Below are 461,373 nucleotides of genomic sequence, written 5' to 3'. Positions count from 1 at the left end.
AGAAAGCCGTTGTTTTCGACGTTGATAAAAAACTGGGCTGTCGCGGAGTGCGGGTCCATGGTGCGGGCCATGGCCACTGTGCCTTGCATGTTGCTGAGCCCGTTGTCTGCCTCATTCTGGATCGGCTCCCGGGTTTTACGTGGTGTCATGCCCGGCTCGAAGCCGCCGCCCTGTACCATGAAGTTGCTGATGACACGATGAAAAATCAGCCCATCATAGAAGCCGTCACGCACATACTGCTCGAAATTCCTGGCGGTTTCCGGGGCTTTTTCGTAGTCCAGTTCCAGTGTGATGTCACCGTGGGAGGTTTTCAGCAGAATCATCAGGATTTCCTGTTCAGAAAGTTGAAAGTCATTAGAAAGACTATTGTACTGAAGAGTTTCTGTGTGTGCATGAGTTAGGGCAGTATTTATGAGTATAATACGCGGTTTCAGATTCACTCCCTTTTAACTAGAGAACCTATGAGCGCCGAGTCGAAGAAAGCCCATAACTTTATCCAGAGCCTGATCGAAGACGCGATCGCCAAAGGCGAACACACCGGCCAGGTAGTGACACGGTTCCCGCCGGAGCCGAACGGCTACCTGCACGTCGGCCATGCCAAGTCTATATGCCTGAATTTTGGTATTGCCGACACCTTTGGTGGTGTGTGCAACCTGCGTTTTGATGACACCAATCCCGAGAAGGAATCCCAGGAGTACATTGATGCCATCAAGCAGGATGTGGAGTGGCTGGGCTACACCTGGGGCGGCGAGGTCCGTTATGCCTCCGATTACTTCGATGCCATCTATGACTTTGCCGAAGAGTTGATTACAAAGGGCAAGGCGTATGTCTGTGCGCTGACAGCGGACCAGATGGCTGAATTTCGTGGTTCTCTAAAGACTCCGGGCAGGGACAGTCCTTATCGGGATCGACCGATTGAAGAAAGCCTCCGGCTGTTCCGTGATATGCGCGACGGCAAATACAAGAATGGCGAGCTGGTGCTGCGGGCCAAGATTGATATGGCGTCCCCCAATATCAACCTGAGGGACCCGATCCTGTACCGCATCCGCTACGCGGAACACCACCAGACCGGTGACAAGTGGTGCATCTACCCAATGTACGACTTCACTCATCCGATTTCCGATGCCCTGGAAGGGGTAACTCACTCCCTGTGCACGCTGGAGTTTGAGGATCATCGCCCGCTCTACGACTGGGTGCTGGAGAATATTACCGCACCGTGTCAGCCGCGGCAGATTGAATTCGCCCGGTTGAACCTGAACTACACCATTACCTCCAAGCGCAAGCTAAAGCGTCTGGTGGACGAAGGTTTTGTGGATGGTTGGAATGATCCGCGCATGCCCACCATTTCCGGCATGCGTCGCCGTGGCTATACGCCGGAGTCCATCCGCACCTTCTGTGACATGATCGGTGTTAACAAAGCCGGCGGTACCGTGGATGTGGGCATGCTTGAACATGCCATCCGTGAGGATCTGAATACCCGTGCGCCCCGTGCCATGTGCGTGATGCGTCCGCTGAAGGTGACCCTGACCAATTACCCGGCGGACCAGACCGAAACCCTGGTGTTGCCGGTTCATCCGCAGAACCCGGATATGGGGGAGCGGGAGGTGACCTGGAGCCAGACGCTCTATATCGACCGCGAAGACTTCGTCGAAGAGCCGCCCCGTAAGTGGAAGCGGCTGGCGCCGGACCAGGCGGTTCGCCTGCGTGGCGGGTACGTCATGACCTGTCGCGAGGTTGTCCGGAACGACAGCGGTGAAATCGTCGAGCTCAAGTGCGAATACGATCCGAATACCCTGGGCGTGAACCCGGAAGGCTACAAGCCGAACGGGGTTGTCCACTGGGTATCTGCCACGGACAGTGTTGAGGTCGACATCAATCAGTATGACCGGCTGTTTAATCACGAATCCCCGGACAGCGACAAAGACGGCGATTTCGTCGACCATATCAATCCGGAGTCTCTGATACGCCTGAGCGGTGCCCGTGTTGAGAAAGGGCTGGCGGAGCCCCGTACGGATCTGCCGTACCAGTTTGAGCGTGAAGGTTATTTCTTCTATGACCAGGAGCAATCCGCAAGCGCCGGCCGTCCTGTGTTCAATCGTACCGTCACGCTTCGTGATTCCTGGGGTAAGGGGGGCAAGTGATTCGTATACACAACACGCTCACGCAGCAAAAGGAAGAGTTCAAACCCATCGAGCCGGGCAAGGTGCGCATGTATGTATGCGGCATGACCGTGTACGACTACTGCCACCTGGGCCACGCCCGGGTGCTGGTGGCTTTTGATGTGATCACCCGTTACCTTCGCCATCGCGGATATGACGTGCACTACGTGCGCAACATTACCGATATAGATGACAAGATCCTGCGCCGGGCAGATGAAACCGGGGAAGTTTATACCGACTTGACCGAGCGCATGATCGCGGCGATGCATGAGGACGAGGCCCGTCTGGGCGTGCTCTCGCCCACGGAAGAGCCTCGTGCTACCGCTTATATTGATGAAATCATTGCCATGATCCACAAGCTGGTCGCCAGCGGCCACGCCTATGCAGCGGATAATGGAGATGTCTACTTTGCTGTCGAGTCATATAAAGACTACGGCAAGCTTAGCAAGAAAAAGCTGGAAGACCTGGTCGCCGGTGCTCGCGTGGATGTGCAGGAAGCCAAGCGCAGCCCTGCGGATTTTGCCCTGTGGAAAGCGGCGAAGCCGGGTGAAGTGAGCTGGGAATCCCCCTGGGGGGATGGTCGGCCGGGTTGGCACATCGAGTGTTCAGCGATGTCCAACTGCTGCCTGGGTGAAACCTTCGATATCCACGGTGGCGGGCCGGACCTGCTGTTCCCGCACCACGAAAACGAAATCGCCCAGTCCGAGTGCGCCAATGGCCAGACATTCGTGAACACCTGGATGCACGCCGGTGCCATTCGGGTGAACAAGGAGAAGATGTCCAAGTCCCTGGGTAACTTCTTCACCATCCGCGAGATACTGGAGAAGTACCCGCCGGAGATCGTGCGTTACTTCCTGGTGTCCAGTCACTATCGCAGTCAGGTGGATTATTCGGAAGAGAGTCTGGCGGAGGCCGGTCGCACTCTCACGAAGCTTTATCATGCCCTGCGTGGGGTCATCCCGGCCAAGGATGTGGCGGAAACCGAGCACGACAAACGCTTTGAAGAGGTTATGGATGATGATTTCAACACGGCCGGAGCCATAGCCGTGCTCCACGCTGTGGCCAATGAAATCAATCAGCACCGTCGTGAAGGCAAGGATGAGGAGGCCAGGCAGTCTGCGGCCGTGCTGGTCCGTCTCGGCGGTGTGCTGGGACTCCTGCAGCAGGACCCTGAAGCCTTCTTCCAGGCGGACACCGGGGGAGAGCTGACTGCGGAGGAGATCGAGGCCATGATCCAGGCCCGGGCGGCAGCACGCAAGGCGAAAAACTTCGCCGAAGGTGATCGTATCCGCGACGAACTGGCAGAGAAAGGCATCATTCTTGACGATTCTCGTGAAGGAACGACGTGGCGCCGGGGCTGACCTTGTACGGAATTTCACGTACAATCCGGCGCTCACTTTGGAACAACTCCCCGTGTCAGAGGGAGTCGGGAAATTAACCCACTGAGGCAGACAACGATGACAGAACGCGTACAAGTCGGCGGCATTCAGGTCGCGAAGAATCTGTATGATTTCGTGAACAACGAAGCGATTCCGGGAACCGGAGTTGATGCAGACAAATTCTGGGCTGAATTCGACAAGATCGTGAACGAGCTGGCGCCGCGTAACCGCGAACTGCTGGCCAAGCGCGATGCGATTCAGGAAAAGATGGACAGCTGGAACCGTGACCATAAGGGTCAGAAGCTGGACATGGCCGAGTACAAATCTTTCCTGAAAGACATCGGCTACCTGGTGGACGAGCCGGGCGAGTTCAAGATCTCTACATCCAACGTGGACCCGGAAGTAGCCACCATGGCTGGCCCGCAGCTGGTGGTTCCGATCATGAACGCCCGTTTCGCGCTGAACGCCGCCAATGCCCGTTGGGGCAGCCTGTACGACGCGCTGTACGGCACTGATGCCATCTCCGAAGAGGGCGGTGCGGACAAGGGGCGTGGTTACAACCCGGTGCGTGGCGCCAAGGTTATCGAATGGGCCCGCAACCTGCTGGACAGCTCCGCGCCGCTGGCTTCCGGCAGCCACAAGGATGCCGCCAAATACCTGGTTGAGGGTGGCAAGCTGGTCGTCAAGCTGCAAAACGGCGAAACCACCGGCCTGAAAGACGAAGCCGGCTTTGTTGGTTACACCGGTGCCGCTGATGCGCCCACTGGTGTGCTGCTGGTCAAGAACGGCATGCACTTCGAGATCCAGATCGACGCCAGCCACCCGATCGGCAAGGACGATGGCGCCAATGTGAAGGACGTGCTGATGGAGTCCGCGCTGACCACCATCATGGACTGTGAGGATTCCGTTGCCGCCGTGGATGCCGATGACAAGGCGCTGGCCTATCGCAACTGGCTGGGCCTGATGAAGGGTGATCTGCAGGAAACCTTCGAAAAGGGTGGTGAACAGCTGACCCGTAAGATGAATGCTGATCGCAGCTACACCGCACCTGACGGAGGCGAGCTGAGCCTGAAAGGTCGCAGCCTGATGTTCATCCGTAACGTGGGTCATCTGATGACCAACCCGGCGGTCCTGCTGAAAGATGGTAACGAGATTCCGGAAGGTCTGATGGACGGCCTGATCACATCTCTGATCGCCATTCACGATCTGAAGGGCAACGGCAAGTTCCAGAACAGCACCACCGGCTCCATGTACATCGTGAAGCCGAAGATGCACGGCCCGGAAGAGGTGGCGTTCACCAACGAATTCTTCGGTCGTGTTGAGGATGCTCTCGGCCTGCCGCGCTTTACCCTGAAAGTCGGCATCATGGACGAAGAGCGTCGTACCACCGTCAACCTGAAAGCCTGTATCCACGCTGCCAAGGAACGTGCGGTGTTCATCAACACCGGCTTCCTGGATCGCACCGGTGACGAGATCCACACCTCCATGGAGCTGGGTCCGTTCATTCGTAAGGGTCCGATGAAGCAGGCGACCTGGATCAACGCCTACGAACAGTGGAACGTGGACATCGGTCTGGAAACCGGTTTCCGTGGTGTGGCACAAATTGGTAAGGGCATGTGGGCCATGCCGGACCTGATGGCCGGCATGCTGGAGGCCAAGATCGGTCACCCGAAGGCTGGCGCCAACACCGCGTGGGTGCCGTCCCCGACCGCCGCTACCCTGCACGCGACCCATTACCACCAGGTATCGGTAGCGGATGTCCAGAAAGAGCTGGAAAGCCGCGCTCGCGCCAACCTGGACGACATTCTGACCGTGCCGGTCATGGACGATCCCAACTCGCTGTCCGCTGAAGAGATTCAGCAGGAACTGGACAACAACGCCCAGGGCATCCTTGGTTACGTTGTACGCTGGATCGATCAGGGCGTTGGTTGTTCCAAGGTGCCGGACATCAACGATGTGGGCCTGATGGAAGATCGTGCGACCCTGCGGATTGCTTCCCAGTTGCTGTCCAACTGGCTGTACCATGGTATTTGCTCCGAGGAGCAGATCATGGAAACCATGAAGCGCATGGCCGCGGTAGTGGACAAGCAGAACGCCGCTGACCCGGCATACCGCCCGATGGCCGGAAACTTTGACGACAGCATTGCCTTCCAGGCAGCGCTGGATCTGGTACTGAAGGGCCGCGAGCAGCCGAACGGCTACACCGAGCCGCTTCTGCACGCATACCGCCTGAAGGCGAAGGCCAAGTACGGTCAGTAAGGCTTCAGGAGCGTAAAAAAGCCCCGCTTTCGAGCGGGGCTTTTTTGTGGGGGCGCCTTCAACGAGGTGTCGGATTACGGCTGCGCCTAATCCGACAACAGTTCAGTCTTTATGCAACACATTCGCCGCATACAGGGTGTTCTCCAGCAGCGTCGCAATGGTCATCGGCCCCACGCCACCCGGTACCGGCGTAATATAGGCAGCCCGTTCCGCTGCGGCCTCAAAGTCCACATCACCGCGCAACTTGCCGTCTTCCATGCGATTGATGCCCACGTCAATCACCGTGGCGCCAGGTTTCACCCATTCGCCTTTGATCAGGCCGGGTATCCCCACAGCGGCAACCAGTATATCGGCTTCGCTCACAAACTTTTCCAGGTTCGGGGTGAAGCGGTGACAAACGGTGGTCGTGGCGCCTTTCAACAGCAGTTCCATGCTCATCGGACGGCCAACAATATTGGATGCGCCGACAATAACCGCGTGCTGGCCTTTGTAAGGTGTGTCGATGCTGTCCAGCAGGGTAATCACGCCTGCCGGTGTGCAGGGGCGCAAAGCCGGTTTGCGTTGCATCAGGCGACCAATGTTGTAGGGATGGAAGCCGTCCACGTCCTTGTCGGGACGAATCTTGACCAGAATGGGGTCTGCGTCAAGGTGGTCTGGCAGAGGCAGCTGCACAAGAATGCCGTCTACGGCCGGGTTCTCGTTGAGCTCTTCTACCAGTGCCTCCAGGGACTCCTGGGAGGTGTCTGCCGGAAGGTCATAGGACAGGGACAGAATGCCTGCCTCGTCGCATGCCTTGCGTTTGTTGCCTACGTATACCTGTGAGGCAGCGTCGTTGCCGACCAGAACCACAGCAAGCCCCGGGGCTCTCATTCCTTGCTGTTTCCGGGCTTCCACGCCGGCGGCAACCTGCTGGCGAACCTTGGCGGCAATCTCTTTTCCATTAATCAGTTTGGCGCTCATGTCTATGTCTTGTCGGTTGGGCAAAAATGAAGGCTGCGCATTGTCTCATGCTTCCGCCAGAACTCCAATTGGCCACATGCCTGAGTTGCCGGTCAGGGGAACTTATTCCGGCAGCATCGGTCACCTAATTCGTTGCCGCCTCAATCAATTTTCAAATCCATGTTGACGGCAGGGGCCGGCGCCGGTAATATGCGCGCCAACTTTGCTGAGGCACTTGTTGTTCAGTTCAGACGGGGTATAGCGCAGTCTGGTAGCGCGCCTGCTTTGGGAGCAGGATGTCGGGAGTTCGAATCTCTCTACCCCGACCACTTTCTGGATATTCAGGTGGGCGAACGGTCAAGCGCCCGTAGCTCAGCTGGATAGAGCATCCGCCTTCTAAGCGGATGGTCGCAGGTTCGAGTCCTGCCGGGCGCGCCATAAAGTCGTGGGCTTGGTCCGCGCCGGAGTCGCCGAACCAGCAAAGTTTAAGTGAGTAGATGTGAGTGCCGAAAGGCATGTCCCGATGTGGTGGACGTAGCTCAGCTGGTAGAGCTCAGGATTGTGACTCCTGCGGTCGAGGGTTCGAACCCCTTCGTCCACCCCACTTTTCTTTCAGGCTTGATTTCCGCGTTTGTTGAGTTTCATGATGACAGTTGGTCATCGGTAATTCTTCAATCTGTTGTGCGAGAGTGGCGGAACTGGTAGACGCGCTGGATTTAGGTTCCAGTGGGGCAACCCGTGAGAGTTCGAGTCTCTCCTCTCGCACCACCCCTTTCTTTTTTTCGTTTTTGTCCCCACTTCTCTAGATAACAAAGCCCCGATGTGGTCGCAATCGCTGAAAGTGACTGTGACAGGTGATTCTCTCGGTGGGGCAAACCGTGATAAACTACCTGCTTTTAATTTTCGGTCCTTCTGCGAGAACCCCTTCGGGAACGGACTTTTAGGTTTAATTTCATTCACATACTGAACCTGTAATTTGAGGATCCTCCATGCAAGTGTCTGTTGAAACGACCTCCAACATCGAGCGTCGCATGACGATTGGTGTGCCCGCCCAGGAAATTGACCAGGCGGTTCAGAAACGCCTGCAGGAAACGGCCCGTACTGTGCGCCTGAACGGTTTCCGTCCGGGTAAGGTGCCCATGAGCGTGGTCAAGCGTCGTTTCGGTGCCAGTGTTCGCCAGGAAGTCGTTGGCGAGGTCATGCGTGATACCTACATCAAGGCACTGCAAGAGCAGGACATCAATCCGGCCGGCTGGCCGAAGCTTGAGCCGACCGTGATGGAAGAGGGCAAGGACCTGGAGTTCGTTGCCACATTCGAAGTGCTGCCGGAAATCGAACTGGGCGACCTCAGCAAGATCTCTGTTGAGAAGCTGACGTCCGAGATTACCGACAAGGATATCGACAACATGATCGATAACCTGCGTCGTCAGCAGGCCACCATGAAGGAAGTCAAGCGCAAGTCCAAGAACAAGGACGTCGTGACTATCGACTTCAAGGGCTTCATCGATGGCGAGGAGTTTGAAGGTGGCGCGGCTGAAGGGCATCGCCTGACCCTGGGCTCCGGTCAGATGATCCCGGGCTTCGAGAAGGGCATTGTCGGCGGTAAGGCCGGCGAGGAACTGGAAATCGAGGTGACCTTCCCGGACGACTACCAGAATGAAGACCTGGCAGGTAAGCCGGCCAAGTTCGAAATCAAGATTCACAAGGTTGAAGAGCCCCAACTGCCTGAATTGAATCAAGAGTTCTTCAAGAATTTCGGCATTGAGGCCGAAGACGAAGCCACTTTCCGTGAGGAAGTGAAGAAGAACATGGAGCGTGAGCTCAAGCAGGCGGTATCGAACAAGGTCAAGAACGACGTGGTTGATGGCCTGCTGGAAACCACCGAGCTTGATGTTCCGACTGCTCTGGTTGATCAGGAAATTGATCGCCTGCGTCAGGACGCCGTTCAGCGCTTCGGCGGCCAGGTTGATTTCCAGCAGCTGCCCAAGGAAATCTTTGAAGAGCAGGCCAAGCGTCGCGTGAAGACTGGTCTGCTGTTCCAGGAAGTGGTCAAGAAGAACGACCTGAAAGCCGATCCGGCCAAGGTTGACGAAAAGATCCAGGAGATCGCGTCAACGTATGAGCAGCCTGAGGAAGTGGTTGCCCATTTCAACAGCAACCCTGAGCAGAAGTCACAAATTGAGTCTTCCGTACTGGAAGATCAGGTTGTTGACCATGTGCTTGAGCAGGCCCAGGTCAAAGAGAAAAAGGTCAAGTACGAAGAGGCCGTTCAGGCTGGTCAGCCTCAGCGCTGATCACCTCGGGGCTTAAAATCGGGCCCTGTTGGCCGAAAAGGGAAAACAGCCGGCATGTCCGGCTGTTTTCATCTTGGCCCGGTGCTGGCAAAGTATGCAGGGTGTAGAACACTGATAACGCAGTGGCCTGAGGCCACGACCCCATTGTCCAGAAGGAGTTCAGGCACATCATGACGCAAAAACCTATTGATGGTCCCGCAATGGTAACCAGTTCCGGTCTGGTTCCGATCGTTATTGAGCAAACCGCTCGTGGTGAGCGTTCTTTTGATATCTACTCCCGGTTGCTCAAAGAGCGGGTGATCTTCATGGTGGGCCCGGTTGAGGACCACATGGCCAACCTGATCGTGGCGCAGCTGTTGTTCCTGGAGTCCGAGAACCCGGACAAGGACATCCATCTTTATATCAACAGCCCCGGTGGTTCGGTGACTGCGGGTATGTCCATCTACGACACCATGCAGTTCATCAAGCCGGATGTCGCCACGCTGTGCGTAGGTCAGGCTGCCAGCATGGGGGCATTCCTGTTGGCCGGTGGCGCTGAGGGCAAGCGCGCGTGTTTGCCGAATTCCCGGGTGATGATTCACCAGCCGCTGGGCGGTTATCAGGGGCAGGCAACGGACATCGAGATCCACACCCGTGAGATTCTGAAGATCCGCCAGACCCTGAATACTCTCCTTGCTCACCACACGGGGCAGGACCTTGATACCATTGCCAAGGACACGGATCGCGACAATTTCATGGATCCGCAGCAGGCAAAGGACTATGGCCTGATTGATTCTATACTTGATAAGCGCGTACCGAATAAATAATACTGAAGGTAATCGCATCATCCTTGGCCGGCGTATTAGCCAGTAACGCCGGCAAACCAAGATCAGAGGTATTTCAATGGCAGATGAAAGAAACGGCAGGGGCGACGATAACGGCAAGTTGCTCTACTGCTCGTTTTGTGGAAAGAGCCAGCATGAAGTCCGTAAGCTCATTGCAGGGCCCTCGGTGTTCATCTGCGACGAGTGCGTTGACCTGTGCAATGACATTATCCGTGAAGAGATTCAGGAGAGTACGCAGGAAGAGGCCAGTGATCGTCTGCCGACACCTGCTGAAATCCGCGATACCCTGAACGAATACGTCATTGGTCAGGATCGTGCGAAGGTTGTGCTTTCGGTCGCGGTCTATAACCACTACAAGCGCCTGAGATATGGCGAGGGCAAGGCAGAGGTAGAGCTCGGCAAGAGTAATATTTTGCTGATCGGTCCGACTGGTAGCGGTAAGACCCTGCTCGCCGAGACCCTGGCTCGCATGCTCAATGTACCATTCACCATTGCAGACGCGACCACGCTGACAGAAGCAGGTTACGTTGGCGAAGATGTTGAGAACATCATTCAGAAGCTGCTGCAGAAGTGCGATTATGACGTGGACAAGGCCCAGCGCGGTATTGTCTACATCGATGAGATCGATAAGATCTCCCGCAAGTCTGATAACCCGTCTATTACCCGGGATGTATCCGGGGAGGGCGTGCAGCAGGCACTGCTGAAACTGATTGAGGGCACGGTTGCTTCAGTTCCGCCCCAGGGTGGCCGGAAGCATCCCCAGCAGGAGTTCCTGCAGGTAGACACGGGTAATATGCTGTTTATCTGTGGTGGTGCCTTTGCTGGCCTGGACAAGGTGATCCAGGAGCGCTCCGAGCGTAGCAGCATTGGTTTTTCTGCCACGGTTAAAAGCCCGGATGACACCAAGAACACCGGCGACATCATCAAGGATGTTGAGACCGAGGATCTGGTGAAGTATGGCCTGATTCCGGAATTTGTTGGTCGTCTGCCGGTAGTGGCAACACTGACCGAGCTGGATGAAGATGCGCTGGTTCAGATCCTGACCGAGCCGAAGAACGCTCTGACCAAGCAGTATCAGAAGCTGTTCGACATGGAAGGTGTGGAGCTGGATTTCCGTGAGGATGCGCTACGGGCCGTTGCCCGCAAGGCCATGATACGGAAAACCGGTGCCCGCGGGCTGCGCTCCATTATGGAGGCGACTTTGCTGGACACCATGTACCAGATTCCTTCCGAACACGATGTCACCAAGGTGGTCATAGACGAGAGTGTTATCAGCGGTGATTCCGAGCCGTTCAAGATATACGCTGGTAATGATCACGCCAAAGCGGTTCCCGAGGACTGAATCAGTCACGTGGTTCCGTAAGTAATAAAAAGGGGCGGGAACGCCCCTTTTTATTCGTCTGTAACCCACTATTCCCGCCCTGTTTCGTTTCGTAAAAAGATTGCAATTTTTGCCGACGCCCCAATGATGGGTGATATGCTGAAAGAAACACCGTCAGAGGATTCCTTATGACCCGGATACCCGAAGAATCTGTGCAAGAATACCCGCTGCTCCCCCTCCGTGATGTGGTGGTGTTTCCGCACATGGTCGTTCCGCTGTTTGTGGGGCGCGAAAAATCCATCCAGGCGCTGGAAGCCGCAATGGAGGGCAGCAAGGAGATCCTGCTGGTTGCACAACGGGATGCCTCTACCGATGAGCCCGGCCCGGATGATGTGTTTGACATGGGCACGTTGGCGACCGTATTGCAGATGCTGCGCCTTCCGGACGGAACTGTGAAAGTTCTGGTTGAAGGCAATGCCCGCGCCACACTGAGTGGTATTGCCGAGGGCGATTACCTGTCCGGCAAAGCGGTCATACTGGATGAGGGCGCGCTGCCGGAGCGTGAAGAAGACGTTCTGGTCAAGACTCTTATGGATGAGTTTGAAAAGTACGTCAAACTGTCCAAGAAGGTGCCTTCCGAGGTCTCCAACGCATTGACCGGGATCACCGATGTTGAGCGCCTGGCCGACACCATGGCCGCTCACCTGGAAATGCGTATTCCGGAGAAGCAGGAACTGCTGGAGGCGCTGGATGTTCGCAAGCGCGTTGACCTGTTGCTGGGCAAGCTGGACGGTGAGATCGACCTGATCGAGGTCGAGAAGCGGATTCGTGGCCGTGTGAAGAAGCAGATGGAACGCAGCCAGCGTGAGTACTACCTGAACGAGCAAATGAAGGCTATCCAGAAGGAAATGGGTAACCTGGGTGAAGGTAACAACGACTTTGAAGAGCTGGAGCAGAAGCTGGAAGAAGCCGGGCTGCCGGAAGAGGCCTACAAGAAGACCGAGGCCGAGCTGAACAAACTGAAAATGATGTCTCCGATGTCAGCCGAGGCAACGGTGGTGCGTGGCTACATCGACTGGATGTTGGCAGTGCCCTGGAAAAAGCGCAGCCGCGTGCGTCACGATATCGAGAAGGCCCGTGAGATCCTTGATAAGGACCATTACGGTCTGGATGAGGTCAAGAAGCGCATTCTCGAGTATCTGGCGGTACAGAGCCGGGTGAAGAAGGTGAAGGGGCCGGTACTGTGTCTGGTGGGGCCTCCCGGGGTGGGTAAGACTTCCCTGGGGCAGTCCATTGCCCGTGCGACTAACCGCAAGTATACCCGCATGGCGCTCGGTGGCGTGCGTGATGAGGCGGAAATCCGCGGTCACCGCAAGACCTACATTGGCGCCTTGCCTGGCAAGTTGCTCCAGAAGCTGTCAAAGGTCGGGGTGAAGAACCCGCTGTTCCTGTTCGATGAAATCGACAAGATGGGTATGGACCATCGTGGTGATCCGGCATCGGCCTTGCTGGAAGTGCTGGACCCGGAACAGAACCACACCTTCAACGATCACTACCTGGAAGTCGACTACGATCTGTCAGACGTCATGTTCGTGTGTACCTCCAACTCCATGGACATCCCGTCGGCATTGCTGGATCGCATGGAAATTATCCGCATTCCGGGGTACACCGAGGACGAGAAGGTGAACATTGCCCTGCGCTACCTGCTGCCCAAGCAGATCAAGGCCAATGGGCTGCGCAAGGATGAGCTCACAATTCCTGAGGAGACGCTACGAGACCTGATTCGTTATTACACGCGAGAAGCCGGTGTGCGTAGCCTGGAGCGTGAGATTGCCAAGATCTGCCGCAAGGTGGTGCGTGAGCACGTTGAGAGTGGCGAAAAGGTCTCCGTGACCCTGACTCCGGAGATGCTGGAAGACTATTCCGGTGTCCAGCGGTTCAAGTACGGTCTGGCCGAGGAAACCAATCAGATTGGACAGGTGACCGGCCTGGCGTGGACTCAGGTTGGTGGCGAGCTGTTGACTATCGAGTGCGCCCTGACCAAGGGTAAGGGGCGTGTGGTGAAAACCGGCTCCCTGGGTGATGTCATGCAGGAGTCTATCCAGACCGCGCTTACAGTGGTCAGAAGCCGCGCTGCGGGCCTGGGAATCGCCGATGATTTCCATGAAAAACACGATCTGCACGTGCACGTTCCCGAGGGTGCAACCCCGAAAGATGGTCCAAGTGCCGGTATTGGCATGTGCACCGCGCTGGTTTCTGCATTAACCCAAATCCCGGTTCGGGCGGATGTCGCCATGACCGGTGAGATCACCTTGCGCGGCCGTGTCCTGCCGATCGGCGGGCTTAAGGAAAAGCTGCTTGCGGCCCATCGGGGTGGTATCAAGACCGTTATAATTCCTGATGAAAATGTTCGTGATCTCAAAGAGATACCAGATAATATCAAGGAATCCCTTGAGATCATTCCCGCCAAATGGATTGATGAAGTTCTGGACGTTGCACTGGCCTATGCGCCAGAGCCCAGAGAGGTGGACTCGTCCTCCGAAGCGGGTTCCGGGAAGCACCGGGACGACGATTCCGATACCGCCGAACGCATAAATACACATTAAAGACAGGATGAGTTGTTGACACGCCGGAGAGCCCATTGGTATAACTGTTTCGCCGTGAAGCAGCCAATACCAAGGGCTCCCGCGCAGTAAGTGCCTATTCCGAACACCGGTTAAGAACCGCAAGGAATAAGAAAACTGAAGAATGGAATTCTCTGACCGCTTATGCGATAGTCGAGAACGTCCGAGAAAAAACAAACCAACCTATAACATCTTCAACCTGAAATCGAAGGGGTTTAGTGTGAACAAGTCCGAACTAATCGATGCAATTGCAGAGTCCGCAGATATCTCCAAAGCCGCCGCTGGCCGTGCTCTGGACGCAATGACCACCTCCATTACCGGTGCCCTGAAAAAAGGCGATCAGGTTACTCTGATCGGTTTTGGCACTTTCTCTGTTAAAGAGCGTGCTGCCCGTACTGGTCGCAACCCGCAGACTGGTGCCGAGATCAAGATTCCGGCCTCCAAAGTGCCTGGGTTCAAGGCAGGTAAGGCCCTGAAAGACGCCGTTAAGTAAGCGGTTCTTTCTCTGACAGCGCCGGTCATGCGGGTGCTGTCGGAGCGGTTGGCCCGGGGTCAACTCCGACGCCATCCAGCTCCAGATGAATTCAAGGCGCATTCCGGACAGGATGCGCCTTTTTACGTTAAGCCTCTTAAATTTCACTATCTCACGACAAGAATCATCTCGACTTTGATCAGGGATCCGGGAGAAACATGCTTCAAGATATTCGGGAAAATGCCCAGGGCACCATTGCCAAAATCATCATCGGTCTATTGATCGTTTCACTCTCCATCTGGGGGATGGATGCAATCGTTGGTGGATTTTCCGGCGAGCCTGAAGTGGCTACCGTAAACGGAGAAGACATTACTGAGCGGGAGTTCCTGCGTGTGGTGCAGATGGAGAGCCAACGCCGGTTGTCTGAAATGGAAAACCCCGATCCCTCCCTGCTTAATGAGGACCAGATCCGCCAGGATGTACTCGAATCCCTGATCCGGGAGCAGGTACTGATCCAGGACGCCAACGCCCAGGGGCTGGAACTGTCAGACGCGGATATTGATTCGCTGATTACCCAGATGCCGCAGTTTCAGGTTGATGGCACCTTTAATCGTGACCGGTTTGTGGCCACGGTTCGCAATATGGGAATGGGCGTGGGTGAATTCCGTGAGGCGATGCGCAAACAGTACGTGGTGAACCAGATTCGTGCGGGCATTGCCCAGAGCGGTATGGTAACCGATGAAAACGTAGCCCAGTTGTTGCGCATCCAGAACCAGACCCGTGATTTCCGTGTGCTCACGCTGTCTGCCGATGAGGTGCGTGCAGACATTGAGGTGAGCGATGCCGAGATTGAAGGCTACTATCAGGAGAACATCGAGGATTACCGTCTTCCTGAGCGCGTAGACGCAGAGTACATCGCGCTCTCCCTGGAAACCCTGGCGGAAACCGTCAACGTCAGTGACGAGGAACTGGAGGCGTATTACGAGGAAAGGGCTTCAGAGCTTGCGAGCGAAGAGCGCCGCGCGGCCCATATCCTGATTGAGGATAGTGAGAACGCGTCAGAAACCCTATCCACCATTCAGGACAGGCTCGCCTCCGGTGAAGAGTTTGCGGATCTGGCTGAGGAGTTCTCTGCGGATGCCATGTCGGCGGCCGAAGGTGGAGATCTGGGTTTTGCCGGTCGCGGTATCTATGACGAGGCTTTTGAAGAGACCCTGTTTGCTCTTGAAAAGGGGGAGGTCTCAGAACCGGTGCAAACCGGCTTCGGTGTTCACCTGATTAAGCTTCTGGATGTACGCAAAGCCGATGTGCCGCCGCTTGAGGAGATGCGAGACGAGCTGCGCCGTGAATTGGCCCAGCGTCAGGCTCAGGAGCGTTTCGCGGAAGTGCGTACCCAATTGGCGGATTCCGCCTACGCGGCGGACGATCTCCAGGCGCCAGCGGAAGAGCTCGGGCTGGAAATCCGCGAAACCGAAGGCGTTACCCGGAATGGTGGGGATGCACCGTTTGACCACCCAGGCCTGGTTCGCCAGCTGTTCTCGGAGGATGTGCTGCAGGATCGCTTCAACACGGAGCTGATTGACGTCGGGGATAACGTATCCGTGGTTGCCCGTGTCAAGACGTTCTATGAAGCCGAGGAGCAGCCACTGGAGGCGGTGCGTGAGGATATCCGTACTGCGTTGCTGGAGCAGAAGACCCGGGAAGCCCTCAGAGAGCGGGCGGACTCGCTGATCGCCGAACTGGAATCCGGTGTAGCTGTCGAAGAACTGAGCGTTGGTGAATGGGACGTGTATACCGAGCAGCCTCGCACTGTATCTGGTGGCCTCGGCCAACAGCAGATTGCAGCCGCATTCTCTCTGGAACGTCCTCAGGAAGGCGAGGTGACCTACGGTAAGGCTCTTTCGGGTAACGGACTCTCAATTATCGCCCTGGATCAGGTCAACGAAGGTGAAATCACGGAAGGTGATGGTGAGCTGTCACAGCTGCGCCAATTCCTGTCCTCGATGGAGGGTCAGCGTGAGTATGCGGCTTACCAGCAGTATCTGAGGGAGCGGGCGGAAGTGTCACGGCCCTGATGGAGATTGGCAGGGACGAACCGAAAAAGCCCGGCAATTGCCGGGCTTTTCTTTAGTTATCTTTCAGTCCGCTTTCTTGATATATACCTGCGGTACCTCACCACGGGTGTCAAAATAGAAGCCATAAACGCCATTTTCCGGCGGCGTGAAGCGGAAGTTCTCGAACACCGCAGAGCAATTGGCGTTCACCGGTTCATCCAGTGTCACCACCTTGTCTTCCTTCTCGGACAGATACCCGCAATTGGTACCGGTACTCCAGTTTGCATCGCCAAACTTGAACTCGTATGGTTGGCCATCAGCTTTCAGTTCCACCTCTGTTCGGTACAGTCCGGAATCCACTTTGTTGACCTTGTACTCGGGCAGTGCATCCCACCAGGCGAATTGGCCTCGTAGATAGAGGCTGTCACTGTAATCCCGCTCGCCGCCCGTCGTTGCGCAGCCGGAGACGGTTATTGCAGAAGCCAGTGCCAGCGTTTTGATTGTTTTATTCATGGGGTTCTCCTTTGTTGTTGGGTCAGTGGCCGGCCCACATGCTGGCCACTGCGTTCTCTGCTCAAGGGATTATCGGGCGTAGATCGCTACAGACAGCGCGGGTACGGTGAACTCGCCCCCGCTGGTGCTGGCACCAGGGGTGGGGGAGGTTTCTGCGAGTACGCTGAAGGTGCCGGACAAACCGGTTTTAATGGTCTGGGCCTGAGCGTTACCGTTAATCAGTACAACCAGCTCTTCGTTGGCACCGTCCAGATCGGTAAGCCCTTTACTACCATCGTCGAGAAGGCTAAACGCCACCAGCCCCGGGATTTGGGAGGGGCCGGTATTCAGGAATCGCAGGCGCTCCTGGATGTCGGTCGCTGTCTGGAGGCGGAACAGTGGGCTGTTCTTGCGAATGGTGAGCAGCTTCCGCACCTGGGTGTTGGTGTACTGAATCGCCTCCGGAGTCGGGTTGGCGTTAGCACCGGCCCCCAGGATGACATCCTGGATCAGCGGCCAGTTGGCGCCATCTTTGTCCTGTCGGGGGAGTCCCCGGTTCCAGGCGGATGACTGGTAGCTGAAATCGACTTCATTGAACCAGTCCCCGGAGTCATAGCTGTCCCGTTCCATGGATTTGGAACGCAGCAATTCCGAGCCCATATGCAGGAACGGGATTCCCTGGCTCAGAATCGGGATGGACAGCCCCACAACCTGCATCTGCGCGCGTTGGTTAACGGTGGCGTCGTATGCAGTTTTGTACTGATTGTTGTCCCACAGGGTCTGGTTATCGTGTTTGGAGACGTAGTTGACGATTTCCTGCGGGTCGTCCGTGTAGCCTGCGTTCTGACCGTTATAATCTATTTCAGCGGCTGTTTTCAGGGTGCCGTCGGCGGTTTCAAAGCTATATCCTTGCAGGCTGCCGGCGATGCCGGCACGAATCCAGTCAGTGGTTTCCAGAAGACGGTTTTTCTCTGATGTCGCGCCGGAGTTCATGTCATTGGGGTAGGTATAGAGACCGTTACCGAAGCCCTGGTTGGCGCGGATGGCCTGCTCACTGTCGAATGGTCCACCGCCGCGAACAGCATCCCGGAGGCGGTCATTGAATGAGCCGATACCGGTGCCAGCCATATTGGACTGAATCGCGTTGACGCCCCGGGCATTGTTGGCGACTTCTCCGAAATTCCACGCTTCGCCGTAGAAGTAGGTGTCCGGATCAACCGCCCTGACGGCTTGCAGTGCGTTCTCCATGTTGCTCAGCATATGGTGCCCCATCAGGTCGAAGCGGAAGCCGGATATCTTGTAGTGTTCGGCCCAGGTAACCAGCGAGTCGACCATCAGCTTTTCCATCATCCGGTGTTCGGATGCCGTGTTTTCACAACAGGTGGAGTTTTCAACCGCCCCCGTCTCCGGGTTCTGTCGGTGGTAATAGCCTGGCACCAGCTTGTCCAGCACCGACTTGTTGGCCAGTCCGGAAGCATTGGTGTGGTTGTAGACCACATCCATCACCACATTCAGGCCCAGGTCGGTGGCGGCCTTGACCATCTCGCGGAATTCAAGCACACGTTGGGCGCCTGCCGGATCGGTGGCATAGCTGCCTTCAGGCACGGTGTAATGCACCGGATCGTATCCCCAGTTGAAGCTGTCCAGGTCCCTGAATGTGTTGTAAAGCGCCTGCGCATCGCCACTCATTGGGTCGAACGAAGCCAGGACAGAGCGAACCGTCTCACCGCTCTCGCAATGGGACGCATACTCGCTTGCGGCCTGGGCAGACAGGTCGCACAGCTGCGAGAAGTGATCGTCAATATTGACGATACCGGAGGTATCTTCATCTACTGTTGCGATGTCGAATGCCGGTAGCAGATGAAGATGGGTGACACCGGAATCCGCCATGGCTTTCAGGTGGGCAACGCTATGCACCGAGCCATCGGAGGGGAGCGTGAATGCTTTATATTTGCCTCGCAGCTCAGGACTGACCGTTTCATCCGTGGCGCTGAAATCCCTTACGTGGGCTTCATAGACCACCACGTCTTCAGGCGCCGCCATTGGTGGCGGCGTGAGCGTATCCCATCCCGGAGGTTGAAGTGAGGCGTCGTCAAGGTCTACCACCTGAGCGTACTGACCGTTGGTGGACAGGCTCAGGGCGTAAGGGTCCGATACCAGGGTGTTTTCAATGGCTTCGGTACGTGGGTGATAAACCGTGACTTCGTACTGGTAGTATTGCCGGTCCAACAGGGCGGTGTTACCGCTATGCCGCCAGACGCCGTCGGTATTGGTCATGATGGCCGGATATCCACTCAGTGCCTCGCCTGAGGCGTCGAAGGCGTGCAGGCGCACTCTGTGTGCGGTGGGCGCCCATACGGCAAAATCGACGTTGTCACCGTTTACCGTTGCACCCAGCACGCCGTCGTAGGCGTAGAGATCATCCAGTACACCGGGAATCTGAACTTGCGTGGCTAGCCGCAATTCATCATTGCTGTCGTAGGCAGCCGCAACCAGTTGGCCTTTCAGTGCCTGCTTGATCGTTGCGGTATCGGCGTTGACCTCATAGGCGGGCCAGTCTTTGAGGTGAGGAAACTGATCTTTCAGGCGCTCTGACAGCGTGGTTGCGCTCAGGGAAACAACCTTTCCGCCGATCAGTGATTCCGTGTTCGGATTAATGTTGATGGCTGCACGGCCATCGTAGCGAAGCTCGACCCGATTAAAGGCGGCGGCATCCCTGAAAACAAGGGTTGTCTCGTCCAGCCAGTGGGCCTGGGCGCCGTTGATGGCGATGGCTGCGGCTTCTATGGGGGCCGTGGAAAGTTCCGAGCTGCCGCTGAGTGTAAAGATGCGGTTGCCCAGCTCATCAAAGTGCCAACGATGGTCCAGGCCACCAATATCCTTCTCATCACCGTTGTGCATGATGAAGTTCAGGCAATTGCCGGCTTTCCGCATCGGAATGAAGTAGTAGGCGCCGTAGGTATCGCTGATGCCGTCTGGCAGTCGCGGGGACGACCATTCGGTGGCAACACCTTCGGCCAGACCGTCGCAGCCTGCAGCAGCATCATTCCAGAGATGCAGGCCCCAGCCGGAGTAGTTCTCGTCTGTGCGTTTGTAGTAAAGCAGTGCTTCGTTCTCACCCGGTTCCAGCAAGGTATCAGCCTGCTGGCCGCCGTTGTTATTGCCGGATGAGGGTGAGTCACTTCCATTGCAGCCGGTCAGTATTAGCGACAAGGCCAATACCCAGCAGCCTGCAACCAGTGTTTGCTCAGGCATAAGAAAATCCTCTTTTCCATTGTTTTTGTTTGGATGAAAGCCCGAAAGGGCCATGGTCATCGTTGCGCGGCAGGGCCGGAACCACATCCTTCAGCGGGCAATTTTCCGGGGCGTAGGTGAAGTCGGGTGGGGGAAGTAGAAGTCTTCAAACGGGAGGAGGGAACAACAAAAAAGGGCCGGCAATAGCCGGCCCAAGAGGTCCAACAAGAGAGTGTGGTGTTTAGAGCCTTACCACCAGGCTTCAACCTGGGCGCCGACACGGATATTGCCGTCGTCGTCAATGTCCTCGGCACGGTCACCGAAGAACGAGCCGGCGTAAACCCGAATGGTCGGGCGTGCCCAGAAGCTGGGGCCGGCAGACCATTCCTGAGCGACAATGACTTTTTGAAGGTCCTTGTCGTTATCTTCGGACCAGACAGAACCGTCGTAGAAGCCGGAGTCGTACCCCACCTCAAGCGTTGTCTTCATGAAATTGGTCCAGTTGTACTGGGGGCGGAGAACAACGCTCATCAGGTGTGGGCTATCCTCGGCAGTGTTGCCTGCGGTTTTGCCCTGTTGATAAATGGCGGAGTAGCCCAGCTCAATCTTGTCGGAAAGCTTGATGACGCCCCAGTCAAGGACTCGCCAGCTTTCTTCGATCGTACCATCCCACCAGGTGCTGTTCAGGGATTCGCCGCCACCGTGGGCAACATAGGCCTGATGCCCCATGGAGCCTTCGGCGTACTGCACGACGAACTTGTTGAAGCCGCCCATCATGCCCTGTGAGTATTCGGCGGTAAGGAAATAGCCATCCCGATCGATTTCCTTGGCCAGGTTCTCCTGGGCCTCGTCCTGTGCGTCGGTGAGGTCGGCGTAACCGTAGATGCCAATCAGCTCCAGGTTGCCGGGCCCGACCGGAAAGGCATAGCGCAGATCGAGCTTGTTGTTCTGGACATAGAGGCCGTCGTCGCTGCCGCCACTATGGCGAGACGGTGTATCGAAATTCGTAAAGGCGACGGATGCCTTGCCCGCACCAATATCGATTCCTTCCAGGCCGGCGCCATAGCCGGAGTTGTTGACATAATACAGGTCCAGAATGTGGACATCTTTGCGTTGATAAAAGCGTTTGCCGGCCCAGAGTGTGGCTTCAGGGGCCCAGCCGATAACGCCTTTGGCGGAGCCGTAAGCCTGACGTAGGGCAATGTCTCCGCCCGCCCAGGGTTCACTGGACGCAAGGGTGGTTTGCTCATTTTCAAAATCAACGCCGATGACTTCATTGGGACCGCTCAGTGACTGGTAGTCGTTGCCCTGATTGGTTGCCTGATAGGCCAGCATTGTGTCAAACCGGAAAACCCGGCCGTCCTGATTGAACAGCTCGTCGCCGAGGCTGAGTTCACCGTAGGTGTCGCACTCGTCTCCCAGGCGACCGACGGTGTGAGCATTAGCACCGCTTCCGTAGCAGAGCTGTTCACCGCCGTCGGAAGTGGTGCTGACGCCAGCACGGGCATAGCCGTGGAAATCTATTGCTAAAGCCGGAGTGGCCATTACGGCAGCGGTGATCGCTGCGGTAAGAGGAAGCTTGTTTGCAAGGAAGCGCTTTTTGTTCTGCATGATCTGAGTCCTGTGCTTTTTGTCGTTTTAAATGCCAGGGAAGCGGAATTTCCGGTTAATGCTACTGAGCTGCCGTGCCCGGATCTGACTTCCGGTTCCCTCGATTGCAGCTTCTGCCAATCGGACATTGGGAAACCGGGTTTCATACTCCGGTAACACACCGGTGGATACATCCTCCGTGCCGGAGAAAAAGGGGGGTGAGTTTTCAGGGGGAGGAGGGGCGTAGAAGGAGGAGCCCCTCAATCAATCGCTCTGCTACCTTATTATCAGGGTTATTCGGATGGGAATCGTGTTGGTTTCAGGCTTTCCTTGATTTTTTTCAGGTGGCCAAGAAAGTCCGCACCACGCTTGAGTGTGACGCCGGTGGCCAGGATGTCGATCACGGTCAGGTGAATGATTCTGGAGGACATTGGCATGTAGACCTCGGTGTCTTCCGGCGCGGTGACCTCCAGCACGACGGTACAGGCATCGCCGAGAGGGGAGTCCGGATTGGTGATGCCGATGACCGTTGCACCGTTGGCCCTGGCGATCCGCGCAATGTCCACGGTTTCCCGGGTACGGCCGGTATAGGAAATCATCACGATCACGTCGCCGGTGGTCGAACCGGCGGCCACCATGCGTTGCATGAGTGCATCGTCGTAAGACATGACCGGAATATTGAAGCGGAAAAACTTGTGTTGCGCGTCCAGGGCGACCGGTGCTGACCCACCCATGCCGAAGAAGTTGATCTGCTTGGCCTGAATCAGGTAGTCAATGGCGGTTGCCAGGGCTTTTGGATCCAGTGCCTGGCGCGCTTTGTCGAGGCTGGCGATGGTACTGAGCACGATCTTGTCGGCGAACTCGGCAACGGTGTCGTCCGGTTCGACATTCTGCCCAATGTACGGGGTGCCGGTTGCGATGCTCTGGGCCAGCCGAATCTTGAAGTCCGGAAAGCCGGTTGCGGAAAATCCGCGGCAGAACCGGTTAACCGTGGGTTCACTGACATCGGCTGCGCGGGCAAGTGCGGCTATGCTGTAGCGGGTTGCGGCGCTGGGGTCGCGGAGGATGGCTTCGGCCACCTTGCGTTCGGACTTGTTCAGACTGTCCAGCCGGGCCTGGATATCTTCAATCAGGTTGTCGTCTCGGTTCGCCTGGTTCGCAGCCATTGAAGGGTACTCCCTGAATCATCGGCGTTCGTTGTGAGAATTTTGGGCTGATTATACCGTGTTTTCAGTGATTTTGCGGTAGTAAAAATATCAAAATATGGATTTTTTTCTTGGAATAGTCGGATTTCGATGTCATTATTTGTTTAAAATTACTACATTGTGGTTTGTTATGAGAGAAGGAACCAATGGCCGATAACAATAGTACCCGTTGTGACCTGATGATGTTTGGCGCGCTGGGCGACCTGGCGCAGCGTAAGCTTTTTCCCGCACTGTATCAGCTGGAGCGCTCGGGTCTGTTGGATCCGGGAAGCCGGATTCTGGCGATCGCCCGCAACAAGGTCGATACCGAGGGTGCCCGCAAGCTGCTTCAGGAAAAGCTCAGGGAACACGTAAAACCCCATGAATTTGATGAAACGCTGGTGGCATCCTTCCTGCAACGGGTGGATTACCTGTACCTGGATTTTACCGATCCGGAGGGTTATGGCGCACTGAATGAATGGCGTGGGACACCGGAAGGCAACCTCATTGTGTATATGGCGACGCCACCGTCGATGTACGGTGTCATCGCACGCAACCTGAGAAGTGCCAACTGTTGCACGGATCAGACCCGCGTGGTGGTCGAAAAGCCGATCGGTCACGACCTGGCCTCATCCAAGGTGATCAACGATGAGCTAGGGGAGGTTTACCGGGAAGATCAGCTGTTCCGCATTGACCATTATCTGGGTAAGGAAACGGTCCAGAACCTGATCGCACTGAGGTTCGCCAACAACCTGTTCGCTTCCCAGTGGGATCAGAACCATATTTCCCATGTTGAAATCACCGTGGCCGAGAGCGTTGGCATTGAAGGTCGCTGGGGTTACTTCGACAAGGCCGGGCAAATCCGGGACATGATCCAGAACCACCTGCTGCAGCTGCTCTGCCTGATTGCCATGGACCCGCCCTCGGATCTGTCCGCGGACAGTATCCGTGATGAAAAGGTCAAGGTGCTCAAGGCGTTGAGGGAGATTACGCCTGAGCGCATGGACAGTCACGTGGTGCGTGGCCAGTACACCGCCGGTACCAGCAATGGCAAGCCGGTGCCCGGTTACCTCGAGGAGGAGGGCGCCAACAAGGGCAGCTCCACGGAAACGTTTGTGGCGCTCAAGGCCGAGATTGAAAACTGGCGCTGGTCCGGTGTGCCTTTTTACATCCGCACTGGCAAGCGCCTGCCGGAAAAGCTCTCGCAGATCATCATCCACTTCAAGCCGGCGCCTCATTACATCTTCGACCCGGATCAGAAGCACCTGGCCAACAACAAACTGATCATTCGCCTCCAGCCGGATGAAGGCATGTCCCTGAAAATCCTCACCAAGGATCAGGGTCTCGACAAGGGAATGAGGCTGCGCCAGGGCCCGCTGGAGTTGACCTTCTCCGAAACCTTCCACACCGACCGCATTCCGGATGCCTACGAGCGTCTTTTATGGGAGGTGATGAAGGGAAACCAGTACCTGTTTGTACGTCGCGATGAGGTCGAACACGCCTGGCGTTGGGTGGACCAGGTCATCCGCAACTGGAATGACAGCGGTGAGCCACCCAAGCGCTACGCCGCAGGAACCTGGGGGCCGGTTGCCTCCATCGCCATGATCACCCGGGACGGAAGGAGCTGGTATGAAGACGCCTGATATTCAGTTCCCTCGAGGTATCGAGCCCCGCTTCGGCGATACGCCGGATCAGGTTGCCCTTGAGTTGGCGCAAGCCGTGTCGGACTTTCTCAGAAAGCGCCTGGCGGAAGCCGAGCGGGTCAGCCTGGTGGTGTCCGGCGGATCGACGCCCATGCCGTTTTTCACGGCCTTGTCCCACAAGGACCTGGATTGGCATCGGGTGGATGTTTTGCTGGCGGATGAGCGTTGGGTGGAGGAAACCGATCCAGCCAGTAACACCCGTCTGGTAAAGGAAACCCTGCTGCAGCACAAGGCCGCCGCTGCCCGCTTCCTGTCCCTGAAGCAGGCGGGTGCAACGCCGGCAGACGGCCTGGATGCCGTCAAGGCCGAACTCGCCGGGTTGTCACTGCCGCTGGATGTGGTGATTCTTGGTATGGGCAACGATGGTCATACCGCCTCCCTGTTCCCGGATGCAGAAGAATTACCCCATGCAATGGACCCGGAATGCGGGGATATCGTTGCCGCCATGGCGCCACCCTCCCAACCACAGAAACGGATCACTCTGACCTGGCCGGTCCTGCGTGACGCCCGCTTTATCGCCCTGCACCTCAAGGGCATGGATAAGCTGGACACCCTGAAGAAGGCGCTGGAGACCCCGGATGACGTCATGGCCATGCCCATTCGTGCCTTCCTGAAGCCCGGTCTGCAAGTATTCTGGAGCCCCTGAGCCCGCCCCGAATGTCAATATGGAGTAAAAATCATGAGCCAATTATCCGATTTCCATCGTGAGCGTGTCAGGGCCGTGCTGGCCTCCTCACCACTGATTCCGGTGATCGCCATCAACGATCCTGATGACGCCGTGCCCCTGTGCCAGGCATTGGTTGACGGTGGTATCAACGTACTGGAAATTACCCTGCGTACCGAGCACGGTGTCAAAGCTATTGAGCGGGTCCGCGAAGCCATACCTGACGCCTGGGTTGGCGCCGGAACCGTTACCGGAATCGACCAATACCGACAGGTAGAGGCGGCCGGTGCCCAGTTTGTGATTACACCGGGCGTTACCGAAGCTATCCTGGAATTCGGCCTGACTTCCGAAGTCCCGCTGTTGCCGGGAATCTCCACCATCTCCGAGCTGATGATGGGCTATAACCTGGGCTATCGGGAATTCAAATTCTTCCCGGCCGAAGTCGCCGGTGGCATTCCGGCCCTGAAAGCCTTCAGCGGACCATTCCCGGATGTCACCTTTTGCCCGACGGGTGGTATCCGTCGCGACACCGCCAGGGATTACCTGGCCTTGGGTAACGTCCAGGCGGTCGGCGGTAGCTGGCTGACACCGGCGGACGCCATTGCTTCAAAGGATTGGGCAAAAATTACCGAGATTGCCCGCGGGAGTCTGGAGGCTCTTTGAGAGTCAGGGCCGTCCATAGCCTTCTAGGTTAAGCAGTTGAGTTACCTGCGAACACATGTTTCGTTGCCCGTTTTTTTGGTATACATGGAGACACGGTGCGCAAATTTTGATGGCATCTACGCGCACACAGGCATTCCAATCGTCCCCATGTTAGAAGTGGAGTCTCTATCCATGCAGCCAAAAGACATCGTGGCTCAATTCATTGCTGATATCCGTGCCCAGCGCCTGGATGAGGCAAAGGCCCTGTTGGTGACTGAGGGATTTGAGTATGTGGGGCCGAATATGCGATTCCTCAGTCCGGACGATATGCTCGGCTACCAGTTCGGCATGTTTGCCATTCAGAAAGACCTGGTCCTCCGTCAGCTCAGTGCCGACGGGGAGCACGTGTTCGCGATTCTGGATTACCAGACCCACTTTGAACCGATCGGGGATGTGCGGCTGGCCGTCTGGTTTCGTGTCCGGAACGATAAAATCCAGACGGTTGAAGCCTTCTACAATGCCGCAGTGGTTGAAAACATGCTGGGAGGCAACCTGCCTTCAGCCGACTGAGAGCGGACCGGGAGCCCGCCTCAGGCGCGGGCGACTTCCGGTTGTGGTTTGCCTCCCGGAAATGCCAGGCGTAAGTTTTTCAGCCAGGTAGTGCCGAATTGGCGCCACAGGGATGCCCGGTTGTACGGCAGACCATAACGGGCAGCCACCGCCCGCACCCTTTGGGAGGCTTCCGGGTATCGATTGCTGCACATGTCAGGGAACAGATGATGTTCAATCTGGTGGCTCAGGTTACCGGACAGCACATGGAACAGGCTGCCGCCGGTAATATTGGCGGAACCGAGGAGTTGGCGAAGGTACCATTGTCCGCGGGATTCCCCCTCCACCTGATCGGGGGTGAAGTTATACACGCCTTCGGGAAAATGACCGCAAAAAATGATCATGAAGGCCCAAATGTTGCGCATGATGTTGGCGATGAAATTGGCGCCCGCCACCAACCCGAATACCAGCAAAGGTGATTCCGGCACAAAGAAGGAAATGGGCACCGCCACCAACGCCGCCAGTCCCGGCCACATAAGGTAGTCCTTACGAACCTGTCCCCAGATCTTGCGACCGATACGTTTTGCCAGCGGTTTGAACTCCGACGCTTTCTTCCGGCCTTCGACCACATCGATCAGAGCCTGTTCATGCAGCGCCACGCCTTCCTCAAAGAACAGCATCAGCAGAAGGAAATAAACGGGTTGGGGCAGATATTTAGGATGCCATTCCTGCAAAGGCGTTACCCGCATAATGCCGTACCCGACATCGAGATCCTTTTCCAGCACATTGGTCCAGGTGTGATGCACCACGTTGTGGGAATGCATCCAGCGGTCCGACGGGCTCATGGTGTCCCATTCCCAGGTGTTGGACTGGATATCGGGGTCCTTCATCCAGTCCCACTGCGCATGCAGGACATTATGGGCAATTTCCATATTCTCCAGGATCTTGGCGATACCAAGCATGAAGGTGCCCAGCCCCATGATCAGTAACGTTGCGGTCCAGCCGGCCAGTGCATGAGACCAGGCCGGCAGGAAGAACAGGCCCGCATACATAAACAAACGGCCAATCAGGGCCATGCTTCTCTGAGTCCGGATCAGCCCCAGAATGTATTGGCGATCGCTCTCTCCCCGGCTCTTCATGATGTCGTCGTAAATCGACTCCATTTCACGGCCGAATTCGTCGATCTGCTCATCGGTGAGATCCACCGGCAGCGGTTTCTTTGTAGCCATCGTCCGTACTCCTAAAGATCCAGTTCGCAGTCGCCAGCGGCGGCACACACACAGGTCTGCACAATGGCACCGGATTCATTCAACACTTCTCCGGTGCGCAAATCTCGCACACAACCTGAAAGCAACCTGGTATTACAGGTATGGCAGATACCCATACGACAGCCATGGGGCGGATTCATGCCGGCATCTTCGGCGACCCGCAGCAGGTTGGTTTCGCTGTCGGCGTCTACATCCAGGTTGCTCTGGGCAAAGCGGACTTTACCGCCCACCGCATCGTTCGGTATCTCGGCAAAATCCGCCCGAAAACGTTCGACGTGAAGTCGGCGGCTGAGCCCTGCCTTCTCATACACGTCTTCCAGCGCGGCGAGTAACCCGGGGGGACCACAGGCGTAGCAATCCCGCTCTTTCCAGTCGGGGCAGAGCGTTTCCAACTGCTCCTCACTGAAATAGCCTTGCGTCTGCTTCTGTTCACCAAGTTCCTGCGTGTGCACTTCGTGGAGGCGGTACTGCTTCTTATCCACCGCGAGCTGGCGCAGCTCCTTGCTGAAGATCACATCGAATTCGTGAGGTGCGTAATGGATGTGCACTGTATCCGGTAAACGCTCCTGGGCAACCAGGCTCCGTATCATGCTCATGGCCGGTGTAATACCACTGCCGGCCGTAATAAACAGGGGCTGGATCGGAGAAGCATCGGGCAGATAAAAATCGCCCTGGGGCAGGCCAATGGGTAAATAGTCGCCCACTTTGATATTGCGGACAATGTGCCGGGATACACGCCCGCCCTCGATAATCTTCACCGTGATGGTAAAGCAGTCATCATTACGCTCCGGCGGGGAGGAGATCGTGTAGGTGCGGGTATAGTGCCGGCCCTCGATGGGAATGCCGATGCGAACATGCTGCCCCGGCCGGTTCAATCGCCAGTTCACTCCTGGGCGCAGGGTAATGGTGCGGGCATCCTTGGTCTCGTCCCATACGTCCACGACCTGCGCCTGCATCTGGTGGGTACTCCAGAGCGGGTTGACCAGCTCCACGTAATGAGAGGTGCGCAAAGGAAAGGCGAACATGTCCAGAACGCCGGAGAGTTTCTGTCGCCAGTTGGTTTCTGGGTCTGGATTCTGCTGGGCTGGAGCTGCCATAACTACGTTACTCTGAAAGCGTGCATTGAAGCCGAAGCCGGGTTCCACATGATTTACTTCAAGCTAGTACACGGGTTCAGGGCCCACCACCTCTGGAGCGCCCACCAACGCCAGATGGCCTGATTAGCTATTAGCCGATATTACAGGTGGCGTCCTGGGGCGGATGTTTTCGGCGGTTGGTTGGAGGGGAGGGCGCTGAAAACTGGAAAAATGATCGTTGCGATCATGAACTGGGTGAATTTTTCCAGATCTAGTAATTTTTTAATTAAATCAGTGGCCTGAAAAATTTGCCGTGAGAGGGGATAGTAGTCTTTGTGATCATTTTTGTTTGGGGCGGCGACCAAGAAAATACTCGGAACTTATTGACCTGACGGGATTTTCTGCCTAGTTTTGGGTAATCATTGAATTGAGATATGAGTCGCTGGAAAAATGATCATGAAGACTCATATACAAATGTTACGTTTCGTCGTCGACAATGCATCGAGTATTTGAATGAATGTAGAAATCATCGGTGATCGCGAATTTATCACCTCCGTTCAGGAGCAAGACGGTGTTTGGGTGCTAATGGCAGGCCAATCACTTTATGCCCTACAAGCGGAGGGTGGCAGGGCTCTTCCTGTTTGGTCGTCAGCAGAAAAAGCAGAAGTGTTCGCCGAGAAGTTGAGTCAAAAAGGGCTGTCCCCAGTGTTCGTGCCGATGAGCAATTTCCTGGGTGCCGCCTGGTTGGGTTCGTCGAGCCTACAAATCGTCGATGTTTTGGCTTCGCCCCGCTACGGCCAAGAGTCCCTCACCTACACAGCAGAGGAACTCCGTGCCAGACTCAAAACGTAACAATACGCAGCAGTACGCGGCCTGTGGCCGCCGGACGTCCCTGACGGGCCGCCGCTGTGCTCCGCGTTAAATCTTCTGAGGAGTTCCGATGTCCTATGATGCTAAGACGAGAACCATAACCGTCAACCAAGACTCGGACTTTATTGTAGATTCTGGTTATTACTTTGTGGATACATTACGAAAGTTGGCGTTTACATCGAATGCCCCACCACAAATAAAATCGGATTGGCAGGTTATCGCAGCCTGGCTCGACAACGAAGGTCAAGAAGGGCTTTCTGATTATGATGGAGAACTAATTGGCACCGCGTGGAAGGCTTATTTGGGTGCCGGAATAGCTCCGTCCCGAGAGCTCCAGCCCTTATTCGATTCTGTGCATGAGCAATACAAGCGAGATGGCGTTGAATACGATTCCGCCAAACCACCCGTTGAGGTGAAGCGCGTTTTTGATCGACTACTGGCGACTGAAGCTGAAATTCGAGCCAATAGTAAAAATGATAGGAATGCTGAGAAGGATAGATCGGAACCGCCGCTAAAGAGCTTGCAGTCAGAGGGCAAAAAATCATGGTGGCGAAGGCAGAGCAGAAATTTCCGACGCTGGGCGTTCGTTTCAGTTGCTTGGCCAATTGCAGTATTCTTTTTCGTGGCAATATTTGATCCATTTAATAACGGAAGTTGGCGGTACATGGACGATGAAGAGTATATCCAAATGTTTACCGTAATGGCTGTGCCTTTCCTCACTGGTATCGTCAGTCATCTATACACCAAGTGGGTAAAGTAGTCTGGAGGTTTCGGAGGCGCCGGATTTAACAAATCAATCAAGTTCGTTCTGCACTTCCCCCACTTCAATAGACACGCATCGATAACTCCGCAAAGGGAGAAAACCGATGCCTGCGATCAAGACTGGCAAGAAAACCGAAAAGTACACCACCGAGTTCAAAGTCAAAGCTGTTGAGTGGAGTCACCAGGCTCACCGGAGTGTGAAGAGCGTTGCTGAAGCACTGGATATTCATCCCATGATGCTGTCACGCTGGCGTAAGGAGCACCGTGAGGGGAAATTCGCCATGAAACGGGTTAAGCGAGCGCCGGCTGAAGCCAAAAAGAAGATCAGTGAACAGGACGAGATTAACCGATTGAAGCGACAAATAGCCGAGCTTCAAGAGGAGAACGACGTCCTAAAAAAGTTTCAACGTTTTCAGGCCGAGGAACGACAGAAGCGTTCCGGTTCGCCTGGAAACACCGGCGAGAACACGGAGTAAAGGCCTTGTGCCGTCACCTGAATATCTCTCGCTCCGGCTACTACGCCTGGGTAAATCGCAAGCCCGGGAAGCGGGCCTCCGAGAATGCAGAACTGCTGCTTAAAATCCGGCGGATATTCAATGAGAGCGAAGGTCGCTACGGCAGCCCGAAAGTGTATCGCGCCCTCAAACGGCAAGGTCTCCGTGTGGGTGAGAATCGCGTTGCCCGCCTGATGCAGGTCTGGGGCATGAAGGCCCGAACTCACAGAATCTATCGCAGGCTACTTACCCGACGAGCGGTCCTAAAGGCCTGGCCGAACCATCGCCTGACCCTGGACAAACCAGTAGCGGTGAATCGGCAATGGAGCAGCGACGTTACGTACATCAAGATGGGCCGGAAGAACGTATTTCTTGCGGTGATTCTGGACCTTTACTCCCGCCGCATTGTCGGGTGGAAACTGGAAGCCAACCTGAATAGTGACTTGTCTCGTGGGGCTCTCAGGCAGGCTATGGCTGATCGTTCCCCGTCGCCAGGGCTTCTGCTGCATACCGATCGCGGAACCGAGTTCAGAGCCCTGAAAATGCGTGACATGCTGGCCCGCCATCAGGTGCGTCACAGTATGAGCCGTCCTGGATACTGCACGGACAACGCCGAGGTGGAATCATTCTTCAAAAGCCTGAAGGGAGAATTGCTCCATGCCACCAGCTACATTACGCTCCGCCAATTGAGACACCATATAAAACACTATATTGAACGCTTTTATAACACCGAACGGCTCCACAGTAGCCTTGGTTACCGGACTCCGTTAGAGTTCGAGGGAGCTAACTAATGGGGCGTGTCTATTTTTTTGGGGGAATACCATTCCGGCCGTTGGCCTCCACCGGACGCCCTGTACAGGGCGCCGCTTATCTTCGCGTTAAGCTTTCATGGCTCATAAATTTGGCCTTTTGCGTAGCGCTATACGCCATACCTGCTAGGCTTGTTCTGGGGCCTGCCATATCGTGTTGGTGGTCTGAGTTTTACGGAAGATTTAACACCAAATGGAGTACACAGTAATGACGGCACGTATCTTGGCATTGTTCTTTGTGGTCCTCTTTTCTGTAGGCGCGGCCGCTCACTCGGGTGGTACGGATGCGAATGGATGCCATACAAACCACAAAACCGGCGGTTACCACTGCCATTAAACAAGCATCCACGTAGGGCACGCCTCTGTGCCCTATGCTTCGAGTCAGCATAACCAATCGCTTAAGTACGTTACCGGCCTACGGCCGTCCACCGGACGTCCTTTAGCTTCGCGTGAAATTCTAAAAATAGGAAGGAAACAAATTTATGGCAGCAAGTTATGATCCAGCAGTAATCCAAGAGTTCGCTGACAGGCTGTACGCCAAGGCAAGCGGCATAATCCGATCCTATACGATTCTGGGAGTAATACTCCTTGGTTTCGCAGGGCTTGCGACAGGTGAGCCCATTTTGGGCGCAGTTGGCGCTGTTATTGGGGGCGTAGTTGGCTATTCCATGGGGAAAGAGAAAGCCTTCGCTCACAAGCTTCAGGCTCAGACCGCACTCTGCCAAGTGCAGATAGAAAAAAATTCGAAGTCAGCGTAGGCAACGAATTTAACAAGTGCGGTCAAGGGACGCTCCTAGCGTCGCGCCCCTGCCGCTGGCGTTAGTCTTACTTTATGAAATGGTTTCTGTATAAGAGTTTTTTAGCAGTTCTGTTACTAGTGCTTGGCTTTCTCTGCTTATTGCTTGCGTTTCATAGTTATACGAAAGTGAGAGACCTTAATGCGTGGGAGTTAATGACCGCAAAAATAGTTTCGACCCAAGTCAGAAAGGTAAGTGGTTCGAAAGGGGTTGCTTACTGTCCAGATGTGAAAGTTGGCTTTATGTTTGCGGGAGAAGCATATGAGTCAAAGCTTCAAATTTCCCAATTACCTTGCAGCCCTATCAAACCGATGGCGTCGAACACGGCGCGTAGCTTTAGTGTTGGCAGAGCTGTTGATGTTTATGTAAACCCGGAAGATCCAAGTGGCGTGAGGATTGAAAGCTACTCTTTGGGATGGGGATTCTATGTGACTTTGGTTACTGGTTGTTTTGCGCTCCTTTTTATGGCGTATCTTCCGTTCATAAAGCTAACCAAGGCAAGCAAGGGACGCGACTGACGTCGCGGCCCTGTCGCGAAACGTTAGGCAATAAAAGGACTCTCAGGAGCATTTGTGGTTGGCAGAAGTTCGACAAGAAAACGTTTCCTTCTGACAGCTGCCTGCCTGGTTGGTGCAGTCGCATTCTCGGTCGAATTTTTCGGTCTGTCAGGGCTCATGACTGCAGATTCATGCATGGGGAGCCAGGTAAGAAACGAAGGGCTTCTCTGTGCGATAAGGTCGCTGTTCGTGACTTCCTTCGGGCCTTATGGTGAGAAGGCCTTGTCCGCAGTGGGGAGTATTTTTCTGCTTTACTGTGCTTGGCACGTATTCAACATGGACGAGAAAGATCAGTAATGCCTAACCAACCGCTTAAGATTGTTCCCGGCCTTGCGGCCGTCCACCGGACGCCACTGACGTGGCGTCGCTTAACTTCGCATTAGGCAAGAACTAAACCTTAGGAATCTGAATGGAAAATCGTGTTCCACTGCCGACGGATAATATCTACAAGTTCTATGCCCTGTTCGGTCTTCTGCTGATTATTTTCTCAGTCGGTGCAATACTTTACGTGAATCAGTCAACCAACGACTTGGCTTTCGAGGTGGCCGTCGAATATGAAACGTTGAAAGCTGACCCGATGCGTTCTGTGGCGGATGAGGCCCGATTTACGGTACTAGAAAAAAAGCTCGAAATTGCGGGGTTAAACAAGAAGACTTTCATGTTTTGTCTTTCGGTGATCATCGCAGCCGGGAGCTTCATGGTCTGGTATGGATTTAAGAAATGGCACACCGAAGTTCAGCCCGTGCAAGACGAAATAGCAAGGTTGAGTCTCCTGAAGCTAAGACGAGAAGTCGGGGAAGACGGTGATGCCTAAACAAATCTTATAAAATAGGGAGTAGCCATCGATGGAATGGCGCAAGGACGATTACCTAATCACTGACGACAGATCCAAGGTGCAACTGGATGTCGTCCACCGCTTGCTTGCCGCAACCTATTGGGGTGGCCGCCGCCCTAGAGAAATCGTAGATCGCATGGTTTCAGGCTCCATCTGTTTCAGCCTTTACCATGGTTCTACACAGATCGGTTTTGGGCGGGCAGTCACCGATAGTGCTACTTTTACCTGGGTGGCGGATATTGTGGTTGAACCCGAATTTCGCGGTAGCGGTCTCGGTAAGTGGATCATGGAGTGTTTGCTAGTGCACCCGGCCATAAAGGGAACCCAGATGGTGTTGCAAACCCGAGATGCACAAGGGCTCTACGAGCAGTTTGGGTTCTCTAGAAACGGTGCTCTCATGAGCACCAAAGTCACTGATTTATAACAAGGCGCATCAATACGCGGCCGGTGGCCGCCGGACGCCCTTTTCATTGCGGCTGCGCTTCCATTACGAGGGCGCCGTTGTGCGCTGGCGTTATGTTTCTGAGAGGAAGACGATGTTTAAAGCCATTTTCTTTTTAGGATTTCTCGCGTTCGGCTTTGCCCTCAATGTGCATGCAGATGACAGCGCTAGAATTGATCGACTGGAGAAGCAAGTCCAAGAACTGAAGTTTCGGTTATCGAACCTAGAATCCCAGTTCAATGATCAAGATGAAGGCCAGGAATTCGTCGCGAATGGGGATGGCTGGAAATCAATCGCAAACTGGAGAAAGCTGACAACAGCGATGGGCTACGACGATGTTGAAAGGATACTCGGTACGCCTGAGCGAGTGGATGGAGGTAACGTGGCGCATTGGTATTATCCAAACCGCGCAAAAGTTGTCTTTATGCGTGGGAAAGTCGAGTCATGGTCGGAGCCAAGACAGTAATACATAACAAGTGACTGTGGTGTCAATTCCATAAATTAAGCCATTTCTGCCCGCCATACTTCCTGGTTTTTGATCATGGTATTGAGCACCACAATCATTTTTCTCATGCAGGCAATCAGGGCTACTTTTGGGGTCTTCCCTTGGGCCTTTAGGCGCTCGTAAAAGCGTTTAAAAACCGGATTGCATTGGATGGATGAGAGCATGGCCATGAACATGACGGTGCGAACCCTATGGCGACCTCCTCTTATTCTCCGCTTGCCATTGAGCTTGCCGCTGTCGCGGTTGATAGGTGCCACACCGACGAGTGCAGCGATCTCCTTACGGTTCAGCGAACCGAGCTCTGGAAGTTCGCTCAGGAAGGTGTAGGCAAGGACCTTTCCAACCCCAGGTACGCTGGTCATGATCTCCATTTTGGTCCGCCAATGATCGACTTTGGCGACCTCCTGCTCGATCTGTCGGGTGACTGCTTCGATCTGATTCTGAAGCATTTTGAGCAAGCTTTTGATCGACCGATGGAGGGATTTCGGCAGGATCTGGAGACGGTTTTTCTCCATGGTGGACATTTCCAGAAGCTGAGTGCGCCTGATCAGTAAGTCTCTAATCTTTTGGGAAGTTTTATCTGGAATTGGCTTGAACTCAGGCTTCAGTGTGGCGGCATATTGGGCAATGACCTTTGCATCTATCCGGTCGGTTTTGGCGAGTACCCCTATGGCCTGAGCGTAGCGCCGAACGCTGATGGGATTGACGATAATGATTGGCAAACCTGCTTGATGGCACGCTTGAACCAGGACGTGTTCATGCCGGCCTGAGGCTTCGACAACGATACGTTCGATCTCGTAGTTTTTGAGAATTCGGACGAAGCGTCGGATGTGTGCTTCGGTGTTTGGAATGGTGTAGAACTGCCCAGAGGGATGAAGGGCGATGTCCAGATTGGCTTTACCGACGTCGACACCGACATTGACTGGGGTTTGGATTTCCGTGTTGTTCATAATAAGCTGACTCTGCCTTGCTATACGGGCTCGAGGCCCCGATGACTGTTCGAGTTATCGCTTGAGAGTCATGCAGCGCTACACACTTGTTATCGGTCTCTCGAAAGAGGAGCCGGCCATGCATCGAGCTGCTGCATGAAGGCCCCCAGCGGCCACTGGGGGTGGGCCTCAATTTACCCAAACACGGCAGAAATTATCCATACAAGGCCAGGCACGGTGACGCCTACTACATTGCGGCTTCGCCTCCATTCTGTAGCCGCGCATGCTGGCTGGCGTTAGGCACAAGGGGTGCCCATGAAAGAGAGTGATTGGAAGAAGTTCAAGGTCATAAAGGAAAGAGCCATCGAGCGTTTTTGCACCCAGGCTCTTGATGAGTTTGGAGAGGTCATTTCCAACACCGACGAGCACGTTCACAATCGCTATCTGCAGCTCTACAAGCTTGTTCAAAACCGCGACAAGGAAATGTCGTTAATATTTGATGATCACAGCCGGTCCAATGCACCGATGCAGCTCACGGCAATTCGAGCAAAGGGCCTCGCTGATGAATCCTTGCTCGGAGAATTATCAGATGAATTTCGGGAGCAAACGGACCCCAAGCGGTTTGGTTGGGAGTAAAGTGCCTAACCAAGTGTTCCAGTTTGTTCCGGGCCGGACGGCCCTCCACCGGACAGCCTTGTCGCCGCTTCGCTCTGCCAAGGCTGCCGCTGAACAACGGCGTTATGCATTTATTTTGAAGAGGAGGTTGATTTGGACCCAGCAGTACAAGGCGCAATCATTGGTGCTTCAGCGGCTTTGTTTGGGGTTTTTGTCAGTGGCGTAGTGCAATGGTTTCTTGGCAAAGCTGAGGAAGGCCGAAGAAGAGATGAAGCGGCAGAATTGTTGATTTTTTATTGTCGACGGTTGCGCAAGGTTTTCGAAAACTTCACCGATGAAAATGAACTTCAAAAATGCCTTTCTATCGGTGTGTCCGTAAATAGTGATGACCTTGCTGATCTGGAGTTCGTACTTAATGAAATCTCGGTCAAACTTCCTCACACTAATTTGCTCCTTTTCGACCTGCGGCGCGTGTTGAAAAATATCAAAACCTATTCCAACAAATGGTGGGACGTACAAGAAAAGTTAAAAAAAGATGAGGGTAATGAGAAGGATCTAACGATTCTCGAGAGCTGGATAAAAACTGATGCCGCCCGAGGAAGCAAGGATGCGCATAGAGCAATTCAAGAAGCGTTTAAGAGTTTGAGCAAAGGTCGCCAAAAGGGCATTACCGACACAATTGGTAAAGACAGAAACTATGCATAACCAATAGCGTCAGTCGGACCGATTAGTTCCGCTGCGCTCCACAAACCGGCCGCTGCGCATGGCGTTAAGGGAATATATGGCAGTCGTGAATTTCAAAGCCGTTGGAGCAGGCGCGAGCGCATTCTTGATCTTTTATGCGGCCTTCACATTTTCTGTTGGCTTTGAGTATCAGGATGAACTCGGGAATATTGGCTTTTGGTTGCTTCCTATTTTCATTGCTCCTGGTTTCGTCGCAGGCGCCATAGCAAAACGCCACGGAGTCATTAACGGCGCAACGGTTGGGGTTCTGATAGGCCTCATCGCACTGGTCGTTTTTCTCTATCCATTCCAAGGTGAAACGTCAGGTGCAATTGGGGCAGCAACAGTATTCGGAGCCTCCGTTGTAGTTTTTTCGAGCCTTGGCGGGCTGTTGTGGCATGTGTACGCCGCACTCATTCGTGTTTTGCGGGGGAGCCCTTAACCAATTGTTGTAGTACGTTCCGGGCCTCCGGCCCTACACCGGACGCCCATTTCGCTGCGCTACATGGGCGCCGCTAAACCAAGGCGTTATAAATCAGGGAGTAGCCATCGATGGAATGGCGCAAGGACGATTACCTAATCACTGACGACAGATCCAAGGTGCAACTGGATGTCGTCCACCGCTTGCTTGCCGCAACCTATTGGGGTGGCCGTCGCCCTAGAGAAATCGTAGATCGCATGGTTTCAGGCTCCATCTGTTTCAGCCTTTACCATGGTTCTACACAGATCGGTTTTGGGCGGGCGGTCATCGATAGTGCTACTTTTACCTGGGTGGCGGATATTGTGGTTGAACCCGAATTTCGCGGTAGCGGTCTCGGTAAGTGGATCATGGAGTGTTTGCTAGTGCACCCGGCCATAAAGGGAACCCAGATGGTGTTGCAAACCCGCGATGCACAAGGGCTCTACGAGCAGTTTGGGTTCTCTGGAAACAGTGCTCTTATGAGCACCAAAGTCACTGATTTATAACAAGGCGCATCAATACGCGGCCTGTGGCCGCCGGACGCCCTTTTCATTGCGGCTGCGCCTCCATTTCAAGTGCGCCGTTGTGCGCTGGCGTTAGCCATTAAAGAGAGGTCCAGGATGACCCGATTAAAATATTGCTGGCTTTTCTTGATTGCAGTACCCGTCTTGAGTGCGTCGGCGGATACCGCCACCTGCATAGTCGAAATAGAGGACGTGACTGCTGCGGTGAAGTCCAATGCTGCGGCAAAGCGGACTGTTCAGTTTGTATTTGAACTCACGCCAAAGTCCGATGTGCAGCGGGAATACTTTCAACTTTCAGAGGGCTCCTACTCGTGCACGCTAGCGTTTTTTGATCTTGATTCCGGCACATCACTGTCGTGCGAAAGAACAGATGATCAGGGTCATACATACTTCCAGTCAGACCAGAGTGGAATCAGAGAGCATGCTGCTAGGAATAATCTAGTTTTCCGAGAGGGCAACTCACACTTTGTATTGAACGCTAGCTGCGAGTGATGGCTAACGAGGCCATTAAGTCTGTTCTGCACTTCGGCCTCCACCGGACGCCCTTGTCAGGGCGCCGTTTATTGCTGGCGATAGGCAATCATCACAATGAAATGGATAGTTCTTTCTTTGCTGGTTATTCCTGCCTTTGTACTAGCAGACCCCGAGGTGGAATTTCACCTGTGTTCTTCCTATGTGCAGGAGTCAGCCGTAGGCGAACAAACAGACCGTGGCTGGCCGGTTTTCATCAAGTTAACGGAACTTGGCGCCACGAGCTTTGAGAGATTTACGGAAACAAACGGCAGTGAAATGAGCCGCATTGTTGTCGGTGGTCGCGAGTTCATGAGGACGACAATATGGGCGCCAACACTTGGTGGAAACTTACGGGGAATATACAGATCCCGGGAGGTTGCTACGGCATGGCAGCGAACTTTGGCGGGCAAATTACCGGCTGCTCCGTGCGGTGCGAGGAACTGAGAAATTATCCATACAATGCCAGTCACGGCGACGTCTACTACATTGCGGCTTCGCTTCCATTTCGTAGCCGCGCGTGCTGAGCGGCGTTGGGCGTCAAGAGCTGGCCAAACCAACCGAGTGAACTATGACTGAAGGCATCGCCGTTACGAGGCTGCTTCCGAACATCTGCACTGACAAGATGGAAGAGACCCGCGACTTCTATGAGGAGTTGCTGGGTTTTGTTGTTGGCTTCGAGCACAAGGGCTGGTACATCCAGATGGCATCGTCCGAAAAGCCGGAACTGCAAATCGGTATCATGCGCCTCGACCATGAGTTCACACCACGCCCTTTTCAGCACCCAGCACAGGGCGTCATCATATCCGTGCAGGTCGAAGATATTGAGGCTACATACGCTGCAGTGAAGGCCCGTGGTTTCGAGGTGGCGCTCGACATCTGCGATGAGGAATTCGGGATGAGGCGGTTTATGGTCGCGGACCCGAACGGACTACTTGTCAACATGTTCTCGTTTCCATGAGCGCGCGCCCAACAAGTGCATTAAATTCGTTCCGGCCCGACGGGCCTCCACCGGACGCCCCTGACGAGTCATCGTTTATGCAAAGCGTTATGCATAGGGAGTGAATGCATGGTCTTTGAGCTACCTGCGCCGGAATCGCAAGACTCTGAGCCATTGGTTGGTTGTATTGAGGCTCGACGCAGCGTTAGGGAGTACACAAAGACACCGCTACCCATGGGTGTTTTGTCCCAATTGCTTTGGTCGGCCCAAGGAGTGACAGGCCCAGACCAAAAAAGAGCAACTCCATCGGCGGGTGGATTATATCCGTTGCACCTACAAATTGTGGTGCAGCGTGTATCAGGGCTTGAGCCCGGCACTTATGAGTATATGGCTGATAGCCATTCGCTGAAGCTTATCGGTGATCGTATTCCGGAGGACACCATGCAAGAGGTAGGTATTGGTAATCAGCCTTGGTTGAAGGATGCGGCTATCGTCATCGGAGTTACCGCGAAACTCGGATATGCGGTTCGGCACTTTCAACGTCAGCCACCCGAGGGAGAGCGCGGTGCTCGCTATGTATATATGGAAACTGGAGCTTTAGCACAAAATGTTCATCTTCAGAGTACGGCTCTCGGAGTTGGTTGTGTCCTGGTGGCCGGATTTGATGATGAAAGGGTTAAGGAAACATTGAGATTACCTTCAAACATGGAACCAACTGCACTGCTGTGTATCGGGCAAAGGCGGGATGTTTAACAGTGCATAACAATACGCGTCACGCAAATGTCCTTTACGCCGCTTCGCTCTGTAAAGGCCACCGGTGCGCTCTGCGTTATGAGTATTGGAGGAGTTGTGACGGAGAAACAGGAAAGAAAGGTGCTTGAAGAGCTCCTTAAAAAGGTTGATAGCAATAAACCTGCTGTCATTACGCGGTCTTGGTTCAACTGGACGCTATGGATTGCGTGCGTTCTTATTCTTCTTCTTTCCTTTCGGTGGTATGAATCAGCAAGCCATCCAGCGATTCTGTAAGGAGGTGGAGTCTTGGTTGGGATTCTGGTAGTTGGTATCGCCGTCATGCAGACCAGCGAGAAAAACTGGCTCGTCATCAAAAAATATATCGATACGTCGGCGATCGACAAAAAACTGGATGATTCAGCCACATAACCAGCGGCATCACGGCGACCGCTTGTCCGCGCCAAACCAGCGCATGTGCCGGGCGTTATAAATAGGAGAGGTTATGATCGACAAGATCGAGCAATGGATACACCAGGTTAATTCCTCCTACAAAGAGGTACGTCAGTCCTGCTCCGTCTTTGAAGAACACTTTAAAGGCTTCTATTCGCCCGACTTCCTCAACACAGCATTTTTCGTTGTTACCGACGAAATTCCGAAGCCCGATTTTCCCGAGTTACGGGAAGCGGGTTTGGGAGATTTCATCGACATGGATGTTGGAGGCATTACGTACAATGACACCTATTATGTGAAGAAAAGTGCAGCGAACGAGTTGCGACTTCACTTCCATGAATTGGTTCATGTGATTCAATGGCGGGAACTCACCCCTCAAGGTTTTGTAGAGCGCTACATTCGAGAGATTCAGGATTTGGGGTACGACGAAGCTCCGCTGGAAAAAATGGCTTACGCTATAGACAGGCATTATCAGAAACAGGGGCAACATCTCAGTGTGGAGCAGTTCGTCCGGGAGAATTTATGACACATATGAGCCTTCTCGGAATCAACAGGCAATAGTCATTTTTTTGGCCGCGCCAACGTGAGGTTCAGGAGCAGCGTTCTCGCATGATAGAAATGCCATCGTTTGAACAAGACCACTGGGAGCTGGGAAGTGCAGAGGAATCGCACGCGAAAGCACCAGACACATTCTGGATTCCTGAACTCGCCGCACGGAAAAGTCTAAAGAGAGGTGACGCTGAGAAGTTACTGTTTCAAATTGAATTTTTGGATGAAGGCGGTGCTCCATTTATTCAAGTGGAAAGAATGTGGGTTATCGTATCGGAGGTGATCGGGGACAGTTACATTGGCACTTTGGATTCCAAGCCTGCCACCGTTGAGCCAGAGGACGATGTGTATTTAGTTTTTGGTGCGGAGATTCCGTTCAAGGCTGAGCATATTGCTGATATCGGTGCACCACCCGAAGATTATGTAGAGTGGCAGCTTGGTCAGCCACCAGAGAGAGTTTGGAATCGTTAACCTAATCAGGCCAGTCACGGCGACGTTTGCTCCAGTCCGGCTTCGCCTACATTCCGTAGTCGCGCATGCTGGCGGCGTTAGAGTTCCGAGTTACCCATGAAAGAGAGTGATTGGAAAAAGTTCATGACAGGCAAAGTTGAGCTTATCCTCATCACATACTGGGATAAGCTGGAATCCATCAAGGCGTTCGTCTTGACGTACGTACTCAAAAGCGTACAATTGATTAAAAGTTAAACACGCAAGAGGTGCGTCATGACAGGAATTACAGCAACTGAGGCGCGCAGCAACCTTTATCGGTTGATTGATGAAACAGCCGAGTCACACCAACCAATCGTCATTATGGGTAAGCGGAACAAGGCCGTCTTGGTATCCGAAGAAGACTGGTCGGCTATTCAGGAAACACTTTACCTGCTCTCCGTGCCAGGCATGCGGGAGTCTATTCGCGAGGGGATGGATACCCCAGTGGATGAATGCGATGAGGAGCTGGACTGGTGACATGGAAGTTGGTTTACACCAAGCAAGCCCAGAAAGATGCAAAGAAGTTGGCCTCCAGCGGCCTTAAACCAAAAGCCCAGGAACTGTTAGCGCTGATAGCTGAAGATCCGTACCGCAAACCGCCTCCGTTTGAGAAGCTCATTGGTGACCTTGCGGGGGCCTATTCACGCCGAATCAATATTCAGCATCGTCTGGTTTACCAGGTGCTCGAAGACGAGCAGGTGGTGAAAGTTCTCAGGCTCTGGAGCCACTACGAATAATGCATAATCCGCCGCATCCTGGTGAGTTCATTTGGTAGGTGTACCTCGAGCCTTTAGGCATCAGTTCTCGTCAGCTTTCTTCGAGTCTGGGGGGCACCCTCCACCTTGTCTCGGCTGCTCAAAGGGGATAGCGGTATCAGTCTGGAAATGTCTCTGCGGTTATCGAAGGTTCTTGGGCGTACTCCTGAAAGTTGGCTCGCGATGCAGGATATGTACGATCTTTGGGTGGCCCGCAACACGGCCAACCTGGATGACATTCACCCTCTGGACCAACGAGAGCCTCCGATATGGAAATGAAGGAACTCTGATGAGCTTGAAAAATCACTTTGAATTGCTGGCCGCCTACAATCAGTGGATGAACTCGAAGGTCTATGAGGCTGCGGGACATCTCTCTGCAACAGATTTGGCCAAAGATCGGGGGGCCTTTTTCGGCTCCATCCTGGGCACCCTGAATCACATCCTCGTTGGTGACATTATCTGGCTCAAACGATTTGCCACCCATCCGTCCTGCCTGAACTCGTTGCGGGAAGTGGCTGATCTTCAAAATCCGACCAGGCTGGATCAGATACTCTTTAACGATCTTGGTAGCTTGTCTGAGCAGCGGATCTGGTTGGATCGTCAGATTATCAACTGGATAGCCGAGCTGTCCGAAGGCGATCTGGATTTCGTTCTCGGCTACCACAACATCGAAGGGATTCCTGCCAATAAACGATATTCGAGCCTGGTTCTGCATTTCTTTAACCATCAGACTCACCATCGGGGGCAAGTTTCTACTTTACTGTCACAGATGGGTGTGGATATCGGGGTTACCGACCTCTTGGATCGGATTCAGGAGACCCTGGCTCAAGTGGGCAAGTAGGTGAGGAAACGGGTCATGTTGGCCCTTTCAAGGGTAACAGGAGCATGTAAGCCGTTCTTCTATGCAGGAATTTTAAAGAACATTTCGATCTTGTTGAATGTTCGAGGAGGGCTACTCTGTTGTAAGTACGCATTAAATACGCATCTATGCGTCGCTGTCGGGCAACGTTCCAGGACGCGAATCATCTGCATGGAGGCATATTATGGCGGACAGGGATTTCTACCTGCGTATCGAGGCAATGGAGGATTACAGCCCGGTTGAGCCGGACCCCTTTGCCATTCCCCCCATTCAGTACAAACGCGACGGCATGCACTACATGGGGCACCCCATGGGGGTGATCCCGGATGCCGAGCGTGATGCCCGCGCACTGCGCGCGGTGACCTTCCGTGAGTATCAGGATGCCGATTACCTGATTCCTCGCACCAGCAAACTGGTCCATGCGGACATTAATGAACCGGTGTGGAATCATCGGGTGCCCGGTTGCGTGCTCTATGCCTACGTTGGCGATAACGTTCGCATCCACGTGCATAATGCCGACAATCGCCCCCATTCGTTTCATATCCATGGTATCGAATATGGCATCGATTCCGATGGCGCCTGGCCGATGGGGACCCAGGCGGCGGATGGTCGCCGATCCGATGAGATCTGCCCGGGAAAGTCCTGGACGTATATCTATCAGGTGCGGGAAAACATGATCGGTGCCTGGCCGTTTCACGATCATTCCTCACACGCCTCCCATGGCAGCTCCAAGCTGGGGTTGTTTGGCGGGATCATCATTCGCAAGCGCCCGTTTCGCTGGCCCATTCCGCTCCCGCTGCCGGAACGTTTCCCCGACATGGTGTACAAGGGACTCAAGTTGCCGTTGTGTGCGCCCGCCAAGAAGCAGGCGAAACCGGCCAGGAGGGACCCCCGCACACCCCTGCGGGCCCGTTTGACACGGAGGCAGGAACTGCTGCTGCAGAACCAGTACGAGGACTTGCGGGAATGGCTGATGCGCGACCTGCGCCTCCGGTTCTGGCCACGACCAGACTGGAATACGCTGCACGTGCCGTTTTTCCTGCACCAGATGGTCAGCGACCAGGCCAAACCCGCATTCGACAGCGGCGATATGGAGGAAAACGGCGCCGGCACCTTTGACCACACCTTCGACGATGCCGGCAGCTACGAGTATTTCTGTGCCTACCACCCGGCAATGACCGGTACTGTGAATGTCGTCTCCGGTGCGCCGGCCACTGCCACGGTCAACATCCTCGATGCGCCGGCAATGGGCTTCTATCCGGACTCCATTGATGTCGCGCCTGGCGGCACGGTTACCTGGAACAACCTGAGCATGCAGCACCACACCGTGACATCGAGGGACGGGGCGGCGCTGGTCACCCACTGCATCAATGGCCGTGGGTTTGTGGGCAATACGCCCACCATCATTGCGCGTGCCGGGCAGAAGATTCGCTGGTACGTGTTCAACCTCGATTTTGGCCACGAATGGCACAATTTCCATCCCCACAACATCCGCTGGGAACTGGCCGGTGAGAATCACGATGTGCGCTCCGTTGGGCCGGCGGAGTCGTTCACTGTCGACACGGTGGCGCCACCGGCGCTGATCCTGCCGGAGGAGGTTGCGGCAATCCAGGACGCCGACGACCGCCCACCCGACGCCGAGAAAGTGCGGTTGATGGGGGACTTCCTGGTGCATTGCCACGTCCACCACCACATGATGAATGGCATGATCGCGGTTGTGCGATCCTACAAGGATGTGTGGCTTACCGAATCCATGAAGGAGACCTTGCTGGCGGAAGGGCGTATTCAGCTATTCGATGATAGCAACCCCATACCGATGGCTGAGATGGGATACTGCGACAAGCTCAGCCCCGGAACCTGGGAGGAGCTGGAGGTCGATCCGGAAGTCACCTTCATGCACGCCTGCCTGCTGCCCGATACCAACAAGGTGCTGTATTGGGGCTATACCCGGGCTGACCAGTCCCGCCTCTATGATCCGCCGGGGCCAACGGTTGCCGAGCCCTCGCCGCAGCCGGCGGCGTTGCCGGGCATGGACAGCGACCTGTCCGACCTGTGGTCGGCGGCCCACGCCTTTATTCCCGACGGTCGCGTGCTGGGACACGGCGGCTTTGCCGGCCCCGGCGGCAACTATGTGAATGCCTTTGTCTTCGACCCGGCCACGGAACAATGGTCGCAGACCGGGTCCACCGCCGAGCCACGGTTTTACGCCACTACCCTGACCCTGGCCGACGGTCGCATTGCCACAATTTACGGCTCCGCCTCGAAATCCCTGGAGATCTGGGATTCCGCCAGTGGCACCTGGAGCGCGCCGGTTGATTTCCCGGCGGCGATGGACCACCACCAGTATTACCCATGGACCTATCTGCTGCCGGACGGCCGGCTGTTCATCGCCGGCCCCCACGATCCGACCCACCGCTTTACCATCGAGCCCATCGGCGGCCTGGAAACCTATGCCACGATTGCCGGCAACCGGAGCACCGGGGGAGAGAAGGGCACCTCGGTGCTGTTACCGTTGCGGCCACCGGATTACGCACCCCGTGTGGTCGTCATCGGTGGTAATACTGCCCCCGCTCGAAAAACCGCCGAGCTGATCGACCTCTCGGAGGCGATGCCGGCTTGGCAAAGCCTTCCGGATCTGAACCTGGAGCGGGCGGAGCAGGTGAACTCCGTATTGCTGCCAGATGGGCACGTGCTGGTGGTTGGCGGTGCCAATGCAGTAGCCGGGGGAGGCGCGGTGGAGCTGCTCGATGCCGACGATGTAGCCAGCGGTTTCACGCTGGGGCCGGTGATGACCCACCATCGCGGATACCACTCCGCCGCGATCCTGTTGGCCGACGGCAGTGTGCTGGTTGGCGGCGATCCCAATTCGGACGTGTTCGAGCGTTATCTGCCGGGGTATTTCGAGCGGCCACGGCCGACGATTGCCAGCGCACCGGCCAGCGCCGCCCACGGCGCGACGATAACCGTGGATTCGCCGGAAGCGGCGGATATCGTGACGGTCCACCTGCTGGCCCCGGGGGCGGTCACCCATGGTTTCAATATGTCGCAGCGCATTGTGGAGTGCGCGTTCACCCTTGACGGTGCTGCCCTGCAGGTGGAGCTCCCCCCAAACGGCAATATCGCGCCGCCGGGGGCCTATCTGCTTTTCATTATCGACGATCAGCGCGTGCCATCGGAGGGACAATGGATAACCATCAACTGATCCGTAGACTGTTGTACCTGGCGATTGTCAGTGCGTTCATGGTCTCCGGCTGCCGCCCCACGTTTGATCCGCCCATACAGGATACGACAGGGGAAGGTGGCGGCGCCGGGGATGACTACACCGTTCAGTGTTCCGGCTGGTTCCCCGACTGGATAGCGCGGGCCGCGCCACCGGGTGATGTGGAGGCGTTTCGCCTGGCTCAGGGGTATCCCCTTGGCGTGCCGGTAGTGAACGACGACGGCGAGATTACCGGTTGGGATCCACTGTCCCCATTTGACAGTGCACCCTGGCTGGCATTTGATTTCACCGATCCGGCCGAACGGGCTTCATACCTTGAGGCTTTGAAGGACTACGCGCTATCAGACCTGGTGCCCCATGATTTCGTGCCGCAAAACCACACCCTGGGCAAGAAACGCTGGTACCACGTACCGATGATGACCTCCGGCTTCTTCCCCGCGAGCCCCGCCATGGGTTGACCCGCGAACGCGGGCTGCGGGCATCCGAGCAGTCGTGGCTGTCCTCTGATGTGGGGGCCTTTGGTATTGGAATGTACAACTGGCACGGCGGCTACACCATCGGGCAGGTGTTTCACGACCCGGAGCCGAGCAATGCCGATGCCGGCGAGTCGCAGTTCATTGACGGCACATTGGTGGTCAAGGTGTTGTTCGCCGAGTACGATCCCGCCGCCATTGTTGGCCCCGATCCGTTGGCCAATGCGCCTGCCTGGCAGATTCAGGACCCGTTCTCGGCGTCGAACGCCACCTTCGAGGTACGACTGATCCAGATGGATATCGCGGTGAAAGACCCGCGTTCCACCGACACCGGTTGGGTGTTCGCCACTTACGTGTACGACGAATCACTGCCTGCAGCAACACCGCAACAGCGCTGGTATAACCTGACTCCGGTGGGGCTGGCTTGGGGGAACGACCCGGACGTCACCTTCGATGGCGACCCCGATCTCGATGAGACCTGGATCAACCCGGCGGTACCGGCTCCGTTCGACGGTCACGTTGGCTTGCATGGCCGCCTGAACGGTCCGGTGGACAATCCCCAGTCCGCCTGCATGAGTTGCCATTCCACGGCCCAGGTTAGGGAGGGCCAGACCAGCGTGGGCGCTTACACCGCCGCGAGGATGGTGCCGGACAACAGTTGCAGCGCCACCGAACGGCAATACTGGTTCCGCAATATCGCCGGCAGCGAGCCGTTTGGCCAGATGACCGAGCCACCGGGTTATTGCGAACCGGAAGCTCCGCCGGTGGCATCGCCGCCGATGCGCGCCCTGGACTACTCCCTGCAGGTTCAACGTGGGCTGGTTAATGGTGTCGCCCTCAATCACGCCAACCCGTGTCTTGGCCATATTCCGCCGGACCACCTGCCGGACGCCGAGCGGCGCCGAATGATGATGGCACTGAAACAGGGCGACATCGAGCGTAAACGCTGGGTCGAGGAAAGCGTTCGCTCGCCGCTGCCACAAGCGCTACGAGCGGTGGACGAGCTACCGAGCTGGAACGCCGTGGGGATGGAGCCCGATCCTGAGATCAAGGAAGTTTATCCGGGACGTTAGTCGATTACGTGGCGCCTCGTTCGACTACCGGATACGAGAAGACAAAACAGGAGGATGAAGCCATGCGGAAAGTGATTGTCGGCGCTTTCGTTTCACTGGACGGCGTTATGCAGGCACCCGGCGGGCCCCACGAAGATCCGACCGGCGGATTCAGCTATGGTGGCTGGGTTGCACCGCTGGCGGACGAGGTGTTCGGCGAAGAAGTTGGCAAGATGTTCAGTCAACCCTTCGACCTGCTGCTCGGACGGAAGACTTATGAGATCTTCGCTGCGCACTGGCCGTATGCCGAGGAGGGGCCTGATGATTCCATCGCCAGAACCTTCAATTCGATCACCAAGTATGTTGCGACCCGAAAGGGCCTGGATCTGACCTGGAAGGGCTCGGTGGCCCTCCATGATGCGGCGGCCGATGTCGCCAGGCTGAAGCAGGAAGACGGGCCAGCGCTGATCACACAAGGCAGCACCGATCTGATCCGGACGCTGCTTGCGAATGACCTTGTCGACGAAATCAATATGTTCACATTCCCGATCGTGCTTGGGGGCGGTAAGCAGCTGTTTGACGACGGTGCGAAGGCGGCGGCTTTCAAACTGACCGCCCATAGCGTTTCTCCTAACGGAATTGTGATCGGGCAGTATGTGCGCGACGGTGCCGTGAAAACAGGCGACTTTGCCATGGACCCTCCGACCCCGGCGGAAGTCGCGCGGCGTGAGAAGATGCAGCGAGAGGGGTAGTAGGGGGCTCTGCTATTTTTATGGAATAAACCTTCTCCCCAACCGTCCTCCTGATGAAAGCCACCCGATAAGGGTAAATCAGGAGGACGTAACCATGAAAAAACATCTACTGACTATCGCAATCTGTTCCATTCTCTCCACCAGCGCTCTGGCTGCTGAAGGCTCCGGCGCGGCTAATGCCAGCGCGGAGGCCGAGGCCAACATGAGCGCCGAAGCCAGCACCCGCAATGGCGCTTCCACCAACGGTGGTGCGTCGGCCAATGCGGAAGGCAATGCTGACGGCGAAGTGGCTCGTGATGACGCCTCCGAGCGCAGCGAGGCAGTCAGTAGCCAGGCCCGCCAGAGCGCCAATCAGGCAGTAGACGCTGGCGTTGAAACCGGCCAGAAGGCTCGCAGCACCGCCACTGCCTCTGCGGATGCGGCCGCCGATAAGGCCGGTGAAATACGCCAGCAGGCGCAGGAGCGCATGAACGAGGCGCGAAATGCCGAGATTCGGGCTGAAACCCATCAGCAAATTGGCACGTCTGTGTCTGAAAGTGTCAGGAGTGAAGTACAGAACACCGTCAAGGGAACCGTAAGAGGTTCCAGTAGCGGCGGCGCACTGTAACGATTCACTCCCGATCGGCCGGGCCACCGTGCCCGGCCTTCTTTCAGCTGCCAACAAGGAGCAGACATGCAATCGATTCCACGCATTTTGATTTTTCCCCTGGCATTTGGCATCGCTGTGCCGTCGCTGGTGGCTCAGGCTGAGGAACATGCCCGGTTGAACGGTCACCTTGAGGGCGGTTTCGAATATGACAGCAATGTGACCGTGGATGAACTCAACACCTCTTCCGATCAAAGCGATGAAGCCTGGGTGTTTGATGCCGGCCTTGAGGGAGTGCTGAAACCCGCCAAGCCGCTGAACGTGACCCTCGGTTATTCAGTGGCAGGCAGGCGATACCAGAGCCTGGACCAGTTCGATCAGGATATTCACTTGCTGTCGGCTGATATCAGTTACGACTTTGACCCGGTAACCGTTGGCACCAGCTATCACTATTCCCACGCGACCCTGGGGTCGGACCCGTTTCTGGATTTCCGGCGGGCCAGCATCTACCTGGGGCGCCTTATCGGGGAAGACGTGTATCTGCTGGCCAGCCTGCAGGACAAGAGCAAGGACTTTGACGACAGCGATGCCCGGGATGCGGACATTCGCGGTGTCAGCCTGGACTCGTTTTTCTTCTTCAATCAGGCCAGGAGTCACCTGGTGCTCGGTCTCGATGGTGACCGCGAGGATGCCGAGGCGGACGCCTATAACAATGACCTGCTGCGGGTCCGGGTGGCACTGGTACATAAATTCACTCTGGGTGGTGAGGAAAACAGGCTGCGCCTTGGCTGGCGCTACGAGGACCGCAAGTACGACGAGGTCACCGTAACCAGCTCGGATCCGTTGCTGAACGACCCTCTGACCGGTGACCTGACGGAGCGTTCGACAAGCAGACGGGCGGACCGGGCGCGTATTCTGGAGGCGAGCTGGCGGATTGGTCTTAATGAGGTGTTCAGCCTGGAGCCCAGCATTTCATGGGGTGATTACACCTCCAATGTGGACTCCGCTGACTACGACAAGACTGTAGCGGGAGTTACGCTCAGGGCCGGTTTCTGACCGGTCCTTGTCACAGGTCGAGGAAGCCGTGACCGAAGCTGGTGTCACGGCCTCGCTCGCCCAGATCCCTGGCTTCTTCAGTCAGGGCATTGATGGCCTGTTCTCCCGACTGATCGCCTCGGCGGCAGGCGAGGGCAGCGGCGACCACCGGTGCCGCCAGCGAGGTGCCGCTGTCGACGACCATACCGCCATCGGGGTGCGCCACGGCAACGGACACCCCGGGGCCGGCGAACAGCACCTGCTCCCCCCTGTTAGCCCATCGGTAGAGCTCGCCTGAGGCGTCCACTGCCGTCACACCCACCACCGTCTGATAGGCCGCCGGATACAACGGCGGGGCAGCAGGCCCCTGATTACCGACGGCCGCCACCAGCAAGACGCCCTGTGCCCGGAGGGCCTCCACCGCAGCGGCGAGCAGTCGGTTATCCGGGCCTGTCAGGCTGATGTTGATGACAGACAGATCCTGATTGGCCAGCCAGTTCAGTCCTTCCAGCAGATGCCCGAGGGTAGCCCCGGACAGGCTGCGTTCCCGGTCATAGAATACCGATGCGTTGAACACAGTGGCCTCCGGCAGCCGGGCAGGCCACTGGTCCTCGCGGCTACCCACCATCAGGCTGGCGACGGCGGTGCCATGGTCCCTGGGTTCCCGAAGTTCACCGTTCACATCGGCCAAAGCCAGAAAGCGTTGCTGCACGATCTGTGCGTTTCTGAATACCGGGTGGTCGGTGGCAATGGCGGTATCCACCATTCCGACGCGAGCGGGCGTAGAACAAAGGCTTTTCCACTGCGGAATGTCGGCATCGGGTCTGGCTGCTTCTGACCCGGCCTGAGGTTCAAAAATATGGTTCCGGTCCAGCCGGTCGGCCAGTTCCGGTAAAGCGTCTTCCAGGGCGGCACGGGAATCCAGTTCAGGTCTGACCTGAAAGCGGGCTACGGTCATCCCCAGCCCGGACAGCTCGCGGCGTTCCAGAAGAGTGATCCCCGGCTGGCTGAGACTGTCAATGTCCGAGGCCGTGCCTGTGACCAGCCACTGACGTTCAACGGCCCGGAAACCATCGTCCAGCACTACATCATTGAACGCTTTTTGTCCTGTGGTCGTGTTTATTGAAAGTGCCCGGGGCAATTCGGCAAGCCGCTCCCTGACGCGGTTGGCTTTTGCCTCAGCGCGTTTCTCAAGGCGTCTGTCCATGGCCCGCTCTACCACCCGTCCCGCTTTCTGTTCCACCTGCCGGGTGATCTGGGTTGCCTGGGTATCCGGGAGACTGCCTCCACCCAATGCCAGAGCTGGTGCGGCAAGCGAATAGAGAGCAATAACAGGGAGCAAGCGTGTCATTAAGTGAGCTTTCATCGTGCCAGTCCGGATTTGCGTGTGTTTCATAGGTTACAACGGCCCGGTGCGGAAAAAATTCCCTGGTTGATGGAATAAACCCGTTGCCAATCCGTTTTACAGATAACACCCATTGAAAAAGAAGGCTATGCAACAGGAAATCACTGAACTTCTACCCAGGCTCCGACGATTTGCCTATTCGCTGACAGGCTCCATGGCCGATGCCGATGACCTTCTGCAGAATACGGTTGAGCGTTTGCTGACCCGGGGTACCCCGGACGACGCCGATCTCACCAAGTGGGCATTCAGGGTTTGCCGTAATGTCTGGATAGACGAATGTAGGGCCAGAAAGGTTCGCCGGGAAGCGGCAGAGCACCCGGAGCTGAGTGATGGTCAGGTGGTGAATGGCGAGCATCAGACCACCAAATCGATTGAATGGAACCGGGTGGATGCAGCCATGGCCCGGCTGCCGGAGGATCAGCGCCAGATCATTTCCCTGGTGGCGATCCAGGGAATGCCCTACAAGATTGTGGCTGAAATCCTGGAGGTACCCAGTGGCACGGTAATGAGCCGGCTGGCCCGTGCCCGGGCGGCACTGAGTGAGGCATTGTCGCCTGCAACCATGAGGACCGATTCATGAACATAACTGACGAAACCCTGTCGGCTTTCCTCGACAACGAGCTGAACGACGCAGAGATGGAGGTGGTCCGGGACCATCTGGCGGAGAATCCGACACTGGCAGACCGTCTGGCGGAACTGGCATCGGTGGATGCCGAGCTGCAGGCGCATTATGGTTCGATTGACGATCGCCCAGTGCCGGCTTCGATAATCCGAATGCTCGAAGCGGAGTCTCCTGAAAATGCCGCGCCCGCGCAGGATCATGTAGTTGTGTTTCCGTGGTGGCGCAGGGTCAAGGGGCACACCGGTAAGGCGATTGCTGCTGCGGTGATCGCAGGGGTGGTGATGACCCAATGGCTGACCCAGCCATCCGACGGGGAGCCGGCGTGGCCCGCGATAGTGGACATTCTGAATCATCAACCCAGCGGCGAGGTCTATCATCTTGATAGTGAGACAACACTGACACCGAGGCTGACGTTCCGGAGCCAGGCCGGCGAATGGTGCCGCCAGTTCCGTCTGGACATGGAGGCCTCTGCGTCGGAGCAGATTGCCTGTCGCAGTGATGGGGGCACCTGGGAACGTGTGGCGCAGGTGGAAGCCGAACCCGCCGCCGCACCCGATACCTATCAGACGGCCAGTGGCGGAAGCGCACTTGACCAGACGCTGGACCGGATGATGGCGGACGTTCCGATCGGACCTGATGCCGAGCGTGCTTTGATTCAACATGAGTGGGGTGCCCGGTAAGAGCATGAGCTAACGGTCGCTCTTGGCTGTACCGTTTGCCATAAATGATGTGATTTGCGAACGGTGATTCGTTACGGCCAGTAGCGTAAGTTCAGGTTTTTCAGGCAGGATAGGCATTGCTTCTCATAACGTGAGTAATGTTGGAGATGGATAACCTGAACTTTCGCCACCTCTACTATTTCTGGGTGATTGCCCGCAATGGCTCTATTGTTCGTGCAGCTGAGAATCTTGAGCTGACCCCCCAGACCCTTAGCGGTCAGTTGGCTACATTTGAATCTGCTTTGGGCAATGCCCTTTTTCGTCGAGCCAATCGATCGCTGCAGCTGACCGAATTCGGGCAAACCGTGTTCAGTTACGCGGACGATATGTTCCAGACTGCACAGGCGCTGACGGATGTGCTTCGGCAGCCACCGGAGAACAGGCCCCTGAGCCTGTCCGTTGGCATTGCCGCATCTATCCATAAGTTGATTGCCTACCACTTGACCGAGCCCGCTCTTTCTCTTTCCCGAGAGGTGCGTCTGAGCTGCCGAAGCGGAGATACCACGGAACTGTTGAAGCGTCTTGGCCAGCGGGAGCTGGACATCGTACTGACTGACCGGCAGCCGGCATCTGCGGAGGCGGGCCATTTTCGCAGCCATCGTTTGGCGAGTTCTTCCATGTCGCTATTCGCGGCCCCGGATCTGGCCGCCAGTCTGTCGGCGGATTTCCCCGCCAGCCTTGACCGGCAACCGTTTCTGGCGACATCCCTCGATGCACCCTATATCAGCGCTCTGATGAATTGGTTTTCCAGCCAGAACATTCGGGTGAAAGTGGTGGCGGAGGTGGATGATAGTGCATTGATTAAGGTCTTTGGCCGGGAGGGGCTGGGTTATTTCGCGGCACCCACCGCCATCAGTGAAGAAGTATGTCGGCAGTACCGGGTGGTTCACGTCGCCAGTATCCAGGAGGTGAGGGATAACCTGTATGCAGTCACACGTGCCCGGGGTAGCCACAACGCGGCTGTGGCGGAATTGCTGAGAGAACGACCGGAGCTGGACGATAAGATCGAAAAAACCGAATAAAAAACCAGAAAAAACTATGTTCCTTTCGATTTATTGATTGTGGATGATGGCATTGTGTTCCACAGAAGGAGAACCGGCCATGAAAACGATTCACAAGTTTCGTCTTGAGAGCGGAAAAGAACCCAATACTCTGAAGCTCCGAAAGGGGTATCGTGTGGTTCGCTGCGAGTACGTGGTACCTCAGAAAGGTGTTTACCTTTGGGTGGAACAGCCCTTGAACGTCGATATACCGGTGGTAGAGCGGCAATTTCTGGTGGTGTATTCGGGCGATCCGGTACCGGCCAGTTACCAGTACCTGGATACCGCACTCGATCCGTTTGGCCCCGAGGCCTACCATGTTTTTGAGGTGGCCGAGGCCACAACCGATTCAGATCCTGTGACGAAGTCTCAGGTAAGTCCTGTGCTGTTCCGGCCAGCCTATCATCAGGCGGGATCTGCGTAGATTATTCTGATTTTAAAGAGGGCCCTGCGGGGCCCTTTGTTTTAGCGGAGTTTGATAGAAATGCCTGACATCATCGTGATGTTCTTCCTGCTCGGCGTGATTGCCGGAACCTTACGTTCGGACCTGACGATTCCCAAGGCAGCGTACGATGTTCTCAGTCTGCTGCTGATGCTGACCATCGGCCTCAAAGGTGGCATGGCCCTGCACGGTAACCTGCATTGGGGACTGGTGACTGAAGTGTTGGCAATCATGGCGCTGGGTTTTGCTATTCCCCTTGCGCTGTTTCCGATGCTACGGCATCTGGTTCGTTTGAATGTGGCGGATGCTGCCAGCTTTTGCGCTCACTACGGATCCGTAAGTGCGGGTACCTTTGCAGTTGCGTTGGCCTGGGTTGAGGCCCGGGGATTGGCAACCGGAGGGCAGGTTACCCTCTATCTGGTGTTGCTGGAGTTGCCTGCGATCCTGACCGGCCTTTGGTTGTACCGTCGTTGTACTCAGGAGGCTGCCCAGTCCACCAGTGCGGGAACACCACTTTGGCAGGAAACCCTGACCAATCGAAGCGTGGTCTTGTTGGTCGGCGGCGTGGTTATCGGAATCCTTTACGGACCCGACAAGGGAGATGGTGTTACAGCACCCCTGACGGGCGCTTTTTCTCTGGTGCTGTCCCTGTTCCTTCTTGAAATGGGCCTCGTAGCGGCAGAAACCCTGCGAAAAGTGCAGCTCCGACACTGGCGGTTGATCGCATTTGCGCTGTGTATGCCGCCGCTTCTCTCCCTGCCCGGGCTGATAACCGGTCATTGGCTGGGGTTGGAGCCCGGAACAGTTGTGGTCCTGGGCACCCTTACCGCGAGCGCCTCTTATATTGCGGCGCCCGTAGCGGTAAGGCATGCCATTCCCGACGCCGATATTGGCCTGGCGATGCTGGCCTCTCTCGGCGTTACCTTTCCATTCAACGTGTTGATTGGTATCGGGTTGTACAGTTACTTCCTGGAGTTCTTCACAACATGAATATGAAGAGTTGCCAAAAAGCTATCAGCGAATATCCTGCCCGACCCGAACGATTTTCATGGTGTTGGTCCCACCCTGGGCATTCACGTAGTCGCCCTTGGTCATCACCACCAGGTCTCCGTCCTTGACTACCTGTCGATTGATCAGTTCGGAGACCGCCAACGCGTTGGTGCGCTCGTTTGGAATCTTCGCCGAATCAAACGGAACGGTCTGAACGCCGCGGAGCAACGCAACCCGGTGCTGGGTGGAGTGGTGGCGGGAAAAGGCGAAAATCGGCAGGCTCGACTTGATGCGGGACATCAGTCGTGGCGTGGCGCCGGTTTCGGTCATGCAGATGATCGCAGACACGCCTTCCAGGTGGTTGGCGGCATACATGGCAGACAACGCAATGGCTTCGTCCACCTTCTCCATGCTCTCGTGAATGCGGTGCTTCGACTGATGCATGGAAGGCTGCTTTTCGGCGCCCAGACAGATGCGCACCATGGCTTCCACCGCTTCTGTCGGGTAGTCACCAACGGCGGTTTCCGCAGACAACATCACCGCATCGGTGTAATCCATGACCGCATTGGCCACGTCGGAAACTTCGGCCCGTGTGGGCATGGGGCTGGTAATCATTGACTCCATCATCTGGGTGGCGGTGATGACGGCGCGGTTCAGCACGCGGGCGCGGGAGATAATGTGCTTTTGCACACCGACCAGTTCGGCATCGCCAATCTCCACTGCCAGGTCGCCACGGGCAACCATCACGGCATCCGAAGCTTCGATCACAGCGTCCAGGGCGTCCACGTCATGGGCGAGTTCCGCGCGTTCGATCTTGGCGACCAGTCCTGCATCGGAGCCGGCTTCCGTCAACAGTCGGCGTGCGGTATGCATGTCTTCTGCGGTTCGAACGAATGACACCGCCACGTAGTCCGCACCGAGGCGGGCCGCCGTCACGATGTCCTGTTTGTCCTTTTCGGTCAGGGCATCGGCGGACAGGCCACCACCGCGCTTGTTCAGCCCCTTGTTGTTGGACAGGGGGCCGCCGATAAGGACCGTGGAGGTAATACTGGTGGCGTCGACCGAGGTCACCTCCATTTCGATGCGACCGTCATCCAGAACCAGGATGTCGCCGGGCTCCACGTCCTGAATGAGTTGCTCGTAATCGATACCCACGCGCTCTTCGGTGCCGGCTTCTTTATCCATCCCGGCGTCCAGGATGAACGTCTGACCTGCCTTCAGAGTGACTTTGTTGTCCGTAAAGCGGGCAATACGGAGTTTAGGGCCCTGAAGATCCGCCAGAAGTGCAACGAAACGGTTCTGGCTGGCGGCTGTTTCGCGGACGCGGCGAGCACGGTCGATGTGCTCCTCGGCGCTGCCATGGGAAAAGTTCAGTCGGGTTACGTCAACGCCTGCTTCAATAATGGCGGCGAGGGCTTCCGGGGAATCGGTTGCGGGTCCGAGGGTGGCGACAATTTTGGTACGCCTGAGCATGTTTGGTGTCCTTTGTTTAATGGGAGGCCTTCCGACAGGGTAGTGGATATGCGCCAGCCGACCAGGTTTACTGGCCGGCTTTGATCAGGGCGATGGCATTATCCAGCATTCTGTTCGAAAAACCCCACTCATTGTCGTACCAGGCCATGACTTTTACATGACGGCCGAGTACCCGTGTGTGGTTGGCATCAAAAACACTGGAAAGCGCGTTATGGTTGAAGTCCACGCTCACCAGCTTTTCGGTGTTGTAACCCAATACAGGGTTGTCCTCTGCTGCCACCCTGACCGCCTCATTAATTTCTTCCACGGAGGTTTCCCGGCTGGCAATAAAGCCGAAATCAACCAGCGATACGTTGATGGTGGGCACTCTTACCGCCAATCCGTCCAACTTTCCGTTAAGCTCGGGAATGACCTTGCCGATGGCGGCGGCCGCGCCGGTTTTGGTGGGAATCATCGACTGGGTTGCCGAGCGGGCCCGGTACAGGTCCGAGTGGTATACGTCGCTCAGTTTCTGGTCATTGGTGTAGGAGTGGATGGTGGTCATCAGGCCGCTTTCAATACCGACGGCCTTGTGGAGTGCTTCCGCCACCGGCGCCAGGCAATTGGTGGTGCAGGACGCGTTGGAAATGATGTCGTCGCTCGCGGTCAGGCTGTCGTGATTAACGCCGTACACCACAGTGGCGTCGGCGTCGGGTGAGGGCGCGGAAATGATCACCTTGCGGGCGCCAGCCGTCAGGTGAGACTGAGCCTGGGCACGTTTGGTGAAGAGCCCGGTGCACTCGAAGACCACATCGATATGAAAATCTTTCCACGGCAATTCTTCGGGGTTGCGGATGGCGGTAATAGCAATGCGGTCGCCGTTAACAGTCAGCGACTCTGCATCGTGGTTAACCACGCCATCAAAACGACCATGAACGCTGTCATACTTGAGCAGATGGGCATTGGTTTCAGCATCGCCAAGATCGTTAATGGCGACGACCTGAATCTGATTCCGGTAGTTGTTTTCATAAAGGGCGCGAAGGACATTGCGTCCTATGCGGCCAAAACCGTTGATCGCTATGCGAATAGTCATTTTCTGACTCCTCTTGTGGTTGTTTTTCGACCAATTTACGATTCCGATGTAGTAAATATAACAACAAAAAGAGAAGAAATGAACGATTAATGGGTGAAATCACCAAAAAAAGAAAGTAAAATTACGTCTAAAAATGACGTCATTAATAATATTTGCTATGGAGCCCGCCATGCATCCGACCGTTGACAAGGTGACACAGAGAATCATTGAGCGCAGCCGTGCCAGCCGGCAGGACTACCTCAGCCGCATGAACGAACTCAAAGCCCAGTCGCCACACCGGAGCTCACTCTCCTGCGGTAACCTGGCCCACGGTTTCGCCGCGTGTAATCAGGGGGACAAGGACACCCTGAAGTTCATGAACAAGGCGAATGTGGCAATCGTTTCCGCCTACAACGATATGCTTTCGGCCCATCAACCCTATGAAAAGTTCCCGGATGCGATTCGTGAAGCGGCTCGAGGGATGGGGTCGGTTGCCCAGGTTGCCGGCGGGACTCCCGCCATGTGTGACGGGGTGACCCAGGGGCAGCCGGGTATGGAGTTGAGTCTCTTCTCCCGGGACACCATCGCGATGAGTACAGCGGTGGCCCTGAGCCACAATATGTTTGATGCCACGTTGTTGTTGGGTATTTGTGACAAGATTGTGCCGGGGCTGCTGATCGGCTCCCTGAGCTTTGGCTACCTGCCGACCATTCTGGTGCCTGCCGGTCCGATGCCTTCGGGGCTACCCAACAAGGAGAAGCAGCGGATTCGCCAGCTGTACGCGGAAGGCAAGGTGGGTAAGGACGAGCTGCTGGAAGCCGAGAGCAAGTCCTATCACAGCCCGGGAACCTGCACTTTTTACGGAACCGCCAACAGCAATCAGCTTCTGGTGGAAGTGATGGGGCTGCATTTGCCAGGAGCGGCTTTTGTTAATCCGAATACACCGTTGCGTGACCAGCTTACCCGTGCCGCTACGGAGCAGGTCATCAAGCTGTCCAAGCCCCACGGTGGTGAGCTTGGCCTGGGCGACATGGTTGACGAGAAGAGCATAGTGAATGCAATCGTTGCCCTGCTGGTGACCGGTGGCTCCACCAACCACACCATCCATTGGATCGCCATTGCCCGGGCAGCGGGCATCATCATTGACTGGAATGATTACGCGGAGTTGTCCTCCGTTGTTCCATCGATGACCCGTATATACCCCAACGGCCAGGAAGACGTAAACGCGTTCCATGAGGCCGGCGGCACGCCGTTCCTGATTCGTGAATTGCTCGACGCCGGTTACCTCCACAACGACGTGGAAACGGTTGTTGGGCACGGTCTTGAGCGTTACACCCAAATGCCGGATCTTGAAGGCGATAAACTGGTCTGGCGGCCAGCCCCTGAGAAAAGTCTGCTGCCCGATGTGCTCAGCTCCGCGACGGAACCGTTTGCGCCGGATGGCGGGCTGAGGGTCCTGGACGGCAATCTGGGCCGGGGCGTGATCAAGGTGTCCGCCGTTGCCAGGGAACATCGAACCGTGGAAGCGCCGGCCGTTGTGTTCAATGATCAGAACGAACTGAAAGCGGCGTTTGAGGCCGGCGATCTGGATAAGGACTGCGTGGTGGTTGTCCGCTTCCAGGGACCGAAATCCAACGGTATGCCCGAGCTACACAAACTGACGCCATACCTGGGGGTGCTGCAGGATCGGGGGTTCAAGGTTGGCCTGGTGACCGACGGCCGCATGTCCGGCGCCTCCGGTAAAGTGCCTGCGGCCATTCATGTATATCCAGAAGCGCTGGATGGTGGTCCGCTGTCCAGGGTCAAGAACGGTGATCTGGTCTGCCTGGATGCCGAGAGAGGCAGGCTGTCTATTGAGGTGGACCAACAGGAATTTGCGGCCCGTGAATCTGTAAAAGCGGATCTGACCGGGTATCATCACGGTTACGGTCGGGAGCTGTTTGGCTGGATGCGCCGTGCGGCCAGCAATCCCGAGGAAGGTGCCAGCTTTTTCTGGAATCATGAGGCATGACAGCAACACACTATTCCCTGGTGGGTGATATCGGTGGCACCAACGCGCGCTTTGCGCTGGTGGAACGTGGCAGTGTCGAGCCCCGGGCGATCGAGATCCTGACCTGTGGTGAATACGACAATCTGGACAACGCGGTGGTGGATTATCTCGCCAGGGTGGGGGTTGCCGAGGTCGGTGAGGCCTGCTTTGCCGTGGCGTCGCCGGTTTCGGGAGGCCAGATCCGTATGACCAACAATCATTGGCGCTTTGATATCGAGGAGATTCGCCAACAGTTCGGTTGGCGGGCCTTCAAGGTGATCAATGATTTCACCGCGATGGCTCTGGGTGTTCTTCACGTTTCGCAAGAGCATCTTGTACATGTCTGTGGTGGGCCTGGTGACAACCGTCGTGCAAGGCTGGTGATGGGGCCGGGAACCGGGCTTGGCGTATCCGGCCTTGTACCTATCAGTGACGGCTGGGTACCGCTGATGACCGAGGGTGGTCATGTCGACTTCGCACCAACCGATGAAACCGAAATGGCCATACTGCGAATTCTGAAAGCAAGGTTTGGCCGGGTGTCTGTGGAGCGGCTGCTGTGCGGGCAGGGGTTGTTGAATCTCTACCAGGCGCACGCCGAGATACAGGGTGTACCGGCGCCTTTGGACGCGCCGGAAAAAGTCACGGCAGCAGCGCTGGAACAAAATGACGGGCTTGCTCGCCACACCCTCCACCATTTCTGCGAACTGCTGGGCAGGGTTGCCGGCAACGGGGTGCTGACGCTGGGGAGTACAGGAGGTGTATACCTATGTGGCGGTGTATTGCCGCGCTTTCTCGATTTCTTTCTGGAAAGTTCGTTTCGTAGCGGTTTTGAGGACAAAGGCCGTATGCGTCCGTTACTGGAATCCACTCCTGTGTATGTGGTGACAGAGCCCTATACTGGATTGTTAGGAGCGGCGGAGGCGCTGGCAAACCCGGAGGTCTGAACCTCGGCAGCTCTGGAGCACACTGGCAAGCTTGGGGAAGGCGATATGACAGAACTCTATTCTTCACTGTCGTTCGATGAACTGGTGACCAGAGTACGCCGCTGCACCTTGTGCGCGGAGCATTTGCCGCTGGGACCCAGGCCAGTGATTCAGCTCAGCGAGTCCTCCAGAATACTGGTGGTCGGGCAGGCGCCGGGCCGGCGGGTTCATGAAACCGGGTTGCCGTTCAATGATCCCAGTGGCGACCGGCTGCGAGACTGGATGGGGGTTAGTCGTGACGTCTTCTACGATGAGAGCAAGCTGGCGATATTGCCCATGGGATTCTGTTACCCGGGTACCGGCAAGTCCGGTGATCTCCCACCGCGTCCCGAATGCGCGCCAGCCTGGCGGGAAGCGTTGCTGGCCAGGCTGAAACACATAGAGTTGACGCTGGTGATCGGACAGTATGCCCATGCCTGGCATTTGTCGGATCCGAAAAAATCGGTGACCGATAATGTTAAGGACTGGAGAAAAGACTGGCCAAAGGTATTGCCGTTGCCCCATCCCAGCCCGCGAAACAATATGTGGCTACGGCGTAATCCCTGGTTTGAACAGGACGTTATTCCGGAGCTTCAGTTACGGGTACGCGAGATTCTCCGGCCCTGAGTTTCAGGTAGGCGGCCAGTTCCCCGACGTCCTTCGCTGTCGCATACAGGCCCTGTTTGGTGCGCCGCCACAGGATATCCTCCGCTGTCATTGCCCACTCCTCTGACATCAGGTAATCCACTTCGTTCTGGTACAGATTGCCGGTAAATCGCCTTCCCATGGCTTCCAGATCATTGATTCCGTCCATAACCTGGAGTGAGCGGGTGCCGTAGGTTCTCACATAACGACCAAGCAGATCTTCAGGCAGCCATGGCCAACGGGATTTCAATTGAGCGTACAGGGTGGCCTGATTGGTAAAGTCACCACCGGGTAATACTGCGTTCCGGGTCCAGGCCTGACCGGTTTCCGGAAAGAACTGGCACAGTTTATCGGTGGCGGCTTCGGCCAGTTTGCGGTAAGTGGTGATCTTGCCCCCGAACACGGATATAACCGGCGCCCCTTCAACAGAGGCGTCGACTTCGAAGGAGTAGTCACGGCTTGCCTTCTGGGCCGGTTGTTGTTCGTCGTCCATTAACGGTCGAACGCCGGAGTAGGACCAGACCACGTCCCTTGTCGTTAACTGATGTTTGAAGTGGGCGTTCACGATGTCCAGAAGGTAGTGGGTTTCTTCTTCTGAAATCGTTGCCTCGCGCGGGTCTCCCTCATATTCCACATCCGTGGTGCCGATCAGCGAAAATCGGTCTTCGTAGGGAATTACGAAGACGATACGGTCATCTTCATTCTGCAGGATGTAGGCTTCGGTATCCTTGTTCAGACGTGGCACCACAATATGGCTGCCTTTGACCATGCGGATCATCCTGGGGGCAGGCATGGATAAGGCATCGCTGAACAAACGGCTGACCCAGGGGCCAGAGGCATTGACCATGGCCTGCGCAGAGACGGTCCGGGTCGTGCCGTCGATGGTATTTTCCAGCGTAACGCGCCACTGCTGTTTACCCCGTTCTGCACGGATACACTTGGTCCGTGTCAGGACGGTAGCCCCGCACTCCTGGGCTTTAAGGGCGGTCAGAATCACCAGGCGGGCGTCATCCACCCATCCGTCCGAGTACTCGAACCCCCGCGTGATTTCAGGTTTCAATGGATCACTGTCATTGAATCGGATTGAGCGGGATCCTGGCAGGAGTTCGCGTTTGGCCAGGTGGTCATACAGGAAAAGGCCGGTGCGTATCATCCAGGCTGGGCGCAGGTGTTCCCGGTAGGGCAGGCGAAAGCGCATGGGCCACATGATATGTGGTGAGTTCTTCAGCAGTGCTTCACGTTCGGCCAAAGCTTCCCGTACCAGTCTGAATTCGTAATGCTCCAGATAGCGCAGCCCTCCGTGAATGAGTTTGCTGCTGCTGGAGGAAGTTGCCGACGCAAGATCGTTCATCTCGCACAGCAAGACTCTCAAGCCCCTGCCGGCAGCGTCCATGGCAATGCCCGTGCCATTAACGCCGCCGCCCACAACGACGACATCGTAATCTGTCTGTAGTGCTTTCATTAGCTGGTCGTTCCCTGGCGCGTATACCCGTTCATTTATCCGAGTATAACGCCGTTAGCTAAAGGTAACGACCAGGCAGGTTCAAAGAGACAGGGGCTTGCCGGCCTCCCTGCGACGGGCCTCCCATTCAGCACGGGTCTGGGCTGCTTCATCGCCGGGCATGGTATCGATGATCTCGAAATAATCGCTGCTGTATTCGTCGGCGATAATATCGTTGCGCGGGCGGATTTTGACTACATACACGGTTTGCACATTCTGGTGATCAAATTCACGCCAGACCTGCTCATCCTTGAGGAAACTGTACCGGTGGCCTTCCAGAGCCCGGATCACTGATGCCGTGTTGGTTGTCCCGGCACGTTCTACAGCGTCCTTGTATTGATAGACAATGCTGTACGCGGAAGCTGCCGCCGTGGAGGGGCGCATTTCGTAACGGGCCGAGAAGGCTTCTACAAATTGTTGTCCACGGGGATAATTGAATTCGTAAGGCGCATTCCATACCCAAGGCACTCCACCTACGATACCTTCCATAATGGTCGGGCCTACCTGGCGGGCCATGCCCAGGGTGAGGTTCGGAACGACGACCTGCATTTTTTCGGTCAGTCCCATTTCGTAGGCAACGTTAATGGCACGTACCATATCGTCACCAAACAGTACCATCATCAGTACCTTGGCGTTACTTTCTTCAGCCTGTTCGAGGGCTTCGCGGAAGTCACTGATCAGGGCGCGAGGGAAGGGGGTTTTTACGCCGGCGTGTCGATTGCTGTCTTCCGTGCCGGTGAACTGCCTGACGGACTTCTCGACAGACCAGCCCCAGGTGTAATCGGCGGTGATATAGAAATATTCATCATTTCCATGATTGGTCGTGAGGTATTTGCTCAACGCTTTGGCGCTCATCCAGGCGTTATAGGGCTCTCTGAACATGTGGGAGTGGCCGTCTTTGCCGGTGGTGGCGTTGGAGTAGGTCAGCGTTCCGAAATAAATCCGATTGCGATCCCTGGCGGCCTTGCCGGAGGCGATGGCAACGGCGCTGGATACACCGCCAAACAGCATGCTGACGCCTTCTTGGTCGATCAGCTCGGCCGTATTTTTTGCACCACGCTCAGGTTCGCCCGCGGTATTGCGGATCACCAGCTCCAGCGGCTGCCCCATCACACCGCCGGCTTTGTTGATTTCGTCGACGGCGAGAAACGCACCAAGGCGCTGTTGCAGTCCCTGATCCTTGTAACGTCCGGTTTGTGGGTAGTTCAGTCCTATTTTCAGGGTTTCCGCTGCAGTTGTGGTCGTAACCAGCAGTAGGAGTAATAGGGGAACGAAAAGCTTCTTGCAGTTCATCTGCGAAGGTCTCCTAAGTCGTGCCGGGCCGGGAAACACAGGCCCTTGATATTGTTTTTGTAGAGCAGGACCAGTTTCGCGGGTGTCTGCGAGAGCAACAATCGTACTAAAGTGGAAGCTTGTGTAACGATTTGTCAGAGGTTGATGGCGGTCGCAAAACTTGCGCGTCAGGCGACAGCCATATTGCGAGCGGATTCCAGAAGCCGATACCAGAGTGGGCGGGGTAGCTGGCTTCGGGCGCCGTGCAGCGCGCAGCGGATCCTGTCAGGATTCATGGACCCGATCACTGGTACGGGGGTTCCTGGAATCTGCCTTAACCAGGCGATGGCCAGAGCGGTTTCATCCAGCCCGGTTTCCTCCCGGGCCCTGCTGAGAAGATCGGCGGGAATCCGCTCCGCCAGGTTGCCGCCACCGAGCGGAGACCAGGCCAGCCAGCGTATCCCGTCAGTAAGGTGGGCTTCCAGGGTGCCGTCGAACAGTGGGGTGGTGTGGGTTAGGGACAGCTGGCTTTGGTTGCACACCAGTGGCAGCCTGGTGTTTCGGGCCAGCCACCGCCACTGCTCGGGCAGGAAGTTGGATACGCCAATTTGACGCACCTTCCCCGCGGATACCGCATCCTCCAGCACCCGGGCTACCTCTGCCGCCTGCAGCAATGGGTCAGGCCGGTGGATCAGGAAGGTATCAATCCGTTCCACGGATAATGACCCGAGGGCCTTGTCGATGGCGTTCCCCAGGTAATCGGCTTCGGCCCGGTAGTGCTTTACCTGCCAAGGTGTGCTGTCCTGGACAGCGGGCACGATACCCGCTTTGGTGATAACGCGAACCCGTTTGGTCAGGGTGGGGTGTGCCCGCAATGCGTCACCGAACAGCTTTTCACATTGGCCGGCACCGTAGATATCGGCATGGTCGAACACGTTAAGTCCTTCATCCAGCCGGGCGGCTACCCAGTCAGCGAGCCTGGCCGGTTGAGTTAGCTCCGGATGATTGTGGAGACGCATCATTCCCAGAATCAGCGGTGTTTCCGGTGTAAATCCTGTTGCTGTAGTGTCTTGCATGATTACTCCCTGCCAAAGGCAATGACAACGCGGTCATCGCCGTGAATTCTCGAGAAGACATAAGGTTTGGTGCCAAGGCGTTTATGCTTCCCGGCGCCAATGGCCGGGTGGCGCGCGCGGAACTGCCCCAGCTTTTTCCAGTGAGACAAGACCGGCTCTGCCTGGCCGCTTTCGATATCGGTCCAGTTCATGTCCGAACGGGTTCCCTGGTGGCCGTCTGAACCGGTCGGCCCGAACTGGCGCCCGGTTTCATCCCCGTAAAATATCTGGCTGGTACCGGGAGTAAACAGCAGCGCGCTGGCCACTCGCTTTTGCAATACGGGGTCGTTATCAGCAATTCGACTGAACAACTGAGTGTCATGGGAGGAAATGTAGCTCATCACGTTAAAGGGTGTATCGCCATTCAGCTTTTTCGCATAATCGCTGTAGATCGGCTCCATGGCGGGAAGGCAGGCCGCACCGGCATGGGCTTCTTCCTGCAGGTCAAAGTTGATGACGGCATCGAAGCCGGCATCGAAGTAACGGCTGCGGGTGACCGTATGAGGAAACACCTCGGCCACCATCCAGAAATCCTCTGCCGGTAACGGTTGTCCGGGGTTGTTGCTGCGATAGGTATCCAGCGCGTTTTGGGCCTGGGCTTTCAGCGTCTGCCAGGCTTCCGGTTCTACGTGTTTGGCGGTATCTACCCGGAAACCGTCGACGCCGAATTCCCGCACCCAGTCCGTCAGCCAGGTGACCAGATAATCCCGGACCGTTGCACCCTCAAGCTGCCTGGCGCCGGTATTGTCCTTGTTCTGGAGGAATACCGGAAGGTCAACCACCTGGGAGGATCCGGTCTTGAAATCCGGCAGGAATGCGAGGGAGCCCCGTATCGGATCAATGGAGGCATTCGGCGGTGTATCGTAGTCACCGATGCCGGCGCGTACCCAATCCTTGCCCCACCAGTTGCTCCAGTTCGAATGGTCATAATCGATCAGTGCGTGGTAGGCGTGAAAGTTCTCCCAGGATTCCGGTCGCCAGTCTCCCCACAGTTCCGGCAGGTGCTTTTCGAAGCCGTCACGAAGCCCGCCAAAATTGAAGGTTTGCATGTCCTGGAGTGTGGCATAGCCGGGGTGGTTCATGACCATATCCATAACCACACGAATACCGCGGGCGTGGGCTTCCTTGACCAGCGTGCGGAATTCCTCGCGTGTGCCGAAGTTGGCGTCGGGCCGGGTAAAATCCAGGGCGTAATAACCGTGGTAACCGTAGTGCTGGAAATCCCCCCGGTCGCCACCACCAACCCAGCCGTGAATCTGTTCGAAGGGTGGGGTGATCCAGATAGCGTTGACGCCCAGCTCGTCGAGGTAATCCAGCTTTTCGGTCAGACCCGCGAAGTCGCCGCCGTGGAAGGTACCGATTTCGTCTTTGCCGTCGGGTTTGCGGCCATAGTTCCAGTCGTTATCAGTGCGGCCGTTGGCGAATCGATCGGTCACGGTAAAATAAACCGTGGCACCGGCCCAGCTGAAGCTTTGTTCCGGAGCGTTGGCGGCCTCAAGCAGTAACAGACCTTCGGCTTCCGGGGCGGGTGTCAGGGTGACTTCACCATTTTGCACCCGGGCCTTTTTGCCACTGTAGAAATCCCGCACCCATTCTCCGTCGGCAAAAGTATCACCTACCGAAACGGTCATTGCGGACTGTGTGGCGGTACGCAGGCCGTCGCTGGTTGACGTGGTCGGGTTGTCAGAGAGTGGGGGGGCTGCCTCAAACTGGCCGCCAGCGCAGCCGGCAAGGGAGAGACACGTCACAAGGCTGGCGGCTAACCTGAGTTTTTTCGGGGTCTGGTTCATGCAATGGGCTCCGGTTCCGTTTATTGTTGTGATACCGCAATCAAACCAGACTTGGAGGAAGGGGGGTAGACTGAATTCACTACGCCTCACTACTCCCCCGTTCTACGCCTCAGGGAATGAAAACAGGGCTGATGCCAGCAACGGCAAATTGCAACACAGTTCGGTTACTCGCAATAAAAAGATTTGCGTTAAGCCCGTCCGGCCAACCTCGTGCCAGGGCGGACAACAAGAATAAGGCTAGAACAAGTAGAGGAATAACCTGATGAATCGTCGAATTTTTATCCGCAGCACGCTCGCCGCTTCCATTGTTGCAGCAACTTTTGGCCTGTCCGCTCCTGCCCACGCCGAGATCGAGGAAGGTAAACTTCTGATCTGGATCAACGGCGACAAGGGTTACGATGGTCTGCAGGAAGTGGGTAACTGGTTTACTGAGGAAACCGGTATTCCTGTTGAAGTGGCTCACCCCGACAGCGCCACCGACAAGTTCCAGCAGTCCGCCGCCACCGGCAACGGCCCGGATATCTTTATATGGGCACACGACCGCTTTGGTGAATGGGCCCAGAGCGGCATTATCTCCGAGGTCAAGCCGTCACAGCGGGTCATTGATGCCAATTTCGATTTCACCTGGGATGCGGTGACTGTCGACGGCAAGATGTATGGTTACCCCATGGCAGTGGAGTCTATCGGGCTGATCTACAACAAGGATCTGGTGCCCGAGCCGCCGAAGGCATTCGAGGACATTCCCGCCCTTAATAAGAAACTCGCGGAGGACGGTAAGCGCGCCATTCTGTGGGATTACAACAACACCTACTTCACCTGGCCGATGATTGCCGCGGCTGGTGGTTACATCTTTGCCCAAAACGACGATGGCACCTACGACGTGAAAGATACTGGTGTTAACAACGAAGGGGCCCTGAAAGGCGCCAACATGCTGGCCACGCTGATTGAAGAAGAGGTAATGCCCCGTGGTGCGGATTACAGCGCCATGGAGTCCGGCTTCAACAAGGGCGAAGTTGCCATGATGATCAACGGCCCCTGGGCGTGGGGCAACCTGGAGAAAAGCGGTATCAATTTTGGCGTTACCACTCTGCCGACCGTTGATGGCCAGCCAAGCAAGCCGATGGTGGGTGTCATGGCGGCAACGCTGAATTCCGCAAGCCCGAACAAGGACCTGGCCGTTGAGTTCCTGGAGAGCTACGCGCTGTCGGTCAAGGGGCTGAAGATGGTGAATGACGATGTGCCTCTGGGTGCCGTTGCCAACAAGGAATTCATGGACGAGCTGTCGTCTGACCCTAATATTGCTGCAACCTTCGAGAACGCCGAACTGGGCGAGCCCATGCCGAGTGTGCCCGCCATGGGCGCGTTCTGGTCATCTATGGGGCCGGCTTTGCAGAACATCACTTCTGGAAGACAATCCGTTGAGGATGCCTTGAACTCCGCAGCACAGCGCATTACCCGGTAATGTAGGGCCGAAGCGCCGTCAGCCTTCCGGCTGCCGGTACTTCGGGTGTTGCTGACCTGTTGTTGAACACCTGCCGCCGCCGATTGAGGCGACGGCTTTAAACGGGCTGACTACAATGATAACGGAATCCCTGTCCTCCTTCGGACCCGAAAGCAAACTTCCAATGATGCGAATTATTCTTAAGTGGGGTGCTCTGGCCGCGTTAGTGGGAATGGCGCTCTACCTGATAGTGGCGCTCTATGCCCAGCAGGAATTTGTGTTTGCGATGCTGTTCCTGGTACTGACGACATCAGCGATATTTGTCTTCGTACACAAGAAACTGTACGCCCACCGCTATATTTTCCCTGCCATAGCGGGTATGGGACTGTTTGTTATTTTCCCGCTGATGTACACGGTGGGTATCGGTTTTACCAACTACAGTGCCAGTAACTTGCTCAGCTTTGAACGTGTACAGGAAAACCTGCTGGACCGGACCTATCAGTCCGAATCCGTGCGTTACAACTACGAACTTTATGACACCGACGCCGGTTATGTGATCTATCTGGAAGGGGAGCACCAGGACCTGATCACACCCCCCTGGAACTGGATGGCTCGGAAGAAAGCCTGCCCGCGCTGCCGGCTTCAAAGAGGCCGGCAGGAGACCCTCTGGCTATGCGGGATATCATCCAGCTTCGTTCAAAACTGGGCAGCCTGGACCTGCTGACAGAAGATGGCCGCGAGCTGAGCATGGCGAGCCTGCGTTCATTCGCCGCGATTCATGACCAGTTCATGCTGCACGATAATGGCAGTATTACCAACAACCAGACGGAAGTGACCTATTTCCCGGACCACGACACCGGCTTCTATCGTAGTGCCGATGGTGAAACCTTGTCGCCAGGCTGGACGGTGAATATTGGCTGGGACAACTATCTGAAGGTGGTTTCCGACCCTACCATTCGCGGGCCGTTTTTCGAGATCTTCGTGTGGACGCTGTCCTTTGCGGTAGCGACGGTGGTGTTTACCCTTGCGCTTGGGCTTCTGCTGGCGAACCTGCTGCAGTGGGATCAGATCCGGGGCAAGGGTTTCTACCGTACCATGTTGATCCTGCCTTATGCGGTACCGGCGTTTATTTCAATCCTGGTGTTCAAGGGGCTGTTTAACCAGAACTTTGGTGAAATCAACCTGGTGCTGGAAGGACTGTTCGGGATGCGTCCGGACTGGTTCAGCGACCCGGCACTGGCCCGAACCATGATCCTGATCGTGAATACCTGGCTTGGCTATCCCTACATGATGTTGCTCTGCATGGGCTTGCTGCAGGCGATTCCACGGGATCTCTATGAGGCATCCGCGATGGATGGGGCCGGGCCGGTGAACAACCTGTTCAATGTCACTCTGCCGCTGATTATCAAGCCGCTGATGCCGCTGTTGATCGCAAGCTTCGCGTTCAATTTCAACAACTTCGTCCTGATCGCCCTGTTGACAGGTGGTGCGCCCGATATTATCGGTGCCAGCACACCCGCAGGCACCACAGATTTGCTGGTGAGTTACACCTACCGCATTGCGTTCCAGGATTCCGGACAGAACTTTGGCCTGGCGGCTGCCATCGCCACAGCCATCTTCCTGGTGGTTGGCGCCCTGTCGCTGATCAACCTGAAACTGTCCAAAGTCAAAGTATAAGGAGCTACCCATGGCGATGGTTCAACCCCGCTCCACCAAGTATCGCGTTCTGGCGTCCCATCTCGGGATGCTCGGGTTCATCGTGATCATTCTCTTTCCACTGCTGATGGTGATTTCCATCTCCTTCCGCAGTGGTAACTTTGCCTCCGGCAGTCTACTGCCGGATAACCCTTCGCTTGAGCACTGGTATCTGGCGCTTGGTATACCTTATACCGGCGAAGACGGTACGGTGACCCAGCCGCCGTTTCCGGTGCTGTTGTGGCTGTGGAACTCCATCAAGATCGCGGTGGTTTCCGCAGTACTGATCCTGGCGTTGTCCACCACCAGCGCCTACGCCTTCGCCCGCATGCGGTTTGCGGGCAAGGGCTTTGTGCTCAAGTCCATGCTGATCTTCCAGATGTTTCCGCCGGTGCTGTCTCTGGTGGCGCTGTATGCCCTGTTTGACAAGATAGGCAATCACGTCAGCTGGCTGGGGCTGAATACCCATGGGGCGGTGATCGTTGCTTCGCTGGGGGGCATGGCACTGCATATATGGACCATCAAGGGCTACTTCGATTCCATCGACCGCTCCCTGGAAGAGGCCGCCATTGTGGACGGGGCGACGACCTGGCAGGCGTTCCGCTACATACTTTTGCCGTTGTCCGTGCCGATTCTGGTGGTGGTGTTCATTCTGGCGTTTATCATGACCATCATGGAGTACCCAATGGCCTCAGTACTGTTAGTCGATACCGACAAGCTGACTCTGGCGGTGGGTGCGCAGCAGTATCTCTATGAGCAGAACTATTTGTGGGGCGATTTCGCAGCGGCGGCGGTGCTTTCTGGCCTGCCGATTACTGTCATTTTTCTCTACTGCCAGAAATGGATTGTGGGCGGTTTGACCGCCGGTGGCGTCAAGGGCTGACGCCGTTGTTCCCCTGGCTTCTCTGAAGTCTCCCTCCCGGGCCATGATGGAAGATTCCCCATGGCCTTTCCGCGACCCCTGCGTCTTCCAGCGTTAACTTTCGCGACCCGGTCAGGCTGAATCCCCCCTACTGACCGGGCTTTTTTACGGCCAAAAAAAAGGGGGCTGTTGCAGCCCCCCGGAATGGTGTCAGTAAGGTTTAGAAATCTATGCAGGGTTCCTGGAAAAGGCGGGGGCAGGCACTGCCATCCTGACGGAACAGGTGGCACTTGTTGGCATTCATCCCCAACGTAACCGGCGTGCCTTCCTGTACCGGGTTGCCGCCGTCAGTCCGCATGGTAATGACGCCCTCCACATTATTCATGACCAGGTGCACCAGCGTCTGATAACCGAGGCGCTCGACCACGTGAACCTCACCCTCCAGGTACATGTCGGCCTCCTGGTTTTCGCTCAGATGCTCTGGGCGGATACCCAGGGTTACTGTTTCGCCTTCGGTAAGTTCTGAACCGTTTACCGGCAACTCCAGGCGATGGTTGCCCGGCAATACGACGGTTGCAGACTGGCTGCTCGCAGATGCGACCGTGCAGTCGATGAAGTTCATCTTTGGTGAGCCGATAAACCCGGCAACAAAGCGTGTTGCCGGGTAGTGGTAAAGCTCCATGGGCTTGCCGACCTGGGCGATGGCACCGTTGTCCAGGGCAACGATCTTGTCGGCCATGGTCATGGCCTCCACCTGATCGTGAGTCACATAGATCATGGTCGCGCCCAGGCGCTTGTGCAGTCGGGAAATCTCGATGCGCATCTGAACACGCAACGACGCATCAAGGTTGGATAGCGGCTCATCGAACAGGAACACCGCTGGCTCGCGAACAATGGTGCGGCCAATGGCAACCCGCTGGCGTTGGCCGCCGGACAGGTCTTTGGGTCTGCGTTCAAGCAGTTTGTCCAGCTGTAGCAGGTTTGCCGCATCCTGGACGCGGCGTTTGATTTCCGTCTTGTTGGTCTTGGCGAGTTTCAGGCCAAATGCCATGTTCTCCGCCACATCCATATGCGGGTAGAGAGCATAAGACTGGAATACCATACCCACTTCCCGCTCTTTTGGAGGGAGGTTGTTTACCCGCTCGTTGCCGATGTACATGTCGCCTGAAGTGATGTCTTCCAGTCCTGCGACCATTCGCAACAGAGTGGATTTGCCGCAGCCCGACGGGCCGACAAAGACCACGAACTCGCCATCTTCAATATCCAGGTTCACGTTACGTGTCACCTGGACCTCGTCATAACTCTTGCAGATATTGCGTAAGGTTACGCTGGCCATAACTAGCCTCTTCTTGTTTGATCTGTGTAATGCTATCTCAGCCCCGGGCGATGTCCACGCCCCAGGCCCCAAGTTGCAGTTCCTGTCCATGCCACTGGCCACCGACAAAGTCCGGTGTACCGGTCAGGGGCGTCGCTCCTGGCATTTTGAGGGTGACTGGTCGTTCGCTTAGATTAAGGGCGATTACTAACGTTTCCCCACGGTAGCTACGGGTATAGACAAGGGAGTTTTTCGGTGCCTTGAGGAAGTGGATGTCGCCTTTGAGCAGCACCGTTTGCTCACGGCGCCACGCGAGAAAAGCGCGATAGGCTTCCAGAACCGAGTTGTCCTCGTCGTGCTGAACGGTGACAGCGGCATCATAATGATCATCATAAACCGGAAGCCAGGGGCGCACATTGGAAAAGCCACCATGGGTTTCCTGGTGGTGCCAGACCATTGGTGTACGGCAGCCATCCCGCCCCTTGTATTCCGGCCAGAAATTGATGCCGTAAGGATCCACCAGATCTTCATAATCCAGCTCTGCTTCGCTCAGCCCCAGCTCCTCCCCCTGATAAATGCATACGCTGCCGCGCAGGGTCAGCAGCATGGCCATATAGGCCTTGAGTTGCTGTTCAGATCTGGCTCCCCAGCGGGTAGAAACCCGGGTTACATCATGGTTGCCGATTGCCCAGCAGGGCCAGCCATCGGTGAGCTTGTCTTCAATGGTGTTGATGGTTTTTCGGAAAAAGTCCGCACCGTGTTGTTCGGTCAGAAGATCGAACGAGTAGGCCATGTGTAGCTTGTTGCCGCCACTGGTGTAGTCCGCCATGGTCTGAAGTGAATGGTCATCACCGATCTCGCCAACGGTAGTCGTACCTGGGTATTGGTCAAGCAATGCACGCAGGCGCCTGAGAAAATCCAGGTTTTCCGGTTGGGTCTTGTCGTGTTTGTGGAGCTGATAGGCGTAGGGGTTCTCCTGGCGAACGCCAATGGAGCCCTCTGCCACAGACTGACTCGGAGGGTTGTCCCTCAGCTTGCGGTCGTGGAAGCAGAAGTTAATGGCGTCAAGCCGGAATCCGTCTACACCCCGGTCCAGCCAGAACTTCACATCGGAAAGTACCTGGTCCTGAACTTCCGGATTGTGGAAGTTCAGGTCGGGCTGGCTGGCCAGAAAGTTATGCATGTAATATTGCTTGCGGCGACTGTCCCAGGACCACGCCGGGCCTCCGAATACAGACAGCCAGTTGTTGGGTACGGTTCCGTCCGGTTTGGGGTCAGCCCACACGTACCAGTCTGCCTTGGGATTGTCGCGGCTGGTGCGGCTTTCCACAAACCAGGGATGCTGGTCGGAGGAATGGCTGAGTACCTGATCGATCATGATCTTCAGGCCACGTTCGTGGGCCTCGGCAATCAGTGAGTCGAAATCCTCCAGAGTGCCGAAAATCGGGTCAACGTTACGATAATCAGCCACGTCGTAGCCGAAGTCTTTCATTGGCGATGTGAAGAACGGCGACAGCCAGATTCCATCCACATTCAGGCTGGCGATGTAGTCCAGCTTGGCTGTGACCCCGGGTAGATCGCCGATGCCATCACCGTTCGAGTCGTAGAAGCTGCGTGGATACACTTGATAGATGACGGCGCCGCGCCACCAGTCCGGGTTCCTGATCATTTTTCCTCACTTACACCCTGATGGTGAAAATTATTATTTACTCCGTATCTGTCCATAGTGCGTCGGGGCTGGCAAGCGTTCATCCTCCTGTCTGACTTTTTGTTGGCGTAGACGGGGGGAGGAGGGGGGCGTAGGAGGGCGGAGGCAGTATTAGCCTCCTTTTCAAGCGAATGACTACAACGGCGAGGGTCTGACCGGACACCCGAAACTGTCCGGCCGGTTCCTGGAGGTTTAAGCTGCTGGTTTCCGTCCCGCGAGGGTTGCCAGCAACGCACTGGCGACCGCCGAGAAAAACAGCGCCCCTAGGAAAGGGGGCAGGGTTGGAATGGCTCCGGGAAAGCTGGCTGCCTGCAGGCCGGCGATCAGGGTGCCGCCGCCAATCCAGCCAGGCAGAATGGCGCCGACCAGTCCGGCCAGCCCGCCACCTACGGCTGCGGTTGTCGACATTCTTTTCCAAAGTCCCATGAGCACCGGAATAACGGCGGTTGCACACAGCAGGTCGGCGATCAGGAACAGCCGCAGGACGGAGATGCCCTGCAATGCCACCAGCACCACGGGAATCATTAGCAACACCGTAATCCAGCGGGCAGAAGTTAACGACAACCCTTTTTTCTCGGTTACTGCCAGGGAGGCGAGAGCATTCTGCAGGGTATCCACCGAAGAAGCGACCAGTGTAAGCGCCAGTACCAGGGCCGGGATGGTCAGCCAGGCCGGTGCACCCGAAAGCATGGCAAAGAATGGAATGGGAGGGGAACCCAGGTCAGTACCGCTCATTGCCGCTGCAATTCCCAGAGATCCGACCACGGCCACTACCGCAATGGTAATGATACCGCCAAAGAAGGCCCCGCGCTGTAGCGAGGAGGTATCGCGGGCAGACCAGAGGCGCTGCCAATATCCCTGATGAAACAGGTTGGCGGCAGTCACTGCAATAACCAGTGTCAGAGCTACCCCGAGTGCGCTGACCACCGGTACGGAAGCTGCATTTCCCATGCTCACTTCCGGAAGCCTGTCCGCGGCGACCACGCCCACGATGCCAAGCAGGGCGATCAGCAGGACTGCTTGCCACTGATCGGTCACAATGCTGGCCCGCAGCCCTCCCCAGGCGGTGTAGATCAGGGTGGCTACAGCCACACCGACAACGGCGACGTTACCGTTGATATCTGAGAGCAGGGACGTTATTGCGCCGATGGCCGTTAATTCCGCGGTCAGGAAGCAGAGCATGTACAGAACGGAAATCAGGGAAACATAGCGACGGACAGTCTGGCCATAGCAGGCCTCCGCAAACTCGCCGATACTGCGTCCCTGAGGAAGGAATCGCCGGATGGCGGGACCGCAAAAAGCAAATACAATGAATGGCAGTGCAGCCCCCAGTGCGTAGCCGGCCAATGCCAGGGGGCCGACCAGGGCACCGACCTCCGGTGGCGCGAACAGTATCCACCCGCCCATGCCCGACGCCAGGAAACTGAAGCCCAGGGCCCGTGCCCCCTGGGAGTTTCTGGCGGTGACAAAGTCATCCAGGCCGCCATCCGCCAGTCTCGCGCGAACGCCGAGCCAGGTGAACAGAATGAGAGCCACGGCTATAGCCGCTGTGGTTGTGTATAGCATCCGATTTGCTCCGCCGAAGTGATGGGCGAGATAGTGCCATATCTGCGGTGGTTCAGCGAGGTCCTGAGGTGAGGCGGGGAATTTACCTGGGCTGTAACTTTGACAATCATTCTTTCAGGGTTCAGCTTATCATTTAGGTTTATGGCTCAATGATATAATTGACCAATAGCCGCGGAGGTTTGCCATGACTAACCGACAATCAGAACTTGAAACCCTTCGGGCGGATCTCAAGGCCCGCCTTTCCCGCTTCAAAGCCCACCAACACCGTGAGGATGGGGCCCTGGAAAAGGATTTTGAAGAACAGGCGGTGCAGACCCAGAATGATGAAGTGGTGGATTCACTGGAATCGGAGACCCGCTCCGAGTTGGCTCAGATTGAACATGCACTGGAGCGTATCCGCCAGGGTGTGGGTGATGAGTGCGAATACTGTGGCGAAGAGATTGATCCGCGCCGGCTTCAGGTCCTGCCTTATACGACTGTTTGTGTGGATTGTGCCGATGGCTGACCGACACGTAGAAAAAGCCATGTACGGTTGAGGGAAACCTGCCTATGTCTGCTGTGCCTGAGCGGGAAAAGCAAAAAGACGGTTTGCCCAAAAGTCAGCTGATCGGCTTGTTTCTGGGGCCGCTGTTTCTGCTGCTTACCCTGGTGCTGCCGGCCCCTGAGGGAATGAACGATGCCGCCTGGGCCGCGACCGGAATGATGTTGCTGATGGCAACCTGGTGGTCGACGGAAGCCATTCCGATTCCGGCCACAGCGCTGTTGCCGATTGTATTGGTGCCTGCGTTGGGCCTGGGCTCCGTCAGGGAAGCCACCGCGCCTTATGCCAATCCAATTATCTTCCTGTTTCTGGGTGGCTTTACGCTGGGGCTGGCAATGCAGCGCTGGAACCTTCACCGGCGGATTGCACTGCTGACGCTGCGGTCGGTGGGGGATAAACCCAAGCGTCAGATTGCCGGGTTCATGATTGCAACGGCCTTCCTCAGTATGTGGGTCAGTAATACCGCGACGTCAATCATGATGTTACCTATTGGTTTGTCCGTGATCGCCATGATGGAGAGCTCGGAGACTGACGGGCTGCGTAGGTATGCGACGGCGCTTTTACTGGCGATTGCCTACTCCGCAAGCATTGGTGGCATTGCCACACTTATCGGTACCCCACCCAATGCGCTTTTGGCTGCTTATCTCAGCGAAAATCAGGGGGTATCCATTGGTTTTGCCCAATGGATGCTGATTGGCGTTCCAGTTACCGTGCTGATGTTGTCGCTGACCTGGTGGTGGTTGACCCGGAAGGATTTTGGCCTGGCCAGTCACGGTGACAGCGGCGCCTTGATTCGTGACGAACTGGCGGCTCTCGGTCCGTTACAGAAAGGGGAAAAATTGGTTGGTATCGTGTTCGTGCTCACAGCTTCCGCCTGGATTTTCCGGCCGCTTCTGTCGGACGGGCTGATGCCATGGCTCAGTGATACTGGTATCGCTATTGCGGCTGCCCTGGCCATGTTCCTGATTCCCGTCAATGTAAAAGAGCGGCTATTCGTGCTGGACTGGGAAACCGCTCAGGGCATTCCCTGGGGTGTGTTACTGCTGTTCGGGGGAGGCTTGGCAATGGCCGGTGTGATCAGCAGTTCCGGGCTGGCCGAGTGGATTGCCGAGAGCCTGAGTGTTGCCGGTCACCTTCCTGCCATTATTATGATTGTTCTGGTCGCCGGCGTGATCATTTTCCTGACGGAAGTGACAAGCAATACCGCTACGGCGGCTGCCTTCCTGCCATTGCTTGGCGCATTGGCAATGTCCCAGGATCTGTCGCCCCTGTTGTTAACGGTGCCGGCGGCGATAGCTGCGAGCTGTGCATTCATGATGCCGGTGGCTACCCCGCCGAATGCTATCGTGTTCTCAAGCGGCTACATCAAGATCCAGGACATGATCCGTGCGGGGTTTGCGCTCAACATCATGGGCATTGTTGTGGTGACCCTGTTGAGCTATCTGTTGCTCGGGCTGGTGTTCAGCCTGTAGCACTTATTCCCCCTGAATCTTGCTCAGAAGGTCCTTCGCCAGTTCAATGGCTTCCGCACGGTGGCTGATGTTCTGTTTCTGGTACAGGCTGCGAATGTGGGTCTTCACCGTGGTGGAAGCCACTTTCAGGTGTTCCGCGATCTGGTCGTTGGACAGGCCGGCATAAATCAGGCTCAGGATCTGCCATTCCCGGCGGGTGAGGGGGGACGTGCGGATCAGTTCCGGCACATCCGGACGATCGATGATGTCCTGAATTATGGCCTCGTCCAGTGAGATTCGAATAGCACGGCTGAAGTCCCGCTGTTGCTGGGCCAGTTGAATCAAACGTTCGGCGCGCTGGAGCTCCATGCCATCAATGGCTTCTTCGTTGATCAGCGCTTTCAGGATAACGATCAATACCTTGCCCATGCGCAGGAAACTGCCCACTGCCCCGGTGGTGCTGGCTAACGTCAGCGCTGTTTTCATGTGGACCAGAGCCTGATCCCGCTTCTCCGTTTGCCAGAACAGGTAGGCAAGGGCAATGTGATTGCGGTTGAGGTCGGTTTTCAACCCGATTCGCTCCGCCACTTCCGTCAGTGACTCCAGTAATGGCAGCGCCGGTTCGAATTGCCCGAGGCTCATTAACGCCCGTGCCCGGTTGCGGCCGTTGCATTGATGGAAATGGTTGGTCGCCGATGCCGGATCGCAGGGCGGCGCGATGGTTAGCCAGCGCTGAATGGAGTCGTGGTCACGGACAGCATCCCAATAGGTCAGCATGGTGGCGTGGGCATTGGCGACCCAGTCCAGATGGTAATCGCCGGCCGCCAGCATTTTCTGGATCCGGCTGATATAGTCGGCGCACAGACTCTGCCGGCCCCGGGCATGGGCCACCTTGGCCAGTGACGTATGGCTCTGGACATACCAGCGCTCGCCCTGTGCCTCCAGAATCTCGATCCCCTGCAATGCACAGCGCTCGGCGCTTTCCAGATGATGCCATTCCCACATGATCTGGCTACGAATGCGGAACAGGAACTCCAGAATGGGCAGGTGATTGAGGTGGTTCTCCTCCGCGTACTGAAATGCCCGTTCCTGGATATTATAGGCCTTCTGCAGTAACCCCATGGCCACGCTGATCTCGGATTGCTGACACAGGGCCCATAGAACATTCTGATGCGCGTGGTGAGTGCGGGCGAGGTGTTCGGTATCCTGCATCCGTGCCAGTGCCTCATCAAGCTGGCCCTGAACGAACAGGGCCTCACCGATCACGGATGCGGCTGCAACCCTTGAAGTGGGGAGGAACCGCGCTTCCTGATTGATTGCTTCTCTTGCCAGCACCAGGGCTCGCTCATGGTCCCCGTAGTTCATGGCAACCTGGGCCCGAATGGCACTGAATTCCCCTTCAATTGCCCGCTGGGTATCGTCGGTCATGGAGGCCTGCAGCCGGGCTTCCGCAGCAGACAGCCAGTTCTCCACCTCGTCGAACTTGTATTGCCCCTGGGCAACCCAGGCCCGCAGCAGAGTCAATGTGGGATCCTGCGCGATGATGTCCTGGGGCAGTGTGTCGAGGCAACGCTGGAGCAGGGTGAACTGTCCCTCGGTAAAGAATTTGCGGCCGTGGGCGGTCAGGACCCGGATAATACGGTCCGCATCTTTTGCCGCAATGGCGTGTTTGGCCGCTTCCTCGGCATGATCGAGCTCCAGCCACGCATCGACGGCGCGCTGGTGAAGTTCCTGTTGGTTTTCCTGTGTGGTACAGCTGAGCAGGTGGCGTAAGTACACCGAAAAAAGCGGATGATAACGGAACCAGAGGGCTGAATTGTCCACAGGGGTGATAAACAGCCCCATGCCCAGAAGGCTGCTGAGCAAGGCCTGGCCATCGCTGTCATTCATCACCCGCATGACCATGGCAGCATTGAAGCGATCAAGGATGCTGGTGCGCAACAGGAAGATCCGTTGCTGCTCGGTCAGCCCCTGGCCAAGCAGTTCGTCAAAGTAATCGAATATATACTGGTTACCATGGGCCAGTTGGTCTACGAAGTCACTGAACTCTATGCTGGTGGCTGCTGAGGCGGACAGCAGCTGAAATGCGGATATCCATCCTTCCGAACGCCTCACCGCACGTTCGATACTTTCCCGGGAAACCTCGAAGGGCAGCCGGCTCTCAAAATACTGTTGTGCCTCGTCAGCGCCGAATGCCAGGTCGCGAGTGGTTATTTCACTCATCCGCCCCTGCATTCGCAGCTGAGCCACGCCCACTGGTGGCATGGTACGGCTGATCAATACCAGGGTCAGGTACGCGGGAATATGACGAAGCAGGAAACGCAGGCTGTCATGGATGTCCTGATTGCTGATCAGGTGATAGTCATCAAGCACGAGGTAAAGCGGTTCGTCATCCTGTGGCAACTCTGCCAGCAGATCGGTCAGAAAAGATTCCAGACCGGAATAGCCATCGTTCTGTAGCGTTTCCAGAGTGCCGGTACAGCTGCCCGGCACCTGTACCTCAAGCGCCTGGGCCAGGTAGCCGGCAAACCGGGCGGGATCATTGTCCCCGCTCTCGAGCCGGTACCAGGCAGCTCTGGCCTCCAGTGCCCGGAGCCTGTCGGCCATGGTTGTGGTTTTACCGTAACCGGCTGGCGCGTGCACCAGTAGCAGGTTTACGGGGGCCAGTCCGTGCAACAGGTCATTGAACTTCTCTCTGGGGAGGAGTGCCGTTGGTGACTGGGGAGGCTGATTTTTCGCAGCAATAAATGTCAGGCGACCCGGGCTAAGTGTTGTTGTCATCAGGATCTTCAAGTTGGGTTAAAGGCAGTTCTAATGGGTGTGATACCGGCTTTCGGTTCCGCCGTCAACTCCGTGCCGATCCATGGCGATGCCTTGAACCAGTTCTCAAAACCATGCTCCACGGCCTCTTCTGCAGCGATAGATTTGAGGCACAGTTATCTTTAAGGGGCAGGGCTTTTCGGTATCTTACCGTAACAATATGTAACTCAAGAACGCGTGCGATAGACCGTGATAAATAATAACAGGGACTTCTTCTGACATGCTGCTGGTGCTCGCCGGATCCATCCTTACTTTCACCATGGTGCAGGAAGCCACCGTGGTGGAGCCGTTTGATAAAGGGACGGTGGTCATCGAACAGGATGTCGACCGCAGCCCGGTCAAGCTGCGATCGGATGTTCGGGTGGAACCCCTGGTGGAGCAGAAGTTCCGCAATATTGTCCGCCAGGCCTATGACTACAGTTGCGGCAGCGCGGCGCTGACCACCGTGCTGAATTTCTATCTGGGGCGGACACTGAACGAGCGGCAGGTAATGGAGGGGCTGCTTCATTACGGGGAGAGCGAACGGATCGTGCAGCGCCGTGCCTTTTCCATGCTGGACATGAAGCGCCTGGTGACCGCCCTGGGATATCCGTCCGGTGGATTCCGGGCCTCCATTGAGGATCTGATCGACCTGGATCACCCCGCCATCGTTCCGATTCACCACGCCGGCTTCAAGCATTTTGTTGTGCTCAGGACCATCCGCGATGGCCGGGTGTATCTCGCGGACCCGGCCGTGGGGAATATTTCCTTCACTCTGGCCCAGTTCGAAGAAAAGTGGGACGACAACGTCTTGTTCATTGTGTTTCCCGGCAGCGACCAGCCCCTGGATTACCTGGAGCTCAAGGAAGAGGACTTGCGTTTCATAGATGATCAGACCATGACTCTGCTCGCGCTTCAGCGAGTGCCCGAGTTCCATGAATCAACTGCAAGGCGCATTCAAAACCTGCTTGAACGCCAGAAAAACAACCCGGATGGCAGCGTGGAGAACACCCGTAAGCAGCTTCATTACCGCCGGAACTAATGGCCCGGATTCAGTCTCCGGGAATCAGGAATAATAAAACCAGAATTTAGGGAGTCAGGATGAATCGTTGGTTTGCGCGAGGTTTTATCCTTTGTTCGATAGCTGGGCTGCTGCCTGGGGTCGCCGTATCACAGGAAGGCAATGTTGATCAGGCGAGGGAAGCACTGGCAAAACAGGAAGGCGATGAGGATTCCACTCGTCAACTTGAAGAAGTCTTCCAGGCCTCGGAGAAGAACTATTCACTTCAGAAAAAGGGCTCCCATGCCCTGAATTATTCCTTTGATTACAGTTATACCGCCGACCAGCGGCTGGATCTGGCCATTACCAACGGTTCGGTTCGCAACCTGGATGTGGTGCCCTCGGCGACCCACAGCTTTACCAACGCTTTTTCCTACGACTATGGCCTTCTGGATAACCTGACCGTGGGTACGCGAGTGCCGCTGGTGGTGAAGTATGACACTCAGGACGAGCTCAATGTTTATGATTTCGGCGATATTTCCCTGACCGCCCGCTGGCAGCCGTTTGCCTATGTTCCGGGCAAGATGTCTACCACATTTTTTGGCACGCTTACGTCAAAGACCGGTGTCAGCCCCTATGAGATCGACATCAATGAGCAGCTGTCCACCGGTAGTGGCTATTATTCAATCGGCGGTGGTGCAAGCCTTTCCAAGGTGCTGGACCCGGTGGTGGTGTTCGGTTCTCTCGGTGCCACCTACAACGTAACCGAGTCCGGTCTGCAGCAGGTCCGGGGAGCGCGGTTGCTGGAGAAGGTGGAGCCGGGGTTCGGGCTGTCAGGCTCTGCCGGGTTTGCCTACTCATTGTCTTACGACATTTCCCTCAGTGTCTCCGCACAGCTCAGCTACAGCGATGAAACCATCCTCAGTTTCACGAATGGTGACCAGGCGGTCGCCCAGGACCAGATGACCGGTTTTCTCAGTTTTTCACTGGGCACCCGTGTCAGTGACACCACCATCGTGAATACCAGCCTGGGTATCGGCCTGACTGAGGATGCCCCGGACTTTTCTCTGGGGGTGTCCCTGCCCATTAATTTCTCCGGCCTCAAAGAGTGATCGAAGTCGCTGACGTTTTACGGGAAGGGAAGACTCCATGGGAATGACCAGCCACAACAAGCGGATTCTCGGGGCGGTGATCGCCACGACCATCTCCTGTGGTGCCGAGGCCCAGCTCGCGCAGAACCTGACGATCCACCCCAAGGCCCTGGCGCTGGGGAATGCGGTGACGGCGGATCCGCCCGGAATCATGGCGATTCACTATAATCCGGCGGGCCTGACCAAGCTGGAAGGACGCCAGCTTGAAGTAAACCTGATGAGCGTTTATCTCGATGTCGACGCCGATTTCCATGCCCCGGAAGGCTACGAAATATTCGGCATTGATGGCCTGGAAACGGACCCGCTCACCGGCGATCAACGGGACCCGGTTGCTAATAGCCATAGTCACACCAATAACGTGGCGTTGTACCTGCCTGGGTATGGCATCCTGCGTGCCCCGCCAGGGCCGGCAATCGCGCCATCGGCGGGCATCAGCATAAACCCGCCAGGATCCAAGCTGACCTTCGGCAACGCGTTCTATCTGCCGCTGGCGGCGGGATTTTACCGGGACAAGGACGATCCGGGTCGCTATCAGCCCCAGGCGACGGCCCTGCAAAGGACCACCTATCTTGCCCCCACCGTTGGCTATGAGATCAATGACGAGTGGTCCGTGGGCGCCGGGATTCACCTGTCCCATATGGGGATTGCCGCCGACCAGTACATGCGAGCGCCCAATATGCTGCTGGGGGTGGCTGAAGTACTTCAGGATGCCTTTAACTGTGAGAGTGGTGACGAGCCACTCCAGCCCTGGCTGGCGTTATGCGGCGGTAACGTGGGCCCCTGGGATGACATTGGCGCCTTGAGTATCGATGTTCAGGAGACCCTGTCTCCCACCTATACACTCGGGGTGATATGGGAGCCGACCGACTGGTTTAGCTGGGGTGCGAGCTACACGTCTGAAGCGGATATGAATCTCAAGGGCACCTTCGAGATTGAGTACACCGATGACTGGTCGGGCTTCTGGCAGAGTGTGAACGGCTCGGTTCTTGGTGCGATTACGTCCGCCATTCTCAGTTTGCCTTCCGGTGCCCCCCGTGAGGCCGGTAATGTCAGCATGGATCTGGTGTACCCACAGCATTTCCAGACCGGTATCAGTGTGGATGTCCACCCGAAATTGACAGTGAATGTGGATGCCGGCTGGACCGACTACAAACAGTGGGATGCATTCGTATTCCGCTTTGACCGCAACCTGGAATTCCTCAACGCGGCACGCATCCTGTCTCCGGACAATGCCACACCGAGCACCCTGCGGCTGCCCCTGGGCTTCACCGACCAGTGGAACTGGGCGTTTGGGGTGGAATTTCATGCTTCATCCCGCCTGGACCTGCGGGCCGGGGTAGAGATCCGCGATTCGGTGATTCCCGATGACCAGCGCTCCATTATGGCGCCTTTTGGGGGGGCCAACCTGTACAGCATTGGTATGGGGTACCGGTGGGACAAGGACACCGAAATTGATATGAATCTGAGTTACCTCCAGTCCATCGAGACCATTCCGGCGGATACCAGTTGCAATATCAACTGTGACAATATTACTAATATCATCTACAACCCTTATGCCGGGCTGGATGTGAAAACCTCGTTGCGTGTGGTGATGGCGGGGCTCAGTTTCCGAACCAAATTCTGACGTTTACCCAGGAGTTTGGTTGCATAGTCAAGGTGATCAACAGGTATGTCCAACAACCGGTTCCCGGACACGGTAATTTATGCCGTAACGATGGCCCTGGCCGTTGTGTTGCTCACCGGCTGTCAGACCGGTGGAAGCACAGCGTCCTCACGGGAAGGGTATTTCACCTGGGTGGATGATAAGGGGCGGGTCCAGCATTCCCGGATTATTCGCGAATCCGAGCCGGATTCCGAAGACCGGATTCCGGAGCAGGATCGCAGCGAACCCTCGGTTTCCGCAGATCACCCGGAGTTCAACCTGGAAAACTATCCGGATGGGAACGAGCTGGAACGGCGGGGTTATGTCCGCCCGGGAGAGCCCCAGCCATACTTCACCTGGCAGGACGCCGAAGGCAATATCCGCACAAGCTATTATCAACCGGACACCCGGTCCGAGGTGGAAAAGGGACGAATCAAGCCGCCCGTCAAGCTGACCCCGGCCAGTATCTATCAACGCAGCGATTCCCCAACACCCGTTGCGGAAAGGGAAGGGGGCGATCCGGATGCCTTTGCCATTCTGGGTATTGAGAGCGTCGGAGACGGCTTCCTTGAGCGTTGGTCAGAGCATTGTTGTGAGGTCTTCGGTCGGGGGGATGTCGAGGACTGGCACAGTGATCGTGAGTTTGGTCTGATTCTCGACGACGGTTCTCCGGTTCATGAGTTTATGACCGGGCGCAGTCCGTATGGCCTGATTCGTGTTCCCGCTGGAGGAGAGAAGCGGGATTTCATCATGCGGCTGCGATCTTTTGCGGACGACGGGATGTTTGTACCCTCAGTCGCTTTTCTGGATAAGACCATGAAACCGGTGAGAATCGTGACCGACCTGGTGGCGGACTATGTCCCGGAAACCTGGCACCGCCGTGGTTACCTGGAATCGTTTATTCCGGTGTTTCCCGGGCACGGTGAGCGCTGGATCGTGATCTTCACCCGGGACAAGGACCTGCGGGAACAAACCGTTATCGAGGATGAGCGTGGCCCCCGGGCGATTCAGCACAGGCTGCAGGGCGAGCTGGGCCTGGCAGAGGTCCGCGAGCGTTAGTGTCAGTCCTCCGGCTTGCTCAGGTCCAGCCATTGTTGGGACAACCAGTAGTAACTGCCATTGTCAGCCGGGTGAGTGCAGTTGTAGCGGAAACGCCGGCTATTAAAGGCTTTTGGTGCTGTTACCCTGACGCTGCCATCTCCCAGGTTGTCGATATCGATACGACCCTGGCCTGATGCGAAGCACGCCAGCCGATTCACACTGAGTTTTTCAGGGAGCGTGAATTCCAGGGTTGGCGGATTGTTGGTTGCAATGCCCGCAGGCAGGGTACTGGCGTCCACCGGTAGTGCCTTGCTGAGCAGTTTGTTCTTCAGGGTATTCAACTGACCGTAGGCGTTCGCCATGGGAAACCGGGGTAACCGTGTAGGTCCGGAGGTTTCACCCACGGCACCGGAGTGCTGCCCGAATCCAAGCCAGCCTCTTTCAGCGAGTTTTTCCTCAAGCCGGGCATCGAACTCGCCGTAGGGATACGCAAACAGGGGCGCATCAGTGCCGAGCTTCTCTTCCAGGATCGACTGGGCACGGTCAATGCTGGTCTTCACTCTCTGGTCCCACTGAGACTGGCTTTCGTCAGGCCGTTTTGCCAGATGTCCGTGATCGTGGCTGTGGTTGGCAATGGTGACCCCGGCCCTTTGCCCGAGTTCCCTCAGTTGCTCCCAGGTCATGTAGCCCGGGCCGCCCACGGCACGGGTGTTTACAAATATGGTGTAGGGATGGCCCCGGCGCGCCAGCCTGGGTGCCGCCTCTGTGTAGACCGACTCATAAGCGTCGTCGAAGGTAATGGCGACCTGCTTTTGATTCGCCAATTTGCCGTTAAGTGCGGCTTGTGTTCCGGATTGTAGCGAGACCACGTCCAGTTGCAGATCTTTGATCATCTCCAGTTGCCCGTCGAACAGGGAAACCGACGTACTGGTGGCCGGCGGTGTGGCATTGCTGACGTGGTGATACTGGAGAACCACCAGGTCCGCCTGGGCACTGAGTGTGCTGCCAGCAAGCAGTAATCCACAGAAAAATCGTATTGTTTTCTTTGCCATTGGTCCATCCTGGCTCTGGTTATTGGAAGTGCGCTTTGAGTACCGCAAAGGCCTGATTCAGACCCTGGATACTCTCGGTATCGCCACCGCGGTCGGGGTGGGCCTGCATGACGGCGCGGCGGAACCGGTGCTTCACCTTGCTGAAACTGTCGGGAATGTGGTCAAACCCGAGAATCTCGGCGGCCGCCATCGCTTCCTGTTGCTGCGGGCGTTGCTGATGTAGTGAGTCATATCCGGTCCAGAAGTCATCCATCATTCTTTGGATACTGTCCCCGGACATCCGGTATTGGGAAATGTCCAGATAAAACTCCCGCAGAGCATCGACCTCGCCGGCAACGCCAGAGCCCGACACAACCGGGCTCTTGAGCAACTGCAGGCGCATGGGGGAAATGCGGATGGTTTCGCCCTGCTCAGAAAGCTGATCCCGTAATCGATACAGGGTGTGGAATAGCAGGAAGTGCACCGGGTAGAGCTTCTCCGGGTCGCTGAATGAAACCTCGCCAATCAGCTCCCAGGGTGAACCCTGAAGACTTCTGATCAGGCTGAGTTCGTTCATGCCGTCCGGATGCTGGCGTAGCTCGTGTTCGACCGCGACCAGCATGTGTTGGATCTGCAGTTCCAGTATGGCATCCGAATAGGGTTCTGATGGCATTGGCCCGTCGGAAGGCAAAGTATTGTTCCGGATTGGTTCGTTCATGGCTCCATGTTAGGGGACCGGGTGCCGTTAGGAAAGCGTGGACAGTTGTGTCAGTCCGCCCATAAACAGCGTAGAGGCAAAGTGTGCGGCCTGTCGCGCTTCATGCTCTCCCTTGTCTGGGGATTCGTGGGTTCTTTCAGCCACGCGCAGGCTCATTTCGTAGGCGACGCCGGAGAACGCCGCGCAAAGGTAGTGCTGATCGACGTCTGGCAATAATTCCCTTTCGACGGCATTACGGATGTCTTCTTCCAGCGATAGCATCGCCAACCCCAGGAGATCGGAGCCAAACAGGTCCCGGATGGCATGATCGTTCCGGTGGGCCAGTTGGTAAACCAGCGGATCATCCGCGGTGGCCATGAATAGGGCGAGATAGGTTGTATGAATAAAATCCCGGGCGGTAGCGGATGTCTGCCGGTATTGGTTCAGGTCGGTATTGAGCCGATTGAGGAAGTCGGTCAGCAGGGCGGCAAAAATGTCCTGTTTGCTGGAGAAGTAATTGTAGAAGGTGCCGGCGGCCAGTCCGGTCCGGCGCACGATATCCCGGATGGTAGAGTTGTCGTAGCCCTTTTCCCGGAAGCATTCCCGGGCCGCTGCCAGGATGGCGTTGCGGTTGCGGATACGGTTGGTTTCGCGTTTGCCAACGGCGTCATCCGTGGTTTGTAACATATCCATGTCGGTATCCTGTCCCTGAGTGTTTCACACGCGTATAATTCTGAGCCCACCAATCCAGTGAACGTAGTGTTTTATGTCCGATGCAATGACTGCCAACCCAGATCAGCCCCTGACGTCCGACGCGGATCGCAGGAAGAAACTGGAACTGAACAAACTGCAGAAGCGTCTGCGCCGTGAAGTCGGGCAGGCCATTGCAGAGTTTTCGATGATAGAAGCCGGTGACAAGGTTATGTGCTGCCTGAGCGGTGGCAAGGATTCCTACGCGATGCTGGATATCCTGATGAACCTGCAGAAAAGCGCGCCGGTCCCCTTTGAGCTTATTGCCGTCAACCTAGACCAGAAGCAGCCGGGTTTCCCGGAAGAGGTGTTGCCCGACTACCTGGAAGCCATGGGTATCGAGTACCACATCATCGAAAAAGACACCTACAGTATTGTTAAGGAAAAAGTGCCGGAAGGGAAGACCACATGCGGTCTTTGTTCCCGTCTACGTCGCGGAATTCTTTATAATTTTGCGGAAGAGCACGGTGTCACCAAGATTGCGCTGGGGCATCACCGGGACGATCTCCTGGAAACCCTGTTCCTGAATATGTTCTACGGCGGCAAGCTCAAGTCGATGCCGCCGGTGCTGCACAGCGATGATGGCAGGAACACTGTGATTCGTCCCCTGGCGTTCAGCCGTGAAAAGGACATTGCCCGATACGCGGGACTGAGAGAGTTTCCGATCATTCCCTGTAACCTGTGCGGCTCTCAGGAAAATCTGCAACGTCAGGTGATCAAGGAGATGTTCCAGACCTGGGACAAGCAGCATCCTGGCCGGCTGGAAACCATGTTTCGTGCCATGTGCAACGTGGAGCCATCGCACCTGGCGGATAGCTCACTGTATGATTTCCGTGAGGGCAAGCGGCTGACTGGGCAGGGTACATCAGCTGTTGGCTCTGTGGAGCCCGAGCCCGCCGACTTCGGTCGGCTGGACGTGCTCAATATCTGAACCCGGATACTGGCGGGAGTTTTACCCGCCATGCCCTCCATGCACGACCATGCCGAGGGGCAGGGTCCAGATTCCGAAACCGATCAGCAGCACACCGGTTAGCTGTCGGATCTGTTGCTGGCCCTGAAGCTTTTTTATCCAGGTTGCCGCGTATCCGGTGGCCAGCATCGAAGGCAGGGTGCCCAGGCCAAAAAACACCATGGTGGTGGCCGCGCTCCCGACAGTAGGCTGCAGCGCGGCCCAACCCAGGGTGCTGTAGATCAGTCCACAGGGCAACCAACCCCACACGCTGCCCAGAGCCAGTGCCTGCCAGGTATGATGCACAGGTAGAAAGCGTCGGGTCAGGGGGGACAGTACCTTCCATACCGGGGCGCCAACACGTTCAATATAGCGAATGCCCTGCCACCACTGCCCCATCGACAGGCCCATCAGAATCAGCAGGATACCCGCGATGCTTCTTAATACCGGCGCGAGCTGGGCCCATTGGTCGGCCGCGCTGGTGGTGAGCAGTGCGATCAGGGTCGCGATCAATGTGTAGCTGCCAATACGCCCGCCATTGAATGCCAGGAGCATCAGCGTCTGACGCAGGCGAAACCCTCCGCCGACCGGCAGGGCCATGGACAGCGATGCACTGATGCCGCCACACATGGCCAGACAGTGGGTGCTGCCGAGCAAGCCGATCAGAAAGGCGCTGGGGTAGCTCAGGTATAAGCCTTCAGTCATCAGCTGTCTTTTTGCTCGTCGTCGGTCCGGTCAGTGTCCGCGACTTTCTTTTCACTGGGCGGTTTGGCGTCATCCGGAATCATGTCCTTGTCATCGTCGTAGAGGATGCGATGCGCCGGGCCCTCCAGGTCATCGTACTGGCCGTTCTTGACCGCCCAGGAGAACAGGACGATCCCCAATGCCACCAGGATCAGCATAACGGGGACCAGGATCATTACTATTTGCACAGTGAAACCTCGGATTAACTGAGTGTCCTGATTACGGTATCAGGGCGTTGTCGGGGCGCCAACCACATGACCGGTCTGGTGATCATCCGTGGCGGTGCGGCCAAGTCTCAGGGCATTCAATACCACCACCAGTGAGCTCAGGGACATACCGATCGCGGCCAGCCAGGGTGGCACCATGCCGGCCGCCGCCAATGGCAACGCCAGTACATTGTATACCAGGGCCCAACCCAGGTTCTGACGAATGACCCGGCGGGTCAGACGACTGGTGTTCATGGCCTCGGTCAGTTGCGTCAACTGGCCATTGAGCAGCACGGCATCCGCCTTCAGTTGCGTCAGATCGGCGGCATTGCCCATGGCCACGGAAATCCCTGCGCCAGCCATCGAGGGCAGATCGTTCAATCCGTCGCCCACCATCATCACCTTGCGGCCTTCGGCCACCAGCTTTTGTAGTGTTTCCAGTTTCTGTTCCGGTGTTGCCTGACCAATGGCTTCATCAACGCCCACCATTTGCGCGATTTGCTCCACGTGCCCTGACCGGTCACCACTGAGCAGCAGCGTGTGGATGCCCATCGACCGTAATCTGGCAACGGTGGCCCGTGCATCGGGCCTTGGCTGATCGTCCAGCGTAAAGCGGGCCAGCCATTCGTCTTCGGTGGCCAGCCAGATGTCTATGCCCTGGCTGGGCGGTGCCGATGGTTGCGGAGCACGGGTATGTTCCCTGACAAAATCACTGTGGCCGATATACACCGCTTTTCCATTATAAGTGCCGGACAGCCCGCCTCCCAGATGGTTGGTGACGGAGGATACAGGAGCATCTGTGAACGGGTAGAAAACCCGGGCAATGGGGTGCTCGGAATGTTTCTCCAGGCCGGCGGCCAGCCTCGTGCAGGTTGGCTCGTCCAGTGAGCCGGTTACGTACGTCCTGATCAGGCTGAGCTCGCCCCGGGTCAGGGTGCCGGTTTTATCGAAAATAACGGTATCGACATCATTCAGGGATTCCAGGGTGTGGCCGCGGGTGGGCAGGAATCCCAGTCGGCGCAACCTGACGGTTGCCGAGGTGATCGCCGTCGGTGTCGCCAGCGACAGCGCACACGGACAGGTGACCACCAGCACAGAGAGGGTGATATCGAAGGCGTTGTCGGCCCCTGCCAGCCACCAGCCTATCCATACCAGCGGCGTGAGGACCAACACCCGGCTGACAAAGGTACCGGCGATACGGTCGGCCATCCGGGCCACCGGAGGTTTCTCGGCCTGTACGCGGTCGAGAATACGCAAGATGCCGGAGAGCCGGGTCTGTGCGCCTGCGCTGCTGACCTCGATGTCCAGTGGGTTTTCGCCATTAACGCTGCCAGCGTGCACGGTATCGCCGGGCTGTCGGGTTTCGGGCAGGTATTCACCGGTCAGGGCGGCTTCGTTGAGTGTGGAATGGCCGCTGATGATGCGACCATCCACCGGCAGCGTTTCCCCTGGTCGTACCCGGATGATATCTCCGGTACGCAGTTCATGGCTGGCGACAATGGCGGTTGTATCCCCGCTGATACGGGTCGCTACGTCCGGCTGGAAGCCGGCCAGGGCGTTTCCGGTGAGCCCTGCCCGGTAACGCGCCTGCATCTCGATGTAGCGGCCCAGTAACAGGAAAAAGGTAAACATGCACACCGATTCAAAATAGACTTCGTCACCGCCCATGACGGTCACCCAGGCACTGGCGGCATAGGCCAGGCCAATGGCGATGGCGACGGGGACGTCCATGGTCAGATGGCGACTACGCAGATCTCTGTGAGCGTTGCGGAAAAAGGGTCGGGCGCTGAACAGCACCACCGGCGTGGCGACCAGGAGGCTGAACCAGCGGAAAAATAAAATGAACTCCGGGGACAGGTCATTGACCAGCTCAAAATACAGGGGGAACGCCAGCATCATGCTCTGCATGGTGCCGATACCCGCAACCGCGAGCCTAATCAGCATGGTACGATGTTCTGCCTTGAGAGCTTTTTCTGCTTCGTCAGCCTGGTAGGGCCTGGCCCGGTATCCAAGCTCGTGGATGGCAATGAGCAGGTCGCTCAGCTTCGCCTGTTCCGCAGACCAGACCAGTCGTGCCCGCTGGGTACTATGGTTCACGGAGAATGACTGTACCCCGGGCTGTTTTGCCATGTGGTTTTCCAGCAACCAGATGCACGCGGCGCAGGTGATTCCCTCGATCAGCAGCTGGGCTTCCTGACCGCCTTTGGTGGCAGTGACGAAGGACGACTGAACCAGTGGGTGGTCCACTTCCCGGATCCGGTCCAGTTCGTTTCCGGTCAGCTGCTTTGGTGTGACGGCGGGTTCGGTCCGGTACTGGTAAAAGCCGGTCAGCCCTTCCGAGCGGATGGTTTCACAGACAGCCTTGCAACCCCGGCAGCAGAATTGCCGGGTTTTGCCATCAAGCTCGAGGGTGATTGGCGGCGAGCCTGCAGCTGCTTCGCCGCAATGGAAACAGGAGGGGGCGTTCACGCGAACTAACGGTTTACCGCGCCCACTTGAATGGCTGTGTCAGAGGGCAGGGACGTTTCGCCCTTCAGGCGCCAGTCGTTGTCGGGACTGCGTAGATCAAAGTACCAACGGCCTTTGATGTCCTGATTCATGGTTGCCCGATAGGTGTCCTGGCCAGTTCGGGTGAACTGAATGGTTCTGTCCTTATCAGCGATGGTCGGGTGGAACAGGTTGAGAATCAGGTAAGGGTAATCCGTCTGACCGGAATGGCTGTCCAGCACCAGCTTGATGTTCCGATCGGAAAATGACAGGTTCGCCTGAAGCCCCAGATCACTGGCTTTCTGGTCGCGGGCAATTTCCATGTTGATGCCGCGACCTTCTTTGGAATAGTCATCGGTCACCATGGAATTCTCGGTGTTCATTGCGATGGTGATGGCAATGGCGCAATAGGTGATGGAAGCCAACGGAAAAATTGTCAGGAACCAGAACCATGGCTGGCGATACCAGGGCTTAACAGTGTCTTCACTCATAACTCGTTATCTCTCAAGTAGGTCCGTAACAGGTAGCCGGAATGCTAGCGGGTAGGACCGACAAATCGGCTTTCAGTTTCGATAATCAGTGACTCATCGGTTTCCGAGGTGATACGGAACCGGATGACGTTGTTGCTTTGGGAAATAGTTTCGGGGTCGACATCCACGACCGTCGGAAGTGCCCGATTTTCGCCACTGTCGACTGTCACCTGCGTATCTGTCAGGAGCTGAATCCCCTCCATACCGGAAACCGAGATGTTAAACGTTTGCGGCACCTCCGTCATATTGGCGATTTTGAGGGTGTATGAGTTCTCAACTCGTCCCTGGCCATTGAAGCCGAACGGCGCGCCGCGGTCTTTGAGGACATCCAGCTGTGCCGGCACCCGGGTCGCCAGGACAAACACAATGGCGCCGATCATCAACGCCAGCACCGCGCCATAACCAAAGGTGCGGGGGCGCATGAGTTTGGAGGGCTTGCCCTCAAGCTCGTTCTCGGTGGTGTAGCGAATCAACCCTCTCGGGTAATTCATCTTGTCCATCACTTCGTCGCAGGCATCAATGCACAGGGCACAGCCGATACATTCGTACTGAAGTCCGTCCCGGATATCGATGCCGGTGGGGCAGACCTGGACGCACTGGCCGCAATCGATACAGTCGCCCAGTCCGAGTTCCGCCGGATCCACGCCCTTCTTGCGCCCACCCCGGGGCTCACCGCGGTTCGGGTCGTAGGACACCACGCGGGTATCGGGGTCAAACATCACCGACTGGAAGCGGGCATAGGGGCACATATACAGGCAGACCTGTTCACGCATCCAGCCGGCGTTGAGATAAGTGGCCAGGGTAAAGAAGCCCACCCAGAAATAGGCCCAGCCGTTGGCCTGAAGGGTGAACAAATCGGCAATCAGTTCCCGAATGGGGTAAAAATAACCGACGAACGTAAGACCCGTTGCAAGGGCGATCAACAACCAGGCGGTGTGCTTCAGGGACTTTTTAACCACCTTCTGCACCGATCGTGGCGATTTGTCCAGTTTCATGCGCTTATTGCGGCTGCCTTCTATCCGCTCTTCGACCCACATGAAAATAAAGGTCCATACGGTTTGCGGGCAGGTGTACCCACACCAGACGCGTCCAAACAGGGTGGTGATAAAGAACAGACCGAATGCGGCAATGATCAGAAGCCCCGACAGCAGGAAGAAATCTTTCGGGAATAACGTCAGCCCGTATAAGTGGAATTCCCTGGCGGGAAGATCGAAGTGAATCAGCGGCTGTCCGTCCAGCGTGAGCCAGACAAACAGAAAATACATACCCATCAACACCATAAGGCTGACGTTACGTATGCGCTGGAAGAAGCCTTCTTTGACTTCCCTGACGTAAATCTTCTTACGGCTGGCGTATAACTCGACGGTTCCGGGTTTGTTATTTTTATCGGAGGGGTCAGAGGAGGGGTCAATCTGTTTGACCGGTATCTCGTTGCTCATCGCTACCTCCCGATGAAATTTGCCACTGAGAAAGCTCAGTAGCATCAGGGTCTGTTCAAGCCTGTGCCCGCAAGGGCAGACACAGGGTTGAGCAGACCAGGCCGACGCCCGAAGGTGTCGGCCAGGTGATCAGTTGGACAGGCTGTAAACGTACGCAGCCAGAATCTGAATCTGATCTTCGGAGAGACGCTCGCCCTGCGCAGGCATCTGGTTCTGTCGACCGTTCATGACGGTCTCCTTGATCCACCCGTAAGTAGATCCGTAAAGCCAGGTGTCGTCTGTCAGGTTCGGCGCACCCATGGACTGGTTCCCCTTGCCATCACTACCATGACAAGCGGCGCATGCCTGTGCAAAGACTTCCTCACCGGCTTTCGCTGCTTCGGGATCCCTGGCGCGGTCACTGAACGACAGTACGTAGTTAACGACCTGGTCAACCTGATCGGACGTCATGTTTGGCATCATACCCTTGGCCGGCATGTTGCCGCTTCGTCCATTGGTCAAGGTGGCGAGGATGGTTTCCGGCTCACCGCCGTACAACCAGTCCTCGTCAGTCAGGTTCGGGAAGCCGAGAGACCCACGGCCAGCGGATCCGTGGCAAACCGCGCAGTTGTTGGCAAACAGGCGCTGACCCATTTTCATGGCGTCTTCGTTGTCAGCGAGTTCCACAATCGGGGTATCACCAAACTTGGCATAAAGCTCGCCATAGCGTGCTTCGGCCTGCTGAACCTCCGCTTCCCACTGATTATACGAGGTCCATCCCAACAAGCCCTTGAAGTTCCCCAGGCCCGGGTAAAGCGCCAGATAGCCCAGGGAGAAGACACATGTTGCGATAAAGAGATAGAACCACCACTTGGGCAGCGGGTTGTCCAACTCTTCAATGCCATCAAAGGAATGGCCTGTAGTCCGGTCTGTTTCGGTGTCCGTGGTCTGACTTTTGCGGGTTGCCAAGAGCAGCCACCAGCACCCGAAAATAGTACCGAGCACGATCACACTGACCCAGATGCTCCAGAAGGTACTCATTGCTTTTTCTCCGTTTTTTCCTGTTCAAGAGTACGCTTTTCCACTTCGTCATCGTCGAAGGGCAGGTGTGCCGCCTCGTCGTTTGCTTTCTTGCGGTGGGCGCTGTAGGCCCACCAGACGATTCCCAGAAACATCGCCATGACAAGAAGGGTGTGAATGCCGCGTAACTCGTTCAAATCCATCGGGATCACCGTTTCTCAGAAATCACTGTGCCCAGCTGTTGCAAGTAGGCCACCAGTGCTTCAATTTCGAATTTGCCTTCCACCTCGGCCGATGCTTCAGCAATTTGCTCATCGCTGTAAGGCACGCCCAGTGTCTGCAGTGTTGTCATCTTTGCTGCTGTGTCGGCATGGTTCACACGATTTTCAAACAGCCAGGGAAAAGCCGGCATGTTGGACTCGGGAACAACGCTGCGCGGATCGTACAGGTGCTGGCGCTGCCAGGCATCGGAGTAACGACCGCCCACCCGGGCCAGATCCGGCCCGGTGCGCTTGGAGCCCCACAGGAACGGGCGGTCGTAAACGAACTCGCCCGCTACGGAGTAGTGGCCATAACGCTCAGTTTCTGCCCGGAAGGGACGAATCTGCTGAGTGTGGCACACGTGGCAGCCTTCGCGAATGTAGATATCGCGTCCTTCCAGCTCGAGCGCGGACAGGGGCTCAAGCCCTTCGACCGGCTCATTGGTTTGCTTGTTGAAAAACAGCGGCACCACTTCGGCGAGGAAACCACCACTGATGGTGAGGATGATCAGCACGATCATCAGACCAAGGTTCTTCTCTACAATTTCGTGTTTCATCTTGATTGTCTCCCGTTACGCCGGCTGAGCTGCCGCGTTGTCCTGTGCGACGGCATCTTTCTGGCGAACGGTCATGTAGGTGTTGTAAGCCATGACCAGCATGCCGGAGAGGAAAATTGCGCCGCCGATGAAGCGGACAAAGTAGCCGGGATAGGAAGCCTCAAGCGCTTCAACAAAGCTGTAGGTCAGGGTACCGTCCTGGTTCACGGCGCGCCACATCAGCCCCTGCATGATGCCGTTTACCCACATCGCCACGATGTAGAGTACGGTACCGACGGTCGCCAGCCAGAAATGCACGTTGATCAGACCAGTGCTGTACATGGCAGGTACGCCCCACAGCTTGGGAATCAGGTGGTAGATGGCACCGATACTGATCATGGCAACCCAGCCCAGTGCACCAGAATGTACGTGGCCGATTGTCCAGTCAGTGTTGTGGGAAAGTGCGTTAACGGTCTTGATGGCCATCATCGGACCTTCGAAGGTCGACATACCGTAGAACGACAGGGAAACCACCAGGAAGCGCAGGATCGGGTCGGTGCGCAGTTTGTGCCACGCTCCGGACAGCGTCATCATGCCGTTGATCATGCCGCCCCAGGACGGTGCCAACAGGATCAGGGACATCACCATGCCCGCAGTCTGTGCCCAGTCAGGCAGCGCACTGTAGTGCAAGTGGTGGCCGCCAGCCCATACGTAGGTCGCAATCAGCGCCCAGAAGTGGACGATGGACAGACGATAAGAGTAAACCGGGCGGTTGGCCTGCTTGGGAACGAAGTAATACATCATGCCCAGGAAGCCAGCGGTCAGGAAGAAGCCTACGGCATTGTGACCGTACCACCACTGCATCATGGCGTCGGTCACGCCGGCGTACGCAGAGTAGGATTTGAACGCCGTTGCTGGCAGCGCGAGGTTGTTGCCGATATGCAGCACGGCGACGGTCAGGATAAAGCCACCATAGAACCAGTTGGCGACATAAATGTGCGGTGTGCTGCGCTTGGTAACAGTACCGAAGAAAACCAGGGCGTAGCTTACCCAGACCAGGGCGATGAGAATATCGATTGGCCATTCAAGCTCGGCGTATTCCTTGGTGGAGGTCAAACCCATTGGCAGGGTGATAATGGCGGCCACCATGACGGCTTGCCAGCCCCAGAAGGTGAAGGCCGCCAATCCATCCGAGATCAGTCGTGCCTGGCAGGTGCGCTGCACAACGTAATAGGAGGTAGCAAAGAGGGCAGAACCACCAAACCCGAAGATTACGAGGTTTGTGTGGAGGGGCCTGAGACGACCAAAGTGGGTCCAGGAAAGGTCAAGGTTCATTGATGGCCAGACAAGTTGGGATGCGATCAGCACACCCATGCCCATGCCAAGAATGCCCCAGACCAACGTCATGATGGCGAACTGTCTTACCACCTTGTAGTTGTATGTCAGGTTAGCATTTACTGTGCTCATAGCCTTACCAATGGGTTTAGAGTGGGAAAATATGCGGGCGCAAGTATGGAGAAACCATTAGCGCTTTGCAATGACTCAGATCAACTCAGAATGCCCGTCAAATGCGCCAGAATCAGCAACCTGCAGCGGCGCATTGTGTTTTCTTGGGGGTGCAGGAAGCTTAGCAGTAAAGTTGGGCTTTTGTTGTCCATAGCCCCTGATAATAGAGGGGGATTTTCAAAAGGTGAATTGGATGGAAGTTTATACTACCAAAGGCGGTAGTTCCGACAGGGGGCCGGTCCTCATTCTTGCCCACGGTGCCGGGGCACCAGCGGACTCCCCGTTTATGGTGAGGCTGGCAGAGTCATTGGCGCTTCAGGGGGTGACCACTCTACGGTTCGAATTTCCCTATATGGCACGGCGGCGTGAGGATGGCAAAAAGCGTCCGCCTGATCGCCAGCCGAGATTGCTGGAGCGCTATGAGCGGGTGACTGCCGAGGTCATGGCCGGGCCGCTGTCTGAGCGCCCGCTGTTTATTGGTGGCAAATCCATGGGAGGGCGGATGGCAAGCCTGTTGGCTGCCGACGCCCGGTTGAAAGGGCGCTTCAAAGGCGCTCTGTGTTTCGGCTATCCCTTCCATCCGCCAGGTAAAATGGATCGTTGGCGAATCGACCACTTTCCGCAGTTCTGGTGTCCGACGCTCATTGTCCAGGGCACTCGTGATCCTTTTGGCAAACCGGTTGAAGTCACTGAGCGGGTGGCGTCGTTCGCGGGGCTGGAACTGGTCTGGCTTGAGGGTGGCAACCACGACTTTCAGCCACTGGCCAGGCAGCCGCAAAGCCAGGAGGACCTTATCCAGCAGGCGGCCGGGGCAGCCGCCTGTTTCATGACGAAGGTACTAAAGTCCTACTGAACAATGTCGGCGTCGATGATGGCTACCTGGTTCCTGCCGGACGCCTTGGCCCGGTAGAGCGCGTCATCGGCGCGCTGGAAAAGTGCCTGCTCGTGGTCACCGGGGGCGAGCGCGGCGACGCCGGCGCTCAGGGTGAGGGTGACATCTGTGCCGTCACTGGTCCTGATTGGCGTGTGTTGCATGTCATCCAGAATGTGCTGGCACACTCGATATGCGCCATCGCGGTTCGTTCCCGGCAGAAGCAGTGCGAACTCTTCGCCGCCGAAACGGATGGCAATATCCCTCGGGCGTTTGACGTGACGGCTCAGCACGTCGGCTATGCGTTGCAGACAGAGATCGCCAAAGCCATGCCCCCAATTGTCGTTGATGCTCTTGAAATGATCGGCGTCCACCAGCGCCAGGGTCAGGGGTTGGCCGGTGCGCCTGGACTCAGCACACAGCTCGGGAAGCATGTTGTCCAGGTGTCGCCGGTTATACAGCCCCGTCAAGGCATCGTTGAGACTCATGGTTGCCAGTTTCCGGTTGGCTTTTTCCAGTTCCTCCATGGTGTTTCTCAGTTGTGCGGTCCTTTCCTGGACTTTCAGCTCCAGCTCCGAGCGGGCATTGTGCTCGACATGCAGGAGTTTCTGGTTGAGCAGCCGCCAGCGCTGGACCATGGCATAGTTCAGAAGGATAACCTGGGCCCCAATGGCGATCAGCATGAAGAACTCGCGGGCCAGGAAATCCGTGAGGTAACCAAATGCGGCCAGGGAGTAAATCAAAGATCCGACCAGCATGACCGACCAGGCCAGAACATACCAGAGTGCGGGGGCGTAGCCCTGTCGCCATCTGGACAGGCCAATGACAAACAGGCAGGAGATGACGGTCATCGCCAACAGGGTATTGAGCAGGATTGACTTGTTATATGGCAGCAGGAATGTGATCGCCAGGAGACCGGCGGACACCCAGCCGAAAGCTGTTAATGTGGTTGCTGACAGGGTGCCGGGCGAGACTTCAAGGAAGGAGCGCCCAAACAGGGTCATTGCCAGAGAACAAAGGGCGATGAGCAGCGGGATTGACGTATTGGCGAACCCGGTGCTGTCGGGCCAGAAATACTGATTGGCAAAACCACCCATCGAGAACAGGAACATGCCCATGCTGGCCATGTAAAATGCGTTGTGAAAGTAATATGCCGTCCCGGAGCTGATGAATAACAGAAGGTTGAACACAGCAAAGACCAGTAAGGCACCGTAAAACAGGCCGTGGGTCAGGGTCAGGTGGTTGCTTTCGGCAATGACGGTGCCGGGTGTCTCCAGCGACAGCGGAACATTGAGGGCGCCACTGCTCCGGATTCTGAGAGTAATCTCTTGTCTTTCCCCGGCGCCCAGGGTGACGGGAAGGAGAAAATACCGGTAGTCTATGCCCCGCGAGAGGAACGCGTGCTGGTCCCCGGTGGCCAGCGTAGTGGATGTCGAGGTGCCATCTTGCCAGAATGTGACATCATCCAGCAGCGGGTAGTTGAGTTTCAGATACCAGAATCCCACTCGATCGCTGGCATTGGTCAGGTGTAAATGTACCCAGTACACAGAATCGGTATGACTGAACACCAGATCGTGGCCCTCGGCCGCTTGCCAATTGAGGGTGGTGGGTAATTCAGCGGGGGCTTTCGCCTGATGTGCCGGGTTGCCCGGGGCGGCAACATGAAAGCAGACGTGGTCCATCAGCGTTGCGCGCTGGTGGGCCGTGCTGGCGTCGAGGGTCGGGCAGGGAGTTCCCGGGTGGGCACCCAGCGCCGGAGAAGCGCCAGCCAGCGCCAGAGCAGTCAGCGTGATGAAAATACGCAGGTATAGCTGCATCAGTGAATTCCTGCCGGGAAGTAGCCTGCCAGTGTAGCGCCAGCCTGCAACCGCCACTGTTAAACAGTTTCAAATTCTTGAGGATTTTCCGGGGGGAAATCCTGAAAAGGGACTCCATGGAACACATGATCTTGTTTTGCCGCCCTGGTTTCGAAACAGAAGCGGGGCGGGAAATGACCGATGCTGCGGCCGCCAGGGGTGTCTTCGGCTACTTTGAGCCTCGCGGCAAGCACGGCTACCTGTTTTTCTTTCTGACGGGGCCGGAAGGGAGCGATGAGTTGCTTCGGCGTCTGAAGCTTGATGACTTGGTCTTCGTTCGGGACTGGTTTGTCGGGCTCGCTGAGATTAAATTGCCAACTGCGGATCGGGTTGGCGCCGTGATTCAGGGGCTGCAGGCGTTGCCCGCCGGTTTTCCCAACTGCGCCAGGGTTGAAGTCCGGGTGCCCGAGGATAATGCGGATCGTGACCTGGGAAATTTCGCCAGGAAATGGGTCGCCCCTTTATCCCGGGGGTTGCGTGGTGCCGGCCTGATGAAACCGGACCCCGATGACGAAGCCCCGGCCAGGCTGGAGATTCTCCTTCCGGAATTCGAACGGGCTGTGCTTGGCTTTAGTCCGGCTGGCAACCGCGCCCGTTTTGTTGGTGGAATTCCAAGACTGCGTTTACCGGCCTCGGCACCGAGTCGTTCAGCGCTCAAGCTTGAGGAAGCCTGGAAGGTCTTCCTGCCGCCAGAACAGGCTCTGGATTATCTCGGCGGAGGCAAGCAGGCCGTGGATCTCGGGGCAGCCCCTGGTGGCTGGACCTGGCAGTTGGTGCGTCAGGGCATGATGGTGGCGGCAGTGGATAACGGCCCGATGAACGCTGAGTTAATGGCGTCGGGGCAGGTTGAACATGTCGAAGCGGATGGGTATTTCTGGAAACCTCGTCGTGGTGTTGACTGGATGGTGTGCGACATTGTTGACCATCCTCGCCGGACATCGCAGATGGTCGTGGACTGGCTGAAGAACGGCCTGTGCCGTTACACCATTTTTAACCTGAAGCTGCCGATGAAGAAGCGCTATGAAGAATGGCTGATATGCCGTGAAATCATCGAAAGCGGGTTAGCGGAGGTAGAGATGACGTTTCGTCTCAGGGCGCGCCATCTCTACCACGATCGCGAAGAAATCACCTGCTTCATTGAGCGGGTGAATTAGGCGCAGAAGCGGCCGGTCAGCTCTGGTAGAGCACTGTGATTGCTTCGTCCTGATCCATCATGGGGATCAGCTCGGCCATCAATTCTTTCCGTGTTTCGGAGCGGTACCAATGGTCCCAGTCTATTTCTGAGCGCCAGTTGGACAGCGTCAGACGATGATTGGGATCGCGGGCATCCACCAGGGTTTCACCGGATATGAATCCCGGCGCACTGACAGCTTGTTGTAGAACCTTGCGTGCACGCTCTTCATAGGCGGATTCAAGAGTCTCTGCGATATGACGTTCAATCAATACCCGGATCATGGCTTACCTCGTAACGTTTTGACTGTTATAAACAATAATTTAGCATGTAACTCCCAGAAACACATGAAATGAACCAACGGAGAATCGGCCTTGGACGAGATAACGTTTGACGGAGAGCTGGACGCCCGGGGGCTGTATTGTCCGGAACCGGTGATGATGCTGCATAACCGGATTAATGACGTGCCGGTGGGGGGCATCCTGAAAGTGGTGGCTACCGACCCCTCCACCACCCGAGACATTCCCCGGTTTTGTCAGTTCCTCGACCACCAATTGGTTCACAGTGAAGAGTCCGGGGAAGAGTTTTTGTTTTTTATACGCCGAGGGAGTTGAGGTGGTCCAGGAATTGGTCTCTGTCCATTTCGCCCAGCACCCGCGCGCCTGATCGCTCACGACCGTTGCTGTCGTAGAATAAAATGGCGGGCGGGCCAAACAGCCCCAGCTCTTCCAGGAAAGCCTGCTGGGCGGGTGTGTTGTCTGTCATATCGATCTGCAGCAGGTGGTGGGATTTCAGCGCGTTCACCACGGTTGGATCAGTAAACACGTTGCGTTCCATGACCTTGCATGAGATGCACCAGTCCGCATAGAAGTCCAGCATGGCCGGTCGTCCCTGTTGCCGGGCCTTCACCAGCAATGCCCTGATCTCTTCCGGTGTTTCCACTCGGGTGAAGTTTGCGTGCGCCTGGGTCGACGGCTCTGCTTGCGTTGTAGCTGTCGCGGTATAAGGTGCCAGGGGATTCAGGGGATCCTGCGCGCCGCCGATGGCTCCTGCAAGCAGGGCCAGACCGTAGGCGAACATGACCAGTCCCAGACCCTTACGGGTTCTTGCCCAGCCGGCTCTGGCTGCGTCAAACGCGCCGAGCTGAACCCCGGTAATGGTAACCAGCAGTCCCCATAGAGTAAGTGCCACCCAGGCTGGCACCAGGCGCTCGATCAGCCAAATGGCAACGGCCATTAACATAACCCCGTAAAAGGCTTTCACCACGTTCATCCAGGGGCCGGTGGATGGCAGCAGTTTGCGACCTCCGGCAGCGACCAGGATCAACGGAATGCCCATGCCCAGCCCCAGCGAGAACAATGCGATGCCGCCAATAAACGCATCCTGGGTGGTGCTTATGTACAGCAGACTGCCGGCCAGGGGGGCGGATACGCACGGTGATACAATCAGTGCCGACAGTGCGCCAATACTGAAAATGCTGAGTATGCGGGTGCCGCTCAACTGATGACTGGCGTTGTTCAACGGCTCCCGGATGAAGCGGGGCAGTTGGATTTCAAACAGATTGAACATCGACAACGCAAACACCATGAACAGTGTCGCGAACACACCGAGCACCCATGGGGATTGCAAATGGGTCTGGACGTTGAAGCTGGCGCCCAGCAAGCCGGTAACGACCCCGGCGGCGGCATAGGTCAGGGCCATGCCCAGCACGTAACTGGTGGACAAAATAAGGGCATGCCCTGTTGATTGGGTGTTACGGCTGGACACCAGCGAGGAAATGATGGGAACCATCGGCAGTACGCAGGGGGTGAATGTCAGGCCCAGGCCCAATAACAGAAAAACCGCAGTGATGGCGAGGGTCGACTGTTCCGACAGGAAGCCGGCCAGGCCCGTCGCTGAACCCGTGTTGACGCCTGCAGTGGTGCTGAAACCTCCGCTGCTGTCCGGTGTGGAGGCGGCTGCGGTGGAGTTGTCCGTGCCGCTGCCGGCGTAATAGAGAACCTCACGAGTCTGTGGTGGATAACATAGCCCGGCTTCGGCGCAGCCCTGGTAGGTTACCTGAAGTTCGGCTTCCTGCACGCCGTCGGGCAGGGAGACAGGAACCCGCGCTTCCACCGGCTCGTAAAAGACCGTCATTTCGCCGAAAAACTCGTCTTCAGTGACAGTGCCCTGGAGCGAGAACTGTGGTTCGCCAAGCACAACCCCTTCGGTGACCGACTCAACCGACACCCGGGTCTTGTAAAGGTAATGTCCCGGTGTCACATCCCAGGTCAACACTACCCCTTTGTTTTCGGTGAGATAATTAAAAGGGAGTGCCTCATCAACGGGAAGGAAGTCGCCAGTACTTCCAAACAGTGAATTCGCCGAGTTCCCGAGCCCCCAGGATGCCGCTGACAGGAGGAGAAGGCATAATGCCATAACGCTACGGCTGGCCACGGTGTCCATGCGAAGGCGTCCGGGGGATGGAGCAAGCTCTGTCATAGAGGCTGTCGGGTCCTGTTTGGTGTGTTAGCGGTGCTGCTGGCTCGGGATTGTAGCCCCGGAACAGCCGGTTTCAGGTGCAGGAGACAAACATAGCACCCTAAAGTTCCCTCTGGTATTGCGGGATTTAAAGACGCACAATAGCGACCCAATGAATCACAATCCAGACGATCTTATCATGCTGTTCAATGACCTGTTCCGGGAAAGCCACCGGACGGTCCTGGTCAGAGGCAGTGATGAACCGGAATACCTGCCTGCTTCAGAGACAGGTAGCGTTGCACAGATTATTTTTGCTCATGGCTATTATGCAAGTGCCTTGCATGAGATCAGTCATTGGTGCATTGCCGGAAAACATCGCCGGACCCTGAGGGACTATGGTTACTGGTATTGTCCTGATGGCCGCTCCGCGACCGAACAGCAGGCTTTTGAACAGGTAGAGGTGAAGCCTCAGGCCCTTGAGTGGCTTTTTTCGGTGGCTGCAGGCGCCCGCTTTCATATCAGTGTGGACAACCTATCCGGAGACGGAGCAGCCGATGAAGACGGTTTTCGCCGCAAGGTAAGGGCGCAGGCCAATCATTACCTGGAGTGTGGGATGCCGGCACGTGCCCGAGCATTCTTCGACACGCTCAGGTCGTTTTATGGAACCGGGAAAACGTTTGAGCAAGCCTGGCAGGAAGAGTCCCGGCGCATGATCCCTACGGTTCCCACAACAGACACAGAGGTAGACTGAATACATATGACATCTGACCCAAGTGAGACCGGCAAGACGCTGTTCAAGGATCTCAATCTCGATCAGCGCCTGCTGGACGCAATCACCGACATAGGTTTCGAGTATTGCACACCAATCCAGGCGGAGACCTTGCCGTTTACTCTGGCCTGTCAGGATCTTATAGGCCAGGCGCAGACCGGTACCGGAAAAACGGCAGCCTTCCTGATTACGGCCATCCAGAGTCTGCTGGAGACACCGGTCCCGGAAAAAGAGCGCTTTGCGTCCGAGCCCCGTGTGCTGGCTCTGGCGCCGACCCGGGAACTTGCCATGCAGATTGCCAAGGATGCCGAGCAACTCTGCGGCTACACCGGCCATAACGTAGTGACGGTGGTCGGTGGTATGAACTATGACAAACAGCGTGATCAACTGCAGAACGAGATAGTTGATATTTTGGTTGCCACGCCCGGGCGTTTGATTGACTTTCTGGGCTCTCAGGACGTCTTCCTGGATCAGCTGGATATTCTGATTCTGGACGAAGCGGACCGCATGCTGGACATGGGCTTTATTCCCGACGTCAAGCGCATCATTCGCAAGTGCACCCCCAAGGAAGACCGCCAGACCCTGCTGTTCAGCGCGACGTTTAATCAGGATGTGCTGAATCTGGCTTCCATGTGGACTCGCAATGCCGAGTTTGTGGAAATTGAGCCAGAGCAGAAAACCGCAGAGCGGGTCGAGCAGACGGTTTACCTCGTGGGTGAGGACGAAAAGCTGCCGGTGCTGGTGAATTACCTGAAGCGACCGGATGTGGAAAAGGCCATTGTCTTTGCCAATCGGCGGGACCAGTGCCGGGACCTGGACGAGGATCTGCGTAACCAGGGCGTGAAAGTTGCCCTGATGTCCGGGGAAATTGCGCAGAACAAACGTCTGAAGACTCTTGACCAGTTCAAGAAAGGCACTATCCAGGTTCTGGTGGCAACAGACGTTGCCGGTCGGGGGATTCACGTCAACGGTGTTACCCACGTTTTCAACTACAATCTTCCCGAGAACGCCGAAGATTATGTACACCGTATTGGTCGCACCGGCCGCGCCGGTAAAACCGGTGTATCGGTGAGCTTTGCAAGCGAGGATGATGCCTTCTCGCTGCCGGCTATTGAGACCTACATTAGCCAGAAGCTCAAGACCGCTGTACCGGATGAAGAGTTAATGACAGCCTTGCCCAATGCGCCGATCACCCGAAAGCGTGGCGGGCGCCGTCCCCAGGGAAGCCGGGGGCAGGGTGGTCGCAGCCAGGGCGGACGCCCGCAGCGACAGCGCAGGAACTAACGAGGCCGGAAGATCAGACCATGTTAATCGTAGCGGATGAAAACATTCCCCTGCTGGATTCGTTTTTTGGCGATATTGGCAATATTCGCCGGGTGTCTGGACGCACCATGTCGCCCGAGGACGTAAAAGACGCTGATATCCTGCTGGTGCGTTCGGTCACCAGGGTTAATGAGGCACTGTTGAAAGGCAGTCGGGTTCGCTATGTCGGCACCTCAACCATCGGCACGGATCACGTCGATCTGGCCTGGCTAAAATCCCGGGGGATTGCGTTCTCAGCGGCACCGGGATGCAATGCCAACAGCGTGGCGGAATATGTGCTGTTGGTGCTGTCGCTGTACGCTGAAAAACAGGGGCTGGATGACTGGGAAGACCTGAGTGTTGGTATCGTGGGTGCCGGTAACGTGGGCAGCGAACTGGCGCGCAAGCTTGAAAAGCTGGGCTTCACAATCCGTCTGTGTGATCCGCCGCGAGCGGATCAGGAGGAAGACGGCGAACAGGTTTTTTGCAGCCTGGACGAAGCGTTGGAGTGTGATGTTGTAACGCTGCATACCCCACTCACCAATGAGTCCCCCCACGCCACATTCCACATGATTGACAAGGCCAGGCTCGACCGGCTCACCGCCGGTCAACTACTGATTAATACCAGTCGCGGTGAGGTAATCGATTCGGTTGCGCTGCACGAGTGTCTGGAAGGCCCGAATGCACCCACGGTGGTGTTGGATGTGTGGGAGCAGGAACCAAGGATCAACCCGCAACTGGTGGATAAGGTCTGGCTGGCCACACCCCATATTGCGGGTTACAGTCTGGAAGGCAAGGTCCAGGGTACCGAAATGATTTATCAGTCCCTGTGTCGTTTCCTGGGCTTGCCGGTGCGAAAAAAGGCCGGCCAGTACCTGCCGGAACCGGCGTTGAGCAAGCTCTCCTTTACCAGTGCGGCGGAAGAAATGGGGGCGGGTAATATTGCCATGCGTTCCTGTTACGATCCTCGCAGGGACGATGCGCAACTCAGGCTGACCATGACGCAGGCATCGGAAGAGCGGGGCAACGCCTTTGACCGGCTGCGCAAGAACTACCCGGTGCGCCGAGAGTTTTCCAGTGTGAAAATCCAGCTCAAGGGCACCAGCAAGTCCCTCCAGGACACCTTCCGTGCCCTGGGGTTCAAGCTTAAAATCTGATCAGAGGCTTGCTCTTTGCAAGGCTTCGATGCGGGCCTCGAGTGGCGGATGTGTCATGAACAGGGCACTGAGGCCTGCCCGTGCTCCCCGATTGATGCCAAATGCCTGCAGTGAGTCCGGCATCTGGTCCGGGATCTCGCTTTCCTGTTTCAATCTTGCCAGGGCGCTGATCATGGCGCTACGACCGGCCAGTTGCGCACCGGCAATATCGGCCCGGAATTCCCTGCGACGGGAGAACCAGAATACGATGGTGCTGGCCAGAATTCCGAGGACAATTTCCGCCACGATACTGACCACGAAAAAGCCGATACCGTGCCCGCTCTCATTCTTGAATACCACCCGGTCGACGAATGAGCCGATCACCCGCGAGGCAAAAATCACAAAGGTGTTCACCACGCCCTGAATCAGCGCCAGGGTAACCATGTCACCGTTGGCAACATGGCCGATCTCATGACCGAGAACGGCGCGGATCTCGTCCTTGTTGAACCGGTGAAGCAGGCCTTCACTGACCGCCACCAATGAATCGTTCTTGTTCCACCCAGTGGCAAACGCATTGGACTGGGAGGCGGGAAAAATAGCCACCTCAGGCATTCCGATACCGGCATTCTTCGCCAGTTGCGCGACGGTATCCACCAACCAGCGCTCCGCCGGTGTCCGGGGAGAGTCAATGACCCTGGCCTTGGTGCTCCACTTGGCCATTGGTTTGGAAATCAACAACGATACTATGGCACCGGCAAAGCCGAACACCGCCGCAAAAGCCAGCAGTGAACCATATTGAATACCATTCTGGGCCAGGTAGCTGTCTACGCCAAGCAGGCGCAGAGTGATACTGGCCACAATGATGACCGCCAGGTTAGTGGCGAGAAACAACAGAATGCGCATATTCGGTTCCTTGATTCTCTCGTTATCCGCAAACGCGACAGGTTGCTGATGAGCTATATGTGGGTTGCCAGCCCGGGTTCAATGGGGTTACGCGGTTTTAATGATCCGCTGATGTCACGAAAGTTCCACTAAAAAAGACGCCCTGCATTACCCGGCTGATGGTCGCCGAGCTGCCGTTGCGCAAGGCATTACGGATTAGGTGAATGTGGGTCGAAAGATCCTGTCTGACGGACTCGGGCAGACCGTCCGTGTCTCCGGGAGTCAGCACCTCCAGGTTTTCCAGCAGCTCTGCGCTGGCGGGAGTGCTCAGGCGGACAAAGGCTTTCTGGGTGAGCACGGCCTGGTCCAGTGCTTCCTGCCGGATGGTGTCCACGTAGCGCAGCAGACCTTCTTCTTCCAGCCAGAGCAGGGCGCCAAAGCAAGCCATGTGGCGTTTACTGTGCAGCCCGAATTCATCTGGTTCATCCGGACCGGCGATATCCTCCACAAACAGGTTGGTGCGTCGTGGGAAGGCGCTATAAAGCTGGACCAGGGCGATCGCGGTATCTTTGTAAAATTCCTCTATATGTATGTCAGCCATTAACCGCACCGATTACTGCTGATATGTGGAGAGAAAATGGGCGAGGCGCTTCATGGAATCCTCCAGGGTATCGACCCGTGGCAGGAATACCACACGCAAGTGCTGTTTGTCGTCAATGTTGAACGCGGAACCCTGCACCAACAGGATTCTCTCCTGCAGCAGCAGGTCGAGTACCAGCTTCTCGTCGTTCATGATCGGAAAGCGCTTGGGATCCAGTTTCGGGAACAGGTAGAGTGCGCCTTTTGGTTTCACGCAGCTGACCCCAGGGATGTCATTGAGTAACTGCCAGGCAGTCTCGCGTTGCTCATACAGGCGTCCGCCCGGAGCCACCAGGTCATTGATGGACTGGTAGCCACCCAGGGCGGTCTGAATGGCGAGCTGGGCAGGTACGTTGGCACACAGTCGCATGTTGGACAGCATTTCAATGCCTTCGACCAGATCCCGGGCACGGTGTTTGGCGCCACTGACGATCATCCAGCCTGAACGGTAACCGGCGGCCCGGTAATTCTTTGACAGGCCGTTATAGGTGAAGAAGAGTACGTCATCGGCCAGGGAAGCTGTCGAAACGTGCTCTGTCCCGTCGTACAGAATCTTGTCGTAGATCTCGTCCGACAGGATGATGAGATTATGCTTGCGAGCCAGTTCGATGACCTGTTCCAGCAGTTCGCGGGAATAGACCGCCCCCGTGGGGTTATTTGGATTAATCAAAACGATAGCGCGAGTGCGGCTGGTGATTTTCTTGCGGATATCTTCGATATCCGGAAACCAGTCCTGCTTTTCGTCGCAGTGATAATGAACCGGCTTGCCGCTGGAGAGGGTGACCGCAGCTGTCCAGAGCGGGTAATCCGGCGCGGGGATCAGCACTTCGTCACCGGTGTTCAGCATGGCCTGCATCGACATAACGATCAGCTCGCTGACGCCATTGCCCAGGAAAATGTCATCAATATCAACCTTGTCGATGCCCCGCTGCTGGCAGTAGTGCATAACCGCCTTGCGGGCGGAGAACAGCCCTTTGGATTCCACGTAGCCCTGGGCCAGCGGCATGTTGTAGATGACGTCCTGCTGGATTTCCTCCGGGATGTCGAGTTCAAAGGCGGCTGGATTGCCAATGTTCAGCTTCAGGACCCGATGCCCTTCCTCTTCGAGACGACGCGCCTCGCGCAGAACAACGCCACGTATTTCATAGCACACGTTATCCAGCTTGGCGGACTTGTAGTAATTCTGCATAGGACCCGGGTTTCCTTAACCTTGTATCAGTAAATCAAAACGACAAGCCTGTATTCTAGCGGAGCATGGCCGCCCGGCAACAGGTCAATTGTGATGAATTGTGGCTTAATCATGGAGATTTATGGTGACAAGTTCATCCCGTCTGTAGATTTGGCCAGTAACCGAGACATTCTCAGCAGGGTGTTGTATTGTGCACAATATAATTGATCAAAATGCAAGGGAAGAGAAATGACCGACAGTATCTACGATTTCAAGGTTCAGGATATTCAGGGCAACGAACATGACATGGCGGAGTACAAGGGCAAGGTTCTGCTTATTGTAAATACGGCCAGCAAGTGTGGGTTTACTCCCCAGTTCGAGGGATTGCAGGAGCTGTACAGTGAGTTGGGTGACAAGGGGCTGATGGTACTGGGGTTTCCGTGCAATCAGTTCATGAATCAGGACCCGGCGGATGAAGGCGCCATCAGCCAGTTCTGCAGTGTCAATTATGGTGTTGATTTCCCGATGTTTTCCAAGATCGAAGTCAACGGCTCGGGGACTCACCCGCTTTATCGCTTTCTCAAGAAAGAGGCCACTGGCGTAATGGGGTCCGAGAAAGTTAAGTGGAACTTCACCAAGTTCCTGGTTAACCGGGAAGGGCAGGTAATCCGTCGTTATCCACCCACCACCAAACCGGAAGCCATCCGCGCCGATATCGAAAAGCTGCTGTGAGTGATGGCTAAGACAGACGACATTCTCGCCCTGGACAACCAGCTCTGCTTTGCGCTGTATGCGGCGAACCGGGCGGTGACGGCCCGCTACAGGCCACTGTTGACTGAGTTGGGGTTGACCTACCCACAGTACCTGGTGATGTTGGTGCTGTGGGAGGCGGCCGCTGCGGTCGACGTTGTGCGCGTGTCCGGTCTGGGGGAACGCCTCAGGCTGGATTCCGGCACACTTACACCGCTGTTAAAGCGCCTCGAAGAGCGGGGACTGGTCAGCCGCCAGCGCAGTGCCGAGGATGAGCGGGTGGTGACGGTTGCCGCCACCACCGCCGGTTTGGCGATGCGGGAGCGGGCGAGGTCAATTCCTGGCCGTCTTTTGTGCAGCACCGGTGTGGACCCTGACCGCCTGATGGCGCTCAGGGATGAGCTCAGGTCGGTCCTGGCTCAGTTGGAGAGTCAGGCGCCCAGCGCTCGATAGCGGTCTTCAGGTCGTTACGATTGTAGGGTTTGGTGATGTAGTCGTTCATGCCGGAGGCCAGACAGTCTTCCCGGTCTCCCTGCATGACGTTTGCGGTTACCGCGATTATCGGCAGTGTTTGCCACTTCGGGTTTTCCCGAATTTTCTGAGTTGCTTCATAACCGTCCATGACCGGCATCTGACAATCCATCAATACCAGGTCGTAACTCTTGTTTTCAAGGGCTTCCAAAGCCTGCTTGCCGTTCTCTGCAAGGTCGACTGAGTGGCCCAGTTTTTTCAGCAAGCTGCTGGCCACCAGTTGATTGACCTGATTATCCTCCACCAACAGGATATTCAGGCCTTCGATCGGTGCGGCGGTCTCTTCGACGGGGGGGGACTCTACCGGCTGTTGGGCGTACTGCGCGTAGACCGGTAGCGGGAGGGTCACCGTGAAGTGAGTGCCCTGGCCGATTTCCGAATCCACCAGTATCTGGCCGTGCATCCGTTCCACCAATTGGCGGCACAGTGTCAGCCCCAATCCGGTCCCGCCGTACAGGCGCGTGGTGTCGGTATCCGCCTGCGAGAAGGGAGAGAAAATCCGGTGCAGGCCTTCTTTTGACATACCGATGCCGGTATCCATGACATCAATCCGGAGGTTGCCTCCAAAACGGGCTGCATGGATCCTGACACTGCCTTTCTCGGTAAACTTGATGGCATTGCTGAGCAGATTGTTGAGCACCTGGCGCGTACGGGTCGGATCACCCAGGAACATGTCAGGCAGTTCCGGGTCAATGTCGGTGTGTAATTCAATCTTTTTTGTGCTGGCCTGTTGAGCATGGAGTGTGGCGCATTCCTGGATCAGGTTTTTAACGCTGAACGGAATGTTCTCCAGGCTCAGTTTTCCGGCTTCAACTTTGGAAATGTCGAGAATGTCGTTCAGTAGCCCAAGCAGGCTCTGCCCGGCGGTGAAAGCGATTTCAAGGCGATTGCGCTGCTCCTGATCGAGATCGCCTTCCAGGGCCAGGCCCAGCATTCCCAGCACACCATTGAGCGGCGTGCGTATCTCATGACTCATGCTGGCCAGGAAGTTGGCCCGCGATCTCGCCCGGCGGACAGCGTCTTCTTTGGCCTTGACCAAAGCCCGGTTACCCCGCTGGAGTGCCGTGTTTTTCTCGGAAATTTCCCGCGTGCGGTCCTCGACTTCCCGTTCCAGCTGTGTGGAATAATTCTTCATGGAGCTTTCAGCCTGGCGGAGTTGTTCCAGACTGGTGTCAATGGTGGTCAGGTGCTGGTTTATGATGCCGACCATGGCGCCGATTTCATCTTCCTGATGATTGGCGGGAATCGGCAGGCGCACCTTCTCCGGTGTTTCGGCCTGAACGCGACTGAGTGCGTTGATAACATTCATCATCGGGCGGGTGAGGACGAAATAGAAAATCCCCAGCAGTGCAATAGAGAGGATCAGACTTTTGAAGAAACCACTGACCAGCGTATAAGTGGCTCGCTGGAGAAACAGCAACCCGTAGTGATAGGTATCTATGGTGACGTTCAGGGTACCTAACGGAAGGTCCTCCAACTGCTTGACCCTCAGCTCGTCACTGAAGGTGCGGCTTGCTCCGAAGAGAGCGTCGCTGATCCACCGATATGGGGACGTTGGACTGCTTGTGCTGGCGGCGGCCATGGTGTGGCCGTCATTGTCGACGATCCTGGCGTCAATGGTGGCCGGGTGCCGGAGCAGGCCATCAAGCAGTTCTTCGGCCAGTCGAACGTCTATATTGTAGGCGATCTGTGATGCGGGGCTGTGGCTGATTTCGATAAGTGCACGAATTTCCTTCTCCATGGACTCGCGGGCACTGAAAAAGTCCAGGGTGACCTGAACCATATTCAGAGCCAGTCCCAGTGCCATGGCCAGCAATACCGTATCCCGGGTCAGGCGAAATGAAAGGCGTTTTCGGAATAGCCTAGTCACCAGTGTTCACAATCCTTGTCTGAGGAGGGCTTGTCAGGACTGACTGGCAAGCATCGGGTTAATCGTCATAGTCAGCCTTTTTCTTCCATTCGTCATCATGGAGAAACGTATCCCACTCCCGATCCAGTTTTGACTGCCCTTCCTGCGGGCTGGAGCCTTTGTTGTTCTCCGGCCCCATCGCTTCAAGTTCCTTGATACGTGTGCGGAAGCTTTTTACGGCTTTCATGGCCAGGGGATTATCGCGGGACTTGCCCATTTCGGTGCTGGCAAGGTGGTAGGCATGGATAGCCTTGCGAATCTGGTTCTGCCGTACGTAGTCTCTTGCCTGGAACACATGGAGGTCGGCGTGGGTCTTGTGAACCAGGAACAGCACATATTTCAGGTTTTTTTTGGCGGTTGAATTGTCGAGTTTTCCTGCCTTGTGCATGCCTTCAATCATTTTGAACAGGCTTTGCAGCAACTCTTTGACGTAATTTGATTTTTCCGGGGAGTCGATTTTTACTGGCGGCCGATTGTCATTGTTCTCGAGCACGGCGTTCTTCAGTTGCCGGGTGGCTTCCAGCCACTGCTTGACCGGGAGGCTGGATTTAAGTGCACTCAGTTCCTGGCAAGCTTCCTCCATGCGTTTGATCAGCAGGAGCTTGAGATCCGGGGTCAGGTATTGGCCAGGTATCTCATTGAGTAGCCGGTGAGCACGATTGTACTGATCTTCCTGGGACGTCATTCGCCGTGCCCGTTCAATCCGGGCGCGCTCCCGCATCTGGCTACCGACGATAATGAGAATAGAGACGGTAACGATGGCTGCAAGTATCAGGACGATCGTAGTGGTATTCATGTTATCGGTAACGACTCCGGTTTCTGGCCATGAGGTGGTGTTATCCGGCCATAAAAATCACAGTGATTCAGCAAGTACCCGAAAGATTAGCAGAAAACCCGAATCGATTCCGTTTAGAAATGTGAAAGTGTCTCCGGTTATATTTATTTCATGAATTGTTATTATGATGTACATTGTCAGGGTGAATGTCTCCGGTTCCGCGTCGATGGTGCCGGGTTATTTGGAGTGTTGAATGGATATTTCCCGGGTCGACCTGAACCTGCTTGTGTATCTCGATGTGCTCCTCAGGGAGCGGAATGTGACGAAAGCCGCTAACCACCTGGGGATCACCCAGCCGGCCATGAGCAACGGCCTGCGCCGGTTGCGGGATGTGTTCGGAGATCCCCTGCTGGTGCGCACCAGTGAAGGCATGTCGGCTACGGAACGTGCTCGGGAGTTGCAGCCTCTGGTGCGCAGTATTCTCTCGGATATTGAGCAGGCAGTGCAGGAAAAGACACCGTTCTCGGCCATGGAGAGTCAGCGGGTGTTTCGCATCATGGCCAGTGACTATGCAGAGTCCTGCCTGATGCCACGGGTATTACGGCGCATTCGTCAGGAAGCACCCCATGTGACCCTGGATGTGCTGACACCCAGTGACGTCAGCTTTCTGGATGTCGAGCAGGGTCGCCTGGATATGGCAATTAACCGGTTCGACAAGATACCGCAGTCGTTCCACCAGAAAACCCTCTGGATCGAATATTTCGCCTGCCTGATGAACGCCCGGAATCCGATTCTCAGGCAACCATTTACCCTGGATACCTATCTCGATGCCAGTCATATCTGGGTGAGTAAAACCGGTTTCGGCGTCGGTGTCGGCGTGAACCCTAAGGACGTCCAGAGGTTGGGGTGGGTGGACGAGGCCCTGTCGCGGATGGGCCGTAAGCGGCAGATTTCTGTTTTTACACGGCATTATCAGGTCGCCATGCTGTTGGCGGAACAGCACGATCTCGTTGCCACCCTGCCATCCCGAGCGGCCTGGTTACAGAAAGATAACCCCAACCTGGTGGTCAAGGTGCCACCGTTCGAGATTCCGCCTTTTGAACTGAAGATGGCGTGGAGTCCGCTGTTACAACACAATGCGGACCATCAATGGCTGAGAAAACTGATCGCCGAAGTGGCGGAAGAAGTGGATGCGGAGTTCGCGCCGTTCGGAGCACAGTTCGAGTCTGTGGAGATTCCACAGGTCTATCATTCAGAGCGGTAGCTCTCTCAATTCCAGAGAGCTGCGGCTGGCGTCCCACATGCGCTGAAAGGCTTCTCCCAGAAGCTTGACCCGTCCACCATCGGCAAAGTTGGCAAAGCCTTCGGGTTTGTCGAAGTTGTGGCGATAGACGACTCCTTCCCGGTCGGCCAGCAGGAACGGTTGGTTTTCAATCGGGTAATCATCGTTGACCAGCCTCAGTTCAATTCGGCTCGGCAGGCGTTTCATCAACTCCACGATCTGGTGACGTCGTTTGACCAGCGGTTTGTCGTCGTGGATCAGTAGGCGCACTTCGCTGAGCCGGTGGCGGCGGGCGAGGGCGGACAATAGCTCGCGAAAACGGAGCCTGTCGTAGAGATCGTGTTCCAGCAACCGGTCATACAGCCACAGTCGCTGTGTGGCCTGGCCGGTCATGGAATCCAGCAGGCTGATCATATTAGCTTCGGATTCGAACAGCCAGCTGTCCCGGTCCGTTCCCAGTATCATCGGATATTCCCGATTCGTATCCGGCGCCACCAGTCCTGGTGACAGGCAGCGCATATCCACATGCGGAATGCCGGCATCGTCGTAGAGATCGGAGCACACGTGAAATCCGGAGCGCTGGTAAAAGGAAATGGCGTGCTCCTGGGCCGACAGTTGCAGTTCCCCGAACCGGGAAGCCTCCGAGATCAGGTGTCGCAACAGCGCCTCTCCCACGCCCTTGCCACGAAACTCCGGTAACACCGCCATACGGCCTATATGAGCGGTTTCTTCGAGAGTGGAAAAGAGTCGGGCAACGCCGACGGGCTCGTTGTCCCCGGTGACCGCCAGGTAGTGATCAGCGATATCGTCGGTATCGTCCCATTCCAGCTCGGGAGGGACGTTCTGTTCTTCAACAAACACGCGCTGGCGGATGTCGCGGATGTCTCGTGGTGCCAGTTGCCAGCTGTATTTGCGGATTCGTATTCTGGTCATTCGAAATACACGGATCCCTGATTGTACAAGTTGCTGAGCAGGCCGCAGAGTGCCTCATCATCTATCAGGGGAGTCAGTGCTGCCATGTCGATAAGGGCGCCTGCGCACAGCAGGGGAGCCAGCGGGCGGGCGTCGCCTTTCAGCAGATACTGCTCGCCGTCGACAAACAGCGCGGTTTCGTCCCCAAGTTCATGATAGGCAAAGCGGGAGCCTTCATTCCAGCGCAGTTGTGCGCCCTCGAGAACCAGGTCCCGGAAGACCTCTGGCGCGATGGGCTCATCCGATGGTACGACAATATCCATGCTCTTGGGGGCCGTTGCGTACTGGCCAAACCAGAGAGAAAGCTGTCGGCGATCTGACAGCTTTTCGCGAATAACGCCCTCCAGGCGGTCAATTACCTCAGGAGCGATGATGCCCGGATTGTCCTGAACGCTGAGATCGGGATCGTTAAGGTGATCGGCGGCATCGGACTGGCTACAGAGGAAATCTGTAAAGCCGGTTAGGATGTCATCAACAGTTGGGGCGCGGAAACCGATGGACAGGGTGATGCAGTCATCCTCGGCGATACCGTGATGACCGATACCGGGTGGCAGATAAAGCATGTCGCCGGGCGCCAGGGTGACGGTTTCTTCCCCGTCCCAACTGCTAAGAATGCGCAGCGGGGTACCTTCCACCCGGGGCGTGGTGTGGTCGCAGTGCCCGCCAAAGGTCCAGCGGCGATGGCCCTGGGCCTGGAGTAGGAAAACGTCGTACTGATCGTAGTGAGGGCCAACGCTGCCACCCTTCGGCGCGTAGCTGGCCATGATGTCATCCAGCCGCCAGTTGGGCACAAAGCGAAAATTGTCCAGCAGGTCGGCAATGTCCGGTACCCAGTGATCCAGCCCCTGAACCAGCAGGGTCCAGTCCTGCTCTGGCAGGTTGCTGAAACGTTCCGGGGTGAACGGCCCGTTGTGCAGCTGCCAGGGCTGGCCGTTGTCATTCTCAATCACGATTCGGGATTCGACGCCCTCTTCACAGGCCAGCCCGGCCAGTTCGTCGGCTGACACCGGGCACTGAAATCCGGGAAATGCCTGGCGGATCACCAGAGGCTTCTTTTGCCAGTAGTCTCGGAGAAAGTCCGCCGCCGAAAGTCCGCCAAGCATGTCCATGGGTCAGTGTCCTGTGTTCAGATGTTTTGCGCCTGATCAACAGCGTTGCCGATATAGGAGCCCGGGGTCAATGCCAGCAGGTCGGCCTTCGCGGCGTCCGGGATGTCCAGGGTTTCCACGAAGTTCTTGATCACTTCGGGAGTCATGGCTTTGCCACGGGTCAGGGCCTTGAGTTTTTCATAGGGCTTCTCGATATTATAGCGGCGCATCACGGTCTGGATCGGTTCAGCCAATACTTCCCATGCATGATCGAGATCTTCGTCCAGTCGCGCTGGGTTGATCTCCAGCTTGCCCAGTCCCTTCAGGGTGGCTTCGTAGGCAATCAGGCTGTGGGCGAACCCGACACCGAGGTTGCGAAGCACCGTGGAATCGGTCAGGTCCCGCTGCCAGCGTGAAATCGGCAGCTTGGCGGACAGGTGGCTGAACAGGGCGTTGGCGATGCCAAGGTTGCCTTCCGAGTTCTCGAAATCAATGGGATTGACCTTGTGTGGCATGGTGGACGATCCCACTTCGCCTTCCACGGTCTTCTGTTTGAAGTAACCGAGGGAAATGTAGCCCCAGATGTCCCGGTCCAGGTCAATCAGGATGGTGTTGAAGCGGGCAATGGCGTCGTACAGTTCGGCGATGTAGTCGTGGGGTTCGATCTGCGTGGTGTACGGATTCCAGTCCAGGCCAAGGCTTTCAATGAATTCCTTGGCGTTCTGGGCCCAGTTGATGCCCGGGTAGGCAGACAGGTGAGCGTTGTAGTTGCCCACCGCGCCGTTGATCTTGCCCAGCAGTTCCGTGGCCCGTACCTGACTGACCTGACGGCGCAGACGGTAAACCACGTTGGCCAGTTCCTTGCCGACCGTGGAGGGGGATGCGGTCTGCCCGTGGGTGCGGGACAGCATTGGTTGTTCAGCGTGGTCATGGGCCAGCTGCGCCAGCTTGTCGACAACGCGATCCATGGCGGGCAACAGCCCGTGATCCAGTCCTTCCCGCAGCATCAGGGCGTGGGACAGGTTGTTGATGTCCTCGGACGTGCAGGCGAAATGCACAAATTCGGTAACCGCGTGCAGCTCCGGCACCTCGGCGATTTTTTCCTTGATGAAATACTCGACGGCTTTGACATCGTGGTTGGTGGTGCGTTCGATGTCCTTGATGCGCTCGGCGTCCGGCAGACTGAATTCCCGTATCATCTCATCCAGGAACGCATTGGCCTCAGGGGAGAATTCCGGCACTTCCTGTACGTCCGGGTGGGCAGCCAGTTTCTGCAACCAGCGGATTTCGACGGTCACCCGGTTCCGAATCAGGCCGTATTCACTGAAAATATCGCGGAAAACGCTGACTTTGTTGCCATAACGTCCGTCGACGGGGGAAATGGCGGTCAGGGCGGTGAGTTCCATCGAAAACCTCTCAAATCATCAAAGAATGGGTCATTACTGAATTGGGGTGCCTATGATACACCACCGCAGGGCGCGAATCAGTCGTAAACCGAACGGTTAGCCTTCTCGGCGAGATCCCGCGCGGTGGCGATCACTTTGCGCCGGGAAAAAATCAGTTGCCAGCGGCGTCCGCCGCTCTGGCGCCAGAGTACGGCGGACCGGATGCCCGCTAGCAGCAGAGCCCTTACGCGGGCCGCATTTTCTTCCCGTTGCAGGACTGCGGGATCGCCGGTTACCTGGATACGCATCCGGAAGGTGCTGATGGTGTCGCCGTATATGGAGGCCAGGTTGCCAATCAGGTTGCTGTGCAGGTAACCGAAGTGACTGGCGGTATGCCGGGCCTGATCAATGCGGCTGCCAATCACTGCCATCATATCCTTGTCACGGTTCAGCTTTGATTCAAGGTGGATCAGGTTGAGGGTGTAGCGAAGAACCTCAATATCCTGTTGTTTGCTCTGCTGGCTGAGCACATTGGCCAGGGTGTTCAGCCCCTCGCGAAGGTCCTTGAGTTCGCCACCGTAAACGTCGAGGGTGGTCTCTGGCTCCGTCGCGAACAGGGAGCGTATGGACGTCTCGAAGCTGGAGTCGGCACACTGACCGGTGTGGGCCACCTGCTGTACCTGGGCGGCGGCCTGGAAGACTCCGGCCAGTGCCAGGGTCTGGTCGTACAACGATCGGCTCATGCCTGCACTCCGGTAACGACGGCCCTTGCGGGAAGGGGTTCCCCGTCACGCCAGGTTTGTTCGATAACGCCGCCCCCCAGGCAAACCTCTCCCTCATAGAAGACAACGGACTGGCCCGGTGTGACCGCACGCTGGGCATCGTCAAATACCACGGTCACGCCACCGTCACACAGAGTCACGACGCAGTCCTGGTCTGGCTGCCGATAGCGGGTCTTGGCCTTGCACCGGAATTCTCCGGCGGGTGCCTCCCCGGCCACCCAGTCAATCGGGCCGCTGACCAGCCCACGGGAGAACAGCAGTGGGTGCTGCTTGCCCTGAACGGCAATCAATACGTTACGCCCCAAATCCTTATCGGCTACGTACCAGGGATCATCGCCAAACTCGCTGAGCCCGCCAATACCCAGGCCCTGGCGCTGGCCGATGGTGTGATACATCAGGCCCTGGTGGCGACCGATCACCTGGCCATCCGGGGTTTCAATGTCTCCGGGCTGGGCCGGCAGGTACTGTTTGAGGAAATCCCGAAACTTGCGTTCGCCAATAAAGCAGATGCCGGTGGAATCCTTCTTGTCGTGGGTGACGAATCCCTGGGTTTCGGCGATTCGACGAACTTCCGGCTTCTCCAGCTCCCCGACCGGGAATAGCGTCCGGGCGATGCGGTCACCGGAGACGGCGTGGAGGAAATAGCTCTGATCCTTGTTGGGGTCGAGCCCTTTCAGCAGTTGTGCTTTGCCAGAACCATCGTTGAGCGGCCGCCGGCGGGTGTAGTGACCGGTGGCGATGAAGTCGGCTCCGAGGGTAACGGCATAGTCCAGAAACGCGCGGAACTTCACTTCCTTGTTGCACAGGATATCCGGATTGGGCGTGCGACCGGCCTTGTACTCCGATAGGAAATGCTCAAACACACGATCCCAGTACTCCGCTGCGAAACTTGCCGTGTGCAGGGGAATACCGATGGTATCGGCGACTGCCTGGGCGTCCGCCAGGTCGGTCATGGCGGTACAGTATTCGGTGCCGTCATCCTCGTCCCAGTTCTTCATGAACAGGCCTTCAACCTGGTAGCCCTGATCTTTCAGGAGCCAGGCGGCGACGGACGAATCAACGCCGCCGGACATGCCAACGATAACTCGGGTGTTTTCGGGTGCGTCTGTCATAGCTGAACCGTACTAATCAAAGCGCCGCAGTCTATCATTGTTCGGCTGTCACGTCTCAGCGTCGATGATCACATCCAGGGGGAACCGCCGGCCATTTCGGTAATCTTCTATGCACCGGAGTACCAGTGGGCTGCGTAGTTGTCCGCCAAGGCTGGCAATCTCGTCTCTTGTCAGCCAATGTGCGGCAATAATGCCGTCATCCAACTGGTCTGTGACCTTTTTCACTGCCCGGGCGGAATAGCAGAAACGGTGATAGGTCACGCCATTGGCCGGCGCCTTGTAGGTATAGAGACCGAGGAAGTGCACGGGCTCCACCTGCCAGCCTGTTTCCTCCAGGGTTTCGCGCCGCACCGCATCCAGGATGGCTTCATCTTCCTCGATATGTCCGGCTGGTTGATTGAAGACCACCAGACCGCCGCTGACTTCCTCCACCAGGAGAAACCGACCGTCGTCATCTTCCACAATAACCGCAACCGTGGCATGGGGTGTCCAGGTCATGATCCGCTTTTTCTCCGTGTCTTGTTGCCGCCGCCGCGGCCCGTTTTCTGCGGGCGCCGGGGGCGTGTGGGTGGTGCCGGCACATGGACGGCCAGTTTGTGGTACTGACCCGGTGCCAGATTATCGAGGGTCCAGTCACCGATACGATAGCGAATCAGGCGAAGGGTAGGGAAGCCAACGGCAGCGGTCATGCGGCGGACCTGTCGGTTCTTGCCCTCGGTAATGGTGAGTTCGATCCAGGAGGTGGGAACGGATTCCCGGTGACGTACTGGCGGGACTCTTGGCCAAACCGGGGGCTCGGGCATTTTTTCGACAATGGCGGGCCGTGTTTCGCCATCCTTCAGCTGAACGCCTTCACGCAATCGGTCCAGGGCGTCATCACTGATGTCGCCTTCCACCTGGACCCAATAAGTCTTAGGCATTTTCTGGCGAGGAGAGGCAATGCGATGCTGCAACCGACCATCATCGGTAAGCAGGAGCAGGCCTTCCGAGTCAAAGTCCAGGCGGCCCGCCGGGTAGACATGGGGAACATCAATCCAGTCCGCCAATGTGGCCCGTTCCGATTTACCGTTGCCGGAATCGGTGAACTGGCTCATTACCCTATAGGGCTTGTTAAAGAGAATCAGGGTCGCCATTCGGTGCTCTGGGTCATGCTCCGGTGCCGGGTTGCGGCGTGTCTGAAAGCGGTGAGGGTATCTGAACGGCGGGAGCAGGAAAAGTGGAATTGTCTTTGGGGTAACACAGGTAACCGATGGTCGTCACCTTCATGGGTGTCGACAGCGGGGGTTGAGGTCGGCCCAAACGGGGCCGGCCACAAAGTCAGTTCAAGCCCGGTAACCTGGCAGACTCAGGTATCAGGCGTTTACGGCGCGTGGCTCGTCCCTGAGTTCGTTCTCATGGTTGCTGCTCTCAGGGTCGGCCTCAGGCTTCTTTTCCGTTTTTTCCCCCGCGCTGGCTTCGTTCTGTTTTCGCGGTTGTTCCTGCGGAACGATGTTCACCGCGTGGATGCCTTTGTCGCTGGGTTTTTTGTCAAAGGTTACCGTTTGACCAGCCTTCAGGGTTTTGTACCCCTCCATCTGTACCGAAGAGAAATGAGCGAACAGATCATCACTGCAGCCATCCTCTATGATAAAGCCGTAACCTTTGGCATTGTTAAACCACTTCACTTTGCCCTTTGGCATGATGAACTCCCCTGTTCTTTTACTGTCAATCACTGTTATTGGTATTTTTGCCGTGCCTTGAAGCGGGCACGGGTGATATCGGGTTACCTGTTATAAGTGCTTCCGTGGATACATTAGGACCACGCCAATTTACATTATTTTACATTGCACTCTTACTGTTGACCAATATCGTCGTTGAGTCAATAGCGGACATTGGGGGAATGTATGGTTGAAGGGGGTCCGGAAGCGGTATCATGATCGTATTGATAACCAGCGCACGTCCGGTAGTCTTGTTGGCTTGAAAACCGGACGACTCACAACCATCTTTAACCAAGGGCACCGACTACCGGTAAAGAATCATGAGGACTATCCAGAATTCTCTACTAGTATTTAATCAGGGGGACGAAGAACAACAGCCGGGGCGTCAGGATGACCTCAGTGTTGCTCCCGAGAAGCCTGCACTGAAGCGCCCTGCGCGCTTTCGGGTGGTGCTTCTGAACGATGACTACACACCCATGGATTTTGTGGTGGATGTACTGATGAAATTCTTCGGGATGAACGAAGAAAAGGCGACGCAGGTGATGCTGCTCGTCCATACGCAGGGAAAAGCCGTATGTGGGGTATATACCCGTGACATCGCAGAAACAAAGGCGGCACAGGTGAATCAGTATTCCTCGGAATGCGAACATCCGCTCCTTTGCGAGATTGAACGTGCGGACTGATAGACCCAGGGGTGGCCCATGCTGAGCAAAGACCTTGAAATTACGCTGAATACGGCCTTCAAAAATGCCCGTGACAAACGTCATGAATTCATGACGGTGGAGCATTTGTTGCTGGCCCTGTTGGACAACGAATCGGCAGTGGGCGTCCTGAAAGCCTGTGGTGCAGACCTGAAGCGGCTTCAGGAAGAACTCATTGAATTTGTAGACTCAACAACCCCGTTGATCCCGAGCAATGACAGCGAGCGGGAAACCCAGCCGACGCTGGGCTTCCAGAGAGTACTGCAGCGCGCGGTTTTCCATGTCCAGTCCTCGGGCAAGAAGGAGGTGACGGGTGCCAACGTACTGGTCGCCATCTTCAGTGAACAGGAAAGCCAGGCGGTGTATGTGCTCAAGAAACAGAGCATTGCCCGAATTGACGTAGTGAACTTCGTTTCTCACGGTATCTCCAGAGTGCAGGGGGCCGAGGACCAGGAAGGTCACGACCAGGCTGCCCAGGAAGAGGCCGGGGAAGAGGGCGGCTCAGCGCGCCCACTTGAGAGTTACGCGACCAACCTCAATGAGCAGGCCCGTCAGGGTCGCATAGATCCGTTGATTGGCCGTGAGCATGAAGTGGAGCGCGTGGTCCAGATTCTGGTCCGTCGTCGCAAGAACAATCCGCTGCTGGTCGGGGAGGCCGGTGTTGGCAAGACGGCCATTGCCGAAGGCCTGGCCAAGCGTATCGTGGATGGCCAGGTGCCCGATATTATCTCGGATGCCGTGGTTTATTCCCTCGATCTGGGGGCCTTGCTGGCAGGCACCAAGTACCGTGGTGATTTTGAAAAACGGCTGAAAGGTCTGTTGGCGGAACTCAAGAAACAGCAGCATGCCATCCTGTTTATTGATGAAATCCATACCATCATTGGAGCAGGCTCGGCATCTGGCGGCGTTATGGATGCTTCCAACCTGCTCAAGCCAATGCTGAGCTCTGGTGAGATTCGCTGCATAGGGTCAACCACCTTCTCCGAATTTCGGGGCATTTTCGAGAAGGACAGTGCGCTCGCCCGACGCTTCCAGAAGATTGATGTCAATGAGCCGAGCGTTGAGGATACCTATCAGATCCTCAAGGGGTTGAAACCCAATTTTGAAAAACACCATGACCTCAAGTACACCGACAAGGCGTTAAGGGTGGCCGCCGAGCTGGCGGATCGCTATATCACCGACCGTCACCTGCCGGACAAGGCCATCGACGTCATTGACGAGGCCGGCGCCCGTCAGCGACTGATGGCGGAAGGCAAGCGCAAGAAGACGGTCGATGTGCCGGATATTGAGGACGTGGTGGCGAACATTGCCCGTATTCCTCCGAAGAACGTGTCCACCAGCGACAAGGACCTGCTGCGCAATCTGGAGCGGGATCTCAAGATGGTGGTGTTTGGTCAGGATCCGGCAATCGAGTCGCTTTCTACGGCCATCAAACTTGCCCGTGCTGGCCTCAAGGCGCCAGAGAAGCCGGAAGGGGCCTTCCTGTTCGCCGGCCCGACCGGCGTCGGCAAGACCGAGGTCACCAAGCAGCTTGCCAAGGTACTGGGTATCGAATTGGTGCGCTTCGACATGTCCGAGTACATGGAGCGACACACGGTGTCCCGCTTGATTGGTGCGCCTCCGGGTTACGTCGGTTACGATCAGGGGGGCCTGTTGACGGAAGCGGTCAACAAGCATCCTCACTGCGTATTGCTGCTGGATGAGATCGAGAAGGCCCATCCGGAAGTCTTTAACCTGCTGTTGCAGGTCATGGACCACGGTACGCTGACGGACAACAATGGCCGCAAGGCGGACTTCCGTCACGTTATCCTGGTGATGACCACCAACGCCGGGGCCGAGAGCATGGCTCGACGCTCGATCGGGTTCAGCGAGCAGGACCACAGTACCGACGGCATGGAAATTATCAGCAAGACGTTTACGCCGGAATTCCGCAACCGTCTTGATGGCATTATCCAGTTTGCTGATCTCCAGAAAGACACCATCACCCACGTGGTGGACAAGTTCCTCACCGAGCTGCAGGCTCAGCTGGATGAGAAGCATGTTGTGCTGCATGTGGATGAGGCCGCCAAGGTCTGGCTGGCGGAGAAAGGCTATGATGTCACCATGGGGGCACGACCGATGTCCCGCCTGATTCAGGATAAGATCAAGCGACCGCTTGCCGAACAGATTCTGTTTGGGCGGTTGTCTGAAAAAGGTGGGGATGTTCATATTCATCTTCGCGATGACGAACTGGTGTTCGATTACGAAGATGAGCCTGCCGAGGCAGTCTGATTGCTGACTGCTCTTCGGTGGGTTAACCAGAACCGCGCTTTAATCGGCGCGGTTTTTTTATGTCTGTTCGTGGGAAATTGACCGCTGTTTAATCAGTCGGCTGCCATTGCCGTCAATTCAATCCATGCCGATCTCTGTCAGTTTATGAATTCACCGCCGACACATGCGGAACGTTGGTGGTGAAACCTCTAACAAACAATAATGACAAGGAATCAGGACGAATGAAGGTACATGCTGCACTGCTGGCAGGCGTGATGTGTCTGTCTGCCTGGACCCCGTTATCCGCCAGTGAGCGGAAAGAATTCTGTGTATTCGATGTTGCCGGCGCCGGAGGTTTTGTCTACCGGACGCTTCAGGAATACCAGCGCAAGGCGGTGGGATACGGAGTCAGCCTTGCGATGATCCCGTACACCGATGAGGACGAAGCGGTGGCGGACTTCAGGGCTGGCAAATGCGATATCGTGGCTGTCACTGATATGGGGGTCCGGCATTTTAACAATTTTACCGGTTCGATCAGCGCCATCGGGGCTGTGCCCTATTATGAAGACCTGAGGGTTCTGATGCATATCCTCTCCAGCCCGAGAGTGGATGAGCACATGTCACAAGACGGCTATGTTGTTCTCGGTGCGGCGCCTATGGGGGCGGCCTATTTATTTGTGAATGATCGGAGTATCAACCATGTTGATGCCCTGAAAGGTAAGCGAATCACGGTCTTTGAAGGGCACCACGACGCACGTCATATGGTCGAGTACATAGGTGCTGTGCCCGTAGAAGCAAAGATCTCCAACTTTGCGCGACTGTTTAATACTGGTCAGGCGGATATTAGCTACGCTCCAGCAGCTGCCTATGAAGTGCTGGAAATGTTCAAGGGAATGGGGGACAAAGGGGGCATTGTGAAATACCCTGTTGGTCAGGTCTCGATTCATCTGGTTGCGCGGGAGGGCGAGTTTGACGATCGCTTTGTTCGGCGGTCCCGAAAAATCATGTCCCGGCTTTACCCGGAAGCGATGCGGATCGTCAGGCAGTATGAAAACTCTGTTCCCGCAGAGCGATGGGTCGATATTTCCAAAGAAGCCATGGTTGGCTATCAGGAGATGCTGCGCAATGTACGCATCGATATGCAGGAAGCGAAGGACGCATCAGGTATGCTGGCAGCCGGTGTCTATGACGACAACATGATGACCATTCTCAGAAAAGTGCGGTGTTATACCAATCCGGGGGCGCTGGAGTGTAGTGCCGAGGATCGCGAGTAGGGTAGGTTGTTGCATAAAAAAAGCCCCGGAAACGGGGCTTTTCAGATGTCACCAGGCGATTAACGGGCGCGGTAAACAATACGACCCTTGCTGAGATCGTAGGGGGTCAGCTCAACTTTCACCTTGTCACCGGTCAGGATGCGGATGTAATTCTTGCGCATCTTGCCGGAGATGTGAGCCGTTACAACGTGGCCGTTGCTCAGCTCAACCCGGAACATGGTATTTGGAAGTGTATCAACAATAACGCCTTCCATTTCAATGACATCTGATTTCGCCATTCAGTAAAAACCTCGTTTGGAATTAACTTGCCTTGATTTTAAATTGCGCAATTCTGCCTGATTTGTCGTCATTTAGCAAAATCAGTTGCGTTTCAGTACCTGCCATTGGCCATCCCGCAGGGCTTCAATGGGGGTGAAACGGGTTTTGTAGTTCATTTTACGGCATTCCCGGATCCAGTACCCCAGATAAAGATGGGGCAGTCCCCATGATTTTGCGGCCTCAATCTGCCAAAGAATGGCAAAGGTGCCGAGGCTGCGGCTTTCATGGGCGGGATCAAAGACCGTATAGATAGCCGATAGGCCGTCATCCAGCATGTCCACTGCTGCAAGGCCAATCAACTCTTCTTCGAGGCGGATCTCCAGGAACCATGAGTCTGTGGCGCCTTCCACCAGAAAAGAGGTGAATTGTTCCCGGGACGGCGGATACATATCGCCATCCGCGTGACGCTGTTCAATGTAATGGGCGTAAAGCTGGTAATAACGTTCGCTAAAACTGGCGGGCACCAGCTCACAGGTCAGATCCCGGTTCTTTTCAAACACCCGACGTTGATTCCGGTCAGGTTTGAAATCATCGACTTTCAGTCGCACCGGTACGCACGCGTTACAGTTTTCGCAGTGGGGGCGGTAGTAATGGGAACCACTGCGGCGAAACCCCAGCGCGGTGAGCTGACTGTACAACTTCTTGTCAATGTGCGCCCGTGGGTCGACGAACATGGTGGTTGCCTCACGATCCGGCAGGTAGCTGCAGTCGTGGGGGGGCGTGGCGAAGAATACCAGTGTTCTGAGGTTGCTCATTCACACCTCCGGGCCGGGCCATTGCCACTGGATTTGCCAGGAGCTCTGCATTGGAGAGCGGTCTACACTTGTCCTGAGTATAGATAAAAACTCACTCCGCGGAATACATCGGGCACCCATTTTTAACAGGTGACTATTCTCCACCTGGCAGTCCATGATTTTATATCCCCATTCTGCCAGTTGGTTGGCCAGATGTACCATCAGTACTTTTGACGCGTTGGTTTCCAGCGAAAACATGGACTCGCCAAAAAAGCACTGCCCAATTGCCAGGCCGTACATGCCGCCAGCCAGCTTGCCGTCGGGGTTCCAGGCCTCGATGGAGTGGGCGACCCCGAGTTTGTGCAGCCGGGTGTAACTGCGGGTCATGTCCTCGGTGATCCAGGTGCCTTCCCTTTGTCGGGTTTCCGCGCACAGGCGTATGACGTTGGTGAAGTCCCTGTCCGCGGTTATCGAAAAATACTGTCGGTTGAGGGTGCGGCGCAGGCTTCGGGATACGTGTATTTCGTCCGGGAACAGGACGCATCGGGGGTTGGGGGACCACCAGAGGATGGGTTGGTCGTCGCTGTACCAGGGGAAGATGCCGTTGCGGTAGGCAAGGATCAGGCGGTCGGTGGAGAGGTCTCCGCCCAGTGCCAGCAGGCCGTCGGGTTCATCCAGGGCTTCCTCGGCGGGAGGGAACCAGAGGTGGTCGGGGTCTATCCAGGGTAGTGAGGTCATCCAGGTCCGCTGTTGGTACCGAGTCCGGAGTATCGGCCTTCGGGTACAACTTGCTGAAACACGCTGTGAATACTTCCCTGTACGCTTGGCTCCGCCATCCATGGCTCCGCACAGTTTCAGCAAGTTGTACCCGAAGGCCTCGTCGAACTACTGAGGTGTTTCCCTCAGTCTAGATCAGTCCTGTTGATCCAGGAACTTTTCTGCATCCAGTGCGGCCATGCAGCCGAAACCGGCAGAGGTTACTGCTTGGCGGTAGACGTGGTCGGCTACGTCGCCCGCGGCGAAGACGCCGGGAATACTGCTCTGGGTGGCCATGCCTTCGAGACCGGAGCGGATTTTGATGTAGCCGTTTTCCATGTCCAGTTGGCCGGCGAACAGGTCGGTGTTCGGTTTGTGGCCGATGGCGATGAACACGCCTGCCAGATCGAGTTCCTGGGTGGAGTCGTCCTTGGTGCTTTTGATGCGCATGCCGGTGACGCCGGTGCCGTCGCCCAGGACTTCGTCAAGGGTGTGGTCCCACACGATGTTGATGTTGCCGTTCTCGGCTTTCTCGAACAGTTTGTCCTGCAGGATCTTTTCCGCACGCAGGCTGTCGCGGCGGTGTACCAGCGTGACTTCGTCAGCGATGTTGGAGAGGTACAGGGCCTCCTCAACTGCGGTGTTGCCACCGCCGATGACGGCGACTTTCTGTTTCTTGTAGAAGAAACCGTCGCAGGTAGCGCAGGCGGATACGCCCTGGCCTTTGAATTTCTCTTCGGATTCCAGGCCGAGGTACATGGCGGATGCGCCGGTGGCGATGATCAGGGCGTCGCAGGTGTACTCACCGCTATCGCCTTTCAGGCGGAAGGGGCGGTTGCGCAGGTCGGCTTCGTTGATGGTGTCGTAGACGATGCTGGTTTCGAAGCGTTCGGCATGCTTGAGCATGCGCTGCATCAGCTCTGGGCCCTGGACGCCGTCGTTGTCTCCCGGCCAGTTGTCCACGTCGGTGGTGGTTGTGAGCTGTCCACCCACTTCGATACCGGTGATCAGGGTTGGCTTCAGATTTGCACGGGCTGCGTAGACAGCAGCGGTGTAGCCGGCGGGGCCGGAGCCAAGGATGATCAAGCGGGAATGTTTGGTTTCGCTCATTATGGGTCTCTCGTTAAATACTGAAAGTGCTGAAGGCTACCATGAACAGGGCGCTGTTCCAGTTGTTTTGGCTAATTTCAGTCATTAAATGATGCTATTTACTCACCAACGCTCTTCGTATGGTGGTGCTCTTTATTCGATGACAGAGACAGAGGCAAGAAGTTGCCTGACCCGTTCGGTGCTCTTTCCGGATTCTCCCTGTTCCAGACGGTGTTCCGCAACTGCGGGAAATACTGCCTGGATGTCGTCGGGCAATACATGGTGTCGTCCGTCCATCAATGCCCAGGCCCTGGCGGCGCGAACCAGGCCAAGCCCTGCACGGGGGGACAGGCCATAGAGCAGGCCGGGCATGCGGCGGCTGTGTTCCAGAAGGCGCTGGACGTAATCCAGCAAGGCCGGGCTGGTGGTTACCCTTCCCACTGCCTCCTGGAGGGTGTCCAGGTCTGACTGACTCAGCAGGGTCTGCAGTTTGTCGGTCAACATGCGGCGATCTTCACCTTCGAGCAGCTCCCGCTCCGCCCTGGGATCCGGATAGCCCAGGCGCAGGCGCATCAGGAAGCGGTCGAGCTGGGATTCCGGTAGCGGGTACGTGCCGCCCTGTTCGATGGGGTTCTGGGTGGCGATAACAAAGAACGGGTGGGGGAGTGGACGGGTTTCGCCTTCGATGGAAACCTGCCGTTCCTCCATGGCTTCGAGCAGTGCGCTTTGGGTCCGCGGTGAGGCGCGGTTGATTTCGTCAGCCAGTACGACCTGGGCAAATATGGGGCCCTTGTGGAAGACTAGTGTTCCGGCTTGCTTGTCATACATGGAATAGCCGAGTACGTCTGCCGGTAACAGGTCGTTGGTGAACTGGATGCGCTGGTAACTGAGACCCATGATGCGGGCAAGGGCATGGGAAAGAGTGGTCTTACCCATGCCGGGAATGTCTTCAATCAGCAGGTGGCCACGGGCCAGCAGTCCACAAATGGCCAGGCGAACCTGTTGCTCCTTGCCCAGCAGTATGGTGTTGAGCTCGCTGACAACGGTATCGATTATTTTCTTCATGCAGGATTCAATCCCGTACCCTTTTGAGGATGTCGCTGTAGGCGTCAATGCGTCGATCTCTCAGATACGGCCAGATACGTCGTATCGATTCGCTGCGGTTTCGGTCGATGGCAGCGTGCAGGATGGATTCCGAGCGGTCATCCGCCCTCGCCAGGAACTCACCCTGGGGGCCGCAGATAAAGCTGTTGCCCCAGAAGCGAATGCCAGCGGACTGGCCGGACGGGTCGGGCTCGGTGCCAACCCGGTTCGGGGCGATCACCGGAAGGTTGTTGGCGACGGCGTGGCCCCGCTGTACGGTGACCCAGGCTTCCAATTGCCGTGCCTGCTCTTCTGCTTCATCGGTCGTGTCCCAGCCAATGGCGGTGGGGTAGATCAGGATTTCGGCACCGGCCAGCGCCATCAGTCGTGCGGCTTCGGGATACCACTGGTCCCAGCACACCAGGACGCCGAGTTTGCCAACGGAAGTTTCAATCGGAGTAAAGCCACTGCGACCATCGTTGAAACTGGCGTCCCCGGGGGTAAAGTAGAATTTTTCGTAGAATCCCGGGTCATCCGGGATGTGCATTTTGCGATAGATGCCGGCAATGGTGCCGTCTCGCTCGAATACCACAGCGGTGTTGTGATAGACGCCGTTCATGCGCCGTTCAAAGATGGAGCCCACCAGCACGATGTCGAGTTCGGCGGCAAGTGCCGAAAGGTGGTTGCTGGTCGGGCCCGGGATTGGCTCGGCCAGCTCAAAAACCGAGGTGTCCTCAGTTTGGCAGAAATACAGGGTGGCGTGCAGCTCCTGTAGCACGACCAACTGCGCGCCTTCGGATACCGCCTGCCTGATCAGCATCTCACTGGTCGCAAGGCTAGCGGCCTTGTCCGGGCTGGAGGCTTGCTGAATGGCTGCTACGTTGAGTGCGGAACGATTGGTGCCGGTCATGGGGTTACCACTCCTGCGGGCAGTTGCATGGTGACGCAATGCAGGCTGCCGTGTTGACGGATCAGGGGCCGGCAATTGATCGGGACGATCTCCCGCTCGGGAAACAGGCTCTGCATGATGGCAATGGCTTCATCGTCCTGGGGTACGTCGTAAACCGGCAGCAGGACCGCCCCGTTGATGATCAGGAAGTTGGCATAAGTGGCTGGCAGGCGTTGCCCGTCATCATCCAGGATGGCATCGGGCCAGGGCAGTGGGGTCAGTTTGTAGGGAGAGCCATCCGCCTGATGGAACTGCTGCAACTCTTCTTCCATCGCCGCCAGGGCACTGTAGTGTTCATCGGCGACATCCGGACACGCGACATAACAGATATGGTCGGGCGCGCAGAAACGGGCAAGAGTATCAATGTGACTGTCAGTGTCATCCCCGGCCAGGTAGCCATGGTTCAGCCACAACACACGGTCAGCCCCCAGGGTTTCGGACAACAGGTTTTCTATGGCTGAGCGATCCAGTGTCGGGTTCCGGGTCGGTGTTAACATGCATTCGCTGGTGGTCAGGATGGTTCCCTGTCCATCGGATTCGATGGACCCCCCTTCCAGCACAAAATCCACGGGCATGATGGGGGTTGTGCCAAAAACGCCAGCGTTGTGGAGGTGTTGGTTCAGGGCATTGTCTTTTTGCGAGGGAAATTTGCCACCCCAGGCGTTAAACCGGAAATCCAGTACCGCCATGCCATTTGGCGTTTCCACGCAAATCGGGCCATGGTCCCTGGCCCAGGTGTCGTCGGCAGGGGCCGGTACCGTGATGACGCGACCCGGTAGCCCGTGGTCACTTGCGTAGGCAGATAGCTGCTGGCCCAGTTCCTGCAGGCGGGCCACGTGCTCACAGCTGATCACCAGATGTTCGCGTTTCAGTACCGCCTTGGCGATTGCCATAAAAACGGGTTCCACTTCCTCAAGAATGCTGAACCAATCGGTACCGGCGTGCGGCCAGGTCAGCATGACCGCGCTTTGGGGGGCCCACTCTGCGGGCAACACAGGTCTGGAAGTCAATTTATCGCCACCTATTGCAAAAAGTCGTCATTCTAACCAACGAACGACGTTGCGTCAGGATGTGTATGAAGGAAATTTGTTTTATCCGCTAGCGGCTTTGTTTCAATACCGTGTGGATAACATGACTGCCTTCGAAATAGACGACAAAGCCATCGTAATGCCATTGTGAGATGGGCGGATCACCCACGGGGCCCCTGGTTTCCCGGGGCGTTCCCCAGGATTCGCGGACGCTGGCCTGACTCATGCCGGTACGGGGAAGGTCTGCCTCCGACCGTTCAGCCTGGGATCCAACCGGTATCTTTACTTCATCGGCGATGACTGACGTCATCGGGGACAGGCCCAGGGCTACCACGGTGACTACGGCGCCGAACAGACGGGTTACAGGTTTTTTCATCGGTGTTGTACTCCCTGGAATCTTGATGCGCAGTTGCGCAGTAAGGCATCTGAAAGACATGAATAAAACGTAATATCCGAAAAACGTTAGCAAAAGTCACACGTTTTCGACAGTTTACATGTTTTGACGTTGCCGGATTTGCCAGCGCATCACATGTCGGGCAATTTGTTGGCGGTCGCTGTCATGGATATCGGTAAACTCGGTATGAACCCAGGCGCCGCCGCTGTCATCGGGCACCGTCTGGAGTACCCGGGCAATAGCCCGGGGCTGAAACAGTTCGGGAGGCAGCGTCATCCTCACCGCCAGCATATCACCCCCGGACCAGGCGTTCGTGGCACTGTGAAAAGCCAGCCCACCTTCACTGAGCGTAACATCCTGCCAGTCCTCAGGTTGCAACGGATTTTGCTCAAAGGCCATAATGCGCGCCAGCGTATCCAGCTTCCCGTTCAGTGACTTGATCAGAGAGGTCAGCAGGCGGTCCCGCTCCGCAAGGTTGGCCAGTTGGACCCGGACATCCTGGTCCAGTCTTTTCAGGTCAGCGCGAAGGTTGTCCAGATGATCGCCATTGAAAGGATCGTATCCTTCCTCGGCGTTTTTCGGAACCTTGCGGATTTCCAGACCGATGCGGTCTTCGATCCGGAAAAAATCCCGGCGATCCGAAGTCGTCTCAGACGGAGAGGTATCTGGATCTGGAGAGGTGTTAGGTGTTCGTGAGGGCATCACGGCTCCGTAAGCACAGCAATTTTTTTGTTTATGTTGAAAAGTTTAGCAGTTTCCAGGCAGTCGTGTGGCCGGAAATCCGAATGACCCGAAGGTAGCAACAGGCACCTCCTCATGTTCAGACCTTTATCGTTGTATGTTGGTTTGCGATACACCGCGGCAAAGCGGCGCAATCACTTTATTTCGTTCATTTCACTCACCTCGATGATCGGGCTGATGCTCGGTGTTGCCGTGTTGATTATCGTGCTCTCGGTGATGAACGGTTTCGACCGTGAGCTGAAGCAGCGCATCCTGGGTATGGTTCCTCATGCGGTTATTCAGGGGGCGGATCAGCTCCGGGACTGGGAAACTGTCGACGCGAAGGTCGAGGAGCACCCCCGTGTGCTTGCCGCCGCCCCCTTTATCCAGGGCCAGGGCATGGTCACTGGTGGCGGTGATGTTCGGGGGGTGATGCTCAATGGCGTGCTGCCGGAACAGGAGCGCAGCGTTTCCATCATTGAGGACCACATGCTTGAAGGCAGTCTGGACGACCTGAAATCCGGCGAGTTCGGCATGATTGTCGGTCGGCTGATGGCATCCAGCCTACGGTTGCAGATCGGTGACAAAGTCACCGTTGTGTTGCCAGAGGCTTCCGTCACGCCGGCAGGGGTGCTGCCCAGGCTCAAACGGTTTACGGTCAAGGGAATCTTCAGCGTTGGCGCGGAACTGGATGGCAACTACACGCTGATTCATATGGATGATGCGGCAAAGTTGATGCGCACCGGCGGTGAAGCCCAGGGGGTGAGGCTGCTGGTGGATGATCTGTTTGCGGCTCCGAAAGTCGCAGAACAGGCGGCCCGGGGGCTGGATGGCCGCTATTATATTTCCGACTGGACCCGAACCCACGGCAACCTGTTCCAGGCGATTCGCATGGAAAAAACCATGATCGGGCTGCTGCTGATGTTTATTGTGGCGGTGGCCGCCTTCAACATTGTATCGACCCTGGTCATGGTGGTGACCGATAAAACCGCGGATATTGCCATCCTGCGCACCATGGGGGCTACCCCCGGGCGGATCATGCGGATCTTTATCATTCAGGGTGGGGTCATTGGCATCTTTGGCACGTTGGTTGGTACCACGCTCGGCGTTGTCGGGGCGTTGAATATCAGTGCCTTCATTTCCTGGCTGGAGGGGGCTCTGGGGCACCAGTTCCTGAGTGCTGACGTGTACTTCATCAGTTATCTGCCGTCGCAGTTACAGTGGCAGGATGTGGCTATTATCAGTGGCGCTGGCCTGGCTATGAGTCTCCTGGCGACCATATACCCCGCCTGGCGGGCATCTCGAATCGATCCGGCGGAGGCCCTGCGTTATGAATGATGTGATCACTCCGACGGTTGGTGATTCTCTGGTGATTGACTGTCAGCAGGTAACTCGTACCTATAACGAAGGGCCGGAAAAGCTCACTATTTTTTCCGACATTTCGCTGCAGGTCGGGGCTGGCGAGACGGTGGCGATTGTTGGCAGCAGTGGTGCCGGGAAAACCACCCTGCTCAACCTGCTCGGCGGACTTGACCGGCCGTCCTCCGGCCACATTTCCATTTGCAATCACGACATTCATCGCATGAGCGAGGCTGGGCGAGCAAGGTTTCGTAACCGGCACCTGGGGTTCGTCTATCAGTTCCATCATTTGCTTCCGGAATTCACTGCCCTCGAGAACGTGATGATGCCTTGCGCTCTTGGTGGCATGAGCGTGAAGGCCGCCGGGGATAAGGCCAGAGCTGTGCTTGCGAAAGTGGGGCTGAGTGAGCGTCTTGGCCACAAACCGGGAGAGTTATCGGGTGGTGAGCGTCAGCGGGTGGCGATTGCCCGGGCATTGGTTAACGAGCCGGAATGCGTGCTGATGGACGAGCCCACCGGGAACCTGGATGAACACACTGGTGAGGGCGTGCGACAATTGATCGAGTCCCTGCGGGATCAGTTGGGGATCGCGTTCGTGATGGTAACCCACGACATGGGCATGGCGCGGAGTCTCGGGCGGGTATTGCGTCTGGAACAGGGGCGGTTACTGGTTGAACACCACGCCGACAGCTAGCGCTTGCGGCGACGGAGCAAGCGCCGCTCTTGCCAGTCAGAGCGTACCTTGCGGCGCCACAGGTACTGGATCAGCAGGTAGGCGAGGCAGGCGGACAGGGTGGCAATGATCAGTGAGCCCAGGTAGAGCGGAATGCCAATGTCGAGAATCCGTTCACTGATCCAGGACCAGGACACCTGGAACTCGAAATTGAGCACCGGTCGGTCCAGAATCCAGGCGCCAATCTTGTAGTTGAAGTAGAACATCGGCGGCATGGTCAGCGGGTTGCTGATCCAGACCAGCACCACGGACAGGGGCAGGTTGGCGTTGAACCAGATGGCAAAGAATGCAGCAGCCAGCATCTGGAATGGCATCGGGATAACGCCCAGGAAAATGCCTACCAGAAAGGCGCGGGAGACGCTGTGACGGTTAATGTGCCACAGATTGGGTTCATGAAGGATGTCGCCGAGAAAGCGCAGCGACTCCATCGCCCTGACTCGATCGGGCGTTGGTAAGTATCGTTTCATGAACTTCTTTGGCATCTGGAAGTTCTGCCTTCTCAGAATGACAGCCCGGGACATGATGTCTTGCCGGAGCCAGGGAATAATCAGGAGGACATGGATTGTCCGGAAGTTTTGTCGCTTTTGCCTGCGGCGTTATCTTACTTTATACCTTCCCGGTCGTGCCACCTCTGAAGTGGCTGATTGTTGCCCTGCTGTCAGTACTTTATGGGGCTTTTGCGTTGCCCTCACGGCGGCTGTCCACACTCGCCCTGCTTTTGGTCTGGCTGCTGGTTGGCCTGACCTGGTCATCCTGGCATGCATCCGTGCGTCTGCAACAAGTTTTCCCGACTGAACTGGAAGGCGAGGTGGTCGAAGTTTCAGGCTATCTGTGTGAAATTCCCACGGAAGGAAGTTTTAACAGTCTGAGGTTCAGTTTTTGTGTTACCCAGTGGCATCTTCCAGAAGGTTCCGTTGGAAAAAGCACCACGTTCCCGGGCAAGATGCGGCTGGCATGGTATGGCCGTGATGGCCAATCCCTTCCGGACCACCGGCTTCGCCTGAAGGTCTCACTCAAGCGGCCGCACGGCGCGATCAATCCCGCCGGGTTCCGCTATGAAACCTGGTTGTACCGAAAAGGGTTCCGGGCGACTGGAACAATCCGGGGCGTCGACTCCGATGAGTCGGTGCCATGTAACCTGCATTGCGACTATATGGCGTGGCGGCAACAGCTGGCTGATAGCGTGGCTGCCATCATGGGCGAAGCCAGACACTACCCGCTGGTGTCTTCTCTGCTGATTGGCTACCGGGGAGAAATGACGCCCGGCCACTGGGAGGTTCTGAAGGCCACCGGCACCATCCATCTGGTGGCCATTTCCGGCCTGCATCTTGGTTTGATTGCCCTTGGTGCGGGGGTTCTGGTTAGAAATCTGCTGCTCTGGGTGCCGGGATCGATACTTACCCCGCGTCACGGGCGCTACCTGGTCTATGTCTCTGTCGCTTTGGCCAGTATTGCCTACAGCCTTGCCGCCGGCTTCACGGTTCCGACGCGCCGGGCGCTGGTGATGGTGCTGGTTGCGGGCTGGGTGGTGGTTCATGGGCGTCAGGTGTCGCCCTGGCAGGGCCTGGTGCTGGCCCTGTTCCTGGTGCTGTTGACGGATCCGTTTTCGCCGCTTGATCAGGGGTTCTGGTTATCCTTCGGAGCCGTCACGGTGCTGGTGTTGGTGTTCTCCCGGCGTTTGTCCAGCCCGGGTTGGGGCGGGGCGCTGGCGCTCGCGCAGGTAGCGGTGTTTGCCGGTCTGTGGCCGGTGCTGGCTGCGCTGGGGCAGGGACAGCCCGTTTCGGGCCTCTTGGCCAATGTGTTCGCTATTCCCTGGGTTTCTGCCGTCGTCATGCCAGTATTGATGAGCGGAGCTGCGCTGGTATGGTTGCTGCCGCAAAGCCAGGCGTGGGTGTTGGGCAGTTATGACCTGGTCCTCGGAGTATTGTGGAGCATGTTGGAATGGCTGTCCTCACTGGACCTGCCCAGTGGCAATCCCGGCGTTCCTGCGGCCCTCGGGGTTGCTGTGCTGGCTATCCTTGCTCTTGTTGTGCCGTCATCGCGGATGCGCCTGGTTATCATCATGTTGGCGGTGCCCTGGTTGCTGTTGCCCCGGCTTGAAGTGCTTAATGAAAACCGCTGGGTAGAGGTGCCGGAAGTATGGGTATGGGATGTTGGTCAGGGGTTATCGCTGCTTGTTCGTCACCAGGATCAGGTTCTGTTGTATGACACCGGGCCTTCCATCCCTGGTGTTTTCTCCGCTGTCGAATCAGTCCTGGTGCCCAATCTGGCCAGCCTGGGGGTGAGTTCCATCGATACGCTGGTGATCAGCCATGGCGACAGTGACCATGCCGGAGGTTTGCCCCGGTTGTTCGCTACGTTGTCCGTAGCAGAGGTTATTGCCGGAGAGCCGGATCGAGTGTCTGCGCGTTCGGGGGAAGCCGGGCCGGTGCCCGAGCTTTGTCGCCCGGGGCTGGTCCGACACATTGGTGAGCTCACGCTGAGCTTTTGGCGGAACCCGGGAGTAACAACAGCTACGGATTCCAACGACACTTCCTGTGTTGTGACTGTCACAAGTCCGGACGGGACCGTCGAGGTAGTGTTACCCGGGGATATCTCCGAGGATGTGGAGTCCCGGATGCCGGCTCAGCGCCCATTTTCGGAGTGGCCCCACACGGGGGCCTTCCGGGTTGTCCTGGCACCCCATCACGGTAGCAAAACCTCTTCTTCCAGGTCCTGGGTTCAGTGGCTTGATCCGGATCTGGTGATATACAGCGCCGGGTATCGGCACCGGTTCGGGCACCCTCATCCGTCCGTGGTTGACCGCTACCGGCTGGCAGGAAGCGAGCAACTGAATACCGCATATTCTGGCGCAATCCGACTGGTAATGGGCGAAAGTGGCATCGGAGTAGAGCAGCAAAGGCAGTCAACACCATTCTGGATTCGGCGGCCCGTAACGGATTGGTGGGCATTGTAAAATACCGTGACACAACGGGTGTGGCCTGCGGCGGCAGCTATGCTAAAGTAGCGCGGCTTGTTAACAATCAGGGAGACCAAGCGTGTTCGAGCTGTTGAAAGCCGGTGGCATTCTGATGGTGCCAATTGTAGCCTGTTCCATCCTGGCACTTGCCATAATCCTTGAACGTTTCTGGACGTTGCGGCCCTCGAGGGTAGCTCCTCCCCAGACCATTAATGAACTCTGGCGCTGGATCAAGAAAAAAGAGCTGAATGGCCGTAAGCTCAAGGCCCTGCAGGGTTCTTCTCCCCTTGGCCGAATTCTCGCGGGCGGGCTGATGAACGCCAAACATGGTCGCGAGATCATGAAAGAAAGTATCGAACATGAGGCCAGTCAGGTTATCCATGACCTGGAGCGTTTCCTTAACCCCCTGGGTACCGTAGCCACCATCACGCCACTACTGGGCCTTCTGGGCACTGTAATCGGGATGATTAAGGTATTTGCCGAAATTCAGTTGGCCGGCGTCGGTAACGCAGGCAACCTGGCTGGCGGTATCTCAGAGGCGTTGATTACCACTGCGGCAGGGTTGAGTGTTGCCATCCCGGCATTGATTGGCCACCGTTATTTCATTCGTCGCGTTGATGAGCTGGTGGTGGGCATGGAACAGGAAGCCATCAAGCTGGTGGAAGTGGTCCACGGTGACCGTGAAATCGACGTGGAAGGAGCCTGAACGCCGTGAAGTTCAAGCGCCAGAGAAGCCAGGAGGTTGGAGTAGACCTGACGCCGTTGATCGACGTGGTGTTTCTGCTGCTGATCTTCTTTATGGTTTCCACGACCTTCACCCGCGAGAGCCACCTGCAGGTGGAGCTACCACAAGCGAGTGCCGAAGCGCGTGCAGAGGCCGAGGTACGGGAGATCGATGTGGTGATCAACGCCGAGGGCCAGTACATCCTCAACGACCGAACCCTGGTCAATAATCGTCGGGAAACCCTGGAACGGGCGGTGCGGGAGCTCTCGGAAGGGGATAACTCGTTGCCTTATGTGATCACCGCCGATGCCCGGACACCCCACGAATTTGTGGTCAGGGCAATGGATGTGGCCGGCCGTCTGGGATTTGCAAAACTGAGCATTACCACTGAGCGGGAGGCTGATGGGCAGTGAGTGAATCCGCCAAGGCCGACGCCAGCGAATCACAGGGCGCCTCTAACTGGGCAACCTATAAGCGCCTGCTGGCCTACGTCAAACCATTCTGGCTGGCATTCTCGCTGGCGGTTCTCGGTAACGTGATCTATGCCGCGGCCTCCACGGGTATGGCAGCGGCAATGGAATACGTCATTCTAGCCATCGAGAATCCCACGGAACAGAACCGGATCCTGCTTACCCTGCTGATTGTTGGTGTGTTTGCCTTCCGTGGTGTGGGTACCTTCCTGAGCCAGTATTTCATCAGTTATGTCGGGCGCCAGGTTATTAATGCCCTGAGAAATCAGGTCTTCGACCGGCTGATGACCCTGCCCTCCCGTTATTTTGATGACAACGCCTCCGGACGCCTGGTTTCCAAGCTCACCTTCAACGTCGAGCAGGTTGCCGAGGCCACCACCAATGCGGTGACGATCACCCTGCGGGAAGGTCTGACCATACTCGGCCTGCTGGGTTTTATGCTCTACACCAACTGGAAGCTGACCCTGGTATTCCTGGCGGTGGGGCCTATTATCGGGCTGGTGGTCAACTACGCCAGCAAACGATTCCGCAGGATCAGCAAGCGAATACAGGGATCCATGGGGGATATCACTCATGTGGCGTCCGAGTCCATTTCCGGGTATCGCGTGGTTCGCACCTTTGGTGGCGAGGATTACGAACGCGAGCGATTCCAGGATGTCAGTGAACGTAACCTGAAGCAGAGCCTGAAAATGGCTTCCACCCAGGCTATCAGCGTCCCCGTTATTCAGGTCCTGGTGGCGGTAGCCATTGCGGCGCTGGTCTGGACTATGCTGGCGCCGGAAATTCGCGGCGAGATGACTACCGGTGAACTGATCGCCTTCATAACCGCTGCCACCACGATGGCCAAACCGATTCGTCAGGTGACGTCTGTGCACGCGAAAATCCAGAAGGGTGTCGCTGCTGCCCACGATGTGTTCGGTACTATGGACGAAGAACCCGAGCACGATAGCGGCACCTACAGCCCAACACGGGTGAACGGCGACATCACGTTTGATGGTGTGTCCTTTCGTTACCGGGATCAACTGGATGACGTGCTGACTGGCATCTCGGTGGATATCCCGGCGGGCCAGAGTGTAGCTCTGGTCGGTCGCTCAGGTAGTGGCAAGTCCACCCTGGTCAGTTTGTTGCCCCGCTTCTATGACTACACTGGCGGAGACATTCGCATAGACGGCCATTCCCTCAAGGAGTTCACCCTTCAGTCGTTGCGTGCGCAGATAGCCCTGGTGACCCAGAACGTGGTGCTGTTCAACGATACCATAGCGTCTAACATCGCCTACGGTGCCCTGCGTCATTGCAGCCGTGAGAAAATCCGCGAGGCTGCCGCCAAGGCCCACGCGCTGGAATTCATTGACCGGATGCCTGACGGGCTGGACACGATGATCGGGGACAATGGTGTCATGCTCTCTGGAGGTCAGCGGCAACGCCTGGCCATTGCCCGGGCGTTGCTCAAGAATGCGCCGATCCTGATACTGGATGAAGCAACCTCGGCCCTGGATACCGAATCCGAGCGACACATCCAGGAGGCACTGGAAACGGTGATGCAGGGCAGGACCACCCTGGTTATTGCACACCGCCTGTCGACGATTGAGAAGGCCGATCGCATCCTGGTGATGGATGGCGGCCAGATCGTCGAGTCCGGTCGGCATGAAGAGCTTCTGGCGGCTGACGGTGCCTACGCCCAGTTGCATCAGATGCAGTTCAGCGAGCAGGCATGACCACGCTGACAGACAGGCTCTGGTATAGCCATCGCAGGCCTCTGTGGCCGTTGTATCCGTTAGCCTGGCTGTATCGGACGGTGGCCGAGGGGCGGCGACGCAAAGCCTGGCAGGTGAAGGACGAGCCATTGCCGGTACCGGTTGTCGTGGTTGGTAATATTACGGCGGGTGGGACAGGGAAATCCCCGTTGACAGCCCGGCTTGTAGCGTTGTTGAAAGAGCAAGGCTGGCGGCCGGTGATTCTGAGCCGGGGATACGGCGGTCGTTCCAATGATTACCCCCTGCGGGTTAAAGCGGAAACCCGTGCCGAAGTGGCCGGTGATGAGCCGGTGATGCTGGCGCTGGAAACCGGTTGCCCCGTGGTGGTGGACCCCCAGAGGAAGCGCGGTGCCCTGTGGGCGCTTGAACATCAGCTTGGAGACGTTCTGATCTGTGACGATGGCCTGCAGCATTATCGGTTGCCCCGGGATATCGAGCTGGTAGTGTTTGACGCCGAGAGGGGCATCGGCAACGGTGCGGGTATTCCCGTTGGCCCCTTGCGCGAACCACTGGACAGGCTCTCGGGCGTGGATTTCGTGGTCACCAATGGCGGCACTCTGGAAGAACTGGAACATCCCGCCCAGTTCACTATGACCCTTGAGCCCGTGGAGTTACGTAACCTGAAGACCGGTGAAGCGGCGTCGCTCGACTGTCTTCGTAACAAACCGGTGCAGGCTATTGCGGGTATCGGTAATCCGGGGCGTTTTTTCGCTACACTGGAAGCACTCGGAGCCCGGGTTTCTGCGACAGCCTTCGCTGACCACCACAAGTTTCGAGCCTCGGACCTACAGGCAGGTGGCGGTGACTGGCTGCTGATGACGGCCAAGGATGCGGTAAAATGCCGTGATATTGCTCCGGATAATGCCTGGGTGCTGTCGGTGCAGGCAAAACTGCCAGAGGCTTTTACTGCAGCATTCCTGGCCCGTGTGCAGGAATGCAAGGATTCTTTAACGACTGATGAACCTGTGAGAGCGCATAATGGATAAGAAGTTGCTGGCCATGTTGGCTTGTCCCGTCTGTAAGGGGACCTGAAACTGAACCGGGAAAAAACCGAGCTGATCTGCTACCAGGATGCCATGGCGTTTCCAATCCGCGAGGGTATTCCGGTCATGCTGGCTACGGAAGCCCGTACCCTGTCCACTGATGAGCGCCTCTATAAACGCTGATAGGTGAGTTCCATGTCTTTTACGGTGGTGATTCCAGCCCGTTACGCCTCCACACGCCTGCCCGGAAAACCCTTGGCAGATATAGCCGGGAAACCGATGATCCAGCATGTTTATGAACGTGCCGGGGAGAGCAGTGCCGGTCGCGTGGTTATCGCCACGGACGACAGCCGTATTGAGTCTGCGTGCCGTGGGTTCGGTGCGGAAGTGGTTATGACCTCGCCCGACCATGTCAGTGGCACGGACCGGTTGGAGGAAGTGGCGCGCAAGCTGCAGTTTGCCCCGGATGACAGGGTGGTGAATGTCCAGGGAGATGAGCCGCTTATCCCGCCGTCCCTGATTGATCAGGTGGCAGCCAACCTTGAGCGCTTTCCCGAGGCAGCCATAGCCACGCTGTGTGAGAAAATCACGGATGTGGCCAGTGTATTCAATCCGAACGTGGTGAAAGTGGTATTTGATCATCAGGGCATGGCGCATTACTTCAGCCGTGCGCCCATACCCTGGGCCAGGGATGCCTGGACTGATGGCGACTGGTCATTGTGGACAGTCAGCATCCCCGAGGAAGTGGACTACTACCGCCACATCGGTATCTATGGCTACCGTGTGCGGTTACTGACGGACTTTGTTCGCTGGGCTCCGGCACCTACTGAAATGACTGAATCTCTGGAGCAGTTGAGGGCATTGTATAACGGTGCGCGAATTCACGTGGATGAAGCAACTCAGACACCACCGACGGGCGTCGACACTGAAGCCGATCTGGAGCGGCTCAGACAATGGATGGAAGTGGAGGCAAGGGACGTATGACGGTGCGACAACCGGTTAAGGTTCTGTTTGTCTGTCTCGGTAACATCTGCCGGTCTCCCAGCGCCGAGGGGGTCTTTCGCCGCGCAGTCCGTGAGGCGGGTCTGGAGGAGGCAGTCTATATCGATTCCTGCGGTACCGGAGACTGGCATATCGGTAAGGCACCGGACGATCGCGCCCAGCAAAAGGCCCGTCAGCGCGGTATCGATATTTCCGGGCTTCGTGCCCGACAGTTCCGCGTCAGTGACCTTGAGCATTTCGATTACATTCTGGTGATGGACCGACAGAATCTTGCGGATGTGCGGGACATCTGGCGCCAGAACGGTGGTACGGAACCCGAGTTATTCCTGAGTTATGGGCGTAGTGAGTACGAGGAAGTGCCCGATCCCTATTACGGTGGAGACCAGGGTTTTGAAACCGTGCTGGATCTCATTGAAGACGCCAGTGAGGGCCTCCTGAATGCGATACGGAGGCGCCAGGCTTGAGTCTTCCACCAGAGCTTGATGAACACGTCAGTCTGACGGCGATGAACAGCATGGCCATCCCGGCCAGTGCCCGTTGGTTTGCGAAAGTAACCTCAGGCCAGGATCTTCAGGGCCTGCTTGGGGTGGCAGCACAGAAAGGCCTGTCCACTTTGATTCTGGGAGGTGGCAGTAACCTGATTTTTGCCGGTGATTTTGACGGGTTGGTGTTGCACATGTCGATACCCGGCCGGCGCTGGGAACAGGTTGATGGGGACTCTGCCGTGCTGGTATTGGGGGCAGGGGAGAACTGGCACGAGTCTGTACTTTATGCCGCTTCCGCCGGGTATCGTGGTATCGAAAACCTGGCCCTGATTCCTGGAACAGCGGGGGCGGCCCCGGTGCAAAATATTGGCGCTTATGGCGTGGAGCTGAAGGATACCCTGGTGAGTGTTACGGCTTTCGACCGTAAAACCGGGGAATGGGTGGTTCTGGCCAACGAAGACTGTGATTTTGGGTATCGGGACAGTCTGTTCAAGCATCAGCCCGGACGCTACGTCATCACCGAGTTGCGCCTGCGCCTGTGCCGGTCCAGAGAGTTATCCCTGGGGTACGCAGATCTGGCCAATTATTTTGAAGGCGCGGATAAGTCAGCCCTGACGGCCCAGGATGTTGCCCAGGCGGTCATGGCGGTACGTCGTCGTAAGCTTCCGGAGCCCCAGCAGATTCCCAACGCCGGCAGCTTTTTCAAGAACCCCGTGGTGGACCTGAAGGTCTGGGAAGAACTCAAGTTGGCATACCCGGAGATGCCCGGGTATCCGGGCGACCAGACGGCCAAGCTGGCGGCAGCCTGGCTCATTGATCAGTGTGGCTGGAAGGGCTTTCGTAATGATCGGGTTGGGGTCCACAATCGCCAGGCGTTGGTACTGATCAATCATTCGGGAGGCACTGGCTCGGATGTGCTTGCGTTGGCGGAGCGTATCCGACAAGACGTCCAGGCGCGGTTTGGGGTCGCGCTGGAAATGGAACCCGGCGTTATCCCGCTGGATGGTGCATTGAGGGTGTAACCCCAATGCACCAGTCGGGTACCTGTCTCAGAGCCCTTTTCGTGGCGAGACGTTAATCAGGAAAGGCAGGGCTTCATCCAGAGTGACGTCCTGTTTGTCGGCATCACGACGGCCCTTGTATTCCAGGGTGCCCGCCTCCAGGCCACGGTCAGACACCACAAAGCGGTGGGGGATGCCGATCAGTTCCATATCGGCGAATTTCACGCCCGGACGTTCTTTCCGGTCATCCAGGAGAACATCAAAACCCGCCTGACGAAGCTGGCTGTACAGTTTCTCCCCGGCTTCCGCGACCGCTGGCGATTTATGGGCGTTCAGGGTGACCACGGCGACCTCAAAGGGCGCTATGGACTCAGGCCAGATGATGCCCCTGTCGTCGTGATTCTGTTCAATGGAGGCTGCCACAATCCGGGAAACACCGATGCCATAGCAGCCCATCTCCAGAATGACGCTCTTGCCGTTCTCGTCCAGCACAGTGGCATTCATCGCCGTGCTGTATTTGTTTCCGAGCTTGAAAATGTGGCCGACTTCAATACCGCGACGGATTTCCAGAGTGCCCTTGCCGTCCGGGCTAGGGTCGCCTTCGACCACATTGCGGAGGTCCTCGATACGGTCGATCTCTGCATCACGGCCCCAGTTAACGCCAGTCAGGTGGAAGCCTTCTTTGTTGGCACCACAGACGAAGTCCGCCAGGTGCGCGGCGCTTCGGTCAACGATTACTGGTACCGGCAGTTTTACGGGGCCGATGGAACCGGCCTTGCAGCCAATCACCTTCTCGATTTCTTCATCGGTGGCCATGGTCAGCGGCTCGGCAACACCGGGCAGATTCTCGGCCTTGATCTCGTTCAGGGTGTGATCACCACGGAGGATCAGGGCCACCAGGCCGGACTCGCCGTTCTCGTCTTCTTCGGCTTTGACCAGCAGGGTTTTCACTGTGCGGGTAGCGTCTATGCCCAGAAATTTTGCAAGGGCGTCGATCGTACGCTGGTCCGGCGTTGATACTTCTTTCAGCTCTTCTGATGGTTCCGGGCGATCACCAGCGGGGGCAACGGCTTCGGCTTTCTCGATGTTCGCGGCATAGTCACTGTCGCTGCTGAACACGATGTCGTCCTCACCGGACGACGCCAGCACGTGGAATTCATGGGAAGCACTGCCGCCGATGGCTCCGGAGTCGGCCTGAACCGGGCGGTAGTCGAGACCGAGACGATCAAAAATGGCGCAATAGGTGCGATGCATGACCTCATAGGTGTCGTTCAGGGACTCCGCATTCAAATGGAAGGAGTAAGCGTCCTTCATGATGAATTCCCGGGCGCGCATGACGCCGAAACGCGGACGACGTTCGTCACGGAACTTGGTCTGGATCTGGTAAAAGTTGGCTGGCAGCTCCTTGTAGCTCTTCAGCTCGTTACGAATCACGTCGGTAATGACTTCTTCGTGGGTCGGGCCAAAGCAGAAATCGCGGCCATGACGATCATTCATTCTCAGCAGTTCCCCGCCGTACTGCTCCCAGCGCCCGGACTCTTGCCATAACTCCGCCGGCTGCACGGCTGGCATCAGTACTTCCTGAGCTCCACTCTTGTCCATTTCCTCCCGCACGATACGCTCAACCTTGCGCAGGGTCCGCAGGCCCATTGGCAGCCAGGTGTAGAGGCCGGAGGCAAGTTTGCGGATCATCCCGGACCGGAGCATCAGCTGGTGGCTGATCACTTCGGCATCCGCGGGTGTTTCTTTCAGGGTAGCAATCAGGAAACGGCTTGCTCGCATTGTGTCTTCCGTATGAGGTTGTGAAGGTTCTTCGACTAATGGACAGGCGCTATATGGCGCACCCGGCCCTTTATTTGTCGTAAAGTGGTGGTTATTGTACGGAGCCTGTCACCCAAGGTACAGATCGAGTGGTTATATGACTGCAGACAACACAGAAGCATCCGTTAGTGTCACCCCGCGCCGGAAACCTGTCCAGGCCCGAAGCCGCGAGCGCGTGAACACCATCCTTGAACATGCGGCTGCGATTTTCCATGAGATCGGCGTGGACAGCACCAGTATGTCGGCCATTGCGCGGCAATCCGATATGTCGCTGGCCTCTCTGTATCGTTACTTCCCCAACAAGGTCGCCATCGTAAAAGCGATTGCGGAACGCCATGTTGAAAGCATGGAAACCGCATTGCGGGAGCGGCTGGGCGAGGTCAGCATGGTGGATGCTGTTGATGTATTAATTGATCTCTTTTATGAGTTCTACAGGACCGAACCTGCTTACTCTGCGATCTGGAGTGGAGTTGAGGCCATGCCTGAATTGCACGAGCTGGATCTTCGGGAGCTTTACAATAACGCCAGGGATCTGGATGCCCGGTTGAGTGAGGAATACCCTCACATTCCCGACGACCGGCGTTGGAACGCTTGCCTGATGGTGCCCCGGTCCGCCGGGTCTGTTTTGAGGCTGGCGGCGACATTGCCAGAAGAGCAGGCGCGCCCATTGGTTTCTGAGCTCAAATGTATGGTGAGGGCTTATTTGCGGGAACTCATTTGTCAATAATGACCCCGGATCAGGATAAATAACCAAGGGGCAGCGCGGTGCTGTCGATCACCCGACGCAGCACAAAACTGGAGTGAACGCCGCTGACCCCCTGAATGCGAGTGATGCGGTTGAGAAGAAAGTGGTGGTAATGATCCATATCCGGCACCACAACTTTCAGCATATAGTCGGCATCCTGGCCGGTGATCAGATAGCATTCCTGTACTTCCGGATATTCCGCCACCTGCTCCTCAAAGGCTGCAAAACGTTCAGGCGTGTGGCGATCCATGCCAATCAGGATAATGGCGGTCAGTGATAACCCCAGCTTTTTATGGTCCAGGATGGTCACCTTCCGCACGATAACACCGGCGTCCTCCATAGCCCTGACCCGACGCAGGCAGGGTGAGGGGGATAGCCCCACCTTGTCCGCGAGTTCCTGATTGGTAAGGGAGCCGTCCTGCTGCAATTGTTCCAGGATCCTGCGGTCGGTTTTGTCGATTTTAATGAGGGCGCCAGGTTTGTCCGGCATAATATTGCGTCCTGTTTTGATAGATTAGCAGAAATGACTAAAATTCTAGGTTGAAAATGAAAAATAGCAATCATTTGTCCCGGAAACCCGGTTAATCTGTACACCATACATAGATTGTCCCCAGAAAAGCGCAAGGAATAGACGTTATGGCATTTGATCATCGCAAGTATGTTGCTTTTACGCCGGTTGCCAAGAAAGATCGTCGCTGGCCGGATCGTGTGATTGAAAAAGCGCCCACCTGGTGTGCGGTGGACCTTCGTGATGGTAATCAGGCACTGGTTAAACCTATGTCTGTTGCTCAGAAGCAGCGTCTGTTCGATTTGCTGGTGAAGCTGGGCTTCAAGGAAATCGAAATCGGCTTTCCAGCCGCCAGCCAGCCGGATTTTGATTTTTGCCGCAAGTTAATTGAAGAGGATCGTATTCCGTCGGATGTGAAAATCCAGGTCTTGACCCAGGCCCGCCCGGAACTCATTGAACGGACCTACGAAGCATTGCAGGGAGCGAAGCAGGCGATTGTCCATGTCTATAACTCCACCTCCACTGTTCAGCGGGAGCAGGTGTTTGGCCTTGACCGGGATGGCATTCGGGATATCGCGGTCAACGGAGCCCGGTTGGTCAAGGAAATCGCGGGGCGTCACCCGGAAACTGACTGGACCTTCCAGTATTCGCCGGAAAGCTTCACCGGCACCGAACTGGATTTTGCCGCCGAAGTGATTGATGCCGTCAACGACGTATGGCGTCCGGACCAGGGCCAACCGGTGATTATCAACCTGCCGGCGACTGTGGAGATGGCGACCCCCAACGTGTTTGCCGACCAGATCGAATGGATTTGTGATCAGGTTCGTTACCGTGAGCACATCAGTATCAGTGTTCACACCCACAATGACCGTGGCTGTGCGGTGGCGGCCGCGGAACTGGCGGTCATGGCCGGTGCGGACCGGGTGGAAGGCACCCTGATGGGGAACGGTGAGCGCACTGGCAATATGGATCTGGTGACCATGGCCATGAACCTGTACTCCCAGGGTATCGATCCGACGCTGGATCTGTCCGGCATGGCGGAGATTACCGAGGTTGTCGAGGCCTGTACCGAGATTTCAACGCACCCTCGCCATCCCTACGCGGGCGAGTTGGTCTTTACTGCGTTCTCCGGCAGCCATCAGGATGCCATTCGCAAGTGTCTTTCCAAGCGCAAGGATGGCGACGTATGGAACGTTGCCTACCTGCCCATCGATCCCAGGGATCTCGGCCGCCGGTATGAAGAAGTAGTGCGTATCAACAGCCAGTCCGGTAAAGGTGGTGTGGCCTACGTGTTGGAGCGTGATTACAAAATCACCCTGCCACGCTGGTTGCAGATCGAATTCAGTAAAGTGGTGCAGGGCGAGGCCGAGATCAACGGCGGGGAAATTGATTCCCTGACCATTCATCGCCTGTTTGAGGAGCGATACCTGAAAGTGCATAAGGCCTGGGCGTTGACCTCCTACGACCTGCATCGCGACGAAGACGGTGTGATGGCCGTAGTCAGCATGGGACAGGAGCACCCGGTTCGGCTGGAGGGACGCGGTCTGGGTGCAGTGGAAGCGGTGTCCGCAGCCCTGGAGGAGCGGTATGGTGTGAAAGTTGCTGTTGAAGCGTACGACGAGTTTGCTCTGGGGGAAGGCACCAATGCCAATGCACTGGCCTGCATCCGTCTGACAGCCAACGGGACTCATTGCAGTGCCGCGGCGCTGGCGGAAGATACTACATCCGCCACGCTTCAGGCGCTGTTCTCCGCTGTGGCACAGGTCGTTGATGTCCCGGCCGATACTGCAGTGGAGGAAGCGGTGGAATCCGCCGGCGCCTGATGTGCCCTTTGACCACCATATAAAAAGCCGGCGCGAGCCGGCTTTTTTACACCTGTTATTGCCATTGCCCGTGAGGGGCAAAAGCGGTCGCGTAACCTCAGACCGGGGTTACGTTTTCCGCCTGAGGACCTTTCGGGCCCTGTGTTACGGTGAACTGTACCTGCTGACCTTCGGTCAGGGTACGGAAACCGCTGGCATTGATTGCACTGTAGTGAACGAAAACGTCACTGCCACCATCCTGAGCGATGAAGCCAAAGCCCTTGGACTCGTTAAACCACTTAACGTGGCCGGTTTTTGTATCAGACATTGATCTTTCCTGTATTCCTGAAATTTTGCCCTCACGGGACCTTCGGTTTTTCTGGAGTTATACCGATGCTGAGAAATCCGAGCGTACTGAGGAAGGGACAACGAAGAGCACTGCGGCAGGACGTTGGAGCACTTTCACCAAATACCGCTGTATTTTCACAGCAATTTCAGTATAGACCGACTTTCCGGGTCGTCAACGCTTTTTGATGACTTTTCTGCAGGTTTTTAAGGCAGCAAAAACAACGGCTTGTCACGAAATCGTCACCGGATATCCCGGTCTTTTCCGGACCGGGATATTCGGGTTGCCGTTGGTGAACGCTCAGTTCCGGAAATGTTGGCTGATTTCGTCCAGAATCGCCGGGTCATCAATAGTGCTGGGCACTGCGTAGTTTTCCCCGTCCGCTATCTGGCGGATAACCCGCCGGAGTATTTTTCCGGAACGGGTTTTCGGCAGGCGCTCAACAACCAGGGCACGCCGGAAGCAGGCGATGGCGCCGATCTTTTCACGCACCATTTCCACCAGTTCCTCTTCCAGCTCATCGTGGTCAATGGTGGCTCCATCCTTGATGAGAACCAGGCCGACGGGGATTTGGCCTTTCATCTCGTCCTGGATGCCAACCACACAACATTCGGCAACGGCCGGGTGAGAAGCGACGACCTCTTCCATTTCCCCGGTCGACAGGCGATGGCCCGCGACGTTAATAACGTCATCGGTTCGGCCCATGACAAACACGTAGCCGTCATCGTCAATAAAACCACCGTCTCCGGAGCTGTAGAAGCCTTTGATGGGTTCAAGGTAAGTTTTTCGGAAGCGCGCATCGTCGCCCCAAACCGTCGTCATGCAGCCAGGTGGCAGCGGAAGTTTGACGGCAATCTGCCCCTGCTCATCGGCAGGCATCTGGTGGCCCTCCATGTCCACGACCTGGACATTGAAGCCGGGGGAAGGAACTGTGGCGGAGCCTGGTTTGGTGGCCATCATTTCAATGCCAACCGGATTGCAGCAGATGGCCCAGCCGGTTTCGGTCTGCCACCAGTGGTCCAGTACAGGCAGGCCGGTCTGCTCCCGCAGCCACTCGTACGTTGCGGGGTCCAGACGCTCGCCGGCCAGGAACAGCCTTTTCAGAGAGCTGATATCGTAGCGGGAGAGCTGGTCCGCTTCGGGGTCTTCCTTGCGCACAGCGCGAAAAGCCGTTGGCGCGGTAAACAGCATGTTGACCTTGTGGTCCTGGACCACCCGCCAGAATGCCCCTGCGTCCGGTGTCCTGACCGGCTTGCCTTCGTAAAGAATGGTCGTGCAGCCGGCAAACAGGGGGGCATAGACGATGTAGCTGTGTCCAACTACCCAGCCCACGTCTGAGGCGGCCCAGTAAACATCGCCGGGTTTGGCATCGTAAACCAGCTTCATGCTGTAGCGGAGGGCGACTGCGTGGCCGCCGTTGTCTCTCACCACCCCCTTGGGTTTGCCTGTGGTGCCGGACGTGTAAAGGATGTAGAGCGGATCGGTGGATTTGACCGGGACCGGCTCTACCGGCCGGGCGTTGGCAGTCAGCTCTGACCAGTCATAATCCCGTCCTTCCTGCAGGTGTGCTGTTACCTGTGGGCGTTGATACAGAATGCAGAATTCCGGTTTGTGGCTGGCCTGGTCGATGGCTTTGTCTACCAACGGCTTGTATTCAATGACTTTTGTGATTTCTATGCCGCAGGAGGCGGTAATAACGGCTTTTGGTTGGGCATCGTCAATACGCACAGCCAGCTCGTGGGCAGCGAACCCGCCAAAGACCACGGAGTGTATGGCACCGATCCGGGCGCAACCAAGCATGGCCACCACAGCTTCCGGTATCATCGGCATGTAGATGATCACGCGGTCACCCTTGGCAATTCCCCGGTCTCTTAGTGCTCCGGCAAATCTGGCGACTTCAGCGGTCAGCTCATTATAGGTGTAGGATTTCTGGGTGTTGGTTACTGGTGAATCGTAGATGAGGGCAGCCTGAGCGCCGCGGCCTGCGCGGATGTTTGCGTCAAGGGCGACATCGCAGGTGTTGAGCTCTCCATCGGGAAACCACTCTCCGTGGCCATTGTCGGTTGCCTGCCAGATGGTCTTGGGCGTTTTGAGCCAGTCGATATTCGCCGCCTGTTCTCGCCAGAACTCGTCAGGCTTGTCGATCGAACGCCTGAATTCAGAGTTATAATCCATACCATCTACCTCATGATCCTGTTGTTGTTTTAATGATGTTAACGACAACTGTAGGCGGTTTGATGGGAAGGACTACTAGACCATAGGCTTAGTTACGCTATTCCCCGGAAGAGTGGACTTCTTTCACGATAGCGGTGAGCTCGCCTTTGGCCAGGCGGGTGTTGATAATGTCGCCGGGAGCGACTTCGTTGGCGTCCCGAATTATGGTGCCGTCGCTTTCCCGTCGGGTAATGGCGTAGCCCCGGCCGAGTGTGGCCAGCGGGCTTACCACGTGCAACGTCTGACCGGTATGGCTCAGCCTGTCGTGGTGACGGTCAAGGCGTAGCCGGATAGCCTTGTCCAGCTTGTCCTGCAGGCGTAGTAAGCTGTCCCTGGCATGCTCCAGTCGACGACCGGGGGACTGCATCAGCAGGCGTTGCCTCAAGTGATCCGCGCGCAGGCTCCGCTGCCCCAGGGCGTTCGTCATGGCTTTACTCAGGCGCATGTCGAGCTCATCCATGCGTTGGGCCTTATCCATGAGTTCACGCCGGGGGTCCCTGAGCCGGGCTGCAAGATGCTGCATTCGTGTTTCCAGACGCTGCAGCGCACGCCGCACGGCATTGGCGAGACGGATCTCTTGCTCCTCCATCTGCCTTGCCCATTCCCTCTGGTCGGGGGAAATTTTCTCGGCTGCGGCGGACGGGGTCGGCGCCCTGAGGTCGGCCACAAAATCAGCGATGGTCACGTCCACTTCGTGGCCAACCGCGCTTACCGTGGGAATCCTGCAGTTGGCGATGGCCCGGGCGACAGCCTCTTCGTTAAAGCACCACAGATCCTCGAGTGACCCGCCACCGCGACCGATAATGAGCACGTCGGCTACACCGTGGGATTGGGCTTGTTCAATGGCGCGGACAATGTCAGCGGTAGCCGCCTTACCCTGCACAGCCGTGGGGTAAAGGGTGACCGGTATGGCCGGGCATCGGCGGGCCAGAACCGTCAGAATGTCGTGGATGGCGGCGCCGGTTGGTGAGGTAATCACGCCAATGTGGTGGGGGAGTGTGGGCAGTGCCTTCTTGCGGGCAACGTCGAACAGCCCTTCAAGTTGCAGCTTTCTCTTCAGTTCCTCGAACGCCTGCTGAAGTGCGCCCAGGCCGGCGGGCTCGAGGTGCTCGACGATAATCTGGAAGTCCCCCCGGTTTTCATACAGCGTCACCTTGCCGCGAATTCTTATCTGGTCACCTTCCTTAGGCAACTCACGAATGCGCTGATTGAAGCCCCTGAACATCGCGCAACGGACCTGGCATTTGCGATCCTTCAGGGAAAAATACCAGTGCCCGGACGACGGACGTGAAAATCCGGACAATTCGCCTTCCACCCAGACCTGCATAAAACTGGTTTCCAGCAGGTGTTTCGCCTGGTGATTCAGTTCGCTGACACTTAATGCCCGGGGGCGGGAATCCTGAAAGGGGGTATTCAATGTGTGACTCCCTGTTTCAATATACGCAATAGCCGAAAAAATGAAGGGCAAAAATAGCGGAAATTCAAAAAGATGCAATCGAAGGTTCAAACAGCGCCGGTTTACTGTCCACCCACGCCCATTTATAATAGCTCGATTAAGGTTTTTGCTTTGCTGCGCCATACTTGGCGCAGCAGGTGAATTCCCAACTTAGCATGTTCAAAAGGCGGATCCCAATGCTGCGAATTGCCGAAGAAGCCCTTACATTTGACGATGTTCTGCTGATCCCAGGATTTTCGGAAGTTCTTCCCCACGAGGTCAGCCTGAAAACCCAGCTGACCAAAGGCATCACTCTCAATGTTCCATTGGTGTCGTCGGCAATGGATACAGTGACTGAGGCCGAGTTGGCCATCGCCATGGCACAGGAAGGTGGCATCGGCATCATGCACAAAAACATGACCGTCGAGCAACAGGCGGCGGCCGTTCGCAAGGTCAAGAAGTTTGAAAGTGGTGTGGTGAAAGACCCCATCACGGTGGCTCCGGGAACCACCGTACGTGAGTTGGTGGATATTACCATGGCTAACAACATCTCCGGCCTGCCGGTGGTGGATGGCCGTGACCTGGTGGGTATTGTGACCGGGCGTGATATCCGTTTTGAGAGCCGCATGGACACCCCGGTGTCGGACATCATGACGCCGAAGGACAAGTTGGTTACCGTCAGGGAAGGGGCCAGCCTTGACGATGTCAAAGAATTGCTGCATCGCCATCGCATTGAGAAAGTGCTGGTGGTGAATGATGACTTCGAGCTCAAGGGGCTGATTACCGTCAAGGACATCCAGAAAGCCAAGGATTACCCGTTGGCCTGCAAGGATGAACAGGGGCGCCTGCGGGTCGGGGCTGCCGTGGGTACCGGCGGTGATACCGAAACACGCATTACCGCCCTGGCGGAAGCCGGTGTGGATGTGATCGTGGTGGATACGGCCCACGGTCACTCCAAGGGCGTGATTGACCGCGTACGCTGGGTCAAGGAAAAATTCCCGGAGGTCCAGGTGGTGGGTGGTAACATCGCCACTGCTGATGCCGCCATTGCTCTCGCTGACGCCGGCGCGGATGCGGTAAAAGTGGGTATTGGCCCTGGCTCCATTTGTACCACCCGTATCGTTGCCGGTATTGGTGTTCCACAGATTTCCGCGGTTTCCAACGTGGCAGCGGCATTGAAAGATCGCGGGGTGCCACTGATCGCCGATGGTGGTGTCCGGTTCTCCGGGGACATAGCCAAGGCTATTGCCGCAGGGGCACACAGTGTGATGATCGGCAGCCTGCTCGCGGGTACCGATGAGGCTCCGGGAGAGGTCGAGCTGTTCCAGGGCCGTAGCTACAAGGCATACCGCGGCATGGGCTCCCTTGGTGCCATGGGGCAGGGCTCCAGTGACCGTTATTTCCAGGATGCCAGCAAGGGTATCGAGAAACTGGTGCCGGAGGGTATAGAAGGCCGGGTTGCCTGCAAGGGGCCGATGCGTAATATCGTCCATCAGCTGATGGGTGGTTTGCGGGCTTCCATGGGTTACACCGGTAGTGCGACCATGGAAGAAATGCGTACCAGACCGCAATTTGTTCGCATCACCAACGCGGGTATGCGTGAGAGTCACGTTCATGATGTGACCATCACCAAGGAAGCACCCAACTACCGAGTCGGCTAATCACGCCGTTCCGGGCGCGGCTCAGGGGCTGGGCCGCGCTTATTATTTCTGATCCGAGGACTCCATGGCCCAGAACATCCACGACCACCGCATTCTGATTCTCGATTTTGGTTCCCAGTACACCCAGCTGATTGCACGCCGCGTGCGGGAAATCGGGGTTTACTGTGAGATCAAGGCCTTTGATATCACCGATGAAGAGCTCGACGCATTTAATCCCAAAGGCATTATCCTCGCTGGTGGTCCCGAATCTGTCACCCAGCTTGGTGGTCCCCGTGCTCCGCAAGGTCTGTTTGATCGGGGTATCCCGATTCTGGGTATCTGTTATGGCATGCAAACCATGGCCGAACAGCTCGGTGGGCGTGTGGCCAGCTCCGACAAGCGTGAATTTGGATACGCCCAGGTCAAGGTGCGGGCCGCCGGACCGCTGTTGCAGGACATTACCGATCATCTGACAGCGAACGGAGAGTCCCTGCTGGACGTGTGGATGAGTCACGGCGACAAGGTGGTTGCCCTGCCGGACGGTTTTGAGCTGTTGGCCTCCACCGAGAGTGCCCCGATCTCCGCCATGCAGGACCTCAGCCGTAACCTTTACGGCGTACAGTTCCATCCGGAGGTGACTCACACCCTTCAGGGTAAGCGCATTCTGGAACATTTCGTACTGAATATCTCCGGCTGCGAGGCGCTATGGACGCCTGCCAAGATTGTTGACGATGCTGTACAGCAGATTCGTGAACAGGTGGGCAATGACAAAGTGTTGCTCGGTCTCTCCGGTGGTGTGGATTCGTCCGTGACCGCCGCGCTGCTGCATAAGGCCATCGGTGACCAGCTGACTTGCGTGTTCGTGGATAATGGCCTGCTGCGCCTGCACGAAGGCGATCAGGTCATGGATATGTTCGCCAGCAACATGGGCGTGAAGGTGATCCGTGTGGACGCCGAGGAACTGTTCCTGTCCAAGCTCAAGGGCGAAGCGGATCCGGAGAAGAAGCGTAAAATTATTGGTAACACCTTCATCGATGTGTTCGATGAAGAGGCTGCCAGTATTCGCGATGTAAACTGGCTGGCCCAGGGCACTATTTATCCGGACGTTATTGAGTCCGCGGCGTCCAAGACTGGCAAAGCCCATGTGATCAAGTCTCACCACAATGTGGGCGGCCTGCCGGAAACCATGAAAATGAAGCTGGTGGAGCCGCTGCGTGAGCTGTTCAAGGACGAAGTTCGTCGCATCGGCCTGGAGTTGGGATTGCCATACGATATGGTGTATCGCCACCCATTCCCCGGACCGGGGCTGGGTGTTCGCATCCTGGGTGAAGTGAAAAAGGAATACGCGGACATTCTTCGCCGTGCCGATGCCATCTTCCTGGAGGAGCTGCATCGTGCCGATTTTTATCACAAAACCAGTCAGGCTTTTGCGGTGTTCCTGCCGGTGAAGTCTGTGGGTGTGGTCGGGGATGCCCGTCGTTACGAATATGTGATTGCTCTGCGCGCCGTCGAGACCATCGACTTCATGACCGCCCGCTGGGCCCACTTGCCCTATGACCTGCTGGAAACGGTGTCCAACCGGATTATCAATGAGATTACCGGTGTGTCCCGGGTGACCTATGATGTGTCATCCAAGCCACCGGCGACTATTGAGTGGGAGTAAGGGGGCGCCGGTTTAACCGGCGGCCTTTGCGGCTTTAACGCGCACGTAGCTCCCCGGAGCATCCTCGATAACTGGTAATTTTCCTTCGCCCGGTATGCGTGCTGGCACCTGCTCGCCGGAGAACCGGGCGATCCATTTCAGCCAGTGCGGCCACCAGGACCCCGGAGATTGTTCGGAATCAGCGAACCATTTGTCAGCGTCCGCTGCAAGGTTGTTGTTGGTCCAGTAGCCGTACTTCTCCTTGTAAGGTGGATTGATAACGCCGGCGATGTGGCCTGAGCCGGACAGAACAAACTGCACATCGCCACCGTGGGCAAGGGCACCTTTGTATGTGGCTTTCCATTTGGCAATGTGATCCTGTCGCGCTGAGAGGAAAAACGAAGGTACATCGATCTCCGACAGATTGATGGATTCCCCAGCCAGAGTAAGAGAGTCCGGCTGAACCAGGCGGTTGTTCAGATACATTTCGCGAAGATAAAAACTGTGCATTTTCGCCGGCAGATTGGTGCCATCGGTATTCCAGTACAATATGTCGAAAGCCGCTGGCCTCTCTCCTTTCAGGTAATTATTGGTCCAGAACGACCAGAACAATTCGTTTTCCCGAAGCAAATTGAAGGTAAATGCCATTGCGCGTCCATCCAGGTAACCCCTGCGCGCCAGCATTCGTTCGATACCCCGGACCGAGTGATCGTTGATAAACACGCCAATGCCACCCGGATCTGAAAAGTCCAGAAGTGTGGTCAAGTAGGTGGCGCTTACCACAGGATTGCGGCGTTTTTTCTTGAGCCATGCCAGCGTGGATCCGAGCAAAGTGCCACCAATGCAATACCCGATAACGTTCATACGGTCTTCACCCGTTGTCTCGGTTACAGCATCCATGGCGGCCAAAGGCCCAAGCTGCATGTAATCTTCCCATCCCTTGTCCCTGTGCTCGGGGCCGGGGTTGCGCCAGGAAATTATGAAGACGGTTTGTCCCTGATCTACGAGCCACTGGATGAAAGATTTCTTCTCTGTCAGATCCAGTATGTAGAACTTGTTGATCCAGGGTGGAACAATCAGGAGAGGGCGTTGGCTGACCGTTTCTGTGGAGGGGGAGTACTGGATCAGTTGCATTAGTTCATTCTGGTAGATCACTTTTCCTGGCGTCGTTGCGAGGTTGCGGCCCACTTCAAATGCTGAGCGATCCGTCATGCCAACATTGAATAGCGCCGGATTCTGGCGAACGTCTTCAACTAACTGACGGCAACCATCAACCAGGTTCATGCCTTTTCGCTCCCAGGTTATTCTGAGAACTTCCGGGTTGGAGGCGGGGAAATTTGCGGGGGAAAGTGCGCTGGTCAATTGTCGGGCAAAGAACAGCATCTGGTCACGGCCTGTTTGGGGGACGACTTCCATTCCACCGACCCAGTCCAGGAAAGCTCGGGAGTTAATCAGGTAAGCTTGGTGGAGCACATCAAAGGGCAGGTACTTGTGCCAATCTTCGGCCTGGAAGCGCCGATCGTCCGACTCCGGCTCAGCCACGGGGTTTCGGGCTTTACCACTCAGTCGTGCAAGGATGTAATAGCCAAGAGCCATGTGCTTTTGGGCAAGGTCCAGCTCGGCGCCTGCAAATCTGAGCGGGTGCAGCAGCAGATCTTCTGCCATGGCCCTGTAGGCATCGGAAATCTCAGTCATCGTGGCAAGTTTGGCATCATCCATGACGCCGGTATCGCCAAGCCATGTTTCAAGGTTTTGCTGAGTTAGCCGAACGTTAGCCTCAAAGCTGCTGATCAGTTGACTGGCCGTTTTCCCCAGCGTATCCAGACCGAACATAAACGTCCTCTACTTTGCGGTTTTCGGGGTCGTCTTGGCGGGGGCTTCATCAGGCTCAGGTGCTTTTTCAAAAACCTTTTGAACCTGTTCACGAGTTTCGTTGAAGTAATCCTGCCAGGCTTTCCAGTCATTTGAGAATTGTTCACTGAGTGATTTGAGGGTTTCAGCCTGGTCTCCGGTGAGTGCTTTCAATCCCTCCAGATCCCGAACCTCCGATACCTTTTGGGCCTGTTCCATGGTGACATCAGCGTATCGGCGAAAAGCGTTCATTTGCATTTCTGCCGCCTTACTGAACTGCTCGAAAAGTGTTTCATTCAGTCGTGTCGCTTTTTCAAATAATTCGTTATTCATTTATATAGCTCCTTCGTATTCAGGATATTTGGAGCTTTATTGTGACTCAGCGTTAAAGGCGCCGTATTGACAAGCATCAACTGCGGGATGGTTCTGAGATCTCAGAAAATTTCTTTAGTCCCGGAGACTTATGGGAAGGCAGGAGGCATAGTGAACTACCGTCTCGAGAGAGTGGGTTATGAAGACAGCAATTCCTTCCTTTCAAGGCGGGCTACGGAAGCACTCCCTGGACGGCATTCCGAAATACACCCTCCAGGTCCTTGGTGCCAACGGGCCGTGGATTACCGCTGGCCGAAGGGTCTGTCGCGGCCAGGCGGCTAACGTCCACGGCATGGTCGAGGGGGACATCCAGCTCCGCCAGGGTATGGGGAATGCCCAGTTCCCGTCGGAACGCCAGTACCCACTGTAATACCGACTCGAAGGTGGTCGCCGCCAGGCCGACAACCTGGGCGATGGGGGGAATGCGGTCTTCAATCCAGTCGCGGTTATGCACCATGACATAGGGCAGGACAATGGCATTGGTCAGGCCGTGGTGGGTATGGTACATCGCCCCGACGGCGTGGGAAATCGCATGCACGCCGCCCAGTCCTTTCTGGAAAGCAATTGCCCCCATGCTCGCCGCGGCCAGCATCTCGGTACGTGCCTTCAGGTCGCTACCATCGCGGTAGGCCGTCGGCAGCGCCCTGGCCACCAAGCGCATACCTTCCAGGGCAATGCCATCGCAAATCGGGTGAAAACCCGGTGAACAATAGGCTTCGAAGCAGTGTATGAATGCATCCAGTCCAGTCGCGGCGGTAACCGGGGCCGGCAGCCCCGTGGTCAACTCGGGGTCGAGGATGACTGTCACCGGCAGCATCCCGGGATGGAAAACGATGACCTTGCGCTGTTGGGTTTCGTTTGAAATCACCGCGGCCCGGCCCACTTCGGACCCGGTGCCCGCAGTGGTGGGGATGGCGATGACGGGCGCGATGCCCTCCGGGTCGGCGCGTTTCCAGTAATCGCGGATGTCCTCGAAGTCCCAGATTGGGCGGGTCTGGCCAGACATAAAGGCAATGGCCTTGCCCACATCCAGGCCGCTGCCACCGCCCAGTGCGATCACGCTGTCATGACCGCCCGCCCGATAAGCGGCCACGCCAGCCTCGACCATACTTCCGGTTGGGTTGCCCTCGACGTCGGCAAACAGGGCGGCGTTCAGGCCGGCGGCAGTCAGGGCCGTCAAGGTCCCGGTCACCATCGGCAGGTTGGCCAGGCCCCGGTCGGTGACCAGCAAGGGTGCCTTGAAGCCCAGTTCGCTGCATAGCGAAGGCAGCTCCTGCAGGCGGCCGGGGCCGACCAGTATGCGATTGGGCAGACCCCAGTTTGCGGTTAAGGATTGTTCCTGGGTCATAGTTCAGGCACCTAGTCTCAAATGAAAACTCTTGGGTTGGGTCAGGGCGTTGTAGCCCAGTTCCGATAGGGAGACACCGTGGCCGCTGTGTTTCACGCCGGTCCAGGCCAGGGCGGGGTCAAGCACGTCACAGCGGTTCATAAACAGGGTGCCGGTTTGCACCTGGCGGCCCAGGCGTTCGGCGGCCTCCAGGTCCCGTGTCCAGATCGAGGCGGAGAGCCCGAACTCACTGTCATTCATCAGCCTGATGGCTTCTTCGTCCGAGGTGACGGCCATCACACCCACGACGGGGCCGAAACTTTCCTCCGTCATCACCCGCATGCCATGGTTTACGCCGGTCAGGATCTGCGGTGCCATATAGGCAGTGCCCGGCTTGTTCTGGGCAAAGCGTTTGGGGTCGACCACGGCGGTAGCTCCGTTTTGGACCGCTTCGGCGATCTGAGCGTGCACGAAGTCGGCTGCTTGCGTCTTCACCATCGGACCCAAGGTGGTGTCCCGGTCCAGTGGGTTGCCGAGGGTCAGCTTCAGCGCTTCAGACGCCAGGGCTTCGACAAAGGGTTGGTAGACGTCCCGATGCACATAGATGCGCTCCACCGAGCAACAGGACTGGCCGCTGTTGAAGAAGGCGCCGTCCGCCAGATTAATCGCAGCATCGGCCAGGTCCGCATCCGCCCGGACGTAGGCCGGGTCCTTGCCACCCAGCTCCAGGGCGGTGCCGGCGAACTGGCCGCTCTGTGCCACCGCCTGCTGGATATTCCGGCCACCGCGCACCGAGCCGGTAAAGCTGACAAAGCGAATGGCGGGTTCCCGCAGCAAGGCGGCGGTGGTGTCGTGGCTGAGATGCACCGCCTGGAAGACCCCCTCGGGCAAGCCTGACTGTCGTAACACCCGCTCCAGGCGCTCGGCGCAGAGCAACGTCTGTTGCGCATGTTTCAGCAGCACGGCGTTGCCCGCGGCCAGTGCCGGCCAAACGGAGTTGACCGCTGTCATGTAGGGGAAATTCCAGGGGGCGATGGTCAGCACCACGCCAACCGGGTCGCGCTGGATGTAGCGCTTGAATCTGGCCTTCCCGGGTATCTCGATCGGGGCCAGCGCACGGGGCGCAATATCCAGCATATAACGGGCGCGCTCGACGAACCCCCTGGCTTCCCCGGGTCCCTGGGCAATGGGGCGGCCCATTTGCCAGGCCAGCTCTTCCGATAGTTCGTCCTGTTGTTCCAGCAACGCATCCACGGCACTGCTCAGGATACGCAGGCGTTGGTCCAGGGCAATATCCTGCCAGGCTCGTTGGGCTTCGGTGGCCCGTTTCACCGCCTGCCGTGCCTCGGGATGGCCTAAATAGGGCCGTTCGGCATAGAGGGTGCCGTCAACCGGGCTGATGATGCGTGCCATATCCGACATAAGCCTCTTCACTCCATCAGATGATTTCCCCTAAATAATTTCAAAGTAACGTTGCATTTCCCAGTCGGTGATGGCCTTGCGGAATTCCCGCTCCTCCCACTCCCGCGTCGCTGCGTAATGCTCGACAAACGCATCGCCGAAGTTGTCCCGCGCCACCTTGGAATGTCGCAGGCGGGCCGCAGCCTCCGTCAACGTGGCGGGTAACTGGCGTTCCGGGGCGAAGGTCATTTCATAGGCGTTGCCCTCGATGGGGCTGTCGGGTTCGATATGGTTTTCGATGCCCCACAGTCCGGAGGCCAGGCTGGCGGCCAGGGCGATGTAGGGGTTGATGTCCGCCGCCGAGATGCGATATTCCACCCGCTGGGACTTGGGCGGTCCGGGGATGGCGCGCAGGGCGCAGGTGCGGTTCTCGATCCCCCAACTGGCAGCCGTGGGCGCCCAGGCACCCGGAACCAGACGGGTGTAACTGTTGACGGTGCAGGCGATCATTGCCAGGAACTCCGGCATCAAGGCCTGCTGTCCACCGATAAAATGGCGCATGGTTTCTGACAGGTGATGGGGCGTGTCTCCCTCGTCGTAAAACGCCGAACTGCCATCGGGTTTCTGCAGCGACAAATGGATGTGGCCGCTCTGGCCGGGATAGTCCGGGGACCATTTCGCCATGAAGGTGGCCATCATCCCGCGGCGCTCGGCATACACCTTGGTAAAGGTCTTGAACAGGGCGGCCTTGTCGGCGGCCCGCAGGGCTTCGTCCACATCCAGGGCGGCCTCGAGCACACCGGGGCCGGTTTCGGTGTGGAAGCCCTCCATCGCCATGTCCAGGTCCTGGCAATAGGTCATGAAGTCGTTGTAGAACTCCCCCATCACCGAGTTTCGCAGCACGGAATAGCCGAAGAAGCCCGGCGTGATGGTCTTCAGCTCACGATAATTCTTCTCCCGCACCGATTGGGGTGTCTCCTGGAACATGAAGAACTCGAATTCGCAGCCAGCAAAGACCTTGAAACCTAGTGATTCCGCCCGCTTCAGTACCCGGCGCAGCAGGCCTCGGGGGCAGATCGACTCAGTGCGGCCGGTGAATTCGCACAGGAAAAACAGGGTATTGCCTTCGGAGGGGATCTCGCGGCAACTGTCCGGAACGATGCGGGCCCAGGCATCCGGATAGGCGGTGTGCCAGCCGGTGAACTCAATATTGTCATAGAGCTGGTCGTTGCTGTCCCAGCCGAATACCACATCACAGAACCCAAACCCGTGTTCCAGCGCAGAAAGAAACTTGCCCCGGCTCATGTACTTGCCGCGCAAGACGCCATCGATGTCAAAGGCACCTACCTTAACCTGGGTAGCATGGCGATCTTCGACGATGGCCTTGGCGTCCTCAAGGGTTTTCACATCTGCCGGCTGCATCTGGTTTCTCCCATAGGGGATTGGGCACGCCCGGCGCTTTTGACGGTGCGGGTGGGCGTCATTTTTATTGTTGGGACTGCACCTTTCAGCTTAGCCATACCGCAAGACTCTGCCAAAATATTCGGCATTCGCTAAAGCAGGTACTGATCCTGTCCATTGAAAACGATGTTAAATAGCCAGCATCGAATCGATTTCGCGTGGGGGTTATGACAAGACGAAAAAAGCAAGGTAGACTCCATGTTTTACGCCGGAGTCCATGAAATCACGACGGTTGGTCAGTTAATGAGCCAAGTAACTTCCTTTTGGCTCAATAAGTTGCGATGCAACCCATTGTTCATCTCCACTAGTTAGTGGGTATTCACGGATTATTTAAAATCAAATGGGAAACTGGGTATTTCGCCAGGAATGAGCGTTCACTTAGGTATTGACGAGCGTTGGATGGCGCGCGCCCTGGCGTTGGCCGAACAGGCCTCTGCCCGGGGAGAGGTGCCGGTTGGCGCTGTCGTGGTTCTTGACGGCCGGGAAATCGGTGCCGGCTTTAACGCCCCGATCAGTGGCTGTGACCCCACGGCTCATGCCGAGATCAGGGCGCTGCGGGACGCCGCAAGCCGGGTTGGCAATTACCGTTTATCCGGTGCCACGCTGTATGTCACGCTTGAGCCCTGCACCATGTGTGTTGGTGCCATTGTTCACAGTCGCATCAGCAGGCTGGTATACGGAGCCGCTGAACCGAAAGCGGGTGCCGTCGAATCGGCGCGGAACACGCTGGAGGAAGAGCATTTCAACTGGCGGGTGGACGTTACCGGTGGCGTGCTTGCCCCGGAATGTGGTGAAGTGATCAGTCAGTTTTTCAGCCGCCGGCGTGCGGAGATCCGTCGTCAGCGCCAGCAAAGAAAGCAGGATTCAGGGAAGGAGCAGAGCAAACCATGAAAGTACTGGTGACCGGCGGAGCCGGCTACATTGGCAGTCACGTGGTGCGGCAACTCGGCGAAGCCGGACACGATGTCGTGGTGTTCGATAACCTCTCGACGGGCTACCGATGGGCGGTGACCTGTGGTGAACTGGTTGTGGGTGACCTGGCGGATGAATCGGCCATCGCGGATGTGTTCTCACAGCACAGCTTTGATGCCGTCCTGCATTTCGCCGCTAACATTGTGGTGCCTGAATCTGTCGAGAATCCTCTCAAGTATTACAGCAACAATACCCGCAATACGCTGAACCTTCTGCGGGCCGTTGAGCAACACCGTGTGCCCTACATGGTGTTTTCTTCCACCGCCGCCGTTTATGGCATGCCGGAACAGACCGTGTTGACCGAGGACTTGCCGCTGGCACCGATTAACCCCTACGGTGCCTCCAAGATGATGAGTGAACGTATGATCATGGATCTTGCGGCGGCTTCCTCCCTGAATTATGTCATCCTTCGCTATTTCAATGTGGCTGGTGCCAACCCGGACGGCTTGCTTGGGCAGGCGACTCCCGAAGCCACACATCTGATCAAGGTCGCCAGCGAGTGCGTGACAGGGAAGCGCGACGGTATGAGCATATTCGGAACAGATTATGACACCCGAGACGGCACCTGCATCCGCGATTACATTCATGTGGAAGACCTGGCCAAGGCCCACGTAATGGCCCTGGGTTATATGGCAGATGGCGGCGAATCGCGGGTACTGAATTGTGGTTATGGTCGCGGATTCACCGTGCGGGAAGTCATTGATGTGGTCAAGCGGCAATCCGGTGTGGACTTCCCTGTGAAGGAAACAGGGCGCCGGGCCGGGGATCCGGCCGCGCTGATGGCGGATAACGAGCGAATCAAACAGATACTGGGCTGGCAACCGGATTACGACGACCTGGAAATCATCGTAGGTACCGCGCTGGCCTGGGAGAAAATCTGGCAGGATCGCCAGGCAGGTGAGAACGCCTGACACAGTTTTTTCTGAAACATTGCAACTATCGGGATTGATTGAATGAAGATTACCATTTTTGGTACCGGTTACGTCGGTCTGGTGACAGGCGCCTGTCTGGCCGATGTAGGGCACGAAGTGCTGTGCATGGATGTTGATCGCGGCAAGATCGAAAAGCTGGAGAACGGCCAGATTCCCATCTATGAGCCGGGCCTGGAAAGCATCGTCAAACACACAGTGGAGGCAGGACGTCTGTCTTTCACCACCGATGCCGCGAAGGCTGTCCGGCACGGTATTCTGCAGTTTATTGCGGTGGGAACGCCACCGGATGAGGATGGCTCGGCAGACCTTCAATACGTAACGGCGGTTGCCCGGTCTATTGGTGAGCACATGGACGACTACAAGGTGGTCGTTGACAAGTCCACCGTCCCCGTGGGCACCGGTGACAAGGTCAAGGCCGCTGTACGTGCCGAACTGGACCGCCGTGGCCTGGAGTTGGAATTTGATGTGGTGTCCAACCCGGAGTTCCTGAAAGAAGGAGCGGCGATCAATGATTTTATGAAGCCCGACCGTATTGTCGTTGGCACCGACAGCGATAAGGCGGCGGACATGCTGCGGGAAGTCTATTATCCGTTCAATCGCAGTCACGACCGTATGATCTTTATGGATATCCGCTCAGCCGAGCTGACCAAGTATGCGGCCAACTCCATGCTCGCCACCAAGATCAGTTTCATGAACGAAATTGCCAACTTGGCCGAACGTCTTGGGGCGGATATTGAGGCAGTGCGTCGGGGTATTGGCTCCGATCCCCGTATTGGCTATCACTTTATCTATCCGGGCTGTGGTTACGGTGGCTCCTGTTTCCCGAAAGATGTTCAGGCCCTGGCGCGGACGGCCCGCGATTGTGACTACGAAGCTCGCCTGCTTAATGCTGTTGAATCGGTGAATTACGCCCAGAAGCATGTTCTGTTCGACAAGATCAGTCACTATTTCAATGGCGATCTCAAAGGCAAAGTGGTGGCCCTTTGGGGGTTGGCATTCAAACCCAATACCGATGACATGCGAGAGGCATCGGCTCGCACACTGATGGAGGACCTCTGGAAAGCGGGTGCCAGCGTGCAGGCTTTCGATCCGGAGGCCATGGAGGAGACTCAGCGGCTCTATGGCGACCAATCCGGTCTCACTCTGTGTGGAACCAAGGAGCAGGCGCTGAAAGGTGCCGATGTTCTCGCCATCTGCACGGAGTGGAAGGAGTTCCGTTCCCCGGATTTTGCCGCCATTGCCACCACTCTGAAGGAACCGGTGGTGTTCGATGGCCGTAACCTTTACGAGCCGGAGATGTTGAGCCGCAATGGGCTCATCTACTATGCTATCGGTCGTGGCCGTAACCAGTTCCAGTTCGATTGATATGTCTTCAGCCAGCGATTTTCAGCTCCATGAGCGCCTTGCCGCTGATACGATCAGCCTGGGCCGGACTCGATTGTGCGAGGTTCGGTTGATGAATGACCGTACCTGGCCCTGGGTCATCCTGGTTCCGGTGCGACCAGGTATCCGGGAAATCTATGAGCTTGAACCAGCGGATCAACAACGACTGCTGGTTGAGTCTTCTGCCTTGAGTAAAGACATGATGGCCCGGTTCGATGGCGACAAAATGAATGTTGCCGCGCTGGGGAACATGGTGCCGCAGTTGCATTTGCATCATATTGTCCGCTTTCGGGGTGACCCCGCCTGGCCTGCTCCGGTATGGGGTACGCAACCCCCGGTACCTTATGACGAATCTGAACTGGCATCAGTCCGCGAACAGCTGAATCCCGTCATTTCATCTCTTGCCTGATTGTCAGGAGGCAACCGCCTCCTGACAGCTGCCACTAACTCTTCCGGGTGGCCCACTTTGCCATCTATCTCTTTCTTCTTGGGCCAAAAAGGTCTCTTTCGTATGTATCCACCGGTACATTCAGGAACTTGGGATGCTATACCAGCGTGTAACCATGGAAACGTGACGTAGATCCCAAAAAAACCAAGTAAAAGAGAGTGGAACTATGGAAAATACCTCCAGCGCTCAGGTGAGTTTGCCGCAGGCCTCCCACGATACGGATGTCGTCAATTATCGATATCTGGCACTCGGATTACTGTCCGCCAGGGTTTACACGGAAGAATCTTTGGAACTCATAGAAGAGTGCGTTGTGCTGGATTTTGATCGCGACGGTGTGGCCCTGATCCTGTCCGGTGATCAGGTCAAGCCGGACGAAAATGTGCGTTTGTCCCTTGTACGTAAGCTCGAAGTGAGAAACCCGAGGGATGAGCCTGTCATCAGCTTTGTGCCCGGTAATGTACGATACGTCAATGATATTGGTGACGGTGTACGAGTGGGTATCCGGCTGGATTATTCCCTGAGCCAGGAGTTGGATGGTGCTTTTCGCCATCGTGCCATAGAGGTGGAAAACTATCTGGAGCGCCATCACGCGGACGCCGCACGTATGGCGTCATCTGTTTACAGGATTCCGGAAGGATATGAAATTGGCGGACGGATGAAGTACGCCTCCTAGGGACGCGTCATAAAAAAGCCCGCCAAGTGGCGGGCTCAAGTCACCTCATAGAGGCAACGACTCAACAATAGGATAGGCTCTATCCCAATTAGCAGACGAGTGTTGAGTCATTAGGGTTCCAGTAAATTCCGATAAATTGAAAAAAATACCTGAAATTCGGGTTCAGGGCTTTCTTGTGTGACTGGCGAGACTTTGAGAGCCCAATAGAATCATCCGCAATTCCGTTTTCAGTTTAACCTTCAGGTTTTCCTTCTCTTTTGGTGTTGCATCCAGGGCTTCCGCGCCCTGATTGAACACCAGGGTAACCATGGCTTCCGCGACCAGTCGCGCATCGGACAGTGGTTTGCTCTGTTCGTCCGCAAAACGCCGCAGGTCATCCGCCAGTTCCGTAACGAAATGATCTATTTCCGCCTTGATGGCGGTACGGAAGGGTTTGGAGACCCCCGTACGTTCCCGCAACATCAGCCGAAACAGGTTGGCGTTGTTGCCGAGATACTCCATAAAGGTTTCGACGGAGGTGCTGATGGCGCTGCCATCCCTTGCGATCCGCTTGCGTGCGTGGCGCATGAGCTGGCGCAGGGCTACACCGCCTTCATCCACCAGTGCCAGGCCCAGTTCGTCCAGTTCAGCAAAATGGCGATAGAACGATGTCGGGGCAATGCCGGCTTCCCGGGCAACTTCCCTGAGGCTCAGACTGCCAAAGCCACGATCGGCGCTGAGCTGAGCGAGGGCAGCATCCATCAGGGCGCGGCGTGTTTTGAGTTTTTGTTCGGCTCGGGACGACAATGCAACGGCTCCGATTGCTGAATAGGGCGCTACATTCTATCGGTCTGTGCAGGAGGCGTCACCCACCGTGATTGGAGCCTGATTTTCACGCTCATTGTGTTTATAATGGGCGGCTTTTCCAGTAGTGTCCGCCGAATCCATATTTCGCACACATTTATGCACACATTTGAAACAACGGGAACCGGTATGCGCAGTCATTATTGCGGTGGTATAAACGAATCTCACATTGATCAGGAAGTAACACTCTGCGGTTGGGTTCACCGTCGCCGTGACCATGGTGGGGTGATTTTCCTCGACCTGCGGGACCGGGACGGCATATCCCAGGTCGTGGTCGATCCGGATACCCCCGAGAGCTTTGCCCTGGCGGAAAAAGTACGCAGTGAGTTTGTTATCAAGGTCACCGGCCGAGTTCGCCGCCGTCCGGCCGGCACCGAGAACAACAACATGCCGACAGGTCAGGTTGAGTTGCTGGGCAAGGAACTGAGTATCCTGAACGCCGCTGCCACGCCGCCATTCCCGCTGGATGAACATGTTGACGTTGGTGAGGATGTCCGCCTCAAGTACCGCTATGTCGACCTTCGTCGTCCGGAAATGCTGAACCGACTGCGCTTCCGTTCCCGGGTGACCAGTTATATCCGTAACTACCTCGATGGCAACGGGTTTATGGACGTGGAAACACCGATCCTGACCCGCGCGACGCCGGAAGGTGCCCGGGATTACCTGGTGCCAAGCCGCACTCATGAAGGTTCATTCTTTGCCTTGCCACAGTCTCCTCAGTTGTTCAAACAGCTGCTGATGGTGTCCGGCGTTGACCGTTATTACCAGATTGCCAAGTGTTTCCGCGATGAAGACTTGCGCGCCGATCGTCAGCCAGAGTTTACCCAGGTGGATGTAGAAGCGTCCTTTGTTGACGAGGAAACCATGATGTCCGTCAACGAGGACATGATTCGCTCCCTGTTCAAGGATGTCCTGAGCGTCGAGCTGCCGGAATTCCCGCGCATGCCCTACGCAGAGGCGATGCAGCGCTATGGTAGCGATAAGCCGGACCTGCGTATTCCGCTGGAGTTGCTGGACGTGGGTGATCTGGTCGAAGGTGTGGACTTCAAGGTTTTTGCCGGTCCGGCAAAGGATCCGAAAGGCCGTGTTGCCGCGCTGCGTGTGCCCAAGGGTGGTGAGCTGACCCGTAAACAGATCGACGATTACACCAAGTTTGTCGGCATTTACGGCGCCAAGGGTCTTGCCTACATCAAGGTCAACGAGCTGGCCAAGGGTGTTGAGGGCCTGCAATCACCGATCATCAAGTTCCTTGGTGATGACGTGGCCATGGCGATCATTGAGCGTGTTGGCGCGGAAGACGGTGATATCGTTTTCTTTGGTGCGGACAAGGCCACTGTGGTGAATGAAGCACTTGGCGCGCTGCGAATCAAGGTAGGTCACGATCTGGATATGCTGACCTCCGAGTGGGCACCGCTGTGGGTCGTGGATTTTCCCATGTTCGAGGAAACTCCGGACGGCAGCCTGACGGCGATTCACCACCCGTTCACTGCACCTTCCTGTTCGGCTGAAGAGCTGGCGGCAAACCCGGCAACGGCGCTGTCACGGGCCTACGACATGGTACTCAACGGCACCGAGCTGGGCGGTGGTTCCATTCGTATCCACAACGAAGAAATGCAGGAAGCGGTGTTCCGTATCCTGGGCATTGGCGAGGAAGAAGCCCGCGCCAAGTTTGGCTTCCTGCTGGACGCCCTGAAGTTTGGCTGTCCTCCCCATGGTGGCCTGGCCTTTGGTCTGGACCGTCTGGTGATGCTGATGACCGGCGCCTCGTCCATCCGTGATGTGATCGCCTTCCCGAAAACCCAGAGCGCTACCTGTCTGATGACCCAGGCGCCGGGTGAGGTGGACGAGAAGCAGTTGCGTGAACTGCATATTCGCTTGCGGAAGCCGGTTGCCAAAGCAGCTGAAGGCAACAAGGCCGAAGGTAATAACGAGTAAGCAACACCCTGGCTGGGCTCCCCGGTTGCGGACCGGGAAGCCCGGAAGATTGATGGAGTAGAGTATGGCTGGTCATAGTAAATGGGCCAACATCAAGCATCGCAAGGCGGCTCAGGATGCCAAGCGGGGCAAGATCTTCACCAAAATCATCCGTGAGCTGACCGTCGCTGCCCGTCAGGGTGGCGGCAACCCGGACGACAATCCCCGCTTGCGGGCGGTGATCGACAAGGCGCTCACCGCCAACATGAAGAAGGACACCATCGAGCGCGCAGTGGAACGCGGTGCCGGGGGTGGTGACGACAGTAACTATGAAGAGCTGACCTACGAAGGCTATGGCCCCGGTGGTGTCGCCATTTTCATAGAAGCCATGACTGATAACCGTAACCGCACGGTGGCTGAAATCCGGCATGCTTTCAACAAGATGGGCGGCAACCTCGGGACTGACGGTTCTGTGGCGTACCTGTTCAGCAAGCAGGGCATTATCAGCTATAGTCCCGAAGTGGAAGAGGACAAGCTGATGGAGGCGGCTCTGGTCGCCGGTGCGGACGATCTTGCTGAGCAGGAGGATGGTTCCTACGAAATCGTCACCACGCCCGAGCAGTTTCTGGATGTCAAACAGTCGCTTGTGGAGTCCGGACTCAAGCCGGACAATGCGGAAGTGACCATGGTGCCTTCCACTCGCGTCGAACTGGATCGCGACGGCGCTGAAACCATCCTCAAGCTGATCGACATGCTGGAAGATCTGGACGATGTCCAGAATGTCTATTCCAACGCCGATATCCCCGACGAGGTGATGGATTCCCTTTAGCCTGACAAGGATTTTGATGTGGCCATTATTCTGGGTGTAGATCCGGGGTCCCGCATTACCGGATACGGTATTATCCGGGCGCAGGGGCGCCACATCGAATACATCGACAGTGGTTGTATCCGCGTGGGTGAGAAACCCATGGCGGAGCGTTTGCAGACCATCTTTCACAGTCTTGCCACGTTGATCGGGGAATATCGCCCGGAAGAATTCGCCATCGAGCAGGTGTTTATGGCCCGCAACCCGGATTCTGCGCTCAAACTGGGACAGGCCCGGGGTGCAGCCATTGTCAGTGCTGCCAATAGCGGGCTGCCGGTTCATGAATATTCGGCTCGTCAGGTCAAGCAGGCTGTGGTGGGCAAGGGCGGCGCTGACAAGTCCCAGGTTCAGCACATGGTCCAGGTGCTTTTATCCCTTTCCCGAACCCCTCAGGCGGATGCCGCCGATGCCCTTGCGATTGCCCTGTGCCATGCCCACATGAACCAGAGCGTGACGCGGCTATCGGCCGGTGGCAAGGTGCGAAGTGGGCGGGTAAGACAACAATAACCGGCGCGTTGGCGCCTGAGGAGACTCTCGTTGATAGGCCGAATTCGAGGCACGCTGATAGAAAAGTCTCCCGGTCAGGCACTGGTCGAGTGCTCTGGCCTGGGGTATGAAGTCGATATTCCCTACACCACCTTTTTCCATCTCCCGGACGCGGGCACGGAAGTAACCCTCCATACCCATTTCGCGGTTCGTGAAGACGCCCAGAGCCTGTTCGGTTTTGCCTCCCGCCTGGATCGCGATCTGTTCCGCTTGCTGATCAAGGTCAATGGCGTGGGGCCGAGGTTGGCGGTGGGTATCCTCTCGGGGCTGGATGCGCAGCAGTTTATCCGTTGCGTGGAAGCAAGGGATGCCAACGCGCTGGTAAAACTGCCCGGGGTCGGTAAGAAAACCGCTGAACGGCTCCTTATTGAAATGACGGATCGGATAGGGCAACTTGAAGGGCAATTCACGCCTATGTCGTCCGGGACGACAGGCGATGGCGCGGCTATCGATGAGTCGCCAATGGCTGCTCACGATCCCAGGGATGAAGCCGAAGCCGCGCTGATTGCCCTTGGTTACAAGCCACAGGAGGCGGCAAAGGCCATCAATAAGGTAGGGGAGAAAGGCATGGCGAGTGAAGAGCTGATTCGCCTGGCCCTGCGCAATATGATCCCGGCAGGATGAAGCTGCCGTAATTCGCGAGCTGTCTGGCGCCTAATCTGTATAGAGCGTAACGTGACAGCCACCGAGTCGTTTGTACAATTGGGACACCTTGATGCGCAGGCATGAAGTGTCGTCCCTCTGTTCTGGTAACGCCATGATTGAATCTGATCGTCTGATTTCTGCCCAGGCCGGGCAGTACGAAGAAGTACAGGACCGAGCGATCCGACCGACGTTGCTGGCCGAGTATGTCGGGCAGCCGGCGGTGCGGGAGCAGATGGATATCTTTGTATCAGCTGCCCGTGCCCGCGAGGAAGCACTGGACCATGTCCTGATATTCGGGCCTCCAGGTCTGGGTAAGACAACACTGGCGAATATTATTGCCAACGAGATGGGCGTTTCCATCAAGACCACGTCGGGGCCCGTGTTGGAAAAGGCCGGGGATCTGGCGGCCATGCTGACAAACCTGGAAGAGGGCGACGTCCTTTTCATTGATGAGATTCATCGACTCAGCGCGGCGGTGGAGGAAGTGCTCTACCCGGCGATGGAAGATTATCAGCTGGATATCATGATCGGTGAGGGGCCTGCTGCGCGATCCATCAAACTGGATTTGCCCCCCTTCACCCTGGTGGGAGCCACCACCAGGGCTGGCTTGTTGACATCGCCATTGCGGGATCGTTTCGGAATTGTTCAGCGCCTGGAGTTTTACAACACCCGGGACCTGACCAGCATCATTTTGCGTTCTGCCCGCCTGTCGTCGGTGAGTATTGATGAAGGCGGTGCCTATGAGATTGCTCGACGTTCGCGGGGCACGCCCCGGATTGCCAACCGACTGTTACGTCGGGTTCGCGACTATGCGGAGGTCAAGGCGGACGGTCGAATCAGCGATACCATTGCAGACCAGGCACTGAACATGCTGAAGGTGGATGATCAGGGGTTTGATCACATGGACCGCCGCCTGTTGCTGGCCATGATCGAAAAGTTCGATGGTGGTCCCGTCGGAGTGGAGAGTCTGGCAGCCGCGATCAGCGAGGAACGAGGCACCATCGAGGACGTTCTGGAGCCATTCCTGATCCAGCAGGGGTTCATGGTGCGTACGCCAAGAGGGCGCATGGTGACCTCCAGCGCCTACCAGCATTTTGGTGTCGCACCAGCCCGGTCGGGAAAGGAGGATCTCTTTGAGTGAAGCGCATGAGGTTGCACAGTTCCGCCTGCCGGTCAGGGTCTATATCGAGGATACCGATGCCGGAGGCATCGTATTCCATGCCAAATACCTACACTATATGGAGCGTGCCCGTACCGAATGGGTACGGACCTGTGGCGTCGGTCTGCGGGCGGGGCTGTCGGATAACATCAGCTATGTGGTCCAGCGGCTGAATATCCATTACGCGGTGCCGGCAAAGCTTGACGATCAGTTGCTGGTGACGGCGGAGCCCATCGGTTTTGGCCGGGTCTGGATGGATTTCCGGCAGCGGGTGCTAAGGGCAGCAGATGAAACCCTGCTTGCCTCCGCCGATGTGCGGGTGGCCTGCGTGGCACTGGATAGCGGGCGGCCAAGACGGTTGCCGGACAACATGCGTGAACTGTTGGAAAACGTTCACGAAAACCAACTGTTAACCGGAACAAGCCAGGAGTAGAAGGTGGAGTCAGAAGTTTCTGTTTGGTATCTCATCGCCAACGCGGGGGTGCTGGTTCAACTGGTCATGCTGTTGCTGGCTCTGGCTTCCGTGGTGTCCTGGGCGCTTATTTTCCAGCGCTATCAGGTTTTCCGTAAGGCACGGCAGGCCCAGCTTGAGTTTGAAGAACGTTTCTGGTCGGGCATGGACCTGGGGCAGCTGTATCGGGAGGTCAATACTGACCCTACGCCGTTCTCCGGGATGGAGTCCCTGTTCCGTTCCGGTTTCAAGGAATTCTCCCGTCTGCGCCAGCAGAGCCGTGATGCCGATGCCGTTATGGAAGGTACCCAGCGTGCCATGCGTGTTGCCTTTTCCCGCGAACAGGAGAGATTGGAAGCGTCATTACCCTTCCTTGCCTCTGTTGGGTCGACCAGTCCTTACATTGGTCTGTTCGGTACCGTCTGGGGCATCATGAACTCGTTCCGTGGACTGGCGCAGGTTCAGCAGGCCACCCTGGCTACGGTGGCCCCTGGTATTTCAGAGGCATTGATAGCCACTGCCATGGGGTTGTTTGCTGCGATTCCGGCGGTTATTGCCTATAACCGGTTTTCATCCATGTCCGATGCACTGTTGAAGAACTATGAGACCTTTGCGGATGAGTTCTCGAGTATTCTCCACCGTCGTGTACATAGCACCGAGCGGTCGTCGGCAGCGTGATTCGATGAGCCAGTGTAAGCCAGTCAGGAGCATGCAGGCATGAAAGGCATGGGGATGATGCCGGCACACCGCCGGAAGCCAATGTCCGAAATCAATGTGGTGCCGTACATCGACGTCATGTTGGTGTTGTTGGTGATCTTTATGGTGACCGCACCGATGCTGACCCAGGGAGTCAAGGTGGATTTGCCGGAAACGACCTCGGATCCGATTCAGTCCGCCAAGGATGTGGAATCGATCATTGTTTCCGTGGATTCGAATGGCGCCTATTTCCTGGAAATCGGTGATGAGGGCAGTGATCCGATGTCTCTGGGCGAGGTTCGGACACAGGTCGCCAAGATACTGTCAGAACGCAGTGCCCGGGAAATTCTGGTGCGCGGAGACGAGCATGTCGAATACGGCACTGTGGTCCGCCTGATGGCGGAATTGCAGGGAGCCGGCGCTACCAGTGTGGGGCTGATTACCGAAGCGCCATCCACTGAAAACTGAGCATAGAGCGGGCGGGTTTTTGTGACAGGTCAGGAACGCGATGTAACCAATGTCGGGCAACAACCGTGGAAGTCGCCCGTTGCCTTGTCACTGCTGCTGCATGGTCTGATTGTAGTGGTAGCGCTGGCCGGCTGGTCCTGGACGTCACCAGAGAGCGAACCGGAACCCCGCAGCATTGCAGCCCGCCTGGTGACACAGCAGGAGCCCGAACCCAGCCCGGTCGTGGAAGAGGTGGATGAGCCGGACCGGGATGAGGAGCGCAGGAAGGAGCAGGAAGAACAGAAGCGGCGTCAAGAGGCTGAGCGCAAGGCTGCCGAGGAAGAAAAGGCTCGGGCGGAGGCGCAGCGTATTGAGCAGGAAAAGGAACGCAAGCGCCAGGAAGAGGCCGCAGCCCGTGAACGTGCCGAGCAAAAAGCCCGTGAGGAAGAGGCCGCCAGACAAAAAGCTGAGGCCGAAGCGAAAGAACGCGAACGGCGACAGGCGGAAGAGGAAAAGCGTCGTCAGGAAGAGGCAAAGCGGCGGGCGGAAGAAGAGCGCCGTAAAGCTGAGGAAGAACGACGCAAACGTGAAGAAGCCGAGAAACAGAAACGTGAAGAGCAGGCCCGGCGTGAGGCGGAGCAGAAACGCAAAGAAGCCGAGCGCCGCCTGAGGGAGCAACAGCTGGAGGCGCTGGCGGAAGAAGCCCGTCGGGAGCGCGAGGCCGAGGCGCGGCGTCAGCAGGAGGCTGCTGCGGCGAAAGCCAGGGATGCTCGCATGATGTCTGAGAGCGAGAAATATCAGGCGTTGATTCGTGAGCGGTTAAGCCAGGCCTGGTATCCACCATCGTCGGCTACAGAGGAGATGACCGCAAGGTTACAGATCACGCTGTTGCCGACAGGTGAACTCCAGTCAGTAAAGCTGGTCAGCAGCAGTGGTAATACGGCGTTCGACAATTCGGCCCTGAGTGCGGTGAGATCTCTCAGTCGTTATCCGATTCCGGATGACCGCGATACGTTTGAGCGTTATTTCCGCCAGTTCACGATCGAATTCAATCCACGGCGGTTGAAATAAGGATAGATGGAAAAGCTGATGACACATCGGACAAACAATACCCATACCCACAAAGTGCTTGCCCTGGTTTGCTCGCTTCTGATCTGGGCACTCGGCACCGCATCTGCCTCGGCGGAGCTGACGATTCGCATCACCGAAGGCGCGGATTCAGCGATTCCAGTGGCCATCGTTCCGTTTGCAGAAAATGGCGGAATTCCGGCCGGGGACAAGATCAGCACTATCGTTCAGGATGACCTGAGCATGAGTGGGGAGTTCCGGACCCTGCCACCGGAAAAAATGCTCAGTCTGCCGTCACAGCGCTCAGAGGTCTATTTTCGGGACTGGCGTCTGCTGGGGCAGCGATATGTGCTGGTTGGCCAACTGAGCCGTAATGGGGACCGGGTGGAAGCCCGTTATGAGTTGCTGGACGTCAACCGCGAGGAACGCATTCTCGGTGAGGCTGCCAGTGCCAGCGTCGGTAACATGCGCACCCTGGCCCATCACATCAGTGATAAGGTTTATGAGGCAATTACCGGCGTGCCGGGTGCCTTTTCAACCAAGCTTGCCTACGTCACCCTGGATACAGTCAATGGTGAGCCGCGTTATCGGCTTCAGGTGAGTGATGTAGATGGCAAGCGGGCGCGTGTACGCCTGGAAAGCAAAGAGCCGATTCTTTCTCCAGCCTGGTCGCCGGATGGCAGAAAGCTGGCGTATGTGTCCTTCGAAACCGGCAAGCCGGCCGTGTATATCCATGAACTGGGCTCCGGAAATCGCACCCGGGTAGCCGATTTCCGCGGGCTGAATTCGGCGCCGGCCTGGTCCAGAGATGGTCGCTCGCTGTTGCTGACCCTATCCAAGGATGGTAACGCCGAAATCTATCGTATGGATATTGAAAGCCGGAACCTGAAGCGGCTGACCAATCACTGGTCCATCGATACCGAAGGGACCTGGGACCACACTGGCGAGGGTATATTCTTTACCTCCGATCGCTCGGGTGGCCCGCAGATCTATCACAAGTCCAGTGAGACGGCGGAGCCCCGGAGAATTACCTTTGGTAGTCGGTATAACGCCCGCCCAAGGCCGGACAGTCAGGGAAAGTATGTATATTACGTCCATCAACGTAATGGTGGATTTCATATCGCTCGCACGGACTTGAGCAATGGCGAGGAAACGGTGCTGACCCGGACGGCGTCCGATGAGTCTCCGTCTCTTGCGCCAAATGGAAGGATGCTGATTTATGCCACCAAGCAAAGTGGTACCAGCGTACTGACGGTTATTTCCGCGGACGGCGGGGCTGCCTACAGCCTTCCGGCATCCGAAGGTGACGTCAGGGAGCCGGCATGGTCGCCGGTTATCCGTTAATCAGGAATCGCCCTGAGGGTTCTTCTTAATCAAGACACGAGATAACAGTCAATCAACAGGAAGGAAAGATCATGAAATTTTCAGTTCACCAGAAAGCGTTTGCAATGGTTCTGTCCCTTGGCCTGGTTGCCGGTTGTAGCTCCACTGGCGAGACCATGGGTGAAGATGAATACGGGTCCGACGTGTCGGCCGTAGACCAGGATGGCGGCAGCACTGTGTACGGTGGCAGTGACGGAGGCGGTGTGTCTGCTTCCGACCTGACCGACGAAGAGTTGCGAGCGCGCGAGGAGCGGGCAGAGCAGGAAGCCATGCGTAATATCACGACCTTCTACTTTGACTTCGATACTGCCGAGATCAAGGCGGAGGCTCGCGAAGTACTGGTGGCACACGCTCAATACCTGGCAAACAACCCTGGCCAACAGGTGCGCCTGGAAGGCCATGCCGACGAGCGTGGCACGAAGGAATACAACCTGGCACTGGGTGAGCGTCGTGCCAACGCTGTTGAACGGTTCCTGATCGTGAATGGTGCTTCCCGTGGTCAGATGGAAACCGTAAGCTATGGTGAGGAAAAACCGGCGGTCATGGGCTCTAACGAGAGTGCCTGGGCTCAGAACCGTCGCGTTGAACTCGTTTTTGAGTAACCGTTAGACAGCCACAGGATCTCCCATGAGACATTTGCTCATGGCGACGGCCGTTCTCTCGCTGGCCTTTGGGTCAGCGGGATGCGCGCTGGCGCAATCTTCGACACCGGTGTTTCAGGACAACGCTTCCGAAGCCCGCCAAAAGGCGAGCGACAGTCAGGCAAACGCTGAGTTGTTCTATATGATTCAGCAACTGCAGGGTGAGGTACGCCGGCTTCAGGGTGAAGTCGAGGAGCAGAGAAACCTGATTGACCGGCTGACCCGGCAATCCCGGGATCGTTACATCGATCTGGACCAGCGAATTCTCGAGCTGTCCGAGAAGGTGTCTTCCAGCGAGGCGGTTGCCAGTGACGCCCAGGGTGGTAATACTGCGGATGCCGCGGCGACCGAGAAACCAGTGACCAAGGTTTATCGTCAGCCGGGAGCCGACGAACGCAAGGCCTACGAGCAAATTCAGGACCTTATCCACAAGGAAAAGAATTACGACGAAGCCATCAACCGGATATACGACTTTGTCGATCAGTATCCGGAAGGTGATTTGTCCGTCAATGCTTATTACTGGCTGGGTGAGGTGTACCTGGTCAAGCCACAGCTGGAGCAGGCCAAGCAAGCGTTCACCATTGTTGCAACCCGTTATGCCGATCATCGGAAAGCTCCGGATGCGGTCTATAAGCTGGGGGTCACACTGGATCGCCTGGATGAAAAGTCCGAGGCGAAAAGCCGGATGGAGTCGGTCGTTCGTAACTATCCCGGGACCAATGCGGCCGAACTGGCACAAAAGTACCTGGATTCTTTGGGCAGTTAATAACCAGCACTGAAAGAATGTTGAGAAACCTGAGAAAAGGGGTTGATCAACGGCAAAAAATCATTACTATATGCGCCTCGTTTGGGTCGTTAGCTCAGTTGGTAGAGCAGTTGGCTTTTAACCAATTGGTCGAAGGTTCGAATCCTTCACGACCCACCAAATTCGGGGCATGGCAACTGGCTGAGTGGTTGCGGTGCTCGGTCCTGACAGAGATGCGAAAGCTCGCAGAGTTGAAGAATGGATCAACAGTCATGGGTCGTTAGCTCAGTTGGTAGAGCAGTTGGCTTTTAACCAATTGGTCGAAGGTTCGAATCCTTCACGACCCACCAATAAGATGGGAAGCTACTGGCTTCTTGTCTGAAAAAAGAGCCTTCGGGCTCTTTTTTTTTGCGTGAACGTTCCCAATGGTATAATCCAAACGTCAACGAAACACAGAGACGCAGTAATGACACGATCTGAAGACCGGATTCTGGTTCAGGAGCATCTGGCGCACCAGGCTGAACCCAAACCGTTGAGTGAGGACGAAAAGGCCGGGTTGGAGGCACGTATCCGGCAGGCGCTGGAGGACCAGGATGCAGTACTGGTCGCCCATTATTACACCGACCCCGATATTCAGCGTCTGGCGGAGGAAACCGGCGGCTGTGTCGCAGACTCCCTGGAGATGGCGCGTTTTGGCAATCAGCACCCCGCTTCTACGGTTGTTGTGGCCGGCGTTCGTTTTATGGGTGAAACCGCCAAGATCCTGAATCCGGAAAAGCGCGTGTTGATGCCTACCCTTGAGGCCACATGCTCTCTGGATGTGGGGTGCCCGGCGGATGAGTTCGCGGAATTCTGTGACCAACACCCGGATCGTACGGTTGTGGTCTACGCGAATACCTCCGCTGCAGTAAAGGCTAGGGCAGACTGGGTCGTTACCTCCAGTTGTGCCCAATCCATTGTGGAATCCCTGGATGCCAGGGGTGAGAAGATTCTGTGGGCTCCTGACAAGCACCTGGGGCACTATGTGCAGAAGACCACCGGTGCCGACATGCTGTTGTGGGACGGCTCCTGTATTGTCCATGAGGAGTTCAAGTTCCGCGGTCTGGAAGACCTGAAAGCCATATATCCGGACGCAGCGGTGCTGGTGCATCCGGAGTCACCGGACGCTGTGGTTGAGATGGCGGATGTTGTTGGCTCGACATCGCAATTGATCCACGCGGTGCAGACGTTGCCCAATGAGCAGTTCATCGTCGCGACAGACAATGGCATTTTTTACAAGATGCAGCAGTTGGCGCCGAACAAAACCCTGATTGAGGCGCCCACCGCCGGCAATGGCGCGACCTGTCGCAGCTGCGCCCATTGCCCGTGGATGGCCATGAATGGCCTGGAGAATCTGCTCCACGTGCTGGAGAACGGGAACCAGGAAGTGCTGGTGGGGGAGGAGCTGCGGGAACAGGCCCTCCGGCCGCTTCAGCGCATGCTGGATTTTACCGCCGGAATGAACCTGAAGGCTGCAGGTAACGCCTGATGAGGGGCTGGCAGCGGGGCATCAGCTCCGCTGTGCATTCAGTCTCTCCGTGATTTCGGCGAGACGCTCGGTCACTACCTGACGCATGGGTGCGCCTGCGGGAAGTTTTTCCTGTGCCTGCCGCAGCTGCCTTTGGGCCGCTTCTAGATCTCCCATCAGCGCTTCGTATTCCGCCCTGGCCCGGTGGACACCGACTATGTTCCTCGCCAGCCCTTCCGCCTCTGCCAAACGGCTCCAGAGATGTTCCTGGCGGGGCATTTGTCTGGTCAGTTGTCGAAGGTATTCCGCCGCCGCCTCACCGTTGCCGTTCGCTGTCTCCAGTCTGGCGAGGGTGTAGGTGATGGGGTAGTTGCCGGGATTGCGGGACAGGCCCTCTCTGAGCAGGTTTCTGGCCCGGTCCAGTCGTTGCTGATCAATCAGCGCTTCCGCAAGAGTAACCGTATAAGTGATGCGTCCCGGGTTGCCGTTCAGCAAATCCTCCAGAATTTCAACGGCGCTGGCGGGGTCCCTGTTTCGGAGGTGCGCCACCGCCAGGCCATAGCGGATGGCATCAGTTTTCTCGGTGTCGGGGCGTTCGAGGTAATCCTGGAAAGTATCGACTGCCATTTTGGCGGAACGGGCGTAGTGAACCTGAAGTCGTGAGCGGATCAGGTGATACTCCTGCGTGTCCTGGATGTCGCGATCCGGATACTGTTCTGCCCGGTTACGGGTGTCCGATACCCGGCTTTGGGTCAGGGGGTGTGTTGACAGGTATTCCGGCAGGCGGCTGCCCTGCAGTCGGTTCTGCTTCATCATGGTTTCGAACATTTCCGGCATGCCGCGTGGATCCATGCCGGCGTCTGCGAGGATCTCCATGCCCACACGGTCGGCCTCCTGTTCATGGGCGCGGCTGTAGGCAAGCATGTTCTGCACAGACAGCGCCTGGGTACCGGCAATGGCTGCAATGCCAATATCGGATTGGGTAACGGCGGACAGCACAATACCGGCGAGCATGCCTGCGATTGTCAGCGGGGCGCTGGTTTCCTGCTGTTCCATCCGGCGGGCAAAATGCCGTTGGCTCAGATGGGCGAGTTCGTGCGCCAGTACCGAGGCAAACTGCTGTTCGCTGCTGGCATTGAGGACCAACCCGCCGTTGATTCCGACAATGCTTCCAGGCACCGCAAAGGCGTTGATGTCAGGGCTATCGATAATCGCAAGGGTCAGATCGCGGTTTTTCAGGGGAGCGGACGGCACCAGGCGATAGATGACGTCGTTCAGGTAGCTGTAGACCAGAGGGTCGGTAATCTGTGGCGCAGATCGCCGGATGGACACCATCACCTGGCGGCCGATCTCCGATTCCTGTTGCTCTGAGATCAGGCCGCCTCCTGCCCCGCCAATAGAGGGGAGTGAGCTTTCCTGGGCATGGGCGGCGCCCGGCAGCAGGATCATTAGTGCCACCAGGTAATGAATCAGCCACGAACGTGCCGGTCTCGGGGGTGGAAAAAGCATGCTCATCAATATGGACTACCGTTGTTAAATCGCTTGATATGACCGCATTTTGCCATTAAAAGTTCTGGTACATTTCATTAATTACGTTTGAGGTGCATTCAGCGGGGCGTGTCGGCATAATGCCGCCTCGTGAATGCAGTTCTGCAAGGTTACCTGTTCCCATGGCTGAGCGAATTCTTGATGCATCCGGGCTGCGTTGCCCGATGCCATTGTTAAAAACCAAGCTCGAACTGAGCAGCATGTCACCGGGCGAAGAGTTGGAGGTGATAGCAACCGATGCCGGGTCGGCACGTGATATCCCGGCCTTCCTGAAGCTCTCGAAACACCGGCTCGTGAGCTCAACGGAAGCGGATGGCTGTTTTCGGTTTGTGATAAAGTGCGGCGGTTGATGATTCGGCACTAACGCCTCCTGCCGTGATTCCACGGAGATGTACATGGTCAGAATTTTACGCGGTCTTGCCCACAAATACTTTTCAGATGAAGAAGCTGTCATTCTTTTTCTGATACTGGTTGCGGGCACGATATTCGTTATCTTGTTTGGCGCAATGCTCGCGCCGGCTATCGCTTCAGTCATTATTGCCTTCATCCTGCAGGGGTTGGTGACAAAACTGACACGGATGGGAATACCGGAGATGGTTTCCATTCTCGGCGTATTCATCATCTTCCTGGGAATCCTGGTTGGCTTTATCTTTGGCCTGCTGCCACTGATCTGGACCCAGGTAACGTCCCTCGCGGGAGAGGCGCCCCGGATTATCCGTGAGATGCAGTCCTATCTGGAATTGCTGCCCCAGGAATACCCCACGCTCATTTCCATGGAAGCGGTCAACACTATTTACCGGCAGATCAGTACCGAAGCCGGGCACCTGACTCAATGGCTGGTTTCTTTCTCCTTGTCCAGCATTCCGGATCTTGTGGCGTTGCTCATCTACATGGTGCTGGTGCCGATCCTGGTGTTCTTTTTCCTCAAGGATCGCAACCTGTTGCTGACATCGATTTCCCATCTGCTGCCTCCCCAGCGCCCGATGATGCTGCGCATCTGGCATGAGGTGAACCTGCAATGTGCCAATTACGTCAGGGGTAAGGCGGTTGAGATTCTCATTGTTGGCGGCGTTACTTACGTGACATTCAAGCTTTTGGGGATGCCTTATGCCGCTTTGCTGGCATTGCTGGTGGGGCTGAGCGTGGTCATTCCCTATATCGGTGCCGCGGTCGTCACCATTCCGGTGGCGATGATTGCGCTGTTTGCCTTCGGGTGGGGCTCCCATTTCATCTGGGTGATGGTGGCCTACGGCATTATTCAGGGGCTCGACGGAAACGTACTGGTGCCGGTGCTGTTTTCGGAGGTGAATAATCTGCACCCGGTTGCCATCATTGTGGCGGTGCTGTTTTTTGGCGGGATCTGGGGTCTGTGGGGGGTATTCTTTGCCATTCCACTGGCGACCATGCTCAAGGCCGTGTTTTCCGCGTGGCCAGTCAAGGACAGCCTGCCAGTGGACGAGTTTGAGGATATTGAGGGGGCCTAGAGGTTTCTGACCGCTTCGAGCACCTCATCGGCATGGTCTTTGACTTTTACGCCCCGCCATTCCTGGCGAAGGACGCCTTCTTTGTCGATCAGGAACGTGCTCCGGTCAATGCCCATATACTCTTTACCGTAAAGTTTTTTAAGCTTGATCACGTCGAAATGCTGGCAAACCGTCTCATCTTTGTCTGAAATCAGGTGGAACGGGAACTGGTGTTTGGCGCGGAAGTTCTCGTGGGCCTTCAGACCATCGCGGGAGACGCCCAGGATGACGGTATCCATGGCCTCGAAGGCATCCATGCGATCACGAAAGTCCTGGCCCTCGGTGGTGCAACCCGGTGTATTATCCTTGGGATAGAAATAGATCACGACGTTTTTGCCCCTGAGATCCGATAGCCGGATCGTCTGGTCACCGGTTGCCGGGGCTTCAAAATCATCAACGGGTTGGTTTAGTGCAACTGCTGGCATGACATCTCCTTTAATTCCCTTGTGTCAGTTCGCACCCAACATTACCATATCGGTTTTATTCGGACGGAGCTTTTATGATTACGGGTAGCCTTGTCGCACTGGTCACGCCCATGCATCCCAACGGTGATATCCACTGGGAGGATCTGGACAAGCTGGTGGACTTTCATATTGAAAACGGCACGGATGGTATCGTCGCCGTGGGTACCACTGGCGAATCCGCAACGCTGGACCCGGATGAGCATTGTCGGGTCATCGGTCACATCATAAAGCGGGTCAATGGTCGTATTCCCGTAATCGCCGGTACCGGAGGCAACAGCACGCGTGAAGCCATCGAGCTCACCAGCGAGGCCCACAAGCTGGGCGCGGATGCCTGCCTGCTGGTGGTGCCGTACTACAACAAGCCTACCCAGGAAGGGCTTTACCAGCATTTCAAAACCATTGCTGAAGCTGTGCCTGGGATGAACCAGATGCTTTACAACGTTCCCGGGCGTACGGCGTGTGACATGCTGAACGAGACCGTCGAGCGCCTGGCGGATATCCCCAATATTATTGGCATCAAGGATGCCACGGGTAATATCCCTAGGGGATCTGAGCTGATCGAAGCGGTCAAGGGGCGCTTGGCCGTGTATTCCGGTGATGATGCAACAGCCGCTGAACTGATGCTGGCCGGTGCCAAGGGTAACGTGTCGGTAACCGCCAATGTCGCACCCAGGGGCATGTCCCAGTTGTGCGCGGCTGCCATTGCTGGTAACCGTGAAGAAACTGAGCGCCTCAACGAACTGTTGATGCCCCTGAATCGCAAGCTGTTCCTGGAAGCCAATCCGATTCCCGTGAAGTGGGCGCTATGCCGTATGGGTATGATCGGGGAGGGCATCCGCCTGCCGTTGACGCCTCTTAGCGAGAAATTTCACAAAGAAGTGGAAGATGCCCTGAAGGCCTCGGGCGTACTCTGAGTTTTCCGTACCACCAAAGAACCTGGAGTAGCCTGATGGCGTTCCTTTTCAGGACAGAAGTAAAACGTGTACTGGGTTCGGTTGCGCCGGCAACCGGCCTGATGTTTGTACTGGCTGCCAGTGGTTGCAGCCTTCTGGAAGATCGGTCGGAACGATACGTTAATGCGCAGGAAGGAGATGAGCTCCGTCTCCCCGAGACCGCAGACGAAAGCCGTTTTGGCCAGGCCATGCCCATACGTGACGTGATCACTGCGGATTCCGGTCGCATGTATCGATCGTCTATTCCAGAGCCACCGGATATGACATCCGAAATCCTCGATGAGAACTACGTAGTTGAGGAGCTCGATGGGCAGATGTGGCTGCTGGTCAATGACGTGCCGGGCCGCGTCTGGCCGTCTGTTTCCTCCTATATGAACGAGCGTGGTCTGGGCGTTGCCCATGACAGTCCGCAACTTGGGCTCCTGCAAAGTGAGTTGGTGAATTTCAGCAAGCGTGCCAGAACCCTGCTGGATCTGGAGAGTGAGCCCGGGTCAGCGGAAGACATGCTGGTCGTTCAGGCCCGGGTGGCCCCCGGCGTTCGTCGCAAGACCACTGAAGTTCAACTGCGGGTGCATGAAGTCGACGGCAACCCCGATGAGCTGCTGGCCTGGCAGACCGGTGCCGAACCAACGGAAGAGGGGCTTGCCACCAGCAAAAGGTTGCTTAGCGACATGGGGCAGTTCCTGCGAGGCCGTGAGGAGAGCAAGTCGTACTCCCGGGCAGCCCTGGGCATGACCGCTGAACCGCTGGTTCGCCTGATTTCTGAAAACGAGACGCCGGTAGCTGTCGAAATGGACCTGGACTACGGTCGCGCCTGGTCTGAGGTCAGTCGTGCGCTTGATGACGCTGGCGTTCCCGTTCTGGACCTGAACCGCAGCGAAGGCTGGTTTAATGTCGATTTCCGTAGCGAATCCGAGCGGGAATCCGGATGGTTCGACTGGTTCGGTGATGATGAGAAACCGAAGCACACCTTCGATGTGCGTCTACAGGAACAAGGGGATGTCCTGGTGGTGACCGCTTCCCGCGCATCGGGATATGACGGCGATGACCGCTCATCCGAATTGCTTTCAGAGCTGTTTGAATACCTTTATTAATCATGAGGTGCCGGCACGTGGCCGGCATTTCCGGAGACCTGAAATGGAAAAGCGCGAAGAACTTTACGCGGGTAAAGCCAAATCCGTTTATCGCACCGATGATCCCGAGCGATTTGTCCTTGTGTTCCGTGACGATACCTCTGCCTTCGATGGTGAGAAGAAAGAGCAACTGAATCGTAAGGGTATGGTGAACAACCGCTTCAATGCGTTCATCATGGAAAAGCTGGAAGCGGCGGGTGTGCCCACCCATTTTGAGGGGTTGCTTTCGCCCACCGAATCGCTGGTCAAGAAACTGGATATGATCCCGGTGGAGTGCGTGGTGCGTAACGTCTCCGCGGGAAGCCTGTGCCGTCGACTGGGTGTGGAAGAGGGGCAAAACCTCAATCCGCCCACTTTCGAGCTGTTCCTCAAGAACGACGAGTTGCACGATCCGATGGTGAATGAGTCTCTGGCAGTCAGCTTTGGCTGGGCAACCGCAGATGAACTCGCGAAAATGAAGGAACTTACCTATAAAGTGAACGATGTGCTCAAAAGCCTGTTTGATAATGCCGGCATGCTGCTGGTGGATTACAAGCTGGAGTTTGGTCGTTCCGGCGGGCAGATCGTGCTGGGTGACGAATTCAGCCCGGACGGTTGTCGTATCTGGGATAAGGAAACCCGCAAGAAGATGGACAAGGACCGTTTCCGCCAGGGACTGGGTGACGTGATTGAAACCTATGAAGAGGTAGGTCGTCGGCTGGGTATCCAGTTCGATTGATCGAAAAGAACCAAAAAACAGACAATGGGTGTTTTATGCGTAAACTGATTCTGGCCGTGGGGGGCGCAATGGCCCTGACAGCACCACTGGCGAGCGCGGATGTTGTCGGTCTGGGCGCCAATGTAAGCTATTGGGATTCGGATCTTTCTGGTAAGGCCGCGTCCAATGGCGATGTGGTAGACGTCGAGAACGACCTGGATCTGAGCAGTGATTCCAATGCCAACCTGAGTGCCTACATTGAGCACCCGATTCCGCTGCTGCCGAATGTTCGCCTGAACTACACGACGATTGAACAAAGTGGTCGTGGCGAACTCGGTGCCAACTTTGACAATATCATTGTCTTGAGTGGCGTCACTGAAGTCCAATCTGATCTGGATCTGGATCAGTTGGATCTGACTCTCTATTACGAAATTCTGGATAACTGGGTCAACCTGGACCTGGGCCTGACAGTTCGTGATATGGACGGTGAGCTAACAGTTCAGGAAGTGAATGGCACCGCAGCCAGCGAATCCGAAATTGACGCGGTTGTGCCCATGGGATACCTGGCAGCCCGGTTCGACCTGCCGCTTACGGGTGTGTCGGTTGGTGGTGAGGCCAACCTGATCAGCTTTGACGGTGATTCAGTCTACGACTATAACGCTTATGGCCAGTACGAGATTGCGATGCTCCAGCTGCGCGCCGGCTATCGCGAAATCTCCATCGATTACGAAGACGACGATGACAAGCTGGACGTCGACCTGGGTGGCCCCTTTGTGAGTGCTGGTGTTCGTTTCTGATAGGGGCTGATAAGGAGAAAAGACTTGAAAATCCTGGTTACGGGAACCGCCGGTTTCATCGGCTCTCACCTCGCTCATCGCTTACTCGATCGCGGTGACGAGGTGATCGGCGTGGATAACGTCAACGATTATTACGACGTTAGCCTGAAAGAAGCCCGGCTGGCGAGACTGACGGGTAAGCCGGGCTTTACCGAGGTGCGCAAGGACGTTGCTGACCGGGAGGCCATGGAAGCGCTGTTCCGTGACCAAAAACCGGAGCGGGTAGTGCATCTGGCAGCCCAGGCTGGCGTTCGCTACTCGCTGGAAAATCCGCATGCCTACGTGGATGCGAACCTGGTTGGTTTCATGAATATCCTGGAAGGTTGTCGTCACAATGATGTGAAGCACCTGGTGTACGCCTCCAGCAGCTCCGTATACGGCGCCAACGAAGCCATGCCATTCTCCGTCCATGACAACGTGGATCACCCCCTGAGCCTGTATGCTGCCTCCAAGAAGGCCAATGAGCTAATGGCTCACACCTACAGTCATCTCTACAACATGCCGACCACGGGGCTCCGCTTTTTCACGGTATACGGTCCGTGGGGGCGACCGGACATGGCGCTGTTTATCTTTACACGAAAGATCCTGGCCGGCGAACCGATCGACGTTTTCAACCATGGGCATCACAAGCGGGATTTCACCTACATTGATGACATCGTGGAAGGCGTGATCCGCACCCTGGACCATGTGGCGGAACCCAACGTTGGCTGGAGCGGGGACAAGCCGGATCCAGGCACCAGTAAGGGGCCATACCGCCTCTACAACATCGGTAGCAACAACCCGGTGGAACTGTCCCGTTTTATTGAGATCATTGAAGAACGGGTGGGTAAAAAGGCAGAAAAGAACCTGCTGCCACTGCAGCCGGGCGATGTGCCGGCCACCTACGCCAATGTAGACGATCTGATCAACGACGTGGGCTACAAACCGTCTACCACGGTGGAAGAGGGCATAGCCAACTTTGTGGACTGGTATCGGGATTTTTATAAAGTGTAACGGCAAAAACCGTTCTGGAGAGGCCAGCCAATGCTGGCCTTTTGTTTATGGAGTGGTGGGCAAAACGCCATTAAGGGATGGAGGCAGTTGAAGCAACCGCTTCTTTCGAGTCAACGGGCAATTGAACTCAAGCTCGACTGCCACCAATTGCAATGGCAGCGTATCCGGCTTGCCGTACAGCCGGTCACCGACGATCGGATGTCCCAGCCCCGCAAGGTGTTGCCGAATCTGGTGTTTCCGTCCGGTCTCAATGATCACTTCGACTACTGTGTTGGTATCAGGCTCGGACGCTCCAGTGGTCAACGTGGTGATATGGCTGATGGCTTCCTTGTTGTCCACAGGTGTGTCGATGGTCAGTGCCTGTGCCTCCAGCTTGCCACACACCCGGGCGTGATAGACCTTCCGCAGCGCTCGTCCGGCAAAACATTCTGACAGGGCTGCTGCTGCCTTGCTGTCGTGAGCAATGAGCATCAGTCCGGCCGCGTCTGCATCCAGCCTGTGCACCAGAAAGCAGGGCTTGCCCGTTTGCACTTCTGCAACCCGCAAGAGACTACAGTGATCACCCCACTGGGAACCCTGGGCCAACAGCCCATGGGGCTTGAACCACAGGCTGTATTTGCCGAAGTCAGTGAGAAGCTCTGCCGGCTCTGCTTTGCGGGCCAGCACGATGTCATCGTAGAACAGTTGTAATCGGGTACCCGCTTTTACCTCCCGCTTCGCCTTGCGCAACCGCACCTGCTTACCCTTGTAGGTCCAGCGGCAGGCGCCTTTGGCCATGGCGTCCTTGATCCGCTGCTTGGACAAGCCGGTAGCATCGCTTAGGGCATCGACAGCGATCTGGGGCTTTTTCAGGGTAAAGTCTACGATAGTGCGCATGGGGCTATAGGTTCCGGGTGAGGCAGAAGGGAATCGCGAGGATTATATCACTCCGCGATGGGGGCAGGGGCCGAGAATCAGGCATAAAAAAAGCCAGTTCTCACGCAGGTCGCAAGTAACTGACTTTCTTCACAGAGTTGGTAGGACCACCCAGATTCGAACTGGGGACCTCTACCATGTCAAGGTAGCGCTCTAACCAACTGAGCTATGGTCCTGTCTCTGCAACGGGGAGGAAATATACTGATTCCGGCGGTGCGGGTCAACCACTTTTATGCAGTTCCACGGCTTCGGAGCCAGCCTTTTAATGCCTTGCTGATGACACCCCAGCGATTGACCAATAATGCAGCAAAAATCAGCCCGCAACCGGCCAACTGTGAGGCACTCATGGTTTCTGAGAACCAGCCGGCGGCAAACAGGGCCACCCACACCGGCTCCAGCACCAGAATGACCACGCCGTGGCTGTTGGCGGACAGGCTCTGGGCATAGGTTTGCAGCAGGAAGCGGCCAGCGGTGCCGATCACCGCGCTAGCGAAAATCCACCAGGCGAGTATTGCCGAGAAATCCTCGATGACCGGTTGCCACGGCTCAAGCACCAGGGACTCTACCAACGTGAGCGTGCCTACGGTGAGCAGAGCGATGGCGGTCAGTGGAAGTGCCGGTACCCGGTGCTTCTCCACGGTTTCCCCGCGGCGGTTAATGACCGTTCTCTGGTTGGCAGCGCGGGTGTTCAGGGTGAAATACAGGGCGAAGATGAAAGCTGCCGATACGAAGAACAACTGCCCGACCTCTGGCCGGAATCCGTTTTTCAGGGACAATAGGGCCAGGCCAGCTACGGCAATGGGAATAGCAATCCAGGTGCTGGGAGGCTGGGCTTCCCTGAAGATGACGCGGGCAATGATCGGGACGATTACCACGCCAAGGCTGGTCAGGAATGCGCCTTCACCAACATGGGTGCCGTGGAACAGACCCATGATCCAGCAACTCATCGCGGTGCCGAACACTAGCCCGACACCCACACTGCGGCGCATCTGATCCGCACTGAGTCGCCGCAGGGAACGGCTGGCCAGGATAGCCAGCAGGCCGCCTGCCATAAGAAACCGTACAGCCATAAAAAGCAGCGGAGGCATCAGCAACACGGCCTCCTTGGAGAACATCCAACTGATGGCTGCGAGGAGGGTGACAACTACCAGAAGCAGGTCGGATTTGTGGGCGTCGGACATCAGGATCGCACTTCATCTGTTATTCATAAATTTGGAGAGCGAAACAATGTATAGCTTGCGAACTAGAAAAGAAAGTGGGGGTTTTACGGAGCCGATTGTGTATAACGCTATATGTACGATACATTCCCAGATTGATTCATTTTTTGCGACTTTCGTTCAGCATTGAAGTTCCGGGCGACCCGGGGCGTATGTGGCCTGTCCAGGCAGAGGGATCAAGCTATGCGGTACCTGCAAACTTTTAATCGCCGCCTGCGGCAAATCCGGGAAGCCGGGCATCTGTCCCGTGAGGATGTGGCGCGGATGTGCGGTGTTGATGAAGCCAGGGTCTCCAGCTGGGAAGCGTCGGATGTCAGGCAGCGCAGCTACCCCGGGGTAGCGGAGTTGCTTGATGTGTGTATCCATACGGAAACGCCGCTGGAGAGTCTGGTTGACCTGGAAGCCAGTGCCGACAACAGCCAGCTGGAACTTCCGGGCCTGGCGTTCAGTAACAGTGATGACCTGGGGGTTGCGCTGGCAGAGCTTGAGAAGGAACTGAGCCGCGTGCAGCTTTCCGAGGAAGAGGTGGAACTGTTGCGCCGGTTCCGCAAGGCTTCCGGAGAAAACCGGCGCATGATTCTGCAGATCCTGGGCCGATAGCTCGGCCCCGACACCTTACTTCCCGTTCTTGTAGATGTTCTCGTAGACGTAATTGGTGGCGTCCACGAAGCCGTCAATACTGCCGCAGTCGAACCGCCGTCCCTTGAATTTGTAGGCCAGCACGCAGCCGTTTTTCGCCTGTTCAAGCAACGCATCGGTGATCTGCACTTCACCGTTCTTGCCCGGCGGCGTGTGCTCAATGATCTCGAAAATATCGGGCGTCAGGATGTAGCGGCCAATGATTGCAAGGTTACTGGGGGCGTCTTCCGGTGCGGGCTTTTCAACCATATCGGTGATGCGGTACAGGCCGTCTTTCATCGACTCGCCGGCTATCACCCCGTATTTGTGAGTCTCGTCAGCCGGTACTTCTTCAATGGCAACGATGGAGCAGCGGAATTGATTGTACAGTTTCACCATCTGGGCGAGGACACCTTCGCCAGCCCCATCCTCCACGCAGAAATCATCCGCAAGTACCACCGCAAAGGGGTTGTCACCCATCAGGTTACGGCCCGTCAGAATGGCGTGGCCGAGTCCCTTCATCTCGTTCTGACGGGTAAAAGCAAAGGAATTGTTGTCGATCAGATCGCGGATAGAGGTTAGCAGGCCTTCTTTTCCAGAGCCTGCAATCTGATGTTCCAGTTCGTAACTGATATCGAAATGATCTTCGATAGCGCGCTTGCCCCGACCAGTGACAAAGCCGAATTCATGGATACCGGCTTCGGCGGCTTCTTCCACACCATATTGCACCAGTGGCTTGTTAACAATCGGCAGAATTTCCTTGGGCATGGCCTTGGTCGCCGGAAGAAAGCGGGTGCCGTACCCGGCAACGGGGAAGAGGCACTTTTTGATCATAACGTTCGTCCTTATATCGCATTAGGGCACTGCCTGTGGTGAAGGCCCAGTCACAAAGTGTGCCAAGTGTAACCAAGATACCGCCTTAAATGGAGGCCTCTGTTCATATATGTACCGATTGGTAAATCTGCCAACGGCGCCGGGTTTCGGGTGCCCTCCTGATTTTCCTGGAAAAAACTTCCAGAAGGTTTTGTAAGTTGCTGTTCTGTAGGAGCGTTTGGTTTGTAAGATTTAGCAACTGGTAATGGATTTATGGCCGCTGATGCCTTACATTCCGGTTTAGATGAATTTTGATTAATGTTTTACCGGCGTTCCGCCACCAACCGGCTTTCGTCGCCGGGCGAGGACAGCAACCTTGAGTCGATTGATATTGATTGCACTGCTTGGGTGCGTATTCAGCCACAGTCTTTATGGAAAAGTATCTGACCGTTCCCATGAGAGCGGTTGGCAGTCAATGCTGACGTTCTCCGGGCAATCAACCCTCAACAAAGATGGGCTGGACGGTCGACTGGGTGTCGCGGTGGATGATCTGGTTGGCGCTAGGCAAGAGCTCGGGCTGGATTTCCGTGATGCAAAATCCAATCGGGATGGGAGACAGTCCAGGGCATTAAAGCTGGGCTATAGCTTCCCGGTTGGTGCCAGCGCGCTGAGCCTGATGGCCCGTGACTATCAAGCTGAATATGCCGCTCATGGCGGCGGCCAGCGATACAATGCCCGAAGTGAATCCAGCGTATTATCGGTATCCGGCTCGCGCTTCCTGTTCTCCGGTTATGGCGTGGCCTTTGATGGTGTTGCCCGGCATACCGGACGTAAGAGCCGGGAATTTAAGCAGGGCAACCTGATATCTGACGGGGCTTACCAGTTGTCTTCATTGAGTATCAAGGGGCGCTGGAATCATGAGCTTTGGGCTGGATTGCACGCCAGTACGGACATGACTGCCCTCGGTGGACGGGAATATGCCGCATCGGATTATCCGGTACAGTCCGATGTCGTCAACGACGACCGCTTTTACAAGTTGTCTGTAAACGCCTCCCTTGAAAGGGAGGTTTATCGTTGGGGGTGGGAACTGCAGGGGCGCTATCAGTTTGCGGATGAGGAGCTCCCCGGTTCCGAGCAGGTCATGGTGGCGGGGCCATCGTTGCTGGCAGGTTTCAATGGGCAGTCCGTATATACCCATGAAGGTGGGTGGTTAAGAATACGAACACTGAGCCCATCCTGGCAGGTTCCAGTCATGGATCACACGTGGTCAAATATCGGTTTCTCATTGCTTCATGGTTGGGCGCCATATGCCGGTCTGGACGACCGCCATTGTGGCAAGGTTGCCGGGGGAGAGATGTCGCTTGAACTCACCGGTCGATCCTTTACCGCCAACGTCAGCGTCGGTCGTGCCTTTAAGGCATCCAGCCTGGCGGTGTCGGTACCTGAGCATCCCGATGTCAGGTTCTCTCTCTCCGTCGGTTTGTGAATCCGCCCCAGTCTGTCGACAATGTTCCATTCTTGGAACTCCGGATTGTTGACAATAATTTGAATGGAGCGTAAATTCTGGTCCATTAGAGTCACTATTGTTGACAAAATATGCCAGAAGTCATCTCTCAATCCTACACGCGTGCCGACGAAGCTTTCGATTGTCTGCAAACGGCGATCGTAAAGGGCGATCTCTCGCCGGGCGAAAAGATCGGTGAAGTCGAGCTGTGTGCCCGCTTCAATCTCACCCGTGGCCCCCTGCGTGAAGCACTGGGGCGTCTTGAATCCCGTGGTCTTCTGGTACGCCGCCCCCATGCCGGGGTCAAGGTGGTATCTGTCAGCACCGAGGAGTTGATGGAGCTGTATCGCATCCGCGAGGTGATGGAAGGTCTGGCTGCCCGCCAGGCGGCAGAGCGCATGACGGATGCAGAGATCGCGGATCTCTACGCCACCCTCGACAGCCATGAAACCATGATTGAGCAGGCACAGGGCCAGGCCTATTATCAGGCAGAGGGGGATTACGATTTCCACCACCGGATTGCCACCGGCAGCCGCAACACCAAACTCGCACAAATGCTGTTAGGTGACCTTTACTATATGGTCCGGATGTACCGCTATCGACTGAGCACCGCTTCCGGCCGGCCACACATGGCCCTGGGCGAACACCGCCGCATAGTCGAAGCCATTGCCCAACGGGACGGTGAGTTGGCGGAGTTCCTGATGAAACGCCACATCAACGCCGCCCGCAGAAACATAGAGCAAAAGATCCAGAACGGTGCCCTGACCATCTGACGATTGCCCGGGGCGCAACGAACCGTGTCGGATTACGGCTGCGCCTAATCCGACCTACAAATGCCAAGGCAGAACACCAATAACGTAGGTCGGATTAGCCGAAGGCGTAATCCGACAAAAAGAATCCACCAGAGAAGAGGCCAACACCATGTCCAAAAAACTCAGCCCCGGCGCCCGCTTTCGCAAGGCCCTGAAAGAAAACACCCCCCTGCAGATTGTCGGAACCATCAACGCCTATTCCGCGATGATGGCCGAGCGGGTAGGGCATCAGGCGATCTACCTGTCTGGCGGCGGCGTGGCAAACGCGTCATACGGCCTGCCGGACCTGGGCATGACGTCCATGAACGACGTGGTCGAGGATGTTCGTCGCATCACCGCCGCGACAGACGTGCCGCTGCTGGTAGACATCGACACCGGCTGGGGCGGCGCCTTCAATATCGCGCGCACCATTCGTGAAATGGAACGTGCCGGTGCTGCGGCGGTCCACATTGAAGACCAGGTCGCCCAGAAGCGTTGTGGTCACCGTCCGAACAAAGAAATTGTTTCCCAGGAAGAAATGGTTGACCGGATCAAGGCTGCCGTGGATGCCCGTGAAGACGACGACTTTTTCATCATGGCCCGCACCGATGCCTTCCAGAAAGAAGGTCTGGAAGCCGCCATTGAGCGCGCCAAGGCCTGCATCGAAGCTGGCGCCGACGGCATCTTTGCCGAAGCGGTGACCGAGCTTGAGCACTACAAGGCCTTCTCTGAAGCCCTGGATGTACCGATTCTGGCCAACATCACCGAATTCGGTGCCACGCCGCTATACAACCGCAAGGAACTTGCCGAGGCCGGCGCCGATATGGTGCTGTATCCGCTGAGCGCTTTCCGTGCCATGAATAAGGCAGCGTTGATGGTGTATGAGAACATTCTGGAAAAAGGCGATCAGAAAGACGTGGTCGACCTGATGCAGACCCGGATGGAACTGTATGATTTCCTGAACTACCACGATTTCGAGCAGAAGCTGGATCAGTTGTTCCAGCAGAAGAAAGGTTAATGATGCTTGTTGGATTACGGCTGTGCCTAATCCAACCTACGTTTGTGTATTCCCTCTCCCCTGGTGGGAGAGGGGAGTAAAAATATGTAGGTCGGATTAGGCAAAGCCGTAATCCGACAACCCAAACAAGATGAGGGGGAACAACAATGGCTGAAGCAAAACAACTGAGTGGCGCGGGCCTTCGCGGCCAGGTAGCTGGTTCTACTGCACTGTGTACCGTCGGCAAGAGCGGCGCCGGCCTGACTTACCGTGGTTATGACATTGCCGATCTGGCGGAAAAAGCCCAGTTTGAAGAAATCGCCTACCTGTTGCTGCGCGGCAAACTGCCCAATCAGCAGGAACTGGATGCTTACAAGAAAAAGCTCCAGAGCCTGCGCGGCCTGCCGGCAGCCCTGAAGACCGTGCTTGAGCAGATTCCCAAGAATGCACACCCGATGGACGTCATGCGCACTGGCTGTTCCATGCTGGGTAACCTGGAAACCGAGCAGGATTTCAGTGAGCAGGACGACAAGATCGACCGCATGCTGGCGGTATTCCCGTCCATCATTACCTACTGGTACCGCTTTGCCCACGAGGGCGTGCGCATCGAAACCGACAGCGATGTCGACTCCATCGGCGGTCACTTCCTGGAGCTGTTGCACGGCAAGAAGCCCAGTGAACTTCATGAGAAAGTGATGAACGTCTCCCTGATTCTCTACGCGGAGCACGAATTTAACGCCTCTACCTTCACCGCCCGTGTGTGCGCTTCCACGCTGTCGGACATCCACAGCTGCGTAACGGGTGCCATCGGTTCACTGCGAGGTCCGCTCCACGGTGGCGCCAACGAGGCTGCCATGGCACTGATCCAGAAGTTCCAGACTCCGGATGAAGCTGAGGAAGGCTTGCTGGGTATGCTGGCACGCAAGGAGAAGATCATGGGCTTCGGCCACGCGGTCTACAAGGATTCCGATCCGCGCAACGCGATCATCAAGCAGTGGTCTAAAAAGCTGGCGGAAGAAGTGGGTGATACTGTGCTGTACCCGGTATCCGAGCGTTGTGAAGCCGTTATGTGGCGCGAGAAGAAGCTGTTCTGTAATGCTGATTTCTTCCATGCATCCGCGTATCACTTCATGGGCATCCCGACCGAGCTGTTCACGCCAATCTTCGTGATGTCCCGGGTATCCGGCTGGACTGCCCACGTTAAAGAGCAGCGCGAGAACAACCGCATTATCCGCCCGAGCGCTGATTACACCGGCCCGGCGGACGCCAAGTGGGTGCCGATCGAGGAGCGTACATGAACACTGAATACCGCAAATCACTCCCGGGCACCGACCTGGAATATTTCGACACCCGTCAGGCCGTGGAAGACATTCAGGCCGGCGCGTACGACAGACTCCCGTATACCTCCAAGATCCTGGCGGAGCAGCTGGTTCGCCGTTGCGATCCGGACATGTTGACGGATTCCCTGAAGCAACTGATCGAGCGCAAGCGCGACCTGGACTTCCCTTGGTATCCGGCCCGTGTGGTCTGCCACGACATCCTCGGCCAGACAGCGTTGGTGGATCTGGCAGGTCTGCGTGACGCCATCAAGGAGAAGGGTGGTGATCCCGCCAAGGTCAACCCTGTGGTTCCGACCCAGTTGATTGTGGATCACTCCCTGGCTGTGGAAGCACCGGGGTTCGATCCGGACGCGTTCGAGAAGAACCGAGCCATCGAAGATCGCCGCAACGATGACCGTTTCCACTTTATCAACTGGACCAAGACCGCGTTCAAGAACGTAGACGTGATCCCTCCGGGCAACGGCATCATGCACCAGATCAACCTGGAGAAGATGTCCCCGGTGGTTCAGAGTCGTGAAGGTGTCGCGTTCCCTGACACCTGTGTCGGTACCGACAGCCACACCCCGATGGTGGACGCTCTGGGCGTTATTTCAGTCGGTGTTGGCGGCCTGGAAGCCGAGAGCGTGATGCTCGGCCGTGCCTCCATGATGCGCCTTCCGGATATCGTTGGCGTGGAACTGACAGGCAAGCTGCGACCGGGCATTACCGGTACGGATATGGTTCTGGCGATCACCGAGTTCCTGCGTAAGGAGCGGGTCGTGGGTGCCTACCTGGAATTCTATGGCGAAGGCGCCGACAGCCTGACCGTGGGCGACCGCGCCACCATTTCCAACATGACACCGGAATACGGCGCTACAGCTGCCATGTTCTACATCGATGGCCAGACCATCGATTACCTCAAGCTGACCGGTCGTGAAGACGATCAGGTCGCCCTGGTTGAGAAATTCGCCAAGGAAACCGGTCTGTGGGCCGACAGCATGAAGAACGCCGAATACGAGCGCGTGTTGAAGTTCGACCTGTCCACAGTGACCCGTACGCTGGCCGGTCCTTCCAACCCTCACGCGCATCTGCCGACCTCCGAGCTGGCAAAGCGTGGCATTGCCGGACAGTGGGAAGAGGAAGAAGGCAAGATGCCGGACGGTGCCTGCATCATCGCCGCCATCACCAGCTGCACCAACACGAGCAACCCCCGCAACATGGTGGCTGCCGGCCTCATCGCCCGTAATGCCAACAAGCTGGGGCTGACCCGTAAGCCGTGGGTGAAAACCTCCCTGGCACCGGGGTCCAAGACGGTGAAGATGTACCTGGAAGAAGCCGAACTGATGCCGGAGCTGGAAAAGCTCGGTTTTGGTGTGGTGGCCTTCGCCTGCACCACCTGTAACGGCATGAGCGGCGCCCTGGATCCGAAAATCCAGCAGGAAATCATCGACCGCGACCTGTACTCCACGGCGGTACTGTCTGGTAACCGGAACTTCGATGGTCGGATTCACCCGTATGCCAAGCAGGCATTCCTGGCCTCTCCGCCGCTGGTGGTGGCCTATGCCATTGCCGGTACCATCCGTTTCGACATTGAGAAGGATGCCCTGGGCTATGACAAGGATGGCAATCCTATCACCCTGAAGGACATCTGGCCGGACGATGCGGAAATCGATGCCATCGTGAAATCCAGTGTGAAGCCGGAGCAGTTCCGCGATACCTACATTCCGATGTTTGATATCACCCGGGATGCCCAGGCCAACACCAACCCGAACTACGACTGGCGTCCGCAAAGCACCTACATCCGTCGTCCTCCTTATTGGGAAGGGGGCATGGTGGGGGAGAAAACCCTCAAGGGCATGCGCCCGCTGGCGGTGTTGCCGGACAACATCACCACGGACCACTTGTCGCCATCCAACGCCATCCTGATGGACAGCGCAGCCGGTGAATACCTCCACAAGATGGGCGTGCCGGAGGAAGACTTTAACTCCTACGCAACGCACCGGGGTGATCACCTGACGGCACAGCGCGCCACCTTCGCCAATCCGAAGCTGTTCAACGAAATGGTGCGGGACGAAAACGGCAATGTGAAGCAGGGCTCCCTGGCGCGGATCGAACCGGAAGGCAAAGTCACCCGTATGTGGGAAGCCATCGAAACCTACATGGAGCGTAAGCAGCCACTGATTATCATTGCTGGCGCGGACTATGGTCAGGGTTCTTCCCGTGACTGGGCCGCCAAGGGTGTGGCATTGGCAGGGGTGGAAGCCATTGTTGCCGAGGGTTTTGAGCGGATTCACCGCACCAACCTGGTGGGTATGGGCGTGATGCCTTTGCAGTTCGAGGAAGGCACCACCCGCAAAACTCTGGGGATTGATGGCACCGAAACCTTCGACGTGGAAGGCACGCCGGAACCGCGCGCTGTATTGACGCTGATTATCCATCGGAAGAACGGCGACACTGAGCGAGTGCCGGTGATCTGCCGCCTGGATACGGCCGAGGAAGTGTCAATCTACAGCGCCGGTGGCGTGTTGCAGCGCTTTGCCCAGGATTTTCTGGAGTCCGAAGGCGCGGCTTGAAGCCGGGCCCCCTCTCCCCCGGCCCCTCTCCCGCGAGGGGAGAGGGGAGCTTCATAGTCAGACCTTCGAGAGTCCCTCTCCCCTCGCGGGAGGGGGAGTTTCATGGTCAGAGCTGTGGGAACCCCTCTCCCCTCGCGGGAGAGGGGTTGGGGAGAGGGGGAAAGCACCGTAGGTCGGATTAGGCGCAGCCGTAATCCGACAACCTAAGCAAAAAAGGTACTCTATGCCTCACAAACCACAAATCAAAGTGCCAGCCACCTACATGCGTGGCGGCACCAGCAAGGGCGTATTTTTCCGTCTGCAAGACCTGCCAGAACCCTGCCAGACCCCCGGCGAAGCCCGGGACACACTCCTGCTGCGGGTCATCGGCAGCCCCGATCCCTACCAGAAGCAAATCGACGGTATGGGCGGAGCCACCTCCAGCACCAGCAAGACCGTGATCCTGGCGGAGCCCACCCAGCCGGATCACGATGTTGACTACCTCTTCGGCCAGGTCTCCATCGACAAGCCGTTCGTGGACTGGAGCGGCAACTGCGGTAACCTGACCGCTGCGGTTGGGGCATTCGCCATCAACAGCGGCTTCGTCGCCAAAGACCGCATCCCCGAAAATGGCACCTGCACCGTCCGCATCTGGCAGGCCAACATCCGCAAGACTATCGTGGCCCATGTTCCCATCACCAACGGTGAAGTCCAGGAAACCGGCGATTTCGAACTGGATGGGGTGACATTCCCGGCCGCCGAAGTGCAGGTGGAATTCATGGACCCGGCCGATGGCGAGGGCTCCATGTTCCCCACCGGTAATCTGGTGGACGACCTGGAAGTGCCCGGCGTTGGCACCTTGAAAGCCACCATGATCAACGCAGGTATCCCGACCATCTTCGTCAACGCGGAGGACATCGGGTACAAGGGTTCCGAACTGCAGGACGATATCAACAGCGATCCCAAGGCCCTGGCCATGTTTGAAACCATTCGTGCCCATGGTGCGATGAGAATGGGGCTGATCCAGAACATCGAGGAAGCCGCCAACCGTCAGCACACCCCGAAGGTGGCGTTTGTTGCCAAACCGGTGGACTACGTGTCTTCCAGCGGCAAGAGCATCGGCGCAGGGGATGTGGACGTGCTGGTGCGCGCCTTGTCCATGGGCAAGCTTCACCACGCCATGATGGGCACCGCTGCAGTAGCGATTGCGACAGCATCCGCCGTTCCGGGAACCCTGGTAAATCTGGCCGCTGGCGGCGGCGACCGCACCCACGTGACCTTCGGGCACCCGTCCGGCACCCTGCGGGTCGGCGCCGAGGCAAAGGAAGTGGACGGTCAGTGGACCGCAACCAAAGCCATTATGAGTCGCAGCGCGCGGATCCTGATGGAAGGCTGGGTTCGGGTGCCGCAAACCGCTCAGTAATGACCTAGACTTACCCTTACCGGGTAAGTCAGCCGTTATTCATGGCCGTCCCTCATCCGTCCGGAAAAGGAGAGCGCCAATGAGCAGCAATGTAGACCAGAACGTTCGACCGGATTACGACGATGTCCTGCAGAAGATTGCGGACTATGTCCTGAACTACGAGGTGGACAGCACAGAAGCCTGGGACACTGCCCGCAACTGCCTGATGGACACCCTGGGGTGTGGCTTGCTGGCGTTGCGCTTTCCAGAGTGTACCAAGCATCTGGGGCCGATCGTCGAGGGAACGGCGGTTCCCCATGGCGCGCGGGTTCCGGGTACGTCCTTTCGTCTGGATCCGGTAAAGGCCGCATGGGATATCGGCTGCATTGTGCGCTGGCTGGATTATAACGATACCTGGCTGGCAGCAGAGTGGGGGCATCCATCGGACAACCTCGGCGGTATTCTGGCGGTCGCGGATCATCTCTCCCAGAAACGCGTGGCCGGGGGCAAAGAGCCCCTCACCATGCGAACAGTACTCGAAGCCATGATCATGGCCCATGAAATCCAGGGTGTGCTGGCGTTGGAGAATTCCTTCAACCGGGTGGGGCTGGATCACGTGGTGCTGGTCAAGGTGGCATCAACGGCGGTTACCGCCAAGCTTATGGGTGCCAGCCGTGAGCAGCTGTTATCCGCGTTGTCCCATGCCTGGGTAGACGGCCAGTCTCTCCGTACCTATCGTCATGCGCCGAATGCCGGTTCCCGTAAATCCTGGGCGGCGGGCGATGCCACCTCCAGGGCGGTACGCCTGGCGGATATCGCCATGCGCGGGGAAATGGGCATTCCCGGTGTGCTGACGGCGCCCCAGTGGGGCTTCTACGATGTGCTGTTCAGCAAGACCAACAAAGACCAGAAACTGAAGCCGAAGGACAAGCAGCGGTTTACCCTGCCTCAGGATTTCGGCTCCTATGTGATGGAAAACATCCTGTTCAAGATTTCTTTCCCGGCGGAGTTCCATGCACAGACCGCGGCCGAGGCTGCCGTTACCCTGCATCCGCAGGTGAACGACCGGCTCGATGACATCGATCGTATTGTCATCACCACCCATGAGTCCGCTATTCGCATCATCTCCAAGGAAGGCAAGCTTGCCAACGCAGCGGATCGGGATCATTGCCTGCAATATATGGCGGCAGTTCCCCTGATCTTCGGTAGCCTGACGGCCGAGCACTACGAAGATGGCTTCCACGAGGCCAATCCCATTATCGACAAGATCCGCTCCAAAATGGACATTGTGGAAGATGAGCGTTACACGCGTGAGTACCTGGAACCAGACAAACGTTCGATTGCCAATGCCATTCAAGTGTTCTTTAAGGATAGAACCAGTACCGACAAGGTGGCGGTAGAGTACCCCATTGGCCACCGGCGCCGTCGGAAAGAGGGGATTCCGCTGTTAGAGGAAAAATTCCGCAACAACCTGGCAACCCGGTTTCCTGCTGAACGCTGCGGAGAGATATTTCACTTGTGCAAAGATCAGAAGGTCCTTGAAAACATGCCGGTTCACGAGTTTGTACAGCTTTTTGTGATCTGACACCATTTGAAAGGCAGTGTTTAAAAAAATAACAAGCTGCGATCGCTAGGGTACGCATCTGTTCCAGTGGATCATTGCAGTGTGATCAGAATGCAGTAAACTTTATTTCTCTGAGTTCTGCAGCATTGGATGCGTAGACGCTTTTATTATGAGCAGCAAAAGGAGTTGGCGTGGCCCACGTCAGATTGTTCAGGCACTATATTCACGTTCCTTTCGTTATTCTGGGCCTTATCGACCTGGTTGTCCTGGCCGTCAGCTTTTTAATCGCTGTCTTTTTTCGTTACTTTGGCGAACTCTCTTTCTTCTTTGACAATCTCAGGTTCCTGCTTCCGTCCGCACTCGTATTTGGCATTGTCAATCTCATCGTCATGATCGCTCTGGGTGTTCACCAGTCCCGCCTTGATGAGGGTATGTCCGGTATGATGCTGCGGACAATCTTTTCGCTCATTATCGGTGTGCCGGCTTCCGGGTTTTGTTACATCTTTGGCAATGAATGGCTATGGTATCTGGGCTTCTCTGACATACTCACATCTGCCTCTGTCTTTGGGTTGTTCCTCCTGGGTATATTCCGCCTGATTTTTTTCGCGATTGCGGGGAAGGACGCATTCAGACGGAAAGTCCTGGTCCTGGGAGCCGGGTACAGGGCCAGGCAGCTACTTATGGACCTGAAAACACCACTTAACCGTCAGGGATTCGTTTTCATCGGATTTGTTCCACTGCCGGATGAATCGGTAGAAATCGGTGAAGAACACCTGATCCGGTTGCCCACAACTCTCCTTCAGTACATCCGCAAACATCCGGTGAGCGAAATTGTGGTCGCGGTAGACGACCGCAGGAAAGGCTTGCCAATGGAAGATCTCCTGGAATGCAAAATGTATGGGGTCCGCATTGTCGATGGCGCAACCTTTTACGAGCGCGAATCCAGGAAAGTTGCACTGGAGATGGTTACCCGGGGCTGGCTGGTGTTTTCCGACGGTTTCAAGGTTTCGTCAGTGTTTGGGTTTGGCAAACGTTCACTGGACTTTCTGGCGGCAATCACCCTCTTATTGGTGAGTCTTCCATTGATGGTCCTCACCGTCATTGCCATCAAGATCGAAGATGGTATCAGGGCGCCGGTTTTGTATAGCCAGGAGCGGGTCGGGCTGAACGGGCGCATCTTCAGAGTCTACAAATTTCGCTCCATGGTGACAGACGCGGAAAAAAACGGGGCTGTCTGGGCCAGTCAGAACGACGCCAGGGTTACCAGAGTCGGGAAGGTGATCCGTAAGTTGCGTATTGATGAGTTGCCACAGATTTTTAATGTCCTGACCGGCTCCATGGCGTTCGTGGGCCCGCGGCCGGAGCGCCCGGTATTTGTACAGCAGCTGTCGGAAAAGATTCCTTTTTATAGCGAGAGACACCGGGTTAAACCGGGCCTGACGGGCTGGGCTCAGCTATGCTTTGCCTATGCGGACAACGAAGAGGATACCAGGGAAAAACTTCGCTACGATCTTTACTATATTAAGAATCAGAGTTTGTTACTGGACTTGTTGATTATAATTCAGACAGTAGAAGTGGTATTGTTCAAAAAAGGATCAAGGTAGTTTCGGGGTTGTGCTGTTCCCGAAACATGGAACGAAGCAAGGACTTGTAGAGAGGAATCACAATGTCACGGAAGTACTCCCTCGCAGGCATTGCCCTGCTCCTGGCTACGGTAGTGTTAGCTACTGGTTGTGCGGGCCCATCGGCCTCCTCACCGGATAAGATCCAGCGCGCATTGCGTCTAGATACCTCCACCAGCGTGGACGAGTATATACTCGGGCCGACGGATGTGGTGCAAGTTTCGGTCTGGCGAAACGAAGACTTGAGCATTTCTGTTCCAGTCCGACCTGACGGAAAAATTTCCGTTCCTCTTGTTGGCGACGTCCGGGCCGCTGGTCGCACGCCAGCCAACCTTGCCGAGATAATCGAGAGAAGCCTCGCACAGTACATCCGGGAACCACAAGTCAGCATCGTTGTGACATCCATGGGCAGTCACGAATACAGCGATCGCGTACGGGTAACAGGGGCTGTTCAGAAACCTGTGTCTGTTCCCCATCGCGCAGGTATGACGGTACTCGACGTTGTCCTGGGCGCGGGCGGTACTACGCCGTTCGCGGCCCTGAACAAGGCCATGCTGTACCGAAAGATGAATGGCGAAGTGGTCGCTATCCCAGTTCGGCTTGAGGATATTCTCAACGATGGCGACGTAGCAACCAATTATGCAATACGCCCAGGGGATATTCTCAGTGTGCCTGAGCGGACTTTCTGAGTTTCAGTTGCACTAAACCTATTGTGAGTTTGTCGCTATGGCTTTACCTCTATCACAGCTACCCGTTGAGATCCTGAGGGAGGTGCGGGCGAGAAAATGGCTCGCTCTCCTGCTTTTCATGGTGGTCAGTTTTGGTGTGTTGGCTGCGGGCTTTCTGTGGCCCTACAAATACCAGTCAGAGACCATCATTTTCATAGATGACCGGAATATTATCCGCCCCCTGATGGAGGGGAGTGCGGTGGCTACTGAGATCAATGATCGGGCTTCCGCAGCGAAGGAGTTGCTCTGGAGTCGAAGCGTGATGGAAAAGGTCGCTCTCGATCAATCCATTTTCGGGGAAGAGGCTGTGGACATAGAGCGTTCACAGCTTGAAGAGAGAATCGGTGCGTTACGCAAAAATCTCTCGGTGCTACCCAGAGGGGATAGCTACTTCGCCATAGCCTACCGATCCGAGTCCCCGATGAAGGCCTTTCAGATTGCCCAGCGGATGGGGCAGTTGTTTATTGAGGAAACCAACGAGCGTAAGCGTGCAGAAAGCCGTAACGCTTATGAGTTCATCAATAAGCAGGTCAAGAGCTATGAAAATCAACTGGCCGAGGTTGAGGCACGGCTCAAACAGTTTCTGTCGGAGAACGTTGACGGCACTGAGAGCGAAGCCAACAACCGGATGGCCAGCCTGAGAAATCAATTGGAACTTGCGGAACTGGAGCGTGCGGAGCTGCAAACCCGGGCGCGATCCCTGGAAAACGAGTTGAACCGGGTGAATCCTACCATTCGAGAAGGTCGGACAGTGGATGCGTATCAATCCAGGATTAACACTCTGGAGGAAAAACTGGATAACTTGCGTTTGCAGTATCACGACAGTTACCCCGACATCGTCATTCTCAAGGAACAACTGAGGGAGTTGCGCAGCCAACGTGCCAGGGCAATAGCCAATCAGGACGAAGAGTTACTTTCAGTGACGGGAGAGGACGTGTCCAACCCGGTTTACCAGGAAATCCAGTCCGAGCTTTCCAGGACCAGGGCAAACATCCAGACCGCCAACACCCGGATACGCTCCTTTGAACAGTTGCTTGCCGAGCAGTCCAGGCGAATGGAAAGAATTCAGGAGAATAAGGCTCAGTACTCCGATCTTACCCGTGATATGGAAGTGAACAAGCAGATTTATGATGACCTGCTGAAACGTCGGGAACGGGCGCGAGTTTCCATGCACCTGGATGTAGAGGGGCAGGGTCTGAACTACAGAATCAACGAGAAGGCCCAATTCCCACTGGGATCATCGGGCCCCAAATTCTCGACGTTTGCCGTGGCGGGATTGTTTGTTGGATTACTTGCGCCGTTTGGTCTTGCCGCCGGGCTACTGCAGATCGATCCCCGGGTACGCGCCAGGTACCAGCTGGAAGAGGATATCGATTTACCGGTCCTGGTCGAGCTTCCGCATGTAAGCACGCCGTTCGAGCTGCGCCGTGACCGTCGTGTCACAGTGTTGGTGGGTGCCTTCGCGATAGTTGCTGTAGTCATTTATATTGCCATTGTCGTGGCAGCTATGATGGGAGTATTCGGATGACCGAGCATAAGAATAGAATTGACGATCCTCCGAAAAGAAATGAACCTTCGTCAACCGCCACCAGCAAGACCAACGGTGAAGTCCAGGGTGACGAGAGTTATTGGCTGAAAAAAAGAATGAATTGAACGGGGATGGCGTCCCGTATTCGGAGTGGGATGACTCGAGGATGCTGGTTCCCAGTTCTCTCGAATTGGGGCCGGGTGCTGTTGACAGGTACGTCATCAGCAAACAGATCGTGCGGATGCAGGAACCGCGCCGGCTCACCCGTGATGACATGGATGAACGCCGCATCATTTACCCTGAGTCCAAAAACCGGCGTCTGGTAAATCGGTTCCGGGACTTGCGCACCCGATTATTGGAAACATCCGGGGGTAATAACTTCACAATGGTGGTTAGCGGCGCGTCACCTGGTGCTGGGTGCTCATTTGTAGCGCTGAACCTGGCCGCCGCCTTCGCTTTTGATCAATCCAAAACGGCACTGATTATAGACTGTAATCTCAGAGAGCCGTCCTTGCATACAACCCTGGACATCCTGCCGGAATCCGGCTTGACGGATTTCCTGGATGATTCGGACTATGACATTGCACGAATTCTTTACCCGACGGGTATTCCCAGACTTCGTCTGATTCCTGCAGGTAGTCAGCGGGAAATTCCTGCGGAGTTTTTTACGTCTTTTCGAATGAAGCAGTTTCTCCAGGCCGTGAGACGGCGTTATCCGGATCGCTTCATTATTCTGGACACTGCCTCCATTTCTGAGTCACCCGACGCCCGTATCCTGGCGGAACTGTGTGATTACGCTATGTTGGTGGTGCCCCATGGCCGGGTTACGCCGGATTTGGTGGAACAGGCTGCGACAGCCTTCAATTCTGAAAAGTTTGTGGGAGCGGTCATTAATGGCTAACCGGCAAGGTATAAGAGTTGTCTGCCCGTTGAGAGAGTTGTTGGTCGGAATTCTGGTCGTAACTCCTTTTTCACTTCAGGCTGCGCCAGCACAGGTTTCCGGTGAACTGAATTCCAGGTATACCGACAATGCCGCTCAATCAGGCATCAACGAGGAGTCGGATATTGAATCCCGTGCTTATCTCGGTGTTCGGCACACATCGGATCCCGGGCAGTGTAATTCGGACCTCGGTGCAAGGCTTGGTTACGGTTATTGGTTGGACGACACCTTTGATCCTGAAACCTATGCCAGCCTGGATTTTGCGGGTGACTGCCGCATTGTTGACGGTCTGATCTGGCAAGTGACTGATAATATGAGGGACATAGACCAGGACAGCCGCGCCAACAATAATCCGGATAATAAAACCCGCAAGAACGTTTTTCGGACCGGGCCAGTGTGGACCCTGAGGCTCAGCCCTGTTAACCAGCTGTCCTTCGCTGCCGAGTACGAAAATACGGAGTTCAGCGAACCGGAGGAAACGGACGGGGAGCGTTATATCGGTACCGTCGCGTACAACCATTTTTTCAACTCCACCCTCACAGGAGGTGTAACAGCATCCCGGGATTGGGCGGAGCTGGATACCGAAGAAGAGATTGACCGGGAGACACTGAGCCTGACATTCAGTAAGGACTGGGCGGCGACCAGCCTGAATGGGTCTTTAGGTGTCAGTGAGATTGAAACCTCCCTGAATGATACTACCCGTAGCACCGACGGTTTTGTGGGAAACCTGGAAGTTGTCCGTCAAGTGAATCCGACCACTGAGATGTCCCTTGAAGCGAGCCGGGAATTGACAGATCAGACGTCAGACTTTGACATTCGTTTCGGCGAGTTTGTGTTCAGACAGGAGCAAACGGGTGCAGTAGAAGTCTCAGCTGTGCGATTTCGAACGACGACAGAGTTCAGTGCTGGCTCCAGTTTGGCATTGACGGCGTTTGCCAGCCGATCAGACTATATCGACCTTGGTACGGAAGAGGAAAGCGCTGGCTATAATGTTAGCTATCGCCGTCCTGTCACTGCCCGGCTTAGTGCAACACTCGGGGAGGATATAACTACCTGACCTACAGTGATGATGATACTGCTGATGTGTTATACCGCCTTAATGCAGGACTTGATTTTCAGCTCAGTCGCAAACTGAGTCTGGTGAGCAGAGTTGGGCATGATGAGCGTGATAGTAAAATTCCCACGCGCAAATTCGCCGAAAACTGGGTTTCAATCGGGTTGAACTATCAGTTCCTCTAGAGCAGGAAATCCGAGAGAGTCGGCAGGCAGGGATAGACGCCATGAAACCATCGATCACGAATGCGCTCACTATAGATGTGGAAGACTATTTCCAGGTTGCGGCGCTGTCGGAAGCGGTCAGCCGCGACGATTGGGATTCCATGGAGTATCGCGTCGAGGCCAACACAGATCGATTGTTGGCGTTGTTTGACGATCGTAACGTCAGGGCGACTTTTTTCACCCTGGGTTGGGTCGCGGAGCGCTCCCCCGCGTTGGTTAGAAGGATAAAGGACGCTGGCCACGAAGTCGGCAGCCATGGATACAGCCACCAGCTTATCTACAGTCAGACGCCAGGGGTCTTTCGGGAAGAGACACGAAAGTCAAAACAGATTCTCGAAGACATACTCGGCGAGCCTGTCACCGGTTATCGGGCCGCGAGTTACTCCATTACCGCCCGCTCCCGTTGGGCCCTGGATATCCTGTGCGAAGAGGGGTTCACTTGGGACTCCTCCATATTCCCGGTTCATCATGATCGCTACGGAATGCCCGGAACGCCGTACGGCCCCTACCTGCTTGAGGCCCCCAATGGTGGGACGCTCACAGAGTTCCCATTATCCACCTGCCCGATCGGGCAATACCGGTTACCTATCGCAGGCGGTGGCTATTTCCGCCTGTTCCCTTATTGGTTAAGTCGTTGGGGATTGGGGAGAATTAACAGGGCAGGGCAGCCGTTTATTTTCTACCTGCATCCATGGGAAATTGACACCGAACAGCCGCGATTGAAGGTGAAAGCCCTGTCGCGCTTCCGGCACTATAACAACCTTGATAAGTGCATGGGCCGACTAGAGGGATTGCTTGGGGATTTCCACTTCGGCTCTGTATCCGATGCCCTCAAGGGCGTCAAGCTATCCCCAAAAGCTGTGGCTGTTTAAGAGTTGTTCTTTAAGGATGGTGAAATGGGAATGGAAGTACCTACCGCTGACCTGGAAAACTCCAAAGCCAGGCTTGACCAGCTTAAAGGGATAAAGGGGCAGCTCAGTCGCCAGGTGGGAGAAGCTCGCAAATGCGGAGAGAGCCCAGGCAAGCTGATTGCTGATTTGCGACACGTGTCTGAGGAAATCAAACGAATCAACAAGCTGCTCAAAAAACAGCTTAATGAGGCACAAGCCAAAGAAACCAAAGAGAAATGGACGCCCCCCTCCGTTGAAATACCTCTCGCTATTGCTGATAAGCAGGCCAATGCTCCCATCAGGATTGAAGTATGTAATGAGGCGATAAAACCAGCCGCTAATGCCTATGTTGATTCTCACCCCGGCGCGTCAATATGGCACAGGCCTGTAATCTCGACCTTTATTGAAAGCACTTACGGCCACAGGACTCGTTACCTTTGTGCACTGGATACGAATGATAGGGTGCTTGGCGTATTGCCGGTCATACAACTCCGCAGTCGCATTTTTGGTAACTTCCTCGTCTCCCTGCCTTACTTTAACTACGGTGGCGTGTTGGCTGACAACAAGGACGTTGCGAACAGGCTGATAAGCGCTGCCGACCAATGGCGGCAAACGCTCGATAGCAAACATCTGGAGATGCGAGCCGGTCGGGATCACGGTTTGGGTCTGCCCCAGAAGACAGACAAAGTCACCTTCTGGCTGCCGTTACCCGATAACACCGAGCAATTATGGGAGAGTTTCCAGCCAAAACTTCGCTCCCAGATCCGCCGGGGAAAACGGGAAATGACGGGGCTTACCATCGGAGGTCCGGAGTTGTTGGGTGAATTCTACCGGGTCTTCTCGGAGAACATGCGTGACCTGGGGACGCCTGTATATGGACGGGCGTTTTTCCGGAACCTGTTAAGCAGTCTGGAGGGGCACGCCTGGCTGGTGATTGCGCGAATTGATGGTAAGGCAGCCGGGTGCGCCTTCCTGACCAGTTATCGGGGCAGGATGGAGGTTCCCTGGGCGTCTACGCTACGCCGCTATAACCGTACCGCTATTAATATGATTATGTACTGGAAGATGCTGGAATTTGCCGTCCAGCAGGGTTGTAGTGTGTTTGATTTCGGTCGTTGTAGTCGGGATGCCGGAACTTACCACTTTAAACAACAGTGGGGAGCTCAGCCGCTGAAGCTTTATTGGGATTATGTGTTGCCCGAAGGAAAGAGGCTTCCTGCGTTGAATCCTGATAACCCGAAGTTCAGGCTACTGATCGCTGCCTGGCAGCGGTTGCCGGTTTGGGCTGCCAACCTGATCGGCCCTCATGTTGTTAAGGTATTGCCGTAATGAGTCTTTTCCAGACGAAAGCCTGGCAGAGTGCCTGGTGGGAAACTTGGGGACAGCAAAAAAGTTTTCGGCTTATTCGGAAGTGGGACGGCAAAGTTTCCGGGCTGTATGAGTCGACATATCGTCTGAAAGGCCTACTGCCCATCCGGTCGTTACAGTTTGTCGGAACCAGCCATAGAGAGCTCAGAACGCCAAGAACCGAATATAACACGTTTTGCAATGGCACCCTGACTGGGGCAGCGCTGGTAACCGCGATGGAGCGGGTTCTGGAGAGGCATCCATGGACAGAAATCGTCTTCAATGATTTGCTCGGTGGGTCCGAGGAGGTATCTGCTCTGGTAACAATTGCAGCGACCCATCGATGGGCTTTTCGAATCATTGCATCGGATGACGGTTATGCCGTAGCAACGAAGGAGAGCTTCAAGGGCTATCTTGCGTCGCTTGGCGCGAACAGTCGTCGGCGCCTCTACAATCGCAGGAGACTTCTGGAGTCTCTGGGGGAAGTGCATCTGGAGAACCTCTGGCCGGATAACCCGGAACTCTTTTTTGAGACACTGAACCGATTTCATCGTGCCAGGTGGGATAAAAACTGCGCCAATGAAAAGAGCCTGGCATTCCATATGAAATTCCTCTCCAGGGTAGAGGAAGAACACGGAAAACCACTGTTGTCCGTTCTGCGATGCAACAATGAAATAGTGTCGGTTCTGTACAACGTTTGGTATTGCGGAGTGGTTTATAATATACAGGCGGGGTTTGAGGAAAACTTCCATAACAAGCTGTCACTGGGATCGCTTCACCTGGGATATGCCATTGAGGAAGCATTCAATTGCCCGGTCACTCAAAAGTTCGATTTTCTCGCTGGAGAAGGCAAGAACGAGAACTACAAATCGAGATTTGCGACTGAAAGGTACCAGTTTATCTCCGTGATGCTGGTAAAGAGTGTACTTTTCCGAGCCCTTTACTGGATGAGAGGGTAAGCACGCATGACAGGGACCGCTGGGAAGACCATTCTCCACCTTATTGACACTACAGGGCCGGGTGGCGCAGAAACTGTTTTCATCAGCTTACTGGATAAATTAAAGGGAACTGAGTTTCAGAACGTTGTGGTATTGCGTGGAGAGGGCTGGGTAGCGGACCAGGTGCGCAGCCTCGGCCTTTCTCCCCATATCATTGACTCTAAAGGCAGCTTCAATCTGGGGTATATCAGAGCCTTAAGGCATCTGCTCAAAGCCGAGAAGGTAGACCTGATTCACGCACACCTCCTCGGCTCTAACGTTTACGGAGCCCTGCTGGCGCTTATTTGTCGAACGCCCATGATAGCCACCTTTCATGGCGCTGTGGATGTGGCTGCTGGCGAGCGGTTTCTTCGAACAAAGTTCTCTATCATAGGTTGGGGGGCATCCTCCGTTGTCTGTGTGTCTAAACGGCTGCAGTATGAACTTGCCGAGCGCAGCCCTTTACCGAAACATAAGCTCAAATTGATCTACAATGGTGTTAATCCGGAGATATTCAGTCGTGCCCCGGCCACAGCCTTGAGGGAAGAACTGGGACTGTCTGAGGACGCCACGCTGGTTGTTTCTGTCGGCAACGTCCGTCCCGCCAAGGGGTATGAATATCTCGTGGACGCGGCTGTGAATATGGCGGATGTCGACACGAATACGCACTTTATTGTGGTAGGCCATCAGCGGGAGGAGCTGTTCAATAAACTGAAGGCTCAGGTTGCAGAGGCGCCGCGGCAACCAAACATCCACTGGCTCGGGTTTCGGCAGGATGTGGCGGATGTTCTCAGGCAGGCAGACATTTTTCTTTTGCCCTCGATATCGGAGGGGTTCTCCATCTCCACTGTGGAGGCCATGATGGCCGGAGTGCCGGTGATAGCAACGAGAAGCGGGGGACCAGAAGAGATCATTGTGGACGGAGAGAGTGGGCTTCTTGTTCCTATTAAAGATCCTGACGCAATTGTCCGCGCAATCCTGAATCTCAAAGAAACAGCTTTGTGCAGGGAAGTTACGGAAAGGGCCCGCAAAACTGCCTATGACCGATTTAGTCTGGAAAGTATGCTGCAGTCGTACTTTGGGCTCTACCAGAGTTTAGTAACACGCTAAGCTGTCAGTATCGGTAGCAAGGGGGAACTCTTCGACATTTCCGATCAGGGAGGCGGGATGGTGAAGTCTGTTCTGGTTAAGTTGGCGAACCTTATAGGTGAAACCGGACTGTACCGTTTTCTCTGCCCGGAACGTTTGCCTGTTTTTATGCTCCACAGGGTCATGGAGGGCCAACCCGACCTCCCAGGCGCACTGCCCGCGGATACCTTGCGTACGTACTTGGAATACCTCGTCAGCCGGAATTACCAAGTCCTCTCGATGGAGGATCTCTGGCGAATACTGGAGGAAGGGGATGAGATTCCGTCGAAGTCCGTTATGTTTACTATCGATGATGGGTTCTATGATCATCACGATGTGGCTGCCAGCATATTCGACGACTTTGGTTTCCCGCTGAATTTCTTTGTTATCACCGGTTTGCTGGATCGGGAGCTATGGCCTTGGGATGACCAGATCAACTACGCATTGCACCATGCAAGTATCCCAAACGCGGATATCCAGCTTCCTTCCGGTGAGATGTATTCCGTTAACCTGATGGCTGGCACATTGAGGCAGTCAGCCCGGGGGCTCAGGAATGCCCTGAAAGCTGAGCGCCAGGAGTATATCTATGACTGGCTCAGGGCCGAACTGTACCAAAAGCTGGACGTTGAGTTTCCTGCTGATATACCGCAAGAGTACCGGCCGATGTCCTGGGACGATGCGAGGTCTTTGCGGGCCAGGGGGCACGGTGTTTACCCTCATACCTGTTCACACCGGATTCTTTCAACGCTTTCTACACAAGCGAAGCATCACGAAATCAATACATCCCTCAGCCGAGCCAAGAGTGAACTGGGCTACCTTCCGGATGTATTTGCCTACCCAACGGGACGCCTGTCTGACTACGACAGCGTAGATATAGAAGAACTCAAAAAAGCCGGGTTCAAAATGGCGTTCAATACCGTGTCGAATTATGTCAGGCGCGGGCAGAGCCAGTACGAACTTTCACGATTTTCCGTACCGGAAGACACGGCCAAATTCCTGCAGATCGTCAATCGCTTCGAAGCACTGAATGATTGGAGAGCCCATCATTCCCCACTGGCAGTCAATTCTTTCCCTGCCCGTTGAGCGGGCTTCAACGCCTCAGCGCAAGTATGTATTGCTTTAACTCAAACCAGAACGGTCGAAGGTCATGCCAGCGATTGACCTCATGCCGTGTTCGCAGGCTGGGCTTGAGAAAGCGTAGGATTTCCGTCAATTTCTCAGTTAATGAGTAGGTAGAGGCTGGTGCCTTCAATACCAGGTAAAGCCTGTCGAGATCACCCAGCAGCCAGCGCATTCGGCGATGCTGCCAGTCGGCCTGAGGGATGGATTCCCCGGTACTGACCAGGTAAAGCCACCAGGGAAAATCGATACCGGAATCTATAGCCAGCTGTAACGATCCCCAGAACCTTGGATTCACCTCCATCAGGTAGCCTGTACCATCCGAGGACACCCGAAACTCGACCATGGCCACACCATGCCACCTTACATGCTGGAGAAGCTTGTCAGCAGCGTCCTTGAGCTGTTGATTCACTGGAGCTGATTCGCTCAATACGCTCACACCACCATCGGGTGGTTTTTCCCTGAGCCTCTTGTGGGCGAAGTAACACACGGGCTCGCCATGATCAAACAGGGCAAAGATACCTTGGCCACTGCCCTCTATGAACGATTGTAGGGTGAATGGGAAATCAAAGTACGGGTGCTTTTCCAGAACAGCCTTTGCTTGTTTCCTGGATCTGGCTACTGACACCTGCGTTGACAGAATGGAATCCTGCTGCAAGATTTTAGATTTGTAGGGCTTCAATACCAGCGGATAGCGGTCAATACGATCCAGTACCCTTAATCCGTCATCAACGGAGTGGCAGAATAGGGTCTTTGGTACGGCGATTCCCAGCTTCTGTGCAAGCTTGAAAAGTTCATTTTTGTTCGCCAGCTGCTCGACAGCCTGGTTATCGGGAAAAGGGAGTACTACCTTTTCAGGCAGTTCATCACGATACCGCAAGAGCACGTAAGTGGTGGCTTCCGTGACAGGAAGGAGAAACGAAATACGAAGCTCAAGAATCTGCCGCAGGAGCTCGTCAAAGAACAGCCTGGGAGAACTGAAGGGATCGGGATAGGCAAGGGTGGCGCTGCAGAACCGTGAAGAACCGGCCAGAGACGTTGTTGAACTCTCGCCAACCGCTACCCATAGACCTTTGGATCCGAGAGATCTTACTGCGGCCAGTGATGCACGCTGGTTTCCGTCCAGCACCAGAATTCTGGGTTCCATGGGTGGCAACGTCCTGCGCCTGTCGCAACTTTAACAATGGTCACTCGATTATCGTGCATAACCGGAGTAAATTCTATCGCAGTGATCTAGAATCACTGAAGGGGATTGCCTGAGGATAAAGGAAGACTGCCTCAGGAACGTGACCACTCACTCAGATGAGAGGCTCGTGGCATGACAGATAACCCGAAAACGATCGGGATGGACACTGCCAGTAATAGGGAGATTATGCATTGAACCGGTTGGTATATGAGCGGTTTGGGTCAAAAAATGGATTTGTCCGATTTCTCGGCCACTCGTTTTTGGCGCAGATGGGAGTCTATAAGCGGTTTTCCAATACGCTGCCGGAGAGCTTTCAGCGGCTGGTTTTCGTTTGCAATGGCAATATTTGCCGTAGCCCTCTGGCAGAGGTGTACGCTCGTAGTCTCGGTAAACAGGCCGCTTCCTGCGGTTTGAATTGTGGTGATGGTTTTCCTGCGGATCCTCGTGCAAAAAGGTTTGCGGAAGCGCAGGGGCTGACTCTCGATAGTCATAAGACTGTGAATGTCCGTGCCTTCGAGTTCCGGAAGACTGACTTCATTGTTGTTATGGAACCATCCCACATTGCTTCATTTCAGGAAAAAGTAAGTCGGGACTATCCAGTCGTGCTTGCTGGTAGCTACTGTCGAAGTGCAAACCCATATATTCATGACCCGTTTAATTGTTGCGATGAGTTTTTCACTCATTGTGAGAGTAAGGTTATGGAGGCAGTGCGGGGGATTTGTGGTTAGAAAGAAAAAGTCTATCAGTGAAGAAGACTTATACTCTTTAAAGCTGTCCTCAATCTGGCAATACTTTAAAGGTGAGAGCTTCGCCTTTTGGATGATATGTGCCTACCTGTTTTTTGAGTATGTAAGGCCTCAGTTAATTTATCCGGCGATAGATTTTTTGCCTTGGACACAAATTGTATTAATTGGATCTATACTTGGATGTTTTTCGGACAAGTCCGTCCGATGGGTTTCATCATCTGTCAATGTGCTATTGATTGCTTTTCTTTTTGTTATTTTGTCGTCCAGCTTTTTTGCGTACTTTCCGGAAATATCTTACAAAAACCTGGAAAAGTATTATTTGTGGGTGATTATATATTTTCTAATAATAAATATAGTGAATACAAGAAAAAGATTCTTTATATTTTTATCTATATTTCTTTTGTCGTCGTTTAAGCTATCGCTTTCACTTTCTATGTACTGGGCCCAACGAGGATTTTCGTTCACCGACTGGGGGCTAATGGGGCCACCAGGCTTTTTCCAGAATTCTGGCGAACTATCGATTCAAATGTTGGTTTTCTGGCCTATAGCCTGGGCATTTGCACATTCGCTAAAGCCATATGTCAATAGAAAATGGTATCTGGTTCTGATGTTGATGCCTATAACAGCCATTATGGTGATCCTTGGGGCAAGTTCCCGAGGTGCACAACTTGCACTTGCCTTGCAGATCCTGGTTATGAACTATCGGTATTTGTTAAAGCCAAAAGTCATAATTTCAGTCGGGGTGTCATTATTTTTGATTTGGAGTTTTCTTCCAGAGGAACAAAAGAACCGTTTTGAAACAATTGGCGAAGATGGCACCTCTCGCCAGCGGATACTGTATATGGAAAATGGGATCAAAATGATTGAGAACAACCCGTTTTTAGGGGTTGGTTATTTTAACTTTGCTCCATATTATGAAAAATATTTCCCGCATGATGTAATACTTGGACGGGCGGAGCTTCCCCACAATATATTTATTCAGGTAGGCACTGATACTGGTTTTGTAGGTTTATCTATTTTTCTTGCTTTATTGATTTTGGCTTTTAATATTGCACGAAGTTTCAAGGCTGAAGGATGTGAGCAGAATCAGAGCATGATTGGGAAGTGTGCAAATCTTTCGCTTATTGGTTTCATCGTTGCGGGACAATTCGTCACCGTAACGTATTACCCGTTTCTGTGGATTCACCTGGCATTAATTGTCGCTATGAATAATAGTTTCAATATTAAACCTAAGCGAAAGAAACTAAAGTTATGAAGATACTTTGGCTATCGCATCTGATTCCTTACCCTCCCAAGGGTGGAGTATTACAGCGCTCTTTCAATATGATTAGGGAAGTGGGAAAGTATCACAATATTACCTTGGTCGCATTTAATCAGGATGGTTTTTTGAAGTCTAGTCTTCCGGATTCTGAAGACCCTATAGAAGTTGCTAAGAAGGAGTTGCTCCAATTCGTTGATTCGATTCATGTATGCGAAATTCCGGAGAATTTGATTCCTGGAGGTCGTTACGTTGTAGCTTTAAAGGCTTTGCTGAGTGCACAGGCGTATAATATGGTATGGCTTCAATCCAAGTCCTCATACAAACTGATCAAAGACCTGGTTTCCGAAACGTCTTTTGATGCAGTTCATCTGGACACTATCAGCTTATGCATATTTTCAGATATCTTTAAAGACCTACCTTTGGTACTTAATCACCACAACTTTGAATCTCAAATGTTAAGGTCAAGGGCAATAAGTGAACATCATTGGATTAAAAGTCTGTACTACAGGCTGGAGTCTTATAGGCTACTAAATAGTGAAATTGAGTACTGTCAAAAAGTCAACCTGAACTTGACGTGCTCTGATGATGATTCCAAATCAATGGAAAAAATAATCGGTATTGACAATTTCATTTCTGTTCCAAACGGTGTTGATGTCTCCTATTTTTATCCGAATCCGTCCGTAAAAATTTTGGATGGAAGCATTGTCATTGTTGGAGGCCTTTCGTGGTACCCAAACCGGGAAGCGGTTGAATATTTCATCCGTGACATATGGCCCCTGATAAGGACGCAGATTCCTGGAACTACAGTGGACATCATTGGTCGAGGGCCAACTAGTGAAATGTTGAAGTTAGCGGAGGTTGACGAAAGAGTCTTTGTGCACGGCTTTGTAGATGACGTAAGGGAGTACTTATGGCGATCCCAGTTCTATGTATGTCCGATTAGGACCGGAGGCGGTACTAAATTGAAAATCCTGGATGCGCTAGCCACAGGTTCGTGCATCATTGCGGATCCATTCTCATGTAAGGGCATCAGGGTAAGAGATGGTGAAAACGTGCTTTACGCGAAGAATCCTCAGGATTATGTTGACCAGATCAGATATTTGATTGATCACCCTGAACAGCAAACGAGGCTAAGGAAGGCTGGCCCCGAGCTTATAAGGAGGCTTTATAGTTACGATAGGATAGGAAAGGGGTATTCCCAGGCAATTTCGGGGCTGATCAAATAGGATTAAATTCAAGGAGGATAGCATCGATGGAGTCGACGTTAGCACGGAAACTGTTTGAAGCAGGCGCGAGGTCAAGAAATCCGAGCCTGTTTCAGCAGTATGAATATCTTAAATCCACGGAATGGTTGTCCCGGCAAGAGCTCGACAAGATCCAGCTTGAGAATACAGTAAAACTGTTGGAATTCGCACAATGTAACTCCCCTTATTATAAGAAAGTGTTCGAAGATGCAGGTTTCAATACCCGCCAGTTCTCAAAGTTATCTGATCTGAATTTTTTGCCGGAGTTGGACAAGGCAACTTTAATTGTTGAAAACTCTAGGATCCATACCTCTGGTATAGCTGAGAAGGTTCGACTCGCCGAGACGTCGGGTACCTCAGGAGAAGCTTTGGCATTTTATAGAAATGAGCGGTGGGACTCATTAAACCGCGCTGCAATGATGCGGTCATATGACTGGTATGGTGTCAAGCCTTGGGATAGAAACGGCTATCTATGGGGATACAACACCAACTCTCTCCAAACAGCTAAAGTTAAAATCCTGGATTATATACAGAACAGATTTCGACTATTTAATTATTCAAATTCAGAGATAAGAAAGTTTTGCCATAAATTATTAGATGCTTCATTTATCTCTGGGTATTCGTCAATGGTTTATGAAGTCGCCAAATGTGTAAATGAACTCGACCTAGGCCCGATACCTCTGAAGATGGTAAAGGGAACGTCTGAGATGATATTGGATGTTTATCATGAGGAGACGGTCAGAGCCTTTGGTGGTAGGATCATTAGTGAATATGGCGCTGCTGAGTCAGGATTAATTGCATTTGAGTGTCCCTATGGAGGGATCCACGTAAATATAGAAAATGTTGTTCTTGAAGAAGCAGAAAATGGTGGATTATTGGTAACTAACCTGTGTTCGTATTCGTTTCCAATTATTCGATATCGTTTGGGCGATATGGTTACTTTAAGTGATGATTCATGTAAATGTGGAAGAAAGCATCCTTTAATAAAAGATATCTGCGGTAGGAAGGGCGCGAATGTTCAAGGCGTAACCAGTAAGTTTCCGGCTCTTACATTCTACTATGTCTTCAAGAATCTGGCACTGGAGAAGGATATTTTCCTAAACTATAAAGCTATTCAACAAAATAAAGGAGAAGTAGAAATTTTAATAGAGGGAAATGATAACAATCGGTATCTGAAAGAAATTAATGAGCAGTTACAAAAATACTTCGGCGAAGATGTGAATTTTTCCATTATATTCGTTGACCGGTTCGCTATCGATATGAAGAAAAGGCAATATTTTGAGACAAGCTTATAATATTGCTGCAAAGGCAACCGATAGGGACAAACAGTATGGCTTTTTTCTCAATAGATTTATCTGGTCAATCCCAAAAGTATATTGACAACCTAGATGTTCCTGTAAAGGAGGTTTCTATAGGTACCGCTTGGTCAGTCTATTATGATGAATTGCTTGTTAGTCGTGTCGAGCTTCATGGCTGGATATTCCTCTGGTATGGAGAATTCAATGCAGCTCCGAATTTTGAACGTGTAGCCTGTTTGCTTGATTCTGGATACTTTCAGGAGTTATGGGGGAACCGCGGAGTTCTGATTGCTATTGATAGAAGTACTAGTGCTGCTTATTTGTTTAATGACTGTTATGGCTCATTCCCTGTTTACTATTCCGAAACAGAATCATGTCCATCACCCGCTGTTTCTAGCTCTATACGAAGTTTATCCTGCAGCAAGCAAGTTGACTGGCCATCATTTTATCAGTTCCTTAGTTTTGGTTATGTTTTTGGTGGCTACTCATTATATAAGGGGGTCAGTCGACTGAGAGCAAACTCCTATCTTAAGATTAGCTTTGGTAATGATGCTTTATCTATAGGCAGGCATGATCTGAAGAATTTCTGGGTCTCTGGTAATACAACGGGCAAACCTAAATTAGACGACCTTATTGATATTTTACGCGAAGAGGCAGAAGGATTCGATAATACCCAAATTATGATGTCTGGTGGGTGGGACTCTCGATTGGTACTTTCGATCCTGAAGAGAAAAGAGCCAACACTATTTACACATGGAAATCTGAATAGTAGAGAGATACAGATTGTCAAAGATATCGCCTCTTTTTGTCAGTTACCGTTAAAAGAACAGTCGATATCGGATATTGATTTCAACGTCGATCTTTTCTCAAGATATCTGTTTGAAAATGATTCGGCAATGTTCACCCATTGGTCTGCAGCGGGCTTATATGCCCGTGAAAATAATCTGATAATGACCGCTGGCACCTTTGGAGAGGTCCTTGGTGGTCATTATGGTACGCTTAATGCTCTTAAAGGAGGGGGGAAGTATGCCTCGCTTCTTATGCATACCTTGGGGTTGGGGGGAGTATTTGATAAATTTCTTGGGTTAGGTCATTCAAGCGTTGTACTAAACCATTTAAAAATGAAAAGCTATGGTGTTTTTTGGTTCTTAAATAAAGAATTGTTAGAGGTGCTGCGTTCCAAGAACTTAATTGAAGAATCTAATCGTAGATTGCTACGAGAATTTGAATATTATCGAGAACAAGGAATGGAAAATGCTCAAGAAATGTTTGAGAGGTTTTATACAGAGCATCGCGGTGGACAATATATCAATCTACAACTAACAAACTCTTCCAGTAGGTCTAAGTACAGGAACATTTTTACAAATAAAGATCTTATACATAATATATCCTCGATATCGTTTGGTGACAGGGCTCATAATAAAATTAACAAGAAAATAATAAATAAACTGAGCCCACAGCTTTTACGCTACCCCATGGCGGCGACGCTAGTGAACGCCGATCGTCCCTTACTGATTCAGGAAGGCTCTCGTGCAGTCAGGAAAGTTATTGAGAACAACCCACATATGAGTTCGTTATACAGATGTCATGCAAGATACGGGAACAGAAGTTTTGGATGGAATAACTTCAAGGATGTGGTGAATGGAAATTTTATAGAGAAATTATCTCCGTTGTTGGGACAATCGCTCTGGGATCTTAGAAAGATCGAAGAGACAATCAATGCTGATAAGACAACAAATATGTATCCCCTGTTCGATATGGTGTCCAAGGCAATCACTTTGAATCATATTGTTGGTGACGCTCCCATAATATGAGTTTCGCTTTCACCAGAATGTCCTGGTTTCTCTATTCTGAAATCTAGATTCCTTTTTGTAATAATATTATTTTTTTTATTCTTTTACTGTCGTTTTAGTTAACTTGTCACAGTTTAGCGATGAAAGGATAGGATAAAACCAAACCATTACAATTGGTTATATGAAATAGTTAATGTCGCAGAAGGCAGGATACTTGGTGAACACTGCTGGATAGAAGAGGAGGGCTATTAATTCATTTTGTCTAATTTTTGAGCTAACCTTGAGTGGTAAGAGGTTGTGTAACGACAAAGGAAGTTTTCGCCTATGAAGCTCAGCATTAAGCGTTCATCGCATGGAAGTTTTCCTTCTTTAGCATGGGTTGCTAACAAAAATTCAAAAGAATCAGGCACTTTGTCGGTCTGGTGCGGGGATCTTGTTGAAACTGGTGAGAATTACCTCGTTGAAGGAGTCTGGCCAGGTGCCTTTGATAACATAGATTTTGATGAATCAGAGCTATTCTACGGTAGCGGGCTGCGAGTCAGAGGCAGTGATGTTTGTTTCGTAAGTTCGTGCTCGACCGTTGATCGGTTGTGGTGTCACAAAGATGGGGAGTCGGTGACAGTCTCCAACTCATTACCTTGTCTGCTTGGCATTGCGAATGTTGATCTTGTCTGTGAGCACAATGGGTACGCGCAAGCAGTCGAAACTATCGTTAAAGGTCGAAGCTATAGGAAAGATTTTCCTGTAACCCGGGGAAGCCTGGAGATTCACTATTTCGAGAACCTTGTACTGAATGATGCAGGGTTGGTGGCCGCTTCCAAACCGGAGCATATCCGTGGATTCACCGATTTCGATAGCTATTCACAATTCTTGAACGAGACGGCGGAAGGGATTGGTCGTAACGCCAAGGATCCCTCTCGCAAGAATCCAATAACCATCATGAGCACCGTATCACGAGGCTATGATAGTCCTGTTGCTTCAATATTGGCACGTACAGCCGGGGCCCGGAAAGCAGTCACGATCAAGTCAGCCAGAAGTCTTATTCCAAGGCAAGACTCAGGTGCACTTATCAGTGATTTATTGGGTCTGGAATGTGAAGAGTACACGAATACTCGGAAGAATATCAAGGATGAACTCTGGTATTGGGCCGCTAATGGTAGTCTTCAGGATATGAATTTTTCTGTCTTTCGCTATCCTCGTGGGCCATCATTAATGTTTACCGGCTTTAATGGGGATATGGTCTGGTCGAGGGGAAGCTCAACATCTGATGATTATCTGAAAAGGAAAGACTCTACTGGAGTGGGCTTTTGTGAGCACCGGTTGGTCGAAGGAGTCATACACTGTCCCGTGCCATTTTGGGGTATTCGGCACCTCAAGGATATCAAACGGATCAGTGAGGATGGGGAAATGACTCCTTGGTCTGTGGGTGGTGACTACGACAGGCCAATACCTCGACGAATAGTTGAGTCGGAGGGTGTTCCTCGCGACTATTTTGGTCAGAAGAAGAGTGCAACGACGGTAGATGAATTGTTACTCTTTCCTGTTGCTCGCCATTTAATGAAAGAGTATGAAAAGTTTTTGGATTATTACTCTTCGAATCCAATTAAGATTTATAGGTTCTACTTGTCTAGAAAAATTATCGATATATGGAGGTCTGTGTTAAGGCAAAGAATAATTGATATTTTAGGAGGTGTCCCGATAATAAATAGTTTTTCTAAAACATTTGGTTGGGAGGATTACTTGTTTCCATGGGCTAACCAAGCGTTAAAGCCCAGCATTTTTAAATTGAAGGAGGACATAAAACAATAGACTAAATGGTTTCATCAACATACTGGAAAATTAATGTGGTGACCAATATGAAATATGCAATCATATTATTATTTGCTTTGTTTGGCTTCAGTCTGTCTATCAATGCTCAAGAGTTGGGGGCGCCATGGTTTGAAGACAGTTTTGAGTCGGGTGATTTCTCTACTTCATCAAAGAAAGGTGAGGGTAGTTTAAGATGGAGTTCGTCGAATGTTTCTGTCTCCAGTTCTTATGCCAAAACAGGAAGTTATTCAGCTAGGTTTGTTTTCGGTCCCAATGCAGATGGAGAAGATTCGTGGCGTGAACTTGGATTTCGATTTGATAGCGGGGTTCCTGAAATTTGGGTAGAGTATTGGATATTATACCCAGATAATTATTATCATCGCTCCCAATCTGGATCCTCTAATAACAAGTTTTTTCAGCTTAACTATAATGGAGCGCCAAAGCAATTACTAACCGTTGAGTCTGCTGTCCAGGGTGGAGGGGCCTCGTTGATGAGACGATTTCTTTCTACCACTCAGAAGCCGGACGGCTCTAATAATTGGCCAGTGAATGATTCCGACACTAGTAACTTTATTGGTTCGTCTAGTGAGTTTGCTATTCAATTGGGTCAATGGACCAAAGTAAGGATTTATTATAAAGCGGGATCTGATGGGATAAAAAACGACGGAAGAGCCGAAGTATGGATAAATGACAAATTGTTTCATGCTTTAGATTGGCCCTTCTGGGAGCCTGACAATCAAGGCTGGATTAATGGTGGATATGTTCTGGGTTGGTCAAATTCTGGTTTCTCACAGGCAACATCGATTTATGTTGATGATTTCAAAGTGTATACAACTGAGCCTAGTGTAACTAGCAATCCTAGACCTAATCCACCGAGTGACTTTAAAGTGAATAATTAAGGAAAATTATATTTTACTTTGGAGGTGTTTTAAATGGTGCCGTTGGAAGTCAACTTGGCAGGGGGTTGTTGTTGTTTTTAGTCTCGAGTAATCCTAATTTTTTGTTTTGTTAAAGTTGTTTTGAGTCAGATAGGTTAGGCTGTCGCTAACGGTTCTTTTTAAAAACAGGGATAATGTAATCTTTAGAGTTGATCAGTTCTGACTTGTTGAATAGTGTGATTGTGATTAATATGGATCCAATGGCGGCAATAAATATTTTATAAATAATGCTACTCGCTGTAACCTGCTGCGGTACTAATATTACGTCTAACAGTGTGGTTGCTGATAAGATAGCTAGCGCGATTGTTAAAGGGGTTTGACTTATTTTTAAAGCATAAAGCTTGTTTGCAGAATGAAGAGCGTATATATACTGAGCTATAGAACCTGCAGCAAAAGAGATTGACGCTCCAACAAACCCCCAAGATGGAATCAGACTAATATAGAGTATAGTTATTGATGCTGCCGTGAATACGTTATTTTTCGTGATTTCCAAGGTGTTGTTGGTATACATAAAACTGAAGTTGTTGAAAATAGTAAGGCTTTGAAAAATGGATGCCACAACAAGAAACGGTATCGCATTAATCGCAGGGTGAAATGACGAGGCTGACATTAAGATAATAACTGTACTTGAGAATATGTTAACGCCAATGCCAGATATTATAAGTAGTGCTGATATTAGTCTGAATGCGAGAGAATATGCCGGGTAAGGGTTTTCGGTCTTTGCAATAGCAAATCGCTCTGTTTGCCAGTACTGGGAAAACGGACTCCAGATAAGTACCATGACAATGCCGCCAAACTTGGCTGCTAACTCATAAAGTCCAACTTCATCCAAAGATGAGAATATTCTTATATAGTACTTGTTTGAAGATCCAATATACAGCCCGATTAATCCGGAAATCCATAAAGGCCAACTGAACTTTAGGATGGTAATGGAAATATCTTTTTTGGGGCTAAATCCTGTTCGATAAAGTGTGTAAGTAGTTAAGGCTAATGAAATTAATACGGATGATATTAAACTACTTAACGCTAGTCCCATTAAGCCCCAGCCAAGTATTACAATAGTATAAACGTTAAGGCCGAGTTGTAGGGCAAGTTTGGCCATGTTAAAATTAAAAAATGTCCATGGTTTTTTGATAATTCTTATATACGTAAGAGAATACAGTTCTAGCGCATGGGTGAGTATTAGGGCGGAGAAAATTACTATATATATACTATAATCTTGATCTCCAAAGACAATTTTAGATAATGGCGTTGAAAACCATGCCATCAAAAAACATGAAAAACCGCTAAAACAGGATGTGACAAGAAATGCAGTTGTAACAACAGATTTTTTTCGGTTTATGTCTTCTTCTTGGTGGTAGAATTTTGGAACCGCCTGAAACATATGTCCACCAAAAATTATTTCAAACAGGCTTACTACAAATACTAAAAGACCTATAACTCCGTAGTCTGCCGGGGTTAAGTAGTTTGTATATATTGGCAGCATTATAAAGCCGACTAACTGCCTTGAAATGTTGCCGAAAGCATATATTGCTGAGTGTTTTACCATTTGCTGTGTCTGGGTCACAGCGAGTACTCCACTTGATTTTCCAGTACCTCAATAATATTAATCAGTCCTTTTGCCTGCGCCGTACGTGAATAATAGTTGATTACACGGTCACGGCCCTTTTCCCCCATCATTTTAAGGTGATCGGGGGTATCGAGAAGGCGGTGTAAGGTCTGTGCCGCAGTCCTGTAGTCATTTACCGGGAAGGTACGTCCGGTATCGGAGGAAATGGCTTCATTGAGTCCTGGTAAGTCTGAAACGAGAATCGGCAGGCCGGTGGCAGCCATTTCCAGTGACGACATGGGGAATGAATCCCATTCGGTGGAGGCAATCATACCGACAGAACAACTTTTCAGTAGGGAGGGCACGTCGCTGCGGTAACCGCCGAATGTGATGTGTCTGTTCACCTCAGGGTCTTGCAGGAATTCGGAAAAGTTTTCTTTCTCTCCGTCCCGATTTCCGAGAATCAGGAACTGCACATTCGTTCGTTTCAAGTCCTGAACCAGTACTTTAGCGGCCTGTAATATCACATGTACGCCTTTCCGCCGCTCCATATGGCCAGAGAAAACGACAATGCTCCTTTCCTTAGGGATATTGAAGCACTCGTGGGCATAGTGCTTCAGGGTAGGGTCAGGTGAGAATTTTTCTGTATCAATCCCAGTCTTTACGACAGATGTCCTCGAATAAGGTATTCCCCGGCCATTGACTGCGGTGTTACGCATCCCTTCCGATTGAAATACATAATGGTCAGGCCCGTATCGCCTGGCGGAGACCTCCAGTTTCTTGAGCAAAAGTTTGATCCCGTTGTTTACGGAGCTCATGGGGGCCCCCCAATAGGACACAAAGGTTTTAACACCTCCTCTTCTCAGCGCCTGGTACATTGGCGCGGACACAGGCTGATCAAACCCGAGCAGGCGAGTGATTTCGTTGTCCCTGATGTAATTCTCGACGTCCCGTAGTCTATCGGGGTCAGAGCATCGCGTTCTCAGTTGAAGAACGTTCGTGAGGTTTTCCGGTAGGGACGGGGTCATGCCATTGTCGAGGTTGGCATAGGCGTAATGCACTTTACTGATATCACCCGTAAAGTGCTTCGCCACTTCAAGGAACGTATGCTCATGGCTCGATGCTGCGTAGCCAGGATTGGATTCGCAATGAAACAACACCATCATCCCTGTCACGATCAAGCGTCCTCTGTTACTTCCCGGTGTGGCTGTATTCCGGCTTGCTCGGGTTTGCCGGCAAGCAGGTCGTAAGGGTGTTCGCTCTGCTGCCTTGCCTCTTTCTGTATTCTTTTCGCCGCTTCGATAAAATTGGCTCTGGAGTTCAGAGCTTCTTCTACCAACGGTTCCAGGTTGGCCGCTATGTCTGCGACGGAGGTAACAAGCGGCTTGAGCCCCAGTGCTTCGAAGGAACCCCGTAGTTTGGCCTGGGTATACTCATCAACGTAGACACCCACTGCCGGAACACCGGTAGACAGTGCAAAAACCAACTGGTGATAGCGCATGGATACAACAAGCTGACTATCAGCCGTTAATGCTTTTAATGCTGAGGCTAACGGAATCGGAGATACCAGTTCAAACTGCTCATTCTGCCAAAGATGACGGATCTGATTGGCCAGTTTGATGTCGCCCGCGATCCCTCCCGGGGCGTGGTGGGGGATAAATACTGTATTAAGGTTCTTCGCCCGAACGGCCTGCTCAATAACCCCGGCAACTCTGAGTACGGCCTGGTCGTCCATTCCGCCAAACTTTCTCATCGAAACGCAGGCGAAAGGCTGGTTCCGTGAGCAGATGTCACGGGTCGTTTCATTGTGCTTTTTCTCCAGGTAGCATGCATCGTCCAGTGCGAAATGAACGGGCGCACTAACCTGGGTTTGGGAGAAATGGATGTCCCGCGTGCCGATCCACCTGGCTTTCGGCAGTATTTCGTCCACCTTCTTGCGGTGACTTTCAGTGTAAGGACCAATCGTCTGGCTGACCAGATAGACGTCTTTCCGGAAGAGGTTGGCGATCCTCAGTAGCCGCAGGCGTGATTCAAGAACGCCAGGCCACACACTCGTCATGTTGCCGCCTCCGCAGATGATTATTTTGTCACAGCGTAGAACCTGATAAATGTTTGTGAAGAGTGCTTTGAAATAGGATAACGGCTTTCTCCACAGTAAACGGCGGAGCTGCTCATCCGGGACGTGGTAGAACGCGAATGCTTTGATTCCATAGGTTTCCGGAACTTTGGCAGGGTCTGCGCAACCCAGTATGAGGTTGTGTTTTCCGACCCGTTTGCCGAGGCGCTCAATAGCAACTTCAGCCATGGCTTCGTCACCCACGTGGTATTCCGGTCCCAGCCCCGTTATATCTGAAAGCATGAGAATTTTCGGCATTTTCCTTTGTCTCTTAGCCACTGTGCGATCCTATGATTGGAATCCCTTCGGTCCTACTGTGCACGCTCTTTTTAATCAGGCTGAGTCATTTTTATATAGTGCTATGTATTTCAGGGTGTTTTTATGGATTCCGAATACGTCGCGGACGCGGGCCAATCCTTCCTGCTGTTTCCGGTTTCTGCCCGCGCCTGTCTCTAATATTGTAGTTGCTATTGAGGCATAGCTTTCGGCAGATTGATCCTCAACCAGCCATCCGCAGTTTCCATGATCGAGAATTTCCGGAATTCCCCCTGCTCGATGAGCAGCTACCGGTATTTCAAGTGCCAACGCCTCGAGTAAGGTCATCGGTAGCCCCTCGTGGTCTGACGTCATCAAGAGTAAATCAAGCTTTCTCAATTCCCGGAGTGCGGGGTTCACAAAGCCCGTGAACTCGATATGGTCGGAGATGTTTAAATCCTCCGCTAACTGTTGAAGCTGGCCTTCCAGGGGGCCGGAGCCGATGATAACTCCAGTGCAGGCAAGGCCTTGCTCATTTAACAGTGCAATGGTCCGTAAAAAGATGTCCACTCTTTTCACCGCGACCAGACGCCCCACGATCCCGATTCTAAGCGGGGTTTGCGGTGTCTTTTCAGGCACAAGCCATTGTTTACGGACTTCGTCGACATCTATGAAGTTGAAAATCTTATGCACTTTCCCCGGAAACATGGGGTGGAGTTTTTCTTCCAGTTGGGTTGATACTGCGATGATCGCTTGCTGACGGAAACGGCCGAGGAGGATATCCAGGTGGTGAATGAGCCATTTAACCGGTCGTCTGGGGGTGAACGCCGTTTCCGGATTGCCGTGGATGGTACGAACGGAGTAGGGCACCCGTGCGAGGTCCTTGCCAATAATACCCAGGATGTTTTCTTTGAAACCGTGGGTATGAACAACGCGGGATTGATGTTTCCGACAGTGATTTCGGATCGTCCGGATTATCTGGAAAGGGGTTAGGTGACCTTCATCGGCAATGTCTACAGGCATGTCGATTTCCCGGAGCTTGGTGCTGAGAATGCCCTCGTTAAACACCACGGCGGTCGGTAGAACTGCACCTGACGTTTTCAAGGCCTTGCAAAGGTAGTAAATCTGCACCTCTGCCCCTGCCCAGAGGTCGCCGGAAACGATATGGGTCACAACTGGAGGCGGTTCATTACTGCTCATAGAATGCCGCGGCCTATGGTTGCAAGGAGGGTGCGGTAGCTATAACTGTTTCCGTCATGCAAATTGAAACGACGTAGGCCAAAGGGATCCCGGTTCATTTTGTTCCACCCTGTATGGGTGGTGCAGGCTGCCTCGTAGTGCTCAGCTACCAGCTTTTCTCCTTCACTTGTTATGTCACCGTTGGGATAACAGAAGACCGGTACAACACCCTTCCCGAGAGCTCTCAGATCATTGAGACAATCGACGATTTCGCGTTTCAGCAGAGAGGTCTCTTCGATTCGATTCAGTCGGTAATGGTGTTGAGTGTGTGCCCCGAAACGGATCAAGCCATCCGCAGCCATGTTGACGAGTTCTCGAGTGTTCAATATAGAACGGCTATTGGCCTTCTCTTCTGACTGACGCTCTTGGGGCTGTATGGCATTGAGATGTTTAAGGATGGTTTGATCATCAAGGGCTTTTAGTCTAGTTATTACTTCATCCGCTTCGTTTAAGGTAAGAGGTTTCTCTGTTGCTTTTTGACTGGGTAAGAAGGGAATTAGCCAGCGGAATTCGGGAGGGGAGTCCGGAATTGCTCTGGTCGTTAGCAGGGCCATAACCTGCTCTGGCCAGAATGTCTGGTTTGTGTCTACAAGTTGAGTAACCAGGAATATCGTAGCAGGGACATTTTCGGCAGCCAGAACCGGGTAGGCGTACTGGAAGTTATCCCTCCAGCCGTCATCGAACGTTAGAGCGAAAGAAAGTGCGGGAAGTTGGTCGCCGCCGGCCCGTTTGTCGAGCCAGTCGTTCAGATGAATGGGGATGGCGCCCAATGACTTCATGGTCTGAATATGGGACTGCAGAGTTTCTGGGGCTGTTACCATGCCGGGCTGTTCCTGCTGGCGCACCGGATGGTCTTTCGGCAATATTCTGTGGTAAGTGAGAATGATCAGTGTCGGCTGGGCAGTGAACCGGATTTTTACCCAGCCAATCAGAGCCAACACTGTCAGCGCAATGAACTTCAGACCAGATCGCATATAGGCCAACTCCGTGCCTCCTTGGGCGTAGCCAATGGTTTTGGCTGTACTGTCCATGTATAGTCTGTTAACAGAGCAATTTTGCCAGTCACAAGCGGAATTGTCATTAATGCCGGTTCACATGGATGGAGACCTATGCTGGTATTTCTCTTCTGGTTGTCCCTGCTGGGATCCGTATTCAGTTATCTGATCTATCCCCTTGTATTAATGCTCCTGCCCAAGCGGAAACAGGCAAGCTTGCCCGATCCGGTAAAAAATGGTGACTGGCCAACAGTTTCCCTCATTGTAACGGCACATAACGAAGAGGGGCGCATTCGGGAAAAAATCGAGAATTGTCTGAGGTTAGACTATCCGGATCTGGAGATTCTGGTCGCTTCCGACTGTTCCACGGATGCCACAGATTCTATTGTTGGCGAGTATCGGGACCACAATGTTCTTCTTGCCCGTGCAGAAGAACGGAAAGGCAAGGAACACGCCCAGCATCAGGCAATCCTGAGGTCTTCCGGAGAAATTCTCGTATTTTCTGATGTAGCCACGGCTATTCCGGAAGATGCTATTCGCAAGCTGGTGCGCTATTTTGCCGATCCGGCGGTTGGTGCTGTCTCCAGTGAGGACCGGTTTGTCAGCCGTGATGGTGGTGTCGTGGGTGAAGGAGCCTACGTGCGTTACGAGATGTGGCTGCGCAGGCTGGAGTCCGCACGTTCAGGGATAGTCGGACTCAGCGGCTCTTTCTTCGCTGCCCGAAGAGATATTTGTTTAAATCATTGGGATATCTATTCGCCGAGTGACTTCAATACGGCTTTGAACAGCGCCAGGGAGGGGTTAGTAGCCGTTACCGCGCCGGATGTGCTCGGGTATTATCAGGATGTAGCGGATGCCTCGAGAGAATTTCACAGGAAGGTCAGAACCATTATTAGAGGAATAACCGCAGTGAGCAGGCACCCGGAGGTTTTGAACCCGTTGCGTTTTGGTGCGTTTGCGTTTCAGGTATTCGGGCATAAGCTCATGCGGTGGGCTGCGCCCTGGTTTCAGATCGTTTTGCTGGTTACTTCGTTATTACTGGCGGGCAAGGGGGGCATCTATTTCCTGGCTCTCGTTGCGCAATTGGCGTTCTACGGCATGGTGTTTGCCGGTTATGTATACCCTCCCTTACGGGGCCATCCTGCTGTAAAAATTCCTTACTTTTTTGTTCAGGTCAACATTGCGACTGTACATGCCATGGTAAGTTTTCTGTCGGGCCGGAGGATGACTGTATGGACGCCATCCCAGCGCTGATCGAAACACGGGTATCTGTCAATGCTTGGTAAATTGAGGCCTGTCGGTAGTCGGGTACCACGCCCCGATGCATCTTCCGGACTTGGTTTGAGCTGGAATGACCATTACCGGACGGAGTTCACAGGCTCAGGCACTGAGGCACTTTCAATAGCTGTTGCCATTGCGATTGCTCATAAACCCGAAGTGCGGGAACCCGAGGTGATTATTCCCGCTTATGGGTGCCCCGACCTCGTTTCAGCCATTATCGCACAAGGAGGAAAGCCGGTTTTGGTGGACCTTCTGCCTGAATCTCCGTACATGAATGAAGCTCGGGTCCGGGATGTTATCACCACAGAAACGGTGGCGGTGGTGGGAGTGGATTTTCTGGGTATCCCTGAGCGCTTGGACGTGTTGTCACAGATTTGTCGCGATAAGAACCTGTTTCTCATTGAGGATTCCGCTCAACGCTTCCCGCCGGTCAGCTCGGACAAGCCCCTGGCCGACCTGGTCGTATTGAGCTTTGGTCGTGGCAAGCCAATCAATCTTATGGGGGGAGGGGCGGTTTTCATCCGCCGGGAGCTTGCTGATCGCTCCCTTGCGGTTGTTGATCGCTATCCGTTGTCGGATCTTGTAACAGGGTTCACATGGATGCTTAAAAGGTCTGTTTTTAATCTTCTGATGGCCCGATTCCCATACTATTTTCTGGAAAAAATACCCTTACTGGGAATTGGAGAAACCCGGTTCCGTAAGCTCAAGATGATTTCCAGGCTTGAGCTTCCAGCAGAGCTGGTGTCGTCAGGGATTCGTTATTTTCATGGACGGCCCTTGATTCATAGGCTGTATGATAGGGAGCTGAGATTCATTGAGACATTCGGTTGGAAACTTCTGGGGAAGCGGGAAAGTGGTCGTGCTTGTGGTGACCCGGATTCGGAAACGCCGAGACTAAGGTACGCCGTATTGGCGCCGGATAATGAACTACGTAATCAGGCTCTGCGTTCGCTTAACCGGTCAGGTATAGGAGCCACTGCCTTTTACAATAATACCCTTCCACGCATTGAAGGTGTTGATGAGTTACTGAAGGAGGAGCACTTTCCCTGTGCTGACGATTTCGCCTCGAGACTCCTGACCCTTCCCTGTCATGAGGACGTGAAAGCTGCTGACATTGCCCTTATAGCCAATATATTCAGCGAACTGGGTATCCACAGGTAAATCGATTTCTGCCTATTCGATTGTTCTTACGCCAATTTCAGAATATTCCCCTTCCAGGCCATCCGTGTCTATGGCTCTTATCCTGAATTGCCATTCTCCAGGTGCGAGGTCATGGATCACATAACTATTATAGGGTGTTGGTTCCACGAAAACGGTTTGTTCATCACCACCGGCTCCATCCAGTTTGATCGCATCTGCAACCACGTAACCGTCAGCATCATTATTGATTTCGACAACAAGCGAGGTATCGCTGGTTACAAAGGAGCCCAAAGGCTGCCAGGTTCCCCCATCGCTCCGCTGATCAACGGTAGCGGTTCCCGTGACTTGTTGTCCGTTACTGTCAATATAGGTATAGCGATAGGTTGCGTTCGAGGCTCGCAGGTCACTTGATACCCAGTGAGCCGACAGGTTGTAGGATGTTTGCGGTGAGAGTTCATAAACCTGCCATTGGGCGGTTACTTCACCTGATCCCGGGTCCATGATGAAGTAATTATCGCCGATGTACCCGCCATACCCTGTGGAGGTGCGCCCGCCGCCATAGGAGCTGAATGCTGTGGAGCTATTATCAATGATGCGTTCTTCTGAAGTGGAGGTCTGGCCGTAGGCGAGTTCGTATTGTGCAATCTCACCTTCTTCGAGAGTGCTCCCATCGGTTCTTTGCGTGGGCGCCTCCCAGGTCAGCAGTACTGAGTTAGCTGGCAATACGCTGTTGCTGTCATTCGGATCTGTGTCAGCCAGGTATTCCTGATAGTTGGTAAGGCCGTCTCCGTCGGAGTCCGATGCTCCATCATCAAGTGTCGGATCCAGACCGTACGCCACTTCGAATCCATCAGGAATATAATCACCATCCGTATCCGGGTTGGTGGGATCGGTCAGTAAGAGGTATTCATCCTTGTTGGAAAGCCCGTCGCCATCCGCATCCAGTTCGGCATCTGACGGGTCGTTCGGATCCAGTCCATATTGGATTTCCCATTCGTCGGGAATGCCATCGCCGTCTGTATCGTCTGTTGTCGTTGGTTCTTCCTCTGGCTCTGTTACGCCAGTTTCCTGGAACAGAATCGCATCAGCAACAACCCATCCATCAGCATCGTTGCTGACGGTTACACGCCCTGTGAGCGTTGACATGCGATAGGTGCCGAGCTTGAACCACTGCCCACCATTTTCTCTTTGATCAACGGTCACAGTCTCGGTCACGAGGTTGTTGTTACTATCAAGATGGTGAACGATAAACTTAACGTTGGAACCCCTGCGTGACGTTGATGTCCACTTTGCGTATACATCAAAGGTCCTGATAATGTTTAGATTCCAGGTGGCGACATTCTCACCTGTTCCGGGATCTGAGATGAGGTAGTCCTGTCCCTCGAAACCTTGAATGGCTGTGGATATATTCCAGTTGCCTGTTGTATAGAAGCCAATGTCATCTCTATCGATGATATGTTCTGAGGCACTACCTGCGGCAGTGGGAGGAAGGTCTTCAATATCAACCGGTACCCGGGTTGCACAACCCGCAATCATGGAGCCAGCTATAGACAGAAGTACTACCGTGTTGGGTTTCACCATGACAGCACCCTCTGCGACAAATCGATTTGATGTGACTGGTTTGAATCCACCTCATACAAGCATGGCATATACCGGCCATATTCAAAGGTGAAGGCTAGTTTTTGTGATTATATCTGCTCATTTTTTATTCAATAAGTGAGCGGCTGAAAGCCAGGCGGTATAGACATTGATGCTTGTTGTTTCGGCAGTCGTTAAGATACCAACGGCTTAAAGCTTTCGTGCCGGGGATGATAATCTCCCCGTGTCTGACGAAGCATTTCGTAGCACGTTGCAACGCCATATTTCAGACCGTCGGGTAAAAATCGTAATCGTGGCAGTTTCCGGTCAAACAGGGCAGATCGTCTGATTCGATCGGCAAGCGGACATACGAAGGACAGGCTAATGGTGACAGACAAGTCGTGATCCCTGGTTTCCGTGCAATGAGGGCTGGTTGAAGGCATGTAGAGTCCCAGTCCCGGCTCGAGATTCAGAATCAATGCTTTCGTGTCGAACGCCGGGTCGTATTTTAAAGAGGGCGGGTTAGCGTCGCCGCCGAAAAATTCCCGCAAACTTTGCTTGGACACCAGCTCCGGGTCATTGGGACTAAAAGCAAGAAATCGTTTGTTGCCACGTAGTTGCAGCAGTAAGTTGCTGCCGTAGTCCATATGAAATGGGGTGGTTGCTGCACCCCTGCTTATAAAAAGGGAGCCTGTGCAAAGCTTGACCTGGCCATAGGTCGGCGGCAGGGAGGAAGTAAGTGCAGCGGCCATTTCAAGAAACAGGCGTCTGAGCATGGGGGTATTTTCTATCTCATGCAGTACGATCCAGCAGTCGTTATCGTCACTGTCAAACAGCTCTACTAATTCTGGTGGTGAAATCTTGCGTGTATTGAACACTTCCTGCCATTTTTGCGATGGAATTTTGGTCTTTATCTTTTCAGGAGAGACGGAGTTCAGCAATCTGATCAAATTTTTGTTGCTAAAAAGCCCCTCCCCATGACAATCGTGGACCACGATCGTCGGTTCTTTTCCCAAGTCACCCCTATAGGATGAGGATGGCTGAAACTGAATCATAAATATGACCTGACAAGTAACATATCGCGATTCGTAAACCATAATTAAATGATAGCTTTCACTGGTGGGCTGGCTAGCAAGCTGTTGGAATGATTTGAGCTGATCATATAGCGCTCATAACGCAACGTTCTGTCGCTATGGCAGTCACATTGAGCGGGGCTTCAGACGCTTGCGCATGGGAGCTTCTATGAAGCGGTAGGTAAGGGCTGATATTCCTATCAGCATGATGAACATCATCGTTATGACTGCCAATTGTGCAACTAAAGGGAGTTCTTGGTGGGTGAGAGTGCCGGTAAAGAACAGCGCTCCGTCTTTCAGGACGTCCATCAGCAACCAGTGTACAAGATAAATGGAGTATGAAATCGCACCGAGATATACAAGCAGGGGATGGTTCAATAGGTGGTGGCTTTGTTGGGGGAGACGGGAAGCACACAGTACCAGCCAGAAAAAACCGATAACTGATGGTACGCCAGGGGCCGGAACGGCCAGTATGGAGAGGTTCAGTATCAATACTGGCGACACGAGTTTCGCGGACGCAAGCTGACTTAAAACTCTCATCCGGTAGCATTGGAATGCCAGGATGCCGAGCGTGGCTTCGCAGAGGCACCTGACCAGCATGGGCCAGCCAGCGTAATAAAGGCCGAGATCCCCAAAATGCCATTCAATGATGACAAGCGGGATGACGGCCAGAACTGCCACGAAGACAAACCGCTGCTTATGCAAGTGAAGCAGTGGCCGCAAAAGGAAAGGGAAGACAAAATACATTATCCATTCGGCACTGATAGACCAAGCCGGTTCGTTCCAGTAGGCCTGCCAATGGAGGGTTTGTACCAGGAGGAGATTGGTGAGCAATGTCTCTGCGCTTTGTTTGCCGGTAAAGGGGGCGGGGAGATGTCCCATGCCCGCTGCGCCGAAAAACCCGAGAAGCCATTGCAGCCCTTCAAAGCCCACGAACAACGACAACATGAACAGGTGCAGGGGATAAATACGGGCGAAACGGGCCTGGATAAAAGGGCGATAGTGTTTATTTGTCACCCCGTTCCGGAAAGTGTCGTGATAAATATAGGCGAGTACGAAACCACTTAATATAAAAAACAGGTCAACCCATAAGTACGACTTTTCAAACAGGCGAGACGGAGTAAATGCAGCAACGTCGGGCATAACGACAAACGTTAAGTGATGCCACACCACGAAAATAGCAGCGATGCCTCTGAGGGACGTGAGCGCGGCTAGTTCGGGTTTTCGTTGCTTGCCCATTCGCCCACCCTGAAGCCTGCCTGGCTTCCTTTGCTGACGGGTTTATGTGTGTGACTAACCAGATTGTGAGCCCAATCTGAAATGGCTTTGATAACGGCTTTCCTGTCTTCGGGCTCTGACAGAATGTGCGTAGCGTTAGGGTGGTGAATCACGGTCAGGTTGTCGCCGAAGGCAACGGATTTAAAGCAGTCCTCAAACTGTTTCTGGTATTTGTAATGTTCATCCCCGAAAAACACATACAACATGTTCAAACCACGTTCATTCAGTTTCTGAAGGCCCTGTTCCACCTCTTGTCTGGGCGGATAGCCCGCAAAATTCGGCACTTCAAAGTAACGTTCTTCAATACCTGAGACTTCCGCGCCCCTTTTTACCTTGATCAGTCCCAGTTTGCGCAATACAAACTGGGTCCAGTGAGACAGTGAGAGAATCCGGGGGGCGTAGTGCAGGATGTAACTCTTCAAGGTGCGGTAACAATACCCGTCGAGCTGGGCGGTACCGATGACCCTCTGGTCGCTGAGCGCGGTGCGGTAGGACGCAAACGCCCCTGAGCACAACCCGTAGAGTATGAAACGGTCAAATTGCTTCCATTGGCCCAGATAGTCCATGACCTCCTGCACCTCCTCGACGGCAGCCTGAGCAGCGGTTAAGGTGCCCCGGCGTGCTTCGCTATCTCCAATTCCGGAAAAATCGAAACGGAAAGTGGCAAGCCCTGCACGTTCGGACAGGTTACGAGCCAACGTCACTGACAGCCGGCAGGAGCCCACACGATGTATAACACCCGAATTCAACAGGATGACGGCGGTGTTTGGTGCGGAATTTTTATCCGGGGCGGGCTCACTGAGCACTCCGACCAGAGGCAGATTATCTCCGACCATGACTACCTGTTCGCGCATGATCCCTTCCTTGAGCGCTAATACGCCCATTGATCGAAATAGGCCTCAATGGCATCGATCACCGGCTTGGGCCAGAGGATGCCACCGACGTGGTCTACGTAATTCCAGTCGTGAGGGGCTGGGGCCAGTTCGTGGTAAAAGTCAGATCTTTCCGATAGTTGTTGGCTCAAATCAGTGAACGCTTCGGTTTCATGGGAGACAATTTGAGCGATAGGCACTGATATAGCGGTCGCCAGATCATTCAGCCGAAGGTTTGAAATGGTTTCCTGGAACCGGGGGGGCATGGAAAAACCGTTGAAATGGAGAGTGCCGTCCGGTTCCAGGATTCGGGACCGGCTGCCCTGATTCTGAGCTTCTATTACCGCAGATTTGATCTCGTGAAGATAGGCTGATCCATCGGTTATCGGGTCCCATATCAGGAGGCGGGACACATGCTTGTTATTCTTTGCTGCTTTCGCTGCCAATAAAGCGCCCAGACGCAGGCCAATCAATGCGACTTTGGGGACGGCAGCCATATCCACAGCCTCCTGGATAGCGTGCTCGACGTCTTCCACCCACTGGTCAGCGGATACTCCCGTCAGATCCCCGGCAGAGTCACCGGTACCCCGGTAGTCGAACCTGAGCACGGAAAATCCGAGATGGGATAAGTTGATAGCCAGTCGGCGCATGGATTTGTGGGCCCTCAAATATTCCTGTCCAAAAGGGTTACACAGGACGACAGCTTCATTCCGGTTTGTACTTTGTCGGGGATGGAAAACCCCGAGCAGGTAGCTTTCAGATGGTCCAAAGTAAAACGCTTCCAATAGTTATCCGCTCCTAGACCTACCACGATTTAGCCGATGATAAACCAATCCTTGAGTGTTAATGCCGTCATACCGTTGGCTACAGGGAACCGAAAAGCCGTTTGAATACGTTCCTCCTGGGGACCTTTGTTTTTTTCTCTGGCACCACGCCAGGGTTATTGTTTGGTACCGGTTGCTTCAGATCGATCAGTTTGGCCAATTGTTCGAGGGTATTAACCCACAGATCCTGAGGCATAAGCCTCACTCCAAACGCTTTCTCAACGTCGATGATGACTTTAAGCGCCAGCAGGGAATGCCCCCCAACGTCAAGGAACTGATCATCCAGTGCCACCTCGTCACGCTTGAGCATCGCCTTCCAGATCGACATTAACCGTGCTTCGGTTTCCGTAGGCTCACGCTCGGAACCCCGGCTGGGGGTAGGGCCTATTCCCGTTTGTGCGAGCAACTTGCGATTCACTTTGCCTGAGGCCAAAAGCGGTAAATTGTCTTGGGTGGCAAATTGCTGGGGCATCATGTAATCCGGTAAATACTGGCGCAGATATTTACGCAGTTCACTACTGGTTGGTCGCTCCTGACCGGCATAGACAATATTCGCCATCAGTCTTTGATCATCCGGCCCGAAATCCCGTACTACGACTGCAGCATCGGCAATGGCGGGGTGAGTTCGCAGATTGATCTCAATTTCCTCAAGCTCGATCCGGTAACCGCGAATTTTGACCTGGTTATCGATACGATCCCCAAACTCAATCTGGCCATCCAGTGTCCAGCGTGCCAGATCACCGGTGCGATACAAGCGTTGATTGTGGTGAGACCGTACAAAACGCTCCGCCGTCTGCTCGGGGTTGCCCCGGTAGCCATTAGAGAGCCCGGCGCCACCAATACAGAGTTCTCCGTAGACCCCCAGCGGTAGGGTGTTGCCATCGGCGTCCAGAATATGGAGCTGGGTGTTAGCCAATGGCTGACCAATCAGAATTCGTGGCAACGTTCCATCATTGCCTGCGGAGACACGATAACAACTGGTCCACACGGTGGCTTCCGTCGGTCCATACATGTTCCACAGTTCTACGCCCCGGCTGATCAGCTGTTCGGCAAGGTCGGCAGCTAGCTTTTCACCCCCGACTAATCCCCTGAGTGGTTCTTTCGTGTCAAACCCGCTGTTCACCAGAAGCCGCCAGGTTGCAGGGGTTGCCTGCAACGCTGTGATGCGGTGCTGCTCGAGTAGAGATTTAAGCTGATGTGGGTCGCTGCCTTGAGCAGAGGAGGCGAGGAACAGTGTTGCCCCGACAGTGAGTGGCAGGAACAGTTCCAGCAAGGAGATATCAAATGCCAAGGTCGTGATCGCAAGTAGCCGGTCTTTTTCTGTGAGCCCCGGTTTTTCAGACACAGCCTTGAGGAAGTTATGGAGCGCTCCCTGACTGATCTCAACGCCCTTCGGGACGCCAGTGGAGCCGGAGGTGAATATCACATAGGCCAGTTGGTCCGGTTGCAACGACGATGTGACGTCGCTGGAGTCGAGGTCGGCTATGTTCCTCGCATCCACATCCATGAAAATGGTAGTGCCTCCATGTGCGGGCAGGGCGTCTTGATAGCTTGAAGATGACACCAGATAGTTGGCCTGAGCGACTTCCAGAATGGCCCTGATGCGTTCTTGTGGATAGGAAGGATCGAGCGGGACATAGGCTGCGCCCAGCTTCCAGAGTCCGATGATAGTGGCTGGCAGGTCGACGTTGCGTTCAAGCAGCAGTGCTACGATGTCGCCGCGTTGAACACCTTTGCCCGAGAAGTACCGTGCCAGCTGATTGGCTCGTCGATTCAACTGCGTGTAGTTGTAGGTAACCTCTTCCGAATGACAAGCTGGCTTGTCCGGGTGGTTGGCGACCTGAGCGTGAAATTCCGACAAAAAACCCTGCCCGAAAGGCCAGTCACGTGACGTGCTATTCCAACTGGCGATTTTGTCCAGTTCATCCTGGCTCGCGCTTACCAACTCATTGATATTGATGCTGTCCTGCTTTTCGGTAAGCATTTGGATACTGTCTTTGAAACTTGCAACGAATGCATCAATGGTTTCCTGCTGAAATAACGCAACAGGGTACTCGAAACCCGCTTCGATGCCCTGGGTTTTCCTTTTGAACCAGACGTCCAGGTCCGTTTCCACCCCGGTACGGTCCAGATTTATCTGGGATCGCTCGATACCATCCATCTGGTCCAGACGGTTACGGACATCCTGATAGTTGAACAACGTCTGGGCGATGGGGTTCCTCGAGGAGTCGCGCGGAGGATTGATCTCCCGCACAAGTGTTCCAAAGGGGATATCCTGATGATCCATGGCCCCCAGAACCGTTTCCTTGACATGTTGAACCAGGTCGCCAAATGACTGGTCCTTTGTCAGTTTGAAGCGACACACCAGAACGTTGATCAGCGGTCCCATCAGGCCGCTCAATTCTTCCTGATGTCTGGCGTACACAGGCACGTTGACAATCAAGTCTGATTGACGGCTGAAGCGATGAAGCATCAGGACGTACAAAGCCATTAACACCATAAAGAACGTGGTCTGATGACGCACCGCAAGGGCTTCCAGCGCGTCGACGGCATTTTGGCTGATATGGAATTTTACGCCTTTCGAGCGGTTAGGCTGAACGTAGGGTCGCTCAAAATCGAGTGGCAGGCTCAGAACCGGCAACTCACCACCCAAAGTCTCCTTCCAATACGTTAAGTGGGTATCCAGTGCTTTGCTATTCAGCCATTCCTGTTGCCAGAACGCGTAGTCCTGGAACTGCACGGGCAGGGGTGCCAGCGGGTTCCCCAGCCCCTTGGAATAGGCGTTGTAGAGCGTACACATTTCTTTCAGTAACAAGTCGAATGACCAGCCATCAAACACCAGGTGATGAATCAGCAGGAAAAGTATGTGGTCATCGTCGTCGGCCCGGATTAAGCGCGCTTTAAAGAGGGGCTCGGATTCAACATCAAAGCCGGTCGCGACGTCGGCCCGAAGTGCGGATTCCAGAGAGTCGATATCGTTTATCCCATAATCCGCCAGTGGTCGCGGCGTCAGGCTGATTGACCGTGAATCATCAACCGAGATCTGTACTTGCCCATCGGTATTAACAAAGTTCGCACGCAAGATGTCGTGGCGTTTCAGGATGGTCCCCAGGGCTTTCTCCAGGGCCGGAATATCCAGGCAACCCTGAAAGCGGAACACGGCCGGCAAATTGAAAGCAAACGATTCCGGCGCAATTTTTTCGTACAGGTACCAGACCTGCTGCTGTGGCGTTGCATAAACCGTTGCATCCTTTGGTCTGGGCGGAATCGTTGGTGAACGTTTCTCGCTTTCCGTTGATCGCTTGATCAGTTCGGCCATTGTGCGAACAGTGGGTGCCTCAAACAGCTTACCCAGGCCGAGGGTAATGCCATACTGGCTTTTTATCTGTGCCAGCATCTGGGTCCCAAGGAGAGAATGCCCCCCCATATCAAAGAAATTGGCCGTGACACTGACCTTTGATACGCCGAGAACGTCGGACCAGAGTTGACTCAGCTCCGACTCCAGGCGGGTCTCCGGCGCGACGTAGTCCGGGCCGGCGGTTGCTGTCAGGTCAGGTGCAGGCAGGGTTTTTCGGTCAACCTTGCCGCTTGAGACCAGCGGCAGGGTGGGCAGTTGAACAAAGTGTTGGGGCATCATGTAATCGGGCAGGGTTTGCCCGATATGTGCTTTCAACTTGGGTAACCAGTCCGTTATGTCCGTATTGGCTACGATATAGGCAACCAGTCTCTGGTCCTTTTCACGGTCTTCCCTGGCCAATACGGCACACTGCGTAACGCCCGGGTAACCCAGTATGGTGGATTCGATTTCCCCCAGTTCAATACGCAAGCCCCTGACCTTGACCTGGAAATCATTCCGGCCGATGTATTCCAGTACGCCATCCGGCCGCATTTTTACCAGATCCCCTGTGTGGTAGGCCTTGAAGGGCTCTTCTGAAAAAGGGTCATCCACAAACCTTTCAGCGGTGAGTTCAGGGCGATTGATATAGCCGCGTGCAACCTGGACACCGCCAATTAACAGCTCACCTACCAGCCCGGGAGGTACCAGGTTGAGTTGGCTGTCTACGACATAGAGCCGGGTATTCGGCAGGGCCTTTCCTATGGGAACCGTATGATCAGACGTTTCCTGGCCACAGAGCCAGCTGCTGGCATGAACGGCAGCTTCCGTTGGGCCATACAGATTCCAGCATTCCGCTTCCGGAAAGGCTTCTTTAAACCGGCTTTCCAGTTCGGTACTGACAGCTTCACCCGTAAGCAGAAAACGGCGGATGCTGGGGCACTGAGTTTGCTCGCACGCATCCAGGAACAAATAGGCCAGGGATGGAACAAAATGGATGTGTGAAATTTGATGCTGGTTAATAAGACCAACCAGGTAATCCGGGTCTTTATGTCCACCGGGCCGGGCTATAACGAGCCGACTGCCTGTCATTAATGGCAAAAACAGCTCACAGAGTGAGACATCGAAGGTATAGGGCGTTTTCAGCACGACCGAGTCGGTATGATCGAGGGGGAACGTCTCCAGCATCCACAGCATGTGATTGCAGATGGACCGGTGTTCCAGCATGACCCCCTTGGGTTGACCGGTGGAGCCGGAGGTATATATCACATAGGCGAGCTGCTCCGGCGAACAGCTAAGGCTTGGTCGTGTACGACTGTATTGGCTGAGGTCCGGATCATTTCCGTCGATGGAAATGGCTTTGGCATTCTCTGGTATACGATCATGAAGAGCTGACTGAGTCAGTACGAGCCCGGCCTGTACCTCATTAAGGATAAAAGCCAATCGATCGTGTGGGTGTTCAGGGTCCAGAGGAAGGTAGGCACCGCCCGCTTTCAAAATACCATTAATTGCAATCAGCATTTCCGGGGACCGATCCATCAGAATCGGAACAATCGTTTCAGCTCCCACGCCCTGTTCAATCAACCAGTGTGCGAGTCGATTGGCCTGATCGTCCAGTTCGCGGTAGCTCAACTGGCCACCTTCAAATACGAGGGCCGTGCTATCGGGGACCCAATCAACGGTCGCTTCGATCAGGCCATGCAAACTCCTGGTATCCAGATCATAGGATCGATTAACGGTCTCCCACTCTGACTGGTAGAAGTGCAGGTCACTTTCACGTAGGAGGTTGAGCCGTATCAGCTCGAGATCCGGGTTCGTCAGGACACCCTGCATAAGCAGCAACAGCTCGTCCATGCGACGATCCACGGTGTCCGTGTTCCAGAGCTGAAGGTTGTGGGTGCATTCCATGACCGCAGACTGATCCTGCAGGGTGATGTTCAGGTTGAGGTCAAAATTCTCGAAGGCCCGGGGATTGGATTCGAAATGTGCATCCAGCCCTGAAAACCGGAAATCAGATTGATTGGACTGATCCACATTGAACAACACCGAGACCAATGGAGGTTTTGACGGATCACGGGATACCCCCAAAGTCTGCAGTAACGTGCCATAAGTAATGTACTGGTGCTCAAAAGCTTCCAGCATGCACTGTTGAGTTCGCTGAAGAAGCGACTTGAACGAGTCCTGTTCCGAGACGGAGACGTAGAGCGGAATAATGTTGACACAGTGCCCCACAAGGCTGTGTTCTTCTTTTGCCATTTGGCCGGCAAAGGGGATACCGAGAACAATATCCGTACAGCCGGAAATTCGGTTGAGATAGGCGACAAACGCTGCAATCAGCGTCGTGGTGATTGTACTGTTGTTGTGGGCGGACAGGCCCTTGAGGCCTTTCAGCAAGTCAAACGGCAGGTCTTTATCCAGGCGGTAGGCTGCAAAGCTACGATGTAATGGCCGAGGCCTGTCGTAGGGTATGTCCAGGGTCGGAATGCCACTGGAAAAGCGTTCAGTCCAGTAGTTCAGGCTCTGGTCACGTAAGGATCGTGTCTTCTCACTGCGCTCCCACTCGGCGTAATCACTGTATGAGGGAGGTTCGTCGAGTGTCGCAGACATTGTCGGGTCAATTTCGGCTGAATACAGGCTTCCCAGCTCACTGGCCAGGATGTAAAGAGACCAGCCATCACAAACAGAGTGATGCAGTGTCAGCAGCAGTCGAGTGTCGGTTTCTCCGAACCGGATAACATCAAACCTTGCCAGTGGCCCGTCCAGAAGATCGAAAGCTTCCACGACTACCTGGTGTGCCAGCGCCTCAAGTTGTTCCTGTTTCTGCGGCGGTGTCAGTGTTGAATAGTCATGTACCTGAATGGGGGCAGGGCGGTTCTTGTAGACGACCATCTCCCTGCCATCGTTGCTGAAGCAGCCACGGATCGCATGGTGGCGATGCCAAAGCTCGTTCAGTGCCGATATCAATGCCGCCTGATTGACCTCGCCCCGAAGCTTCAAAAACACCGACTCGTTGAACGCTGCGCTGGCATCGTCACCAAATTGTGCTGCCAACCAGACTTCGCGTTGGGACTCGGTGGTCTCGACAGTCCCTTCCAGCTCACCGAACTGGAAGGGATCATGACGGTTAACGTAGTTCCGTACGGCGGTGTTCATGATCGGTTAACCTGTCCATTTTTCAAACTGGCTTTTGTCGGTTTTGGAAGGGACGTACCAGGCGGCCTTACCGGATTCATCTCTTCCCAGACGAGCGCCCTCTACGGGTGGCTTCTGGCCGAGACTGGCGGGGGTTTCAGGCATACTTTTGGTGACCGGGAAAAATTCCATGGCAATCATCTCATCCATGGCTTCCTTGAAGGCAGTAACGATTGCGCTTATATCCTCGTCGCTATGCGCCGTCGTGATAAACATCGGGCGGGCATCCCAGACATGGATGCCTTTCTCTCGGAGGATAATGTAGATCAGTTCCTCAAATGCGATATCCTGCGGAATCTTGATCTTGCACATGGAACCGCAGTGCTCAATTTTTACCGGGGCACCCACCAATTGCGCATAATGATTGATGTCATTAACCATCCGATCCGCACGCTGGTTCAGCTCGGTCTGTATATCGGGTTCATCCATGAGGCGCTGTAATACGGCCACCGTCGCTGCGAGAACCAGAGGGTGCCTTACAAACGTACCGGCAAAATAGGTAACGCCGACTTCGGGCGTTGAATCGTCTCCGAATTGCCATTGGCCACCGTCCAGTGCATCCATGAACCGGGCCTTACCAGCAATAACGCCTATGGGCAATCCACCTCCGACAACCTTTCCGTAAGTGCAGATGTCAGCGTCAATACCGTAGTAGCCTTGGGCGCCCCGTGCATGAATCCTGAAGCCGGTAATCACTTCGTCAAAAATAAGGGCGATCTGCTGTTCACTGCAGAGGCTGCGGGCTTTGTTCAGGAATGCTCTCGGTTGCAAGTCCGGATTGCGGCTCTGGACAGGTTCGACAAGTATCGCGGCGATCTCATCGGCATGATCGCGAATATAATCCAGGGAGGCATCACTGCCGTAATCCAGCACGATCATGTTGCTTGCCGCCGAATCGGGAACCCCGGCAGCTGCTGGCGCGGCATAACCGCGGGAATCCCTGGTGACCACGACATCATCGTGAATGCCGTGATAGTCGTTCTCAAAAATGACGACTTTTTCCTTGGCAGTCACCGTTCTCGCCAGGCGCATTGCCCCAAGAACCGCTTCCGAACCGGTGTTGCAGAAGGCGACGCGTTCATTGCCTGTCACCCGGCAGAAAAGGCGTGAAGCATCGGCAACCAGTGGATGTTGAGGTCCGATCTCATAACCAGCATCCAGTTGCCGCGCAATGGCTTCCTTGATAAATGGGGCGGAATTGCCAAAAAAGTTGCTTCCGAAACCACAGGTGACGTCGATCAGCTTGCCGCCATCAATGTCCCACAGGTAGGGACCCTCGGAACGCTCAACCACGATGGGGTAGATCACTTCCTTAATGACATTGCGGAACCCCGAGACCACCCTCGGATCCGCCAGTTGCTTGCGGTTATCCTGGGCAAACTTTTTGGATTTCGCAAAGCGGGCGTTGTAGCGGTCAGACAACTTTTTGAAGTTTTCCCGCTGGGTTACGGTCATGTCGTTACTGCGTTTTACGTTAATGCGGGTACCCGCACCGAAGGGCTTGAGCGATGTGGTTTTCTGTTCGGGAGCACTGCTTACTGTTTGCCCGGACAATGAAGACAACAGTGCCAACTGGCCCTGCATAAGCTGCATTTGTTGATTCAGAAGGGATTGAATGTCGCCGGTCGATGCCTGATGGCCCGGAGCGCCGGATAAGGTTGCAGTGCTCGCGGACGACGCAGAAAGCAGCGTGGGGTTGGTGTGTTGAGTCGGGGCAGGGGATGATGCCTTTTCAACCGTGGGCGAAGGCATTCCTTCTATGGCGACACCTTCATTGATCAGATAGTCCGTCAGTTTATTCAGGCTCCCGCAGTCATTGAGCAGTTTCCGGAAGGTGATATTGACCTTGAATTTCTTTTTGATCTTGAGCGTTGACTGCGTGAGCAATAACGAGTCCAGCCCCAGCTCAAAGAACGTCGCGTCCCCGTCAGCCTGACTGAGATCGATTCCGGAGATATCGGAGAATAGGGTGCGCAATTGCTCAATGATGGCGTATTTCATGCTGGATCCTGCCGGTATTGGTTGACTGGCTGCAGCGGTGGCGACTTCAACTGGTGCGTCAGTGGGCGTCTCATTTGGCATCAATGCCGTCATCGCTGCCGGCTCGATAACGTGGATTCGATGCTGGAATGGATAACAGGGCATCCGGGGCCTGAGAGCCGGGTTTGGAGCACCACAGGGCCAGTCAATGGTCAGACCGGCTGACCAGGCTTGACCCAAACCCTGACTGAATGACGGCATTTCTCTCTCGGGTTGACCTGCCTCTGGCAGCAGTGGAATCAGTGCAAGGTCGGATTTTTCGTCCAGATTCTGCATCACCATGCCGCAGACGGTGCTCCGCGGGCCACACTCAAGCACCATCAGGTTTTTTAAGGCGCCAATCGTTTTGACGCCTGCATGAAACTGCACCGGCTGGCGAATCTGATTAGCCCAATAGCGGATGTCTGTCGCCTGCTGGTCGGTGATCCAGTCGCCTGTGACACACGAGATGAATTTTATGCCGGGCGGATTGAGGGTTACATCGGACAGCGCGTCCGCGAAGGCCGAGGAAGCCGCATCCATGGACGGTGAATGGAACGCGTGGGACGTGTTTAGTCGCTGGAATTTGATACCTTGCTGTTCGAGCGTTGCACAGGTGGCCTCGATGGCGTCGTGCTGCCCGGAAAGGGTGCAGCTGTCACCGGTGTTTTCGGCTGCAATTACGACGCCATTATCCAACATAGGCGACACCTGGTCGCGGCTGGCGCGAACCGCCACCATGGCGCCTGATGGTTGTGCCTGCATGACGTCACCGCGCGTCATGATCACGCGGATCGCTGTGGGCAGATCGAAGACCCCGGCAACAGTGGCGGCGACGAGTTCCCCGATGCTGTGGCCAATGGCCGCTTGAGGACTGACGCCCAGACTTTTCAATACGGCGGCCAGGGAGTATCCCATGCAGAAGAGACTGATCTGGGTCTTCCCGGTATCTTTCAGTGGGTCTCCGGAATCAAACATCAGGGATTTTATATCCAGGGAATACTGTGCCAGCAGGATTTCGGCACAGTCATCCATGGCCTGCCTGAATGCCGGAACGTCGTACAGAGCCTTGCCCATGCCGGTGACTTGGCTTCCCTGGCCGGGAAAGGCAAAGACAACCGATGGTGATTTCAGGGCTGCTTCGACGTCTTCAGCATTTTCAATGCTTGCCATCAATTCTTCCGTGGTCACAGACTGAGGCAGCGTTTGTCGGTGACTGAAAGACCGGCGACATCGGATAAGGGCGGTGGCAAGGTCGGCTCTGTCCATGCCACTGTCTGTCTCTTCGATCAGTGAGCGATAGGACGTCAGAGTTTCGGCCAGTGCCTTACCTGACTGAGCACTGAAACACAGAGGCACCCACCGGGGGGGCAGCGTTCGCGCCGGCTGCATCCCCGTGTCTACTCCCTTGAGAATCGCATGGGCATTTGTTCCGCCAATGCCGAATGAACTGACGCCGGCGATTCGCTGCGTTCTGGGGGCGGCCCAATCGCAGGTGGTGTTGGCGATCACAAAGGGGGTTTTATCGAGGTTCAGCTCGGGGTTGGGCGACTCAAAATTGATGGATTGCGGTATTTTTCCGCGATCAATGGCCAGCGCACACTTTATAAGACCAATGACGCCCGCGCCGGCCGTAAGGTGCCCGAAATTGCTTTTCACGGAGCCCAGTTTGCAAAACTGGGTGGCACTTGTATGGTCGGCAAAGGCTGCGCTCAGTGCGGATACCTCAATCGGGTCGCCGATCGGTGTCGCAGTGCCATGAGCTTCTACATAGCCAATGGCGCTGGCGTTGACTTTTGAATCCTTCAGCGCCGCCTGGATGACGGATTTTTGCCCCTGCACGCTGGGGGCTGAGAAACTGCCTTTTTCCGCGCCATCATTATTGACGGCAATACCGCTGATAGCGGCGTAAATATAATCCTGATCTTTCCGGGCTTCGTCCAGGCGCTTGAGAACAATCAGACCGCCGCCATCGCTGAACACCGTTCCCGAGCTGTCCTTGTCAAAAGGCCGGGTGTGGCCATCACGAGTATAGATGCTGCCTTCCTGATGGGTGTGCGGTTGTTGCTGGGGAAAGGTCAACGATGCCCCGCCGGCGATCGCAATGTCACAGCGACCGTGACGGATGGCTTCGACGGCTTCGGCAACCGCAACCAGAGAGGTTGAACAGGCGGTGTGAATACTCAGTGCCGGGCCGACAAGGTTCAGTTTATGGGCCAGTCGTGTGGCGGCGTAATCTTTTTCATTGGCGACCATGGCCTGCAGGGGACCATAGTCCTCAAGTTTTTCCTCGTTCCTGAGAACATTGTTCAGATAGTAAGTATTGTTGCCGACGCCGCAATAGACGCCAATTCGTCCGGCGAACTGTTCCGGGTCATACCCTGCGTTCTCCAACGCATGCCAGCCAAGCTCCAACAACAGACGTTGTTGCGGATCAATAAATTCCGCCTCAATCGGGCTGATACCAAACAGGCGGTCGTCAAAGCCCAGCGGGTCGTTTAACACGCCGCGGGCATTGACGACGTTATCCTCACTGTCCGGAGGAGCGAAAAAGGTAATACTCTCCTTTGCATCCACGAGGTTCTGCCAGAACGTGTCGAGTGACTCGGCGCCGGGAACACGAACGGCCATGCCAATAATCGCTACATCCCGGGGGAGCCGGTGTCCAGGCTGGCGTCAGGTTGACCCGCTTGATTGGGTGTCCGCACAGCGTGTCGGGACAGGGCGTAATCAAGAAACTGTCCGACAGTGCGATACTGGAACAGGGAATAGACCGGAACGGCCAGTCCTTGTTGTTCGTAAAGTGTGGCTGCAATTCGGTTGGCTGCCAGCGAATCCATGCCCTGATCCTGCAGGTTGTCATCGGTGGTCAGGTCCGGTTTGTTCAACTGGGCCTGTATGATCGACAGTAAGCTCTCGGCACTAACACCCCTGTCAGCCGAGGTAAGGATGGTTGGGCTGTCGAGTGCCTCAACCATTGATTTTCGGTCAATCTTGCCAGAGGGTGTCTTCCTGAGCTCGTTAAGCCAATGATATTGGGCGGGGATCATGTAGGCAGGGACCGACTTGCCCAATGCCTGCTTGAGCAATGCCTCCGTATTGGCTGAACCGTGCACGCCAGTCACGAATGCCACCAGCTTCTTCTGGCCCTGGATTTCCTGAACGGCTACGGCTGCCTCTTCGACCAGACCGGTATCCAATAGCCTGGCTTCCACCTCGCTGAGCTCGACACGGTAGCCATTGATCTTTACCTGATTGTCGATCCGCCCCCGGTAGAGCAGTTCGCCATCGTCGTTAAGACTGACCAGGTCCCCTGTCCTGTATGCTCTTTTGGGTCTACTGAAACCCGGCCCGGTCAACGTGACAAAGCGTTGTTCCGTCTGCTCCGGGCTGTTGATATAGCCGTGAGCCAAGACTGGCCCGGCAATGTAAAGTTCACCCAACTCTCCCGCGCTGACCGGCTGTTTTTGCTCATCAAGGATCAACAGTTCTGCGTGGTCGATGGCTTTTCCGATCGGAGGCAGGGCAGGCCACTCATCAGCAGGCCAATGTAACTGCTGTTCACTCACTACGTGGGTTTCGCACGGGCCATACTGATTGTATAGGGAGGCGTTTTCCATGGCATTGAAAGCGGTACGCAATTCCCGACTGACCACCAGTTGTTCACCTGCCGTGATAATTTCTTTCAGAGTCGCGGGATAGCGCTTAAGCCGGTTTGCCCACATGATCAGTTGCAGTAGGGCAATGTACGGGAGAAAGATGCGTTCTATCCGGTGTTCATCGATGAATTCGAGCAAGCGGTGAAAGTCCTGCTTGGTCTCACTGTCAATCAGGTACAGGGTTCCCCCCTGAGTCAGGGTGGAAAAAATTTCCTGAAAAGAAACATCAAAACTCAAGGAGGAGAATTGCAGGGTGCGGTAGTGTGTCCCAATGTCGTAATGACTGTTTTGCCAGTGAATCAGGTTATCGAGCGTGCCGTGATTCATTAACACTCCTTTCGGAACACCGGTGGAGCCCGAGGTGTAGATCACATAGGCGTTGCTCTCGGGCGTGACGGGGCAATGTTCCGGAGATTCTTCCGGAGAAGGTAGCGACGTGTCCGCAAACGAAACCTGACGGAGGTCGAGTTGAAGTCCTATCGGCGACCGAAACTCGTCATTGTCAGTGATGGTCAGGGGGACGTTCGCGTGGCTGACCATGTAGCTGAGACGATCCTCAGGATAGAGTGGGTCGAGCGGTAAATAGGCGCAGCCGTAACGAAGCGTTGCAATCATGGCGACAATTGCCAACATCCGGTCCTTGGCGTGAATTGCGACTGGCGTGCCACGTTCAATTCCCAGTTCGGCCAGTCGGGTCTGCAGGATCCGTGCGTCCCGATCGAGTTCCTGGTAGGTCATCGTTTTATTGCGTGACCATAGCGCGATAGTTGCCGGGTAGGTGAAAACGGCAGTTTGGAACTCTTCGAGGAAGCTTGGCTGGCCGGCGGAAGACTTTCTGACATTCATCTCTTTGCCATCCTTGATAGAGACTCATACAGAGGATTCGGCAGGGACTTTCACCGTACCCATCAGCTGTCATGTTACAGAGTGCTAACCAAGTGTTACATCATGTAAATTAGCATAGCGGAAAACGTTGTGCTAGGAAGTTGTGATGCCGTTGATGGAGCAATCTGTCGGGCTTGAGGCTTAGTCTTTTCGGGGATAAAAACTACATGTAACAAGCCCAATCTGTGTTTGCAGAACCAGACAGGGAAGGGGGGCGGGTATCCCATCTAAATGGGCTGTCAGGCCGCCCTGATTGGTGTTATTCAATCGTATTTCCAGAAGGTCAATGTAACGCCCAACCAGAACCGAAATGGCTTTCACGACCGACTCTTTAACGCTGAAGGCAACACCGACAGAAGGCAGCGCCGGGTAAAGCGAGTGTAGAAGCGCCTGTTCATGGGGAAGCATAATCTGGCCGGTCAGATCTTCGGTAACCTGATATGGGTTCTCTATCAAGTCGAGGCCAAGTCCTTGTAGTTCACTATCGAAGCCGATTACCGCAGCACCGTGGGTGTGGTCGTGTGTAATCGAGCCAACGACTGACTCGGGCCAGATCGGGTTTCCGAGGGGACCTCGTGGTACGCAGGTCGGGGTAATTCCGGCACGGTTCAGAGCAACGCGGGCCAAGTGTCGGCCGGAGCAGAATTCCCTTTGCCGCTTGGGGACCGCGTATCGGATTACTTGTCTTTCTTCTTCGTAGCTGGAGACGGATTCGGTCAGCATGCCTGCTGCCAGATATATCGGTGTCTGGGTAAACTGACGCAGGCGTCGCTCAATGGCTTCAAGTTGCAGGTGGTTTTGGGGCATGGGTCTGTAGCACCGGATGCAAATGCGGCTGGGTTGCGCACATTGTTTGAGTTCCCCTGAGCGTCCCCTACACTGAAAAACAATGGATTGTAAAGGATACTGAGACTTGAAAACTCTACGGCGATGGATTGGGGGAATCAAGCGAAGGCTGAGCGGTCTGTTGGAAGTGAAAGCGGGTATCATGCTATCCCAGCCGGTATTGCCTGAGTCTTCTGTTGCATCTGGCCAAGGGTTAACCGAGCCGGAGCTCCGCCATATTGTTCGTTACCGGGCCGATTTGGCGTGCTCGGAGCCGGAGTTTGAGCGCAGGACCAGGCGAGGGAACCGTCTTTATGAGCTATCGGCTGAAGGGCAGTGGCTCTGTTACGGCTGGGTGGCGGAAGCGGGCACGCGAATTGGTGTGTTGCACAACCTTCAACTGACGGTACCTGAACGGGCGTTCTATATCTGGGATTGCGCAACCGATCCTGCCGTCCGGGGGCGGGGGTATTTTCGAACTTTGTTAAAGGAAATTGTGAACGCCCATTATCCAGTCTCGACCCTGGCACTGGTCGCTGTGGATACCGGTAATCATGCTTCCAGAAAAGCCTTGGCAAACGCCGGTTTCAGGCCAGTCTTTACCTATTACAGTGTCCGGTTTCTTGGTTTCGTGCCATTCAGCTTTGCGTTAAAAGACGGAAAAATAACCGCTGCGCAGCCTCAATTTGACGGGCTGAGGCACGGCAAGGCGGTCGTTAGGGGTTCCGTTCACTCCTGACTGAAGCCTGATGTTCATGGTGATGGGAGTGGTGCTTGCAGCTTTTTCACCCATGGCATATTGTTAATTTGATACTGAGAGCTCAACAAACAGCAGGATTAATCTGATGCCAGGATAGCATCAGATTGTTATGGATCGTTGATTAAGGACGTCACGATGAGCTTATTTGATCTTTCCGGTCCGGAAGGTATTGAAACTATTCCTTTCCCTGTCGAGAAGGACGGACTGGCGCCGTATATTCTTCACCGCAAGCCAGTGCTATTGGAGGGGATCAGGGAAGCCCTGCCGTTCACCCGAAACTGGAACTACGAATTCTTCAGGCAAGCATTGAAATCGATTCGTATCCAACGAAAATCCGAAGATGGTATCTACCATTATCTGGGGTTTGAACGTATTCCGATCTCGGATTTCAACGAGGTAATGGAAACCACACACGATGGCTATGCGCTTGAACCTCTCCGGGGGCGCGGCGTCTCTGAGGATCTGCCACCGGATATTTCTGTAGATTTACCTGCTTTTGTGCCCGAATCGGGGTTCAGGGTATCCAACCTGTACATTGGGCCAGGGCAAAACAAATCGCTGCTGCATTACGATGAGACACACAGCCTGTTGATGATGCTGGAGGGCAGAAAACGGTTTATTCTGTTTTCACCGGATCAAAGTAGTTATATGTACCCCTATAGCCCGTTCAGCTTACGGGCGCTACTGGAGAATCGCGTTGTTGACAGTCGGGTCGACTGTGAAAGTCCTGATTTCTCACGCCACCCCAAGCTACAAATGGCAAAAGGTCTGACCGGTTGGCTGGAAGAGGGGCAGGCATTGTTTATCCCTGCTGGAACCTGGCACTTCATAGAAGCCGAAGGCCGTAATGTATCTGTCAATTATTTCTGGCTTCAGAACCGTTTCAGAGACTGGATGCAGCAACCTTTGCTGAACTTCTGGCTCAAGCGGCGGGCAATCGATGTATTGGATCAGCTTCGAAAAGTGAAACACAAGTTATCAACGGCATAGAACGACGTGTTCACTATCCGGCCACCGGTCTGCAGGTGGCATCTGAGCTGTCGGACCTCAGTTCCAAACTGTTTGTCAACGAAGCATGGAAACAGGAACGTTTAATATTGTGGAACTAAGAGTCGTCAGAACGCAGGAGGAATTCAGTCGAATAAGATCAGAGTGGGATGGGTTGCTGCAAAAATTTGATCCCGTTCCTTTACCGATGACATACGGTTGGCTTCGATCCTGGTGGGACGCCTTTGCACATGATTCCAGAATGGAGTTCAGGTGCTTGTATCGGGCTGGCACACTCATTGGGATCGCCCCTTTATTGAGAACCCGGGAGCTCTACAGGGGAATTCCGGTTACGATTCTCAAACTCGCCGCGAACGGTCACAGTCCATATTCCTCCGTTATGGTTGACCCCTCTATTGAGGGTCATGAACGAGCGCAGATGTTCTCTGCACTGACACAGGTTGAAGCCACCGAAGTCGGGCTGTTCTTTAAAATACCCCAAGGAGGAGATCTGAGGCGCTTCCTGCTGGATCGTACCCGGGGCGGCTATGAGCAGGTTGGTGAGAAACCGGGTTTATCAACGCCTGTGATACACATAGACAATACCTGGGACGAGTTTTATAAGGCCAGGCCTAAAAAGCTGAAAAGGAGCCTTAAACATAAACTCAACCGTTTTGAAAAAAATACAGATTTTTCGATAAGTGTCGAGAATGTTGCGCGCCCCGACCAACCAATCGTAGAAGAGATCGTAGAAATCTCTGCCAGTAGCTGGAAGTCCAGAATTGGAAATGACCTGGGTTCCAACCAAAGAAGTCGCCGTTTTTTGCAGAATCTCATTGAATCCTTTGGTGAGTCAGGTGCGCTGAGTGCCTGGATTATTCGACATAAAAAACAGCCGGTTGCCTATGAACTACACGTCACTTGTGATGGTATTGTCTATCCAATTCGCGCAGATTATGACATGTCGTTCAAGGCCTATTCCCCAGGATCCATTCTCGAATATACGACTCTGAAGCACCTTTTTGAAAGTTGTTCTGCGCGACAGTACTACACCTGTGCGGATGATTATTGGTACCTGAGCAACTGGACATCCGATTACCAGGAAATCTGTACCATCGAAATCTTCGGAAATTGTCGAAAACTACGCTTCTTGTATTGGATGGAATATCGTTTGATACCAGTGTTAAAACGTTTTCTCAGAAAAAACAGTCATGGATTACGTCATGCGCAATTGATTGAAGGGAAGTCGAATCAATGAGGACTCTGGTTATTGTCAGTCAGGACAAGTCTGATATTTTTTTTGCAAACCAACTTGCCAAAGCACTCAATGTGGTCGGCATTGTTGTTGAAAATCAGGCCCCCCCAGAGATCGTTCCTCTCTGTTCCGAAAGTCACTGAAATATCTGGCAACTCCCGGTTTATTCCTCCGAAAAGTGATGGAAGTCCTCGACCGGACCTTTGTTGAGCGCTTTCAGGATTACAATAGGCCTGAGAACGCCCTTGATTTTGGAGAGGAGGGGCGCGCCTTAATAGAGGGACGTGGGGTTGAGGTTATGCGTACTCAAGGGGTTAACGCTATTAACAGCCCCGAGTACACATCCTGGATTCAGGATTTAAAGCCGGATGTTATCGCGGTTTGTGGTGCGTCTATTCTCCGAAACGAATTGCTGTCGATTCCGACACACGGCGTTCTCAACCTGCATGGGGGCCTTTCGCAATTCTACCGTGGGTTATTTACGACTGACTGGGCCATCCATAACGGGGTGCCGGAGTACATCGGAGCCACCGTACATTTTGTATCGGAAGGTGTGGACGATGGCGATGTTGTGTATCAGGGCAGACCGGAAATCGCGGCCGAAGATAACCCAAACACTCTTTACGAGAAAGTCGTAAGACTGGGTGTGCAGATGATGATTCGGGCTATTAAGGACATTGAGCAGTCCAGGTGTCAGCGAACAAGGTTGGAGTCAAAAGGTTGGCTGTATCTGCATGACATGTTTGATGTCAATGCGAAGCGTGCAACCTGGCGGCAAGTCAGAAAGGGGGTGATCTCCGACTATCTGTCTGATAAAGATGCGAGAGATCGGTTGGTGAATGAGTCACTCATAAACGATTTTTGCAAACGGTCGGAAGAGATCCTCACCTAGGCTTTTGTTTGTGGCGGCTCATTCAACGCTGGAAAGAAAGCGATCAAAGACGGATCTTTGTTGTTCGCAATCGGGGGCATTGAGTCCTCCACAGCGGCCTGCAAGTACCCATAGTGCGCCTCGGGCGTCACCGGTGATTTTGTTTAATGCACCTGCAACCTTGGCTTCTAACTTTGAGTCGGTGAGGGTGTCTCCAACTTCATACCAGGACCACAGGATAACCTGAGAGTTATCACTCAGATGTTGAATGATGGTTTCATTGACCCTTTTCGGAGCCGTTGTGTAACCGTTCCCCAGTTCTCGCTTCAACGTTGATACCAGTTGCCACTCCCGCTGGTTGTATAATTTGTTACCAAAATAGATAAGCTCCTTGTCCTGGGTTTGGCGGCGGTAACCCGTTATGTGCAACTGGACCTGTTGCAAATCGTCGGATACGTACACGCCACTGAGTTCAAAATCAGCGCGTTCGTATTCCGGTTGCCAGATATTTGCGTGCCTTAGAGGTCCTCTCCATCCTGAATCCGGCTCAACCAACTTCGGGTTCCATGACTCGGACAGGCGTTTGGTTTTGGCATCGACCGCCATTGGTATGAGTGGCGGCCATAGAATCAATAGTGAAGCGATGAGAGCCCATGCCGGCGAGTTATCGCCGGGCGCTGACGGTTTCGGCAGCCTTGTGTTTTCTTCCTTGTTACGAGAATGATTGTCCAGCTTCGTAGAAATGAAAAAAAGCGGGATCAGTGTGAAGATAATAAAGATAACCCAACCGAAAGCTTCATGGTTTTCGATGAGGGAGGTTTCCATGTTTGTGTAATGACCTGCTGCAATAACACCGAAGACGCGCAGCCAGTTAGCCAACATGGAAAGCAGACCCGCGATAATGACAAGCAACAGGGTCAGACGCTGTGAACGATAGTACAGTTGCCCGTAGAAGGTGGCGAGAAAAAGTCCAACCATCAGGTAGCGGACCCCGCTGCATCCGCCGGCTACATAGAAGGTTCCCACGTCGAGAACAATAAAAAATTCCTTTATTGTGGCCTGTATATCCACAAACTGAAGAAGGATATCGTTAACGAAAACAGTGATATGTTGAAGCAGGGGGGAAAGGTCATCCCAAATCGGAGCGGCATACAGCAATAACATGATTGGGCCGCCGGCGGTCTTCAGGAAAGCTCGTCCCCATATTGCGCAGCCCCACAAAACAAGGAGTACGGGGACAAGTATGAGGCGGACAAATCTTACATCAGCCGCCTGAGCAAGTAGCAATACGACACTGCCGGCGGCCAGTAGAATCAGTGCCAGGGGGGATCCCTGGATGGTGAGTGTCGCCAGCCTCTGTCTCCGGACATACAGTAGAAACAGGGCGCCCGCCAGCACCAGATAACCATGGCTGTAGATGATAGAGTCGTGCCAGAGGAGCACAAAGTCTCGCCATTCAGCCCATAAACCGAAGGTCAGCAAGGGAATCGAGAGCAACCAGAAATATTGGCCGGTTAATCTGGAGACGGAGCCCATAACGTCCTTTTATTCAAGTGCCTGTGGTGGCTACAGCAGTTTAGCACTCCAGAAACTAACCTTGACCACCAAATTTTTCCAGAACTCTTTTCGCTTCGGGATTTTTGCCAACGGCACGGTAGGCCTCTGCAAGATGTAACGCTATTTCTTCCGAATCAGGCTGAAGTTCATGGGCTCTTTCAAGAATAGCGATACTCTCCTGATGCTTGCCCTGCTGTAGCATGATCCAGCCGTAAGTGTCGGCTATAGAGGCGTTATCGGGATTCAGTTCGTAGGCTTTCTGAGCCAGGGGTAAGGCTCTTCCGTCTCCGGTCTGGTAATAGAGCCACGCCAGGTTGTTCAGTGCGATTGCGTTATCGGGCATCACATCAAGCAACTTCTCGTAATTCAATCTCGCGCTTTCCTGTTCGCCTTGGGACTGCTGGAGGATCGCCATATCGAGAAGTAACGGAGCGCTGTCCGGATAGGTATCACTGATCGATTCAAGAAATGAGAGCGCTTCGTCCTTCTGGCCGGATCGCTGCAAATTTTTTGAGTATCTGTCTGCAATCTCGGCACTGGGGAGTTTGTCGAGGGCAAGCCGGTATAGTTCGGCTGCCTGACTGTAATCGCCCTGTTGCTCAAAATACAGCCCTTCCACTGTGTACGGTCTGCTGGAGTCAGGGTGTGTTTGCTTGGCATCCTGAAGGAGTTTTCGCGCTTTTTGAGGCTCACCGTCCGCAAAAGCTGCAGCTGCGGACTGGAGTGTAATGCCCTCATGTTCAGGGAATAAAGCGAGCCCCCGTTGAAGGACGATGTCTGACTGAGTTTTTTTATCATTCTGCCGCAGTCGATCTGCTACCGCATGATAGATGTCGGCGACAAGCGGTTCGACCCGGGCAGGCGTGTTCTCTTCGGTACGTTCCAATAACGTGGCAGTGAGTTCGTCGGCTTCCTGATTGTTACCTTCGATCAGCGCGGCTTCAAGCAATAAAAGTTTGGGCCCCGTCGCGTCAGGCTGCTCTTTGAGAATCTTGCGCATATAAGCGCGGGTCTTTGTCGGCCCGGAGATCTCGGCAAGGCCTTTCAGAGCCTGGTGGCTGTTGGGAGCGAGACTCACGGCATTACGGAAGTGTGTTTCAGCCTGTTCGAGGTTCTGCTGGCTTGCAGCGAGATTGCCCAGGGCCATTTCCGGGGCAGGCTGATCGGGCGCTATGCTCTGCGCTTTCTGGAAGTAGGTTCTGGCCTCATCCGGGTTTCCGGTCCTGGCGGCGATATTGCCGCGGGCAATCAGGGCGGTCGGGTTATCGGGTCTGGACTTGATCCATGCCTCTGCCGTTGCAAGCGCTCCGTCGGTGTCTCCTGACGCAATGTGCGCCTCTATAGTGACGAGCTGTGCCTGGTCGTGAAAGTCCGAGTTTTCAGGAATCCGGGCGGCCTCGCTTATGGCTTTTTCAAATTGTCTGCGTTGGATAAGAAAGCCCGCAAAGCGCAGACGGAGTTCATGGTTGTCGGGCGCAAGAGATAAGGCCGTTTCTATCAGGGGCTCCCCGGTCTCCAGATCTCCCGTGGATAGTGAGGCAATGCCCAGCAGAGCAAGGGTTTCCGGATCGGTATCTTTATTAGAGAGCTGTTCCAGGATGGCCCGCGCTTCCTCCGGATCCTTCAATTGAATACGAGCGGCGGCAAGCAGTTTACTGGCCGCTTCCGAGTAGCCCATCTCGGCAATGGGCCGAAGTAGTCGTTCGGCCTCTTCAACTCTGCCCTGGCGGAAGCGAATCATACCGAGCATCAGGGTACTTTGTTCGTGATTGGGGGCATGCTCAAGCGCTTCCTCAAGATAATTGGCGGCGGAATCCAGGTCGCCCTGACCAAAGGCGTCGCGGGCAGCGGCAATATTGCTCTTTATAGTGCCGGGGCCGGATTTTGCGAGTATCTCCTCGTAGACAAACGCTTCTGCGGATTTGCCTTGTGCCCGCAATACCTGAATAAGAGCGGATATGGTTTCGTACTTGCGGAGGGTCATGATGTCGTATTGTCCGATGTCCTCCAGGGCACGAACATACGCCTCTTCTGCGATCTGCCATTGTTCTTCCTGATGGGCCAACTGCGCTTTCCATAGCCAGAGTTCGGCATTTTCGCCGTTAACCTGTTCGGCATCCGCGATATAACCTTGCGCCGCTTCTCTGTCGCCTGCGGCGTAAGCGACCCGGGAGAGGCCAACTAGGGGCAGGGCCTCGTTGCTATTGATTGAACGGGCATGTTCGTATGCCTGGCGGGCTTCGTCCAGACGGTTGGCAGAGAGTAAAACTCGCCCCTTCAGCAGGCTGGCTTCAATCTCCAGTGTCCGGTCCTGCGTGGATATCTCGGTGAGGTTGGCCAGGGCCTCATCGAAATTGCCCCGCATCAGGTTAGCCTCTGCACGAATCAGCCGTGCCTGGTTCTGGGCTGAATGGTCCAATGACGCCTCGGAAATACCCTCCATGAGCCGGTCAAGCTGGCGCTCAGCGTTGATCGCGTCACCCGCTTTCAGCAGATTGTTAATGATAACGAAATAGGGTTCCGGTTTATTCGGCTGAAGATCAATGGCACTCCGGGCCTCGAGAGTACTGGCTTTCAGTTCGCCCTGGCGCTGAAAAAAACGGGACTGATCCAGATGGCTTAGATACTGGATCTCTTCCTGGCTCATCTCATTGTCGTTGCCGCAACCGGAGAGCCCTAAGGCGACGACTGTCAAGAGAAGGATAGCGCGTACGGTAATAACTGCTTTCATGCCCTGTTCCTTTTCCTTGGGTTCTGTCCTGGTGTCCTTGCCTGTGTGTCAGGCTCCCGAGGCCGGCTGAGGGGCCTCTATGCGATATTTGTCCGTCAGGTTATACAGCGTAGGACGTGTGACACCCAGCAACCTGGATGCCTGGGCCATATTAAAGTTACAACTCTGAAGTGCCTGTAGAATGGCCTGTCGTTCAGCGGTTTCACGGACCTGTCGCAGATTGAGCTGGCTGTCTTCTGCTCCTGAATCCTGCTTCAGTTCAAGGTCCAGGGCGGTCACCCGTTTGCCATCCGCCATGATGGTGGCACGCTTCACCTTGTTGATCATTTCACGAACGTTGCCCGGCCATTGGTACGTACTGATGGCGCAGATGGCATCTTCCGTGAAAGAAAGGTTGGGGCGATCCATCTGCCTGCCGAGACTCTTCAACAGGGACTGGGCAATGACCAGGGCATCGCCGTCCCGATCCCTTAGCGCAGGTACATCCAGGGTAATTTCACTGATCCGGTAGTAGAGGTCTTCACGGAATTCACCCTGCTCAATGAGTTGGCGAACATCCTGATGGGTGGCGCAGACAACCCGGACATCAACGGGAACAGGCTTGAGAGAACCCACGCGATCGACGACGCGTTCCTGCAGGAATCTGAGGAGCTTGGCCTGGAGTGACATCGGCATGTCGCCAATTTCATCCAGAAACAGAGTGCCACCATTGGCATTTTCGATCTTGCCTTTCTTGCTTTGGGTGGCACCGGTGAACGACCCCTTCTCGAACCCGAACAGTTCGCTTTCCAGAAGGTTTTCGGGAATGGCAGCGCAATTGATGGCCACAAAGGGTTTGGCGCTCCTGTGCCCCAGATCATGGAGCGCGCGGGCCAGTAATTCCTTGCCGGTACCGGTCTCACCGGTAATCAGCGTGGTCACGTCAGTGGGGGCAACTTTCTCCAGGGTCCTGCAGATAGCCAGCATTTGGGGGCTGGCGGCCACAATTCCTTTAATGTTGGTACCGTTGCGATGCAGGGACAGCTCCCGGTTTTCCTTTTCCAGCTCCGCAATCCGGAACGCGCGATTGACCACAAAGGTCAGGATATCCGCATCCAGGGGTTTTTGATAGAAATCGCAGGCTCCCATGCCGATGGCCTTTACGGCATTTTCCTTGTCTTCACGCCCTGTCACGACAATGACTTTGCTTTGTGGTGACAGCCTGAGGATATCCTCCAGCAGACTGAAACCTTCGGAAGCGCCACCGGGATCCGGAGGTAAACCGAGGTCAAGGGTGACAACGTCAGGTTCCATGCGCCTGAGGGCCGTCATTGCGGACTCCCGATCCGCGGCCTGGGCCACTTCAAGGTCATCGCTGAAGCACCAGCGCATTTGGCTTTGAAGGCCAGGGTCATCTTCTACAATTAACAGTCGTCTACTCACAACAGCTCTAAGTCCCTTTCTGTATTGTGACTGTATTGACGCAAATTTGATCAGTTCATCCTTATACTGATTTTTAACTGAATGTTGACACTTTGCAATGTCTGTTTGTATTCAATTTTGAAATGGTCAATTATTTGGCGCTTTGACTCGGGTCAGGCAGTTCGATTATTGGGCGATCCGGTTCCTGTTTTGACTCGGGCTGTTCGCATCCAGCCAGGGGGAAGCGAATGGAGAAGCAGGACCCGACCCCCGGTTCGCTGGTGACGTCAATATTGCCTCCTACCTTGTGGACATATTCCCTGGCCTGATAGGCACCGATTCCCATACCGGTCAGGCCTTTTGTGCTTTCAAACGGTTTGAACAGTTGAGACCGGATAAAGTCTTCTGTCATTCCTGCTCCAGTGTCCTGGATAAACAGAACGACGTTGTCCCTGGCGATCTTCAAGGTCAGGGTGATTTCTCCTTGCGGTGATGTCGCATCCTGAGCGTTCTGGATCAGATGGCCAAGTATACTGCGAAGTTGTTCGCGGTCAGCCCTGACCGGGGCAGGTGAAGGGTTGCCGGCGACACGGGGGGCGGGGGCTCGGCGACTGTAATGATCAGCCAGTTGACGGACCACCTCACGAAGATCCAGGACTTCGGTCGACTCTATATCCTCCGTCGGTCTGCGGATATGGTCAACGAGGTTGGCCATTTTTCGCACGGCGTGGTCGGTGGTATTGATCATGTCGTCAATGAACGCAGGGTTATCACGGTGTCGTGGTGCATTCTTGACCAGCAGCGCCTGTTGGGCGATCAGGGTTTTCAGGTCGTGCACCATGAAGGCTGAGGCCTTGCTGACGGCTTCGAATTGCATGGCCCGGGAAAGCCGGTTCTGGGCATCGGCCTGGGCCAGGAGGTTGCAGGATTGGCGGGCGACGACCTTGATCAGGTCAAAGTTTTCCCAGTTCAGTTCCACGGGAGCATAGGGGTTACCAACCAGGGCTATGCCATACAATTCGTTGCCAAGGTAGAGAGGAATAATAAGCCAGCCGTCGGGGATGCGGGTAATGGCGTCAGGAATCTCCAGCAGGTTGTAGCGCGTAGGGTCCTTATTGTATTCATGGAGATCAACAATCCATTCCTGCTTCCTGAAGAAACGACAAATTTCGGATTCGCGATCGATAGTGGTAAAGCGGGGGGTGGTCAGGTTGACGGCTGTCATGAGGACGTACGCGTTCTGCTCATCGCGAAGCCAGATCGCTCCAGCATTGCTTTCCACCAGACCTGACAGGATGCGGATAACTCTCTCGGGCAGTGGTGGGTCATCGCTGACATTGGCCAGTTCACGCGTCATTTTCAGCCATTCTTCGCGATAGTCGTACTTATAGTCGAAAAAGTTCTGGCTGATAAAGACCATAAGTCTTGACCGGACCCGTCGGGATGTTAGCAGGGTCACCAGGAAGGCGAGGGCAATGGTAAAAAACAGGACCTGGAGTGCCTCTCCCCAGGCGCCGCCCAGAACCCGGACGTAGTAGCCTGCAATTGCGAGAAACAGGAGGTAAGCACCGGCGAACATAAAGGTACCGGCGTGGAATACTGCGGACCGAGACAGCTGAAACTCGACCGGTTGTTTGCGGGTATTGATGGTGTTAATCGCGAACAGTGGCACCAGGGCTGCGTTTACCAACCCCCGGGCGTTCCAGAAGGAGTCGGAAATCTGTCCGAACAACAGCGCGTCGGCGTACATAAAAAAATCGAATCCGAACATCGTGGCCACTGCGATGCAGATGTACTTCATGCTTGAACGGCCAAATGACAGCGAGTTACGCCAGATCTGTTCCACCAGCGACAATCCCATCAGGGACAGGGCAATCTGGCCAACGACTTTGGTTTTTCCGTTAAGCAGATCCAGGCCGAAGGTGTATTCCAGCGCTCCGAACGTCAGAAGGAAGAGAATAAGGGCCACAGTGGCGATGGCAAGCATTCGGCGAAGCCGTCCCACGATGGCCGTCGCCCGGAAGGAACTCCGGAGCAGGGCAAACAACAGGACGATCCAGGCAGCGTCCCGCAGCAACTCCAGAAAATAGCGGATGAAGAAAGAGGGTTGTCCCCAGAGGTTCTGTGTCACAAGGGCGCCAGCCCAGATAACTGACACAAAGGCAGCCACTAGCAGGACCCGGTCAATGTCCCGCCGCAGATAACGGGACGCAATAAGCATCCCCAGTAACCCGAACGAAATGGCAGCTGCGGAGTGGCTGATCAGGCTCAGATTATTCAACATGCCGCGCTTCCTGCGTTTGTTATACCGGCTTTTTGTTCTCCCGATAGAAGTGAAAGATTTCCTTCAGCGGTCGTCGGGGCCTGAATCCAAATTCCCTGGCAAAGGCTCTACCGTCAATGACAACAGGATACTTGAAAAAGTGCATCAGGTACGACGGAAAACTTCTCAGGTTCAGTGTTCTCAGTATCAGTTTGGGCAACACGGGGGGAATCGACGGAATCGGCAGGCGTTTGCATCCGCATAGTCTCAGCGCATGCTGGTAGGCCACCCAATCTTCCGGTGCCACGTTAAACACGCCCCGTTTGGGTTTGTTATAGGCCAGAACAATCGCGTCCGCCATGTCGTCAATGTGTATGAACTGCATCATTGGGGAAAAACCGGCCAATACCGGTGCCCGTTCGCTGGCGAGGAGGGTGCTGATGGTGTTCCTGACGCCGGGGCCGACAATGTTACAGGGCCTCAGGATGGTGATGTTCAGTTCCGGGTAACGCCACAGATAAATGTTGGCGAGGTTTTCCAGTTCCACGGAATCCACCAGGTCTGCACTCAGCCCCACGCCTTTTAACGGGGCTTCCTCGTCAATCAGCGCCGGGTTGTAGGCTATGGCACCGTATACGTGGAAGGTGGAAAGCACTACCACCCGTTTGATGCCGTACTTGCGGCTGAGGTCAAGCAGCTTCTGGGTACCGAGGACATTGGCAGTGTAACGGCGCATCCGGGTGAGCTGACTGGACATGATTCGCCCCAGGTGAATAACACCATCAAACCTGTAGCGTCGGAACAGGTCTTCAAAAACCCGTTTGTTAAAATCGATACAGTAGCTGGGGATGTCGTCCCCGAGGTACACCTGTTCCCGGAAATCCACGGCTACCAGGTCGCAGTTGTCACGGAGCCTGTCAATCACCTGCTGGGCCAGTGCCCCCGCGGCACCGGTCACGAGTATGCGGGGTCTGTGTTGCTCGCTCATCAGAACAGCCTTTTCCTTTCGCTCAGTCCCTTGTCAATCAGCTTGCTGATCTCGGCTTTGACTTGCTCTACCCGGTCCGTCACTTTCTCTTCCGGGATTTCCAGGTCGTCAAAATACATGGGGTCGCCAATGCTCAGGTGAACCTTCGTGGGTAGCACAAATGGCAGGGCGACGGGCGCATAGGGAATGCCCAGGGCCCTGGCCAGCGGTTTGATGTTGGCGATTGCGGGAATGGTTTCCTCGCAGCCCACCACGCCCACCGGCACAATGGGCGCCTTGTATTTCATGGCCAGGTGCATGAAGCCGTTGCCGAACCGTTTGAGCTGATAGCGATCCTGATACAGCTTGCCCGAGCCTCGGACCCCTTCCGGAAACACGATAACCGCCTCGCCGTTGGCCAACATCTTGGCACAATTGACCGGGTCTCCCAGTACCGCACCTACTTCGTTCAGCAGGTTGCCCAGATAGGGCACGGTCGGGAAGAATCGCTCGATCATCGCCCGGGGAATCCTGGGCTTTTCCTTGCGGGACGCCAGCGCGTAACCGATAAGTATGCCGTCAATGGGTAACTGACCGCTGTGGTTAGCAATAATCAGCACAGGTCCCTCTGCCGGGATTTTGTCTATGCCGCTTGTCTGCACCCGGAAGTACTTCTCGTAGATCAGCTTGGTAAGCGAAAAGCCATACTTGATGGCATCGTTGTTATAGCCCCAGGGGTCATACCCCAGACTGCCTATGGGCTTGCGGACTCGATCGATCTGTTCACTCAGTTCCGCAGGAACCAGTTTGGATTTGAGAATTGATGCCAGGCTCATTGTGGCTCCCTGTAGTTACACCCGTCCAATCATTACCCCGAGGGTATGACTCTGTCCTTCATTCAACACTCGGTAGTCACTGAGCGCATTGGCGGTTTCGACACACAGCATGGATTTCCAGCCAGCGTCGGGAAAGTCGGAAAGTGCCCGCGCTTTTTCGGGGCCCGGATTCCACACCACCGTGGAATCGCTGCCAATGGCTGCCAGTGAGCGACGTCCGCTCGGTGTGGAAACAACCAGAGGGGCACCGGACTCGTAGATCCTGTCGGTTTCTCCCCGAAAGGTGATATCCCCTTTTTGCAGTCGGTAGCTCCAGTCGTCCAGAGTGTCCACATAATCGCTGCCGTCCAGCCCTTCAATCCGGGTGTGTTCAATGTCGGACGTTGGTAGGTACGTATGCAGAGCCTGTGTGAAGGCCAGTGGTGAATCACTGAGATTGGTGGTGGTCAGCGCAATCTGACAGCCCTTCACCGAAAAGTTGAAGGTCACCAACAATAGAGCGTGGCCTGTCCAGACGTCTGCAAAATCCTCATTGGCCGCCAGTGACAGGCTGACTTCGACCTCGTGGGCGGATTCCCGCACATCCTCCAGTTTCCACAACGCGGTTCGGGCAAAACCATGGGACTCGCCAGTCTTGATTCGTTTGCGGACTTCCGGGGGATTTTTCTCTGGCACGCCAAACCAGGGCCAGCAGATGGGAATGCCGCCCCGTATCGCGCGCCCCGTCTCAAAGCGGGCCGTGTCACTGAGCCAGAGCCAGTCGGGCTTGTCGTGTGTGGCAAAGTGGGTGAGGTGAGCACCCTGGAGGAACAGTTGTGCGCGGAATAGCGGGTGGTGAACTTCAATGGCTTCCAGTTGCCCGACGGTAGTCCAGCGGGTAAACGACCAGTGCCCGGGTTGTGTTGTCACTCGATGCCTCATGCTGCGGTATGGCGATCCCCGGCCTGTCTTCCGGGGATTAGGTGTATTTGCTTACCAACAGAGTAAATTAAAACTGACGTTGCCGCGAGAATCCGGCATAAAATACCCGGCTTGCAGAGGAGCCACGCCATGGATCGTTCGGTCGTTACCCCGATCAGGGACACCCTGATCTCCGATCACAGTCGCCAGTTTGATGCCGTTGCTGGCGAGACCGACATGATGGTGTCGGATCCGGCCTTCGCCGATAGCGGATTTGAACGTATCACCGATCAGTGGCTGGATGAACTTGCCGAGGGACTGACCGAGTCCGGCTGGATGAGCCTGGATGTGCGCGACCACCTGGGGAATGATCTGCTCGTCGCCCTGCGTGACGAGGTGCGGATACTGGATGCGACCGATGCCATGAAGAAAGCGGGGGTGGGTCGCGGCACGGACCTGATCCGGGACCGCTCGGTACGGCGGGACAGGATTGCCTGGCTGCAGGGAATCACTGCGCCGCAACGGGAATTGTTTCGGTGTCTGGAGCGGATTCGGGCGGGACTGAACCGGCGGCTGTTTCTGGGGCTTAAACGTTTTGAATCCCATTACGCCACCTACCAGCCCGGCGATTTTTATCGAAAACACGTGGACAGCTTCGCTGGACGCGCTTCCCGGGTGGTCAGCCTGGTGCTGTATTTCAACGAGGATTGGCAACCCACGGATGGCGGGGAGCTTCAGGTATTCAATCGTGACAGCCGGGATGAGGTTTGTGGTCTGATTCTGCCGGAAATGGGGCGGATGGTGTTATTCTTGAGCGAGGAAATTCCTCACGAAGTGTTGCCGGCAAACCGCACCCGATACAGCCTGGCGAGCTGGTTTCGTCAGGACGAAGTGCCTCTGCCAATATAAGTCGTTGTAGTCCGCCAACCCTTTTGCTACTATGCGCGCCGCTTTCAGGGAATTGTCCTGAAACGCCGTTATGGTGGCTCCATTGGTGCCTCCGCAACATGAAACCGTGAACCCGGTCAGGCCCGGAAGGGAGCAGCCGCAGCGGTGGAATTGTGTGCCGGAGTGTCGCTGGTGGAGTCACCCCCAGATTTTTCCTTCCGTGCTGTCTTATCCCGCTGAAATCGACGTTTTTTCCAGTCCGAACTGATGGCCCGGCGGCTTCTTATCAGTGGATGTCCATGCTAAGGTTAAGGCCATTTTCACAGCAGTTGGCGAAACATGAGCTACCAGGTACTTGCCCGTAAATGGCGCCCCCGTACATTTGAGGACATGGTTGGTCAGGAGCACGTGCTTCAGGCATTGATTCACGCCCTGGAAAATCAGCGTCTGCACCATGCCTACCTCTTCACCGGCACCCGTGGCGTGGGTAAAACCACCATTGGTCGTCTGCTGGCCCGATGTCTGAATTGCGAAACCGGCGTCACGCCGACACCCTGTGGTGAATGCAGCAGCTGTCAGGAAATCCAGGAAGGCCGGTTTGTCGACCTGATCGAGATCGATGCGGCGTCCCGTACCGGGGTGGATGACATGCGGGAGCTGACGGACAATGTCCAATACGCGCCCACCCGTGGCCGCTTCAAGGTGTACCTGATCGATGAGGTGCACATGCTCACCAACCAGTCTTTCAACGCCTTCCTGAAGACGCTGGAGGAGCCGCCTGAGCATGTGAAATTCCTGCTGGCCACCACCGATCCCCAGAAACTGCCGGTCACGGTGTTGTCCCGCTGCCTTCAGTTTAACCTGAAACGCATGACGCCGGAGCACATCGCTGGCCACCTGAAGCATGTTCTGACCGAAGAGCAGGTTCCGTTTGAGGAGCCGGCGCTGTGGTTACTGGCTCGCGCTGCGGATGGCAGTATGCGCGATGCCCTGAGTCTGACCGACCAGGCCATCGCCTTTGGCAATCAAAAGCTGGCGGCCAGCGATGTCAGCAATATGCTGGGCACCATCGACCAGCGGGATATCGAGAAGCTGGTGAATGCCCTGGTGAGCAATGACGGGCCGTCGCTGCTCTCCGAGATTCACCGTATTTCTGATTTCGCGCCGGATTACAGTGTCATTCTGGCAGACCTGTTGTCCCTGTTTCACCGCGTCACCATGGAGCAGGTGGTGCCGGGCAGTGTGGATAACGCACTTGGCGATGCCGCACAGGTTCAGACGCTGGCACGACAACTGAGTGCCGAAGATGCCCAGCTGTTCTATCAGGCGGCATTGATGGGGCGCAAGGATCTGGCGGTCACACCGGATGCCCGGATGGGGTTTGAGATGACCCTGCTTCGGATGCTGGCTTTCCGTCCGGGGACCGATCGCCGGGAGCCACCAACAGTGAGCTCAGGCGGGCAGTCCGGGCCAACGGAATCCCGCGACGAGCCCGACCCTGCACCCGTCGCGTCGCAGCCTGAGTCGGCCGGGCCGACTCAGGAGCCGCTCGCTGAATCGCCTCAACCCGAGCCGGTACCGGAACTTGCGCCCGAGCCCGAGCCGGAGCCGGAGCCGGAACCTGAGCCGTCAGCGCCGGAACCACCAGTAGTTCAGCAACCGAAGCCTCCGGCGAGTATGGAATCCGTTCCTGCGCCTGAGCCTGTTCAGACGCCAGAACCGGAATTCGATCCGGGCCCCGTGCCGGAGTATCTGTCCGAGGCAGAACCGGGCCCGGAATCAGTGCCTGTGGCGCACGAGCCTGATCCCGAACCGGAGCCTGTTCCAGCACCTGTGCCCGAGCCGGAACAGGAACTTTCGGGCGAGTTTGTCTGGGAGAGAGACTTCCGCAGTCTCGGCATCGTTGGCATGCCAGGGAATCTGGCCAGCCACACCGCCTTTACCCGTGACGGCGACTCGATCCTGTTAACGATGGAAGAGGGGCACGCCCGGCTATTGAACGCCCGGCATGAGGAAAAGATTCTCGCCGCCTTGAGAAATCACTTCGGCGACACCATCAACCTGCGTATAGAGCAGGGCGAGACCGGCGGCAAGACACCGGCTGCCTGGGAAGAGCGACAGCGTCTGGCGCGTCAGCAGGCTGCGGAAGCCGCCATCCGGAATGATCCGCTGGTGAGGTCCATTGTTGAACGATTCGAGGCCCGGGTAGTCGAAGACAGTATCCGGCCTGTACAGGGTTCCCGTTGAAGGAGATGAACAGATGATGAATGGCATGGGCGACATGATGAAAAAAGCCCAGAAAATGCAGGAAGAAATGCAGAAGGCCCAGGAAGAGATTGCCAAGGCAGAGGTCACCGGTGAATCTGGTGCCGGACTGGTCAAGGTGGTCATGAATGGGCGTCACGATGTTCGCAAGGTAGAGATTGATCCATCCCTGATGAGCGAGGAAAAGGACATTCTCGAAGACCTGCTCGCAGCGGCGGTGAACGATGCCGTGCGTCGGGTGGAAGCGAACCAGAAAGATAAAATGTCCGGATTGATGTCCGGAATGGGGTTGCCTCCCGGGTTCAAGATGCCCTTTTAATCCACAGGCTTTGGAATCAATTTTAATAATACGGGTGAGGGTTTTTCATGGCATTTAGCCCGCTGGTAGATGAGCTGGTGGAGTCGCTCCGGTGTCTTCCGGGGGTCGGGCAGAAGACGGCTCAGCGTATGGCGTTTCATCTGCTGGAGCGGGGGCGCTCCGGCGGTGTACGGCTGTCGGAGGCGTTGAATAATGCCATGTCCGGTGTTCGCCGGTGCGACAGTTGTCAGAACTTTGCAGATACTCCGGTTTGCGGCATCTGTGAGGACCCCGCTCGAAATACCGGCACGTTGTGCGTGGTCGAAAGCCCCTCTGATCTGCTGGCTATTGAACAGGCTGGCGATTACCGTGGCAGTTACTTCGTATTGATGGGCCACCTGTCTCCTATAGACGGGGTGGGTCCTGAAGAAATCGGTATAGAACGGCTGCTGCAGCGAATTGAGACCGAAGGCGTCAAGGAATTGATTCTTGCTACCAACCCCACCGTCGAAGGTGAAGCCACGGCCCATTACATTGCCGACCGTCTGGATGGCAAAGACGTTCTCATCACCCGGCTGGCCCATGGCATACCCGTGGGCGGAGAGCTCGGGTATGTGGACGGATTCACCCTCACTCATGCATTCCGCGGGCGCAAACCCCTGGCTGACTAAAGACTGATCGAGCATCTCTATGGCTTCAACCCTTCCTGCTGCGGCCCCGGCGGCCCCCGCCACGGTTCTCTGGATACGTGAGCCCGCGGACCTTGACCAATGGCTGGCAAATCGCGACGGCCTGCCGTTGGCCCTGGATACCGAGTTTGAGCGAGTCAATACCTTTTTCCCGATTCCCGGGCTGGTACAGCTTGGACTCGGTAGCGACTACCGTCTCGTTGATCCGGGGGTGGCTGAGCAGTCCGACGAGTTCCGGCGGATTCTGGCGGATGCGGAGGCACCGAAGCTGCTGTATGCCATGAGTGAAGATCTCGAACTGTTCCGGCATTGGCTGCAACTGACGCCAGCGGGTGTTGTGGACCTGCAGATTGGCGCCGCGCTGGCCGGTGCCGGCTTCTCCGTTGGTTATGCTCGTCTGGTGGAAACCCTGTTTGGGGAAACCCTGGATAAATCCGCGACGCGCTCGGATTGGGTTTCACGCCCCCTGAGCGAAGCGCAGGAACGGTATGCACTGGACGATATCCGCTTCCTTGCACCGATGTATCAGTGGGTGATGGACAACCTCCGGGATCGGAAACTGGAACAGGCTTTATTTGAAGAGTCTGAACGCTTTGCTGCAGAACTCTCCGGGCAGGATGATCCTGAGCACCATTACCTGAAACTGCGCGGTGGCTGGACGTTAACCCCCCAGCAGCAGGCGGTCCTGCAGAAACTGGTCTGCTGGCGTGAGGAAGAGTCCCGTCGCCGTGATCGCCCCCGCGGCCGCGTGGTCGCAGATGCGCTGCTGATTGCCATCGCGGACCGGCTGCCGGACTCCGTCAGGGAATTATCGAACATTCAGGGGCTGCCTCAACCAGTGATCCGGCGGTATGGTGATAAAATATTGCAACTGGTGGGCGAAGGCTGTGAGTCCGATGTTTCGGGCATGCCGCTCATTGCAGCGCCGTTGACCCGGCAGGACCAGGCTTTTTATAAGCAGATAAAGCGCGTCATTGTGACGGCAGCGGAAAAAGCGGATGTACCCGTGGAGCTACTGGCTCCCCGGAAAAGACTGGAAGCGGTGGTTCATCAGCGCGACCTGTCGGCTGGTCTTTTTACCAGCGGCTGGCGCAGCCAGATCATTGCACCGGTTCGTGAACAGCTTGAGGAATTATTGACGTCATGACGGATAAACAGTTTGTTTCGGTGTTCCGCAGTAGTAAGAAGGCGGACACCTACCTTTATGTGAGACGGGGGCAGGCATGGGACGATCTGCCCGAGAGTCTGCGCGGCATATTCGGCGCTCCGGTCCATGCCATGGATCTGGTGCTGACGCCTGATCGTAAACTGGCCCGCACCAGTGGCAAGCAAGTGCTTGATTCCATCGCAGACAAAGACTTCTACCTGCAGATGCCAGAGGAGAAAGACGGCTACGTCGTCGATTTCCGCAAGAAACCGGAGCAGCGCGGGTCATGATTGCCGAGATTCCTTTCTGGCAGCGCAAACGTCTTGATGAGATGACGCCTGCTGAATGGGAATCCCTGTGTGATGGCTGCGGCAAATGCTGCCTGGCCAAGCTGGAAGATGAAGATACCAGTGAGGTGTACTATACCGATCTGGTCTGTCGTTACATGGATACCGACAGCTGCCGCTGTACCGTCTATCCTCAGCGACTGGAAAAAGTGCCGGCCTGCACCGTACTGACCCCCGACACACTGGCGGATTATCACTGGCTGCCATACACCTGCGCCTATCGTACCCTGGCGGAGAATCGCCCGCTGGCGGACTGGCATCCGCTAAGGTCCGGGGATCCGCTAACGGTGCATGAGGCCGGTGTTTCGGTTCGTCATCGGGTTATATCCGAAGCGGATGTGCCGGAAGAAGACTGGGAAGAACACATAATTCACTGGATCCTGTAATGATCGATAACGACGCTCAACTCGCATACGGCATTTTCTGGGCTCTCTACGCCGTTTCCTTCGTAATTTTCTTTTACATGATGTCCCGCCTGTTCCGGGTATTGCCGATCTATGGGCTGCGGACGTTGCTGCAGGCGGCGCTTGTCGTGTTGCTGTTAACGCCGGTGGAGTCCGCTGATGTCGGTGGGTGGTGGGTGCCTGCCTGGCTGTACGGTGGCTATGAACTGATTCTCGGCGATGTCGAGGCCTCGGGCAGGGCGATCATGAATCTCGGGATTGCATCGCTGGTAATGCTGCTGGTGTGGCTGCTGGATCTGGTCCGGTACCGCCTGGTAAAGCGCTGAATCAATAGCATAATAACAAAGCGGAGTCATGATGCGCTTGGTACAGAGCGTCCTTTTCCTTGTTATCTTCAGTCTGCCGGTGTGGGCAAGTGCGCAGGCCACAGGCGCTCCTGAGCTTCCCGAGGTCGCAGATGTCCGGGTCATTGTAGACATATCCGGATCCATGAAAGACAACGATCCTGACAATCTCCGACAACCCGCCGTGCGGTTGCTTGCCAGGATGCTGCCCGAAAATGCCTACGCCGGCCTCTGGACCTTCGGCCAATACGTCAACATGCTGGTGCCCCGTGACCGTGTGGATGACCGCTGGCGGGAACAGATGACCAATCTCTCTTCGGAGATCAATTCGGTTGCCCTTCGCACCAACCTTGGGAAAGCCATAGAAGTTGCCAGTGACGACTACTTTACCGATGGTGACTTGAGCCACACCGATTTCATCCTGCTGACGGATGGCAAGGTCGATATTTCCGACGATGAACGAGTGAATCGGGCCGAACGTGAGCGTATTCTCGGTCCGCTACTGGATGAACTGGTGAGCAAAGGGGCCACGTTTCATACCGTTGCCCTGTCCACGGAGGCGGATGTCGGATTTCTCCAGACCCTGGCGCAGGAAACCGGAGGCAGTTACAGCGTGGCCCCTTCCGCGGATGCCCTGAACCGGGTTTTCCTGAAAGCCCTGAACGCTGCGGTACCGCAAGAGCAAGTGCCGATTGACGGCAACCGCTTCAGCGTGGATAGCGCGGTGCGCGAGTTTACCGCACTGATCTTCTGGGGAGAGGACGAAACCAGCGATACCCGTGAGCTCAGGCTGACGGATCCGGATGGCAATACGGCCAGGGTAGACCGTCCGGGCAACAACATGCGTTGGGCGCGGGAACCCGGCTATGACCTGATTACCGTCACCGATCCACAAGACGGGGAGTGGCGTCTGAATGGCGAACTGGGGGAGGGCAGCCGGGTAACCGTGGTGAGTGACCTACGCATGGTTGTGAGCCCATTGCCGCCGGTCTTCTCCGAAAAAGAGCCCTTACAGCTCCAGGTTGCATTTTTCGAGGGCCAGGACCGGCTGACCGATCCAGGTTTCCTCGATGTCATAGAGGTGCGAGTTACGATTACCTCGGAGGACGATCGCAGTGGAACCAAAATACTGGCCGGTGAGCATCCGCCAGAAAATGGCTTATACCAGGACACCGTCGGGCGACTGCCGTCCGCAGGGGAATATGTCATTGATGTGGTTGCCGATGGGCAGACGTTTTCCCGAAAATTCACCGCCGTCAGTCGTTTCGATCTTCCCGAGGGGCAGGTTTCCTTACCTTCAGAAGAGTCGGTGCTGCCAAAGCCGGTAGCGGCCGTTCCGGAAGACCCTCCGGAACCAGGGTCAGAAGGGGAGCCTGCGCCTGGCCAGCAACCACAGCCAAAACCTGCTGAGGACAGCACCAGTGCCGGGCCAATTGATATCAGCGCCGCCGAGGAACCCCTGGCCGCCCCCGCAGGACCGGAGGAAACTGAGACGGCACTGCCGCTTTGGGCCATGACCGCGGGCGGTCTAGTAGTTATTGCGCTTCTCGCGGGTGGGGTGTTTGCCGCTGTTCGCCGTAAAAGGAAAACGGAGCCGGAACCTGAGAAAAGTCCGAGCGATGATGAAGTGCCGGTCATAGCGCCTGAAGAAAGCGGGGGAGAGGAAGCCCCTCACGAACCGGAGCCGGACCCCGAGCCCGTGGCTGAACCTGAAGCCGATCCTGACGAGGAGATTCCGGTGGCCGATGCCGGAGACGAGGACAGCAGCGAAGAATTCGGCCTGGAGGATTTCGATCTGTCCGAGTTTGAAGATCTTCCGGACTCGGATGAAGACGACGAAGAACGTAAGCCATGATGTCGGGGCGGTGGTCGTAGCCCTTATCACCGGCTGGTCAAGGCTTTATACTCCGCGGCGGACAAACAGATAATCGAACAGGAACCAACAGAATGAAGTTTACCGGTACCGAGAAATACGTAGCTACTGATGACCTGCAGATGGCGGTGAATGCGGCTATCTCGCTGCAACGCCCGTTGCTGATTAAAGGCGAGCCCGGGACCGGCAAAACCCTGCTGGCGGAAGAAATGGCCTCTGCCCTGGGCATGAGGCTGATCCCCTGGCACATCAAGTCCACCACCAAGGCCCAGCAAGGCCTCTACGAATACGATGCGGTGTCCCGCCTGCGTGATTCCCAGTTGGGAGACGAGAAGGTGAAGGACATCAGCAACTACATCGTCAAGGGCAAGCTCTGGGAAGCCTTCGAGGCGGACGAGCAGGTGGTGCTGCTGATTGACGAGATTGACAAGGCCGACATCGAATTCCCGAACGACCTGCTTCTGGAACTCGATCGCATGGAATTTTTCGTATACGAGACCCAGCAGTTCGTGAAGGCGAAGAAACGGCCCATCGTCGTGATTACCAGTAATAACGAGAAAGAGCTGCCGGACGCCTTCCTGCGCCGCTGTTTCTTCCACTACATCAGCTTCCCGGATCACGACACCATGCAAGACATTGTGGAGGTGCATTTCCCGGGGCTGCAGCAGGCCATCGTACGGGATGCCCTGGAAGTCTTCTTTGATGTGCGCAAGGTACCGGGCCTGAAGAAAAAGCCATCCACTTCCGAGTTGATCGACTGGCTGAAACTGCTGATGGCGGATGAATTATCTGCCAAAATGTTGCAGGAGAAGGATACCAGCTCTGCGTTGCCGCCACTGTACGGCGCCCTGGTGAAGAACGAGCAGGACGTTCATCTGCTGCAGAAGCTGGCCTTCATGGCTCGTCGTCGCAGCTGACATTCAGCAAGAGCTACACCTTATGTTGATTGATTTTTTTCTCGAAGTGCGGCGGGCAAAAGTGCCCGCCAGCCTGCGTGAATTCCTGGACCTGCTGGAGGCCCTGCAAAACCGGCTGGCCTTCGCGGATATGGAAGAGTTCTACTACCTGTCACGGTTGTGCCTGGTCAAGGACGAGCGTCACTTCGACAAGTTTGACCGTGCTTTCAAGGCCTACTTCGAGGGCATCGAAAACCTCGAGGATCTGATGGAAATGCTGATCCCCGATGAGTGGCTCCGGGCTGAATTCGAGAAACATCTCAGCGAGGAAGACAAGGCCAAAATCGATTCCCTTGGCGGGCTTGAAGAGCTGATCGAAACCTTCAAGAAGCGCATGGAAGAGCAGCAGGAACGCCATGCCGGCGGCAACAAGTGGATCGGTACCGGCGGTACGTCGCCGTTCGGCGCCGACGGTTATAACCCGGAAGGCTTCCGTATCGGTCAGAAGGGCGGTCGTCAGGGCCGAGCCGTGAAGGTCTGGGAAAAGCGCGAATTCAAGGACCTGGATGACAGCATCACGCTGGGTATCCGGAATATCAAAGTCGCCATGCGTCGGCTCCGCAAGTTCGCCCGTCAGGGTGCCGCGGATCAGTTGGACATGGATGACACCATTCGTTCCACCGCCCGTAATGCCGGTTATCTCGACCTGAAAATGGTTCCCGAACGGCACAATGCGGTCAAGGTTCTGATTTTCTTTGATGTGGGTGGCTCCATGGACCCCCATGTGCGTGTCTGTGAGGAATTGTTCTCCGCCGCGCGTATGGAGTTTAAACACATGGAGTACTTCTACTTCCACAACTTCGTCTATGAAAGCGTGTGGAAGAACAACATCCGCCGCATGAACGAAACCATCAGTACCTGGGATATCCTCAACAAGTACACACCGGATTACAAAGTGATCTTCGTGGGGGATGCCACCATGGCGCCTTATGAAATTTCCCATCCTGGTGGTTCGATTGAGCACTGGAACGAGGAGGCGGGCGCCACCTGGTTCCAGCGCATCACCGATCATTTCCGCAAGGTGGTGTGGCTCAACCCGCTGCCTGAGAGCTACTGGGGAACCGGTGGTTCGCTGGGCATGACCCGGCAGTTGGTCAACGATCATATGTATCCGTTAACCATAGATGGCCTGGAATCGGCCATGAGGCAGTTAAGTAAATAAAAAAGCCGATGCGGTTGAGGGCATCGGCAAAGCTCGGCATATCTACGGGGTTGCGGTCACGGCTTCCCCGCCACTTCGTCTGCAGCAATTCCGGGGCCACTTGAATTGTTTCCCCGTATATCAGGTAAATAGCCCGCGGCTGTTCTGTTCTCTGGTTCGTATTCGCCAGTTTGCTCTGAATATCTGTCAAATAAATCGACACTCCGAGTTTTTCAATTGGTGATCTGGATACCGTTCTTGAAAGTAACCGGGTGTTACGCTTCTTGTCATTGTGTAACGGTGCATGACAAGAGGCAGGAAGCGTATGTTCACCGCAGAGCAGGTAACAGGTTCCGTTCCGGATAGGGGGCGGTTGGAATTTACCGTCATCTTTCTGGCCGTTTTCGGCCATACCCTGTTTTTCCCCACCCTTGCGACGGCCAACGAACTCAATGCGGAAATCAACCGCCTGAAGGCAGACGTTATCAGCCTTGCTGGTGAGGTTTTTGCGCTTGAGGAAGGCATTCTTCATCCCGCCGACACGCAGGTGACAGTATTTCTGACACTTGCCCGCAAAGATGCCCTGACGTTGGACTCAGTTGAGCTGTATGTTGATGACACCCCGGTTGCGTCCCACCTGTACACAGACAGGGAGCTCAACGCCCTCGCGCAGGGCGGTGTCCAGCAGCTGTATACCGGGAATCTGCCCCACGGTCACCACGTCCTTAAAACCGTATTGACGGCCCGGGCCGGAAACGATCGCTATGTCAGGCGTGAATCGACTTATCGTTTCCAGAAACAGCCAGGACAGTCCCGGATCGCGATGACCCTGGATGCCAGGGCGCCGGATTACGAACCACAGGTTTCTTTCAGGGAATGGAAGTAAGGGGCATGGTTGTCCGCGCTCTAGACTGCTGTTACCGGGTGTCCGCCCAATGCTGCCGTTATGGGATGCTGCTGGCAGCAGTATCGCTAACACCGGTTGCGGCCAGCCAACCGGGGGAGCAGGCATTGGCGACTGGACTCGCCAGATTCGCATTGGTTTCAGGCCAAGCGGACCGCGCCCTGGGCTATATCCGCGATGCTGGTAGTCCTACGGCGTCCTGGCTAAGGGTACAGGCGCTGATGGCATCAGGGCAGACTACCGACGCGAGGATGCTCCTGGAGGCGCAGGTCGAGGGTGAACATCAGCTTGGCGCGGCCGCCTTGATGCTCGCGCAGATCCTGTTAAAGGAAGGTGAACCCGGAGTAGCGCGGGAGCACTTTCAGACCGCTGCCGATATCGGCCACGGAGAGGTCCGTCAGCAGGCGCTCTACGAGTTGGCGGAACTGGAGCGCCGGGCAGGTCACCGGGACAGGGCGGGGCGGATTCTGTCCACCATGGACGCTGGTTATTGGGCCGCCCTTGGCTATGCGAACCTGGCGGCGGACTACAGCGAGCATGATCTCGACCCGACCCGGGCGTTGGTTGCCCTTCGTGTCGCACTGGCGATGTCTGAGCAGGACACCGTCAGCGGTCGCAGCAGCAACCTACGCAACCAACTTCTGGTGCGTGCCGGTTATTTGTCCTATCAGAATGAAGAATACGACAAGGCCATCGGCTTTCTGGAACAGGTTCCCCTCGACAGCTACCAGACTCCGCGTGCGCTGTATTTTCATGGTTTGGCGCTGGCTGCCCGGGATAATCATCGGGCTGCCATGCAGTCCTGGCACCGTGCGAAGAAATACCCCCTGGCTTATCCCGGTGTTCAGGATGCCTGGCTTGGCGTGGGGCGGGGCTATGACCTGTCCGGTTATCCCGGGCAAGCGGGGGAAGCCTATCTTGCCGCAAATGCATCCTATGAGGGTGAACGCGTGACCTTGCGCAAGCTGGCCTCGCAGATTCGAAAGAACGGTGCATGGCGAACGCTGGTACAGGATACCCGGGGTTCGGAGGCTCAGTGGTTCCTGGCGGATAACCGCACACTCACACAGCCGCGCATGGCCTACCTATTGAGGTTTATGGAGGATCCCGCGGCCCAGGATGCGGTTGGCAAGGTATCCGATCTGGCGAGGATCGAGGCCTGGTTGGAAGAACAGGCGAACAACCTGGACGTCTTCCGGGGGGCGCTGAAGAACAGGCTTGCCACGCCTGTCGCTAACGGGGGTGGTCGTCAGGAAGCGTTTGTTGCCAGGTTGGAGAAACTGCGTGGCCAGATAGGGCGTTTGAGAGACAGGGCAGTTCAGCCACGGCAGTTGGAAGCCCTTAACCTCTCTGCCGGGACCTTGCAGGACATTGAGTCGTCCCTGATGTTGCTGGGGAGCAGGCTGGCAACCCGGGATGCCAGGCTTGAGCAACTGCTGCATAACACAGACGCCGCGTTGACCAGGATTCAGAAACTTCAGTCACGAGCAGCGACGTTGCGAGCACGTGCGGAAAGCAGGCTTGATGACCAGGCCCTGGCGTTCGTGAGCTGGCACGACGACCAGCTGGAGCATGCCCTGGATAAAACCGAACAGCAGATTGCCCATCTGTACGAGTACCTCGCCCTCGAGACCCTGGAAAGGGGAGGTCGGTGATGAGAATGTCGGCGATTGGTGTGCTGCTGACGGCTTGCGCTGTGCCTATGGTTTACGGCCAGGAAACATTCCGTGTTGAACTCGGCAGCGATGGCGAAACCATTGCCGATATGCGCCCGGTGTTCATGAAATTCGAGTCCCGCCCCTTGCCTGCAATATCTCCGGCCGAGGTGGCCCGGCGTTATCAGCGGCTTTTTGACGGATCGGACGAGCCGGAAGTGCGGATTGATGCCCTGAACCGCCTTGCCAATATCCGTGAGGTGTCGGGGAAGGTTACCCAACTGGATGATGCGCAGGAACGAAGGCGCTACCGGGAAGCCATTGGCAGTTACGAGTCGATCATTCAGAGTGGCTCGTTCCATGGAAAGCTGGATGAGCTGCTGTACCAGATGGCCAAGGCCCATGCGTACGTTGGCCAGGGGGATGAGTCCGTTCAGCGGTTAAGACAATTAACCGGGTTATATCCGAAATCGCCCCTGGTGCCCGAGGCGCGTTTCCGAATTGCAGAAGCTGCATTCTCTGCCGGGAACTACGTCGAGGCAGAGCAGGAATACGGTCGTCTGATCGCCGGGACTGGCGGGGACCGTCTCAAGCTCAAAGCCGGTTATATGCGGGGGTGGAGTCAGTACAAGCAGGGCAAGGGCGCGTGGCACCGTGCGGCGGCCAGCTTTGTCGGTGTGCTTGATCAACAATTACCGGAGCCTGAGAGTCTTGAGCGGGTTTCCGCCAGTGATGCGGAACTGGTCGATGACACCTTGCGGGTGCTGGCACTGATGGCGGCTGAATCGGCTGGTAACGGCGCCCTGACAGCCTTTGTGGGCGGTAGCGGGGAGAAACACTACGATTATCTGTTGTTTGATCGACTGGCAGATCATTACGCCAGCACGGGGCAGTTTGAAGACAGTGTTTCGGTGAACCGGGCCTACGTGGAAGCGCGCCCGGACCATCCATTCGCGGCCGCATTTCTGGCCCAGTTGATCGATGTCTGGATATTGGCCGGGGAAAGTGATCGGGCCCGCGACGCTCGGGCCGCCTATGTTCATGCGTACGGCAGTGATCATCGGTACGCAACACTGTCTGAAGCCCACCAGGATCTGTGGCGGACCCTGAGTCGTCAGCTGGCGGACTACTATTACGATCAGGGGGCGCAGGCACCCGGCAAAGGGTTCGCCAGGGCGGCTGCTTATTATGAGGCGCTCAGCATGCGAACCCGTGAACCGGGCGAGACCCTGAGGCTGGCCGGTGACGCCAGGTTGCAGGCCGGGGAGTACCGGGAGGCACTGGAGAACTACCGGCAGGCGGCCTATCGTTCGGATGGTTACCGCGATGCAGTGAATGCGGCATGGGCCGCGGTTACCATTCACCGTAACGGTCTGGACAACCGCACGACGTTTGCCACCAGTTTGCAGGATTTATCATCGGAAGCGGACCGGTTTGCCCAGCGTTTCCCGGCGGATCTCCGGCTCTCCGGGCTTGATGCCGATATTGCCAATCGCTGGTTGGAACATCGTGAGTACCCACAAGCCCGTCGCTTTGCCGAGCGCGCCCATGCCAACGCTTCCGCAAGCCCTGACGAGCAATACAGTGCCTGGCTGGTGCTTGGCGAAGTCCATACAGCAACCGGTGACCATAAGTTGGCTGAGCAGGCATGGCGCAACGCGGCGGCCCTGATCAGCGAGCACCACCTTGCCGGTGTGGACGCGACGGAAGCCGATCAGGTCCGGTTGCAACTGGCGCAGGCGGTGTACCGTCAAGGGGAAGCCGCTCAACAGTCAGGCGAGACCAGTACCGCCGTGGCGCATTTTCTGCGGGTGGGGTCGGTACTGCCCGGTTCCGACATCGCCATCAAGGGCCGTTACGACGCTGCCAATAGCCTGCTGCTGGCGGAACGCTGGCAGACGGCCATCAATGAATTGATCCGATTCCGCTCTGATTTTCCCGAACACACCCTGACTACAGAAATCAGCGAGAAACTGGTGCTGGCCTACAGCCGTTCCGGCCAGCCCATTCGGGCCGCGTCGGAACTGATGCAGAGTCCTCCAAACGACGGGAACCACTGGCCCCGCAAACTGCACGCTGCAGAGCTGTTTCATCAGGGCGCGGCCGTTGAACGTCGTAATCGCATTTACCAGCGCTACCTTGCCGAACCCAAAGAGCCCGTCAACGCCGGTGACCACATCCGGAACCAGACCATGCGTCAGCGGCTGGTGGAGTCGGGGGCGTCGCCTGATCGCTACCGGGCGCAACTGGTGAGTACCGAACTCGCCAGTCAATGGCATTCGCCCGATACCCTGCGATGGTCTGCCAGTGCCGCTATGGCGTTGGGCCGCTCGAGTGCCAGCAATTTCGAAACGATAGCACTCCACCATCCGCTGGAGGATTCCCTGGCACGCAAGCAGGCAGCCCTTGAGCAGGCGAGAAAGAGGTTTGCGGAGGCGCTCCAGTTGGACCGGCAAGCCGTACAGTCCGAAGCCTTGTTCCGGCGAGCCGAGCTCTATCGGGTGCTGGCGGCGGACCTGATGGCGTCCGAGGTTCCGGCGGAACTGAATGACCTCGAGCGTGCCCAGTACGAAATGCTTCTTGAGGAAGAGGCTTATCCCTTTGAAGAAACGGCCATCCAACTGCATGCCCGGAACCACGAACTGCTGGCGGACGGCGAATACACTGAATGGGTTCAGAAGAGTCTGGACATTCTCGCTGAGCTGTTTCCAGGGCGCTACGACCGGGATGTGCGTTGGATGACCTGGAATGAGGAGTCCAGTGATGATGCCTGAGTACCGAACGCTGGTCCTGTTGGTTTTCCTGGGGGCCCTGACCGGTTGCGCTGGCCTCGCGGCCCCGGAGCAGGGCCGTGAGGAGGCCAATGGAGAGCCGGTCACCATGGAGGATGTTGTGGCGATCAACAACCAGGCCCTTGCCCTCAAGGAGCAGGGCAGGTTCCGCGAAGCCGCAGGGTTGTTGCGTACCGGTATTGATTCGTCCCCTGAGACACCCGAACTGCATTACAACCTTGCCGTTATTTCCGAACTCTACCTGTTGGACCTGAAAGCCGCCTTGCTGCACTACCACCATTATCGGGAGCTTTCCGGTAGCGAGGACAAACAGGTGGCGGGATGGATCGCGGACCTGGAACGGAGGCTGCAATAGATGCGCAATCGTATCCCTCTCGTTGCGCTGGCAGGACTGGCAGTTATGGCAGTAACCAGCGGACATGCCATTGCGGGCGCAGCCGCCGATGGTCGCGCTGAAGGCTCTCTGCCCGTGGCACTGAGTGTGGAAGGCATTACGCCCCATTCAGCCGATGATGACCCAGGTGTGCTGTACATCCTGCCGTGGCAACCACCAACCTTGCCGCGTCGCCCCCGTGCAAGGCTGGATGACAGCGCCTCTGATTTGCTTGAACCCCTGGATCCGATGGCCCTCGAGCGCCATCGGATATTTCGTGAAACCCTGAATCCGTCACCGGATTCTTCCCTGTCTGCGCAGTGACTGCAGGAGTCTGATCATGCTGGAAACCGTAACCCGTTTTTTTCAGGAAGGTGGTCCCTTTATGTATCCCATCGCCGTGGTACTGGCTATCGGTCTGGCCATTACCCTGGAGCGTTTTATATACCTGGGGACAATGCGTCGTCGCAATCGATTGGCGTTTGAGAAAGGCATACTGCCGTTACTTCAGAAGCGGGACTATCAACGCGCCATGAAAGCTGCCAACCGTTCCGACAGTGCCATTGCATCTATCATGGGGGCGGGAATAGGGCGCCTGCTCAACAATAATCGTCGGGAAGAGATCGAATACGCCCTCGAAGAGGGCCTGATGGAGGTGCTGCCGAGGCTGGAAAAACGTACCCAGTACCTGGCGACCCTGGCTAATATCGCAACTCTGATGGGGCTCCTCGGCACCATCATCGGTCTGATCTCCGCTTTCACTGCCGTTGCCGCTGCGGATCCGGCCCAGAAGGCAACGCTGTTGTCCGAGAGTATCTCCGTGGCCATGAACACCACCGCTTTCGGTCTGATGTCAGCCATCCCCCTGCTAATGTTTCATGCGTTGTTGCAGACCCGTACGAATGAGATCGTCGACAGTTTCGAGATGGCGGGTGTGAAATTGCTCAACATCATTTCAGATCAGGGCGCCAGCCAGTCCGCCGCCTGAGTCGAGGTTCGCAGTATGAGACGCAGACATCGCCGGGCCGCAAGCAGCCCGGAGCTGGACATCACCGCCTTCCTCAACCTGATGATTGTACTGGTGCCGGTCCTGTTGCTGGGCATGGTGTTCAGCCAGATCCGGACCATTGAGTTAGATTTCCCGGGAATGGAATCCGCTGATGCTCCTTCCGCCGAACAGTTGCGGTTGGTGGTGACCATTATCCCGGAGGGGATCGAGGTATCGGACAGCGAGCGTGGCGTAATTCGCACGTTACCGTTGAAGGGCGGCGAGCAGGACTTTGCGGGGTTGCTTGAGACGCTTAAAACTATCAAGGCCCGAGTGCCGGAAAAGACAGATGTGGTGCTCGAAGTCGGGCCGGAGATCGACTACCAGACTCTGGTGACCGCAATGGACACGGTTCGGTCCTACCCGGCAGTTGTCGTTGCCAGCAAGGTAGAGGCGGAACTGTTTCCCGATGTGGCCCTGGCGGATGCCCCGGAGGGCACATGAAGACTTCCCGTCGTGCCCACCGGATGCAGCGGCATTACCGGCGTATGCATCGCCCCGGAGGCCTGAATCTGGTGTCTCTGATGGATATCTTTACCATCCTGGTGTTTTTTCTGATGGTCAACTCCTCCGACGTCAAAGTCATGCAGAACACGGCCGATGTGCCACTGCCGCTGTCTTCTGCACAGCAGGAGGCGGAAGACACACTGACGGTGCGGCTCAGTGGTCAGTCAGTTCTGGTGCATGGGCGGGAGGTCGCCCGCCTGGACACCATTGAGGCGGAAGACGCCACTGTGCCTGGCCTGGCCGATGCGCTGGCCTGGCGCCGTGAGCACCAGGGTGCTGTTCCAGAGCAGGGGCTTGAGGTCACCATCATGGCTGGGCGCGACACCAGTTACCGACTGCTGCGGAAAATCATGCAAACCTGCGTCGACCAGCAGTATCGTCGGGTGAGGCTCGCGGTGGAATCCAGTGGGGAGGCTCGAAATGGCTGAACCGTCAGGCTACCGGGCAGGGTTACCGTGGTCGTCCGCAAAGGGCGAAAACGGTCGCTTCGGTCTGATTCTACTGCTTACGTTCGCGCTGTTTCTCGTGCCGGCACTCTGGATTCCCATATTGGAGTTGCCGGAACCAGAGCACCGCCAGAATGAAGAGGTGTCGCCACGACTGGCTAAACTGATTGAACCGCGGGAGTTGCCGGCGCCCGTTGAGGCCCCTGATCCGGAACCGGAGCCAGAACCTGAGCCGAAAGCAGCAGACGATCCTGACGACGAACAGCAGAAAACGGTTTACCGGCAGTCGGTGTCTGATTCAATGCCGGAACCCGACCGGCAAACCGTTGACCAGGCCAGGGAAAAGGCATCCCGTTCAGGGCTGTTGGCCATGAAGGGCCAGTTGGCCGCACTTCGGTCACCCGAACCGGAACCCGACCGGAGGCTGGTTGCCAACGTCTCTGACAAGGTTGCGGAGGGGCAACGCGTGAACGCTGATGCTGGTGATGTCCTGCAAGGCAGTGGCGGGGTTAAAAGCGGGCGCAGTCCGAAAAAACGGGTGGATGTGGCGGGCCACCAGGTGCGCGAGGTAAAAGTGGACCGAGAGCCAGCGTTCGAAGCGGTTGCGAAACCGGAGCCCGGACCTGCGGAACGCGGGATGAGCAACATCCGCAAGGTGTTTGATGCCCAGAAAACAGCGCTTTATTCCCTGTACCGTCGCGAACTGAGGCAGGATCCCACCCTGGAGGGAAAGGTGTTGCTGGAGCTGGTGATCGAGCCGGATGGCTCGGTCTCTCGGTGTGAAGTGGTCAATTCCGAGCTGGATAACCCGGAACTTGAGCGTCGGATAGCCATGCGGGTGCAGCTGTTTAACTTCGGGGCCGACGATGTGGCGGCCCGCAAGGTAAAGTTTCCGATCGATTTCCTGCCGGGGTAGTCAGTGCTCGATGATAATGTTCGGCATACGGGGCTTCTTCAGCGAGACCTTGCTGGTTGGAGCAATCACCTTTGCCTCACCACTGACCACCTTTTCATCCCTCTGGTTGCGAACGTCGCAGTCAAAAACGACCCGGTTCTTGGGCTCTTTTTTCAGCACTGTCAGTCTGACCGTCAGGGTATCGTCCAGCTTGACCGGCCGCTTGAAGGACAGGCTCTGTTCCAGATATATCGTCCCTGGCCCGGGCATCACGGTTGCCAGCGCGGCGGAGATCAGGGAGCCGCTCCACATGCCGTGGGCAATGCGCTCCTTGAACATGGATTCGGCGGCGAACTCGGAGTCCAGATGTACCGGGTTTACGTCACCGGATACCGCCGCGAACAACACCAGTTCGTCTTCGGTCAGTGTGCGGCTGAAGGTGGCAGAGTCACCTTCCTTGAGTTCGTCGTAGGTGAAGTTTTCAAGGGTATCGGGTGTTTCGCTCATGGTTTGCTCCACAGATTTAGCGATTTGAAAGAGTCAGAACACGTGTGCTCTGAAAGCTACCTCATCGTTTACAAAACTGCTATTCTCTCACCCTCATTTTTCGGCTGATACTTTTGTCGGGTTGATTTTTTGATCGCAACGACACTGGTAAATCATTATAAACACAAGCGCCAAACAGGAGATGGTGATGGATTTCGAGCAGTTCTATCAGGACAAATACCCCGCTGGTGTACCCCGTGAGGTAGACTTGAGCAAATACAAAAGCATGGTGGATGTATTTGAGCAGGCCGTAAAGAAATACGCTGATCGGCCCGCATTCAGTGCTGTTGGCGCCACTCTGACCTATCGTGATCTCGATACCCAGAGCCGTAACTTCGCAGCTTGGCTGCAGAACAAGACCGATCTCAAGCCCGGTGATCGTATCGCCGTACAAATGCCCAACGTCAGTCAGTATCCGGTCGTGGTGTTCGGCGCCATGCGTGCCGGTCTGATTGTTGTGAATACCAACCCGCTGTACACCACACGGGAAATGGAGCACCAGTTCAACGATTCCGGTGCCAAGGCCCTGGTGGTTCTTGCCAATATGGCGGAAAACGCCGAAAAGGTATTGCCTCAGACCGGCATCGAGCACGTCATTGTGACTGAGATTGCCGACATGCACTCGCCGATCAAGCGCACGTTGATGAATGCGGTGATCAAGCACGTCAAGAAGATGGTGCCGCCGTTCAATCTGCCACAGGCGCACAAGCTGCCTGCGGTGCTGAGTGCTGGCGCGCGGGAGAAGTTTACTCCGGTAGAATGCAAGCAGGAAGACATCGCTGTATTGCAGTACACCGGTGGCACCACGGGTGTGGCCAAGGGGGCGATGCTGACCCACGGCAACCTGGTGGCCAACCTGTTGCAAACCCGCCCGATGATGGAAGACATCGTGGTGGAAGGTCAGGAAGTGGTTATTGCACCGCTGCCCCTGTATCACATCTATTCCTTTACCCTGAACTGCGGAATCATGCTGGAGGCCGGCGCCCACAACGTGCTGATTCCAAACCCCCGCGACATTCCGGGCTTCGTGAAGGAGCTGAAAAATCACAAGTTCACTGCGTTCCTGGGCCTGAATACCCTGTTCGTGGCGCTGTGCAACAACGACGATTTCAAGGCCCTGGACTTCAGCGGGCTGAAGCTGACTTCTTCCGGTGGTATGGCGCTGACCAGCGACACCGCCAAGATGTGGCAGCGTGTCACCGGTTGTGAAATCAGCGAAGGCTACGGCATGACCGAGACCTCACCGGTGGTGACGTTCAACCCTCACAGTGCTATCCAACTGGGTACGATTGGCCTGCCGATTCCCTCTACGAAGATCAAGACCATCGACGAGGAAGGCAACGAGACCCCGTTGGGGGAGCCGGGTGAACTGTGCGTCAAGGGCCCGCAGGTTATGCGTGGCTACTGGCAGCGTCCGGAAGACACCCAGAAATCCTTCACCGAGGACGGCTACCTCAAGACCGGGGATATTGCTCTGATTCAGGAAGACGGCTACATCCGCATCGTGGATCGCAAGAAGGATATGATCATCGTATCCGGTTTCAACGTCTTCCCGAACGAGATCGAGGACGTGGTAAGCAGCCATCCGAAGGTCGTTGAGTGTGCGGCCGTTGGTGTTCCGGACGCCAAGAGTGGTGAGGCCGTCAAGGTCTACCTGGTGGCGACCGCCGAGGGTGTCTCGGAAAACGAACTTAAAGAGTTCTGCCGCGAGCGCCTGACCGCCTACAAGGTACCGAAAAACTTCGAGTTCCGGGATGAGCTGCCCAAGACTAACGTGGGCAAGATCCTGCGTCGCGAGCTTCGTGACGAAGCGAACGCCTAAAAAGTCAGCAGCAATACTGACTCAAAGCCTGTGCTTGCAGGCTCTACGGTTCACGAAACCCCGCTTTTGCGGGGTTTTTTCGTTTAACAGGCTGGCCGTTCCCGTTAGACTGGCGCCAGTTTCCTTTGATCTATTTCGATACTGGTGAATCCTGTTCATGTCCCGGACCCCGTCGCAATCATCATCTGCCACACCGGATAACGCCTCCACGCCCGACAACAAAGCGGCCGTTAAAGCGATCATGGAGCAACTGGATGCCTGCAACCAGCAGGAAGCTGCTCGTATCCACAAGCTGCTGGCGCGGAAGAAGGGCAAGCCGGGGCCGAAAGACCTGGAAAAAATGGCGGGCTGGCTTGATCGTGGTCTGGCACGGGTGCAACAACGCCAGGCGCTGCACAAACCCGCGACTTTTCCGCCGGACCTGCCGGTGTCCGACCGGGTGGACGACATCTGTGAGGCGATTGATAAACACCAGGTGGTGATCATTGCCGGCGAAACCGGCTCCGGTAAAACCACCCAGATTCCCAAGATCTGCCTCAACAGCGGCCGGGGCATCCGTGGGTTGATTGGTCATACCCAGCCGCGGCGAATTGCTGCACGCAGTGTGGCCGCGCGCATTGCCGAGGAACTGGGGGAACAGACCGGTCAGCAGGTGGGGTATCAGGTTCGTTTTACCGATAACACCTCCGAGCAGTCCCGCGTCAAGGTGATGACCGATGGCATCCTGCTGGCGGAAATCCAGCACGACCGCTTCCTTGATCGTTACGACACCCTGATTATCGATGAGGCCCATGAACGCAGCCTCAACATCGATTTCCTGCTGGGGTATCTGCGCCAGCTGCTGCCCAAGCGTCCCGACCTGAAAGTCATCATCACCTCGGCAACCATCGAGGTGGAGCGCTTCAGCCATTTCTTTGGGGACGCGCCCGTCATCGAGGTCAGTGGCCGTACCTATCCGGTGGACGTGCGGTATCGCCCGTTGACCGGAGATGAGGACGATCGTGACCAGAGCTGGACCGATGGGGTGATCAGCGCCCTGGAGGAAATCGAGCAGCATGAACGGCAGGAGAAGAAGCCCCCGGGAGACGTCCTGGTGTTCCTCCCGGGTGAGCGCGAAATCCGCAACCTGAGCAAGGTGCTGCGCCATGTGGACCTCAAACACACCGAGGTGCTGCCGCTGTACTCCCGTCTCAGTAACCAGGAACAGAACCGGGTATTCCAGGGCCACCGGGGGCGGCGGATTGTGTTGTCCACCAACGTGGCGGAAACGTCGCTGACCGTGCCCGGTATCCGCTATGTTATTGATACCGGGGTGGCACGCATCAGCCGCTACAGCGTGCGCTCCAAGATCCAGCGCCTGCCAATTGAAGCCATCTCCCAGGCCAGCGCCAATCAGCGGGCAGGGCGCTGTGGCCGGGTGGCGCCGGGCATTTGTTTTCGGCTGTATGACGAGACGGATTTTATCAATCGCCCGGAATACACCGATCCTGAAATTCTCCGGACCAACCTGGCCTCGGTCATTCTGCAGATGGCCACTTCCGGACTCGGGGAAATTCGCCATTTCCCGTTCCTCGAAGCGCCGGACCGCCGGTTGATCAATGACGGCTACAAACTGCTGGAAGAACTGGGCGCAGTCGATGACAAACGGCGGGTCACCCGCCTTGGTCGCACCATGTCACGCTTGCCACTGGACCCACGACTGGCGCGGATGCTGGTCACCGCTGCGGAGCAGGGCAGCCTGGCGGAAACGCTGGTGATCATCGCCGGCCTGAGTATTCAGGATCCGCGGGAGCGACCCCAGGAAAAGCAGCAGGCGGCGGATCAGGCCCATGCACCGTTTAACGACAAGGAGTCGGATTTTGCCAGCCTGCTGAATCTCTGGAATTTCTACGAGGAACAGCGGCAGGAATTGTCCCAGAATCAGCTCAAGAAAGTCTGCCAGAAAACCTTCCTGTCCTGGATGCGCATGCGGGAATGGCGGGATATCCACCGACAGCTCACCCTGATCTGCCGTGAACAGAAACTGGCGTTCAACACCGAGCCTGCTTCTTATGATTCGCTGCACAAAGCCATATTGGCAGGCTTACTGGGGCAGGTCGCGGTCAAGGTGGAGAAGCGGGAGTACCTGGCCACCCGCAACCGCAAGGTCACAATCTTTCCCGGCTCGAAGGTATCGAAAAGTGCGCCCAAGTGGATTGTGGCGGCGGAAATCGTCGAAACCAGCCGGGTGTTTGCCCGCATGGTGGCGGCTATCCAGCCGGAATGGATCGAGCCGCTGGCCGGGCATGTTGTGAAGCACCATTATTTCGAGCCCCACTGGGAGCAAAAGCGCGCACAGGTCATGGGCTACGAGAAGGTCACCCTGTATGGCCTGGATGTGGTGCCCCGCCGGCGCATTCCCTACAGCAAAGTGGACCCGAAGGAGTGTCGGGAGCTGTTTATCCGGCGGGCGCTGGTGGAAGGCGATTACCGTTCCCGGGCCCCGTTCATCGAGCGTAACCGGGCGTTGCTGGATACGGTTGAGAACCTGGAGAAGAAAACCCGGCGTCGGGACCTGCTGGTGGACGACGAAGCCCTGGTCGCGTTCTACGATCAGCGTCTGCCGGAGGACATCGTCAGCGGTCGCCATTTTGAAACCTGGTGGAAAGGTCTCAGCGCCGATGAGCTGAAGAACATGGAACTGACCGAGCAGGACATTCTGCAGCGGCCAGTGGATGAACAAGCCGACTCGCTATACCCGGATTACCTGGAGTGGGAGGGCGTACAGTACCCCCTGAGTTACGAATTCGAGCCCACCAGTGAACGGGACGGCGTCACCCTTCAGGTTCCTCTGATGGCTCTCAAGCAGATTCCCTCACGCAGGTTGGAATGGCTGGTGCCGGGATTACTGCGGGAAAAATGCATTGCCCTGGTCAAGGGGCTTCCCAAGGCCCTGCGCAGGAATTTTGTGCCGGTGCCGGATTTTGTCGATGCCGCCCTTGAGAATATGCAGCCGTCCAATCAACCCCTGGCGATTCAGCTCGGAGAGCAGTTACGTCGCATGACCGGGGTGCGGATAGATCCGGAAGCCTGGCCCGAAGACGAACTGCCCCGGCACCTGCGGATGAATGTTCGGGTGCTGGGGGATGGCGGCAAGGTGATGGCCGAAGGACGGGAGACTTCGGTACTGCAGGATCAGCTTGAAGGCAAGGCCGAAGCGGCCCTTGCCTCCGCTGCCCAGGCACCTGACGATGCCCGGCAGGAGCAGGAGTATGTCGACTGGGACTTCGGGGTGCTCCCTGAATCGGTCCAGACTGAAAAAGGCGGTATGCAGGTGACCGTGTATCCGGCGTTGGAAGACCTCGGTAAAGCCGTAAAGCAGGCTCGCTACCTGGACCCGCTGACGGCGGAGGACGCCACTCGAAAGGCGGTCGCGAGACTGTTGCTCAACCGTTTCGGAAACACGCTGGATGACCTGGAGCGCAAGCTGCCCCATTTTAAGGCGTCAGCGCTCATGTTCGCCCCTGTCGGGCAAGCCCGGGTCTTGCTGGACGACCTGCTGGTGGCGACCGCCATGGAGCACTTTCTGTCGGACGTCCTGCCCCGTGACCGGCAACAGTTCGAGGTCATTTTCGACGGCGGGCGCGGGGATTTCATACCGGCCCTGGAACAGGCGGATGAACGTCTCCATCAGGCGATGAAGGGCTACCATGCGGTGGCCAAGCAACTCAAGGGCAAGATCAGCCTGGCACAGGCCAATAGTATGGCCGACTTGAAGTTCCAGCTTCAGCATCTCGTCTACCCGGGCTTTTTGGTGGCCACGCCCACCGAATGGCTGGAACAGTTTGGACGCTACTTCGAGGCGGCGGCCATCCGGTTCGAAAAAATGCCCCGGGAAATGGGGCGTGAGCGGGAGTTTCTCCATACCATTGAGCCGCTCTGGTCACGCTACGCCAGTAAACAGGAAGAGCAGCAGCGCCAGGGTGTCCGGGATCCGGAACTGGTGCTCTATCGGTGGATGCTGGAGGAATTTCGGGTGTCTTTCTTTGCCCAGCAACTGGGCACCGTCATGCCGGTGTCTGTCAAACGGCTGGACCGCCAGTGGGAAAAGACCCGTGTCTGAGGCCTCCATAGGCGCGAGCAAATTGTCAGGACTGTGTTACTATTTGGTGCATAAGCGGAATGTTCTTTCATTTGTTTACACTACCATGACGTGGGGTTAGCGTGATTAAAGCCGTCATCAGCGGAACCGGTCTGTATACACCGCCTGCAACCATCGACAACGACGAACTGGTGGAGGCATTCAATGCCTTCGTTGAGATTCATAATGGCCAACATGCCGACGAAATCGCCCGGGGCGAACTGGAAGCTCTGCAGCCTTCCTCCTCCAGTTTCATTGAAAAGGCATCCGGCATTAAACGTCGTCACGTGATCGACAAGAGCGGCATTCTGGATCCGGAGCGAATGGCACCGCACATTCCCGAGCGCGGGAACGATGAGCCCTCGGTGCAGTGTGATATGTCGGTGGCTGCCTGCAAGGAGGCCCTGGAGCAAGCCGGGAAGACCGCGGCGGATGTGGATGCGGTGATCGTTGCCTGTTCCAACATGCAGCGTCCTTACCCGGCCATTTCCATTGAAGTCCAGAATGCCCTGGGGATCGATGGGTTCGCCTATGACATGAACGTAGCCTGCAGTTCAGCAACGTTTGGTCTTCAGGCGGCGGTCAATTCCGTGGAGAACGGCAGCGCCCGCGCGGTGTTGGTGGTCAGCCCTGAGATCTGCTCCGGCCACCTGAATTTCCGGGACCGCGACAGCCACTTCATTTTCGGCGATGCCTGCACCGCCATACTGGTGGAGCGTGAGGAAGATACGGCTTCGGGGCAGGGATTCGAAATTCTCGGCACCAGTCTCAAGACCAAGTTCTCCAACAACATCCGTAATAACTTTGGTTTCCTGAACCGGGGAGATGAGTCCGGAATTGGCAAGCCGGACAAGCTGTTTGTGCAGCAGGGCCGGAAGGTATTCAAGGAAGTATCGCCGTTGGTTGCCGAAACTATCCTGAATCAACTGAACGGGCTGTCACTGGCGCCAGACGACCTGCGTCGCATGTGGCTGCACCAGGCCAACCTGAACATGAACCAGTTGATTGCCCGCAAGGTCCTGGGTCGCGATGCCGATACCGATGAGGCGCCGGTGATTCTTGACGAGTACGCCAACACCAGTTCGGCCGGTTCCATCATTGCTTTCCATAAACACAAGGATGACCTGAAATCCGGTGATCTGGGCGTGATCTGCTCCTTCGGGGCCGGTTATTCTATCGGCAGCGTCGTTGTACGCCGCCGATAACCCCGGCTAACATTCATTCGGCTGCCAGGGCCCTGAGTTTGTCCGGCAGTCGGGTGGAGGAACGGGCTGCCCGATCGAACCAGACAATCTTGGCGTAACCCTCGGCATACAGTTCACCTGTGTCGGCATCCGTCAGGGTATGATACGTATCCAGACTGGTATTGCCGGCCTTGTCGGCGTATGTTTTCACCACAACGGTGGCCGGGTGATTCAGCTCCTTCAGAAAGGTGGCGCTGGTCTTTATAATGATCGGCCCATCGGCTGCCTCGGGACCGCCTAATTCAAGGGATCTCAGCCATACGATCCGGGCTTCCTCGAAGAATCGGAAATAGACCGTATTGTTGGCATGGCCGTAAGCATCCATATCTCCCCAGCGAAGGGGAACGGACAAGGTGTTGACTAGATTTCCCGGTACTGACATCGGGTTCCTCCGAACCTGAGAGCGAATAAGAAGAAAAACAGAGCCGGTATTTTCGACGAACTGAAACGGATTTAACAACCTCAGGCTCAAAAATGACAGATTATTTTTCACGATGCCGTGCATTGGTGGTCGTGCTGGTCGCTCTCGTCGGGTTCGTGGGTGGCACTATGCAGGTGGCAGCCCAGAATGTGCAGGAACCAGCCCCCGAGATGTCCAGTCCGGTCAACGAAACGGATCCTTATGAAGACTGGAATCGCAAGGTATATGGTTTCAACGAGACCATCGATAACTGGTTTCTAAGACCTGTAGCCAAGGCGTACCGGTGGGCAATGCCGGACTTTGCCGACCGAGCCGTGACCAATTTTTTCAATAACCTGACCGAAGTCCGTAATTTCGCAAACAGTCTGTTCCAGCTCAAGGGCGAATCCGCTGTTGTGGCGGCAGGCCGCTTCACCTACAACACGGTTTTTGGGCTGGGAGGATTGATTGACGTCGCGACTGCCTTCGATCTTCCGGAGCGTCCGGAGGATTTTGGTCAGACCCTGGGTTATTGGGGTGTTGATTCCGGTCCCTACCTGATGCTGCCATTCCTGGGTCCGTCCAACCCCAGGGATTTTGCCGGGTTCGGGACCGACCTGCTGCTTCTCCCATCTGCCTGGGATGCTGCCGAGGAGCCGGATGTCTATTTCGCCAGGACGCTGCAGATCGTGGATAAACGGGCCGATCTCATCCCTGCGGAAAGCTTTATGTCCGGGGACGGCTATACTTTCGTCAGGAACGCGTATCTGCAGCGTCGGGAATACCTGATTAATGATGGCAAGACGACATCCGACCCGTTTGCAGATGAAGACGATGATCTGATGCTGGAAGATTTCTGACTGCAATGACCGATGACCGCATTCGCAAGTTTCGTAAAATGCTGGCGGAGGCACCCAATTACGAGGTCTGGAAAGCCGCCGCCCTCGAACTCGACTTCCTTGAGGGCAATGTCGAGTGGAAAGAGGATTTTGTTTCCGACCTTTATCACTATGAGCTGATCTATGACCGGCTCAGCAACCTTCGCCAGTATCGACAGCAGAACGATTTCGAGCGTTTGAAACGAGCGTTACGGGAAGGTCTCCACCACGATCTGGGCAACATGGGCAATGCCGCCCTCTACAGTCGGTCCCGCGTGGGCACCAAGCATCTGGTTGAGGAATACATCACCCAGGTCTGCGAAGCGCTGGATTTCCTCTGTGATCACCCTGTTCCAGGGTTTCCTGTGTCCGACAAGCTGCAATTTTTCCGGGATACCCTGACCAGCTACGGTCGCCCGACGCTGTTGCTCAGTGGCGGGGCGACGTTGGGTATGTTCCATTTTGGTGTGATCAAGGCATTGTGGGAAAAGGGCCTGTTGCCGCAGGTGGTGGCGGGCTCCAGTATCGGGGCGATTATTGCCGGAATACTGGGTGTTCACACCGATGCGGAAATTCCTGAAATGCTGGTGCCGGAGCACCATCACCTGAAAGCCTGGAAGTGGCGTGGCCTGATCAGTGCGATGCGGGGGGACGGGCTGATGGACCAGGATCAGTTGAAAGCCTGTCTGAGAGCGAATATTGGTGAGTATACGTTCGAGGAGGCGTTTCAACGTACCGGTCGTTCCATCAACGTCAGCGTATCGCCTGTACAGACGCATCAGAAGGCGCGGTTATTGTGTGGCTATACTTCGCCTTATATTCTGGTGTGGAGTGCCGCCATGGCCAGTGCTGCGGTCCCGGGCATTTACCCACCGGTGACCCTGATGAAGAAGGATATACACGGAAACTCGCTGCCGTACATGCCCCGGTTGAAATTCGTGGATGGATCGGTGGTCAGCGACTTGCCGATTGAACGGCTGATGCACCTTTATGACGTCAACTTCACCATTGTCAGTCAGACCAACCCCCACGTTGTGCCGTTTCTTAATCGACGCGGCCGGGATGAAAAGCTGAGCCTCGCAAACCTTCCGATGCACCTGCTTAAATCCGAGATCCAGTTTCACGGGCAGGGGCTGTTTGATTATCTTCGCAAGCGGGTTCGCCCTGAGATCATGCGTCAGGTGTCGGGCCAACTGTATACCATCATGGCCCAGCGTTATTCGGGGGATGTCACCATCGCACCGTCATACCGGTTACGGCATTTCCGGCGTATGCTGGCGAACCCGGAGCCAGAATATGTCCGGGAGATGATCCTGGCGGGGGAGCGGGCCACCTGGCCAAAGATTTCGATGATCCGTTCCCATGCGCGTATCTCGAAGACCCTGGAGCGTTGTGTCCGGCGACTCAAACATCAGCAGAAACGGGCAAACGCCGAGCTCAAACTGGTAAGCAATGCAGATTCCGGTACCTCCTGAGATGACATTTCCCGGGGCCGGGCGGTATGATACCGCGATGGCCGGGAAGCCTTCTGGGGAATCGCCTCCACTGACTTCCGCAAGCTCCGTTTGAGCACCTGACTGGACTCTCATGTACTACGATTTTTTCGGTTTTCGGGAACCCCCGTTTTCGATTGCTCCGGACCCCCGTTATCTGTTTCTGAGCGAGCGTCATAAAGAGGCGCTTGCACACCTGATGTACGGCGTTCAGGGGCAGGGTGGTTTTATTGTGATTACCGGTGAGGTGGGTACCGGTAAGACTACCGTGAGCCGCTGTTTTATTGAGAACGTCCCGGATCATGTCGATATTGCTTTGATTCTCAACCCCCGGCTATCCGCCAGGGAACTGTTGTCATCCATTTGCGACGAGCTTGAGATTCCCCATCCGGTCGGGGCCAGCATCAAACAGTTGGTGGATCTGATCAACACCGACTTGCTCAAGGCCCATGGGGCCGGGCGACACAAGGTTCTGATGATTGACGAAGCCCAGAACCTGTCCGCCGACGTGCTTGAACAGCTGCGCCTGTTAACCAATCTGGAAACGGCGGAGAAGAAACTGCTCCAGATCGTCCTGCTGGGTCAGCCCGAGCTTCAGGAATTACTGGCACGACCGGAGCTTCGTCAGCTCAACCAGCGTGTCACCGCGCGCTATCATCTGGACGCCCTGAGCAGGGATGAGCTGCCGGGGTATCTGAGGTATCGACTGGGGGTGGCCGGTCTAAGGGCGGATATATTCACTGGCGGCGCCATCAAGAAGCTGTTTAAAGTCAGCAACGGTATCCCCCGGCTAATCAACCTGATCAGTGATCGCGCACTGCTCGGCGCTTATGCCGAGGGTGAGCATGTGATTACCGCAAGTCATATCCGCACGGCAGCAAAAGAAGTGAACGGCAGCCGTTCCCCAGCCGCGCGACCGGTATCAGGACGCGGTGTCGATAAGCCCCGATACCTTGCCCTGGCGGCCTCGGTGCTGGTGGCCATTATCGGTACTGTCTGGCTGTTTGAGCGCTGGCAGGTGGGCGCCGAGGCCTCCACGCCGCTGACCGGGGAACAGGGCGTCGCTGTTACTGGTACCATTGAGCGCGCTGATCCCGTACCCGAGCCTGAATCTCCGGAACCGTTACCCGAGCCTGTGGCAGAACCGGCCCGATTGTTCGAGTTCGACACACACGGTCAGTCACAGGCCAATGCTTTTCGTAGTCTCTTTGATCTCTGGGGAGCCGACTACGTCCCTTCCGATAACCCTGAGGCCTGCATATTCGCCCGGATTAGAGGCCTCGCCTGTCTGGCACGACAGGGCACACGCCGAAGCCTCGAGCTGCTCAACCGACCGGCGATCCTGGAGCTCCGCAATGCTGAGGGGCAGCGGCGCTATGTGACTATTCAGCATCTTGATGGAAAACAGGCTGTTGTGGCGACGCCAGAAGGTACCGAGAGCTATTCGTTCGATTCCCTGGAAGCATTCTGGTTCGGCGAATTTACCGTACTGTGGCAGTTGCCGCCCTATATGGACGACAGCGAAGACAGCAGCGAGGCCAGCACCGAACAGCTTTGGCTGAGCTCCCGAATGATGGAGTTGGCGGATCTGCTGTCCACCGGGCGCGAGCAAAGTGACCAGATCAAGCGTATGGAAACCCGCGAGCAGGTACGCTGGTACCAGCAGAAAAAAGGGCTTGTGGTGGATGGCATTGCTGGCGCCATGACACTCATCCAGATCACCAACGACCTGGATGAAAAGGTACCAAGGCTGGTGTCGACCGGTGCGTCGCAGGGGGATCACTGATGTCCTATATCCTGGATGCTCTGAGGAAATCCGAGACTGAACGCCGTCAGGGTAAGGTACCGGATCTGGGTCAGCAGGTTCAGCTTATCCATAAGCCTCGTAAAAAGTCTGTGCCGGCGGCCGTCTGGGTCGCGGTTGCGTTGATTATCAATGCTGCGGTCCTGGCGGTGATTTTCTGGCCCGGTGGTTTAACCGCGGTGGGTGATGAAGCGGAAAAGCCCGGCGCTGATCGGCATGTACAAGCCGCGGAACCAGAATCGAAAACCGAGTCTCGACAAACCCCGGAGGAAGCCCCGATTTCCGATCAGCCCCCTGAAACAGACACTGCCGGGATCGTACCGGAGTCGTCCGTTGACGAGCCGCCGGTGGATGCCATCGCCGAGAGTGGCGGGGCAGAGCCCCGTCTTCGTCCGACCGTGATTGTACCCAACCGGACGGTGTCTGAGCCGGTGCCAACTCAGCCTGAGCAGGAGCCGGTGGGTCGTGTGCCCCACCTGGTTGAATTACCCCTGCCATTCCAGAAGAGTATTCCCGATTTGATTTTCAACAGTCATATTTACTCGTCAGAACCGACTGCCCGACGGGTGATGATTAACAATCAGTACATGAGAGCTGGCGACAGCTTCTCGGGCATCCGCGTTGAGCGCATCACCGAAGACGGCGTGGTTCTGAGCAAGAATGGTCGCCAGTTCCGCGTCGGTGTGGTTCGCGACTGGATGAGTCCCCGCTGATGGCCCTCACAGACGACACCAAACAGCTGATTCAACAGGCCTACCGCGATGTATTGGCAGGAAAGGACATTCGTGCGCGTTATGGCCAGCGCCTGATGATTGCGGAAATCGCCCGTTATATGGGCGATATCACCGATAATGACGGCCAACGAACGTCGCCGCCATCGGCCTGTGTTGTGGAGGCGGGAACCGGTACCGGCAAAACCCTGGCGTACCTGATTGCTGCCATTCCCGTTGCCAGGGCCCTGGGCAAGACCCTGGTGATCTCGACGGCAACGGTGGCACTGCAGGACCAGATCGTTCACAAGGATCTGCCGGATCTCAAGAAACACAGCAAGATGGACTTCACCTGGACCCTGGCCAAGGGGCGGGGGCGCTATCTTTGTATGTCCCGTCTGGAAGCCCGGCTTCATGATGAGGGCAATGGCGACAGCGATACCATGCCGCTGTTCCTGTTGGATGGTCCCGGTAACGAAGAGCCGGGCACCCGTGCCTTCTTCGAGGATATGCTCGCCAGCTACGGTTCCCGGACCTGGGACGGTGACAGGGACCATTGGCCGGATCAGATTCCCGACGATATCTGGCGACAGGTCACCACCGATCACCGTCAGTGTACCAACCGCCATTGCAGTTACTTCGACAGCTGTGCGTTTTTTGACGCCCGCAAAGACCTGGACGACGCCGATATCGTTGTAGCGAACCATGACCTGGTGCTGGCGGATCTGGCCCTTGGCGGCGGCGCTATCCTGCCCGAGCCGGAGAATGCCCTGTTTATCTTTGACGAGGCCCATCACCTGCCGGACAAGGCATTGAACCACTTTGCCGCATCGGTTCCGTTGAACGCGACCCGCCAGTGGCTTAAACAGCTGTCCCAGGCTTTGGGAAAAATGCAGCCGTTCCTGGCGCCGGCCACCCAGGCCGCCAAAACCATTGATCGCGTCAGCGAAGCGTCCCGTGGGGTCGATGTGGCCCTGACGGAGGTTTACAGCGAAGCGGAGCAGAATACCGGATGGGAGTTCAGCGAAGAACGCCGCACTGCCCAGTGGCGGTATCCGGAAGGGGAATTGCCGGAAGCTCTGGCCGGGTTGGCCGCCAATGCACGGGTCGCAACGGCCAGCCTGGTGCGACAGCTGGGTGTTCTGGTGGATGAACTCCAGAAGGCGTTCGACGAACGCAAGGAACATGAGGTGGACCGGGAAACTGCTGAATCCTGGTATCCGGTGATTGGCTCCTTTCATGCCCGAGCCGAAGATCAACTTCGTCTCTGGGTCGCCTGGTGTGAAACCACGGGCAGCAAACCCGTTGAAGGCGAAGAAGACTCACAGAGTGAAGAAATCGCCGTAAAACCAAAACTGAAAAGCCCGCCGCCGGCTCGTTGGGCGATTCGCCAGCGTTGGGATCACGCCGAGGACATTACCCTGTACAGCAGTCCGGTACTGGCCGATAACCTGCTGTATTCGCGGCTATGGTCCCGGGCGTACGGTGCGGTTCTGACCAGTGCGACGTTGACCGCACTCGGTCGTTTTGACCGGCTCCAGGCAAGGGCGGGGTTACCGGAAGCCAGTCGTTTCCTGGTGGTACCCAGTTCCTTCCGTTACGCCGAGATGGCCACAGTGGAAGTGCCCGCCATGACAGCGATGCCGAGTGATGATGCCTTCACCGATGCCCTGGTGGAACGTTTGCCGGATCTTTGGGTGGGCGAGAAGGCAACCCTCGTACTGTTTACCGCCCGTCGTCAGATGCAGTTGGTGCGTGATGCCCTGGCGCCGGAGTATCCCGACCTGATCATTACCCAGGACGATATGGCCAAGGGAGAGGTGCTGCGCCAGCACTGTACCCGGGTGGACGAGGGGAGGCCCAGCGTACTTTTCGGCGTGGCCAGCTTTGCCGAGGGCATTGACCTGCCGGGCAAATACCTGGGTCATGTGGTTATCACGCGCTTACCGTTCTCGGTGCCGGATGACCCGATAGAGGCCAGTCTGGCGGAATGGGTCTCCCAGAGGGGCGGAAACCCCTTTATGGAAATTACCGTGCCGGACGCGTCCATCAAGCTGGTTCAGGCGGTTGGCCGGTTGCTTAGGACGGAGCAGGATACCGGGCGAGTAACGATTCTTGATCGGCGCATTGTGGCCCGTCGCTATGGACAGTTATTGCTGGACGCCTTGCCGCCGTTTCGACGCATCATCGAGCAGTAGACCATAAAAAAAGAGCCACCCCGATCGGGCATGGCTCTTGTCAAAAGGGGTTCTGTTGAACCCGGGCGTCGAAACGCGGAACAAGGATTCTGAAGGCCTGAAGTTTCAGAATGCCTGATGAGGACTGACCTCACCTCGGAAATAATCATAGGGGAGTGGGGGGGCGGACGGATCGTCCAAAGGGCGTAGTGGGGCGTAAAAGTGTGCGATAAGTGTGACTTGCGTCACAAAAATTCAGGCCTTCCGGGTCAGGTTCATTCCAGCAACGCCAGTTCCCGTGCTTTTGCCAGGGCTTCAGTACGACGGCTGACGCCCATCTTTCCGTAAAGGTTGCGTATATGCGCCTTGACGGTGGCCGGCGCAACGTTCATCCGGCTGGCAATATCCTTGTTTGCCAGCCCTTCATTAATCAGAACCAGCACCTCCTGCTCCCGCTGACTCAGTGGCTCTGTCAGGGCTTCGCTGGTGTCGGCGTCCCGTCTGTTATAGTTGGCTCTGACCTCGGTTGGCAGCGCGCCCCCCGAACCATCGCCGACAGCGCGGAGCATCGCCAGCAGACTGCTATTCCACCGTGAAGGCGCGCGCAAGGCTGGTAGTGCCATCAATCGCTGGCGTACCCGCGGGCTCTCTTCTGCAAACAGTCTCATGAACCCTGCGTCTGCTGCTTTCTGAGCTGCCCGGGCCAGCATCTGATCGGCTTCCGGAATTTTTCCTTCGGCGTACAGGGCTTCCGAGTAAACCGTGAGTATTTCAACCAGGTGGCGGAAATGCTGGTCTCTTTCAGCACTCAGCCGCAGCGGTGTGAGTATCGCCAGGGCTTCGAGCGGACGGCCGGTCGCCACCATCACCCTGGCGGTACTGATCTGGTTCTGTTCACGGTTCAGGGGGTTGGAAAAGTGCTCATCGGTGACGGATTGAGCCCATTGCTCTGCCTGTTGGAGGCGCCCGGCTGCCAGGTAACATCGGGCCAGCAATGCGGAACAGGCAGGAGGCTCGAAGAGGATATGGTCGCGCCTTCGCCGGGCCACGGTGGCAGCGTCCTCCAGGGCTTCGATGGCCTCTTCAAAACGGCCCTCGCTAAAGGCCAGATGGCCCCGCACGTACTGAATAATGACATGTTGGCCAGGCTCGGTACCATTGGCCACATGTTCCAGCAATGGCGCCAGGTGGGAGGTTGCCAGTTCGGGCTCATTACGTTCCCGGTAGATCTCCGTCAGCGCACTGTTCTGCCAGCAGGAAATCAGTCTGGGTTGTGCCGGATCGGTATAGTGCTGGTCCACCCAGCGCCGCACCGAGGTGCACGTTTCCAGCGCGTCATCGATATCGCCGCGATTGTACTGAATCCACGCCAGTAGGCCGCCACTGGATAGTACGGTATTGGGTTTGCGCTCCAGTTCGCCGTAATGTACGGCGGAACGCAGGGCTTCCCTGGCCGACGGCAGGTCCCCCTTGCCGTAATAGTCCAGGCCAATGCCATAGTAGGTGACGGATTTGAGCGGGATGCGGGTATGGTCGATATCTCTGAGCACCTGACGTGTCAGGTCGCTCGCGCTCTTGTCATCGCTCCTGGTGCGGGCAAGGTAGGAACGGATCAGGGAGATCTCGCTTTGCAGGCCCAGGGCGCCTTCTGCGTCGGGATGGGAGTCCGCGACCTGTTTATCCAGAACGTCTTCCAGATTTGAGAGTAACGGGTCCAGTGTGTCTACCCGGTTGGCAAAGAACAGGGACCAGATCCGCAGCATCTGAAGTTGGGGGTTATCCTCCACGATCTCTGCGGGCAGGGAATCCAGCCAGTTCAGGACCGGGAGATGGTAGCCCCCGTGAATCAGATTGTTGCCGTGCTCGGCGAGAACCGTTGCCAGCCAGGCCCAGTCCTTCTGGCGGACAATCTGGGCAATACCTTCCTGGACGTGGTCATGGCCCAGGAGCCATGACACCGCCCGTTGCCAGTACCGTTCTGTTGTCTTCGGGCTGGAAGCCCAGGCCTTTTGCAGCAGTGCATCGCGGAACAGATCATGATACCGGAACCAATGGTTGCCTGTGTCCAGGGGGATCAGGAACAGGTTCTGCTTCAGCAATTGCTCAAGCATGGGCTGGCTGTTCGATGTGCCCCGTACGGCATCACACAGCGGGGCGCAAAGCTTTGGGCAGCAGGCGGTACTGAGAAGGAAGTCGCGAATAGCTTCGGGTTGTTGTTCAAGAACTTCACTGAGCACATAGTCGTTGATACGACGCTCGTCGACGTCGACCGTGATTGGCAGGGTCGAGTTGGTGGTAGAGCGGTTGACGCCGGAAAGTGCCGATAACTGCATTGCAGCCACCCAGCCTTCGGTTTTGCGGCAGATTTTCTGGATCTCCTGTTCGGAAACCTCCATCTCCATGGTTTCCCGGAAAAAGCGACGGCACTCTTCTTCGGAGAACGCCAACAGGCCCGGGTGAATGTCTCCCACCCATTGGCGAACCCGCCAGCGTGCCAGGGGTAGCGAGGGTTCAGTGCGTGACGCGAGGGTCAGGGTGACGGCTGGCGGCAGATAATCGACAAAGTAGGAAAACTGACGCTGGATGTCGGTATTCCGGATAAGGTGGAAATCATCCAGTACCAGAGACCATTGGGAGCCGTCCTCAGCGAGGGCATTAATGAGGCTGGTAATGGGACCTTCCAACTCCTGGATTGAGCAGTGGCTGAGTTGCTGGCGGCAGGTTTTCAGGCCGGCCATTCCGCTGTGTTCAAACGCGCCCGCTATATATTGCCAGAAACGCCGGGGCTCATCGTCGTGCTCATCAAGGGAGAGCCAGGCGGTTGATGTGCCCTGTTGTGTGCACCACTGGCTGACCAGGGTTGTCTTGCCAAAGCCCGCTGGTGCGATAACCAGATTGAGCCGTTTGGGGGAGCCGGGTTGCAGCAGACGGCACAGCCGCTCCCGCCAGACGGCGCGGGGGGCAGAAGTTGGTCTGAGGAATTTGGTGGTCAGCAGCATCGTATCCCTGAATGCACTCGGAGTATCGATTTCGGATTGTGTGCTTTGTCACACTGAAGTCAAGGGTAGTGTCCCGTCTGATCAACAAAATAACCAGACGGGACACTAGCTGCAAAAACGGCATTAGGAGTACGGCGTTATTCGATTTTTGGTCTAAACTGAGTGGGAGTCACTGTGTATATTAAAAAAGAATGAAAAATGGCATTTTTATGCGTATTCTGTGTTTTGCCAGTGCGGGCTGAAACGCAGAGTTAACGCAGCCCGAGTTTTCCGGGAATTCAGGGAGCAACAGGGTCAATGAAACTACAACAGTTGCGCTATATCTGGGAAGTTGCGCACCATGATCTGAACGTATCAGCCACCGCCCAGAGCCTTTTTACATCGCAGCCCGGTATTTCCAAGCAGATCCGTCTGCTAGAGGATGAGTTGGGCCTTGAGGTGTTTGCACGCAGTGGCAAGCACCTGACGCGGATCACCCCGGGTGGTGAAATCATAATCCGCGAGGCCGGTGAAATACTGCGTAGGGTAGAGGGCATCAAAAAGATTGCCCAGGAATTCAGCAACCAACGCAAGGGCGACCTGAGTATCGCCACCACGCATACCCAGGCGCGCTATGCGCTTCCTCCCGTGATCAGTGGCTTCATCGAGGCCTATCCCGATGTGTCCTTGCACATGCATCAGGGAACACCCATGCAGATTTCGGAGATGGCCGCCAACGGCGCGGTGGATTTTGCCATTGCGACCGAAGCCATGGAGCTGTTTAACGACCTGATCATGATGCCCTGTTACAAGTGGAACCGCAGCGTGATCGTTCCGAAGAATCACCCGTTGGCGAAGCTCCCCGAACTGACCCTGCCAGAATTGGCAGAGTACCCGCTGGTCACCTATGTCTTTGGTTTTACGGGGCGTTCCAAGCTGGACGAGGCGTTCCAGTCCCAGGGGCTAACACCGAAGGTGGTGTTCACCGCGGCAGACGCCGATGTGATCAAGACGTATGTCCGCCTCGGGCTGGGAGTAGGTATCATTGCCAGTATGGCGTTTGATGAGAAGGTCGATACCGATCTGGTGGCCCTGGATGCGCGCAAGTTGTTCCGGCCCAGTGTCACTCGAATCGGATTTCGTAAGGGCACGTTCCTGCGTGGTTATATGTACGAATTTATCCAGCGCTTCGCGCCCCATCTCACCCGTGAAAGGGTGGATGAGGCAGTTGCACATCAGGGCAGCCGGGCGGAAATCGAAGAGCTGTTCAAGGATATCGACCTGCCGACTTACTGATTGTCCTTGGCGATCAGGTTGCCGGCGTGCAGGCCACACTCTTTCTGTGTGGCTTCTTCCCACCACCAGCGACCTTCCCGTTCGTGTTGACCCGGCAGCACCGGGCGGGTGCAGGGTTCACAGCCGATACTGACGTAGCCTCTGTCGTGCAGTTTGTTGTACGGGGCTTCCGTCATGCGGATGTAGTCCCACACTTCCTTGGATGTCCAGTTCGCCAGGGGATTGAATTTTACCAGTTGGTGGTCTTTGGTGGAGAAGGCCTCGTCTATCTGCACCACGGGGACATCGTTGCGGGTGTCCGGGCTCTGGTCCTTGCGCTGCCCGGTAATCCAGGCATCCACGGTCGCCAGCTTGCGGCGTAGCGGGTTGACCTTGCGGATGCCGCAGCACTCCGCATGGCCATCCTCGTAGAAGCTGAACATACCCTTGCGGGTAACCAGATCTTCTACTTCCTTGGCATCCGGGAACATCACTTCAATCTTGATGCCGTAATGCTTGCGCACCCGTTCCAGGAATTCATAGGTTTCGGGGGGCAGGCGAGCGGTATCGAGGGTGAACACCTGAAGGTTATCCGTAAGCTTGTGGGCCATTTCAATCAGGGCCACGTCTTCGGCTCCACTGAAGGAGATGGCAATATTATCAAACTTCGCCAGCGCCGCCTTCAGAATGGCCCGGGGGCTCTGGCCTGCGAGTTCTTGCTGTAACGCGCCAATATCTGTCATGAAAAGCATTGTCCTTCATAAATGTGTGATAAATCTACCATTAAGGGGCGCCGGGCTGAAGGAATGTGGTTGTATATCCTTATAGCGGGCAAGAAGCACGATGCATTCGGCGGCGGATTTTCTTATCATACGGGCCCATTGAAGCCGGAGCCCCCGTATGCTGCCGGAAAAACTGAATATGACTATCAGGAGATCACTGTGGAACTCGCGTGCCTTGACCTCGAAGGAGTACTGATCCCGGAAATCTGGATCGCGTTTGCGGAAAAAACCGGCATTGAGGAACTGAGGGCCACCACCCGTGATATTCCAGATTATGACGTGCTGATGAAGCAGCGCCTGCGCCTGTTGGACGAGCACGGTTATGGCCTGCCGCAGATTCAGGAAGTGATTGGTGAACTGGACCCGCTGCCCGGTGCCAGCGAGTTTCTGGACTGGCTGCGTGAGCGTTTTCAGGTGGTGATCCTGTCCGATACCTTCTACGAATTTGCCATGCCGCTGATGGCCAAGCTGGGCTTCCCGACGCTGTTGTGCCATAAACTCGAAGTGGCGGACAATGGCCAGATCACCGATTACCTGCTACGCCAGCGTGATCCCAAGCGCCAGTCTGTTCGCGCCTTCCAACTGCTGAACTACCGCGTCATTGCGGCCGGCGATTCCTACAATGACACCACCATGCTGAGTCAGGCGGAAGCCGGCATCCTGTTCCACGCTCCGCAGAACGTCATTGAAGAGTTCCCCCAGTTCCCGGCGGTTCATACCTTTGATGATCTGAAGCAGCAATTCCTCAAGGCCAGCGCTGTACACAGCGCCTGAGTTTCCAGTGTCGTTGTTGTGTCGGATTACGCTTCGCTAATCCGACCTACATGCGAAGCATCGGAGCGCCGCAGGTCGGGTTAGCGAAGCGTAACCCGACATCCACTAATCCGACTTACAACACCAACCGCTCCAGAAACTCCATCAGCGGCCGCACCTTGGTCAGCGTCTCCTCATACTCCGCCTGCGGATCGGAGTCGGCAACGATCCCTCCGCCACCCCAGCATCGAATCGTACCCTCGTCATCACAGAGCAGGGTTCGGATCGCGATGTTGCTGTCCAGCACGCCGTTCAGGCCCCAGTAAAACACCGAGCCACAATAGGGCCCGCGCCAGTGGGGTTCCAGCTCGCGGATGATCTCCATGGCCCGTATCTTTGGGGCCCCGGTTATGGAGCCGCCGGGGAAGGCGTCCAGCAGCGCTTTTATCGGTGATACATGATCCTTGAGGGTGGCATGGATATGGCTGACCAGGTGATGGACATTGCGATAGGACTCAAGGGCGAATAACTGGTCCACTGCCACGGTTCCGGTCACCGCGCTGACACCAAGATCGTTCCGTAGCAGATCGACAATCATCAGGTTTTCTGCCCGGTCCTTCTCCGAAGCGCGTAATTCGTCCGCCAGGGCCGCATCCTGGTCGGGAGTTGCACCACGCGGGCGGGTGCCCTTGATCGGGCTGGTGTGAACGGTCTTTCCCCGGATTTCCAGAAAGCGTTCCGGAGAAATCGAGAGAATGGAGTGCCTGCCGGTCCGGATAAATGCGCTGTAAGGCGTGGGGTTGGCGTCAGAAAGCGCCCGGAAGGCCTGCCAGGGATTCCCCGAATAGCCGCCCTTGAACTCCTGGGAGAGATTGGCCTGGTAACAATCGCCCGCCTCAATGTATTGGCGAACAGCCGCTACGCTTGCCACGAATTCGTCCCGGGACTGAGTTGGTGCAAACGGAGTGGGCATGCGCCAGTTATCATCCGGTGACACGGGATCGCTGGCCAGCCAGTTCTGGAGTTTTCCGCGGACTTTGCCCGGGCAGTCGGGGTGGATCCACAGATAGTAGCTGTCGCTTGCACGGTTATGACTGGCGGACCACAGATACAGGCCGGCGTGCATGAGCGGAACGTCTACGCCCGGACATTGGTCAATAAGACGTTTTTCTTTTACGTAGCCCAGCTCATATCCCAGAAAACCAAACCAGCCTCCTGTCAGATGTTCCCCGGACTCAGCCTGGGGAATGCCATAAAACTGAGCCGCTTCTTCCATCTGCCTGGCGAGCTTGCCCAGATCATCCGCCGCGGAGGGACCCGGAGCGATCTCCAGGGATCGCTGGGCACAGGCGGAAAATCCAGCAATGACACCACGAGACTCGCCGGATCCAACGCTGCCGATATAAACGAAGTCGGCTTCCCTGCAGGCATGGTGCAACAGGTGGTTGTACTCTTCGCTGGTAATGGGTCTGGATGCAGGCAGGTTCAAACTAACCCCGTAACAAATGTAGAAGAATGATAATCAGCCCACAAAACGGGCATTGTCGGTTCCGAACGCCCGCTGATCTAATAGAGCGGACATTTCCATTTCTTTGGGCAGCTCCGGACAGGCTGGTTATCCATTTTAACCGACTTCCGGGGGGGCCGTGTGGAAACCGATTGAAAATAATAAGGAAGATGACGATGCCAAGCCTCAATAAATCACTGGTCAACCTGGCGTTGACCGCAACTATACTCATATCCCCGATGGCTTTCTCCCAAGAGAACCAGCTGGCTGTCGAAATTCCAGAGAACAGTGTGCTGTCTGACGGAATGCTGACCAGGGAAGAACTGGCAAGATTCGCCGTTATTGGTCAACAGCAACTGGTAAAGCTCACGGAAAAAGCGACGGAGGAGTACACCAGCGAGTTGATTGATGGCGATACCAATATGCCTGCAGCCTGGATGTTGCTGGATGACGGAGAAACCATCAAGCGAATCAATATTGATGATCAGGCAGAACAGGCGCCCGCCCAGATGAGGATCCTGATGTATCGGGCAGCGCTCAAGTCGATTGCTCGTCGCGGGAAGATCAATGCGGCAGTCATCCTTTATACCGGCAAGGTCAAAGAGGGGGAGGAGGCCGAAGTCTTGGTCATAGAGCATGAACATCGACTGGGCATTTCTGCCAACAAGGTGGTGCCGTTCCGTCTGGACGGTGGGGAAGTGTCGTTCTTACAGGCGGTTACCAGGGAAAAGCCGTTCCAGATGTTTTACGACGATAAGCACGAATCACCAGCTCATCAGGGGTGAAACTGAGAAGTAATGCGCGTTTGTTTCAGGTTGTAAGCGACTCGTAAAGAACTGTGAATGCAGTCACGGACTAGGACTGTAAAACAATCTTAAATGACGTCGTGGGGTAAGGGACTCCACAACAAAAATACAAACTCAGATAACAACAACATGAGTTTATAAGGAGATAATATGAAAGGCCTGAAGAAAATCGCACTCGCAACAGCGGTCGCTGCTGCCCCTTTCGCGGCTCACGCTGACCTGAAGGCAATGGATGACAGTGCAATGGGTAACGTCACCGGTCAGGCCGGTGTGACCATTGAACTGGAAACCAAAGTAAGCATCGGTCAGTTCAAGTACACGGATGAAGGCTCCTTCGCGGTTAACGACATCGTTCTTGGGGGTTCCGGTGTAGCCGGTGGCACGGGCACTGATCTGCTGGACCAACTGAAGATCGATATCGACGTGGCCGATGATGGCGACGCGGTGATCCACGTTGGCACCCTGGATGGCAACCCGATCGACTGGGGTATGACTGTCGGTTCCATGGAACTGCTGGCTGGCAGCACTGGTTCAGACAGTACCACGCTGATTTCCAACATGAGCGGTTACGGTAATCTGGCAAAGCTCGACTTCCGCGTTGATACGGCGACAGATCACCTGAACATCGTTGCTGCCTTCGACGTGCAGGATATGGATTTTGACGTTGAGTTCCTGGGTATCGGTATCCGTGACATGGTGATCACCGGTGCAGGCGGCAACTTTGACTATGACGGCGACGGTTCTGTCATGTCTGCTGACGCTGATGGCGAATTCGGTCTGGATCCGGCATCTCAGGAAGCTCAGGTACTGGCCGGCTTTGCCAACGTAGACCTGGACGTCTACAAAGGTGCTGGTCTGGGTGCTTCCACGGCCACAGACGTGCTGCGTGTCGACGTGAACAACGTCTACATGGACATGTCCATCGGTGCGGTTGAAATTGGCGGTACATCCATCGGTTCCCTCGCCATCGACAACCTGGCGGTTACCGACACCAAGCTGGCTGTTTACGGTCACTAATCTGACCTGACGCAGTAGGTGTTCAATAAACGCTCCGCTTCGGTGGGGCGTTTTTTTGTTATGGAGATAAAAAAACGGCGCTTGCAAAGGCGCCGTTTATGGCAGGTAATCCTGTTATCGGGTGCTACTGATCCGGCACCGCGATCGACAAATCAAAACCACCGCCCGGGCGTGGTGTCAGGCTGATGGGCCCCTCGTTGATCGCCTGAGGCACTTCAATGCGGTCAATACCGGGAGGGTTGCCAATGGAAAAGTTCACGTTCTGGCCGTCGAAGCCGATACCGAGCTGATCGTTCAGGAATGTCTGTGTGAACGGTTCATCCGGAATCTGAGCCTGCTGACCAAAGATGATGGGCGGGATTGTGGGGGTGAAATCCACGCGGGGCTGGGCACGAGCCAGTTCTTCCTGAGGCAGCAGCAGGGCACGGCGAAGAAACTCTTCCGCGGCCTGTTCCAGGGCGTCGGATTTGCCTTCTTCCTGATACCGCTGCAGGGCCTCCCGATAAGCTTCCTCTTCCGCTTCCGTCACCACGGGTTCACCGGGTGAAATGGTCAGGGAGCGTATGATGCGCTGGCGTTCCGCTGCGCTTTTTTGCTGGTCCCTGGGGACGACGATAACGGCGGAGTCTTTCACATAGGTGTCTACCATCTCATCGGATGTCATGGTTTGCACACCCGCCGACAGCGTTGCGCTGAAAACAGCAAGTCCGGTGGCGCCGGCAATGGCAATGGAGAGAGGGGTTGGGCGTGTCATGGTATAGCCCCCTGGCTGTGATCCACAATGTAGGAGGTACGCCTGATAACACTGCAATCAGTTCGCTCCCTTTACAATCAGTATTCGGATTGCCAGACACAAATTCAAGGGATTTATGGCGGGATTGTGACCACTATCGGTGTATTGTCAGTATTGTTATAAATATTCTGGTAAAGATGGTTATATAGGCGGCTGATTTTCCCGGGGGCGCCCTGGGGTTGCTAACAGGACCTTTATGTTTCAGGCACTTCGTTCACGCTGGCGGCGCTGGGTCAATCGCAGGATTCCCCGCACGGATAAACAGGTATTCAGCCAGCGAAATATTTTCATTTTGCCGACCGGCCCGGGCGTGGTGTTTGGCCTGTTGCTGCTGGTAATGCTGATTACCGGCATCAATTATCAAAATAGCCTGATCTACCTGCTGACTTTCATGCTGGGCGCCCTTCTGGTGGCCGCGATGCATCAGACGCACCGTAACCTGGCGGGGCTGGAACTTACCCTTGTTCAGGCCGGTGAGGGGTTTGCCGGTGAGCGGATTCCATTCCGCTTCCGTGCGGTGTCTGGCAAGCACGACGCTGTCGCCATTTCCCTGGCGTGTGATGAGTACGCCCTGAGCCAGCAGCACGTACCGGCGGGGCAGGCTGGTGATCTGGAGCTTTCGGCGGCGAGCCGGGAGAGGGGGTATTTTCGCCCCGATAGGGTCCGGGTCGAGACCCGTTTCCCATTCGGATTACTCAAGGCCTGGTCCTGGATACGGCCGGCATCTTTCGGCATTGTCTACCCGCGCCCCGTGCCGGCACCGGACGCCGCGAGCACGGTGTCTGATGGTGACGATCAGGAATCCTCCCGCTCCGTGGAAGGCAACGACCACGCTGACATGCGGCCCTGGCGGGAAGGGGATCTGGCCCAGCGCGTATTATGGAAACGCTACGCCCGTACCGGCCAGATGGTGATCGCAGACTGGGAAGGTGAACAGGGCAGTCCCCACTGGCTTGATTATCAGGCGTTTCCAGGCGTGGACCAGGAGTTGCGGATCAGCTATCTGACGGCGCTCGTTCTTGAGCGCGGCCGGTCGGGTACGCCGTTTGGCTTGAATCTGCCGGGCCAGGTTATTGAGCCAGATACCGGCCCCGCTCATGTTAGCCGCTGCCTTAAAAGTCTTGCGGTGTTTGGTCTGGAGAAGCCTCGGGATGATTCCCCGAGCATGTTTGGCACAAGGGCCCGCGCAGCAGGATCGACAGCCATCGGGGAGGGCGGTTGATGGCGGCGTTTTCAGGTCATTATGAGGTGTCAGGGGCTGAAACTCCCCCGCTTCCCACCAGGGCCCTACTCTGGGTGATAGCCAGTTTTGCGTTGCTGTTGGCGCCGCAATGGGACCGTTTGCCAGTATGGCTGATCGCCAGCTGCGTTGCTCTGGCGGGCTGGCGTTGGCTGGCTCAGTCCGGTCGTGTCCGTTTACCCGGAAAATGGCTGAGGACCGCGATCATGCTGGGGGTGATCGCTATTTATATCGCCACGGTTCAGGGGCGGTTTACGGTGGATACGGCCGCCTCGTTCTTCGTCCTCGCAGTAGGACTCAAGTGGCTGGAAACCCGTTCCACCCGGGATTTCTATGTGCTGTTCTTTATTCTGGTGTACCTGGCAACCGTCAACTTCCTGTTTCATCAGGAGATCTACTGGACAGTCCTGAATCTGCTGGCGGTCAGTTTATTACTGGTGGGGCTTCAGATTCTGAACGCGCCGGATTTACCAGCATCCATGCGGTCCGGCTGGCGTCGCTTGGGCATGATGCTGTTGAAAACGTTGCCGGTAGTCGTGTTGCTGTTCGTATTCTTTCCGCGAATGGCTCCGCTCTGGAGTGTGCCTTTGGTGTCCGGAGAAGCCCGCTCAGGTATCAGTGACACCATGCGCCCCGGAGATATTTCCAACCTCGCCCAGAGTAGTGATAGAGCTTTCCGCGCAACCTTCGGCGGCGAACTTCCCGCCTATCGGGATCGTTACTGGCGGGGCTTGATACTGGACTATCTGGACGGAGAAACCTGGCGCCAGGGGCAGGGGGAGCCGTTCAGGCGACCGGGACGAGTGTCTCTCGATGGTGGTGTGGGAGACCTGACGTCCGGTCAGTACGATGTATTGATGGAACCCACGGACCAGCGCTGGGCTTTTGTCCTGGAAGGGTCTGTGGCGGTCTCCGACAATGTGGTGCCAACCGACGAGGGGGTGTTCCGGTTTCGTCGCCCGGCCGACACGACGGTGCGCTACCGTATGGAGCTACAGGGCAACGGCCAGCGTGATGCCGTTGCTGAGGATCCCCGACAGCTGCGCCGCTACTTGCAGTTACCACGGAGTGGTAATCCGCGGGCACGGGCTCTGGCAGAACAAATGAAGGCAGACAATCCCGACGCCGCAGGCATGGTTGAGGCATTGATGTCCCGGTTCCGGCAGCAGGCATATTATTACACCCTGCGACCGCCTGCGATGCCGGAAGACGGTATCGATGCCCTGCTGTTTGATGAAAAACGGGGCTTCTGCGCTCATTATGCGGGTGCGACAACGTTCTTGTTGCGGGCCGCCGGCATACCCGCCCGAGTGGTCGTGGGGTATCAGGGAGGCGATCCGGGAGCGGGTGACGAGTATCTCGTGGTGCGCCAATACGACGCCCATGCGTGGGTCGAGGCGTGGCTGGATGGCGAAGGTTGGGTGCGGGTGGATCCAACCGCTGCCATTGCACCTGACCGGATTGAGTCCGGGTTGCGTGACGCTGTGGCCGAGGAAGGCTCGTTTCTGGAGGATGACTGGGCGTCGCCACAACGGTACGGCAATATGGCCATGCTGCAGTGGGCGTCCCTGCAACTGGACCGGATCAACTATCATTGGCAGCGCTGGGTGGTAGGCTACCAGGGGCAGTCCCAGATGGATTTGATGTCCCGTTTGCCCGGTGGGCTTGGATTGAAGGAGCTGGGCTACGCAACGGCGGGCATTGTCGGATTCGCCCTGCTGGTAGCCGGAGGCTTTTCCTCCTGGCAAATACGCCGCTCGTCTCGCGGCGATCCTGCGGGGCGGTTAATCCGGCGTTGGCACAAGCTGTGTCATCGTGCCGGTATTCCGGTGCGTTTTGGCGAGACACCCACGCAACTGGCGGAACGGATTGCCCTGGCCAGACCCGGGGCAGCGGGAACGGCCAGAGTTTTTGCCCGATTGGTAAACAAGCATTACTATGGCAGCGAACCGGAAGAGGGTCAGCGCCGGCTCCGTGAGAAGATGGCGCGCTTGCTGACCACCATGCGTAAACAGATGTCCCGGGATACCTCACAGTCCCGCGAAACCGCCACCAGAAGGGTAACAGGTTGAATCCATCCGAAGTGTCCATGCCCTGGCTTCACGATGCCTGGCAGAGCCTGCAGAAACGTCTTGGTGAAAACCGGCTGCCTCATGCGCTGCTGGTTGCGGGCGAGCGTGGTGTTGGCAAGCGGATGTTTGCCGATGGCGTTGCCGGCTTACTGATCTGTGAGCGGCCTGTCGATGATGGAGATCAGGGGCTCCAGCCTTGTGGCGTCTGCAAGCAGTGTGAATTGGTGGCGGCCGGTACCCATCCGGATATTCGCGTTTACAGCCCGGAAAAGTCGCGGATGATCAAGGTAGATCAGATTCGGGCACTGTCCTCGTTCGCCGTATCGTCTCCGCAGGTCGGGCAACGCAAGGTGGCGATTATTGATCGTGCAGATCAATTGAACATCAACTCCGCCAACGCGTTGCTGAAAACCCTGGAAGAGCCTTCTGATGACGTCGTCCTCATATTGTTGCAGGAAAGCGGGCGCCCGGTTCTGCCGACCATCCGCTCCCGCTGTCAGATACTGTCGATTGCCATTCCGGATGGCGATGCCGCAGCCCGCTGGCTGGCGGCTGAAGTCATGAAACTGGATGAAGCCGATCGCCCCTCCGTGGAGTTGTGCAGCAAAGCACTGGCGTTATCCGGCAACACGCCGAGGCTGGCCTATGAATACCTGACCGGTGATTTCCTGACATTACGGGAGCAGGCCCTGGCGCAATTCCGTCAATTCATGAAAGGTCAGTTAACCGTGGGTGAAGCCGCCAAGCCGTTCAAGGCGCTCGGGCTGGAAGGCGCCCTGGGGCTGTTTGAAGGTTGGGCGGCGGATCTGGCCAGAATTTCCGCGGGGGGTACCCCAAGGGATACGGACGCAGCGGATATGCTGAGCTATCTCGCCAGATCCAACCCACCGTGGCGCGCTCATCAGATCCTGGAGCTGGTTCAGGAGACACGTTCCGCGGCGGTGTACAACGTCAACCCGGAGCTTGAAGCCGGCAGACTGCTGATCGCGTGGCAGGAATTAATGCCCCGTAAACGGGCGCCGGCCTGAACGGAAACCGCGCGGGTCGCAGAGAGAGCGATTTTGGCCAACTGCTGCTATGATTGCGAAATATCAGATAATTTTCAGTCTCAGACTGTAGGTCGGCTTAGCCAACGGCGTAATCCGACGGTGTAATACAACAAAGTACAACGTTTCACAGCCAGTATAGAAAGGTGTTAACTATGGGCCCCGGCTTTGGCGCACGAAGTGGCATTCTGACCCTTACCATCAAGGACAAAGCCGTACTGTATGCGGCGTATATGCCATACATCCGACAGGGTGGGCTGTTCATTCCGACCCAGAAACAGTACCAGCTCGGGGACGAAGTGTTTCTGTTGCTGAACCTGATGGATGAACCCGAGAAAATTCCGGTTGCCGGTAAAGTGATCTGGATTACCCCAAAGGGCGCACAGGGTAACCGAGCCGCTGGCATCGGAGTTCAGTTCAACGGAGATGATGAAACCGCGCGGACCAAGATTGAGTCCTATCTGGCAGGTTCCCTGAATTCCGACCGTCCGACTCACACCATGTAACCCAAGGTGAACTGATCTTTTAATGAATGACATTGTGTTATCCCCGAAAGTGGCCGCCGAAGTGACGCCCGAAGAGGTGACCTGGCCCCTTGAAAACATCGAGTTGGCGGGTCTGCGGTGGTCTGACAAAGAGGCTCAGGGTGATTCCTGTCCGATCCTGATGCTCCACGGCTGGCTGGATAACAGCCTGACATTTGCTCATCTGGCGCCTGAGTTGCCGCGTGGAAGGGACGTGTATGCCGTGGATTTGGCGGGTCACGGGCACTCCGGTCATCGTGCGGAAGGTCAGAGTTACCTGCTGATGGATTATGTAGCCGATCTGGCGGAATTGATCGAACGTTATTTTGATCATGCCCCGGACCACAAGGTGGATCTGATCGGCCACTCCCTGGGCGGAATTGTGTGTGTCCTGTATGCGGCGGCGTTTCCGGAGCATGTCCGGAATCTGGTGATGATTGACAGTATCGGCCCGATCAGCCGGCCACCAGAGGACACCATTCCGCAATTGCGCAGGGCGATCAGGAAGCGCATGACCGGGTCAGGCAAGTCGGTGGTGTACTCCGATCCCCAGACCGCCGCCAAAGCCCGGGAAGGAGGGTTGAGCCCACTATCTCCGGAGGCGGCGATGACTCTCATCCCCCGTAACATGAAAGCGGTCGACAGCGGGTTTGTCTGGCGCACCGATCCGAGACTCCGTCATCCTTCAATGATGATGCTGGAGGAATCGCAGGTGTTGGCGAGCCTTCGGGAAGTCAGGACCCGTACCCTGTTTATCCGTGCCGAGCACGGGCTGTTGTCCTCCAGGAAAGGCTGGGAGCCTCGCCTGGATGCCATTCCCCGGATGGAAACCGTGACGGTACCCGGTGGCCATCACTGCCATTTTGACGGAGACATTGAGCCGGTCAGTCAAGCAATCAGGGAATTTATCAGCCATGAAGCTTAGAGGGCTATTAAGTTGTTTTGTCGTTGGATTTCTTGTCCTGGCTGTCGGTCCCGTTGCCGTCGCGCAAGTAAGTGACGAGCATCTGGCAGAGTTTCCGGAGGCATTTCCACAGTCCTCACTGGAAGAAGAGGTGGCGGTTGCCTCTTCCGGTCACCTGATTCTGTTCAGTCCGGTCAGGGAGATTAACAATCAGATTCGCTCAGAACGAATGGCAAGACTCCCGGTTAGAGGTGCAGGGCGTCTGTACCAGATCAATCGGGATGCCAGTCGTGGTGAGGCACGCGAACACTATGAGAGAATATTACAGGCACGGGGTGCTCAAGTGTTGTTTGAGTGCAGCGGTCGCAGTTGTGGCCGAAGTAATGTCTGGGCGAACCAGATTTTTGATCAGTATACGCTGTATGGGCGCGATGCCGACCAGGATTATCTTGTTGCAGCGGTGACGGGAGAATCCGGCGTGACCTGGCTTACCCTGGTATACACCGTCACCCGTGGTACGCAGCGGGAGTATGTCTGGATTGAACACCTGGAAGCCGGTAGAGGTGCGGCGATTCCCGGCCTGGATTCCATCAACGCCAGGATCAGTGGACCGATCATTGTGCCCTGGCAGGGAGGGGTCACCCATCGTTTTGATTGGAGTGCGACGGACCGCAGAATGCTGAATAACTGGGTGGAGGATGACGGTGCCAAAGTGGTGCTTTCAGGTTTTGCGGCGCTCGGGGAACAGGAGTCCCTGGAAGGCGCCATGGATCGGGCTCGGCAGGCTATGGAGTCGTTATCACAGGTACTCGACAAAAGCGGAATCTCCAGAAGCCGTCAGACGCTGATTACCATTGGGCCGTCTGTTGTCATTCCTTCTCCGGAACGTCAGGGTGATCGTGTCGAAATTGTCGTGATACGAGGTGCACCGGGTGAGTAAACCAACCGATAATCAATCCGACAAGACTGACAACCGGACAGAGAGTGTCGCCACTGTCGTACAGAGGGCTGATGCTCCCTCTGCCGAAACGCCAGCGTCATCTGAAAAGAAAGCCCTGAAGCCGGGGCATGGTAAAACCGTAGCGTTGACCCTGGGTAGTGGTGGTGCCCGGGGCTATGCCCATATTGGTGCCATTGAGGTCCTGGAAGAGCGGGGCTATGAGGTTATTGCCATCTCCGGGTGCTCCATGGGGGCTCTGATCGGCGGGATGTATGCGGCCGGGAAAATGAAGGACTACAAGGACTGGGTGACAGGGCTTGGTCAATTTGATGTTCTCAAGCTGTTGGACGTTACGTTTAATTCCGTGGGTGCCATTCGAGGTGAGAAAATATTCTCGGTCGTGCGGGACATGTTGGGAGACACCCGCATTGAGGATCTGCCCATTGCTTATACAGCAGTCGCCACGGATTTGCTGGCGCACAAGGAAATCTGGTTTCAGGAGGGGCCGCTGGATCAGGCTATTCGCGCTTCCGTTGCCATTCCCAGTGTGGTGACGCCCCTGGTTCTTAATGGCCGGGTTCTGGTGGATGGTGCGCTGTTGAACCCGCTTCCCATTATCCCCACGATTTCCTCCCATGCTGACATGATCGTGGCGGTAAACCTCAGTGGTGAGGATGAGCGTCGTCGGCGAATTCCCGATGCCGCCTTCAGCGAGTCCGGTGAGGGGGAAGATGGCGATACGGAAGAATGGGTGGATGTGATCCGCGAAAAAGCGTCCCGCTGGTTTGACTGGGATGCGATCAAAACGTTTAGCAGTCGGAAAGGGGGCGCTTCATCGGGCGATAGCCCTGAAGACAAGATCAGCAAGGCGGTGGAGAAAAAACGGGCAGACAAAATTCAGGATGACCCGGACCTGGTTCATGAAACTATCGATTGGGACAAGCTGGGCATTGGTAAGTTCGATGTCATGAACCTGACCATCGAAACCATGCAAAGTGCGCTGGTCCAGTACAAAATTGCCGGCTACCCACCGGATTTGCTGGTCAACGTGCCGAAAAATGCGTCCCGCAGTTACGATTACCACAAGGCACCGGAGTTGATTCAGCTGGGGAGAGAGCGAATGGCCGCTGCCCTGGATCGTTACGAAGAGAATCGTACCAGCTCCGGCCCACTGGCAGTGTGACCCTGCGTGATACGCCAGGGCTGCAGTGAGCTGCCCAAACAGCGTATAATGCCGGCCAGACACGCATCTTCACACAGGAATCCGAACTACGTGACCAGCCCTATTGATGACCTGCATACTGTCAGGGACTTCCTGCGGTATGTTTCTTCCCGGTTCTCCGCTTCAGAGTTGTATTTCGGCCATGGCACGGACAATGTTTGGGATGAGACGGTGCAATTGGTGATGCGCAGCCTGCATCTGCCACTGGAAAATAATACCCTGTTCCTCGATGCACGCCTGACCCGGGAAGAGCGCGAACTTATCATCAGCCGTATGCGCAGACGCATTGAAGAGCGGGTGCCCCTGGCCTATTTGTTGGGTGAGGCCTGGTTTATGGGAATGCCTTTCAATGTGGATGAGCGCGTACTGGTTCCCCGTTCTCCCATTGGCGAACTTATTGAGCGTGGTCTTCAGCCCTGGCTTGGTGAACATCCCGTGACGCGTGTCCTTGATCTTTGCACGGGCAGCGGTTGTATTGGCATTGGCATGGCCACGGTATTTGATGACGCGGAAATTGATCTCTCGGATATATCATCGGATGCCCTGGAGGTCGCCCGATCCAACATCGAGCTTCATGGTTTGGGTGATCGGGTGCGTACGGTGCAGTCGGATGTCTTCGACGGCATTGAAGGGCGCTACGACGTTATCCTGAGTAATCCGCCCTATGTCGATGCCGAAGATATGGCGGGTATGCCTGATGAGTACCGCCATGAGCCGGAACTTGGGCTGGCTGCCGGAAATGACGGTCTGGATATTGCCCACAGGATCATCGCCGGCGCCTCGGATCATTTGAACCCGGGCGGACTGCTCATTGTTGAGGTGGGCAACAGTTGGATTGCGCTTGAACAGGCGTATCCGGATTTGCCGCTGACCTGGCTGGACTTCGAAAATGGTGGTGACGGCGTCTTCCTGGTGACCGCCGAGGACCTTCAGCAGTGGCAGGAAAAATCCTGATAATCTTTTTATAAACCCTGGATAAGATACTGAATCATGTCGGGAAACACCTTCGGAAAATTGTTTACAGTCACCACCTTTGGTGAAAGTCACGGGGCCGCTTTGGGGTGCATTATCGACGGTTGCCCTCCAGGGTTGGCGCTGTCCGAGGAGGATATGCAGCGGGACCTGGATCGCCGCAAGCCCGGAACCTCCCGACACACCACCCAGCGCCGCGAGGCGGATGAGGTGAAAATCCTTTCCGGGGTGTTCGAGGGCAAAACCACGGGGACACCGATTGGGCTGGTGATTGAGAATACCGATCAGCGCTCCAAGGATTACTCCAAAATTTCCGAACAGTTCCGACCGGCCCACGCCGATTACACCTATGCCCACAAGTACGGTATTCGCGACTACCGTGGTGGTGGCCGGTCCTCGGCCCGCGAGACGGCCATGCGGGTCGCGGCGGGCGCCGTTGCCAGGAAGTTTCTGGAGCAGCGCCTGGGTATCCGGATTCGTGGCTATCTGTCACAACTGGGACCGATCAAGGCAGAAAAACTCGATTGGGATCAGGTGCACCAGAATCCCTTCTTTTGCCCCGACGCTGACAAGGTGGCGGAGATGGAAGCCTATATGGATGCCTTGCGGAAGGAGGGCGATTCCATTGGTGCCAGGATTAACGTAGTGGCGGAGGGTGTGCCTCCCGGACTGGGTGAGCCGATCTTTGATCGCCTGGATGCGGATCTTGCCCATGCACTGATGAGCATTAACGCCGTTAAGGGTGTGGAAGTCGGTGCCGGTTTTGGGTGTATCGAGCAAAAAGGCACCGAACACCGGGATGAGATGACGCCCGAAGGATTTTTGTCCAACAACGCCGGCGGCGTGCTGGGAGGCATATCGTCTGGCCAGCCGATTGTGGCCAGCATTGCCCTGAAGCCGACATCGAGCCTGAGGTTGCCGGGACGTAGTATCGATGTTCACGGCAACCCCGTGGAAGTTATTACCACCGGGCGACATGATCCTTGCGTAGGCATTCGGGCAACGCCGATTGCAGAGGCGATGATGGCCATTGTCCTGATGGACCACTACTTGCGCCATCGTGGTCAGAACGGCGATGTGGAGGTCTCTACCCCGGTTCTCGGCCAGCTCTGAAGGCAACCCGAAGGGTTATTGTTATCTACTGGCGGCTGTCAAACCTCTATTTCTGGTTTTTTGCCCTCCTGGGAGGGCTTCTTCCCTATTGGTCCCTTTACCTTGAGGGGCAGGGTTTTTCCTACCTCCAGATCGCCACGCTGATGGCGACGATCCAGCTCACCAAGATTATTGCTCCCAGCGTGTGGGGCTGGTTGGGGGACCGGTCCGGTCAGCGAGTTCGGCTGGTGCGGTTTGGGGCGATTACCGGTTCTCTGTTTTTTGCCGGTGTTTTCCTGGAGCCAGGATTCTACGGCCTGCTGCTTGTGATGCTGGCATTCACCTTCTTCTGGAATGCCATCCTTCCGCTCTATGAAGTGATCACCCTCAGAACCCTGGGCAAGCAAAAGGACAAGTACGGCAAGGTCAGGCTGTGGGGCTCTGTCGGGTTTATCGGCGCCGTGGCTCTGGTCGGCGGGATTCTGGAATGGGTGCCTGTCCAGAAGCTGCCATGGCTGCTTCTGCCGGTGTTTGCCGGGATAGCAGTGTCGGCCTTTCTGTTGCCGTCAGAACCTGGTGAACGCACGCCAGCAGCGCCCAGGGGTAGTCTCAAGGCAATTGTTACCCATCCGGCAGTGGTGTCGTTTTTCTTGATGAACTTCCTGCTTCAGGTGTCACACGGGGCTTACTACACCTTCTTCAGTATTCATCTTGAGCAGCATGGCTATGGCAAGCTGTCCATTGGCCTGTTGTGGTCTCTTGGGGTGGTGGCGGAAATCGGATTGTTTCTGGTGATGCACCGGCTGTCCCGAAACTTTTCGGTTCGTCAGATTGCCATTGGCGCATTGACGCTCACCATGATCCGCTGGATGTTAATTGCCGAGTTGACGGACGTCGTCGCTGTGCTGCTGTTTGCCCAGCTGCTGCATGCGGCATCTTACGGCGCGCTGCATGCCATCTCGGTGCAATACATTCAGGGCTTCTTTGGTCAGCACCATCATGGCCAGGGGCAGGCGCTCTACAGCGGACTGACGTTTGGTGCCGGTGGTGCCGCAGGTGCGTGGTTGTCAGGTTTTCTGGTGGAGGGTATCAGCACGTCGGCCGCATTCTGGGGTGGGGCGGTGGCAATGATGGTGGCTATTGTTATCACCTGGCGGGGGCTCCGGCCCCCGCCAAAGGCTGATAACGCCTGACGCCGGGTTATTCCGGCTCGTCTTCTTCGTCTTCCTCGATCTGCAGTGAGAGCCCGCTTCCGGTCGGTCCGGCCGACTTGCCGGATTCGCCATCCTGGCCGTGAAGCTTGATCTTCAGGCGAAGGTTGTTGGCGGAATCCGCGTTCTTCAGTGCTTCCTCCTCGGAAACCTTGCCTTCTTTCCACAGGTTGAACAGGGCCAGATCGAAGGTCTGCATGCCTATGTTGGCCGACTTTTCCATGATTTCCTTGATGCTATCCAACTCTCCGCGAAGGATAAGTTCGGAAATGGTCGGCGTACCCAGCAGGATTTCGATAGCGGCACAGCGCTTCTTGTCGACCGTGGGTACCAGCCGCTGGGATACAAAGGCCTTCAGGTTCATGGCCAGATCCATCAGCAGTTGGGGGCGCCGTTCCTCCGGGAAGAAATTGATGATCCGGTCCAGGGCCTGGTTGGCGTTGTTGGCATGGAGGGTGGAAATACACAGGTGACCGGTTTCGGCGAAGGCGAGGGCATGCTCCATGGTTTCCCGGTCACGGATCTCACCAATCAGAATGACATCGGGAGCCTGGCGCAGGGTGTTTTTCAGCGCCTTGTGAAAGCTCCGGGTGTCCACGCCGACTTCCCGCTGGTTCACAATGCATTTCTTGTGACGATGGATGTACTCAACGGGGTCTTCAATGGTGATGATGTGGCCCGAGGAATTGGAGTTCCGGTAATCGATCAGGGCCGCCAGAGAGGTCGATTTACCGGAGCCGGTAGCGCCGACAAACAGCACCAGGCCTCGCTTTGCCATCATTACATCTTTCAGTACGGGCGGCAGCCCCAGATCATCGGCATTGGGGATTTCGGTGACAATGTTCCGGGCAACGATGGAGATTTCATTGCGTTGACGGAAGATATTAACCCGGAAGCGCCCGACATTGCGGATGCTGTAGGCCAGGTTCATCTCGAGTTCCTGTTCAAACTCCGACACCTGCTCATCATCCATGATCTGGTAGGCAATGTCCTTGATCGCCCCCGGGGCAAGGGGTGTTCGGTCGATTGGCTTCAGCGTGCCATGAAACTTGGCGCAGGGCGGTGCGCCGGTACTCAGGTAAAGGTCAGAGCCATCATTCTTGGCCAAAATTTTCAGATAATCATCAAATCCCATGAAAACTCCCCGAAATCCAGGATAGTTGCAGTTGCAAACCGGAATGTTGTTATCGACGTAAAAATGGTTCAGATGTCTTCCTCGGCTTTGACCACCTCAAGCAGAGCCTTGGCGGCATTGCTGAGCTGACGACCGGAAAGACCGACGGCACCGAGTACCCGCGTGACCGGAAACCCGATGTCCAGGCGATGGACGCTGTTATCCATCATGCTCACTGGCAGAACGCTCCAGCCAAGCCCGACACTGGTCATCATCTTGATGGTTTCAAGATAATTGGTTGGCATCTGTGGATGCAGGGGCAAATTGGCCTCCAGGAACAGGCGGCTGACGACCCGATAGGTTGCCGTCGTGGTGTCAGGCAGCAATGCCGGATGCGCCGCGAGATCCTGCAACCCGGGAGATTCAAGCCCCGCCAGTGGGTGTTCAGGCCCGACCACAAACGCCATGGGATCGGGCCATTGTTCGTATACCATGAAATTTCCTTCCATACTGTCACTAAGTGTGACAAAGGCCAGCTCCGCATTGCGTTTGCGCATCTGCTCGTAGGCCGCATCCGATTCCATGAACTGCAGCTTCCATGACACATCTGGATATTCACGGGTAAACCGGCGCAGCCAGTTTGGCAGGTGATGGAGCCCGATATGGTGGCTGGCGATGATCTGCAGTTCGCCTTCTACCTGTCCGGAATCCGGCGACAGCGCCACCCGGGCATTATGAATCTCATCGAGAATCTTGCGGGCATGGGGGAGCAACCTCGCACCGGCGTCGGTGAGCCGAATCTGACGGTGACTGCGATCAATCAGTGAAGTGCCGAGCTGGTTTTCGAGAGCCGCCAAGCGTTTGGAAATAGCAGGCTGAGTCAGATGGAGGATTTCAGCGGCTTCAGAAAATGAGCCCTGATCAACGATTGTTATAAATGCCCTTAAAGAATTGGAGTCCATTTGGGAACCCTTGTATCGCCTGAATCGGTGGCACTCGGAGCCGGATAAGCGGGGCGGGTGGCACTCTCCAAAACCGTTGAGGGCCAGGGACGGCCCGAAACGAACGCACATGGGTGAAACAAGCGTTTATGAAGCGAAGCTTCATGCGCAGCTGAACGACAGCAATCTAAGATTGCTGGCTGGACCCGCTTGCGGGGGCTCGTAGTGTGTTTTGGAGAGTGCCGCCCGCCCCGCGTTTACGCAAAAATAGGATATGCCAAGAAGGAATGCAAAGAATAAAAAACATGAATTGAGGTTATCCAGTGCGGAGCGGTAAGATAGCCCCATAGAGAGTTATAACCAGAAACCCCCAGAGAATGAGAGAGAACCATGGCGGGCAAGACCTTATACGACAAATTGTGGGACGACCATCTCGTCAAACAGCGGGACGACGGCTCCGCATTGATTTATATCGACCGGCAGTTGCTTCACGAAGTGACGTCGCCCCAGGCCTTTGAAGGTCTGCGCCTGGCCGGCCGTAAGCCGTGGCGGATTGATGCCAACATTGCTACACCGGATCACAACGTGCCAACAACCGACCGTGACCGGGGCGTTGAAGGCATAGTGGACCCGGTGTCCCGCATACAGGTCGAAACCCTCGACAAGAACTGCGATGAGTTCGGCATCCTCGAATTCAAAATCAAGGACCAGCGCCAGGGAATTGTCCACGTTATTGGTCCGGAGCAGGGTGCCACTCTGCCGGGTATGTCCATTGTCTGTGGTGACTCCCACACCTCCACCCATGGGGCCTTCGGCTGTCTCGCCCACGGTATTGGCACCTCGGAAGTGGAGCATGTGTTGGCCACCCAGTGCCTGGTCCAGCAAAAGATGAAAAACATGCTGGTCAGGGTGAACGGCAAGCTTGGGCCCGGCGTTACCGGTAAAGATGTCGTACTGGCCATTATTGGAAAAATTGGTACCGCAGGTGGTACCGGGTACGCTATCGAGTTCGGCGGAGAAGCCATTCAGGGGCTGAGCATGGAAGCCCGCATGACCATCTGCAACATGGCCATCGAGGCCGGTGCTCGTGTTGGCATGGTGGGCGTGGATGATACCACCATCAATTACGTAAAGGACCGCCCGTTCTCGCCCAAAGGCGAGCAGTGGGAAGCCGCCGTTGACTACTGGCGTACCTTGCATAGTGACCATGACGCAGAGTTTGACAAAATTGTGGAGCTTGATGGTTCCGCTATCAAGCCGCAGGTCAGTTGGGGCACCTCGCCGGAAATGGTGGCCGGTGTGGATGGCAATGTACCCGACCCCGAGAAAGAAGCGGATCCCATCAAGCGTGAAGGCATTGTCCGTGCGCTCAAGTATATGGGGCTTCAGCCGAACATGCCCATTACCGATATCAAGCTGGATCGTGTGTTTATTGGCTCCTGCACCAATAGCCGCATCGAGGATCTCCGTGAAGCGGCAGCGGTAGTGAAGGGGCGCAAGGTGTCCCCGACGCTCAAGCAGGCAATGGTGGTGCCCGGATCCGGACTGGTGAAAGCTCAGGCAGAACAGGAAGGTCTGGACAAGATCTTCATCGAGGCTGGTCTGGAGTGGCGCGATCCGGGCTGTTCCATGTGTCTGGCTATGAACGCCGACAAACTGGGGCAGGGCGAGCATTGTGCATCCACCTCAAACCGGAACTTTGAAGGCCGTCAGGGCTTTGGTGGTCGGACCCACCTGGTCAGCCCGGCCATGGCCGCGGCGGCGGCTGTCACCGGCCACTTCATTGATGTCCGCGAATTGATGCACTGATCCACAGGAGAGAACCATGCGCGCATTTACGCAACACCAGGGCATTGTCGCCCCCATGGACCGTTCCAATGTGGATACGGACATGATTATTCCCAAGCAGTTTCTGAAATCCATCAAGCGCACGGGGTTCGGGCCGAACCTGTTCGACGAACTGCGCTATCTGGATGAAGGCAAGCCGGACCAGGACTGTTCCCAGCGGCCGATCAATCCGGACTTCGTGCTGAACCAGGACCGGTACAAAAACGCCAGCGTGCTTCTGGCCCGTGCCAACTTCGGTTGCGGTTCCAGCCGGGAACACGCCCCCTGGGCACTGGATGATTATGGTTTTCGGGTGATTATCGCGCCCAGCTTTGCCGATATTTTCTACAACAACTGCTTTAAGAATGGTCTGTTGCCTATTGTTTTGGAAGAACAAGTGGTTGATCAACTTTTCCAGGAAGCCGAGGCGCAGGAAGGTTATCAACTGGCGGTGGACCTTGAGGCGAAAACCGTGACGACGCCGTCCGGGGAGTCCTTCAGTTTCGAGGTGGACGATTTCCGTCGGCACTGTCTGCTTAACGGGTTGGACGACATCGGTGTCACGCTGGAAGATGCGGAATTGATCAGGTCCTATGAAGAGAGCCGCCGGAAAACCGCTCCCTGGTTGTTTAATGCCGGTAATTGAGGGGCTCAGCGTCGGATTACGCTTTCGCTAATCCGACCTTCAAGAACCCAACAGTAGGTCGGATTAGCCGAAGGCGTAATCCGACAAACCAGCAATGTTTACAAGGAAAAAACATGTCCAGAACTGTATTAATGCTGCCAGGTGATGGCATCGGCCCGGAAATCGTTGCGGAAGCCGAGAAAGTGCTTCACAAGATCAATGAAAAATTTGAACTGGGTCTGACCTTTGAGTCCGGGCTGGTCGGTGGTGCGGCCATCGATGAAACAGACAGTCCGCTGCCCGATGACACTCTGGATAAAGCCCGCAAGGCAGATGCGATTGTGCTTGGCGCCGTGGGTGGCCCGAAGTGGGACAGCCTGCCAATGGCCAAGCGTCCGGAGAAGGGGCTGCTGGGGTTGCGCTCCAATCTCGAGTTGTTTGCCAACCTTCGTCCGGCCATTCTCTACCCGCAACTTGCATCGGCGTCTTCGCTGAAGCCGGAAGTGGTCTCAGGTCTGGATATCATGATTGTTCGGGAGTTGACGGGCGGTATCTATTTCGGCCAGCCAAGGGGCGTGCGTGAGCTGGAAAGTGGTGAGCGCCAGGGTTACAACACATACGCCTACACCGAATCGGAAATCCGTCGTATCGGTCGGGTAGCCTTTGAAGCAGCCCAGCAGCGTGGCAAAAAGCTGTGCTCCGTGGACAAGGCCAACGTACTGGAAGTGACGGTCCTGTGGCGGGAAATAATGAATGACCTGCGGCGGGAGTATCCGGACGTTGAGCTGTCTCACATGTACGTTGATAACGCGGCCATGCAGCTGGTTCGTGCCCCCAAACAATTCGATGTGATTGTGACTGGCAACATGTTTGGTGATATTCTTTCGGACGAAGCGGCTATGCTCACCGGCTCGATTGGCATGTTGCCATCGGCGTCGCTGAACTCCGAAAAGCAGGGCATGTACGAGCCTTGTCACGGTTCGGCGCCGGATATTGCCGGTCAGGGCGTGGCGAATCCGCTGGCCACAATCCTCAGTGCTGCGATGATGCTGCGATACAGCCTGGGCGAGGAAAAAGCCGCAGATAACATTGAGGCGGCGGTCAGCAAGGTACTGGACCAGGGGCTTCGCACCGCGGACATTATGTCCGAAGGGGCGAAAAAAGTGTCCACCCGGGAAATGGGTGAGGCGGTTCTGGCGGCTCTGTAAGTCGCACCCCGGGTCACAGCATTTGAGACCCGACGGTAACGGGATGCAGTTGCCGCGGGATCATCCATCCTGTCCCTGCCAGCGATAAAGGTAGCGGGCGGGCATAAAACGAGGTTCAAAGGTCGCACATGAAGCGAGTTGGACTTATTGGCTGGCGTGGCATGGTGGGTTCTGTCCTCATGCAACGCATGCGTGAAGAAAACGATTTCGCGGATATCGAACCGGTATTCTTTACCACATCCCAGGCCGGAAAGCCGGCACCGGACGTGGGTAAGGAAGGCGTTCCTCCCCTGCAGGACGCGTTTGATATCGATATCCTTAAAACCATGGATGTCATCGTCACCTGTCAGGGCGGCGATTACACCGGCGAGGTCTACCAGAAACTGCGTGACGCAGGTTGGGAAGGCTACTGGATCGATGCGGCATCCACATTGCGGATGGTTGATCATTCCGTGATTGTTCTGGATCCGGTCAATCGCAACGTTATTGACGAAGCTCTGGACAAGGGCGTCAAGGACTACATCGGCGGTAACTGCACCGTGAGCCTGATGATGCTGGCCCTGGGCGGTTTGCTGGAGCAGGACCTGATCGAGTGGGTATCGCCGATGACCTATCAGGCGGCTTCCGGTTCCGGTGCGCAGAACATGCGGGAGCTGCTCAACCAGATGGGTGAGCTGAACAACAGCGTCAAGAGCGAACTGGAAGATCCGTCATCCGCGATTCTGGACATTGACCGCAAGGTGACTGAAACCATGCGCTCCGACGGCTTCCCGACCGAGCACTTCCAAGTGCCCCTGGCCGGTAGCCTGATTCCGTTTATCGACAAGCAGCTCGATAATGGCATGAGCAAGGAAGAGTGGAAAGCGGGCGTCGAGACCAACAAGATTCTGGGTCGTTCAGACAACCCGATTCCCATCGATGGTATCTGTGTCCGGATTGGCGCCATGCGTTCTCACAGCCAGGCGCTGACTATCAAGCTGAAGAAAGACCTGCCGGTTTCCGAGATTGAGTCCATCCTGGCGAAGGCCAACGACTGGGTGAAAGTCATTCCCAATGACCGCGACGCGACCATTGAGGAACTGACTCCGGCGAAGGTGACAGGCACCCTGAGCGTGCCGATCGGTCGTATCCGCAAGCTGACCATGGGGCCGGAATATATTTCCGCGTTTACCGTGGGCGATCAGCTGCTGTGGGGCGCCGCCGAACCGCTGCGCAGGATGCTCCGGATCCTCCAGGAGCGCTGAAGGCTGTGTAACAGTTGGTATTAAATGCCAACTGTGTCCGGTTTCAGAGAACCGGTCAGGGGCGGAGGCTGAAATCAGTCTCCGCCCCTGTTATTTTTCAAGAGCGGATTTGTAGGTGTTAATACTTGGGTTAGGCTACTCTTTTCCGTACCGGCAAAGCCGATCATCGTTCGGTAACAGTAAGTTCCGTACCTTTTATAAAAAAATGGTACAACGACTGATGCTGATTGATTGATAAAACGGGCTTTATCAACAATACTTGGCCCACTGAAAATTAAAAAAATTACACAACAACTATAGAAAACCAGACGGAAGTCATCCAACCTCATCCGATTCTGTTTGAGAAAGCAGTAACGAATAACGGAGACTGGTAAGGAAAAAGCATGAAGGTACGCAAGCTTGCGGTTGCCCTGGCTCTGGCGGGAGGGCTCGGTTCCGGTGTCGCACAGGCCCTGGGGCTGGGTGAAATTGAACTGCAGTCCTATCTCAATGAGCCTCTGGACGCGGATATCAATCTGCGTAAAAGCCAGGGAGTTGATCCTGACGATGTGTTCGTCAATATCGCCTCTGAAAACGATTACCAGAGAGTGGGTATTGATCGGAACCATTTCCTTACCAAACTTCAGTTTGAGGTCACGACCGGCAGCGACGGCAGCCTGATCGTTAATGTGTCCTCCAGGGAGCCTCTCCGGGAGCCGTATCTTAATTTCCTGCTGGAAGTGACCTGGCCAAGCGGTCGCCTGATGCGCGAGTACTCGGTGCTGGTAGATCCACCTGTGTACGCTGAAGAGTCGGGAATTCAGGAGCAGGTTGCTGCCCCGTCCACTAGCCAGACATCGACGCCCGACACAACCAGTCCCCGGACAGCGCCAAGTACCGAACAGGGAGCCGCCGGCCGTGTAACCCAGCGAACTGCGGGCAGCCCTCGTACCCTCGGGCCTACCAACTCGTCCGATACGCTCTGGAAAATCGCAGAACGTGTCCGTCCGGATGACGGCGTATCCATGCAGCAGGTCATGCTCGCCATTCAGGATCTCAATCCCGATGCTTTTATTGGCGACAACATTAACCGTCTCAAGCGTGGTGAAGTCCTCAGAATTCCGGATCGGGATCAGATCCAGAGTCGCAGTCGTGCCGAGGCCAATCGCCAGGTCGCGGTCCAGAACAACGAATTTTCCAGTCCCACCCGAACCGTTGATGCGACCGAGCCGCGTGCTCCTGACGCAGAAGTGTCAGGTCCTGAAAGTGCTGGCGGTGATGAACTCCGCCTGATTGCAGCCGATGACTCCGGCAGCCGCGATAGCGAGGAAGGTGGTTCCGCTGGTGGTGATGGTCAGACGGCCGGTGGTGTTGATGCCGGGTCCGCTGTGGCCATGGAGGAACTTGAAAGCGCCCGTCGGGAGAATCAGGAGCTGAACAGCCGCGTTGAAGACCTGCAGGATCAGGTGGAAACCCTGCAGCGGTTGCTCGAATTGAAGAACAGTCAGCTCGCTGACATGCAACAGATGGGGGGCGAGGATGACGCCCCGGTTGCAGAGCAGGAGGCGGGAGATGACGCCATGGAGGACGAGTCCATGGCAGCCGCTGAGCAGCCTTCCGCTCAGGACGACGCGGAGCAGCCGGGCGAGGGCGGTCCGGAAGTCGCAGGTGGTGAGCCAGGTACCACAGCCGGTACTGGTGAGAGTGCTGAAGAGATCGCCAGTGCCGGGGACGCAACCGATGCTGATGGGGCTGAGCCCGGAGAGGAAACCGCCGATTCCGCTGCTGATATGGCTATCGCCGACGATGGCGAGACTACTGCTGATGAGGACTTGGTCGCCAGCGAGGAAGCTGATATGGCCGGCGAGGAAACATCACCTGCAGTGGATGGTGGAGCGCCGCAGACCGAAACGCAGCCATCGGGCTCTCAGCCAGATGCTGGCGAGGAAACTGCCGGGCAACCGGCTGCGCCGGCGCAAGAATCAGCCAAAGGTTTTCCCGCGAATATCATTGATGCGATTACCAATAACACGATGTATCAAATTGCCCTCGGGGGCGGTCTGATCCTGCTGTTGTTGTTACTGCTTCTTTTAGCCCGTCGCAACGCCAATCGCGAGAAAGCATTTTATGATCAGCTGAACGGCGAAGAGGGGGAGGCTGACTCGATTGATCTGAGCCTTGAAGACGAAGATGCCGCCGGGGCATCCGCAGATGACCCGATGACGGAGGCAGAATCCTACCTTGCCTACGGCCAGACAGATAAGGCTGTCCAGACACTGGAAACGGCCATTTCCCGTGAACCCAGCCGGACCGATCTGAGGCTGATGTTGCTGGGCGTGTATGCTGACGCTCAGGATCGGGACTCCTTTGATAAGCAGTTCCGGGAAGTTGAGGCGCTTGAGGATGACAGCGCTACCAGGGAAGCCGTTGCACTGCGTGAAAAGCTGGAAGAAGCGGAAGCGATGCCCAGCATCGATGATCTGGAATCCCAGTTGCGCTCTGACTCCTTTGGGCGGGAAGAGGACGCAAGCGTGGAAGAGTCCCTGGCAGCGGACGACGATGCGGAGTTGACCGATGAAACTCGCAGCGATCAGGCGGAATCCGGTCAGCCGGAACAAGCCGCGGACGAGTTTGAGGATCTGGACGTTGATTTCTCCGACCTCGAATTAACCGAGTCGTCGGACGAAGAAAAAAAAGCCGAGGCTGAATCCGACAATAGCATGATCGAATACGACCTGTCTGGTCTGGAAGATTCTGCCGAGGATGCAGTTCCCGAGACTGGGAGTAGCGAGTCGGAAGAGACGTTCGATTTTGACCTTGAGGAGTCCGCCGACGCTTCCGACGATTTGTCCGACGAGTTATCTCTGGAGGATTTTGAAAGTCTTGATGCCGATCTCACCGCGGATGACTCTTCAGAGCAGGAGGAGTTGCCCTCCTTTGAGGAGAGCAAAGAGACGACAGACCAGGAAGGCGAGGGGCTTGGAGACCTTGACGAGTCGTTCCTGGATGAGCTGGACGCAGAGCTTGATAAGGTTGCTGGCGAGTCCGAGGATGATGAGTCCCTGACCGGTGAGGAATCAGCCCTGGACGATCTGGAGCTGGACGTCTCCGATGAGGATCTGGCGTTGATGGAAGAGTTTGCGGATTCCGGGGATACCGAGGAACCCCAGGAGACCACCCCGGAGCTTGATGAGGAGCTTGACCTGGAGGATTCGCTGATGGATAAGGAAGGTGAGACGCCGGAGGAGCAGGCCTCCGCTGAAGAAAGCCTTGAGGCCTTCGAAGGTCAGGAAGAGGAGTTGCCGGACCTTGGCGAAGCTGACAAAGTCGCCCCGGAGGAACCTTCATCCGAAACTGACCTGGAGCCACCTGTAGCCTCTGATTCTCTGGATTCAGGCGCCCGGAAATCAGCCGTTGACGACATTGATGAGTCCGATCTCGGTGACGATGACGATTTTGATTTCCTTGCCGGTACCGATGAAGCAGCCACCAAGCTTGATCTGGCCAGGGCCTATATCGAGATGGGAGATGTGGACGGTGCCCGCGATATCCTCGAAGAAGTGGCACTGGAAGGCGATGATGATCAGAAGGCCGAGGCGCAGGATCTCCTTAAAAATCTGTCCTGATTCGTTATAATCAGGGTTATCGAACGCAGAACGCCGGCTCCCGGGACAGTGTCCCGGCTAAAGTCGGCGTTTTGTTTTGTTAGACCGGTTAGTCGGATTGTCACTTGTTCCTGAACCCGCAAGCACTTACCACTGAAAATGCCATTGGCGATGGCCGTGTCGTTCTGGCCTTTGAGTACGACGGCCGCTCCTTCCACGGCTGGCAGATGCAAAAATCCGGTGTGCGGTCAGTCGAGGCTGAATTGGCGAGGGCAGTGGCGAAAGTCGCCGATCATGAGGTGGACCTGGTTTGCGCCGGGCGAACCGATGCCGGTGTCCATGCCAGCTACCAGATCGCGCATTTTGACACCAGGTCGGTACGCAACCTGCGGTCGTGGGTAATGGGCATAAACACGGCGTTACCTTACGATATTGCCGTGCATTGGGCGGGAAACGGCGTTGGTGATTTTCACGCCCGGTTTTCCGCCACCTATCGCCGGTATCGCTATGTGATTTATAACCATCCGGTCAGGCCCGGTATTCAGCGGGGCCAGGTCAGTTGGACCTTCCGGCCGCTGGATGCTGACAGGATGAACCAGGCGGCGCAGTTCCTGCGGGGTGAGCACGACTTTTCTTCGTTTCGCGCGGCTGGATGTCAGTCCCGCACTCCTAATCGCTTCATGGAGCACATCCAGGTAAGCCGAAAAGGCGAGTTTGTCGTAATAGATGTTCAGGCCAACGCGTTTCTGCACCATATGGTCAGAAACATGGCCGGGGCGTTGATGGCAGTTGGAATCGGGGAGCGACCTGTCGACTGGATTCGTGAGATACTGGATGCCAGAGACCGGACGGTAGCCGGGGTAACCGCTCCTGCGTTCGGGCTTTACCTGGTGGATGTGGGGTACCCCGAGCGGTTCGGGATACCGTCAGCACTGTGTGGCCCCGGCTTTCTCCGTCCCTGGTTTGAATCCGGGGATAACCGGCCACGGCAACCCACGTGGACTCATCGAACCAATTGAACCAAGGCCTATGAGAACCCGAGTCAAAATCTGTGGCATAACCCGTCCCGAAGACGTTCGCGCTGCTGCCCGGGCGGGCGCGGATGCCCTGGGTCTTGTATTTTATGAGCCCAGCCCCCGGTCTGTAAGTCCGGCCCTGGCGAAGGATCTGGTGTCGTTTGTGCCGGCCTTTGTCGGGGCGGTGGGGTTGTTTGTGAACCCGGAGCGGGAGTGGGTTGAGCAGGTTCTGAACACCGTGCCCCTCGACCTTCTCCAGTTCCATGGTGACGAGTCCCCGGAGTTTTGTGCCAGTTTTGGCAAGCGTTGGATCAAGGCGGTTCGCGTTCGTCAGCCGGGAGATATCGAGGCCGCGTATGAGCGCTATCAGAGTGCCAGTGGATTGTTGGTTGACGCCTGGGACCCCGAGCGTTATGGCGGTACTGGCAAGAGCTTCAACTGGTCACTGATTCCGGCCAGTCGCCCGCTGCCCTTGATATTGGCCGGCGGGCTGGCATCTGATAATGTTGCCAGCGCCGTAGAGCAGGTACGGCCCTGGGCTGTGGATGTCAGCGGGGGTGTGGAGAGCAGCAAGGGCGTGAAAGACAGCGCAAAAATTTCCGACTTTATAAACGAGGTTCACCGTGTCGATGAAACTGACTGAAGAAATGCTGAGCGCACTTCCGGATGCACGGGGTCACTTCGGTGCCTACGGCGGACGGTTTGTGTCGGAAACCCTGATGGATTCCCTGATGACGCTGGAGAAAGAGTACCTGCGGCTGAAAAAGGATCCTGAGTTTCAGAAAACCTTTGATGAGGATCTGGCAAACTACGTGGGCCGTCCCAGCCCCCTGTATTTTGCAGAGCGCCTGACCCGCGAGACCGGTGGTGCCCAGATCTGGCTCAAGCGGGAAGACCTGAACCACACCGGTGCCCACAAAGTTAACAACACCATTGGCCAGGCTCTGTTGGCCAGTTTCCTGGGCAAGAAGCGTGTCATTGCCGAAACCGGCGCCGGTCAGCACGGGGTTGCGACAGCCACGGTTTGCGCGCGCCTGGGGCTTGAGTGCCATGTATTCATGGGCTCGGAAGACGTCAAACGCCAGTCTCTGAACGTGTATCGGATGAAGCTTCTGGGTGCCGAGGTCCATTCGGTGGAAAGCGGCACCAAGACACTGAAAGATGCCATGAACGATGCCATGCGTGACTGGGTGTCCAACGTGGATGAAACCTTCTACATCATCGGTACGGTCGCGGGCCCGCACCCTTATCCGTTGCTTGTCAGGGATTTTCAGTCGGTGATTGGCCGGGAAACCCGCCGGCAGTCCCTTGATCAGGCCGGTAAGCTGCCTGATGCTCTGGTGGCGTGTGTGGGTGGTGGCTCTAACGCCATTGGTATGTTCTATCCGTTCCTCACGGATGAGAACGTGCAGATGTACGGGGTAGAGGCCGGTGGCCTGGGTATCGAATCCGGCCAGCATGCGGCGCCACTGTGCGCGGGCCGTCCGGGTGTGCTCCATGGTAACCGGACCTATCTGATGGAAGACGACAACGGCCAGATCGCCAGTACTCATTCTGTAAGTGCGGGCCTTGATTACCCGGGCGTTGGACCCGAACACAGCTGGTTGAAGGACATCGGGCGCGCCCGGTATGTGTCAGTGACTGATGACGAAGCTCTTGACGGGTTCCGTAAGCTGACCCGGGTTGAGGGCATTATGCCAGCACTGGAATCTGCCCATGCCGTGGCCTACGGCGTGAAACTCGCGGCCACCATGGACAAGGATCAGGTACTCGTGATTAACGTCTCTGGCCGTGGCGACAAGGACATACATACCATTGCCCAATTGGATGGTATTGAAGTCTGATCATTGGTAAACACTCAGTGTACAAGAGACAGGAGCAGGCATGAGTCGAATTGAAGGGGTGCTCAAGTCCCTGAAAGGGCAGGGACGCAAGGCGCTGATCCCTTACATCACAGCGGGCGATCCGCACCCGGATCAAACCGTGGGTCTGATGCATACCCTGGTGGAGGCCGGCGCGGATATTATCGAGCTGGGTGTGCCGTTCTCTGACCCCATGGCCGACGGTCCGGTGATTCAAATGGCCTGCGAGCGGGCCCTGAAGCACGGTACTTCGCTACGCCAGGTGATCGCTATGATCAAGCAGTTCAGGGAAACTGATGACACCACTCCGGTGGTGCTGATGGGCTACCTGAATCCCATGGAGGCCATGGGGTACGAGGCCTTCGCGGATGCAGCAGCTGACGCCGGGGTAGACGGCATCCTGACGGTGGACCTTCCACCGGAAGAGGCGGATGACGTTGCGCCGTTGTTTACCGCCCGCAACCTGGATGCCATTTTTCTGTTGGCTCCGACCACCACGGATGAACGTATTCGTTCAATCAGCGAGCACTCCTCCGGGTATGTGTACTATGTTTCATTCAAGGGGATTACCGGTGCTGGCAAGATAGACGTGGACGAAGTGGCTTCCAGGGTCGCTCATATCCACGACATCACCGCACTGCCAGTCGGCGTTGGTTTTGGTATTCGTGATGCTGAAACCGCAGCGGCAATTGGTCGGGTATCCGATGGTGTAATTGTTGGCAGCGTATTGGTCGATACAATAGCCCGAAACCAGGCAGATTCCGATCAGTTGAAACGGGCGTTGACGGATCTGCTCCACCCGATGCGAGAAGCACTGGACGGTCTGGCTTCCTGATTTTGAGGAAACCGGGCGGGCAGGCATCACAGGACAGGATGAGAACATGAGTAACTGGCTGGACAAAATCATGCCGAGCAAAATTCGCTCGGAATCCAAGCAGCGCACAGGCGTACCTGAAGGGTTGTGGAAGAAGTGTCCCAAATGTGGCGCTTTCCTCTACAAACCTGAGCTTGAGAAGAATCTGGATGTCTGCCCCAAGTGTAATCATCACCTGAGGGTGAATGCCCGTCGCAGACTGGATATATTCCTGGATGCGGACGGCCGGGAAGAGATTGCAGCGGAGCTGGAACCCTGGGACCGTCTCAAGTTCAAGGACAGCAAGCGCTACAAGGATCGTCTTGCCCATGCTCAGAAGGCGACGGGCGAGAAAGATGCGCTGGTCGCCATGAAGGGCAGCACCCTTGGCCTGCCTCTTGTAGCCTGTGCTTTTGAGTTCAACTTCCTTGGTGGCTCCATGGGGCAGGTTGTGGGTGAGAAGTTCGTGCAGGCGGCGAATGTCTGTCTTGAAGAACGTATTCCCCTGGTCTGTTTCTCCGCCAGTGGTGGGGCACGCATGCAGGAAGCCATCCTTTCCCTGATGCAGATGTCGAAAACAGCGGCGGTGCTGGAACGCATGAAGCAGGAAGGCATTCCCTATATTTCGGTGATGACCGACCCAGTGTTCGGTGGGGTGTCCGCAAGCCTGGCCATGCTGGGTGACCTTAATATTGCGGAGCCTAACGCCCTGATCGGGTTTGCCGGCCCGCGAGTCATTGAGCAAACTGTTCGTGAGAAACTGCCGGAAGGTTTCCAGCGCAGCGAGTTCCTGTTGGAGCATGGTGCCATCGACATGATTCTCCATCGCCACCAGATGCGCGAGCGTATCACCCATGTGTTGGCGAAATTCACCGGCCAGGATAAGCCGGCAACGGAAGCTCCGATAGAGTTTGAAGTGACTGAAAGACCGGAAACCGATGCCTCCGAAAGCTGACCACCTCTCCAGGCGCCCGGAATCCCCGGGTGCCGGAGCCACGCTGGATCAGTGGCTTTCCTACCTCGAAGCGATTCACCCCGCGGAAATTGATCTCGGCCTCGATCGTGTGCTGATGGTGCTGCGCCGGCTTTTCCCGCGCAAACCGAAGGCACGCATCATTACCGTTGCCGGCACTAACGGAAAAGGCAGCGCAGTGGCCTGCCTGGAGGCCTTGTTGCTGGCCGCAGGCCGGACGACCGGAGCCTATACCTCGCCGCATCTCCAGCGTTATAACGAGCGGGTGCGGGTAAATGGCAAAGACATTGGGGATGAGGAATTGATTGCGGCCTTCGCTGAGGTGGAGGCTGCCCGTAAAAGCGTCACACTGACGTACTTCGAATCCGGCACCCTGGCGGCGTTTGTGCTTCTGGCCCGGGCCGGGGTCGAGGACTGGATTCTGGAAGTCGGGCTCGGTGGTCGGTTGGATGCCGTTAACGTACTTGACCCTGACCTGGCGATCATCACGTCTGTGGATATTGATCATGTCGCATTCCTCGGCAATGACCGGGAGACTATAGGCTTCGAGAAAGCGGGCATCCTTAGACCCGGGATACCGGCAATCTATGCAGATATCGATCCACCCCGGTCGGTCCTGCAGCAGGTTGCGGCCCAGCGTGTGGCGCTGCAGCGCCTGGATGAAACCTATTATGTGGACAACACTGGCAGCGAAGTCGTTCTTCGTTTCAGGGGTAGCGATCTCGCACTATCGCTTCCCACGGTGCCGTTGCCGGTAAACAGTGTTGCTGCTGCGGTGGCTGCCTTTCGGGAGCTCGAACCGGATCGGCCGCTTGATTCTGTAGCCGGGGTGATTGCTCGGGTCCGGGCTCCAGGGCGCTTCGAGAAGCTGGCCAGCCATCCCGCCGTTTACGCAGATGTTGGTCATAATCCCCATGCTGCCCGCTGGCTGGCGGCTCGCCTGGAATCCATGAAGTCGCCGGCGGCGCGTTTACTCGCCGTCTATGGCGCACTTTCGGATAAGGATGTTGAGGGAGTTGTTCAGGCCATGTCGCCGGTCGTTGATCAATGGTATCTGGGCGGGCTGGACTGTCCTCGTGGTCTGCCAGTTGAGGCGCTTGGAGAGCGGGTTGCATCAGCCGGTTCCGGGCTGGATATCATTGAGTGCACCACTGTATCCGGCGCGCTCCAGGCGGCACTGGAGAGTGCAAACCCGGATGACCTGATTATCGCCTTTGGATCCTTCTTCACTGTCGCGGAGATTCGTCGATTCCGGGAGGTGGAGTAACAGGATGGCCAGGATTCTGCCTTAAAGTTTGGTCATCCCCGAGGGGAGGCTTTGAGTTCTCCCTGGCAGGCGGTTAGTATCAGGCCTGATTGCCAACTTCCATCGCCGCCAGTGAGAAAAAAACAGGGGACATCAAGACGTGGACGGACTGAAGCAAAGAATAATCGGAGCATTGGTACTGGTTTCTCTCGCGGTTATTTTTGTGCCTATGCTCTTTGATGAGCCCCATTCCGAACGCACCTCCCGTTCGATTAATATCCCGGAAGAGCCGCCGTTCCCGGAAGTCGATGCGCCCGAGCCCCCGGCAGCGGACGCTCCGGCTTATCGCCTGGAGGAATCAGGTGAGCCTGAACCGGATGCCCAGCGCCAGGTGCAGCGCGTTGATGAGCCGGCGGAACCGGTATCGGAAGCACAGCCAGAGCCGGCCCCCCAGACTGAACCTGCGGAGCCCGTAGCGCAGGAATCGGCGGCGCAGGAGCCTGCGCCCACGCCCGAACCGGAAAATCAGCAAAGCGACCAGCAGGCAGATTCCGCCGAGTATGCCGGCTCACTCGAGGGTGCCTGGGTTGTTCAGCTTGGCAGCTTTGGCAGTGCAGATAACGCTCGCAACCTCCGCAACAAGGTCCGTGACCAGGGCTACAATTCCCATCTCCAGGAAATCCAGCGCGGTGATACGACCCTGACGCGGGTCTTCAGCGGCCCGTTTGCCGAAAAGGCAGAGGCTGAGCGGGCCAAACGGGCACTGGATCGCGAATTCGGTTTGAACAGTCTGGTCACCAGCGGAGGCAAGTAAGGTCGCTTGCCGAAGGCATAATGGAAAACCGGCAGTTTGGTGCGGGGGCGTTTCCTGTTAGAATTCGCGCTTCAATATAACCACCGGGTTTTTCATGGAAGCGCTGATCTGGATTGACTGGGTCATCATAGCCCTAATCTCCGTATCCACTCTAATCAGCCTCAAGCGGGGCTTTGTTAAAGAAGCCCTGTCGCTTGTCACCTGGGTCGGCGCGTTTATTATCGCGCGGACGTTTCACCCCCAGATGCAATCTTTGCTGGAAAGCACTGTCGAAACCCCACTGGTTCGGCTTGTCGCGGCATTTGCAATACTGTTTTTTGGCACACTGATCATCGGCGCCATTATCAACAACATGATTGGCCATCTGGTCCGTGCGACCGGGCTGTCCGCCACTGACCGTGTGCTGGGCATGGGCTTCGGTCTGCTTCGTGGGGTGGTGGTGGTGATTGTGGGGATAGCATTCACCCGCTATACCCCACTGGCTCAGGACACCTGGTGGCGAACGTCCATCATGATTGATCGGCTGGCCGTCGTGGAAGATTGGTCCAGACGTACTCTCGGGGATGAATTTGCCCGATTCCTGGGGCCGGCGGACGAGGGCGCTGCCAGTCCCGATAAACCTCAGCAGAAAGAAGGCGTGGAACCTGTTTCCGCGTCCCGCTAACATTCAGTAATAACGCTTCGGAGATTACCGTATCCATGTGTGGCATTGTCGGCATAGTCAGTACTTCCAACGTGAATCAGTCGCTTTATGATGCGCTGACCGTTTTACAGCACCGGGGCCAGGATGCGGCGGGCATTGTTACGTTTCAGGATGATCGGTTTTACCTTCGCAAGGACAACGGGCTGGTTCGGGATGTCTTCCATACCAGACATATGCGCCGCCTCGTCGGCAATGTTGGTATCGGGCATGTACGGTACCCGACGGCCGGCAGCTCGAGTTCGGCTGAAGCCCAGCCTTTCTATGTGAACAGCCCGTACGGCATCACCCTGGCGCACAACGGTAATCTCACCAACGCCGACGATCTCAGCAAGGATCTGTTCCGTTCCGATTTGCGCCATATCAATACCAATTCGGATTCCGAGGTGCTGCTGAACGTTTTTGCCCACGAACTCCAGAAACTGGGCAAGCTTGACCCCACCAAGGATGAAATCTTTTCGGCTGTCCGCGCAGTTCACAAGCGGTGTCGTGGTGCCTATGCAGTGATCGCCATGATAACCGGATACGGTATCGTGGGCTTCCGTGACCCCAATGGCATCCGCCCGGCCTGTTATGGTGTTCGTGAAACCGATGACGGCAAGGAATACATGATCGCCTCCGAGAGCGTCGCCCTGAGTGCCGCCGGATTCACCCTGGTCAGGGACATTGCACCCGGTGAAGCAGTTTACATTGAAACAGACGGTACCCTGTACACCGAACAGTGTTCGGAGAAGCCGCACCTTTACCCCTGCATTTTCGAGCACGTCTATTTTGCCCGTCCGGACTCGATTATCGACAAGGTGTCGGTGTACAAGGCGCGTCTCAGGATGGGTGAAACCCTGGCGGAAAAAGTCCTGAGGGAGCGTCCCGATCACGATATTGACGTGGTGATGCCGATACCGGATACCAGCCGGACGTCCGCCATGCAGATGGCGCACCTGCTCGGGGTCAAGTTCCGCGAAGGCTTCATCAAGAACCGCTATATTGGCCGGACGTTCATCATGCCTGGCCAGAAAATGCGGAAGAAGTCGGTGCGCCAGAAGCTCAACCCCATCGATCTGGAGTTCCGTGGCAAGAATGTCATGCTGGTGGATGATTCCATTGTTCGCGGCACCACTTGTAAGGAAATCGTGCAGATGGCCAGGGACGCCGGTGCCCGTAACGTGTACTTTGCCTCGGCTGCACCTCCCGTTCGATACCCGAATGTGTACGGAATCGACATGCCGTCCGCCAGTGAGCTTATTGCCCATGACCGGACCGAAGATGAGATTCGCGATCTGATCGGTGCTGACTGGCTGCTGTATCAGGACCTGGGTGATCTCATTACCTGCGTCAGTGATGTGAATCCGGACATTGAGGGCTGGGAATGTTCCGTGTTTACCGGCAACTATGTCACGGGGGATGTCGACGAGGCCTACCTCAACAAGCTGGAAGCCATGCGCAACGACGAGAACCGTTTCCAGGCGGGGGGAGGGGACTCCGCCGATAACGGCATCCTTGACTTGTACAACGATGAAGATTAACCGCCACACCGCCAATAGCAGGAGCGTATCATGACATTTTGCCGCGACGAACAGGTCTGGATTCCCGAATCGGATCTCGAAGGCATGTCAGTTGACACACTGGCGGTACGTGCCGGGCAGATCCGCACCGCTCAACTGGAACACAGCGATCCGATCTTTCCGACATCGAGCTTTGTCTATGGCAGTGCGGCCCAGGCTGCGGCCCGTTTTGGCGGGGAAGAACCGGGTAACATCTATTCCCGGTTCACCAACCCGACGGTACAGGCCTTTGAGGGGCGCATAGCGGCCATGGAAGGCGGGGAGCGGGCCGTCGCCACGTCGTCCGGCATGGCTGCCATCCTCAGCACCTGCATGGCGCTGCTGCAGTCCGGTGATCATGTCATCTGCTCCCGCGGTGTGTTTGGTACGACCAACGTGTTGTTTCAGAAGTACATGGCCAGGTTCGGCGTCGAGACAACGTTCGTCAGCCTGACGGATATGGCGCAATGGAAGGCCGCTGTTCGCCCGGAAACACGGATGCTGTTCATCGAAACACCATCCAATCCGCTATGCGAAATCGCGGATATGAAGGCACTGGCGGACCTTGCCCACGACAATGACGCTCTGTTTGTGGTGGACAACTGCTTCTGCACCCCGGTCCTGCAGCGTCCCTTTGAACACGGTGCTGATATTGTTATCCATTCTGCCACCAAATACCTCGATGGCCAGGGCCGCTGTGTTGGTGGTGTCGTGGTGGGGTCTGACAAGCTGATGGAAGAGGTCTACGGGTTCCTGCGTTCCGCAGGTCCGACCATGAGCCCGTTCAATGCCTGGGTGTTCCTCAAGGGGTTGGAAACCTTACCAATCCGTATGCGAGCCCATTGCGACAATGCGTTAGAGTTGGCGCTGTGGCTGGAACAGCAACCGGCTGTTGCCGAAGTATTTTATGCGGGGCTGAGCAACCATCCCCAGCATGAGCTGGCGAGACAGCAACAGAAAGGTTTCGGTGGCGTTTTGTCGTTCCGCCTGAAAGGGGGCAGGGAAGAGGCCTGGGCGTTTATCGACGGTACCCGGATGATTTCCATTACGGCCAACCTGGGCGATGTCAAAACCACGATCACCCATCCGGCCACCACTACCCACGGGCGGTTATCCCCGGAGGATAAGGCTCAGGCCGGCATAACAGAAAATCTGGTGCGGTTGTCGGTAGGCATAGAAGCGGTCGAGGACCTGAAGAGCGATCTTGAGCGCGGTTTCAGGGCCCTTGAAAAATAACAGCAACGGAAACGTCTGAGTATTCATGGCAGAGTCTGCAAAAGCGCAAAAATCACGGGAACTGACAGAGAAACAGCAGCGATTTCGTCGCCTGGCTGCCCAGGGCACCCGAGAGGGCGCCGTTATTGCCCTGATTGCCCTGTGTATATACCTGGCAATGGCATTGGTTACGTTTAATCCGACGGATCCGGGCTGGGCCAGCATCGGTCACGAGACCAGTGTGCAAAACCATGCTGGCCGCACGGGTGCCTGGATTGCCAGTCTTCTGATGGACTTCTTTGGCCATGTGGCCTTTCTGTTTCCGTTGATGATTGCCGGTTATGCGGTGATGTTGATTCGCCGTCGCAATGATCCTCTGGACCTGCATTGGCCGTTGCTGATGATGCGTTTTGGCGGCTTCCTGCTGATTCTGCTGTCGTCGACCAGCCTGTTGTCGCTGTATTCCGTGTTTGGCCTTGGGGTGTCCTCCGGCGGGGTGTTGGGGGGTGCCGTATCCGAGGCCATGGTGCGGTTCTTCAATCTGCCGGCGACAACTCTGCTGCTTATTGCGATATTCCTGTTTGCCCTTACTGTGACCACTGGCCTGTCCTGGTTCTGGCTGATGGATCAGGTGGGCCTGAACACTATCCGTTTCGGGACCTGGCTGAAGAACCTGTTCAGTGCCGATGGTAAACCCGAGAAAGCGCGGAAACCTGAACCAGAAGCAAAGAAGCCACCGGAACCACCGGTGGTGAAAGACCGGATTGACGGAGCCGGTGCGACCAGGGCCGCCGGAGCGCGCTGGTGGCACAGAATCCCCGGCTTTGCTCCGAAAAACAGTAAGCCCCGGGCTGACAAAAGGCAGCCAGACCGCCGTGAACCGGCGATTGATGGGGTTGAGTCTCCGCTGGACCCGGAACCCGCCCGACTGGAAAGTTTCAGTTCACGGGACGACATGACGGAGCCGATGGAGTCACCCTCCGTTAACGGAACCCGGAGAAAAGACAAGGCAGAACCTGGTGAGCCCAAGGGAGCCGTATCCCGGGCGCTGAAAATCTCGCCATTCAAGCGCGATGAATCCGCCAGGAACGATAAAAACAGCAAGGGGAGTCAGCCATCCCTGCTGGAAGACGTAGAGAGCCCGATTCCGCCGATTTCGTTGCTGGACCCGCCGGAGGAGCATAAGGAAAAGGGCTATTCGGAAGAATCCCTGGAACACATGTCCCGGATGCTGGAGGAAAAGCTGGCGGACTTTGGTGTTTCGGTGGAGGTCGTTGAAGTCAATCCGGGGCCAGTAATTACCCGTTTTGAAATCAAGCCGGCACCGGGAGTCAAGGTCAGCAAGATTTCCAACCTCGCCAAGGATCTGGCCCGGTCCCTTGCGGTGCTCAGTGTCCGGGTTGTGGAAGTTATTCCCGGTAAATCCGTTGTCGGGATCGAGATTCCTAACGAAGAGCGTGAAATGGTCCGCCTGAGTGAAGTGCTGAGTGCACGGGTATTCACGGACTCCTCCTCAGCACTGACGCTGGCGCTGGGGAACGATATTGGCGGTAACCCGATGGTCGCCAATCTGGCCAAAATGCCTCACCTGCTGGTGGCGGGTACGACAGGGTCTGGTAAATCCGTTGGTGTGAACGCCATGTTGTTGAGCATGCTGCTGAAGGCCACACCGGATGAAGTCCGCTTCATCATGGTAGACCCGAAGATGCTGGAACTGAGCATTTACGACGGTATTCCACACCTGTTGGCGCCGGTGGTCACGGATATGAAAGAGGCGGCCAACGCGCTGCGCTGGTGTGTGGCTGAAATGGAGCGTCGCTATCGTCTGATGGCCAGCCTCGGGGTCCGCAACCTTGCGGGCTACAATCGCAAGATCCGGGACGCTGCAGCGGCCGGGGAACCGATTCTGGACCCGCTGTGGAAACCGGACGAGTTCCTGGCCAACGATGAGCAGGACAGGCCCGAACTGGAAACCCTGCCATTTATTGTGGTGGTGATCGACGAATTCGCCGACATGATGATGATCGTCGGCAAGAAAGTGGAAGAATTGATTGCCCGGATCGCCCAGAAGGCGAGGGCGGCGGGTATTCACCTGATACTGGCAACCCAGCGGCCGTCGGTGGATGTGATTACCGGCCTGATCAAGGCCAATATTCCGACACGCATGTCGTTCCAGGTGTCCTCCAAAATTGACTCACGGACAGTATTGGATCAGGGCGGCGCGGAACAGTTGTTGGGTCACGGGGACATGCTGTACCTGCCTCCCGGATCGGGGCTGCCGGTACGGGTCCACGGCGCTTTCGTGGATGATGACGAAGTGCACCGGGTCGTCAGCGCGTGGAAGGCCCGGGGTGAGCCGGTGTATGTCGACGATGTCTTAAGTGGCGCTGAAGGGGAGAACCTGCCCGGGGTGCCAACGCTCACCGAAGGTGGCGGCGAGGAGGGCGACGCCTTGTACGACGAGGCCGTTGCGTTTGTGACCGAAGGACGCAGGGTATCGATCTCGTCCGTTCAGCGTAAATTCAAGATCGGGTACAACCGGGCGGCAAACCTGGTTGATGCCATGGAAGCATCGGGTGTGGTCAGTGCCGCGGGCCATAATGGCGCACGGGAAGTACTGGCACCGCCACCACCAAGAGACTAGGAGTTAGCTGACGATGAAACAACTTGCCCGACTGTTCCGGATGGCGTTTGTGGTGGCCGTTCTGCTGCCGTCATTTGCAGTACAGGCCGAAAGTAGCAGCAAGCAGGCTGCCTCTGAACTGGCGCAGATGCTGGAAAGCTACGAATCCTATCAGGCCCGTTTTATCCAGATCGTGGTTAATGAGAATGGCAGCCGGGTCCAGGAATCCCGCGGCTTCCTGAAGGCCAAGCGTCCGGGACTGTTTTACTGGGAAACCCGTGAGCCGTATTCCCAGTTTATTGTCAGCGATGGGTCGACCGTTGAAGTCTATGATCCGGACCTGGAGCAGGTGACCGTTCACAGCCTCGATGAACGGGTTCAGACCACACCGGCTTTACTGCTCAGTGGAGAAGTGGGAAACCTTGACGAAACCTACAGGGTATCTGGTCGTAGCAAGGGTGAGCATACCCATGAATTTACCCTCGAGCCAAGAAGCGCGGACTCCCTGTTTGTGTCTTTGCGGCTGACCTTCTACAAGGGAGAGCTCCAGGAAATGCGCATGGAGGATTCCCTGTCCCAGATCAGTGTGCTGAGCTTTGATGAAATCGAGCTGAACAAAGCCATTGAAGACACCGCCTTTACCCTCGATTACCCCGACGAGGTGGACGTTATCCGGGACGGGGCCTGATGCAGGACAGCCTGTTTGGCGAACAACAAGGGTTTCGCCCACTGGCAGCCCGCATGCGCCCCGGGAACCTGGATGAATACGTTGGCCAGGCCCATCTGGTCGGGCCTGGTAAGCCCCTGAGGCGTGCCGTTGAACAGGGGCAGCTCCACTCCATGATCCTGTGGGGGCCGCCCGGCGTCGGTAAAACCACCTTTGCCCAGTTGCTGGCCAATCTGGGCGATCTCAGCTTTGAGACGGTGTCCGCAGTGCTGAGTGGTGTGAAGGACATTCGTGCCATTGTCGAGCGTGCCAAGCACCGAAAGCATAGCGAAGGCAGGGACACCCTGTTGTTTGTGGACGAAGTACACCGCTTCAACAAGAGCCAGCAGGATGCCTTCTTACCTCATATTGAAGACGGCACCTTTATCTTCGTGGGCGCCACCACGGAGAACCCCTCCTTCGAGCTGAACAGTGCCCTGCTATCCAGAACCCGGGTGTATGTCCTCAAGAACCTTGAGGAGGGCGATGTGCTGGTTCTGCTTCGGCGTGCGCTCGAATCGAGCGAAGGACTCAACGGCCAGGTGGCGGTGGATGAATCCGTACTGGAGATGATGGCTTCCGCATCTGGGGGGATGCCCGCAGGGCGCTCAATGTGCTGGAAGTGGCGGCCGACCTGGCGGAAGAAGATGCCCAGGGAGCCATGCGGATTACCAGTGATCATCTGGAACAGGTCCTCCAGACCAGTCTGCGTCGTTTCGACAAGGGCGGTGACGTGTTCTATGACCAGATCTCGGCGCTGCACAAGTCCGTGCGGGGATCGGATCCCGATGGCTCCCTGTACTGGCTGTGTCGCATGCTGGACGGTGGATGTGATCCACTGTACGTTGCCCGCCGCCTGGTCCGTATTGCGAGCGAGGATATCGGTAATGCCGATCCCCGGGCGCTGCAACTTGCCATGGACGCCTGGGATGCGCAGGAGCGTCTGGGCACTCCGGAGGGGGAGCTGGCCCTGGCGCAGGCAGTCACTTATCTGGCCCTGTCTCCCAAAAGCAATGCAGTGTACAAGGCCTTCAATCAATGTATGGCGGATATTCGCAATGATCCGGATTACGAGGTGCCGGTGCATCTGCGCAACGCCCCCACCAAACTGCTGAAGAGCCTCGGTCATGGGGACGAGTACCGCTATGCCCACGATGAGCCCGAAGCGTTTGCCGCGGGTGAGTCCTATCTCCCGCAAGCCATCCATCATCGCCGCTACTATGAGCCCGTTAATCGGGGCCTGGAAATCAAGCTGGCCGAAAAGCGCCAGCGCCTGGATGCCCGCAACGCCGAAAGCCCCCGTAAACGCTATCCCTGAGCTGGTAGCCACCAGCGCCTGTGCAGGTATAATGGCCTGTCATTCAACACACATCGCTAATCGGAAAAGTCAGGATAACCATGCTCGATCCCAAACGCGTCCGTACTCAGACTGAAGAGATCGCCCGTCGGCTGACCATCAAGAACGTCGAATTTGATACTGCCACCTTCGAGCAGCTTGAAGAGCGCCGTCGTGCCATTCAGGTACGCACGGAAACGTTGCAGAGCGAGCAGAACAAACGTTCCAAATCGATTGGCAAGGCCAAGGCTGCCGGTGAGGATATCCAGCCACTGCTGGATGAGGTCGAGAACCTCAAAAAGCAGAAATCCGATGCCGAGGACGAACTCCGGAAGCTTCAGGAAGAACTGAACAGCTTTCTCGCTGGCATTCCCAATCTTCCGGACGAGGACGTGCCGGCGGGTGATAGCGAAGATGATAACGTTGAGATAAGAACCTGGGGCACCCCCAAAACCTTCGATTTTGAGCCGAAGGACCACGTTGCACTGGGTGAGGGGCTTAAGGGGCTGGACTTCGAAACGGCATCACGGCTGGCTCATTCCCGGTTTGCGGTGATGCGCGGACCGGTAGCGCGTATGCACCGGGCGCTGGCCCAGTTCATGCTGGATCTGCATACCAGCGAGCATGGGTACACCGAAACCTATGTGCCATACCTGGTCAATGCCGACACGCTGTATGGCACCGGGCAACTCCCGAAGTTCGAGGAAGACCTGTTCAAGACCGAGGGCGAGAAGCCTCTTTACCTGATTCCGACGGCTGAGGTCCCGGCAACGAACCTGGTATCCGACACGATTCTCGATGCTGGGGAACTGCCTCTGCAAATGGTCTGTCACACCCCTTGTTTCCGTAGTGAGGCGGGTTCCTATGGCCGGGATACCCGGGGCATGATTCGCCAGCACCAGTTCGACAAGGTCGAGCTGGTACAGATTGTCCGTCCGGGCGACTCGGAGGCGGCCCTGGAGGCTCTGACGGGGCATGCGGAAAAAGTCCTGCAACTGCTTGAATTGCCTTATCGCGTGGTTGCGCTGTGCGGCGGGGACATGGGCTTCTCCGCAGCCAAGACTTACGATCTGGAGGTATGGCTGCCAGGGCAGGACAAGTATCGAGAAATTTCCTCCTGTTCCAACACACGTGATTTTCAGGCACGGCGCATGCATGCACGTTGGCGTAACCCGGAAACCGGTAAGCCGGAGCCTGTCCATACCCTTAATGGTTCAGGTCTTGCGGTAGGCCGTGCACTGATTGCGGTCATGGAGAACTACCAGCAAGCCGATGGCAGCATCGTGGTTCCGGACGTACTGAAGCCATATATGGGAGGTTTGGAAAAGATTCAATGAATGATCGGGACGATGCACCAGGAAAGGGCGTAAGTGCGGGGCGTGCACCAGTTCGGTACCGGGCCAATCCGGTCACCGACAACCCCAACACCTCCAGCGGGGAGGTTGCCCTGGTTGGTGCCGGACCGGGTGATCCGGAGTTACTGACCCTGAAGGCCTGGCGATTGATCAACTCTGCGGAAGTGGTGTTGTACGATCGCCTGGTGTCACCGGAAATCCTGGCACTCATTCCCGAGTCCGCCGAGCGGATTCACGTCGGGAAACAGCGTGCCAACCACACGCTGCCACAGGAGCAGATCAATCATCGGTTGGTAGAGCTGGCTCGAAGCGGCCGCCGGGTTGTCCGCCTGAAGGGTGGCGATCCGTTTATTTTCGGGCGCGGCGGCGAGGAAATCGAGACCCTGGCTGAAGCGGGTATCCGCTTTCAGGTAGTTCCCGGCATCACCGCCGCCTCCGGTTGTGCCGCCTATGCCGGAATTCCCCTGACGCATCGGAATTATGCCCAGTCAGTACGCTTTGTGACTGGCCACCTGAAAAATGATACCTGCGATCTGCCCTGGAAAGACTTTGTCCAGAACAACCAGACGCTGGTTTTCTATATGGGGCTGGTAGGGTTGCCTATTATTTGCCGGGAACTGATCGCCCATGGGATGGCCAGTGATATGCCCGTTGCGCTGGTGTCAAAAGGCACCACGCCGGATCAGGAGGTGATCACGGGGGATCTATCCACCATTGTGGATCGAGTGAATGAGCGTAAGGTTCAGCCCCCAACACTGGTGATCATCGGGCAGGTGGTTGGGTTGCGGGATCGCCTGGACTGGATTGGTGCGGTTTAACCAGCGCCATAGGTACATAAACAAATAAGGGAGCCTTTAGGCTCCCTTATTTCAGTTCTCAGCTCTTAGCCTTTGCGCTTTGGCAAGACGTCCTTCAGTTTATCCCGCATGTCACGAATGGCTTTCTCGGTGGTCGGCCAGTCAATACAGGCATCCGTGATCGATACGCCGTACTCCAGGTCGGCCAGGTTATCCGGGATGGACTGGTTACCCCAGTTGATGTTGCTTTCCACCATCAGACCCTGAATAGACTGATTGCCTTCCAGAATCTGGTGGGAAATATCCTGCATGACCAGCGGCTGAATGGCCGGATCCTTGCTGGAGTTGGCATGGCTGCAGTCCACCATAATGGATTTACGCAGGCCGGCCTTGTCCAATGCCTGTTCGCACAGGGCAACACTGACGGAGTCGTAATTGGGCTTACCGCCACCACCGCGGAGAACCACGTGGCCGTAGTTGTTACCCTTGGTACGGATGATCGCAACCTGACCTTTCTGGTTGATACCCAGGAAACTGTGGGGATGGGAAACCGATTTCATGGCGTTGACCGCGACGTCGAGGCTGCCATCCGTGCCGTTCTTGAAACCGATCGCCATGGAAAGTCCGCTGCTCATCTCACGGTGAGTCTGAGACTCGGTGGTACGGGCGCCAATGGCCGACCATGAAATGCTGTCCTGGAGGTACTGGGGGGAAATCGGATCCAGTGCTTCCGTGGCGGTTGGCAGGCCGATCTCGGCGATGTCCAGAAGCAATCGACGGCCAATGTGAAGCCCCTGCTCAATGTCGAACGTATCGTTCAGGTGAGGGTCATTGATCAGCCCTTTCCAGCCAACAGTTGTGCGGGGCTTCTCAAAATAGACACGCATAACAATCAGCAGCGTGTCGCTGACTTCGTCAGCAAGTTTCTTGAGCCTGGTGGCGTAGTCACGGGCAGCTTCAACATCATGGATAGAGCAGGGGCCAACAACCACGAACAGCCGGTGATCCTTGCCGTCCATAATGTCGTAAATGGCCTGGCGCCCTTTCTCAACGGTTCTGGCCGCAGCGCTGGATAAAGGCAGTTCCCGCTTCAGCGCTTCAGGGGTAATCAGTTGTTCCTGATTAGCCACGTTAATGTTCTCAAGTTTATTGCCCGACATTCTGCTGTTTTCCCCGGTTCTTAACGTTGCTGCGACCCTTCTCGGTGTTTCTGATACCCTGCAGGCCGTGCCAATATGAGCTTAACATGCCGGTTTCCATTGCGGTAAACCCCGGCGAGTTGGTTATACTGCGTCATTTGGTAACCCATTTCAACGCTTCTTACATGCGGATGACGGATGTCTCAGAACCGGCCGAAAACGCCCGCAATGCTGTCCCGTGAACTGTTTATGGAGAAGATTCCGGGCGTCCTTTCAGGGATTCGTGTCCCGGATCTCCCATATCCGGCCGGGAAAGTGTCGGACGATGCTGTCAGTGACTGGAGACCACTGCTGTCTTCCTGTTGGTCTGAACAGCGGGATGAGCGGGTCATACAGCTTGTTCGCTCTGTCTCCTTGAGCTGGTCTGTACGGCAGATCAATGCCGCCTATGTGGCGGATCGGATCATGGATACCTTTGCGCAGACCAGCGGTCTGCACCCCGAGCTGGTCCGTCGAATTGCCCGTCTGCGCTTTTTCTTCGCCTGGCGGATGAGTGATGAAGGCGCCAGCGCTTTCAGCGAGGACATCCTGCTCTGGCTGGATGGTCTTCAGGAATTTCGTGGCTGGAGCGCGTCCGGCGGCCGGTCTGCAAGGGTGTTGCTGGATCAACTGGATTCCCTGGTTATTTCGGTATCGGCCTGCTTTGAAACAGGGAGCAGGGAACCTCTGGAGGCCTTCTGCAGGGATTGGCAGGCTGACTCGGAGAAACGAACCCAGCAGGTGTCACGGCTACGTCAGCGTCTTCTGGAGACGGAACAGGGCGCAGCGAGGCAGCGTCGTGCCGAGCAGACCGCTCGCGCCCTGGTAGGACGTGCGCTTGAGGGACGACAGCTACCCAAGCCCATCATCACCTTTATATTTGATCACTGGATGCGCTTGCTTAAGCAAGTAGTGTGGGCCGGTGAAGTTGGCGGAGAAAACTGGCGACATGGCGGAAAACTCCTGGAGTGGCTGGTCTGGATTGGCGATCCGGCATTGTCGGACAAGGATCGTAATCGTCTGTATCACGTCGGTGAACAAATAGGTGACCGTATTCTGGATGTGTGGAATCGTGTGGTGGGTGAGCCACTGCCGGCGAAGGCGCTTGATGACATTCAGGTGATCATGATGGCGCGCCTCAGGGGGGAAACCCCTGAACTGACGGATGCGTTGCCAAAGCAGTCGGGTTTTTCCTGGGACACTGCCTGGTTGTCCTTCAAGGTGCCGGATCAAAATAGCCTGGATGAACTTGAGGGGCAGTGGTTTGTAGAGGGTGAAGGCACCAGAGAGCAGCGCCGATACTTCTTTGCGTTATTGCCGGACACGGCGGAGATTCTGTGGACCAACGGTTCCGGTGTAAAGTTGGGACTGCAGCCCTGGACGGAGTTCGAGGAAGCCAGAAGCCGCGGAGACCTGCGGCCGTTGCCTGCCCTGACGCCTTTTGGTCTGGTCATGACTGAGGCCGTGAGTGCGCTCTCCGGAGTGCTTGAAAGGCAGAAAACATTACGCGAGAAAGCGGTCAGGGAGGCCAGGACCAGGGCGGCAGAGCTCAAGAGAGAGAAGGAGGCCTCTGAAGCCAAGCGGAGGGCCGAAGAACTGGAGCGGCTGGCCGAGATTGACCGAATCAGGCGTGAGGAGCACGAAAAACGGCTCGCCGAAGAGTTGGCTGAACAGGAACGACTGGAGCAGGAACAGCTGAGGGCAGGACAACAGCTGGCGGACGGTATCAAGCTGGGCGGCTGGATAGTGCTTGATGAGAGTGACGCAAATGGTGATCCGGTAAGGCTGAAACTGGCAGTCAGGATCAATGCGTCGAACAAGCTGGTGTTCGTGGACCGTCTGGGCCTGAACCGACGGGAGTTCCAGGGTGATGAGCTGGTGCGGGCAATTGTCGCGGGGAGCGTCCGGGTGCTGGGCAGTTCCGCGGAATTTGACGAGACCCTGAGTCGCGTTGTTGGACGAATACGGGTAGGCCGAAACTAACGGGTCGACATTAGGCTTTGAACGGGGAGGTCAACGGCCCACCGGGTGTTATACACCCGGTGGGAAGCGAATTCAGTCTTCCAGTTCGCCCATGCCGGTAATATTGAAGCCGGCATCCACATACATGATTTCACCGGTAATACCGCTGGCCAGGTCGGAGCTCAGGAAGGCTGCGGCGTTGCCCACCTCCGCCGTGGTTACGTTGCGGCGCAGGGGCGCACGCTTGGCATTTTCCGCCAGCATGCGACGGAAGCTCTTGATGCCTGATGCTGCCAGGGTCTTGATCGGGCCGGCGGAGATGCCGTTTACCCGGATACCCTCACGGCCGAGACTGGCAGCCATATAGCGTACATTGGCTTCGAGAGAGGCTTTGGCCAGTCCCATCACGTTATAGTTCTGCAGTACTTTCTCGGCGCCAAGGTAGCTCAGCGTCAGCAGTGAGCTGTTCTCATGCATCATGCTGCGAGCGCCTTTGGCGAGCGCGACGAAGCTGTAGGAGCTGATGTCATGGGCGATCCTGAATCCCTCGCGGGTCGTCACATCGACAAAGTTGCCATCAAGCTCATGGGCCGGGGCGTAGCCAACCGCGTGGATAATGATATCAATGTTGTCCCAGTGTTTGCCGAGCTCTTTGAATACGTTCTCAATTTCTTCGTCGCTGGCCACATCACAGGGGAAGGTGAGTTGACTGCCCCATCCCTCAGCGAATTTTTCCACCCGGGACTGAAGCTTTTCGTTCTGGTAGGTGAAGGCCAGTTCGGCGCCTTCTCGGGCGAACGCTTCCGCGATGCCGTAGGCGATAGAGTGTTTGCTGGCTACGCCAACGATCAGCGCTTTCTTGCCACTGAGTAATCCCATAGGTTTTCTCCCTGTGTTCTCGATTTGCATGCATTATCCCCGAAGTGGTTCGAAGGGGGTAACGCTCAATTGGTCGTAGGCTTTTGATAGAACAGTGCGGCACTCAACAGCTCCTGAGTGTAGCCCTGTTTCGGTGACTGGAATATATCCGTCGCATTTCCGTACTCGACCACCTTGCCGTGCTGGAGTACCAGCAGCTTGTGGCTCAGTGCCCGAACCACCGAGAGATCGTGACTGATAAAGATGTAGCTTAGCTGATATCGGGCCTGAATATCTCGCAGCAGATTGATAACCTGCTTCTGGACTGTGCGATCCAGCGCCGAGGTGGGTTCATCAAGTATGATGACTTCCGGTTGCAGCACCAACGCCCGCGCGATGGCAATGCGTTGACGCTGCCCCCCGGAGAACTCATGGGGATAGCGGTGCCTGGCGTCAGGGTCGAGACCGACATCCACCAGCGCCTGGATGACTTTGCGGTCCTGATCCTCCGGGCTGGCCGGAGCATGTATTTCAAGCCCCTCGCGAACGATTTCAGCGACCGACATGCGGGGGCTGAGACTGCCAAAAGGATCCTGAAAGACAATCTGCACACGGCTGCGGTAGGGCCGAAACTGTTTCTGGTCCAGATGTGCCAGTTCCTCGCCATCCAGTCGGATACTGCCGGTGGCTCCGGTGAGCTTCAGCAAGGCATGGCCGATGGTGGTTTTACCGCTGCCGCTCTCCCCAACGATGCCCAGCGTCTCGCCGCGGGCGAGCGTAAAACTGGTTTCCCGGACAGCATGGAAGTAGCTGATGGTGCGCCCAAACAGGCTTTTTTTCGTGGTGAAGCGGACATCCAGATTGTCCACTTCAAGCAGCGGCTTATCGGATCGATCCATGCTGAGCGGAGACGTGGGCGGCTCGGCATCAAGAAGGCGTTGTGTATAAGGGTGCTCTGGGGCCGAGAAGAGCTGCTCAGTCGGTGCCAGTTCCACCAGCTTGCCACGTTCCATAACCGCGACCCGATCGGCGTAACGGTGCACGATGGACAAATCGTGGGTGATCAGCAGGATGGCCATGCCGAACTCCTGTTGCAGGTTGCGCAGCAATTCCAGAACCTGGCGTTGCACCGTCACATCCAGCGCAGTGGTCGGCTCGTCGGCAATCAGTAGTTCGGGTTCATTAGCCAACGCCATGGCTATCATCACGCGCTGTTTCTGGCCGCCGGATAACTGGTGGGGGTAACTGGACAGTCTGGTTTCCGGAGACGGGATGCCCACCAGTTCCAGCAGCTCTATACAGCGTTTGCGGGCCTGCGGGCCACGCAACCCCTTGTGTAGGGCCAGGGTTTCGCTGACCTGTTTTTCCACCGTATGCAATGGGTTCAGGGAGGTCATGGGTTCCTGAAAGATCATGCTGATGCGATGGCCGCGAATCTGTCGGAGCCGTTTGTCGTTGGCTTTCAGCATGTCTTCACCCTGGAAGAGAATCTGTCCCGACGAATAGCGGGCATGCCGCTCATCCAGCAGTCGCAGGATGGACAGTGCCGAGACCGATTTCCCGGAGCCGCTTTCACCCACCAGCGCCAGCGTTTCTCCCCGGTTGATATCGATCGAGAGGCCGTCGACTACCGGTTCGCCTTGGTCAAAGTGAATGGAGAGGTCTGAGATTCCCAGCAGTTTGGACATATCAGTTCTTTCTCGGATCAAAGGCATCCCGCACGGCTTCGCCGACGAACACCAGAAGAGTCAGCATCACGGAGAGGGATACGAACGCGGAGATACCCAGCCAGGGTGCGTGCAGATTGGCCTTGCCCTGGGCAATCAACTCGCCCAGCGAAGGCGATCCGGACGGCAGACCAAAACCGAGGAAATCCAGTGACGTGAGCCCGGTAATGGCGCCGGTGAGGATAAATGGCATAAAGGTCAGCGTGGCCACCATGGCGTTGGGCAGGATATGCCGGAACATGATCTTGCGATTGCCCAGCCCCAGGGCTCGGGCAGCCCGGACATACTCGAAATTCCGCGCTCTCAGAAACTCGGCACGAACCACATCCACCAGTCCCATCCAGCTGAACAGCAGCATGATCCCCAGCAGCCACCAGAAGTTGGGCTGCACAATACTGGACAGGATGATCAGCAGGTACAGCACCGGGAGTCCGGACCAGATTTCAATGAACCGTTGGCCGAGCAGATCGATCTTGCCTCCGTAGAATCCCTGGATCGCGCCAACGGCAACGCCAACAATACAACTGGCAATGGTCAGGGTCAGACCGAAAAGTACTGAAATCCGAAAGCCATAGATGACCCTGGCGGCAACATCGCGCCCCTGGTCATCGGTGCCCAGCCAGTTCTCGGAACTGGGCGGCGCGGGTGAAGGCACATCCAGGTCATAGTTGATGGTGTCATAGCTGAAACGGATCGGTGGCCAAAGCATCCAGCCATTGGCCTTGATTTCATCGGCTATGAACGAGTCCCGGTAATCGGCTTCGGAGGGCAGGAAGCCGCCAAAGGTCTCCTCGGGCACGGACTGGACCACCGGAAAATAGAAATCCCCCTTGTAGGACACCAACAAAGGCGCGTCGTTGGCGATGACTTCCGCTACCAGGGACAGCCCGAACAGTGCCAGAAATATCCACAGGGACCAGAACCCCCGGCGATTGTTGCGGAAGTTTCTCAGCCTTCGTTTCTGGATCGGGGAGAGTGAAGCCATGGTTCAGGCACCCTCCCGACTTTCGAAATCGATGCGCGGGTCTACCAGGACGTAGGTGATGTCGCTGATCAGTTTCAGTACCAATCCCATCAGCGTGAAAATATAGAGTGTGCCGAAAATCACCGGGTAGTCCCGGTTCAAGGCAGCTTCAAAGCCCAGCAGGCCCAGGCCGTCGAGGGAAAAGATGACTTCAATCAGCAATGAGCCGGTAAAGAACAGTGACACCAGCACGCCGGGCAGGCTCGCGATCACGATGAGCATGGCATTGCGGAAGACATGGCCATAGAGTACCTGTTTCTCTTCCAGGCCCTTGGCCCTGGCGGTCACCACGTACTGCTTGCTGATCTCGTCCAGGAAGGAGTTCTTGGTCAGTAACGTCAGGGTTGCAAAGCCCCCGATCACGTTGGCTGTGACAGGCAATGCCAGGTGCCAGAAATAATCCCCGATTTTCTGGTACCAGTTGAGCTCATCGAAGTTGGATGAAGTGAGGCCGCGCAGGGGAAACCAGTCGAAGTAGCTGCCACCGGCAAACAGCACGATCAGCAGGATGGCGAAGAGGAAGCCGGGGATGGCATAGCCAACGACAATCGCGGAACTGCTCCAGACATCGAATCGCGAGCCATCGGTGACGGCCTTGCGAATACCCAGAGGGATCGAGATCAGATAAATGATCAGCGTCGACCAGAGGCCGAGGGATATGGAGACTGGCATCTTGTCGAGGATCAGTTCCAGGACGGTCCGTTCCCGGAAGAAGGACTCACCAAAGTTGAAGGTTGCGTAGTCCCCGATCATCTTGAAGAATCGCTCATGGGCCGGCTTGTCAAAGCCGTACATGACCTCGATTTCCCTGAGTAGTTCTTCGGGGATGCCCCGCGAACCGCGACTGTCTCCGCTGGAAGAGGCCACCTCACCACCGGTGCCTCCGCCACTGGCGCGGGCCAGGGCACCGCCGCCATGCCCCTCCATTTCAGCTATCAGCTGTTCAACAGGGCCACCGGGAGCCGCCTGTACGATGACGAAATTGAGCAACATGATCCCGATCAGGGTCGGAATAATCAGTGCGAGCCGTCTTAGTATGTATGCGCCCATCTAGTGGAGCCCTTTCACCGTTGCGTTGATCACAATCATTGGTCAGGGTTGAACCACCAGTTATCGATATCAATGCCATTCTTGGGCGTTGTTTCAGGGCGTTCGAGATAGCCCCAGTAGGCAATACGGTCTCGGGGCAGGTACCACTGAGGAATCACGTAGTGGCCATGCAACAGGACGCGATCCAATGCGCGTACCCGGTAGACCAGTTCCTCACGATCGGGGGCCTGAATGACCATATCGACTAATTCGTCTACGACCGGGTCACTGACGCCCATGTAGTTTCGGGAGCCGTGTACATCGACATTGGACGAGTGCCAGTACTCCCGCTGTTCATTGCCCGGTGAATCAGACTGCGGCAGCACCTGGGTAATGACGTCGTAATCAAACTGCCGTACCCGCTGGATGTATTGGTTGGTGTCGACCAGCCGTACGGACACATCGATGCCCAGTCTCTCCAGGTTATTCTTCAGAGGGAGTACGATGCGTTCAAAGTTCTTCTGGTGCAGCAGGACCTCAAATGACAGTGGCCGACCGTTATCAGCATTCACCATTTTGCCGTCACGAATCTCATAGCCGACAGCCTTGAGCAGCTGCATAGCCGTGCGCAAATTCTTCCGGAGGCCGTCTTTACCATCAATAACAGGGGGCTCGTACACCTCCTTGAAGACATCGCTGGGAAGTTGGTCACGATATTGGTTCAGAATCTCGAGTTCCCGACCTTCGGGCAGGCCGGTCGAGGCCAACTCACTGTTTTCGAAGAAACTCTTTGTGCGAGTGTACTGGCCGTAGAAAAGGTTCTTGTTGGCCCACTCGAAGTCAAAGGCATAGGACAGAGCCTCTCGTACCCTTGGGTCGGAGAACTTCGCCTTACGAGTATTCAGAACAAATGCCTGCATACCAGCCGGGCGCTGATGCTCAATGGCCTCGGTGATAATGGTGTTGTTTTCGAACTTTTCACCGGTGTAGGCCGTGGCCCAGTTTTTGGCCGAGGGTTCAACACGAAAATCAAAGTTGCCGGCCTTGAATGCCTCCAGGGCGACGGTGTCATCGGAATAGTAGTCGAAGCGAATGTGGTCGAAATTAAACCGACCCTTTCGGGTGCCCAGATCTTCTGCCCAGTAGTCCTCCACCCGTTCGAATGTAACGGAGCGTCCCGCTTCGAACTCGCCAATTCGGTACGGTCCACTGCCCAGCGGCGGTTTTAGACCGTTGCTGTCAAATTCACGACCGTCCCAGTAATGGGCTGGCATGATCGGCATCTGCCCCAGAATCAGCGGTAGCTCACGGTTGTTGGTATCGCCGAAATCAAAGCGGATGCGGTGGTCACCCTCAGCGGTTACCTTGCTGACGTCAGCATAGTAATTCCGATAGAACGGATGACCTTCCGTGGTCAGAACTTCAAATGAGAACTTGACGTCCTCTGCGGTAATGGGGTGACCGTCATGAAAGCGTGCTTCTTCGCGGAGGTTGAAGATGACATAGCGGCGGTCTTCGGGGGTCTCCAGAGACTCGGCGATCAATCCATAGGCGCTGAAGGGTTCATCATCGGACGATTCAAGAAGAGTGTCATACAGATAGCTGCTCACGCCCGCCGCTGCGACGCCACGGACGACAAACGGGTTAAAGGAATCATAGCCATTGGCCACGACAGCCATACGCAATGTGCCGCCTTTGGGGGCTTCGGGATTGACGTAGTCAAAGTGGCTGAAGCCCTCAGGATATTTGGGCGCATCATGCATGGCGATAGCATGGCGGGCTTCGACCCCGGAATCCGCTGCCAGGACAGGAAGCGGAGCGGTGAGTAGAACCAGGGCCAGGGTGCAAAACGACGTAAGGGTTGAGGCTGTCCGTGTTTTTGTCATAGATCTCGCACGTTTTGGTGAATCGTCCAGGAACAATGATTGTTTTTATTCCCTGGCGTTCCTGCCGTTGGCGACAGTCTCAGGGGCTGTTCCTGATATCTACGTAGAGTACCAGACTTTGGCCCGGCTGGAGATAACGGGCGGTGTTAAGATCATTCCAGCTTGCGATGTCGCGCACATTCACCGAAAAGCGGCTGGCAATTGCTGACAGGGAATCGCCCTTGCGTACCCGGTAGCCCACTTTGCGCACCATGGCCTGACCCCGGCTACTACTGGTGGCGACGGTTTCAGGCTGGCTGGACTGTGACCAGATGACGATCTTCTTGCCGGGAATCAGCGGGTCACCCGGCGCCATATTGTTCCAGGCGGCCACCTCGCGAACCGTGACCCTGTGTTCACGAGCAATATCCCAGAAGGTGTCACCACGACGAATGGTGTAGTTGACCCGGCTGCCACTGCGATTGCGCGACTGCTTTTTTTCCAGGCGTTGGCTCGCACTGAGAGCGTATTGATCTGTGTTCTTGCTGGCAGAGGGAATCATCAGGCGTTGCCCAGTGCGAATCATATCGCTGTTAAGGTTGTTGACCCTGCGAATGACGGATGTCGTGGTGGAGAATCTCCGGGCGATGGTGCTCAGGCTGTCTCCGGAAACAACCTGGTAGTTACGCCAGGCGACGCGGTTTTTCTCCGGGATCTTGCTCAGTGCCGTCCTGAAGCTGCTGGCATTTTCCTTGGGGACCAACAGACGATGAGGGCCGTCCGGGGCCGTTGCCCAGCGGTTGAAGGATGGGTTGAGCAGATAGATTTCCTCGACGTCGACACTGGCAAGCTCGGCAGCCTGGGCCAGATCCATCTGGGAACCGGTTTCCACGATTTCAAAATAGGGTTCGTCGTTCAGGGGCGGTAGTTCAACGCCATAGTCTTCCGGCTTGTCGAAAATCTTGGCCAGGGCAATCAGCTTGGGCACATAATGCGTGGTCTCCCGGGGCAGCCGGAGTGACCAGTAATCCGTCGGTTTGTTGGCATTCCGATTACGGCGCATGGCTTTGGATACCGTGCCGCCACCGCTGTTATAGGCGGCAAGGGCCAGGGTGTAATCGCCGTCAAAGCGTTTGGCCAGCCGGTCGAGATAGGTCAGCGCCGCATCAGTTGATTCGATGATGTCTCTGCGGTCGTCATGCCACCAACTCTGGGTTAGCCCGAAGTATTTGCCGGTGCTGGGGATGAACTGCCATAAGCCCGACGCCCGGCCATGGGAGTAAGCAAACGGATCAAAAGCGCTTTCGACAACCGGTAGCAAGGCCAGTTCGGTCGGCAACCCACGTTTTTCTGTTTCCGTGATTATGTAGTGCAGATAGCGGCTGCCGCGCTTGACGACCCGATCAATGTATTTCGGGTGTTTGCGATACCAGTCAAGCTGAGCTTTGACTCTGGGATCAGCAATATCATGGTCAAGTTCAAAACCGGCCCGAAGGCGGTGCCAAAGATCGACGGTTTTGTCAGGGTCTTCCCTGTCATAATTCGATGGCGAATCAAGTTTGGCTCTGGCTTCCTCAGCCGCTGCTTTCAGTCCCGGAGAAATGGCTTCGTCAAGCTCGGTGCGGGAAGTACCCTGGCGGTTACCAGACTCCGTGGCTTCCTTGAGCTCCTGGTCACCTGCAGCGACGGTCACCTTTTCCGAGTCCAGCGGATTGTCTTCGGCATCGGTGTTGTCACTACCGAAATAGGTGGTGGGCTTGATCCAGTCGGGGGTATTGTTTTCAAGGCTGGCACAGCCGCCCATCATGGCGCTGGCAAAGACAACTGCAGATATCCGTCTGACTGACATAATAGTACTTCCGACTGGCTGGATATGCCGGGGTATGTATGAAAACCCGGCATATTTAAGATGTTATGGCAATAATTTTGAAAAGATTCTATGGATGCGCCCCAGGGGGGTCAAGAACGCTCTCGTTACGTCATTGAGAGGATTTGTTAACTGGCTCGGAAGTTATCCTTGCCGTGCCTGACGGCAGCAAATATTTCGTCCTGATCGCCAGCCGGCAAGCCCTTGGCGGCACAATAACTCCGGGCGGCGGCTACGACAGCGGCGTCATCCCATCTGAGGAAGGGGTTAAGGCGTTTCTCGTCCCCGAGAAGGGAAGGGACGGTCGCTCTGCCTTCATCCCGGAGTGATTGGCATTTTTCCTCAAACTGTCGGAGATTGTCGTCATCAGGAAGCCAGTGTCTGGCAAATTTCAGGTTGGCGAGCGTGTACTCGTGAGCGCAATAGACTCTGGCGTCATCGGGAAGGTTGCGCAGGGTGTTGAGGGACTGTCGCATCTGGGCTGGGGTGCCCTCAAACAGTCGGCCACAGCCACAGACAAACAGAGTGTCGCCACAAAACAGGACCGGATGACCATCAACTTTTGATTCGGAAAAATAGGCGATGTGATCCAGGGTATGGCCAGGAACACCGAATACCTGGAACGTTATCGAATTCCAGACAACTTCATCGCCGGGATGTACCGGCTCGGTGACTTCCCGGAAAGGGGAGTCGGCAGGCCCGGTGATTCTGCAATCGGGCACGTCTGAGACCAGGGCGTTGACGCCGCCAACGTGGTCGGGGTGGTGGTGCGTGACCAATATGGTGTCGAGCGTCAAATTGTGCTGCCGGAGGTGCTCTCTGACGGGGGCTGCCTGACCGGGATCAACGACCAGCGCCTTGCCGGAAGCGGTGTCCGCAAGGCACCAGATGTAGTTATCATTGAACGCCGGAATTGCAGTGATGGTCAGCATAGGCCCCTACATGTGCCAGGTGGATGTGCCTGTTATGATAATGCATTACGCAGACCGTCCCAAGGGTGGTCAATACTCAGCCGGGGGCAGACCATAATGGCAGCAAGCGAACCCGTTGATTTTTCTCTACGACATGACAGTTTCGAACGCTGGTACCAGACGCCTCTGGGGCGTGCGCTGCTGGCGGATCAGCGTGCCTGCGTTGATCATCATCTCGGAAACAAGACGGGGGCAAGGCAGCTGCAAGTGGGGATCAGTCACCGTGTCCCGCTGGCCAGTGGGACTGACTTTTCACATAAGATAGTGACGACACCGAACTGGGGACCGGCCATTCCGGATGGGGTGGCAGTGTGCGATGCTGATGAGTTGCCATTCCCCGGTGATTCTATGGATTTGGTGATTCTTCATCATACTGCGGATTTTTCACCCCATCCCCACCAGGTGTTGCGGGAAGCGTCACGAGTCCTGCGGGGAGAGGGCACCATCTTGTTGATCGGGTTCAACCCTGTGAGCGTCTGGGGCCTGCGCCGACTGCTGTCGCGGTCACGGACGGGGCCGTGGGGTGGTCGCTTCCTGATGAAAAGCCGGATGGAAGACTGGCTCAGATTGCTGGATTTTTCGGTTGAGTGTTCCCGGTCGTGTTTTTATCGCCTCCCTTTACAGAAGCCGGTCCCCGAGCGTCGAAGGAGTCTGTTGGAGAGAGTCTGCGGAAACGGAATCCTGCCGGTTGGCGCCTATTACTGCATTGTCGCCAGGAAGCGGGTGTGTTCACGTATTCCCCGTCGCCCCGTGTGGAACAAGCAAAAAGCCATTACACTGCCGGGGTCCGGGACCGTGGGTGCGTCCCGGGGGTGCGTTGGTCGCACCCGTGTTAACTAGAGACAAGTCAGGGAGTAGTAATGGCCGGTAAGGTTGTTCTTTATACCGATGGTGCCTGCAAGGGTAATCCGGGGCCGGGTGGATGGGGCGTGGTTCTCCGGTATGGCGATGCCAGAAAAACCCTCCATGGCGGTGAACGGCAAACCACCAACAACCGCATGGAATTGATGGCCGCGATCCGGGGGCTGGAAACGCTCAAGCGCGCCTGTGAGGTGGAGCTGTACACAGATTCACAGTATGTGCGTAAGGGCATCACGGAATGGATGGCCGGGTGGAAACGTAACGGCTGGAAAACCGCCGCGAAGAAACCGGTAAAGAATGAAGACTTGTGGCGAGAGCTTGACGATCAGGTTGCCCGCCACAAAGTGAATTGGCATTGGGTCAAGGGGCATTCCGGAGTTCCGGATAACGAGCTGGCAGACGAGCTGGCGAACCGGGGTGTTGAAGAGTTGGCTAATACGTAGTCAGAGACAGGGCGAACATGAGACAGATAGTACTGGATACTGAAACCACGGGCATTGATCCGTCAGAAGGCCATCGCATCATCGAGATTGGTTGCGTGGAAATGGTGGAGCGGCAACTGACCGGTCGTAACTATCACGTATACATCAACCCCGAACGTGAAGTTGAAGCGGAAGCCATTACCGTTCACGGTATCACCAATGAATTCCTGGCGGACAAACCGGTGTTTTCCGAAATCGCCGATGAGTTCTTTGAGTTCATCAAAGGTGCCGAACTGGTCATTCACAACGCAGCGTTTGATATCGGGTTCATGGATGCCGAGTTCGCACGACTGAAGCCCCTGCGAAAAACCGGGGATCATTGCAGTGTCGTGGATTCCCTGGCCATCGCCCGGAAAAAGCATCCGGGGCAGAAGAACAGCCTCGATGCCTTGTGCAAACGCTACGGGGTCGATAACAGCAACCGGGAATTGCACGGGGCCTTGTTGGACGCCGAGATCCTGGCCGATGTGTACCTCCTGCTCACCGGCGGTCAGACAGCGCTTTCTCTGGACGCCGGCACTGACGACAATGGCGGCGTTGACGGCATACGTCGTCTGGCAGCGGAGAGAAAACCGCTCAAAGTGATAAAGGCTTCCGAGCAGGAACGGGCAGCCCACGAAGAGTTTATGGAAGGTCTTGCCAAACAGGCGGGCGGGACTGTCTGGGAGCGTCTGGAAAATTCAGCGGGGAGTCAGGAGGACACCGCCAACCCGAATTGAGAACTGGGTCAGCCTGTACTATTTGTTACATTCCCAATTTCTTGAGCAACTTGAGTTTTGTGTTATAAGTACCTATTCCAAGAACAGGACGCGGTAGTTTCCGCGAAGTTAACAGGAAGCGTTTATGGTTCAATCGTCTCTGGCGACGAAGTCACAGTCCTTTGATCTTGTCAAAGGTGAAATTGAGCAGACCATAAAGCAGGCGGAGTCCAGCCTTGAACGCTTTCAGGAAAATCGTGAGAGCGGTGAAGACCTGCAGAATTGCGTGGATTTTCTGAACCAGCTTCGCGGTATCTTTATACTTGTCGAGCTGCGCGGGGGCATTCTGCTGTGCCAGGAAGCCGTCAGCATGGCGAATGACGTGCCCGTCGGCGCAAATGACGACAAGAACATTCTGCTGACCACCCTGAACAGCGCTCTGTTTATCCTGCGGCGGTATGTCGAGTATTACCACCAGCAACGGGTCGATCACCCGGAACTCCTGTTGCCGGTCATCAACGACCTGCGTGAAGCGCGCAGGGAGAGGCCGTATCCGGAATCCTGCTTCTTTGAGATAGACGTCAGAAAGCGACCGGACTTCTGCGCAGGGATGTCGGTACAGCCGTTTGAGGGAAATGAGGCCGAATACGAAATTCTGGCCCGCCGGATGAGGTTAACCTTTCAGGTGGCCTTGCTGGGCATGTTGCGGGAACGCAACGAGGTAGTCAGCAAAAAGCTGTTCGGTCGCGCGGCCCGCGGGTTAGCGAGAGTATGCCAGGGCACGCCGATGGGGCACATGTGGTGTCTGGTGTCCATCGTCGCGGATACCATGCTTGACCGGGCGATGCCTTTCACCAAGGCTCGCAAGCGCATGTTCATGCGTATCGAAAAGTATGCCAGGGAAGTGGTATACGTGGGAAAGGTGGCAACCTCCAAGGATGCCCCTGACTCATTGATCCGCGACATGGTTTATGTTCTTTACCGCAGCGGCTCTGGCAACCCCGAGGTAACCAACATTCTCTCGGCGTATCGGCTCACGCCCGCGGAATTCCCCGACTCCATGCTGGAGGCCCATGCCCGCAGGCTTTATGGTCCCGGCGCTGATGTCCTCAAATCCCTGTCGGAAGCCCTGCAGGATGAGCTTAATCAGCTTAAGGACAAGCTGGATATTATTGAGCGAGGCATTGAGCCGGACCTGGCAGAGTTCTCCTCGATTGCAGATACCCTTGAGCGGCTCGGTAACACCCTGGTCATGCTGGACCTCAGCCAACTGGCCGGAAAGTGCCGCGGAGAAGCCACCCGATTACGTAGCTGGGAGTCCGAGTCGCGGTCGCCAGGAGAGGACGAGTTGTACGCGCTGGCGGATTCCGTGCTCGGTATTGAAGATGCCATCATGCAGATCGTTACTCGCGGCATTACCGCCGAAACCGATTCCCTGGTAGCGGGTGGTCGTAAGCGCGATGAATCCCTCTATCTTCAGGAGGCCACCTATGTCGTTGCCGATGAGGCCCGCAGTGCGCTGACCCTGGCCAAGCGCGCGATCACTGCCTTCATCGAGTCTGATTATGACAGGCTGCATCTTGCCAACCTTCCGGGAACGCTGCACAGCATTTGGGGTGGGCTGCACATGGTGGGGGATCCCGGTGCCGCCGGAGTTCTGGAACGAGTGGCGGCATCCATTCAGGAGCGACTGCTGGATTCCCGGGAAGCACCGTCCCCACAGGTACTGGAAGCCCTGGCGGATGCGCTGACCTCCCTGGAGTATTACATCGAGAGCATTGGCAAGCGCGAGGATCGCAATTCAGATCTGCTGCGTCTTGCCGAGTCGTCACTGAGTGATGTCGGTCTTTGAAAAACCACATAAAAAACCCTGCTACGAGGCAGGGTTTTTTCAGGTCTCTCTGTCCGGGGCCGTTTAGCCCATCTTGAACAGTTCGCCCAGCTTGGTCGCCAGCATCATGTCGCCTTCTGCGCGAAGCTGGCCAGCCATGAATGCCTGCATACCGTCAGTTTCACCTGAGACAATGCCCTGCAGGGTTTCAGAGTTCATGATCAGGGTTACGGAAGGATCGTCGTGGGCACCTTCGTGGAGTTTGCAGGTGCCATCGTTGATGACCAGGTGGTAAGTTTTGTCATCTTCGATATCGAACTGGAATACCAGATCCAGGCCTTCGGCTGCGTCTGCGTTGAAGTTCTGTTCGAGTTTGTCAAATACCTGAGCTACAGACATTATTTTACCCTTATTGATGATTGTCTTGGCTTGGCGACGGCTTGACGGCCCTGGCAGTGAGCCTGTTCCGGAAGGCCAGGGTTAGCCGACGCAGCCATTCGACTTTATGGTGACAACATGGCAGTGTCAAGCTCGATCGAACGCTTGTTTTAAATTTCCCTGTTGCTTACCACAATGAGACCTGTAAGTTACAATCAGCGCTTTGAAAATCAGGCTGGAGAAGCAATTTGGAATTTCTGACAGAGTTCGGTTTATTCGTCGCCAAGGCCGTGACACTGGTTGTTGCATTGGTCGTGGTTATTTCGGTTGTTATGTCAGCAGCCCAGAGGGATAAGGAAGACGACAGTGAAGGGGAGTTGCGGGTCCGCAAGCTTAATGAAAAGTACCGCAAGCTGAAAGAATCTCTTCATGCCCGCCTGCTCTCGGAACACGAGCGCAAGGCCTGGTCCAAGAAGCATAAGAAAGAAGAGAAAGCCCGGGCCAAGGCAGAAAAGGAAAAACTGAAAGCCGGGGAAGAGCAGGCGGAAGGCAAGAAGCGCGTGTTCGTTCTGGACTTCGATGGCGACATCAAGGCAAGCGACACCGATCCTTTGCGCAGGGCGGTGACGGCGGTATTGAGTGTGGCGAATCCGGCCACCGATGAGGTCGTCATTCGGCTGGAGAGCGGCGGTGGCCTGGTGCATTCCTACGGTCTGGCGGCTGCTCAGTTGGACAGGATCCGCAGCAAGGGGCTGCATCTCACCGCCTGCGTGGACAAAGTCGCTGCCAGTGGTGGTTACATGATGGCCTGTGTAGCAGACCGCATCGTTGCATCTCCCTTTGCAATACTTGGCTCCATTGGCGTTGTTGCCCAACTGCCGAACTTCCACCGCTTCCTCAAAAAGAACGATGTGGATTTTGAAGTGCTGACCGCTGGCGAGCACAAGCGGACGCTGACTGTCTTTGGCGAAAACACAGACAAAGGCAGACAAAAATTTCTGGAAGACCTCGAAGATACCCACGTCCTTTTCAAGGAATATGTCAGCGAACGCCGCCCTGGGCTCGACATTTCCGCAGTAGCCAATGGTGACATCTGGTTTGGGCGCCGGGCGCTGGACGTAAACCTGGTCGATGAAATCAAAACTTCCGACGAATATCTCATTGAAGCCTGTGAGAGTGCGGACGTAATCTCAGTGACTTACCAGCGCAAACGAACCTTGCCCGAAAAGCTTGGCCTGGCGACCAGTGCAGCCCTTGAGCACACCGTATGGAAAGTGTTGAGCGCGTTTCGTAACCAGAAAATCCAGTAGCTTATACAGACAAGCGGGGAGCCGTATGACAACAACGACCGAATTCAAAGCCTGGCGTGTACAGGAACAGGATGGGGCATACGTTGGCAGTGAACAGACCCTGTCGACCAGTGACCTGCCAGCAAATGAGGTACTGATCAGAGTCAGTCACTCGTCCCTGAACTACAAGGACGCACTGTCCGCATCCGGGAACAAGGGGGTGACCAGAAATTTCCCTCATACCCCGGGCATTGACGCTGCCGGTGAGGTGATCGAATCCGCCACTGGCGAACCGGCTGTCGGTAGCAAAGTTATTGTGACCGGCTACGACCTGGGCATGAACACCGACGGCGGGTTTGGCGAGTACATTCGCGTACCGGCGTCCTGGTGCGTAGCCATGCCCGACGGCTGGGACAGCCGCACCGCCATGATCTACGGTACCGCCGGCCTGACCGCCGGACTCTGCGTCCAGAAACTGCTAAAAATGGGCGCCACCCCCGAACAGGGCAAAGTCGCCGTATCCGGCGCCAGCGGCGCTGTCGGTAGCGTTGCCGTAGAGCTGTTATCAAGGCTTGGTTTCGAAGTGGTCGCCATCAGCGGCAAACAGGATCACGCCGCCGACCTGAAAGCCCTCGGCGCCTCCGAAGTCGTCGGCCGTGACACCCTGGCCGCCGAGAAAAAACCCATGCTCAAGCCCGCATTCGCCAATGCCGTAGACACCGTCGGCGGACAACCGTTGGCAGAGCTCCTGAAACAAATCCAGCCCGGCGGTTCCGTATCCTGCTGCGGTCTGGTCGCCGGCCCACAACTGGAAACCACCGTACTGCCGTTCATCCTGCGGGGCGTAAACCTGCTTGGCGTGGACTCAGTGGAAATCCCGCTGGCGGACAAAGCCGCTGTCTGGAAGAAATTCGCTGGTGAGTGGGCATGCCCGAAAACCGAAGCCTCCGCCCGCGATATTGGACGTGGTCAACTGGACGGTGCTTTGAAGGCGTTCTTGAAAGGGGAGTCGTCTGGCAAGATCGTCCTGGATCATGCTCTTTAAAAGGGGGGGGTGTCTTTGTATAGCAGGTTAGCCTGAGAGGTTAGCCAGAACAAAGGGGGAACGGGTTACCAAAACTGTGCGGAGCCATGGATGGCGGAGCCCAAGCCGCACAGGGACGTCTTGAGGCGTGTTTTGGTAACCCGTTTCCCCTTTGTTCGTTAGGGGAGTACAGCGGTCAGGAAGCCCGACGCCGAAACAGCGGCACATCCGTATCCGTAGCCGCCTGATACCCCAGACTGAAAAAGTTCAGAGACCGGGCAGCCTTGGAAGCATCCTTATCTTCCCGCAGGGCATAACTGTCAAACCCGCAGCGCTTCATAAACTGCAGCTGATCCAACAGAACATCCCCGATTGCCCGCAGCTCATTCTCATAGCCAAAACGCTCGCGCAACAGACGCGCAATGCTATAGCCCCGGCCATCACTGAACTTCGGGAAATTCACCGCAATCAGAGGCAGCTCATTAACCAGCCCCTCAAGCAGTTCCGGCTCATCGTGACTGTCGAACCAGACACCAATATCATCACGGCCCTCAAAATGCTCCTTGCCGGCCAGCCACAGATCCGCCGGAATCAGCGCCGGCTGGTCAGCAGGAACATCCAGGGAGTCGCCATCCGCAGGACGGGGAACAACCACCCAGGAGTCCTGCTTGATAGCCCCGTCTTTCGTAATAACTTCAGGCATAGACCCGCTCCTTGAATGGCTCAATTCCGATACGGCGATAGGTTTCCAGGAAGGGTTCTTCCTCCTTCCGGTTATCGACGTAAACATCAATAATCTTGGCGATCACTTCCGGCATGTCTTCCTGGGCGAATGACGGCCCGAGAATCTTGCCGATGGTGGCATCATGGTGAGAAGAACCACCAAGGCTTACCTGATAGAACTCCTCGCCTTTCTTGTCGACACCCAGAACACCAATATTGCCAACGTGGTGGTGACCACAGGCGTTCATGCACCCGGAGATGTTCAGGTCAATCTCTCCGAGGTCGTAAAGGAAATCCATGTCGTCAAAGCGACGCTGGATGGACTCGGCAACCGGAATCGACTTGGCGTTGGCCAGGGCGCAGTAATCGCCACCCGGGCAGCAAATGACGTCGGTCAGGGTGTTGAGGTTAGCTGTTGCGAAACCCATGGGCTCAATACGCTGCCAAAGCTCAAACAGCTGATCCTGACGAACGTCTGCCAGCACCACATTTTGCTGGTGAGTGACACGAACTTCACCAAAGCTGTATTGGTCGGCCAGCTCGGCAATCTGTTCCAGTTGCGTGTCAGACACATCACCGGGCGGTGTGCCGGTTTTCTTCATGGTCAGGGTGACAATGGCATAGCCCGGCTTCTTGTGGCTGTCGACATTGTGGCTGAGCCACTGGTCAAACTGACGGTTCTCGAAGCGCTGGGTCGCCAGCAACTCCGTCGCATTCTCCAGAGCGTCGTAGGCGGGCTCGGTGAAGTAGCCCTGAATGCGCTCAATGGCTTCGCGGGTCAGTCGGGTGGGGGAGTCCTTGATATGCGCCCACTCGGCTTCGACCTTCTCGGCAAAGCCTTCCGGTGTCAGCGCCTTGACGAGGATCTTGATCCGCGCCTTGAACTTGTTGTCCCGGCGCCCATAGCGGTTGTACACCCGCAGCACAGCCTCCAGATAGGTCAGCAGGTCCAGTTCCGGCAGGAATTCGCGAATCACCGGGCCCACCATCGGTGTGCGGCCAAGGCCACCACCGACATGGACGCGGAAACCAAGCTCGCCCTGATCGTTACGGACCATCTGCAGGCCGATGTCGTGAACCTGAATGGCCGCGCGGTCGGTCTTCTCGGACGCATTCACCGCCACCTTGAACTTACGGGGCAGGAACGCAAATTCCGGATGGAACGTGGACCACTGGCGGATAATCTCGCAATAAGGCCGGGGATCGACGATCTCATCGACCTGAACGCCGGAGAACTGATCCGTGGTGGTATTGCGAATGCAGTTACCACTGGTCTGGTTGGCGTGCATTTCCACTTCCGCCAGTTCCGCCAGAATGTCCGGGACGTCTTCCAGTGCCGGCCAGTTCAACTGAACATTCTGGCGGGTGGTGAAGTGGGCGTAACCCTTGTCGTAATCACGGGTAACCCGTGCCAGACGGCGCAGTTGCTCGGACCGAAGCATGCCATAAGGGACGGCGATCCGCAGCATGGGCGCAAGACGCTGAACGTAAAGACCATTCTGGAGGCGAAGGGGAAGGAACTCGTCTTCGCTCAGTTCGCCAGCGAGAGCGCGCTCGGTCTGGTCACGGAATTGTGCAACCCGTTCGGCTGCAATTTGCCGATCGTGTTCGTCGTATACGTACATAGTAAAAACGTCCTGCTAAAACGCGTGGTATAAGGCTTTATAGCCTTTTGAGGAGGGCAGAATATCACCGTGCATATATTCTTAAAATGATTATTTCCAAATATGTTTATCGATTTAGGTGATAATGAGTGGCCAAAAAGACTGGACGAATATCAATTCAGTGCCTAACTTATCTCTATAACAAAAACAGGTTTCAGGAGATTTCCGGAATGAAGAAAGGTACACACTCTGATAGCAGTGTTGATGCCGTGGCTGCGGTGTTACTGATTATGCTGGTAGTGGCATTTGCCGTGGTCTGGGTAAGCGGGCAGTAGACTACTGCCCGGACAGCACCAGTTTCACGACAATCACCAGGGTCACGACAAAGCCGACCGTGAACAGCAGGCCCGCAATAATATAGGGGAGCGGGCTGTGGCTGGAAAAGTCCTCCTGCCGGCGTTTGTCCGACTGGACACCGAAGGCGCCGGCGACGATGCTTTGCATGATTTTCAGCACCCCCGGACGCGCCGATGGAGGTTTCTCGTTCTTGTTGTCCTCGTTCCCCTCGTTAGCCATCTGAATCATCCCGTTACAGTGAATTATTCGGCCGGGTCGTAGGCCAGACTGGGCGCCAGCCAGCGCTCGGCTTCCGCCTTCGAGATACCCTTGCGCTCAGCATAGTCTTCAACCTGATCCACGCCAATCTTGCCGACCGCAAAGTATTTGGACTCGGGGTGGGCAAAGTACCAGCCTGATACCGCGGCCGTTGGATACATGGCAAAGTGCTCGGTCAACTCGATCCCGGTCTTATCGGTTGCTTCCAGCAGCTGGAACAGCGTGGCCTTCTCGGTGTGGTCGGGGCAGGCCGGATAGCCGGGAGCCGGTCGGATGCCACGATAGCGCTCGCGAATCAGGTCTTCGTTGGCCAGTTTTTCATCCGTGGCGTAGCCCCAGAACTCCTTCCGCACCCGCTCGTGCATCCGTTCGGCAAACGCTTCCGCCAGCCGGTCGGCCAGGGCTTTTACCATTATGGCGTTATAATCGTCGTTGCGGTCCTTGTATTCAACGGACAGTTCCTCGGCACCTACACCGGCAGTCACGGCAAAGCCGCCCACGTAATCGGCTATCCCCGATGCCTCCGGCGCAACGAAATCCGACAGTGTCATCATCGGCTTACCGGGTGCCTTGTCATCCTGCTGACGCAGGTGGTGCAGGATGGTCAGTTCCTCGGTCCGCGATTCGTCTTTATAGACGACAATATCGTCGCCCCGGCGTTGGGCTGGCCAGAACCCGATAACACCCGTTGCGGAGACCCGTTTCTCGTCAATCATCTGGCGCAGGATTTTCTGGGCATCGTCAAAGAGCGTACGGGCCGCTTCGCCCCGTTTGGGGTCATCGAATATGGCCGGATACTTGCCGGACATATCCCAGGAGATGAAAAACGGGGTCCAGTCAATGTAGTCCACCAGTTCGTTGAGGTCATAGTCCTCAAATACGCGAATGCCAGTAAAGCTTGGCTTTGGTGGCTGGTAATCGGAAAAATCGATCTCGGGGGCCCGATCCCGGGCCTCTTTGAGAGATACCAGTTTGGTGCGTTCCCCGCGATTCTTGCGCCGTTCGCGGATTTCATCGTATTCCGTACGGGCCGCTTCGACAAACGCGGGCTTGGCCGTGTCACTGAGCAATTGGGAGGCCACGTTCACACAACGGGATGCATCCGACACGTACAGGGCGATATCGTTCTTGTACTGCGGTTCGATCTTCACCGCTGTGTGGGCCTTGGAGGTGGTTGCGCCACCGATCATCAACGGAATATGGAAGTCCAGTCGCTGCATCTCCCGGGCGACATGGACCATCTCGTCCAGTGACGGCGTAATCAGGCCGCTGAGGCCGATAATGTCGACATTTTCCTTCTTGGCTGTTTCAAGGATCTTGTCGCAGGGCACCATCACGCCCATATCGATCACTTCGTAGTTGTTGCACTGCAGCACCACACCCACGATATTCTTGCCAATATCGTGAACGTCACCTTTTACTGTGGCCATCAGGATCTTGCCCTTGGCCTTCTGGTCTTCGGTCTTCTCCGCCTCAATAAACGGAATCAGGTGGGCAACGGCCTGTTTCATTACCCGGGCGCTTTTCACCACCTGGGGCAGGAACATCTTGCCGTCACCGAACAGGTCGCCGACCACGTTCATGCCATCCATCAGTGGACCTTCGATCACTTCGATCGGGTGATCGGCCTCAACGCGGCAGGCTTCGGTGTCCTCAATGATGTAGTTGGTAATGCCTTTGACCAGAGCATGCTCGAGGCGCTTCTGTACCGGCCATTCACGCCAAGCGAGATCTTCTTCCTGGGTTTTTCCGCCTTTGCCTTTGAAGCGCTCGGCGATTTCCAGAAGACGATCGGTACCGTCGTCCCGTCGGTTGAGTACGACGTCTTCCACCAACTCCTTGAGCTCAGGGTCGATCTCATCGTAGATGACCAACTGACCCGGGTTAACGATCCCCATGTTCATGCCGGCCTTGATGGCGTGGTACAGGAAGACCGAGTGGATCGCCTCACGCACCACATCGTTGCCGCGGAAGGAGAAGGAGACGTTGCTGACACCGCCGGAAATACTGGCGTGGGGCAGGTTTTTCCGGATCCAGCGGGTGGCGTTGATAAAGTCGACGGCGTAATTGTTGTGCTCTTCAATGCCGGTGGCAATGGCGAATATGTTGGGATCGAAAATGATATCCGCCGGATTGAATCCGATGCCGGTCAGCACATCGTAAGAGCGCTTACAGATTTCGGTCTTGCGCTCGTAGGTGTCCGCCTGCCCCTGCTCATCGAAGGCCATGACGACGACGGCGGCACCGTAACGCATGCAGTCACGGGCGCGCTTGATGAATTCCTCTTCGCCTTCCTTGAGGCTGATCGAGTTCACCACTGCCTTGCCCTGAATGCAGCGCAGGCCGGCTTCGATCACATCCCATTTGGATGAGTCGATCATAATGGGAACGCGGGAAATATCCGGCTCGGAGGCGACAAGATTGAGGAAGGTCACCATAACCTCCTTCGAATCCAGCATGCCCTCGTCCATGTTGATGTCGATGATCTGGGCGCCGTTTTCGACCTGATCACGGGCAACACTCAACGCTTCCTCGTACTGTTCTTCCTTGATCAGGCGCAGGAAGCGCTTGGAGCCGGTTACGTTGGTCCGTTCACCTACGTTGATGAACAGCGTGTTTTCGTCACCGGTAAATGGCTCCAGGCCGGACAGGCGCAACGCCTTGGGACGCTCGGGAATCTTGCGGGGCGGATACTTGGCCACCGCGCTGGCTATGGCCTCAATATGGTCCGGGCGGGAGCCGCAACACCCACCGATAATGTTGAGAAAGCCGTCCTTCGCGAAGCCTTCGATGATCTCGGCCATTTCTTCCGGCGTCTGGTCATACTCGCCGAACTCATTGGGCAGGCCCGCGTTCGGATGCGCGCTGACGTAGGTTTCCGCCTTGGCGGACAGCTCTTCCACATAGGGGCGCAGGGCGTCGGCGCCGAGAGCACAGTTCAGTCCCACGGAAATGGGCTTGGCATGAGCCACCGAGTTCCAGAAGGCTTCCGTGGTCTGTCCGGACAGGGTGCGGCCGGAGGCATCGGTGATGGTGCCGGAAATCATGATCGGCAGGGTGATGCCGCTGTCTTCAAAATATTGCTGTGTGGCGTAAATGGCCGCCTTGGCGTTCAGGGTATCGAAAATGGTTTCGATCAGGATCAGGTCGGAGCCACCCTCGACCAGGCCTTCCACCGCTTCGTAATAGTTGTCCACCAGGGTCTGGAAATCGACGTTGCGATAACCGGGGTTGTTGACGTCAGGTGAAATAGAAGCCGTGCGCGAGGTGGGGCCGACAGCGCCTGCGACAAACCGGGGCTTTGCCGGGTTCCTGGCCGTAAATTCGTCGGCGATCTCTCGCGCCAGCTTGGCGGCAGAAACGTTCAATTCCTTGGCGATGGATTCCAATCCGTAATCCGCCTGGGACAGCCGGGTCGAGTTGAACGTGTTGGTCTCGATGATGTCCGCACCGGCGTCCAGATAATCCGCGTGGATATTGCGGAGCAGGGCAGGCTGGGTCAGATTCAGCAGGTCGTTGTTGCCCTGGACCTCCCGGTCGTAATCTGCAAATCGTTCGCCACGAAACGCCTCCTCGTCCAGCTTCAGGTTCTGGATCATGGTACCCATGCCGCCATCAAGGACAACAATGCGTTCCTGCAGGGCCTTGTGGAGCTGTTCCAGGCGAGTGGTGCGATCGGTCATAGCGTACTTCCGGAAGTCGTGTTTAACGTCGTATTTAACTGAGCGGCGCGGGATCATAGCAAAATTGCAGGATTCCGTCCCGGTACTGATGACGATAGTCAATTATTCGCGTCAATAGGTGAAATTCATCATCGGCGTAATGCCCGACTATTTTACTTGGTCTTTCATGTTCAGGCGAACTCCCTTAAAATGGACTCAAACTTTCAAATGGGTTGAAAACATGGCATTGGTTACTGTGACTGATCCCGCACGGGATTATCTGGCACAACTTATTGAAAAGCAGGACGTCGAAGGCATGGGCGTACGAATCTTCGTGACCCAGCCCGGCACCAAGAACGCCGAGACCTGTCTGGCCTATTGCCCGCCCAACGAGGTTGTTCCAACCGACGAACAACTGGATCTGGGTAAATTTACCCTGTTCCTGGACCATAACTCGGTACCCTTCCTCGAGGAAGCGTATGTGGATTACTCCAAGGATCAGATGGGCGGTCAGCTCACCATTAAAGCGCCCAACGCCAAAGTGCCGAAGATTGATGATGACGCGCCTTTGCCGGACCGCGTGAATTACATCCTGGCTTCCGAGATTAACCCGAATCTCGCTGCTCACGGTGGGGACGTCTCACTGGTGGAAATCGTCGACGAGTCCGTCGCCGTGCTGCGCTTCGGTGGTGGTTGCCAGGGTTGCAGTGCTGTCAGCCTGACGCTCAAGCAGGGCGTTGAGAGCACCCTCAAAGAGCGCATCCCCGAGATTACGGCTGTCCGGGATGTGACGGACCACACCTATACCGAGAACGCCTACTACCAGTAAGTTCCCCGTCCATCGTTTGTTAGCCGGTTTCCGATGCATGTTTTCGGGAGCCGGCCAACAGCAACCACTGCTGCCGCATTACCCTCGCTTTATTGGCTATACGGCCAATGCTCTTGTATTTCAATTACTTCATGATCTGTCACACAATCAAGAACTAAGGACGGGTACCATGCCTGTCTGACCAATAAGGCGCACTCGCGGGGTACGCATACCTGCGACATTTACATTACCGGGGTTAGATTTGTTCGACGTTGCACTTCTCACTGTGCCACTGATGGCGGCGATCGTCGGCTGGTTTACCAACTGGCTCGCCATTCAGATGTCCTTTTATCCGGTCCGGTTTATTGGAATCGGCGCCATCGGCTGGCAGGGTGTTATTCCCCGCAAGTCGGAGAAAATGGCGCACATCTGTATTGATCGTACGCTTCAGCAGTTCGGGGATCTCAACGCTGTCTACCAGAAGCTGGAGCCCCACCGCATCGTCGAGCAGGTTGTTGCCCAGGTGAATCCGCGGCTGGATGAGTACATCGACGAAGTCATGTATGAAATTCAGCCTGTACTCTGGGATAACCTGCCCCTGTTCCTGAGAAACCGTATCTACGAGTGGGCGAGAGAGCAGCTGCCTTCGCGTATTGAGTCGCTGGTGGAGGATTTCGGGGACGACCTTAACGACCTGGTCGATCTCAAGGCCCTGCTGAGTCGCGAACTCGAGCATCATCCTGATCTGATGAACCGGATTTTCCAACAGGCCGGTTCGGTTGAATTGCGCTCTGTGATCAATCGTGGCGCCATCATCGGTGGCCTGCTGGGCGCGATCCTGGCCCCGCTTTGGGCAAAATATCCGGAACCCTGGCTTTTGCCGCTAGGCGGCTTTGCTGTTGGATTTCTGACAAACTGGCTGGCGATTAATCTCATTTTCAGTCCGCTGAAGCCCAGGCGCTTCCTGTTCTGGAAGGTGCAGGGCCTGTTTTTGCGCCGGCAGCCGGAGATCAGTGATGTATGGGCCCGCCTGGTTGCGGAAGAGCTGATCACCGTTGAAAAGGTCGCTGATGCGATGATTAACGGTAGCCACGGTGATCGCACCCGGGCCATTATCCAGAAGCACCTGCGGCCGTTACTGGACAATTCGGTGGCGATGAAGGTAACCGCCCAGGTGGCGGTTGGAATGACGGGCTACACGGAACTGAAAAAAGCGATGAACCAAAAGGCTGTCCTGGCTACCCGGGATGTGTTCGGCGACCCGGCTTTCAACCGGGAGCGGGCCCCTGTAGTGGCAGACGTACTGGCCGGGCAGATGAAATCCCTGAAGCCATCGGAATTCCAGGATATCCTTCGGCCGGCCTTCCGTGAGGAAGAAGTCCAGTTAATGGTTGTTGGCGGGCTGTTTGGTGCCCTGGCGGGCCTCCTGCAGTATATTGCCCTCAACAACCTGCTCGCGTAATTAGCCATAAACTACCCCTAGGAGCCACACATGGAATTCGGACTAACGTTACTGGCCCAGGCAGGCATCACCGCCCTGATTGTACTGGGTGTGCTGGCTGTCTTCTGGTTCAGGGTTGTGCGTCCCTACCTGGATCGTAAGGTTGAGGAGCTGATTGAAGCCTCACGGGACATCGAACCGCGGGTCACGCGTGGGGTGAAGGCCGGCGTGGCAGAGAGTCTCAGGGAGCTCCCCGAGAGTACGGTCAAGGAATCCACTCGTCAGTTCCTGAAGTTTGGCTCAGGGTTGTTTGAAAACGGGTTGAGCAGTTTCCTGGGCAGCGCCGCAGACCTGGAGCGACATTCCCGGGGGAATGGCTTCGACCAGCGGGCTGATTAAAGGCAATTCGTCGGTCGGGGCAGTCCTGCGATACGGCAGGCGGTTTTCGCCGGCGTTCCGGGAAACAGCTGCATCAGATAAATGCTGTTTCCTTTCTCCTCACCAAAAGCTTCCTTTACCGCTTTGACAAACAGTCGGTTGGAAGGGGGTGATATCTCATGTTCTTTGTAAAAGTCCCTCAGGAACATGATGATTTCCCAATGATTTTCTGAAAGTTCTATCGCATCCTCTGACGCAATTTTCCGGGCAACGTCCGCTGTCCATGCGGAGGCATCTTCCAGAAACCCCTCACTGTTACGAATGACCGTTGTCATGATTTACCAGCTGATAACCCGTTGTGCCTGAATGGTGAGAGAAACCATATCATCGAAGGTGATCTGGCCGGAACTATCCTGTCGGACTTCAATCGCCCTGGCACGAAGATCCTCCCGCAAAGCATAAACCGTGTCCGGCAATGTGACGGTTGAATCCGCCAGGGCGGTGACGGCGTTTCCGGTCAGCAGGATCGCGTCCTGTTCGCCCATCATGCCCAGGCATTCACGGAACCGTGTGTGGCCCGGAGGCTTGCTGACGATATGGAGTGTGTGCATAGCAGTGATATCCTGTGAAGCGCGGCTGACGCGTTAACCTGAAAACACAACGTGTTGGTACTGTTCCATCGTCGTGCCTGTCTGTTCAATCCGGGTAACCCCATTGATGAGGTTGCCCTCGCCAAGACCAAATCGTTCGCAGGCTGCGGCATCCGCCAGCAGTGACTCGACCCCGAAAATGCTGGCTGCCGCCAGGTTCCGCTCTACCGATTTCTGGCTAATGCCGGCTGGCTCCTGTCCCTGTTTGAGCCAGAGCACGCCGGCGCCAATAAACAACAGCGAGACCGGCTGATCGAAGGCGGCCAGTGAGAAGGCCATGTCCAGGCTCTCTCGTCCTCCCCAGCTGCCGTAAGGGGGCTGGTCAATGACAATCAGCGTGTGCATGGGTCAGACTCCACCGTGGAAATAGATAACGCGGGAGGAGTGCAGGGTGCTTTCCACCCACTCGCCGAGGCCGGCGATTTCAAACGGTGCCGCGAGGTTGCTGGCTGGCAGTTGGTAGCGTTGCTTCTCGGACTCGTTAACCAGTCCCCGCCTGAGCGCCGAAGCGATACAGGCAACGGCGGGTACCGAATGTTCCTGCAGGAAGTCGCTCCAGGCCCGTGTCCAGTTGGTTTCGTCCGAGGGCGGTGAGGCCAGTGACGAGGCCAAGTGAACGCCTTCCCCGTAGAGGAACACCCGATCAATAGTGTGTCCCGCCCGAATGACGGAGTGGGCAAATCCAAGTGCGGTTTCTGGCGCCTGGGAGCTGTAGGGGGCGCCGGTTATGACCAGCGTAAACGTATGTTTGTCAGCAGCCATCTGTAACGGTTTATTCCGATGAGGTCAGAAGGTAAGTGTACCGAAAGCAAAAGCCCCGGCAAATGCCGGGGCTTTTAGAGCAAATCAATCTGTGATTATTGATCAGTCTTCGCCGCTGAACGCCATCAGCAGGTGCAGCAGGCTGACGAACAGGTTGTAGATGGCAACATACAGACCGACAGTCGCGATGATGTAGTTTCGCTCACCACCGTTGATGATCCGGCTTGTCTCGAACAGGATCATGATGGAGGCGAAGATAGTGAAGCCAGCAGAGACTGCGAGGTGCAGCACTGAGCTTTCCATGATGAAGGCCAGAACCATGGCACCGATCAGCACGAACGCACCGGCGGTCAGGAAGCTGGACATGAAGCTGAAGTCCTTCTTCGTGATGAGTGCGGTGGCTGACAGACCAACAAAGGCGACTGCCGTCAGTGTGAGCGCCTGGGCGACGATCTGTGAGGCGCCGGCAGCCACGATAGAGCCGATGATCGGGCCCAGGGTGTAACCCATGAAGCCGGTCAGGGCGAACGTGGTCAGAATGCCCCAGGGGCTGTTCTTCAGCTTATAAGTTGCGAACAGCAGGCCAATGTAGCCAACAATGGTGATCAGGAATCCCGGGTGAGTGCCGTTCATGTTCAGGAAGGCAGTCAGTGCCGAGAAGGCCAGGGTCATGCCCAGCAACATGTAGGTATTGCGCAACACGTTCATGGCATCTGCGCTGATGCCTGTGGTCGCGCGCTCAGTCTGGGGTGCGGAATAGGCCCCCTGATTATTGCGAACGCCGAATCGTCTGTCTTCCATTGTCATCTCCGTTGGTAAAACGTCTGGTCACTGACACCACTATAATGTCACTACCGCAACTTTCAATCATTTACGACAGAAAAGCACGCAACAGATTTCATTAAATGCTGTTAATGTTCAAAATCCCGGTCGACTTTATGCAGGGCGTTGACAGGGCAGGCAATTCCGGTATCATGCTCACCGCTGTCGCAATGACGGCGATGGAAAAACGGTGGGCTGGCAGAGTGGCTGAATGCAGCGGTCTTGAAAACCGCCGACGGTTAGTAGCCGTCCCGGGGTTCGAATCCCTGGCCCACCGCCATTTTTCCTCTTCTTTGCAGTACTTTCCTTAGTCAGCAATTCAGTTTCCCCGTTCATACACCTTCAGAGCGTTCTGTCCGGGTACATGGCGTCCTTCTGTTGTTGCGCCAGGATATCCCGGTGTTGCAGTGTTGCCGGGCTGTTGTCCGGAAGAGACCAGCCCTGAAGGTTATCTTCAATCAGCCTGACCAGAGCATCAACATGGCCGGGCGTCGCGTTCAGGGCCGGAATGTAGCTGAAGCCCTTGCCGCCGGATTCCAGGAAGTACTCGCGGTTTTCCTCGTTGATCTCCTCGATGGTTTCCAGGCAATCCGAGGAGAAGCCGGGGCAGAATACGTCAATTGAGCTGACGCCTTGGGCAGGCAGCGATTTCAGGGTTTCGTCGGTGTAAGGCTTCAACCACTCTTCCTTGCCGAAACGGGACTGGAAGGTGGTCAGATACTCATCCGGCCCGATGTCGAGGCATTCGGCAAGCAATCTGGATGTCTTATGGCATTCGCAATGGTACGGGTCACCTTTTTTAAGGTATTTCAATGGAATGCCATGGTAGGACAGGATCAGCTTTTCGTTTCGCCCGTGCTGCTCCCAATGGGCCCGGATATGGGCAGCCATTGCCTCAATGTAGGGAGGGTAATCCGGATAGTGGGAGATAAAGCGCAGATCCGGCAACCAGCGCCGACGGGTGAAATCCTTTGCGATGGCGTCGAAGGTTGATGCCGAAGTTGACGCCGAGTACTGGGGGTAGAGCGGCAGTACAATCAGCTTGCGGACACCCTGGTCCTGCATCTCATCCAGCACATTGGCAATGGAGGGGTTGCCATAACGCATGGCAAAACCGACGACAACCTGGTTGCCATACTTCCTGGCCAAAGCCTTCCGAATACCTTCAGCCTGATTGGCGGTATGCGTCAGCAGAGGCGAACCCTCTGGCTGCCACACACTGGCGTAGGCTTTGGCCGACTTGCGGGGCCGTATTCTGAGGATGATGCCATGCAGTATCAGCCACCAGAGGGGGCGAGGCAGTTCCACCACCCGTGGGTCAGACAGGAATTCAGCGAGATAACGTCGAAGCGCGGAGGGTGTTGGGGCGTCTGGCGTACCGAGATTGGTCACCAGAACGCCAAGCTTTTCCGGCTGTCTGTGATTGAAGTTCTCTATGCCTTTGTACTGCATTTGTTGATTCCTGGCTGGCGATTGGTGGCTTCAGGGCAGTGTCCGGTTCGCGTTACCCCTGCCTGTTCGCCTGCTGTGCAAGCCTGGGAGCCAGGCCGCTGATATCATAGCCGGCATTCCGTGCCTTGGTGAATATGACCTCGACGGGGGTGTTGCGGGCTGCGCTCAGGGCCCACAGAACCGTGCAACGGGTCCCTGAACGACAGAAGGCCAATACGGGAGCTTCGGCCTGCTGGATCATGGGGGCAAACCGTTCCACATCCTGGTCGGTGATATTGCCGGATTCCACGGGCAGATACACCCACTCCAGTCCATGTTCCCGGGCGGCGGCCTCGATTTCGGCCATAGGCGGCTGCCCCGGTTCCTCGTGATCCGGTCGGTTGGCAACCAGGGTCCTGAATCCCAGTCTGGCAATCTCCGCTACGTCGTCAACGGTGATCTGGGGAGCCACGGTTATCTGATCGTCGATCTTTCTCAGGTCCATAATGCAAACAGGCCTTTGGATGTGGATGGAAAAGTGTGCCGCAATGATGACATAGCAGAACGGATCTTTCAGAGCGGCTGGGCATTATTTTACCGGAAATTGCCTACCGGGTGCTGCGGCGCGGATTCTCTCAATGATTTCAAAGATCACCATACCTGCAATCATCGATGCGACAAACACCGCAGCCTTGATTTCGCCCGCTCCCAGTGCGACCAGTCCGGGGCCGGGGCAAAAACCGGCAATGCCCCAGCCAGCACCGAACATCAGACTGCCAACGACAAGGCGAGGATCAATCCGGTTGCTGTCCGGTAATTTCATGTTGAACCCAAGAAAACTGAGTGTTCTTCTGCGAGCCATGGCAAATGCGAAAAGTCCGACGAAGATTGCGCCCGCCATGACAAAGGCAAGGGAAGGATCCCAAAGACCTGCGATATCGAGGAAACCAAGGACCTTTTCGGGGTTTGCCATTCCTGAAACCAGAAGGCCCAGCCCGAAAACCAGTCCGGCACCAAATGCTGAGAGTGAATACTTCATTTTGTTAACCTCCGAAAACGTGTCGAAGCAGGTAGACGGTCACGAAACCGGTTGCCATAAAACACAGGGTGGCCGTCAGGGATCGGGGTGATAGCCGGGATAGTCCACATACGCCGTGACCGCTGGTGCAGCCAGAACCGTATCGAGTGCCAATTCCAACCAGCAGACCGGCGGCGATGATGGCAGGGTAGTCGGCCTCAATCCTTATGGCCGGCAACTCAGCCGCCATGAGCCAGGCGGCAGGTGCGCCAACCAATCCGAGGATAAAGGCAATCCGCCATCCAATATCGCCAGAACGAGGCGAAAGTAGCCCGCCAAGGACGCCGCTGATACCGGCAATGCGACCGTTAAGCAGAATAAAGCTGGCGGCTGCCAGTCCGATCAAAAGGCCACCGACAAGGGCGGACCAGGGAGTGAAACTGTTCCACGCGATGTCAATCATTGAGCGCTCCTTCAGGTGTGGGGACAGCCTGGAATTATAAATGGAATAAGCATAGATGTAATAGATATATGTGCCGATTGAGCAAAAAAAGCCCGGCACTGGTGGCCGGGCAGAGGCGTGCGAGTAGTATCCATGAAAGACTTCCAGACAAACCGGCATCAGCAGGGACACCGGTATAGGGAAGTATTGACTATAATTTGTACACTTCAAGCCAGAGTCGTTTTACTTTGAAAACATTTTTTCATATTGATTGAGTGCTTATACTGCCGCCTGTTGTTGTGCGGGTTACAGGCAGGCACTATCCACTGAAATTCACCATTGCCTGTAATACAATGGTGCGACTATGCAGTTTTGAGCCCCGAGGTTGTTACATGTCTGATGATGAAAACGAAAACAAGTCCCAGAATGATCCGCAGCTGGCGGGCAAGATAAAGGATTCCGCGCGCCAGATCTGGCTGGCGGGCCTGGGGGCTTACACCAAGGCGGAAGAAGACGCCGGCCGGTTCTTTGAGCGGCTGGTCCAGGAGGGGGAGCAGTTGGAGAACAAAACCCGCGGCGTGGTTGAGAAACAGATCAAGACCGTCGAAGACCGTGTGGGCGATGTTCGAGAGCGCGCCACAGGCACCTGGGACAGGCTCGAACACATGTTCGATCAGCGCGTGTCCGGAGCGTTGCGTCGATTGGGAATCCACCGCCGCGAGGAAATTGACGCTCTGGAGCGTCGTATCGAGGCGCTGGAGTCCGAGTTGCGCCGTTTGCGGGGCGATATCGAGGATGATTCCGAAGAGTAAGGTGAGGGGGCGTTACAAATAGTCCTGACTCATCAGGCAGACCTGTTCCTTCTCCTCGGGGCCGAGGTAGGGCAGCAATAATTGCATCATCTGGTAGACACCCCGGCCGGGGTCGACAGCATCCCGGTCATCCAGATGGGATAAGCTGTCATAACTGCTCCAATAACAAGCGGTTAGCGTTAACTGTTCACAAAGTGATGAAAGTTGGCTGTCGCTGATTTCCATCATACCCTGCTGCTGCAGGCTACTGCATATAGTGGCAAACGCTGCTGTTTTCTTTTTCAGTACCCGCTTGAACCTGTTCTGCAACTGATCGTACCTGGACAGGACATTGACCAGATCCTGGTAGAGAAAGCGATAGCGCGCGACCGTTTCGAACAACAGATGAAGAAAAAAGCTCTGTTGGTCGAGGCTGATTTCCACGTCCTCCGGCACCGCAAGCAGGTCATTCATCTCCTCTTCATAACGGTCAAACAGCTCTCCGACGATGTCGCCCTTGCTTTTGAAGTGGTAATACAGGTTGCCGGGACTGATCTCCAGTTCATCGGAGATCAGCAGGGTCGTCACGTTGGGTTCACCAACGCCATTGAACAGCATCAGGCTGGTATCGAGTATACGGTCGCGGGTTTTGATTTTTTTCATATCGCGGCCTGGTTCCGGAATTAAAGGTCGAAGCGGGCCCAGATCGGGCAGTGGTCCGACGGCCGCTCCATGGCGCGGATATCGTAGGACACGCCGGCCTCCCTGGCCAGGGGCAGGAGACTGTCGCTGGCCATGATCAGGTCGATGCGCAGGCCCCGTTTCGGCTCCCGCTCAAATCCCCGGCTGCGGTAGTCGAACCAGCTGAAAGTATTGGCTTCTTCCGGGTGGAGATGGCGGAAGACGTCAGTGTAGCCGCGGCTCTCGACCTGACCAAGCCATTCACGCTCTTCCGGGAGGAATGAACATTTACCGGTGCGCAGCCAGCGTTTGGCATTATCGGCCCCAATACCGATGTCCTTGTCCGTCGGCGATATATTCATATCACCCATGAGCACCACATGGCCGCCTTCTGCTTTCAGTTCATCCAGGTAACGCATCAGATCGCGGTAGAATTTCTCTTTCGCAGGAAATTTTACCGGATGATCCCGGTTTTCACCCTGGGGGAAGTAGCCATTAATAACGGTGATTTTCTCGCCATTCATGGAAAACTGACCCGTAATCAGGCGGCGCTGGGCGTCCTCGCCATCCCATGGGTACCCCTTGATGACCTTGTCTGGCTCCTGCCGTGACAGCAGCGCTACGCCGTAATGGGTTTTCTGGCCATGGAAGTACACGTGATAACCGAGTTCCCGAATCGCCTCCACAGGGAAATCCTCATCCGTGACCTTGGTTTCCTGAAGACCGATCACGTCCGGGGTCAGGGTGTTGATCACTTCTTCCAACTGGTGAAGGCGGGTACGGATACTGTTGACGTTGAAGGAAACGAAGGTCATCGCTGAGTACTCTCTGATTCGCTGGCTCTGTGGCTTGGGCTTAACGCCGGAGTTTACCACAGCCGGTCAGGGATTCCGCCTTGGCTGAGAGGACGCGCTCAGGGAGTCAGTTCACAATCCGGTTGCCGGGTGATCTCATAGCGGATGTGGACGGTGTAGTTACCATCTACCGATGCCCGGATATTGCTAAGGCCGATGTAATCCGTGAGGGCACCGGATTGGTTATAGCCCAGAATGATTGGGTCCACCAGAAAACGGGCAATCATGCCGGAAGGCCGTATTCGGATGGTGTGGGCTGCATTGGTCCTGTCAGTCACTACCGGCTCCATAATAAAGCCGTAATGGTCGCCGCGAGTCGGGCCCAGGAAGCGGAAGTCGACGGCGTCCCCCGAGATGACCGCATCCCAGTGGCGGCGGACCAGGTTATCGAAACCTGCATCCACAACGACGGCGTCATTAAAGCTGACATTGAACTTTTCCATGTTACCCGAGGGGGTGCGCCACTGGATGGCGAGGGTATCGTCATTCGCCTGCTTTACGGTGATGGATTCGTTGAACTCAGGTTGCTGAAAATCCATCTCCGGACGAAGGGGAGAGTGTTGATAATCCAGTTCCTTGGTGGCGAAAACCTGACGATTGTCCTCCGGCCTTATGTATTCCACCGAATGTGTGGTGGGTCGCCAGATCCCATCGCGGCAGGTACCGGAGACGAAATGATGTTCTTCATACACCACTGAGCCACCATCACTGGCACGACCAATGAACTGGAACTTCGATTCATCAGCAAACGCACCGGTGGCCAGCAGCCAGGCGAACGCAACAGGTACCGATTGGGAAGTGTTCATGACGCAAGCTCCGTGTACAGCGCGTTGCGAACAAGCAACAGCAGGGGGAAGACCACCATCCACCCGAGTGCCAATGCCACCAGTGACAGGTTCATCATCGGCAACTCGACCGCGCCCAACTGGCTGGCGGACCAGTAGGCAAATGGACCCGCCATGGGGGCAAGCACCCAGGGCAGCCATGGTTTCCGGCTGACCCATTGCAGGGAGTGGCTCAGGGTTGTCATGAAGATGGCCCAGATTGCCACCAGCCAGATCGGGGTAAGCATGACCTGGCCCGTACCATCGGCCAGTACACCGGTCTGAAACCAGATACCATCAAGGACACCGCCAACCACTGTGCCAAAGCCAATAAACTGAGCTTCAACCCAGCGGTGCTGGCTGACCAGAACGAAATGCGCGACCAGAAACAATGCGACAACACCCGCCGCCAGCAGTCCCGGATACAGCACGCAGATCAACCAGCCGGCCTGGAACAGTACAAAGTTCAGGATGTTGCGAGCGGTGTCGGAGCGGATCATAAGCTCAGAATGTTGTCCCGTTTGTTGCCCGGTTTCGCCAGCACCAGTTGGGCGACGCCAATCGCGCGTTCGCTGAAGCCGGCCTCACAATAGGCAAAGTAGAAGTGCCAGAGCCGGCGGAATGCCTGGTCGTACCCCATGGCATCCAGGGCTTTGTGGTTGGCCATGAATCGGTCACACCAGTCATGGAGGGTGCGGGCATAGTGGAAACCAATATCCTCTGCATGCGTCAGCACCAGGTCGCTGCCTTTACGAACAGATTCGAGGATGGCCCCGAAGGACGGGATAAAGCTGCCGGGGAAAATGTAACGCTGGATAAAATCAACGTTACGCAAGGCGCGCTGATAACGCTGCTCCGGCATGTTGATGGCCTGAATCAGTGCCAGGCCATCCGGCTTGAGGAGACCGGAGATCTGGCTCAGGTAACTGTCGAGGAACTGAGGGCCCACCGCCTCGATCATTTCAATGGACACCAGCTTATCGAACTGGCCAACCAGATCCCGGTAATCGTCGAACAACAACGTAATGCGATCTGTCAGGCCTTCCTCTGCGACCCGTTGCTTCGCCAGAGCCAGCTGTTCTTCCGATATGGTGGTCGTGGTGACATGACAGCCGTAGTGCTTGGCGGCATGAATGGCAAATCCGCCCCAGCCGGTACCGATCTCGATGACATGGTCACCGGGCTGCAGATCCAGTTTGCGGCAAATAGTATCCAGTTTGTACACAGATGCTTCGGCGAGTGTACTTTCGCGGTGTGGGTAAATGGCCGAAGAGTACATCATGGTTGGATCCAGGAACGTTTCAAACAGGTCGTTACCCAGATCGTAATGGGCGCTGATGTTTTTCCGTGATCCGGTCCTGGTGTTCCGGTTCAGCCAGTGCAGGCTTTTCAGTGCCGGCTTGGTGAGCCAGCTGAACCGGTCCTCGAACGCATTCATCCGGTCGACGTTACGGGTAAAGAAGCGGAGCAGGGCGACCAGATCCGGCGACTGCCAGTCCCCGGCAACCCAGGACTCGGCGGCCCCTACGCTACCGCCGGTCAGGAGATCCCGCCAGGTGCTGTGGTGGTGGATAATAAGCTCTGCGGGCGCATAGCTTGTGTTGCCGTCACCGAAGACCAGGTCGTCAGAACCTTGTTCTCTCACTGTCAGGATGCCTTCTTTCAACAACGCCAACTGCTGGCAGACCAGGCGCTTTGCTATGCGGCTGGTGACTGGAACGGATGTATTGCCTATACCGGTTTCCAGTGAGGTATTCAGGTTCTCCATGAGCTCACCCTTCCACTTGTCTTGTCCGTATTGTTTGTATCAGTCACATCAAGCCCGCGGTCACTGCAACCCAGCCTGAAAGCGGCATCGGATTCCTGCAACTTGTCCGGATGGGTGTAGAAAGGCGCGCCCTTGAGTTTGAGTTTCAGGGCATGCCAGTAAATACCCGCGGCGACTTTCAGGGCTTCAATAGGAAACTGCCGCAGGTTTTTGTGTAGTTGTTTACGTGTCAGCGGGCTACGTTGGACCACCAGAGTGGCATCAAACTGTTTGCAACCGTTCTCAAGCACATTCATGTGAATCCGCAATTCGGGACCACGGAAATTGAACGTCCATTGATAGTGCTGGTGCATGCCATTGAAAGGCGATACATGAAATCGTTTGTTGAAGCCAAATCGCTCCGACCGCCAACCCGCCGGGCTTGCGTCACTGCCAATGGTTTCCAGGCAATACACGTGGCGTTCGTGCCAGGGCGTATTGGTGATCTGGGCCAGAATAACTTTCGGGACCGCGCCGGTTTCCGGCCGCTCGCCACTGGCGTAACAAAAGTAGAAACTGACCGGGTTGAACACATATCCCAGGTAGCGGGGGTGGGTAATCAGCTCGACCGCTCCGTCTGGCCGCCAGCCTGTGGCAGTTTCAACATGGTCTCTTACGGCTTGCGCAAGATCACCGGAGTCAGGGGCAAAATAATCCTTACGATACAGTGACAGCCAGTTGAAACGCTCCAGGGAGAACAGCCTGCTGATTCGGGTAACACGTTCCCATTCGTTCAGGTTGAGTGCCAGCATCCCGGTGTTGTACTGAAACTCATGAGCGACCGGAGTTTTTCGGCGATGCCGGATACTGCCCGCGAGCCAATGGCTGGCAAGCGGGTGAACAGCTGGATTGGCGCCATGCATAGCCATACCTAGAGCTCCACCCCAAAGGCCTGAGTGACTCGGAGAGCGCTACGGACTCCGTCTTCATGGAATCCGTTGAACCAATAGGCGCCACAAAAATGGCTGCGGTTGCGGTTACCTATCTCTTGGTACCGTTTCTGGGCGGCCACTGCGTCGAGCGTGAAGACCGGATGAGCGTATTCAAAACGTTTGATGACGCGCTCTTCGGCAATATCCTGGCTGCGGTTCAGGGTGACGCAGAAGGTTTCCGGTGCATCGTGGAAATTCTGCAGGATGTTCATGTTATAGGTGACGGAGACCGGCTCGGTACTGTGCTCTGGTATAAAATAGTTCCAGGCGGCCCAGGCACGCCGGTTTGACGGCAGTACCGAGCTGTCGGTATGCAACACCACATCATTTCGTTGATAGGCGATAGCGCCGAGGATGCTGCGTTCCTCATCCGTTGGATCTGACAGCATGGCCAACGCCTGGTCACTGTGACAGGCGAAGATCACCTGATCGAATTCGTGCTCCTCACCCCGGGTCGCCAGGAGAACCTTGTCAGAGAGTCGGGTAACGGATTCTACGGGGCTGTTCAGGTGGGTTTTCTCTCCGAGTCTGTCCATCATTTTGGTGACGTACTGTGAAGAGCCTCCCGAAATGACGCGCCACGTTGGCCGGTCGTCCACAGACAACATGCCGTGGTTATTGAAAAACTGCAGGAAGAAACGGATCGGGAAACGTTCCAGCACGATTTCCGGTGCGGACCAGATGGCCGCACCCATGGGCACGATGTAGTAATTCCGGAAATAGCGGGAGTAACGGTTCCGGTTCAGGTATTCGCCAAGCGTTTCTTCATCGTTAATGGCGCCAGACGCCAGATCCTTACGGGTTTCCTGATTGAACCGGAGAATCTCCCGGATCATCTTCAAAAATGGCAGATTCAGTAAGTTGCTGCGCTGGGCAAACAGGGTGTTGAGGCTGGTTCCGTTGTATTGAAGGCCATTTGCGCGGCAATCCACGCTGAAGCTCATGTCACTGACTTCTGAAGTCACGCCCAGGCGATCCATCAGCTTGATAAAGTTAGGGTAGGTCCAGTCGTTGAAAACGATGAAGCCTGTGTTGACCGGCCACTCCTTTCCGCCGGCCTCGACGGCCTCGGTATTGGTATGCCCACCGGCATAGTCACCAGCCTCGAAAAGCTGAATATCATGATGTTCCGATAGCAGCCAGGCAGCAGTGAGGCCGGAAACTCCGGCGCCAATGACAGCAATGCGCTGACGAGGTTCATTCATTTGGGTACGTCCTGAGAGTGGTCACTTTGCCGGGCCATGGCCGCGGACATGCGATCAATGATTGAACGGGGCAAGGCGCCAAGCAGGCGCAAGGTCCAGGTAAAACGTTTGGGAAACGCAATCTCACGCCGCCCGTGCGCCAACCCATTCACAATTCGATTCGCGGCGTCCTCCGCAGTGACCAGAAACGGCATTGGAAAATCGTTACGGTCCGTCAGCGGTGTCTTGACGAAGCCCGGCGATACGACCACCACGTCAATGCCCTCGGCCGCCAGGTCCGCTCTGAGGGAATGGGCGAAGTAGCTGAGAGCGGCCTTGGAGGCGCCATAACCCTCGGCACGTCCGAATGGGAACCACCAGGCGGAGGAGCTGACAATCACCAGTGTCGCAGGTTGGCCCTTGGCGCGCGTCCGGCGGAGCGCGGGTAGGGCGATATCCAGGCACCGTGCTGTACCAACCACATTGATCTGCAGGTTGTTGGCGATGACATCGCTGCTGTAATGCCGCACGTCCAGGTACTCGCAGGTGCCCGCGTTGAGGATCACCATGTTCAGGTCACCATGGCTCTCAAGTTGCGGCGCTATGCTCCGCAGCTGCAGTTGATCCGTGATGTCTGCAGGAGCCACGGTCACGCGATCCTGTGATATGGCCTGAATCGCGTCCAGAGGTTCGCGGCGCCTTCCGGTCAGAACCAGTCGGTGGCCCAGATCAAGCAACGATCGGGCGGTAGCCTCGCCAATGCCCGAACCGGCGCCGGTGATCCAGATATTAGAGGGGGTTTCTAGCCGTTTACTCATGCTGCATGGATCCTGATCCAGCGAATGAACCGACCAATCACGGGGAGGTGTTCATACAATAACTGGCCGGCATCAAAGTAATCCCGGTGGTGAGTGACTTTTCCGTCCTGAATCACCAGGCGGCTCATGCCGTGGACGCGAATCTCCCGCCCACGACGAATACGTTTGTGGCGAAGGTGCATAACCCAGGTGATTGCGGCATTTTCCCCAGTGATGACCGGGTCGCCGAACTCGAACGTACAGGACACGACATTGGCGTAGGCACCGGCAAAATAGCGGTTTAGCTCGTCCAGCCCCGATACCGAGGAGAGTGGATCCTGAAACTGTACGGTGTCACTGTACACCGACGACAGTTTGCTCAGGTTGCCGGCATCAAGAGAGTTGAATAACCCCCGGAATCGTTCGAGGGTAACCTCAACGGAGGATTTCCTGGTGCCAACTTCAATAGCTGGGGCAGTGCTCACGGTAGCTTCCTCTTTTGCGCGTCGAGTTTGCGGGTTTCTTCCTGAATGTGCCGTGGAATCGGGTTCAGATCCCAGACGATACCGAGCCTGGATAGAATCCACAGTCCGTACCAGGTCATATCGATTTCATACCAGCGAAAACCCTGGCGGACTGACTGGGGCCAGCGATGATGATTGTTGTGCCAACCTTCGCCAAGGGTGAGCAGGGCGAGCCAGAAATTGTTACGACTGTCATCCGGAGTGTCGAACCGGCGTTTGCCCCAGACATGAGACAGCGAGTTGATGGACACGGTGGTATGGAACAAGACAACCGTTGAGATAAAGAAGCCCCAGACAAGGAGCTGAAAACCATTGGTGCCCAACCCAGGGGCCCAGGCAGCAAGCGCTTCCCCGAGACCGTATATCATGACGGCCGCGGCTGCCGGCACCAGGGAATCGAAGCGATTGACGAAGCGCAACTCCGGGAATTTGAGCCAATCCCTGACACGCCTCTCGTCCATCGCAAAGCCGGCATCACAGGTGAACCACCCGGCATGAGACCACCAGAATCCGCCATGATGAGGGGAATGCAAGTCTTCCTCCTGGTCGGAATGTTGGTGATGATGTCGGTGATGTGCCGCCCACCAGAGGGGACCACGCTGGGCGGCGCTGGCCCCCAGGATGGCAAAGACAAGTTGCGCCGGACGGCTGGTTTTGAACGTTTTGTGGGCAAAATACCGGTGGTAAAAACCGGTTATGGCGAACATCCGAAGGACAAAGAAGCCCAGGGCGAACGCGAGGGCGAATCCGCTGACTCCGGTAAAGAAAGCCAGCAGACATGCCAGGTGTAACGCAATAAAGGGGATAACCCGTACAACGTTGAATGATCGTGATGAGGCGTCGATGTGATCCAAACCGGCGGAGGAATCGAACCACCTCAGAATGTTTGTTAGCCAGTATTGCGCTCGGGTCATACCCAGACTGCCCTTGTTTCGTGAGTAGCTGTTACTGTTAAGAGTTCAGAAAACCGTACGTTGAAATACCTGTTCTCAATTACGTTCAAACACCCGCTTCTGGATGCACCATCAATGACGAATCATCAAAATAGCCAGTGCTCTGATATACGCCGTACAGCGATCGTTGGTTCAGGGTTGGCCGGCTTGTCTGCCGCAATTTTGCTGAAACAGCAGAATCACCGAGTGACTGTGTTCGAGAAAAGCCGCGGGCCAGGCGGCCGTTTGGCGACCAAACGGGTTGCTGGCGGGTCTGCGGACATCGGAGCGCAGTATTTCACGATCCGGAATCCGGCGTTCAGGAGCTTTCTTGAAAAGAACGCGGGAAAGAACTGTTTCGGCCCATGGCAGGGGCGTTTTGGTTTTCAACAGCCGGATGGGGGATGGCAGGCTTTTCCCGATGAGGAACGATATGTTGGCATCCCTCGGATGACGGCCGTCAGCCGTGCGCTGGCTTCGAATACAGACGTCCGGGCAGAGGTGCGTATCGATAGAATGGCCCGGAATGACAGGGGGTGGTTTTTGACAGATACCTCTTCGCGGCGTTACGGGCCTTTCGACCATGTAATTGTTACTGCGCCTCCCGCCCAGACCCGTGACCTGCTGGCAAACAGTGGCCTGATGAATCTGGCCTCCATTCTGGATGGGCCTGTGTCCGCTATTCATCCATGCTGGGCGGTGGCGGCTCATTTTGAGTCGGCACCGGTGGCGGAATTCGAAGGTATGCGTCCGCACAACGCTGTGCTGTCCTGGATTGCCAATAATTCCAGCAAGCCGGGCCGGGAAGACCCGGGGCAGTGGTGGGTGCTCCATGCGACCTCGCAATGGTCCGCGGAACACATAGAAACACCTGCGGATAAGGTTACTGACGCCATGCTCGAGGCTTTTCGGGAGGTAGCTGGTTGTGCGGCAATGCCCGACCAGACCGTTGCCCACCGCTGGCTGTACGCGCGCTCCGATAGCGATGACCGGCCTGGATGTCTGTGGTTTCCGGCCGAAGGCATCGGGCTGGCCGGAGACTGGCTCTCCGGGGGGCGAGTGGAAGGCGCGTTTGACAGTGCCAGCGCGCTGGTGACAACCATGACCCGGTAACCAACGGGGCACTTGTGTTATGGCATCACCCTTAGGTCGTCACATCCGGCTGCAGATAAAAGTGGGTAATGGTGTCGTCACTGAATTTGCTGAAAAAGGCGCTGACCTCGGTGATCTTGCGTAGTGATCGCTTGCGGTTGATAGGCGCCCGGACCAACACCTTTATGCCGTTGAAGTTCTCCTGAATGTTCGAGAATCGGGCGCGCATGGAACAGGTAACCACCCGCGCGGGCTCGAGATTCAGCTCCTTCGCCAACCACTGGCAGTGCTTCTTGATGCCCTGGGCCGTCAGGTCTTCCCGGGTATCCAGGTGGTTGAGTTTGATCCGGTCAACAATGCAGCGGGAGAAGCTGTTGGGGTGCCGGCGGGCGACCTTGCGGAAGGCCTCCCAGAAAAAGTTATCCGTCAACTCGGCAAAATATTGCATGTTACTGAGGCAGGTATCGACCCACTCAAAGCTCTCCGGGTCCTCCAGTACTTCGTTGATGGCCTCCCGCAGCAGCCAGTCGAAACCGAGAGCGGTCTTGTGGGCGTACACCTTGCGGTACATCTGATGGCGGCTGTAGACAAAATCCTCCAGGGCGCCGAGACCTTTCTGGGTGATCGCCAGTCCCAGCCAGGGCTCCGACACATCCCATCCGAACCGCAGGTTGCTGAGCAGGTGGTCAAGATTGAACCCGCCAATGGTCACTGACGAATGAAAGCCGTCCCTGAGCATGTAGTCGGCCCGGTCGGCGTCGATTTCTCCGGACACGATGGAAGAGAGCAGATCCATCACCAGGCGGGGTATGTCGGCGTGACTGAGAGCGCCGGAATGGGCGTCGTCACCAGCGATGAAGGCCCAGAAGGTACGGGCGTGGTTACAGAATGCCTCGCTGGGCTGCACATCGGTCGTTTCCATAATGCCGATGACGTCCCGAGCATCCAGTCCGGCGGCCTGGACATCAATGTCCGTCAGCACTTCATGGGCAACCCGCACGGAATAGTGTTCGTGCTCGAGTTCCCCAGGCTGGCTACTGTGATAGGCAGAGTAATCCACGCCTTCCCACAAGTCTTCGAACCGACCCGGGCGGGACATCAGGTCATGAATGCGGCGGGCCTGAGTAAACTGGTGAGAAAAGCTGGAGTGCCCGCTGTCGTGTAGCAGGCAGCCCAGCCGGATGGTTTTCGCCAGGTAATCGATAGCATCCAGTTGGCTCAGACTGAGATCTGTTTTCTCGCTCAACTGCTTTTCCCTGAGGTAGGCATCAATCATTGAACGGAACATGCGGGTGCCGACGTGCATGACACCGATACTGTGCAGGAAGCGGGAATGGGTCGCCCCGGGGAAAACAAGGCTGAGAATATCATTCTGGCAAATGTTGCGCAGACGTTGGAACAAAGGGTGGTCAATGACCCGGATTTCGTGGCGGTACAGCGGAATACCCCCGTGAACCGGATCCATGATCAGTTTGTCGTAAGCTCCGAGCAGATCGTTTACGGCGCGCCTCATTACCTGATTTCTCCCAAAATCATCAAACTTGCCTTGTTATATCACAGGGTCGTGCCAGAATAGGCGATAAGTACCCGATTTATCCTTTACCGATGGTAGTTTAGGGCAGAAGCCATGACATCGCGCACCGAGCGCATACTAATAATTGACGCTGATGAGAAAGCACGCACCGAACTGAGCCGGCATCTTGAAACCAGAGGCTTCTATGTGACCGGGTGTCAGGATATCAGCACAGCGATCAGAATGTTTGCCCAGTCGATTCCGGACGTTATCTTTGTGGACATACCGCCAGGAGAAATCCGTGAGCTGGTGTCCCGGCTGGAAGACCTGGAAACATTCACGCCCATCGTGGCCTGTTCCGATACTGAGGATTCGGTGGCAGTGGTGGATGCCCTCCGGGCCGGGGCAGCTGACTTTCTCCTGAAAAACTGCGCCGATGACAAAGCCGCGCTGGACGATGTGATCGGCAAACTGTTTGACCGGGTACGGATTAACCGCCTGAACCAACTGTATCGTCAGGAGCTTGAAGAAGCGAACCGGGACCTGCGTAATGGTATTGCGGAATTGCGGGCGGACCAGCGGGCAGGGCGTAAGGTCCAGTTGAGAATGTTGCCGGATAATGACCAGCAACTGGCCAACCTCAGTGTTTCCCATCTGATCAAACCGTCCCTGTATCTGAGCGGAGACTTTCTGGACTACTTCCGCATATCGGCCGATAAAGTGCTGGTCTATATCGCTGACGTCTCCGGTCATGGCGCCAGCTCAGCGTTCGTTACGGTGTTGCTGAAAAATCTCACCAATCGACTCCAGCGTAATCTCCGGCGAGGATCCAGTGATGACATTCTGTATCCCGATCGTTTCCTGGAGCGGATCAATTCGGAGCTATTGGATACCGGGCTCGGTAAACACGTAACCGTATTTGTTGGCATAATCTCCGTTAATGAGCGTAAATTGAATTATGCGGTAGGTGCCCATTTCCCAATGCCGATTCTGTCCTTTGAAGGCGGCAGAACGGCTTTCCTGGAGGGAAGTGGGTTACCGGTCGGTCTGTTTGAATCACCGGAATGGGAGGTGTACGAAGTACCACTTGAGAAACCGTTCCGGCTTATCCTTTTTTCGGATGGCATACTGGAGGTCATTCCGGCAAAGAGCCTGGATGAAAAGGAGCAGACATTACTTGAACTCGTGTCGGGAGGCCGTCACACTATCGCATCTCTGAACCAGGCTCTGAATCTTGATGCGATTACAGAGTTGCCGGACGATATCGCGATCGTTTCGGTTACCGATATGATATCCGGTTCGGAAAACACGTCGTCGAATTAGTGGCAGTGTAAATATGGCTGGTTACAAGATCCTGCAAGCCGAAAATCAGGGTATTTACCTCCTGAAGTTTATCGGGGAAATCCGGCTGAACCTTTGTTCGACGCTGGATAATCTGGTTGAGTCCATCACCCAGGATCCTCACTTCAAGACGGTGGTGATCGATCTTACCGAATGCGAGATCATCGATAGTACGACCCTGGGGCTGCTGGCAAAGATCGCCATGGCGGCCCAGAAAAGAAGCCATTTCCTGCCCACACTGGTTTCCACCAACCCTGACATTACCCGAATCATCACTTCCATGGGTTTCGACAAGATTTTCATCATTGTTCGTGAGCCCGCTTCCCGGATTGAAGAACTTGAGGAAATTCCCGTGCTGCGCGCCAGTGAGCAACAGGTTCGCGACAAGGTGCTGGACGCTCATCGTGTACTGATGGGGCTGAACAGCCGCAACAGGGAAGAGTTCAAGAATCTGGTTCGCGCCCTGGAATGTGAAGAACACGGCTGATCACGGCCACGTCTCCTGTGAGCATGGCAGCCGCGACCTCATCAGATCCAATAAAAGAACGGACGAACTATGCCTGATCAAAAAGACCCGCAAACAACAGGGGCGTCCTCCACTGGCCGTGATGTAGCCGTATTGGGCGGCGGCAGCTTTGGCACCGCCATGAGTAAGGTGCTGGCGGACAACGGTCACACCGTGCATTTCTGGATGCGTGACAAAGCCCAGGTTGAAGAGATCCGCGATACCGGTGTGAACAGCCGATACATGCCGGGAGTCAAACTTGAAGGCGATGTACAGCCGACCACGAATCTGCCGGAAGCCATCGGCAAGGCCGAAGTGGTTTTTCTGGCCATCCCGAGCAAGGCATTCCGGGCTGTCATAAGGGAGCACAGCAAGGACTTTTCGGACAATCAGATCGTTATCAGCCTCACCAAGGGTATTGAGGAGGTCGGTTTCAAGTTAATGAGTGAGATTCTCCAGGAGGAGATTCCGCGCTGCCGTATCGGGGTGCTGAGCGGGCCCAACCTGGCGGGGGAAATCGTTAACAAGGACCTGACTGCGACGGTTATCGCAGCGAAGGATCCGGAAGTGCGGCGTACCGTGCAGGATCTCCTGGGGTGTGAGTATTTTCGAGTCTACGCCAATGTGGACGTCTACGGGGTAGAGCTGGCCGGCGCACTCAAGAACATCTATGCCATTGTGTCCGGGCTCGCTGCTGCCCGTGATCTGGGTGAGAACGCCAAGGCCATGCTGATTACCCGCGGGCTGGCGGAAATGAGCCGGTTTGCCGTCAGCCTTGGTGCCAACCCGATGACCTTTATGGGGCTGGCCGGAGTCGGTGACCTGATTGTGACCTGCACCTCTCCGAAAAGCCGGAACTATCGTGTCGGTTACGCAGTCGGTAAGGGCAAGAATCTGGACGACGCGGTGGCTGAGCTTGGGCAGGTGGCTGAGGGTATTTACACACTCAAGCTGGTTAAGGAAAAATCGGAAGCAATTGGTATCTATATGCCATTGGTACGTGGGCTATATGAAATTCTGTATGACGGCGCCTCGATCAGCGCAGTCATCAACAGCCTGATGATGTCGGTCCAGAACTCCGATGTGGAATTCATTCTGCCCCGGACCATCAGCCAATAAACCATCAAAGCCGGAGGTAGCCCGTGCATCTGATCGTTATGCGTCATGGTGAAGCCGGCTGGCACACCATCGACCAGGAACGCGAACTGACTGAGGCAGGACGTGCCTCGGTTGCCTCCGTGGCGGCGGATATTGCTGAATCTCCCTGGCGCCCCGAGATTGTCTGGTGTAGCCCGCTGGTCCGGGCCAGACAGACGGCGGCGATCATGTCCGAAATCATCAATTGCCCGGTGATTGAAAAGGACTTCATAACGCCGGATGACGACCCTGGGCGCTGCCTGGATGAATTGCTGGAAGTGGTGACATCGCCGCTGATGCTGGTTTCCCACATGCCATTCGTTGGTGCCTTGTCCACATTGCTGGTGGATGGGCATCGCCGCGGTATCCCGTTCATGACCTCCCAGGCGATTCTTCTGGAAATGCCAGTTGTAGGGCCGGGGTGCGCGGATATCAGGGCCCAGTTCCTGCCCTGATTCAGGCAAGTCAAAGCAGAAGAGAGTGTTCGATTCCTATATGTACAGTTTTCCCATCGATTACGTAGAACCCGTTTTCCGACCGCCCAGCGAGGCGAAATCCCTCATTTTGCCAGTCACCAATGGCTGCTCCTGGAACAAATGCACCTTCTGTGATTAGTAGAATTAAATTTCTGTACTAAAAACCCCTTAAAAATCCCCAATAGCTCCTAATCCGCACTTTCTTTTTTCTTTAAGCACACTATAGTGCTATTAAAAATATACTACAAATACGAGAAAAATGTGCTTAATAGTGTTTGTGTGGAAGCGAACATCAGAATGGATAACACCGGACTCCAGGTCAGTCTTCCGGTAATCGTGACGCACGATGGCCTGCTGAGAAGTTATCTGGACTATTTGATCGTCCATCGGAATAAGTCACGGAGTTGGAAAGACAGAAGCGCCTTCGCAGTCCGGCTTTTGATCGATTACACGAAGCAAAATGAGGGCTGCTTCGATAAACCTTATGAACTTTTTCGAGAGTTTTCCAACAGCCTTTACACGGGAACGATTGGCGAGGACGGTAATGACCCCAGTTGGTTGCGCTGGAAACCACGCTCAGATAACGATGCGGCCTTTTTGATCAAGCTCATTACAAGTTACACCGACTGGTTGGCTCGCCAACACGAAGAAAAAAAATTCCAGATAAACCCGAAGGTCAAACCAACTCGTTACGAGGAATGGATGGGGTTGGCAGCCCACTATCAGAAAAAGCGCCGTGCCTTTTTATCCCATCTTTGGGCAAACAATCCGGATCCCTCTTATTCTCGATATGTCATGCCCAGGAAGGTTTCTGGCTCTAAGGGTACCGAAAGCAAGAAAAGTTTTCCGGAAGGACGGATTGATGATTTGCTTTGGGATGGATTCGTTCGATACGGCTTCGAGACCAGCGATAGGATTCATGAGCGGCTCGACCTAAAAAATGTACTGATCACGATGCTGATGCACTATGGAGGGCTGCGCCTTAGCGAATGCTTTCACCTTTGGGTAGAAGACATTATCCCCTGGGAAGATGGAACGGCGCTTGTAAAAGTCTTTCACCCCGACAAAGGAAAAGTCGGTCAGAACAGCCCAAGCAGGCGAGAAGAACTGCGTCAGCGGTTCGGCCTAAAGCCGCGATTCGAGTACCCGAAATCCCACACCCTGCATGCGGGCTGGAAAGATCCGAAAGAAGACAATGAAAATAGGCACTTCTTACAGGTTTGGTGGTTTCCACAATCTGCGGGCGAAACCTTCAATGAGTTATGGCGGCTTTACCTGACCTATCAGCGGTATTCGGACGATGACAATCATCCGTTTGCGTTTACAACACGCACTGGGGCTCCTCACTCGATCAAAGGCTACAACCAGTCGCTCAAAAGAGCAGTAGAACGAATCGGCCTGCCATTCTCAAAAGAAGCTGGAACGACGGCCCATGCCCATCGTCACTCATACGGGCAGGCGTTGTCTGACGCCAAATCCAGCTCCCTGATCATTAAAAATGCTCTCCATCATAAATCGATAGAAAGTCAGCAAGTATACACCGAACTGTCCGAGAAACAGATGCGAGCGCACTTGAAGAGGCTCTCACCCGAACAGCACTCGATATCTGCCATTTCGAAGGGAATTTCACATGACGACTAAATACGCCACCTACGCCGAAGCGTGCGAGGCCGCGCAGAAGTTGGGTTTTAAGACGGCGGCAGAATACCAAAAGGGCTATAAGGAAGACGACAGGCTGCGAAGAATGCCGGACAAAGCCTACCCAGATGAGTGGGTAAGCTGGCCTCATTTTCTCCGTAATGCACAACAAAAATACATTACCCTCGACGAAGCGTCAGCGGCCGCACGGGCGCTGGGTTTGATGAGTCAGAAAGAATACTACATGGGGTATAAAGATGACCCCAAACTGCCGAGTAGCCCCGAACAGTCCTACCCCAATGAGTGGGTGGGCTGGTACGAGTTTTTGGGTACAGAGCGTCCGGTTGAGAAATACTCCACCCTGGCCGAAGCATCAGAGGCCGCGCGGGCGCTAGGTTTCAAGAGCCAGAAAGAATACAACACGGGGTATCGAGACGATCCCAAGCTCTCGCGCACTCCCCAGCAGTCCTACCCCGATGAGTGGGTGGGCTGGTACGAGTTTTTGGGAACAGAGCGTCCGGTTGAGAAATACGCCACCGTGGCCGAAGCGTCACAGGCCGCGAGGGCGCTAGGTTTCAAGAGTTCGAAAGAATATCGGGCGGGGTACCGGGACGATCCAAAGCTTCCGCACCTTCCCCAGCAGTCCTACCCGGATGAGTGGGTGGACTGGTGCGAGTTTTTGGGAACAGAGCGTCCGGCTGAGAAATATGCCACCTTGGCCGAAGCGTCTCAGGCCGCGCAGGCGCAAGGTTTCAAAAGTATAAATAAATACCAGGCGGGGTATCGGAACGACCCCAAGCTGCCGGGTCGCCCCGACCAGGTGTACGCCGATGAGTGGGTAGGCTGGTTTAGCTTTTTGGGAAACGAAAGCGCGTTCGATCCAGAATTACTCACCGTTTATCCGAGGTTCTGGGAAGCAATCCAGAGATATGTGGAAGCAGGGACCAACCAAAACACTAAATACTATCAGTTAAGAGCCTTCTTAAAAGACGTTGTTGCGAAGCAAAACCTACCTGACAATCCCGGCGCCATGCTGTCGAAGGACATACCGTTCAACGAACGCATTTATGAGGCGTTCGTCCAGTCGACGGGAGATACCCAAAAAAGGACAAGGCACAACATTTGTGCGGATTTCTTTGACTGGGCTTTAGACACCTATTGTTCCGATGAGGACGATGAGGGCGTGCTGCTTCTCTTGCCAGGATATCGCAACCCATTGCGGACCGTTCTCAAAGGCTACTTGGACCAGTTGCCAACCATAAGACGCAGCGAGTCCAACAAACCGCCGCTCCCAATGGACTCTATCGTCCGCGCCAGAAAGCATCTGATTCCTTCGGAGATCAAATCTTTCCGCGATCTGCATCAGTTACATTGCTTTTTGGAGGACTGCTGGTTTGAGTGCGATCCCGAATTAATTGATGAGACCGATCCAAACTGCATTTATCGGACCGTGACTAAGGATCGTAGAAAGTCGGATGGTGAGCGGTATTTTGAGGAGGCCGTCGAACTCTGGTCGCCGGTCAAGGTTGTGGCGAACTACATGTTGTTGTCGATGCCGCTGCGCGGGCAGCAAATCTGTTGGCTGGACAGTGGCGAGGGCGACGAGATCATTCCTGTCTGGCACGACGGTGAGGTTCGATGGGTCAAAAATACCAGTCATCTTGCCACTCCGAAGCGCAACCAGGGCTTCCTGCGAAGAGGCGAAGACGGGGAACTGAGTTCCTACATCACGACGAACAAAACCGGAAAGAAACTCGGGGGCTACAGCGTGCCCTATATGCCCGATGACCTGGCCTACTGGGTGATCCAATTACGGGAATGGCAAGCCAAGTACAACCCAATCGAAAGGTTAACCCCTTGGACTGCAATCAAACTTCGACAAAAAACTAACAAGGACATCCTCAAGAGAAGGGGGACGCAGGCGTTTTTGTTTCGCGATCCGGCTTCGTTGGCTTGCGAAGACAAAGTTTCGCCCATGTTCACGACAACCGCCTTCGCACGCACCTTGCCTGCGTTGCTATTCTATAGCCAGAAACTAGGGGAAGACCTCGCTGAGAAAATTGAGAAAAAGAACAGTGTGGAGTACAAGAGCCAATTTACCCCCCACGCTCTGCGGGTCAGCCTGATTACGGCGTACATTGTCGATGGGGGAATGCCCATCACTGTGATCTCAAAGTTGGTTGGCCATGCGTCACTCGTAATGACAATTTACTACACGAAAGTTGGCCATAGCCTGATGCGAAAGGAGTTGGCTGCTGCCGAGAAACGGGCGATCGAACAAAGTCTGGACCGCTACCAGGACCTCATCATCCAGAAGAAGATTGATGAGGCTCGACCAGAGCTCATTGCCACAGATCGAACCACTCTGGATCAGTGTTTGAATTCGGACTGGCCGGCCGCCGCCTTTCAATTGATGAGTATCGGAATTTGTCCCGTGGGCGGAGCCAAGTGTGACGAAGGTGGTGAACCATTGGTCGAGCGGAAGGCCGAGGCTTTTTACGCGCCGGTTCCCAGTGGCTATCTGGGAACGAGAAACTGCCCCCGATGCCGGTTCTTCATCACGGGCCCAGCTTTCCTTGGGGGCTTATCGGCCATCGCCAACGAAGTCATTCTCGAAATTAACGTCATCCGCAAGGAATACCACGAGCTGGAGGAACAAAGGCAGGCGTTCGATGACGAGCGGTACGATGCCGAGAGTGCAGGCAAGGTGTTTGGGAACGCAAGAAAACTCAAAAAGTCACTGCTGCTTACGAAGAAAAAGCCAAAAAACTCGACATGCTGGCGTGCGACCTCCAGCACTTATACCGGCTCATCACTCAATCTACGGCACTCTTGAGCAAAACTGAGACGGATAAACAGCAATTGATTGTCAGCGAAAATTACGTGGAAATGGGCATGCATCTGGAAGAGCAGCAAAGCGATTTCAGGCTATTGGCTGAAGTTTGCGCGAACGCCGAAATCTACGAAAGCGCGAGTGCGTCCAGAGCACAGCCTTTGCTCAGTCAGATGTTAGATAAACTTGCTGACACCAATGGGATCGCTCCGGCAATGTTCAGGCTAACCGAAGACCAACAGCTCAAGGCTGCCAACCAGGTTGTTCAATTGCTTATGAAGGAAACAGGGAATGACTGGCACCTTGCTGACAGGTTGGTGAACGGTCAAATCTCGCTGGAAGACCTGGCTGAACCATTGAGATTCGCTGACATACGCAAAGAGATCGAATCGGTCATGAATGGGTCTCTGAAATTCGCGTTAGGAATCGAGAGCTGCCATGAGTGATCCAAACGAAGTCTACGAGGCGGTACTGAGCCAACTAAAAAGCGCTCGCTCAAGAAAATCCCTGGAAGCACTGCATGAGGTCTGTCAGGAGCATCATAGCTCGGGTGCCGTTGATTTTAGAATCGCAACGATTGCCAAGCTCGGCGATAACCGTGGGGTTCCGAGTGCTCAAACGATCCGGAATAAAACGGGCGAACCGTATCGAGCTTTGATTGAAGCATGGCAGGCGCTTGGCGATCAGAAGAAAAAAGAAATCAAAGGTCGCATGACGCCGTCTGGGAAATATGATTGGGTGGATGATCTGGGAAACCCGACTCACCGTTACCTTGTCCTCGATTTGATTGCGCAAGTGCGTCACCTGAGAGCCGAAAATAAAGGGTTTGCGTCGATTAAAAAGCTGGAAATTGACTGCCGTTCCGGTTCGGAAGTTGCGGTTGAATCACAACTTCCAAATTTCCTGAGTCATGAGTTGGACGCACTGAAGGAAGCGATTTCTGATGAGTTCCTGATGCGACAGGGTTGGGTTCGAGGGGAACGTGGAAGTATCAAGGACCAAAACGGCAAGGTGATCTTCCGTAATGGCTTCGTTGACATCATTGAAAAAGTGCTGAGTTTAAAGCATGTCTAATGGACAAGAGAAAGCTCGCCAGAACCTCGTTGGCTTCCAACGCTGGGCGGCCACGCAAACGGACGAGGATTTTGAGCAAATCGTTCACCGGGGCCAGTTAAACCGTGGCGAGCTAGCGAAAGCCATTGGCATCGGCAAAAGCGCTCTGCGTCAGAATCCAGCCATCAAGGACGCACTGGAAACGTTAGAGCAAGGTCTACGTGAGCGGGGTGTACTGCCACCACTTACTCAGGAGGCTTCGGTTCAGAGGTCTCAACCTAAACGCTATGATCCCACGGTCAACCAGAAAGCTTTGGAGTCCCGGCGTCTCTCGGCACTGGAGCAGGAAAACATCGAGCTGAAAGCTCGTGTGGCAACCCTCGAAGCCAAGCTCAAACGTTACGGCGAGCTATCGGAGGTACTAACCGAGTTCGGGGTAGCGCCCGATGCATGAAGACTATTTTCGTGTTACCAGCTGCCAACACAGTGGCTCAAAGTATACGATCTTCACAGGCATCCCCATCAAAGCCGACAGTTACAAAATCAATTCGGGCAAATACATTGTCAGCATCCGATGCGAAAACCAGTCTCTACCGATCCAGCCTTCGGTGGGGCAGCAGTGGCGGGTTCGCGGCCAGCGGGCCCTTGAGGCCGTCCAGGCGGGCGATTATGAGCTTCAGCAGCATCTGTATAACGATCCGGCTGAGATGGAATGCACGCTGCCGGAAACGGGTGAAGCGCTCATTCGCTTCATCGCTACCGAGAAAGCCTTCACTGGAATTGGTGAGTCGAAAGCTCGCGCCCTCTGGGAAGCCTTCGGGAGCGACCTGCACTCGTTGCTCCAAACGGACACGGAAGAGCACAGAGAGTGTCTTAGAGACGTTCTGAGCGACGCATCAATTGAAGCCCTGTATAACGGCTACGCCAAGTATCGGAATCTCGCACACGCGAACTGGCTCGCTTCACTGGGCATTCCGCTGCGTATTCAGCAGCGTATTCTCAAATATCACGATGAGCGCACTGTCGATATCCTAAAAGCCAATCCCTGGGCTCTGCTGGGCTTTGGGATGCCGTTCGCCGACATCGATACGATGTCCGAGCAATTGGGCTTTGAGAAATCAGCTCCGGTGAGGCTCGCAGCTGCCCTGGAAAGCGCAATCCGCAGGCAGGTCGAAAAAGGTCACACCTACGCAACGCATCAAGTTTTAAGGCCCGAGATCATAAAGCTTCTGGGCGATAAAGACCTGGTTGCCGAGGTCTTTGCCAATGGCTATCTCAATGGCCAGTTCATTCTCAGGCCACAGACCGGCACCTATCACCCGACTGCACAGATAATAATGGAATCGGTGGTCGCCAAGCGGCTCAAAACACTGGCAACCATCACGGACGAAGATGAATCCGTTTTCAAAGCACTGACCGAAGCCGCCCGGGAGTTGCCTTACGATCTTACTGAGCATCAACTGGAGGCGGTTGAATCCAGTCTCACCAACGGTGTGTCCTGCATTACGGGCGGTGCCGGTACTGGAAAAACCACGGTGCTTCGGACCGTATTAAAGGCTTACGCCGCACTGGGCTATGAAATACACGCCGTGGCGTTGTCTGGGCGGGCTGCCATGCGACTGCACGAAAGCATCGGTTTTTTCACCATGACGATTGCTCGCATGTTGCGGGAGGAGCCGATCTCACCCTCTCTGGTTCAGCCCAAGCACCTCTTGGTTATCGACGAAAGCAGCATGATCGACCTGCCGACCATGTACCGGATCGTCACGCACCTTGATCCGTCGGTACGTATTATTCTGACGGGCGACCCAAACCAACTGCCGCCCATAGGCTGTGGCAAAGTCCTCTCAGACATAATCGAATCTGGCGCAGTTGCCAATGTTGAGCTGAATATCGTGAAGCGTCAGGAAGGCTCAACGGGTATCCCTGAATACTCTGCCACCATCAACCGGGGCGATGTTCCTCCATCGTTATCATTTGGTGCAATCACGTTCCACGAGACGCCTCCGGAGCGTGTAGTCGATAAGTGCAAGACCCTGTATGCCGAATCCGCTCACAATACCCAGATTATCGGTGCAACGAAGGCCCTGGTTGGCGAGTTAAACCTGGAATGTCAACGGCTAATCAATCCAGGCGGCCAGAGGCTGGAGTTCAAGCTGCATGGGGATGATTTCTTTATTGATCTGAGGGTAGGCGACCCGATCCTATTCACTAGGAACAACTATACTGTCGGCATCCAGAACGGATCTCTTGGTGTCCTATCCTCAGCAGACCGCGCTTTTCAAGGCGACCAGGAGACATTTGGTGTCGTAACTCTGGATACCGGAGAGGAGATAGACATCACCGAGGATGTGTTCGACTGCATGGAACTTGGCTATGCGATCACGCTCCACAAGGCTCAGGGTAGCCAGTTCCCAAGAATTATCGTGGTAGTACAGAAGGGCCGCATTTCCGACCGAGCATGGCTTTACACCGCGATTACCCGCGCCGAGGCAGAAATCCATATTGTTGGGCAAGTTAGCGATTTCGAGGTAATAACAAAAGCGGAAAGCCATGCGAATCGGCGAGCGAGTTTTTTGAGAGAACTACTGACAGAGAGGAAAAGGGATTCGGGGGTTGTCTGACAGAGCACTACCCCCTCATCGCCGGTCGCGGCCAATGGGGCCTCAGGCTGTGCCGCATTTCCAGCTTAGCGGATCATCCCTGGTCCTTAAATACCTCTGGTGAATCGCCGCTTGCGGCGAGAAGGCAGAGCCCTGTTCCTGTTCATCAAATTGTGTTCATGAAAGCACTTGAAGCGATCCAAAACGTTTGTTTCTAAACAAAAGCGAACATTCGCAATCCCTTCTAAAACAGCGCTGACTTAACTTCGGTAGCGAAGAGCGTCCGCTAGCAAGGAAAAAGCCGGCGAAGATTGCAGTCGGCTTGTGTAGTAGAGGTAATATCCAGGGAAAGTCATGCGAAATTTCGCGAGCACTTCCACCAGACGTCCGTCGTTTAGGTGCGCCCTGGCCATACTCTCCGGCACGTACGCTATCCCATATCCGGCAACAGCTGCCTCCATTACCTGATGGATGCTGTTGAATATGAGCTGGCCTTCTCCCCTTATTTTCAGCTCGCGTCCTCGATCTTTAAAGGTCCACGTAAACACGCCTCCATGCGTCGGCAGCCGGAGATTAATGCAATCGTGGTCTGTCGTGAGATCCTGCGGTCTGTTCGGCTCACCCTGCTGGTGCAGATACTCTGGCGATGCCACAACCACCATCGGTATCTCGGGGCTGATTGGGAGCGCAATCATATCTTTTTCGACTAGCCCGCCCCGCCGTACGCCGGCGTCATAGCGTTCCGCAACGATATCCACCAGACCATAATCAACGCTCAGTTCGACTGTGATGTCGGGGTATTGGTGCAGAAAATCCCTGATTCGAGGCCAGATGAAGGCGTTGATGGCGTATTCATCGGCAGTGATACGAACCGTGCCGGCAGGTTTTTCCTTTAGCTCGGTGATTTGAGATAGCCCAGCTTCGATATCCTGCAATGGCTGCTCGACCAGCGCCTTCAGCTGTTCCCCAGCCTCAGTCAACGTGACGCTCCGCGTTGTCCGGGACAATAGCCTGATGCCCAAACGCTGCTCCAGATTTTTCACCGTCTGACTGACCGATGACTGGGAGGTGGAAAGCTTTCCAGCGGCCCGGGTGAAGCTTTGCTCTCTGGCCACCGCCATGAAGGCGAACAATTCATTGAGGTTGTCTTTCATAATTAATTAGAAAATACGATAAAGGTATTTCGATTATGGCCTATAATCTTCTTAATGTCTCCCCGATATAGTGGTCTCCATCGGAAAACGCCAATGGATTGATCCAGAAGACACTCGGTCCAGATATCGGGAGAGAATTTATGAAGGCAGTACTTATTACCGGAGCAAGTTCCGGCATCGGAAAAGCGTTGAGCTATCAGTTTGCCGCCCACGGCCACAACCTTGTCATTGCAGCGAGGCGGCAGGAAGAGCTGGACAAAATCAAACAGGACATCGAGTCCCGCTTTTCAGTCAAAGTGATTGTGAAGGTGAGTGACCTGGCTATCGACGGCGGCGCGGACCGCCTTTATGAAGAGCTTCGAGAGTTCGACATTGAGGTGATGATCAATAATGCCGGTTTTGGTGATTTTGCCATGCCATGGGAGATGGATCTGGCCAAGGCCCAGACCATGGTGGATTTGAACGTCCGGGCCCTGACCACCTTGTCCTTGCGTTATGTCAGGGACTACTCAGACACCCAAGTGACACTGCTGAATGTGGCCTCCATCGGCGGTTACACCCAGTTTGATATCGCCGTCACCTACTGCGCAACCAAGTTTTACGTCGCATCATTTACCGAGGGGCTGGCCCAGAGCCTTATGGATCAAGGCAAGCCGATGCGCGCCAAAGTTCTCGCCCCTGGGCCAACCGAAAGCGAGTTCGTCACGCACTCATCTGAGAAAGGCGCGATCGAAGGCGACGGGCTGTTTCCGGAGAACGCCTTTATCACGGCGGAACAACTGGCCCAATACGCCTACCAGCTTTTTGAAAGCGACCAGGCTGTGGGCATCGTCAACGACGAAAATCAGTTGGAGCTGAAAGAGCCCATTTACCCATATGTGCAGGTACCTCACTGATCGAAAGGCCCGATAGCAGGAAAACTTTCTAAAAATTCGATTTATCTCAAGAGGACGCCAAATATGAACTCAATCGAATTCCCGAACAACGATATCTCCATGGCCGGGCACTTATATTTTCCTGAGTCCTTTGACCGGAATAGTGCCTATCCCGCGATCGTCTGTGTCCACCCCAGCGGCGGCGTAAAAGAGCAGACCGTGTAGTGGTCAACTAATCCCGGACAGTATTTTAAGGTTTTCCTCAGCGGCAACGGGAGAAATACCACCGTTGAACGTGTGAGGTCGTTGCCGGTTGTAGTAGTCCATCAGATAGCCACCAACATCTTTTTTGGCCTCAGGCAGGTTCCGATATCCCAAGGCCGGTATCCACTCAGATTTCAGGCTCCTGAACAGCCTCTCCATCGGTGCGTTGTCCCAGCAGTTGCCACGTCGGCTCATGCTTTGTGTCATTCGATAGCGCCATAGTCTCTGACGGAACTTACGGCTTGCATACTGGCTTCCCTGGTCCGAATGGAACATAACTTTCTCTGGGTGACCGCGCAGTTCCCAGGCGTGGTCCAGAGCTTTGACGACCAGATCTGCATCCGGACTGGATGACAACGCCCAACCAACAACGCGGCGAGCATACAGATCCAGCACGACAGCCAGATAACTCCACCGCTGGCCGCTCCAGACGTAGGTGATGTCACCACACCAAGCCTGATTGGGCCGGTCTACCGTGAACTCGCGGGCCAGGTGGTTCGGGATATCCGGTCGTTCGACCGTGGCCTGCTTGTAAGCGTGAGGGCCTGGCTGCTTACAGATCAGCCCCAACTCGCTCATCAGACGTCGAACCTTGAAGCGCCCGACGACAATGCCTTCTTCGCTGAGTAAGCCCTTTATTGTCCGGCTGCCGGCAGAGCTGCGGCTCTTCGTGAACAGCCGGTTTACCTGGGCCTTCAGGGCCAGACGCTCAACATCCACACGGTTCCGCCGTTGGCGGTATTCGTAGTAACTAGAACGACTGATATCAAACGCATTGCAGACCATTTCAACAGGTATTCGCTCACTCAACTGGTCTATCAGCGCGTACGATTCATGTCGTCCGACATCAAGAGAGCGGTAGCCTTTTTTAGTATGTCTTTCTCCTGTTCAAGGCGCTTGCAGCGGGCTTCCAGCTCCTGAATACGGCGCTGCTCCGGGGTTAACGCCTTGCCCTTCGGGGTGACACCGTCACGCTCCTCGGTCAATTGGTTAACCCAGCGCCGGATAGCACTTTCACCAATTCCCAGAGACACGCTCGCCTGGGGAATCGTGTAACCTTGATCCAGCACCAAGCTGGCTGCTTCCTGTTTGAACTCAGGAGAAAAAGAACGTCGCTTTCTGGTCATCAGACACCTCGTTTATGGTGGCGATATTACCACCTACGTTGGTGTCCGGAATCATTGAACCACTACACCGTCGGGCTTTACGCAAAAGAACTGGCACAAGCCGGATTCGTCACGCTTGCCTTCGATGCCTCCTATCAAGGGGAGAGCAGCGGTGAGCCTCGTCAGCTTGAAAATCCCTACCTTCGGGTTGGAGATATCAGTGCCGCGATCGACTACCTGATAACTCTGGACTATGTCGACAACGATCGCATTGGAGCTTTTGGGGTGTGTGCAGGAGGTGGTTACGCCATCAATGCCACGATGGCCGATCGCCGCATCAAAGCTCTGGGTACAGTCAGTGCGGTCAACTATGGCGATATGTACCGTTTCGGATGGGATGGCACAGAAGAACCTGGACAGTGTCTTCCGTTTCTAGACCTGGCCGCCCAGGCGATGGTGGATGAGGCCAATGGAGGTGCCACCCAGTACCTGCCCACAACGCCGGCAAGCGCTCAAGCAGCACCGAACGCGGACCTGGCCGAAGCCTACGAGTATTACCGCACCCCCCGGGGCGAGCATTCCAATGCTCCCAGCCGGTTTACCACCCGGAGTCTCGCACAATTGGTGACCTTCGATGCTTTTAACAATGCCGAGATCTTTCTGACTCAGCCTCTACTCGCCATTGCTGGAAGCGACGCGGGCACTCGTTGGATGTCTGAAGCAATAGCTGAGCGCGCCGCCGGGAATAATAATTATTCGTATATTGTGGAAGGTGGAACGCATGTGGGTATGTATGACCGGCCTCGCTTGGTCTTCGCTGCGATGGGCCGACTGGCCCCTTTCTTTAACGAACACCTTTGATCAGTCGAGCAAATACAGGAGAAAACACCATGAGAAATGTGACGTTCAAAAGCTTAATTGGTGAAGTCGCCGCCAACCTTCACTTGCCGAAGGACTTTGATGAGTCCAAGCAATACCCCGCGCTGGTCGTTGCTCACCCTATCAGTAGCTGCAAGGAGCAGACCGCAGGTATCTACGCGGAACGATTGGCGGAGCTGGGTTACGTTGCACTGGCCTTCGATGCTGCCACCCAGGGGGCAAGTGGTGGAGAACCATCTTACCTCGAAAATCCTGGTCTCCGAGTGGCTGATTTCAGTTCCGCTGTGGACTTCCTGGTGACCCAGGGGTTCATCGATGAGAACCGCATTGGAGTATTAGGAATCTGCGGTGGTGGTGCCTATGCGGCCAATGCAGCCATGAGTGAGCGCCGTTTCAAAGCGGTAGCGACGGTCGTAGCGGCCAATTACGGTCGTCTGGTTCGAGAAGGCGATATGAGCCCCAACGCTGCCATTAATACGTTGGAAGCCGTGGGGCAGCAGCGCACTGCCGAGGCTCGGGGAGAGGAACCGATGATCACCGGGTACGCTCCCAACTCAAAAGAAGAACTGGAAACAGCTGGCATTACGGACATCGATGTGGTTCAGGCAGTGGACTACTATCGTACGCCACGTGGTCAGCATCCGGGTTCCCCAAACAAACTTCGATTCACGAGCATAGGCGCGGCAGCAACTTTCGATGCTTTCCATCTAACCGAAAAGCTACTGACGCAGCCGTTGCAGATCATCATCGGCAGTGTTCCTGGAGCATTCGGTTCCTACCGGGATGGCTTTGAGCTATACGAAAAAGCCGCTTCAACAGAGAAGGATCTATTGATCGTTGAAGGTGCAAGCCACTATGACCTGTACGACCAGCCTGAACCGGTCAAACAGGCCGTGGAGAAATTGAAAACATTCTTTGGTAAATATCTCTAAGTGGCGGCTTATGCCTGAATAGGGGATGTGTAAGCTTTGATAGCGGGGTGTTTTAACGGTCAGTGTCTCTGCACTGAGCTGCAATCGGGCTTTGGCCGAGGCGGTCATCGCCAAGGGTGATTATGTAGTTATTACCGCGCGCCGCCTGGATCGCCTGCAAGCTATCGCTAAAGGTCATGAAGATCGCGTATTACCGTTGGCCCTCGACATGACCGATAACGTGTCCCGCGAAAAGGCCGTGACTGATTCGGTAAACCGCTCTGGCCGAATCGATGTGCTTGCCAACGTGGCCGGAAGGGGCTCCATGGACGCGGTAGAAGAATTTTCCGAGGAAGAATTGCTTCGCAGTTTGAACTGAATTTCTTTGCAACCACGGAAATGACTCGGGCCGTTCTGCCATAGATGCGTCAACAGGGGGAAGGGCACATCCTTACCGTGACAAGCGTCGGAGGATTGGCTGCCATCTCGGGTACTGGTCCCTACTGCACGAGCAAATTTGCGCTGGAGTGCTTGACTGAAACCCTGTCGAATGAGGTCGCGTCACTGGGGATTCGCGTCTCCATCGTTGGGCCGGGATCGTTCCGGACCGGATTTGCCGGAGATGTCAATCTGCGGCCTGCCAATCGAATTGAGAGCTACCGTTCCGTCGTAAGCCCCGTTGAAGACTATTTCGAGGGGGCGGCCGGAAAAGAGTTAGGGGATCCGTCGAAGGCCGCAGCCGTGAATCAGGAGGCGGTCGACAACGAAACTGCGCCAACGCGACGGATGCTGGGCAAAGATGCCTACGATCTGTGGGGTCAAACCATTGCCAGTCGCATTGATGAAATCAATTCCTGGCGAGTCCGTGGTACAGAAACTGCCTTTGCTGATGTCGATATAAAGCCTATTGGTGGTTAAGCGCCCCAGTACATGAACAAGGTGGCATTAGGCCGCAAATATTTTACCTTCATTACTCGGAGAAAATTTCATGAATACCTTGTCCCAAAAAGTCTGGCTGATCACCGGCGCCTCGTCAGGTTTCGGTAAGGCACTGGCCGAGGCAGTTATCGCCAATGGCGACGTTGCTGTGATTACTGCACGCCGGCTCGATCGCCTGCAAACAATCGCTCAAGGCCATGAAGATCAGGTGCTACCTCTGGAAGTGGACGTTACCGACGCCGCCGCCCGTGATACGGCTGTGGCCGACACTATCGCTCGGTTTGGCCGCATTGATGTGCTGGCCAATGTGGCGGGGCGCGGCGTGGCCGGTGCTTGCGAAGAGTTCAGTCTCGACCAATTGCGTGAGCAGATGGAGCTCAACTTCTTCGCCGCCGCAGAATTGACCCGCGCTGTACTGCCACAGATGCGCAAGCAAGGCTCAGGAAACATCCTGACCGTCAGCAGCATCGCTGGCCTTGTCGCGATGAACGCAGCGGGCCCATACTGCGCCGCCAAGTTTGCCATCGAAGGATGGACCGAATCGCTTGCCATTGAGGCCAAGCCGCTAGGTATCAACGTAACATTGGTAGAACCCGGCGCCTTCCGTACCGAGTTTGCAGGTGACGTCAACATGCGTCCGTTGCAAAGCATCGCTGCATATCGACCGATGGTTGAGCCGTTTGAAACCTATCTCGAAACCTCAGCTGGAAAGCAGATTGGCGATCCATCCAAGGCAGCGCAGCGCATGTTGGAAGTGGTTGCCAGCGATCAACCACCGGTGCGCCTGATGTTAGGACGCGATGCCTATTCAATATGGGGAACGACTATTGCCAAGCGCCAAGAGGACCTCGAAAGTTGGCGCGCTCAAGGTGAGGACACTGCGTTCGACGACGCGGAGTTCAAAGAAATCGAACTGTAAGCGACCCAACACAAATCAACTCCCAACGACGTAATGGGCGAGCCCTTCCGGTTCGCCCCATCGCCCAGGCTAAAGCTTGCTAATGATGAGCGCTATGCGTTCATGCGGAGCCTTCGGATAAATAATTGATACAAAGAAAAAATCTTATGGAAAGTAAGCAAGTTCCAGTAGCGTCCGGCCTCGGATTTAACAGCTCCGTTACCGATGTATTAGTAGATGTCGACCTCACCGCTTAGTACTTCTTGTGAAAATTTAGTACCTTCTGTGGCTATTCTTTAACACTTTCTGAGGTCGTCCAGCTCGGACTCGAAAGAAGGGCGTCAACTCGCGCACTTCTCTTTCACTCGCTTGAAGTTCGCCACGAACTTCTCATAGAACGCCCCAAGCTTGACGACTTCATGGAGGAATTTGAGTCCGATATGCGTCGTTTGGTCGGTGATAGGCCAACCTTTAGAAGAGTCATTGTTGAGCAACTCCCACGGTCACAAATTGCCACCAAGTGCGCTGGGCGACATCGTGAGACCCCCAACTATCAGCGTGAAACTCGCGGCCTGTGGTTTGAACTATTCCATCATTAGTGCTTCTGCGCCTAAGAGGGGGATTCGGCCTATGCTCAGAATGTTTGTGTGCGACCCTCCCGCGCCTTGGGAATATCTATTCAACAGAACCTACCAGGTAATGGTCGCCACCGTGGAGGGATTTGGACTGGCCTACGTACCGGAAAGCATGGCGAAGTCTTACATCGACAGGGGGCGTCTGGTGGAAGTGTTGGAGAGCTTCAATATGGTTTTTCCAGGTTACTAACTGTGCTACACAAGCCGACTTCAGTCGTCTACGGCATTCTCATTACTGGCAGATGTGGTGTTGTATGCGAAGGCGCTCAGCGGCTGAGTGCGCTGAACTCTTCACAGTGTTCGTCCATCGAAAGCGCTAGGACAAAATGGACAGTCTGGAGTCAACCCCGGCAGATGTTGGCTCTGCAGATCCGTTGCTGTCTTCTGCTTCACCAGATTCCTCGCGGGAAGCAGGGCGTTTATTCAGCAAGGTTGCCAGGGCCGGGAGTAATACCAGGGCGCCAATCATGTTCCACACAAACATGAATGTCAGAAGTAACCCCATATCGGCTTGGAATTTAATGGGAGACATCACCCAGGTTCCTACCCCGATACCCAGCGTGAGCCCGGTGAAAGCAACAGCTTTGCCGGTGGTTCTTAAGGTATTGAAGTACGCATCATGGAATGACTGGCCTTGCTTGAGAAAATATTCCAGCTTGCTATAAATGTAGATGCCGTAGTCCACACCGATTCCCACACCCAATGCAATGACCGGCAACGTGGCGACTTTCACCCCAATACCGAGTTGCGCCATTAGGGCCTGGCACAAAAGTGAGGTCAAGGCCAAAGGGAGAAGGATACAAAGTACCGTGCGCAATGACCGGAAAGTTAGTAGACACAGAATACCGACGACACCGTAAACCCACGCGAGCATCCAGTATTGGGCTTTCGCGATAACAATATTGGTTGCCGCCTCAATGCCTGCATTCCCGGCCGCCAGTTCGATTTCAATACCATAGATCTCCGAGAACTCCGATTTGAACGCTTCTGCCTCAGCGACCACCGACTCAAGGGTTTTCGCCTTGTGGTCGTCTAGGTAGACGAATACTGGCGTCAGGCTGCAGTCAGCGTTAATCGTACCCGGAGCCGCCTTGATCGAAGCTTGATCGAGCAGTTGTTGGTTGCGGTTGAGGGCGAGCCACTTGATATAGCCCTCATTATAGCCTGCCATCATTTGTTTGGTATGATTAACTAATGACTGAGACGATTGAACGCCCGGGAGCTGTTCTAGTCGCCACTGTAATTGATCAATCACGTCCAGTGCCTGGTAATCAGAGCATTGATCCTTCGCGGTTTGAACCATAACTACAAAGATATCTGTACTGGTGCTGTAGTTCTCCGTAAGGAATGCGTTGTCACGATTATAGCGGGAGTCCGGGCGTAGTTCCGGTGCTCCGGCATCCAGATCGCCGATCTTCAAGTCCTGACTAAGATAAACGCCTCCGGCTGCGAGGATGACTGCAGCTGTAAGGGCTACTTTGGCTCTGGACGGCCTAGTGAGCGAGGCAAGAAAGTGCCAAACAGGATGGTGGTCCTTACGCTCATTGGACTGCTGACGTTTTATTGCAGCCTGGCCGATTCCGATATAGGACATCATGACCGGCAAGAGGATCAGATTGGTAAGAATCAGCACAGCAACCCCGATACTAGCGGCGATAGCCAGATCCTGAATCACAGCAATATCAATAACCATGAGGGTGGCAAAGCCCACTCCGTCGCTGACTAGAGCAATAATGCCTGCGATATAGAGGTTGCGGAAAGCCAACCGTGCTGAACGTTCTTTGCCGGCGCCGAAAAACATCTCATGGGCAATGGCGTTCACAATTTGTACGCCATGACTGACCCCAATGGCAAATACAAGAAATGGAATGAGGATTGAATAGGGGTCCAGTCCGTACCCGAGAGTTTTTAGCAGCCCTAGTTGCCATACAACCGCCACAACCGAGCACAAAAGGATGGACAACGAGCTCCGGAGGCAACGGGAATAAGCGTAGAGCAGCACGAGGGTGATGAGCAGTGCAAGGCCGAAGAACATCGCTACCAGATAAATGCCATCAATTAAGTCACCGACGACTTTGGCAAAACCGGTAATATGGATGCCTATATTCTCGCTCTGGAACTTATCACGTATTCGCTCTTCAAGTTGATTGGACAGTTCCTGGTAATCGATGGCGTCGCCGGTCTCCGGGTTGAGCTCCATGAGAGGGGCATAAATCATTGCGGAACGAAAATCGTTGGCCACCAATGCGCCAACCTGACCCGATTTGAGTATATTAGATCTCAGGTTTTCCAGTTCCTCCTTTGAGCCATCGTAACTTGGACCCACAACGGGACCACCGGTGAAGCCCTGTTCAGTCACCTCGTTCCAACGTATGGCCGGTGACCAGATCGACCGCAGTGCCGATCTTTCTACACCCGGGATGTAAAAAACTTCCTCGTGGACCTGTCTCAGCGTTTCCTGAAAATCCGGGGAGAAGATATCGCCTTGTTTTGCTGAAACCACCACCCGAAGGGCCTGGCCCAGGCCCTGCAGGTCCTGCTTGTGTTCCAGATAACTCTCCACATAGGGATGGCTGGTTGGAATCATCTTTTCAAAACTGGCATCCGGCTCAATCCGGCTAGCCTGAACAGCAAGGTATATAGTCAGTAAGAGGAAGGTGAGGATGAGAATTGCTCGGTGACGGAACACGAATCGCTCGACTCCGGCTTCCGAGTCGGCGACTGGATGTCGCAGATGATGTTCTAAATTGGAGTTCATGACTGTAGCTCCCTTATTGATCGTGGGTCAGGGGTTGAGCCTGAATGCCACCCAATCCGACGGTTAGAAGTTCCGTCTCCAAGGAAATAACTTGGCTTAAGGGAAGGCGATTGTCGGCTTGCCGGATTTCACCAACGTGACCGTTCCGGTCAATGAATACAGTTACCCCCTGTGTACCTACCAGGACGGCCGTACCATCCGGCAGTAGGGTGCCGCCAAACAACGAGGAACTGGTGCCGGTCTCAATCTCGGTCCAACTGTCTCCGTTATCTAGAGACTGGAAAGCGTGGCCGCGCAAACCAAAGGTGATAAGACGACCGCCTCCGCTGCCCAGAATCCCAAAAAGTGAACCATCATATGGGCTATCGAGCCGCTGCCAGGTTTGACCATTGTCGGCGGAGCGGAACAGGGCGCCGGCTTCGGCTGTGATGTACAAAGCCTGGCCAACTTTGCGAATGCTATTGAGGTGCAAAGAGTAGGGGTTTTCCAGCCGGTCGAGCCAAGAGATCCAACTTTCGCCGCCATCAATTGTCCTGAGAATCAGACCAAAGGCACCGATTACAAAGCCCTCTTGCTCATTCTGGAACCAGACATCCAGAAACGGGCGGCTGGCGCCTTCTTCGAGAAAACTGCTCGCATCCTGTGCGGCATACTCCATGGCCTCAAGGGTCTCCTGGAGGGCGGACTCTTCTTCTGGCGCAGCATCGCTCAGGGCTTGTTCGGCCTGCTCCTGCAGGTCTGTAGCATGTTGCTCTATCAGTCTATTGGCTTCGAAACCGTTTAGCAGAGTGCGCCAAGTGAGCCCGCCGTCTTCCGTTTTAAGCACAACGCCGTCGTGTCCAACCGCCCAGCCAATGTTGGAATCTGCGAAGAAGCAACTGGTGAGGGTGGTACGGACCGGAACTGCGCTTTGTTCCCAGCTCAGGCTGTTAAGGTTGTCCGTCCAGATGATGTGCCCCCGTTCGCCTACTGCAAACAGCCGGTCTCCCGTCCGTGTTATATCGAGAACCAGAGAGTGTTCGGCCAGTTCGGTGGGCCGGGCGGGGGTTTCAAGCGCGTCCCCTTGTGTGAAGGCGGGAGTAGAATAGCTCCATGCGAAACACAGCGTGGATATCCATACCGCCGTCAACAACCGGGTACCGTGGCGCCGAAAAGTTTGATCAGTCATAACCATCGCTCATTCTTGTTGTGGAAACCGGGCCGCAGATCGGCCCGGAGCGATCATCAGAATTTGTTTTATCGGCGGCTCATTTTTCGAACCTGTGCGGGTGTATAGAAGTTGTCGTCTTCCCCTTCGTAGTACCGTACTGGCTCCAGATCAACTTCGTTGAATGCGTATGCTCCGTTTTGCAGGTCTGTATGCCAATAAGAACGAATAGCAGTGACCGGCACGTCATACGCATTAAGGAAATTGGAGAAACCTATACGCCATAGGTTGTCACGACCGTCATAGATATCAGTTGCTGCTATTGCCCAGCTGTCCTCATCCACATAAAACGTGCGTTTATGGTACACATGTCGGGCTCCCTCTTTGAGTTGGGCTTCGATAACCCAAACTCTGTGGAGTTCCCAACGAGCTAAGTCAGGATCAGGAAAATGCGGAGTGGCTATTTCCATAATTGAGTCTAGGCCTTTTTGAGCTTCAAGCAGCATTCCATTATTATTGTAGGGAATGTAAATCTCTTTTTTGCCAATTAGTTTGATGTTGTAACGATCTGGTGTTCCGTTGAACATAAAGGCATCGTCATAGGTAGCCTGGCCGGCAAATTGTGCATTTGGAGTATCATGGCTAATGGTAGGGGCGCGACGAACACGACGCTGACCAGGAATATACTGCCAAGCCTGTCGGGGAGAGATTGCAGAATTGAGTGGGTCACGTAACAGAATTACTTCACCTTTGCGCCGCACAGGAAGGGAATATTGGAGCATTAGGTGCCAGATATCGCCTTCGAAGCTTTCGAGGGTTCCTGCGGGGTTATGGTAGGGATACGATTCCCACATTTCGCCCTGACCAACGGTCGTTTGGCCATTCGGATAAACAGTGAGATTGATGTAGTTTTTTTGAGAGCCGCGACCAAACCAGCGGAGGTTATGATTCCAGAGGACTTCAAAGCCATTTTGAGGAATTGGAAACGGGTATCCACCATAGGCTTTAGTGACACCACTACCGTTCTCTATAAGGAGAGTCCGAGTAGCGTTTTCTTTGGTGAAATCATAGATAAACTGCGGTGCGGCTGCAGTACGGTGGGTGGGATAGATAGGCATCCTGAAATCAGGATAACGCTCGAACAAGGCGATCTGTCCTGTAGTCAGGCGCTCAGCATACTGTTGATAGTTTTCGGCTGTGATGGTGAAAAGAGGAGACTCGTCGGCAAACGGATCAATGCGCGGACCGCCTGACACGTAGCCCGGAGGCGGCGTGGTCATTCCACCACTCCATGCCGGAATCGTTCCATCGGAGTTGCCGGCCCGTTCCGCGCCTACGGGCGTCAATTCATTACCGAGTCGTGCAGCCTCATCTGGAGACACGGCAGCGATGGTTTGGCCAGCACCAATGACCAGAGCGAGCAGCGGTATAGTAATTTTCAGCTTGTGAATACTCATTTGAGAACTCCTTTCCGGATCTTTTCCGGATCGTTATTGTTGGTTGGGAAAGTTAAAAGCGATATTTGTAATACAGAGACGCGTAATCACGGTCCGCATTCAGGTGTTCCAATTCGAGACGGCCTTTATCTTCGAGAATGTCAGTGGGGCTGGTCAGGAACCAGGTGTAGCCTGCGCCAAAGCTGTGTCCCCCAGTGTAAATAAAGTCCGCTGTCAAGCCTGCTACCCGGTTTCCCTCCACGAACGTAAACGGCACTGCAGAGACCCCGTTGAAGTCATCCCGATAGGTAAGACTGACGTTCAGGTCCAGTCCGCTGGCAACGGTGAAGTAGTCTGCCGATAGCCGAGCGATGGCGCTTGAAGCACTGCGATCACCGTGCAGGGCCGAGGAAATGTCGGAAAGGTCCAGGTCAAGGTTGTTCTGGGCGAATCCGTCTTTATCCAGATCGAGAACGCGGTTGTGGGCTACTTCAGCTAACAGGACGAGATTGTCCCAGAATGCGGAGCTGCCAAAGATATGTACGGCAGACACCTGGGCTTGGAGTGTATCGGCTTCGCTATAGTAAAACGCCTGGCCATCGGGGTGGAAACCGTTCAAGCGAACAGGCTGCCCATTACGAAAATTAACCTCGCCACTAACGTTAGTATCACCGAAGACCGTTCCGAAACTTGCGCCAATCAACTTGACATCTTCGAAATACTCAAGCGTGGCATACGAGCCAAGACCCTGAGATGGGGCAAATTGGATGGAAGGCATAAAGTCATTAAAGTTCAGGTAATAGAGACCAAACTCCGTATGGTTAAGTGATTCCGCTAGGTAACGCATGGCTACCCCATATTGACCTTCATCAGGCTTGTCGCGCCTCACCTCGAACGGGAAGGCTCCACTGACCGGCAGATCGACGATATCTCCCGCCGCTTTCCAGCCAAACACCTCTACGAAGTTGAAATAAGTACCTGGTGAATCAATACGCGTTTCTTCCCATTCATACTGGTAGTAGGCACTCACTGAGAGACTGTTATTTAGGTCGAGCGAAGCATAAACTTGACCGACGGGAAGGAATATGTCCTTAAGTTCAGGGCTGGGGGTGTTTGCTTTGGTGGCATCTACAGGGCCCTGAGCAGACGAGATTCCGCCACCGAGAAAAACGCTCTCACCCCAGCTGACGACTTGGCGACCGAGCCTGACATCAAGCATGCTTTCTCCCAGACCAATAGACTGATAGAGAAACGCATCCAACAATTCGATTTCCGAGCGGTAGAGTTCAATGCCATCCTTCTGAAATGGCTTGGAGGTCCCTACTCCAAGTATTGGGTTACTCTGCTCTGCCAAGGCTCTGTCATCATAGACCTCGTCATACCAACCACGTGCTCGCAGAAAAACACCTCCTGAACCGTAATTTATGTCCAGATCCGACCCAAAGCTGACTCGATTCTGGATCATGTCACCCTTATCAAAGTTACGATTGCCGTCGTCAGTGACTAAAGCGACGATTTGATTTCCGCCGGCCGAAAGTACTTTGGAGTCCTGACGCTCCATCCGCCACTGGGCGTCGTAACCCAGGGTGGTATCCAGATCTACGGAAACGCCACCACCTGGATCGAACGACAGAGCATGAACTGGCAGATGCACTGCAGAGGCTATCGCAGCAACGAGAGTTACGTGAACTCGCTTCATAGGGGACCTCGTCTTTATTGTTATCGAACGGTTTTGCCAAAACGGGGTGCTTTGGCTCAGTTTCAAACTAACAAAGCGAGGCTGGCGCCCAACCATCCGAAAGGATGGATATGGGTTAGATATGGGATGGATGCGAATGGAGCAGAGACAGCCGCACCCTGGGGCAGGCGCGGCTTAGGAAAAGGTGTTGATTATTGAATAAGACCGCGCCGGCGCGCCTCGGCGAGGGCTTCGGTCCGCGAACGCACATCAAGCTTTTCATAAGCCCTGCGGAGATGCCATTTGACTGTGTTCACTGAAAGAAAGAGCTGTTCAGCAATCTGTTCATTCTTCAGGCCATCGCCAACGAGCGTGAGCATCTGTAATTCCCGATCTGACAGGGGCTCGACAAGGGTGGCTTCGTCTGATGGGCCGCGTATGACTGCTTCATTGGCGGCTTCAAGTAACTGGAGACAATAGCCCCGTCGTTCCCGGAAGCAGGCGGCGGGCTTGTTGGCCCATTCCTGGTATAGCGATTTCAGCAAGTCGATGATGGTTCTGCCTGAGTCCGCGAAGGTTCTGATAAAGCCGCAGGCCCGCCCCAGGTCAATGGCTTCGGTCAAGGTATGCTGAGCTGCCTCCTGGTTTCCCATTCTCGAAAGGCACTCGGCTTTGAGCAGTAGTACTTGAATCTGGCGGCCGGTCCGGGCACCGGATGCCTCTGTCAACTGGGAGAGTTGTTGCCAGACGGTGGCGGTATCGCCCTCTTGCAGGGCCTGCCGCAATGGCACCAGGTCCAGTGCTACCCATTCGCTGACCGGATCAATATACCTGATCCGGTAGGACTGGCTGGTGTCCGGAGCCATATCGATATCGGCCAGATAGTCTCTGGCCAGATCGAGTTTTCCTTCAAGTTGCGAGAATCGCACTCTTTGCAAACGCATTGACTGGATTAGCCTTGGCAAGGGCCAACGAATACCGGCGATTTCCCCTTCGTCCAGGCGACTGTATGCAAGCTCTGTATTTCCCATCGCGAAGGCGATTCTGGCGGATGTAAGGAAACTCAGAATGACGATGTCCGGGGCAACATTCTCTCGGCCCAAGGGGGCGTAGTCTTTTAAGAGGTCTTCAGCAGTTGCCAGCTCGTTGAGTTCATATAGCAGATCTATCTCAAAGCCGTTGACGACGCCTTTGGCAATTTCATTGGGGGCCGCATTTCCCGTTTGATCATAGTCAGGTCCAAGGCCGACATTGCCGGCGATTTCCCTGGCCCGCTGCAACTTGCCTTGTGATCTCACCCTCATAGCGGTAATCATATCGGCATAAGCCAGGCCCAACGCACTGTTCGCTTCAAGATGCGATGCCCGTGCCTGGAGTACGTAGCGTTGAGAGCTTTCGTGGTTTTCGAAACCGAGTTCGGCGAAAGCGATAATGTTAGAAAGTACCCCCCGCTCAAAGTGGCTTTGATCAGACTGGAGGTGTGAAAGGTTTTGTTTCGCCATCTCACTGGCACGAACCATGTTGTCTTCCGCAGTCATCAACAGTGGTTCCAGGATAGGTATCTCGGCCAATGTTTTATTGACTTCCAGAATGGAGGAAACGTGTTCCATCATGGAACTGTAGCGTTGTGCACTTCCCAGCTCGTGTATCAGAAGATTGGCCAGACAGAGATTCGCGATCAGTTGATAATGCCCATCCAGAAAGGAGTCCGGTATGTGTTTTGCCAGATCCGAAAGAGTTCGAAGCTGGCCTTTTTCAATTAACGACTTGCTGACATCTTCCAGGATTTCCAGTGCCAATTTGGGGTTATTAGCGGCAATGGCGTAGTGCACCGCCTCAATCCGCGAATTGTGGTTAGCGAACCATCGTGCGGCAGTTTCATGGAGCAAACCGTACTGGTTTGGCATTTGCTGCTTTAGCCGGTTACGGAGAAATTGCCGCATAAGGCCGTGCATCCTGAACCACTTGCGCTCCGGATCAATAGGCTGGATAAATAGACCTTTGCGGCAGAGACTCTGTAGCTGGGTCTGAGCGCCGGATTCCTGGGTTAGGGATTCGCAGGCTCCGGCTGTCATTCGGTTCAGAATTGAAACCTTTAGAAGGAATAGCTGCTGTTCCGTCTCAAGTTGCCGGAACACCTGTGCGTAAAGAAAATCAGCAATCTGCTCAATTTCACCGCTGAGTGCATTGATCCAATCGACGTCTTTCTCCCAGTTGTCCTGGCACAGTAAGGCCAATCGAGCACCTGCCAACCACCCTTCTGTTTTGTCGACCAGGATGTCCAAACGTTGCTTGTCTATGCGTCTGGAACCGTGGAGCTCTGTCAACCGGGCAGCTTCGTCGCTGCTCAGTTTCAGGTCCGGCTCGTGCACTTCGAGCAACTCACCCTGCATAGCCAATTTGGAGAGATCCCATGCCGGCCTGGTTCGTGATGCGATCACCATTCGGGCACCGGGGGGGAGGTAATCCAGCATCCAGTAGATCAACTGCTGGGAATCCGGGTTGATCAGATTCTCAAACTCGTCTATGAACAGTATTGTTGGTGCCCCGGACTCGGTCATCAGACTGGTTAGCTTGGCAGCATGGTTACGCGTAATCCGGGTAGGCTCGGGGAGTTGAAGACTGGCAGACTTGTCACTTTGTAATGCGAGAAATAGGTAGGTAAACAGGCGAACCGGGTCGTTATCATCCTCGTCGATCGTTAACCAGGCTGTCACCTGTTTCTGCTGTTGAAGTACCTGGCTCCCCTGGGCCATCAGGGTGGACTTTCCATAGCCAGCCGCAGCGGTAATCAGAATGAGCCTTTTAGGCTGCTTCGTTAGAAGTTTTTCCAGCAAGTGAGGCCTTTCAAGAAGATCGTATCCCCAGCGAGCAGGAGGGGACAGCTTGGTGGCCATAGCCGGATGCAGGTTCTGGTACTCGTTGTTCATGTTGGACCTTCGCAAGATACTATTATTATTGTATGCGATGCGGAATCAAGTGACCTCCACGATGTTGAACAAAGGTCAGCGCAGGATGCCCCGATCCTCTGCCTGAATACAGGAGCAGCCTTGGCTGCTCCTGTTTCACTACCAATCAGTCGGGCAGGTTACAATAGCCCAGTTCGTGGAAGCTCTCCAGCAACTCACGATGCCCAAATGCAACAGCCGCAGACTGGAAACCGGTTGCTTTCAGCTGGCCGGCGAGCAGGCGTTCAGCCGCTTCCGCACAAACTTCCCCGGTCCAGCAATAAGGGGTGGTGAGGCTTAGGCAGAATGTCCGGTTCCCTTGCCGCCCCTGACCGTAACAGACAATCATCGAGCGCCCGACATCCGGGGTGTCCGGTTGGGGCTCACCGGTCGACATATCGTCGCCAATCTCGTTGGTCAGTGCTTCACGCTCCTCTGCAGACAGGCCTTCGGCACGTCGATTGAAATCGTTGATGATCTCGAGGACCTTATTGATCATCTCGTCACCAAAGGCCGTCAACACCTTGCAGTTAATAACTCGAGGATCCTGCTTGAACCAAACCGGCTCGCAGGCTCCCCCCAGGGTAGGGCGCGATAGGGGGTCATGCGATGGGGAACGACGACGTCATACCCCTGGTCGTTAGGCCAGGCCACGTACTCATCCTGTTTCAGATAGAACTGGCTGTCCGCGTTACCCTGCATCCGCAGGAAGGACTTGGTGGAAGCTTCCGAGGGCAGAGCGTTGTCGATCTGGTAAACCAGCTCCAGGCTGTCGATGCCCTTCGTTTCCAGCACCACCTCGGCAGCAAGCGCACCCGCGGTCCACATATAGGAACAAGCGGGACTCAGCAACAGCCCCTTGTCGGCAAAGGCCTGACCATATTTCTCCTGGATGCCCCGGGTCCAGTCCTGCTCGCCGGTTGTATCGATGTAATGACAGCCTGCCTCGAGGGCGCATTCCACAATTGGCCAACCGATCTGCATGAAAGGGCCGGAAACGTTGATCACCACGTCGACTTTGTCGAACAGTGGCATCAACTCTTCAAGGGTGTTGTTCGCCACCGCGATCCGGGCATTGACTGGCGCCCCGTGGCGATCTTCTACAACCTTTAACGCCGCTTCCAGTTTGGCTTTTGTGCGCCCGGCAAAGTAGAAGGGGATGCCGCGGCGGGCCAGGCGTTCAGCGACAAGTTTGCCGGTGTAACCACTGGCACCATAGATCAGAACATTGGGATCATTGTTGTTCATTGTAGATCTCCTGCTGTAGTTGAAATGCCATTATTGGCTTTGAGCTCGAAAAACCCGGTCTGATTCGGGATCAAACATTTCTATCAGGAAACGCTCCTGGGGTTTTTCCGAAGCGGTTTTGGGAATTTCATCAACAAACTGCAAATAGGTCGGTATGAAGTTTTTCTCCAGTTCCTCTTCGCAGAGCTTGAAGAGGCCTTCCGGGTCTGCGGTTGCATCGGTTTCGGACACAATGGCAGCGACGATGTCCTTTTCTCCGGGGGCGCCCGATACCGCTTCTACGCCGTATACAAACACATCCGATACCCAGGGTTGCTCAGCGATGACCTTCTCGATGAACGCAGGATTGACGAAATCGCCGTTCCTGCGAATGCCACCACCATCGCGGTAGTGGAAGAACAGCCAGCCATCTTCATCCATATGGCCGATATCCCCCATGCGAAGCCAGCCATCGCGGGTTTTTGCCCTGGATGCCTCGGGGTTTTTGAAATAGCGAACGTTGGGAGCAGTACCATCGGCATTGCGGAAGCAGATCTCCCCGGGCGTACCACGGGGGCACTCACGGTCTTCTGCATCACGAATGGTGACCTCCAGCGTCGGTGGAGCTTTACCAATGCTTCCAATGGGGCCTTCGCCCATGGGGTTGAGTGTCAGCCCGCCTTCTGCCGCGCCATAAAATTCAAAGATCTCGACGTTGAAGCGATCTTTGAAGTCGGACCAGATCGCCTTGGGCATACCTGCGCTTATGACATAGCGGACAGGGTTCTCCGCGTCGTCGGGTTTTCTAGGTTCGCTGTATATGGCATTCGTCATGCCACCAAGCAGGTTGAACACAGTGCAGCCATAATGACGGGTGATATCCCAAAGTCGACTCTTGGTGAACTTTCGGCTTATGACCGCCCGTAGCCCCATCTTCAGAGAACAACCAAGTGTCAGGAACTGGGCGTTGGCGTGGGTCAGGGACAATCCTGTATAAGGCCGGTCGGTGCACTCCAGCCCGAGAAATCCTCCCAGTTTTACGATCTCTCCAAATCGGCGATGGGGAGACAGGATGGCTTTAGGATCGCCGGTGGTCCCGGACGTGTAGAGCATCTGCATCGGAGCGTCGGGGTCCGTGGTGCGAATCGGGAGCTGCGGAACCTCGGACAACAAGATGTCATTGAGCGACTGTTCGCTTGTTGATGTGTGGTTTCTGTCCTGAGTGTCCAGCGGGATTACCCATTGCAGTTCGGGTATTTCGTCGATAACGGAATTGAGGTTATCGAAAGCGTAATCGGCGCAGATTGCGCCCTTGCACTCGGCAAATTCCAGCATATATTTCAGCTTGGCCCCTTGTACCCGAGGATCAATGGGGACAAACACCGTTCCTGAGATAGACGCGGCAATCATCGCTTCCACGAACTCCGGATGATTTTGCATGAGCAATGCGAAGCTCTCTCCAGGCTTGAGTCCACGTGCATCCAGGGCCGCGGCAATGCGCTGGGCGTTGTGCCAAAGCTGCGCATAGGTTCTTGTTTCTTCCCGGTACTGCCCATCGGTATCGATGTGGACGAAGGTCAGAACGTCCAGGTTGGCCAGAGTGTCCATTCGGTTGGCAATCAGGTTCGCCAGAATCAGTTCATCACGAGTGTTCATCAGGCATACCTCCTAACGAGCAAGGATGCTGACGACTAGCGCCGCAGCATCGCCATTTATGTATCCGCCGCCGTTTTCCGCGAGCCCAATCCTGGCACCCTCCACCTGGCGGTCGCCGGCTTGCCCCCGAAGCTGCTCGGTCAGTTCCACAATCTGGGCTATCCCTGTAGCGCCAATAGGATGGCCCTTTCGTAACAGCCCTCCTGAGGTGTTAACCGGCACTTTTCCACCCAGTCGGCTGTGGCCTTCTTCCACAAAGCGACCACCTTCGCCTTTGCCGCACAGACCCAGTTGCTCGTAATAAATGAGTTCTGACGGAGCGGAAGCGTCGTGGAGTTCCACACAGTTGAGATCTTCCGGTCCTACCCCGGCCGCGTTGTATGCCTCGCTGGCACACATTTCGGTGATGCCTGGCCCGTCAACGAGGTCCCAACCGCTCCTGAGCACGGAACTGAGGACTTTCACCGGTTGAGCCAGGCCGAGTTCGCGTGCCTTGCGTTCACTGACAATGACAACCGCTGCTGCGCCATCACCAATGGGCGAGCACATGGGCAGGGTGAGGGGATAGGCAATCTCCCGCGATCCGAGTACTTCCTCAATCGTTAACCTGTCGCGGAACTGAGCGCGTTCATTGAGACTACCGTGGAAGGCGTTTTTGGCGGACACGGCTGCAAACTGGGCCTGAGTTGTGCCGTACTTGCTCATGTGCTCCAGGGCCATGGAGGCGTATATATCCATGAACACCGAGCGCTTTGAGCCGGCACCCTCAAGGTCGATACCCATGCCAGCGGCCTGGGCCCGGTCTCTGATGTGTTGCAGAACGCCGTTATAGCTTTCAACATCAACAGCACCGGTAAAGACGGAAAAACTTTTCTGTTTATCCTCATGGAAAAGCTTTTCGGATCCGGTGGCCAGTACGACATCGTAGAGCCCGCTGGTCACCATGGTGCAGGCCTGATTGAATGCGGTCGAGGCCGAAGCACAGGCATTCTCGATATTAACCACCGGGATCTGTCCAATCCCCATGTCGCGGAGCGCAACCTGACCAGGTACGCAAACCTGACCGACAATGATGCCCGCGGCGGCATTGCCCATATACGCAGCCTGAATGTCAGAAGGGGGTAGGCCTGCATCGGCAAGGCTCAGTTTTATCGCTTCCGTAGTGAGGGACTTTAACCCCCGCTCCATATGATTACCGAAACGGGTCATCCCGACTCCGGCGATGTAGGCATTCTGTTTCATAACGTTGTTCCGTTTATCTATCTGAATGGGAGGCGCGTTAAAGGCGCTCAGTGTCCACCAGCATCGAGCCTCCCTTGATGGCCAGCACCTCGTTACAACCGTCCGCGATCAAGCCGGAGCGTGCGTCTCGTAATAGCTTTTCCATGGGGTATTCCCTGGTCATGCCATTTCCGCCAAACATCTGGAGCGCGTCATTAGCCACTTCAAATGCCGTCTGGGTTGCCGTCACCTTGGCGGCGGTTGAGCCCTGCAGTGCCGGAACATCCGTGGTGGCGTTGAATTCCATGACACGACGTACCAACGCCCGGGCAGCTTCAACTTTCCGGAACATATGGAACAGGCGGTACTGAACATGCTGGTGACGGATGATAGGCACGCCACCTTGCTTGCGTTCATGGGCGTACTCCAGGGCTTGCTCATAGGCAGCGCGAGCCAGGCCGACAAACATCAGGGCAACGTGAGGGTTGGCCTCGCTCAACATCTTGTAGGCCAGTTCCTGATAGGAGTCGGGGCCGGCTAGCAGGTTCTCAATAGGGACTTCAACGTTGTCGAAGTAGAGTTCGCCCTGATTCAGACAACGCACGCCCATTTTGTCCAGCGGTTTTCCGCGGCTCACACCTGGCGCATCCAGGGACACGATGACTGCCACGCCGGGCCTGGTCTGGCCATCTACCTCGGCATGGCAAAACAGTGCGCAAACCTCAGCGGTCATTGCTCCGGATACCCAGGCTGATTTCTGACCACTAATGACAACCTTGTCGCCTTCGATTCGGGCGATGCAGTTGGGGCGTCCGTATTGACCTTCGGTCGCCTGCAGGGATCCGCTGGCATCGAGCATGTCGCTGCCGTGGTCCGGTTCTGTAATGGCCCAGCAGCCTCGTTTACCATCGCAAAAATCCGCCATGGCCATATTTCCAGCGAGCATGGAGTACATGACGGGAAAGTGATTGACCAGAATGGCACCGGCCAGACCGGCGTCACCCCAGGCCAATTCTTCCGAGGCAATTGCCAGGATTCGAACACGCTCAACCGGATCCATTTCGGCCATCGCGGTCAGGCTGAGTCCCAGGTCATGGGACTTCTCCAGCACCTCCCACAGTGCGGAGCCGGGAGCTACCACCTCTTCCGGAGTTAATCTGTCCAGCTTGGCACCAGCCGGACGCAGCACGTCCTTGGCAAAGCGGTGCGCATTCTCCTGTACCTGACTCTCCAACTCGGACAGTGGTGATTCAAGTCCGGACAGACCCAACTGAGGTTTAAATTGAACGGTCATAATTCGGTTCCTTGTTGTTGTTTAAATGGCACGACATTGACACCGGATCGGCAAATTGGAGTGCTTCCGGCTTTTGTGTAGGATTCAACCTATCAATGGGTAGAGAGGGGGTAACCATCCCAAAGGATGGAAGTGTCTGGCTGGTCAGAACCATACTTTGGGATAGCGACATTCAGGGGAAGAGAGAATAAGGTTTGCATCTGCGTACAGTGATGCTGAGAGGCATGGACTACATCGAAGCAAAACACCTGCGTACTGTTGTGTGTCCACTAATGGAGCAGGAATGCTCCGCCCCTTTTTTGGGTCAGGGATGACCCTTTTTTTCTTGGCTGACACAAAATGCTCAATTCCATCCTTTTGAATGGTTCGTCCGCTTCACTGGAGTCGTACTTTAAAGGCGTGAAGGATTCAGAAGTTTTTTTAACGTAAGGAGTTTCGAACGGTGTAGCTAGCAAATCAGATGGTGGCGAAAATGTTCATCCAGCAACAAGTACCCTTTCTTGTAAAAGAAAATCAGAAGTTTGCCGGCACAGGGGGCGTGAGTGCCCATAATGCCCAAGCTCGATTTGTTCCTGCCTTTAAAGATGCCTGTACCGGACAAGTAGAAATATCCCGCTTTGGTGATGGCCGGCCCGCGCCATGCCACCTTATTGATGGCTTGCCCGAAGACTGGGTGACCGAGAGGGATCTAAAAAGGCGGGTGGTGAAAACCAAAGCCACCGTTGTGTCTGGATTTGTTAGATCTGGACACTTCTACACTAGGCAGGAAGCCTCGGATTTTATGGACAAGCTCGCGTCTTGAGCATGTCCATCTTTTGGGATGGGTACGCCTCATACATGCCTTGATATTTTTCCTTACCTATCACACAAACAATTATTAGGTGAATATCATGACTACCAAAGTTCCCGTATGGGCAAAGGCCCTCGGTTCAGTGCAATCTGCTTTGATCTGGGAGTTTCCCGGCAAAAAAACGATAAAGGTTGCTTGGTCTGTGAATCTCCACAAAATCATTACGCTGTTCCTCGTCTTGGGGATGATGTTCTGGTTTGACAACTTCACAACGGGTGCCTGGATTTACCTGGCCATCCACGGGATATATGGGTATTGCTGGCTTATTAAGGATCTTGGATTCCGGGACCACCGGCTGGAAGCAAAAACAAGCATAGGTGGAGCCGTCATGCTCTATATCGTGCTCATCGGTTGGTACTGGGTCATTCCCTATATTTTTATTTCTCAAAGGGTCGTACCAACCAATATTGAACTTTTTATTGCTGTCTACCTTCACACCTTGGGCGTGGTAACGACCATCGCAGCTGATTGCCAGCGTCATTTCAGTCTGAAATATCGCAAGGGACTGATCACAGACGGGATGTTCAAATATACGAGAAATCCCAATTATCTGGGTGAAATCATGATTTATTCGTCATTTGCATTTCTGGCGAGTCATTGGATTGCCTGGGCAGTCGTTGCATACGCTACGCTCAGCACTTTCTTCCCCAATATGTACAACAAGGATGCCTCCATTTCCAGGCATCCCGGTTGGCAGGAGTACAGTACGCAAAGCGGTTTGCTGGTTCCGTGGGGGCTGCTGAATATCCGCGCCCTCCGGGATATCTTCGGGAAGAGCCAGCTCAATTATAAGCCTGAATAATCGACAGAACCCCGTTAATCAGACCGTCGGCACCAGGGTTGGTGCTGACGGGCAAAAGGTGACCGCCATGAGCAAAATACGAATTACCTATTATCGCAGAATGTTTGCATCAGCAGCGTTGTTCAATTGGACTGTAGGGCTCGTTCTAATTTTTGCTTATAATCCGTTTTTCATGATCTTGGATATGCCAACTGTAGATAATGCTTTGTTTCTGCATTTGTTTGCGCTATTAGTATTGATGTTTGGTCTGGGCTATTATTGGATTAGCCTGGATCCACTACACGAAATATCACTTATATTGCTCGGGTGTATTGCCAAAGGTCTCGTTTTTATTACTTTTGTCGCCTACTTTTACATAGATAAGGTTTCATGGCAGCTATTAACTCTAGTGACAGGGGATTTGGTTTATTCCTTCGCATTTGCGGAGTGCTTGATATTTCAGAATCGAGTACTCAAGGTTTCAAAAGACCTCTTGAAAGACTAGACGGGAAACCAGATCATACTTTAATCAAATAATGGTGGCGGGGTAGGCGACGTTGCACGGGAGCCGCTGGATCGTCGGTGCCGGTCACTTGTCCTTGAAGAATTCCGTGAAAAGCTAAAACAGCTTAGGCTGAATGTCCGCTTTGCGACCGTCTCGAATTCCAAGCAATCTAAACAAAAGCGAACGTTCGAGCTAGGGCTTTCTCCAGAGCCTCCAAGCTAATCACAGCCAATTCATCCAGTAATATTGTCGTAGCAAATTGCAGACGCTGAAGGATTACATGGCAGAGATGGCCATGCTCGGCTAAGCTATTGTTTTATCGCTTTATGTACAGCGCAAATGACGGTTTAAAGTCAGTATTAATAACCAAGTCAAATTTCTGCAATGATAAGCGCGCTGGCTAATTGCTGTTAGCAAAAATAAGAATATTGGAGAAGTCGCATGGATGATGAGATTGAATTTAGGCTCATTGGGCAAGGAATAAAACCGGGATTGGTGCGTTCTCACGAACTAGCCGAGATTCTGGAGGCCGTTGAATCATTTGCTTGTTCTGAAGCGCTGGAGTCAAATCCAGACCTCACCAAAGATGATGTGGTGGTAGGTCTCTACCACATAGCTGACGAGAGTATCGGTCTTAGGTTTAAAACGACCATGGCCGCTGCTGTTTTGCCTGCCTTCATTGCTGCAAGCCAAGCAGTTGCTAAGTCTGATTACGAAGCTCTCGCCCCACAGTCTTTAAAGTCTCTACAAACGGTTGCTGCGTTTGCCAAGAGGCATAATTGTAAAGCCGATATTCAATTGCCGGGCTCCGAGCGTCCATTAGCATCGATCACTGCGGAAACTGTGGTGCCCCCGCCAGGCCGAATCAGTGGATCTACCGAGCTGATGGGTAAGGTATTGCGTGTGGGTGGAAAGGTACCACGTGCGATGATCGAAATGCTTGATGGGTCTGTCATCTATTGTGATGTCGCTTTAGATGTTGCTAAAGAGCTCGGCCATAGGCTTTACGCACTTGTGGTTTTTCAGGGTTTGGCGACTTGGGATACTCGTACCGTCCAGCTTCAAGAATTCTCGATAACCGGTTTTCAGGAGTTCAGGCAGGAAGACGCTCTTGTTGTTCTGAATCAATTGAAGAACAAAATCGGGCATGAATTTGCCGGCGTCAAAGATGTTCCTGGGTTTGCCGCCGCACTTCGCCAAGGTGAGGTGCTCCAATGAAACAAGCAATTCTGGACAGTCATATCCTCATCTGGGGCATCAAAGAGCAGGCAGAAGACGGCCAAGAGGAAATGATAGAGAGGACGCAGCAGTTCTTTGAGGAGTGCAAGAAGAACAAGACACAACTACTAGTCCCTTCGGTTGTTGTTGGAGAGCTGTTAACTGCTATAGATGTTAAATACCACCCAATGACTCTCAACTTGCTTCAAGGAGCGTTCCTGATACCGTCATATGACGCCGCTTCCTCGGCAATCTTTGCTCGACTTTGGCGCGAGAAAAAGGAATCGGGCGCTGTAGATCAGATTCGAGAAGAGTTACAAGCTACTCGCCAAGAACTGAAAGCGGACTGCATGATTGTGGCAACTGCAATTGCGCAAAAAGCGGATGCCATTTTCAGCCATGATGCGAAACTCAAAGCTTTTGCAAACGGCCAGATACAAGTGCTTGAGGTGCCTGGACTTCAAGCACAGCAAAAGCTGAGTTTGGAGGAAACATAAAAGTGTCTGCGCCGTTCGCTAACAAGGAGCTTCAGTTGACCGTGGACTTCCCCCGATCGAGCGGACACGCATCGATAACTCCGAAGCAGGAGAAAACCGATGCCGGAAATGATCACGGGGAAGAAAACACAGCAATACAGCACTGAGTTCAAGGTCAAGGCGGTGGAATGGAGCCACCAGGCCCATCGAAGTGTCAAAGGCGTAGCAGAAGCGCTGGATATTCATCCCTTCATGCTGTCACGCTGGCGAAAGGAATACCGTGAGGGAAAGTTCGCCATGAAGCGTGTCAAAAAGGCACCCGCCAAAGCCAAGCAGCAGATCAAAGAGCAGGATGAGATCAACCGCCTGAAGCGCCAAGTTGCCGAGCTTCAGGAGGAAAACGACATCCTAAAAAAGTTTCAACGCTTTCAGGCCGAGGAACGACGGAAGCGTTCCGGTTCGTCTGGAAACACCGACAGCAACACGGAGTAAAGGCGTTATGCCGCCACCTGAACGTCTCGCGGTCCGGCTATTATGCCTGGGCCAACCGGAAGCCCAGTCAGAGAGCGTCAGAGAACGCCGATCTGCTGCTCAAGATCCGTCGCACCTATAACGCAAGTGGCGGTCGTTATGGCAGCCCTCGTGTGTATCAGGCGCTGCGACGAGAGGGCGTTGAGGTCGGCGAGAACCGGGTGGCCCGCCTGATGCGGGAATGGGGCATGAAGGCGCGTGTGACGCGCGTCTATCGGCAAATGACCAAGCGCCGGGATGCGGCCAAAACGTTGCCCAACTATCGACTGGACGCGCCCAGGCCAGAGACGATCAATCAGCACTGGAGCAGCGATGTCACCTATATCAAGCTGGGGAGAAAGTACGTATTCCTGGCCGTTGTTCTGGATCTGTTCTCCCGTCGCATTGTCAGTTGGCGGCTGGGCGAAAACCTGAATGCGGACTTCTCCCGGGCAACACTGCGAGACGCATTCAAGGCACGCAAGCCCGCGCCCGGTTTGTTGTTCCATACGGATCGTGGCATCGAATACCGGGCCCACAAAACGCAGGCGCTCCTGAAACAGCACCAGCTTCGTCATAGCATGAATCGGCCGGGACAGTGCACTGACAATGCCGAGGTGGAGTCCTTCTTCAAGACATTGAAGGGGGAATTGCTTGAGGCAACGAGCTTTGTGACGTTGAGGCAATTACGGCGGTATATAAATGACTATATTGAGGGCTTTTATAATCGCCAACGGCTGCACAGTGGCCTAGGCTACCGGACTCCGCTAGAGTTCGAAGAAAACAACTGATGGGGCGTGTCCGATTTATTGGGGGAAGTCCACCGCTTTTCCAGCGCATTGCGCGTCCAAACCGGCCGCTGAGCTCAAGCATTACGGGATAAATCAGGGAGCAACCTTGAATGCTTGAATTGGACGAGCATCCCTCTCGAGAAGAAGCTATTAAATTTCTTTCTGAATCGAGCATGTTTGGAAATTTGGGGCTATTTATTGGTGCTGGCTTCTCGAAGGCCGTAATGAATAGCGGTCTAGATCAAATCGCGCTTTCGTGGGACCAGCTACTTGAAAAGGCCTCTGGAAAGCTTGAGGTGGACTATGCAGAGATATGGAAAGAGGGCGTGGGCTATCCTGATGTCGCATCAAGCATATGCATCAAACATAGTGAGGATAAGGGAGGCACCTATAAGGATGCGTTGTCAAAGCTAAAGCGTGAAATCGCGATGCTCACAGGTTGGTATCCTGATAAGGAGAATCGAGAAAAATTCTCAAACTATCTCGAAAGCCTCGCACCTAGCTGGGTAATCACCACGAATTATGACCTTATCATTGAGAGTTTGATGACAGGTCAGTGTGTGCCGCTGGGGCCAGACGAATCCTTGTCTGCTCCGCAGGGACAAGTCCCGGTTTATCACCTTCATGGCATCAGGACAAACCCGGAAGGTATTATCATTTCACAAGAGGATTATGTATCCCTTTTTCGTCCAAATGAGTATCGCCAAATCAAGCTGGCATTAACGATTAAGGAATCGACCACGCTTTTGCTTGGTTATGGTCTTGGGGATGTAAATGTACTCACAGCAATTGATTGGTCTAGGAATGTTTTTTTCAGTAAACAGGAAAACTACCCGCACGATGTAATTCAGATTCTAAGGACGAGCAATCCCAAAGAAGAGCCGTATAGGGATAGGAATGGCATCCTCATATTAGAAACCTCTGACCTAACCAAGTTTTTCGATGAGTTCGAAGCCGTCCATCGAGAACTTCTAGAGGAAAAGAGAAAAGAAGAAGATGCTTTGGAAAAGCTTTCTTCGGAATTAGAGGATCCGAAAGAGAACACGATTAAAAAATTCATTGATGACGAAGATTATCGTCAAGGAATGCTTAAAGTTTTGGGTAGCTTTTCCTCAAACCTGATTTCGGGCTTTGTTTCATTTCTGAATAGATGTATAGACGAGACGTGGGTTCGAGCTGAGCCTAAGAATGCATGGAAGGCTTACGATCAAAACTTGACTATTCTTCTTGACATTCTAACGACGTTCCGACTCTCGCAGATTCCCCCAGCTTTGCTGGAAACATGTGCATATGCGTTACATCGAGTGGCCTATTATGTCGGGGATGACCATGGAGAGTCTTGGCAAGCCAATGCGACTTTCGAGAAGCGAAAAGCTGAGTTGTCACGAGAGCTCGTTGATGAGTTGAAGAATATCGCCGCACAGCACTCTTATGTAAACCTCGGAAGATTGATTGGACGTATCACCGCGTAAAAAGGCGCTCCAGCCGATCGCTAACGTGGCAGCTGCGCCTCGGCGTTATGCAGAAGTCTGAATATTTAAGGAGTTCTCAAATTGTACAATTTATTGGTTTCTGGCAATCAAGAAACGTGGGAAAGGTGCCCGACGGAGTTTCCTCGTGACCGTGTCATAAAGTCCCGTGAATATACTGTCGATGAGATCGCTGATAAATACGCGTCACTAAATGACGATAATGTCGAAATAATTAAGGGGTTTCCTTGTATTTTCTTATATGAAGGGGTTCAGGGTTTCTTTCGAGTTGGATATATAAATGATATTCGCTTGAGGAGCGAGAATATCATTATCATTTTTGAGTATGATCAGATATTTCCTCCTCTCCCTGTACAAAAGCTATTTGAAAATAAACTGGCTTTCGATATCTATTATGATTTTGAATTTAGTCGTACTCATTGGGCGCTAAAGGATGTAGATTTATTTCAAGAGCTAGTGAAACATGGTTTTGTCACTCAGGAGCAAGTCAATGCGTCGTTAGAGTATAGGTCTCCAACAGCAGCGGTATCGACTACAAATGGCGAATCCATCAAAAATAGTGTTTTCATTGTTCATGGTCATGATGAGTTAAGTAAGACTGAGACAGCAAGATTCGTTGAATCCCTGGGTTTAAATGTAACAATTCTTCATGAACAAACGAGCAGTAGCAAAACAATAATAGAAAAGTTTGAGAGGCATGCATCAGAAGCTGCGTTCGCTATTGTTCTATTAACTCCTGATGATGTAGGTTACGCAAAAGATAGTCCGAATAATGCTAAGTACAGAGCTAGGCAGAATGTTGTATTTGAGTTGGGATATTTTTGTTCGGCGCTTTCTAGAGAAAAAGTTTGCGTTCTATACAAAGAGGGGGTCGAAATTCCAAATGATTTTTCAGGTGTGGTTTATACACCAATGGATAGCGCGGGAGCATGGAAACTCAGTCTTGCAAGAGAAATGAAAGCGTCTGGTTTGAACGTGGATTTGAACAGAGCACTGTAATTCTTCACAACTATCTGTTGGCGGCCGCACCTGCGCTAGCGCTGCAATGTGCCGCATTATCTAACGTTGATCCTCCAATCTGAATGTTCGCTTTGCGACCCAAGCGCAGCCAATTTATGTTGATGTGGAGACTCTTAGCTTACTATTCTCTCGCTAGTGCCCACAGGCCGCGATATGAGCAACGTAAGACGCCTTCCTTTTGTGGATTGTTCGGTGGAGAATGGACTTTTGATGCCAAGTCGGAGGGATCTGGATGACGGAAAGAAAATCCTACAACTTGGGTGATCTCGTGTCCCAGTGTGACCCAGACGCCCCGATTCCAGACACGCTTCGAGAGTGGGAACGGATGGTGCCGATTGGATTGGAACTGGTCATCACGCGGCACTCAGTCGACGTTGTTCATCAGTCGATACGAATCTTGGAATCTCGGGAACAAGCACTGGAGTGGATCCAGCGCCCGATTCCAGGGCTTGAAGATGAAAGACCTTGCGACCTGCTGGGTACCCCTGACGGTTGTTGCTGGATAGCGTCGGTGCTTCAAAAAATTGAGCATGGTGATTTCAGTTGAGCCTACCCTAGGATTTATGTCTACTCAAAACACGAATATGCGAAATGATAGAGCTCTGTGCAGGAAATCTTGTCAAATATCCCGTCGTAATGTTCGATTTGCGACCACTGGGTGAGCATAAGATCCTTTTTTATCGCCTCTTGCGGCGAGCGGGCTTTGTCCTCAATCTTGGTAGGTAGTCCCAACGAGAGTTTTAGTATTCATGTTTAGTACAGGTACTAATATAGAAAATGAGCATTCACGCACTCACTCACTCGATTGGGATAGTTTTTATAGTTATAGCAACGAGATGTACACTCAGCCCCAGAAGAAATTCCGCGCGAGGAAGCCGGAAGAAATCCGGGCGGATATCGAGAAGGCCGCAACAAGCCTGGGCGGGGTTCGCCGTGTGTTTCTGGCGGATGGGGATGCCATGGTCCTGCCCACACGCCGCTTGCTGGAGATCCTGGCGGACCTGAAAGCCGCGTTTCCTGACCTCCAGCGGGTGTCCAGCTATTGCTTGCCCAGAAACCTGGCCAAAAAGACCGTCGATGAGCTGACCCAATTGCGTGAGGCGGGACTGAAGATTCTGTATGTCGGTATGGAGTCCGGTGACGATGAGATTCTGCGCCGTGTGAACAAGGGCGAAACGGGGGATTCCACCCGCTCCGCGCTTCTTAAAATCCGTGAGGCGGGCCTCACCAGTTCCGTCATGGTCCTCAACGGGCTGGGCGGAGAGGTCTTGTCGGAACAGCATGCCATCAACACAGCGAAACTGTGCAATGACACCCAGCCGGATTACCTGTCCACGCTGGTCGTCAGTTTCCCGCAGGGCGAAGAGCGTTTCCGTGCCGGTTTTGGCGAGGATTTCGTGCCTCTGAACCAGGACGGCCTGTTCCGCGAGATCCGCCTGTTCCTTGAACACCTTGAACTGGACAAGACCATATTCCGCAGTGATCATGCGTCCAATTACCTGGTGTTGAAAGGCACCCTGGGGCGCGACAAGCAGCGGCTGCTGGAGGAAGCGAACCTGGCAATAACCAGCCCCGGCGCGGCGGCATTGCGCCCGGAATGGATGAGAGGACTTTAAAGCATGGCGCATAACCCGGAGAGCATAGCAAAGCAGGTCGAACAGTCCGGTGAGTCAGGCAAAGGGCTGCCTCCTCTGGATAAATGGCATCCAGAGCTATCCGGTGACATTGATATCCGAATCACCCGGGATGGCCAGTGGATCTTTAAAGGCGAACCTCTGGCGCGGGAGGCTATCGTAAGGCTGTTCTCAACCATTCTTCGCCGGGAAGACGATGGCCACTATTACCTGGTGACTCCCGTTGAAAAATGGCGTATCGAAGTTGAGGATGCGCCGTTGCTGGCTCACTCCCTGGAGGTGAAGGGGCAGGGATCTGACCAGGCGCTTTATCTGACCACCAATGTAGGCGAAACCCTGGCGGTGGGGGACGAGCACCCGCTGGTCGTCGGGTGCTACCCCGACAGCGACGAGCCACGGCCGGTGGTTAAGGTCCGCCATGGTCTGGAAGCCAGGCTGGTCACTGCAGCGTATTACGATCTGGCGGAGCATGTTATCGAGCGTAAGGCGGATGACGGCTCATTGGTCCTGGGCGTCTGGAGTGACGGAAATTTTTACGAAATCGGGCAGGGGAGTTGAAAAAGGCAGGCTTTGCCCCAACCAACTGACGGTAGAAAAGGCAGTCCGACACTTGTTAAACTGTATTTTCGATCTTGTTACCGAGCCTGGCTCTCTAACGAGGCCCGGTGGTCGTTAGTCCCTCTGTGCAGTCTGGCTGTTCATGAATACTTGCGATTACCCAAATTCAATTAAACAGTCATTGCGACACGCAAGGAGATCACATGGCCCAACCTCGTGTTGTCACCATCCATTACACGCTCACAAACGACCAGGGCGAGCAGCTAGACTCTTCCCGTGTAGAAGGTCGTGAGCCTCTGTCTTATGTGGAAGGTGCACAGAACATTATCGGCGGACTGGAAAGTGCGCTGAACGATAAGAACGCCGGCGACCAGGCTAAAGTTACTGTCGAGCCCGGTGAAGGCTACGGTGAAGTTAACGAGGAACTCATCCAGCCGGTTCCCCGTTCTGCATTTGAAGGCGTTGATACTATCGAGCCGGGCATGCAGTTCCAGGCACAGACTCCGGGCGGCCCTCAGGTTGTTCGTGTAGTTGAAGTTGGCGACGAAACCGTCACCATCGATGCCAACCATCCGCTGGCAGGTCAGACTCTGCACTTCGACGTGGAAGTGGTAGAGACCCGTGATGCGACCGACGAAGAGCAAGAGCACGGTCACGTGCACTAAGCTTTTCAGAAGCGCTATCGAAAAACGGCTCCTTGTGAGCCGTTTTTTTATGCCTGAAAGGTTTGTCGGATTAGGCGAAGCCGTAATCCGACAAAACCACAAAGAACACTACCGTAGCCCGAATCCGACACCCCAAACAAAAAACGACCCATAAAGGGCCGTTTTTTGTACCGGAATCCGAACTTACATGTTCGGATAGTTGGGGCCACCGCCCCCTTCCGGAGTCACCCAGTTGATGTTCTGTGCAGGGTCCTTGATATCGCAGGTCTTACAGTGAACACAGTTCTGGGCGTTGATCTGGAACTTCTTGCCGCTGCCGTCATCGGCCTCAACCACTTCGTACACACCGGCCGGGCAGTAACGCTGCGCTGGCTCGTCATACTTGGGCAGGTTGTCCCGGATAGGGAGGTCCGGATCGGTCAGCTTCAGATGAACCGGCTGATCTTCCTCGTGGTTGGTGTTCGAAATGAACACCGACGACAGCTTGTCGAAGGTCAGGGTGTTATCCGGTTTCGGATAATCGATCTTCTTGCACTCGGATGCCGGCTTCAGGGTGGCGTAATCCGGGATGGTGTCGTGAAGAGTGAACGGCAGGCTGCGGCGCAGGATATTCTGCTCAAAGAAGGCAATGCCACCACCGATCACGTTTCCGAACTTGTGCATGGCCGGGCCAAAGTTGCGCTCGTCATACAGCTCCTTGTAGAGCCAGCTGTCCTTGAAGCGATCGGCAAAGCTGGTGATTTCCTCACCGGACTTGCCTTCCTTCAATGCTTCGAACACCGCTTCCGCGCCCAGCAGGCCGGATTTCATGGCGGTGTGGGAACCCTTGATCTTGGAGAAGTTCAGGGTACCGGCATCACAGCCCAGCAGCAGACCGCCCGGGAAGCTCATCTTCGGCAGGGAGTTGAAGCCGCCCTTGGTGATGGCGCGGGCACCGTAGGAAACACGCTTGCCGCCTTCCAGGTATTTGCTGAATTCAGGATGCAGCTTGAGGCGCTGGAATTCATCGAACGGGCTCAGGTGCGGGTTGCTGTAGGACAGGTCGGTGATCAGGCCGACATAGACCTGGCCGTTTTCCAGGTGATACAGGAAAGAGCCGCCCGTGGAACCGCTTTCATTCAGAGGCCACCCCGTGGAATGCACGACCAGACCCGGCTCGTGTTTGGCCGGATCGATGTCCCACAGTTCCTTGATACCGATACCGTAGTGCTGGGGATCCTTGCCTTCGTCCAGCTTGAAGTCGTTGATCAGGCGCTTGCCCAGGTGACCACGACAGCCTTCGGTGAACAGGGTGTACTTGGCGCGCAGTTCCATGCCGGGCATGTAGCCATCTTTCTGGGAACCGTCACGGGCCACGCCCATGTCGCCGGTAATGATGCCTTTTACCTGACCATCTTCAATGATGGTCTCGGACGCGGCAAAGCCCGGATAGACTTCCACGCCCAGGGCTTCGGCCTGCTCGGCGAGCCAGCGGCACAGGTTGCCCAGGCTGATGATGTAGTTGCCGTGGTTGTGCATGTTCTTGGGCACAAAGGCGTTGGGGATCTTGGTGGCCTTTTCCTGGTTTTTCAGCAGGAAAATGTCATCCCGGGTGACCGGGGTATTCAGCGGCGCACCTTTCTCTTTCCAGTCCGGGAAGAGCTCGTTCAGCGACGTTGGCTCGAATACGGTGCCAGCCAGGATGTGAGCGCCGATCTCGGAGCCCTTCTCAACGACACAGACTGTCAGTTCCTCGCCAGCTTCCTGCGCCAGTTGCATGACCCGGCAGGCTGCCGAAAGGCCAGCGGGCCCACCGCCGACGATAAGAACATCAAATTCCATCGATTCGCGTTCCACGTTGGTCTCCTCAATACTTCTTTAATGGATATTATGTGCCCGCAGGCGGATAATTCAGGGGCGTTATCATACCGGTAAAAGTCCGTATAGACGACTCCCCAAAGTCGAATAGCCCTCTTTTGACACCCCAAGGGTAGCGTATATCGAAAATCAAACAAACGTTTGTTTGAAATCGAAGCTATCCTTTGGCATTGTTAGCCAGGATGCTAACTATGTGTTCTGAGTCATTTTTTAGTATCGTCTCATGGCTTTACTGAGTCAATACAGAGTCCATTGGCTGTGAAAACAGGACTGGCGTGTCGAACGGGGCTATTGACCCCGTGCACCTTTGCCTGCAGTATAAGTCCGCCGTGACAGCGGGCCCCGCGTGAGGCAGCTGTTTGTAACGTTCGGTCTGAAGCCCCATAATTCTGGCCTCACATCGAAACGACAGGAATCGAGAAACACTCTGTTTTCCACATCAGTGGAGTCGTATCTCAGGAGTGTTTCTGATTGCGAGTCATTAAACCCATCGTAGAAGAACGAGGAATCTATGAAGGTTCTGGTCGCTGTAAAACGAGTAATCGACTACAACGTAAAGGTGCGCGTCAAGCCGGACAACACCGGCGTTGATCTCGCCAACGTCAAGATGGCAATGAACCCGTTCTGCGAAATCGCGGTTGAAGAAGCGGTTCGCCTGAAAGAGAAGGGTGTTGCCAGTGAAATCGTGGTGGTATCCATCGGCCCGAAGGCCGCCCAGGAGCAAATCCGTACTGCTCTGGCTCTGGGTGCCGACCGTGGGATCCACATCGAAACCGACGAAGAGGTTCAGTCTCTCGAAGCGGCCAAGCTGCTCAAGAGCGTGGTGGAGAAGGAAGAGCCCAAGCTGGTTATCCTGGGCAAACAGTCCATCGATTCCGACAACAACCAGACCGGCCAGATGCTGGCCGCGCTGACCGGCATGGGTCAGGGCACGTTTGCCTCTGAAGTGGTTGTTGAAGGCGACAAGGTCAACGTCACCCGTGAAATCGACGGCGGTCTGATGACCGTGGCGCTGAACCTGCCGGCCGTGGTCACCACCGACCTGCGTCTGAACGAGCCGCGTTACGCTTCGCTGCCGAACATCATGAAGGCCAAGAAGAAGCCGCTCGAGTCCATGAGCCCGGCCGATCTGGGTGTCGACATTGCCAACCGTCTGTCCACCCTGAAAGTGGAAGCACCGGCCGCCCGTAAGGCGGGTGTGAAGGTGGCTGACGTAGCTGAGCTGGTCGATAAACTGAAGAACGAAGCGAAGGTGATCTAAATGAGCATCCTTGTAATTGCTGAACACGACAACAGCAGCCTGAAGCAGGCGACCCTGAACGTAGTCGCCACGGCCAAGGCCATTGGCGGTGACATCGACGTCCTGGTGGCCGGCGAGAACTGTGGTGCGGTTGCGGAAGCTGCGGCCAAGGCCGAAGGCGTGAACAAGGTTCTGGTTGCCGACAACGCCGCTTACGGTCACTTCCTGGCCGAGAACCTGGGCGAGCTGGTCGCCGAAGTGGGCAAGGGCTACAGCCACATCCTGGCTGCTGCCGGCACTACTGGTAAAGACTTCATGCCGCGCGTTGCCGCGCTGCTGGACGTGGCCCAGGTCTCCGACATCATCCGTGTCGAGTCCGAGGACACCTTCGTGCGTCCGATCTACGCCGGTAACGCCATCGCCACCGTCAAGGCGAACGACGCCATCAAGGTGATCACCGTACGTCCGACCGCGTTTGATCCGGTTGCTGCAGAAGGCGGTTCCGCCGCTGTTGAGGCACTGGACGTTGTGAAGGATGCGGGTCTGTCCACCTTCGTTAACGAAGAGTTGGCCAAGTCCGACCGTCCGGATCTGGGCAGCGCCGGTATCGTGGTTTCCGGTGGCCGTGGCATGCAGAACGGCGACAACTTCAAGATGCTGGAGCAGGTAGCCGATCTGCTGGGCGCCGCCGTGGGTGCCTCCCGTGCCGCGGTTGACGCCGGTTTCGTACCGAACGACATGCAGGTGGGTCAGACCGGTAAGATCGTCGCCCCGCAGCTGTACATCGCTGTTGGTATCTCCGGTGCCATCCAGCACCTGGCGGGTATGTCCGACTCCAAGGTGATCGTTGCGATCAACAAGGACGAGGAAGCGCCGATCTTCCAGGTTGCCGATTACGGCCTGGTGGCGGACCTGTTCGAAGCGGTTCCGCAGCTTGAGGAAGAGTTGAAGAAAGTTCTTTAACTTTCTGAAGGCTCAGAAAAAAGGCACCTACGGGTGCCTTTTTTTATGCTTTCTGGAAACGATGCGTTTTTCCGCGTTGCCGATGATCAGAGTGTCCGCCAATATGTGCAGTGCCCGATTGGTGGTGCGCACCCCACGATAAATCTGTTGGCTGGTCTGGTCATGGGTTTCCCGCGCTTTGCGGGCAGTTTGCCGGAACTCTTCATCCCGGGAGAAGTGATCAATCAGGCCGAAAGTAGTGGCAGAAATAGCCTTGTGGACTCGTTCTACGGCCGTGGCACCGCCGGTGACGGTTTCTTCCAGCAGCTTCGCACGGTTACGTACTTCCAACAGATCCATCCGGCTTTTCTGTATGGCACTGTTTGCGGCAATACGATGGGAATTGACCACCCGCAGACGGCGACGGCTATCGAGCAGTTGCCAGTAGGTGTAGGCCAGTCCCGCTGCAGCTGCTGTCAACAGAATGGCAGAGGCAATCAGAATAGACATGGGTTACCTCGATCAGCGATATTCAATGTGCATCTGCACGTCGATTTCACGTTCATCCAGTTCCCGCTCCAGCTCCTTCATCACTTCCTGATACACCATTTTTCGCACCATAACAGGCAGGTGATCAGCCAGAACCCGCGCTGAACGGGACTCCCGCTTGGCGAGAGAAATCGGATCCACTACACGTAGCGTAAGGATCAGCTCGGGGTCCCGATCCGGTTCTGTGATGTCGTCACTTTCCATCATCTGGGAAATGACCTTACGCTGCTCACAAATCTGCCAGAACAAAAAGGCGCTGAAGATGGCAAGCAGCAGGCTCAGGATCAATAACAGTGTCACCAAGGTTGACCTCCGGGACGTGTGTATTTTTCATTGTGTTTCCTGCAGTGTGCCGGATACATTGTGACAAACGATTGGCCGTGCCGACGGTCCTTTTCGGGAGATATTACATGGTTTGGTTCAAGGCATTTGTAAGTGGCTTCCTTGCAACCCTGATTTTCCACCAGGGACTGTTTGCTCTGTTCTACCTGGCAGGCATGGTGCCGGTAGCACCTTTCAACATGACGCCGGTACCGCCTTTCGGGATTCCAGCAGTGGTATCGCTGGCGTTCTTCGGAGGGCTCTGGGGCATCGTGCTTTGGGCCCTTCTGGGGAGCCTGGCCGGGGTAAGATTCTGGCTGGGCCATGTGATTGTGGGGGCAATCGGCCCCACTGCGGTTGCCATGCTTGTCGTATTTCCCTTAAAAGACCTTGAAGCGTCAGCCCAAACCTGGGTTGGTGGGTTGTTGCTGAACGGTTTCTGGGGCCTGGGAGTGGCGATATTCATGTATTTTCTCCAACGCAAGAAAGGATGATCAATGACGAAATCAACGGACACAACCTATGACCTGGTCGTCTTCGGGGCAACCAGCTTTGTCGGTCAGATACTCACACGTTACTTGCTCGAGGCATACGGGGTGGGTAAGTCAGTTTCCTGGGCCATAGCGGGTCGCTCCGAGAGCAAGCTGGGTAAGCTCAAAGGGGATCTGGGACCCGAAGCGGCAGAACTGCCCGTCATCATTGCCGACGCTGCCAGTGACGCTGACCTGCAGGCGATGTGCGACCAGACGCGGGTCATTATCTCTACCGTCGGCCCTTACGCATTGTACGGAGAGCCCCTGGTGCAGGCGTGTGTCCGCACCGGCACAGATTACTGTGACCTGACCGGTGAGGTGCAATGGATTCGTAAGATGGTGGAACGTTATGAGGAGGAAGCCAAATCCTCCGGAGCGCGCATTGTTCATTGCTGCGGGTTTGATTCAATACCGTCGGATTTGGGGGTGTGGTTCCTGCAACAGCAAGCGGAGCAGACCTTTGGTGCCCCGTGCCGTGATGTAAGAATGCGAGTGAAGGCAGCGAAGGGAGGATTCTCCGGGGGGACCGTGGCATCAATGATGAATGTTGCCCGGGAAGCGGCTTCCGATCCGAAGCTGAGAAAGGAACTGGCGAATCCCTTTTCCATTTGTCCGCCGGATCATCGTTCCACGGTTCGCCAACCCAGCCTGAAAACCGCAGAATATGATGAAGACTTTGGTGTCTGGCTGGCACCGTTTGTCATGGGGGCCATCAATACCCGAGTGGTGCATCGCTCCAACGCACTGCAGCAAGCCCGTTATGGTAAGGAATTCACCTACGATGAGGCCATGATGACAGGGCGTGGCATCAAAGGACGCCTGGCGGCCTATGGCATTACGGGTGGCCTGGGTGCGTTCTTCACGGCGTCTGCGCTCAAGCCTACGCGCTGGCTGGTGGAAAAGTTTGTTCCGGCACCGGGTGAGGGGCCGAGCCCCGAAGACCAGGAAAACGGCTTCTTTGACCTGCGGTTCATCGGCAAGACCGAGGATGGCCGCAAGTTGATGACCAAAGTCACGGGGGATCGCGACCCCGGCTACGGTTCCACCGGCAAGATGCTGGGAGAAGCGGGTATGTGCCTGGCTTTTGATGTGCCCGCCGACCAACCGGGTGGCTTCTGGACGCCCGCCTCGCTTCTGGATGGCAAACTGATGGACAGGCTGACCAGCAAGGCAGGCCTGACCTTTGAGTTGGTTGAAACCCGTTAGCCTGTCAGGTGAATCACACGGTCGGTGCCCGGAAGGGCATCCGGCCCATGCGCCAGACTGATCACAGTTTTCCCCTCCAGAAGCGCATCCATTCGTCCCGCAATCCGCGCCCGGGTTCCGCTATCAAGACCGGTAAATGGTTCGTCCAGTATTACCACCGGAGCAGAGCTCAACAGCACTCGTGCCAGGGCCACGCGCCGTGCCTCACCACCGGATAGCCGGCTTCCCGAACTGCCCAGCCAGGTATCAAGCTGATCGGGCTCCGAGGCAAAACGCTCGGCCAGCTCTACCACTTCAAGTATGCGCCACAGCTCAGTCTCGCTGGCCTTCGGCGAACCCAGGAGCAAGTTGGCTCTCAGGGTATCCTCGAACAGCACGGTTTTCTGGGTGAGGTACACCCGGTCCTGAGTAGCCAATCTGCCATTTGCTGGTGGCAGCAGACCGGCAAACACATCTGCCAGGGAGGACTTGCCGCTACCGGAATGACCTACGATACCCACACGATCGCCAGCTTTGAGTGTAAGGTCGAAATGCGTAAACAAGGGTACGTGGCCCGCATGTTTTACCATCAGATCTGTTGCGACCAGGGCCGCGTTCGCTGGCAAATCCGGCGCACCGCTCGCAGCCGTCGGTTGGTCTCCCCGGCAATCCCGGTTGAGGCGAGCGGCTGATGCCATTGTTGCGCCCAGCTTAGCGAACGCGTCGGGCAACATGGCATAGATTTCCGCGAGACCGAGCAGGGCAATCGGCAACAACACCAGCACTGGCCCGGAGATCAAGCCGGCACGGAACAGGGCAAAGCCGGCCCATAGCGCCAGAATCGCCGAGAGATTAATCAGCAGGTGAGAGCCGGCCAGGTGCCAGCCTGCCCGGGAATCTGCCTCGGCCTGCTCAGACGTCACCTTGTGAGCCTGCCGCATCAGCCACGCCGCGTGCTTGCCGGTTCTACCGGCCGCAGTCAGCTCGGCAAAGCCCTCGATGTGTTCGATCACCGCCGTTCGCAGGGCTTCCTGGCGGTCGCTCTGCTTTGCAGCGAGTTGCCGTGTACGCAGGTAGGTACCGACTGTGGCGAAAAGAAACGCGGCCAGCAGCACAAGTCCCACCAACATGGCTGTCCGGAGATCAAACAGAACAGCCGTCAGCACCACAACCAGCACGGTGACCAGCGCGGCCAGTGCTGCCGGTGCGATTAACCGCAGGTACAGGGTATCCAGTGCATCGACATCGCTGGTGAGCCTGGAAAGCCACTGGGCCCCGGTCAGCTCTTTCCTGTGGCTGCGGCTGGCCGAGGACAAACCCTTAAACAGTGCCACCCGGATGTCCGTAAGCAATCGCAGCACGGTATCGTGGTTGTATACCCGCTCCAGATAGCGGAACACCGTCCGGGACACTGCAAAGAAACGGATAGCGCCACCAGGTACATACAGATTGATGGTCGCGACAACGCCTGCGGCCAGGAGTAATCCGACCAGCGCCGTTTCGGTGATAAACCAGCCAGACACCGCCAGTAACCCAACTCCGGAGAGAAGCGTCGCCAGGATCAGGACGCCCCCAATCACCAGCCTGCCGGGACGTCTGAAAATCAGTTCCAGCCAGGGTTTGAGGTCACGCATTGCGCACCTCCCCGGCGGAAACCAGCAGTACCCGATTGGCCAGTGTGAGCAGCGCCTGGTGGTGGGTTGAGAAGATCAGCGTTTTACCGGCCACCGCCAGTTTGTGCAGCGCCTCCAGTACAAACACCTCGCTATCGCTGTCCAGGCCCGCCGTGGGCTCGTCCAGCAGGATCAGGTCGTAATCCGCCAGAAAAATACGTGCCAGGCTCAGGCGCCGGGCCTGCCCGCCGGACAGGCCCTGGCCGTCCTCGGACACAAGACTGTTGATTCCGTCCCGCCGGCTGTCCAGCAGGGGGCCCAGGCCAACATTGCGCAAGGCCGTGTCGATGGCAACGTCCGAGGCATCCGGCGTGGTCAGGCGGAGGTTGTCCGCCCAGGTCCCCTGAACCAGGAAGCCTTTTTGCCCGAGCCAGCCAAAACGGAAACTGCCGGGTGACTGGGCAAACAGGTGAATCCTGCCGCTGTCTGGTGCCATGAACCCGGCCAGCAGATGCAAAAGCGTTGACTTGCCACCACCTGAAGGGCCGGTCAGGGCGATGACGTCGCCCCTGGGAATAACCAGCGAAACGTCCTTCAGCACATCGTGATCAGCCCGAAATGCCACCGACACCGAGTCCAGTTCAATAACATCGCCCGCGTTGCCGGCATCGACGGGTTGCGAGTGGCGATGGCTATCCACCGGCGTTCTCAGTCTTTGCAGGATTTCTGCGCCCGCCCCAAGTGCGGCCGCACGATCATGATAGTGTTGGGAGAGTGTCCGCAACGGCTGAAAGAACTCCGGAGCGAGCAATAGAATCAGCAGCCCGGAATACAGGGTCAGGTCTTCCGACGGGCCATAAGTGATGTAGCCCAGCAAGCCAAAACCGATGTAGATGGCAATCACGGCAATAGCCACGGAGGCAAAAAACTCCAGTACCGCGGAAGAGAGGAAGGCCACACGCAGGGTCTTCATGGTGATGCGCCGGTAATGGTCCGAGCGTTTACGGATAAGCTCCGTGGCGTCGGCCGTCTGACCAAAAAGCTGAAGGGTTGTCAGCCCCCGCACCTTGTCCAGAAACTGCCCCGAGAGCCGGCTGATGGTCTCGAAATGCTGCTGGTTCAGCTTCTCCGCGCCCATACCCACCAGCGCCATGAACAGCGGTATCAAGGGCGCTGATAACAGCAGAAACATTCCGGCCAACCAGTCCAGCCAGAAAACCAGAATCAGAATCAGCAACGGCACCACAACCGACAGGATCATTTGCGGCAGAAACCGCGCAAAATAACCGTGCAGGGCTTCGACATGATCAATCCATTCCCGCGCCAGGGTGCCGGCCGAGGACTGGCCCAGGGCAACCGGCCCAGTCGCCTGCCAGTGTTTGTGAATCTGGCGGCGGGCATCACGCCGGACCCGCTCGCTGCACCGGGCAGCAAGCCGGGTCTGGAAACCCTGCCCCGTGGCACGGATAACGATCGCCAGGATTAGCCAGAGGAAGAGGGGAGTGAGTTCCGCAACCGGAACTTCATCGATGACGCCCAGGTGGATAATCCGGGCGAGAATGACCATCTGCACGATCGTGGCAATGCCGGCAACCGTACCCGCAACAACCGTACTGCGGATCCACAGACGGTTGCCCCGGGCCAGTTCCGACAGCCATTGCCTGACGGTCCGTTGGCTGGTGGGTGAGGTCCTTTCTCCGCTACTGCCAGCCTGCGGTTCAGCCACTTAGTGATAGCCCTCCCCGGCGCGGACCTTGCCCCGGAACACCCAGTAGGTCCAGGCGGTATAGACCAGCACAATGGGAATCACGAACAACAGGCCCAGTAGCAGGAACAGTTGCGATTCATAGGCGGAAGCGGCGTCCCACAACGTGTATTCCGGCGGCACCACATACGGCCAGCGACTGACGATCAGGCCCAGGTAGGTGAAGATAAACAACCCCATGGTCGCCACAAACGGCATACCCTCGAAGCGGTTGCGGACCGACCGGAAAATCTGGAACGCACAGAGCAGTGTCAGCACCGGCAGAATCCAGATGACGGACAGATTGGAGAACCAGCGTTCCCGCACCATATCGTCCACGAACGGCGTCCAGACGCTGATAATGCCGAACACCACCAGCACCCCGGCCAACAATGGCAGGGTGATTCTGTAGGCCCATTCCTGCAGCCGACCCTCAGTCTTCATGATCAACCAGGTGGACCCGAGCAGGGCGTAGCCGGCGAGTATACCGAGGCCCGTAAGCACGGTGAACGGTGTGAGCCAGTCCAGAGCCCCCCCGACGTAAACCCCATCGGCCGTCTCAAAACCCTGGATATAGGCGCCAACCACCGCGCCCTGGGCAAACGCCGCCACGGTGGAGCCGCCGGCAAAAGCCCAGTTCCACAGATAGCGGGAGGTGCGGGCCTTGAACCGAAACTCGAACGCCACGCCGCGGAAGATCAGACCAGCCAGCAGCAGGAACACACCGATGTAAAGCGCGGGCAGGAAGATGGAATACACCATCGGAAAGGCCGCCAACAGACCGGCGCCACCCAGAACCAGCCAGGTTTCGTTACCGTCCCACACCGGGGCCACCGAATTCATCATGGTGTCCCGGCTTTCCTCATTGGGTGCAAAGGGGAAGAGAATGCCAACCCCGAGATCGAAGCCGTCCATCAGCACATACATGATGATGCCGAAGCCGATAATGAACGCCCATATCAGGGGCAGATCAAACAGTTCCATAATCAGTGACCTCCCTGGTTGGCGGGGTTGTTTGGCTTGTCGTTGCCGTATTCAAACGGCACATGGGTGGCCGAAAACGGCCGTGCCGGACGTTCTGCTTCATGCTCGTCTTCATCGTGCTTGTCTTCCAGCCCCACATACAGCACCCGCATCAGGTAATAGACGCCTGCAGAGAACACCAGAGCGTACACCACGATATAGCCGATGAGCGTGAACAACGCCATGCCACCGGTCAGAGAGGGCGTGACGGACTCAGCCTGAGTCATCATCCCATAAACCAGCCACGGAGCCCGACCCACCTCGGTGACGAACCAGCCGGTGAGCACGGCAATGAACGGTGCAATGCTCATGAACCGCAAACCCTGCAGGTACCAGCCGGTACGCCAGTAACGACCGCCGGAACGGAGCACCAGGCCGGTTACCGCAAACAGAATCATCAACATGCCAAGACCGACCATGATCCGGAAAGACCAGAACACAATCGCAACCGGAGGCTGCTCCTCAACTGCCACCTCATTCAGACCCGGTACTTCACCGTCCCACTCGTGGGTCAGAATGAAGCTGGCCAGACTGGGAATCGCAATCTCGAACCGGTTGGTCTGGTTTTCCTGATCCGGAATTGCAAACAGCAACAACGGCACATGGCGGGACGTTTCCCAGTTACCCTCCATCGCCGCGACCTTCATAGGCTGGTGTTCCAGGGTGTTCAGGCCGTGGAAATCGCCCACTACTGCCTGGGCCGGCGCAATAAACAACAACAGCCAAAGACACATGGACAGTGCCTTGCGGTTAGCCTCGACCTCCCTGCCTTTGAGCAGGTACCAGGCACTGACCCCGGCAACCACAAAACTACCGGTCAGGAATGACGCCAACCCCATATGCAGAAACCGGTAGGGGAAGGAGGGGTTGAAAATAGCCTCACTCCAGGACGTTACATAGAACACGCCATCCCGAAGTTCCGTACCGGCCGGGGTCTGCATCCAGCTGTTGGCTGACAGTATCCAGAACGATGAAATGAACGTACCGGTGGCAACCATGATCGCGGCAAACAGGTGAACCCCGGCTGGAACCTTGTCACGCCCGAACAGCAGTACACCCAGGAAAGCCGCTTCCAGGAAGAAAGCGGTGATCACCTCATAGCTCAGAATCGGGCCGAGATAGTTGGCGGATGCCTGAGCAAAGTTGCTCCAGTTGGTACCGAATTGGAATGACATCACGATACCGGAGACCACTCCCATACCGAAGACCACGGCAAAGACCTTGGTCCAGAATGCCGAGAGCTTTTCCCAGATCGGGTTTCGGGTTTTAAAGGCAAGGCCTTCCAGTACGGCTATGAAGGAGGCAAGCCCGATGGTAAACACCGGGAAAATGGCGTGAAATGACACCACAAACGCGAACTGAATTCGCGATAGGATGAGAGGATCTAGTTCCATGGGAACCCTCCGGTAACTACCCACACGTTACAAAAACGGGCAAAGCGCACCCGTTCGGCCGCTGCCTGAGCTCATGTTGTAAAGTTGTTATTACCGGCAGATGCGGGTCATGCTACTAAAAACAGGACCCTAACCAATAGGACAGAATTCATTGTCCTTGATCTAAAACAAGTATGGTGAACCCCATGAGCTTTTACGAAGACAAAATACTGCCTCATATCATAGACCGGGCATGCTCCGTCGGCCAGGTGATGAAGCTGCGTAGTCAGGTGGTGCCAAACGCCAGGGGCGTCGTGCTGGAAGTCGGCATGGGGTCAGCCATCAACCTTGAGTTCTACAACCCGGACAATGTCACCCTGGTCTACGGGCTGGAGCCCTCCGAAGGCATGCGCCGTAAAGCCCGGGGGAACCTTGGCCGGTCACCGGTAAAAGTGGAATGGCTGGACCTGCCGGGAGAGAAAATCCCGCTGCCCGATGACAGCGTGGACACCGTTCTGCTGACGTTTACCCTGTGCACCATCCCGGACTGGCAGGCCGCGCTGGAGCAGATGAAGCGGGTACTCAGACCCGGTGGAGAATTGCTGTTCCTGGAACACGGTGAGTCCTGTGACCAGGGCGTTCGCAAGTGGCAACATCGAATTACCCCGACCTGGAAGAAATTGGCCGGCGGCTGCCACCTGAACCGTCCGATAGCGGACCTGCTCAGGGAGGCGGGGTTCAACATCCTGGAGCTGGAGAACCTCTACGTACCGAAAACCCCGAAGATCGCAGGCTATATCTACAAGGGCAGGGCTGCTAAACCGGTGTGATCTTTCTTCGCCAGGTCAAGCGGTTGTAAAACAACCAGCAGAAACCCGAAGACGCAATTGGAATTGCGTTAGCCCACACGGCCTTATACAATTCTGCCCCTCAAAACCTCCCTCCGAATGCCCGGATGGTGAAATTGGTAGACACAAGAGACTTAAAATCTCTCGACCTCACGGTCGTGCCGGTTCGATTCCGGCTCCGGGCACCATATAAATCAATAAGTTAAATTGAAGCTCTTAGTCTGCGCTCAATCCATAAATTGAAATGTAGACATAATGTAGACAGTTTTTGATTGCAAATTTCGTCAATTTTGTTTATTCGTATTACCTCTTTTGGACGGGGCAGGGAACGGATGCCAGCAAATGTCAGATTTCGATAAAGCCATCGAGTTTGCGCAAGAGTGTGTGTCAAAGACACCTGTAGTTCTTCTTGGTAGCGGGGCTTCAGCAGCGCATGGAATCCCAGGAATGTGGCCTCTAGGGGCGCATATCAAAGAAAACCCGCCCAAAGGTATGTCCCCTGAAGATGCGCAAGGCTGGAACCAGTTTAGCGAATCGCTTGATCAGCTTGACCTTGAGTCAGCGTTGACCAAGACAAGATTGTCCGAACACCTTACAGACCACATTGTCCATTCAACTCGTTCCTTCCTGTTTCCTCACGATCACGATGTGTTCTTGAGAGCAATATCCGAAAGAGAATCACTGCCCCTATCAAGGCTTTATCACTTCCTGTTTCAGAGTACTCATCAAACCATCCATGTGGTTACTCCGAACTATGACCGCATTGCGGAGTATGCTTCCGACCTAGCGGGGTATTCCTATTTCACTGGGTTTGAATACGGATACATTAATCGAAGAGCCAGAGACGAAAATATGAGGGTTCATCAGGCTGGTAGAGCTGTACGGACAGTCTGTATCTGGAAGGTTCATGGCTCCTTTGATTGGTTTAAAGATAGGGATGACCAAGTTTTCTTCTTTCCAAACTGCTGGGAGACACCTGAGGGGTATACACCCGTTATGATTACCCCTGGCGTCGACAAATTTCGTAGGGGGTATCAGGAACCTTTCAGGACCATTATTGGGGCTGCTGATAGTGCGATTGATGCGGCTAGGTCTTATCTCTGCATAGGGTTCGGATTTAATGATGAGCATCTGCAGACGAAGTTAGTTGAGAGATGCCGGGGTAATAATACCCCCACTGTAATAATCACCAAGGAGCTTACGGATACTGCCAAGGATTTCCTGTTCAAAGGTAAGTGTCGTCAGTTCTTGGCAATGGAAGAATGTGAGGGGGGCACGATGATCTACACGCATTTCGCCCCCGACGGGTTTCATCTACCCGATCAAAGTCTTTGGCAACTAGATAAATTTCTCGATGTCACGATTGGAGCTTGAACGTGAGCATTTTTGATTATGAAGATCATGAAGCGCTAGGGAAGGTCATCTCCGTAGATACTGCAACGGTCGTGGTGCAAGTGGACGATGTTGAATCTCTCCGTCGACTGCAAGTTAACCGACTAGCTGTTCTCCAAAGCAGTCTTGCTGGTCAGCATTTGATTGGGGTAATTCAAAAAATTACCAGAACCGCCATAGAAACCAAGCTTGAAGAATCTGAGCCTGACAACATGGGAGTCGAAGAGGCGTTGCCCGAAGTAAACATGCTTCGCGTGTCGCTAATCGGTACCTTGATAGACGTCATGGGTACTCAGCGTGATGTGTTCCGACGTACCTTGGAAACAGTGCCTGAAATTGACGCCAATTGTTTTTCTCTCGAGGGCGAGCGTTTGACTAAATTCATGCAGGTGATTTCTTCGGTTAGTGGAGATGGCCAACGTCTTTCCTTGGGAAATTACACTTTAGACCAAGACGCTGAAGCGTTCTTGAATGGAAACAAGCTTTTTCAACGTCACGCTGTAGTGGTTGGCAGTACCGGCTCAGGTAAATCTTGGACTACAGCCAGAATGCTTGAGCAAGTCGCAGACCTGTCTAATGCCAACGCTATTGTATTTGACATCCATGGAGAATATCGGTCCCTGACCAGCGAGGGGTTCAAACATCTAAGGGTCGCTGGACCAGGTGATATTGAAGAGCAACGAGGACTACGCGATGGGGTAATTCACTTACCCTATTGGTTACTAAGTTATGAGGCACTACTGTCGATGTTTGTCGACAGGACTGACCAAAATGCGCCGAACCAGGCCATGGTCATGTCTCGAGCCATTGTTGAGGCCAAGAAAGCGTATCTGGAATCTGGTAATCACAAAGATGTATTGGCGAACTTTACCATTGATAGCCCAATTCCCTTCAAAATCGAAGATGTCAAGAATCAGCTAGAGGAGCTTAACGATGAGATGGTCAAAGGCTCCAGCGGTAAACCTATAAAAGGTGATTTCAACGGAAAGCTCAGTCGTTTGATACAGCGTTTTGCTAGTAAAACGGAGGATCGGCGTCTTGGTTTCTTGTTCCCGAGTGGCGAAGAGTCTTTGGCATTTGAGTGGCTGGACCAGCTCGTCGGTTTGTTGATGGGTGGAAGGGCAGCACAGAAGGAAGATAAGGGAGGCGTTAAAGTCGTTGACTTCTCTGAGGTGCCGTCGGATATCCTCCCCCTTATTCTCGGAATGGTTGCGCGCCTAATATTTTCAATTCAGCAATGGCAAACGTTTGAGAGTCGGCATCCCATTGCTCTTTTTTGTGACGAGGCCCACCTTTATATTCCACAAGATATCAATTCCAGCGCGACTGATAACTCGGTGAAAATTTTTGAGAGAGTGGCTAAAGAAGGCAGGAAATATGGTGTTGGGCTGGTTGTTATCAGTCAAAGGCCGGCCGAGCTGAACAGAACAGTGGTCAGTCAGTGCAGCAACGTTGTGGCAATGAGGCTCACTAACGGAGAAGACCAGTCGGTCGTTAAACGCCTTTTACCGGACTCTCTAGGCAGCTTTGGAGACCTCTTGCCGGTATTGGATACAGGTGAGGCACTTGTGGTGGGAGATGCGACGCTGCTCCCTACACGAATTCGGGTTGCCAAGCCTATCAATGAACCTGTGAGCGCCACCATACCATTTTGGGATTGTTGGTCAGGCAGTGATGCTGAGAACGACTTACCCACAGCGGTTAGTTCTTGGCGTAAGCAGTCGCTGAAGAACTAAAGGCGCTATCTTTATTTTCCATCTTGATGCGAACTCGGCGCCAGAGTTGCAGGACGGACACCTCTCGACCCTCGGGGGGCTTTTCGTTTCGGGCGCCGAGCAAAAATCTTTTCAAGTAGTTAGCCTTCTTTCGTTAGCTCTAGTGATTTGCTTTTTCTGTAATGTAAAAAACACCAGTATTTCGAGCTGATTCGTTCGCAAGCATTTATAACAAAGGAGTAGACATGACCAGTCCAGCGGAAAAGACGACAAAACTTCAGGAATTCGTTGACTGGGTGGACCGTCATATAAAGGGTGACGAAAAAGGCGAAGCACAGGTTTATCTAGATCGGATGTTTCAGGCTTTTGGCTGGCCAGGCCTGAAAGAAGCAGGAGCAACTTGTGAAGAGCGCGTAAAAAAAACGAATGGCGGAACGTCTTTTGCCGACCTAGTTTGGAAGCCTGTGATTGTCATAGAAATGAAGAAAAGAGGCGAAGACCTCTCAAAGCATTACGCCCAAGCTTTCAATTACTGGACTAGGTTGGTACCAAACCGTCCGCGATACGCAATGCTTTGTAATTTTGACGAATTTTGGGTCTATGATTTCGAGACCCAGCTCGATACACCCGTTGATAAGGTTAGGCTACAAGATTTAGCGAATCACTATGGACCTCTTAATTTTCTTTTTCCAGGTGATAACAAACCAGTATTCGGTAACCATCAAGAGACGGTGACGCGAAACGCCGCCGATCAACTTGCGGCTTGTTTTAATTCCCTTATCTCCCGAGGCGTTGAGCGATCAGCCGCTCAACGCTTCATCTTGCAAATTCTCATGGCACTGTTTGCGGAGGATATTGGCCTTCTTGACAAATATTTTGTAACTCAATTGCTTGAAGAAATTAAAACACCACAAGACGCCCATGATCTTTTGGGTGGTCTCTTTCATGCAATGAATACTGAAGGGGGCATGAAAGGTGGGCGCTATAAAGGCGTTCAGTACTTTAATGGAGGATTATTTTCGACTCCGGCGTACGTTGAGTTAACACTAGAGGAAGTGGAACTCCTGAGAGAAGCGGCTCAATTCGATTGGTCTAAGGTTCGCCCAGAAATTTTCGGCACTATTTTTGAACACTCTCTTGGAAAAGAGGAGCGGCATGCGCGAGGTGCTCACTTTACCAGTGCCGTCGATATCATGAAGGTGATAGGTCCAACAATTATTGAACCGTGGACCAAGGAAATCGAATCTGCCAGTACATTAGGTCGACTGAAACAATTGCTAGTTAGAATTGAAAACTTCACTGTTTTAGATCCTGCCTGTGGGAGTGGAAACTTTTTGTATATTGCTTATCGAGAGCTCAAGAGACTTGAAGCAAAAATATATGAAAAAATGGCGACTGAGTACAAAAGTGTTGATCCTCGGCAACGACCTTTTGGATTCCTCTCTTCTCGGAATTTTTTCGGGATAGATATAAACCCTTTCGCAGTTGATATTGCAAAAGTCACTATGATGCTAGCTCATAAATTGAGTATTGATGAGCTTCATATAAACGAGTCAGCACTCCCGCTCGATAACTTGGATTCCAACTTTCGCGTTGGTGATGCGCTTATAAATAATGATGGTAGTAAAGCAGACTGGGTTAAAACTGATACTATTATCGGAAATCCTCCATTTTTGGGCGCAAAAAAACTTAAGCCAGAACTCGGCTCTGATTATGTTTCTTTGATTAGGGCTGCATACCCAGAAGTGCCGGGGATGTCCGATTTTTGCGTGTATTGGTTCAGGAAGGCACATGACTACTTAGATAATTGCACCAAAGATGATGTTTTTTCAGGCCGTGCTGGATTGGTAGGGACACAGAATATACGCAATAACGCATCAAGAAAGGGCGGGCTTGAATACATTTCGGCAACTGGCACTATTGTCGAGGCTGTTGATAACCAGCCTTGGTCTGGAGAGGCCAATGTGCACGTGGCAATCGTTAACTGGGTTAAGAGTCAGGAAAACTCTCTGCTACCGAAAAAAAGAAAGCTGTGGTTTGCGACAACTCCGCCGGCTACCGGCATTCGGCGGCCCCGCGGTTCAGGTTCCGCAGCGAAAATTTACGAACTGGATATGCGGGAGGTGCCGTTTATCAACTCCTCCCTCTCTCATGAGGTTGATGTATCAGGAGCCTCTCAACTATCAGTAAACAAAGGCTTTTGCTACACCGGCCAGTACCCTAGGTACAATAAGGGTTTTGTCCTTTCTCTTAAGCAGGGCTCGGATATGCTTGGAGCTTCCTCGAAAAATAGTGACGTTATCCATCTCTTCGCGGGCGGTAAAGAACTTCTGAAAAATTGTAAAGCGCATAGATATGTGATTGATTTCCAGCTCAGGTCTGTAGTCGAATCTCAAGCATATCGACTGCCATTTGCCCACGTTAAAGCTAAGGTTCTTCCCTATGTGGAAAGACTGGCGCAGGATGAGCAACAGAAAACCGGCAAAGTTACCGGTCAAGATCAGGGATGGTTAAACACTTGGTGGCATCATTTTCGACCGCGTTCAGAGCTAATAGGGAAAATCTCGGAATTAAACCGTTATTTAGTCTGTTCTCGAGTCACTAAACGTCCTATTTTCATGTTCGTCACCTCTGTCATTCGTCCCAGCGATGCACTCTCTTGCTTCGTCCTTGACGATGACTACAGTTTTGGAATTCTTCAGTCAAAAGCTCACTATGCGTGGTTCCATGCAAAATGTTCACACATGAAGTCGGATCCTCGTTATACGTCGGACTCAGTTTTCGCCACCTTCCCGTGGCCCCAAAGTCCTTCTGAGCAAGATGTCAGAGCTGTAGCTGAGGCTGCCAAAGAAGTTCGACAGATTCGACAAAGCTCCGCCAACAATAACGTTAACCTTCAAGAACTTTATCGGACACTGGATTTGCCAGGAAAGAGCCCGTTGAAGGACGCGCATGAAAAGCTAGATGCTGCCGTATTGCAGGCTTACGGATTCGCCGCAAAGCGAGATCTCTTGCAGCAATTATTGGATCTTAATGTCCTTTGCTCGCAGGAGATTTCAGCTGGTCGGACTCCAGCCGGTCCAGGTATTCCCTTATCAGTCTCAAATCCAGACAGCCTAATCTCCGATGACTTCATAGGGCTGTAGGTGGAGTACAGTTATTGACAGAACTCCAAGGTGGCGGGTGAACCTCGTCACTCAGTTTCTCCCAGGTATAGGCGGTATCGTCGGGCAATGCGGCGACCTCCGCTTCTGTCGGTTCCCGGACCTGGGTTAGTTGCTTCAGGCGGTCCAGCCAGGAGGAACCGAGGTTATTCTCATGTTTGGACTTCTTCGGTCGTTTTATCTCCCAGCGCAGCGCCCTCGTTATCCAATACTTGCCTTGGGCAAACAGACCAAACAGCTTGCCTTTAGCGGGTTCGCCGTACTGATTAACCGGGCTATCCAGGTACTCTCCGGTTTCGTGATCGAACTCCAGCCATTTAGCGGTTCTGATGGGCTGATCAGCTCGCTTGGCACAGGGGCCATTCATAGCCTCGATAAATCCCGCCCAATCGCTTTTATCCGCTGCTTGCCGGGCTTTCTCGACGATCTCATCACCGGCATGGTCCAGGCGTCGAAGCTCTCGCCAGACCGTCACAGGTGGCCCGCCAATCTGTTGGAACTGGCGGATACCGTGAATACTTGCCCACGCACGAACACGGGCGGCAACGTCTTTGGTGCGATTGCCATACCAGTCCTCGGCATCCTCGCCGTTTTCCTGAAACTCGCCGTCGATGTTCTTGCAAATGTACTTAACGATGTAGCCGGTCGCTGACCCTCGGTCGTAATCAATATCCACCGCTTCGAACCTGGCTTCTTGTGCCCCCGGTTCGTCGCCATCCTCAACCAGTGCATAGTCCCGCATAATCTCCACCAGGCGTGCTTTGCGGTTAGGCTCAACAAACAGCATCAAGTGCCAATGCGGGGTTCCGTCATGGTGGGGTTCAACGATCCGTAACCCATAGGTTCGGGTTCCCTCTCGGTCTAGCTGGGCACGAATACGAGCCCAGATCGAATTCAGGTAGACCTGGGCTTCGCTGGGGGTCGATCCGTTGTATTTGGGGTTCGGCTGACCGCTCACCTTGACCGGATGGTATTTGCTGGGTGTGGTGATAGTGAGAAATACCCCGGCATGACCCAAGTCCTGGGCGATCTTCTCAAACCCGGAGGCACGAACAATCAACTCTGACCGTCGAACGAACGGATTACTGACCGATAGGGCAGACAGCTCAGCGAGGGTGTATTCCTGGCATTGATCGTTCACCGCGATCATTTCTTCTAACAGGGAACGGTTACGGGTTAGCTGTTCCTTATGGAGCTTTAA

At 55.5% G+C, this 461,373-nt stretch carries 405 protein-coding genes, 9 tRNA genes, 1 other RNA gene and 8 pseudogenes (2 of these 423 running past the window's edge); 266 read left to right on the top strand and 157 right to left on the bottom strand.

The genetic code is table 11. The features are described from left to right. A protein-coding gene (locus tag EHN06_RS12595) for a peptidylprolyl isomerase (RefSeq protein ID WP_127332906.1) crosses the window boundary here: on the bottom strand, nt 1-323 show its 5' portion. It extends 187 nt beyond the left edge of the window; the window shows 323 of its 510 coding nt (coding positions 1-323); the start codon lies at nt 321-323; the stop codon falls past the left edge of the window. A 138-nt stretch (nt 324-461) separates the two neighbouring features. Here EHN06_RS12595 and EHN06_RS12590 point away from each other — a divergent pair, with 138 nt between their 5' ends. The 3 genes from EHN06_RS12590 (at nt 462) to EHN06_RS12580 (ending at nt 5,797) form a co-directional block, all read left to right on the top strand. Then, nucleotides 462-2,141 carry a glutamine--tRNA ligase/YqeY domain fusion protein gene (locus tag EHN06_RS12590; RefSeq protein ID WP_127332905.1) on the top strand — a complete coding sequence of 560 codons (1,680 nt, stop codon included), beginning with the start codon at nt 462-464 and terminating at the stop codon, nt 2,139-2,141. Continuing rightward, on the top strand, nt 2,138-3,520 hold the full coding sequence (gene cysS / locus EHN06_RS12585) for a cysteine--tRNA ligase (protein WP_127332904.1): 1,383 nt from the start codon (nt 2,138-2,140) through the stop codon (nt 3,518-3,520). The genes EHN06_RS12590 and cysS overlap by 4 nt, the downstream gene beginning before the upstream one ends. 96 nt (nt 3,521-3,616) lie before the next feature. Then, on the top strand, nt 3,617-5,797 hold the full coding sequence (locus EHN06_RS12580) for a malate synthase G (RefSeq protein WP_127332903.1): 2,181 nt from the start codon (nt 3,617-3,619) through the stop codon (nt 5,795-5,797). Between the two features lie 102 nt (nt 5,798-5,899). On the opposite strand, the gene folD is transcribed toward EHN06_RS12580, so the two are convergent. Beyond that, nucleotides 5,900-6,757, bottom strand: coding sequence for a bifunctional methylenetetrahydrofolate dehydrogenase/methenyltetrahydrofolate cyclohydrolase FolD (gene folD, locus EHN06_RS12575; RefSeq protein ID WP_127332902.1), 858 nt, complete (start codon nt 6,755-6,757; stop codon nt 5,900-5,902). A 231-nt stretch (nt 6,758-6,988) separates the two neighbouring features. On the opposite strand from folD, the gene EHN06_RS12570 reads away from it, so the two are divergent. From EHN06_RS12570 to EHN06_RS12525, 10 genes are all read left to right on the top strand, one after another. Continuing rightward, nucleotides 6,989-7,065 (top strand) — tRNA-Pro (locus EHN06_RS12570). A gap of 32 nt (nt 7,066-7,097) precedes the next feature. Further along, nucleotides 7,098-7,174, top strand: a tRNA-Arg gene (locus EHN06_RS12565). Nucleotides 7,175-7,264: 90 nt separating this feature from the next. Next, nucleotides 7,265-7,340: transfer RNA gene (locus EHN06_RS12560), tRNA-His, on the top strand. Between the two features lie 79 nt (nt 7,341-7,419). Then, a tRNA-Leu gene (locus tag EHN06_RS12555) sits at nt 7,420-7,504 on the top strand. Between the two features lie 221 nt (nt 7,505-7,725). Further along, on the top strand, nt 7,726-9,030 hold the full coding sequence (gene tig, locus EHN06_RS12550) for a trigger factor (protein ID WP_127332901.1): 1,305 nt from the start codon (nt 7,726-7,728) through the stop codon (nt 9,028-9,030). Nucleotides 9,031-9,200: 170 nt separating this feature from the next. After that, the gene (gene clpP, locus EHN06_RS12545) at nt 9,201-9,836 is read left to right on the top strand and encodes an ATP-dependent Clp endopeptidase proteolytic subunit ClpP (RefSeq protein WP_127332900.1); all 636 of its coding nucleotides are present in this window, start codon (nt 9,201-9,203) and stop codon (nt 9,834-9,836) included. A gap of 76 nt (nt 9,837-9,912) precedes the next feature. Then, entirely contained in the window at nt 9,913-11,196 is a 1,284-nt protein-coding gene (gene clpX / locus EHN06_RS12540; RefSeq protein WP_127332899.1) for an ATP-dependent Clp protease ATP-binding subunit ClpX, read from the top strand. Nucleotides 11,197-11,363: 167 nt separating this feature from the next. Then, nucleotides 11,364-13,781, top strand: coding sequence for an endopeptidase La (gene lon, locus EHN06_RS12535; RefSeq protein WP_127332898.1), 2,418 nt, complete (start codon nt 11,364-11,366; stop codon nt 13,779-13,781). A gap of 238 nt (nt 13,782-14,019) precedes the next feature. Next, the gene (locus EHN06_RS12530) at nt 14,020-14,292 is read left to right on the top strand and encodes an HU family DNA-binding protein (RefSeq protein WP_027832426.1); all 273 of its coding nucleotides are present in this window, start codon (nt 14,020-14,022) and stop codon (nt 14,290-14,292) included. Between the two features lie 197 nt (nt 14,293-14,489). Next, nucleotides 14,490-16,346 carry a SurA N-terminal domain-containing protein gene (locus EHN06_RS12525; protein ID WP_127332897.1) on the top strand — a complete coding sequence of 619 codons (1,857 nt, stop codon included), beginning with the start codon at nt 14,490-14,492 and terminating at the stop codon, nt 16,344-16,346. A gap of 63 nt (nt 16,347-16,409) precedes the next feature. Here EHN06_RS12525 and EHN06_RS12520 read toward each other — a convergent pair whose 3' ends face one another. From EHN06_RS12520 to EHN06_RS12505, 4 genes are all read right to left on the bottom strand, one after another. Next, entirely contained in the window at nt 16,410-16,838 is a 429-nt protein-coding gene (locus EHN06_RS12520) for a hypothetical protein (RefSeq protein WP_127332896.1), read from the bottom strand. 69 nt (nt 16,839-16,907) lie between these two features. Next, nucleotides 16,908-20,072, bottom strand: coding sequence for a pullulanase-type alpha-1,6-glucosidase (gene pulA, locus EHN06_RS12515; protein ID WP_127332895.1), 3,165 nt, complete (start codon nt 20,070-20,072; stop codon nt 16,908-16,910). Nucleotides 20,073-20,300: 228 nt separating this feature from the next. After that, complete coding sequence (gene lamB, locus EHN06_RS12510; RefSeq protein ID WP_127332894.1) at nt 20,301-21,662, bottom strand: maltoporin LamB; 1,362 nt, start codon at nt 21,660-21,662, stop codon at nt 20,301-20,303. A 272-nt stretch (nt 21,663-21,934) separates the two neighbouring features. Beyond that, a complete protein-coding gene (locus tag EHN06_RS12505) occupies nt 21,935-22,807 on the bottom strand; it encodes a MurR/RpiR family transcriptional regulator (protein ID WP_127332893.1) in 873 nt (290 codons plus the stop codon). A 185-nt stretch (nt 22,808-22,992) separates the two neighbouring features. On the opposite strand from EHN06_RS12505, the gene zwf reads away from it, so the two are divergent. The 4 genes from zwf to EHN06_RS12485 all read left to right on the top strand — a co-directional run bounded on the left by zwf (nt 22,993) and on the right by EHN06_RS12485 (nt 26,404). Further along, nucleotides 22,993-24,468 (top strand): glucose-6-phosphate dehydrogenase, encoded by a 1,476-nt coding sequence (gene zwf, locus EHN06_RS12500; protein ID WP_127332892.1) that lies wholly within the window; start codon nt 22,993-22,995, stop codon nt 24,466-24,468. Further along, nucleotides 24,455-25,174 (top strand): 6-phosphogluconolactonase, encoded by a 720-nt coding sequence (gene pgl, locus EHN06_RS12495; protein WP_127332891.1) that lies wholly within the window; start codon nt 24,455-24,457, stop codon nt 25,172-25,174. The genes zwf and pgl overlap by 14 nt, the downstream gene beginning before the upstream one ends. 33 nt (nt 25,175-25,207) lie before the next feature. Beyond that, nucleotides 25,208-25,855, top strand: coding sequence for a bifunctional 4-hydroxy-2-oxoglutarate aldolase/2-dehydro-3-deoxy-phosphogluconate aldolase (locus EHN06_RS12490; RefSeq protein WP_127332890.1), 648 nt, complete (start codon nt 25,208-25,210; stop codon nt 25,853-25,855). Between the two features lie 171 nt (nt 25,856-26,026). Continuing rightward, nucleotides 26,027-26,404 carry a nuclear transport factor 2 family protein gene (locus EHN06_RS12485; RefSeq protein ID WP_127332889.1) on the top strand — a complete coding sequence of 126 codons (378 nt, stop codon included), beginning with the start codon at nt 26,027-26,029 and terminating at the stop codon, nt 26,402-26,404. Nucleotides 26,405-26,424: 20 nt separating this feature from the next. On the opposite strand, the gene EHN06_RS12480 is transcribed toward EHN06_RS12485, so the two are convergent. Both EHN06_RS12480 and EHN06_RS12475 read right to left on the bottom strand, forming a co-directional pair. Continuing rightward, nucleotides 26,425-27,612 carry a fatty acid desaturase family protein gene (locus EHN06_RS12480; RefSeq protein WP_127332888.1) on the bottom strand — a complete coding sequence of 396 codons (1,188 nt, stop codon included), beginning with the start codon at nt 27,610-27,612 and terminating at the stop codon, nt 26,425-26,427. Between the two features lie 11 nt (nt 27,613-27,623). Continuing rightward, the gene (locus EHN06_RS12475) at nt 27,624-28,748 is read right to left on the bottom strand and encodes a ferredoxin reductase (RefSeq protein WP_127332887.1); all 1,125 of its coding nucleotides are present in this window, start codon (nt 28,746-28,748) and stop codon (nt 27,624-27,626) included. Between the two features lie 492 nt (nt 28,749-29,240). On the opposite strand from EHN06_RS12475, the gene EHN06_RS12470 reads away from it, so the two are divergent. The 10 genes and pseudogenes from EHN06_RS12470 to EHN06_RS12425 all read left to right on the top strand — a co-directional run bounded on the left by EHN06_RS12470 (nt 29,241) and on the right by EHN06_RS12425 (nt 34,759). Beyond that, on the top strand, nt 29,241-29,579 hold the full coding sequence (locus EHN06_RS12470; RefSeq protein ID WP_127332886.1) for a DUF2750 domain-containing protein: 339 nt from the start codon (nt 29,241-29,243) through the stop codon (nt 29,577-29,579). Between the two features lie 88 nt (nt 29,580-29,667). After that, on the top strand, nt 29,668-30,357 hold the full coding sequence (locus tag EHN06_RS12465; RefSeq protein WP_127332885.1) for a hypothetical protein: 690 nt from the start codon (nt 29,668-29,670) through the stop codon (nt 30,355-30,357). A 106-nt stretch (nt 30,358-30,463) separates the two neighbouring features. Next, a pseudogene (locus EHN06_RS12460) lies at nt 30,464-30,667 on the top strand (transposase); the annotation flags it as partial. A 41-nt stretch (nt 30,668-30,708) separates the two neighbouring features. After that, nucleotides 30,709-31,644 (top strand): IS3 family transposase, encoded by a 936-nt coding sequence (locus EHN06_RS12455; RefSeq protein WP_127332883.1) that lies wholly within the window; start codon nt 30,709-30,711, stop codon nt 31,642-31,644. A 211-nt stretch (nt 31,645-31,855) separates the two neighbouring features. Next, on the top strand, nt 31,856-31,999 hold the full coding sequence (locus EHN06_RS21780; protein WP_416332525.1) for a YHYH domain-containing protein: 144 nt from the start codon (nt 31,856-31,858) through the stop codon (nt 31,997-31,999). Nucleotides 32,000-32,144: 145 nt separating this feature from the next. Continuing rightward, nucleotides 32,145-32,420: a hypothetical protein gene (locus tag EHN06_RS12445; RefSeq protein WP_127332881.1), complete on the top strand. Its 276-nt coding sequence runs from the start codon at nt 32,145-32,147 to the stop codon at nt 32,418-32,420. Between the two features lie 74 nt (nt 32,421-32,494). Continuing rightward, entirely contained in the window at nt 32,495-32,977 is a 483-nt protein-coding gene (locus tag EHN06_RS12440) for a DUF3592 domain-containing protein (protein ID WP_127332880.1), read from the top strand. 448 nt (nt 32,978-33,425) lie between these two features. Continuing rightward, on the top strand, nt 33,426-33,830 hold the full coding sequence (locus EHN06_RS12435; protein WP_127332879.1) for a hypothetical protein: 405 nt from the start codon (nt 33,426-33,428) through the stop codon (nt 33,828-33,830). Between the two features lie 31 nt (nt 33,831-33,861). Then, on the top strand, nt 33,862-34,275 hold the full coding sequence (locus EHN06_RS12430; protein WP_127332878.1) for a GNAT family N-acetyltransferase: 414 nt from the start codon (nt 33,862-33,864) through the stop codon (nt 34,273-34,275). A 112-nt stretch (nt 34,276-34,387) separates the two neighbouring features. After that, entirely contained in the window at nt 34,388-34,759 is a 372-nt protein-coding gene (locus tag EHN06_RS12425) for a hypothetical protein (RefSeq protein ID WP_127332877.1), read from the top strand. Between the two features lie 35 nt (nt 34,760-34,794). On the opposite strand, the gene EHN06_RS12420 is transcribed toward EHN06_RS12425, so the two are convergent. Then, the gene (locus EHN06_RS12420) at nt 34,795-35,748 is read right to left on the bottom strand and encodes an IS110 family transposase (RefSeq protein WP_206075658.1); all 954 of its coding nucleotides are present in this window, start codon (nt 35,746-35,748) and stop codon (nt 34,795-34,797) included. 294 nt (nt 35,749-36,042) lie between these two features. Here EHN06_RS12420 and EHN06_RS12415 point away from each other — a divergent pair, with 294 nt between their 5' ends. The 19 genes and pseudogenes from EHN06_RS12415 (at nt 36,043) to EHN06_RS12330 (ending at nt 50,472) form a co-directional block, all read left to right on the top strand. Beyond that, nucleotides 36,043-36,363 (top strand): hypothetical protein, encoded by a 321-nt coding sequence (locus tag EHN06_RS12415; RefSeq protein WP_127332875.1) that lies wholly within the window; start codon nt 36,043-36,045, stop codon nt 36,361-36,363. A 132-nt stretch (nt 36,364-36,495) separates the two neighbouring features. After that, nucleotides 36,496-37,047: a hypothetical protein gene (locus EHN06_RS12410; protein WP_127332874.1), complete on the top strand. Its 552-nt coding sequence runs from the start codon at nt 36,496-36,498 to the stop codon at nt 37,045-37,047. Nucleotides 37,048-37,123: 76 nt separating this feature from the next. Next, on the top strand, nt 37,124-37,507 hold the full coding sequence (locus EHN06_RS12405; RefSeq protein ID WP_127332873.1) for a hypothetical protein: 384 nt from the start codon (nt 37,124-37,126) through the stop codon (nt 37,505-37,507). Between the two features lie 110 nt (nt 37,508-37,617). Beyond that, nucleotides 37,618-38,031 carry a GNAT family N-acetyltransferase gene (locus tag EHN06_RS12400; protein WP_127332872.1) on the top strand — a complete coding sequence of 138 codons (414 nt, stop codon included), beginning with the start codon at nt 37,618-37,620 and terminating at the stop codon, nt 38,029-38,031. 1,099 nt (nt 38,032-39,130) lie between these two features. Next, nucleotides 39,131-39,520 carry a VOC family protein gene (locus EHN06_RS12395; RefSeq protein ID WP_127332871.1) on the top strand — a complete coding sequence of 130 codons (390 nt, stop codon included), beginning with the start codon at nt 39,131-39,133 and terminating at the stop codon, nt 39,518-39,520. Nucleotides 39,521-39,733: 213 nt separating this feature from the next. Beyond that, nucleotides 39,734-40,252 carry a SagB family peptide dehydrogenase gene (locus EHN06_RS12390; RefSeq protein ID WP_265936895.1) on the top strand — a complete coding sequence of 173 codons (519 nt, stop codon included), beginning with the start codon at nt 39,734-39,736 and terminating at the stop codon, nt 40,250-40,252. Between the two features lie 285 nt (nt 40,253-40,537). Next, nucleotides 40,538-40,660 carry a hypothetical protein gene (locus tag EHN06_RS21625; protein ID WP_265936894.1) on the top strand — a complete coding sequence of 41 codons (123 nt, stop codon included), beginning with the start codon at nt 40,538-40,540 and terminating at the stop codon, nt 40,658-40,660. 73 nt (nt 40,661-40,733) lie between these two features. Next, nucleotides 40,734-41,207, top strand: coding sequence for a hypothetical protein (locus tag EHN06_RS12385; protein ID WP_127332869.1), 474 nt, complete (start codon nt 40,734-40,736; stop codon nt 41,205-41,207). Between the two features lie 83 nt (nt 41,208-41,290). After that, complete coding sequence (locus EHN06_RS12380) at nt 41,291-41,701, top strand: hypothetical protein (protein ID WP_206075657.1); 411 nt, start codon at nt 41,291-41,293, stop codon at nt 41,699-41,701. Nucleotides 41,702-41,953: 252 nt separating this feature from the next. After that, nucleotides 41,954-42,196, top strand: coding sequence for a type II toxin-antitoxin system Phd/YefM family antitoxin (locus tag EHN06_RS12375; RefSeq protein ID WP_058092928.1), 243 nt, complete (start codon nt 41,954-41,956; stop codon nt 42,194-42,196). Further along, a complete protein-coding gene (locus EHN06_RS12370; RefSeq protein ID WP_068440496.1) occupies nt 42,193-42,456 on the top strand; it encodes a Txe/YoeB family addiction module toxin in 264 nt (87 codons plus the stop codon). Before EHN06_RS12375 ends, EHN06_RS12370 begins: the two co-directional genes overlap by 4 nt. A gap of 38 nt (nt 42,457-42,494) precedes the next feature. Further along, nucleotides 42,495-42,753: pseudogene (locus EHN06_RS12365) on the top strand (HigA family addiction module antitoxin). Nucleotides 42,754-42,763: 10 nt separating this feature from the next. After that, nucleotides 42,764-43,315 (top strand): DinB family protein, encoded by a 552-nt coding sequence (locus EHN06_RS12360; RefSeq protein WP_127332868.1) that lies wholly within the window; start codon nt 42,764-42,766, stop codon nt 43,313-43,315. Between the two features lie 202 nt (nt 43,316-43,517). Next, on the top strand, nt 43,518-46,535 hold the full coding sequence (locus tag EHN06_RS12355; protein ID WP_127332867.1) for a galactose oxidase-like domain-containing protein: 3,018 nt from the start codon (nt 43,518-43,520) through the stop codon (nt 46,533-46,535). After that, nucleotides 46,517-47,011, top strand: coding sequence for a hypothetical protein (locus tag EHN06_RS12350; RefSeq protein WP_127332866.1), 495 nt, complete (start codon nt 46,517-46,519; stop codon nt 47,009-47,011). Before EHN06_RS12355 ends, EHN06_RS12350 begins: the two co-directional genes overlap by 19 nt. Nucleotides 47,012-47,082: 71 nt before the next feature. Further along, nucleotides 47,083-48,099, top strand: coding sequence for a hypothetical protein (locus EHN06_RS12345; RefSeq protein WP_127332865.1), 1,017 nt, complete (start codon nt 47,083-47,085; stop codon nt 48,097-48,099). Nucleotides 48,100-48,161: 62 nt separating this feature from the next. Further along, nucleotides 48,162-48,830, top strand: a complete 669-nt coding sequence (locus EHN06_RS12340; RefSeq protein ID WP_127332864.1) for a dihydrofolate reductase family protein — start codon at nt 48,162-48,164, stop codon at nt 48,828-48,830. A gap of 94 nt (nt 48,831-48,924) precedes the next feature. Continuing rightward, the gene (locus tag EHN06_RS12335) at nt 48,925-49,437 is read left to right on the top strand and encodes a hypothetical protein (RefSeq protein ID WP_127332863.1); all 513 of its coding nucleotides are present in this window, start codon (nt 48,925-48,927) and stop codon (nt 49,435-49,437) included. Nucleotides 49,438-49,503: 66 nt separating this feature from the next. Next, nucleotides 49,504-50,472 (top strand): surface lipoprotein assembly modifier, encoded by a 969-nt coding sequence (locus EHN06_RS12330; protein ID WP_127332862.1) that lies wholly within the window; start codon nt 49,504-49,506, stop codon nt 50,470-50,472. A gap of 10 nt (nt 50,473-50,482) precedes the next feature. Here the strand turns inward: EHN06_RS12330 and EHN06_RS12325 are convergent, their stop codons facing one another. After that, on the bottom strand, nt 50,483-51,817 hold the full coding sequence (locus EHN06_RS12325; RefSeq protein WP_164735612.1) for a S8 family serine peptidase: 1,335 nt from the start codon (nt 51,815-51,817) through the stop codon (nt 50,483-50,485). A gap of 112 nt (nt 51,818-51,929) precedes the next feature. Here EHN06_RS12325 and EHN06_RS12320 point away from each other — a divergent pair, with 112 nt between their 5' ends. From EHN06_RS12320 to EHN06_RS12300, 5 genes are all read left to right on the top strand, one after another. Then, nucleotides 51,930-52,436 carry an RNA polymerase sigma factor gene (locus EHN06_RS12320; RefSeq protein ID WP_228257296.1) on the top strand — a complete coding sequence of 169 codons (507 nt, stop codon included), beginning with the start codon at nt 51,930-51,932 and terminating at the stop codon, nt 52,434-52,436. After that, entirely contained in the window at nt 52,433-53,158 is a 726-nt protein-coding gene (locus EHN06_RS12315; protein ID WP_127332860.1) for an anti-sigma factor family protein, read from the top strand. Before EHN06_RS12320 ends, EHN06_RS12315 begins: the two co-directional genes overlap by 4 nt. A gap of 146 nt (nt 53,159-53,304) precedes the next feature. Further along, nucleotides 53,305-54,219, top strand: coding sequence for a LysR family transcriptional regulator (locus EHN06_RS12310; protein ID WP_127332859.1), 915 nt, complete (start codon nt 53,305-53,307; stop codon nt 54,217-54,219). A gap of 79 nt (nt 54,220-54,298) precedes the next feature. Beyond that, nucleotides 54,299-54,661, top strand: coding sequence for a hypothetical protein (locus EHN06_RS12305; protein ID WP_127332858.1), 363 nt, complete (start codon nt 54,299-54,301; stop codon nt 54,659-54,661). A 60-nt stretch (nt 54,662-54,721) separates the two neighbouring features. Further along, on the top strand, nt 54,722-55,669 hold the full coding sequence (locus EHN06_RS12300; RefSeq protein WP_127332857.1) for a sodium-dependent bicarbonate transport family permease: 948 nt from the start codon (nt 54,722-54,724) through the stop codon (nt 55,667-55,669). Nucleotides 55,670-55,693: 24 nt separating this feature from the next. Here the strand turns inward: EHN06_RS12300 and pyk are convergent, their stop codons facing one another. After that, nucleotides 55,694-57,142: a pyruvate kinase gene (gene pyk, locus EHN06_RS12295; RefSeq protein ID WP_127332856.1), complete on the bottom strand. Its 1,449-nt coding sequence runs from the start codon at nt 57,140-57,142 to the stop codon at nt 55,694-55,696. 67 nt (nt 57,143-57,209) lie between these two features. After that, the gene (gene gap / locus EHN06_RS12290; RefSeq protein ID WP_127332855.1) at nt 57,210-58,214 is read right to left on the bottom strand and encodes a type I glyceraldehyde-3-phosphate dehydrogenase; all 1,005 of its coding nucleotides are present in this window, start codon (nt 58,212-58,214) and stop codon (nt 57,210-57,212) included. A 169-nt stretch (nt 58,215-58,383) separates the two neighbouring features. Between gap and edd the strand changes: the two genes are divergently transcribed. Genes edd through EHN06_RS12275 form a run of 3 tightly spaced genes read left to right on the top strand, consistent with a single transcriptional unit; the run spans nt 58,384 to nt 61,811 of the window. Further along, the gene (edd, locus tag EHN06_RS12285) at nt 58,384-60,204 is read left to right on the top strand and encodes a phosphogluconate dehydratase (RefSeq protein ID WP_127332854.1); all 1,821 of its coding nucleotides are present in this window, start codon (nt 58,384-58,386) and stop codon (nt 60,202-60,204) included. Next, on the top strand, nt 60,201-61,166 hold the full coding sequence (locus EHN06_RS12280; RefSeq protein ID WP_127332853.1) for a glucokinase: 966 nt from the start codon (nt 60,201-60,203) through the stop codon (nt 61,164-61,166). The genes edd and EHN06_RS12280 overlap by 4 nt, the downstream gene beginning before the upstream one ends. A gap of 45 nt (nt 61,167-61,211) precedes the next feature. Beyond that, nucleotides 61,212-61,811, top strand: a complete 600-nt coding sequence (locus EHN06_RS12275; protein WP_127332852.1) for a uracil-DNA glycosylase family protein — start codon at nt 61,212-61,214, stop codon at nt 61,809-61,811. On the opposite strand, the gene glpD is transcribed toward EHN06_RS12275, so the two are convergent. From glpD to EHN06_RS12255, 4 genes are all read right to left on the bottom strand, one after another. Then, nucleotides 61,765-63,291: a glycerol-3-phosphate dehydrogenase gene (gene glpD / locus EHN06_RS12270; RefSeq protein WP_127332851.1), complete on the bottom strand. Its 1,527-nt coding sequence runs from the start codon at nt 63,289-63,291 to the stop codon at nt 61,765-61,767. The two genes, EHN06_RS12275 and glpD, sit on opposite strands and share 47 nt — an antisense overlap. Before the next feature lie 81 nt (nt 63,292-63,372). After that, nucleotides 63,373-64,623, bottom strand: a complete 1,251-nt coding sequence (locus tag EHN06_RS12265; protein WP_127332850.1) for a substrate-binding protein — start codon at nt 64,621-64,623, stop codon at nt 63,373-63,375. Nucleotides 64,624-64,790: 167 nt separating this feature from the next. Then, nucleotides 64,791-65,678: an aldo/keto reductase gene (locus EHN06_RS12260; RefSeq protein WP_228257295.1), complete on the bottom strand. Its 888-nt coding sequence runs from the start codon at nt 65,676-65,678 to the stop codon at nt 64,791-64,793. A 2-nt stretch (nt 65,679-65,680) separates the two neighbouring features. After that, nucleotides 65,681-67,507, bottom strand: a complete 1,827-nt coding sequence (locus EHN06_RS12255) for an alpha-amylase (protein ID WP_127332849.1) — start codon at nt 67,505-67,507, stop codon at nt 65,681-65,683. Between the two features lie 262 nt (nt 67,508-67,769). Between EHN06_RS12255 and malE the strand changes: the two genes are divergently transcribed. From malE to malG, 3 genes and pseudogenes are all read left to right on the top strand, one after another. After that, a complete protein-coding gene (gene malE, locus EHN06_RS12250) occupies nt 67,770-68,969 on the top strand; it encodes a maltose/maltodextrin ABC transporter substrate-binding protein MalE (protein ID WP_127332848.1) in 1,200 nt (399 codons plus the stop codon). 163 nt (nt 68,970-69,132) lie between these two features. Then, a pseudogene (gene malF / locus EHN06_RS12245) lies at nt 69,133-70,625 on the top strand (maltose ABC transporter permease MalF). A gap of 10 nt (nt 70,626-70,635) precedes the next feature. Continuing rightward, the gene (gene malG, locus EHN06_RS12240) at nt 70,636-71,526 is read left to right on the top strand and encodes a maltose ABC transporter permease MalG (RefSeq protein ID WP_127332847.1); all 891 of its coding nucleotides are present in this window, start codon (nt 70,636-70,638) and stop codon (nt 71,524-71,526) included. Nucleotides 71,527-71,725: 199 nt separating this feature from the next. Here the strand turns inward: malG and malK are convergent, their stop codons facing one another. From malK to EHN06_RS12225, 3 genes are all read right to left on the bottom strand, one after another. Further along, entirely contained in the window at nt 71,726-72,841 is a 1,116-nt protein-coding gene (gene malK, locus EHN06_RS12235) for a maltose/maltodextrin ABC transporter ATP-binding protein MalK (protein ID WP_127332846.1), read from the bottom strand. Between the two features lie 37 nt (nt 72,842-72,878). Beyond that, nucleotides 72,879-74,489 (bottom strand): alpha-glucosidase family protein, encoded by a 1,611-nt coding sequence (locus EHN06_RS12230; protein ID WP_127332845.1) that lies wholly within the window; start codon nt 74,487-74,489, stop codon nt 72,879-72,881. 231 nt (nt 74,490-74,720) lie between these two features. Next, the gene (locus EHN06_RS12225) at nt 74,721-76,094 is read right to left on the bottom strand and encodes a sodium:solute symporter (protein ID WP_127332844.1); all 1,374 of its coding nucleotides are present in this window, start codon (nt 76,092-76,094) and stop codon (nt 74,721-74,723) included. Between the two features lie 184 nt (nt 76,095-76,278). Here EHN06_RS12225 and EHN06_RS12220 point away from each other — a divergent pair, with 184 nt between their 5' ends. Together EHN06_RS12220 and EHN06_RS12215 are read left to right on the top strand one after the other, a co-directional pair. Beyond that, entirely contained in the window at nt 76,279-76,599 is a 321-nt protein-coding gene (locus EHN06_RS12220; RefSeq protein WP_127332843.1) for a TraR/DksA family transcriptional regulator, read from the top strand. 44 nt (nt 76,600-76,643) lie between these two features. Next, on the top strand, nt 76,644-78,107 hold the full coding sequence (locus EHN06_RS12215; protein ID WP_127332842.1) for an SLC13 family permease: 1,464 nt from the start codon (nt 76,644-76,646) through the stop codon (nt 78,105-78,107). A 3-nt stretch (nt 78,108-78,110) separates the two neighbouring features. On the opposite strand, the gene malT is transcribed toward EHN06_RS12215, so the two are convergent. Continuing rightward, nucleotides 78,111-80,867 carry an HTH-type transcriptional regulator MalT gene (malT, locus tag EHN06_RS12210; protein WP_127332841.1) on the bottom strand — a complete coding sequence of 919 codons (2,757 nt, stop codon included), beginning with the start codon at nt 80,865-80,867 and terminating at the stop codon, nt 78,111-78,113. Nucleotides 80,868-81,126: 259 nt separating this feature from the next. On the opposite strand from malT, the gene EHN06_RS12205 reads away from it, so the two are divergent. The 4 genes from EHN06_RS12205 to EHN06_RS12190 are packed head-to-tail and all read left to right on the top strand — an operon-like array spanning nt 81,127 to nt 85,737. After that, nucleotides 81,127-81,927, top strand: a complete 801-nt coding sequence (locus EHN06_RS12205) for a C39 family peptidase (RefSeq protein ID WP_127332840.1) — start codon at nt 81,127-81,129, stop codon at nt 81,925-81,927. A 59-nt stretch (nt 81,928-81,986) separates the two neighbouring features. Continuing rightward, entirely contained in the window at nt 81,987-82,997 is a 1,011-nt protein-coding gene (locus EHN06_RS12200; protein ID WP_127332839.1) for a transporter, read from the top strand. Between the two features lie 37 nt (nt 82,998-83,034). Further along, nucleotides 83,035-84,660, top strand: coding sequence for an OmpP1/FadL family transporter (locus EHN06_RS12195; RefSeq protein ID WP_127332838.1), 1,626 nt, complete (start codon nt 83,035-83,037; stop codon nt 84,658-84,660). Between the two features lie 45 nt (nt 84,661-84,705). Then, nucleotides 84,706-85,737 (top strand): MalM family protein, encoded by a 1,032-nt coding sequence (locus EHN06_RS12190; protein WP_228257294.1) that lies wholly within the window; start codon nt 84,706-84,708, stop codon nt 85,735-85,737. A 2-nt stretch (nt 85,738-85,739) separates the two neighbouring features. On the opposite strand, the gene EHN06_RS12185 is transcribed toward EHN06_RS12190, so the two are convergent. The 3 genes from EHN06_RS12185 to EHN06_RS12175 all read right to left on the bottom strand — a co-directional run bounded on the left by EHN06_RS12185 (nt 85,740) and on the right by EHN06_RS12175 (nt 88,140). Then, nucleotides 85,740-86,771: a polysaccharide deacetylase family protein gene (locus tag EHN06_RS12185; RefSeq protein ID WP_127332837.1), complete on the bottom strand. Its 1,032-nt coding sequence runs from the start codon at nt 86,769-86,771 to the stop codon at nt 85,740-85,742. Between the two features lie 19 nt (nt 86,772-86,790). Continuing rightward, nucleotides 86,791-87,423, bottom strand: coding sequence for a DNA-J related domain-containing protein (locus EHN06_RS12180; RefSeq protein WP_127332836.1), 633 nt, complete (start codon nt 87,421-87,423; stop codon nt 86,791-86,793). Nucleotides 87,424-87,495: 72 nt separating this feature from the next. Further along, nucleotides 87,496-88,140: a TetR/AcrR family transcriptional regulator gene (locus EHN06_RS12175; protein ID WP_127332835.1), complete on the bottom strand. Its 645-nt coding sequence runs from the start codon at nt 88,138-88,140 to the stop codon at nt 87,496-87,498. 73 nt (nt 88,141-88,213) lie between these two features. Between EHN06_RS12175 and ttcA the strand changes: the two genes are divergently transcribed. Continuing rightward, nucleotides 88,214-89,128 carry a tRNA 2-thiocytidine(32) synthetase TtcA gene (gene ttcA / locus EHN06_RS12170; protein ID WP_127332834.1) on the top strand — a complete coding sequence of 305 codons (915 nt, stop codon included), beginning with the start codon at nt 88,214-88,216 and terminating at the stop codon, nt 89,126-89,128. Between the two features lie 21 nt (nt 89,129-89,149). Here ttcA and EHN06_RS12165 read toward each other — a convergent pair whose 3' ends face one another. From EHN06_RS12165 to ccoN, 9 genes are all read right to left on the bottom strand, one after another. Next, complete coding sequence (locus tag EHN06_RS12165) at nt 89,150-89,851, bottom strand: sulfite exporter TauE/SafE family protein (protein ID WP_127332833.1); 702 nt, start codon at nt 89,849-89,851, stop codon at nt 89,150-89,152. Then, complete coding sequence (gene ccoS, locus EHN06_RS12160) at nt 89,851-90,066, bottom strand: cbb3-type cytochrome oxidase assembly protein CcoS (protein ID WP_228257293.1); 216 nt, start codon at nt 90,064-90,066, stop codon at nt 89,851-89,853. Before ccoS ends, EHN06_RS12165 begins: the two co-directional genes overlap by 1 nt. A 51-nt stretch (nt 90,067-90,117) precedes the next feature. Beyond that, nucleotides 90,118-92,565, bottom strand: a complete 2,448-nt coding sequence (locus tag EHN06_RS12155; protein ID WP_127332831.1) for a heavy metal translocating P-type ATPase — start codon at nt 92,563-92,565, stop codon at nt 90,118-90,120. Nucleotides 92,566-92,570: 5 nt separating this feature from the next. Then, a complete protein-coding gene (locus EHN06_RS12150; RefSeq protein ID WP_127332830.1) occupies nt 92,571-93,074 on the bottom strand; it encodes a FixH family protein in 504 nt (167 codons plus the stop codon). 44 nt (nt 93,075-93,118) lie between these two features. Further along, a complete protein-coding gene (ccoG, locus tag EHN06_RS12145) occupies nt 93,119-94,552 on the bottom strand; it encodes a cytochrome c oxidase accessory protein CcoG (RefSeq protein ID WP_127332829.1) in 1,434 nt (477 codons plus the stop codon). Nucleotides 94,553-94,681: 129 nt separating this feature from the next. Beyond that, nucleotides 94,682-95,572, bottom strand: coding sequence for a cytochrome-c oxidase, cbb3-type subunit III (gene ccoP, locus EHN06_RS12140; protein ID WP_127332828.1), 891 nt, complete (start codon nt 95,570-95,572; stop codon nt 94,682-94,684). Continuing rightward, entirely contained in the window at nt 95,569-95,754 is a 186-nt protein-coding gene (locus EHN06_RS12135; protein ID WP_127332827.1) for a cbb3-type cytochrome oxidase subunit 3, read from the bottom strand. Before EHN06_RS12135 ends, ccoP begins: the two co-directional genes overlap by 4 nt. 5 nt (nt 95,755-95,759) lie before the next feature. After that, nucleotides 95,760-96,368, bottom strand: coding sequence for a cytochrome-c oxidase, cbb3-type subunit II (gene ccoO / locus EHN06_RS12130; RefSeq protein ID WP_127332826.1), 609 nt, complete (start codon nt 96,366-96,368; stop codon nt 95,760-95,762). A gap of 15 nt (nt 96,369-96,383) precedes the next feature. Continuing rightward, the gene (gene ccoN, locus EHN06_RS12125) at nt 96,384-97,814 is read right to left on the bottom strand and encodes a cytochrome-c oxidase, cbb3-type subunit I (RefSeq protein WP_127332825.1); all 1,431 of its coding nucleotides are present in this window, start codon (nt 97,812-97,814) and stop codon (nt 96,384-96,386) included. A 232-nt stretch (nt 97,815-98,046) separates the two neighbouring features. On the opposite strand from ccoN, the gene EHN06_RS12120 reads away from it, so the two are divergent. Then, nucleotides 98,047-98,706, top strand: coding sequence for an alpha/beta family hydrolase (locus EHN06_RS12120; protein ID WP_127332824.1), 660 nt, complete (start codon nt 98,047-98,049; stop codon nt 98,704-98,706). Here the strand turns inward: EHN06_RS12120 and EHN06_RS12115 are convergent. After that, nucleotides 98,700-100,541 (bottom strand): diguanylate cyclase, encoded by a 1,842-nt coding sequence (locus EHN06_RS12115; RefSeq protein WP_127332823.1) that lies wholly within the window; start codon nt 100,539-100,541, stop codon nt 98,700-98,702. The genes EHN06_RS12120 and EHN06_RS12115 overlap by 7 nt on opposite strands. Before the next feature lie 116 nt (nt 100,542-100,657). Between EHN06_RS12115 and rlmM the strand changes: the two genes are divergently transcribed. Next, on the top strand, nt 100,658-101,734 hold the full coding sequence (gene rlmM, locus EHN06_RS12110; protein WP_127332822.1) for a 23S rRNA (cytidine(2498)-2'-O)-methyltransferase RlmM: 1,077 nt from the start codon (nt 100,658-100,660) through the stop codon (nt 101,732-101,734). 16 nt (nt 101,735-101,750) lie between these two features. Here the strand turns inward: rlmM and EHN06_RS12105 are convergent, their stop codons facing one another. After that, nucleotides 101,751-102,035 carry an antibiotic biosynthesis monooxygenase family protein gene (locus EHN06_RS12105; RefSeq protein ID WP_127332821.1) on the bottom strand — a complete coding sequence of 95 codons (285 nt, stop codon included), beginning with the start codon at nt 102,033-102,035 and terminating at the stop codon, nt 101,751-101,753. A 90-nt stretch (nt 102,036-102,125) separates the two neighbouring features. Here EHN06_RS12105 and tusA point away from each other — a divergent pair, with 90 nt between their 5' ends. Beyond that, on the top strand, nt 102,126-102,365 hold the full coding sequence (tusA, locus tag EHN06_RS12100; protein ID WP_127332820.1) for a sulfurtransferase TusA: 240 nt from the start codon (nt 102,126-102,128) through the stop codon (nt 102,363-102,365). On the opposite strand, the gene dsbD is transcribed toward tusA, so the two are convergent. Further along, the gene (gene dsbD, locus EHN06_RS12095) at nt 102,346-104,196 is read right to left on the bottom strand and encodes a protein-disulfide reductase DsbD (protein WP_127334433.1); all 1,851 of its coding nucleotides are present in this window, start codon (nt 104,194-104,196) and stop codon (nt 102,346-102,348) included. The two genes, tusA and dsbD, sit on opposite strands and share 20 nt — an antisense overlap. Before the next feature lie 187 nt (nt 104,197-104,383). Here dsbD and EHN06_RS12090 point away from each other — a divergent pair, with 187 nt between their 5' ends. The 3 genes from EHN06_RS12090 to pdxB are packed head-to-tail and all read left to right on the top strand — an operon-like array spanning nt 104,384 to nt 107,439. Further along, nucleotides 104,384-104,962: an elongation factor P hydroxylase gene (locus tag EHN06_RS12090; RefSeq protein WP_127332819.1), complete on the top strand. Its 579-nt coding sequence runs from the start codon at nt 104,384-104,386 to the stop codon at nt 104,960-104,962. A 6-nt stretch (nt 104,963-104,968) separates the two neighbouring features. Continuing rightward, nucleotides 104,969-106,264 carry a DEAD/DEAH box helicase gene (locus EHN06_RS12085; protein ID WP_127332818.1) on the top strand — a complete coding sequence of 432 codons (1,296 nt, stop codon included), beginning with the start codon at nt 104,969-104,971 and terminating at the stop codon, nt 106,262-106,264. A gap of 20 nt (nt 106,265-106,284) precedes the next feature. Beyond that, a complete protein-coding gene (pdxB, locus tag EHN06_RS12080; RefSeq protein WP_127332817.1) occupies nt 106,285-107,439 on the top strand; it encodes a 4-phosphoerythronate dehydrogenase PdxB in 1,155 nt (384 codons plus the stop codon). On the opposite strand, the gene htpX is transcribed toward pdxB, so the two are convergent. From htpX to EHN06_RS12065, 3 genes are all read right to left on the bottom strand, one after another. Further along, nucleotides 107,440-108,321, bottom strand: coding sequence for a protease HtpX (htpX, locus tag EHN06_RS12075; RefSeq protein ID WP_127332816.1), 882 nt, complete (start codon nt 108,319-108,321; stop codon nt 107,440-107,442). Nucleotides 108,322-108,418: 97 nt separating this feature from the next. After that, entirely contained in the window at nt 108,419-108,901 is a 483-nt protein-coding gene (locus EHN06_RS12070; RefSeq protein WP_127332815.1) for a hypothetical protein, read from the bottom strand. Nucleotides 108,902-108,913: 12 nt separating this feature from the next. Next, complete coding sequence (locus EHN06_RS12065) at nt 108,914-110,128, bottom strand: pyridoxal phosphate-dependent aminotransferase (protein ID WP_127332814.1); 1,215 nt, start codon at nt 110,126-110,128, stop codon at nt 108,914-108,916. A 228-nt stretch (nt 110,129-110,356) separates the two neighbouring features. On the opposite strand from EHN06_RS12065, the gene EHN06_RS12060 reads away from it, so the two are divergent. Both EHN06_RS12060 and EHN06_RS12055 read left to right on the top strand, forming a co-directional pair. Beyond that, nucleotides 110,357-110,839 (top strand): glutathione peroxidase, encoded by a 483-nt coding sequence (locus EHN06_RS12060; RefSeq protein WP_127332813.1) that lies wholly within the window; start codon nt 110,357-110,359, stop codon nt 110,837-110,839. Nucleotides 110,840-110,842: 3 nt separating this feature from the next. Next, nucleotides 110,843-111,310: a MarR family winged helix-turn-helix transcriptional regulator gene (locus tag EHN06_RS12055; protein ID WP_127332812.1), complete on the top strand. Its 468-nt coding sequence runs from the start codon at nt 110,843-110,845 to the stop codon at nt 111,308-111,310. Here the strand turns inward: EHN06_RS12055 and EHN06_RS12050 are convergent. Both EHN06_RS12050 and EHN06_RS12045 read right to left on the bottom strand, forming a co-directional pair. Further along, nucleotides 111,261-113,258 (bottom strand): ATP-binding protein, encoded by a 1,998-nt coding sequence (locus EHN06_RS12050; protein ID WP_206075656.1) that lies wholly within the window; start codon nt 113,256-113,258, stop codon nt 111,261-111,263. The genes EHN06_RS12055 and EHN06_RS12050 overlap by 50 nt on opposite strands. Nucleotides 113,259-113,316: 58 nt before the next feature. Further along, nucleotides 113,317-114,093 (bottom strand): hypothetical protein, encoded by a 777-nt coding sequence (locus tag EHN06_RS12045; RefSeq protein ID WP_127332811.1) that lies wholly within the window; start codon nt 114,091-114,093, stop codon nt 113,317-113,319. Between the two features lie 232 nt (nt 114,094-114,325). Here EHN06_RS12045 and EHN06_RS12040 point away from each other — a divergent pair, with 232 nt between their 5' ends. Beyond that, a complete protein-coding gene (locus EHN06_RS12040) occupies nt 114,326-115,336 on the top strand; it encodes a LysR family transcriptional regulator (RefSeq protein ID WP_127332810.1) in 1,011 nt (336 codons plus the stop codon). On the opposite strand, the gene EHN06_RS12035 is transcribed toward EHN06_RS12040, so the two are convergent. From EHN06_RS12035 to EHN06_RS21700, 8 genes are all read right to left on the bottom strand, one after another. Then, nucleotides 115,325-116,287, bottom strand: coding sequence for a GNAT family N-acetyltransferase (locus tag EHN06_RS12035; protein ID WP_127332809.1), 963 nt, complete (start codon nt 116,285-116,287; stop codon nt 115,325-115,327). The two genes, EHN06_RS12040 and EHN06_RS12035, sit on opposite strands and share 12 nt — an antisense overlap. Then, complete coding sequence (locus tag EHN06_RS12030) at nt 116,284-117,435, bottom strand: cupin domain-containing protein (protein ID WP_127332808.1); 1,152 nt, start codon at nt 117,433-117,435, stop codon at nt 116,284-116,286. The genes EHN06_RS12035 and EHN06_RS12030 overlap by 4 nt, the downstream gene beginning before the upstream one ends. 17 nt (nt 117,436-117,452) lie before the next feature. Further along, a complete protein-coding gene (purB, locus tag EHN06_RS12025; RefSeq protein WP_127332807.1) occupies nt 117,453-118,820 on the bottom strand; it encodes an adenylosuccinate lyase in 1,368 nt (455 codons plus the stop codon). Between the two features lie 77 nt (nt 118,821-118,897). Continuing rightward, nucleotides 118,898-119,542, bottom strand: a complete 645-nt coding sequence (gene hflD, locus EHN06_RS12020; RefSeq protein ID WP_127332806.1) for a high frequency lysogenization protein HflD — start codon at nt 119,540-119,542, stop codon at nt 118,898-118,900. Then, on the bottom strand, nt 119,539-120,693 hold the full coding sequence (mnmA, locus tag EHN06_RS12015) for a tRNA 2-thiouridine(34) synthase MnmA (protein WP_127332805.1): 1,155 nt from the start codon (nt 120,691-120,693) through the stop codon (nt 119,539-119,541). The genes hflD and mnmA overlap by 4 nt, the downstream gene beginning before the upstream one ends. 48 nt (nt 120,694-120,741) lie before the next feature. Further along, complete coding sequence (locus EHN06_RS12010) at nt 120,742-121,191, bottom strand: NUDIX hydrolase (RefSeq protein ID WP_127332804.1); 450 nt, start codon at nt 121,189-121,191, stop codon at nt 120,742-120,744. Then, a complete protein-coding gene (locus EHN06_RS12005) occupies nt 121,188-121,826 on the bottom strand; it encodes a pseudouridine synthase (protein ID WP_127332803.1) in 639 nt (212 codons plus the stop codon). Before EHN06_RS12005 ends, EHN06_RS12010 begins: the two co-directional genes overlap by 4 nt. Nucleotides 121,827-122,045: 219 nt before the next feature. After that, a complete protein-coding gene (locus EHN06_RS21700) occupies nt 122,046-122,372 on the bottom strand; it encodes a cold shock domain-containing protein (RefSeq protein WP_127332802.1) in 327 nt (108 codons plus the stop codon). Nucleotides 122,373-122,710: 338 nt separating this feature from the next. Between EHN06_RS21700 and clpS the strand changes: the two genes are divergently transcribed. The 3 genes from clpS to EHN06_RS11985 all read left to right on the top strand — a co-directional run bounded on the left by clpS (nt 122,711) and on the right by EHN06_RS11985 (nt 126,615). Then, the gene (gene clpS / locus EHN06_RS11995; protein WP_127332801.1) at nt 122,711-123,073 is read left to right on the top strand and encodes an ATP-dependent Clp protease adapter ClpS; all 363 of its coding nucleotides are present in this window, start codon (nt 122,711-122,713) and stop codon (nt 123,071-123,073) included. An 18-nt stretch (nt 123,074-123,091) separates the two neighbouring features. After that, on the top strand, nt 123,092-125,362 hold the full coding sequence (gene clpA, locus EHN06_RS11990; protein ID WP_127332800.1) for an ATP-dependent Clp protease ATP-binding subunit ClpA: 2,271 nt from the start codon (nt 123,092-123,094) through the stop codon (nt 125,360-125,362). 221 nt (nt 125,363-125,583) lie between these two features. Continuing rightward, nucleotides 125,584-126,615, top strand: a complete 1,032-nt coding sequence (locus EHN06_RS11985) for a putative solute-binding protein (RefSeq protein ID WP_127332799.1) — start codon at nt 125,584-125,586, stop codon at nt 126,613-126,615. 59 nt (nt 126,616-126,674) lie between these two features. Here the strand turns inward: EHN06_RS11985 and infA are convergent, their stop codons facing one another. From infA to EHN06_RS11940, 9 genes are all read right to left on the bottom strand, one after another. Next, entirely contained in the window at nt 126,675-126,893 is a 219-nt protein-coding gene (gene infA, locus EHN06_RS11980) for a translation initiation factor IF-1 (protein ID WP_008938619.1), read from the bottom strand. A gap of 81 nt (nt 126,894-126,974) precedes the next feature. Next, nucleotides 126,975-127,688, bottom strand: a complete 714-nt coding sequence (locus tag EHN06_RS11975; protein WP_127332798.1) for an arginyltransferase — start codon at nt 127,686-127,688, stop codon at nt 126,975-126,977. After that, nucleotides 127,689-128,405, bottom strand: coding sequence for a leucyl/phenylalanyl-tRNA--protein transferase (aat, locus tag EHN06_RS11970; RefSeq protein WP_127332797.1), 717 nt, complete (start codon nt 128,403-128,405; stop codon nt 127,689-127,691). Nucleotides 128,406-128,579: 174 nt separating this feature from the next. Next, complete coding sequence (trxB, locus tag EHN06_RS11965; protein ID WP_127332796.1) at nt 128,580-129,533, bottom strand: thioredoxin-disulfide reductase; 954 nt, start codon at nt 129,531-129,533, stop codon at nt 128,580-128,582. A gap of 132 nt (nt 129,534-129,665) precedes the next feature. Continuing rightward, complete coding sequence (locus EHN06_RS11960; protein WP_127332795.1) at nt 129,666-130,577, bottom strand: AAA family ATPase; 912 nt, start codon at nt 130,575-130,577, stop codon at nt 129,666-129,668. A 7-nt stretch (nt 130,578-130,584) separates the two neighbouring features. Continuing rightward, a complete protein-coding gene (locus EHN06_RS11955) occupies nt 130,585-131,505 on the bottom strand; it encodes a carbon-nitrogen hydrolase (protein WP_127332794.1) in 921 nt (306 codons plus the stop codon). Further along, nucleotides 131,502-132,554 carry an agmatine deiminase family protein gene (locus EHN06_RS11950; RefSeq protein ID WP_127332793.1) on the bottom strand — a complete coding sequence of 351 codons (1,053 nt, stop codon included), beginning with the start codon at nt 132,552-132,554 and terminating at the stop codon, nt 131,502-131,504. The genes EHN06_RS11955 and EHN06_RS11950 overlap by 4 nt, the downstream gene beginning before the upstream one ends. Nucleotides 132,555-132,642: 88 nt before the next feature. Continuing rightward, nucleotides 132,643-132,948 carry a hypothetical protein gene (locus EHN06_RS11945; protein ID WP_127332792.1) on the bottom strand — a complete coding sequence of 102 codons (306 nt, stop codon included), beginning with the start codon at nt 132,946-132,948 and terminating at the stop codon, nt 132,643-132,645. A gap of 114 nt (nt 132,949-133,062) precedes the next feature. After that, a complete protein-coding gene (locus tag EHN06_RS11940; protein WP_127332791.1) occupies nt 133,063-133,668 on the bottom strand; it encodes a PilZ domain-containing protein in 606 nt (201 codons plus the stop codon). Between the two features lie 114 nt (nt 133,669-133,782). Between EHN06_RS11940 and EHN06_RS11935 the strand changes: the two genes are divergently transcribed. Beyond that, nucleotides 133,783-135,024: a lipoprotein-releasing ABC transporter permease subunit gene (locus EHN06_RS11935; RefSeq protein ID WP_127332790.1), complete on the top strand. Its 1,242-nt coding sequence runs from the start codon at nt 133,783-133,785 to the stop codon at nt 135,022-135,024. Next, nucleotides 135,017-135,739 (top strand): ABC transporter ATP-binding protein, encoded by a 723-nt coding sequence (locus EHN06_RS11930; RefSeq protein WP_127332789.1) that lies wholly within the window; start codon nt 135,017-135,019, stop codon nt 135,737-135,739. The genes EHN06_RS11935 and EHN06_RS11930 overlap by 8 nt, the downstream gene beginning before the upstream one ends. Here EHN06_RS11930 and EHN06_RS11925 read toward each other — a convergent pair. Continuing rightward, a complete protein-coding gene (locus tag EHN06_RS11925) occupies nt 135,736-136,260 on the bottom strand; it encodes a DUF2062 domain-containing protein (RefSeq protein WP_127332788.1) in 525 nt (174 codons plus the stop codon). The two genes, EHN06_RS11930 and EHN06_RS11925, sit on opposite strands and share 4 nt — an antisense overlap. Before the next feature lie 80 nt (nt 136,261-136,340). Here EHN06_RS11925 and EHN06_RS11920 point away from each other — a divergent pair, with 80 nt between their 5' ends. The 9 genes and pseudogenes from EHN06_RS11920 (at nt 136,341) to murB (ending at nt 145,177) form a co-directional block, all read left to right on the top strand. After that, on the top strand, nt 136,341-138,734 hold the full coding sequence (locus tag EHN06_RS11920) for a DNA internalization-related competence protein ComEC/Rec2 (protein WP_127332787.1): 2,394 nt from the start codon (nt 136,341-136,343) through the stop codon (nt 138,732-138,734). 82 nt (nt 138,735-138,816) lie between these two features. Continuing rightward, nucleotides 138,817-139,443 (top strand): MotA/TolQ/ExbB proton channel family protein, encoded by a 627-nt coding sequence (locus EHN06_RS11915; RefSeq protein ID WP_127332786.1) that lies wholly within the window; start codon nt 138,817-138,819, stop codon nt 139,441-139,443. Nucleotides 139,444-139,448: 5 nt separating this feature from the next. Continuing rightward, nucleotides 139,449-139,874, top strand: coding sequence for an ExbD/TolR family protein (locus EHN06_RS11910; RefSeq protein WP_127332785.1), 426 nt, complete (start codon nt 139,449-139,451; stop codon nt 139,872-139,874). Further along, complete coding sequence (msbA, locus tag EHN06_RS11905) at nt 139,871-141,646, top strand: lipid A export permease/ATP-binding protein MsbA (RefSeq protein WP_127332784.1); 1,776 nt, start codon at nt 139,871-139,873, stop codon at nt 141,644-141,646. The genes EHN06_RS11910 and msbA overlap by 4 nt, the downstream gene beginning before the upstream one ends. Then, nucleotides 141,643-142,671, top strand: a complete 1,029-nt coding sequence (lpxK, locus tag EHN06_RS11900) for a tetraacyldisaccharide 4'-kinase (RefSeq protein WP_127332783.1) — start codon at nt 141,643-141,645, stop codon at nt 142,669-142,671. Before msbA ends, lpxK begins: the two co-directional genes overlap by 4 nt. After that, nucleotides 142,664-142,851: pseudogene (locus EHN06_RS11895) on the top strand (Trm112 family protein). The gene lpxK and the pseudogene EHN06_RS11895 overlap by 8 nt, the downstream one beginning before the upstream one ends. A gap of 12 nt (nt 142,852-142,863) precedes the next feature. Next, nucleotides 142,864-143,652 carry a 3-deoxy-manno-octulosonate cytidylyltransferase gene (gene kdsB, locus EHN06_RS11890; protein WP_127332782.1) on the top strand — a complete coding sequence of 263 codons (789 nt, stop codon included), beginning with the start codon at nt 142,864-142,866 and terminating at the stop codon, nt 143,650-143,652. Further along, nucleotides 143,649-144,134, top strand: coding sequence for a low molecular weight protein-tyrosine-phosphatase (locus tag EHN06_RS11885; RefSeq protein WP_416332524.1), 486 nt, complete (start codon nt 143,649-143,651; stop codon nt 144,132-144,134). The genes kdsB and EHN06_RS11885 overlap by 4 nt, the downstream gene beginning before the upstream one ends. After that, nucleotides 144,131-145,177, top strand: coding sequence for a UDP-N-acetylmuramate dehydrogenase (murB, locus tag EHN06_RS11880; protein ID WP_127332781.1), 1,047 nt, complete (start codon nt 144,131-144,133; stop codon nt 145,175-145,177). Before EHN06_RS11885 ends, murB begins: the two co-directional genes overlap by 4 nt. Nucleotides 145,178-145,204: 27 nt before the next feature. Here the strand turns inward: murB and EHN06_RS11875 are convergent, their stop codons facing one another. Beyond that, entirely contained in the window at nt 145,205-146,938 is a 1,734-nt protein-coding gene (locus tag EHN06_RS11875; RefSeq protein WP_127332780.1) for a proline--tRNA ligase, read from the bottom strand. A gap of 136 nt (nt 146,939-147,074) precedes the next feature. On the opposite strand from EHN06_RS11875, the gene EHN06_RS11870 reads away from it, so the two are divergent. Further along, nucleotides 147,075-147,704, top strand: a complete 630-nt coding sequence (locus EHN06_RS11870) for a TetR/AcrR family transcriptional regulator (protein WP_127332779.1) — start codon at nt 147,075-147,077, stop codon at nt 147,702-147,704. 10 nt (nt 147,705-147,714) lie between these two features. Here EHN06_RS11870 and EHN06_RS11865 read toward each other — a convergent pair whose 3' ends face one another. After that, entirely contained in the window at nt 147,715-148,212 is a 498-nt protein-coding gene (locus EHN06_RS11865) for an Lrp/AsnC family transcriptional regulator (RefSeq protein WP_127332778.1), read from the bottom strand. Between the two features lie 146 nt (nt 148,213-148,358). Here EHN06_RS11865 and leuA point away from each other — a divergent pair, with 146 nt between their 5' ends. Beyond that, a complete protein-coding gene (gene leuA / locus EHN06_RS11860) occupies nt 148,359-150,053 on the top strand; it encodes a 2-isopropylmalate synthase (RefSeq protein WP_127332777.1) in 1,695 nt (564 codons plus the stop codon). Nucleotides 150,054-150,150: 97 nt separating this feature from the next. On the opposite strand, the gene EHN06_RS11855 is transcribed toward leuA, so the two are convergent. The 3 genes from EHN06_RS11855 to xseA all read right to left on the bottom strand — a co-directional run bounded on the left by EHN06_RS11855 (nt 150,151) and on the right by xseA (nt 154,009). After that, on the bottom strand, nt 150,151-150,360 hold the full coding sequence (locus EHN06_RS11855; protein ID WP_008169155.1) for a cold-shock protein: 210 nt from the start codon (nt 150,358-150,360) through the stop codon (nt 150,151-150,153). Nucleotides 150,361-150,678: 318 nt separating this feature from the next. Next, entirely contained in the window at nt 150,679-152,553 is a 1,875-nt protein-coding gene (locus tag EHN06_RS11850; RefSeq protein ID WP_127332776.1) for a propionyl-CoA synthetase, read from the bottom strand. A gap of 97 nt (nt 152,554-152,650) precedes the next feature. Beyond that, nucleotides 152,651-154,009, bottom strand: coding sequence for an exodeoxyribonuclease VII large subunit (xseA, locus tag EHN06_RS11845; protein WP_228257291.1), 1,359 nt, complete (start codon nt 154,007-154,009; stop codon nt 152,651-152,653). Nucleotides 154,010-154,224: 215 nt separating this feature from the next. On the opposite strand from xseA, the gene guaB reads away from it, so the two are divergent. Both guaB and guaA read left to right on the top strand, forming a co-directional pair. Then, nucleotides 154,225-155,688, top strand: coding sequence for an IMP dehydrogenase (guaB, locus tag EHN06_RS11840; protein ID WP_127332774.1), 1,464 nt, complete (start codon nt 154,225-154,227; stop codon nt 155,686-155,688). 64 nt (nt 155,689-155,752) lie between these two features. Further along, on the top strand, nt 155,753-157,330 hold the full coding sequence (gene guaA / locus EHN06_RS11835; RefSeq protein WP_127332773.1) for a glutamine-hydrolyzing GMP synthase: 1,578 nt from the start codon (nt 155,753-155,755) through the stop codon (nt 157,328-157,330). A gap of 12 nt (nt 157,331-157,342) precedes the next feature. Here the strand turns inward: guaA and EHN06_RS11830 are convergent, their stop codons facing one another. The 5 genes from EHN06_RS11830 to EHN06_RS11810 all read right to left on the bottom strand — a co-directional run bounded on the left by EHN06_RS11830 (nt 157,343) and on the right by EHN06_RS11810 (nt 163,682). After that, a complete protein-coding gene (locus EHN06_RS11830) occupies nt 157,343-159,142 on the bottom strand; it encodes a PHA/PHB synthase family protein (protein WP_127332772.1) in 1,800 nt (599 codons plus the stop codon). A 9-nt stretch (nt 159,143-159,151) separates the two neighbouring features. After that, nucleotides 159,152-159,493, bottom strand: coding sequence for a phasin family protein (locus EHN06_RS11825; protein ID WP_127332771.1), 342 nt, complete (start codon nt 159,491-159,493; stop codon nt 159,152-159,154). 211 nt (nt 159,494-159,704) lie between these two features. Beyond that, nucleotides 159,705-160,880, bottom strand: coding sequence for an iron-containing alcohol dehydrogenase (locus EHN06_RS11820; protein ID WP_127332770.1), 1,176 nt, complete (start codon nt 160,878-160,880; stop codon nt 159,705-159,707). A gap of 3 nt (nt 160,881-160,883) precedes the next feature. Further along, entirely contained in the window at nt 160,884-162,281 is a 1,398-nt protein-coding gene (locus tag EHN06_RS11815) for an aldehyde dehydrogenase family protein (RefSeq protein WP_127332769.1), read from the bottom strand. A gap of 30 nt (nt 162,282-162,311) precedes the next feature. Continuing rightward, nucleotides 162,312-163,682 (bottom strand): glutamine synthetase family protein, encoded by a 1,371-nt coding sequence (locus EHN06_RS11810; protein ID WP_127332768.1) that lies wholly within the window; start codon nt 163,680-163,682, stop codon nt 162,312-162,314. Between the two features lie 405 nt (nt 163,683-164,087). Here EHN06_RS11810 and tadA point away from each other — a divergent pair, with 405 nt between their 5' ends. The 5 genes from tadA (at nt 164,088) to EHN06_RS11785 (ending at nt 168,129) form a co-directional block, all read left to right on the top strand. Further along, nucleotides 164,088-164,612 carry a tRNA adenosine(34) deaminase TadA gene (tadA, locus tag EHN06_RS11805; RefSeq protein ID WP_127332767.1) on the top strand — a complete coding sequence of 175 codons (525 nt, stop codon included), beginning with the start codon at nt 164,088-164,090 and terminating at the stop codon, nt 164,610-164,612. After that, nucleotides 164,609-165,604, top strand: a complete 996-nt coding sequence (gene galE, locus EHN06_RS11800) for a UDP-glucose 4-epimerase GalE (protein ID WP_127332766.1) — start codon at nt 164,609-164,611, stop codon at nt 165,602-165,604. Before tadA ends, galE begins: the two co-directional genes overlap by 4 nt. 42 nt (nt 165,605-165,646) lie before the next feature. Beyond that, on the top strand, nt 165,647-166,990 hold the full coding sequence (locus EHN06_RS11795; protein WP_127332765.1) for a UDP-glucose dehydrogenase family protein: 1,344 nt from the start codon (nt 165,647-165,649) through the stop codon (nt 166,988-166,990). Nucleotide 166,991: 1 nt separating this feature from the next. Then, entirely contained in the window at nt 166,992-167,417 is a 426-nt protein-coding gene (locus EHN06_RS11790; RefSeq protein ID WP_127332764.1) for an HIT domain-containing protein, read from the top strand. A gap of 205 nt (nt 167,418-167,622) precedes the next feature. After that, complete coding sequence (locus EHN06_RS11785) at nt 167,623-168,129, top strand: hypothetical protein (RefSeq protein ID WP_127332763.1); 507 nt, start codon at nt 167,623-167,625, stop codon at nt 168,127-168,129. 162 nt (nt 168,130-168,291) lie between these two features. On the opposite strand, the gene fabR is transcribed toward EHN06_RS11785, so the two are convergent. Then, a complete protein-coding gene (gene fabR, locus EHN06_RS11780) occupies nt 168,292-168,915 on the bottom strand; it encodes an HTH-type transcriptional repressor FabR (RefSeq protein WP_127332762.1) in 624 nt (207 codons plus the stop codon). Between the two features lie 186 nt (nt 168,916-169,101). On the opposite strand from fabR, the gene aspS reads away from it, so the two are divergent. The 15 genes from aspS to nadA all read left to right on the top strand — a co-directional run bounded on the left by aspS (nt 169,102) and on the right by nadA (nt 181,060). Further along, nucleotides 169,102-170,907 (top strand): aspartate--tRNA ligase, encoded by a 1,806-nt coding sequence (aspS, locus tag EHN06_RS11775; protein ID WP_127334430.1) that lies wholly within the window; start codon nt 169,102-169,104, stop codon nt 170,905-170,907. Nucleotides 170,908-170,971: 64 nt separating this feature from the next. Beyond that, a complete protein-coding gene (locus tag EHN06_RS11770; protein ID WP_127332761.1) occupies nt 170,972-171,715 on the top strand; it encodes a YebC/PmpR family DNA-binding transcriptional regulator in 744 nt (247 codons plus the stop codon). 18 nt (nt 171,716-171,733) lie between these two features. After that, nucleotides 171,734-172,258 (top strand): crossover junction endodeoxyribonuclease RuvC, encoded by a 525-nt coding sequence (ruvC, locus tag EHN06_RS11765; protein WP_127332760.1) that lies wholly within the window; start codon nt 171,734-171,736, stop codon nt 172,256-172,258. Between the two features lie 30 nt (nt 172,259-172,288). Then, nucleotides 172,289-172,921 (top strand): Holliday junction branch migration protein RuvA, encoded by a 633-nt coding sequence (gene ruvA, locus EHN06_RS11760; protein WP_127332759.1) that lies wholly within the window; start codon nt 172,289-172,291, stop codon nt 172,919-172,921. Between the two features lie 133 nt (nt 172,922-173,054). Further along, nucleotides 173,055-174,083, top strand: a complete 1,029-nt coding sequence (gene ruvB / locus EHN06_RS11755) for a Holliday junction branch migration DNA helicase RuvB (protein ID WP_127332758.1) — start codon at nt 173,055-173,057, stop codon at nt 174,081-174,083. Beyond that, nucleotides 174,076-174,534, top strand: a complete 459-nt coding sequence (gene ybgC / locus EHN06_RS11750; protein WP_127332757.1) for a tol-pal system-associated acyl-CoA thioesterase — start codon at nt 174,076-174,078, stop codon at nt 174,532-174,534. Before ruvB ends, ybgC begins: the two co-directional genes overlap by 8 nt. Nucleotides 174,535-174,600: 66 nt before the next feature. After that, a complete protein-coding gene (gene tolQ, locus EHN06_RS11745; protein WP_416332558.1) occupies nt 174,601-175,230 on the top strand; it encodes a protein TolQ in 630 nt (209 codons plus the stop codon). Between the two features lie 39 nt (nt 175,231-175,269). Next, a complete protein-coding gene (gene tolR, locus EHN06_RS11740; RefSeq protein WP_127332755.1) occupies nt 175,270-175,716 on the top strand; it encodes a protein TolR in 447 nt (148 codons plus the stop codon). 21 nt (nt 175,717-175,737) lie between these two features. Next, nucleotides 175,738-176,766, top strand: coding sequence for a cell envelope integrity protein TolA (gene tolA / locus EHN06_RS11735; RefSeq protein ID WP_228257290.1), 1,029 nt, complete (start codon nt 175,738-175,740; stop codon nt 176,764-176,766). 18 nt (nt 176,767-176,784) lie between these two features. Next, nucleotides 176,785-178,107, top strand: coding sequence for a Tol-Pal system beta propeller repeat protein TolB (gene tolB, locus EHN06_RS11730; RefSeq protein WP_228257289.1), 1,323 nt, complete (start codon nt 176,785-176,787; stop codon nt 178,105-178,107). Between the two features lie 71 nt (nt 178,108-178,178). Beyond that, on the top strand, nt 178,179-178,748 hold the full coding sequence (pal, locus tag EHN06_RS11725) for a peptidoglycan-associated lipoprotein Pal (RefSeq protein ID WP_127332753.1): 570 nt from the start codon (nt 178,179-178,181) through the stop codon (nt 178,746-178,748). A 25-nt stretch (nt 178,749-178,773) separates the two neighbouring features. Beyond that, the gene (gene ybgF, locus EHN06_RS11720) at nt 178,774-179,553 is read left to right on the top strand and encodes a tol-pal system protein YbgF (RefSeq protein ID WP_127332752.1); all 780 of its coding nucleotides are present in this window, start codon (nt 178,774-178,776) and stop codon (nt 179,551-179,553) included. Between the two features lie 83 nt (nt 179,554-179,636). Continuing rightward, nucleotides 179,637-179,712, top strand: a tRNA-Lys gene (locus EHN06_RS11715). Nucleotides 179,713-179,806: 94 nt separating this feature from the next. Further along, nucleotides 179,807-179,882: transfer RNA gene (locus tag EHN06_RS11710), tRNA-Lys, on the top strand. A 116-nt stretch (nt 179,883-179,998) separates the two neighbouring features. Continuing rightward, the gene (gene nadA / locus EHN06_RS11705) at nt 179,999-181,060 is read left to right on the top strand and encodes a quinolinate synthase NadA (protein WP_127332751.1); all 1,062 of its coding nucleotides are present in this window, start codon (nt 179,999-180,001) and stop codon (nt 181,058-181,060) included. A gap of 21 nt (nt 181,061-181,081) precedes the next feature. Here nadA and EHN06_RS11700 read toward each other — a convergent pair whose 3' ends face one another. Continuing rightward, a complete protein-coding gene (locus EHN06_RS11700; RefSeq protein WP_228257288.1) occupies nt 181,082-182,488 on the bottom strand; it encodes a M48 family metalloprotease in 1,407 nt (468 codons plus the stop codon). 221 nt (nt 182,489-182,709) lie between these two features. Between EHN06_RS11700 and EHN06_RS11695 the strand changes: the two genes are divergently transcribed. Beyond that, a complete protein-coding gene (locus tag EHN06_RS11695; RefSeq protein ID WP_127332749.1) occupies nt 182,710-182,937 on the top strand; it encodes a sulfurtransferase TusA family protein in 228 nt (75 codons plus the stop codon). A gap of 45 nt (nt 182,938-182,982) precedes the next feature. Further along, entirely contained in the window at nt 182,983-184,071 is a 1,089-nt protein-coding gene (locus EHN06_RS11690) for an AI-2E family transporter (RefSeq protein ID WP_127332748.1), read from the top strand. Here the strand turns inward: EHN06_RS11690 and EHN06_RS11685 are convergent. Continuing rightward, nucleotides 184,068-184,535, bottom strand: coding sequence for a peroxiredoxin (locus tag EHN06_RS11685; protein WP_127332747.1), 468 nt, complete (start codon nt 184,533-184,535; stop codon nt 184,068-184,070). The two genes, EHN06_RS11690 and EHN06_RS11685, sit on opposite strands and share 4 nt — an antisense overlap. 74 nt (nt 184,536-184,609) lie before the next feature. Between EHN06_RS11685 and dapA the strand changes: the two genes are divergently transcribed. The 5 genes from dapA to EHN06_RS11660 are packed head-to-tail and all read left to right on the top strand — an operon-like array spanning nt 184,610 to nt 189,186. Next, a complete protein-coding gene (gene dapA, locus EHN06_RS11680; RefSeq protein ID WP_127332746.1) occupies nt 184,610-185,488 on the top strand; it encodes a 4-hydroxy-tetrahydrodipicolinate synthase in 879 nt (292 codons plus the stop codon). 35 nt (nt 185,489-185,523) lie between these two features. Beyond that, nucleotides 185,524-186,621, top strand: a complete 1,098-nt coding sequence (gene bamC, locus EHN06_RS11675) for an outer membrane protein assembly factor BamC (protein WP_127332745.1) — start codon at nt 185,524-185,526, stop codon at nt 186,619-186,621. A gap of 43 nt (nt 186,622-186,664) precedes the next feature. Continuing rightward, entirely contained in the window at nt 186,665-187,378 is a 714-nt protein-coding gene (purC, locus tag EHN06_RS11670) for a phosphoribosylaminoimidazolesuccinocarboxamide synthase (RefSeq protein WP_127332744.1), read from the top strand. A gap of 35 nt (nt 187,379-187,413) precedes the next feature. Then, nucleotides 187,414-188,154 carry a TIGR04219 family outer membrane beta-barrel protein gene (locus tag EHN06_RS11665; RefSeq protein WP_127332743.1) on the top strand — a complete coding sequence of 247 codons (741 nt, stop codon included), beginning with the start codon at nt 187,414-187,416 and terminating at the stop codon, nt 188,152-188,154. A gap of 24 nt (nt 188,155-188,178) precedes the next feature. Then, the gene (locus tag EHN06_RS11660) at nt 188,179-189,186 is read left to right on the top strand and encodes an NAD-dependent epimerase (RefSeq protein WP_127332742.1); all 1,008 of its coding nucleotides are present in this window, start codon (nt 188,179-188,181) and stop codon (nt 189,184-189,186) included. 45 nt (nt 189,187-189,231) lie between these two features. On the opposite strand, the gene EHN06_RS11655 is transcribed toward EHN06_RS11660, so the two are convergent. The 3 genes from EHN06_RS11655 to EHN06_RS11645 form a co-directional block, all read right to left on the bottom strand. Further along, nucleotides 189,232-190,062: a pseudouridine synthase family protein gene (locus EHN06_RS11655; RefSeq protein ID WP_127332741.1), complete on the bottom strand. Its 831-nt coding sequence runs from the start codon at nt 190,060-190,062 to the stop codon at nt 189,232-189,234. A gap of 138 nt (nt 190,063-190,200) precedes the next feature. Further along, a tRNA-Val gene (locus EHN06_RS11650) sits at nt 190,201-190,277 on the bottom strand. A 54-nt stretch (nt 190,278-190,331) separates the two neighbouring features. Further along, entirely contained in the window at nt 190,332-191,282 is a 951-nt protein-coding gene (locus tag EHN06_RS11645) for a DMT family transporter (protein ID WP_127332740.1), read from the bottom strand. Between the two features lie 219 nt (nt 191,283-191,501). Here EHN06_RS11645 and EHN06_RS11640 point away from each other — a divergent pair, with 219 nt between their 5' ends. Continuing rightward, nucleotides 191,502-191,918 carry a helix-turn-helix domain-containing protein gene (locus EHN06_RS11640; protein WP_127332739.1) on the top strand — a complete coding sequence of 139 codons (417 nt, stop codon included), beginning with the start codon at nt 191,502-191,504 and terminating at the stop codon, nt 191,916-191,918. 15 nt (nt 191,919-191,933) lie between these two features. Here the strand turns inward: EHN06_RS11640 and galU are convergent, their stop codons facing one another. Next, complete coding sequence (gene galU, locus EHN06_RS11635) at nt 191,934-192,770, bottom strand: UTP--glucose-1-phosphate uridylyltransferase GalU (protein ID WP_127332738.1); 837 nt, start codon at nt 192,768-192,770, stop codon at nt 191,934-191,936. A 355-nt stretch (nt 192,771-193,125) separates the two neighbouring features. On the opposite strand from galU, the gene EHN06_RS11630 reads away from it, so the two are divergent. The 18 genes from EHN06_RS11630 to EHN06_RS11545 all read left to right on the top strand — a co-directional run bounded on the left by EHN06_RS11630 (nt 193,126) and on the right by EHN06_RS11545 (nt 214,399). Beyond that, on the top strand, nt 193,126-194,235 hold the full coding sequence (locus EHN06_RS11630; RefSeq protein ID WP_127332737.1) for a ShlB/FhaC/HecB family hemolysin secretion/activation protein: 1,110 nt from the start codon (nt 193,126-193,128) through the stop codon (nt 194,233-194,235). 110 nt (nt 194,236-194,345) lie between these two features. Then, nucleotides 194,346-195,026 (top strand): GntR family transcriptional regulator, encoded by a 681-nt coding sequence (locus tag EHN06_RS11625; protein ID WP_127332736.1) that lies wholly within the window; start codon nt 194,346-194,348, stop codon nt 195,024-195,026. 148 nt (nt 195,027-195,174) lie between these two features. After that, complete coding sequence (gene prpB / locus EHN06_RS11620; protein ID WP_127332735.1) at nt 195,175-196,062, top strand: methylisocitrate lyase; 888 nt, start codon at nt 195,175-195,177, stop codon at nt 196,060-196,062. A 146-nt stretch (nt 196,063-196,208) separates the two neighbouring features. Continuing rightward, nucleotides 196,209-197,339 carry a 2-methylcitrate synthase gene (gene prpC, locus EHN06_RS11615; protein ID WP_127332734.1) on the top strand — a complete coding sequence of 377 codons (1,131 nt, stop codon included), beginning with the start codon at nt 196,209-196,211 and terminating at the stop codon, nt 197,337-197,339. After that, nucleotides 197,336-199,933: a Fe/S-dependent 2-methylisocitrate dehydratase AcnD gene (gene acnD / locus EHN06_RS11610; protein WP_127332733.1), complete on the top strand. Its 2,598-nt coding sequence runs from the start codon at nt 197,336-197,338 to the stop codon at nt 199,931-199,933. Before prpC ends, acnD begins: the two co-directional genes overlap by 4 nt. Before the next feature lie 223 nt (nt 199,934-200,156). Further along, the gene (gene prpF / locus EHN06_RS11605) at nt 200,157-201,335 is read left to right on the top strand and encodes a 2-methylaconitate cis-trans isomerase PrpF (RefSeq protein WP_127332732.1); all 1,179 of its coding nucleotides are present in this window, start codon (nt 200,157-200,159) and stop codon (nt 201,333-201,335) included. Nucleotides 201,336-201,414: 79 nt separating this feature from the next. Further along, a complete protein-coding gene (gene prpD / locus EHN06_RS11600) occupies nt 201,415-202,899 on the top strand; it encodes a 2-methylcitrate dehydratase (protein WP_127332731.1) in 1,485 nt (494 codons plus the stop codon). A 170-nt stretch (nt 202,900-203,069) separates the two neighbouring features. After that, nucleotides 203,070-204,482, top strand: coding sequence for a TIGR03013 family XrtA/PEP-CTERM system glycosyltransferase (locus EHN06_RS11595; protein WP_127332730.1), 1,413 nt, complete (start codon nt 203,070-203,072; stop codon nt 204,480-204,482). Between the two features lie 62 nt (nt 204,483-204,544). Next, nucleotides 204,545-205,189, top strand: a complete 645-nt coding sequence (locus EHN06_RS11590) for an XrtA/PEP-CTERM system exopolysaccharide export protein (RefSeq protein ID WP_127332729.1) — start codon at nt 204,545-204,547, stop codon at nt 205,187-205,189. Nucleotides 205,190-205,226: 37 nt separating this feature from the next. Beyond that, entirely contained in the window at nt 205,227-206,756 is a 1,530-nt protein-coding gene (locus EHN06_RS11585; protein ID WP_127332728.1) for an XrtA system polysaccharide chain length determinant, read from the top strand. 166 nt (nt 206,757-206,922) lie between these two features. Beyond that, nucleotides 206,923-207,657: a polysaccharide biosynthesis protein gene (locus tag EHN06_RS11580; protein ID WP_228257287.1), complete on the top strand. Its 735-nt coding sequence runs from the start codon at nt 206,923-206,925 to the stop codon at nt 207,655-207,657. Then, nucleotides 207,650-208,753 carry a hypothetical protein gene (locus tag EHN06_RS11575; RefSeq protein ID WP_127332726.1) on the top strand — a complete coding sequence of 368 codons (1,104 nt, stop codon included), beginning with the start codon at nt 207,650-207,652 and terminating at the stop codon, nt 208,751-208,753. The genes EHN06_RS11580 and EHN06_RS11575 overlap by 8 nt, the downstream gene beginning before the upstream one ends. Nucleotides 208,754-208,779: 26 nt before the next feature. Further along, on the top strand, nt 208,780-208,935 hold the full coding sequence (locus EHN06_RS21775; protein WP_416332523.1) for an outer membrane beta-barrel protein: 156 nt from the start codon (nt 208,780-208,782) through the stop codon (nt 208,933-208,935). Nucleotides 208,936-208,976: 41 nt separating this feature from the next. Beyond that, on the top strand, nt 208,977-209,846 hold the full coding sequence (locus tag EHN06_RS11565) for an XrtA system polysaccharide deacetylase (protein WP_127332725.1): 870 nt from the start codon (nt 208,977-208,979) through the stop codon (nt 209,844-209,846). 30 nt (nt 209,847-209,876) lie between these two features. Then, nucleotides 209,877-211,193 (top strand): FemAB family XrtA/PEP-CTERM system-associated protein, encoded by a 1,317-nt coding sequence (locus tag EHN06_RS11560; RefSeq protein WP_228257286.1) that lies wholly within the window; start codon nt 209,877-209,879, stop codon nt 211,191-211,193. Next, on the top strand, nt 211,193-212,170 hold the full coding sequence (locus EHN06_RS11555) for a GNAT family N-acetyltransferase (RefSeq protein WP_127332723.1): 978 nt from the start codon (nt 211,193-211,195) through the stop codon (nt 212,168-212,170). Before EHN06_RS11560 ends, EHN06_RS11555 begins: the two co-directional genes overlap by 1 nt. A gap of 6 nt (nt 212,171-212,176) precedes the next feature. Continuing rightward, entirely contained in the window at nt 212,177-213,298 is a 1,122-nt protein-coding gene (locus tag EHN06_RS11550) for a glycosyltransferase family 4 protein (protein WP_127332722.1), read from the top strand. Between the two features lie 258 nt (nt 213,299-213,556). Continuing rightward, a complete protein-coding gene (locus EHN06_RS11545) occupies nt 213,557-214,399 on the top strand; it encodes a polysaccharide deacetylase family protein (RefSeq protein WP_164735610.1) in 843 nt (280 codons plus the stop codon). Between the two features lie 7 nt (nt 214,400-214,406). Here the strand turns inward: EHN06_RS11545 and EHN06_RS11540 are convergent, their stop codons facing one another. Continuing rightward, nucleotides 214,407-215,582, bottom strand: a complete 1,176-nt coding sequence (locus EHN06_RS11540) for an ATP-grasp domain-containing protein (RefSeq protein ID WP_127332720.1) — start codon at nt 215,580-215,582, stop codon at nt 214,407-214,409. Between the two features lie 407 nt (nt 215,583-215,989). Between EHN06_RS11540 and EHN06_RS21770 the strand changes: the two genes are divergently transcribed. The 7 genes from EHN06_RS21770 to EHN06_RS11505 all read left to right on the top strand — a co-directional run bounded on the left by EHN06_RS21770 (nt 215,990) and on the right by EHN06_RS11505 (nt 224,671). Next, the gene (locus EHN06_RS21770; RefSeq protein WP_416332557.1) at nt 215,990-216,349 is read left to right on the top strand and encodes a hypothetical protein; all 360 of its coding nucleotides are present in this window, start codon (nt 215,990-215,992) and stop codon (nt 216,347-216,349) included. After that, on the top strand, nt 216,267-217,622 hold the full coding sequence (locus EHN06_RS11530) for an O-antigen ligase family protein (RefSeq protein ID WP_127332718.1): 1,356 nt from the start codon (nt 216,267-216,269) through the stop codon (nt 217,620-217,622). The genes EHN06_RS21770 and EHN06_RS11530 overlap by 83 nt, the downstream gene beginning before the upstream one ends. Then, the gene (locus EHN06_RS11525; protein ID WP_127332717.1) at nt 217,619-218,854 is read left to right on the top strand and encodes a glycosyltransferase family 4 protein; all 1,236 of its coding nucleotides are present in this window, start codon (nt 217,619-217,621) and stop codon (nt 218,852-218,854) included. The genes EHN06_RS11530 and EHN06_RS11525 overlap by 4 nt, the downstream gene beginning before the upstream one ends. 26 nt (nt 218,855-218,880) lie before the next feature. After that, on the top strand, nt 218,881-220,167 hold the full coding sequence (locus tag EHN06_RS11520) for a phenylacetate--CoA ligase family protein (RefSeq protein WP_127332716.1): 1,287 nt from the start codon (nt 218,881-218,883) through the stop codon (nt 220,165-220,167). Between the two features lie 35 nt (nt 220,168-220,202). Further along, a complete protein-coding gene (locus EHN06_RS11515) occupies nt 220,203-221,984 on the top strand; it encodes a hypothetical protein (RefSeq protein ID WP_127332715.1) in 1,782 nt (593 codons plus the stop codon). A gap of 303 nt (nt 221,985-222,287) precedes the next feature. Then, entirely contained in the window at nt 222,288-223,772 is a 1,485-nt protein-coding gene (locus EHN06_RS11510) for a hypothetical protein (protein WP_127332714.1), read from the top strand. Nucleotides 223,773-223,819: 47 nt separating this feature from the next. Continuing rightward, nucleotides 223,820-224,671, top strand: a complete 852-nt coding sequence (locus EHN06_RS11505; protein WP_127332713.1) for a hypothetical protein — start codon at nt 223,820-223,822, stop codon at nt 224,669-224,671. A gap of 145 nt (nt 224,672-224,816) precedes the next feature. Here the strand turns inward: EHN06_RS11505 and EHN06_RS11500 are convergent, their stop codons facing one another. From EHN06_RS11500 to EHN06_RS11480, 5 genes are all read right to left on the bottom strand, one after another. Next, a complete protein-coding gene (locus EHN06_RS11500) occupies nt 224,817-226,277 on the bottom strand; it encodes a lipopolysaccharide biosynthesis protein (protein ID WP_127332712.1) in 1,461 nt (486 codons plus the stop codon). Continuing rightward, nucleotides 226,274-227,425, bottom strand: coding sequence for a glycosyltransferase family 4 protein (locus tag EHN06_RS11495; protein WP_228257484.1), 1,152 nt, complete (start codon nt 227,423-227,425; stop codon nt 226,274-226,276). Before EHN06_RS11495 ends, EHN06_RS11500 begins: the two co-directional genes overlap by 4 nt. A gap of 11 nt (nt 227,426-227,436) precedes the next feature. Next, nucleotides 227,437-228,633, bottom strand: a complete 1,197-nt coding sequence (locus tag EHN06_RS11490; RefSeq protein WP_127332710.1) for a polysaccharide pyruvyl transferase family protein — start codon at nt 228,631-228,633, stop codon at nt 227,437-227,439. 75 nt (nt 228,634-228,708) lie between these two features. Then, nucleotides 228,709-229,830: a glycosyltransferase gene (locus tag EHN06_RS11485; RefSeq protein ID WP_127332709.1), complete on the bottom strand. Its 1,122-nt coding sequence runs from the start codon at nt 229,828-229,830 to the stop codon at nt 228,709-228,711. Continuing rightward, the gene (locus EHN06_RS11480; RefSeq protein ID WP_228257284.1) at nt 229,827-230,900 is read right to left on the bottom strand and encodes a polysaccharide deacetylase family protein; all 1,074 of its coding nucleotides are present in this window, start codon (nt 230,898-230,900) and stop codon (nt 229,827-229,829) included. Before EHN06_RS11480 ends, EHN06_RS11485 begins: the two co-directional genes overlap by 4 nt. Before the next feature lie 78 nt (nt 230,901-230,978). On the opposite strand from EHN06_RS11480, the gene EHN06_RS11475 reads away from it, so the two are divergent. After that, nucleotides 230,979-232,118, top strand: a complete 1,140-nt coding sequence (locus tag EHN06_RS11475; RefSeq protein WP_127332708.1) for a glycosyltransferase family 2 protein — start codon at nt 230,979-230,981, stop codon at nt 232,116-232,118. 87 nt (nt 232,119-232,205) lie between these two features. Further along, on the top strand, nt 232,206-233,306 hold the full coding sequence (locus EHN06_RS11470) for a DegT/DnrJ/EryC1/StrS family aminotransferase (RefSeq protein ID WP_164735608.1): 1,101 nt from the start codon (nt 232,206-232,208) through the stop codon (nt 233,304-233,306). 12 nt (nt 233,307-233,318) lie between these two features. Here EHN06_RS11470 and EHN06_RS11465 read toward each other — a convergent pair whose 3' ends face one another. The 9 genes from EHN06_RS11465 to EHN06_RS11425 all read right to left on the bottom strand — a co-directional run bounded on the left by EHN06_RS11465 (nt 233,319) and on the right by EHN06_RS11425 (nt 252,806). Further along, entirely contained in the window at nt 233,319-234,866 is a 1,548-nt protein-coding gene (locus tag EHN06_RS11465; protein ID WP_127332706.1) for a hypothetical protein, read from the bottom strand. Between the two features lie 191 nt (nt 234,867-235,057). After that, nucleotides 235,058-235,918 (bottom strand): cupin-like domain-containing protein, encoded by an 861-nt coding sequence (locus tag EHN06_RS11460; protein ID WP_164735607.1) that lies wholly within the window; start codon nt 235,916-235,918, stop codon nt 235,058-235,060. 144 nt (nt 235,919-236,062) lie between these two features. Beyond that, nucleotides 236,063-237,175, bottom strand: a complete 1,113-nt coding sequence (locus EHN06_RS11455; RefSeq protein WP_127332704.1) for an acyltransferase family protein — start codon at nt 237,173-237,175, stop codon at nt 236,063-236,065. After that, entirely contained in the window at nt 237,148-238,068 is a 921-nt protein-coding gene (locus EHN06_RS11450; RefSeq protein WP_127332703.1) for a hypothetical protein, read from the bottom strand. Before EHN06_RS11450 ends, EHN06_RS11455 begins: the two co-directional genes overlap by 28 nt. 17 nt (nt 238,069-238,085) lie before the next feature. Then, nucleotides 238,086-238,871: a serine aminopeptidase domain-containing protein gene (locus EHN06_RS11445; RefSeq protein ID WP_127332702.1), complete on the bottom strand. Its 786-nt coding sequence runs from the start codon at nt 238,869-238,871 to the stop codon at nt 238,086-238,088. 79 nt (nt 238,872-238,950) lie between these two features. Then, nucleotides 238,951-245,397, bottom strand: a complete 6,447-nt coding sequence (locus EHN06_RS11440) for a non-ribosomal peptide synthetase (RefSeq protein ID WP_127332701.1) — start codon at nt 245,395-245,397, stop codon at nt 238,951-238,953. Nucleotides 245,398-245,403: 6 nt separating this feature from the next. Beyond that, nucleotides 245,404-250,086, bottom strand: a complete 4,683-nt coding sequence (locus EHN06_RS11435; protein WP_127332700.1) for a type I polyketide synthase — start codon at nt 250,084-250,086, stop codon at nt 245,404-245,406. An 11-nt stretch (nt 250,087-250,097) separates the two neighbouring features. Further along, complete coding sequence (locus EHN06_RS11430; protein WP_127332699.1) at nt 250,098-251,960, bottom strand: non-ribosomal peptide synthetase; 1,863 nt, start codon at nt 251,958-251,960, stop codon at nt 250,098-250,100. A 180-nt stretch (nt 251,961-252,140) separates the two neighbouring features. Then, nucleotides 252,141-252,806, bottom strand: coding sequence for a 4'-phosphopantetheinyl transferase family protein (locus tag EHN06_RS11425; RefSeq protein WP_164735605.1), 666 nt, complete (start codon nt 252,804-252,806; stop codon nt 252,141-252,143). Between the two features lie 106 nt (nt 252,807-252,912). Between EHN06_RS11425 and EHN06_RS11420 the strand changes: the two genes are divergently transcribed. From EHN06_RS11420 to EHN06_RS11405, 4 genes are all read left to right on the top strand, one after another. After that, complete coding sequence (locus EHN06_RS11420; protein WP_164735604.1) at nt 252,913-253,563, top strand: GNAT family N-acetyltransferase; 651 nt, start codon at nt 252,913-252,915, stop codon at nt 253,561-253,563. Nucleotides 253,564-253,719: 156 nt separating this feature from the next. Next, entirely contained in the window at nt 253,720-254,574 is an 855-nt protein-coding gene (locus EHN06_RS11415) for a cupin-like domain-containing protein (RefSeq protein WP_127332696.1), read from the top strand. A 436-nt stretch (nt 254,575-255,010) separates the two neighbouring features. Beyond that, complete coding sequence (locus EHN06_RS11410) at nt 255,011-255,829, top strand: GNAT family N-acetyltransferase (protein ID WP_164735603.1); 819 nt, start codon at nt 255,011-255,013, stop codon at nt 255,827-255,829. 178 nt (nt 255,830-256,007) lie between these two features. Beyond that, nucleotides 256,008-256,718, top strand: a complete 711-nt coding sequence (locus tag EHN06_RS11405) for a formyl transferase (protein WP_127332694.1) — start codon at nt 256,008-256,010, stop codon at nt 256,716-256,718. An 18-nt stretch (nt 256,719-256,736) separates the two neighbouring features. Here the strand turns inward: EHN06_RS11405 and xrtA are convergent, their stop codons facing one another. The 7 genes from xrtA to EHN06_RS11370 form a co-directional block, all read right to left on the bottom strand. Next, complete coding sequence (gene xrtA, locus EHN06_RS11400; protein ID WP_127332693.1) at nt 256,737-258,233, bottom strand: exosortase A; 1,497 nt, start codon at nt 258,231-258,233, stop codon at nt 256,737-256,739. 55 nt (nt 258,234-258,288) lie between these two features. Continuing rightward, complete coding sequence (locus tag EHN06_RS11395) at nt 258,289-260,985, bottom strand: tetratricopeptide repeat protein (protein WP_127332692.1); 2,697 nt, start codon at nt 260,983-260,985, stop codon at nt 258,289-258,291. Nucleotides 260,986-261,033: 48 nt separating this feature from the next. After that, the gene (gene prsR, locus EHN06_RS11390) at nt 261,034-262,356 is read right to left on the bottom strand and encodes a PEP-CTERM-box response regulator transcription factor (protein ID WP_265936928.1); all 1,323 of its coding nucleotides are present in this window, start codon (nt 262,354-262,356) and stop codon (nt 261,034-261,036) included. Between the two features lie 181 nt (nt 262,357-262,537). Further along, nucleotides 262,538-264,670, bottom strand: coding sequence for an XrtA/PEP-CTERM system histidine kinase PrsK (gene prsK, locus EHN06_RS11385; protein WP_127332690.1), 2,133 nt, complete (start codon nt 264,668-264,670; stop codon nt 262,538-262,540). Between the two features lie 19 nt (nt 264,671-264,689). Continuing rightward, nucleotides 264,690-265,637, bottom strand: coding sequence for an SDR family oxidoreductase (locus tag EHN06_RS11380; RefSeq protein ID WP_127332689.1), 948 nt, complete (start codon nt 265,635-265,637; stop codon nt 264,690-264,692). Continuing rightward, the gene (locus EHN06_RS11375; RefSeq protein WP_127332688.1) at nt 265,637-266,452 is read right to left on the bottom strand and encodes a lysophospholipid acyltransferase family protein; all 816 of its coding nucleotides are present in this window, start codon (nt 266,450-266,452) and stop codon (nt 265,637-265,639) included. Before EHN06_RS11375 ends, EHN06_RS11380 begins: the two co-directional genes overlap by 1 nt. A 15-nt stretch (nt 266,453-266,467) precedes the next feature. Further along, nucleotides 266,468-267,361 carry a D-hexose-6-phosphate mutarotase gene (locus tag EHN06_RS11370; RefSeq protein ID WP_228257283.1) on the bottom strand — a complete coding sequence of 298 codons (894 nt, stop codon included), beginning with the start codon at nt 267,359-267,361 and terminating at the stop codon, nt 266,468-266,470. A gap of 141 nt (nt 267,362-267,502) precedes the next feature. Between EHN06_RS11370 and EHN06_RS11365 the strand changes: the two genes are divergently transcribed. The 21 genes from EHN06_RS11365 (at nt 267,503) to EHN06_RS11265 (ending at nt 286,345) form a co-directional block, all read left to right on the top strand. Next, entirely contained in the window at nt 267,503-268,261 is a 759-nt protein-coding gene (locus EHN06_RS11365; protein ID WP_127332686.1) for a 2OG-Fe(II) oxygenase, read from the top strand. 80 nt (nt 268,262-268,341) lie between these two features. Beyond that, an RNA gene (ffs, locus tag EHN06_RS11360) (signal recognition particle sRNA small type) lies at nt 268,342-268,438 on the top strand. A 141-nt stretch (nt 268,439-268,579) separates the two neighbouring features. Then, a complete protein-coding gene (gene dnaX / locus EHN06_RS11355; RefSeq protein ID WP_127332685.1) occupies nt 268,580-270,487 on the top strand; it encodes a DNA polymerase III subunit gamma/tau in 1,908 nt (635 codons plus the stop codon). Nucleotides 270,488-270,500: 13 nt separating this feature from the next. Continuing rightward, the gene (locus EHN06_RS11350) at nt 270,501-270,824 is read left to right on the top strand and encodes a YbaB/EbfC family nucleoid-associated protein (RefSeq protein WP_127332684.1); all 324 of its coding nucleotides are present in this window, start codon (nt 270,501-270,503) and stop codon (nt 270,822-270,824) included. A gap of 47 nt (nt 270,825-270,871) precedes the next feature. Beyond that, entirely contained in the window at nt 270,872-271,474 is a 603-nt protein-coding gene (gene recR / locus EHN06_RS11345) for a recombination mediator RecR (RefSeq protein ID WP_127332683.1), read from the top strand. A 19-nt stretch (nt 271,475-271,493) separates the two neighbouring features. Further along, a complete protein-coding gene (locus EHN06_RS11340; protein ID WP_127332682.1) occupies nt 271,494-272,639 on the top strand; it encodes a ribonuclease D in 1,146 nt (381 codons plus the stop codon). Then, nucleotides 272,636-272,929, top strand: coding sequence for a YcgL domain-containing protein (locus tag EHN06_RS11335; RefSeq protein WP_127332681.1), 294 nt, complete (start codon nt 272,636-272,638; stop codon nt 272,927-272,929). The genes EHN06_RS11340 and EHN06_RS11335 overlap by 4 nt, the downstream gene beginning before the upstream one ends. Next, nucleotides 272,926-273,372 (top strand): YcgN family cysteine cluster protein, encoded by a 447-nt coding sequence (locus EHN06_RS11330; RefSeq protein WP_127332680.1) that lies wholly within the window; start codon nt 272,926-272,928, stop codon nt 273,370-273,372. The genes EHN06_RS11335 and EHN06_RS11330 overlap by 4 nt, the downstream gene beginning before the upstream one ends. Next, entirely contained in the window at nt 273,372-273,716 is a 345-nt protein-coding gene (locus EHN06_RS11325) for a hypothetical protein (RefSeq protein WP_127332679.1), read from the top strand. The genes EHN06_RS11330 and EHN06_RS11325 overlap by 1 nt, the downstream gene beginning before the upstream one ends. A 28-nt stretch (nt 273,717-273,744) precedes the next feature. After that, nucleotides 273,745-275,589 (top strand): VWA domain-containing protein, encoded by a 1,845-nt coding sequence (locus EHN06_RS11320; protein WP_228257282.1) that lies wholly within the window; start codon nt 273,745-273,747, stop codon nt 275,587-275,589. Between the two features lie 92 nt (nt 275,590-275,681). Further along, on the top strand, nt 275,682-276,524 hold the full coding sequence (locus EHN06_RS11315) for an AAA family ATPase (protein WP_127332678.1): 843 nt from the start codon (nt 275,682-275,684) through the stop codon (nt 276,522-276,524). Nucleotides 276,525-276,546: 22 nt separating this feature from the next. Next, the gene (locus EHN06_RS11310; protein ID WP_127332677.1) at nt 276,547-277,725 is read left to right on the top strand and encodes a vWA domain-containing protein; all 1,179 of its coding nucleotides are present in this window, start codon (nt 276,547-276,549) and stop codon (nt 277,723-277,725) included. Nucleotides 277,726-278,029: 304 nt separating this feature from the next. After that, nucleotides 278,030-278,590 carry an AraC family transcriptional regulator gene (locus EHN06_RS11305; protein ID WP_228257281.1) on the top strand — a complete coding sequence of 187 codons (561 nt, stop codon included), beginning with the start codon at nt 278,030-278,032 and terminating at the stop codon, nt 278,588-278,590. Nucleotides 278,591-278,595: 5 nt separating this feature from the next. Next, a complete protein-coding gene (locus EHN06_RS11300; RefSeq protein WP_228257280.1) occupies nt 278,596-280,263 on the top strand; it encodes a tetratricopeptide repeat protein in 1,668 nt (555 codons plus the stop codon). A 5-nt stretch (nt 280,264-280,268) separates the two neighbouring features. Beyond that, nucleotides 280,269-283,037 carry a tetratricopeptide repeat protein gene (locus tag EHN06_RS11295; protein WP_228257279.1) on the top strand — a complete coding sequence of 923 codons (2,769 nt, stop codon included), beginning with the start codon at nt 280,269-280,271 and terminating at the stop codon, nt 283,035-283,037. Then, nucleotides 283,027-283,410, top strand: coding sequence for a hypothetical protein (locus EHN06_RS11290; protein WP_228257278.1), 384 nt, complete (start codon nt 283,027-283,029; stop codon nt 283,408-283,410). Before EHN06_RS11295 ends, EHN06_RS11290 begins: the two co-directional genes overlap by 11 nt. Next, nucleotides 283,411-283,752 carry a hypothetical protein gene (locus tag EHN06_RS11285; protein WP_127332674.1) on the top strand — a complete coding sequence of 114 codons (342 nt, stop codon included), beginning with the start codon at nt 283,411-283,413 and terminating at the stop codon, nt 283,750-283,752. Between the two features lie 16 nt (nt 283,753-283,768). Continuing rightward, on the top strand, nt 283,769-284,416 hold the full coding sequence (locus tag EHN06_RS11280; protein WP_127332673.1) for a MotA/TolQ/ExbB proton channel family protein: 648 nt from the start codon (nt 283,769-283,771) through the stop codon (nt 284,414-284,416). 15 nt (nt 284,417-284,431) lie between these two features. Beyond that, nucleotides 284,432-284,920: a biopolymer transporter ExbD gene (locus EHN06_RS11275; protein ID WP_127332672.1), complete on the top strand. Its 489-nt coding sequence runs from the start codon at nt 284,432-284,434 to the stop codon at nt 284,918-284,920. Next, nucleotides 284,917-285,411, top strand: coding sequence for an ExbD/TolR family protein (locus EHN06_RS11270; protein WP_127332671.1), 495 nt, complete (start codon nt 284,917-284,919; stop codon nt 285,409-285,411). The genes EHN06_RS11275 and EHN06_RS11270 overlap by 4 nt, the downstream gene beginning before the upstream one ends. Beyond that, a complete protein-coding gene (locus EHN06_RS11265; protein WP_127332670.1) occupies nt 285,404-286,345 on the top strand; it encodes an AgmX/PglI C-terminal domain-containing protein in 942 nt (313 codons plus the stop codon). The genes EHN06_RS11270 and EHN06_RS11265 overlap by 8 nt, the downstream gene beginning before the upstream one ends. Here EHN06_RS11265 and EHN06_RS11260 read toward each other — a convergent pair whose 3' ends face one another. Next, a complete protein-coding gene (locus EHN06_RS11260) occupies nt 286,346-286,831 on the bottom strand; it encodes a MaoC/PaaZ C-terminal domain-containing protein (RefSeq protein WP_127332669.1) in 486 nt (161 codons plus the stop codon). Between the two features lie 187 nt (nt 286,832-287,018). Between EHN06_RS11260 and EHN06_RS11255 the strand changes: the two genes are divergently transcribed. From EHN06_RS11255 to EHN06_RS11245, 3 genes are all read left to right on the top strand, one after another. Beyond that, on the top strand, nt 287,019-288,692 hold the full coding sequence (locus EHN06_RS11255) for an AMP-binding protein (RefSeq protein WP_127332668.1): 1,674 nt from the start codon (nt 287,019-287,021) through the stop codon (nt 288,690-288,692). Nucleotides 288,693-288,849: 157 nt separating this feature from the next. After that, entirely contained in the window at nt 288,850-292,794 is a 3,945-nt protein-coding gene (hrpA, locus tag EHN06_RS11250) for an ATP-dependent RNA helicase HrpA (RefSeq protein WP_206075655.1), read from the top strand. Between the two features lie 101 nt (nt 292,795-292,895). Continuing rightward, on the top strand, nt 292,896-294,017 hold the full coding sequence (locus EHN06_RS11245; protein WP_127332667.1) for a beta-ketoacyl-ACP synthase III: 1,122 nt from the start codon (nt 292,896-292,898) through the stop codon (nt 294,015-294,017). Nucleotides 294,018-294,030: 13 nt separating this feature from the next. On the opposite strand, the gene EHN06_RS11240 is transcribed toward EHN06_RS11245, so the two are convergent. Further along, the gene (locus EHN06_RS11240; RefSeq protein ID WP_127332666.1) at nt 294,031-294,438 is read right to left on the bottom strand and encodes an acyl-CoA thioesterase; all 408 of its coding nucleotides are present in this window, start codon (nt 294,436-294,438) and stop codon (nt 294,031-294,033) included. Between the two features lie 167 nt (nt 294,439-294,605). Here EHN06_RS11240 and EHN06_RS11235 point away from each other — a divergent pair, with 167 nt between their 5' ends. The 5 genes from EHN06_RS11235 (at nt 294,606) to dinG (ending at nt 301,539) form a co-directional block, all read left to right on the top strand. After that, complete coding sequence (locus tag EHN06_RS11235) at nt 294,606-295,316, top strand: VacJ family lipoprotein (RefSeq protein WP_416332556.1); 711 nt, start codon at nt 294,606-294,608, stop codon at nt 295,314-295,316. A 5-nt stretch (nt 295,317-295,321) separates the two neighbouring features. Next, nucleotides 295,322-296,809: a DUF3336 domain-containing protein gene (locus EHN06_RS11230; RefSeq protein WP_127332664.1), complete on the top strand. Its 1,488-nt coding sequence runs from the start codon at nt 295,322-295,324 to the stop codon at nt 296,807-296,809. Nucleotides 296,810-296,921: 112 nt separating this feature from the next. Next, the gene (locus tag EHN06_RS11225; protein WP_127332663.1) at nt 296,922-298,613 is read left to right on the top strand and encodes an AAA family ATPase; all 1,692 of its coding nucleotides are present in this window, start codon (nt 296,922-296,924) and stop codon (nt 298,611-298,613) included. After that, nucleotides 298,613-299,344 carry a general secretion pathway protein GspB gene (locus EHN06_RS11220; RefSeq protein ID WP_127332662.1) on the top strand — a complete coding sequence of 244 codons (732 nt, stop codon included), beginning with the start codon at nt 298,613-298,615 and terminating at the stop codon, nt 299,342-299,344. The genes EHN06_RS11225 and EHN06_RS11220 overlap by 1 nt, the downstream gene beginning before the upstream one ends. Further along, complete coding sequence (dinG, locus tag EHN06_RS11215) at nt 299,344-301,539, top strand: ATP-dependent DNA helicase DinG (RefSeq protein ID WP_127332661.1); 2,196 nt, start codon at nt 299,344-299,346, stop codon at nt 301,537-301,539. The genes EHN06_RS11220 and dinG overlap by 1 nt, the downstream gene beginning before the upstream one ends. A gap of 254 nt (nt 301,540-301,793) precedes the next feature. Here the strand turns inward: dinG and EHN06_RS11210 are convergent, their stop codons facing one another. After that, nucleotides 301,794-304,517: a LuxR C-terminal-related transcriptional regulator gene (locus EHN06_RS11210; RefSeq protein ID WP_127332660.1), complete on the bottom strand. Its 2,724-nt coding sequence runs from the start codon at nt 304,515-304,517 to the stop codon at nt 301,794-301,796. A gap of 297 nt (nt 304,518-304,814) precedes the next feature. On the opposite strand from EHN06_RS11210, the gene cysB reads away from it, so the two are divergent. Beyond that, a complete protein-coding gene (gene cysB / locus EHN06_RS11205) occupies nt 304,815-305,792 on the top strand; it encodes an HTH-type transcriptional regulator CysB (RefSeq protein WP_127332659.1) in 978 nt (325 codons plus the stop codon). Here cysB and EHN06_RS11200 read toward each other — a convergent pair. Next, entirely contained in the window at nt 305,786-306,514 is a 729-nt protein-coding gene (locus tag EHN06_RS11200; RefSeq protein WP_127332658.1) for a phosphoadenylyl-sulfate reductase, read from the bottom strand. The two genes, cysB and EHN06_RS11200, sit on opposite strands and share 7 nt — an antisense overlap. 198 nt (nt 306,515-306,712) lie before the next feature. Between EHN06_RS11200 and thrH the strand changes: the two genes are divergently transcribed. Further along, on the top strand, nt 306,713-307,327 hold the full coding sequence (thrH, locus tag EHN06_RS11195) for a bifunctional phosphoserine phosphatase/homoserine phosphotransferase ThrH (RefSeq protein ID WP_127332657.1): 615 nt from the start codon (nt 306,713-306,715) through the stop codon (nt 307,325-307,327). A gap of 115 nt (nt 307,328-307,442) precedes the next feature. On the opposite strand, the gene pabB is transcribed toward thrH, so the two are convergent. Continuing rightward, nucleotides 307,443-308,795: an aminodeoxychorismate synthase component I gene (gene pabB / locus EHN06_RS11190; RefSeq protein ID WP_416332522.1), complete on the bottom strand. Its 1,353-nt coding sequence runs from the start codon at nt 308,793-308,795 to the stop codon at nt 307,443-307,445. A gap of 194 nt (nt 308,796-308,989) precedes the next feature. Here pabB and EHN06_RS11185 point away from each other — a divergent pair, with 194 nt between their 5' ends. Then, a complete protein-coding gene (locus EHN06_RS11185) occupies nt 308,990-309,598 on the top strand; it encodes a hypothetical protein (RefSeq protein ID WP_127332656.1) in 609 nt (202 codons plus the stop codon). A 171-nt stretch (nt 309,599-309,769) separates the two neighbouring features. Further along, nucleotides 309,770-310,636 carry a DUF6160 family protein gene (locus EHN06_RS11180; protein ID WP_127332655.1) on the top strand — a complete coding sequence of 289 codons (867 nt, stop codon included), beginning with the start codon at nt 309,770-309,772 and terminating at the stop codon, nt 310,634-310,636. 124 nt (nt 310,637-310,760) lie between these two features. Here EHN06_RS11180 and EHN06_RS11175 read toward each other — a convergent pair whose 3' ends face one another. Further along, the gene (locus EHN06_RS11175) at nt 310,761-311,390 is read right to left on the bottom strand and encodes a hypothetical protein (protein ID WP_127332654.1); all 630 of its coding nucleotides are present in this window, start codon (nt 311,388-311,390) and stop codon (nt 310,761-310,763) included. A gap of 235 nt (nt 311,391-311,625) precedes the next feature. Here EHN06_RS11175 and EHN06_RS11170 point away from each other — a divergent pair, with 235 nt between their 5' ends. From EHN06_RS11170 to EHN06_RS11125, 10 genes are all read left to right on the top strand, one after another. Continuing rightward, a complete protein-coding gene (locus EHN06_RS11170) occupies nt 311,626-312,651 on the top strand; it encodes a DUF58 domain-containing protein (RefSeq protein WP_127332653.1) in 1,026 nt (341 codons plus the stop codon). Further along, nucleotides 312,651-314,741, top strand: a complete 2,091-nt coding sequence (locus EHN06_RS11165; RefSeq protein WP_127332652.1) for a transglutaminase TgpA family protein — start codon at nt 312,651-312,653, stop codon at nt 314,739-314,741. Before EHN06_RS11170 ends, EHN06_RS11165 begins: the two co-directional genes overlap by 1 nt. A 17-nt stretch (nt 314,742-314,758) precedes the next feature. Further along, on the top strand, nt 314,759-315,769 hold the full coding sequence (gene holB / locus EHN06_RS11160; protein ID WP_127334421.1) for a DNA polymerase III subunit delta': 1,011 nt from the start codon (nt 314,759-314,761) through the stop codon (nt 315,767-315,769). A gap of 173 nt (nt 315,770-315,942) precedes the next feature. Next, nucleotides 315,943-316,293 (top strand): PilZ domain-containing protein, encoded by a 351-nt coding sequence (locus EHN06_RS11155; protein ID WP_127332651.1) that lies wholly within the window; start codon nt 315,943-315,945, stop codon nt 316,291-316,293. A gap of 22 nt (nt 316,294-316,315) precedes the next feature. Next, the gene (locus EHN06_RS11150) at nt 316,316-317,236 is read left to right on the top strand and encodes an alpha/beta fold hydrolase (RefSeq protein WP_127332650.1); all 921 of its coding nucleotides are present in this window, start codon (nt 316,316-316,318) and stop codon (nt 317,234-317,236) included. Then, a complete protein-coding gene (locus EHN06_RS11145; RefSeq protein ID WP_127332649.1) occupies nt 317,226-318,155 on the top strand; it encodes a DUF4892 domain-containing protein in 930 nt (309 codons plus the stop codon). The genes EHN06_RS11150 and EHN06_RS11145 overlap by 11 nt, the downstream gene beginning before the upstream one ends. Before the next feature lie 115 nt (nt 318,156-318,270). After that, nucleotides 318,271-319,338 (top strand): patatin-like phospholipase family protein, encoded by a 1,068-nt coding sequence (locus EHN06_RS11140; RefSeq protein ID WP_228257481.1) that lies wholly within the window; start codon nt 318,271-318,273, stop codon nt 319,336-319,338. A 90-nt stretch (nt 319,339-319,428) separates the two neighbouring features. Continuing rightward, nucleotides 319,429-320,331 carry a 50S ribosomal protein L3 N(5)-glutamine methyltransferase gene (prmB, locus tag EHN06_RS11135; RefSeq protein ID WP_127332647.1) on the top strand — a complete coding sequence of 301 codons (903 nt, stop codon included), beginning with the start codon at nt 319,429-319,431 and terminating at the stop codon, nt 320,329-320,331. Between the two features lie 36 nt (nt 320,332-320,367). Continuing rightward, nucleotides 320,368-321,462 carry a chorismate synthase gene (gene aroC / locus EHN06_RS11130; RefSeq protein WP_127332646.1) on the top strand — a complete coding sequence of 365 codons (1,095 nt, stop codon included), beginning with the start codon at nt 320,368-320,370 and terminating at the stop codon, nt 321,460-321,462. Further along, on the top strand, nt 321,459-322,634 hold the full coding sequence (locus EHN06_RS11125; protein ID WP_323053029.1) for an MFS transporter: 1,176 nt from the start codon (nt 321,459-321,461) through the stop codon (nt 322,632-322,634). The genes aroC and EHN06_RS11125 overlap by 4 nt, the downstream gene beginning before the upstream one ends. Before the next feature lie 7 nt (nt 322,635-322,641). Here EHN06_RS11125 and EHN06_RS11120 read toward each other — a convergent pair whose 3' ends face one another. Beyond that, nucleotides 322,642-323,787: a PilT/PilU family type 4a pilus ATPase gene (locus EHN06_RS11120; RefSeq protein ID WP_127332645.1), complete on the bottom strand. Its 1,146-nt coding sequence runs from the start codon at nt 323,785-323,787 to the stop codon at nt 322,642-322,644. 68 nt (nt 323,788-323,855) lie between these two features. Next, entirely contained in the window at nt 323,856-324,728 is an 873-nt protein-coding gene (locus EHN06_RS11115; RefSeq protein ID WP_127332644.1) for a LysR family transcriptional regulator, read from the bottom strand. Between the two features lie 369 nt (nt 324,729-325,097). Here EHN06_RS11115 and leuC point away from each other — a divergent pair, with 369 nt between their 5' ends. From leuC to cobA, 20 genes and pseudogenes are all read left to right on the top strand, one after another. Then, the gene (gene leuC, locus EHN06_RS11110) at nt 325,098-326,516 is read left to right on the top strand and encodes a 3-isopropylmalate dehydratase large subunit (protein WP_127332643.1); all 1,419 of its coding nucleotides are present in this window, start codon (nt 325,098-325,100) and stop codon (nt 326,514-326,516) included. A 16-nt stretch (nt 326,517-326,532) separates the two neighbouring features. Continuing rightward, nucleotides 326,533-327,180 (top strand): 3-isopropylmalate dehydratase small subunit, encoded by a 648-nt coding sequence (gene leuD, locus EHN06_RS11105; protein ID WP_127332642.1) that lies wholly within the window; start codon nt 326,533-326,535, stop codon nt 327,178-327,180. A 113-nt stretch (nt 327,181-327,293) separates the two neighbouring features. Then, complete coding sequence (leuB, locus tag EHN06_RS11100; RefSeq protein WP_127332641.1) at nt 327,294-328,367, top strand: 3-isopropylmalate dehydrogenase; 1,074 nt, start codon at nt 327,294-327,296, stop codon at nt 328,365-328,367. Between the two features lie 128 nt (nt 328,368-328,495). Then, entirely contained in the window at nt 328,496-329,611 is a 1,116-nt protein-coding gene (gene asd, locus EHN06_RS11095) for an aspartate-semialdehyde dehydrogenase (RefSeq protein WP_127332640.1), read from the top strand. Between the two features lie 383 nt (nt 329,612-329,994). After that, entirely contained in the window at nt 329,995-333,216 is a 3,222-nt protein-coding gene (locus tag EHN06_RS11090) for a FimV/HubP family polar landmark protein (RefSeq protein ID WP_127332639.1), read from the top strand. A gap of 104 nt (nt 333,217-333,320) precedes the next feature. Next, nucleotides 333,321-334,214: a tRNA pseudouridine(38-40) synthase TruA gene (truA, locus tag EHN06_RS11085; protein ID WP_127332638.1), complete on the top strand. Its 894-nt coding sequence runs from the start codon at nt 333,321-333,323 to the stop codon at nt 334,212-334,214. A 10-nt stretch (nt 334,215-334,224) separates the two neighbouring features. After that, a complete protein-coding gene (locus EHN06_RS11080) occupies nt 334,225-334,854 on the top strand; it encodes a phosphoribosylanthranilate isomerase (RefSeq protein ID WP_127332637.1) in 630 nt (209 codons plus the stop codon). After that, on the top strand, nt 334,841-336,055 hold the full coding sequence (trpB, locus tag EHN06_RS11075; protein ID WP_228257277.1) for a tryptophan synthase subunit beta: 1,215 nt from the start codon (nt 334,841-334,843) through the stop codon (nt 336,053-336,055). The genes EHN06_RS11080 and trpB overlap by 14 nt, the downstream gene beginning before the upstream one ends. Nucleotides 336,056-336,095: 40 nt before the next feature. Next, entirely contained in the window at nt 336,096-336,908 is an 813-nt protein-coding gene (trpA, locus tag EHN06_RS11070) for a tryptophan synthase subunit alpha (protein ID WP_127332635.1), read from the top strand. Nucleotides 336,909-336,954: 46 nt separating this feature from the next. Beyond that, complete coding sequence (accD, locus tag EHN06_RS11065) at nt 336,955-337,881, top strand: acetyl-CoA carboxylase, carboxyltransferase subunit beta (RefSeq protein WP_127332634.1); 927 nt, start codon at nt 336,955-336,957, stop codon at nt 337,879-337,881. Beyond that, nucleotides 337,865-339,166, top strand: coding sequence for a bifunctional tetrahydrofolate synthase/dihydrofolate synthase (gene folC / locus EHN06_RS11060; protein ID WP_127332633.1), 1,302 nt, complete (start codon nt 337,865-337,867; stop codon nt 339,164-339,166). The genes accD and folC overlap by 17 nt, the downstream gene beginning before the upstream one ends. 139 nt (nt 339,167-339,305) lie before the next feature. Further along, nucleotides 339,306-339,959: an SPOR domain-containing protein gene (locus tag EHN06_RS11055; protein ID WP_127332632.1), complete on the top strand. Its 654-nt coding sequence runs from the start codon at nt 339,306-339,308 to the stop codon at nt 339,957-339,959. A 94-nt stretch (nt 339,960-340,053) separates the two neighbouring features. Then, nucleotides 340,054-340,623, top strand: coding sequence for a CvpA family protein (locus EHN06_RS11050; protein WP_127332631.1), 570 nt, complete (start codon nt 340,054-340,056; stop codon nt 340,621-340,623). A 35-nt stretch (nt 340,624-340,658) separates the two neighbouring features. Then, complete coding sequence (gene purF, locus EHN06_RS11045; RefSeq protein WP_127332630.1) at nt 340,659-342,182, top strand: amidophosphoribosyltransferase; 1,524 nt, start codon at nt 340,659-340,661, stop codon at nt 342,180-342,182. Between the two features lie 30 nt (nt 342,183-342,212). Next, nucleotides 342,213-343,436: an O-succinylhomoserine sulfhydrylase gene (locus EHN06_RS11040; protein WP_127332629.1), complete on the top strand. Its 1,224-nt coding sequence runs from the start codon at nt 342,213-342,215 to the stop codon at nt 343,434-343,436. Between the two features lie 25 nt (nt 343,437-343,461). Further along, nucleotides 343,462-346,059 (top strand): DNA translocase FtsK, encoded by a 2,598-nt coding sequence (locus EHN06_RS11035; protein WP_127332628.1) that lies wholly within the window; start codon nt 343,462-343,464, stop codon nt 346,057-346,059. 13 nt (nt 346,060-346,072) lie between these two features. Next, the gene (gene lolA, locus EHN06_RS11030) at nt 346,073-346,726 is read left to right on the top strand and encodes an outer membrane lipoprotein chaperone LolA (protein ID WP_127332627.1); all 654 of its coding nucleotides are present in this window, start codon (nt 346,073-346,075) and stop codon (nt 346,724-346,726) included. Further along, a pseudogene (locus EHN06_RS11025) lies at nt 346,726-348,062 on the top strand (replication-associated recombination protein A). The gene lolA and the pseudogene EHN06_RS11025 overlap by 1 nt, the downstream one beginning before the upstream one ends. 80 nt (nt 348,063-348,142) lie before the next feature. Further along, the gene (gene serS, locus EHN06_RS11020; RefSeq protein ID WP_127332626.1) at nt 348,143-349,417 is read left to right on the top strand and encodes a serine--tRNA ligase; all 1,275 of its coding nucleotides are present in this window, start codon (nt 348,143-348,145) and stop codon (nt 349,415-349,417) included. Further along, complete coding sequence (cobA, locus tag EHN06_RS11015; RefSeq protein WP_127332625.1) at nt 349,414-350,253, top strand: uroporphyrinogen-III C-methyltransferase; 840 nt, start codon at nt 349,414-349,416, stop codon at nt 350,251-350,253. The genes serS and cobA overlap by 4 nt, the downstream gene beginning before the upstream one ends. Nucleotides 350,254-350,318: 65 nt before the next feature. Here cobA and EHN06_RS11010 read toward each other — a convergent pair whose 3' ends face one another. Next, nucleotides 350,319-351,392, bottom strand: coding sequence for a 3-deoxy-7-phosphoheptulonate synthase (locus EHN06_RS11010; RefSeq protein ID WP_127332624.1), 1,074 nt, complete (start codon nt 351,390-351,392; stop codon nt 350,319-350,321). A 177-nt stretch (nt 351,393-351,569) separates the two neighbouring features. On the opposite strand from EHN06_RS11010, the gene EHN06_RS11005 reads away from it, so the two are divergent. Then, the gene (locus EHN06_RS11005; protein ID WP_127332623.1) at nt 351,570-353,393 is read left to right on the top strand and encodes a DUF1631 family protein; all 1,824 of its coding nucleotides are present in this window, start codon (nt 351,570-351,572) and stop codon (nt 353,391-353,393) included. A 72-nt stretch (nt 353,394-353,465) separates the two neighbouring features. Here the strand turns inward: EHN06_RS11005 and EHN06_RS11000 are convergent, their stop codons facing one another. The 7 genes from EHN06_RS11000 to gloB form a co-directional block, all read right to left on the bottom strand. Continuing rightward, nucleotides 353,466-354,251, bottom strand: coding sequence for an enoyl-ACP reductase FabI (locus tag EHN06_RS11000; protein ID WP_127332622.1), 786 nt, complete (start codon nt 354,249-354,251; stop codon nt 353,466-353,468). A gap of 65 nt (nt 354,252-354,316) precedes the next feature. Further along, nucleotides 354,317-355,918 (bottom strand): ABC transporter ATP-binding protein, encoded by a 1,602-nt coding sequence (locus EHN06_RS10995; RefSeq protein ID WP_127332621.1) that lies wholly within the window; start codon nt 355,916-355,918, stop codon nt 354,317-354,319. 1 nt (nt 355,919) lies between these two features. Further along, on the bottom strand, nt 355,920-356,942 hold the full coding sequence (locus EHN06_RS10990) for an ABC transporter permease (protein ID WP_127332620.1): 1,023 nt from the start codon (nt 356,940-356,942) through the stop codon (nt 355,920-355,922). 3 nt (nt 356,943-356,945) lie between these two features. Continuing rightward, nucleotides 356,946-358,031, bottom strand: coding sequence for a microcin C ABC transporter permease YejB (locus EHN06_RS10985; protein ID WP_127332619.1), 1,086 nt, complete (start codon nt 358,029-358,031; stop codon nt 356,946-356,948). Between the two features lie 35 nt (nt 358,032-358,066). Then, complete coding sequence (locus tag EHN06_RS10980) at nt 358,067-359,896, bottom strand: extracellular solute-binding protein (RefSeq protein WP_127332618.1); 1,830 nt, start codon at nt 359,894-359,896, stop codon at nt 358,067-358,069. A gap of 79 nt (nt 359,897-359,975) precedes the next feature. Beyond that, complete coding sequence (locus EHN06_RS10975; protein WP_127332617.1) at nt 359,976-361,724, bottom strand: lytic transglycosylase; 1,749 nt, start codon at nt 361,722-361,724, stop codon at nt 359,976-359,978. A gap of 146 nt (nt 361,725-361,870) precedes the next feature. Beyond that, nucleotides 361,871-362,674, bottom strand: a complete 804-nt coding sequence (gloB, locus tag EHN06_RS10970; protein WP_127332616.1) for a hydroxyacylglutathione hydrolase — start codon at nt 362,672-362,674, stop codon at nt 361,871-361,873. Nucleotides 362,675-362,770: 96 nt separating this feature from the next. Between gloB and EHN06_RS10965 the strand changes: the two genes are divergently transcribed. The 4 genes from EHN06_RS10965 (at nt 362,771) to EHN06_RS10950 (ending at nt 366,606) form a co-directional block, all read left to right on the top strand. Next, complete coding sequence (locus EHN06_RS10965; RefSeq protein WP_127332615.1) at nt 362,771-363,553, top strand: class I SAM-dependent methyltransferase; 783 nt, start codon at nt 362,771-362,773, stop codon at nt 363,551-363,553. Nucleotides 363,554-363,573: 20 nt separating this feature from the next. Further along, on the top strand, nt 363,574-364,017 hold the full coding sequence (gene rnhA, locus EHN06_RS10960; protein ID WP_127332614.1) for a ribonuclease HI: 444 nt from the start codon (nt 363,574-363,576) through the stop codon (nt 364,015-364,017). A gap of 17 nt (nt 364,018-364,034) precedes the next feature. Then, nucleotides 364,035-364,775: a DNA polymerase III subunit epsilon gene (dnaQ, locus tag EHN06_RS10955; protein ID WP_127332613.1), complete on the top strand. Its 741-nt coding sequence runs from the start codon at nt 364,035-364,037 to the stop codon at nt 364,773-364,775. 124 nt (nt 364,776-364,899) lie between these two features. Next, entirely contained in the window at nt 364,900-366,606 is a 1,707-nt protein-coding gene (locus tag EHN06_RS10950) for a chemotaxis protein (protein ID WP_127332612.1), read from the top strand. Between the two features lie 63 nt (nt 366,607-366,669). On the opposite strand, the gene EHN06_RS10945 is transcribed toward EHN06_RS10950, so the two are convergent. After that, complete coding sequence (locus tag EHN06_RS10945) at nt 366,670-366,984, bottom strand: SCP2 sterol-binding domain-containing protein (protein WP_127332611.1); 315 nt, start codon at nt 366,982-366,984, stop codon at nt 366,670-366,672. A 227-nt stretch (nt 366,985-367,211) separates the two neighbouring features. Between EHN06_RS10945 and sohB the strand changes: the two genes are divergently transcribed. Further along, nucleotides 367,212-368,273 carry a protease SohB gene (gene sohB / locus EHN06_RS10940; protein ID WP_127332610.1) on the top strand — a complete coding sequence of 354 codons (1,062 nt, stop codon included), beginning with the start codon at nt 367,212-367,214 and terminating at the stop codon, nt 368,271-368,273. A gap of 25 nt (nt 368,274-368,298) precedes the next feature. Continuing rightward, nucleotides 368,299-369,297 carry a YhdH/YhfP family quinone oxidoreductase gene (locus EHN06_RS10935; protein ID WP_127332609.1) on the top strand — a complete coding sequence of 333 codons (999 nt, stop codon included), beginning with the start codon at nt 368,299-368,301 and terminating at the stop codon, nt 369,295-369,297. 175 nt (nt 369,298-369,472) lie between these two features. Here the strand turns inward: EHN06_RS10935 and EHN06_RS10930 are convergent, their stop codons facing one another. The 4 genes from EHN06_RS10930 to metH all read right to left on the bottom strand — a co-directional run bounded on the left by EHN06_RS10930 (nt 369,473) and on the right by metH (nt 375,901). Further along, nucleotides 369,473-369,979, bottom strand: a complete 507-nt coding sequence (locus EHN06_RS10930) for a DUF934 domain-containing protein (protein ID WP_127332608.1) — start codon at nt 369,977-369,979, stop codon at nt 369,473-369,475. Further along, nucleotides 369,972-371,624: a nitrite/sulfite reductase gene (locus EHN06_RS10925; RefSeq protein ID WP_127332607.1), complete on the bottom strand. Its 1,653-nt coding sequence runs from the start codon at nt 371,622-371,624 to the stop codon at nt 369,972-369,974. Before EHN06_RS10925 ends, EHN06_RS10930 begins: the two co-directional genes overlap by 8 nt. A gap of 315 nt (nt 371,625-371,939) precedes the next feature. Next, nucleotides 371,940-372,179, bottom strand: a complete 240-nt coding sequence (locus EHN06_RS10920) for a DUF2970 domain-containing protein (RefSeq protein ID WP_127332606.1) — start codon at nt 372,177-372,179, stop codon at nt 371,940-371,942. Nucleotides 372,180-372,202: 23 nt separating this feature from the next. After that, nucleotides 372,203-375,901 carry a methionine synthase gene (gene metH, locus EHN06_RS10915; RefSeq protein WP_127332605.1) on the bottom strand — a complete coding sequence of 1,233 codons (3,699 nt, stop codon included), beginning with the start codon at nt 375,899-375,901 and terminating at the stop codon, nt 372,203-372,205. 220 nt (nt 375,902-376,121) lie between these two features. Here metH and nfuA point away from each other — a divergent pair, with 220 nt between their 5' ends. From nfuA to EHN06_RS10900, 3 genes are all read left to right on the top strand, one after another. After that, nucleotides 376,122-376,709, top strand: a complete 588-nt coding sequence (gene nfuA, locus EHN06_RS10910) for a Fe-S biogenesis protein NfuA (protein WP_127332604.1) — start codon at nt 376,122-376,124, stop codon at nt 376,707-376,709. A 241-nt stretch (nt 376,710-376,950) separates the two neighbouring features. Next, nucleotides 376,951-378,150, top strand: a complete 1,200-nt coding sequence (locus EHN06_RS10905; RefSeq protein ID WP_206075654.1) for a DUF445 domain-containing protein — start codon at nt 376,951-376,953, stop codon at nt 378,148-378,150. 30 nt (nt 378,151-378,180) lie between these two features. Continuing rightward, nucleotides 378,181-378,528: a hypothetical protein gene (locus EHN06_RS10900; protein WP_127332603.1), complete on the top strand. Its 348-nt coding sequence runs from the start codon at nt 378,181-378,183 to the stop codon at nt 378,526-378,528. On the opposite strand, the gene EHN06_RS10895 is transcribed toward EHN06_RS10900, so the two are convergent. The 5 genes from EHN06_RS10895 to EHN06_RS10875 form a co-directional block, all read right to left on the bottom strand. Beyond that, nucleotides 378,525-378,842, bottom strand: a complete 318-nt coding sequence (locus tag EHN06_RS10895; protein ID WP_206075653.1) for a TusE/DsrC/DsvC family sulfur relay protein — start codon at nt 378,840-378,842, stop codon at nt 378,525-378,527. The genes EHN06_RS10900 and EHN06_RS10895 overlap by 4 nt on opposite strands. A gap of 3 nt (nt 378,843-378,845) precedes the next feature. Next, a complete protein-coding gene (gene tusB / locus EHN06_RS10890; protein WP_228257276.1) occupies nt 378,846-379,118 on the bottom strand; it encodes a sulfurtransferase complex subunit TusB in 273 nt (90 codons plus the stop codon). A 33-nt stretch (nt 379,119-379,151) separates the two neighbouring features. Then, entirely contained in the window at nt 379,152-379,502 is a 351-nt protein-coding gene (locus tag EHN06_RS10885) for a DsrE family protein (RefSeq protein ID WP_127332600.1), read from the bottom strand. 3 nt (nt 379,503-379,505) lie between these two features. Further along, complete coding sequence (gene tusD / locus EHN06_RS10880) at nt 379,506-379,919, bottom strand: sulfurtransferase complex subunit TusD (RefSeq protein WP_127332599.1); 414 nt, start codon at nt 379,917-379,919, stop codon at nt 379,506-379,508. 102 nt (nt 379,920-380,021) lie between these two features. Next, nucleotides 380,022-380,720, bottom strand: coding sequence for a Bax inhibitor-1/YccA family protein (locus tag EHN06_RS10875; protein ID WP_127332598.1), 699 nt, complete (start codon nt 380,718-380,720; stop codon nt 380,022-380,024). 210 nt (nt 380,721-380,930) lie between these two features. On the opposite strand from EHN06_RS10875, the gene EHN06_RS10870 reads away from it, so the two are divergent. Further along, a tRNA-Ser gene (locus EHN06_RS10870) sits at nt 380,931-381,021 on the top strand. A gap of 62 nt (nt 381,022-381,083) precedes the next feature. Here EHN06_RS10870 and hemH read toward each other — a convergent pair. From hemH to EHN06_RS10850, 4 genes are all read right to left on the bottom strand, one after another. After that, nucleotides 381,084-382,193, bottom strand: a complete 1,110-nt coding sequence (gene hemH, locus EHN06_RS10865; protein ID WP_127332597.1) for a ferrochelatase — start codon at nt 382,191-382,193, stop codon at nt 381,084-381,086. A 52-nt stretch (nt 382,194-382,245) separates the two neighbouring features. Then, nucleotides 382,246-382,677, bottom strand: a complete 432-nt coding sequence (locus tag EHN06_RS10860; protein ID WP_127332596.1) for a TIGR01244 family sulfur transferase — start codon at nt 382,675-382,677, stop codon at nt 382,246-382,248. An 84-nt stretch (nt 382,678-382,761) separates the two neighbouring features. After that, complete coding sequence (locus EHN06_RS10855) at nt 382,762-383,211, bottom strand: DUF6691 family protein (RefSeq protein ID WP_127332595.1); 450 nt, start codon at nt 383,209-383,211, stop codon at nt 382,762-382,764. Nucleotides 383,212-383,215: 4 nt separating this feature from the next. Beyond that, entirely contained in the window at nt 383,216-383,653 is a 438-nt protein-coding gene (locus EHN06_RS10850) for a YeeE/YedE family protein (RefSeq protein WP_265936892.1), read from the bottom strand. 371 nt (nt 383,654-384,024) lie between these two features. On the opposite strand from EHN06_RS10850, the gene EHN06_RS10845 reads away from it, so the two are divergent. Then, entirely contained in the window at nt 384,025-384,444 is a 420-nt protein-coding gene (locus EHN06_RS10845; RefSeq protein WP_127332593.1) for a phasin family protein, read from the top strand. Nucleotides 384,445-384,456: 12 nt separating this feature from the next. On the opposite strand, the gene EHN06_RS10840 is transcribed toward EHN06_RS10845, so the two are convergent. From EHN06_RS10840 to EHN06_RS10795, 10 genes are all read right to left on the bottom strand, one after another. Next, complete coding sequence (locus tag EHN06_RS10840) at nt 384,457-385,086, bottom strand: TetR/AcrR family transcriptional regulator (protein WP_127332592.1); 630 nt, start codon at nt 385,084-385,086, stop codon at nt 384,457-384,459. A gap of 20 nt (nt 385,087-385,106) precedes the next feature. Next, nucleotides 385,107-385,919, bottom strand: a complete 813-nt coding sequence (gene xthA / locus EHN06_RS10835) for an exodeoxyribonuclease III (RefSeq protein ID WP_127332591.1) — start codon at nt 385,917-385,919, stop codon at nt 385,107-385,109. 98 nt (nt 385,920-386,017) lie between these two features. After that, nucleotides 386,018-386,764 (bottom strand): hypothetical protein, encoded by a 747-nt coding sequence (locus EHN06_RS10830; protein ID WP_228257275.1) that lies wholly within the window; start codon nt 386,762-386,764, stop codon nt 386,018-386,020. After that, complete coding sequence (locus tag EHN06_RS10825) at nt 386,761-387,282, bottom strand: DUF2878 domain-containing protein (RefSeq protein WP_127332590.1); 522 nt, start codon at nt 387,280-387,282, stop codon at nt 386,761-386,763. Before EHN06_RS10825 ends, EHN06_RS10830 begins: the two co-directional genes overlap by 4 nt. After that, a complete protein-coding gene (locus EHN06_RS10820) occupies nt 387,279-388,550 on the bottom strand; it encodes an SAM-dependent methyltransferase (RefSeq protein WP_127332589.1) in 1,272 nt (423 codons plus the stop codon). The genes EHN06_RS10825 and EHN06_RS10820 overlap by 4 nt, the downstream gene beginning before the upstream one ends. Further along, entirely contained in the window at nt 388,538-389,458 is a 921-nt protein-coding gene (locus EHN06_RS10815; protein WP_228257274.1) for a DUF1365 domain-containing protein, read from the bottom strand. Before EHN06_RS10815 ends, EHN06_RS10820 begins: the two co-directional genes overlap by 13 nt. A 2-nt stretch (nt 389,459-389,460) precedes the next feature. Next, nucleotides 389,461-390,726: an NAD(P)/FAD-dependent oxidoreductase gene (locus EHN06_RS10810; RefSeq protein ID WP_127332588.1), complete on the bottom strand. Its 1,266-nt coding sequence runs from the start codon at nt 390,724-390,726 to the stop codon at nt 389,461-389,463. After that, nucleotides 390,723-391,523 (bottom strand): SDR family NAD(P)-dependent oxidoreductase, encoded by an 801-nt coding sequence (locus EHN06_RS10805; protein WP_127332587.1) that lies wholly within the window; start codon nt 391,521-391,523, stop codon nt 390,723-390,725. The genes EHN06_RS10810 and EHN06_RS10805 overlap by 4 nt, the downstream gene beginning before the upstream one ends. Next, the gene (locus tag EHN06_RS10800) at nt 391,520-391,987 is read right to left on the bottom strand and encodes a nuclear transport factor 2 family protein (protein WP_127332586.1); all 468 of its coding nucleotides are present in this window, start codon (nt 391,985-391,987) and stop codon (nt 391,520-391,522) included. Before EHN06_RS10800 ends, EHN06_RS10805 begins: the two co-directional genes overlap by 4 nt. After that, nucleotides 391,984-392,940: an acyl-CoA desaturase gene (locus EHN06_RS10795; RefSeq protein WP_127332585.1), complete on the bottom strand. Its 957-nt coding sequence runs from the start codon at nt 392,938-392,940 to the stop codon at nt 391,984-391,986. Before EHN06_RS10795 ends, EHN06_RS10800 begins: the two co-directional genes overlap by 4 nt. 114 nt (nt 392,941-393,054) lie before the next feature. On the opposite strand from EHN06_RS10795, the gene EHN06_RS10790 reads away from it, so the two are divergent. Further along, a complete protein-coding gene (locus EHN06_RS10790) occupies nt 393,055-394,071 on the top strand; it encodes an NAD(P)/FAD-dependent oxidoreductase (RefSeq protein WP_127332584.1) in 1,017 nt (338 codons plus the stop codon). A gap of 31 nt (nt 394,072-394,102) precedes the next feature. Here EHN06_RS10790 and EHN06_RS10785 read toward each other — a convergent pair whose 3' ends face one another. Next, on the bottom strand, nt 394,103-395,563 hold the full coding sequence (locus EHN06_RS10785; RefSeq protein ID WP_127332583.1) for an HD domain-containing protein: 1,461 nt from the start codon (nt 395,561-395,563) through the stop codon (nt 394,103-394,105). Nucleotides 395,564-395,677: 114 nt separating this feature from the next. On the opposite strand from EHN06_RS10785, the gene EHN06_RS10780 reads away from it, so the two are divergent. From EHN06_RS10780 to EHN06_RS10735, 11 genes and pseudogenes are all read left to right on the top strand, one after another. Further along, complete coding sequence (locus EHN06_RS10780) at nt 395,678-396,886, top strand: PP2C family protein-serine/threonine phosphatase (protein WP_127332582.1); 1,209 nt, start codon at nt 395,678-395,680, stop codon at nt 396,884-396,886. 13 nt (nt 396,887-396,899) lie between these two features. Continuing rightward, entirely contained in the window at nt 396,900-397,391 is a 492-nt protein-coding gene (locus EHN06_RS10775; protein WP_127332581.1) for an STAS domain-containing protein, read from the top strand. Nucleotides 397,392-397,460: 69 nt separating this feature from the next. After that, nucleotides 397,461-398,528 (top strand): NAD(P)H-dependent glycerol-3-phosphate dehydrogenase, encoded by a 1,068-nt coding sequence (locus tag EHN06_RS10770; RefSeq protein ID WP_127332580.1) that lies wholly within the window; start codon nt 397,461-397,463, stop codon nt 398,526-398,528. A gap of 23 nt (nt 398,529-398,551) precedes the next feature. Further along, a complete protein-coding gene (locus EHN06_RS10765; protein ID WP_127332579.1) occupies nt 398,552-399,001 on the top strand; it encodes a SixA phosphatase family protein in 450 nt (149 codons plus the stop codon). A 40-nt stretch (nt 399,002-399,041) separates the two neighbouring features. Next, nucleotides 399,042-399,158, top strand: a pseudogene (locus EHN06_RS10760) (radical SAM protein); the annotation flags it as partial. 161 nt (nt 399,159-399,319) lie between these two features. Further along, a complete protein-coding gene (gmtY, locus tag EHN06_RS10755) occupies nt 399,320-400,663 on the top strand; it encodes a gamma-mobile-trio recombinase GmtY (protein ID WP_228257273.1) in 1,344 nt (447 codons plus the stop codon). Further along, on the top strand, nt 400,653-403,496 hold the full coding sequence (locus EHN06_RS10750; RefSeq protein WP_228257272.1) for a VPA1269 family protein: 2,844 nt from the start codon (nt 400,653-400,655) through the stop codon (nt 403,494-403,496). Before gmtY ends, EHN06_RS10750 begins: the two co-directional genes overlap by 11 nt. A gap of 26 nt (nt 403,497-403,522) precedes the next feature. Continuing rightward, complete coding sequence (locus tag EHN06_RS21500) at nt 403,523-403,939, top strand: hypothetical protein (RefSeq protein WP_228257271.1); 417 nt, start codon at nt 403,523-403,525, stop codon at nt 403,937-403,939. Then, entirely contained in the window at nt 403,932-404,567 is a 636-nt protein-coding gene (gmtX, locus tag EHN06_RS10745; protein WP_127332577.1) for a gamma-mobile-trio protein GmtX, read from the top strand. The genes EHN06_RS21500 and gmtX overlap by 8 nt, the downstream gene beginning before the upstream one ends. After that, complete coding sequence (locus tag EHN06_RS10740) at nt 404,560-405,000, top strand: VPA1267 family protein (protein ID WP_127332576.1); 441 nt, start codon at nt 404,560-404,562, stop codon at nt 404,998-405,000. Before gmtX ends, EHN06_RS10740 begins: the two co-directional genes overlap by 8 nt. Next, complete coding sequence (locus EHN06_RS10735; RefSeq protein ID WP_127332575.1) at nt 404,993-407,170, top strand: AAA family ATPase; 2,178 nt, start codon at nt 404,993-404,995, stop codon at nt 407,168-407,170. Before EHN06_RS10740 ends, EHN06_RS10735 begins: the two co-directional genes overlap by 8 nt. Nucleotides 407,171-407,409: 239 nt before the next feature. On the opposite strand, the gene EHN06_RS10730 is transcribed toward EHN06_RS10735, so the two are convergent. Beyond that, nucleotides 407,410-408,303 carry a LysR substrate-binding domain-containing protein gene (locus tag EHN06_RS10730; protein ID WP_127332574.1) on the bottom strand — a complete coding sequence of 298 codons (894 nt, stop codon included), beginning with the start codon at nt 408,301-408,303 and terminating at the stop codon, nt 407,410-407,412. Between the two features lie 140 nt (nt 408,304-408,443). Between EHN06_RS10730 and EHN06_RS10725 the strand changes: the two genes are divergently transcribed. Continuing rightward, nucleotides 408,444-409,199, top strand: a complete 756-nt coding sequence (locus EHN06_RS10725) for an SDR family NAD(P)-dependent oxidoreductase (protein ID WP_127332573.1) — start codon at nt 408,444-408,446, stop codon at nt 409,197-409,199. Nucleotides 409,200-409,262: 63 nt separating this feature from the next. After that, complete coding sequence (locus tag EHN06_RS21170; protein ID WP_164735602.1) at nt 409,263-409,403, top strand: hypothetical protein; 141 nt, start codon at nt 409,263-409,265, stop codon at nt 409,401-409,403. A 3-nt stretch (nt 409,404-409,406) separates the two neighbouring features. Here the strand turns inward: EHN06_RS21170 and EHN06_RS10720 are convergent. Next, nucleotides 409,407-410,569 (bottom strand): IS3 family transposase gene (locus EHN06_RS10720; RefSeq protein ID WP_085986438.1). Its coding sequence is split into 2 segments (ribosomal slippage): nt 409,407-410,314 and nt 410,314-410,569, totalling 1,164 coding nucleotides; the frame shifts between segments, so codons are not numbered across the junction. Nucleotides 410,570-410,623: 54 nt separating this feature from the next. Here EHN06_RS10720 and EHN06_RS10715 point away from each other — a divergent pair. The 6 genes from EHN06_RS10715 (at nt 410,624) to EHN06_RS10695 (ending at nt 415,000) form a co-directional block, all read left to right on the top strand. Then, nucleotides 410,624-411,409 (top strand): alpha/beta hydrolase, encoded by a 786-nt coding sequence (locus EHN06_RS10715; RefSeq protein WP_206075652.1) that lies wholly within the window; start codon nt 410,624-410,626, stop codon nt 411,407-411,409. A gap of 29 nt (nt 411,410-411,438) precedes the next feature. Further along, nucleotides 411,439-412,359 (top strand): alpha/beta hydrolase, encoded by a 921-nt coding sequence (locus EHN06_RS10710; RefSeq protein ID WP_127332572.1) that lies wholly within the window; start codon nt 411,439-411,441, stop codon nt 412,357-412,359. Between the two features lie 91 nt (nt 412,360-412,450). Beyond that, nucleotides 412,451-412,717: an SDR family NAD(P)-dependent oxidoreductase gene (locus EHN06_RS21620; RefSeq protein WP_206075651.1), complete on the top strand. Its 267-nt coding sequence runs from the start codon at nt 412,451-412,453 to the stop codon at nt 412,715-412,717. A 44-nt stretch (nt 412,718-412,761) separates the two neighbouring features. Continuing rightward, entirely contained in the window at nt 412,762-413,256 is a 495-nt protein-coding gene (locus tag EHN06_RS21615) for an SDR family NAD(P)-dependent oxidoreductase (RefSeq protein ID WP_265936891.1), read from the top strand. 70 nt (nt 413,257-413,326) lie between these two features. Then, nucleotides 413,327-414,196: an oxidoreductase gene (locus EHN06_RS10700; protein ID WP_127332571.1), complete on the top strand. Its 870-nt coding sequence runs from the start codon at nt 413,327-413,329 to the stop codon at nt 414,194-414,196. A gap of 609 nt (nt 414,197-414,805) precedes the next feature. Next, nucleotides 414,806-415,000, top strand: a complete 195-nt coding sequence (locus EHN06_RS10695) for a hypothetical protein (RefSeq protein ID WP_127332570.1) — start codon at nt 414,806-414,808, stop codon at nt 414,998-415,000. A gap of 126 nt (nt 415,001-415,126) precedes the next feature. Here EHN06_RS10695 and EHN06_RS10690 read toward each other — a convergent pair whose 3' ends face one another. The 9 genes and pseudogenes from EHN06_RS10690 to EHN06_RS10650 form a co-directional block, all read right to left on the bottom strand. Continuing rightward, nucleotides 415,127-417,568 (bottom strand): efflux RND transporter permease subunit, encoded by a 2,442-nt coding sequence (locus tag EHN06_RS10690; protein ID WP_064230384.1) that lies wholly within the window; start codon nt 417,566-417,568, stop codon nt 415,127-415,129. A gap of 13 nt (nt 417,569-417,581) precedes the next feature. Further along, entirely contained in the window at nt 417,582-418,742 is a 1,161-nt protein-coding gene (locus EHN06_RS10685; RefSeq protein ID WP_206075649.1) for a WD40/YVTN/BNR-like repeat-containing protein, read from the bottom strand. A gap of 62 nt (nt 418,743-418,804) precedes the next feature. After that, nucleotides 418,805-420,172, bottom strand: a complete 1,368-nt coding sequence (locus tag EHN06_RS10680) for a DUF1329 domain-containing protein (RefSeq protein WP_064230383.1) — start codon at nt 420,170-420,172, stop codon at nt 418,805-418,807. Between the two features lie 52 nt (nt 420,173-420,224). After that, nucleotides 420,225-421,850 (bottom strand): DUF1302 domain-containing protein, encoded by a 1,626-nt coding sequence (locus EHN06_RS10675; RefSeq protein ID WP_127332569.1) that lies wholly within the window; start codon nt 421,848-421,850, stop codon nt 420,225-420,227. Between the two features lie 191 nt (nt 421,851-422,041). After that, nucleotides 422,042-424,759, bottom strand: coding sequence for a LuxR C-terminal-related transcriptional regulator (locus EHN06_RS10670; RefSeq protein ID WP_127332568.1), 2,718 nt, complete (start codon nt 424,757-424,759; stop codon nt 422,042-422,044). A 145-nt stretch (nt 424,760-424,904) separates the two neighbouring features. Further along, nucleotides 424,905-426,025, bottom strand: a pseudogene (locus EHN06_RS10665) (saccharopine dehydrogenase family protein). Nucleotides 426,026-426,055: 30 nt separating this feature from the next. Next, the gene (locus EHN06_RS10660; RefSeq protein WP_127332567.1) at nt 426,056-427,660 is read right to left on the bottom strand and encodes an AMP-binding protein; all 1,605 of its coding nucleotides are present in this window, start codon (nt 427,658-427,660) and stop codon (nt 426,056-426,058) included. 12 nt (nt 427,661-427,672) lie between these two features. Then, complete coding sequence (locus EHN06_RS10655) at nt 427,673-428,902, bottom strand: thiolase family protein (RefSeq protein WP_127332566.1); 1,230 nt, start codon at nt 428,900-428,902, stop codon at nt 427,673-427,675. A 37-nt stretch (nt 428,903-428,939) separates the two neighbouring features. Next, nucleotides 428,940-430,175, bottom strand: a complete 1,236-nt coding sequence (locus EHN06_RS10650) for an acyl-CoA dehydrogenase family protein (protein ID WP_127332565.1) — start codon at nt 430,173-430,175, stop codon at nt 428,940-428,942. A gap of 472 nt (nt 430,176-430,647) precedes the next feature. Here EHN06_RS10650 and EHN06_RS10645 point away from each other — a divergent pair, with 472 nt between their 5' ends. The 12 genes and pseudogenes from EHN06_RS10645 (at nt 430,648) to EHN06_RS10590 (ending at nt 440,673) form a co-directional block, all read left to right on the top strand. Further along, nucleotides 430,648-430,977, top strand: coding sequence for a hypothetical protein (locus EHN06_RS10645; protein WP_127332564.1), 330 nt, complete (start codon nt 430,648-430,650; stop codon nt 430,975-430,977). An 88-nt stretch (nt 430,978-431,065) separates the two neighbouring features. Beyond that, nucleotides 431,066-431,827: a DUF1295 domain-containing protein gene (locus EHN06_RS10640; protein WP_206075646.1), complete on the top strand. Its 762-nt coding sequence runs from the start codon at nt 431,066-431,068 to the stop codon at nt 431,825-431,827. Nucleotides 431,828-431,894: 67 nt separating this feature from the next. Then, nucleotides 431,895-432,311, top strand: coding sequence for a hypothetical protein (locus EHN06_RS10635; protein ID WP_127332563.1), 417 nt, complete (start codon nt 431,895-431,897; stop codon nt 432,309-432,311). Nucleotides 432,312-432,752: 441 nt separating this feature from the next. Further along, the gene (locus EHN06_RS10630) at nt 432,753-433,529 is read left to right on the top strand and encodes a hypothetical protein (RefSeq protein WP_127332562.1); all 777 of its coding nucleotides are present in this window, start codon (nt 432,753-432,755) and stop codon (nt 433,527-433,529) included. Then, entirely contained in the window at nt 433,526-434,026 is a 501-nt protein-coding gene (locus EHN06_RS10625; protein WP_127332561.1) for a PIN domain-containing protein, read from the top strand. The genes EHN06_RS10630 and EHN06_RS10625 overlap by 4 nt, the downstream gene beginning before the upstream one ends. Nucleotides 434,027-434,125: 99 nt before the next feature. Then, nucleotides 434,126-435,306, top strand: a protein-coding gene (locus tag EHN06_RS10620; protein WP_127332560.1) for an IS3 family transposase whose coding sequence is annotated in 2 segments (ribosomal slippage) — nt 434,126-434,422 and nt 434,425-435,306 — 1,179 coding nt in all. Because the reading frame shifts where the segments join, the coding sequence is not laid out codon by codon here. 110 nt (nt 435,307-435,416) lie between these two features. Next, nucleotides 435,417-436,778: an SIR2 family NAD-dependent protein deacylase gene (locus tag EHN06_RS10615; protein ID WP_127332559.1), complete on the top strand. Its 1,362-nt coding sequence runs from the start codon at nt 435,417-435,419 to the stop codon at nt 436,776-436,778. 81 nt (nt 436,779-436,859) lie between these two features. Next, nucleotides 436,860-437,795, top strand: coding sequence for a TIR domain-containing protein (locus EHN06_RS10610; protein ID WP_127332558.1), 936 nt, complete (start codon nt 436,860-436,862; stop codon nt 437,793-437,795). A 253-nt stretch (nt 437,796-438,048) separates the two neighbouring features. Then, on the top strand, nt 438,049-438,363 hold the full coding sequence (locus EHN06_RS10605) for an antitoxin Xre/MbcA/ParS toxin-binding domain-containing protein (RefSeq protein WP_127332557.1): 315 nt from the start codon (nt 438,049-438,051) through the stop codon (nt 438,361-438,363). Between the two features lie 286 nt (nt 438,364-438,649). Continuing rightward, a pseudogene (locus EHN06_RS10600) lies at nt 438,650-439,432 on the top strand (radical SAM protein); the annotation flags it as partial. Nucleotides 439,433-439,435: 3 nt separating this feature from the next. Beyond that, the gene (locus EHN06_RS10595) at nt 439,436-440,008 is read left to right on the top strand and encodes a DUF1285 domain-containing protein (RefSeq protein ID WP_127332555.1); all 573 of its coding nucleotides are present in this window, start codon (nt 439,436-439,438) and stop codon (nt 440,006-440,008) included. Between the two features lie 203 nt (nt 440,009-440,211). Next, nucleotides 440,212-440,673: an FKBP-type peptidyl-prolyl cis-trans isomerase gene (locus EHN06_RS10590; RefSeq protein ID WP_127332554.1), complete on the top strand. Its 462-nt coding sequence runs from the start codon at nt 440,212-440,214 to the stop codon at nt 440,671-440,673. A 183-nt stretch (nt 440,674-440,856) separates the two neighbouring features. Here EHN06_RS10590 and EHN06_RS10585 read toward each other — a convergent pair whose 3' ends face one another. After that, nucleotides 440,857-442,509, bottom strand: coding sequence for an electron transfer flavoprotein-ubiquinone oxidoreductase (locus EHN06_RS10585; RefSeq protein WP_127332553.1), 1,653 nt, complete (start codon nt 442,507-442,509; stop codon nt 440,857-440,859). A gap of 532 nt (nt 442,510-443,041) precedes the next feature. On the opposite strand from EHN06_RS10585, the gene EHN06_RS10580 reads away from it, so the two are divergent. Together EHN06_RS10580 and EHN06_RS10575 are read left to right on the top strand one after the other, a co-directional pair. Then, on the top strand, nt 443,042-443,791 hold the full coding sequence (locus EHN06_RS10580; protein WP_127332552.1) for an electron transfer flavoprotein subunit beta/FixA family protein: 750 nt from the start codon (nt 443,042-443,044) through the stop codon (nt 443,789-443,791). Beyond that, nucleotides 443,792-444,733: an electron transfer flavoprotein subunit alpha/FixB family protein gene (locus EHN06_RS10575; protein ID WP_127332551.1), complete on the top strand. Its 942-nt coding sequence runs from the start codon at nt 443,792-443,794 to the stop codon at nt 444,731-444,733. 27 nt (nt 444,734-444,760) lie between these two features. Here the strand turns inward: EHN06_RS10575 and EHN06_RS10570 are convergent, their stop codons facing one another. After that, nucleotides 444,761-445,222 carry a hypothetical protein gene (locus EHN06_RS10570; protein WP_127332550.1) on the bottom strand — a complete coding sequence of 154 codons (462 nt, stop codon included), beginning with the start codon at nt 445,220-445,222 and terminating at the stop codon, nt 444,761-444,763. A gap of 12 nt (nt 445,223-445,234) precedes the next feature. Further along, nucleotides 445,235-445,561 (bottom strand): hypothetical protein, encoded by a 327-nt coding sequence (locus tag EHN06_RS10565; RefSeq protein WP_228257270.1) that lies wholly within the window; start codon nt 445,559-445,561, stop codon nt 445,235-445,237. Between the two features lie 110 nt (nt 445,562-445,671). Here EHN06_RS10565 and EHN06_RS10560 point away from each other — a divergent pair, with 110 nt between their 5' ends. Together EHN06_RS10560 and EHN06_RS10555 are read left to right on the top strand one after the other, a co-directional pair. After that, the gene (locus EHN06_RS10560; RefSeq protein ID WP_127332548.1) at nt 445,672-446,076 is read left to right on the top strand and encodes a hypothetical protein; all 405 of its coding nucleotides are present in this window, start codon (nt 445,672-445,674) and stop codon (nt 446,074-446,076) included. 3 nt (nt 446,077-446,079) lie between these two features. Beyond that, on the top strand, nt 446,080-447,321 hold the full coding sequence (locus tag EHN06_RS10555) for a saccharopine dehydrogenase family protein (RefSeq protein WP_127332547.1): 1,242 nt from the start codon (nt 446,080-446,082) through the stop codon (nt 447,319-447,321). Here EHN06_RS10555 and cydC read toward each other — a convergent pair. Genes cydC through EHN06_RS10535 form a run of 4 tightly spaced genes read right to left on the bottom strand, consistent with a single transcriptional unit; the run spans nt 447,318 to nt 453,074 of the window. Then, nucleotides 447,318-448,934 (bottom strand): thiol reductant ABC exporter subunit CydC, encoded by a 1,617-nt coding sequence (gene cydC / locus EHN06_RS10550; protein WP_127332546.1) that lies wholly within the window; start codon nt 448,932-448,934, stop codon nt 447,318-447,320. The genes EHN06_RS10555 and cydC overlap by 4 nt on opposite strands. After that, the gene (gene cydD / locus EHN06_RS10545) at nt 448,927-450,639 is read right to left on the bottom strand and encodes a thiol reductant ABC exporter subunit CydD (protein WP_127332545.1); all 1,713 of its coding nucleotides are present in this window, start codon (nt 450,637-450,639) and stop codon (nt 448,927-448,929) included. The genes cydC and cydD overlap by 8 nt, the downstream gene beginning before the upstream one ends. Then, nucleotides 450,640-451,641 carry a cytochrome d ubiquinol oxidase subunit II gene (gene cydB, locus EHN06_RS10540; RefSeq protein ID WP_127332544.1) on the bottom strand — a complete coding sequence of 334 codons (1,002 nt, stop codon included), beginning with the start codon at nt 451,639-451,641 and terminating at the stop codon, nt 450,640-450,642. It lies immediately after the preceding gene. A 2-nt stretch (nt 451,642-451,643) separates the two neighbouring features. Beyond that, the gene (locus EHN06_RS10535) at nt 451,644-453,074 is read right to left on the bottom strand and encodes a cytochrome ubiquinol oxidase subunit I (RefSeq protein WP_127332543.1); all 1,431 of its coding nucleotides are present in this window, start codon (nt 453,072-453,074) and stop codon (nt 451,644-451,646) included. Between the two features lie 185 nt (nt 453,075-453,259). On the opposite strand from EHN06_RS10535, the gene EHN06_RS10530 reads away from it, so the two are divergent. From EHN06_RS10530 to EHN06_RS10510, 5 genes are all read left to right on the top strand, one after another. Continuing rightward, nucleotides 453,260-453,883: a class I SAM-dependent methyltransferase gene (locus tag EHN06_RS10530; protein ID WP_127332542.1), complete on the top strand. Its 624-nt coding sequence runs from the start codon at nt 453,260-453,262 to the stop codon at nt 453,881-453,883. Between the two features lie 119 nt (nt 453,884-454,002). Then, nucleotides 454,003-454,089: transfer RNA gene (locus EHN06_RS10525), tRNA-Leu, on the top strand. 154 nt (nt 454,090-454,243) lie between these two features. Then, nucleotides 454,244-455,275 carry an SIR2 family protein gene (locus EHN06_RS10520; RefSeq protein WP_127332541.1) on the top strand — a complete coding sequence of 344 codons (1,032 nt, stop codon included), beginning with the start codon at nt 454,244-454,246 and terminating at the stop codon, nt 455,273-455,275. Nucleotides 455,276-455,277: 2 nt separating this feature from the next. Further along, nucleotides 455,278-457,029: an ATP-binding protein gene (locus EHN06_RS10515; protein WP_127332540.1), complete on the top strand. Its 1,752-nt coding sequence runs from the start codon at nt 455,278-455,280 to the stop codon at nt 457,027-457,029. Nucleotides 457,030-457,253: 224 nt separating this feature from the next. Next, the gene (locus EHN06_RS10510; protein WP_127332539.1) at nt 457,254-460,154 is read left to right on the top strand and encodes a DNA methyltransferase; all 2,901 of its coding nucleotides are present in this window, start codon (nt 457,254-457,256) and stop codon (nt 460,152-460,154) included. On the opposite strand, the gene EHN06_RS10505 is transcribed toward EHN06_RS10510, so the two are convergent. Continuing rightward, a protein-coding gene (locus tag EHN06_RS10505; protein WP_127332538.1) for a replication endonuclease crosses the window boundary here: on the bottom strand, nt 460,141-461,373 show its 3' portion. It continues 531 nt past the right edge of the window; 1,233 of the gene's 1,764 nt are visible here — the last part of the coding sequence; its start codon lies beyond the right edge, outside the window — the gene reads right to left on this strand; its stop codon occupies nt 460,141-460,143. The two genes, EHN06_RS10510 and EHN06_RS10505, sit on opposite strands and share 14 nt — an antisense overlap.

Origin of the sequence: Marinobacter sp. NP-4(2019), from assembly GCF_003994855.1 — a bacterium.
Lineage (GTDB): Bacteria > Pseudomonadota > Gammaproteobacteria > Pseudomonadales > Oleiphilaceae > Marinobacter.
This window is presented reverse-complemented; position numbering and strand designations above follow the sequence as displayed.

Coding starts and splice junctions, on each gene's coding strand:
- EHN06_RS12590 (WP_127332905.1), top strand. CDS start 462: ATGAGCGCCGAGTCGAAGAAAGCCCATAACTTTATCCAGAGCCTGATC.
- EHN06_RS12580 (WP_127332903.1), top strand. CDS start 3,617: ATGACAGAACGCGTACAAGTCGGCGGCATTCAGGTCGCGAAGAATCTG.
- folD (WP_127332902.1), bottom strand. CDS start 6,757: ATGAGCGCCAAACTGATTAATGGAAAAGAGATTGCCGCCAAGGTTCGC.
- tig (WP_127332901.1), top strand. CDS start 7,726: ATGCAAGTGTCTGTTGAAACGACCTCCAACATCGAGCGTCGCATGACG.
- clpP (WP_127332900.1), top strand. CDS start 9,201: ATGACGCAAAAACCTATTGATGGTCCCGCAATGGTAACCAGTTCCGGT.
- clpX (WP_127332899.1), top strand. CDS start 9,913: ATGGCAGATGAAAGAAACGGCAGGGGCGACGATAACGGCAAGTTGCTC.
- lon (WP_127332898.1), top strand. CDS start 11,364: ATGACCCGGATACCCGAAGAATCTGTGCAAGAATACCCGCTGCTCCCC.
- EHN06_RS12525 (WP_127332897.1), top strand. CDS start 14,490: ATGCTTCAAGATATTCGGGAAAATGCCCAGGGCACCATTGCCAAAATC.
- EHN06_RS12520 (WP_127332896.1), bottom strand. CDS start 16,838: ATGAATAAAACAATCAAAACGCTGGCACTGGCTTCTGCAATAACCGTC.
- pulA (WP_127332895.1), bottom strand. CDS start 20,072: ATGCCTGAGCAAACACTGGTTGCAGGCTGCTGGGTATTGGCCTTGTCG.
- lamB (WP_127332894.1), bottom strand. CDS start 21,662: ATGCAGAACAAAAAGCGCTTCCTTGCAAACAAGCTTCCTCTTACCGCA.
- EHN06_RS12505 (WP_127332893.1), bottom strand. CDS start 22,807: ATGGCTGCGAACCAGGCGAACCGAGACGACAACCTGATTGAAGATATC.
- zwf (WP_127332892.1), top strand. CDS start 22,993: ATGGCCGATAACAATAGTACCCGTTGTGACCTGATGATGTTTGGCGCG.
- pgl (WP_127332891.1), top strand. CDS start 24,455: ATGAAGACGCCTGATATTCAGTTCCCTCGAGGTATCGAGCCCCGCTTC.
- EHN06_RS12490 (WP_127332890.1), top strand. CDS start 25,208: ATGAGCCAATTATCCGATTTCCATCGTGAGCGTGTCAGGGCCGTGCTG.
- EHN06_RS12485 (WP_127332889.1), top strand. CDS start 26,027: ATGCAGCCAAAAGACATCGTGGCTCAATTCATTGCTGATATCCGTGCC.
- EHN06_RS12480 (WP_127332888.1), bottom strand. CDS start 27,612: ATGGCTACAAAGAAACCGCTGCCGGTGGATCTCACCGATGAGCAGATC.
- EHN06_RS12475 (WP_127332887.1), bottom strand. CDS start 28,748: ATGGCAGCTCCAGCCCAGCAGAATCCAGACCCAGAAACCAACTGGCGA.
- EHN06_RS12470 (WP_127332886.1), top strand. CDS start 29,241: ATGAATGTAGAAATCATCGGTGATCGCGAATTTATCACCTCCGTTCAG.
- EHN06_RS12465 (WP_127332885.1), top strand. CDS start 29,668: ATGTCCTATGATGCTAAGACGAGAACCATAACCGTCAACCAAGACTCG.
- EHN06_RS21780 (WP_416332525.1), top strand. CDS start 31,856: ATGGAGTACACAGTAATGACGGCACGTATCTTGGCATTGTTCTTTGTG.
- EHN06_RS12445 (WP_127332881.1), top strand. CDS start 32,145: ATGGCAGCAAGTTATGATCCAGCAGTAATCCAAGAGTTCGCTGACAGG.
- EHN06_RS12440 (WP_127332880.1), top strand. CDS start 32,495: ATGAAATGGTTTCTGTATAAGAGTTTTTTAGCAGTTCTGTTACTAGTG.
- EHN06_RS12435 (WP_127332879.1), top strand. CDS start 33,426: ATGGAAAATCGTGTTCCACTGCCGACGGATAATATCTACAAGTTCTAT.
- EHN06_RS12430 (WP_127332878.1), top strand. CDS start 33,862: ATGGAATGGCGCAAGGACGATTACCTAATCACTGACGACAGATCCAAG.
- EHN06_RS12425 (WP_127332877.1), top strand. CDS start 34,388: ATGTTTAAAGCCATTTTCTTTTTAGGATTTCTCGCGTTCGGCTTTGCC.
- EHN06_RS12420 (WP_206075658.1), bottom strand. CDS start 35,748: ATGAACAACACGGAAATCCAAACCCCAGTCAATGTCGGTGTCGACGTC.
- EHN06_RS12415 (WP_127332875.1), top strand. CDS start 36,043: ATGAAAGAGAGTGATTGGAAGAAGTTCAAGGTCATAAAGGAAAGAGCC.
- EHN06_RS12405 (WP_127332873.1), top strand. CDS start 37,124: ATGGCAGTCGTGAATTTCAAAGCCGTTGGAGCAGGCGCGAGCGCATTC.
- EHN06_RS12400 (WP_127332872.1), top strand. CDS start 37,618: ATGGAATGGCGCAAGGACGATTACCTAATCACTGACGACAGATCCAAG.
- EHN06_RS12395 (WP_127332871.1), top strand. CDS start 39,131: ATGACTGAAGGCATCGCCGTTACGAGGCTGCTTCCGAACATCTGCACT.
- EHN06_RS12390 (WP_265936895.1), top strand. CDS start 39,734: ATGGGTGTTTTGTCCCAATTGCTTTGGTCGGCCCAAGGAGTGACAGGC.
- EHN06_RS12385 (WP_127332869.1), top strand. CDS start 40,734: ATGATCGACAAGATCGAGCAATGGATACACCAGGTTAATTCCTCCTAC.
- EHN06_RS12380 (WP_206075657.1), top strand. CDS start 41,291: ATGATAGAAATGCCATCGTTTGAACAAGACCACTGGGAGCTGGGAAGT.
- EHN06_RS12375 (WP_058092928.1), top strand. CDS start 41,954: ATGACAGGAATTACAGCAACTGAGGCGCGCAGCAACCTTTATCGGTTG.
- EHN06_RS12360 (WP_127332868.1), top strand. CDS start 42,764: ATGAGCTTGAAAAATCACTTTGAATTGCTGGCCGCCTACAATCAGTGG.
- EHN06_RS12355 (WP_127332867.1), top strand. CDS start 43,518: ATGGCGGACAGGGATTTCTACCTGCGTATCGAGGCAATGGAGGATTAC.
- EHN06_RS12350 (WP_127332866.1), top strand. CDS start 46,517: ATGGATAACCATCAACTGATCCGTAGACTGTTGTACCTGGCGATTGTC.
- EHN06_RS12345 (WP_127332865.1), top strand. CDS start 47,083: ATGTACAACTGGCACGGCGGCTACACCATCGGGCAGGTGTTTCACGAC.
- EHN06_RS12340 (WP_127332864.1), top strand. CDS start 48,162: ATGCGGAAAGTGATTGTCGGCGCTTTCGTTTCACTGGACGGCGTTATG.
- EHN06_RS12335 (WP_127332863.1), top strand. CDS start 48,925: ATGAAAAAACATCTACTGACTATCGCAATCTGTTCCATTCTCTCCACC.
- EHN06_RS12330 (WP_127332862.1), top strand. CDS start 49,504: ATGCAATCGATTCCACGCATTTTGATTTTTCCCCTGGCATTTGGCATC.
- EHN06_RS12325 (WP_164735612.1), bottom strand. CDS start 51,817: ATGAAAGCTCACTTAATGACACGCTTGCTCCCTGTTATTGCTCTCTAT.
- EHN06_RS12315 (WP_127332860.1), top strand. CDS start 52,433: ATGAACATAACTGACGAAACCCTGTCGGCTTTCCTCGACAACGAGCTG.
- EHN06_RS12310 (WP_127332859.1), top strand. CDS start 53,305: ATGGATAACCTGAACTTTCGCCACCTCTACTATTTCTGGGTGATTGCC.
- EHN06_RS12305 (WP_127332858.1), top strand. CDS start 54,299: ATGAAAACGATTCACAAGTTTCGTCTTGAGAGCGGAAAAGAACCCAAT.
- EHN06_RS12300 (WP_127332857.1), top strand. CDS start 54,722: ATGCCTGACATCATCGTGATGTTCTTCCTGCTCGGCGTGATTGCCGGA.
- pyk (WP_127332856.1), bottom strand. CDS start 57,142: ATGCTCAGGCGTACCAAAATTGTCGCCACCCTCGGACCCGCAACCGAT.
- gap (WP_127332855.1), bottom strand. CDS start 58,214: ATGACTATTCGCATAGCGATCAACGGTTTTGGCCGCATAGGACGCAAT.
- edd (WP_127332854.1), top strand. CDS start 58,384: ATGCATCCGACCGTTGACAAGGTGACACAGAGAATCATTGAGCGCAGC.
- EHN06_RS12280 (WP_127332853.1), top strand. CDS start 60,201: ATGACAGCAACACACTATTCCCTGGTGGGTGATATCGGTGGCACCAAC.
- EHN06_RS12275 (WP_127332852.1), top strand. CDS start 61,212: ATGACAGAACTCTATTCTTCACTGTCGTTCGATGAACTGGTGACCAGA.
- glpD (WP_127332851.1), bottom strand. CDS start 63,291: ATGAAAGCACTACAGACAGATTACGATGTCGTCGTTGTGGGCGGCGGC.
- EHN06_RS12265 (WP_127332850.1), bottom strand. CDS start 64,623: ATGAACTGCAAGAAGCTTTTCGTTCCCCTATTACTCCTACTGCTGGTT.
- EHN06_RS12260 (WP_228257295.1), bottom strand. CDS start 65,678: ATGCAAGACACTACAGCAACAGGATTTACACCGGAAACACCGCTGATT.
- EHN06_RS12255 (WP_127332849.1), bottom strand. CDS start 67,507: ATGAACCAGACCCCGAAAAAACTCAGGTTAGCCGCCAGCCTTGTGACG.
- malE (WP_127332848.1), top strand. CDS start 67,770: ATGAATCGTCGAATTTTTATCCGCAGCACGCTCGCCGCTTCCATTGTT.
- malG (WP_127332847.1), top strand. CDS start 70,636: ATGGCGATGGTTCAACCCCGCTCCACCAAGTATCGCGTTCTGGCGTCC.
- malK (WP_127332846.1), bottom strand. CDS start 72,841: ATGGCCAGCGTAACCTTACGCAATATCTGCAAGAGTTATGACGAGGTC.
- EHN06_RS12230 (WP_127332845.1), bottom strand. CDS start 74,489: ATGATCAGGAACCCGGACTGGTGGCGCGGCGCCGTCATCTATCAAGTG.
- EHN06_RS12225 (WP_127332844.1), bottom strand. CDS start 76,094: ATGCTATACACAACCACAGCGGCTATAGCCGTGGCTCTCATTCTGTTC.
- EHN06_RS12220 (WP_127332843.1), top strand. CDS start 76,279: ATGACTAACCGACAATCAGAACTTGAAACCCTTCGGGCGGATCTCAAG.
- EHN06_RS12215 (WP_127332842.1), top strand. CDS start 76,644: ATGTCTGCTGTGCCTGAGCGGGAAAAGCAAAAAGACGGTTTGCCCAAA.
- malT (WP_127332841.1), bottom strand. CDS start 80,867: ATGACAACAACACTTAGCCCGGGTCGCCTGACATTTATTGCTGCGAAA.
- EHN06_RS12205 (WP_127332840.1), top strand. CDS start 81,127: ATGCTGCTGGTGCTCGCCGGATCCATCCTTACTTTCACCATGGTGCAG.
- EHN06_RS12200 (WP_127332839.1), top strand. CDS start 81,987: ATGAATCGTTGGTTTGCGCGAGGTTTTATCCTTTGTTCGATAGCTGGG.
- EHN06_RS12195 (WP_127332838.1), top strand. CDS start 83,035: ATGGGAATGACCAGCCACAACAAGCGGATTCTCGGGGCGGTGATCGCC.
- EHN06_RS12190 (WP_228257294.1), top strand. CDS start 84,706: ATGTCCAACAACCGGTTCCCGGACACGGTAATTTATGCCGTAACGATG.
- EHN06_RS12185 (WP_127332837.1), bottom strand. CDS start 86,771: ATGGCAAAGAAAACAATACGATTTTTCTGTGGATTACTGCTTGCTGGC.
- EHN06_RS12180 (WP_127332836.1), bottom strand. CDS start 87,423: ATGCCATCAGAACCCTATTCGGATGCCATACTGGAACTGCAGATCCAA.
- EHN06_RS12175 (WP_127332835.1), bottom strand. CDS start 88,140: ATGGATATGTTACAAACCACGGATGACGCCGTTGGCAAACGCGAAACC.
- ttcA (WP_127332834.1), top strand. CDS start 88,214: ATGTCCGATGCAATGACTGCCAACCCAGATCAGCCCCTGACGTCCGAC.
- EHN06_RS12165 (WP_127332833.1), bottom strand. CDS start 89,851: ATGACTGAAGGCTTATACCTGAGCTACCCCAGCGCCTTTCTGATCGGC.
- ccoS (WP_228257293.1), bottom strand. CDS start 90,066: ATGATCCTGGTCCCCGTTATGCTGATCCTGGTGGCATTGGGGATCGTC.
- EHN06_RS12150 (WP_127332830.1), bottom strand. CDS start 93,074: ATGAGTGAAGACACTGTTAAGCCCTGGTATCGCCAGCCATGGTTCTGG.
- ccoG (WP_127332829.1), bottom strand. CDS start 94,552: ATGAGCAACGAGATACCGGTCAAACAGATTGACCCCTCCTCTGACCCC.
- ccoP (WP_127332828.1), bottom strand. CDS start 95,572: ATGAGTACCTTCTGGAGCATCTGGGTCAGTGTGATCGTGCTCGGTACT.
- EHN06_RS12135 (WP_127332827.1), bottom strand. CDS start 95,754: ATGGATTTGAACGAGTTACGCGGCATTCACACCCTTCTTGTCATGGCG.
- ccoO (WP_127332826.1), bottom strand. CDS start 96,368: ATGAAACACGAAATTGTAGAGAAGAACCTTGGTCTGATGATCGTGCTG.
- ccoN (WP_127332825.1), bottom strand. CDS start 97,814: ATGAGCACAGTAAATGCTAACCTGACATACAACTACAAGGTGGTAAGA.
- EHN06_RS12120 (WP_127332824.1), top strand. CDS start 98,047: ATGGAAGTTTATACTACCAAAGGCGGTAGTTCCGACAGGGGGCCGGTC.
- EHN06_RS12115 (WP_127332823.1), bottom strand. CDS start 100,541: ATGCAGCTATACCTGCGTATTTTCATCACGCTGACTGCTCTGGCGCTG.
- rlmM (WP_127332822.1), top strand. CDS start 100,658: ATGGAACACATGATCTTGTTTTGCCGCCCTGGTTTCGAAACAGAAGCG.
- EHN06_RS12105 (WP_127332821.1), bottom strand. CDS start 102,035: ATGATCCGGGTATTGATTGAACGTCATATCGCAGAGACTCTTGAATCC.
- dsbD (WP_127334433.1), bottom strand. CDS start 104,196: ATGGACACCGTGGCCAGCCGTAGCGTTATGGCATTATGCCTTCTCCTC.
- EHN06_RS12090 (WP_127332819.1), top strand. CDS start 104,384: ATGAATCACAATCCAGACGATCTTATCATGCTGTTCAATGACCTGTTC.
- EHN06_RS12085 (WP_127332818.1), top strand. CDS start 104,969: ATGACATCTGACCCAAGTGAGACCGGCAAGACGCTGTTCAAGGATCTC.
- pdxB (WP_127332817.1), top strand. CDS start 106,285: ATGTTAATCGTAGCGGATGAAAACATTCCCCTGCTGGATTCGTTTTTT.
- htpX (WP_127332816.1), bottom strand. CDS start 108,321: ATGCGCATTCTGTTGTTTCTCGCCACTAACCTGGCGGTCATCATTGTG.
- EHN06_RS12070 (WP_127332815.1), bottom strand. CDS start 108,901: ATGGCTGACATACATATAGAGGAATTTTACAAAGATACCGCGATCGCC.
- EHN06_RS12065 (WP_127332814.1), bottom strand. CDS start 110,128: ATGCAGAATTACTACAAGTCCGCCAAGCTGGATAACGTGTGCTATGAA.
- EHN06_RS12060 (WP_127332813.1), top strand. CDS start 110,357: ATGACCGACAGTATCTACGATTTCAAGGTTCAGGATATTCAGGGCAAC.
- EHN06_RS12055 (WP_127332812.1), top strand. CDS start 110,843: ATGGCTAAGACAGACGACATTCTCGCCCTGGACAACCAGCTCTGCTTT.
- EHN06_RS12045 (WP_127332811.1), bottom strand. CDS start 114,093: ATGAATACCACTACGATCGTCCTGATACTTGCAGCCATCGTTACCGTC.
- EHN06_RS12040 (WP_127332810.1), top strand. CDS start 114,326: ATGGATATTTCCCGGGTCGACCTGAACCTGCTTGTGTATCTCGATGTG.
- EHN06_RS12035 (WP_127332809.1), bottom strand. CDS start 116,287: ATGACCAGAATACGAATCCGCAAATACAGCTGGCAACTGGCACCACGA.
- EHN06_RS12030 (WP_127332808.1), bottom strand. CDS start 117,435: ATGGACATGCTTGGCGGACTTTCGGCGGCGGACTTTCTCCGAGACTAC.
- purB (WP_127332807.1), bottom strand. CDS start 118,820: ATGGAACTCACCGCCCTGACCGCCATTTCCCCCGTCGACGGACGTTAT.
- hflD (WP_127332806.1), bottom strand. CDS start 119,542: ATGAGCCGATCGTTGTACGACCAGACCCTGGCACTGGCCGGAGTCTTC.
- mnmA (WP_127332805.1), bottom strand. CDS start 120,693: ATGACAGACGCACCCGAAAACACCCGAGTTATCGTTGGCATGTCCGGC.
- EHN06_RS12010 (WP_127332804.1), bottom strand. CDS start 121,191: ATGACCTGGACACCCCATGCCACGGTTGCGGTTATTGTGGAAGATGAC.
- EHN06_RS12005 (WP_127332803.1), bottom strand. CDS start 121,826: ATGGCGACCCTGATTCTCTTTAACAAGCCCTATAGGGTAATGAGCCAG.
- EHN06_RS21700 (WP_127332802.1), bottom strand. CDS start 122,372: ATGCCAAAGGGCAAAGTGAAGTGGTTTAACAATGCCAAAGGTTACGGC.
- clpS (WP_127332801.1), top strand. CDS start 122,711: ATGAGGACTATCCAGAATTCTCTACTAGTATTTAATCAGGGGGACGAA.
- clpA (WP_127332800.1), top strand. CDS start 123,092: ATGCTGAGCAAAGACCTTGAAATTACGCTGAATACGGCCTTCAAAAAT.
- EHN06_RS11985 (WP_127332799.1), top strand. CDS start 125,584: ATGAAGGTACATGCTGCACTGCTGGCAGGCGTGATGTGTCTGTCTGCC.
- infA (WP_008938619.1), bottom strand. CDS start 126,893: ATGGCGAAATCAGATGTCATTGAAATGGAAGGCGTTATTGTTGATACA.
- EHN06_RS11975 (WP_127332798.1), bottom strand. CDS start 127,688: ATGAGCAACCTCAGAACACTGGTATTCTTCGCCACGCCCCCCCACGAC.
- aat (WP_127332797.1), bottom strand. CDS start 128,405: ATGACCTCACTACCCTGGATAGACCCCGACCACCTCTGGTTCCCTCCC.
- trxB (WP_127332796.1), bottom strand. CDS start 129,533: ATGAGCGAAACCAAACATTCCCGCTTGATCATCCTTGGCTCCGGCCCC.
- EHN06_RS11960 (WP_127332795.1), bottom strand. CDS start 130,577: ATGAAGAAAATAATCGATACCGTTGTCAGCGAGCTCAACACCATACTG.
- EHN06_RS11955 (WP_127332794.1), bottom strand. CDS start 131,505: ATGACCGGCACCAATCGTTCCGCACTCAACGTAGCAGCCATTCAGCAA.
- EHN06_RS11945 (WP_127332792.1), bottom strand. CDS start 132,948: ATGAAAAAACCTGTAACCCGTCTGTTCGGCGCCGTAGTCACCGTGGTA.
- EHN06_RS11940 (WP_127332791.1), bottom strand. CDS start 133,668: ATGCCCTCACGAACACCTAACACCTCTCCAGATCCAGATACCTCTCCG.
- EHN06_RS11935 (WP_127332790.1), top strand. CDS start 133,783: ATGTTCAGACCTTTATCGTTGTATGTTGGTTTGCGATACACCGCGGCA.
- EHN06_RS11930 (WP_127332789.1), top strand. CDS start 135,017: ATGAATGATGTGATCACTCCGACGGTTGGTGATTCTCTGGTGATTGAC.
- EHN06_RS11925 (WP_127332788.1), bottom strand. CDS start 136,260: ATGCCAAAGAAGTTCATGAAACGATACTTACCAACGCCCGATCGAGTC.
- lpxK (WP_127332783.1), top strand. CDS start 141,643: ATGACCACGCTGACAGACAGGCTCTGGTATAGCCATCGCAGGCCTCTG.
- kdsB (WP_127332782.1), top strand. CDS start 142,864: ATGTCTTTTACGGTGGTGATTCCAGCCCGTTACGCCTCCACACGCCTG.
- EHN06_RS11885 (WP_416332524.1), top strand. CDS start 143,649: ATGACGGTGCGACAACCGGTTAAGGTTCTGTTTGTCTGTCTCGGTAAC.
- EHN06_RS11875 (WP_127332780.1), bottom strand. CDS start 146,938: ATGCGAGCAAGCCGTTTCCTGATTGCTACCCTGAAAGAAACACCCGCG.
- EHN06_RS11870 (WP_127332779.1), top strand. CDS start 147,075: ATGACTGCAGACAACACAGAAGCATCCGTTAGTGTCACCCCGCGCCGG.
- EHN06_RS11865 (WP_127332778.1), bottom strand. CDS start 148,212: ATGCCGGACAAACCTGGCGCCCTCATTAAAATCGACAAAACCGACCGC.
- leuA (WP_127332777.1), top strand. CDS start 148,359: ATGGCATTTGATCATCGCAAGTATGTTGCTTTTACGCCGGTTGCCAAG.
- EHN06_RS11855 (WP_008169155.1), bottom strand. CDS start 150,360: ATGTCTGATACAAAAACCGGCCACGTTAAGTGGTTTAACGAGTCCAAG.
- EHN06_RS11850 (WP_127332776.1), bottom strand. CDS start 152,553: ATGGATTATAACTCTGAATTCAGGCGTTCGATCGACAAGCCTGACGAG.
- guaB (WP_127332774.1), top strand. CDS start 154,225: ATGCTGCGAATTGCCGAAGAAGCCCTTACATTTGACGATGTTCTGCTG.
- guaA (WP_127332773.1), top strand. CDS start 155,753: ATGGCCCAGAACATCCACGACCACCGCATTCTGATTCTCGATTTTGGT.
- EHN06_RS11830 (WP_127332772.1), bottom strand. CDS start 159,142: ATGTTCGGTCTGGATACGCTGGGGAAAACGGCCAGTCAACTGATCAGC.
- EHN06_RS11825 (WP_127332771.1), bottom strand. CDS start 159,493: ATGAATAACGAATTATTTGAAAAAGCGACACGACTGAATGAAACACTT.
- EHN06_RS11820 (WP_127332770.1), bottom strand. CDS start 160,880: ATGACCCAGGAACAATCCTTAACCGCAAACTGGGGTCTGCCCAATCGC.
- EHN06_RS11815 (WP_127332769.1), bottom strand. CDS start 162,281: ATGTCGGATATGGCACGCATCATCAGCCCGGTTGACGGCACCCTCTAT.
- EHN06_RS11810 (WP_127332768.1), bottom strand. CDS start 163,682: ATGCAGCCGGCAGATGTGAAAACCCTTGAGGACGCCAAGGCCATCGTC.
- tadA (WP_127332767.1), top strand. CDS start 164,088: ATGAGCGTTCACTTAGGTATTGACGAGCGTTGGATGGCGCGCGCCCTG.
- galE (WP_127332766.1), top strand. CDS start 164,609: ATGAAAGTACTGGTGACCGGCGGAGCCGGCTACATTGGCAGTCACGTG.
- EHN06_RS11795 (WP_127332765.1), top strand. CDS start 165,647: ATGAAGATTACCATTTTTGGTACCGGTTACGTCGGTCTGGTGACAGGC.
- EHN06_RS11790 (WP_127332764.1), top strand. CDS start 166,992: ATGTCTTCAGCCAGCGATTTTCAGCTCCATGAGCGCCTTGCCGCTGAT.
- EHN06_RS11785 (WP_127332763.1), top strand. CDS start 167,623: ATGGAAAATACCTCCAGCGCTCAGGTGAGTTTGCCGCAGGCCTCCCAC.
- aspS (WP_127334430.1), top strand. CDS start 169,102: ATGCGCAGTCATTATTGCGGTGGTATAAACGAATCTCACATTGATCAG.
- EHN06_RS11770 (WP_127332761.1), top strand. CDS start 170,972: ATGGCTGGTCATAGTAAATGGGCCAACATCAAGCATCGCAAGGCGGCT.
- ruvB (WP_127332758.1), top strand. CDS start 173,055: ATGATTGAATCTGATCGTCTGATTTCTGCCCAGGCCGGGCAGTACGAA.
- tolQ (WP_416332558.1), top strand. CDS start 174,601: ATGCTGTTGCTGGCTCTGGCTTCCGTGGTGTCCTGGGCGCTTATTTTC.
- tolR (WP_127332755.1), top strand. CDS start 175,270: ATGAAAGGCATGGGGATGATGCCGGCACACCGCCGGAAGCCAATGTCC.
- tolB (WP_228257289.1), top strand. CDS start 176,785: ATGACACATCGGACAAACAATACCCATACCCACAAAGTGCTTGCCCTG.
- pal (WP_127332753.1), top strand. CDS start 178,179: ATGAAATTTTCAGTTCACCAGAAAGCGTTTGCAATGGTTCTGTCCCTT.
- ybgF (WP_127332752.1), top strand. CDS start 178,774: ATGAGACATTTGCTCATGGCGACGGCCGTTCTCTCGCTGGCCTTTGGG.
- nadA (WP_127332751.1), top strand. CDS start 179,999: ATGACACGATCTGAAGACCGGATTCTGGTTCAGGAGCATCTGGCGCAC.
- EHN06_RS11700 (WP_228257288.1), bottom strand. CDS start 182,488: ATGATCCTGCTGCCGGGCGCCGCCCATGCCCAGGAAAGCTCACTCCCC.
- EHN06_RS11695 (WP_127332749.1), top strand. CDS start 182,710: ATGGCTGAGCGAATTCTTGATGCATCCGGGCTGCGTTGCCCGATGCCA.
- EHN06_RS11690 (WP_127332748.1), top strand. CDS start 182,983: ATGGTCAGAATTTTACGCGGTCTTGCCCACAAATACTTTTCAGATGAA.
- EHN06_RS11685 (WP_127332747.1), bottom strand. CDS start 184,535: ATGCCAGCAGTTGCACTAAACCAACCCGTTGATGATTTTGAAGCCCCG.
- dapA (WP_127332746.1), top strand. CDS start 184,610: ATGATTACGGGTAGCCTTGTCGCACTGGTCACGCCCATGCATCCCAAC.
- bamC (WP_127332745.1), top strand. CDS start 185,524: ATGGCGTTCCTTTTCAGGACAGAAGTAAAACGTGTACTGGGTTCGGTT.
- purC (WP_127332744.1), top strand. CDS start 186,665: ATGGAAAAGCGCGAAGAACTTTACGCGGGTAAAGCCAAATCCGTTTAT.
- EHN06_RS11665 (WP_127332743.1), top strand. CDS start 187,414: ATGCGTAAACTGATTCTGGCCGTGGGGGGCGCAATGGCCCTGACAGCA.
- EHN06_RS11655 (WP_127332741.1), bottom strand. CDS start 190,062: ATGCGCACTATCGTAGACTTTACCCTGAAAAAGCCCCAGATCGCTGTC.
- EHN06_RS11645 (WP_127332740.1), bottom strand. CDS start 191,282: ATGTCCGACGCCCACAAATCCGACCTGCTTCTGGTAGTTGTCACCCTC.
- EHN06_RS11640 (WP_127332739.1), top strand. CDS start 191,502: ATGCGGTACCTGCAAACTTTTAATCGCCGCCTGCGGCAAATCCGGGAA.
- galU (WP_127332738.1), bottom strand. CDS start 192,770: ATGATCAAAAAGTGCCTCTTCCCCGTTGCCGGGTACGGCACCCGCTTT.
- EHN06_RS11625 (WP_127332736.1), top strand. CDS start 194,346: ATGCCAGAAGTCATCTCTCAATCCTACACGCGTGCCGACGAAGCTTTC.
- prpB (WP_127332735.1), top strand. CDS start 195,175: ATGTCCAAAAAACTCAGCCCCGGCGCCCGCTTTCGCAAGGCCCTGAAA.
- prpC (WP_127332734.1), top strand. CDS start 196,209: ATGGCTGAAGCAAAACAACTGAGTGGCGCGGGCCTTCGCGGCCAGGTA.
- acnD (WP_127332733.1), top strand. CDS start 197,336: ATGAACACTGAATACCGCAAATCACTCCCGGGCACCGACCTGGAATAT.
- prpF (WP_127332732.1), top strand. CDS start 200,157: ATGCCTCACAAACCACAAATCAAAGTGCCAGCCACCTACATGCGTGGC.
- prpD (WP_127332731.1), top strand. CDS start 201,415: ATGAGCAGCAATGTAGACCAGAACGTTCGACCGGATTACGACGATGTC.
- EHN06_RS11590 (WP_127332729.1), top strand. CDS start 204,545: ATGTCACGGAAGTACTCCCTCGCAGGCATTGCCCTGCTCCTGGCTACG.
- EHN06_RS11585 (WP_127332728.1), top strand. CDS start 205,227: ATGGCTTTACCTCTATCACAGCTACCCGTTGAGATCCTGAGGGAGGTG.
- EHN06_RS11580 (WP_228257287.1), top strand. CDS start 206,923: ATGCTGGTTCCCAGTTCTCTCGAATTGGGGCCGGGTGCTGTTGACAGG.
- EHN06_RS11575 (WP_127332726.1), top strand. CDS start 207,650: ATGGCTAACCGGCAAGGTATAAGAGTTGTCTGCCCGTTGAGAGAGTTG.
- EHN06_RS11565 (WP_127332725.1), top strand. CDS start 208,977: ATGAAACCATCGATCACGAATGCGCTCACTATAGATGTGGAAGACTAT.
- EHN06_RS11560 (WP_228257286.1), top strand. CDS start 209,877: ATGGAAGTACCTACCGCTGACCTGGAAAACTCCAAAGCCAGGCTTGAC.
- EHN06_RS11555 (WP_127332723.1), top strand. CDS start 211,193: ATGAGTCTTTTCCAGACGAAAGCCTGGCAGAGTGCCTGGTGGGAAACT.
- EHN06_RS11550 (WP_127332722.1), top strand. CDS start 212,177: ATGACAGGGACCGCTGGGAAGACCATTCTCCACCTTATTGACACTACA.
- EHN06_RS11545 (WP_164735610.1), top strand. CDS start 213,557: ATGGAGGATCTCTGGCGAATACTGGAGGAAGGGGATGAGATTCCGTCG.
- EHN06_RS11540 (WP_127332720.1), bottom strand. CDS start 215,582: ATGGAACCCAGAATTCTGGTGCTGGACGGAAACCAGCGTGCATCACTG.
- EHN06_RS11530 (WP_127332718.1), top strand. CDS start 216,267: ATGACCCGTTTAATTGTTGCGATGAGTTTTTCACTCATTGTGAGAGTA.
- EHN06_RS11525 (WP_127332717.1), top strand. CDS start 217,619: ATGAAGATACTTTGGCTATCGCATCTGATTCCTTACCCTCCCAAGGGT.
- EHN06_RS11520 (WP_127332716.1), top strand. CDS start 218,881: ATGGAGTCGACGTTAGCACGGAAACTGTTTGAAGCAGGCGCGAGGTCA.
- EHN06_RS11515 (WP_127332715.1), top strand. CDS start 220,203: ATGGCTTTTTTCTCAATAGATTTATCTGGTCAATCCCAAAAGTATATT.
- EHN06_RS11510 (WP_127332714.1), top strand. CDS start 222,288: ATGAAGCTCAGCATTAAGCGTTCATCGCATGGAAGTTTTCCTTCTTTA.
- EHN06_RS11505 (WP_127332713.1), top strand. CDS start 223,820: ATGAAATATGCAATCATATTATTATTTGCTTTGTTTGGCTTCAGTCTG.
- EHN06_RS11495 (WP_228257484.1), bottom strand. CDS start 227,425: ATGATGGTGTTGTTTCATTGCGAATCCAATCCTGGCTACGCAGCATCG.
- EHN06_RS11490 (WP_127332710.1), bottom strand. CDS start 228,633: ATGCCGAAAATTCTCATGCTTTCAGATATAACGGGGCTGGGACCGGAA.
- EHN06_RS11485 (WP_127332709.1), bottom strand. CDS start 229,830: ATGAGCAGTAATGAACCGCCTCCAGTTGTGACCCATATCGTTTCCGGC.
- EHN06_RS11480 (WP_228257284.1), bottom strand. CDS start 230,900: ATGGACAGTACAGCCAAAACCATTGGCTACGCCCAAGGAGGCACGGAG.
- EHN06_RS11475 (WP_127332708.1), top strand. CDS start 230,979: ATGCTGGTATTTCTCTTCTGGTTGTCCCTGCTGGGATCCGTATTCAGT.
- EHN06_RS11465 (WP_127332706.1), bottom strand. CDS start 234,866: ATGGTGAAACCCAACACGGTAGTACTTCTGTCTATAGCTGGCTCCATG.
- EHN06_RS11460 (WP_164735607.1), bottom strand. CDS start 235,918: ATGATTCAGTTTCAGCCATCCTCATCCTATAGGGGTGACTTGGGAAAA.
- EHN06_RS11455 (WP_127332704.1), bottom strand. CDS start 237,175: ATGGGCAAGCAACGAAAACCCGAACTAGCCGCGCTCACGTCCCTCAGA.
- EHN06_RS11450 (WP_127332703.1), bottom strand. CDS start 238,068: ATGCGCGAACAGGTAGTCATGGTCGGAGATAATCTGCCTCTGGTCGGA.
- EHN06_RS11440 (WP_127332701.1), bottom strand. CDS start 245,397: ATGAACACCGCCGTACGGAACTACGTTAACCGTCATGATCCCTTCCAG.
- EHN06_RS11435 (WP_127332700.1), bottom strand. CDS start 250,086: ATGGCCGTTCGTGTTCCCGGCGCCGAGTCACTCGACACGTTCTGGCAG.
- EHN06_RS11430 (WP_127332699.1), bottom strand. CDS start 251,960: ATGAATGTCAGAAAGTCTTCCGCCGGCCAGCCAAGCTTCCTCGAAGAG.
- EHN06_RS11425 (WP_164735605.1), bottom strand. CDS start 252,806: ATGCCCCAAAACCACCTGCAACTTGAAGCCATTGAGCGACGCCTGCGT.
- EHN06_RS11415 (WP_127332696.1), top strand. CDS start 253,720: ATGAGCTTATTTGATCTTTCCGGTCCGGAAGGTATTGAAACTATTCCT.
- EHN06_RS11410 (WP_164735603.1), top strand. CDS start 255,011: ATGTTCTCTGCACTGACACAGGTTGAAGCCACCGAAGTCGGGCTGTTC.
- EHN06_RS11405 (WP_127332694.1), top strand. CDS start 256,008: ATGGAAGTCCTCGACCGGACCTTTGTTGAGCGCTTTCAGGATTACAAT.
- xrtA (WP_127332693.1), bottom strand. CDS start 258,233: ATGGGCTCCGTCTCCAGATTAACCGGCCAATATTTCTGGTTGCTCTCG.
- EHN06_RS11395 (WP_127332692.1), bottom strand. CDS start 260,985: ATGAAAGCAGTTATTACCGTACGCGCTATCCTTCTCTTGACAGTCGTC.
- prsR (WP_265936928.1), bottom strand. CDS start 262,356: ATGCGCTGGTGCTTCAGCGATGACCTTGAAGTGGCCCAGGCCGCGGAT.
- prsK (WP_127332690.1), bottom strand. CDS start 264,670: ATGTTGAATAATCTGAGCCTGATCAGCCACTCCGCAGCTGCCATTTCG.
- EHN06_RS11380 (WP_127332689.1), bottom strand. CDS start 265,637: ATGAGCGAGCAACACAGACCCCGCATACTCGTGACCGGTGCCGCGGGG.
- EHN06_RS11375 (WP_127332688.1), bottom strand. CDS start 266,452: ATGAGCCTGGCATCAATTCTCAAATCCAAACTGGTTCCTGCGGAACTG.
- EHN06_RS11365 (WP_127332686.1), top strand. CDS start 267,503: ATGGATCGTTCGGTCGTTACCCCGATCAGGGACACCCTGATCTCCGAT.
- dnaX (WP_127332685.1), top strand. CDS start 268,580: ATGAGCTACCAGGTACTTGCCCGTAAATGGCGCCCCCGTACATTTGAG.
- EHN06_RS11350 (WP_127332684.1), top strand. CDS start 270,501: ATGATGAATGGCATGGGCGACATGATGAAAAAAGCCCAGAAAATGCAG.
- recR (WP_127332683.1), top strand. CDS start 270,872: ATGGCATTTAGCCCGCTGGTAGATGAGCTGGTGGAGTCGCTCCGGTGT.
- EHN06_RS11340 (WP_127332682.1), top strand. CDS start 271,494: ATGGCTTCAACCCTTCCTGCTGCGGCCCCGGCGGCCCCCGCCACGGTT.
- EHN06_RS11335 (WP_127332681.1), top strand. CDS start 272,636: ATGACGGATAAACAGTTTGTTTCGGTGTTCCGCAGTAGTAAGAAGGCG.
- EHN06_RS11330 (WP_127332680.1), top strand. CDS start 272,926: ATGATTGCCGAGATTCCTTTCTGGCAGCGCAAACGTCTTGATGAGATG.
- EHN06_RS11325 (WP_127332679.1), top strand. CDS start 273,372: ATGATCGATAACGACGCTCAACTCGCATACGGCATTTTCTGGGCTCTC.
- EHN06_RS11320 (WP_228257282.1), top strand. CDS start 273,745: ATGATGCGCTTGGTACAGAGCGTCCTTTTCCTTGTTATCTTCAGTCTG.
- EHN06_RS11315 (WP_127332678.1), top strand. CDS start 275,682: ATGAAGTTTACCGGTACCGAGAAATACGTAGCTACTGATGACCTGCAG.
- EHN06_RS11310 (WP_127332677.1), top strand. CDS start 276,547: ATGTTGATTGATTTTTTTCTCGAAGTGCGGCGGGCAAAAGTGCCCGCC.
- EHN06_RS11305 (WP_228257281.1), top strand. CDS start 278,030: ATGTTCACCGCAGAGCAGGTAACAGGTTCCGTTCCGGATAGGGGGCGG.
- EHN06_RS11300 (WP_228257280.1), top strand. CDS start 278,596: ATGGTTGTCCGCGCTCTAGACTGCTGTTACCGGGTGTCCGCCCAATGC.
- EHN06_RS11295 (WP_228257279.1), top strand. CDS start 280,269: ATGTCGGCGATTGGTGTGCTGCTGACGGCTTGCGCTGTGCCTATGGTT.
- EHN06_RS11290 (WP_228257278.1), top strand. CDS start 283,027: ATGATGCCTGAGTACCGAACGCTGGTCCTGTTGGTTTTCCTGGGGGCC.
- EHN06_RS11285 (WP_127332674.1), top strand. CDS start 283,411: ATGCGCAATCGTATCCCTCTCGTTGCGCTGGCAGGACTGGCAGTTATG.
- EHN06_RS11280 (WP_127332673.1), top strand. CDS start 283,769: ATGCTGGAAACCGTAACCCGTTTTTTTCAGGAAGGTGGTCCCTTTATG.
- EHN06_RS11275 (WP_127332672.1), top strand. CDS start 284,432: ATGAGACGCAGACATCGCCGGGCCGCAAGCAGCCCGGAGCTGGACATC.
- EHN06_RS11270 (WP_127332671.1), top strand. CDS start 284,917: ATGAAGACTTCCCGTCGTGCCCACCGGATGCAGCGGCATTACCGGCGT.
- EHN06_RS11265 (WP_127332670.1), top strand. CDS start 285,404: ATGGCTGAACCGTCAGGCTACCGGGCAGGGTTACCGTGGTCGTCCGCA.
- EHN06_RS11260 (WP_127332669.1), bottom strand. CDS start 286,831: ATGAGCGAAACACCCGATACCCTTGAAAACTTCACCTACGACGAACTC.
- EHN06_RS11255 (WP_127332668.1), top strand. CDS start 287,019: ATGGATTTCGAGCAGTTCTATCAGGACAAATACCCCGCTGGTGTACCC.
- hrpA (WP_206075655.1), top strand. CDS start 288,850: ATGTCCCGGACCCCGTCGCAATCATCATCTGCCACACCGGATAACGCC.
- EHN06_RS11240 (WP_127332666.1), bottom strand. CDS start 294,438: ATGTCAGTACCGGGAAATCTAGTCAACACCTTGTCCGTTCCCCTTCGC.
- EHN06_RS11235 (WP_416332556.1), top strand. CDS start 294,606: ATGCAGGTGGCAGCCCAGAATGTGCAGGAACCAGCCCCCGAGATGTCC.
- EHN06_RS11230 (WP_127332664.1), top strand. CDS start 295,322: ATGACCGATGACCGCATTCGCAAGTTTCGTAAAATGCTGGCGGAGGCA.
- EHN06_RS11225 (WP_127332663.1), top strand. CDS start 296,922: ATGTACTACGATTTTTTCGGTTTTCGGGAACCCCCGTTTTCGATTGCT.
- EHN06_RS11220 (WP_127332662.1), top strand. CDS start 298,613: ATGTCCTATATCCTGGATGCTCTGAGGAAATCCGAGACTGAACGCCGT.
- dinG (WP_127332661.1), top strand. CDS start 299,344: ATGGCCCTCACAGACGACACCAAACAGCTGATTCAACAGGCCTACCGC.
- EHN06_RS11210 (WP_127332660.1), bottom strand. CDS start 304,517: ATGCTGCTGACCACCAAATTCCTCAGACCAACTTCTGCCCCCCGCGCC.
- cysB (WP_127332659.1), top strand. CDS start 304,815: ATGAAACTACAACAGTTGCGCTATATCTGGGAAGTTGCGCACCATGAT.
- EHN06_RS11200 (WP_127332658.1), bottom strand. CDS start 306,514: ATGACAGATATTGGCGCGTTACAGCAAGAACTCGCAGGCCAGAGCCCC.
- EHN06_RS11185 (WP_127332656.1), top strand. CDS start 308,990: ATGCCAAGCCTCAATAAATCACTGGTCAACCTGGCGTTGACCGCAACT.
- EHN06_RS11180 (WP_127332655.1), top strand. CDS start 309,770: ATGAAAGGCCTGAAGAAAATCGCACTCGCAACAGCGGTCGCTGCTGCC.
- EHN06_RS11175 (WP_127332654.1), bottom strand. CDS start 311,390: ATGACACGCCCAACCCCTCTCTCCATTGCCATTGCCGGCGCCACCGGA.
- EHN06_RS11170 (WP_127332653.1), top strand. CDS start 311,626: ATGTTTCAGGCACTTCGTTCACGCTGGCGGCGCTGGGTCAATCGCAGG.
- EHN06_RS11165 (WP_127332652.1), top strand. CDS start 312,651: ATGGCGGCGTTTTCAGGTCATTATGAGGTGTCAGGGGCTGAAACTCCC.
- holB (WP_127334421.1), top strand. CDS start 314,759: ATGCCCTGGCTTCACGATGCCTGGCAGAGCCTGCAGAAACGTCTTGGT.
- EHN06_RS11155 (WP_127332651.1), top strand. CDS start 315,943: ATGGGCCCCGGCTTTGGCGCACGAAGTGGCATTCTGACCCTTACCATC.
- EHN06_RS11150 (WP_127332650.1), top strand. CDS start 316,316: ATGAATGACATTGTGTTATCCCCGAAAGTGGCCGCCGAAGTGACGCCC.
- EHN06_RS11145 (WP_127332649.1), top strand. CDS start 317,226: ATGAAGCTTAGAGGGCTATTAAGTTGTTTTGTCGTTGGATTTCTTGTC.
- aroC (WP_127332646.1), top strand. CDS start 320,368: ATGTCGGGAAACACCTTCGGAAAATTGTTTACAGTCACCACCTTTGGT.
- EHN06_RS11120 (WP_127332645.1), bottom strand. CDS start 323,787: ATGGGATTTGATGATTATCTGAAAATTTTGGCCAAGAATGATGGCTCT.
- EHN06_RS11115 (WP_127332644.1), bottom strand. CDS start 324,728: ATGGACTCCAATTCTTTAAGGGCATTTATAACAATCGTTGATCAGGGC.
- leuC (WP_127332643.1), top strand. CDS start 325,098: ATGGCGGGCAAGACCTTATACGACAAATTGTGGGACGACCATCTCGTC.
- leuD (WP_127332642.1), top strand. CDS start 326,533: ATGCGCGCATTTACGCAACACCAGGGCATTGTCGCCCCCATGGACCGT.
- leuB (WP_127332641.1), top strand. CDS start 327,294: ATGTCCAGAACTGTATTAATGCTGCCAGGTGATGGCATCGGCCCGGAA.
- asd (WP_127332640.1), top strand. CDS start 328,496: ATGAAGCGAGTTGGACTTATTGGCTGGCGTGGCATGGTGGGTTCTGTC.
- EHN06_RS11090 (WP_127332639.1), top strand. CDS start 329,995: ATGAAGGTACGCAAGCTTGCGGTTGCCCTGGCTCTGGCGGGAGGGCTC.
- EHN06_RS11080 (WP_127332637.1), top strand. CDS start 334,225: ATGAGAACCCGAGTCAAAATCTGTGGCATAACCCGTCCCGAAGACGTT.
- trpB (WP_228257277.1), top strand. CDS start 334,841: ATGAAACTGACTGAAGAAATGCTGAGCGCACTTCCGGATGCACGGGGT.
- trpA (WP_127332635.1), top strand. CDS start 336,096: ATGAGTCGAATTGAAGGGGTGCTCAAGTCCCTGAAAGGGCAGGGACGC.
- accD (WP_127332634.1), top strand. CDS start 336,955: ATGAGTAACTGGCTGGACAAAATCATGCCGAGCAAAATTCGCTCGGAA.
- folC (WP_127332633.1), top strand. CDS start 337,865: ATGCCTCCGAAAGCTGACCACCTCTCCAGGCGCCCGGAATCCCCGGGT.
- EHN06_RS11050 (WP_127332631.1), top strand. CDS start 340,054: ATGGAAGCGCTGATCTGGATTGACTGGGTCATCATAGCCCTAATCTCC.
- purF (WP_127332630.1), top strand. CDS start 340,659: ATGTGTGGCATTGTCGGCATAGTCAGTACTTCCAACGTGAATCAGTCG.
- EHN06_RS11040 (WP_127332629.1), top strand. CDS start 342,213: ATGACATTTTGCCGCGACGAACAGGTCTGGATTCCCGAATCGGATCTC.
- EHN06_RS11035 (WP_127332628.1), top strand. CDS start 343,462: ATGGCAGAGTCTGCAAAAGCGCAAAAATCACGGGAACTGACAGAGAAA.
- lolA (WP_127332627.1), top strand. CDS start 346,073: ATGAAACAACTTGCCCGACTGTTCCGGATGGCGTTTGTGGTGGCCGTT.
- serS (WP_127332626.1), top strand. CDS start 348,143: ATGCTCGATCCCAAACGCGTCCGTACTCAGACTGAAGAGATCGCCCGT.
- cobA (WP_127332625.1), top strand. CDS start 349,414: ATGAATGATCGGGACGATGCACCAGGAAAGGGCGTAAGTGCGGGGCGT.
- EHN06_RS11010 (WP_127332624.1), bottom strand. CDS start 351,392: ATGTCGGGCAATAAACTTGAGAACATTAACGTGGCTAATCAGGAACAA.
- EHN06_RS11005 (WP_127332623.1), top strand. CDS start 351,570: ATGTCTCAGAACCGGCCGAAAACGCCCGCAATGCTGTCCCGTGAACTG.
- EHN06_RS11000 (WP_127332622.1), bottom strand. CDS start 354,251: ATGGGATTACTCAGTGGCAAGAAAGCGCTGATCGTTGGCGTAGCCAGC.
- EHN06_RS10995 (WP_127332621.1), bottom strand. CDS start 355,918: ATGTCCAAACTGCTGGGAATCTCAGACCTCTCCATTCACTTTGACCAA.
- EHN06_RS10990 (WP_127332620.1), bottom strand. CDS start 356,942: ATGGCTTCACTCTCCCCGATCCAGAAACGAAGGCTGAGAAACTTCCGC.
- EHN06_RS10985 (WP_127332619.1), bottom strand. CDS start 358,031: ATGGGCGCATACATACTAAGACGGCTCGCACTGATTATTCCGACCCTG.
- EHN06_RS10980 (WP_127332618.1), bottom strand. CDS start 359,896: ATGACAAAAACACGGACAGCCTCAACCCTTACGTCGTTTTGCACCCTG.
- EHN06_RS10975 (WP_127332617.1), bottom strand. CDS start 361,724: ATGTCAGTCAGACGGATATCTGCAGTTGTCTTTGCCAGCGCCATGATG.
- gloB (WP_127332616.1), bottom strand. CDS start 362,674: ATGCTGACCATCACTGCAATTCCGGCGTTCAATGATAACTACATCTGG.
- EHN06_RS10965 (WP_127332615.1), top strand. CDS start 362,771: ATGGCAGCAAGCGAACCCGTTGATTTTTCTCTACGACATGACAGTTTC.
- rnhA (WP_127332614.1), top strand. CDS start 363,574: ATGGCCGGTAAGGTTGTTCTTTATACCGATGGTGCCTGCAAGGGTAAT.
- dnaQ (WP_127332613.1), top strand. CDS start 364,035: ATGAGACAGATAGTACTGGATACTGAAACCACGGGCATTGATCCGTCA.
- EHN06_RS10950 (WP_127332612.1), top strand. CDS start 364,900: ATGGTTCAATCGTCTCTGGCGACGAAGTCACAGTCCTTTGATCTTGTC.
- EHN06_RS10945 (WP_127332611.1), bottom strand. CDS start 366,984: ATGTCTGTAGCTCAGGTATTTGACAAACTCGAACAGAACTTCAACGCA.
- EHN06_RS10935 (WP_127332609.1), top strand. CDS start 368,299: ATGACAACAACGACCGAATTCAAAGCCTGGCGTGTACAGGAACAGGAT.
- EHN06_RS10930 (WP_127332608.1), bottom strand. CDS start 369,979: ATGCCTGAAGTTATTACGAAAGACGGGGCTATCAAGCAGGACTCCTGG.
- EHN06_RS10925 (WP_127332607.1), bottom strand. CDS start 371,624: ATGTACGTATACGACGAACACGATCGGCAAATTGCAGCCGAACGGGTT.
- EHN06_RS10920 (WP_127332606.1), bottom strand. CDS start 372,179: ATGGCTAACGAGGGGAACGAGGACAACAAGAACGAGAAACCTCCATCG.
- metH (WP_127332605.1), bottom strand. CDS start 375,901: ATGACCGATCGCACCACTCGCCTGGAACAGCTCCACAAGGCCCTGCAG.
- nfuA (WP_127332604.1), top strand. CDS start 376,122: ATGGCATTGGTTACTGTGACTGATCCCGCACGGGATTATCTGGCACAA.
- EHN06_RS10900 (WP_127332603.1), top strand. CDS start 378,181: ATGGAATTCGGACTAACGTTACTGGCCCAGGCAGGCATCACCGCCCTG.
- EHN06_RS10895 (WP_206075653.1), bottom strand. CDS start 378,842: ATGACAACGGTCATTCGTAACAGTGAGGGGTTTCTGGAAGATGCCTCC.
- tusB (WP_228257276.1), bottom strand. CDS start 379,118: ATGCACACACTCCATATCGTCAGCAAGCCTCCGGGCCACACACGGTTC.
- EHN06_RS10885 (WP_127332600.1), bottom strand. CDS start 379,502: ATGCACACGCTGATTGTCATTGACCAGCCCCCTTACGGCAGCTGGGGA.
- tusD (WP_127332599.1), bottom strand. CDS start 379,919: ATGGCTGCTGACAAACATACGTTTACGCTGGTCATAACCGGCGCCCCC.
- EHN06_RS10875 (WP_127332598.1), bottom strand. CDS start 380,720: ATGGAAGACAGACGATTCGGCGTTCGCAATAATCAGGGGGCCTATTCC.
- hemH (WP_127332597.1), bottom strand. CDS start 382,193: ATGCAGTACAAAGGCATAGAGAACTTCAATCACAGACAGCCGGAAAAG.
- EHN06_RS10860 (WP_127332596.1), bottom strand. CDS start 382,677: ATGGACCTGAGAAAGATCGACGATCAGATAACCGTGGCTCCCCAGATC.
- EHN06_RS10855 (WP_127332595.1), bottom strand. CDS start 383,211: ATGAAGTATTCACTCTCAGCATTTGGTGCCGGACTGGTTTTCGGGCTG.
- EHN06_RS10850 (WP_265936892.1), bottom strand. CDS start 383,653: ATGATTGACATCGCGTGGAACAGTTTCACTCCCTGGTCCGCCCTTGTC.
- EHN06_RS10845 (WP_127332593.1), top strand. CDS start 384,025: ATGTCTGATGATGAAAACGAAAACAAGTCCCAGAATGATCCGCAGCTG.
- EHN06_RS10840 (WP_127332592.1), bottom strand. CDS start 385,086: ATGAAAAAAATCAAAACCCGCGACCGTATACTCGATACCAGCCTGATG.
- xthA (WP_127332591.1), bottom strand. CDS start 385,919: ATGACCTTCGTTTCCTTCAACGTCAACAGTATCCGTACCCGCCTTCAC.
- EHN06_RS10830 (WP_228257275.1), bottom strand. CDS start 386,764: ATGAACACTTCCCAATCGGTACCTGTTGCGTTCGCCTGGCTGCTGGCC.
- EHN06_RS10825 (WP_127332590.1), bottom strand. CDS start 387,282: ATGATCCGCTCCGACACCGCTCGCAACATCCTGAACTTTGTACTGTTC.
- EHN06_RS10820 (WP_127332589.1), bottom strand. CDS start 388,550: ATGGAGAACCTGAATACCTCACTGGAAACCGGTATAGGCAATACATCC.
- EHN06_RS10815 (WP_228257274.1), bottom strand. CDS start 389,458: ATGGCTATGCATGGCGCCAATCCAGCTGTTCACCCGCTTGCCAGCCAT.
- EHN06_RS10810 (WP_127332588.1), bottom strand. CDS start 390,726: ATGAATGAACCTCGTCAGCGCATTGCTGTCATTGGCGCCGGAGTTTCC.
- EHN06_RS10805 (WP_127332587.1), bottom strand. CDS start 391,523: ATGAGTAAACGGCTAGAAACCCCCTCTAATATCTGGATCACCGGCGCC.
- EHN06_RS10795 (WP_127332585.1), bottom strand. CDS start 392,940: ATGACCCGAGCGCAATACTGGCTAACAAACATTCTGAGGTGGTTCGAT.
- EHN06_RS10790 (WP_127332584.1), top strand. CDS start 393,055: ATGACGAATCATCAAAATAGCCAGTGCTCTGATATACGCCGTACAGCG.
- EHN06_RS10785 (WP_127332583.1), bottom strand. CDS start 395,563: ATGAGGCGCGCCGTAAACGATCTGCTCGGAGCTTACGACAAACTGATC.
- EHN06_RS10780 (WP_127332582.1), top strand. CDS start 395,678: ATGACATCGCGCACCGAGCGCATACTAATAATTGACGCTGATGAGAAA.
- EHN06_RS10775 (WP_127332581.1), top strand. CDS start 396,900: ATGGCTGGTTACAAGATCCTGCAAGCCGAAAATCAGGGTATTTACCTC.
- EHN06_RS10770 (WP_127332580.1), top strand. CDS start 397,461: ATGCCTGATCAAAAAGACCCGCAAACAACAGGGGCGTCCTCCACTGGC.
- gmtY (WP_228257273.1), top strand. CDS start 399,320: ATGGATAACACCGGACTCCAGGTCAGTCTTCCGGTAATCGTGACGCAC.
- EHN06_RS10750 (WP_228257272.1), top strand. CDS start 400,653: ATGACGACTAAATACGCCACCTACGCCGAAGCGTGCGAGGCCGCGCAG.
- gmtX (WP_127332577.1), top strand. CDS start 403,932: ATGAGTGATCCAAACGAAGTCTACGAGGCGGTACTGAGCCAACTAAAA.
- EHN06_RS10740 (WP_127332576.1), top strand. CDS start 404,560: ATGTCTAATGGACAAGAGAAAGCTCGCCAGAACCTCGTTGGCTTCCAA.
- EHN06_RS10735 (WP_127332575.1), top strand. CDS start 404,993: ATGCATGAAGACTATTTTCGTGTTACCAGCTGCCAACACAGTGGCTCA.
- EHN06_RS10730 (WP_127332574.1), bottom strand. CDS start 408,303: ATGAAAGACAACCTCAATGAATTGTTCGCCTTCATGGCGGTGGCCAGA.
- EHN06_RS10725 (WP_127332573.1), top strand. CDS start 408,444: ATGAAGGCAGTACTTATTACCGGAGCAAGTTCCGGCATCGGAAAAGCG.
- EHN06_RS21170 (WP_164735602.1), top strand. CDS start 409,263: ATGAACTCAATCGAATTCCCGAACAACGATATCTCCATGGCCGGGCAC.
- EHN06_RS10710 (WP_127332572.1), top strand. CDS start 411,439: ATGAGAAATGTGACGTTCAAAAGCTTAATTGGTGAAGTCGCCGCCAAC.
- EHN06_RS21615 (WP_265936891.1), top strand. CDS start 412,762: ATGCGTCAACAGGGGGAAGGGCACATCCTTACCGTGACAAGCGTCGGA.
- EHN06_RS10700 (WP_127332571.1), top strand. CDS start 413,327: ATGAATACCTTGTCCCAAAAAGTCTGGCTGATCACCGGCGCCTCGTCA.
- EHN06_RS10695 (WP_127332570.1), top strand. CDS start 414,806: ATGCTCAGAATGTTTGTGTGCGACCCTCCCGCGCCTTGGGAATATCTA.
- EHN06_RS10690 (WP_064230384.1), bottom strand. CDS start 417,568: ATGAACTCCAATTTAGAACATCATCTGCGACATCCAGTCGCCGACTCG.
- EHN06_RS10685 (WP_206075649.1), bottom strand. CDS start 418,742: ATGGTTATGACTGATCAAACTTTTCGGCGCCACGGTACCCGGTTGTTG.
- EHN06_RS10680 (WP_064230383.1), bottom strand. CDS start 420,172: ATGAGTATTCACAAGCTGAAAATTACTATACCGCTGCTCGCTCTGGTC.
- EHN06_RS10675 (WP_127332569.1), bottom strand. CDS start 421,850: ATGAAGCGAGTTCACGTAACTCTCGTTGCTGCGATAGCCTCTGCAGTG.
- EHN06_RS10670 (WP_127332568.1), bottom strand. CDS start 424,759: ATGAACAACGAGTACCAGAACCTGCATCCGGCTATGGCCACCAAGCTG.
- EHN06_RS10660 (WP_127332567.1), bottom strand. CDS start 427,660: ATGAACACTCGTGATGAACTGATTCTGGCGAACCTGATTGCCAACCGA.
- EHN06_RS10655 (WP_127332566.1), bottom strand. CDS start 428,902: ATGAAACAGAATGCCTACATCGCCGGAGTCGGGATGACCCGTTTCGGT.
- EHN06_RS10650 (WP_127332565.1), bottom strand. CDS start 430,175: ATGACCGTTCAATTTAAACCTCAGTTGGGTCTGTCCGGACTTGAATCA.
- EHN06_RS10645 (WP_127332564.1), top strand. CDS start 430,648: ATGTTCATCCAGCAACAAGTACCCTTTCTTGTAAAAGAAAATCAGAAG.
- EHN06_RS10640 (WP_206075646.1), top strand. CDS start 431,066: ATGACTACCAAAGTTCCCGTATGGGCAAAGGCCCTCGGTTCAGTGCAA.
- EHN06_RS10635 (WP_127332563.1), top strand. CDS start 431,895: ATGAGCAAAATACGAATTACCTATTATCGCAGAATGTTTGCATCAGCA.
- EHN06_RS10630 (WP_127332562.1), top strand. CDS start 432,753: ATGGATGATGAGATTGAATTTAGGCTCATTGGGCAAGGAATAAAACCG.
- EHN06_RS10625 (WP_127332561.1), top strand. CDS start 433,526: ATGAAACAAGCAATTCTGGACAGTCATATCCTCATCTGGGGCATCAAA.
- EHN06_RS10615 (WP_127332559.1), top strand. CDS start 435,417: ATGCTTGAATTGGACGAGCATCCCTCTCGAGAAGAAGCTATTAAATTT.
- EHN06_RS10605 (WP_127332557.1), top strand. CDS start 438,049: ATGACGGAAAGAAAATCCTACAACTTGGGTGATCTCGTGTCCCAGTGT.
- EHN06_RS10595 (WP_127332555.1), top strand. CDS start 439,436: ATGGCGCATAACCCGGAGAGCATAGCAAAGCAGGTCGAACAGTCCGGT.
- EHN06_RS10590 (WP_127332554.1), top strand. CDS start 440,212: ATGGCCCAACCTCGTGTTGTCACCATCCATTACACGCTCACAAACGAC.
- EHN06_RS10580 (WP_127332552.1), top strand. CDS start 443,042: ATGAAGGTTCTGGTCGCTGTAAAACGAGTAATCGACTACAACGTAAAG.
- EHN06_RS10575 (WP_127332551.1), top strand. CDS start 443,792: ATGAGCATCCTTGTAATTGCTGAACACGACAACAGCAGCCTGAAGCAG.
- EHN06_RS10570 (WP_127332550.1), bottom strand. CDS start 445,222: ATGTCTATTCTGATTGCCTCTGCCATTCTGTTGACAGCAGCTGCAGCG.
- EHN06_RS10560 (WP_127332548.1), top strand. CDS start 445,672: ATGGTTTGGTTCAAGGCATTTGTAAGTGGCTTCCTTGCAACCCTGATT.
- EHN06_RS10555 (WP_127332547.1), top strand. CDS start 446,080: ATGACGAAATCAACGGACACAACCTATGACCTGGTCGTCTTCGGGGCA.
- cydC (WP_127332546.1), bottom strand. CDS start 448,934: ATGCGTGACCTCAAACCCTGGCTGGAACTGATTTTCAGACGTCCCGGC.
- cydB (WP_127332544.1), bottom strand. CDS start 451,641: ATGGAACTGTTTGATCTGCCCCTGATATGGGCGTTCATTATCGGCTTC.
- EHN06_RS10535 (WP_127332543.1), bottom strand. CDS start 453,074: ATGGAACTAGATCCTCTCATCCTATCGCGAATTCAGTTCGCGTTTGTG.
- EHN06_RS10530 (WP_127332542.1), top strand. CDS start 453,260: ATGAGCTTTTACGAAGACAAAATACTGCCTCATATCATAGACCGGGCA.
- EHN06_RS10520 (WP_127332541.1), top strand. CDS start 454,244: ATGTCAGATTTCGATAAAGCCATCGAGTTTGCGCAAGAGTGTGTGTCA.
- EHN06_RS10510 (WP_127332539.1), top strand. CDS start 457,254: ATGACCAGTCCAGCGGAAAAGACGACAAAACTTCAGGAATTCGTTGAC.